We start from the raw sequence: 455,176 nt of genomic DNA on the forward strand, positions 1-455,176 counted from the left end.
ATCCGCAATGCCTTCATCTACCGCCCGGACGCGGCCGAGACGGTCGGCGAGTCGCGGATCCTGCTGGGTTCCGAGGCCTTCGGCAACGCCCGCGAGCCGCTCGCGCAGGTGTTCCAGCCGGCCGGCGGAGCGGCGACCGACGCGGGGGACGACGTCCTGGTCGTCACGAACCACTTCAAGTCGAAGGGGTCGGCCGGGCCGTGGCCCGGTGACGCCGACGCCGGCGACGGGCAGGGCGCGTCGAACGAGTCGCGCGTCCGACAGGCGACGGCGCTCGTGGACTTCGCCGACGAGGTCGCGGCCGACGCCGGGACCGACCGGGTGCTGCTGGCGGGCGACTTCAACGCCTACGAGCAGGAGGACCCGATCAAGGTCCTGACGGACGCCGGGTACACCGACCTGGGTCCGACGACGGGGAAGTACTCGTACTCCTTCGGCGGTCAGGTGGGTTCGCTCGACCACGTGCTCGCCTCCCCGGCGGCTCTCGACGCCGTGACCGGCACGGACATCTGGAACATCAACGCCTACGAGCCCGTGGCGAATGAGTACAGCCGGTACAACTACAACGCGACGATCCTGTACGACACGACGCCCTTCCGTTCCTCCGACCACGACCCGCTGCTGGTCGGTCTGGATCTCGGGGCGGACGGCCCCACCGAGCCCACGGACCCCGCCTGGGAGCGCGGCGTGGTCTACACCGCAGGCGATCGGGTGAGCCACGACGGCCAGGTCTTCGAGGCGCTGTGGTGGACCCGCGGCGAGACGCCCGGATCGAGCCCGTGGGGCGCCTGGGCGGAGGTCGGTCAGCCCGTCGAGACCGACGCCGGCACGTACCCGGCATGGACCTCCTCGCAGGTGTACGTCGGTGGCGAGACCGTGGTGCACGACGGCGAACGGTGGCAGGCACGCTGGTGGACGCGGAACCAGGAGCCGGGCCTCGCACACGGACCCTGGCAGAGGCAGGGCTGACCGGACGGGTGCGCTCGGGAGATAGGCTCGAGGGGTGAGCAGCACCAGCCCCGAGTCCACTCCCGAGCAGCCCGCCGAGCAGCCCGCCGAGCAGCCGGAACCGGACGAGCACCTGCTCGTCGACCCGACCCGCGTCCGGCGGGCCCCCCGGTACCGAGGGTTCTTCTCCGTCGGTGCTGTCGTCGGCATCGTGGTCGGTGTGGTCCTCGGCGTGTGGCTGTCAGGTATCGCCACCGACGCCGGGTCGAGCCTGCTCAAGCCGGGCGTCTTCGTCTCGGTGATCGTGCTGGGGACGACGGCGTTCTTCGTGCTGCTGGCGGGCGCTGTCGCGCTGCTGGCAGACCGTCGGAGCCTGCGCCGCAGGTGAGAGGGGCGGAGGTCCGCGCCGCCGTCTGTGGGATACTCGGAGCATGCCTCTGCGCCCTGACGGCCGTCTGAACCACGACCTCATGCCCGGCGAGAAGGGGCCGCAGGACGCCTGCGGTGTCTTCGGTGTCTGGGCTCCCGGAGAAGAGGTCGCGAAGCTCGCGTACTTCGGCCTGTACGCGCTGCAGCACCGCGGACAGGAGTCCGCCGGCATCGCCACCAGCAACGGTGAGCAGATCCTCGTCTACAAGGACATGGGACTGGTCTCGCAGGTGTTCGACGAGACCGCGCTGAACGCGCTGACGGGCCACATCGCCGTCGGGCACTGCCGCTACTCCACGACCGGTGGGGTGACCTGGGAGAACGCCCAGCCCACGCTCGGCGCGACGGCGTCCGGGACCGTGGCTCTCGGGCACAACGGCAACCTCACCAACTCCGCCGAGCTCGTCGACCTCGTGGCCGAGCGCTACGGCGCCCAGCGGCGCGGCGAGCTCGCCCGTGGCAACACGACGGACACCGCGCTCGTCACCGCACTGCTCGTCGGCGACGAGGACCACACGCTCGAGCAGACGGCGCTCGAGGTGCTGCCGCGTCTGCGCGGCGCCTTCTCCCTGGTCTTCATGGACGAGCACACGCTGTACGCCGCCCGTGACCCGCAGGGCGTGCGACCGCTCGTCCTGGGCCGCACCCAGCGCGGTTGGGTCGTCGCCTCGGAGACGCCTGCCCTCGACATCGTCGGGGCGTCGTTCGTGCGGGAGATCGAGCCGGGCGAGCTGATCTGCATCGACGACGACGGTCTGCGGTCCACACGGTTCGCCGAGCCGGAGCGTGCCGGCTGCGTGTTCGAGTACGTCTACCTGGCCCGTCCCGACACCTCGATCAACGGCCGGCCGGTGCACGCCGCGCGGGTCGAGATGGGGCGCATCCTGGCGCGCGAGCACCCGGTCGACGCGGACCTGGTCATGCCGGTCCCGGAGTCGGGGACGCCCGCGGCCGTCGGCTACGCCCAGGAGTCCGGGATCCCGTTCGGGCAGGGCCTGACGAAGAACGCCTACGTGGGGCGCACCTTCATCCAGCCGTCCGACACCCTGCGCCAGCTCGGCATCCGCCTCAAGCTCAACCCGTTGCGCGAGGTGATCCGCGGCAAGCGGCTCGTCGTGGTGGACGACTCCATCGTGCGGGGCAACACCCAGCGGGCCCTGATCCGCATGCTGCGCGAGGCCGGGGCGGCCGAGGTGCACGTGCGGATCTCGTCGCCGCCGGTGAAGTGGCCGTGCTACTACGGCATCGACTTCGCCTCCCGGGCGGAGCTCATCGCGAACGGGCTCACGCCGGAGGAGATCGGCCAGTCCCTCGGCGCGGACAGCCTCGGCTACATCTCGACCGAGGGCATGATCGCCGCCACCGAGCAGCCCTCGTCCCAGCTCTGCGCCGCCTGCTTCACCGGGAAGTACCCGATCGAGCTCCCCCAGGAGCACCAGCTCGGCAAGTACCAGCTCGAGCAGGCGGAGCTGCCCCTCGGCGCGCCCGAGGACGGCCTCTCCCAGCTGTCCGTGGGCGTCGGCGGGCAGACCGCGCTCGACCATCCCTGACGATCCCCTCGACGCCCCGCGACGGACACCCGTCGTGACCGCGCCACCCGCACCACACCAGGAGCCTGCCGCCGTGACTGATGGACTGACCTACGCCGCCGCCGGCGTCGACACCGAGGCCGGTGACAAGGCCGTCGAGCTGATGAAGGACGCCGTGCGTCGGACGCACGGGCCGGCCGTCCTGGGCGGCGTCGGCGGGTTCGCCGGCCTCTACGACCTCTCGGCCTTCCAGCGGTACCGCAAGCCGCTGCTCGCCACCTCCACGGACGGGGTCGGCACCAAGGTGGCGATCGCCCAGGCGCTCGACAAGCACGACACCATCGGGTTCGACCTGGTCGGCATGGTGGTCGACGACATCGTGGTGGTCGGTGCCGAGCCGCTCTTCATGACCGACTACATCGCCACCGGCAAGGTGGTGCCGGAGCGGGTCGCCGACATCGTGCGGGGTATCGCCCAGGCCTGTGAGGTCGCGGGCACCGCCCTGGTGGGCGGCGAGACGGCGGAGCACCCCGGCCTGCTGGCTCCCGACGAGTACGACGTCGCGGGTGCCGCCACCGGGATCGTCGAGGCGGACGCCGTGCTGGGCCCGGAGCGGGTCCGCGCGGGCGACGTCCTGATCGGGATGGCCTCCAGCGGCATCCACTCCAACGGTTACTCGCTGGTGCGTGCGGTGATCAAGCACGCCGGGTGGGCGCTCGACCGGCACGTCGAGGAGTTCGGCCGGACCCTCGGTGAGGAGCTGCTCGAGCCCACCCGCGTCTACGCGAGCGACTGCCTGGCACTGGCCCGGGACGAGGCGGCGCAGGTGCACGCCTTCACGCACGTCACCGGGGGAGGCCTCGCGGCGAACCTGGCCCGGGTGCTCCCGCAGGGACTCGTGGCGACCGTCGACCGGTCCTCCTGGGAGGTGCCCGCCGTGTTCCGGACGGTGCGCGAGCTCGGTGACGTGCCGCGCGGTGACCTGGAGAACACCCTCAACCTCGGCGTCGGCATGGTCGCGGTGGTCGGCGCGGACGGCGTCGACGCGGCACTCGACCGGCTCCGCGGACTCGGTGTGGAGGCATGGACGATGGGCACGGTCGCCGACCAGGACCCCGCGGGCTCGACCGAGGGCCTCGTGGTGGGGACCAAGGGCGTGCACGCCGGCGCGGTCCGGCTCGTCGGCGACTACCGCTGACGGCCACCCGCCCCTCGGACGCACGAAGGGTCGGACGGCGTCAGCCGTCCGACCCTTCGATGTCCGTGCTGGAGGTGGAGCAGAGACTCAGCGGCGGTCGCCGTCGTCCCACGTGACGTAGCTGTTGTCGTACTCGGAGTCCGCGCTGTCGCTCCAGCGGTCCTCGGTGACGACGTCGGTCGACTGTCCAGCCTTGAGCTCTTGCTCCAGCGCGTGGTAGTTCGTCTCGGGGCTGTAGTACTTCAGCTCGCGAGCAACCTTGGTGTGCTTAGCCTTCTGACGGCCCCGGCCCATGGCTCCGACCCCCTCAACGTAAGAGCGGGGCGGCTACGTCGCAGACGTGCGGCCCCGAGAGAAGATTTCGTCTGTTCAGGTTCCAACGGTACATGCTGTGACGGCATTCCCTCCACTCGGCACGGCGACGAGGACGGCCCGATCGGCCGCTGGTCAGGTCGCGGGTGCCCGGGTCGTGACCGATGTCACGTGCGACGACGCCCGCCGTCGGGCGCTCTGGCGTCGTGAACCGGACCGACGGGGCGATGAGGACCTGACGCCCGCAAGCCGCTCCTCGGTTCAAGTCGCCTCAATCCCGCTTTCTGCACACAATGGAACGACACGGCCGTGGAACTTTTGGGCGCCGCCCGAACCGGTCGGGTACCAGGAGGTGCAGGGGATGTCGTTCCATGGTGACTCCGAGGTCCTGTTGACACCTGCCGAGGTCGCCAGCCTCTTCCGTGTCGACCCGAAGACAGTGACGCGCTGGGCCAAGGCGGGCAAGCTCTCGTCCATCCGGACGCTCGGCGGGCACCGGCGCTACAAGGAGTCGGAGGTCAGAGCGCTGCTCGGTGCCGCTTCCGAGGCGGCCGAGGCCGAGGCGGCGGCGAACGCCGCGGCTGCCGAGCAGGGCACCGACGACCGCAAGCGATGAGCTGTCGGCCCGAGCCCGGGCCGACGCCCATCGCCTGATCAGCGGCGGATCGCGCGGACGACGAGGATCGCGACGGCGGCCGTGCCGACGGCCACGGCGCCGAGCAGGAGCTTGGCGTTGCGCGATCGGGTCGCGTCCTGCGTCGGAAGTCCGTTCCCTGAGAGCATCTCGCCCACGTCGGCTGCGGCCTGCTTCGCCCCGTGACCGAGCCGGGCCGCCTGGTAGGACGGTGACAGCCGCGTCGTCAGCTCGTCGAGGGCGTCGCCGAGCTCGCGCCGGGCCTGGCGCACCTGCGCCTCCAGCTCGGACCGGCTCATGCTGGCGGTGTCGTCCGCCCGGACGGTGCTCGACTCCTTCGATGCGTCCGTGCTCATCGCCCGATCCCCTCCTTGAGCGCGGTGACGTCGTCCTTGACGCGGTCGATCGTCTCCGGCTTGCGGGCGGCCTGCTTGAGCTGACGGATCGCGATCAGGACCATCAGTGCGGCGAGCAGGATCATCGCGACCCCGACGACGAGCGCCGAGAGCCACAACGGCCAGGCCTCGCCGAGGCCGAGGATCGCCGACCAGATCAGAACACCGACCGCGTAGAGCACGATCACGAGTGCCGCCGCCAGGAGTCCCACGCCGATGCCGGAGCGCTTGGCCTTCTCGGCGAGCTCCGCCTTCGCCAGCGCGATCTCCGCGCGGACCAGGCGCGTCGCCTGCTCCGAGAGCTGTTCCACGAGCCGGCCCATGCTGGGAGGCCGGTCTGCCGGTGGTGCCTGCCCGTCGTCCCAGTCCGTCATCGGCTGCTCCGATCCTCGACGAGTATGTGCGTGCGGTCCCACTCAACCCGTCCTGACTGGTCCAGGCAATTCCAGGGGCTCGGCGGCGCGCCCCCGGTCCCGGGGCTGCCGTCGTCGCCGGGACGACGAAGACCCCCGGGCTGCTGCCCGGGGGTCTTCTGCGGTGGCTCCGACCGGCGTCGATCCGGTGACCTTTCGATTTTCAGTCGAACGCTCTACCAACTGAGCTACAGAGCCTTGCCGTGACACGAAAGCCCGGGGCGCCGTTGCCGACGAACCGGGCGCATCATGCGCGACCCTGACGGGACTTGAACCCGCGACCTCCGCCGTGACAGGGCGGCGCGCTAACCAACTGCGCTACAGGGCCAAGATCGGTGGTGAAACTTCCGATCGAGGAGCTCTTTTCGAGCCGAGGAAAAGCGTACCCCATGGTTGCCTGGATCCTAAAATCGAATCCTGACCAGGGATGATGTGCTGACGCTGTGCCGCGGGCGTGACCTGGGCCACGCCGTGCACGACCCAGCGTCGGGCCGAACTTCCCTCGAGTACCCCCAACGGGATTCGAACCCGTGCTACCGCCGTGAAAGGGCGGGGTCCTAGGCCGCTAGACGATGGGGGCCGGTCGAGACAGCATACCGGGGCCGCCGAGGTGGTGGATCTGCTGCCGACCGGAACTGTCGTGGGAGAGGATAGACGACGTGGTGGAGATGTCGCGCGAGGACTTCGAGTCAGCCGTGTCGGAAGGGCTGGACCAGGTGCCGGCCGAGCTGACGAGGCTCATGGACAACGTCGTCGTCCTCGTCGAGGACGACGCCCCGGCAGACGACCCCGGGCTGCTCGGGCTCTACGAGGGCGTACCGCTGACCGAGCGGGGCGAGGCGTGGGCCGCAGGCTCGTTGCCCGATCGGATCACCATCTACCGCAACCCGACCCTCGCGTTCTGCGAGTCCGTCGACGAGGTGGCCGAGGAGGTCGCCGTCACCGTGGTCCACGAGATCGCGCACCACTTCGGTATCGAGGACGACCGCCTGCACGCCCTCGGCTGGGGCTGATCGCGCGGATCAGCGCTCTCAGTCGAGCGGCTCGTACTCCCAGTGCCAGGCCTCCGGCTTGCGCCCGTCGGCACGGGCCCAGTCCGGGTTGTCCCAGCCGAAGGCCGGCGCGTTCTTGCGCAACCACTCGTACTGCGGGGAGCCGAACGACTCGACCCCGTCGCCCAGGTCGACCGCCACGCCCAACCCGTGGTTCGAGTGGCCCGGGACGGCCGCGAGGTAGCCCTTCGACGCCTTCGTGGCGACCTGCTCCGGGTAGGAGCGGTACGAGTCGTTGATCGACAGGTGCTGGCCGAACTTCGCCTGGTAGGCGGTGTCGAGCCGCTCGAGCTGGGCGGCCGCGTCGCAGCGCAGGGTCTCGCCGACGGCGAACGAAAGCTCGCACATCGCGTCGGAGGGGATCCGTCCGTTCTCGTAGCCGGCGACCGAACGCGCCTGCTTGGCGAGCTTCTTGGCCGCGTCGGCGGCCTCGTCCTGCTTCGCCGCCAGGGTCTCCGCCGGGGTGGGGGGTACCGGTGCCGCCTCGATCTCGACGGTGCTCTCGACGTCCTGGACCAACGCCGTCAGCTCCTCGGTGGCCTCGGCGAGCGCGTCGTCGGCCTCCTCGGGCCCGGTCGTGCCGGTCTCTGTCGAGCTCACCTCGTCCTGGGCCACCTCCTCTGCGGGCCCGGGGACGGGCAGGGTGGGCAGTGCCGTGCGCTCGCCGGACCGGGAGGCTGCCTGGTCGTCGCGGGCCAGCAGGAGGCCGGCGACCTCGTCGGCCTGAGCGATGAGCCGCTTCCGCTCCTTCTTCGACACGGACGTCGACTCCGCGGCGACCTCCTTCGCCCGCTGGAGGGCGACGGTCGCCGCGACGGTCGCGGCATCCGGGGTGTCCGGGGTGTCGGCGGAGCCGGGGGTGGGATCACCCGCGGTGGTGGGCTCGTCCGTCGGGGCGGACTCCACGACGGGGGCGGTGCCGGTCTGGTCCGTGTCGCCGCCCAGCGGGCCCACGGCCGTCGCGGTGCCGGCCGTCAGGGCCAGGAGGGCCGTGGCGGCGATGATCCCGGAGCGGGACCTGCGCGCGGTGTGGGTGGTGCGGTGGGTGCGTGGTTCGAAGTGTCTGCCGGACTTGCGGGTCGTGCGCAGGCGGGGCAGGGTGAAACGACGTCTGGTCAAGGGTGTTGTCCTCGGGTGTCGGGGCCGCCGTCCATCGTGGTACCCGGTTGTGACCGCACCCTGGAGCCGTCGCGAGGGTTGGCGGACCATCTTGCGTGGGACGTGAGGACCGTCGGTGAAGATCGGGACACAAGCCGCGCGCTGCCCGATATTCCCCCGTGTGAGCGCGAACACATCCGGATCGTGGGACGTGTGGTCCCGTGCCTCGTGCATCCGGCGCCCCCGGGATCGTGCTGACCAACACTGCCGACATGAGCCCCGCACCCGTCACCGTGTCGATCCACCGTGTGGTGAGCCCGGAACGGGTACCCGACGTGACGGCGTGGGTGCAGTCGGGCGTGAACCTCGCGAACCGGTGGCCGGGCTTCCTCGGATCGGGCTGGATCCGCGCCGCCGAGGGGTCGCGGGACTGGGTGATGCTCTACCGCTTCGCCGATGCCGACCGGCTCGACGCGTGGGAGGGCTCCGAGGAGCGCCGGGCGTGGCTCGCCCGCGGGGAGCACCTGGTCACCGAGCGGGCCGTCACGAAGCGGACCGGCATCGAGGGGTGGTTCGACGAGCCCGTGCGCCAGGACGAGCCGTCGGGACCGCCGCTGCGCCACGCGCCCCCGCGCTGGAAGCAGTCGGTCGCGATCTGGCTCGGGTTCTTCCCCGTGAACCTGGCGTTCACGGCGCTCGTCGCCTGGCTGCTGCCGGCCTTCCGGGAGCTGCCGCTCCTGCTGCAGGTGCTCGTCTCGACGCTCGTCCTCACCCCGATCATGTCGTTCTGGGTCCTGCCGTGGGTGACCGGCCACCTGCAGGGGTGGTTGCACCGTCCGCCGCGGGGTCGCTGAGGTCCGGCCGCGTCGGCCCACAGCGCGTACCCAGTAAGCGCTCCCTAGGGTGGAGGCATGTTCCTGGACGGCGATCCCGCCTTCGATGAAGGGACGGTCGAGTCGACCGTCAATCTGACCCTCACGCTCGCCTGGGCCGCGGCCGCCCTGGTGGCGGCGTACGTCGTCGTGACGTTGCTGTCGGTGCTCGTCCGGCGCTTCGCACGCCGCCGCCCCCTGCTGAGCGATCTCGCGACCCGACTGCGTCGCCCCATGCGGGTGCTGCTCATGATCGTCGCCGTGTGGGTGGCCTTCCGGCTCTCGGCGCACGAGGACGAGGCGTGGTTCCCCTTCCTCCAGCACGGCCTGCTCATCGCCACGATCATCGCGGGCGCGTGGCTGGTCGGTGCCATGGCGTTCGTCGTCGAGGACCGCACGCTGGCACGCACGAGCGTCGCCTCGAACGACCGGCACGCGCGCCGGGTCCAGACCCAGATCTCGATCCTGCGCCGCGTCACGGTGGCGGTCATCGTCATCATCGCCATCGCCTCCGTCCTGTTGACCTTCCCGAACATGCGGGGGGCCGGTGCCTCGATCCTGGCCTCGGCCGGTGTGCTGTCAGTGGTGGCCGGTCTCGCCGCGCAGTCCAGCCTCGCCAACACCATCGCCGGCATGCAGATCGCCTTCACGGACGCCATCCGCGTCGACGACGTCGTGGTGCTCGACGGCGAGTTCGGCCGCATCGAGGAGATCACCCTCACCTACGTCGTCGTGCACGCCTGGGACGACCGCCGGCTCATCCTGCCCAGCACCTACTTCACGACCACGCCGTTCGAGAACTGGACCCGGCGCGCCGCCGACCTGCTCGGCACCATCGAGGTCGACGTGGACTTCAACGTCCCCCTGCCCGCGATGCGCGCCGAGCTCGACCGGCTGCTCGAGGCGTCCCCCCTCTGGGACCGGCGCATGGGCATCCTGCAGGTGACCGCCGCGACGGGCGGGATGGTTCGGGCCCGCGCGCTCGTCAGTGCTGCCGACGCCGGCTCGCTGTGGGACCTGCGCTGCCACGTCCGCGAGGGCCTGGTGGAGTGGATCCAGCGCGAGGCCCCCTACGCCATGCCGCGCCGCCGCTACGAGGACGCCGTCGCGCTGCCCGACGGCGGCGCTCGGCCGGCAGCGGACTCCCCGGCCGAGCCGGAGCCCGCCGAGGAGGTGCCGATCAGGCTGCCGGTCGCCGTCGAGCCGCCGGCGAGCGCCGCGTCCGCCGCCTCCGCGCCGGCCCCACGGGTCGGTCGCCGCCCAGGCAAGCCGGTGGTGGTGCCCGGGCGGTCGGGCACCGGCAAGCCCCGCCGCCCGTCCGTGCTCGACCGGCAGCCCGCCCGCGCCGGTGTGCCGCCGTCGGGCCCGGGCCCGGGCGAGACCGTGGTGCTCGGGGAGGTGCCCGCCCCCCGGCGCGGCGTGGACGAGACCACCGTCATGCCGCCCTCTCAGCCCGCCGGGCTCTACAGCGGCAGCGAGGAGGCCGAGGCGCGGCGCGAGAACTTCGAGGGGCCCGGCCAGGAGGCCATCGAGGAGCGCGAGGCGATGGCCGAGCGCCGGATGACCGGCGAGATCGAGCTGGACGACGACGGCGAGGCGCGTCGTGCGTCGCGCGGCACCGCTCGGAACAGGCTCGCCCCGGACTCCGGCGAGGGTGGCCCGACCGACGGGCCGGGTGACGGCGCGGGTGACGGCGGTGGCGGTGACGGCGGCGGGCCGTAGCCCAGGCCGTCAGCACCAGTCAGCGCAGCACCGCACCCGCCCGCCCTGCGAGCCAGCCGCGCAGCTCGCCCGGCCGGTCGGTGATGATCGCGTCCACACCGGCGGCGACCAGCCCTTCCCACTCGCTGGTCTCGTTGGACGTCCACGGCATGACGCGCATGCCGCGGGAGTGCGCCGTGGTGACCAGGCCGGGATCGGCGAGCACGGCGGCCACGGACGGGTTCACGGTGACCACCTCGAGCCTCTCCGCCACGGCGAAGAGGTCCGCCGGGGCGGCATCGCAGAGGAACCCGCGCGGCAGGTGCGGCGCCGCCGTGCGCAACGCCTCGACGGTCTCCTGCGAGAAGCCCTGGACGACGGTGCGCCCCGCCAGGCCGGCGGCGTCGATCGCCGCGATCGTGGGCGCCAGCTCCTCGGAGGCCCACAGCCCCTTGTACTCGCACAGCAGGTCCATGCCGGGCCGGGCCGCGAGGAACGTGATCGCCTCGGCGAACGTCGGGATGCGCTGCCCGCCGTACACCGGGGAGAACCGGGACCCGGCGTCGAGACCCCGGACCGCGGCGGCGTCGAGCGCCTCGACCGCTCCGACGCCGTCGGACACCCGGTCCACGATCGGGTCGTGGATGACCACCGGGACACCGTCGGCAGTGCGGCGCACGTCCAGCTCCAGGGCCGGAGCGCCGGCCCGCCAGGCCGCCTCGAAAGCGGCGAGGGTGTTCTGCGGGGCGACGGCGCAGTAGCCGCGGTGCGCGACGACGACGGGTCCGGACGGGTGGGGCGCGTCGGGCAGGAGCGTGGTCACTCGGCCCATCCTGTCGTGCGGGAGGGAACGAGGCCAGCAGTGCCGGCGGACCGGTCGTGTCTGGTTCTGATCGTTCGGGTGGCGGCTCTGGGCAGACGGGTGATGGTGCCCGAGACGCGGAGATCCCCCCACGAAGGAGTGCGATGAGCGACGAGGTGACGACCGCTCTCGACCGCACCGCGGTCGACTACACCCCCTGGACCTTTCACGAGTCCGCCGGTCCCGAGCAGAAGGCCCGCCAGCGTTTGGTTCCTCGCGGATCTCGCCGGGTCAGCGGTGAGCTCGGCTACCGCCCGCGCGGCGTCCACCGACCGGAACCGGGTACCGACGGACGTCCAGGGTGGGCCCCCCGGGGATCGAACCCGGAACCCGCGGATTAAAAGTCCGCTGCTCTGCCAGTTGAGCTAGAGGCCCGCCGTCGCCCGGTGGACGGGCGGTGGCTGCGGGTCAGCCTACGCGGACGGCGTGCTCGATGGGATCCGTGTCGAGACGGGTGCGATGTGCTTCACAGCGGGCCGAAGGGCAGGGTACGCCCGCCACCGGGCCGCCGCACCCCTGCCTCTCGACCTCCGAGAGATCGTGTGAGGATTCCGTCCCCGCGTTGCACGATGCCCCCCGGTACTGCTTCGGTGGAGAGGTCGCGTACCCGACGAGAGGAGCAATCGTGCTCACCGTGACGGACAACGCCCGCACTGCCGTCGAGTCCCTGGCTCAACAGGCCGGTGTGCCCAGTGAGGGAGGTCTGCGCATCGCGCAGTCCCCCGACCAGCCGGGGAACTTCGAGCTCGCGCTCGTGCCCGCCCCGCAGCCCGACGACGCGGTCGTCGAGGACACCGGCGAGACCAAGGTCTTCGTCGACAACGAGGCTGCCGGCGCCCTGGACGCGCTGCAGCTCGACGCCGAGCCCTCGACGGAGGGCCCGGGATTCGTGCTCACGCCTCAGCAGGCCTGAGCGCCACAGCCTGACCGACGGCGGGTCGCCCCCTGGTGGGCGGCCCGCCGTCGTGCTGTCCAGGCGGGCGCGACGACAGCATGGCGACCTCGGCCGATCTGCGACACGCTGGGTCCGGCGCCGCGAGGTCCGCGGCCTTGACGGAGGTGACAGGTGTCGGCATCAGGGGGAGCGCGGGGAGCGGCCCACCGTGCCCAGCACAGCTCCGGGCTGCGAGCCCTCGCCCGCGCCGGGTACGCGGCGTCGGGCGTGGTGCACCTGCTGATCGGGTGGCTGGCCGTCCGGCTGGCCTTCGGGTCGTCGTCGGGCAGTGCGGACGAGTCGGGTGCCTTCCGCGAGCTGGCGAGCACGACGGGCGGGACGCTGATCCTCTGGGCGGTGACCGTCGGTCTCGCCGCCCTCGCGCTGTGGCAGCTCGCCGTGGCCGTGGTGGGGGACCCGGGTGCCGACGACGCGAAGGCGGCCGGCGCCCGCGTCAAGGCCGCCGGCAAGGGTGTCCTGTACGGGGTCCTGGCCGGCACGGCAGCCCGCTACGCCACCGGAGCCGGCGGGGGAGGCGGTGAGCAGGAGAGTCTCACCGCGACGCTCCTGCAGGCTCCGGCGGGCCGGTGGCTCGTCGTCGGCGTGGGGCTGGCGATCGTCGGCGTGGGTGTCTTCCACGTGGTCAAGGGGTGGCGCAAGACGTTCCTGCACGACCTGCACGGCAGCGGCGGCGGCACCGTCGCCGCGGCCGTCGAGCGGCTCGGGCAGGTGGGGTACGTCGCGAAGGGGGTGGCGCTCGCCGTCCTGGGCGGGCTGTTCGTCGCGGCCGGCGTCACGCACGACGCGGACAAGGCGGGTGGCCTCGACGACGCGCTGCGCACCATCCGGGAGCAGCCGTTCGGGACGGCCCTGCTGGTCGTCACCGGCGTCGGCATCGCCGCGTACGGCGTCTACTCGTTCGCCCGCGCCCGGTACGCGAGGCTCTGACCCGGCCGGTCGCCGTCAGGCGGAGACGGGCCCCACGATCCACCCGGCACCGAGGACGAGGCAGCCGAGCGTGACGAGCGCGAAGACGACCACCCAGACGATCCCGGGGACTCCCGTGAGCTTTCCGAGCTGGTCGGCGTCGGAGGTACGGGCCCGGCGCCGGGCTCGCTGGGCCTGCAGCTCGAAGACGGGTCGCACCGAGCCGAGCAGGAGGAACCAGGTCACCGCGTAGGCGACGGCGGACTGGGTCTCGGGCTGCAGCCACCACGAGACGCCCACGAGCGCGGCACCGCTGACGAGCACCGACCACAGCCCGAACCAGTTGCGGATCTTGAGCAGCAGCAGCGCGAGCAGCGCCACCAGCAGCCACAGCAGCCCGACGGCGTAGCCCGCCCGCAGCAGCCAGGCCGCGCCGAGGCCTACCAGACCGGGGCCCACGTAGCCCGCGAAGGCCGTCAGAATCATCCCGAGCCCGCGCGGTCGCCCGGCGGTCACGGTCAGGCCGGAGGTGTCCGAGTGCAGGCGGATCCCGTCCAGCCGGCGCCCCGTGAGCATGGCGACGACGGCGTGCGCCCCCTCGTGCGCGATCGTCACGACGTGCCGCGCCACCCGCCACACGGGGTTGACCACGACGACGGCGAGCGCCACCAGGGCGACGGCGAGCACCCAGGTCTGGTCGGGCGGGTCCACCGGCGTGGTGGCCGCCGCCCAGATCTGTCCCAGCACGTCACCGACGGTCGCGAAGAAGTCGTCCACGCCGCACATTGCACCACGCCCGGCCGAGCACAGGTAGGGGTCGGGTTGGGGACAACCTGCGTCGGCGTGCAACACTGTCCCCGAGAGGGCAGCGCGATCCCGCGCGCCCCACGTCGTGGAGATCCCCCCGGATTGCGTGCGGCGGACCCCGACCCGGACGTCGTGCGACGTCCCCAGAGAGGCTATCTGTGACTGCGTTGACCTTTGCCGATTTCGGCCTGCCGACCCCCGTCGTGAAGCACCTGACGGACGCCGGCATCACCACCCCCTTCCCCATCCAGGCGGCGTCGTTGAACGACACGCTGGCCGGGACCGACGTGCTCGGTCGCGGCCGCACCGGGTCCGGCAAGACGCTGGCGTTCTCGCTGCCCGTCGTGACGCGCCTGGCCCGTCAGACGGCGGAGGCCAAGTCCGCCGGGCGCCGGGCCCTGCGCTCCGCCGCGCCCCGGGCGCTCGTGCTGTGTCCCACCCGCGAGCTCGCCAACCAGATCGACGCCGTCATGAAGCCGATCGCCCAGGCGCTCGGTCTGCGCACGACGACGATCTTCGGCGGCGTGGCGCAGTCGCGTCAGGTGACCGCCCTCAACCAGGGCGTGGACATCGTCATCGCCTGCCCGGGCCGCCTCGAGGACCTGCTCAACCAGAGGCTCCTCACGCTCGACGACGTCTCGATCACGGTGCTCGACGAGGCCGACCACATGGCCGACCTCGGCTTCCTGCCGGGCGTGAAGCGGATCATGGACCGCACGCCCAGCGTGGGTCAGCGCCTGCTGTTCTCGGCCACGCTCGACAACGGCGTGGACGTGCTGGTCAAGCGATACCTGAAGAACCCGGTCACCCACTCGGTGGACGACGCCGCGGCCCCGCCGCCGCAGATGACCCACCACATCCTCGCGGTGGCCGACAAGGACGCGAAGAAGCAGGTGGTGCACGAGCTCGCCCAGGGCACCGGCCGCCGTGTGCTGTTCATGCGCACCAAGCACCAGGCGAAGAAGCTCGCCAAGCAGCTCACGGCCGCGGGCGTGCCCGCGGTGGACCTGCACGGCAACCTCGGCCAGGGTGCTCGTGAGCGCAACCTCGCGGCGTTCTCCTCCGGCGACGTCAAGGTCATGGTGGCCACGGACATCGCGGCGCGTGGCATCCACGTGGACGAGGTCGAGCTCGTGGTCCACGTCGACCCGCCGGCCGAGCACAAGGCGTACCTGCACCGTTCCGGGCGCACGGCCCGCGCTGGCTCGGTCGGGGACGTCGTGACGGTCATGCTCCCGGAGGAGCGCGGCGACGTGCGCGACCTGACCCGCAAGGCGCGCATCGCGGCGCGCCCGCAGCAGGTCGCCCCGGGAGACCCCGTGATCACCGCCCTGGTCGGCGAGGTCGCGGCCTACGTGAAGCCGGCCCCGCCGGTCGAGCAGCAGCAGCCGGCGCGCAAGAAGCCGCAGGGCCAGCGCTCGGGCGGCGGACCCCGCGCGGGTGGCGGCCAGGGACGGACGGGTGGCTCCGGCTCCGCACCGCAGGGTGCGGGAGGCGGTCGCAACCGCCGTCGTCGTGGTCGTGGCGGCCAGGGCGCCAGCGGTGGCCGCGCGGCCCAGGGTGCCGTACCGAGCGGTGCCCGCGGGCGCCGTTGAGGATCCGTGGACGGCAGGCGCCGGACGGGAACACCACCCGTCCGGCGCCTGTTGACGTCGACATGACGTACGAGGTCACCAAGAGCGAGGACGAGTGGCGTGTCGAGCTGTCGCCGCAGGAGTTCACCGTGCTGCGGCAGGCCGGCACCGAGCGCGCCTGGACCGGTGAGCTCCTCGGTGAGCAGCGCGAGGGCGTCTACCGGTGCCGGGCCTGCCAGCACGAGCTGTTCCGCAGCGAGGCGAAGTTCGACTCGCACTGCGGGTGGCCGTCGTTCTACACGCCCCTGGCAGGGGACCGCGTCGAGCTGATCGAGGACCGGTCGCTCGGCATGGTGCGCACCGAGGTGCGGTGCGCGCGGTGCGGCTCCCACCTGGGCCACGTGTTCGACGACGCCCCGCAGACACCGACCGGCGACCGCTTCTGCATGAACTCGGTCAGCCTGACGTTCGAGCCCGCCACCGACTGAGCGTACGGCGCCCCGACCTGCACCTGGTACGCCGTCCGGGCTCCTGCGGCGCGCTGACGTCACCCGCGGCCGCTACGGTCGGCCCATGAGCGTCGAGACCTCCGCCGTGCCCGACCGCCTCGTCAACCTGCGCGACGTCGGCACTGCCTCCCCGCGGCTGCGGACCGGCGTCCTGCTGCGTTCCGACGCGCCGCACGCCGGTGACGTCGCCCCGCACGACGTCGTGTGGCCGCCCCGTACGGTGCTCGACCTGCGCGACCCCGGCGAGGGTGGGCGCGTGCACCCGCTGCGAGACGTCGCCCGCGTCGTCGGGCTGCCGGTGCTCACCGGCGCCACCCGGACGGAGCGTGCCGGCGACGTCGCCCCGTTCGACCTGGGACGGTTCTACGTCGAGCTGCTCCGCGGGCCCGGCGCGGCGTACCTGGCCGACGGCGTGCGGGCGGTCGCCCGGGAGGACGGGCCGGTGCTGGTGCACTGCACGGCGGGCAAGGACCGCACCGGTGTGCTGGTCGCGATCGTGCTGACGCTGGTCGGCGTGGAGCGGCCGCGGATCATCACCGACTACGTGCGGACCGACCCGAACATGCCGGGGATCATCGCGCGGGCACGGCCCGCCCACCGGACTCGGGAAGCAGAGGCCCACGTGCTCGCTGCCCTGCCTCCGGAGCTGCTCACGGCGCCGCCGCACGCCATCGAGGCGGTCCTCGACGTCCTGGCCGCCTACGACGGCGGCGCGGCGGGGTGGTTCGCCGCGCAGGGTGGCGAACCCGCGACCGTCAGCGCGCTGCGCGAGCGTCTGCTGCGTTGAGGAGCGCTGCGGCCTGCTGGCTCCCCAGCCACGCCACGACGTCGGCCGAGTAGCGGTTCAGCAGGACGGCGAGGGAGGCGACCTCGTCCTTCTCCCACTGCGACAGCGCGTGCTCGAGCATCGAGACGCGAGCGTGGCGTGCCTCCTGGAACCGGGTCGCGCCGTCCTTCGTGAGGGTGATCTGCTGTCCGCGCGTGTCCTCGGGATCGGTCTCGCGGTGCACCAGGCCGAGCTCGGAGAGACGGCTCAGCTGTCGCGACACGGTGGCACGGCCGACGCCGAAGTGCGCGGCGAGGTCGGAGCCGCGGGTACCGGGGTTCATCGCGATGTGCGCGAGCAGGGGGTAGGCCGACGCGTCGAGCTCCGGATGGATGAGGCGTGCCGTCTGCGCCGAGGTGGACTGGGCCCGGCGGATGAGGACACGGACCTCGCGCTCGAGGGCCCCGAACGGATCGGTCTGCGGGTCCGGAGGGGTGGTGCGGGAGGCGTCGGCGACGTGCATGGCCCCATCATGGACTTGTCCGGAGGCCTTCGGGGCCGTCCCAAGGTCACGATTTGGGCGAGACGGCGTTCTGAGCGGGTGAAATGAGCCCCGTAGGCTCGTGGCATGACCGTGAAAGCGCTTCACCGTGTCCCTGACCCTGCTCCCGTGCCGGCCGCGGGGGCACCCGGCTGGATGCGTCCGTTGACCGGGACCGACCTCACCGTGAGTGCGGTCTGCTCCGGCGGGAGCCCGCTCGGCTCCATGCCCGGGGTGTTCGGCTACGACGTCGCCGCCGAGCAGGCCGTGCGGACCGTGCTGGCGGTGCTGGAGTCCCCGGTGCGGTTCCTCGACACGGCCAACGGCTACTCCGACGGCGAGAGCGAGCGCCGGATCGGGCTGGGCCTGGCCGCCTACCGCGAGCGCCACGGCGCGCTGCCGGAGGACTTCGTGGTGGCGACCAAGGTGGACCCGCGCGACGGCGACTACTCGGCGGACCGGGTGCGTCGCTCGGTGGACGAGTCCCGCGAGCGCCTCGGCCTGGACCACCTGCCGCTGGTGCACCTGCACGACCCGGAGAACTTCGACTTCGCGGAGCTGACGGCGCCGGGCGGCGCGGTGGACGCGCTGGTGGCGCTGCGCGAGGCCGGCGAGGTCGGTGCGATCGGCCTGGCCGGGGGGCCGGTGCCCGAGATGCGCCGGTACCTGGACCTCGGGGTCTTCGACGTGCTGCTGGTTCACAACCGGTGGACGCTGGTGGACCGCTCGGCGGGGTCGCTGGTGGCGGCTGCGGCGGCACGGGGGATGGGCGTGCTGAACGCCGCGGTCTACGGCGGTGGCATCCTCGCGCAGCAGACGCCGTTGGCGGAGCGGCCGAGCGCCGTCCGGTACGGCTATCGCCCGGCGCCGCCCGAGACGCTCGCCGCCGTCGACGGCCTGCGGGAGCTGTGCACCCGGTTCGGCACGACGCTGCCGACGGCGGCGCTGCAGTTCTCGGCGCGCGACCCGCGGGTGTCGTCCACGATCGTCGGGATCTCCCGGCCGGAGCGGGTCGCGCAGACCCTGGCGGCCTACGCGACGCCGCTGCCCGAGGAGTTCTGGGCGGAGGTCGAGGGACTGCTGCCCGAGCCGGGGGCCTGGCTCGACGGAGCCTGACCTGCCTGCTGCGCCACGAGGTCGCGTGACCGGCCGAGGAGCCGACCTGCAAGACTGGGCGGGTGAACGACCGACCACGGTTCCGTCGCCCGGCCATGCTCGACCCGCGCGAGGCCGACGAGCTGCCTGGTGCGCTCGATCCCGCGCGGCGTGACGAGATCGCCCACACCACGGCACGCGCCGTCGTCCACGGTGCCCGCGCCGGCGAGGACCCCGAGGTGGTCGCACGGCTGGTCCGTCTTGTCGAGGACGAAGGGCTCGACGTCGTCGCCGAGCTCTGGTCCGACGCCGCGCCGGCCACCCTGCCCGGTGCCCTGTGGCGCCTCTACGCGCTGCGCGAATGGGTCCGGCGCGACCCGCGCACCGTCGGGCTGCGCTACCGGCTGGGTGTGGACGCCGCCCCCGTGCACGAGGTCGTGGCCGGGGTGCCGGGCCCGCCCACGCCGTCGGACCTGCGGGAGCTCGCGGACACGGTGCTCTCCGGGGTGTTCGCCGGGGACCTCGCCGTCGCGCTGGAACGGGCCGCGGCGTTCTGCCGCATCCTCGCGACCGGCGCGGCGTACGACGCCGATGCCCGTGAGGTCGCCGACCCGGAGGGTGCCGCGCGCATGACCCGGGGTGCCGCCGACCTGGTCGGCACCGCCGGCGAGCTCGAGCACGCGGCAGCCCTGTGGCGTGGGAGTTCGCTCGACTAGCGGACCGGCCCGTACGATGGATGCGCGGCGTCGGGCCGCGGTAGCCCCGGGCTCCATCTTCAGCCGCTACGAGCGGCCACGCGCCGAGAGGCGCTCCCGGTCCGGCGTCGCACCTCTGCCCTGACAGGGTCGTGCCACACCGTGAACGGGTCGAGACCCCGTGCACGGCGGGATCTACTCTGTGACTGACCGAGCGTCCTTCCTGACCGGGAGCCTCACGTGCGACTGCGCCTCACCCCGCGCGACACCACCTTCTTCGACCTGCTTGCCGTGCTGGCCGGCCACACCGTCACCGGTGCCACGTTGCTCGCCGAGCTGCTCGGCGCGTCACGTCCGGAGCGCGAGCAGATCGTCGGACGGCTCACCGAGGCGGAGCACGAGGCGGACGAGGCGACGCACTCCATCATGCGGCGGCTCAACAAGACGTTCGTCACGCCGTTCGGCCGCGACGAGATCTACAGCCTCGCGTCCGCGCTCGACGACTGCATGGACGCCATGGACGAGGCCGGTCAGTTGATCGTGCTGTACAAGATCGACGAGCTGCCGATGGCCGTCTCCGAGCAGATCCAGGTGCTGCTGCGCTGTGCCGAGCTGACCGCCGACGCGATGCCGCGCCTGCGCAAGCTCGACCAGCTCCCCGAGTACTGGGTGGAGATCAACCGGCTCGAGAACCAGGGTGACAAGCTGCACCGCACCCTGCTCGCCCACCTGTTCGACCGGGTGGCCGACCCGATCCTGCTGATCAAGCTCAAGGAGGTCGTCGACATCCTCGAGGAGGCCACCGACGCCTTCGAGCGGGTGGCGAACATCGTCGAGACGATCGTCCTCAAGGAGTCGTGAGCGTGGAGCTCGCGCTCGTCGCCGTGGTCGTCGCCGTCGCACTCGGCTTCGCCTACACGAACGGGTTCCTCGACGCGGCGAACTCGGTGGCGACCTCCATCTCGACACGGGCGCTCACGCCCCGCATCGCCGTCGCGATGGCGGCCGCGATGAACTTCATCGGTGCCCTCCTCGGGACCGCCGTCGCCGAGACGATCGCGACGTCCATCGTGGACCTCGACGGGGTGACGCCCGTGGACTCGCTCGTCGTCGTGCTGAGCGCTCTCCTGGGCGCCATCGCGTGGAACCTCGTCGCATGGTGGTTCGGCATGCCGACGTCGTCGACCCACGCCCTCGTCGGAGGTCTCCTCGGGGCCGGGATCGCCGGTGGCATGGCGGTGCACGCCGACGAGATCCTCGACCGGGTCGTGCTGCCCATGCTCGTCTCGCCCGTCGTCGGGTTCGTCGGGGCGTTCGCGCTCATGGTCGCCCTGCTGTGGATCTTCCGGAACGCGGCGCCGTCGCGCGTGAACCGTCGGTTCCGGATCGCGCAGACGGCCTCTGCCGCCGCCGTGGCCCTCGGTCACGGGCTGCAGTCGGCCCAGAAGACGATGGGTGTCGTCTGGCTGGCGCTGCTCACGATCGGCGCGGTGAGCCCGGTCGCCGGGATCCCGCTCTGGGTCAAGCTCGCGGCGGCGACCGCGCTGGCCGCAGGCACGTACGCGGGCGGGTGGCGCATCATGCGGACCCTCGGACGACGCATCATCGAGATCGACCCGGCCCGCGGCTTCGTCGCCGAGTCGGTCTCGGCGATGGTGCTGTACGTCAGCTCGATCGTGCTGCACGTGCCCGTGTCCACCACGCACACCATCACCGCCGCGATCGTGGGCGTGGGGTCCACCCGCCGGCTCTCCGCGGTCCGCTGGGGCGTGGCGCGCAGGATCGCCGTCTTCTGGCTCCTGACCGCGCCTGCTGCGGGGCTCCTCGCCGCCGGGACCACCCTGCTCCTGCTGGGTGCCTTCGGGGGCTGACGCCGGCCGTCCGTCTGATGCCGGCCGTCCGGCGAGGTGCCGGTCAGAAGACGGGCGGCGCGACCCGCTCCGCGGCGACCACCCGTGGCCCCCTGGCCGTGTTGGCGACGTGTGCGACGAGAGCCTCGCCCGGCTCCAGGTAGGGGTCCCGGCGCGGCAGCGCGTTGGCCACCGCGCGGCGCGAGTGCTGCCCGAGCACGTCCAGGACGGTCGGCAGGACGGGGCGGTGCGTGCACAGCACCGACGACCGACCCGCCTCGAGCAGGTCACGCACGGCCGCCGCGACGCGTGCCGGCGACCGCTCGTGCTGCGCCTCGCCGAGGTTGTCGCTGTACTCCGGCCGGACGCCGGAGGCCCGCACGTACGGGTCGATCGTCGTCGCGCACCGCTCCCACCGGCTGGACACGACCCAGTCGACGCCGTAGGCGGCGAGGACCGGGACGAGCGCCGAAGCCTGGGCGTGGCCGATCGGCGTCAGCGGCCGCTCGCGCTCCTGGCCGTACCAGACGCCGCGTGGCAGCGCCCTGCCGTGGCGCACGATGACCACGGCGTGCGTGGCGAGGTGGCCGTCCCGCGCGGCCTCGACCAGGGTGTCCAGGGGGCCACGGTCGGTCGCTCGCGTGAGGCGCTCTCCGGCGACGTCGGCGTCCACCCACTCGTACCGGTCGATCTCCCGCTTGTCCACCGGGGCGACCGGGGCGCGGGCCGCGAGCGGGCGTGCGTCGCCGTCCGAGGCCGCACGGCGAGCGGCCCAGTAGTGCACCCGCTTCACCCGGCCCTCCGGCGTGAGGTACTGCAGGCCGGGGAGGGGCAGCCCGAGCACCACGGCCTTGCCGGTCTCCTCGGTGACCTCCCGGACCGCCGTCGTGGCGAGCGACTCGCCGATCTCGTGCTTGCCCTTGGGCCATGACCAGTCGTCGTAGCGGGGCCGGTGGACGAGCTGGACCTGGACCTTCTTGTGCCGGACGCGCCAGACCAGCGCACCCGCCGTCTCGATCACCGGTGCGTGCTGCACGGAGGTGGCGCCGAGAGGGTCGACGAACGGTGTCGCGGTGCGCAGCGGGCGTGGCGACTGCGAGGCGGAGGTCATCGGTGGCGTCAGCGTGACATGCTGGGACGACGGCGGTGGCGGCGGACGAGCTGCGACTGCAGGTCTGCCAACGGCTCGCCCTGGGGACCGGTCGCCCGCACCCACGAGCCGTCGTGCCGCAGGTGCCAGGAGGCGGTCTCGTCGGACATCGACTCGTTCATCAGCTCCAGGAGCTCCAGGACCTGCCCCTCGTCGGCGATGCGCACCATCGCCTCGACCCGGCGGTCCAGGTTGCGGTGCATGAGGTCGGCCGAGCCGATGAACACCTCGGGGCCCGTCTCGGGCCCCTCGCCGATGGCAGGCCCGGCCGAGTTCGCGAAGGCGAAGATCCGTGAGTGCTCCAGGAACCTGCCCAGGATGGACCGCACCCGGATGTTCTCGCTCAGGCCCGGCACCCCGGGGCGCAGCGCACAGATCCCGCGGACGATGAGGTCGACCTTCGCCCCGGCCTGCGACGCCCGGTACAGGGCGTCGATCGTGGCCTCGTCGACGGCCGAGTTCACCTTGATCTTCACCCACGCCTCGTGGCCCGCCCGGGCCGCCGCGGCCTCGCGGTCGATGCGCTCGATCAGCCCCGACCGGACGGTGCGGGGCGCGACGAGCAGCCGATGGAACCGCGAGCGCGGCGCGTAGCCGGAAAGCTGGTTGAACAGTCGGGTCAGGTCCTGCCCGACGTCCGGGTCGCAGGTGAGCAGGCCGTGGTCGGTGTAGAGCCGCGCCGTCTTCGGGTGGTAGTTGCCCGTGCCGACGTGGCAGTAGCGGCGCAGGCCGTCGGACTCCTGCCGGACCACCAGGGACAGCTTGCAGTGGGTCTTCAGCCCGACGATGCCGTACACGACGTGCACGCCCGCCTGCTCCAGCTTGCGGGCCCACGAGATGTTCGCCTGCTCGTCGAACCGGGCCTTGATCTCCACCAGGGCGAGCACCTGCTTGCCGGCCTCGGCGGCGTCGATGAGCGCGTCCACGATGGGGGAGTCGCCCGAGGTGCGGTAGAGCGTCTGCTTGATCGCCAGGACCTTGGGATCGGCGGCGGCCTGCTCGAGGAAGGTCTGCACCGACGTCGAGAACGAGTCGTACGGGTGGTGCAGCAGGACGTCGCGCTCCCGGATGGCGGCGAACACGTCACCCGGCATCGCGGACTCCACCTCGGCCAGCTGACGATGCGTGGTGGGGATGAACGGCGGGTAGTGGAGCTCGGCCCGGTCGATGTCCGCGATGACGGTGAGCCCCGTGAGGTCCAGCGGTGCGTGCAGCTCGTAGACCTCCTCCTCGACCACGCCGAGCTCGCGGACCAGCAGCTCGCGGATGCGGGGCGAGATGCCCTCGGCCAGCTCGAGGCGGACCGGAGGACCGAACCGGCGCCGCAGCAGCTCCTTCTCCATCGCCTGCAGGAGGTTCTCGGCGTCGTCCTCCTCCACCTCCACGTCCTCGTTGCGCGTGACGCGGAACGTGTGGTGCTCGCGCACCTCCATCCCCGGGAAGAGGTGGTCCAGGTGATGGGCGATGACCTCCTCGAGCGGCACGAACGACTTCTGCGTGCCGCCTCCCTGGGTCGGTGTCGGGGCGCTGGGGCGGCCGCGGTCGTCGACGGCGATGAACCGGGGCAGCAGGGGCGGCACCTTGACCCGGGCGAAGTGCTCCTTGCCGGTCAGCGGGTTCACCACGACCACGGCGAGGTTCAGCGAGAGCCCCGAGATGTACGGGAACGGGTGCGCCGGGTCGACGGCGAGCGGGGTCAGCACGGGGAAGATCTGCTTGCGGAAGAACTTGTGCAGGCGCTGCTGCTCCTTGTCGAGCAGCTCGTCCCAGTGCACGATCGTGATGCCCTCGTCGGCGAGCGCGGGCTGCACGTCACCGCGGAACACGTCGGCGTGCCGCTCCATCAGCCGGTGCGCGTTCTCACCGATGCCCTCGAGCACCTCGCGGGGGTTCAGGCCGGACGCCGCGGTGACGGCGATGCCGGTGGCGATGCGGCGCTTGAGACCCGCCACGCGGACCATGAAGAACTCGTCGAGGTTGGAGGCGAAGATCGCCAGGAACCGGACCCGTTCCAGCAGGGGGAGCGACGCGTCCTCGGCAAGCTCCAGCACGCGCTCGTTGAAGGCCAGCCAGCTCAGCTCGCGGTCGGCGAACCGGTCGTCGGGCAGCTCCGCGAGCTCCGGCGGGATGATCTCCACCTGGTCCTCGCCGTCCTCGGCGATGTGCTCGGCGATGTGTGCGGCGAGCTGGGAGTCCATGCGGCGTGGTCCTGCCTTTGCGGTCGTGCGGGTCTCGGACGTGCTGGCGGTGGCCGCGGCGAGGAACCGTCCGCGGGTGTCGCGCCGCCGGGCGGTGCGCGGGCTGGACGCAGTCATGAGCCCATGTTGGCACCGATTGATGAACGGTGGGTGACGCGCGCGGGATCCGTTCGCCTCAGGAGGTCCGGGCGTACTGGACGTCGATCGCCGCGCGCCCGAACCCGGCGCGGTCGTAGGTCGCCAGTGCGGCGGCGTTGTCCCCGTCGACGTACAGGACGGCTCGCGAGCAGCCCACGGCCGCCAGGTGGTGCAGCCCGGCAGCCGTGAGCAGGGCGCCGAGGCCGTGACCCTGCACGGCCGGGTCGACCCCGACGGCGTAGATCTCGCCGTCGCGTGCGCCGAGCGGCTGGTCGGTGGGCACCTTGGTCCAGATCGAGCCGGCCAGACGGCCGTCCGGGCCCTCGAGCAGCCAGAACCCCGCGGCGTCGAACCACGGCTCGGCCGTCCGCGCGTGCAGGTCGTGCACGGTGAGGCGGCCCTGCTCGGGGTGGTCCGCGAAGGCCCGGGCGTTCAGCGCGACCCACGCCTCGTCGTCGGCCCCCGGCCGGAACGTCCGCAGGCGGTATCCCTGGGGCGGTGCCGGCGCGGCGGGCGCGTCGTCGAGGGGGAGCGCGAGGAGCAGCAGCTCCCGCACGCTCGTGTAGCCGCGCGCCGCGGCGAACGTTCGGGCGGCGGGCAGGTCCCCGTGCGCCCACACGCGCAGCGGCCTGCCTCGTTGGTCGGGGGCGCCGGAGCGGTCGGGCAGGCGGGCGTCGCGCTCGGCGGTGCGCAGCAGGATGCTGCCGATGCCCGTACGGCGGTGGTCGGGGTGGACCACGAGCTCCGCGCTCGCCACGTCACCACCCCGGTCCACCTGGAGGTAACCCGTCGTGGCGCCGGTCTTGGTCTGCACGCGCACGTGCGTGACGTCCGAGTGATCGTCGTCGAGACGCAGCAGCGGCTGCTCCGAGAGCGGGGCCACGCCGTCGGCCTGCTCGGCGGCGGCGGCGAGCGCGCGGACGGCGTCCTGGCCAGCAGGGTCGAGCGGGCCGATCTCGATCGGGGGAACGATGCGCATGGTTCCTAGTGTGCGTGAAGGTTTCCGAGGTTTGTGCCGCCGGCTTGATCGGTGCTGAAGGTCTGCTAACCCGCCGCTCGCCAGAGTGGTGGTTCCGGATCCATCAGACCAGGGAGACATCCATGAAGAAGACATCGGTCATCGTGGCAGGCGCGGCGCTGTCCGCCCTCGCGTTCGGCGCACCGGTCGCGGTGGGCGCGGCCGCGGCGTCCGCGCCCCAGCACGTCGAGGTCGCGCAGCACGCGCAGGTGGCGAAGCACGGTGCGCAGCCCACCAGGGCGACGATCGACGCGCTCTTCGGCCAGTGGAACGCGGCGGTCGAGTCCGGTGACCCGGAGGAGGTCGCCGACCTGTACGCCTCGGACGCCGTGCTGCTGCCCACGCTCTCGCCGGAGGTCCGCACGACCCGCGCCGGGATCGTCGACTACTTCGAGCACTTCCTTGCGAAGAACCCGAGCGGGGAGCGGCTCCAGTCGTACGTCACGGTGCTCGACGGGCGCTCGGCGATCGACACCGGCGTGTACCGCTTCACCTTCACGGACGAGGACGGCACGACGACCTTCGCGGACGCGCGCTATACGTTCGTGTACGAGAAGCAGCACGGTCAGTGGCTGATCGTCAACCACCACTCGTCGTTGCTGCCGGACGCCAGCTGATCCGCACGGACAGGCCGCCGGTGGGAGCGTCGTCGAGCACGACGCTCCCACCGGCGTCGGCGACGAGCTGGTGGACGATCGCCAGACCGAGGCCGGAACCCGCCGGGCCGGTGTGGCCGGGACCGCGCCAGAACCGGTCGAACGCCCGGGCCTTCTCGGCGGCCGTCATCCCCGGACCCTCGTCGCGCACCTCGAGCACGACGCCGTCGCCGGCGGCCTGCACGTCGAGCCTGATCGTCGACCCGCGCGGGGAGACGGCCAGCGCGTTCGCGAGCACGTTGTCGAGGACCTGTCCGACCTGCCCGGGGCTCGTCAGGACCACCGGCTGGGCCTGCCAGGCTCCGGTCAGCCGGAAGCGGACACCGCGTTCATCACCCTCGAGGCGCCAGAGGGCGAGCCGCTGCTCGAGCTCCTGCGTCAGGGATGCCGGCACCGCCGAGCCGGTCCGGGCCTCGGAACGGGCGAGCACGAGAAGCCCGTCGACCAGGCGGCTCATCCGGACCACCTCGCGGTTCGCCTGCTCGACGTCCTGGCGGACGTCCACGTCGTCGACGCCGTCAGCGATGTTGTCCAAGGACAGCCGGAGCGCCGTCAGCGGTGTCCGCAGCTGGTGAGAGGCGTCGGCGACGAACACCTGCTGGGCCGCGATCAAGCTCTCCAGGCGCTCGGCACCGGAGTTCAACGCACGCGCCAGGGTCTGCGTCTCCGACGGTCCCGTGACGGGGGTCCGGGCGGTGAGGTCGCCTTCGCTGAGCCTGCTGGCCATCGCGGACAGATCGCCCAACGGCCTGGTCAGCCGGCGTACCGCCCACGCACCGAGGCCGGCCGCCACCGCGAGGATCCCGACGCCGAGCAGGGCCCGCAGCATCCACGTCTCCCAGACCCGGTCGTCGAGCGCGCTGGTCGGGTAGGTGATCTGCACCGCACCGTTCGGCGGCGCAGGGACGGTCACGACCAGCGCGTCGGCGCTCCAGTCCGCCGTGGTGATGCTCCCGCTCCACGCATCGAGGATCTCCACGCTTCCCGGCGTCTCGAGCTCATAGACCTGCATCGTCGTGGCCAGGGAGTCGAGTGAGGCCTCCTCCCCGTGCGCCAGCAGGAGAGCCATCGTCGCGGCGTCCCGGTGGACGGCCGCCTCGGTGTCGTCCCGCAGGTGGGCGCCGACGGGGACCGAGAGGGGCACCTTGAACGCCAGGAGCGCTGCCGCGACCAGGACGACGTAGCTGACGGTCAGCCGCCGGATCATGGCGCGGCCGCCGCGACGACCAGTCGGAACCCGACGCCCCGCACCGCCTCGATGATCAGTGCCCCCGCGAGCTTTCGCCGCAGCGCGGACACGTGGACGTCGAGGGTCTTCGTGGGACCGAACCAGTTCGCGTCCCAGACCGCCTCCATGATCCGTTCTCGCGTCAGGAGCGCACCCGGCTCCTCGGTCAGGAACACGAGCAGCTCGTACTCCTTGCGGGTCAGCGGCACCTCGACCTCGTCGAGAAACACCCGCGCGGCCCTCCGGTCGATCCTGACGCGGCCGTAGCGTCCGGCGTCGTCCGGCCCCTGGCCGCGGTTCACCCTCCGCATCACCGCGCGGATCCGCGCGATCACCTCGCGCACGCCGAACGGCTTGGGGACGTAGTCGTCGGCACCGAGCTCCAGACCCGCCACCCGGTCCACCTCGTCACCGCGCGCACTGATGACGATGATCGGCACGTCGCCTCGTGCCCGCAGCGACCGGCACACGTCCAGCCCGTCGGTGTCCGGCAACCCGAGATCCAGCAGCACGACGTCGACCGGTGGGGCCTGCAGGGCCTCGGCTCCGGTCGCCACCCACTCGACCTGATACCCGTATCGGACCAGCCCGCGCCTCAACGACGTCGCGACCGGTTCGTCGTCGTCCACCAGCAGCACTCGCACACCGAGAACCATAGAGCGCTCCGGACACATGGTTGACTCGCGCACGTTCGCGGCCGAACCGCCGTACCCCTTGACCTGGCTCGCCCGACGGCGAATTGTGAGAAGAGACGGCAGCGCCGTCCGGACGCTGCCCGGAGCACAGGGAGTCCGTCATGTTTGTACGCACCACCGAAGTCCGGGGAGACCCCACCCGGATCGACGACGGCCTGCGGGCCGTCCGCGAGGACGTCTTCCCGGCGGTCACCGAGATGGACGGTTGTATCGGGATGTCGCTGCTGGTCGACCGGGAGTCCGGTCGTTGCGTCGCCACGACCGCATGGCAGTCCGAGGACGCGATGCGGGCGACAGGCGAGGCCGTGCGACCGCTCCGCGACCGGGCGGAGGGCGTCCTGGGCAGCAGGGGCAGCGACATCCGCCACTGGGAGGTCGCCGCGGTCCACCGCGATCACGCCGCGCCGGAGGGCGCCTGCGCGCGCCTCACGTGGCTGAGCTGCGACCCGGCCACGGTGGATCACGCCATCGACCTGTACCGGATGGTCATCCTGCCGCAGATCCAGGAGTGGTCCGGGTTCTGCAGCGCCAGCCTGATGGTCGACCGCGAGGCCGGTCGAATCGTCGGTACCGCCGCCTTCGACAGCCGTGAAGCCCTCGAGGCCACCCGTGATGCCGCCGCAGGCATGCGCGGACGAGTCGTCAGCGAGCTCGGTGCGACGGTCGACGACGTGGAGGAGATGGAGATCGCGTTCGCGCACCTCCATGTGCCGGAGATGGTCTGACGCCAACCAGGCACCTGCCCCGCCGCGAGGTAGCACCCGCCGGGTGCTACCTCGCGGCGGTGGGTCTAGTTCTCGTCCTCGGTCGGCTTGGCGAGACCGGTCTGGATGAGGTTCATGACCGACGAGTCGGCCAGCGTCGTGGCGTCGCCGACCTCACGGTTCTCGGCGACGTCCCGCAGCAGCCGCCGCATGATCTTGCCGGAGCGGGTCTTGGGCAGCTCGGCGACCACGAGGATGCGCTTCGGCTTGGCGATCGGGCCGATCTCCTTGGCGACGTGGTCGCGCAGGGTCTTCTCGATGCGGGCCGACCCCTCGTCCGTCGAGGCCTGGTCGGCGTGCTCGCCGCGCAGGATGACGAACGCGACCACGGCCTGCCCGGACACCTCGTCCGCGGCGCCGACGACGGCAGCCTCCGCCACGAGCTCGTTCGACACCAGGGCGGACTCGATCTCCGTCGTGGACAGCCGGTGCCCCGAGACGTTCATCACGTCGTCGACGCGGCCGAGCAGCCAGATGTCGCCGTCGTCGTCCTTCTTGGCGCCGTCGCCCGCGAAGTAGATGCCGGGGAACCGCGACCAGTAGGTGTCCTTGAACCGCTGCAGGTCGCCCCAGATGCCGCGCAGCATGGACGGCCACGGCTCGGCGAGGACGAGGTAGCCGCCACCGCCGTCCGGCACGGGCCGCGCCTCGTCGTCGACCACGGTGGCGGCGATGCCGGGCAGCGGTACCTGGGCCGAGCCGGGCTTGGCCGCGGTGACCCCGGGCAGCGGGGAGATCATGATGGCGCCGGTCTCCGTCTGCCACCAGGTGTCGACGATGGGGGTCCGGTCGGAGCCGATGACGCGGCGGTACCACATCCATGCCTCGGGGTTGATCGGCTCGCCCACCGAGCCGAGCACGCGCAGGGAGGAGAGGTCGAACTCGGCCGGGATCTCCTCGCCCCACTTCATGCAGGCGCGGATGGCCGTCGGTGCGGTGTAGAAGATCGACACGCCGTACTTCTGGACGATCTCCCACCAGCGCCCGCGGTGCGGGGTGTCCGGGGTGCCCTCGTAGATCACCTGGGTGGCGCCGTTGAGCAGCGGGCCGTAGACGATGTAGGAGTGCCCGGTGACCCAGCCGATGTCGGCGGTGCACCAGTAGACGTCCGACTCGGCCTTGAGGTCGAACACGTTCTTGTGGGTGAACGCGGTCTGGGTGAGGTAGCCGCCGGTGGTGTGCAGGATGCCCTTCGGCTTCCCGGTGGTGCCGGAGGTGTACAGGATGAACAGGGGGTGCTCGGCGTCGACCCAGGCGGGCTCGTGGAACGTGTCGGCGGCCTCGACGGCGTCGTGCCACCACACGTCGCGGCCCTCGGTCCAGGCGACGTCCTGCTCGGTGCGGCGCACGACGACGACGTGCTCGACGGTGGTGGCAGGCTCGCCGTCCTTCGGGGCGATCGCCTCGTCGACGGCGGGCTTCAGCGCGCTGGGCGCACCGCGGCGGTACCCGCCGTCGGCCGTGATGACGAGCTTGGCGCCGGCGTCGGAGATGCGGCTGCGCAGCGCGTCGGCGCTGAACCCGCCGAAGACGACGGAGTGCGCGGCGCCGAGCCGGGCGCACGCGAGCATCGCCACGACCGACTCGACGAGCATCGGCAGGTAGATGACCACGCGGTCACCGGCCGTCACTCCGAGGGCCGCGAGCGCGTTCGCGGCGCGAGACACCTCGCGCTGCAGGTCGGCGTACGTGACGGTGCGGGTGTCGCCCGGCTCGCCCTCGAAGTGGATGGCGACGCGGTCGCCGAGCCCGGCCTCGACGTGGCGGTCCACGGCGTTGTAGGCGGCGTTGAGGGTGCCGTCCGCGAACCACTTCGCGACAGGTGCCTCGGACCAGTCGAGCGTCTGGGTGAAGGGGGTCTTCCAGGTGACGAGCTCGCGGGCCTGCCGGGCCCAGAACTCCACGCGGTCGGTGGCGGCCTCGTCGTACATCGACGCCTGGGCGTTGGCCTGGGCCGCGAACTCGGGGCTTGGTGGGAACGCCCGCGTCTCGTGGAGCAGGTTCTCCAGGCTCGGGCTGGTGGACTGGCTGTCGGTCACTGGGGTTCCTCCGCGTCGTCGCGTTGTGTCCGTGGGGCGTGCCCGGGGGCCGCCTTCTGGGGAGTGTAGACCCGCGCCGCGGTGCAGATCACGCCCGTGGACCAGTATGGTAAGGAGACCTGACTAATATCGCCCAGGGGATTGCCAACGGCGCCTGCGGGCGAGCGGTCGACCCTGTTCGGCGAGCGGTCGGAAGGCCCGATCGAGCGGTCGGGGGCGCTGCTGCCGGCCCGCCTCGGGAGCGCAGCCGAGCCCTCGTCGCACCGTGGTCGGACCGCGGTCCTTTCGCCGCGCGCACTAAACACGCCATGGGCGGCGCCGGGGAGCGTGCGCCCGAGCGCCGTGCTCGCCGGACAGTTCGCGGGTATCAGGCGCCGGTCCTCGCGTTGTCGTGCCGGGTCGAGCCCGCTCGACGAGGTGCGCAGCGAGGCTGCCGGTGGTGTCGTGTGCCGGTATGCGCGATTGATCACACTGTGGTTGATTTGGAGGTTGTCATGGGCAACTAGCCGTGAAGGTGATTGAGGATGGATTTGAAGTATCTCCATGCCTTCGCGGTCTTGCTCGGGTTCTTCATCGTCTCCGCCTCACGCAGATTCCAGTGCGCCGGCCTGATAATCGCCGTCTTCTGCGTTGTGTGATTATTGCGATAATAGGCCTTTCTTGACTGGCATGATCTTGATCGCGTCGGTCCTCGTGGCGACGGCTGAGTGCGCGCGTCGGATCGATTTACCCTCTGGCCGAGCGTCTCCGGGATGATGCGCTTCGGGCGCGACGTGCGTCGGTGGTGCACCGACATTGTCAGCGTTCTTCTTAGTGTACTAAGTCGCCCGTGGTAGTCTCGGGCCGTTCTACAGATGAAGGAGGAATGGTGGAACCTTTGTCGATCGCTGTGGGGTTGTCGGTCGGACTGCTCCTGCTGGCCGCCCTGATGGTCTACATCGCGCATTCGGGGGAGCAGCTGGGCGTGAACTCAGAGATCGGCATCCGGACCCGCCCGACGAAGGCATCGCCGGAGGCGTGGGTCGCCGGCCACCGGGCTGCCTCCGCCTCGCTGACGGCCGGTGGATGGGTCGCTGGGTCCGCCGCTGTGCTGACGATCGTGGCTGGCGTCCTGGTGGAGGACGCCAGCTCGGTCGGGTTCGTGGGCGTGGCGGGATATGTGGCGTCGATCTACTGCCTGGTTGTGACGACGCGCCGAGCGAACAGGGCGGCGCGGGCGGTCTCGTAGCCGTAGCACGGGCGTCGGGCGCAGCGCGACGGGCCGTCGGTCGGCCCTCGTGCCCGAGCGGTTCGGACCGGCTCCCGAGCGGTCCGGCGCGCGAGGGCGGCGCCCGGGAACCTGCCACCGAGCGCCGCTCTCCCCGGACGGTCCGCGGGTAGCAGGCGCGTGGTCCTCGCGTCGTCGTACCGGGTCGAGCCCGCTCGACGGGTCCTCAGCGGACTGTCTGTGCGTGGGTCCCGCGCCCCGTCCGGGTATCCCCATGGAACGCCTCGTCACGGGCGCCCGCAAGAGGAGCGGCGCGTCAGGTCTTGCGCCTCCACCGGCGCCACAGCATCCAGGCGAGCCCTGCCGCCGTGAGCGTTCCCGCCACGGCGAGCACCGGCGTCGGGTGGATCGCGGGACGCAGCGCCACGGGGCGGGTGAACGTGAGCGTGCCCCAGCCGTTCTGTGCGGCGAGCCGGCGCAGACCGCGGTCCGGGTTCACGGCGAACCCGTGCCCGACCGCGGCAAGCATGGGAGCGTCCGTGACGGAGTCGGAGTAGGCGTAGCAGCGCTGCAGGTCGTACCCGCGTGCCGCGGCCAGCTCGGTGATCGCCGTCGCCTTGTTCTCCCCGTAGGCGTAGAAGTCGATCTCGCCCGTGAACCGGCCGTCGGCCACGGCCATCCGCGTCGCCACCACGTGGTCCGCACCGAGCATCGCCGCGATCGGCTCGACCAGCTCGGTGCCCGACGCCGAGACCACCACGACGTCGTGCCCCATCGCGTGGTGCTCCTCGATGAGGTCGACGGCCTCGGCGTAGACGTAGGGGTCGATGTGCTCGTGGAGCGTCTCGGCGACGATCTGCTCGACCTTCGCCACGTCCCAGCCGGTCGCCAGCTCGGACAGGTGCTGGCGCATGCGCTCGGTCTGGTCGGCGTCCGCGCTGCTCGCCATGTACAGGAAGTGCGCGTAGGCGCTGCGCAGCACGTCGCCACGGGTGATGAGCCCCCCGGCGAAGAACGACCGCGAGAACGCCGCCGTCGAGCTCGTCGCGATGATGGTCTTGTCGAGGTCGAAGAACGCGGCGACCCGCTGCCCCGCCCGCGACCGCGGCCGACCACCTGGCGGCGGTGGCGTTCCCGGCGACGAGGAGATCACCCGACAGAGCCTATCCGGACCGGCCGTGACCAGGTTGCCGTGAGCGCGGAGAGCGCCTCGAGGCCGCCCCCAGGCTGCGGCCGTCCACCGCCGTCCCGCGGCGCCGGACGGCGTCTCCCCGGAACGCGCAGGGTGGCGCCATGGACGACGCCACCGACCCGCTCCCGACCGCTCGACCTGCCCGGCCGAGGCCGGCCCGCATGATCGCCGTCGTCGGCGCGTGCGGCGGCGCCGGGACCAGCGTGCTCGCGGCGGCGCTCGCTCGCACGCAGCGTCGTACCAGCGGTGCGACCGCCCTCGTCGACCTCGACGTGCCGGGCGGGGGCCTCGACGTCCTGCTCGGGGCCGAGACCGCGCCGGGCGCCCGCTGGGGCGACCTCGCCGACGCCCGCGGCACCGTGGACGGCACCGGGCTGCTGGCCGCCTTGCCCCGGTGGGGCGCGGTACCGCTGGTGTCCGGCACGCGGCACGAGGCCGAGCGGCCCGCCGACGCCGTCGTCCTCGACGTCACCACCGCCCTCCTGCGCGGCGGGCACCGGGTCGTGCTCGACCTGCCCGGCCCGGCCGGGTGGACGCCGGCCGGGCGGTCGCTCCTCGCGGCTGCTGACGCCGTCGTGCTCGTGGTGCCCCTCACCGCACCTGCCGTGGCCGGGGCGTTCGCCGTCCAGGCCGCGCTGGCCGAGGCCGGAGCCGACGAAGTGCGCCTCGTGGTCCGCCCCGCACCGGGGCGGGTGGACGTCCGGGGGATCGAGCGGGCGCTCGGCCGACCTGTCGTGGCCACCGTCGGCTGGGACGCCCGCCTGGCCGCCGCCGTCGAACGCGGCGAGGGACCGCGCACCGGGCGCCGCACCCCGCTGGGGCGGGCGGCCGCCGCGCTCCTGGAGCCGCTCGGCACGGGCACCGCGCACCGGGCTGTCGCCGCATGAGTAGCGTCGACCCTGCCCTCCTCGACGGCGTGCGGGCACGGCTGGGCGCCGCGGGCACGCCCGGCACGGCCGACCCCCTGGGCGGTCGGGTGCAGCCGGACGACGCAGCCGTGGCGGACGCCCTGCGCGCCAGCGGCCGTGTCCTCGGCTCCGACGCGCTGGTGGACCTCACCCGAGCCGCCCGCGCCGAGCTGACCGGCGCCGGGCCGCTGCAGCCTCTGCTCGAGGAGCCCGGCGTCACCGACGTGCTCGTCAACGGGCCCGACGACGTCTGGGTGGACCGCGGAGACGGTCTGCGCCGCAGCGACGTGCGTCTCGCCGACGCCACCGCGGTCAGGTCGCTCGCGGTCCGCATGGCTGCCGTCGCCGGCGCCCGGCTCGACGACGCGAGCCCCGTGGTGGACGCACGCCTGCCCGACGGCACCCGCCTGCACGCCGCCGTCGAGCCGGTCGCGCCGGCGGGCGCCGTGATCGCGCTGCGCGTGCTGCGGCAGGCCGTCCTCGACCTGCCCGCCCTCACCGCGCGCGGTGCGGTACCGCTCGCCTGGGAACCGCTGCTGGCCGGGCTCGTCCGGGGCCGGGCCAACCTACTCGTCACCGGCGGCACGGGCACCGGCAAGACCACGCTGCTCGCCGCGCTGCTCGGGCTCGTGCCACCCGACGAACGTCTGCTCACCGTGGAGGAGGCCCGCGAGCTGGCGCCGCTCCACCCGCACGTGGTGGCCCTCGCGGCCCGGCGTCCCAACGTGGAGGGCGTGGGCGAGGTCACGCTGACCGACCTCGTCCGCGGTGCGCTGCGGATGCGGCCCGACCGGATCGTGCTCGGCGAGTGCCGTGGTGCCGAGGTCCGCGAGCTCCTGCTGGCCCTGAACACCGGGCACGACGGCGGGATGGCCACCGTGCACGCCAACGCGGCCGAGCACGTCCCGGCACGCCTCGAGGCGCTCGCAGCGCTCGCCGGGATGCCGCGGGCAGCCGTCGCCGCACAGGCTGCCGCAGCGCTCGACGTCGTGCTGCACCTGCGCCGGCGCGGTGGGGTGCGCCACCTCGGCGAGGTCGCGGTGGTGCGTCTCGCCCGTCCGGGCGAGCTCGAGGTCCGGCCAGTGGCGGCCTGGGCCGGCCCCGGTGGTGACGACCCGGTCCCCGGGCCTGGCTTCGACGCGCTGCTGGAGCGGTGGGGGCCGTGCTGAGGACTGCCGTGCCCTGGTGCCTGGCCGCCCCCGGGCGGTGGTCGCGATGCCGATGATCCCGTGGGCGGTCGGGCTGTGCGTGGCCTGTGCGGTGTGGTGCGTCGTGGTACCCGGCGGTCGCCGGGCCACGGCGCTCGCCGCGCGCGGTGCTCGTGCGGACCGGGGCAGCGCGTGGTGGCGTCGGTTCTCCGGCCGACCGGCCCGCGAGCCCGACCGGGTACGGGTCGCCGTGGCGCAGGTCGGGGCGCTGCTGCGCTCGGGCGCGTCGCCCGCCGCGGCGTGGTCCCGGGCGCTCGAGGTGCCCGTGGATGCCGAGGGCATCCCTGACCGGGACGCCCTGGCACGTGCCGTGGGCGGCGCGCGGCCGGCCGGCGCCGTCGTCGCCGCGGCCCGGCTCGCCCGCGAGGTCGGGGCACCGCTCGGCGGGGTGCTGGAGGCGGTGGGCGCCGCCCTCGTCGCGCAGGCCGAGGCGCATGCCGAGCGCGAGGCGTCGCTCGCCGGCCCGCAGGCCACCGCTCGCGTCCTGCTGTGGTTGCCCGCGCTCGGCGTCCTGCTCGGGTCCGCCCTCGGTGCGGAACCGCTCGCGACCGCCACCGACGGCGGTGTCGGCACCGCCGCTGTGCTGCTCGGTGTGCTGGCGCTCCTCGCCGGCAGGGCGTGGACCCGGCGGCTGGTCGCCGCCGCCAGGGCGGCAGGGGACGAGCCGTGAGCCCCGCCGTGGTGGCCGGGGTGGTCGCGCTGCTGGCCCTCGCCGGCCTGTCGCCCTGGCGAGGGGCGGACCGCACTGCGCACCGGCGGATGTCCGGGCTCGCGTCGGCGCGTGACGACGCCACGCCGGAAGGTGGTGCCGCCGGGTGGACCCGGGGGACAGCCTCGCCGGAACGGCTCGACGTGCCGTGTCTGCTCGAGCTCGTCGCCGCGGCCGTCCGGTCCGGGGCCGGCGTGCCGCGGGCGCTGGAGGCGGTGGGTGCCGCCGTCGGCGGGCCGGACGGCCGCGCCCTCGGCCGGACCGCCGCGGCGCTGCGGCTCGGGGCCGACTGGGAGACGGCATGGACCGCCGCCGGCAGCGAGCCCGGACGGCCCCGCGATCCCGGCCGGCCGGGCGAGCCGGTCGGGCAGCGGCGGTGCCCACCGCGGCTCGACGTGCTGCGGCGCTCGCTGCGCGGGGCCTGGGTCGACGGCGCGGCGCCCGGCGAGGCGCTGCGTGCCGCGGCGACGGAGCACCGGCACGACCGCCAGGCCACCGCCCGGACCGCCGCCGCGCGCCTGGCCGTCCGGCTCGTGCTGCCGCTCGGCCTCTGCTACCTGCCGGCCTTCGTGCTCGTCGGGCTCGTGCCCGTGCTGCTCGCGCTCGGCCTGGACCTGATGTCCGGCTGAGCGTGCCGCCCGGCCTCGTGCCGGGCGAACCACCCGGCCGACCGGCCGGTGTGCCATGGACCGGGCGTGGGCCCGGCCGAGAGAGGAGAACACATGACCGTCACCGACCAGGACCTCGCGAGCCCGACGCCCGAGCCGCCCAGCGCCGCCCCGTCCCCTGAGGCGGAGCGGACCGGGGTACGCGACCCCGAGGCCGGGCTGGCGACCGCCGAGTACGCGATCGCCACGATCGCCGCCGTCGGGTTCGCCGGACTGCTCATCCTGGTGCTCCAGAGCGACACCGTCCGCGGGATGCTCGAGTCGATCATCGGCTCGGCGCTCTCGGTGTGAGCGCCCGCGACCGGGCGGAACGTGGGTCCGTGACGGCTGAGCTCGCCGTCGGCATGCCCGTGGTCGTCCTGCTCCTGGTCGCGGTGCTCACGCTCGCGGCCGCGTCCACCGCGCAGATGCGTGCGGCGGACGCGGCCCGGGCAGGCGCCCGACAGGTCGCCGTGAGCGCGGAGCCGTCCGCCGTGCACGCCGCCGTCGCGCAGGTCGCCGGTCCCGACGCCGGTGTCACCGTGACGCGCGACGGCGAGTGGGTACGGGTGGTCGTCACCCGACCGGTGGTGGGCGGCTGGTTCTCCCGCGGCCCGCTCCGAGCCACCGGTGAGGCCGTGGCATGGGTCGAACCATGACGGTCCGGGAGCCGGAGCCGGAGCCCGAGCGCGGTGCGGGCACCGTGCTTGTCCTCGGGCTCGCGGCCGTCGTCGTCCTGCTCTGCACCGCGCTCGCGGCGCTCGGCGCAGCCCAGCAGGCCCGGTCGGTCGCCCGGGCGGCCGCGGACCTGGGGGCGCTCGCGGGTGCGACGGCGCTGCGCTGGGGCCACGACCCGTGCTCGACGGCGGGGCAGGCCGTCGAGCGCAACGACGCCCGGCTGGTGGCCTGCGAGGTCCACGGCAGCGGAGTCGTCTCCGTCACCGCCGCGAGGCCGGCGGTCGGACCGGCGTCGTGGAGCGGTCTCGGGGACGCCGAGGCGAGCGCGCGGGCCGGGCCCCGACCGTCAGCTCGGGTCGATGCCGAACAGCTCGGCGCGCTCGGTGATGAGGCGGGCACGGGCGAGCCGCGGCTTGTCGGACCCGTCGCGGATGACCGAGCCCGACGCCTCGAACTCCGCCAGGAAGTCGAGAGCCCAGGCGACGTCGGCGGGCGCGGGGGACAGGACCTCGTTGACCACCGCGGGCTGCTCGAGGTCGAGGCAGAGCCGGCCGGTCATGCCCATCGCGACGGCGTCGCCGGACTGCTCGCGCAGCAGCGGGTGGCTGGAACCCACCGTCGGGCCGTCGACGGGACCGGGCAGGCCTCCGATACGGCTCGCGGTGACGAGGCGCGAGCGGGGGTAGGCCATCGCCAAGGGCTCGTTGGCGGCCCCGGTGTCACGCCGGTAGTCGCCCGAGCCGAACGCGAGGCGGAACGTGCCGGGCGCGCGGGCGATGCTCACCGCGTCCTCGATCCCCAGCGCCGACTCGACCAGCGGCACGACGGGCAGGTGGCCGCCGAGCCGTTGCACGGTGTCGACCACCTGGTCGGGGCTCTCGGTCTTGGCGAGCATCACGCCGCACAGCCCCTCGGCGTCACGGAACGCTCGGACGTCGTCCGCCCAGGCGTCCGAGCCGCGCTCGTTGATGCGCACCCAGGCGCGCCCGCCGGTGGAGAACCAGTCCAGGACGCCGCGACGCGCCTCGTCCTTGCGGGACTCGTCGACGGCGTCCTCGCAGTCGAGCACGAGCTGGTCCGCCCGGCAGAGCTGTGCGGCGTCGAAGTCGTCCCGGCGCAACGCGTTCAGCAGGAGCCAGGAACGGGAGTGGGCGGGGTCAACGCGTCGCGACTCGCGGGTGCGGCGGAGTGCGGTCAGGTCGTCGGTGGTCACGCATCGATCGTAGGGGCTACGCCTCCGCCACCGAGGTCGAGGTCTCCGACAACGACGGCGCCGCTGAGAGGGAGGAATCCGACGACTCGGCGTCCGGCGCGTGCCGGAGCAGGGCTTCGAGGACCCGCACGGCCGCCGCCTTGTCCAGCGGGGAGTTGTCGTTGCCGCACTTGGGGGACTGGACGCACGACGGGCAACCCGTGGCGCACGGGCACGCCGCGACGGCGTCCCGGGTGGCTCGCAGCCATCGTTCGCCGAGCTCGTAGCCTCGCTCGGCGAACCCCGCACCGCCGGGGTAGGCGTCGTAGACGAAGACCGTCGCCTCACCGGTGTCGGGGTGCTGGGCCGTCGAGACGCCGCCCAGGTCCCAGCGGTCGCACGTGGCGAGCAGCGGCAGCAGCCCGATGGCGGCGTGCTCGGCCGCGTGCAGGGCGCCCGGTGTCGCGTCTGCGTCGACGCCGGCGGCGCGCAGCACGTGGTCCGGTACCGACCACCACACGGCGACGGTGCCGAGCGTCCGGGACGGCAGGTCGAGGGCCTCGGTGTCGAGGACCTGCATGTCCGGGACACGTCGGCGCTGGAAGCTCACGACCTGGCTCGTCACCTCCACCGGTCCGAGGCCCCAGGTGACCGGGCCCCACTCACGACGCTGAGCAGGTCGGGAGCCCTCCGGGGCGGGGTGGTCCGGGTCGCCGGGCTCCTCCAGGGAGATCTCCATGACGTCGCGCGACCAGGTCGCGTGGTCCACGTCCCGCCGGACCACCAGCGCGACGTGGTCGGTCAGGTCCAGGTGGTCGACCACGTAGGTGACACCCTGGTGGACGTACACCGCGCCGTCGTGCACCTGGCCGTCCGCGGACGCGGCGTCGACCGTCCCCAGCAGGCGGCCGGTGGCCCCCTCGACGACCCGGACGGGGCGGCCGCCGGAGCCCCGCAGGTCCGCCATGCCGGCCGCGGGCTGTGCGTGCGTCCAGTACCAGCCGGAGGGTCGGCGCCGGAGCAGCCCCCGGGCGACGAGCACGTCGAGCACGGCGCGGACGCGGTCGGGCTCGCCGAAGCGCGCGAGGTCCTCGGCGCGCAGCGAGACCTCCTGGGCGGCGGCGCACAGCTGTGGGGCGAGCACGTAGGGGTTGCCGGGATCGAACACCGTCGCCTCGAGCGGCGCGTCGAACACCGCCTCGGGATGGGTGACGAGATAGGTGTCCAGCGGGTCCTCGCGGGCGACGAACGCCACCAGCCCGTCCGCCCCCGCGCGCCCGGCACGCCCGGCCTGCTGCCACAGCGACATGCGGGTGCCGGGCCAGCCGGCCATCAGCACCGCGTCGAGGCCGGATATGTCGACCCCGAGCTCGAGCGCGTTGGTCGTGGCGAGACCGAGCAGCTCACCGGTACGGATCGCCTGCTCAAGCTCTCGTCGCTCCTCGGGGAGGTAGCCACCGCGGTACGCCGCGACCCGGCCGGCCAGCTCCGTCGAGATCGGTCGCAGGTGGTCACGGACCTGCTGGGCGACGGACTCCGCCCCACGTCGGGATCGGGTGAAGGCGAGCGTGCGGGCACCATGGGCGGCGAGGTCGGCGAGCAGGTCGGCCACCTCGGCGGTCGCGGACCGGCGCGGGTGCTCGGCCGCCCCCTCGGTGGTCAGGACGGCGTCGGACTCGTTCGCCACGGGGTCGAGGGGGTCGGGGAGCAGCCAGGGATCGTCAGCCCGGTCGCCGCCCGTCGCCCGGCCGGCGGACCGTTCGAAGGCAGGGCCGGTGACCTCGGGCGGTTGCCACAGCGCGATGGTGCGGCGTCCGGCGGGCGAACCGTCCGTCGTGACCTCGGTGACGTCGTCGCGCCCCGTGCCGAGGAGGCGGGCGACGCTCACGGCGGGTTCGGCCGTCGTCGCGCTCGCCACGACGAACGTCGGTGCCGTGGCCCCGTAGTGCTCCGCGAGGCGGGTGAGGCGTCGCAGCACCAGCGCGACATGGGCGCCGAAGACGCCGCGGTAGGCGTGGCCCTCGTCGACGACGACGTAGCGCAGCCCGCGCAGCAGCCGGGACCAGCGGCGGTGGCCGGGGAGCAGGGCGAAGTGCAGGAAGTCGGGGTTGGTGAGCACGACGTCGGCGTGGTCCTGCACCCACCGGCGCTCGTCGGTCGGTGTGTCCCCGTCGCACGTGGTGGCCCGGACGTCGCGGGTGCCCGCGGCGTCCAGCAGCCGGTCCAGCGCGGTGAGCTGGTCGGCGGCCAGGGCCTTGGTGGGCGACAGGTACAGGACGGTGCCGCGACGCACGGTGGACTCGATCCGGCCCTGCGCGTCCTGTGCTGCCGTGCGGTCCGCGCGGACCGCGGTGAGGGCGGGCAGCCAGAAGGCCAGCGACTTGCCGGACCCGGTCGAGCTCGCCAGCGCGACGTGCTCGCCCCGCCAGGCGGCGTCGGCGGTGGTCACCTGGTGCGTCCACGGGCGCTCGACCCCGAGTGCCCGGTAGCCCGCCACGAGCCGGGGGTCGGCCCAGGACGGCCAGTCGGCGTGCACGGCGGCACGGGCCGGGAAGGTGCGGACGTGCCGGAGCCGGTCGGCGCGAGCGCCCCGGGCCGTGAGCACGTCGAGGAGCGGGTGGTCGGCGGACGGGGGGTGGGGTGCCACGCCGACAGTCTCGCACCAGGATTTCACCCGATGCGCCTATCACAGATAGGTGCAGCTCGCAGCGCGTAACCGCTAGGGTATTGGCGAACCCCATCAGCCCGGCAAAGGCGATCTGTCACATGTTGTCGCCCTTGCCCGAACTAGCACGCTGATGGAAACGCTCTCATCAGCATGCCGGGCGCGGGCCGGGCAGTCACTCGACAGAAGAAGGACCACCATGCGCAAGCTCTCGACGGCCGCACTCGCCGCCGCTCTCGTGATCGCCCCGGCCTCGCTGGCGTGGGCCGGCGGCTCGGACGCCCCCACGCCCTACACGGTGACGGCGGAGGGCATTGCCCTCCCCAAGGGTGTGACGTTCCAGCCAGACGACCACATCAACGTCGAGGGCAACCTCGGGGCGGCGAACCTGCACCTGGAGGCCAAGTACGGCGACGCGGACAACGTCGAGTGGTCCAATCGTCCGTTCGATCCCGAGAACCCCAAGGGCAAGTACATCTACTCCAGCTTCATCCCGTGGAGCGCGTTGGGCTTCGACGCGCAAGCGTTGTGTGTTACATGGGTCCAGGTCAACGGTTACAACGAGCACTTCGGCGAAGGCAAGGGGAAGCCCGATCCTGTGGGCCACGGCTGCGAGCCCGCAGGGTCCGAGCCCACGGAGCCCACGCCGACGGACGAGCCCACGGAGAACCCGGCCGAGCCCACGGAGGAGCCGACCGGACCCGCGACGCCGACCGAGTCGACGCCCCCGACCGACCCCGAGGAGGCGGAAGAGGACGAGAACGAGAACACCACGACCTCCGAGACGCCCACCGAAACGGGGGACACCGACGACTCGACGGTCGGCCGTCCGCAGTGGGTGGCGGTGACGCCGGACGTCGAGGAGCCCGTCGATGCTGCGGGTGAGGAGTCGGTCGAGGCGGTCCGTGCACAGTCCGCTGCCGAGCTTCCCCGGACGGGCGCGACCGTCGCCGGTGCGCTCGCCGCGGCCGGCGCCCTCGTGCTCGCCGGCACGGGCGCCCTGCTGGTGCGCCGCCGTCGGGCCTCCTGACGTCGATCGCACGGCCTGAGCGGGCGGCGGCCTGACGGCCGCTGCGGAAGAGCCCTCGAGCATCGAGCTCGGGGGCTCTTCGTGTCCCTCGAGAAGCACGCTGGGCATATGGTCTGATATGGCATGACAAAGCAGGAATGACGCTTCGGAGAGGTCCGAAAGGTTGGCCCGTTCTTTGATGAAGAGGATGGAGCCGCCTGATGAGAGTCCTGTGAAGAAAAGCGCCCGGGGCTGTTATCTGTTCGTGATCATCGTTCCCTGGTTGTCATGCCCACCACCAGAACCCGGCGGCTCGCTGCTGCCCTCGCGGCGACGACCGCGGTCACCCTCGCGCCGCTCGCCGGCGCACCGGCGAGCGCCACGGACGTGTCGGCCGCCCCCGCGGCGAGCGCCACCATGAGCACTGCGCCGAGCACTGCCGTCGGTCCCGTCGAGGCCGCACCGCGCAGCACGGTCCGCTGGGTCAAGGCCGACCGGCCCAAGGTCACGGTGAAGCGCGACCGGTCGAGCAGGACCGTCGCCCGGCCTGGCGCTGGCACCCGGCTGACGGTCCTCGAGCGCCGTACCAGGCTGCTGAAGGTCCGGCTGCCGAGCGGCAAGGTCGGCTGGGTCGGCAAGCGTGCGGTGACCGCCACCCCGCTGAGGAAGGTCGGCGGCAAGCGGTTCACGGCGCAGCGCGTCCCGGTGACCCGGCAGGTCCGTGGGGCGTCCCGCACCGTGGCGCGCGCGGCGCTGGGCACGAAGGTCACCAAGCTCGCCCGGACCACGGGCCGTGACGTCAACCGCGTCAAGGTCCGGCTGCCAAGCGGCAAGACGGGCTGGGTGTCCGCCAACAAGCTCCGTACGCGGGACGTGTGGGGCCAGCTCGCGCAGTGCGAGTCCGGTGGCCGCCCCGGCATCTCCACGGGCAACGGCTACTACGGCATGTACCAGTTCAGGGCCAGCACGTGGCGGTCCGTCGGTGGGTCCGGCCTGCCGCACCGCCACAGCGCCAAGGAGCAGACCAAGCGCGCACAGATCCTCCAGGCACGCGCCGGGTGGGGCCAGTGGCCGCACTGCACCCGCAAGCTCGGGCTGCGCTGACCAGGTTCAGCGCAGCGTCACCCGACGAGGACCGCGCCCATTGCGCGGGTCAGGTACCAGGGGTCGACGACGGCGGTCAGCTCGCGGGCGGAGTGCATCGACAAGATGGGCACGCCGACGTCCACGACCCGGATCCCCAGGCGGGTCGCCGTGATCGGCCCGATCGTGGACCCGCACGGGATGGCGTTGTTGGAGACGAACTCCTGGGTGGGCACCCCGGCGGCCTCGCAGGCCGCGTGCCAGAGTGCGGCCCCCGGGGCGTCGGTGCTGTAGCGCTGGTTGGCGTTGATCTTGAGGATCGGGCCGCCGCCGGCCCGCGGGAGGTTGGCGGGGTCGTGCCGCTCCGGGTAGTTGGGGTGCACGGCGTGGCCCACGTCGGAGGAGACGCACACCGACGCGGCCAGGGCCCGACGGCGGTCCTCGTCGCCCGCCCCGAGCGCGCGCGAGACGCGGCCCAGCACGTCCTCGAGGAACGGTCCGGCGGCGCCCGAGCGCGACTCCGAGCCGATCTCCTCGTGGTCGAAGGCCGCCACCACGGCGATCCCCGTCAGGGCGTCCACCTCGGCGTCCAGCAGGGCGGTGAGGGCGGCGTGGGTGGAGAGCAGGTTGTCCAGACGGCCCGACGCCCACAGGTCCTCGCGCGCGCCGAACGCCCGCGGTGCCTGCGTGTCGGCGACCACGACGTCGTACCCGACGATGTCCGCCGGGTCCAGCGGGCCGCTGCCCCGGCTGCCGGGCACACCTGACTCGGCGCGCGCCGCGAGCTCGGCCAGGACGTCCGCCTCGGAGACGTCACCGAGGCCGATGACGGGCTGGGTGTGACGCTGCTTGTCGAGCGTGAGGCCGTCGTTGACCTGGCGGTCGAGGTGGATCGCGAGCTGCGGGATCCGGGCGAACGGCCCGGTGCGCACCAGGCGCTCGGTCCCGTCGCGGGTCACGACGCGTCCGGCGAGCTCCAGCTCCCGGTCGAGCCACGAGTTGAGCAGCGGGCCGCCGTACACCTCGACACCGGCCTGCACCCAGCCGTCACGTCCGGTGGTGGGTCTCGGCTTGAGCTTGAAGCCGGGGGAGTCGGTGTGGGTGCCGAGCACGGTGAAGGGCGTGGTGGTCCCGGCCGACGGCGGCACCACGAAGGCGGTGGCCGATCCGTCCCGCACGACGACGTAGCGTCCGCCCGGCACGACCTCCCAGGCGTCGGTCTCGATCAGGCGGACGAAGCCGGCGCCCTCGGCGCGGCGGGCCAGCTCGGCCACGGCGTGGTACGACGACGGCGCTGCGGTGACGAAGGAGCCGAGGTCCTCGGTGTGCGTCCGGGCGGCGTGGGGGACTGCGGGAGCCATGCCCGCATCCTGTCACGCGTGCTGCCGGTGTGGCCGCTCACCCGAGATGGGTGGCGAGCGCTGTCAGGGCGTCCGGCCCGACGGGCTCGCCGGCGAGCAGGGGCACCTCGTCGAGAGGAAGATGCCCGAGCCCGGCGCGCAGGGTATCGAGGTGCTCGGCCTCCGCCGCGTGCCGGGCGGCCAGGAGGTCCCCGGCGTCGGTGGGAGACCGCTTGTTGACGACCAGCCCGCCCACGTCGACGCCGAGCCCGGTGAGCGTGCCGGCCAGCTCGACCGTCTCGAGCACGGGCAGCCGCTCGGCGGCGAGCACGATGACGAACGTGCAGGTCTCGTGGTCGGTGAGGACCTCACGCAGCCGCGCGAAGCGCTCTCGGCGGCGCGTCAGCACGGAGCGGATCTCGGCGTCGCGCCGGGCGGTGGTCTCGCCGCGCCCACCGAGCATCTGGGCGGCGGCGCCCAGCCGGTCGGACCGGTCGCGGCGGCGCAGCAGCCCGTCGGTCCAGGCGCCCATGGTCTCCGGCAGGGAGAGCAGCCGGGCGGTGTGCCCGGAAGGCGCCGTGTCGAGGACGACCAGGTCGTAGTCGGCGGTGCCGGTCTCGACCAGGTCGGCGACCCGCTCCAGGATCGCCGCCTCGTGCATGCCGGGGGCGTCGCGGGCCAGGTCGAGGTGCCGGTCGACCTCGCCACCGAGATGCTCCGGCATGAGCCGGCGCAGGGTGGCGCGCACCGCGGACAGGTGTGCCGCCGTCGTCCGCTCCGGGTCCACCTCGACCCCGTCGAGGTGACCTCCACCCGGGGTGTCCGCGAGACGCACGACGTCGTCCCCCACCGTGCGTCCCCACAGGTGGCCGAGGTTGTGGGCGGGATCGGTGGACACGACCAGCACCCGCCGGCCTGTCCGGGCCTGGGCGAGCGCCACCGCGGAGGCGATCGAGGTCTTGCCCACGCCGCCCTTGCCGCCCAGGAAGACGACCCGCCGACCGGCAGCGAGGTCTAGCAGCACGACACGTGCTCCAGGGGCGAGCGGTCCAGGCCGAGCCGGGTGTGCCACTCGTGCACACGGTCGGCCACGAGCGGGAGCATCTCGACGGTGTAGTAGGACGCGGGGTTGGGCACCCCGAGCGCCTCGGCGAGCACGACCAGCGTGAACAGGTCGTCCTCGTCGCGCCGGGCGCGAGCCATCGTGCGCCGGTAGGGCGCCTCGTAGAACTCGCGCAGCCCGGCGGACAGGGAGGTCAGGGCGCTCAGGGTGCCGCCCATCAGGCGTCCCGCGCGGGACCTGCCGTGCCGCCCGTCCCGGCGCCGACGGAGCCGCTGGGTACCGGCTCGTCGGTCTCCGGGTCGAACGTGCCCTTGCGCGCGGCGTTCATCGCGGTGGTGGCCTCGACGGCCACCCAGAGGGAAGCGATGAGGATGATGACGTCGAGCACCAGCAGCAGCCAGTTCTGGTCGGCCCAGAACGTGCCGAGCTGCACCACGAGCGCATAGATCGACATCGCCAGGACGAAGACCAGCGGGATGAGGACCGGCACGGGGTTGCGCTTCTTGCGCAGCAGGATGACGGCCACGACGGCGAGCGTGAGCGACGCCAGCAGCTGGTTCGTCGTGCCGAAGAGCGGCCAGATGAGCAGGCCGCCGTCGCCGTCACCGCCCGAGCTGAAGACGAGCGCCATCGCGACCACGAGCACGACGAGCGTGCCGACGGCCTTGTTGACCCGGATGCCCGCCAGCTCGCCGGCCTCCTGGACGACGAACCGTTGCAGGCGCACGCCGGTGTCCATCGTGGTCGCGGCGAACAGCACGGCCATCGTCGCCAGGATGGTCGCCGACAGCGACGCGGGGATGCCGAGGCCCGCGTTGACGATCGCGGCACCGCCGTCGACGAACGCACCGACGCCGTTGACGGCGAACGAAGCGTAGACCGTCTCCCAGTCCGCCAGGGTCCGGAAGCCCGCCGTCGTGGCGATGATCGCGCCGAGCGCCAGCATGCCCTCGCCCACCGCGCCGAAGTAGCCGACGAACCGGCCGTCGGTCTCCTTGTCGAGCTGCTTGGAGGACGTGCCGGACGAGACCATGCCGTGGAAGCCCGAGATCGCGCCGCAGGCGATGGTCACGAAGAGCAGCGGGACCAGGCTCGGCGTGTCCGCCGGGACGTTCTCGTTGAACGCGGGGGCGACGATCGTCGGGCTCGAGAACAGCACCGCGCCGTAGAGGATGCCCAGCCCGATGAAGAGCTGGACGCCGTTGATGTAGTCACGCGGCTGCAGCAGGACCCACACGGGCAGCAGGGAGGCGATGCCGGCGTAGACGAACAGGGTCACGATCCAGAACGTCGCCGGCGACATGCCCAGGATCTGGTCGGGCAGGACGATCGGGAACCGGTCGCCGACGAGGATGAGCGAGTAGAGGGCGACGACGCCGATGACCGTGGTGACCAGCAGGTTGATCTTCCAGCGGTAGATCATCTGGCCGATGATCAGCGCCACGGCGATCGCACCCCACACCGGGATGACCGCGGACGGGGTCGCGATGAGCAGGTTCTTGATGACCACGGCGAACGCGGCGATCACCATGAGCAGCAGCAGGAAGATCACCACGAGGAACAGTGCCCGGCCGCGCGCGCCGATGTACCGCCCCGAGAGCATCCCCATCGACCGGCCCCGGTTGCGCACCGACGCCCACAGGGCGCCCATGTCGTGCATCCCGGCGAAGAAGACCGTGCCGATCGTCACCCACAGGAACGCCGGCAGCCAGCCCCAGACGACGGCGATGGCGGGTCCGACGATCGGCGCGGCACCCGCCACGGAGGTGAAATGGTGGCCCCAGAGCACGAACTTGTTGGTCGGCACGTAGTCGACGCCGTCGCGCATCGCGTGGGACGGCGTCCGGAAGCTCTCGTCGAGCCGGTAGATCCGGCTGGCCAGGAACTTCGAGTAGAGGAAGTACCCGGCGAGGACCATGGCGAGGCCCACCACCATCAGCACCAAGGAGTTCACGATGTGCTCCGTTCCAGTCGTCGTTGACCTTGTGCCGGGGAGTCTACGGCCGCTCGTGGATGCTCAGGGCACATGTCGGCTCGTGACAGCCGTCACACGTGAGTAGACTCACGCGCATCCCGCCGTCAACGGCGACGGCGGGGTCTTCAACGGACGCTCCGCCTCGGGTCGACGGTGACCCGGGGCGGCGCGTGGCACACGTCGAGGAGGACGGATGCTCACACTCGGTTCCGACAGCATCACCATCGTCGCGGTCATCGCGGTGATCGCCCTGGCGGCACTCGTCTGCGCGGCCGTGCTGCGCCGGCAGGTGCTCGCCGCGGGCGAGGGCACCGAGAAGATGCAGGACATCGCCCATGCCGTCCAGGAGGGGGCGTCGGCCTACCTCAGCCGGCAGTTCCGGACCCTGGCGCTGTTCGCGGTCGTCGTGTTCGCGCTGCTCTTCCTGCTGCCGGGCGACGGCGGCGTCCGGATCGGACGGTCCGTCGCGTTCCTCGTGGGAGCCGGGTTCTCCGCGGCGATCGGGTACCTCGGCATGTGGCTCGCCGTCCGGGCCAACGTGCGGGTCGCCGCGGCCGCCACCCAGCCGGACGGACGGCGGACCGGGGCACGCATCGCCTTCCGCACAGGTGGTGTGGTGGGCATGTCCGTCGTCGGGCTCGGCCTGCTCGGTGCCGCGGCCGTCGTGCTCATCTACCGGGCCGACGCCCCCGCCGTGCTCGAGGGGTTCGGGTTCGGCGCGGCGCTCCTCGCGATGTTCATGCGCGTCGGCGGGGGGATCTTCACCAAGGCGGCCGACGTCGGCGCCGACCTGGTCGGCAAGGTCGAGCAGGGCATCCCGGAGGACGACCCGCGCAACGCCGCCACCATCGCCGACAACGTGGGCGACAACGTCGGTGACTGCGCGGGCATGGCGGCCGACCTCTTCGAGTCCTACGCCGTCACGCTCGTCGCGGCGCTCATCCTCGGCAAGGCCGTCATGGGGGAGCAGGGTCTGGTGTTCCCGCTCGTCGTCACCGCGGTGGGGGCGTTCGTCGCCCTCCTCGGCGTCGCGATCACCCGGGTCCGACGCGGCGAGTCGGGGCTGGCCGCGATCAACCGCGGCTTCTACGTCTCCGCCGTCGTCGGCGCACTACTCGCCGCCGTCGCGGCCTTCGCCTACCTGCCGAGCTCGTTCGACCAGTTGGGCGGCACCGCCGACCTCACAGGGGTCACCGCCGACCCCCGCGTCATCGCGTCGCTGGCCGTGCTCATCGGCATCGTCCTGGCCGGCATCATCCTGTGGATCACCGGCTACTTCACCGGCACCGACTCGAAGCCGACCAAGCACGTCGCGGCGACGTCCCGCACCGGCGCGGCCACCGTGGTGCTCTCCGGTGTCGGTGTCGGGTTCGAGTCGGCCGTGTACACCGCCGGCGTCATCGCCGCCGCGATCTGCGGCGTCTTCCTCCTCGCCGGCGGGTCCATCTGGCTGTCGCTGTTCCTCGTGGCGCTCGCGGGCTGCGGCCTGCTCACCACGGTGGGCGTCATCGTCGCCATGGACACGTTCGGGCCGGTGAGCGACAACGCGCAGGGCATCGCCGAGATGTCCGGCGACGTGGACACCGAGGGCGCGCAGATCCTCACGGACCTCGACGCGGTCGGCAACACCACCAAGGCGATCACCAAGGGGATCGCGATCGCGACGGCGGTCCTCGCCGCGACCGCGCTGTTCGGCTCCTACGCGGACGCGGTGGAGACGGCGGTCGCCGAGGTCGCGACGGTCGGTGGTGGGCTCGTGACCTCGATGCTGAGCTACGAGATCATCTCGCCGATCACCCTGGTTGGGGTCATCCTCGGGGCGGCCACGGTGTTCCTCTTCTCGGGGCTGGCGATCGACGCCGTGACACGTGCCGCGGGCGCCATCGTGTACGAGGTGCGCCGCCAGTTCCGCGAGAACCCCGGGATCATGACGTACGAGGTGCGGCCCGAGTACGGCAAGGTCGTGGACATCTGCACCAAGGACTCGCTGCGCGAGCTCGCGACGCCGGGCCTGCTCGCGGCGTTCGCGCCGATCGCGGTGGGCTTCGGTCTCGGTGTGGGTCCGCTGGCCGGGTTCCTCGCGGGCACCATCGGTGCGGGTGTGCTCATGGCGATCTTCCTGGCCAACTCCGGCGGCGCCTGGGACAACGCGAAGAAGATCGTCGAGGACGGCGCCTACGGCGGCAAGGGCTCCGAGTCGCACGCCGCGACCGTCATCGGCGACACCGTGGGTGACCCGTTCAAGGACACGGCCGGCCCGGCGATCAACCCGCTCATCAAGGTGATGAACCTGGTCTCGCTGCTCATCGCCCCCGCCGTGGTCATGCTGTCGGTGCCGGCGGACGCCAACCACGTGCTGCGCATCTCGATCGCCGTGGTCGCTGCCGGGATCGCGATGGGCGCCGTCGTGCTCTCCCGCCTGCGGGCGGCGCGCGTCGACCGGGAGTCGGAGGAGGAGAACGAGCCCGCCATCGTCGTCCGATAGGGCGCACTCGGCTCATTCTAGACAAATCTCAGGATATGGGACGAGACGTCCTCGGCGATGGACTGTCGGACGACGGCTGGGTCGACGATCGCGTCGGCGTGTGCGATGCGGTTGCGCATGCCACGGATCGCTCGCCACTCGGCGTCGTCGATGTGTGCTGCGCGGATGGTCGCCGGTACCTGCGACACGGCGTCGATCGCCGCCGAGAGGCGCAAGGCGCACGCGTCCACGACGATCTCGTCGCTGACATCGGAGCGTGAAGCATGAGCGTTCAGGGCCTCAAGGTGAGTCATGGCATCGTCGAGGTGCTGACGCACAGTCCGCCTCACAGCGGGACTGCCTCGCGCTCAACCTCCGCGAGAGCGTCTGACTTGATCAGGTGCTCGGGCAGCACGTCCACCGGTCGCCCGAGAACTCTCTCGAGCTCCTCTGCCAGGGAACTCACGGCGAGCATGCCGGCGCCAGGCATGCGGACTAGGAAGTCGATGTCGCTCGCGTCGGTGTCTTCACCGCGTGAGACCGAACCGAAGACTCGGACGTCGTGCGCCTGGTGGCGTCGGGAGGTCGTGAGAATCTCACGGCGGTGTGCCAGGACGGCGCGTCCCGCAGGCCCTCGACCAAGGGCTTGCGCTCGCGCCGTGGCGATCGCCTGCGAAATCGCGGACTGTGAGACGCCCAAGGCCGACGCGATCCTCGTTTGGGGGACACGAGACGCGGTAGCTCGGAGCAGTGTGGCGCGGAGATGCTCCTCGACGGCGCTCCGTTCCTCCGAAAGCTCGGCGATTCGATCGAGCAACTCATCCTCTGGCGACATATAAGTGAACTTATACGCGCTGGTTGCCATGGGGCAACCGTGGTCTGCTGGTCACAGGAGGACGAGCGTCGCCACGACGACCACGAGTGTCACCAGCAGCAGCGCGGCGTCGGCGAGTGTGAAGCGCAGGTGCGCCAGTCGGAGCCGGCGTCCCTGGTCGTCGCCGGAGGTGCCGGCGAAGCCGCGCGTCTCCAACGCCTCGACGGTGGTCCGGGTCCGCTTGGCCGTGTTGAGGATCAGCGGGTAGAACGCCTGGACGGCGATCGTCCCGATGCGGGTGGCCGTCCGCCAGCCCAGGAAGCCGTGCCCGCGCGGCGGTGTGCCGCGCAGGCGGTGTCCGTCCACGATGGTCTGGAACTCGTCGATCAGCAGGGAGACCATCCGGTACCCGTAGCTGACGCCGAAGCCGAGCACGGCCGGTGCCCGGAGCGCCTGGAGCCCGTCGGACAGCTTCTCCGGGTCCAGCGAGACGAAGGCCGCCATCGACGCCAGGGAGATCGCGCCGAGCTTGAGCGAGATCTGGAGGAGTCCGTCGATCGCGGCAGCGTTGCCTCCCAGCACGAAGACGAGGACGAGCACGTACGCCGCCTGCCCGAGGAGGCCCAGGGTGAAGAGGCCGAGCAGGAGCGGGCCGATCCGGGCCGCGAGCGCGCACGCCAGCGCCACGGCGAAGAACACGGCGAGCGCGGGGGTGGAGTACGTAAGCCAGGGCGCGACGGCGCACAGCAGGTACCAGCCGAGCACCGCCCGGGGGTCGCGCCGGGCGAGGAACCCGCCGCGGGTGGCGTAGGCGACGCGCATGAGCTCGAGCTTGACCCACTCGACGGACATCCGGTCGAACCCGGAGCGGGTGGTCGCCTTGGGGGCCTTGCGGCCGGTGCTCCCGTCGGGGCCCGACGTGGCCATGGTCGGTGCGGCGGGGGCGACGGCGGTCATGCGGGCTCCTCGGTCGGTCGGGTCGAGAGTCGGCGCACCAGCTCGTCGACGCTCAGGGGTGGCACTGCCATGCCGAGTGCGGCACCCACCTGCGTGACCTGCGGCGGGACGAGCCGCGCTGTCTCGAGCACGGCGGGTGAGGCGAACAGGGTCTGCGGGTCGGTGTCCGCGAGGACACGCCCCTGGTCGAGCACGATCACCCGGTTCGCCCACTCGGCGACGAGGTGCATGTCGTGCGTGGCGACGACGGTGCAGCGGATGTGGCCGCTCAGAGCGTCGAGCATCGCGATCACGTCGTCGCGCGAGCTGAGGTCGAGGCTGGACGTCGGCTCGTCCAGCAGCAGCAGCCTCGGGCGCATGGCCAGCCCGATCGCGAGCGTGGCCCGGCGCTGCTGGCCGCCCGAGAGGAGCCGTCCGTCCCGGTCGGCCAACCGGGTGAGGTTCACCCGGGCGAGCACCTCGTCGACCAGCTCGTCGGCGTCGGTCAGGCCGCGCCCGCGCGGGTGCATCCCGACGTCGGCGCGCACCGAGTCCTGCAGGAACATCTCCTCCGGTCGCTGCACGAGGTAGCAGACGGTGTCGGCGAGCCCTGCGGCGGAGACCGAGCGGGTGTCGCGGCCGTCGACCTCGACCGTCCCGGTGCGGGGCACGGCCAGCCCGGACAGCACCGAGAGCAGGGTCGACTTGCCCGCACCGTTGGAGCCGACCAGCGCCACCCGGTCGTCCTCGTGCAGCTCGATGTCGAGTCCTTCCAGCACGGTCCTGCGCTCGCCGGAGACGGTGCGGTAGCCGTGCTCCACGCCGGTCATGCGGGCGAGGAGCGGCCCGCGGCCGCTCGGCGTGGGCGGCAGCGCGACGTCGGCGGCGCCGGCGACCGGGCGCAGCAGGTCGGCGCACTCGTCGACGGTGAGCGGTACCGGTTCCTCCCCGCGGGCGACGGCGGGCACCAGCTCGCGGGCGAGGGCGACGACCTGCGGGTCGGGCACGTGCGCGTCCGCGAGGTCGTCGCGGCGGGCGAGGGCTTCGCGCACCGGCAGGTGCCAGCGCACCCGACCGTCGGCCATGAGCACCACGCTGCGCGCGTACCGTGCGATGAGCTCGGCGTGGTGCTCGATGACGACGACGGTGATGCCCTGCTCGCGGTTGAGCCGTGTCAGGTGGTCGTACACGACGGCGGCACGACGGGGGTCGACCTCGGCGGCCGGCTCGTCGACCACGAGGATCGACGGCGCCAGGGCCAGCGACCCCGCGAGGGCCGTGAGGTGCTGCTGCCCGCCGGAGAGCTGCCAGGTGTGGGTCGAGGCGACGCTCGCGAGGCCGAGGGCCGCCAGGGCGCGATCGGTGCGCTCGGCCCAGTCCTCGTGGCCGAAGTTGAGGGGGCCGAACGACACGTCGTCGCGCACGGTGGGGCGCACGAGCTGGTTGCCGAAGTCCTGGAAGACGTAGCCGACGTCGTGCGCGATCTCGCCCACGCTCCGACGGGCCGTGCTGCGGCCGTGGACCCGGACGCGACCGGAGATGTCGCCGTTCCAGAAGTGCGGGACCAACCCGTTGAACGCCTTGCACAGCGTGGTCTTGCCCGAGCCGTTGCCGCCGACCACGGCGACGAAGTCACCCGGTTCGATCGTGAGGTCGACGTCGTGCAGCGAGTCCTGTGCGGCCCCGGGGTAGCGGAACGTCAGTCCGCGCACCTCGATCGCCGGGACGAGGGTCGTCGGGGCGGCCGGTGGGGGTGCCGCCACGGTGGTCGGCGCCGGCATCAGAAGCTCGCCTCGTCGTCGTCGGCGGACGTGGTCGTCAGCGTGGCGGCGTCGCGGGAGCGGCGTGCCCGCAGGACGGCGACAAGGAGGAAGATCCCGAAGCCGACGGCGAGGCCGGCCGCCCCGGCCACCCACATCCATGCCTCACCGAACTGGTCGACGAAGTCCGGCTCGAACGAGCCGAGCGTGGCCAGCCCGTCCGCGCGGCCGACGAACTCCTCCCACGTCGCGAAGAGGGCGATCGCGCCGGCGGCGAGCACGGCCAGCACCGCGACGGGCCAGAAGCGGGTCCCGGCGGGCCCGGTCAGTCGTGGCGGGTGCTGGGGGTCACGCGGGCGCAGCCCCATGATCGGCTCGATCTTCCCGTACAGGCGGGGAGTGAGCCAGAGTGCGGGCAGCGCGCCGAACAGGATGCCGGAGAAGACGACGGTCACCACGATGTCGAGTCCCTCGGCCAGCAGGAACGCTGCCAGCAGGCCGTCAGCCTCCTCGAGAGACTCGGGGTCGATGCCGATGACCACCTTGAGGATGTCGACGACGCCCCCGCTGACCTTGTCGACGAGCACCATGACGACCGGCGCGAGGGCGACCTGCACGCGGTTGAGCGGGTTGCGCACGAGGCATCCGGCCACGTAGATCGCCAGGGCCGTCTGGAGGAAGCCCTCCAGCTCGCTGAGCCCACCGAAGTCACCGAGCAGCATGTCGGAGAAGACGAGCTCGCCCAGCGGGGCGCCGAGGGCCACCCAGAGGGGGGAGAGCAGCGCCGCGAGCACCACGGCGATGAACGCGAAGTAGGAGACGCCGAGCTCGAGCGGGCCCACCTGGATCTCGGGCACGACGCTGGCGACGATGTCGCCCACGCCGTACAGCGTCATGGACAGGACCAGGATCATGAGCTTCTGCGAGCCGGACAGCTGTTCCGACCGCGGGAGGCGGCTGCGCACGGAGTCGACCGTGGCGGCGACGTTGCTGGACATGGGTGCCTTCCTCGAAGGTTCGTCTCGGGACATTCGTGGGCTACCGGCGGGTGCCGGGTCTGGGGGCGGCCGCCGGGTGCGCTGCGAGCGCCTCGAACAGTGCGGCGACCGCGGTCATGTCGGCGGCGAGATGATCGGCCCGCAGCGGGCCGGTGGCCGGCAGGGCGGCCAGCGCCTCGTCGGACGTGGCACCGCCCCGGACCAGCACGACGGTCCCGACGCCGCCGGCCCGGGCCGCGGCGACGTCGCGGTGCGGTTTGTCGCCGACGAAGACCGCGCGGGCCGGGTCGGCACCGAGCGCGGTCAGGGCGGTGCGGACGGTGGTCGGGTCGGGCTTGCGCCGGCCCAGCTCGTCGGAGTAGACGTGCGCGCCGACCAGGTCGTCGAGGCCGTGCTCGACCAGCTCCTCGCGGACCGCCCGCCCGCACACCGTGTTGGACACGACGGCGACGGGGACACCGGCGGCCCGGGCCGCGAGCAGCAGCTCACGGACTCCCGGCCGCACCGTGGGAGTGGACTTGGTCCGGGCGTAGTCGACCACGAGGGCGTGCGCCTCGGCGCGCAGCCAGTGCCGCACGCCGGGTCCGTGGTGGTCCAGCAGCGGGCCCACGAGGTCCACCCAGAACGTCCGGGCGTCGATCTCCTCGACCGCGGCAACGCCGTCGGTCCCGGCTTCGTGGCGGTTCTTCCAGGCCTTGTGGGCAGTGCGTGCCCGGTCCAGGACGTCGGCCGACTCGTCCGTGCTCGTCGGGTACCCGGCCGCGCTGAGTTTTGCCGCGAGGCGGGCCGCGAACGCGCGGCGGGTGGCGTCGTCGGGCCGCGAGACGGCGATGACGCCGCCGTGGTCGAGCAGCAGTGCGCTCACACCGCCCACCTGGTCGCCCTGGACCGGTCCGGGCCGTGGAGCCTCGTGGTGCTCGACGGCGGTGGCGGCGTCGAGCAGGGCGACGAGGCCGCGGGGGTCCTCCAGCACGAGGTCCGGTTCCTCGGCGACCGGGAAGGGCGGCCGGTCGGTGTGGTGGTCGCGGGTAAGGATCAGCCCGGCGACGGCGGCGCGGCGCCCGGCGACGACGTCGCGGTCGAACGTGTCGCCGACGTACCAGCAGCGCTCCGGCGTGGTGCCCAGGGCTCGGGCGGCGAGCTCGAGCATGCCGGGATGGGGCTTGCGGATCCCGACCTCGTCGGAGTAGACCTGCACGGCGAACGCTTCGGCGATGCCCTGCTCGGCGAGGATCGCCCGGTGGGTGCGGCCGGAGTGCGCGTTGGAGACGATGCCGACCGGTACGCCGAGCCGTCGGGCGAGGTCCAGGAGCTCGCGGACGCCGGGACGCACGGTGTGGTCGGTCAGCGTGCGGGTCATCGTCTGCTGGAGCTGCCCGGCCGATCCGGCGAGTACCTCCCGCTCGGCGGCGGACAGGGGCGAGCCGTAGAACTCCCGCCAGATGGTGCGGTGGTCCAGCTCGGTCGGGGCGAGCAGCCGTGAGGAGGCGTTCTTCCAGTCCTTGAGGGCCTTCTTGCCGCCGCGCAGCACGGGGACGAGCTCCGCGGGGGAGCGGTGATGACCGGCGCGGGCGAGCACGGCGGAGAGGTGCTCGGCCATGGTGTCGAGCCCGCCCGGGCGCTTGCTCGTGGTCAGCACGACGCCGCCGAAGTCGAGCAGGAGGGCCGCCGGGCGCGTGCGCAGGGCGGCGGGCAGGTCGGTGGTCCCCTGGGTGGCGGGGGCGTTCTCGGGGCTCGGGGCGATCGTCACGACGGCGACGCTAGGGACGGGCGGCGACCGGGCGGCGTCGCGTCGGTGGCGGCACGGTGAACGCCGCCAGAACTTCTGGAACGTTCCAGATTGTCCAACTCTCGGGGCTGCGCGTCGACCTGGCGTCGCCTGCGCCGGATGGGCAGGATGGGCCCGTGCCCGCCGCCTCAGCCCGCTCCCGGCCCACCCTGGTCGACGTCGCCGCCGCCGCCGGGGTGTCGAAGTCCCTCGTCTCGCTCGCCCTGCGCGGCGACGCCGGTGTCTCCGAGCGCACACGGGAACGCATCCTCGCCGTCGCCGAGCACGTCGGTTACCGCCCGTCGCTCACCGCGCGCACCCTCAAGCAGGGCCGCTCCACGATGCTCGGTGCCGTCATCTCCAGCCTCGACAACCCGTACCACACGGAGATCGTCGCGTCGGTCGAGCAGGCGGCCGAGGACTCCGGGCTGTCCGTGGTGCTGGCCCACGGCTCCCGGCAGCGGGGCCGGCTCGCGGACCGCGTCCAGCAGCTCCTCGACCTCGGCGTGGACGGGCTCGTGGTCGTGTCCTCCTGGGTGCCGGAAGACGTGCTCGCGGCGGCCGCCCGGCGCGCGCCGGTGGTCATGGTCGGTCGCACGGCCGAGCCGGTCGCCGGCATCGACTCGGTGAACAACGACGACGAACAGGGCGCGGCCCTCGTCGTCGAGCACCTGGCCGCCCGAGGACATGCGCGCATCGCCCACGTGACCTCGTCGACCCGGCCGGCCGGCCGTGCCCGACGCCGCGGCTACGAGGCCGCGATGCGTGCGGCCAGGCTCGGCGACGAGGTGCGGGTGGTAGAACCGGCCCCGGCGGCGCTCGACGCGCTGCTCGACGGCGGCACCACCGCGGTGTTCGCCCGCAACGACGTCGAGGCGAGCGACGTGCTGGACCATGCTCTCGACGCCGGGCTGCGCGTCCCGGCCGACCTCGCCGTCGTCGGCTACGACGACACGGTGCTCGCCCGCCGTGCCCGGCCCGCGCTGAGCAGCGTGCAGCAGCAGCGCGACGTCATGGGCTCACGGGCGGTCGCGCTCCTGCGCGAACGTCTCGACGGGCGGGTCGAGGACGTCCACGAGGTCCTCCAGCCACGGCTGGTGGTCCGGGCCTCGAGCTGAGACGACGGATCCCCACCTCCGGGGCCGCGGGCGGCGGTGCACCCGGAGATGGGGATCGGTGGTCTCCCGGGAGCCGGGTCGGCTGCGGGAGGGCTGTCAGGCCGTCAGGCGCGTGTGCAGCTGGCGGTCGGGGTGGTGGTGTTGCCGTTCGAGTAGAGGGTGATCCCGAAGCTGTTGCCGTTGCCGTTCGGTGTGGCGGTCAGCGTGCCCGTGGTGCCGGACACCGAGGCGTTCCAGGAGTTCTGCAGGGACTGGCCGGAGCCGGTGTTGATCCGCACGACCCAGCCGTCGGTGCCGGTGACCTGGAAGGTGGTGTTGAAGCGGTCGCCCCAGGACTCGCCGCGGGTGACGGAGACGGAGCAGGTGCCGGTACCAGGGGTGCCGGGGGTGCCGGGTCCGCTGGGGTTGCCGTCCCCGCTGTTCAGCTGGTCGAGGACGGCGTGGTACGCGGCCTTCTTGGTGCCGTTGCCGTCGAACAGCAGCGGGGTGCCGGAGGCGCGCCAGGAGTCGGTGTCCCGCACGCCCCACACCGAGATGCCCGTGCACCGCGCGACGGCCATGCAGGCCTGGTGCACGCCGCGGTACTGCTCGGCCTGGGAGGTGCCGGAGCCCTCGATGTCCAGCTCCGTGATCTGCACGTCGACGCCCAGGGCGGCGAAGTTCTGGATCGTCACGTGGTAGTCGCTCGGCACCGGGTTGCCCGGGTTGAAGTGGGCCTGGAGGCCGACGCAGTCGATCGGCACCCCACGCGCCTTGAAGTCGGAGACCATGGCGTGCACGGCCCGGGTCTTGGCGTGGTTCCAGTTGTCGATGTTGTAGTCGTTGTAGCAGAGCTTGGCCTGCGGGTCGGCGGCGCGGGCGGCGCGGAAGGCCGCCTCGATCCAGTCGTTGCCCGTGCGCTGCAGGTTGGAGTTGCGGCGGGCTCCCGACGAGCCGTCAGCGAACGCCTCGTTCACCACGTCCCAGGAGTGGACCTTGCCGCGGTAGTAGGTGGCCACCTGGGTGACGTGGTCGAGCATGGCGGTGCGCAGGGCCGGCCCTTCCATGCTCTGCATCCAGCCGGGCTGCTGGGAGTGCCACGCGAGGGCGTGACCGCGGACCTGCTTGCCGTTCTGCAGGGCCCAGTTGACGATCCGGTCGCCGCTGGCCCAGTTGAAGTTGCCGCGCTGCGGCTGCATCGCGTCCATCTTCATCTCGTTCTCGGCGGTGATCATGTTGAACTCGCGGTTCGCGATGGTCGTGTACTGCGAGTCGGAGAGCCGGTTGGCCGCGATGGCGGTGCCGTAGTACCGGCCGGTCTCGGCCGCCGCGTCCTGCAGGGTGGACCCTGCGGCCTGGGCGGAGCCGACGCCGATGCCGGTGGTGACCAGCAGGGCGGCGAGGATGGCGAGCGCGGAGGTCCGCCGTCTCGCCGTGCTTCTCGTGGGTAGTGCTCGGGTCATCATTGATCCTGTCCTCCCTGGACGGCCGCCGTTGGCCGTCCGAACGAAAAGGTTTTCGAGATGGACCGTAGCGTCCTTGGGGGGACTTCACAATCGTTCTCGAAGATTCGTGCAGGGACGCATCTGGACCGCCGCGGGAATCGGCCATCCAGATCGAGCGGGACATGATGCGGCGCTTGACGAGGAGTGCAAGATCGCCGGGGCGGCCAACGGGTGGATGACGAAGGGTTCGATCACGAACCAGGCGACGAGGAGACTGTGGCGTTGCCCGCCGCACGCTGTTGACGGATAGCTTCGTGAAAGCGAAACTGTTTGTCATGGTGGGTCTGGTGGCGGTCTCAGATGCTGCCGAGAGGCTGGGCATCTCGGTGCGGCAGGTGCAGCACCTTGTCGCGCGAGGGGACCTGCAACCGGTGGCGCGTGGCCTGGTTGACGAAAGCTCGGTCGAGAGGTTCCTGGCTGTCCGCTCGGGTTCGCACACCCGCGCCTGGTCCAACGAGACGGCGTGGACGGCAGTCGCCCTGCTGTCCGGTGCGCGCGACAGCTGGATCGGCGCCAGCCAAAGGTCACGGCTCAAGCAGCGGCTCGGACGGATCTCCTCGTCAGAGTTGGTCGAGAGGGCACGCGAGAGGGCGCGGGTGACGCGCTACGCCGCGCACTCGAGTGCTGGCCGATACCTGCTCGGCGAGGTGGTCCACACCCGAGAGGCGGAAGGGCGCCTCGGGTTGTCGGCGACCGACGTCGTCGACGGCTATGTCGCCACGGCGGACGTGCGAAAGCTGGTGGCGCGGCACGGACTGAGCCGCGACGACGCCGGACGCGTCACATTGCGGGCTACGTCCATGGATCTCGACGTTGTCCGAGACCTTGCCGGCCGGGATGTCGTGCTGGCCGCACTGGACCTCGCCGAGTCGCTCGATGTGCGTGAACGCCGTGCAGGGCTGGACGGGCTCGATAGCGCCCTGGAGGACTTCCGTGCCTGACCGTCCGATATTCGACATCCCCAGTCCACCAGGAGGGTGGGGGTCGCCGTGGCCGAACGTCGCGGAGCTCGCACGGCTGCACGCTACCCGAGTCTGAGACTCGTCCTGCTCAGAGCCCGGTGCGCCCGTCGATGCACTCGCGCAGCAGGTCGGCGTGGCCCATGTGGCGGGCGTACTCCTCGACCATGTGGATGATGACGTCGCGCACCTCGACAGATCCGCCGTCGAACGGAACCTCGCGGCCCAGCTCCTCGTGGATCATCTGCTCGTCCGCGGCCTCGACGGCGGCGTGCCAGGCCTCCCAGGCCTCGTCGGCACACTCCTCGGTGGGGTAGACCTCGTCGAAGTCGACGTCCACGGCGCGCGGGCGTTCGAACGGACCGGGCGCGACGGTGCCCTGGAGCACGCGCGTGAACCAGTGGTGCTCCGCGTTCGCGAGATGGCGCACCAGCCCGAGCAGGGACAGGTTCGACGGCGGCACGCTGCGCCGGGAGAGCTGCTCGGCGTCGAGGCCCTCGCACTTCATGACGAGCGTCATGCGATACCGGCAGAGGTACTCCCAGAGGGTCTCCTTCTCACCGACCGGGTCGACGCCGGTGGTCCGCGGATCCTGCTCGGGTTCGACCCACATACCCGTCATCGTTGCGCTCACCCGCACAATCTGGCGGTCGAGGGGTATCCAGGTCAAGGTCGGGAAGGCAACGATCTGGACACCTTCGGCGTGTCATTGGGTAGCCTTCGCCAACATGAGGCGGAGCACAGCGGACGACGAGGCGCTGCCGCCCGACGACGGAGCCTTCGTCCCCGCAGGTCAGGCAGGCTTCCCGTTCGGCCCGGTGGCGGCCGGTGGCTCCGAGCCGGCCTCACCCTGGGGCGCCCCGGCAGCCTCAGAACCTGCGCCCTGGGACCCCGCGCCAGCCTGGGACCCTGAGCCCGCCGGGGACCCCGCGCCAGCCTGGGACTCCGCGCCCGCTTGGGACTCCGCGCCTGCCGCGTCGCCCGCATCGGAAGCACCCTTCGCCACGGACGGAGCAGATGCGCCCTTCGCGGCGGAGCTTTCCCCCGCGCAGGCGGCGCTGCCCTGGGCGAGCCCCGCCGTCGCCACCGATGTCCCGGCGCTCGACGACGTCTTCGCCGGGACGGCCGAGGCCGCCGGGACGTCGCGCAAGAAGGGCCGCACGTCGCGCAAGAAATCCTCGCGCCGCCAGGCCCGGAGCGGTCGCTCCTCCGCCGGTGAGCAGGCCGCGGGAGTGCCGACGCCGCCCGACGCGTTCGGTCTCGCCCCCGGCGCTCGCGCCGCCACCGACCCGGAACCCGCTCCGTCGCGCCGTTCCCGCACGTCGCGTCGAGGCGGGCCGGGTGCCGGCCGCAGGGACCGCGCGCCGGGAGGTGCCGCCGTCGTGCAGGGCCTGACGGCGCGCGCCCGGTCGGCGGCGACCGCGCTGCCCCGCCGTCGGGCGACGGGCTTCTTCGCCCGGCGCGTCGCCCTGGTCGCTGCCGGGGGGCTGGCGCTCGTGGCCGGGGTGGGCGCCGGCGCCGGGATGGACCTGATCGGCGGGAACGCCGACGCGAGCTCGGACGCCGCGAACGCGGCGGTCGCCGAGGTGGCCCCCGAGGTGTGCGCGGCAGCCCAGGTCGCCTGGTCGCGCGCGGCGTCCGCGCAGGTCCGCATGGACGTCGAGTCGCCGAGGTCGCTGAGGACGGGATTCGTCGGCGCGCGCGACGCGCTCAGCGTGGTCACCCCCCCTGGTGCCGTCATCACCGACTGGGCGACCGTGCTGACCTACGTCACCGCGGCAGCCGACGCCGCGCAGGGCGTCGAGGACGACGAGGTCGAGGACGCCGTCGCCGGTGCGCTGGAGGAGCTCGACACCGCGGCGATGACCGCCTCGTCGCAGCGCATCACGGACTATCTCCGCACCAACTGCACCACCTGACTCGTCCGGTCTCGTCCGTTCTGCCGCGTGAGACGCCTCACGCGGCAGTCCCTCGATTTCCCGCACGCTCGGAAGGTGCGCCACCATGGTGGGATGCTGACCCCCCGTCTGCGCACCCGCCGCACCGCCGTCGCCCTCGCGGTCGCGCTCTTCGCCGGGACGACCGTCGGCGCCTGCAGCTCGTCCGAGGACACGGCGAACCCTTCCCCCGAACCTGCTCCGGCCATCTCCATCGACTCCGACCTCTCGATGGGTGACGGCGAGAGCGACGAGGAGGCCTCGTCGGGCGTCAGCGAGGAGTGCCTCGAGCTCCAGCAGGCGTGGGCCGAGACCAACCGCGCCCTGGCCGGGATCAACGAGGACCACCCGCGGTTGCTGGTCGCGGGGTTCCGGGAGGCCCACCGGTCCATCACCTCCGTCGACGACACGGAGGACGTGCCCGGCTGGGACGGCATGACGGCCTACCTCACCAAGGCGGTCGGCGCGTTCGAGGACATCGACACCAACGACGCCCAGGCGGTCGCCTCGGCGACGACGCTGGCCATCACCGACGTGGACACGGCCCGGGCCACCGCGGCGCACGAGTCGGTGACCACCTACCTCGACGCCGGGTGCCGCGGGTGACCTCACCGCCGCCGCCGGCGGGGGACACCAGGTCGGTCGAGGCGCTCCGGGATGCGCTGGAGCTCTCGGGCTTCACCGTCGACGGCGTCGGCGACCTGCTGGGCGAGGTCGCCTCCGCCGCGCTGCACCGCGAGCAGACGCTGCCCGCCCGCCGGGCGCTGGCCGGTCGGGACGACCCACGGGGCACGCTCACCGCACTCTTCCTCCTCGGCGAGGAGGTGCCGCGCGCGACGCTCGACGCCGCACTGCCGGGCGTCGGGGCCGACGGCGTCACGCGGCTCGGGCTGGCGCGGGCTGCCGGGCAGGCCGGCAGCGACCCGGTGCGTGCCACCGTCGACCTGCGCCCCTACGCCGCCACGGACGCGACCGGACCCGTCGGCTGGTGGCTGGCCTCCGACCTCGGCGAGACCGCGACCGGACGTCGGCTCGCCGGTGACCACGTGCTCGGCGCGGGCGGGGCCTCCACGACGCTGGCCCAGGTCACCGTGCGCGACCAGGTCGGCCGCGTGCTGGACCTCGGGACGGGCTGCGGCATCCATGCGCTGCACGCCGCCCGGCACGCCGGGTCGGTGGTCGGCACGGACATCTCGCACCGGGCCCTGGAGTTCGCCCGTTTCAACGCGGTGCTCAACGCGCCGGGCGCCGACCTGACCCTGCGGCACGGCTCGATGCTGGAGCCGGTCGCTGACGAACGGTTCGACCTGGTGGTCTCCAACCCGCCGTTCGTCATCACGCCGCGCGCGGGCGCGCCGGGCGCCGCCGTGGCCGAGGCGCTGGGCGAGTTCGAGTACCGCGACGGTGGCCGGGCCGGCGACGACCTGGTGCGTGACCTCGTCACGGGCGTCGGCTCGGTCCTCGCCCCGGGCGGGGTGGCGCAGATGCTCGTGAACTGGGAGCACCGCCGCGGCGAGCCGTGGACCCAGCGTGTCGGTGCCTGGCTGGACGCCTCCGGGTTGGACGGCTGGGTCATCGAGCGCGAGCTGCTCGACCCCGCCGAGTACGCCGAGACCTGGATCCGCGACGGGGGGACCACCCCCGGCCGGGAGCCGGCCGCCTGGGCTGCCGCCTACGGTGCCTGGCTGGACGACTTCGCCTCGCGCGACGTCGAGGCCGTCGGCTTCGGCATCGTCACGCTGCGTCGTCCGGCCGGAGCAGCGGCCGACGGCGGCACGTCCGCCGGGCGCGCGACGCTGCGACGCCTGGAGGAGCACCACGGGTCCGTGCGCCAGCCGCTCGGCGGGCACCTCGCCGCGTCGTTGGCCGCCCACGACTGGCTGGAGGACCACGACGACGAGGCGCTCGCCGACACGTGCCTCGTCGTCGCTCACGACGTCACCGAGGAGCGCTACCTCACGCCCGGTGCGGCCGACCCGAACGTGATCGTGGTGCGCCAGGGTGACGGCCTCGGCCGCGGGGTGCATGCCTCGACCGCACTGGCGGCCTTCGTGGGCGTCTGCGACGGCGAGCTGACGGTCGGCCGGACCGTGGGTGCGCTGGCCACGCTGCTGGACGTGCCGGCGTCGGACCTCGCCGCCGAGCTCCTGCCCGCAGTGCGCGAACTGGTCCGCGACGGCTTCCTCGCGCCTGCCTGAGCGATCAGCCCCGCGTGAGGTAGGCCTCGGCCCAGGCGCTGATGATGCGGGCCGCGCGCTGGGCCTGACCCGGCTTCGTCAGCAGGTGGTCGGAACCCTCCAGGGAGACGAAGCTGCGCGGGTGCCGTGCCGCCCGGAAGATCTCGCTCGCGTTGTCGATCCCCACGGTGTTGTCGGTGGGGGAGTGCATGACCAGCAGCGGCAGGCCCAGCTCCGGGATGCGGTGGGCGAGGTCGGCGGCCCGGACGTCCTCGACCATCCCGCGCTTGAGGTTGAGGCGCTTGCCCCCGACCTGCCAGACCGCGTTGCCGCTCTGCAGGACCTGGTCGACCAGGTCGTCGTAGTGGTGCTCGGCGTGGCTCGGGTCGAACGGCGCGCAGGCCGTGACCACGGCCCGGGCGTCCGGGATCTCGGGCGCTGCCGCGATGGCTGCGGCGCCGCCCCAGGAGTGCCCCGCCACCAGGGCCACCGGCGTGCCGCGGGTGGCCATGAGCTCGGCCGCGAGAACCGTGTCCGCGACCTTCACCGTGAACGACCCGTCGCCCCAGTCGCCCTCGGAGTCGCCCAGCCCGAGGTTGTCGTAGCGCAGCATGCCGATGCCCTCGGCCGCGAGCTGCTTGCAGATCCGCGCGGCGGCGGGCGAGTCCTTGCCGAGCGTGAACCCGTGGACGAACAGCCCCCAGCCACGCACCTCGCCCTGCGGCTCGTCGATGATCCCGGCCAGCTGCGGCCCGGTGCTGGACGCGAACGTCACGCGTTCTGCCATCGTGCTCCCCCTTCTCGGTACGGTGGTGCCAGTCTGCCCACGATGCGTGTTTCACGCGTATGAAGGTCCACCGGCGCAGACTGTGATCAACAGGTCATCCCACGAATGCTCTGACGGGGATATCTTCTCGGTATGGAGATCGACCTCCGGCACCTGAGGCTGGTGACCGTCGTCGCCGAGCAGGGCAGTGTCACGAAGGCGTCCGCGGCCCTGGGCATGGCGCAGCCGGCACTGTCCGCACAGCTCAACCGCATCGACCAGGCCCTCGGCGGCCCCGTCTTCGTCCGCGACCGGCACGGTACGCGGCCCACCCTGCTGGGCGAGCTCGTGCTGCGGCACGCCCGCGTCCTGCTGCCGGCCATGGAAGCCTTCCACGACGACGTGCGCCGCCACGTCCTCGCCCGGCCCGACGCCGCCACGGCGTTGCGCGTCGGGACCGTCTCGACGGTCCTGGGTGGGATCTTCCTCAACCGGCTGCGCGTCGACCTCGCCGGGGTCACGGTCACGTCCTTCACGTCCTGGTCGGCGGACGCGGCGGCGGTCCGGCTGGCCGACGGAACCCTCGACCTCGCGCTGGTAGGTGCGTGCGGCGACGCCGTCCTCCCGACCGACGGCGGCGTGCAATGGACGCGGCTGCGCACCGACCCGGTGTTCGTGCTGCTGCCGGAGGAACACCGTCTCGCCGGTGACGACGAGGTGCCCCTCGGCGAGCTGGCGCAGGAGAACTGGCTCTCCGCACCCGGGGACGGGTGCTTCGAACGGTGCTTCGTCGCCGCGTGCGCCCGCTCGGGGTTCACCCCGCGCGAGGTCAGCGAGACCGAGCGTGCCTCCGCCGTCGAGCAGGTCAAGGGCGGCCATGCCATCGCGCTCGTGCAGCCGCTGCTCCTCGACCTGCCCGGGGTCCGGGCGGTCGCGCTCGAGGGCGAGCCGCTGCGCTGGACGCAGTACGTGGGCTGGCGCAGCGACGCCGTCGAGCGTTTCGACGTGGACGTCGTCCGCTCGGCCGCCGTCTACGCCCACGCCGAGGCCGTGCGCCGCACCCCGGCCTACGAGCGGTACGTGATCGCCCAGGGTTCGGCGCTGTAGGACGGTCCCGCCGCCGGATCTTTCCGCAGGCCCTTCCGCCGGGCGAGCCCAGCCGCTACGGTGCGAACGTGTCGCGTCGACGAGGAAGAGTCAGCGGGCTGCGTCAGCTGGCGGCGCTGCTGGCGACCTTCGTCGCCGGGCTCGGGCTCGTCCTCGTGACCGCGGCGGTCGCGCCCGGCGCGATCCGCATCAGCGACCACCTGGCGTCCGACGACGTCTCCGCGGCGGCGCTCACCGACGTCTCGCAGGACCTCGCCGAGGCGCTGGTCCAGAGCGAACTGGCGGACGGCGGCGACCTGCCGGTCGGTGGGACCGGTCCGGACGGCGGTGCCGGTCCGGACGGCGACGCAGACAGCGACGTCGACGAGACCGGCGACGCGGACGACGAGGCGGACGAGGACGCCGGCGGCGCGGACGACGAGGCCGTCCAGACGGACGAGGCCGAGCCAGAGGGCAAGGACTCCGGGACGAAGGACGATGCCGCCTCGGAGACGGGCACCGAGGACGGCGCCGCGCCAACCGACGCCGGCGACCCGGCCGACGTCGACGCTCACGACTCCGACGACACCGATGGCCAGCCTGCTCCCACCGGTGCGGCCGCCCGGGTCCTGGAGCTCGTCAACGCCGAGCGGGCGTCCGCGGGGTGCGGGGCACTCCGGGCGGACGCCACCCTGGACGACCTGGGCGCGGCCCACTCCCAGGACATGGCAGCGCGCAACTACTTCGACCACACGACGCCCGACGGGCTGAGCCCGTGGGACCGCGCGGACGCCGCCGGGGTGCAGGGTCTCGGCGCGGAGAACATCGCCCGGGGCCAGCCCGACGCCGCGGCCGTGGTCGCCGCGTGGATGGACAGCCCCGGCCACCGGGCCAACATCCTGAGCTGTGACCTCACCCGTCACGGTCTCGGTGTGCACCGTGGCGCGGGCGGTCCGTGGTGGACGCAGGTCTTCGGGCGCTGACCACCGCTGCGCCTCCGGCTCCGGCTGGACCGGTGTCGGCTGAGCCTGCGGCTACGCTCCGGCTCAGCCGATGATGAGCGCGGACTCCGGACGCCGGTAGAGCTTGTGGCGGGAACGCAGCGCGAGGCCCGTCCCGAGCGTGATCGGGCCGAGGCGGCCCAGGAACATCAGGACCGCGAGCAGAACCTGGTGCCAGCCGGCGAGATCGGCGGTGATGCCGGTGGACAGGCCCGTCGTGGTGAAGGCGGAGATCACCTCGAACAGGACCCGGTCGAGCGGCAGCGCCGTCGGTGACGCCGAGACGGTGATCGCGAGCGTCGAGACGACGACGGCGGCCACCCCCACGAGGGCGACGGTCAGCGCCTGGCGCTGCGTCGACCGGGCGATGCGGCGGTCGAACGCGGTGACGTCCGGGTCGCCCCGGAGCTCGGACCAGATGATGAACGCCAGGACGGCGAAGGTGCCCACCTTGACGCCGCCCGCCGTGCCGGCGCTGCCGCCGCCGATGAACATCAGCATGTCCGTGAAGAACCAGGTGCCGTGGTTGAGCTCGGAGGTGTCGACGGTGTTGAAGCCGGCCGTGCGTGGCATGACGGCCTGCGTGAAGGCCGCGAGCATCTTGCCGGGAACGCTCAGCGGTCCGAAGGTCTGGGGGTTCGCCCACTCGACCACCAGGAAGAAGACGGTGCCGACGCTCAGCAGGATCGCCGTCGTGCCCAGGGTCAGGCGGGTGTGGATGCTCCAGCGCGAGGGGTTGCGTAGGGCGCGGCGCTGTGCGGTCCCGTGCCGCGCGCGAGACAGGCGCCACAGCTCGAGCAGGACGGGGAAGCCGATCCCACCGATGATGACGGCGGCGCAGACGGGCAGGCAGATCCACGGGTCGCTCACGAACCGCATCAGCGAGTCGCCGTAGATCGAGAATCCGGCGTTGTTGAAGGCCGACAACGAGTGGAAGAGCCCGGACCACGCGGCCTGACCGAGGCTCTCGCCGTACCCGATCATGAGGCGGATCGTCAGGACGGTGGCAAGGAGCACCTCGGCGATCACGGTGAACCGCAGCGCGCCCAGCATCACCTTCTTCACGTCGCCGAGCCCGACCGAGTGCGTCGACTCGGCGGCGACCATGCGGGTGCGCAGCCCGAGCCGGCGGGAGAGCAGGAGGCCCAGCAGCGAGGCAACGGTCATCACGCCGAACCCGCCGATCTGGATGAGGACCAGGATCACGGCCTGACCGAACGGTGACCAGAACGTCTCGGTGTCCACGACGACCAGCCCGGTCACGCACGCCGCGGACGTCGCGGTGAAGAACGCCTCGACCAGGCTCGCCCGCTGGCCGGTCGTCGAGACGGGGAGCAGGAGCAGAAGGGTGCCGAGGGTGATCGCGGAGAGGAACCCGAGCGTCACGACCTGAGCGGGACGGCGTCGCAGGCTGGCAGGGGAGGGCCCCTGGTCGCGCGGCTCGCGCCGAGTGAGCATGTGCACGAGCAGCCAGTCTGGCACGACGCGCGAGGCGGGACGACGTGCGGGCAGCGCCGGCCCTGTCTACCTGCTCACGCCACGTCACCCACGGAGATCGTGAGGCACCGCTGCAAGACCGAGATCCGGGAAGACGTCCCACCTGCCGGCCCTGCTCTCCGGCGGGGGCCGTCGGCGCAGAGCTCGTGCGCACACCGCACGCGTCGTCCACCTCCCTGTCACACGGAACGGATACGGTGACCTGCGTGAACGGCGATACCCGTGAGTTCCCGCCCGCGGTGCCCCCAGGGGGTCCCGCGTCGATCGCGCCTGCGTCTGCTTCCGCCCCTGGTCCTGGCCACGGCGGCAGCGCGGGGACGCCGGTCGCCTCGGTGGCGGCCCCGCCCCGCCCTCGGGTGCGGCCGGGCGCGCAGGTGACGGCGGCGGTCGTCGGAGTGCTCGCCGCCGTCGCCGTCTGGGTGACCTACCGGTTCTTCGTCACGACGGTGCCGGGTCAGACCCTCGACGAGCTCGCCTTCACGGGCGCGGCCTACGGGCAGGGGCAGCTCTGGCAGGTGGCCGAACCGGTGCTGGACGTCGTCTCCGTCGCGTTCGTGGTGGGTGGGCTCGGCGCGGCCATGGCCGTCGCGCTGGTCCGGCGTCGGTGGGTCCTCGCCCTGCAGGTGGCGGTCCTGGTCGGCGGGGCCAACCTCACGACCCAGGTGCTGAAGCATCAGCTGCTGACACGCCCGGACCTGCTGCCCGGCTGGAACGGTGAGAACACTCTGCCGAGCGGTCACACGACGGTCGCGGCCAGCGTCTCGGTCGCGCTCCTGCTCGCCACCCCGCGGGCGTGGCGGCCGGCGATGGCGGTGCTCGGCGTGGCGTACACCGGTGCCACGGGGGTGTCGACCCTCGTCGGCCAGTGGCACCGCCCCTCGGACGTCGTGGCCGCGCTCTTCGTCGTGCTGGCCTGGGGCGCGGTGGTCTGTGCGCTGACGCCGTCGAGCTCGCTCGACGTCGCGCCGCGGCGCCACCGGCTGCCGTCCGGGCTGCCACGGTCGAACGCCTTCGCGTCCCCGGGCTCGTCGGTCGTCGCCGGGTTGCTGCTCCTGGGTGCCGCCGTCGCCGGTGGGATCGCGCTGGCCGCCGGCGTGCGTCTCGCGGAGGCGGGCACCGTACCGATCGGCGAGGACGTCACGGCCTACGCGGCCGGCGCGCTCGGGGTGCTGGCGGCCACCGCCCTGGCGTTCGCGCTCCTCCTGCAGCTGCGACAGTCGACGGCCCGCCCGCGCGAGACCTCGAGGTAGCGCACCCTCGCGCGAGGTAGCGCACAGCCTGTGCCGGACCGTGCGCGGTCACAGTCCCGTAGCGCCACCAGGTCCCACCTGTGGTAGGAGGTCACCGAGACCGCGGACGGCACGGCGGTGTGGACGCCGTCGCGGATCTTCACCGCGGGCGACGTCGTCGAGCACGACGGTGCGACGTTCACCGCGAAGTGGTGGACGCGGAACCAGGAGCCGGGCTCGTCGAGGCACAGCCCGTGGGAGCCCGCTTCCTGACCGGGCGCCTGCCCCGCGGGGAGCTGTGGACCTCGATGCGCCGACGGCGGCACTCCTCGGTAGAGTGCCGCCGTCGTCGTCCGTGTCGTACCGTGACAGGACCGCACCGGACCACCCAGGACCACCCAGGACCACCCAGGACCACCCAACACCGTCGGAAAGCAGGAACGGATGCCCCAGGCCCGCAAGCTCGTGATCGTGGAGTCTCCCACCAAGGCTCGCAAGATCCAGAGCTACCTCGGCGACGACTACGTCGTCGAGGCCAGCGTCGGCCACATCCGTGACCTGCCGCAGCCCTCGGAGCTCCCGGCCGAGATGAAGAAGGGGCCGTACAAGAAGTTCGCCGTCGACGTCGACAACGGGTTCGACCCCTACTACGAGGTCTACGCGGACAAGAAGGCCAAGGTCAGAGAGCTGAAGGCCGCGCTCAAGGACGCCGACGAGCTCTTCCTCGCCACCGATGAGGACCGCGAAGGCGAGGCGATCGCCTGGCACCTCATCGAGGCGCTGAAGCCCAAGGTGCCGGTGCGCCGCATGGTCTTCCACGAGATCACCCGCGAGGCCATCGCCCGCGCCCTGGAGAACCCCCGCGAGCTGGACTCGGACCTCGTGGACGCCCAGGAGACCCGCCGCATCCTCGACCGGCTCTACGGCTACGAGGTCTCGCCGGTGCTGTGGCGCAAGGTCCGTCAGGGCCTGTCCGCGGGCCGCGTGCAGTCCGTGGCGACACGGCTGGTCGTGGAGCGCGAACGGGACCGGATGGCCTTCGTCACGGCCGACTACTGGGACGTCACCGGCTCCTTCGCACCCGAGACGGGTGACGACGCCGGCCAGCTCTTCCGTGCCCGGCTGACCGGCCTCGGCGGCGACCGCGTCGCGGCGGGCCGTGACTTCGACGACCGCGGGCGCCTCAAGGTGCGCACCGGCGTCGTGCACCTCGACGAGGCGGAGGCGCACGCCGTCGTCGCCGGGCTCGACGACGCGTCCTTCGCCGTCCGCTCGCTGGAGACCAAGCCGTACTCGCGCAAGCCCGCCGCGCCGTTCACCACGTCCACGCTGCAGCAGGAGGCCTCGCGCAAGCTGCGGATGGCCTCGCGGCAGACGATGCGCACGGCGCAGGCGCTGTACGAGAACGGCTACATCACCTACATGCGGACCGACTCGCCCGCGCTGTCCGCGGAGGCGACGGACGCGGCCCGGCGCCAGGCCGCCGAGCTGTACGGCCCCGAGTACGTGCCGGGCGCGCCGCGGCTGTACGCCTCGAAGAACAAGGGTGCCCAGGAGGCGCACGAGGCGATCCGTCCCGCCGGTGACTCGTTCCGCACCCCGGCGCAGGTCGCCCGCGAGATCTCCGGCGACCAGTTCAAGCTCTACGAGCTCATCTGGAAGCGCACGGTCGCCTCCCAGATGGCCGACGCCAAGGGGTCGACGGCGTCCGTGCGGCTCGCCGCGACGCTCGGCTCCGGTGCGGGCGAGCGGGCCGGCAGCGACGCCGTCTTCTCGGCGTCGGGCACGGTCATCACGTTCCGCGGGTTCCTGGCGGCGTACGAGGAGTCGCGCGACGTCGACCCTGCCGCCGAGAGCGAGCCGGCCGGCGGCGCGGCCTCGGGCGCGGCGAAGGAGAACCGGCTGCCGCGCATGGCCGAGGGCGACGCCCTGGCCGGTACGGAGCTGGCCGCCGAGGGGCACTCCACCTCGCCGCCCGCCCGGTACACCGAGGCCTCCCTGGTCAAGGCGCTCGAGGAGCTCGGCATCGGCCGGCCCTCCACGTACGCCGCGACGATCTCGACCGTGCAGGACCGCGGCTACGTGCGGACCAAGGGCCAGGCGATGGTGCCCACCTGGCTGGCGTTCGCCGTCGTGAAGCTGCTCGAGGAGCACTTCGGCCGCCTCATCGACTACGACTTCACCGCGGCGATGGAGGCGGACCTCGACGAGATCGCTGCGGGGGAGCGCGAGCGGGTCGCCTGGCTGACCCGGTTCTACTTCGGCGACAGCGCGCAGGACTCGGGCGCGGAGGCGCAGAGCTGGGGCCTGCGGGACCTGGTGGCCGACCTCGGCGAGATCGACCCCGTGGCGATCAACTCCGTGGAGATCGGCGAGGGGATCCGGGTGCGGGTGGGCCGGTACGGGCCGTACCTGGAGGACCTGCGCGCCGAGCCCGACGCCGAGGGGAAGGCGCCGCGCGCCGCGGTCCCCGAGGAGATCGCGCCGGACGAGCTGACGGTGGCCAAGGCGCGCGAGCTGCTCGCCGCGGGTGCCGACGACGGCCGGGTGCTGGGCGTCGACCCGGAGTCGGGGAACGAGATCGTGGCGAAGAACGGCCGCTACGGTCCGTACGTCACCGAGGTGCTCGACCTGCCGGAGATCGACCCCGACCTGTCGGCCGCCGCGAAGAAGAAGGCGAAGGCCGCGCAGCCGAAGCCGCGCACAGGCTCGCTGCTGCAGTCGATGGCGCTGGACTCCGTGACGCTCGAGGACGCGCTGAAGATCCTGTCGCTGCCCCGCGTGGTCGGCAAGGACCCGGAGTCGGGCGACGACATCACCGCGCAGAACGGCCGGTACGGCCCGTACCTGAAGAAGGGCACCGACTCGCGCACCATCGCCTCGGAGGAGCAGCTCTTCACGATCACGCTGGACGAGGCGCTGAAGATCTACGCCGAGCCCAAGCGGCGGGGAGCGCGGGCGGCGACACCGCCGCTGCGCGAGCTGGGCGACGACCCGACCAGCGGCAAGCCGATCGTCGTCAAGGACGGCCGGTTCGGGGCGTACGTGACCGACGGCGAGACGAACCGCACGTTGCCGCGCGACCTCACCCCGGAGTCGATCACCCCCGAGCGGGCGATCGAGCTCCTGGCGGAGAAGCGCGCGCAGGGTCCCAAGAAGCGCAAGGCGCCCGCCAAGAAGCCGGCGGCGAAGAAGGCCCCCGCCAAGAAGTCGACGACGAAGAAGTAGCGGGCGGCTGCGCCTGCCCGCACCCGCCCGCTGCCGATGGGGAGCGCTCTCCATGGGCACGGCACCGCGCCTGCCGCTAGGGTCCGTCAGCAGAACCCGGACAAAGGTGGCGATGGGCATGCTGTACGGATCGGACACCGAGGCGCTCCGCCGGCTCGGCGAGCTGCTGGAGCAGCGTGCCGAGGCCCTGGACGACCAGGTCACCGCGATAGGCGACCAGGTGCAGGGCGTTCCGTGGTTCGGTCCGTCGAGCGAGATGTTCGTCGAGGAGTGGTGGTCGTTGCACCGGCCCGGGATGCAGGCTGCCGCAGCCGGGCTGAGGACTGCCGGGGCGGCGGCGATGCGGAACGCGGAGGCGCAGGAGACGACCAGCTCGGACCTGGGAGGTTCGGGATCGACGGGCGGGTCCTCGGCGGGCACCGGGGGGTCGGGTAGCGGGAGCGCTGGTGGGTCCGGTGCGGAGTCGACCGGACCGGCTCCCCACGCGTTCGTGACCACGGCCGGCGACGGGTCGGGGTCCGGGTCCGGGTCGGACGGCGGCGGTGACGCACCGAGGCCGGGACCGGTACCCCTCGAGGACCGGCGTCCCACCGAGGAGATCCTCGAGGAGTACCAGGTCTCCGACGCGGAGATGGTGGACTGGAAACCCTCGGGCCCAGGGGTGTGGCTCGCAGACAAGCTCGGCCAGGTGGACCTCGACGAGATGGCGCCTCGGACGATCACCGAGAAGGAGGCCGAGATGCTCGACGACCTGAGCATCTTCGGGAAGAAGGACTTCGAGGAGATCCACGATCTCGCTTTCGACGAGGCCGACAACCGCTTCGAGACCGAGAACCGGAACGATGACCACAACGATGCGTTCCGGCACGCCTACTGGAGCGCGCTCATGGCCGACGAGTTCGGTGTCGAGTGGTCGCACGACTTCGGCACCGCGCACGAGCAGATCCCGGGGAACAACGCGGCGCGCGAGGCGATGGACCTGTACAACAACGAGGTCGGGCGGCAGATCGCGGACGCCAACCCGGGTGCGAGCCGGCAGGAGCTCGCGGACCTCGTGGAGCAGGCGGTCCACGACGGCGAGATGGTCGTCGTCGGGCCGGACGGGTCCCTGGTCTACTCGGACCAGATCGCCTGGCACGAGACCGGTGACGCGGACGGTCCGGCAGCGCCAGGTCAGGACCCGCAGTGGCAGGACGAGAGCTGAGGATCGATGCGAGACAACCTGCGCAGGGCCGCCGCGGTCGCCGGGGCGATGTTCCTGCTGACGGCGTGCGGGAACCAGGGAGAGGACGTGGTGGGAGTGCCGGAGTACCAGTACGACGAGAGCGTGAACACGGCGGTCATCGACGCCGCGCAGGGTGGCGGCGCCGTCCTGCTGCGCGACGTGACGTCGCTGGAGTGGGACGAGGTCGCGCTCTTCAGCGAGGGTGCGACCCTCGACGAGATCGAGGAGCTCGTGGGACCGAGCGGGCTCCAGGGGAAGCGGTTCACGTCGACCACGAACCTGCTCGTGTTCCGGCTGGACGGAGAGCCGGTGGCCCTGCGGGGGACGTCGGCGGACGTCTTCGCCGGTGAGTACGGCGAGCTCCTCGGGGCTGACGCGGTCATCGCTCCTGTGGAGGGTCGCTCGGGCCTGGTCGTGCTGAGGGACGAGGGCTGAGGTCGCTCCGGGGTTCTCGAGGGGCGACCTCCACGACGTACGAGTGACCGTCGGGGCCGGTCACTCGCTCGAAGGTCCGCCGCAGCTCGGCCTCCCGTGCCTGGTCCGCGGGGCGCGGGGGGACGGGTGGCCCGCGGCGGATCGAGGCCGGTCCGAAGATCGGCAGGAACGTCTCGGTCAGGCGCATGCCCCAGGTGCGGTCGTCGCCGGGGCGGCGGGTGAACAGTCCCATCCACACTCCTTGGTGTACCAATGATTGGTGCACCAAGGATAGCTCGACCTAGGCTGACCACATGGACCAGCCTGAGGACCCGCTCGCGCTCGAGGCGCAGGTCTGCTTCGCCCTGTCGGCCTCCGCCCGGGCGATGGTCGCGCTGTACCGCCCGGTCCTCGAGCCGCTGGGCCTCACCCACCCGCAGTACCTCGTGCTCCTCGGGCTCTGGGAGGACGCCGGAGCCGGGCGGACGACGTCGGTGACCGGCCTGGCCGCGCGGCTCTACCTCGACCCCGGCACGCTGTCCCCGCTGCTGAAGCGCCTCGAGCAGCAGGGGCTCGTCGAGCGGCGCCGCGGGGCGGCAGACGCCCGCGTCGTCGAGGTGCACCTCACCGAGGCGGGGGCGGCGCTGCGCACCGAGGCGCTCCAGGTGCCCGCCCGCGTCGTCGAGGCCAGCGGGCTCGGCCTGGACGAGCTCCAGCGGGTCCGGGCGGCGGCGGACGCCGTCATCGCGGCTGCGTACGGCACCGCTACGGTGAGCGCATGACCGACAACGCTGCCGTCGACCCGGCCACCTACGCCGCACGCCTGACCACCGCCGATCTGGCCGGCACGGTCCCCGACCTGCTCGCCGCGCCCGCGCTGCGGTGGGGCGTGCTCGGCGCCGGCAACATCGCCGCGTCGTTCTCGGACGGGGTCCGCGAGCGCACCGCCGCGCAGGTGACCGCCGTCGGTTCGCGCTCGGTGGACAAGGCTCAGGCGTTCGCCGACGCGCACGCTCCCGGTGCCCGCGCCCACGGCGGCTACGCCGAGCTGGTGGCCGACGACGACGTGGACGTCGTCTACGTCGCCACGCCACACTCGCACCACCTCGAGCACGCGTTGCTGGCGATCGAGGCCGGCAAGCACGTCCTGGTGGAGAAGCCGTTGACGCGCTCGGTGTCGGAGTCGCGCACGCTGCTGGACGCCGCGCAAGCGGCCGGCGTGTTCTGCATGGAGGCGGTCTGGACGAGGTTCCTGCCGCACGTCGCCGCGATCCGCGGTGCGATCGCCCGCGGTGAGATCGGTGAGGTGCGTACCGTCATCGCCGAGTTCGACGTCGCCTTCGCGTTCGACCCGTCGCACCGGCTCTTCGCCCCGGAGCTCGCCGGCGGTGCGCTGCTCGACCTGGGGATCTACCCGATCACCTTCGCCCACGACCTGCTCGGCGCGCCCGACACGGTGCTGGCGCACGGCACGCTCGCCGAGACCGGCGTCGACGACCACGTGAGCATGATCCTCGGCTACGACGGCGGTGCGCAGGCCGTCCTGCACACCTCCTCCGGGGCGTCCGGCGGTGCGGGTGCGCGCATCATCGGCACGCGCGGCCGCATCGAGGTCCCCGAGTTCTTCTTCGGCCCGACGGGCTTCGAGGTGGTGCGCGACGACGGCCCCTCCTGGACCTTCACCTCGCCGGACGGCGAGGGCAAGGCGTACGAGGCGGCCGAGGTCGCACGCTGCCTGGACGCCGGGCAGACCCAGAGCGCGCGGATGCCGTGGTCGGACACCCTCGAGGTCATGGCGATCCTGGACGAGGTCCGTGCCGGCCTCGGGGTGGTCTACCCGGGTGAGTGAGGCCGACGGCCTGGACGTGTCGACCGGTCAGCGTGTCAGCCGGCGGCCGGTGAGGGCCTCCGGCACGATGCGAACCCACACGTTCTTGCCGTCGTCGAGGTAGGAGACCAGGCCTGTCGCCTCGGCGGCGGCCACGTCGGCGTCGTGCTCGAGGATCTCGGCGGTGCCCTTGACCACGACGCTCGTCGCGACCTCAGGCGTCCACTCGTCGGCCTCGAAGGCCACCCGAGCGTTCACCGCGACCTCGACGAGCTTGCTGCCGGGGTACGTCCGGAAGTACACGTGGCCGTCGGCTGCGGCGAAGGACACCGGGAAGATGTCGGGCTCGCCGGCCACGGCGGTCGCGAGCCGCCCGACGGGCTGCGTCCGCAGGAGCTCCCAGCACTCGTCCTCGGTGAGCTTCTCGACGGTCTGTGCGGTCATGGCGCCTCCTCTGCTGGTGGTGGCCCCATCGTCCCACGTCGCGGCCCGCGGCGGGCTGGTTGTGGGCGGGTGCACGGGGCCGGACGAGAGCCCTGTGTGGGCAGCCGCGGCTAGGGTGGCGCCGTGAGCACAGCACCGGGGTACTTCGTCTCGTTCGAGGGTGGCGACGGCGCGGGCAAGTCCACGCACGTGCGCCTGCTCGGTTCCTGGCTGGGCGAGGTCACCGGCCACGAGGTCGTGCTGACCAGAGAACCGGGGGGGACGGACCTCGGGGCGCAGCTCCGGCAGGCGGTCCTGCACGGGGACGACCTCGACCCGCGCACGGAGGCTCTCCTCTACGCCACCGACCGCGCGCACCACGTCGCCACCGTGGTGCGACCGGCCCTCGCGCGCGGTGCCGTCGTGGTGACCGATCGCTACCTGGACTCGTCGGTCGCCTACCAGGCCGGTGGTCGCGAGCTGGGGGAGCGGGAGGTGGAGGACCTGTCCCTCTGGGCCACCGGCGGCCTGCTGCCGGACGTCACCGTGCTGCTCGACCTGGATCCCGGGGAGGCCGCAGGACGGCTCACCGGGGCGCCGGACCGCCTGGAGCGCGCCGGCGCCGAGTTCCACCGCCGCACCCGTGAGGCGTTCCTGCGGCGCGCGGCGGCAGACCCTGGGCGCTGGCTCGTGGTGGACGCCTCCGCCTCGCGCGAGGACGTGCAGGCGCAGATCCGGGTCGACGTCGCGGCGCGGCTGGGCCTGACACCGGAGGTCCGGGCGTGAGAGCGAGGAGCGCGGCACCGCAGCACTCCGCCGAGGGGGGATCGCCGTGAGCGTGTGGGACGACGTCGTCGGGCAGCCCGACGCCGTCCGCGTGCTGCAGCGCGCGGCGACCGACCCGACCGCCATGACCCACGCCTGGCTGGTGACCGGCCCGCCGGGCTCCGGACGTTCCGTCGCGGCACGCGCCTTCGCTGCGTCGCTGCAGTGCACGGGCAGCACAGAAGGCGCCCCGGGCGCAGGGCCGGGCTGCGGCCGGTGCCAGGCCTGCACCACCACCCTGGCGGGGACGCACCCCGACCTCATGGTGGTCGCCACCGAGAAGGTGGTCATCACGATCGACGAGGTGCGTGGCCTTGTCACGGCGGCGGCACGCACCCCGTCCGTGGGGCGCTACCGCGTCATCGTCGTCGAGGACGCCGACCGCATGGCGGAGCGCACCACCAACGTGCTGCTGAAGTCCATCGAGGAACCGCCGCCGCACACCGTGTGGGTGCTCTGCGCCCCCAGCGTCCAGGACGTGCTGCCGACCATCCGCTCGCGGTGCCGGGCCGTGGGGCTGCGGGTGCCGCCGGCGCGGGACGTCGCGGACCTGCTCGTGCGACGCGACGGCGCCGACCCGACCCTGGCGCTGGACGCCGCGCGGGCGGCGCAGTCGCACGTCGGGCTGGCCCGGCGTCTCGCCCGCGACCCGGAGGCGCGCTCGCGGCGCAGCGCCGTCCTCGAGGTCGCCCGCCGCATCCGCGGGGTGCCCGACGCCGTGCTCGCGGCGTCCGAGCTCGTCGACGTCGCCAAGGCGGAGGCTGCCGCGGCAACCGTCGAACGCGACGCGACGGAGAAGGCCGAGCTGCTGCGCGCCCTCGGCGTGGGCGAGGGGGACACGCTCCCGCCCAAGCTGCGTTCCCAGCTCAAGCAGCTCGAGGACGACCAGAAGCGGCGCGCCACCCGCCGCCAGCGGGACGTGCTCGACCGGTCGATGGTCGATCTCCTCTCGCTCTACCGTGACGTCCTCGTGGTCCAGCTCGGCGCCGAGGTGGAGCTGGTCAACTCCGCGCACGCGGACGTCGTCCGGTCGCTGGCTCGCGACGCCACGCCGGAGCAGACCGTGCGCCGGATGGACGCGATCGGCACGGCGCGCGAGCGCCTCGAGGGCAACGTCGCGCCGCTGCTGGCGCTGGAGGCGATGACCATCGCGCTGCGGCCACAGGGCTGACGGCGAGGTGAGTTGTGGTCCGATGTCAAGTGGGGTCTTGCGTTTTCACCCGGTTTGTTCTGTGATCGTCCGTGGCGTGCCATTCGGGCACCCCGACGACGATGAGGATGATGATGCGGATCCTGCTGCTGGTCTCGGCGTTCAACGGTCTGACACAGCGCGCCTGGTGCGCGCTCAGCGACTCCGGGCACGACGTCGGCGTGGAGATCGCCCCGACCTTCGACTCGCCGGAGGCGCTGACCGCCGCCGTGGCGGACGCCGACCCCGACCTGATCCTGTGCCCGTTCCTCAAGCACCGCGTCCCGCAGGAGGTGTACGAGCGGTGGACCACCGTCGTCGTGCACCCCGGACCGGTGGGGGACCGTGGCCCCTCGTCGCTGGACCACGCCATCCTCACGCGCCAGGAGCGGTGGGGCGTGACGGCGCTGTCGACCGTGGAGGAGATGGACGCCGGGCCGGTGTGGGCGACGTCCACCTTCCCCCTGCCGGACGTCCCCGTCGCGAAGAGCGCGCTCTACAACGGGCCGGTGGCTGACGCCGCGATGGCGTGCATCGCCGAGGTGGTGCGCATGGTCGGCGCCGGCGAGGAGCCGGTCCCGGCGGACGAGCTGCCCCGCGACGTGCCGGGCACCGGCGAGCTGCCGCTGCTGCGTCGCCCCGCGTTCGAGATCGACTGGTCGCTCCCGGTCGAGGAGCTCGCGCGCCGCGTCGCGGCCGCCGACGGCGCCCCGGGCGCCCCGGCACAGGTCGGCGACGAGCGGTACTGCCTGTTCGACGCCGTCGCCACGACCGACGTACCGGACCCGGAGGCGGTGCCCGGCAGCATCGTCGGCCACGACGTCGACGCCGTGGCCCTCGCCGCCGTGGACGGCACCCTGTGGGTCGGCTACGCGGCCACCCTGACCGCACGACGGGGCACCAAGCTGCCGGCGCGACTGGTGCTGGACCCGGCGGCGGCCTCACCGCGCCGGGCGGCGCCCCTGGAGCTGGCCGAGACCCGGTACGAGCGCGACGGCGAGGTCGGGATCCTGACGATCCGCTCGTACAACGGCGCGATGCACACCGCCCAGTGCCACCGGCTCACCGCGGCGGTCGCCGAGGCGCTCGCGGAGGACACCAGCGTGCTCGTCCTGCGCGGCACCGACAGCCTCTTCTCCAACGGCATCCACCTCGGCATGATCGAGGCCGCCGACGACCCTGCCGCCGAGGCCTGGGCGAACATCCAGGCGATCGACGACCTGTGCGAGACCATCGCCATGGCGGACCAGCTGACGGTGGCCGCCTTCACCGCGAGCGCCGGGGCCGGAGGTGTGATGACCGGGCTGTGCGCCGACGTCGTCCTCTCGCGCGACGGGGTGGTGCTCAACCCGTACTACGACATGGGGATCTACGGCTCCGAGCTGCACACGTGGACGGTCGCCGCTCGGGTCGGCGAGGAGGTGGCCGACCAGCTGCTCACCAGGCGGCTTCCGGTCTCGGCCCACCGCGCAGCAGAGCTCGGGCTCGTCGACGGCGTCGGTCCGCGGGACACCGGCGAGTTCGACGCCTGGCTCGCCAAGCGTGCCGCGGAGCTGGCGGGTCCGGCGGAGCGCAGCGCTGCCGGTGACGTGGCGCGCACCCGTGCTCCGGAGCACCCGCTGTCCTACCACCGCACGATCGAGCTGGCCGAGATGGCCCGTGACATCTTCGACGACCGTCACGGGTTCGCTGCTCGTCGGCAGGACTTCCTGCGCAAGGTCGCGACGTCCCAGACGCCGGAGCGGCTGCGGTTCGCGGGCCCGCGGACGGCGCACGCGGAGGTTCGGTGAATGGTCCTCGGACGACCGGCCCCGGCCGGTAGGTTGGCCCACGTGATCTCCACCCACCGTCACCCGAGCCCGCCGTCCACCCGCTCGACCGGCCGGCGGGCCGTGGGCCTCGCGGCGTCGCTCGCCGCCGTGCTCGTGATCGCCGGGTGCACGGCGAACGCTCCGTGGAAGGCGCAGACGCCCGTCGGGGAGGCGACGTCCTCCGCGGACGTCGGAGCGCCCGAGGGGTACGAGGACTTCTACACCCAGGACATCGTCTGGACCGAGTGCCGGAGCGACTTCGAGTGCGCCACGGTCCCCGCCCCGCTGTCCTGGAGCGACCCGGACGCCGGTGAGATCGAGCTGGCGCTCATGCGGACCCGGGCCTCCGGGGAGAAGGTCGGCTCGCTGCTGGTCAACCCGGGCGGGCCCGGCGGTTCCGGTGTCGACTACCTCGAGGCGGCCGCGGGGAACCTCGGTGACCGGGTGCGTGCGTCGTTCGACGTCGTGGGCTTCGACCCGCGCGGTGTGCGCAGCTCGACCGAGGTCGTGTGCTTCGACGACGCCGAGAAGGACAAGTACCTCAGCGAGGACGCCGACCTGACCACGGACGAGGGGCTCGCCGCTGCCCGCGAGTCGAGCGCCGCGTGGGGCGAGGCGTGCGCCGAGAACACCGGGGAGCTGCTCGGCAACGTGGACACCCAAAGTGCCGCCAAGGACATGGACATGCTCCGCGCTGCTCTCGGGGACGACGAGCTCCACTACCTCGGGTTCTCCTACGGGACGAGCCTGGGGGCGACCTACGCCGGGCTGTTCCCCGAGCGGGCTGGCCGGCTGGTGCTCGACGGGGCGATCGACCCGCGCCTCGGCAGCGCCGAGATGTCGGCCGGGCAGGCGGTCGGGTTCGAGAACGCACTGCGCGCCTACGTCGCCGACTGCCAGGCGGGAGCGGGCTGCCCACTGACGGGGTCGGTCGACGACGGGATGCAGCAGGTGCGTGCGGTGCTCGACCAGGCCTACGACCGGCCGTACCGCACCGACGGTGATCGCGTGGTGACCCAGACGCTCGCGTTCTACGGCGTGGCCGTCACGCTGTACGACGAGCAGAGCTGGTCGCTGCTCAGCCAGGCGCTCGCGGCGGCGATCGACGAGGGTGACGGTTCGGTGCTGCTGTTCCTCGCCGACTTCTACAACGACCGGAACGCTGACGGCTCCTTCGCGAGCAACTCGACCGAGGCGTTCACCTCGATCAACTGCCTGGACAGCCGGAGCTCCGACGACGTCGAGGTCATGCGTGAGCAGGCCGCCGAGATCGAGGCGGCGGCACCCACCATGGGGTCGTTCTTCGGCTACGGCGGGATCACCTGCGCCGACTGGCCCTACCCGGCGGCGGAGCAGGAGTACGACGTGGCTGCACCCGGCGCCGCGCCGATCGTCGTCATCGGCACCACGAACGACCCGGCGACGCCGTACGTGTGGTCCGAGGGCATGGCGGAGGCGCTGGACTCCGGCGTCCTGGTCACCTACGAGGGTGAGGGCCACACCGCGTACGGGCGCTCCAACAGCTGCATCATGGAGGCGGTGGACGACTTCCTCGTGGACGGCATCGTGCCCGAGGATGGACTCACCTGCTGAGGCAGCGCTCGCCCCGCCGAGGTAGCGCACCTCCTGCCGAGGTAGCGCTGGACCTGGCGAGGTAGCGCTGTGACCCACACGACGCTGTCGGTCCGCGGGATCCTTTTGGAGCCCCGGCCCGGCGTCGGGTACTGTGGGCGCGCCCGCTGATCGAGGTCCTGCCTCGGTCGCCGTCGGGCGCGCCGCCTTAGCTCAGTCGGTAGAGCGGTTCACTCGTAATGAACAGGTCGTCGGTTCGATTCCGACAGGCGGCTCAAGAAAAGGCCCCGCACCTACGGAGACGTCGGTGCGGGGCCCTTCTTGTGCGGTAGGTGGTCCGGTGCCCGGTCCAGCGCGTCCTCAGCCCCGCGGGTGCGAGCTGGTGCGCTGGTACCGCTCCGGTGGGCCAGGCTCGGCGGCGGTCTGCGGGGTCGCCTTGCTCCCGTGGCGCGTCTCGCCCTGCGGGGGCGCCGCGTCCGGGTTGCCCCCCGAGGGCTGGGCGCCGTCGCGGAGCTCTTCGAGCCGCTGCTCGAGCACGGTCAGGACGGGCTGGCGCTGCCCGTGCGCGCGCTCGTAGGCCAGGACCTTCTCGAGGCCGTCGGCGTCGAGCTGGCGGACCCGGTGCGCGAGCGTGCCCACCGGGAGGTGGTCGTAGTCGGGCAGCGGCAGGTCGTCGCGGTCGGGTGCGGTCGTCTCGTTCGTCCGGTCGTCGGTCATGATCGTCCCCCTGGCGAACGTGCCTCGGTGGTGTTCTCCTCGACCGTAGGCAGTTCGCTGCCCTGCCCGCATCCTCGGGCGGCGCCTGCGGTCGGCTCACACCGCCGAGGGAGCCGCGACGTCGCGCCGCGCGGACGGCCGCCCACGGAACTGCCCCGTGGCTGCCAGCACGGCGATCAGCACGGCGGGCACGATCCATCCGCTCCAGCCCAGGACGGTCGCCTGCGTGGTGTCCAGCGAAGTGCCTGCAGCGATGAAGAGGACGTGCATGCCTGCGGCGGCGTTGAACGCGCCGTGCGCCAGGGCTGGCGCCCACACGTTGCCGCTGCGCAGCCGCAGCCACGAGAACACGGCACCGATGACGGTGCAGGAACCCACCATCGTGACGAGGGCCACCCAGGGCGAGGCGGTGGGGTAGTTGTACCCGAGCAGCACCACGGGGGCGTGCCACAGGCCCCAGATCACCCCGGAGACGACGACGGCGGTCGCCACGTGTGTGCGACGCATCAGGTGGGGCAGGAGCCAGCCGCGCCAGCCCAGCTCCTCGCCGAGCGCGGGCACGAGGTTGACCACCGAGCCGATGACCACGTTCACGAGCTGCAGGGCGACGAGCACCTGGATGGGGACGTCGACCTGGCCCGCCCCGCCGAGGACGGCGAGCTGGTCGTCCACGACCTCCTGGAACCCGGAGAAGCCCACCAGGTCCATCTCGTAGAGCCCGAACGCCGCGGCGACCGGCAGCGCCGCCAGGACGAGCAGGACGGGGACCACGAACGCGAGTGCCAGCCAACCGAAGAACCGCCCCCACGGCCGGACGTGGGTCAGGCCGAGGGAGCGGGCGACCGGCCGGCGCTCGACGAACCGCACCACGACGAGCGCGGCGACGGCCGGCGCGAACATCATCGTGACCGCCACGACCACGAGCAATGGGCTGTCCAGGCCGTCGCCGAGCCACAGCGGCAACGCCACCAGCCAGGACAGCCCGAAGGAGATCGCGAGGTAGATCAGCAGGGCACGCACAGGCACACCGTAGCGAGGGCACGCGCCGGTAGGCTCGGGGCCATGGCTTGGAGCTTCGGTCGTCGGCGTCCCACCACGTATCTGCTCGGTGAGGCGGTCGACCCGTACCCGGCCCAGCCGCCCGAGGCGCGCCGGGGGAGGGCGCTGCGGATCACCGAGATCGGCGAACCGGTGCTGCACACCCCGGCGCGGGCGGTCGAGCGGTTCTCGACGCCGGAGCTGGCCCGCCTCGTGGACGACCTGTTCGCGACGATGGAGGTCGCGCAGGGTGTCGGGCTGGCGGCGCCGCAGGTCGGCGTCGACCTGAGGGTCTTCGTCTACGACCTGACCGACGAGCGCGGGGACCGGCACGTGGGCCACGTCGTCAACCCGGTCCTCGAGATCGACGCGGATGCTGAGCTGGTCGTCGAGGAGGAGGGCTGCCTCTCGGTCCCGGGGGCGTACGTGCCGTTGGCGCGTCGCGCGGGGGCGTCGGTGCGCGGCGTGGACCAGCATGGCGGCCCCGTGCAGCTCGAGGCCACCGGGTACCTTGCGCGGTGCTTCGTCCACGAGTCCCAGCACCTCGGCGGCACGCTCTACTGGGACCACCTGTCGAAGGCGGATCAGGCCGACGCGCTGCGTCAGCGCGACGAGGAGCGCCCGGAGGTGCTGGCGACTCGCCGCGAGATCGCGATCGAGCTGGGCAAGACGCCGGCCGACTACCCGGTGGAGCCTGCGGGCGGGCGCTGAGCGGCGTCGACCGCCTGCGGGAGCACGCTCCTCATCTGTCGCGGTGGCGCATGCGCCACACGACGACGCCCCCGGCGCCCAGTCCCGTTGCGGCCAGCCCGAACCCGGTCATCGCCCACAGCTTGCTGTCGGTCACTCTGCTGCCTGCTGCCTGGTGCCGTTCGTCGATCGCGGGCAGCTCGTTGCTGAAGCTGCGCCCCAGCGCCTCGAACTGCTCGACGCCCATCGCCTCGGTGGCCGCTGAGACGGACGGTGTCGGCGACGCCGAGGGGCTCGGGCTCGCGGACACCGACGGCGTCGGGGTCGGTTCGGGGGTGGGTGTCGGTGACGGTTCATCGGCGGGGCGGGACGGCGTCGGCGTCGAGGCAGGGGTCGGATCGGCGGTCGGTCGCGCGGAGGCTGTCGGCGACGTCTTCGGGTTCTGCGCCGGAGCCTTCGTCGGGCCGGCGCCCGGCTCGGTGCACCGCTGGTCCAGAAGAGACTCGCGCCACTCACCGACGCCGGGGACGTTGACGTAGGTGACGCAGTAGCCGTCCGGCATCTCGGCGGGTGCGGCGCTGAACGCTACGTATCCCCGGCGCGCGCCGTCCATGGACTCGGTGAGCCGGTTGTAGTCCAGGCCCGCGAGGCTGCGGATCGAGTAGCGGAGGCGCTGGTCCCGGTCCTCGCGCTCGATCTTCTTGCCGTCGAACGCCACGCCGGCGGCGGTCACGTCGAGGTCGTCGCCGGCCGTCGCGGGCAGCGCGGCTGTGAGAGCGAGGCCCGCCCCGAGGGCACCGGTGAGCAGGGCACGGACCGCAAGGCGGGCGACGCGCACGCGTGACCTTCCGACGCTGGGGTGCCGGGGCTCCGGCAGGGGCGAACCACATCGTAGGGGACGGGCTCGCGTCGCCGGGGCGACCGGTCAGAACGCGGTGATCCACTCGGCCACGGCGGCCGCGACGGCGTCATCCTGGTTCCGCACGTCGTGTGCACCGGGGAGGGTGACCCGGCTGACGGGGCCCGGGATGACGGCGGCGTGGTCGGCGAGCTCGGCGGGGCTGCCGAAGGGATCCCGGTCGCCCGAGACGAAGAGCACGGGGACGTCGAGGTGGCCGAAGTGGTCGACGCGCAGCTTCTCGGGCTTGCCGGGCGGGTGCAGCGGGTAGCTGAGCAGCACGAGCCCTGCCGCGGGCAGCCCGTCGGCCACGGCCATCGAGCACATGCGACCTCCGTAGGAGCGCCCGCCGAGCAGGATCCGGTCGGTGCTGACACCGAGCTCGTCGGCGAAGCGTCCCGCAGCCTCCCGCAGGTGGGCGATCGCGACCGGTGGGCGGTCCGGCATCCGTTTGCCGGCGGCGCGGTAGGGGAAGTCGATCCGTGCGACGGGCAGTGCCGGCGCGGTGGCGAGGCGGTCGGCGACCGCGCGCAGCGTGTGGTGGTCGCGGTCCGCGCCGGCGCCCGGCGTGAGCAGGAGGCCCGCGGGGACGGGATGTGACTGTGCCGACATGGACCCCAGTCTCGCGCACGATGTACCGTGGCCCTTCTACATCGTTGTACAAGCCGAACGAGGACACCCATGACGGACCAGGTCGCCAGCAACCCGATCGTGCTCCAGCGCGCCGACCCGCACGTGCTGCGCCATGACGGGCAGTACTACTTCACCGGCTCGCACCCGGCGTACGACCGGGTGGTGCTGCGCCGGGCGGAGCGTCTCGAGGACCTCCAGGCGGCCGACGAGGTCACGATCTGGACCCGGCACGAGACCGGTCCGCAGTCCCACCTGATCTGGGCCCCTGAGATCCACCGGGTCGACGGCGCGTGGTACGTCTACTACGCCGCCGCGCCGAACGACCACGGCACGGTGGACGCCCCCGGCGCCAACGAGACGTTCAACCACCGCGTGTTCGTCCTGGAGTGCACCGCCGACGACCCGCTGACCGGCGAGTGGGTCGACCGCGGCCAGGTCGACACCGGCTGGGAGAGCTTCGCGCTCGACGCGACGAGCTTCGTCCACGACGGGCAGCAGTACCTCGTGTGGGCCCAGCAGGACCTGTCGATCCGCGGCCACTCCAACCTCTACGTCGCCCGGATGGCGAACGCGTGGACGCTGGCGTCCGACGCGGTGCTGCTCACCCGGCCGGAGTACGACTGGGAGATCAAGGGCTTCTGGGTCAACGAGGGCCCGTCGGTGCTCGTCCGCGACGGCCGGGTCTTCCTGACGTACTCGGGGGCGGCGACCGGCATCGACTACGCCATGGGGCTGCTGACCGCGGACGCGGACGCCGATCTGCTGGACCCCGCGTCGTGGACCAAGAGCGTCGAGCCGGTGTTCGTCTCGGACCCTGCGGCCGGCCAGTACGGCCCCGGTCACAACTCGTTCACCCAGACGCCCGAGGGTGAGACGGTCCTCGTCTACCACGCCCGCACCTACACCGAGATCGTCGGGGACCCCCTGTGGGACCCGAACCGGCACGCGCGCGCCCAGGTCCTGCCCTTCGACACGGACGGCAACCCGGTGTGGGGCACCCCCGTGGCGGACACGCGCCCGGTCCCGACGTCGACCGAGGTGCTCGCGCCGGACGGGCTCGGGAGCGTGGCCCTGGCGTGACGCCGTGGCCGCGAACGCCCGGCGCGGACGGTCTCACCCGTGCAGGACGGTGACCGGGCAGCCCGCGAAGTCCAGCACCTGGCGGCTCGTCGAGCCCAGCAGCAGGCGGTCGAAACCGCCCAGTCCTCGCGTGCCGACCACGAGCCGGTCCGCGTCCTGGGACGCCTCGATGAGCACGTTCGCGGCCTGCCCGTGCACCACCTGAGGGCGCAGACGGTCCGTGGGCAGGTCCACCCCGGCCGCTGAGATCGCCGCGTCGAGGCACTCGCGGGCGAAGTGCTCGTAGTCGCTGATCGGCGGCGCCCAGCCCCACGAGCCGGGCAGCGGCGCGAGTGTCGTGATCTGCCAGGCGAACACGGGGACGAGGAGCGCGTCCGAGCGTGCCGCCACCTCGCTCGCGTGCCGCAGCGCGAGGACCGACGGCGCGGACGTGTCCACCCCGACCACCACGCGCGGGACGCCCGACGGCGGCGCGGCGGACGCGAGCGCCGGATCGTCCTCCACCTTCCTCGGGGGTCGGTCGACGTGTCGCACCACCGTGACCGGGATGCGCGCGTTCTCCACGACCGTCGAGGAGACCGACCCGAGGATGCGACGCCCGATCCGCGCCCGCCGTCGTCGTCCGAGCACCAGCATCTGGGCCTCGGCGCTCGCGGCGAGCAGCGCGTCGGGCACCGGTCCGGGGAGCACGGAGTACTCGGCGTCGAGCCGGCCGTGCCGTTCACGTGCGCGGTCGACGATGGCTGCCGTCTCGGCCCGGACCTCCTCCAGGACCGCGGTGAGGGACGTCTCGTCCGTGGCCGGGGCGACCCGCACGACAGTCAACGGGTGCCCGCTCGACGACGCCTCCGCCACGGCCCAGTCCAGTGCCTCGTCCGCCTCGGCGGACCCGTTGACGCCGACGACGATGCCTTCCATGCGCCCAGCGTAGGTCTGACCCGTCAGCGACGCTCGGGCGGTTGCAGCAGGGACCGGATCGGGCGCGTGACGACGTCGACCCGGTCGATCAGGTCGGTCGGCCCGGTCACCACGAGACCTCGTCCCGGGACCGGGACGTGCAGTGCCGTGACGTCCCGCACCCGGACGCGGGTCGCCGGCCGGGCCGCCCCGTCCACGGTGAGCTGGGCCGTCTCCAGCGGGACGGCGTCGACCTCGGCCACGATGGCGCGCATCGCGCTGCGGTAGTCGGCGAAGTCGTCGGCGAAGTCCGACGTCCCGTGCGGCGTCGGCGACGTGTCGGGCTCCACCGGTGCGGAGATGTCGGCGTGCAACGGAGCGACGAGCGCACCGCTCGCGGCGGCGCGGACCACGTCCTCCACCGCGTCCGCGGCCACGGCCGTGCGCAGCGTCTCCACCTCGAGCGACTCGCGCGCGAACGTGCGGTACGACCGGACGAACCGGTCCGACGTCGGGTCCGTCTCGTCGTCGTACCCCGTCAAGGCCTCGTCCTCCAGGTCGAGTCCCCAGGTCAGCGGATCGACGATCTCGCCCACGACTCCCGAGAAGCGTGCCAGCCGCGCATCCACCGCGTGAGCCGGTCGCGGCGGACCGCTCTCCTGCCGGCCGGTGCCGTCCTGTCCCGCCTCGTGCCCGACGTCGTCCATGGTGGCCCTCCCCGGTGTGCGGCGACCTGTTGCACCCACCATTCTCCTGCGGGCGGGGGAGAGGCAACGGGGCGCGCCGTCACGCCCCTGGCGAACAAGGGCATCTGGAGGGGGGTCGGTGTGTTGGGAACGAATAGAGTCGTAGCGGTCAGGCTGTCGCCGTCGATCCGACGGGGTGCAGGGAAACGCCGCTCGTGAGGGAGCAGCACATGTTCGAGAGATTTACGGACCGAGCCCGTCGGGTGGTCGTCCTCGCGCAGGAAGAAGCGAGGATGCTCAACCACAACTACATCGGCACCGAGCACATCCTGCTCGGCCTCATCCACGAGGGTGAGGGCGTGGCCGCGAAGGCGCTGGAGTCGTTGGGCATCTCGCTCGACGGCGTGCGCGCGCAGGTCACCGAGATCATCGGTGAGGGCCAGCAGGCGCCGAGCGGGCACATCCCGTTCACGCCGCGCGCCAAGAAGGTGCTGGAGCTGTCGCTGCGCGAGGCGCTGCAGCTCGGCCACAACTACATCGGCACGGAGCACATCCTGCTCGGTCTCATCCGCGAGGGTGAGGGCGTGGCGGCACAGGTGCTCACCAAGATGGGTGCTGACCTGAACAAGGTGCGTCAGCAGGTCATCCAGCTGCTGAGCGGCTACCAGGGCAAGGAGCCCGTGGCTGCCGGCGGTCCGCAGGAGGGGCAGCCCTCCGGGTCGGCCGTGCTGGACCAGTTCGGCCGCAACCTGACGCAGGCAGCGCGCGAGGGCAAGCTGGACCCGGTCATCGGGCGCACCCCGGAGATCGAGCGCGTGATGCAGGTGCTGTCGCGCCGCACCAAGAACAACCCCGTCCTCATCGGCGAGCCCGGCGTCGGCAAGACGGCCGTCGTCGAGGGCCTGGCGCAGGACATCGTGCGCGGCGACGTGCCCGAGACGCTCAAGGACAAGCAGCTCTACACGCTGGACCTCGGGGCGCTGGTGGCCGGTTCGCGCTACCGCGGTGACTTCGAGGAGCGCCTGAAGAAGGTGCTCAAGGAGATCCGCACGCGCGGCGACATCATCCTGTTCATCGACGAGATCCACACGCTCGTGGGTGCCGGTGCCGCCGAGGGCGCGATCGACGCGGCCAGCATCCTCAAGCCGATGCTGGCGCGCGGCGAGCTGCAGACGATCGGCGCCACGACGCTCGACGAGTACCGCAAGCACGTCGAGAAGGACCCGGCCCTGGAGCGTCGCTTCCAGCCGATCCAGGTCAACGAGCCGTCGCTCGAGCACGCGATCGAGATCCTCAAGGGTCTGCGTGACCGCTACGAGGCACACCACCGCGTGTCCATCACGGACGCCGCCCTCGTGTCGGCCGCCCAGCTCGCCGACCGGTACATCAACGACCGGTACCTGCCGGACAAGGCGATCGACCTCATCGACGAGGCGGGCGCGCGCCTGCGCATCCGTCGCATGACCGCCCCGCCGGAGCTCAAGGAGCTCGACGAGCGGATCGCCGAGGCGCGGCGCGACAAGGAGTCGGCGATCGACGACCAGGACTTCGAGAAGGCCGCCGGTCTGCGTGACACCGAGAAGCAGCTCACGCAGCAGCGCGCCGAAAAGGAGAAGGCCTGGAAGTCGGGCGACCTCGACACCGTCGCGGAGGTCGACGAGGAGCTCGTCGCCGAGGTGCTGGCGATGTCGACCGGCATCCCGGTCGTCAAGCTCACCGAGGAGGAGTCCAGCAAGCTCCTGCACATGGAGGACGAGCTGCACAAGCGGATCGTCGGCCAGAACGTCGCGATCAAGGCGCTCTCCCAGGCGATCCGGCGCACCCGGGCCGGCCTGAAGGACCCGAAGCGTCCCGGTGGTTCGTTCATCTTCGCCGGGCCCACCGGCGTCGGGAAGACCGAGCTCGCCAAGGCGCTCGCCGAGTTCCTGTTCGGTGACGAGGACGCGCTCATCCAGCTCGACATGTCGGAGTTCTCGGAGAAGCACACGGTCTCGCGGCTGTTCGGCTCGCCCCCCGGGTACGTCGGTTACGACGAGGGTGGCCAGCTCACCGAGAAGGTGCGCCGTCGTCCGTTCTCCGTCGTGCTGTTCGACGAGGTGGAGAAGGCCCACGCGGACATCTTCAACTCGCTGCTGCAGGTGCTCGAGGACGGCCGCCTCACCGACTCTCAGGGTCGGGTGATCGACTTCAAGAACACCGTCATCATCATGACGACGAACCTCGGCACGCGGGACATCGCCAAGGGCGTCCAGACCGGCTTCAACGCCGGCGGCAACCTGGCGACGGACTACCAGCGGATGCGGGCGAAGGTCAACGAAGAGCTCAAGCAGCACTTCCGGCCCGAGTTCCTCAACCGTGTGGACGACACGATCGTGTTCCCGCAGCTGTCCGAGCAGGAGATCATCGAGATCGTCGACCTCGAGGTCGCCAAGCTCGACAAGCGTCTGCGCGACAAGGACATGGGCATCGAGCTCACGCCGGCGGCCAAGAAGCTGTTGGCGGAGAAGGGCTACGACCCGGTCCTCGGCGCCCGGCCGCTCAAGCGGGCCATCCAGCGGGAGATCGAGGACGCGCTGTCCGAGAAGATCCTGTTCGGCGAGCTCAAGTCCGGCGAGATGGTGCTCATCGACGGCGAGGGCGAGGGCATCCTCGGGGAGTTCATCTTCCGTGGGGTGCCGAAGTCCGAGCACGACCGTGGGCCGGTCTCGGTGGGTGCTGCTGCAGCGCTCGACGCACCGACCGGCGTCTCGGTGTCGGACCTGCCGCCCACGGGCCAGATGCAGGCCGGCGCTGAATAGCACGGCGTAGTTCGCCCGCTGCCTGACCACGAAGGCCCCGGACCCTCCTCACAGGGTCCGGGGCCTTCGTCGTGCCCGGGGACGCTGGTGCAGCAGGAGCGATGCCCCGGGGCGAAATCGTCGGATGTAGTGGCGGCCATTCGTCGCCGAACCCTGGACTCTGCCCTGGTTCTCCTGGTAGACATTGGATGAATTGGGGACAGGGAGGTTCCATGGACGACGTCGTCGACGCGCACCACCACCTCTGGGTGCGTGCCCGCACGCCACAGCCGTGGATCGATCCTGCCTCGATGTCGCGGATCGATGCCGACTTCACCCCCGCCGATCTTCCCGCACGGACGTACGGCGTGGAAGCCACCGTCGTGGTGCAGTCCGCCGACAGCTGGGCCGAGAGCCGTGAGCTGCTGCGGATCGCCGGGTCCGACGACGGCGCAGCGGCGGGCGTCACCGGTGTCGTCGCCTGGGCAGACCTCACGGCGCCGGACCTCGCGGACCGCCTCGCAGCCCTCCGCGACGGCCCGGGCGGTGCCCACCTCGCCGGCATCCGCACCCAGGTCCAGGCCGAGACCGACCCCGGGCACCTCGACCGCCTCGACGTCCGCCGCGGGCTCGGCACCGTCGCCGCGGCCGGGCTGGCCTTCGACCTCGTGCTGCGCGCCGACCAGCTCCCCGCCGCCGCCCGGCTTGCTCGCGACCTGCCCCAGGTGCGGTTCGTCCTCGACCACCTCGGCAAGCCCGACCTGCGCGGCACCGCGACGGACGCCGCGAGCCTCGCCGCCTGGCGCTGCGACCTCACCGCGCTGGCCGCCGCGCCGAACGTGACCGCCAAGATCTCCGGGCTGGTCACCGAAGCCCGGTGGCAGGCGTGGACGGCCGAGGACCTACGGCCCGCCGTCGACCACGCGCTCGACGCGTTCGGGCCCGACCGGCTCATGTTCGGCTCGGACTGGCCCGTCTGCCTCCTCGCCACCGGGTACGGGGACTGGCTCGCCACGGCACGCACGCTGCTGGCCGGCCTGGGCCCGGCAGAGAGAGCAGCGATCTTCGCCGGGACGGCCCGGCGCACCTACGCACTGGAGGACATCGATGACCAGGGATGAGCTCGACGGCCTGCGTGCCGTCGTCACCGGCGGGGCCTCGGGGATCGGTGCCGCCGTCGTGGCAGCCATGCTCGACCGCGGCGCCGCCGTCACCTCGATCGACCGCATGTCCGACGGCGTCCCCGACGGCGCCGACGCCGAGATCGCCGACGTCACCGACGACGGCGCCGTCCGGGCAGCGGTCACCGCCGCCGCCAGGAGGATGGGCGGCATCGACATCGTGGTCAACAACGCCGGCATCGGTGCCCAGGGCACGGTCGCGGACAACGACGACGCCGAGTGGATGCGCGTGCTGGACGTCAACGTCGTCGGGGTGGCCCGGGTGACGCGGGCCGCGCTGCCCCATCTGCGCGCCTCGGACCACGCCGCCGTGGTCAACATGGCGTCCATCGCGTCGTGGACCGGTCTGCCCGCCCGCACCCTGTACTCCGCGACCAAGGGCGCGGTGCAGGCCCTCACCCTGGCGATGGCCGCCGACCACGTGCGCGACGGCATCCGGGTCAACTGCGTCTGCCCCGGCACCGTCGACACGCCCTGGGTCGGTCGCCTGCTCGCGGCGGCCGACGACCCGGCCGCGGAGCGCGCCGCGCTCGAGGCCCGCCAGCCCACCGGCCGGCTGGTCAGTCCCGAGGCCGTCGCGCACGCCGTCTGCTACCTCGCCAGCCCGCTCGCCTCGGCGACCACGGGGGAGTCCCTGGCCGTCGACGGCGGCATGCACGGTCTGCGGACCCGGCCGGTGGAACAGCGATGAGACGCGTGCCGGTCGGTGGCAGCGGCGTCTCGGTCACCCGCCTCGGGTTCGGCGCCGCCCAGCTCGGCAACCTGTACCGCGCCACGAGCGACGCCGACGCCCGTGGTGCGGTCGACGCCGCGTGGGACGCCGGGATCCGCTACTTCGACACCGCGCCGCACTACGGGCTCGGGCTGTCCGAGCGGCGGCTCGGCGCCGCGCTCGCGCACCGGCCGCGGGACGAGTACGTGGTCTCCACCAAGGTCGGCCGGGTGCTCGAACCCACCCCGGTCGACGCGCACCGCCGCGACCCCGACCTCTTCGACGTCGCTGCCACCCACCGCCGTGTGTGGGACTTCAGCCGCGACGGCGTGCTGCGCTCGATCGAGGACAGCCTGGGACGCACCGGGCTCGACCGCGTCGACATCGTGTACCTGCACGACCCGGACGACCACCGCGGCGAGGCGTTCGACCAGGCGCTGCCCGCCCTCGTCGAGCTGCGCGACCAGGGCGTGGTCCGCGCGGTCGGCGCCGGGATGAACCAGTCGGCGATGCTCGCCGACCTCGTCCGCACCGGCGCCGTCGACGTCGTCATGTGCGCCGGACGGTTCACGCTGCTCGACCAGACGGCGCTGGCCGACCTGCTGCCCGCCGCCGTCACCCATGGGACCTCGGTCGTGGTCGCCGGGGTGTACAACTCCGGCCTGCTGGCCCGCGACGTCCCGCCCGACGACGCGACGTTCGACTACGCCCCGGCACCGGCCGCGCTGCTGGAGCGCACCCGCCGGATCGCCGCGGTGTGCGCCGAGCACGGCGTCACCCTGCCGCAGGCCGCCCACGCCTATGCCCGCACCCATCCCGCCGTGGTGAGCACCGTCGTCGGGCTCCGCGACCCGCAGCAGGTGCGCGCCGCCGTCGACCGGGAGGCACCGGTGCCGCCCGAGCTGTGGCCGGCGCTCGCGCGTGCCGGGCTGCTCGACCCCGCCGCCGTGCCCACCGCCGTCTGACCCCGTCCCCGCAAGAACCGGAGGAAGCCCCGTGCACCTGCTCCGCCTCGGTCCCGTCGACCAGGAGACTCCCGCCGTCCGTCAGGACGGCGTCACCTATGACCTGCGCCCCCTCACCACCGAGGTCGACGGCGCCTTCCTCGCGGACGACGGCGTGGCCCGGGTGCGGGCGGCGCTCGCGGCGGGCCGCCTCCCGGTGCTGGAGGGTGCCGACGGTCTGCGCCGCGGGGCACCCGTCGCGCGGCCGCAGGCGGTGATCTGCATCGGCCAGAACTACGCCGCGCACGCCGCCGAGTCCGGTGCCGCCCCGCCGTCCAACCCGATCGTGTTCCTCAAGCACCCGAACACCGTCGTCGGGCCCGACGACGACGTGCCGCTGCCGCCCGGGGCGGAACGGGTCGACTGGGAGGTCGAGCTCGCCGTCGTCGTCGGGCGTCGGGCCTACCGGCTGGCCACGCCGGCGGACGCGCTCGCGCACGTGGCGGGCTACGCCTGCGTCGACGACCTGTCGGAACGCGCCTGGCAGCTCGACGAGTCCGGCGGGCAGTGGTCCAAGGGCAAGTGCGGGCCCGGCTTCGCGCCGCTCGGCCCCGCGCTCGTGCCGGCCGACGAGGTGGACCCGGCCGCGCTGGGGCTGCGTTCCTGGGTGAACGGCGAGCCACGTCAGGACTCCACCACGGCCGACATGATCTTCGACGTCGCCCACATCGTGCACCACCTGTCGCAGTACATGGCGCTCGAGCCCGGGGACGTGATCTGCACCGGGACGCCGCAGGGCGTCGCCCTGTCGGGACGGTTCGACTACCTGCGCGACGGCGACGTCGTCGAGATCGAGATCGACGGGCTCGGCCGGCAGCGGCACACCGTGAGCGCGACCGCCGACGTCGCGACCGCACCGGCCGGGACGAGCGCATGACCGGCACCGCGCAGGGCGGGCCACCGCTGCTGCGCATGACGGGGATCTCCAAGGGGTTCCCCGGGGTCAAGGCCCTCGACGACGTCCACCTCGAGCTGCGGCACGGCGAGGTGCTGGCCCTCGTCGGGGAGAACGGTGCCGGCAAGTCGACCCTCATGAAGCTGCTCTCCGGCCTGCACCGGGCCGACGCCGGGACGATGGAGCTCGACGGCGAGCCGTACGCCGTCAGCAGCCCGCGCGAGGCGAACGAGTCCGGGATCGCGATCATCCACCAGGAGTTCCACCTCATGGCGGACCTGACGGTGGCGCAGAACATCTTCATCGGCAGGGAACCGCGGCGCGCCGGTCTCATCGTCGACGCCGAGCTGGAGCGGCGCACGGCCGCCCTCTTCGAGTCCCTCGGGATCGTCCTCGACCCGGCGCAGAAGGTCGGCGAGCTGAGCGTGGCCGGCCAGCAGATGGTGGAGATCGCCAAGGCGCTGTCCTTCGACGCGCGGGTGCTCATCATGGACGAGCCGACGGCGGCGCTGAACGACGCCGAGGTCGCCACGCTGTTCCGGCTCGTGCGCGACTTCGTCTCGCCGCGCACGGGCGTCGTGTACATCTCCCACCGGATGGAGGAGATCCAGGAGATCTCCGACCGCATCACCGTCCTGCGCGACGGCCGGTACGTGGGCACGAGCGACACGGCCACGACGACGACGGCGGAGGTCATCTCCCGCATGGTCGGCCGGGAGGTGGTCACCGACGCGCGGCCCGCACCCGCACCCGCGGACCGGGAGGTCGTGCTCTCCGTGCGCGGCCTGAGCACCAGGAAGCTGCTGCGGGACGTCTCCTTCGAGCTGCACCGGGGCGAGATCCTCGGCTTCGCCGGCCTGATGGGCGCCGGGCGCACCGAGGTCGCGCGTGCCGTCGTGGGTGCCGACCCCTCGACCGGGACCATCGAGGTCGCCGGGCGTCCCGTGACGATCCGGCACCCTGCCGATGCCGTGCGGCACGGCATCGGGTACCTGTCCGAGGACCGCAAGAGGTACGGGCTGCTCCTCGACCAGGACGTCACCGCCAACACGATGCTCTCCTCCCTGCGGCGCGAGAGCCGTTTCGGGTTCGTGCGCGACGCCGTCGGGCGCAGGGTCGCGGCCCGGATGGTCGACCGGCTCGGCATCCGTACCCCGTCGATCGGCCAGCGGGCCAAGAACCTCTCGGGGGGCAACCAGCAGAAGGTCGTGCTGGCCAAGTGGCTCACCCGGGACTGCGACGTCCTCGTCGTCGACGAGCCCACCCGCGGGATCGACGTCGGGGCCAAGGACGAGATCTACGAGCTGCTCACCGCCCTGGCTGCCCAGGGCACCGCGATCATCATGATCTCCTCCGAGCTGCCCGAGGTCCTGCGCCTGTCCGAACGCATCGTCGTGATGTGCGAGGGGCGCGTCACCGGCGTCGTCGACAACGCCGACGCCACTCCCGAGAGCCTCATGGAGCTCGCTACGCAGACCGGATCCGAGCACCACCTCACCGCCACCGGAGGCGCCCGATGACCGCGACCCGACCCGACGCCCACACCGCCGAGCCCGCCGGGGCGCCACCGGGCGCCCCCCGGACCGGCGAGCCGCGACGCGGCCCCCGCTACCGCGCCCAGCTCCAGCAGCTGCTGGCCTTCGCCGGGCTCGTCGCGATCTTCGCGTTCTTCTCGATCGCCAGCCCGTACTTCTTCGAGTGGCCGAACATCAAGGGCATCCTCCTGGCGTCCTCCGTGGTGGGCATCATGGCGCTCGGGGCCACGTTCGTCATCGCCACCGGCGGGATCGACCTGTCGGTGGGAACAGGCATGACGCTGTGCGCGGTCATGACGGGGGTCTTCCTGACGAACCTGGGGCTGCCGTTCGCCGTCGGCATCCTCGGCGGGCTCGGGACGGGTGCCCTGCTGGGGCTCGTCAACGGGGTCAACGTGGCGTACCTGCGCCTGCCACCGTTCATCGCCACCCTCGCGACCATGATGGTCGCCCAGGGGCTGTCCCTCATCGTGTCCGGCGCCGCGCCGATCTACTTCACCGGCGTGCCCGGGTTCGAGCAGGTCGCGCTCGGTGAGCTGGTCCCGGGGCTGCCGAACGCCGTGCTGATCTTCTTCGTCGCCGCCGTGGTGGCCGGCGTGCTGCTCTCGCGCACCCTGCTGGGGCGGTACGCCCTGTCGATCGGGTCCAACGAGGAGGCCACGGCCATCTCCGGCATCGACGTGCGGCGGTGGAAGGTCATGATCTACACCGTCGCCGGGTTGTTCACCGGGCTGGCCGGCATCGTCATGGCCTCCCGACTCAACTCCGCGCAGCCCGGCCTCGGCCTCGGCTACGAGCTGGAGGCGATCGCCGCGGTCGTCATCGGGGGCACGTCGTTGCGCGGAGGCCGCGGCACCATCCTCGGCACCGTCATCGGCGCCCTCATCATGGCGACCCTCACCAACGGGCTGCGGATCATGTCGATCCCGCAGGAGTGGCAGAAGGTCGCCGTCGGCATCGTCATCGTCCTGGCCGTCTACGCCGACATCCTGCGGCGCGGCAAGGACGCCTGAGATTCACCGGTACGTCCGTCCATCGAAGGAGCTGGAACATGTCCACCACCCACCGCCGGCCCGCTGTGCTCGCCGGAGCCGCCGCTGCCCTGCTCGTGCTCGCTGCCTGCAGCACCGACACCGCCGCCGGGAACTCCCCGGGCGGCGACGGGGACACCCCGTACGTCGCCCTCGTCTCGAAGGGTTTCCAGCACCAGTTCTGGCAGGCCGTCAAGCAGGGGGCCGACGACGCGGCCACCGAGCACGGCGTCCAGGTCACGTTCGAGGGCCCGGAGACCGAGACCGAGGTGGAGGAGCAGCTCACCATGCTGCAGACCGCCCTCGACAAGAACCCCGACGCCATCGGGTTCGCGGCGCTGGACTCCGAGGCGTCCGTCCCGCTCATGGCCGAGGCGCAGAGCCGCGGCGTGCCGGTGGTGGCGTTCGACTCGGGCGTCGACTCCGACGTACCGGTCACCACCGTGTCCACCGACAACACGGCGGCCGCGGCCGAGGCCGCCGTGCACATGATCGAGCTGACCGGCGGGTCGGGGAAGATCGCCGTGCTCGGCCACGACCAGACGTCCCAGACGGGGCAGCAGCGCGTCACCGGGTTCGTCGACCACATCGAGGCGCAGGCCCCGGACCTCGAGATCGTCAGCGTGCAGTACGCCGGGGGCGACCAGCTGAAGTCCGCCGACGCCGCCAAGTCGATCCTGCAGGCCAACCCCGACCTGGTCGGCATCTACGGCACGAACGAGGGCGCCGCGACCGGCGTGGTCAAGGCAGTCGTGGAGCTCGGCCGCGCCGGGGAGCTCACGGTCATCGGCTTCGACTCCGGCAAGGCGCAGACCGACGCGATCCGCGACGGCCTGATGGCCGGTGCCATCACGCAGAACCCGGTGGGCATCGGCTACGAGACGGTGGCGGCCGCCGTGGCCGCGATGAACGGCGAGGACGTCCCCGCCGTCGTCGACTCCGGCTTCTACTGGTACGACGCCAAGAACATCGACGACGAGGAGATCGCGGCCGTGCTGTACGAGTGACGACGCCGCGAGCCTCCTCACCGGTCAGCCGGTGGGGAGGCTCTCCTCGACCGTGAGCAGGTGCGCGGCCATGTGGGTGCGGGCGCGGTCGGGGTCGCGGTCCGCGAGGGCGCGCCAGATCGCCTCGTGGTCGGCGTGCGCGCGCTCCTCCGCGCCGGACTGCCGTTGGCCGCGCAGCAGGCGCTCCCGGACGGTGCGGCTCGCCAGGGTCTCGGTGAGTGCGGCGATCACCGGGTTGCCGCTGTGCGCGGCGACGATCCGGTGGAAGGCGATGTCGGCCTCGATGAACCGGTCGTGGTCCACCGGTGCCTGCGCGAGCAGGGCCGGGACGCCGTCGAGCACCGTGCGCGACTCCGCCAGACCCTCGTCGGTGATGCGCAGCGCGGCCTGTGCCGCGGCCTCCGTCTCGAGGATCCTGCGCACCTGGTGGAACGGGCGGGCGCTGGAGTCGCCCTGCAGCTCGACGACGAACCCCATCGGGGCGAGGAGCCGGCCGGGATCCAGGCTCGTGACGTAGGTGCCGTCACCCTGGCGGGTGTGGACGATCCCGAGGATCGACAGGGCGCGCACCCCCTCGCGCAACGAGCCGCGCGACACCCCCAGGGCCTCGGCCAGCTCGTTCTCGACGGGCAGCCGGTCACCCGGGCTGAGCTCACCGGCCAGGATCATCCGCTTGATGCCGTCGACGACCTCGTCCGTGCGTGACATGTCGGTCAGTATCGCTCACGCGACCGCGGGCCGGGCCGGGCTCTGCGCGGAGATCGCGCCGTCGTCGACCCAGAACGCCCCGTCGGGGAACCGGAACCGCGCCACGGACTCCGGGTGCATCTGCGTGGAGTACCCGGGACGGTGGGGCAGCACGTACCCGGTGCCGGCGCCGGTGTCGGCGACGACGCAGGGGTCGGTGAAGTGCTCGTGCAGGTGGTCGACGTACTCGGTCACCCGGTCGGCCAGCGAGCCCGAGACGGCGACGTAGTCGAGCACGGAGACGTGCTGCACCATCTCGCACAACCCGACGCCGCCGGCGTGCGGGCAGACGGGGACGTCGAACTTCTGGGCGAGCAGCAGCACGGCGAGGATCTCGTTGATGCTGGCCAGGCGTCCGGTGTCGAGCTGGCAGAAGTCGATCGCCTCGGCCTGGAAGAGCTGCTTGAACATCACGCGGTTGTGGCAGTGCTCGCCCGTGGCGACCCCGACCGGGGCCACGGCACGGCGCACCGCGGCATGGCCGAGCACGTCGTCGGGGGACGTGGGCTCCTCGATCCACAGGGGGTCGAAGCGGGCGAGCGCACGGGTCCAGGCGATGGCCTGCGGGACGTCCCACACCTGGTTGGCGTCGATCATGAGCCGTCGGTCGGGGCCGATGACGTCGCGGGCGACCGTGAGGCGGCGGACGTCGTCGTCGAGGTTCGCCCCCACCTTGAGCTTGACGTGCCCGTACCCGGCGTCGACGGCCTCCTGGCAGAGGCGACGCAGCTTGGCGTCGTCGTAGCCGAGCCACCCGGCCGACGTGGTGTAGACCGGGTAGCCGTCGCGTTCGAGGTGGGCGATGCGCTCGGCCTTGCCGGGCTGCTGGGCACGGAGGATCTCGATCGCCTCCTCGCGCGTGAGGGCGTCGGAGAGGTAGCGCAGGTCGGCGACGTCGACGAGCTGCTCCGGGGTGTAGTCGGCCAGCAGCCGCCACAGGGGTTTGCCCGCCCGGCGGGCGACGAGGTCCCACGTGGCGTTGAGCACGGCGGCCAGGGAGAGGTGGACCACGCCCTTCTCCGGGCCGAGCCACCGCATCTGGCTGTCGCCGGACAGGTCGCGGTACAGGGCGCCCATGTCGGCCGCGAGGTCGTCGATGTCGCGGCCCACGAGCCGCTGGGCCTGCTGGCGTGCCGCCTCGACGACGAGGTCGGTGCCGCGACCGATGGTGAAGGTGAGCCCGTAGCCGCCCAGCGGTGCGCCGGTGGCGTCCGCGGCGTCGGTGCGCAGCTCGACGTAGGCCGCGGAGTAGTCGGCGTCGACGTTCATGGCGTCCGAGCCGTCGGCCGTCCGCGATGTCGGGAAGCGGACGTCGATGACCTCGACTCCGGTGATGACCGCCATGTCACTCCTCTAATCGTCGGATGATTAGAGCCTATGGCGTGGTGAGCGGCCCGGTCAACCCGGCGGATAGGCTGTGGAGTAGGAGAGAGATCGAATGACTGGCTCAGTCGGGCGAGCGCCTGGCCGCTCCGACGGCGGCGCGCAACCGGTGGGCGAACCCCAGGGCGTTCGCCATCCTCGTGTCGAGCACCGCGCCGCTCATGCGGACTGCTCCGCGGTGGCCCCCAGCCGGGCCAGTACCGCGCCCGCGAGCCCTGCGACGTCGTCGAGCAGCCCGACGGCGCCCGCCGCCTCGAGCTCCCCGGGGGCCGCGTAGCCCCAGGACACGCCCAGGCAGTCGATGCCGTGCGCCGCAGCGCCGTGCACGTCGTGCTCCCGATCGCCGACCATGAGCACCGGGCCGTCGGCCGGTGTCACCGGGGAGTGCCGGCCGAGCGTGGCGAGCGCCTTGGCGATCACGTCCGCCTTGGTCGAGGCCGCCTCGTCGCGCGGTGCGCCGAACACCTCGTCGAGCAGCCCGGTGAGGCCGAAGTGGTCGCAGATCGGCCGCGCGTAGACCTCGGGCTTGCTGGTCGCGACGGCCAGGGTGCACCCGGCAGCGCGCAGCGCGCGCAGTGCCGCCGGGACGCCGTCGAACACCGCGTTGTCGAACATGCCCCCGGTGGTGAACGCCGCACGGTAGGCCGCGACCGCCTCGCCGACCCGCTCGGGCGGTACGCCGTGGGCGGGGAACGAGTCGGTGATCGGCGGGCCGACGAACGAGCGCAACGTCGCGTCGTCGGGCACCGGGATCCCGAGCGTGCGGTAGGCGTCGGCGACCTTCGCGGTGATGCCGGGGGCGGAGTCCATGAGGGTGCCGTCGAGGTCGAGCAGGACGAGGGGTGTGGTCACCGCGCCAGGCTACGCGGCGCGGTCAGATCGCCCGGGCGTGCTCCACAAGCCGGTCGAAGCCTGCGTCCAGCGTCGGGTCGGTCAGCTGCGCGTCCGGGTGCGCGTCGTACCAGGCGATCTGCTCGTGGGCGCCCTGGTCGTAGGTGATCGTGGTGCCGAACTCCGGGACGAGCGCCTGGAGCTTGGCGCAGTCGAAGAGCATGGAGTGGGCCTTGTCGCCGAGCAGTCCGTCGCCGACGTCGGGCAGCACGGCCGCGATCGTCTCGGAGGGGACGTGCACGATCTCCGGGTCGGGGACGCCTGCCGCGGCGCCGAGCCACGTGTACACCTGGTTCCAGGTGGGGGCGTGGGTGCCCATGATCTGGAAGGTGTCGCCCACGGCGTGCGGGTGGCCGAGCAGGCCCGTGAACCCGACGGCGAAGTCCTCGGTGTGCGTCAGCGTCCACAGGCTCGTCCCGTCGCCATGCACGACGACGGGCTTGCCCGCGCGCATCCGGGCGACGTCGGTCCAGGCCCCGGTCGTGGGGATCAGGGTGCGGTCGTAGGTGTGGCTGGGGCGCACGATCGTGGCCGGGAAGGCCTCCTCCCGGTGGGCGCGGACCAGCAGGTCCTCACCGGCGATCTTGTCGCGGGAGTACTGCCAGAACGGGTTGCGCAGCGGCGTCGACTCGGTCACCGGCAGGCGGGAGGGAGGGGTCTGGTAGGCCGAGGCCGACGAGATGAACACGTACTGGCCGGTGCGCCCCGTGAACCGCTCGATGTCGCGGGCCACGTGGTCGGGGGAGAAGGCGCGGAACTGGGCGACGACGTCGAAGTCGCGCCCGGCCAGGGCGTCGTCCACCGCGGCGTCGTCGGCGACGTCCGCGACGAGTGTCTCGACGGCGTCGGGCAGCGGGCGGGTCGTGGACCGACCGCGGTTGAGGACGGTGACGCGGTGGCCCTGGGTCACCGCGCGGGTCACGGCCGCGGCGCTGATGACGCCGGAGCCGCCGATGAACAACAGGTCGAGCGGGTGGTGGGTGCGCATGGGGCCATGCTGCTATGTCGTCGCGGGTACGGCGAGCGTCAGCCCTTCCGGGAGGTGGGCGGGGAGGGTCTCGACGAGTGCCGCGACCCGCTCGGCGCGGGCCGCGCCGGTCATCCGTTCCACGGGCGCGGTGATGGAGACGGCCGCGAGGGGCCGGCCGGCGCGCAGCACGGCGACGGCCGCGCAGGCGATCCCGGTCTCGTTCTCCTCGGTCTCGGTGGCGACGCCGGTGCGGTGGGCCTCGGCGACCGCCTCCCGGAGCCGGTCGGTCGTGGTCTGCGGCGTGACGTACGCGGCGAGGGCCTCTGCCTCGTCCGGTGCGCCGCCGTCGGGCCGTGCGCGCAAGGGGCCGGCGGCCAGCAGCGCACGGCCGAGGGCGGTCGTCGCGGCCGGGCGGCGGCGTCCGACGGCGGACCACACGCGGACGGCGCGCTGCGGCTCGACCTTCTCCAGGTAGACAACCTCTCGGCCGGCGAGGACGCCGAGATGGACCAGCTCGTCGATCTCGTCCCGCAGCGCCTCGAGGGCCGGGCGCAGCAGGGCGGGCAGGTTCTCCTCGGCCAGGAAGGCGCTGCCGAGCGCGAGCACGGCGGGCCCGAGCCGGTAGGTGCCGTCGGCGGCCTGCTCGGCGTAGCCGCGGTGGCGCAGCGCCGCGAGGGTGCGGTGCAGCGTGGACTTGTTGGCGCCGACCTCCACCGAGAGGTCCGCGAGGGAGGTTCCGCCGGCGCCGGCGCGGCCGAGCGCGTCGAGGGTGAGCAGCGCCTTGTCGACGCTGCCGAGCGGGCTGGGGTCCATGGTCCGTCCTGTTATGGTAGTTCCGCAGTGAACAACTGGCGTTCACCATAGCGAAACGGAGTGCAGATGTCAGCCGGCGACACCCTGAAGTCCCTGGAGAGCCACCGCCTCGTCCCCGTCGTCGTGGTCGACGACGCCGAGCAGGGCAGCCGCCTCGCCGAGGCCCTCGTGGCCGGAGGCCTGCCCGTCGCGGAGATCACCCTGCGGACCGCCGGAGGCCTCGAGGCGATCCGTGCCGTCGCACGCGAGCACCCCGACGTCGTCGTGGGGGCCGGGACCGTCGTCGCCGCGGACCAGGTGGACGCCGTCGTCGACGCCGGCGCGCGCTACGTCGTCTCGCCCGGCCTGTCGCGCGCCGTGGTCGAGCGGGCACAGCACCACGGGGTCCCCGTGCTGCCCGGCGTCGCCACGCCCACCGAGATCATGACCGCGCTCGACCTCGGCGTCGAGACCGTCAAGCTCTTCCCCGCCTCCGTCGTCGGCGGGCCCGCCGCGCTCAAGGCGTTCGCCGCACCCTTCGGCAACCTGCGGTTCGTCCCGACCGGGGGCGTGAGCGCCGCCAACCTGCCCGACTACCTGGCGCTGAAGCCCGTGCTCGCCGTCGGCGGCTCCTGGATGGTCGCCAAGAACCTCGTCGATGCCGGCGACTGGGCCGAGATCACCCGCCTCACTGCCGAGGCCGTCGCTCTTGTGGAGGAGAACTGATGAGCAACCCGTCCATCACCACCCGACCCGCCGCGGACTGCCGGTACGACGCCGTCGCGCTCGGCGAGGTCATGCTGCGCCTCGACCCGGGCGACCGCCGCATCCGCACCGCCCGCAGCTTCGACGTCTGGGAGGGCGGCGGCGAGTACAACGTGGCGCGCGGCCTGCGGCGCTGCTTCGGCCTGCGCGGCGCGATCGTCACGGCGCTCGCGGACAACGAGGTCGGCCGCCTCGTCGAGGACTTCATGCTCACCGGAGGTCTCGACACCTCCTGGGTGCAGTGGCGCGACTTCGACGGCATCGGGCGCAGCGTGCGCAACGGGCTCAACTTCACCGAGCGCGGGTTCGGCGTGCGCGGCGCCATCGGGGCCAGCGACCGAGGCCACACGGCGATCTCCCAGATGCAGCCCGACGACGTGGACTGGGACGCGCTGTTCGGCTCCGGCGTGCGCTGGCTGCACACGGGCGGCATCTTCGCGGCGCTGTCCGAGTCGACCGCCGACGTCGCCGAGGCGGCGATGTCCGCCGCGCGGCGGCACGGCACCGTCGTGTCGTACGACCTCAACTACCGCCCCTCGCTGTGGAAGGACATCGGCGGCGTCGAGCGGGCGCGCGAGGTCAACCGCCGCCTCGCCCACCACGTCGACGTGATGATCGGCAACGAGGAGGACTTCACGGCATCGCTCGGGTTCGAGGTCGAGGGCGTCGACGAGAGCCTGACCGACCTCGACACCGGGGCGTTCCGGGCCATGATCGGCACCGCCGCCGAGGCCTACCCGAACTTCCAGGTGATCGCCACGACGCTGCGCGGCGTGAAGTCGGCCTCCGTGAACGACTGGGGCGCCATCGCCTGGTCGCGCGCCGAGGGCTTCGTGGAGGCCACGCACCGCGCCGACCTGGAGATCTTCGACCGCGTCGGCGGGGGTGACTCCTTCGCTTCGGGCCTGGCCTACGGGCTGATGGAGCTCGGTTCGCTCGCCGAGGCCGTCGAGTACGGTGCCGCGCACGGCGCGCTGGCGATGACGACCCCGGGGGACACGACGACGGCGACCCTCGCCGAGGTGGCCAAGCTCGCCTCGGGCGGCAGCGCCCGCGTCCAGCGCTGACCGCGCCTGCTGCCGAACGTCCGCGTTCGGCAGCAGGAGGGGTGGTCCGGGAGTCAGTACCGTGGGCCCTGTGAACTCGACGGACGACAGAACCCCGGCCGGCGCGACGCGGGAGACGCCGGTGGCCCTCCGGCTGCTGGTCGTCGGAGTACTCCTGGCCTTCGCCGTGTCGCCGACCGCGGTGCTGGTGACCCTGCTCGGATTCGGCCCGGTCCCGGCTGCCTTCGGGACGCTCAGCGCGGTGTTCGTGGGGCCGGCGGTGTCGGCGGCCTTGTTCGCGCTGGGGGAGAAGGCCCGGGACGACGGCCTGTCGCCCGCCGCCGCGTTCGGACGCGGCTACCGGCTCAACGCCGCCGACGTGCTGAAGCTGTGGCTGCCGACGCTCCTGGTCCTCGCGGTGCTGGCGTTCACCGTGGCGGACGCCCTGGCCCAGGGTGCTCCCCCCTGGGCGATCGGGCTCGGCATGGGCCTCTTCCTGCTGGTGGTGCTGTGGCTCGTCCAGGCGACGGTGATCTCGTCCTTCTTCGCGTTCCGTGGGCGCGACGTCGCCCGGCTGGCCCTGTACTTCCTCGGACGGCTGCCCCGGGTGACGCTCGTCGTCCTGGTCACGCTGGTTCTCGCGGCCATGTTCGCCTGGCTGACCTCGGTGGCGCTGCTGGCCCTCCTCGGGGTGCTGTGGGTCGCCGTCCTGCTGCGCAGCGAGAAGCCGCTGCTGGCCGAGGTGCGGCTGCGGTTCGTGGAGGGCGCGGACTGAACCCGCGTGCTCACGTCAGCCGCCGGTACGCCGTCACGGCCGCTGTGCCGAACACCGCGAGGAAGACGCCGCCCCACAGCAGCATCATGGCGACCGGCCCGGCGACGGGACCGCCGAGCAGCAGCCCTTGGCTCGCGTCGATCGCATGGCTGACGGGGTTGACGTCCGCCCAGGTGCGCAGCCAGTCGGGCATCGTCTCGGCCGGGGCGACCATGCTCGTGCCGAACACCAGCGGGAACGGCAGCAGGAACCCCACCGTCGAGACCATCGTCTCGTCCCGCAGGAGCACCGCGACGAGCACGGTGATCCAGCTCAGCGCGAACCCGAACGCGATGGCGAGACCGGCCGCCGCCGCGGCCGCCGCGGCGTTCGTCTCGACGCGGAACCCGAGCAGGTATCCCACGCCGAACAGCACGACGACGGCGATGACGTAGCGGACGGAGTCAGCGAGCACCGATCCGACCAGCAGCGAGGACCGGGACACGGGCATGCTGCGGAACCGGTCGAACACCCCTTTCTTCATATCGACGACGATGCTCATGCCGGTCGCGATCTGCCCGGCGAGCACGGTGGTGAGGATCAGGATGCCGGGGAACAGGTACTGCAGGTACTCCTGCGTCGACCCGGCGACCGCGCCCCCGAACAGGTAGACGAAGAGCACGAGGAACAGCACCGGCAGGATCAGGGCGTCCATGAGGACTCCGGGGTTGCGCCGGGTCTTGGTCAGGCTGCGCCCGGCGAGCGCGAGGCTGTGGGCGATCATGCGGGCACCGCCTCGGGTCGGGTGAGCGCGGCGAACACCTCGTCGAGGCTGGGCAGCCGCAGCGCGAGCTCGGTGACGGCGACACCGCCACGCTCGAGCTCGTGCACGATCTCGGTGAAGGTGCGTTCGTCGGCGACCGGGGCGGTCACCACGCCACGGCGCACCCGGTCGACCTCGTGCCCGGTGCTGCGCTCCACGATCCCGGCCGCCGCCGTGGTGAGGTCCGGGTCGCGGGGCCGCACGACGACGGTCTGCCCGCCGACCAGCTGTTTCAGGCCTGCGGGGGTGTCGTGCGCGATGACCCGGCCGTGGTCGATCACCGAGATCTCGTCGGCGAGCGCGTCGGCCTCCTCGAGGTACTGCGTGGTCAGCAGCACGGTCGTGCCGTCGTCGGCCAGGGAGCGGATCGTCCGCCACATCTCGTCCCGCTTGCCGGGGTCGAGGCCGGTGGTCGGTTCGTCGAGGAAGACGATGCTGGGGTCGCCCACCAGGCTGGCCGCGAGGTCGAGGCGGCGGCGCATGCCGCCGGAGTAGGTGGAGGCGCGTCGGCCGGCCGCTTCGGCGAGCCCGAACCGGTCCAGCAGACGGCGTGCACGGGCCCGGGCCTCGTCGCGGGGGAGGTCGAGCAGCCGCCCGAAGAGTACGAGGTTCTCCGTGCCGGTGAGGTCCTCGTCGACCGTCGCGTACTGGCCGGTGAGCCCGACGCGGCGCCGCACCTCGACGGCGTCGCGCACCACGTCGAGCCCGTCGACGACCGCCCGGCCGCCGTCGGGTCGCAGCAGTGTGGCGAGGATGCGGATCGCGGTCGTCTTGCCGGCACCGTTGGGTCCGAGGACGCCGAGCACGGTGCCGGGCCGGGCCTGCAGGTCGATGCCGGCGAGCGCCGTCGTCGGGCCGAACGACTTCGTCAGGCCCTCCACGTCGATGGTGTACGTCATGCTGCCGGCCCTCCTGTGGTTTGTCTCGGGGTTCGTCATGACCTCGATGCTCCGCTCGTCCGTGGCGGAAGTCGTCGTCCCGACGGCGACACCTGCCACTACCTTTCCGGCGGGCGCCGGCCGGTGCGGGTACGCCCCACGGAGCAGTCCCGGTGTGCTCCCGGTGTCGGATGCGGCCTGCGGCGGCGTCGCTCTACGCTGGCCAGATGCGCACCGACAAGGGCTGGCGCCGCTTCTACGCCATGGGTTGGCTGGTCTCGGCGGGCGTCGCCGCGGTCGCGTTCGCGCAGTGGCTCGCCTACGTGCGCGAGGTGGAGCAGCGCGCCGAGGACGCCGAACGCAGCCGCGAGGAGACGGCCCGGCGGCGGGCGGTCGAGGAACGGCTGCGCATCGCCCGCGAGCTGCACGACTCTCTGACGCACAGCATCTCGGTCATCAAGGTCCAGGCCGGCGTCGCCGCGCACCTTGCCCGCAAGCAGGGGGAGGAACCGCCGGAGGCCGTCCTGGCGATCCAGGAGGCCAGCACCGACGCCGTCCGTGAGCTTCGCTCGACCCTGGACGTGCTGCGGCGCGACGACGGCGTCACCCCGGCGAACGGTCTCGGCCGGGTCGAGGCCCTGGTCCGGCGTGCCCGCGATGCCGGGGTGCCGACGACGCTCCGGGTCGACGGGGAGCGGTGTCCGGTGCCCCACGACGTCGAGCAGACGGCGTACCGGGTGGTGCAGGAGGCACTGACCAATGTCGGCAGGCACGCCGGGCCCGCCACCGCGACGGTCCGGATCTCCTACGGCTCCGGGACGCTGACCGTGCGGGTCGACGACGACGGCCGCGGGGCTGCCCGGGCACCTGAACCGGGGCACGGGCTGACCGGGATGCGCGAACGCGTCACCGCGCTCGGTGGTCGGCTGCGTGCCGAACCGCGTGCCGAGGGCGGGTTCTCGGTGCACGCCGAGCTCCCGACGGGTCCGGGGGAGTGATCGCGTGATCCGGGTGGTGCTGGTCGACGACCAGGCACTGATCCGCTCCGGGATCCGTGCGCTGCTGGACGCCGAGGACGACATCGAGGTGGTCGCCGAGGGCGCGACAGGCCGCGAGGGCGTGGACCTCGCCGTCGAGCACCGGCCCGACATCGTGCTCATGGACGTGCAGATGCCCGTCATGGACGGGATCGAGGCGACCCGCCACATCGCCGACGACGAACGCCTGACCGACGTCCACGTCGTCGTGCTCACGAACTACGGCGTCGACGAGTACGTGTTCGACGCCCTGCGCGCGGGCGCCGGCGGGTTCATCGTCAAGGACACCGAGCCGGCCGACCTGCTCCAGGCGGTGCGGGTGGCGGTGCAGGGCGACGCGCTGCTCTCGCCGACGATCACCCGGCTGCTGATCAGCGAGTTCGTCTCCCGGCCGCCGGACAGGCTGGCGGTGGCGGGCGGGGACCTGCTCACCCAGCGGGAGCGCGAGGTCGTCGCCCTCGCCGCCCACGGACTGAGCAACCACGAGATCGCGGAGCGCATGGTGGTCAGCCCGCTGACGGCGAAGACGCACGTGAGCCGGGCGATGACCAAGCTGGGGGCGCGTGACCGGGCGCAGCTCGTCGTCTTCGCGTACCAGTCCGGCATGGTGACGCCTCCCGACCGGACGGGCTGAGCCCGATGTTGCTAGCGTGGCGCCATGACGACGTCTGAGGGTTCGCAGTTCTGGCAGCTGATGGGCGAGCAGGTGGGCCACGAGATGGCGGCGCACCAGCAGTACACGGCGATGGCCGTCTGGTTCGACGGGCACGACCTGCCGCGGCTCGCCGGGCACTTCTACCGGCAGGCGCTCGAGGAGCGCAACCACGCGATGATGTTCGTCCAGTACCACCTGGACCGTTCGCTGCCCGCGGCGATCCCGGGCACCCCGGAGGTCCGCAACGACTTCGCGGACGTGCTCGAGCCCCTGCAGCTCGCGCTCGACCAGGAGGAGCAGGTCACCCGGCAGATCGAGGCGATCTTCCGGGCGGCGCGCGACGAGGGGGACGTGCTGGGCGAGCAGTTCTTGCTGTGGTTCCTCGAGGAGCAGGTGGAGGAGGTCGCGGCGGCCAACACCCTGCTCACGGTGGCGCGCCGGGCGGGGGACAACCTGTTCGACCTGGAGAACTACGTCGCGCGCGAGTCGATCGGCGACGGCGGCGAGCCCGCGGACGCGCCGAAGGCGGCCGGCGGGGCGCTCTAAGAAGGCACCGAAGAACGCTGTGGGCGTGATTTCTGGCCCGTTTTGCCCGGAAGATCCGGGCCGAACAGGCCAGAAGTCACGCCCACAGTCCTGAACGCGTCCAGGCACCCCGGATCGGTTACCCGGGGACCTGTCTGCCTCAGCCGGCGATGTCGCCGTAGATGATGCCGCGGCCGTTGGTGGCGAGGTAGACCCGCCCGTAGATCCATGGGTCGCCGGTGATGGCGGACCCCGACCAGGCCCACTGGTGGTCGTCGTCGTTGATGCGGATCCAGCGGTTGCCGCCGTCGGTCGAGCGGTAGATGGCTGCCTTGCCGTCGATCTCCGCCGAGGTGTAGATCACCGGGTAGCCGGACTTCTTGGCCGCCTTGCCGAAACCGACCGACTCGGCCGTCTCGAACTCGGCGATGCGCTTCCAGGTGGCGCCGCCGTCCTTGGAGCGCCACATGCCGCCTTCGACGCCCTCCTTCTCGTCGCCGCGCCCGGCGAGCCAGACGTGGTTCTTGTGGCCGGGGACGGCTCGGAAGTCCTCGACGGCCGCCGGAGGCAGGCCGGTCGCCCCGGTGTCGGTGAACGTCGCGCCGCCGTCGGTGCTGCGGTAGAACGTGCCGCCGGCGACCGCGTAGAGGACCGACGGGTTGACGCGGTCGGACCGGACCCTCGCGCCCGCGGGGAGCCCCTGGACCGGGTGCCAGGTCTCGCCCAGGTCGGTGCTGTACACCGGGGTGACCTCGGTGGTGTCGGGCGACCAGACGATCGCAGATCCGTCGGTCGTGATCGCGACGGTGCCACCGTGGCCGCCGCCGGGAACGCCCTCGACGCGCGACGCGTTCCGCCAGGTCGTGCCGCGGTCGGTGGAGACGCCGACGTGGCCCTTCTCGTTGCCGTGCACGTGGCCGGTGCCGACGATGAGGTCAGGGTTGGACTGGGCGAAGTCGACGCCGGTACCGGTGGCCCAGTCGGTGTTGATCATCGCCTCGGCCCGGTCGAGGTTGTGATGGACGAAGCCGCCGACGTCGCCGACGGCGGAGGCGAGCGCGCCTCCGAGCGCCGCGAGGTCGAGGACCGCGGTCTCCTCGACGCCTTCGGCGCGCACGCCGACCGTAAACTTCTCGATCGGCAGGGCGACGCGCTGACCGGCCTCGTTCTCACCGACGAGCTCGCCTTGGGCGTCCCAGTTCGTCAGCTCCTCGGTGCCCCAGATGGTGGCGCCGGTGCCCCACATGATGCGGTCGGAGTTGTGGGGGTCGATCGCGAAGGCCTCGATCATCCACCCGTGCTTGACCGCGTACTGCGGAGCCTGGTCCTCGCGGTTCCAGGACAGCCACGGGGATCCCGAGCTGTCCATGACGAACCGGTCGGTGCGGTCCTGGCCTTCGGCGTAGTCCCAGCTGAGCGACCAGGTCTGACCCGAGTCGGTGGAGCGGTAGAGGATCTCGTCGGGCCACCAGTTGTTGCACGTGGAGGCCATGAGCGTGCCCGGGTTCTGGCGGTCGACGGTGATCCCGCCGAAGCCGGGGATCACACCTCTCGGGTTGTACCCGGGGGTGACGTCGGTCCATTCACCGGTCTGGGTGGCCAACCGCCAGATCTGACCGCCGTTGCCCGAGGCGGGCGCGCCGTTGTAAGGCCCGGGGTCATGGCTGGTGATGATGTACAGGTCACCGGTGGTGTTGTCCACGGCGGACTGCTTCGGGATGGTGCGGTTGCCGTCGACCACGCCGATGGCCTCCGCGGCACCGGGCACGGGTTGCCAGGTCGCGCCGCCGTCCTCCGAGACGTACAGCGGGTCGTCCGGGTCGGCCACACCGACGTAGATCCTGCCGCCGATCTGGTCGAAGTCGATCCAGATCACGCCCTGGTTGTCGGCGGTGTAGGGGTTCGTGGGGTTGACGACGAAGTCGCCGGCGTTCGGGAACTCCTCGACGCGCGCCCAGGTGCGGCCGTAGTCGCGCGAGCGCCACAGCCCGTTGCCGTTGGGGGTGCCGAGGTACAGCTCGGCGTTGTTAGCCGGGTTGACGACGAGGCGTTCACCCATGCCGCGACCGGGCATGTTGCCGCCCTGCTTGAACGGGAGCTGGGCGATGCCCCAGGTCTCGCCCTTGTCGTCGGAGTAGAGCACGGCGCCGTTGTGGGGGTCCCAGTCGGTGGTGTAGGTGCCGACCGCGGCGTAGACGCGGTCGGTCTCGACCGGGTCGGTGGCCACGGAGACGACACCGGAGTAGCCCCACTGGTCGCGGCCGACCCAGTCCAGGAGCGGCTTCCAGGTCCGGGAGTCCTCCTGCCACCGGTAGCAGCCGCCGATGTCGGTGCGGGCGTAGATGAGGTTGGGCTCGGTCTCGTTGAAGACGATGCCGGGCACGAAGCCGCCGCCGTTGATGATGGCGTTCTTCCACGTGTAGGCGACCGCACCCTGCGCGGGGGGCTTGGCCTGGGCCGTCGTCTGCGGGAGGCCGACCGCGACCGCGGCCGCGCCGACCGACGCGATGAAGGTGCGTCGCTTCATGATGCTCTCCTTGGGTCTGGTAACAGGGGACTGGTCTGAGGGATGGGCGCTTCAGTCGGCCGTGCCGGCGACGGCGCTGCCGTGGCGGACGATGGTGTAGGTGACGTTGTCACCGCTCCAGAAGTGGAACGTGAGCTCCACGGGTCGCTGGTCCTCGACCTCCCGGAAGAACCTCGGACGCAGGATCAGCTCGCCCGCCGCGACATCAGCCGCGAACGCGTCGTCGAACTCCTTGAAGGACGTCCAGGCGTGCGGGCCGGCGTTCGAGCCGTCGTCGAGGTAGGTCGACTCCGTGGTGGCGAGCTGGTCCCCGTCGGACGCGGTCGGGATCGCGAAGGAGTCCGTGGTTCCCGTGGCGTCCTGGAGCACCGGCGTGTCGGCACTGGCGACGTAGACGCGCCACGGGAGGCCGCGCGCGAACCGGACGTCGAGCTGGGCGCGGACCCCGTGCTCGCCGCTGCCGAGCAGTCGCTTCAACGCCGCGGACAGGGTGAGGCTGTTCCCCGAGCGCTGGTAGTCGCTGCCTTTCTTGAGCTTGGTCTTGCCCAGGTGCAGGCCGGCGAACCTGTGTCCGTACGGGTCGAGCCCGGTCGTCTGGGCGGCGACGGCACACTGCCGAGCCGGGGACGGCCGCGCTCGCGGCGAGCGCGGCCCCGACCGCCAGAGCGGACAGGGTCTTCCAGACGGTCTCTTCATCGAGATGCCTCTCGTCGCGCACTGCGGTCGGAGCGCCGTCGACTGTGTCGAAGCGACAGTGGAAACGGTGGTGGGTGCTGGTGTCTGATCGGTCGCGAGGTGCTGTGGGCGTGATCTCTGGCCCGTTTTGCCCGGATCGTCCGGGTAAAAGCGGCCAGAAATCACGCCCACAGCGTCGGGGCTACTGTCAGGTGGCCGTGCCGGTGACCGTGGTGCCGTCGCGGACGATGGTGTAGGTGAGCTTGTCACCGCTCCAGAAGTGGAACGTCAGCTCGACGGGCCGCTGGTCCGCGACGTCGTCGAAGAACCGCGGACGCAGGATGATCTGCCCAGCGGCGGTGTCGGGCGCGAACGCCGCGTCGAACTCCTTGAACGGCGTCCAGCTGTGAGGCCCGGCGTTCGAGCCGTCGTCGACGTAGGTGGCCTCCATCGTGGCGAGCCGGTCACCGTGGAAGGCGGTCGGGACCGCGAAGGCGTCGGTGGCGCCCGTCGCGTCCTGGAGCACCGGCGTGTCGGCGCTGATGATCTCGACCCGCCACGGCAGGCCGCGGGAGAACCGGAGCTCGAGCTCGGCCCGGACGCCGTGCTCGCCGCTGCCGAGCAGCCGCTGCAGCAGGGCCGGGGAGAGGGTGAGCTCGTTCCCAGAGATCGTGTAGTCCTTGTTCCTGTTGAGCTGGGACTTGCCTGCGCGCAGGCCGGTGAACTGGTGCCCATGCGGGTCGAGCGTGATCGTCTGCGCGACGACGTCGGCGGGCCGGACGAAGACCTGGTCGGTGGACGCGACGCCCGAGCGGACGGTCCAGCTCGTCGAGATGTACCGGTAGAGGTCCGGGTCCTTCCACGTCAGCGCGGTCCGGTCCAGGTGCTGGCCGTTGTCCCAGAGCATCGTCGTGACGCCGGACGTCCGCGCGAGGTAGCCCAGCTCCTCGAAGAACTTGAGCTTCTCGCCCTGCTGGATCGTGCCGGTGTGCCGGTCGAAGCCGAGGAGCCCGTACTCGCCCATGATCACCGGGACGCCGCGCGCCACGAACGTCTCGTGCAGCCGCGCGAACGAGTCCCGCAGGTGCTGCTGGGCATCGGCGTCGAAGCGGGTACCGCCGGCGACGTTCACGCTGAAGGGCCAATAACCGTAGGAGTGCGTGGTCGCGACGAGGTTCGGGTCGTCGAGCGACTCGATGGTCTCGGCGAGCGCGTCCAGACGGGGCTGCTCGTCGTTGGTGTGCAGGGTGGGCAGCACGAGCACCCGGTCGGCGTTGTTGCCGCCCGAGGAGCGCACGATCTCGTGGAACGTCACGTTCTGCTCGTGGAGCAGCGCGTCGCCCGTCGCGCTGTCGACACCGCCGGCGAACTGCGGTTCGTTGATGCTCTCGAACAGGAGCGTCTGCGGGTGGTCGGCGAACCGGTCGGCGATCTGCTCCCACAGCGCGACGTACTGTGCATCCACCTCGTCGCGGTTGTTCGGGTACTGGTTGAGCCAGATCCAGGAGTCGTGGTGCACGTCGAGCAGGACGTAGAGGTCCGCGTCGAGTGCCCAGTCGACCACCTCGTTGACACGGTCCATGAAGGCCGGCTCGACCAGGTAGTCGGGTGACCCGCCCTGGTGCTGGCCCCAGGTGACGGGGAGGCGGATGCTGTTGAAGCCCTGCGCGGAGACGCTCTCGAGCAGCTCGCGCGTGATGTGGGGGTTGCCCCAGGCGGTCTCGTCGTCGCCCAGGGCGTCGAGCGTGTTGCCGAGGTTCCAGCCCGGTTGCATCGCGGCGACGGTGCGTTCTACCGGTGTCGACGGGTCCGGGTGCCTGCCTGCTCCTGCGCTCGCGGCGGCCGGCACCGCGGCGCTCGCGGTGAGGGTCAGTCCGGCCGCGAGCGCGGTGATGGTCCTCCAGGGAGATCTGTGCACAGTCGTTGCCCTTCGTTGCGCGTGGCTGTCCAAGCGATCGACGGCGGTGTCGAAGCGCTTCGATCATCGAAGCGCAGGTGGGCGTAGTTGTCAACGCCCCTGGGCGGCTCGTCAGTGGCGAACCGTTTCGATGAAGCGGTGGCGCGGCTGCGGCCTCAGTAGATCCTGCGGCCGTTGGAGTCCGGGACCCCGGACTTGCGCCAGAAGTAGGTGGTGATCTGGTCGCGCCACTCCACGGCCGACCGGAGCTGCTCTGCGAGCCGGTCCCGCACCCGGTGCGCGACGTCGTCGGGCACCAGGTGCGCCACCTCGTCCCAGCGCTCGACCATGCGCGCCACGCGCTCGACCCCCTCGAAGTGGGTGTCGTAGACATGCTGGACGACCGACTTCCCGCTGTGCAGCACGTGGCCGTACGGCACGTGGTGGAAGAAGAGCAGCAGCTCGTCGGGGCACGTCGTCGGCGACTCGTACACGTCCCGCCACGGTGCGGCGTACTGGCCGGTGTACCCCGTGCCGGTGGCGCGGGTGCGGTCCACGCCGATGCCGTCGCGGTCGGCGAAGTGGTACGTGCCCCACGGCGTGTACTCGTAGCCGTCCACGTCGGGCCCGTAGTGGTGCCCGGGGCGCACCATGAACCCGACGCCGAGCGGGGCGGTGTACAGCTCGTACGTCTGCCATGACGCGTCGAGGATCGCGTGGATCGCCGCGCGCAGCTCGGCCGGAGCGTCGGGGAACGTCAGCGAGACCCACTCGTCCAGCACCGCCGTCGGCTCCAGGGTCGGGTCCCAGGTGAGCCGACCGTAGGCGTAGAGGTTGGCCTGCGCCAGCGGGTGCCCCGTCCAGAACCGGTCGTCACCCACGTTCGCCACGGCTGCGAACCCGCCTGCCCGGCGGCCCGGGCCGCGGCCCGAGGCGACGTCGGCCACCGTGACCGGGGTGCCGCCGTCGCGCACCGTGGAGCTGTCCCACGGCTGCCACCGCAGCACCTCGCTCCACGCCGGGCCCAGGTAGACGGCGTGCCGCTGCTGGCCGGTGTACTCCTGCGTGACCTGCAGCTCGAGCGCGACGCGCGTGCCCGGCATCGCGCTGAGCACGGGGGAGACGGGCTCACGGACCTGGAAGTCCATCGGGCCGTGCTTGACCTGCACGATCACGTTGTCCGCGAACCGGCCGTCCAACGGCGCGAAGTGGTCGTGGGCGGCCCGCGCGCGGTCCGTCGAACGGTCGCGCCAGTCCTGGGTGTGGTTGTACACGAAGGCGCGCCAGTGGATCAGGCCCTCGTGCGGGGCGACGGCCGCGGCGAGCATGTTCGCACCGTCGGCGTGGTCGCGCCCGTGGGCGAACGGGCCGGGCTGGCCCTCGGAGTCGGCCTTGACGACGAACCCGCCGAAGTCCGGGATCGCCGTCCAGACCTTGTCGGCCGCGGCGCGCCACCAGTCGCGCACGGCCGGGTCGAGCGGGTCCGACGTGGGCAGACCGCCGAGCGTCGTCGGCGCGGCGAAGCTCACGGACAGGTGGGTGCGCACGCCGTAGGGACGCAGGGCGGCGGCGATGCGGGCGACCTCGGGCAGGTCGTCGGTGAGCAGGCGGGCCTCGCGGGCGTGCACGTTGACGTTGTTGATGCTGACGCGGTCGATGCCGACGGCGGCGAGCAACCGCGCGTACGCGGTGACCCGGGACAGGTCTGTGCGCACCCGGCCGGCGTCGTAGAAGACGGAGCCGCCCGCGTAGCCCCGCTCGACCTGGCCCATGACGGGGTGGACGTCGACGTTGTCCCAGTGGTCGAGCATGCGCAGGGCGCTCGCGGGGGCGTGCGACTCGTCGGTGCTCGGCGCGTCGAGCGCGGCCACGCTGAGGCGCACCACGTGGAAGTAGCCGTGCAGGAGCGCGGTCGGGCTGGCCGCGGTGACGGTCACCCGGCCGTCGTGGCGCACCAGCCGGAACCCGGGTGCGCTCGATGCCGTCAGGCGCAGGAGGAGGTCCGGGCTGTCGTCCGGCCCGACGACGGCACCGCCGTGCGCCGTCGTCGCCCGGCCGAGCTCGGTCTCCAGCGTGGCGAGCACCGCGGCGTCGGCCGGAGGTGCGCCGGCGGCGTCGGCCGCGAGCGCGAGTCGACGGCTACCGACGGTGCGCAGTGCTGTGTCGGGCAGCCAAGCGGGGTGGAAATCGTTGTCGAACACGGCGAGGCTCTCCTTCGAGCGACGAGCGAACTGTTGTGGGCGCGATTTCTGGGGGCTACAGACTGACAAAACGGTCAGAACGGGCCAGAAATCGCGCCCACAACGCTATCGGGGGCTGGGGTAGGCGGCTTGGGGGAGGCGGTAGGCGAGGTCCTCCGCGGTCTTGACCGCCTCGTCGAGCTCGAGGCGGTGCTCGGCGACCAGACGCGCCAGATAGCCCGCGTCCACGCGGCGGGCGAGGTCGTGGCGGGCCGGGATCGAGCAGAAGGCACGCGTGTCGTCCACGAAGCCGCTCATGTTGCTGAAGCCCGCCGTCTCGGTCGCCGCCTCGCGGAACCGTCGCATCGCGTCCGGGGCGTCCAGGAACCACCACGGGGCGCCCAGCTTCAGCGCCGGGTAGACGCCGGCCAGCGGGGCGAGCTCACGCGAGTACACGTCCTCGTCCACCGTGAACGCGATCATCCGGAAGTTCGGGTGGTGCCCGAACGCGTCGAGCACCGGGCGCAGCGACCGGGTGAACTCCGTGACGACCGGGATGTCGTACCCCTTGTCCGGACCGAACGCGGCGAACGGTGCGGAGGCGTGGTTGCGCAGCACGCCGGGGTGGAGCTGCATGACGAGGCCGTCCTCGGCGGACATCGCGGCCATCTGGAACAGCATGTGCCCGCTGAACGCCTGCGCCTCGGCGGCCGTGACGGTCCCGGCGAGCGCAGCGTCGAACACTCGCCGCGCCTCGCCGTCGTCGAGCGGCGTCGTGTCCGCGGCGAGGTGGCCGTGGTCGGTCGCCCGGGCGCCGGCCTCGACGAACCGTCGGCGCTGGACGCGCAGCGCCTCCAGGTAGGACTCGTAGGATCCGATCTCGACGTCCGCGGCACGAGCGAGCAGCTCGACCTCGTCGCGCCAGGTCGTCCGGTCGACGTGCAGCAGCGGGTCAGGGCGGAAGGTGGGCAGCACCTGCTCCCCGTAGCCGTCCTTGGCGAGGCGCGCGTGGTCCTCCAGGTCGGCCCAGGCCGGGTCGGTCGTGGCGATGACCTCGATGTTGAAGGTGTCCAGCAGCGCTCGCGGGCGGAAGTCCGGCGCAGCGATCCGGGCGGCGACCTGGTCGTAGATCGCATCGGCGGTCTCGGCCGACGGGCGCTGGGTGACGCCGAAGATCTCCACGAACGCGTGCTCGAGCCAGTACCGCGTCGGGGTGCCGCGGAAGTGCTGCCAGCCGGCGCAGAACCGGCGCCAGATCTCGCGTGGGTCGGACTCCACCGGCTCGGTGTCGGAGGAACCGACGCCGAGCCGCGGCAGCGTCTCACCCTGGGAGACCAGCATGCGCGTGAGGTAGTGGTCGGGGACCACGAAGAGCTGGGCGGGGTCGCCGAACGACGTGTCCTGCGCGAACCACTCGACCGGGACGTGGCCGTGCATGGTCACGATCGGCAGGCCCTTGGTCGCCGAGTAGACCTCGCGCGCGATGGCTCGGGTGGTCGGTTCTGCAGGCAGCGCCCGGTCAGGGTGCAGGGTCCACGGCTCGCTCACGTACGCCTCCTCGTCGAGAATGTGACAACGTTTGCATGGTACGCGGTCATCAGCGATCACGCCATGCGCTGAACGCGCTATCCTGGCGTTCGACAGCGCAGTTGCAAACGTTCGCAAGCTGGTGAGGAGGGCCCCGTGGTCACGGTGCACGACGTCGCCCGGGTGGCCGGGGTGTCCATCTCCACCGTCTCGCGGGCCCTGGCCACGCCCGAGAAGGTCGCCGGTCCGACGCGGGACCGCGTGGAGCGGGCCGCCCGTGACCTCGACTACCGCCCCAACCGTGCTGCCGCCGTCCTGCGTGCCGGTCGGTCAGGCGCCTACGGGCTGGTCGTCCCCGACCTGGCGAACCCCTACTTCGCCGCGGTCGCCAAGGGCGCGCAGGCACGCGCCCGCGAGCTCGGCGCGGGGCTGTTCATCGTGGACACCGACGAGGACCCGGACCTCGAGGCCGAGGCCATCGGTGCCCTCGCCCCGCAGACGGACGGCGTGGTGCTGTGCTCGCCCCGCGCCGCGGACCGGGCGCTCGGGGCGCTCGCCGGGCGTCCCGTGGTCCTCGTCAACCACGCCGTCGACGGCGTGCCCGCCGTCGAGGCCGACCATCGCGGTGGCATGCGGCGCGCCCTGGAGCACCTCCGCGCACTCGGTCACCGTCGCGTCGCGTACGTGGGAGGCCCCGAACGTTCCTGGAGCGACCACCGTCGTCGAGCCGGGCTGGCCGACGCGTCCGCCGCCTACGACGACGTCGAGATCGTGGAGGTCGGTTCGTTCCGACCGCAGGTGGAAGGCGGCCAGGCGGCGGCGGACCTCGTCATCGCCTCCGGCGCCACCGCCGTGATCACGTTCAACGACCTCGTCGCCGTCGGCCTCGTCGACCGGTTGCGCGCGCGTGGCCTCGACGTCCCGCGCAATCTCTCTGTCGTCGGGTGCGACGACTCCTACGTCGCGTCCCTCGTCACCCCGCCCCTGACCACCCTGAGCGTCGACCTGCACAGGCTCGGCCGGGCCGCCGTCGACCATCTGGTCGCCACGGCAGCGGGGCGGCGAGGTGGGGAGGGCGTCGCACCGGACAGGCCGGCGCTCGACGTCGAGCTCGTGGTGCGTTCGTCCACCGCGCCCCCCGTCCCCGACCTCACCCGAGGAGCACCGTGAACGACCGTCTGCACCGCCACGCCGTCCCTGCCGATCTCGCGCCGCCGCTGTGCCCGGAGTCGGTGGGCATCGTCCACCTGGGCATCGGCGCGTTCCATCGTGCCCATCAGGCCGTGTTCACCGAGCTCGCTGCGCGCTCCACCGGTGACCTGCGGTGGGGCATCCTGGGTGTGACGCAGCGGTCCGCCGCCGTGCGGGACCAGCTCGGGCCGCAGGGCGGGGTGTACTCCGTCCTCACCGCCGGGCGTGAGGAGTCGTCGCTGGACCTCGTCGGGTCGGTGCTCGACGTGGCGTGGCCGGCCGAGGAGACGCCCCGCGTGCTGGCGACGATCGCCGCGCCGACCACCCACGTGGTCACGCTGACCGTGACCGAGAAGGGGTACTGCCGGGACGCGGCGGGGGCGCTGGACCTCGAGCTGGTACGGCCCGACCTCGACGCCCTGCGGGCCGAGCATGCCGCGGGCGCGGACCAGGCCGCCGGCGATGCGCGGGCGCAGAACTGCCCGGCGGCATCGAGCGCGATCGGGCTGCTCGTCCGCGGTCTGGCCACGCGCTACCGCGCCGCCCGCGTGGCCGGCGAGGTGCTGCCGCTGACCGTGCTCACCTGCGACAACATGGTCGACAACGGTCGGGTGCTGGAGGGCCTCGTGCGATCGGCCCTGGATGCCGCCGTGCCGGGTGACGCCGGGCTGCGGGCCTGGCTCGACGCGCACGTGACGTTCCCCTGCTCGATGGTCGACCGCATCGTGCCGGCCACGACCTCCGAGCAGCGCGACGCCGTCGAGCAGCAGCTCGGGGTGCGTGACGAGGGCCTGGTGGTCGGCGAGCCGTACCGCCAGTGGGTCATCGAGGACAGGTTCGCCGGCCCGCGGCCCGCCTGGGAGCACGCCGGGGCGACGCTCACGGACGACGTCGCCGTCTGGGAGCGTGCCAAGCTGCGGCTGCTCAACGGGACCCACTCGCTGCTGGCCTACGCGGGCCGGCTGGCAGGGCACGTGACGATGGCGGACGCCGTCACGGACCCGGCGATCGGTGCCCGTGCCCGCCAGCTGCTCTTCGATGACGCCCTGGTGACGCTCGACGCCCCGGCGGGCGCGGACCTACGGGCCTACGGCGAGTCCCTGCTGGAGCGGTTCGCGAACCCGGCGACCGGGCACACCACGGTGCAGGTCTCGATGGACGGCACCCAGAAGATCCCGTACCGCTGGGGCGGCACGATCGTGGATCGGCTGGCCGCGGGCGCCGTCCCGCACGGCGCGGCGTACGCGCTGGCCGCGTGGTCCGAGGTGGTGCGGCGCGAGGCCGTCGCCGGCCGGCTCGTCGACGACCCGCGGGCGGCCGAGCTGCGCGACGTCGCCGCGGCCGTCGGGGGCGGTGCTGTCGAGGAGGCCCGGCCCGAGGACGTGGCGCGTGCGCTCACGGCGCTGCCCGGGCTGCTGCCCGGTGGCGCGGGGTCGGACCCTGGCCTGCTCGACGCCGTCGCGGGCGAGGTCACGCAGCTCCTCGGCGCTGCTCCGGCGCCGGCGAGGTAGCGCACCTCCGGTCCAGGTAGCGCTCGGCCGGCGCGAGGTAGCGCACTGCCGGTCCCAGACCACCGAGGCTGCCGATGTGACCGCTCACATCTTCCCCGTGCCCGGGGGTGCCCCCGCTGCGCTCCCTCGTGCGCTCGTTGCCGGATCGTGATGAAGCGCTTTCCCAAGGGGGGTGGACATCGACGCTCAGACCTGTATTGTATCGTTTCAAGTCGACGGGACAGAGGGGCCACAGGGGGCTTCCTCGGCGTCGACGTCCTGAGCAAGGAGGCTCCGATGAGGATCACGCGCAAGGCCGCAGGTGCGGCCGCCGCGACTGCCACGGTCGCTCTCGTCCTGACCGCATGCAGCGGTGGCGACACCGGTTCCGACGACGGCGAGGCCGGCGACGTCACGCTGAACGTCGCGTGGTGGGGCAACGACGACCGTGCCGACAAGTACGAGGAGTCCATCGCCCTCTTCGAAGAGGCGAACCCGAACATCACCGTCCAGAGGCAGTTCCAGGCCTGGGACGACTACTGGACCGCTCGCAACACCGAGGCGGCCGGTCAGGCCCTGCCCGACGTGTTCCAGATGGACCTGTCGTACCTGCGCCAGTATGGCGGCACCGGTCAGCTTGCCGACCTGTCGGACCAGGTCGGCAGCGCGATCGACACCTCGGGCTTCGAGGAGGCGCTCCTCGAGGCCGGGCAGATCGACGGCGCCCAGTACGGCATCCCCACGTCGCAGAACACGCTCGCGATGTTCTACAACGGCGACGTGCTCGAGCAGATCGGCGTCGAGCCGCTCGAGGAGGGCTACACCTGGGAGGACTTCAACGCCTTCATCGCCGAGGCCTCCGAGGCCGGTGACGGCGAGGACCCGGCCATCTACGGGTCCGGTGACTACACGGGCACGTTCTGGTTCTTCGCGCAGTGGCTGATCCAGCAGGGCGTCCAGCCCTTCACCGAGGACGGTCAGCTCAACTTCGACGAGTCGCACGCCACCGAGTTCCTCAACCTGGCGAGCGACCTGCGCGAGGCCGGGCAGCTCTTCCCGACCGACCGTGCGACGCAGCTCGCCCCGCTGAGCGGCTTCACCTCCAACGAGGTCGCGGCCGAGGCCAGCTGGGACAACTTCCTCGCGGGCTACGTCTCGGACGCCGGCACGGAGAACATCCACATGCTCCCGATGCCGTCGGGTGCCAACGGCCCGCAGCAGTTCTGGAAGCCGTCGATGTTGCTCTCCTCGAGCGCGAACTCGGACCACCCGGAGGAGGCCGCCGCACTCATCAGCTTCCTCGTCAACGACCCCGAGGTCGGCGAGATCTTCGGCACCTCGAAGGGCGTGCCCGCCGTGGCCGCCCAGCGTGACGCCATGAACGTCGAGGAGGGCTCGATCGACGCGACCGTGCTCGCCTACGAGGAGTCGGTGGCTCCGGACGTCACCGAGACCGCCCCGCTGCCGGTCGAGGGCTTCGGGTCCATCGAGGCCGAGTGGATGCGGCTCGCCGAGGAGCTCGGCTACGGCAACATCACGGTCGACCAGTTCGTCGAGCAGTGGTTCGCCGCCGCCGCCGACACCGTCGGTCAGTCCTGACACTCTCGACGTAGCATGCGGTCCCGCGCCTCGTGGCGCGGGACCGCATGCACCGGAGGTTCCACCATGTCTTCACCTCAGTCCGCTTCAGCGAGCGGCATGACGGTCGCCGCACCGGCGCAGCATCTGCAGCGCACCGACGCCGAGACGCCGCTGAAGCAGAAGCCTCAGCGCAAGTACAGCCGGGCGGACACCCGTGCGGGGTTCGCGTTCCTGTCGCCGTGGATCCTGGGATTCGTGGGGTTGACGGCGTTCCCGATGCTGGCGTCGTTGTACCTGGCGTTCACGGACTACAACCTGTTCACCTCCCCGACGTGGGTGGGGTGGGACAACTTCGTGAACCTCTTCAACGACCCCCGGTTCATCCAGTCGGCGCAGGTGACTGCGGGTTATGTGCTGCTGGGCACGCCGATCAAGCTGGCCTCTGCGCTGGCGGTCGCGATGCTGCTGAACATGAAGCAGCGCGGTCAGGGCGCGTACCGGTCGATCTTCTACGCTCCGTCGTTGATCGGTGCGAGCGTGTCGATCGCGATCGTGTGGAAGGTGATGTTCACCAACGACGGGATCGTGGACCGCATCCAGCAGATGGTCGGTATCAACATCGGTGGCTGGGTGGGCAACCCCGCGATGAGCCTGCCGATGCTGATCCTGCTGGCGGTGTGGGGCTTCGGTGCGCCGATGGTGATCTTCCTGGCGGGCCTCAAGCAGATCCCGGCCGAGCTGTACGAGGCCGCCGAGTGCGACGGTGCGGGCCCGGTGCGCAAGTTCGTCAACATCACGATGCCGATGCTGTCCCCGGTGCTGTTCTTCAACCTGCTGCTGGAGACGATCGGCGCGTTCCAGGTGTTCAACTCGGCGTTCATCATCTCCGGCGGTACCGGCGGGCCGGCCGGCTCGACCATGTTCTACACCCTGTACCTGTACCTGCGTGGTTTCCAGGACTTCAAGATGGGCTATGCCTCGGCGATGGCCTGGGTCCTGGTCATCGTGGTCGCGCTGATCACGCTGATCTTGTTCCGCACGTCCAAGGGATGGGTCCACTACACCGGAGACGAACGATGACCACACTCACCGCAGCCCCGGACACCCCGTCGGTCGACAACGAGGCGATCGCTCGCCGCGCCGCGGCGAAGAACCGCCGCCGCGTCAAGGCGGTCGTCTTCCACCTCGTGGCCCTCGCGGCGACCATCGTGGTCCTCTACCCCGCGGCGTGGATGGTCTTCGCATCGATGAAGCCCAACTCCGACATCATCGGCAACACCCAGCTGCTGCCCGACGTGTGGACGATCGAGCACTACGTCTCGGCGCTGTCGGGCATCGGTGGGGTCTCGTTCTGGACGTTCTTCGGCAACTCGATGACGCTGGCCGTGCTCAGCGTGGTCGGCACCGTGCTGTCCTCGACCGTGGCGGCCTACGCGTTCGCCCGCATCAGCTTCCCGGGCCGCAACGCGATGTTCGCGGTGATGATCGGCACGCTGCTGCTGCCGTTCCACGTCACGATCATCCCGCAGTACATCCTGTTCAACAATCTCGGGATGGTGAACACCTACATCCCGCTGCTGGCGCCGAAGTTCCTCGCCGCCGAGGCGTTCTTCATCTTCCTGATGATCCAGTTCATCCGCGGTATCCCTCGCTCCCTGGACGAGGCCGCACGCATCGACGGCTGCGGGCACGGCCGCACCTTCTGGCGGATCATCCTGCCCCTGATGCGCCCCGCGATCGTGACCAGCTCCATCTTCACGTTCATCTGGTCGTGGAACGACTTCCTCGGCCCTCTGCTCTACCTCAAGAGCCCCAGCCTCTACACCATGCCCATCGCGCTGCGTCAGTACGTCGACCAGACGTCGGTGTCCGACTACGGCGCCCAGATGGCCATGGCCGTCCTGGCTCTGCTGCCCGTGATGATCTTCTTCGTCATCTTCCAGCGGTTCCTCATCAACGGCGTCGCCACCCAGGGCATCAAGGGCTGACATGGCGGCCCGCCCGCACGACCCCGAGGCACCCCGGCCACGCCGCCGGGGTGCCTCCGGGGGCATGCTGCGCAGCCTGCACCTCTTCGCCGAGGTCGCGATCACCGGCGTCCTGGTCGCCGTGGGCTCGCTCGCACTGGTCACCCTGGTGCCCTCGCTGGCCGCCGGTGTGGCACACCTGCGCCGAGAGCTCTCGGGCCGTGAGACGACGGTCCGCCGCTTCGTCGTCGAGTGGTGGGCGGCGGTCCGCTCGCTGTGGCTGCTGGGCCTGGCGGTCGTCGCGCTGTCCGTGCTGCTCGTCGGCGACTGGCAGCTCGCCACCTCGGGGATCGTCCCCGGCGCGGCCGTCGTCGCCACCGTGGTCGCGCTCTTCGCCGCCGGAGCTGTCGCCGTCGTCCTGCGGGCCGTCGGCGTCTGGTCCGACGACGACGGCGAGCCTGACCCGGGCATGACCGCGCGCCCTGCGCTGTCGGTCGCCGCCGAGCGCTCCACCGACGACCTGACCGGGGCCGCCCTGCTGGCTGCTGCCGTCGTCATGGCGGCCACCCTGGTCTGGATGCTCATACCGCTCGTCCTCGTGGTGGGCGGGCTGCTGGCTCTGGCCGTCGTCGGCGTCGAGGTGCGCCGCCGATCGCTGCCGAACACCTGATACTTCCCCGCCCGAGAGGTGGGGGAAAGGCCCGTCGAAACCCGGCGGGCCTCGCGAGTGCACTGATTGCAACGATGCAAGGAGGATGCGAGCGATGAAGATCACTCAGACGACGGCCTGCGCCGTCGCTGCGGCGACCGCCGGGGCGTTGGCCCTGGGGTCGGCGGCCACGGCCGCTCCCGGAGGGCACCACGGCCCGCCGGGGCACGACCGGGACGAGGGGATCGTCCTGGAGGACCTGGACCGTGGCCTGGTCGCGGCGAGCACCAGCGAGGGCGTCTTCCTCAGCTGGCGACTGCTCGGGCACGAGGTCACCGGCGCCACGGACACAGGGATGGACGGCGTCGACTTCGTCGTCTACCGCGACGGCCAGAGGATCGCCACGGTCACCGACTCGACCAACTACGTGGACGCCGACGGCGAGTCGACGTCGCGCTACGCCGTCGCGCCGGTGAGCAGCACCGGCCACCCGGGCAAGGGGCACGCGAAGGGCAAGGAGGGGCGCAAGAGCGAGACCGTCGTGCCCTGGGCCGACGGTCACCTCGACATCCCGCTGAACAAGCCGGACGACGGTGTCACGCCGGTCGGGGAGGAGTACACCTATCGCGCCAACGACGCGTCCGTCGCCGACCTGACGGGCGACGGCACCTACGAGGTGATCGTCAAGTGGGACCCGTCCAACTCCAAGGACGTGTCGCAGAAGGGGTACACCGGCAACCAGTACCTCGACGCGTACACCCTCGACGGTGAGCAGCTCTGGCGCATCGACCTCGGGGTGAACATCCGCGCCGGGGCGCACTACACGCAGTTCCCCGTGTACGACTTCGACGGTGACGGACGGGCCGAGGTCATGGTCAAGACCGCGCCCGGCACCAAGGCCACCACGTACCGCGACGGCCGACCGACGGCCGAGAGGTACGTGAAGATCCCCCAGGCCGACCGCAAGGCCGGGGTCACGCACGCCGACGACTACCGGTACAGCGCGGACGACTACTACGAGCACGTCGTGGAGATGTTCCGCGACTGGGCGGACTACCCCGAGGTGACCAGCGGTGAATGGCCTGCCACGCTCGAGGAGGCGTTCGGCATCGAGCCGCGGTACGACTACCCGCTGACGGACGCGGACGCGCGCGAGATGGCCGACTACTTCATGGACGTCTACGCCCCGGAGCGTTCGGGCCGCAACGACCTGCGCACCTTCGAAGGGTTCGTCATCTCCGGCCCCGAGTACCTGTCGGTGTTCGACGGCCGCAGCGGGCGCCCGCTGGAGACCGTCGACTACGAGCCGGAGCGGTTCGACGACGGTCTGCGCTGGGGCGACTACGCGATGAGCCGCATCGAACCGGGCAACCGCGTCGACCGGTTCCTGGCCGGTGTGGCCTATCTCGACGGCGAGACACCGTCGGCCGTGTTCGCCCGTGGGTACTACACCCGCTCGACCATCGCCACGTACGACTGGGACGGCAAGCGCCTGACCCAGCGCTGGATGGTGGACTCCGGCTGGACGCCGATGTCGAACCCGTTCAACGACGGGCCCCACGGGACGCTGGGTACCGACCCGGAGTTCGGGTCCATCACGACGCAGGGCTTCCACTCGATGTCCGCGGCCGACGTGGACGGTGACGGCAAGCAGGAGATCGTCTACGGCTCGGCGACGATCGATCACGACGGCTCGCTGCTGTACTCGTCGTTCGACACCCTGCCCGAGGGGTCTGCGGACCCGGGAGCCTGGGCCGGGCTCGGTCACGGCGACGCCATGCACGTGACGAACATCGATCCGTCCCGACCGGGTCTGGAGATCTGGACCTGTCACGAGGGCGGCGCCTGGGCGCCGTACGGTTCTGTCCTGCGGGACGCCGCGACGGGTGAGGTGCTGTTCGGTGCGTACTCCGGCCGGGACACCGGTCGTTGCATGATCGGCGACGTCCGCCCGGACGTGCCCGGGTTCGAGCTGTGGGCGGCGATGCCGGACGGTACCGATGCGTCGGGCACGTTGAGCGCGACGGGGGAGCAGCTCGCGGCGGGCACCCCCGGGACCAACCAGTCCGTGCGCTGGGCTGCCGACGGGACGACGCAGATCATCGAGGGTGCGATCGATGAGACGCCACGGATCGTGGACGTCGCTCGGGGGACCGTCCTGGAGCTCGAGGGAACCCTGACCAACAACCATACGAAGGGCAACCCGTCGCTGGTCGCGGACATCTTCGGTGACTGGCGCGAAGAGGTGATGGTGCGCACGGAGGACTCCTCCGCGCTGCGGATCTACCTCTCCACCGAGGTCACGGACACGAAGATGTACACGCTGATGCACGACCCGCAGTACCGGGTGGAGGTCGCGCGCCAGCAGACCTCGTACAACCAGCCGTCGTACCCGGGCTTCTACCTGGCCTCGGACACGGACTGGTCGCAGGTGCCCGTGCCGGGCTCGGCCGGGTGAGCCGACCCTGACGCCTTGCCGGTCCGCGCACGGTGCACGCACCGTGCGCGGACCGGCGTGGAGCGTCCGCGTGCTGCCGCGCGTCAGACTGCGCTAGTATTGAATCGATACAACGCAGTCGACGACGGAGGCAGTCAACCGATGAAGGTGAGCATCCTGGGTGCGGGCGCGATCGCCCACGCCCATGCCGAGGCCGTGGAGGCCCTCGCCCGCTACAGCGGGCTCGAGGGCGTCGAACTGACCGGGGTGGTCGACGTGGACGCCGCGCGCGCGGCGGAGTTCGCCGCCCGGCACGGCATCGCCCACCATGGCACCGACCTGTCGGCGCTGCTCGCCGGCGGCGACGTGGACGTGCTGCACATCTGCACCCCGCCGTCGCTGCACCTCGAGCAGGCTCGTGCGGCGCTGGCCGCCGGTGTGCACGTGGTCGTCGAGAAGCCTGCCGTGCTCTCCCTGGCCGAGATCGACGCCATGGCCGAGGCCGAGCGGGCCGGCACCGGCGGTGCGCGGTTCACGCAGATCGTCCAGCACCGCTTCGGGTCGGGAGCCGTGCGGCTGCGCCGGCTGCTCGGCGACGGCGCCCTCGGCCGACCCCTCGTCGCGGTGTGCGACACCCTCTGGTTCCGCCCGCCGGAGTACTTCGACGTGCCGTGGCGAGGCCGCTTCGACACCGAGGGCGGTGGCCCCACGATGGGCCACGGCATTCACCAGTTCGACCTGCTGGTGTCGATCCTGGGCGAGTGGACCGAGGTGCGGGCCATGGCCGGCCGCCTCGCCCGGGACGTCGACACCGAGGACGTCTCGATGGCGATGGTGCGGTTCTCCTCGGGCGCCATGGCCAGCATCACCAACTCGTTGCTCTCCCCGCGCCAGACCTCCTTCCTGCGCCTCGACACCGAGCGGGCCACCGTCGAGCTGGAGCACCTCTACGGGTACGACGACGACGCCTGGAGCATCACGGCGGCGCCCGGCTCCGAGGACGTCCTGCAGGCCTGGTCCGACGACGTCGCCGCCGAGGGCGAGCAGGTCGACGGCGGCCGCTCCGGTCACCTCGCCCAGCTCGTGCCGACCTACCGCGCCCTGGTCGCGGGCGAGACGCCGCCGATCACCGTCGCCGACGCCCGCGGCACGCTCGAGCTCGCGGCCGCCATCTACCGGTCGGCGTTCACGGGCGATACCGTTGTCCGGGGTGAGATCTCCGCCGGTGACCCCTTCTACGACAGCATGGGTGGCGCGGGGGCGCCCTGGCCCCCGGTCAAGGACGTCCCGGTGCAGGAGGTCACTGCATGAGCGTCACCCTGAACAGCGACGGCAGCGCGATGACCGGGTCGCGTGACGACGTCGACCTCTTCACCTATGTCTACCGGCCCGACGACGTCGCCTACGAGAGCCCGCGCCCCTACCTGCACCCGCTGCGCACCCGGAGCGGCGCGGTGGTCTCCGAGTACCGGCCGTGGGACCACGTGTGGCACAAGGGCCTCGCCTGGTCGCTCCCGCACGTCGGCCGGTGGAACTTCTGGGGCGGCCCCAACTACGTCCACGCCGAGCGGGGCTACGTCGACCTGCACAACGACGGCTCGATGGAGCACGAGCAGTTCACCGCCGTCGGCCCCTGCGGGTTCGTCGAGGAGCTCTCGTGGCGCACCCCCCGCACCACCGGACAGGACGGCGGCGACCTTCCCGGGCAGGTCGTGGTCCGCGAGGAGCGCACGGTGCAGGTCGTGCTGCCCGAGTCCGTCCCGGACGCCTGGGTGCTGACCTTTGCCTCGGAGATGACGAACGTCTCCGACGGGCCGCTCGACCTCGGCAGCCCGACCACCAACGGGCGGGAGAACGCGGGCTACGGAGGCCTGTTCTGGCGTGGACCGCGCTCCTTCACCGAGGGCCGGGTGCTGCTGCCCGGCCCCGACGGAACCGGCACGGTCGCGGACGCCGAGGACGCACGTGGCCTGCGGGCCAACTGGCTCGGGTTCGTCGGCCGGCACGACGGCCCTGCGCCCCGCGGCGAGGGCGGCCGGCAGGGCGGCTCGCGCGCCTCCACGGTGCTGATGGTCGACCCGGGCACCAACCCCGGCGGCACCCCGCAGTGGTTCGTGCGATCGGTGCCGTTCGCCGGCGTGTGCCCGGCGCCGTTCTTCAGCGAGGAGGTGCCGTTCCCGGCCGGTGAGACGCTGCGCTTCACCTACGCCGTCGTCATCGCCGACGGGGAGTCCGACGGCGCCCGGGGCGCCGAGCTCGCGGCGCTCGGCCGGCAGGTGCTCGCCGGCGACGGCGGAGCACTCGAGCCCGGGCACGTCGACCCTGCGGAGCCGCCCACCGATGTGGCCGCGGGGGCCCGCGGGTGACGCGCGAGCCCGTCTTCCCCGGCGGGACGTCCGTCAGCCACCTGCGGGTCTACGACTGGCCTGCGCCTGACGCTCCGCAGGGCAGCGGCTCGCCCCACCTGCACACGACCTCGACCAAGGCCTACGTGACCCTGGCGGGCCGCGGGCAGGTGGAGACCCTCGGACCCGAGGGGCACGCGGTGCACGACCTCGCACCCGGGCGGATCGTCTGGTTCGGACCCGGTGTCATCCATCGGGCGGTGAACCTGGGCGGCCTCGAGGTTCTCGTGACGATGTCGAACGCCGGGCTGCCCGAGCCCGGCGACGCCGTCATCACGTTCCCCACCGAGGTGCTCGCCGACCCGGACCGGTACGCCCGGGCGGCGGCGCTGCCCCGGCCCGACGACGGCGCGACCGACGCGGAGGTGGCCACAGCCGCCCGGGCGCGGCGGGACCTGGCGCTCGAGGGCTACGCGGCGCTGCGCGACGCCGTCGGGCAGCACGGCCCGGACGCCCTGCAGCCGCTGTACGACGCCGCGGCCCGGCTCGTGGCCCCGCGCACGGCAAGGTGGCGCGAGACGTGGGAGGGCTCCGTCGTGCACGCCGCCGGGCAGACCGACGCCGCGCTCGAGGCCCTGGCCGACGCCTCACCGGTCACGCTGGACGGGGGCCGGGTGGCGGTCGCGGAGGCGAACGACGGGCCTCGGCGCTACGGGATGTGCGGCCGCCTGCGTACCTGGCCGCAGACCGCCTGAGCGACCGGCCTCAGGCCTCGCGCACCACGCGCACCGCGCCCGCCGGCACGGCGAGGTCACCTACGACGGCGTCGCCGCCGAGCAGTTCGATGCCGGACACCCCGTGGAGCGTGGTGTCCGCGTCGGTGTGGTTGAGCGCGAAGAGCCACGTGGTGGCGCCGTCGTTGGAGCGTCGCCGGACGATCTCGACGCCGGCCGGGCCGATGCCGTCGGGTGCGACGCCGGACTCCTCCACGAGACGTCCGACCAGCGCGTCCAGGCCTGACCGCTCGAGCCGGGTGCCCATGTACCAGGCCGCGCCCGACCCGACGTTGCGCCGGGTGACCGCCGGGTGCCCGGCGAGGGCGCCGTCGTCGTAGGAGGCCACGACCTCGGTGCCGTCGAGGACGTGCGTCTTCTCCGTCCAGAGGTCGGCGGTGGCGTCGCCGCCGACGGCCTTGCCCGTGACGTGGACCGTCTCGGCGGCCTGCAGCGGGTAGAACTCCTCGGTGCGCACACCGAGCAGGTCGCGGAACGCCCCGGGGTAGCCGCCGAGGCGTACGTGGTCGTGGGAGTCGACGATCCCCGAGAAGAACGTGACGGCCACGGTGGCGCCCCGCTCCGCCGCACGGGCGATGTTCGCCGCGCCCTCGTCGTCCACGAGGTACAGCGTGGGGGCGACCACCAGGTCGTAGCCGGCCAGGTCGGTGTGCGGGGTGACGGTGTCGACGGTGACGCCCTGGTCCCACAGGGCCGTGTACCAGGAGCGGACCTCGTCCATGTACCGCAGCTCCTGGGTCGGGTGGGAGTCCAGCTCGGCCGCCCACCACGCGGGATAGTCCACGATCAGCGCCGCACGGGCGACGACCCGTGAACCGCGGACCTCGCCGAGGCGCTGCAGCGCCGACCCGAGATCGACGGTGCTGCGCCAGACGTCGGTGTCGGTGCCGGCGTGCGGGACCATCGCCGAGTGGTACTTCTCGGCACCCGCCCGGGACTGGCGCCACTGGAAGAACATCACCGAGTCCGCGCCGCGGGCGACGTGCTGCAGGGAGTTGCGCAGCATCTCCCCGGGGGCCTTGGTGCGGTTGCGCGGCTGCCAGTTGACCGCCGACGTCGAGTGCTCCATGAGGATCCACGGCGCCCCGTGCGCCACGCCGCGGGCCAGGTCGGCCGAGAGGGCGAGCTCGACGTGCCGCTCGTCGTCGGCGGCGATCGTGTAGTGGTCGTTGGCGACCACGTCGAGGTCGTCCGACCAGGAGAAGTAGTCCATCCCCTTGGTCGCCGTCGTCGTCATGAGGTTCGTCGTCGTCGGGACGTGCGGTGTGATCTCGCGCAGCGTGTCGCGCAGGTCGCGGTAGTAGTCGAGCAGCGCGTCCGAGCTGAACCTGTCGAAGTCGAGCTGCTGGGTGGGGTTGACGATGGCCGGCACCGTCAGCGGCGGCAGCACGTCGTCGAAGTCGGCATAGCGCTGCGACCAGAACGTGGTGCCCCAGGCCTCGTTGAGCCGGTCCACGGTGGTGTAGCGCTCCCGCAGCCAGTCACGGAACGCGGCCGCCGCACTGTCGGAGTAGTCCCGGGGGACGTGGCAGCCGATCTCGTTGTCGACGTGCCACAGCGCGAGCGCCGGGTGGTCGCCGTAGCGCTCGGCCATGCGCGCGGCCATGCGCAGCGCGTAGTCCCGGTGCACGGGGTGCGTGACGGCGTAGGCCTGCCGGCCGCCCTGGTGCAGCACCGTGCCGTCGGCGAGGCGGGGCAGGATCTCCGGGTGCTTGCGGGTCAGCCACGGGGGCGGGGAGGCGGTGGCCGTCGCGAGGGCGACCTGGATGCTGGCGGCGTGCAGCGAGTCCATGGTCTCGTCGAGCCACGTCCAGTCGAGCTCGCCCTCGCGGGGCTCGAGGGTGGCCCAGGAGAAGATCGCGACGCTGAGGATGTTCACCCCGGCCTCGCGCATCAGGCGGACGTCCTCGTCGCGCACCTCGGCCGGCCACTGCTCGGGGTTGTAGTCGCCGCCGTAGCCGAGGCCGTCGAGCTGCGCGTTCCACGGCCGCACGGCGGTGGCGTCGAAAGAGTCGGGTGTGGTGCGTCGTCGCATGGTCGAAGTCTGCCATAAATCGATTCAAACTCCGAGTCGCGGGCAACGGACGACGGCGGTGCGGGACCTATCCCGCCGTGGTGACCGAGGACTCGCGCACCACGAGCTCCGGCTGGAACATGACGTGCTCGGCCGGGGAGTCCGCCCCTCGGAGCATCAGGTCGGCAGCCCGTGCGCCGAGCTCGTGCCGCGGCTGGCGCACGGAGGTGAGGGGGGTCGCGAGCTCGGCGGCGAAGGTGACGTCGTCGTACCCGACCAGCGCGACGTCGTCGGGCACGGAGACGCCCGCCCGGCGCAGCGTCCGCAGCGCGCCGAGCGCCACGAGGTCGTTCACGCAGAACACGGCGGTCGGCCGATCACCGTCGAGGAGAGCGCGGGTGCCGGCCTCGCCGCCGTCGGCGTCGAGGGAGACCTGCACCTCGACGAGGGCCTCGGCGGGATCGTGCCCGGCCTCGGCGAGCGCCTGACGCACGCCCGCCAGGCGGTCGGCGCACTGGCGGATCGAGTGCGCCCCGTTGAGGAACGCGATGCGCGTGTGCCCTTGGTCGAGCAGGTGGCGGGTGGCCAGCGCGCCTCCGTGCACGTCGTCGACGGCCACGGAGGACACCGAGTCCACCGGTGACGGGTGATCGAGCAGGACCACGCCGATACCGCGCCTCCGCACGGCGAGCAGGTGGTCGATGCTGTCGGCGGTCGGGACCACCATCACACCGCGCACCCCGTGCTCCTCGAAGAGGCGCAGGTACCGGGCCTCGCGCTCCGGGTCCCTGTCGGAGCTGGCCACCATGAGCGTGTAGTCGTCGGCCGTCAGCCGCTCCTCGATCCCCCGGGTGACGTCGGTGAAGAAGGGGTTGGAGATGTCGAGCACGATCGCGCCGACGGTCGTGATGCGCCCGGCCCGGAGCTGGCGCGCGGACCCGTTGCGCACGAAGGACAGCTCGGCGATGGCCGTCTCGACGCGCTCGCGGGTGTCGGGGGAGACGCGGTCGGGGCGGTTGAGCACGTTCGACACCGTGCCGACGGAGACGCCGGCGTGCCGCGCTACGTCGGAGATCGACGTGCGGCGGTGCTTCGTGCGGGGCGGCATGGGCTCCCTCTCCTCGTCGACAGGACCCGGTTCCGGGCAGGGCGGTCTCCGACCGCATCCCCGGATCGTAGCTGTTCGTGCGGAGAGCAACCGTTTTGCCGCGCGGGTAGGGTGGAAACCGGTTACCACCGGTTCCGGTCGGCACTTCGAGCTCCGGTCGGCAGCTCGAGCGGCCGACCGGAGCCCGAAGTGCCGACCGCAGGTGAGCGGGGTGCTCGACGCGGGGGTCGTCGGTCTTGCGCTGGCTGGGTGTCAGCAGGTACCTTGGCGAAGTTGAATCGATTCATCACCGCGTCGAGATCGATGCGAAGGAGGACCAACGGTGGTTCGCACGGACCGCGGCACGCGCCGCGTGATGTTCCAGTTCCGGGTGCGCCCGGACCGGCTCGAGGAGTACTCGCGGCGGCACGCCGCGGTGTGGCCGGAGATGCTCCGCGCCCTGCACGAGACCGGCTGGCGCAACTACTCGATCTTCACAGGCCCGGACGGCCAGGTGGTCGGCTACTTCGAGAGCGACGACCCCGACGCCGCGCGGGCGGACATGGGCCTGTACGAGGTCAACGCACGGTGGCAGGCCGAGATGGCCGAGTTCTTCGACGGTGCGGGCCCGGACGAGTCCATGACCGAGCTCACCCCGATCTTCCACCTCGAGACCCAGCTCGCGGCGAACAGCATCCAGGACTGAAAGAGGACGACCATGCCCACCTTCGACGACATCACCGCGATCCTGGATCGCCTCGCGATCGAGGTCCCCTCGTGGGCCTACGGCAACTCCGGGACCCGCTTCAAGGTCTTCGCCACGCCGGGCACGCCGCGGAACCCCGAGGAGAAGATCGCCGACGCCGCCCAGGTCCACCGGCTCACGGGTCTCGCGCCGACGGTGGCGCTGCACATCCCGTGGGACAAGGTCGACGACTACGCGGCGCTGCGACGCTACGCGAACGACCAGGGCGTCACCCTGGGCACGATCAACTCCAACACGTTCCAGGACGACGTCTACAAGCTCGGTTCGCTCACGCACACCGACCCGGCGGTGCGCCGCCAGGCGATCGACCACCACCTCGAGTGCCTCGAGATCATGGACGCCACCGGCAGCCAGGACCTGAAGATCTGGCTCGCGGACGGATCGAACTACCCCGGCCAGGCGGACATCCGCACCCGCCAGGACCTGCTGCACGAGGCGCTGGCCGAGATCTACGCCCAGCTCGGCGACGACCAGCGCATGGTGCTGGAGTACAAGTTCTTCGAGCCGGCGTTCTACCACACCGACGTCCCGGACTGGGGCACCTCGTACGCCCAGGTGGCCGCGCTCGGCGACAAGGCGTTCGTCTGTCTCGACACCGGCCACCATGCTCCCGGCACCAACATCGAGTTCATCGTCGCCCAGCTGCTGCGCCTGGGGAAGCTCGGGTCGTTCGACTTCAACTCGAGGTTCTACGCCGACGACGACCTCATCGTGGGCGCCGCCGACCCGTTCCAGCTCTTCCGCATCATGGCCGAGGTCATCCGCGGCGGTGGCCTCGACGAGGGGTCGCAGGTCGCGCTCATGCTCGACCAGTGCCACAACATCGAGGACAAGGTGCCGGGCCAGATCCGCTCCGTGCTCAACGTCCAGGAGATGACGGCCCGCGCGCTGCTGCTCGATCGCGTGGCGCTCACCGCGGCGCAGCAGGCGGGCGACGTGCTCACGGCCAACGCGATCTACATGGACGCGTTCTACACCGACGTGCGCCCCGCGCTCGCCGAGTACCGCGCCGCGCGCGGCCTGCCGGCCGACCCCATGGCCGCGTACGCGGAGTCGGGCTACCAGGCGAAGATCGCCGCGGAGCGCGTCGGCGGTCAGCAGGCGGGGTGGGGCGCGTGACTTCGCTAGTGTCCGGCAGCATGACCATCACAGAACGCACGCTCGACGGCCCGCACGGCGACCTCCGGGTGCGCCTCTACGAACCGGCGCCCGGCGTCGAGCGGGTCGCGGGACTCGTCTGGGCGCACGGCGGCGGATTCGTGCATGGCGACCTCGACATGGCCGAGGGTGACTGGGTCGCGCGGCGCCTCGCCGAGGCCGGGGTCGCCGTCGTGAGCGTCGACTATGCGCTGGTGCCGGCGATCGACCGGGACGCACCCGACGTGCGGATCAGCAGCGAGGGCGTGCGGTTCCCGGCACCCTCCGAGGAGCTCGCCTTCGCCTTCGCCTGGGCGGTCGAGGACTCCGGGCTCGGCGTCGCGCCCGGCCGGTGGTCGATCGGCGGCGCGAGCGCCGGCGGAAACCTCGCGGCCGGGGCGTCCCTGCGCCTGCGCGACGCCGGGCGGCACCCGCGAAGCGTCGTCCTCGCCTACCCGGTGGCGCACCACGAGCTGCCGCCGCACTCGGCCGAGCTCGCCGCCAAGGTGGCGGCCATCCCCGGGGGCAGCTTCCCGCCCGCGAGCGTCAAGGCCATGAACGACAACTATCTGGGCCACACCGACGGTCCGGACTCGCCCTACGCGTTCCCCGGCGGCCAGGACCTCCGAGGCGTTGCGCCGACGTTCATCGTCACGTCGGAGCACGACGGGCTGCGGTCCTCGGGCGAGGCGTACGCCTCCGAGCTCGCCGCTGCGGGCACCGACGTACTGCTCGTCCGCGAAGACGGTACGTGGCACGGCCACCTCAACCAGCCCGACAGTGTCGGCGCCGCGCGCAGCATCGCGCGGATCATCGCGTGGCTCACCATCGACGCTCTCGTCGGGACCGCGCACGAACTTCCGTACGACCCGCCGCACCACACTGAGGGAGCAGCAGAACGATGACCACGCAGACCAACCCGGCCGTGGAGGCGCTCGTCGCCCGGTCGAACCGCCTGGGCGCCGACCCGCGGAACACCAACTACGCCGGCGGGAACACCTCGGCCAAGGGCGTCGAGAAGGACCCGGTCACGGGGCAGGACGTCGAGCTGCTGTGGGTCAAGGGCTCGGGCGGCGACCTGGGCACGCTGACCTCCAAGGGCCTCGCCGTGCTGCGGCTCGATCGCCTCCGGGCCCTGCAGGACGTCTACCCGGGCGTCGACCGCGAGGACGAGATGGTCGCCGCGTTCGACTACTGCCTGCACGGCAAGGGCGGGGCCGCACCCAGCATCGACACGGCCATGCATGGTCTGGTCGACGCCGCGCACGTCGATCACCTGCACCCCGACGCCGGGATCGCGATCGCGACCGCCGTAGACGGCCCGGACCTCACCGCCAAGATCTTCGGCGGCAAGGTGGTGTGGGTGGCGTGGCGCCGGCCCGGCTTCCAGCTCGGGATCGACATCGCCGAGATCAAGGCGCAGCACCCCGACGCGATCGGCACGGTGCTCGGCGGACACGGCATCACCGCGTGGGGCGACACGGCCGAGGAGTCCGAGGCCAACTCGCTGTGGATCATCGACACCGCCGCGGCGTACATCGCCGAGCACGGCAAGGACGAGCCCTTCGGCCCGGCCCTCGACGGCTACGGCGCGCTGCCCGCGGACGAGCGCCGCGCCAAGGCCGCCGCGCTGGCGCCGCACCTGCGCGCGATCGCCTCGCAGGACAAGCCGCAGGTCGGGCACTTCACCGACTCCGACGTCGTGCTGGACTTCCTCGCCAGCGAGCGGCACGCGGAGCTCGCCGCGCTGGGGACGTCCTGCCCGGACCACTTCCTGCGCACCAAGGTCAAGCCGCTGGTGATCGACCTGCCCGCCACGGCGTCGGTCACCGAGATCGTCGAGCGCCTGCCCGCGCTGCACGAGGCCTACCGCGCCGACTACACGGCCTACTACGAGCGCGGCGCCGCCGAGGCACGCGCGCAGGGCGAGGAGCCCCCGGCGATCCGAGGCGCGGACCCGCTGATCGTGCTCGTGCCGGGCGTCGGCATGTTCTCCTACGGCGGCGACAAGCAGACCGCGCGCGTGGCCGGCGAGTTCTACGTCAACGCCATCAACGTCATGCGCGGCGCCGAGGCCCTGTCGACCTACGCCCCGATCGACGAGTCCGAGAAGTTCCGGATCGAGTACTGGGCGCTGGAGGAGGCCAAGCTGCAGCGCAAGCCGAAGCCGAAGCCCCTGGCCACCCGCATCGCGTTCGTCACCGGCGCGGCCTCCGGCATCGGCAAGGCCATCGCCGAGCGCCTGGCCGCCGAGGGCGCGTGCGTCGTCGTCGCGGACCTCGACCTGGAGAAGGCCCAAGGTGTCGCGAGCGAGATCGGCAGCACCGACGTCGCGATCGGCGTCGCCGCGAACGTCGCCGACGAAGCCGCCGTGCAGGCCGCGCTGAACGAGGCCGTGCTCGCGTTCGGCGGCGTCGACATCGTCGTCAACAACGCCGGGCTCTCGCTGAGCAAGTCGCTGTTCGACACCACCGAGGCCGACTGGGACCTGCAGCACGACGTCATGGCCAAGGGCTCGTTCCTCGTCGCGAAGAACGCCGCGCGCATCCTCGTGGACCAGCAGCTCGGCGGCGACGTCATCTACATCTCGAGCAAGAACTCGGTGTTCGCCGGGCCGAACAACATCGCCTACTCGGCGACCAAGGCCGACCAGGCCCACCAGGTGCGCCTGCTCGCCGCCGAGCTCGGCGAGCACGGCATCAAGGTCAACGGCATCAACCCCGACGGCGTGGTGCGCGGTTCCGGCATCTTCGCCTCCGGCTGGGGAGCCAACCGTGCCAAGACGTACGGGATTGAGGAGGAGGACCTGGGCACGTTCTACGCCCAGCGCACGCTGCTCAAGCGCGAGGTGCTGCCGGAGAACATCGCGAACGCCGCGTTCGCGCTGTGCACGGCAGACTTCTCCCACACGACCGGGCTCCACGTCCCCGTCGACGCGGGTGTGGCGCAGGCGTTCCTCCGGTGAGCACCGCGAGCCCCGCTCCGAGCGCCCCGGGGCCCGACGGCGGTGCAGGCGGTCCACGGAGCGTCCCCGCGTTCGTCGCCGTCGACCTCGGGGCCACGAGCGGACGGGTGATGCTCGGCGTCGTGCACGCCGGACCCACGCGGGTCGAGCTGGTCGAGACGGGGAGGTTCCCGAACGGACCGGTGGCGGTCCCGCGGGCCGGTGGTGCGGCCACCGACCTGCGGTGGGACGTGTTCGGACTGTGGCGCGGCATCACCGCGGGGCTGCGCGAGGCAGCTCGGGAGGCGGCGGCGCGCGGCGCCGTGGTGCAGGGCGTCGGCGTCGACTCCTGGGCCGTGGACTACGGTCTGCTCGACGCCGACGGTGTGCTGCTGGGCGCCCCGCGCAGTTACCGGTGCCCGTCGATACTCGGCGCGGCGGAGGAGGTCTACGCGCGCATCCCCGCGGTCGAGCAGTACGCCGTCAACGGCTTGCAGCACCTGCCGTTCACCACCGTGTTCCAGCTCGCCGCCGGGGCGGACGACGCCACGTGGCCGGCCGCGCGGACGCTGCTGCTCGTGCCGGACCTGATCACGTGCTGGCTCTCCGGGCGCCGGGTGGCGGAGGTGACGAACGCGTCCACGACCGGGCTGCTCGACGCCGGGTCGCGGCGCTGGTCGGCGCCGCTGCTCGCCCGGCTGGGCAAGGAGTTCCCGGGGTTGTCCGGGCTCAGCGACCTGCTGCCGGACCTCGTCGAACCGGGCACCGTCGTCGGGCCGCTGCTGCCGGAGATCGCCGAGGAGTCTGGACTGGGGCCGGTGCCCGTCGTCGCGATCGCGTCGCACGATACTGCCTCGGCGGTCGCCGCCATCCCCCTCGGGACCGCCGAGCGTCCATGTTCGACACGGTTCGACGCATCAAACCGTGTCGAACACGGACGCTCGGCGCCGCAGGTGGCGGCGTACATCTCCTCGGGGACCTGGTCTCTGGTCGGCCTCGAGCTGGACGCCCCGGTGCTGACCGAGGCGAGCCGGACGGCGAACTTCACGAACGAGCTGGGCCTCGACGGCACGGTCCGCTACCTGCGCAACGTCATGGGCCTGTGGGTGCTCGACGAGTGCGTGCGCGAGTGGCGTCGCGGGGGAGAGGACGTCGATCTCGGCGAGCTGCTGGCCGCCGCGGCCGACGAGCCCGGCGGACGCTGCGTCGTGGACGTCGACGACGACGCGTTCCTCGCGCCGGGAGACATGCCGTCCAGGTTCCGGGACGCCGCCCGTGCCGCTGATCTCGAGGCGCCGGAGAGCAAGCCGGCGCTCGTCCGAGCGGTGCTCGACTCGCTCGCGGACGCGTATGCCCGTGCGGTCCGGACGGCCGCGGAGCTGGCCGGCGTCGGGGTGACGGCCGTGCACGTCGCCGGTGGCGGGGTGCGCAACGAGCTGCTGTGCCGGCTGACGGCCGAGGCGACCGGTCTGCCCGTGGTGGCCGGCCCGGTCGAGGCGGCAGCGCTGGGCAACGTGCTCGTGCAGGCCCGGACGACCGGTGCGCTCGGCGCCCCGCAGGACGTCGACCTCACCGCGCTGCGCGACGTCGTCGTGGCGAGCACGGAGCTCACCACCTACGACCCGGTCCGGGCGCCCACGATCTAGTGCGGTCGACCTGCCCTGGTGCCGTTCGGACGAACGGCCCCAGGGCAGGTCGGCGGTCCGGCGCTCGCTACTCGCCCGACGGCGGGGTCAGTGCCTGGCCGGTCGGCACGGGTGCGCCGAAGACCGGCCACCCGTTCGCGTCGTAGGTGACCTTCTGGACCCGGGTCTGGCGAGTGTCGCCACACCCGTGCGACGCCGAGGTGTTGCCGTGGTAGACGATCCAGTCCTCGGTGCCGTCCGGGCTCTTGAAGAACCCGTTGTGCCCCGGCCCGTAGACCCCGTTGCCCTGCTGCATCGCGGGCTGCGGCGACTTGGTCCAGTGACCCGGGTTCATCGGGTCGCTCCCGGTGAGCTCGAGCAGGCCGATCTTGTAGTCCGGCGTGTTGCACGACGACGCGGAGTACGACACGAACGTCCGGCCACCGTGCTTCAGCACGGCCGCTCCCTCGTTGACCCGGGCGCCCTGGGTCTCCCAGGAGTGCGTCGGCGTGGAGATCGTGGCGGGCGCGCCGACCACGGTCCACGGGTTGCTCATCCGGATGATCCGGTTGGTCTGGTCCGGGCCGATCCACTCCGAGTACAGCATGTAGAGGTTGCCGCCGTGCTCCAGGTACGAGCCGTCGATGTTCCAGCGGTTCGGCATGGGCGTGCCCATGAACTCGTACGGGCCCATGGGGGTGCTGCTCTGGGACCGGAGCACGTGGATCTTCTGGCCGTCGAAGTTGGTCTGCGAGTTCCCCGACGTGTAGGTGAGGTACCAGGTGCCGTCGATGCGGTGGAACTCGGGCGCCCAGTGGCTGCAGCAGCGGGACGGGACCCCGGCGTCGTCCCACACGACCTGGTCGGGCGCGGAGGACAGGCCGGCGAGCGTGGTGGCCCGGCGCATGATCACCGTCGAGTCCCACGTGGTGGTGGACAGGTAGTAGTAGCCGTCCCAGTACTGCAACCACGGGTCCGCGCCGTTGGCGCGCAGGGGGTTGGTCAGCGTGCTGGCGTCCCCGCCGACCGGCACCAGCTGCCACTTCTGGACGGCCAGGCCGTTGTCGTCGTACTGGGAGATGCGAGCGCCCGGTGCGGTGGCGAAGTCGTACAGGTCGAGAGCCTTGCCCGAGAACCGGTTGAGGAACGTGACCGTGCCGTCGGAGTTCTCGCGGATCTGCCACTGCTGGTTCGTGCCGTCGAGGTCTTGCCACTGGACGATGTCGGCGCCGTTGTCCGGGTTCCGGCCGAAGACGTCAAGGACCAGGGACGAGTGCCGGGCCTGGATCCGGTAGTAGCCGTTGCCCGAGTCGAGGAAGCGGAACTGCTGGCCCTCCCCGTCCCAGCGGTCCCACTGCTGCAGCAGAGCACCGGGCTCGTGGGAGACATCCGTGATGTCGAGGACCAGCCCGGAGTGGACCGACTGGATGACGTACCACTGCCCGGTGTCGACGGCGGCCCTGGCCGCTGTCTGGGGCAGGGCGACCAGCCCGACGGCGACGAGCACGGCCGTCGTGAGTCCGGCGAGCCAGGTGCGGGTCCGCCCGCGGGGGAGCCCGTGTGGTCGAGATGGGTTCATCGTTCCGCCCTTCACATCGTTGTACAGGATCGGTGCGAGTCAAGCTGTCAGCCCGTCGCGGCGGGCGGGAACAGCATCGGGAATCGGCGAGAAGATGTCCGCCGGCCACTGCGTCGTGGCCGGTGAGAGCGTCGCCAGCCACATGTTATCGCTCACATGATGTGATCGGAAGGGCTACCAGGAAGGGAGGCCGGTTCCGGTGCGAGCACGACGAACCGTGCCCAGACGTGCTTCGCGCCGTCGGGCGTGCGATACCACCCGACGTCGTCGGCGACGCGGAGGGCGAGCTGGAGGCCGAAGCCGCCTGCCCCGAGCTCACGGTCGAAGGTCAGCACCGGGGGGTTGTCGGGCGAGCGGTCCATGACCGAGACGGTGACCGCCGTGTCGTCGGACACGACGTCCAACCGGGCCGGTCCACCCGCATGCTCCAGTGCGTTGGCGGTCAGCTCGCTGGCGACCAGCACGATGTTCTGCAGCAGCGAGCGCGAGGAATCCGTCTCGGTCCACGGCACCGGCGTCCAGGCGCAGAGCGACTCCTGCAGGCGCGAGCGCGCGGAGGCCAGCTCCTCGACAGCGGTCACCGTCCAGGTGCCGACGATCCTGGTGCGGGTCGACGTGGCGGTCTCTTCCCTCACGCCATCACCCTGGTCGCACCGCGGTCTCGGGTGAGCATCACTACTCCTCGTCGGGTGCCCCGCTCGGGGCACCAGGTCCGCGACGACACTACCTTTCACTTCGCGTCGCTGCCTGCCGTGGCGGCGTGACCCAGCACACTCGGCGGGCAGGTCAGCGGAAGCGCTGGACCGCCTGGGACGCGGCCCCGGCGAGATCGCGGACCGAAGGGTGGGCCGACTCCGCGAGCACGGTCGAGAGCGGGCCGGAGGCCACGAACGTACCCTCGGCCAGCACATGCACCGTCGGGCAGAGGCGCTCGACGAGCTCCAGGTCGTGCGAGACGAGCAGCACGGCGGTGCCGAGCTCGGCGGCGGTGGCGCCGAGGCGGCGGACCACCTCGCCCCGCATGGCAGGGTCGACGGCGGTGAGCGGCTCGTCCAGCAGCAGCGCTTCCGGGCGGGTGGCGAGGGCCGTGGCCAGCGCGACCCGCTGCTTCTCACCACCCGAGAGGGTGCCGATCTGGCGGGGGGCGAAGCGGGCCTCGAGCGCGACGTCGGAGAGGAGCTCCTCGACGGTGCGTCCGCTCGCGCGGCCGGCCTTGCGGGCGTCGGACAGGGCCTTGGCGACGACGCGGTCGACGGTGGTCCGCGGGTCGACGTCGGCGATGCCCTCCTGGGCGACCCGGCGCACCTGCGCACGGAACGCCTTCTTGTCGCGCAAACCGATCCGGCTCACGGTGCGCCCCGACCAGGTGACGTGGCCGCGGCTGGGCTTCACCCGGCCGGTCAGCGCGCGCACGATGGTCGACTTGCCGGCACCGGACGTGCCGACGATCCCGACCGGAGCATCGCCGGTGGCGAGCGTGAGGCCGATGCCGTGCACGACGTCCGCGCCGCCGTACCCGGCGGCGAGACCGTCGGCACGCAGGATCGGGAGGGTGTCGGCGTGCGAGCTCATGGGTGACCTTCAATGCTGCGGACGGATGGTGGCCCGCCGACCAGGAAAGCGTGGGTCGGCGGGCCACTGTGTCCGACGAACGGTACCGGGCACAAGTTCCCGGTCACGCTCCTGAGACGGTTCAGAGGTGGGGCAGCACATGCTCCGCAAACCGCGCGCCGACGGTCGCGGCCGTCTCGGCGGGCGGGGCCGCCCAGATGTCCTCGTTGAAGATCTCCGTCTCCACGTCACCGGTGTACCCGGCCTCGGCGACCCACCGCGAGATGGTCGCGAAGTCGATGTACCCGTCGCCGACGTGACCGCGCGAGTTCAGCGCGGTGGGCGCGAACGGCAGGTTCCAGTCGCACACCTGATAGCCGGCGATGCGGCCCTCGCGGCCGGCGCGCTGGATCGAGGCGTGCAGCTCCGGGTCCCACCACACGTGGTAGGTGTCGACGACGACGCCCACGGTCCGGGCGTCGAACGGCGCCGCGAGGTCGAGCGCCTGCCCGAGGGTCGAGACGACGGCGCGGTCGGCCACGAACATCGGGTGCAGCGGCTCCAGGACGATCCGCACGCCGTGCTTCTCGGCGAGCGGCGCGAGGTCTGCCAACCGGTCCGCGACCCGACGGCGCGTGGCCACGAGGTCCCGGTCGGTGCCAGGTGCCGGGGGTGCCTCGGGAGCGGAGCCGGTCAGCCCGCCGACGACGAAGACGAGCTCGGACGTGCCGACCTCGGCCGCCTCGATGAGCGCCCGCTCGTTGTCGGCCACCGCGTCGCGGATGCCCTCGGCGGAGGTGGCCGTGAGGAAGCCCCCGCGACACAGCGACGACACCCGCAGCCCTGCGTCCTCGACGACCTTGCGGGCGGTCTCGGCGCCGGACTCCTGCACCTGGTGACGCCAGAGCCCCACGGCGCCGAGCCCGGCCCCGGCCGCCGCCTCGACGGCCTCGGCCAGGGAGGCGTGCTTCACCGTCGCGGTGTTGAGCGAGCAGCGGGACAGGTCGGTCATGAGTCCGCTCCGTTCACGGTCAGCAGCGCCTGCAGGCGGGCCGCGGCGGTGTCGGGCACGAGCAGCATCCCGCAGTCGTCCGCGAGGCGGGCGAGCTCGACGAGGTGCGCCAGCGAACGCCCGGACTGCAGGCCACCGACGAGCTGGAAGCCGGGCTGGAACCCGTTCAGCCAGGACAGGAACGCCACACCCGTCTTGTAGAAATAGGTCGGCGCGGCGAAGATGTGCCGCCCCAGCTTCTCGGTCGAGGCGAGGATCGCGTGACCCCGTGCCGCGCCCAGACGAGCAGACTCAGCGTCGCCGGCTGCTGCTCCTTCGTCGAACGCCTGGAGGGCCGTGGACGCCGCAGGGTAGACGGCAGCGAAGATGCCGAGCAGGGCGTCGGAGTACCCCTGGTCGTCGCCTGCGATGAGCTCGGGGTAGTTGAAGTCGTCACCGGTGTAGAGCCGCACGGGGGACCCGTCGAGCGCGGCCAGCGCGCGGCGCAGGCCGATCTCGTGCTGTGCGTCCAGCAGCGACACCTTGACGCCGTCGACCTTGTCCTGGTGGGCCTTGATGAGGTCCAGGAACGTGGCGGTCGCCGTGTCGACAGAGTCCGAGCCCCAGTAGCCGGCCAGGGCCGGGTCGAACATCGTGCCCAGCCAGTGCAGGATCACCGGGCTGTCGGCCTCGGCGAGCACGGCGTCGTAGACGCGGGCGTAGTCCTCGGCCGAGCGGGCAACCTTCGCCAGGGCGCGGGAGGCCATGACGATGACCTGGGCGCCGGACTCCTGGACCACGCGCACCTGCTCGCGGTAGGCGTCGACGACGGCGTCGAGAGCGTGCTGGTCGCCGGGCTCCCACTGTGCGATCTCGGCCGGGTCGAGCTGGTCGGTCCCCGCGCCGCACGCGATCGCACCACCGACGGAGGCGGCCTCGGCCGCGGAACGGCGGACGAGCTCCTGCGTCGCGGCCCAGTCGAGGCCCATGCCGCGCTGGGCGGTGTCCATGGCGTCGGCGACGCCGAGGCCGTGGGACCAGATGCTGTGCCGGTAGGCGAGGGTGGAGTCCCAGTCGACGACGGCGGGGGCGCCGGGGACGTTCTCGGCTCCGACCTGCGGGACCACGTGCGCCGCCGCGAAGGCGACCCGGGAGCGGATCGGGCCGGAGGGCAGCTGCCACGGGCCGGGCGCGTTGAGCTCACGCACCTCGGTGCCGACGAGGCGGCCGCCGTCGTCGAACCGCGGCAGCCGCAGCGTGACGCCGGAGCCCGTCAGGACGGGGGCGCGGGAGAAGGTGGTCGCGGCGCTCACAGCGAGATCTCCGGCACGTCGAGGCGACGGCCCTCGGCCGACGACTGCAGGCCGAGCTCGGCGAGCTGCACGCCGCGGGCGGCCGAGAGCAGGTCGAAGCGGTGCTCGCGCCCGGCGACGACGTCGCGCAGGAACTCCTCCCACTGCAGCTTGAAGCCGTTGTCGAGCTCGGCGTTCGCGGGGACGTCCTGCCACTGGTCGCGGAACGGCTCGGTGACGGGCAGGTCCGGGTTCCACACGGGCTTGGGCGTGTGGGCGCGCTGCTGGGCGACGCACTGGCGCAGCCCGGCGACGGCGGAGCCGTGGGTGCCGTCGATCTGGAACTCGACGAGCTCGTCGCGGTAGACGCGCACGGCCCACGAGGAGTTGATCTGCGCCACGACCGGGTCGCCACCGGGGGTCTCGATCTCGAAGATGCCGTACGCGGCGTCGTCGGCGGTGGCGTCGTACTGCTTGCCCTGCTCGTCCCAACGGGTGGGGATGTGCGTGACCGTCTGCGCGTTGACCGTCCGGACCTGGCCGAGGATGCCCTCGAGGACGTAGTTCCAGTGGCAGAACATGTCCGTGGTCATGCCACCGCCGTCCTCCTTGCGGTAGTTCCACGAGGGGCGCTGGGCGGGCTGGACGTCGCCCTCGAACACCCAGTAGCCGAACTCGCCGCGCAGGGACAGGATGCGGCCGAAGAACCCCTCGTCCACGAGGCGGCGGAGCTTGACCAGGCCCGGCAGGTAGAGCTTGTCGTGCACGACGCCGGCGGTCACGCCGGTCTCCTCCCGGAGCTTCGCGAGGTCGATCGCCTCGGTGAGGGTCTCCGCGGTCGGCTTCTCGGTGTAGACGTGCTTGCCGGCCCGCATCGCCTTGGCCAGGGTCTCGGCGCGCAGGTTGGTCATCGCGGCGTCGAACACGATGTCGGTGTCGTCGGCGTGGATCATGCCGTCGAGGTCGGTCGTGTACTCGGCGATGTCGTGCTGCTTCGCGAGGTCGGCGAGCTTGGACTCGTTGCGGCCCACCAGGATCGGCTCGACCTGGACGCGGGTGCCGTCGGCGAGCTCGACACCGCCCTGCTCGCGGATGGGCAGGATCGAGCGCAGCAGGTGCTGGCGGTAGCCCATGCGGCCGGTCACGCCGTTCATGGCGATGCGCAGGGTGCGGGTGGTGCTCACTCGGGGACTCCTTCGTCGGGGCACCGGCTCGGTGCTCGTCGCGTGCTCGCGCTCCGGTCGGAATGCGCTTTCCATGTCCACGGTAAGGTGTCTGCGACGGCGCGTCAAGCAGCCGTCACCCGGCCCGGGCGACGACGACCCGCACCGGGGCCGCAGCGGACGAGGAGGTGCCCGTGGCCCGACCACGGCTGCAGGACGTCGCGAACCATGCCGGGGTCTCCCTGGCGACCGCTTCGCGAGTCCTCAACGGGTCGTCGCGACAGCCCGGCCCCGAGCTCGTCGAGCGCGTGCGTGCCGCTGCCGCCGACCTCGGCTACGTGGTGAACGCGCAGGCCCAGGCGTTGGCCAGGTCACGCACGGGCCTGCTCGGACTGGTCGTGCAGGACATCTCCGACCCGTACTTCTCCACGATCGCGGCCGGCGCGCAGGCTGCGGCCCGCGAGCACGGCCGCATGGTGCTCCTCGCCTCGACCGAACGGGACCCCGACGCGGAGCGGGACGCCGTCGCAGCCTTCGCCGCGCACCGCGTGGACGCCATCGTCGTGGCGGGTACCCGGTGGTCGCCGGAGGAGGACGCGCCCGTGGCCGACGAGCTCGTCGCGTTCGAGGCCGGCGGAGGGCGCGCCGTCGTGGTCGGGCAGCCGCTCGGTCCGGCACAGGTGATCCGTCCGCCGAACGCCGCAGGTGCCGCCGACCTCGCCGCCGCCCTGCACGAGCAGGGCCACCGCCGGTTCGTGCTGCTCAGTGCGCCCGAGCGCGTCGTCACGGCCCAGGAGCGAGCCGGGGCGTTCGCCGACGCCGTCGCCGCCAGCGGGGGAGAGGTGCTCGAGGTCATCGAGCAGCAGTTCTCCCGCGACGGCGGCTACGCGGCCGGTGACCGCGTCGCCGCGATCGCCCGTGAGTCGGCCGACGCCGGGCTCGACGCGCCCTGCGTGTTCGCCGTCACCGACGTCATGGCGATCGGGCTCATCGCGCGGCTGCGGGACCTGGCCGTGGCCGTGCCAGACGACGTCCGCGTCGCCGGGTTCGACGACATCCCCACGCTGCGCGACCACGTGCCGTCGGTCACCACCGTGTCCATCCCTCTGGAGGAGATGGGGCGCCTGGCCGTCGCCGCCGCGGTCGCGGAGGAAGGCGCCGGGGCGGGTGCCGCCGTCGGGCACGAGGTCGTGCTGCGGGAGTCGACCGCGCGCTGACCAGCCTCAGGCTGCGATGCGCAGCCCCGTGCCGCGCACGGCCTGCTCGAGGACCTGGGCGTAGCCGGACAGCATCCGCACGTGGCTGAACCGCTGCCGGGCTGCCGTCAGCGCGCCCCGCAGGTCGCCGCGGCGGGCCGCGGCCTCGATCCACGTCTCGGCGATCTCGTCCGCGTCGAACCCGGTGACGAACCCGATGCCCGCCACCAGCCGGGCGCTGTCACCCACGGGGGTGGTCACCGGGATCGCACCGCACATCGCACCCTCGATGAGGCACAGCGGCGCGGCCTCCCCGAAGGCGGAGGTGAGCGCCACGACGTCGGCCATCGCGTAGACGTGCTCCATGTCGCGCCGCACACCCTGCGGGTGCACCCGTCGCAGCAGGTCGGGACGATCGGCGAACGACTCGTCGAGATCCGCCACGAGCCCGGGGTTGTCCAGTGCCATCCCGGCGCCGCACATCATCACGTGGCCGTGGTCGTCGCGCTCGAGGAACTCCCGCGCCGCCGCGATGAACAGGCGGGGGTTCTTCATGGCGTCGTAGCGGGCCGCGTAGACGACCAGCGTGGCGTCGGCCGGGATGCCCGCCTGGCCCCGCAGGGCCATCCGGCGGGCGCGGCGCAGCGGGTGGAACCGGGTCAGGTCGATGCCGTTGGGCACCACCCGCAGCAGGTGCTCCGGGATGCCAGCCGCGGCGTAGGCCTCCCGGGTCGACTCCGCGCAGCAGACAGCGGCGGCGAGCAGCCCGCTGTCCGCGGCCGCGCGCAGGTCGTCCAGCGCCGTGCCGGAGTGCTCGGGGTCGGAGCGGTGCAGGCACGCGACGACGGGCCGCTGCGGGAAGCCCGCGTGGTTGGCCAGCCGCAGCGGCTGCTCCTTGAGGGACATCACGACGTCGACCCCCGTGGCCTCGCGCGCCGCGATCTCCATCTCGGCGTCGGTGAAGCGGCGGGGGTCGTGGTCACCGTCCGTGGAGCGGCCCAGCGTGGAGATGCGGACCCCGGCGGCACGCAGGGCGCGGAACCGGGGGTCGTCCTCCATGCGTTGCAGCATCGTCTCGCGGCGCACCGCGCTGTGCAGGCTCAGCGCCGAGTGCTGCTGGTGGCCGTGGGCGTGCAACCCCGCGACCACCGTCGAGTGCAGCACCCGGGCGCCGCCGGAGAAGAAGCCCTCGTAGAGGGACAGGACACGCAGCGAACTGTGCTCGAACACGGCGACCACCTCCTGGCACCAGCGTGGGGCCGCGTGATGTGGAGCGAGTGACCTGCGTGTTACGTCCTCATGACACTTTCGGGAGATGTCGTGGGAGGACGACGACGGCGCGAGCGTCTCTGTTCGTCAGGATTCAGCGGCGCGATCCTGACGAACAGAGACGCTCGTGCACGGCGCTCACCGCCGGATGAGCCGGATGTCCCGCTCCGCTTGTGCGGGCGTCGCAGCGCGGCACCCGAGGCTCGTCCAGCGCCGCACGAGCGTGGGCTCCGCACGCAGGAGCCCCCAGCCGCGCCGCAGCAGGGTGGGCAGCGGCTTGCGGGCCTCGGCGACGTCGCGCAGGAGACGGAACCAGAAGGTGACGAGCCGCGGGCGGACCAGGCAGACGGCGTCGGCGAGGAATCCCTCGGCCCGGCACGCGGCGACCAGCTCCGCCGCGAAGACCCCCTCGGCGACGACCAGCGGCTCGTCGCCCGTCTCCACCACGGCGGTACCGGTGCGGCGCGAGCTGGGGATGTCGTAGACGGGCACCTCCGCACGTCCCGTGGTGGCGAGCGCCCGCAGGGCGTCCAGCGCGCCCTCGTGGTCCCAGCTGGCCGGGTCGTCCCAGTCGACGATCCCGTAGGCGTGCGGCATCCCCGGGTGGTCGGCGTCGCGGTAGAAGTCGTCGAGCATCACCACGGGCAGCCCCAGGCGGCGGGTGAGCGCGGACTTGCCGCTGCCCGACGGTCCCGTGAGGAGCACGATCCGCACGGCAGGGCGGCGAGCCTCGGGCGGCACGTCGAAGAGTGCATCGGTCACGGGGAGCCATTCTCCCCGATCCCGAGCGCTACCTCGCGATCTTGTGCGCTACCTCGCGGGGCGGGTCAGGTGACCAGCACGACGTGCAGGGTGCGCGGGCCGTGCACGCCCTCGACCCGGTCGAGCTCGATGTCGCTGGTGGCGCTCGGTCCGGAGATCCACGTCTGCGGGCGCTCGGGGTGCGCCGCCAGGACCCGTACGGCCTCGGGGATCGTCTCGACCACCTGGTCCGCGAGCACCACGCACACGTGCACGTCAGGGACCAGCGAGATCGCGCGGCGTCCCTGGTCGGGCTCGCCGTCGAGCACGATCGTGCCGGTCTCCGAGCACGACACACGGGCAGCGGTCAGCACCGCGCCGATCGCGTCGAGGTCCAGGGCACTGAGCGGCGCGCCAGGGTCGTCCCGGTGCACGACGACGGCGTCACCCGTCGCCCCCAGCCAGGCGTCGTCGAGCCCGGGCGGCACGACGACGGAGCCGGCGTCGGCGAGGATCTCGCCGATCGCCGTGGGCAGGTCGTCCGCCGGCACCTGCCGCACGTGAGCCTTGTAGTCGACCAGCCGGTCGACGAGCTGCGTGAGCACCTGGGCCGAGCCGGGGCCGTGCTCGCCGGCCGCGCGGTACGCCCGGGGCACCGCCACGGCCGCCGGCGCGGTGCCGACCCGTCCGGCCGCCGTCGTGCCCACGCCGGAACCGCCGAGCGCGGCCCGCACCTGGTTCAGCACGTCCTCGCGCGCGCTCATCGCTCGTCCTCCTCGCGGGAAGCCCACCACTGCCGGAAGGTCTCGTCGGGCGGTGCCGGCAGGTCGCGTTCCCGGGTCCACGCCGACACGGGCGGCGGAGCCTTCGAGATCACCCCGTCCCGTCCGCCCAGCCGGTGGCCCAGCGTCGCGGCGCGACCTGCGAGCCCGAACCGGCCGCCGTCGGACATCACCCAGGACGCCGCCTTCATGGCTGCCCGCCAGGGGTCGACCTTGTGCTTGCCGCGGTCGGCGTCCACCTCGCGGGCGCGCAGGTCGACCAGGATGGACGGGATGTCGATCTTGACCGGGCACACGTCGTAGCAGGCGCCGCACAGCGTCGAGGCGTAGGGCAGCGAGGCGTTGACGTCGTCCGCGCCGGAGACACCGCCGGACGCCGCCGTGAGCTGTGGGGTGAGGATCGCGCCGATCGGGCCGGGGTAGACCGAGCCGTAGGCGTGCCCGCCGACCCGCTCGTACACCGGGCACACGTTGAGGCACGCCGAGCAGCGGATGCAGTGCAGCGCTGCCCGTCCCACCTCGTCGGCGAGGACGTCGGTGCGCCCGTTGTCGAGCAGCACGAGGTGGAACTCCTGCGGTCCGTCGCCGGGGGTGACGCCCGTCCACAGCGAGGTGTACGGGTTCATCCGCTCGCCGGTGGAGGATCGCGGCAGGAGCTGCAGGAACACCTCGAGGTCGGTGTAGGTGGGGATCAGCTTCTCGATGCCCATCACCGTCACGAGGGTCTCGGGGAGCGTCAGGCACATGCGGCCGTTGCCCTCGGACTCCACCACGGCCAGGGTCCCGGTGTCCGCCACGCCGAAGTTGGCGCCGCTCACCGCGACCTTGGCCGAGAGGAACTTGCGCCGCAGGTGCGCGCGGGCCGCCATCGCGAGCTCGCGCGGGACGTCGGACAGGTCGGGCGGGGCGTCACCCATCCGGGCCAGGAAGATGTCGCGGATCTCGGCGCGGTTGCGGTGGATCGCCGGCACGAGGATGTGTGAGGGCATGTCGTCGGCGAGCTGGACGATGAGCTCGGCCAGGTCGGTCTCGATCGCGGCGATGCCCTCGTCCGCCAGGTGCTCGTTGAGGCCGATCTCCTGGGTGGCCATCGACTTGACCTTGACGACCTCGTCAGCGCCCTTGGCCTGCGCGATCTCGGTGACGATGCGGTTGGCCTCGGCGGCGTCCCGCGCCCAGTGCACGACGCCGCCGCGCGCGGTGACGTTCTCCTCGAGCTGGGCGAGCAGCTCGGGCAGCTCGGCCATGACGCGCTCCTTGAGCGCCGAGCCGGCGTCGCGCAGGGCCTCCCAGTCGGGCACCTCGCCGACGACGGCGGCGCGCTTGGCCCGGATCGTCGCTGTCGCATGACCCAGGTTCTTGCGCAGCTGGTCGTTCTTCAGGGTGTGCTTGGCCGCCGCCGGGAAGGACTCGCCCCAGCGCAGCGGCTCGTCCGGGTGGGGGACTGGACCCCAGGGCTCGGCGGCGCTCGCGGCCGGGGCGCCGTCGGACGCCGCGCCGCCGTCGGCCGAGCGCCGCCGCAGGCCGGGGAGACCGAGGAACGTGCTCATCGGGCCACCTCCGCCGTGCGGACGTGGGGGAGTGGGGTGGGCGACTCGCGCGTCGAGGCGAGGATCTCCGCGAGGTGCAGGGTGCCGACGCCGGCGCGCTGGCGCGAGAGTCCGCCGCCGATGTGCATGAGGCAGGAGTAGTCGCCGGCGGTGAGGACCGACGCCTCGGTGGCGCGGACGTTGGCCGTCTTGTCCGCGAGCATCGCGCCGGAGGTGTCGGCGTTCTTCAGGGCGAACGTCCCGCCGAACCCGCAGCAGGACTCGGCGCCCGGGAGCTCGACGAGGTCGATGTCCGCCACCGCACGCAGCAGCTGCAGCGGCTTGTCGCCGACGCGCAGCATCCGCAGCGAGTGGCAGGTGGGGTGGTAGGTCACGCGGTGAGGGAACCAGGCGCCCACGTCGGTGACATCGAGGACGTCGACCAGCAGCTCGGACAGCTCGTACGTCTTGGCGCTCACGGCCTCGGCGGTGGTGGCGAGGTCGTCGAGGCCGGCCCGGCGGCAGACCATCGCCTGCTGGTGGCGGATCGACCCGGTGCACGAGCCGGAGGGGACGACGACGGCGTCCCACTCGCCGTCGGCGACCGGGGCGAAGGTCTCGACGTGGTTGCGCACGACGGGGACGGCCTCGTCGAAGTACCCGGTGTTGACGTGCATCTGCCCGCAGCACGCCTGGGCGCGGGGGAAAACGACGTCGTGACCGAGGCGTTCGAGCAGGCGCACGGTGGCGCGCGGCGCGCCGGGGAACATGGTGTCCGCGATGCAGGTCGCGGCCAGGGCGATGCGCACGTCCGACTCCTTCGGCGGGCTGGCTTCCGTGTGGTCCGACCACTGTAGCCCACTCGACGGGTGTGGTCAGACCAAGCGCGGCTAGGATCGGCTCGTGCGCACCCACGAGAAGGTCCTGGCCCGGATCGAGTCCGACCTGGCCGCCGGCCGCTGGGCCCTGGGCGAGCGGCTCCCGGCCGAGCGGGCGCTGGCCGAAGAGCTCGGCGTCTCGCGCCCGTCCGTGCGCGAGGCCATCCGCATCCTCGAGGCGATGGGCATCATCCGTACCGCCGTCGGGTCCGGGCCCGACGCCGGAGCCACCGTCATCGACCGCCCCGCGGCCGGGCTCGGGGCGGCCGTCCGCCTGCACGTCGCCTCCGGGACGCTGCCCGTGCACGACGTCGTGGCGACGCGCGTGGCGCTCGAGACCTGGGCCGTGCGGGAGGCGGCGCTCGCGGCCGGCGCGGACGACGAGGCGGGGCGCCTCGTGCGCGAGATGTCAGCGCCCGGACTGGCGGTGGACGAGTTCGTCCGGCTGGATCAGGACTTCCACCTCACGATCGCGCGGCGGGCCGGCAACCAGCTTGTCGAGGCGATCCTGACCGGCCTGCGCAGCGCCGTCCACGACTACGTGGCGCGCGGGGTCGCCGGGCTGCCCTCCTGGCCGGACACCGCGCGGCGGCTGTGCGCCGAGCACCAGCAGATCCTGGACGCCGTGACGGCGGGCGACGCGGACGGCGCCGAGCGGGCGACGCGCGACCACATCGTGGGGTTCTACCGCGAGACCGGGCTGGCCGGCGGCTGAGCGCCGAGGGACCCGGCACGGCGTGCGGACTCGGCGAAGGAGCCGGTCAGCGGCAGGTCGGGGACCAGCAGCGCCTGGACGGCATGGTAGATGTCCGGCTTGCCGTCCCAGACCTCGCCGGCGGGACGGTCCTCGGCGTCGAGCTCGTGGTGCCACGACCCGCGCTCGGCGTCGACGAAGCGGTCGCGGACCAGCTCCCACCACTGCGCGGCATGGTCCGCATACTCCGCGGAGCCGGTCACGGTGGCCAGGACCTCGGCCGTGGCGACCGCCTCGGCCGCCACCCAGTGGAACCGGCGGCGTTCCACGGGGTCTCCGGCCCAGTCGACCGTGTAGACGAACCCGGTGCCGTCGAAGCCGTCGGCCAGCGCGCGCTCGAAGAGCTGTTGGGCAGCGTCGGTGCGGCGGCCCACCTCGCCGGACGCGACGTCGAGCTGCAGCATGAGCCGTGCCCACTCGAAGCCGTGGCCCGGGGTGGAGCCGTAGGGCTTGAACGGGTCGCGCGGTCGGTCGGCGTTGAACTCGAGGTCCGGCGACCAGCCCACCGTGAAGTGCTCCGGGATCCTCCAGTCGTTCGCCGCTGCCCACGCCGACGTCCGGTCCACGACGGCGGCGGCGCGCTCTCGCCACCGCGGGTCGCCGGTCGCGTCGGAGGCGGCGAGCAGCGCCTCGACGCCGTGCATGTTCGCGTTGATGCCCCGGTAGGGCGCCATGGCGGACCACGTGCGATCCCACTCGTCGGCGAGCATTCCCGGCCCGGCCTCCCAGAAGCGGCGGTCGAGCACCTCGAGCGCCTCGGCGAGCAGGTTCTCGGCGCCGGGGCGCCCTGCCTGGGTCGCCGAGGCGGCGGCGAGCACCACGAACGCGTGGGCGTAGGCGGCCTTGGTGCCGTCGACGGCGTCACCCGGCCCGTACGAGGCGAACCAGCCCCCGTGCTGGGTGTCGCGGAGCGCACCGGTCAGCCCGGCGAGGGCCCGGTCGGCACGCTCGGCGCAGCGGGGGACACCCAGGAGGTCGCCCAGCGCGTAGGTGTGCGCCATCCGTGCGGTGATCCAGGTGTGCACCGGTCGGGTCCCGTCCGGGCGGCCGCTGCCGTCCAGCCAGGCGGCACCGGCGTCCGTCCGCACCGACGGCGTACCGAACTCCAGGAGACGCCGGACCTCGTCGGCGCGCCAGGTGACGGCCGCCGGGCTGCTCGTGGAACCTGCCTCGTCGTGGGGCATCTGCGTCCTCTCCGGGGACGGGCGTCGCCCGTGGGTCCCTTGCGGCTGACGTTCTGACAGCGGTGTCATGCGCCGCGAATATCTCACGCCGGGAGACCGTTCCTCAAGCCGGGCCGCCGTCGTCGACCGGTGGTGGTCGCTCGCCCGATCCACGGACGACCAGCCGTGTGCCGACCGTCCGCCAGCGGGCCGGGAGCGTCGGGTCCGCCGTCCGCCCCAGCGCGAGCAGCGCGGCCTGGTGGCCGATCTCCGCCGCGTCGTAGGCGACGACCGTCACCCCGAGGAGGTCGGCGAGCTCGAAGTCGTCGAACCCGACGAGCGCGGGGACGGTGCGGCCGGCCGCGCGGCGCTCGTGCAGCGCGTGGAGTGCCCCGACGGTGATGCGGTTGTTCATGGTCAGGAGCGCCGTGGGCGGTTCGGGCACGTCGAGCAGGTCGGTCACGGAGCGCTGCGCCGTCGCCGCGTCGTGCGCGCCGTCCCGGACGAGGCGCTCGGCGTCGGCGATGCCGTGGTCGGCCATCGCCCGGACGAAGGCGAGGTGACGCTCCCGGGCCGTCCAGACGCGGGGGTCGTCGCCGACGAGGCCGACGCGTCGGTGCCCGTCGGCGACCAGGTGGTCCACCGCCTGCCGGACCCCGCCGGCGTTGTCGATGACGACGGTGTCCGCGTCGACGCCGGCGGCAGGGCGGTCGACGAGGACGAGGGGGGTGCCTGACGTCAGCTCACGCCCGAGGTAGCCGTGATCGGCGTCCGTCGGTGCGATGACCAGGGCGGCGACCCGCCGGTCGAGGAGGGCCTCGGTGAGCTGCCGTTCGCGGGCGGGATCCTCGTCCGAGCTCGCGGTGATCAGCTGGTAGGCGGAGTCGCGCAGCGCCCGCTCCATGCCACCGGCGATCGAGGCGTAGAAGCGGTTCGCGACGTCGGCGGTGACGAAGCCGACCAGGGGCGTGGTCCCGCCGCGAGCGAGGTCGACCGCCATCGCGTTGCGCCGGAAGCCGAGCGCGACCGCGGCCGCTCGGACCTTCTCCTGCGTGGCCAGCGCCACGTGCGGCTCGTCGTTCAGGACGCGTGAGGCCGTCTTGAGGCTGACGCCGGCAGCCTCTGCGACGGCGGCGAGCGTGGGTCGTCGGTGGATCGCCAATCCTGGTTCCCTCCGTGCGCCCGCTCTCTGACGGTGGGCACACGCTACCGTCTCCGAGACGCGGACGACGCTCGACCTCTGGACATCAGCGACGTGACCGGGCATGATGACGTCGACGCGTTGTTGAATCCATTCATTAAACCCATACAACCCCTCACCGACGAGGGCGCGTCACCGGCTCAGGCCGGGCTCAACGACGAGACGACGAGGTGAACCGTGCAGCAGCCCGACAGGCTCTCACGTGCCGAGCGTGAAAGCGCTTACCGGCACCGTCCGACCCCCCCACCACCGATGCGCGCCCGATCACTCGTGGCAGGCGCGGCCGCAGCAGCCCTCGTGCTGCCGCTCGTACCGAGCGCCGCGACCGCGGACGAGCACGACCCCACGTGGGCACTCGACTTCGGCACCACGACCAGCCCGGTCGCCGAGGGCTACCAGCGGGTGGACGAGACGACGGCGTACACCGAGGAGGCCGGGTTCGGCATCACCTCGGGCGACGTCGCCTCGCGTGACCGCTCCACCGACCAGGACCCGCTCACCGGTGACTTCGTCCTGGCCGCCGCGTGGCAGTTCGTCGCGGACGTGCCGGACGGCACCTACGACGTCGAGGTCTGGGCCGGTGACACGCTCGCCGGTACCTCCAGCGTGCGCACCACCATCGTGCTCGAGGACGGCGACCCGACGCACATCCGCCCCCCCAGGGAGGGCACGACGTCCGAGGTCATCCGCACCGAGGTGACCGACGGTCAGCTCACCGTGGACGTCACCGGTGCCGGCTACGGCTACGTCAACGGCATCCTCGTCACCGAGGTGCCCGACGACGGCTCGGACGACGGCACGGACCCGGGTGACGGGGACGACGACGGCACCACCGACCCGGGCGAGGGCAACGGCACGCCCGGCCCGGCGAACCTGCGTGTCGCCGCCGCGAGCGACGACCAGGTCGTCATGCGCTGGAACGAGGTGGACGGTGCCACGGGCTACGTCCTGACCCGCAGCGACGCCGTCGACGGCGAGTACGCCGAGATCGCGCGCACCGGCGCCCGCGAGGTCTTCTTCGCGGACACCGACGCCGACACCTCGGCCGTCAGCTACTACCGGGTGCACGCGGTCACGGCCGACGGCACCACGGACGCGTCGGCCCCCGCGGTGGGCACGCTGGCGAGCGAGGCCGACTTCCCGGACTCCGGCGTGCTCTCGATCGACCTCGGTCCCGGCGACGTCGCCCAGGGCGCCGTGGCCGTGGACGCGGACACCGCCTACGACGCCGAGAACCGCCTCGGGTTCGTGGACACCTCCGTGGTGACGGCCAGCGACCGTGGCGGTGACGCGCTGCGGGGCGACTTCGTCACGGCCGGCGGCGGCGAGCTCGTCATCGACCTGCCGAATGGTGACTACACCGTGGGTCTGGTCGCCGGCGACGCCGAGTCCGCCACCGAGATCGCCATCACGGCCGAGCAGATGGTCAAGGTCCAGAAGACCGAGAAGGCCGCGGGCGAGTACCTCGAGATGGAGTTCGACGTCGCGCTCGTGGACGGTCAGCTCAACCTGCAGATCTCCGGTGGTGCCGCGAACCTCAACGCGCTGACCATCACGCAGTCGTCCCCGCGGGAGGCCGGTGAGCAGCCGACGGTGTTCGTCACGGGTGACTCGACGGTGCAGTCCTACGACGCGGGCTTCGCCCCGCAGGCCGGCTGGGGCCAGATGATCGAGCGGTACCTGTCCGACGACGTCGTGGTGGACAACCACGCCATCGGCGGCCGGTCCTCGAAGAACTTCATCAGCCAGGGCCGTCTCGACCGGGTGCTCAAGGAGATCCGTCCGGGCGACTACCTGTACGTCCAGTTCGGGCACAACGACAACAGCTACGGCGTCGACGACCGCTGGGCCGGCCCGGGCGACTACTACTACTACCTGCAGACGTTCATCGACGGCGCCGTCCAGCGCGGTGCGCAGCCGATCGTCGTCACGCCGGTCTCCCGCCGGTCCTTCGACGCGGCGACCGGTCAGTTCAACGTCTCCTTCCCGGACTACGTCGAGGCCGCGACCGACGTCGCTGCCGACACCGGCACCCCGCTGGTGGACCTGTCGGCCTCGTCGCGGGCCTACCTGAACGAGATCGGGCCGGAGGAGGCCAAGAGCGTCTTCCTGCACGTCCCGGCCGGGGTCTACCCGAACCGGCCGAACGGCACGACGGACGACACCCACTTCCAGGAGTACGGCGCCATCCAGATGGCCCGCCTGGTCGCGGCGGACACCGCCCGGCTGGACGTGCCGCTCGCTGACCAGGTCGTCGACGCCGACCCGCCCGCCGAGGTCCCGGACGCGCCCGCCGGCGTGGTCGCGAGCAGCATCTCCGCCTCCAGCGTCACGCTGAGCTGGACCGACGTCGAGGGCGCGGACATCTACAAGGTGTTCGCCAAGGCCTCCGACGCCGAGGACTACGAGCTCGTCGCGACCTCGACCGTCGCGCTGGCCAACGTCACCGGCCTCGTCCAGGGCACCAGCTACGACCTGCGCGTCGTGGCCGTCAACGGTCGCGGTGACTCGGCGCCGTCGGCCACGGTGTCGATCACGACCAAGGCGCCGTTGTTCAAGTTCGACATGCAGGTCTCCGGCAACGTCACGAAGGACGGCTACACGGCGTTCGACGAGACGACGCTCTACACCGCCGAGCGGGGCTACGGCTTCACCTCGACGTCCGGTCCCGGCGGCCGTGACCGCGGCACCGGGGACGGGACCATGGATGATCTGCAGCGGGACTTCCTGCTGCCGGGCGCCGGCACGCCGATGCGGTTCGACGTGCCGAACGGCACCTACGCCGTCGAGGTGATCTGGGGCGACCTGATCGGTACGGCACGGCTCGGTACGACGGTCCAGGGCGTCAACTACGGATCCGCGAACGCAGGCCGTGGCAGCACCTCCAGCAAGATCATCCAGCCCGTGGTCGTCACCGACGGGAAGATCGACCTGGTGGCCGACGGCTGGCTCAACGGCCTGGAGATCACGGCGCTGATGTACGCACCGACGAACCTGAGCGCGGGCGACGTGACGATCGACGGCTCGGACGTCTCCGTGCCGCTGTCGTGGGATGCGGCGCAGGACGTCTCCGGGTACCGGGTGTACCGCCTCGCCGAGGGCGCGGTCCGTCCGACGGCGCTCGGTGACGTCACCGATCCGGCGGTGACCGAGTTCGTCGACACCACGGGCGACGTCGGCCTGCGGTACACGTACACGGTCGTCGCGCTCGACGCGGCGGGCAACGAGTCGGTCGCGTCGAACGCGGTCGAGCTCACCACGGTGGACGACTCGGTGACGACCGCGGCGACGCCCGCGGGCCTCGCGGTGTCGGACGTGGCCAAGCACGAGGTCTCGCTCGCCTGGGAGCCCGTCGAGGACGCGCTGTTCTACCACGTGTACCGCGCCGACAAGGCTGGTGACCTGGTGCTCCTCGACCGGGCCGCGGACCCCGCGTACGTGGACACGGACGTGCTCACCACCGTCGGATACACCTACGCGGTCGCGTCGGTGAACGCCGGCGGTGTCTCCGAGCTCTCGGAGACGGTGACCTCCGAGGCAGTGACGAACCTGTCGCGGCAGGTCGAGCGCACCGGCCGCCAGCCGGTCGCTGCGCAGTCCGACGACGGGATCTACGTCGGCTGGGCGATGCTCGGCGACGACCCGGAGGACATCTCCTTCCACGTCTACCGGGACGGCGCGCGCCTCACGGACGAGCCGGTCACGGACTCCACCAACCTGGTGGACGCCGACGGTGACGCGGACTCCACCTACCGGGTCTCCGCCGTCGTCGACGGTGTCGAACGCTGGACGGGCGAGGAGTTCGGCGTCTGGGACGGTCAGACCCTGGACATCCCGATCAACAAGCCGGAGGACGCCTACACCAAGGACGGTCAGCCGTACTCGTACAGTGCGAACGACGTCTCCGTGGGCGACGTCACCGGTGACGGGCAGTTCGAGTACATCGTCAAGTGGAACCCGTCCAACGCGAAGGACAACTCGCACTCCGGCTACACGGGCAACGTCTACCTCGACGCGTACACCCTGTCGGGCGAGCAGCTCTGGCGCATCGACCTGGGTCACAACATCCGGGCCGGGTCGCACTACACCCAGTTCCAGGTGTACGACTACGACGGCGACGGCAAGGCCGAGATGATCGTCAAGACCGCCGACGGCACCGTCGACGGCGTCGGGACGGTCATCGGCGACGCGCGGGCCGACTACCGCAACTCGGGTGGCTACGTGCTCTCCGGGCCGGAGTTCCTCACGGTGTTCGACGGCGCCACCGGGGCCGCGATCGACACGATCGACTACGTGCCGCCGCGCGGCGACGTCGGCTCGTGGGGCGACACCTACGGCAACCGGGTGGACCGCTTCCTCGCGGCCACCGCCTACCTGGACGGAGAGACGCCGTCGGCGATCTTCAGCCGGGGCTACTACACCCGCAGCGTCATCGCGGCGTTCGACTTCGACGGGTCCGAGCTCACCCAGCGGTGGGTCTTCGACTCCGACGAGGCGGGCGACCAGTACCGCGGTCAGGGCAACCACGACATGCAGGTGGCCGACGTCGACGGCGACCAGAAGGACGAGATCATCTTCGGGTCGATGACCCTCGACGACGACGGGACGGTGCTGTACAACACCGGGCTCGGGCACGGCGACGCCCTGCACGTGTCGGACTTCGACCCGTCGCGTCCGGGGCTGGAGCTGTTCGCGGCTCACGAGGACATGGGGGCGTCGGGCAACCGTGGTGGCACGTTCCGTGACGCGGGTACGGGCGAGATCCTGTGGTCCGTCCCGGCGCAGGTCGACACCGGCCGCGCCGCCATGGGTGACATCGACCCCCGGTACGACGGTGCCGAGGGCTGGGCCATCGGTGGTGACGGGGCGTGGGACTCGCCGGTCGGATATCTGATGTCCGCCAGCGGAGAGCTGATCACCGAGAACATCCCGGCGGCGAACTTCCTCACCTGGTGGGACGGTGACCTGCTGCGGGAGATCGGCGACCACGACTACGACCGTGAGGCCGGCGTCGGTGTGCCGACCATCGCCAAGTGGGACTGGGAGAACGAGACCGAGGTCGAACTGTACCGGGCCGAGGGGACGTTCTCGAACAACTCCACGAAGGGGAACTTCTCGCTCCAGGCCGACCTGTTCGGTGACTGGCGCGAGGAGATCATCACCCGCACCGAGGACTCGTCCGCGCTGCGGATCGCGACCACGGTGATCCCGACCGAGCACCGCCTGCGCACGCTCATGTCGGACCCGCAGTACCGGCTCGCCGTGACGTGGCAGAACACCGCGTACAACCAGCCGCCGCACACCTCGTACTACCTGGGTGAGGGCATGGAGGCGCCGGAGGCCCCGCGACTGGCCTACACGTCGGCCGCTGAACCCGGCGACGTCGTCCCGGGTGAGACCGAGCCGGACGAGGCACCGGCCAAGGTCAAGCTCAAGGTCGACGAGGCTGGTCCGGGCGCCGTGAACGCGACGGCGACGGTGCAGGAGGGCGGGCCGGCGACGTCGGCGACGCTCCGCGTCGACGGCGCCACCGTGGCGACTCGCGCGCTGCCCGACGGCGCCATGACGACGGCCTTCGAGGTCGACGGACTCGCCCCGGGCAAGCACACCTTCGAGGTGACGGTGGGTAACGCCCTGGGTGCCGTGACGAGCAAGGAGGTCACGGTCAAGGTCAAGTGATCGACCTGCCCGCCACGGAGTGCCCCTCCCGGTGAGGTAGAGCAGAGCAGAACGGCCCCACGTCCCGGACGTGGGGCCGTTCTGCGCGTCAGGGCACGATGGCCGTCTTGCCGCGGGCGTGGCCCGCGCCGAGCTCGCGGACGGCGGCCGGTGCCTGCTCGAGCGGGCAGACCCGGTCGACCACCGGGTGGAGGTGGCCGGTCGCGACCATCGACGCCAGCGTGTCCAGATCGTCCCGCCGAGTGACGGACGTCAGTCCGCGGAGGCGCTGCGGGACGAACGGCGACCAGACGGCGCCGAGCAGCATCCGTTCCGCGCCGCCGAGGAACCCGCTGGTCGTGACGCCGGCACCCACCAGCACCAGGGTGCCGCGTGCGGACAGCGAGTGCCGCAGGTCGCGCAGCGGCCGGTTGCCCGACACGTCGATGACGGCATCGTGCCGGCCGGCGCTCGCCAGGGGCTCCCGGGTGTAGTCGAGGTGGCGTGCGCCGAGCCCGGTGACCAGGTCGGCCTTGTCGGGGCCGGCGACGGCCGTGACCTCGGCCCCTCGGTCCGTGGCGAGTCCCACCACGAAGGTGCCGACGCCGCCCCCGGCGCCGGTCACGAGCACCCGCTGCCCGGGGCGGACCTCGGCGCGGCGGACGGCCTGGAGTGCCGTCACCCCTGAGACGGCGAGCGCCGCGGCGGACTCCGGCGGCACCTCGGCGGGCCGGTGGGCGAGCCTGTCCGCCCGCGCGACGGCGAGCTCGGCGAAGGAGCCGGCGGCCACGCCGAAGACCTCGTCACCGACGGTGAGGTCCTCGACACCGGGACCGACGGCGGCGACGGTGCCGGCCACCTCCTGACCGGCCACCCGCTCCCGAGGTCTGCGGAGCCCGAAGGCGAGCCGGCTCACGACAGGGCGGCCGGTCGTCTTGTACCAGACCGAGGCGTCGAGCGTCGCGGCGCGGACGCGCAGCAGCACCTCTCCACGGCCGGGAGTCGGCACCTCGACGTCCGCGAGGCGCAGCACGCGGGCGTCGCCGTAGCGGTCCTGCACGATCGCTCTCACGGTTCGTCCTTCCGGTAGCCGAAGACGTCGTCCAACGGGGCGTCGAAGAGGTGCGCGATCTGGAACGCCAGCTCGAGCGTGGGCGAGTATCGACCCTGCTCGATCGCGATCACCGTCTGACGGGAGACTCCGAGGCGCTCACCGAGCTCGGCCTGGGTGATGCGATGCTCCTCGCGCAGGTCGCGGATCCGGTTCGTGACGCGCGTGGGTGGTCTCACCATCCCGGTACCCCCACCCGGTAGAAGCCGAGTCGGGCGGCGGCGCTGAGCACGCCCGCCAGCACGAAGGTGAGGTAGAGCGCGTTGGCGATCCAGAACGACGGGGTGTCGGCCAGCGCGAGGGCGAGGGCGACGAGTGCGCCGAGGACGACGATCGCGTTGCCCATGGCGTCGGCGCGGCCCTCGATCTCCCGGTCGCGCGCGTCCGCGGCCTGCCGGTCGCGGGTGTGCACGACGAGCGTCGTGGCGACCGCGACGACGATCCCGCCGCCGATCGTCCACAGCACCAGGTCGACGTACCCGGTGGTGCTCAGGGGTGCGCCGTCGGCTCGCATGACGAGCAGCGCGAGGTAGGTGATCCATGCCGCCGGTGCGACGCCGAGCAGGACGGCAGCGGTCTTCGCGCGAGCTTCCATGACCGACTCCTTCAGAGTGTCAAGGATCTTTGACAAGAATGACGCTAGGCCGAGTCGTGGGCACTTGTCAAGAATTCTTGACATTGCCCACGCCGACCGCCGGCGGCATCCGCGGGCGTGGAATGATCGTTGCCATGCTCACGCTGCCCGCCGGTGCTGCCGGCTCCCGCATCGTCGGCCTCGGGCACCACCAGCCCGCCAAGGTCATGACGAACGACGACATCGCCCGGTTCGTGGAGACGAACGACGAGTGGATCCGGTCGCGGACGGGGATCGTCACGCGGCACGTCGCCGCCGACGACGTCAGCGTCGCCGACATGGCCACCGCGGCGGCCGAGCACGCCCTCGCCGACGCCGGGGTGGCGAGCGACGACGTCGACCTGGTGGTCGTCGCGACGGCCACCGCTGCCGACCGCTCACCGAACACGGCCGGGCGGGTAGCGTACGCGCTGCGCACGGGCGTCCAGCCGGGGGCGAGCACGCCCGAGGGTGAGGAAGAACCGGACCTGCGGGACGTCGTCGGCCCGGGTGTGATCGACGTCAACACGGCCTGCTCGGGGTTCGCGTACGCCGTGGGGATCGCAGACCAGGCGATCCGTGCCGGTTCTGCCCGCACCGCCGTCGTGATCGGGTCGGAGAAGCTCACCGCCGTCACGGACTGGTCCGACCGGTCCACCTGCATCCTGACGGCCGACGGCGCGGGAGCCGTCGTGCTGCAGGCGGCGGAGGAGCCCGCCGTCGGCCCCGTGGTGTGGGGCTCGGAGCCCGAGATCACGCCGGCCGTGCGGATCGAGGCGCCGGACGACCGGTTCGCGCAGGACGGCCGGGCGGTGTTCAAGTGGGCTATCACCCGTGCCGCGGACCGTGCCCGGCGGGTGGTCGAGGCTTCCGGCCTGGGCCTGGACGACATCCAGGTGCTGGTGGCGCACCAGGCGAACCTGCGCATCATCGAGCCGCTGGCCAAGTCGCTCGGCATGGAGGACCGCGTGGTGGTCACGGACATCACGGAGTCGGGCAACACCTCGGCGGCCTCGATCCCGCTGGGCATGTCGAAGTGGTGGCACGCGGGCCGGCTGCCTGAGGGCGCACCGGCGCTGCTGTTCGGGTTCGGCGGCGGATTCACGTGGGCCGGCCAGGTGGTGCTCACCCCGCAGCGGTAGCCGCTGATCCGGTCGGCACGATGCGGCCAGGTCGGTACGCATGCCTGCCGACCTGGCCGCATCGTGCCGATGAGATGCCGTGGCTGTCTCCGGTAGAGTGGCGGGAAACCGCTTTCTGATCCGCGAGCCACGGGAGATCGACGTTGCCCTCCACCACCTCCGCCCGCCTCCGCTACGCCGTCGTCGGTACCGGTCACCGCGCCGGCATGTATGTCTCGGCGTTGATCGGGGACCACTCCGACGCCGGTGAGATCGTCGCGTGGGTCGAGCCCAACCCGGTCCGTGCCGCCGTCCACGAGGCGCGCGTCGCCGCAGCGGTCGGCGGTGAGCGACCGGTGTACGGCCCGGACGACCTCGAGAAGGCGATCGCCGAGCAGCAGGTCGACCGTGTCGTCGTCACGAGCATCGACAACACCCACGCGGACCTGGTGTCCCGCGCGCTGCGGGCGGGTGCCGACGTCGTCGTCGAGAAGCCGATCGCCGCGACCGCCGCCGAGGCACGCCAGATCACCGACGCCGTCGCCGAGACCGGCCGCGACCTGACGATGACGTTCAACTACCGCTACTCCCCGCGCAACTCCGCGCTGCGCGAGGTCATCGCGTCGGGCGAGATCGGCCAGGTGCTGTCGGTCCACTTCGACTGGGCGCTCGACACCGTGCACGGCGCGGACTACTTCCGCCGCTGGCACCGCGAGAAGGTCAACAACGGCGGGCTGCTGGTGCACAAGTCGAGCCACCACTTCGACCTGGTCAACTGGTGGATCGACGACGTCCCGACCCGGGTCTTCGCCAGCGGCGGGCGCCGCTTCTACGGTGACGACGCCGCGCACTCCCGCGGCTACGAGCCGACCGACGGCGAGAAGGCGCTCAACGAGCAGGGCATCGACCCGTGGGCGCTGGACCTGGCCAAGGACCCGTACCTGAACGAGCTCTACGGTCCCGAGGCGCAGGCGCACGACGGCTACGTCCGCAACAAATCCGTGTTCGACGCCGGTATCACCACCGAGGACACCCTCGGCCTGGTCGTGGAGTACGCGCGCGGGCCGATGCTCACGTACTCGCTGACGGCGTCGGCCCCCTGGGAGGGCTACCGGGTCGTGGTGAACGGCTCGCGCGGGCGGGCCGAGCTCGAGGTGGTCGAGCGCGGGTCGGTCGAGTTCGGCGAGGACGGCAGGGCGATCCTCGACCCGAGCTTCACGGACGCCTTCGCGGACGACGGCGTGCGACCGGTCGGGGAGCGCCTCCTCGTGCAGCGGCACTGGGAGCGTGCGCAGGAGCGTGAGATCGTCGCGCTCGGCGCCGGCGGGCACGGTGGCGGCGACGCGCTGCTGCTCAGCGACGTGTTCGTGGGGCGTGACGACGCCGACCCGCTCGGCCGCGCGGCGGGCTTCCTCGACGGGCTGCGCGCCTCGGCGGTCGGCTACGCGGGTAACGCGTCGCTGGAGACCGGCGACCCGGTGCGGCTGACAGACCTGGGCCTCGGCGTCGCCCTCGACTGATCGAGCGTTGTGGGCGCAAATTCTGGCCCGTTTTGCCTGTTTCACTCCGTTCTGCGGCACAGAAATCGCGCCCACAACGTACGCACTTGGTTGTTGGCGGAGGGGCGGGTAGTCTCGTTGAGAAAGCGCTTTCCGCTCTACTTCGTGCGACCACGACCCAGGAGATCGACGATGACGTCCGCCACCTTCGCCGCCCCGGCCACCGAACCCTCGACGGGGTCGGACGGGACCACCCGCCGTCGCTACGCCGTCGTCGGCACGGGGCACCGCGCGCGGCTCTACGTCGACGCGATGGCGGGCGAGCACGCCGACGTCGCCGAGCTCGCCGCGCTGTGCGACACGAACCCGACGCGCCTCGCCTTCCACGCCGAGCGCGCCCGCCGGACCGGCGCCGGCGCACCCGCCGCCTATGACGCGCACGACGTCGACCGCATGCTCGACGAGGTCCGGCCCGACGTCGTCGTCGTCACCTCGCCCGACCGGACCCACGCCGCCCACGTCGCGACCGCGCTGCACCACGGCGCCGACGTGATCGTCGAGAAGCCGCTCACGATCGACGCCGAGGGGATGTACACGATCCTGGCCGCCACCCGCAGCAGCGGCCGCCACCTCACCGTGGCGCACAACTACCGCTACGCGGCCCACAACGCCGCGCTGCGCCAGGTGGTGGCGGACGGCCGCGTCGGCGACGTCGTCTCGGTGCACTTCGAGTGGTTGGTCGACACGGCTCACGGTGCGGACTACTTCCGCCGCTGGCACCGCGACAAGGCCGCCTCCGGTGGCCTGCTCGTGCACAAGGCCAGCCATCACTTCGACCTGGTCAACTGGTGGACGCAGGACGTCCCGGAGTCGGTCTACGCCCGTGGCGGCCTGCGGTTCTACGGCGAGGCGGCCGGGGACGGCGGAGCGCGCTACGCGCTCGATCTCGCGGCGGACCCGGAGCTGCGCTCCCTCTACCTCGACGCGGCCCACACCGACGGGTACCGCCGCGACCAGGACCCGTTCGGCCCGGGCGCCACGATCGAGGACACCCTCAGCGTGCTCGTCGGCTACCGCTCCGGCGCCTCGATGACGTACTCCCTGACGGCGCACAGCCCGTGGGAGGGATACCGCGTGGCGATCAACGGCACACGGGGGCGGGTCGAGCTCGACGTCGTCGAACGGTGCCACAGCACGGAGGGACTCCCCGGCGCGCGGACCGACGACGGCGGTGCCTCCGGGTGCTGCGACGTCCGCCGCCGCGGTGGGCGGCTCGTGCTGCAGGAGCACTGGGGGCAGGCGGTCGAGGTGCCGCTGGACGAGGCGACCGGGCATGCCGGGGGCGACGTCGCCATGCTGCGAGACGTGCTGCGGGACCACCTGCCGGCGTCGGCCGGTGGTCCCGCGACGGACCCGCTGGCGCGCCGCGCCGGGCTCGAGGACGGGCTGCGGGCCGTCGCCGTGGGAGTGGCGGGCAACCGGTCGTTGGTGACCGGTCAGGTGGTGCCGGTAGCCAGTCTCGGAGTGGAGCTCTGATCCTGCGGCACGGGGGAGTCAGGTCCAGGGGGCCCCGAGCTCGGAGAAGGTCTGCTGGGTGCGCGCCACCCGCTCGCACCACGACTCCACGTCCCGGACCACCGGGTGCCGGGCGTCGCCCTCGCCGACCCAGGTCACGACGTCGTCGGGGACCTCTCGCGGGTCGGGCCCGGTGCGGACGGCCTCGAGCACCCGCATGAACGCACCGGTGTCCCGGACGTCGCACAGGAGCCTGCGGCCCGGGTCGCCGGACGCGCGGACGTCCAGCAGGTCGTCCAGCAGCGCGGTGCGCCCGTAGGTCTTGTCCATGGTGACCCGGCCGCTGCGCAGCACGAGCCGGTCGCGCTCGTAGAAGAGCTCGATCTCGCCCTGGGTGCCGACCACGAGCACCCGTGCGTCGGTGCGCTCGGCGGCGCAGAGGGTGAGCCCGAACCCGTACCGTGTGCCGTCGGCCGCGGTGACCCGCACCGACGAGGTGTCGTCCGACTCGATCGGGTTCGCGCGGTACAGGTCGGTGTCGACCCATGCCACGTCCTCCGCCCGGGTCACGCCGCCGATCCGCAGTGCCGTCGCGACGGCGTGCGCCAGGGGGTTCGTCACGACGCCGTCGACGACGTCGCGACCGTCCAGTCGGCGCCGTCCGGCCCAGGGGGCGCGGGCCCAGTACGCGGCGTCGCGCACCCAGCTGCCCACCGCGCCGTAGCCGACGACGTCGCCGATCTCCCCGCGGGCGACAAGCTCGGTGACGGCGTCGAGCGCGTGCGAGCCGAACGTCTGGAAGCCGACCTGGCACAGCCGCCCCGTCCGGTCGCTGATCGCGACGAGCTCGGTGAGCTCGGCGAGCGAGGCGGTCGTCGGCTTCTCGAGCAGCACGTCGATGCCCGCCTCCATCGCAGCCTTGGCCAGCGGCAGGTGCGTGGGGATGGGAGTGCTGAGCACCAGGACGTCCGGCCGGAGGTCCGGGTCGGGGGAGGACAGCAGGTCACCGAGCGTAGGGAACCAGGGCGTGCCGGTGCCGTACCCGACGTGGCCCTCGGCCGGTTCGCGGGGGTCGACGAGGGCACACAGCCGAGCACGCCCGGCCCCGCTGGGCTCGAGGGCGCGCTGCACGTGCTTCTCGCCGTGCCCGTGGATGCCGACGACGGCGATGCGGGCGTTCGTCATGAGGTCTCCGTCAGTGGGGGTCGGGCCGGGCGGGCCCGTCAACGCAGGCCGGTCGCCAGGGCGGCGGCCTCGGTGGCGTCGAGCTCGCGGTCGATGAGTGCGGCCACGACACCGGTCTCGACGGTGCCGCCGGCGGGGACGTGCAAGGGGGTGTCCCAGGCGAGGGCGGGGCAGGCGCCCGGATACTCCTCGGACCGCAGGAACCAGTGGCGTGCGGGGGACGTCTGGGTGAGCAGCGTCGTCGTCGTGCGCTCGCCGCCGCGAGCGTCACGGTGGCGCTGGACGAACGCGACCCATGGCGACGCCGATCCGTGGGCACCGCCCTCGCCCTCGCCCTCGGCGGAGAGCACCCGGGTGGACTCGGCGATCGGCAGCCGCCAGAACACCCCGCCGTAGCCGGCGCCCGGGCGGCCGTTCGTCGCGGGGGAGCGGATCTCCAGGGGGCCGTGTGCGGCGTGCAGCGTGGACCGCCACTCGAGCGCCCAGCCGTCCTCGAGGAGGCGGGCGCCGATGCGGCGGCGCTCGTCGAGCTGCGGCCTGCCGTGCTCGTCGGTCCACAGGACCGTGTCGAGCAGCAGGTTCGGTGAGAGCGGGTCGATCGTGGTCGCCGTCGAGGTCTGCCGGCCGTGGTTGGGCAGGAGCGTGGGGCCGACGTCCGTGACGAACGTTCGCCCGCCCCAGTGGCTGGTGCCGTTGACGTCCGCGACGGCGAAGCTCACACCGTAGTGGTGGCGGTGGTCGACCGGGCCCGACTCGGTCAGGGGTACGCCGGCCAGCGAGTGCACCGGGTGCAGGTAGGGCCGGGGGGAGTGGATCGTGGGCAACCCGGCGCCCGACTCGTAGCGGGACAGGGCCACGCGGTCGGCGGTGCGGCGCAGCACCGGTACGCCGTTCTCGAGGGACCAGGCGGGTGCCTGCTCGGTCTCCTGTCCCGGTGCCTCGTGCGCTGCCGCAGGGGCCGACGTCGTGGCCGGGACCTCGGCGCGTACGGCGGTGCGGGGCACCGGGCCGGTGCTGGCCCGTACCTCGAGCCGCACCCCGAACCGCGTCGAGTCGGCGACGCTCGCGGTGTTGTCGATCACGGCGTGCAGTTCCCTCCAGGCATGCCGTCCCAGCTCTTCCTGGGGGACGGCGACGGTGGTCAGGCCCGGTGTGGCGTACCGGGCGAGCTCGATGTCGTCGAAGCCGCACACCGAGATGTCCGTCGGGACGGCCACGCCCGCCTCGTTGAGGGCGGCGAGCAGTCCGAACGAGACGAGGTCGTTGAAGGCGACGGCGGCGGTGACACGGCTGGCGAGCACGGCGGGCGCCGCGGCATGGCCCGCCGCGATGTCGGAGCCGGCCGTCAGCTCGACGATCTCCAGGTCGGGGTGGCGCTCGCAGCAGAGGGTGAGACCACGCCGTCGGGCGCCGTCCGAGACGGAGGCTGCCGGGCCGGACAGGTAGGCGATGCGCCGGTGCCCGAGCTCGACGAGGTGTTCGACGACCTGCACGGTCGCGTCGGCGTAGTCGACGACGAGGCTGGGGGCGCCGCCGGCGACCTCGCGGTTGATGACCACGGCCGGCCAGACGTCCGGGAGCAGGGCGTCCAGGGCGGCGTCAGGCATCCGCGGCGAGACGAGGACGAGGGCGTCGCAGCGGTGGCGCGCCTCGCGGGCGATCGTGGCCTCGGCGCCCGGGTCCTCGGCGGAGTCGGCGACGAGCACGCGGTAGCCGTCCTCGCCGGCCGCCGACGAGACCCCGCCGAGGATCTGCTGGAACACCGGGTTGCCGAGGTCGGGCACGACGAGCGCGACCGTCGTCGTCCGCCCCAGCGACAGGCTGCGCGCGACGTTGCTCGGCCGGTAGCTCAGCTCGATCGCCGCCTCCTGCACGCGGGCAGAGATCGCGGGGTCGACCGTGCTGCGGCCGTTCATCACCCGCGACACCGTCGCACGGGAGACGCCGGCCGCTTTCGCGACATCGGCGATCGTCACCGCGGGACGACGTGTCTTCGCGCCGGGCATCTTTGCCTCCGTCCTCGCATCACGCGTGGGTCACGCGTAGATCACGTCCTGGTCACCGCCGACGCCCTGGCGCGGGGTCGGTCCGAAAGATGACGGTACACCATGGGAAACCGGTTCCTCCTGTGATACCTTCCTCTGCAGCAACCGGTTTCCCGGCACGGAGCACGGCGCTCCCGCTCGGCGGTTTGCGATCGACGACGATCTGGAGGACGACGATGGTGTCCACCACGACACGGCACGGGGAGGTGCGGTCATGGCGGTGATTCAAGAGGTCGCCAAGACCCGCGGAGCGAGCCGTGAGACGCGCAACGGCGACGGCAAGGCCGCCGCCGTGTTCCTGGCGCCATGGTTCATCGGGCTGGGCCTCATCACGGCATTCCCGCTCCTGGCCTCGCTGTACCTGTCCTTCACGGACTACAGCCTGCTCGAGGCACCGAGCTGGATCGGGATCGAGAACTACCAGCGCATGTTCGAGGACGCCCGGTGGATCAAGTCCCTCGGGGTGACGTTCCAGTACGTGTTCTTCTCCGTCCCCATGCAGCTGGCGATGGCGCTGCTGCTCGCCATGGCGCTCGACAAGGGGCTGCGTGGCCTGGCGTTCTACCGGTCGATCTACTACCTGCCGTCCCTGCTGGGCGGCTCGGTGGCGATCGCCCTGCTGTGGCGCCAGGTGTTCGGCGCGGACGGCCTGGTGAACCAGGTCCTCGCGTACTTCGGGATCCAGGGCTACGGCTGGGTGTCCCACCCGGACTACGCGCTGGGCACGCTGATGGTCCTCAACGTGTGGACCTTCGGTGCGCCGATGGTCATCTTCCTGGCAGGGCTGCGTCAGATCCCCACGATGTACTACGAGGCGGCGTCGATCGACGGCGCGAGCAAGCTGCGCCAGTTCTTCAACATCACGATCCCGCTGCTGTCGCCGATCATCTTCTTCAACCTGGTCCTGCAGCTCATCGGAGCCTTCCAGGCGTTCACCCAGGCGTTCGTCGTCTCGGGCGGGACCGGCGGGCCGATCGACTCGACGCTGTTCTACACGCTCTACCTGTACCAGCGCGGTTTCGGTTCCTACGACATGGGCTACGCCTCGGCGATGGCCTGGTTCCTGCTCCTCATCGTCGCCGGGCTGACCGCGGTCAACTTCTTCGCCTCCAAGTACTGGGTCTTCTACGATGACTGACACGCCCGTGCGCCCCGACGCACCCACCGAGTCCACCATGACGAGGGTCCGTCCTCAGCGGCCGTTGTCCGAGGTCGCCGCGGAGATCCCTGACGTCCCGCGCAAGCGCAAGGCCGGTCCGCACCTGAAGCGGCTGCTCAAGCACGTGCTGCTCATCGCCTTCGGCCTGGTGATGCTGTACCCGCTGCTGTGGATGCTCTCGAGCTCCTTCAAGCCGAACGAGCTCATCTTCCGCGAGCCGGGCCTCATCCCCACCGCGCTCGACTTCACGAACTACACCGCGGGCTGGAACGCGCTGCTCCACCCGTTCAGCCACTACCTGCTGAACTCCGCGATCGTCGTGCTCGGCTGCGTGGTGGGAAACCTCGTCTCCTGCTCGATGGCGGCCTACGCCTTCGCGCGGCTGAAGTTCCGTGGCCGGCCGCTGTGGTTCGCCATCATGCTGATGACGATCATGCTGCCCATCCACGTGATCATCGTCCCGCAGTACATCCTGTTCTCGTCGCTCGAGTGGATCAACACGTTCCTGCCGTTGATCGTGCCGAAGCTGCTGGCCACGGACGCGTTCTTCATCTTCCTGATGGTGCAGTTCTTCCGAGGCCTGCCCAAGGAACTTGACGAGGCCGCGCGGCTGGACGGCTGCGGTCACGGACGCATCTTCCTGCGGATCATGCTCCCGCTCTCGCTGCCGGCGCTCGCGACGACGGCGATCTTCACGTTCATCTGGACGTGGAACGACTTCTTCAGCCAGCTCATCTTCCTGACGCGGCCGGACATGTACACCGTGCCGATCGCGCTGCGGACCTTCCTGGACGCCACGAGCAACAGCTCGTGGGGGCCACTGTTCGCGATGTCGATCATCTCCCTCATCCCGATCTTCTTCGTCTTCCTCTTTGGCCAGAAGTACCTGGTCAAGGGGATCGCCACGACCGGTATCAAGTAATCGCTCGATCCAGGCCCTCGACGGTGGGGGCTGTTGCTCGATGACAACGACGACGTTCTCGTCACGCACACACAAGGAGAACCATGCGAGCCACGACCACACGGCCAGGACGCACCCGCGCCGCATTCATCGCCTTCACGGCGGCCGGCGCCCTGGCGCTGGGCGCCTGCTCCGGCGACTCGGGCATCCCGGGCGAGTCCGGTGATGAGACCGAGGCCTCCGGCGACGGCGGCGACGTCACGATCCGCTTCTCCTGGTGGGGTTCGGACGAGCGTCACCAGACCACGCAGGAGATCATCGACCTGTTCGAGGAGAAGAACCCCGGCATCACCGTGGTCCCGGACTTCACCGACTGGGGCGGCTACTGGGACAAGCTGGCCACGACCGTGGCCGGTGGGGACACCCCTGACGTCCTCACCCACGAGGAGCGGTTCATCGCCGACTACGCCAACCGCGGCGTGCTCGCCGACCTCGAAGGTCTCGACATCGACACCTCCGAGATCCCCGAGAACATCGTCGACTCGGGGCGCGTCGACGGTGAGCTGTACGGCCTGGCCACGGGCGTGAACGCCTACGCGGTGGTCGCCGACCCGCAGGTCTTCGCCGACGCGGGCGTCGACGTCCCGGACGACACCACGTGGACCTGGGAGGACTTCGTCGCGGTCTCCGGCCAGATCTCCGAGGCAGCCGGTGACGGCGTCTGGGGCGTGCAGGACATCGGCTTCAACGAGGCCGGCCTGAACATCCTGGCCCGGCAGAAGGGCCAGACGCTCTACACCGAGGACGGTTCGCTCGGCGTGGACGCCGCGACCGTGTCGGAGTTCTTCCAGATCGGGCTCGACCTGCAGGAGAACGGCGGCTCCCCGGACGGATCGCGGACCACGGAGATCCAGGCGGCCGGCCCGGAGGGCTCGCTGCTCGGCACCAACTCGGGCGCGATGGGCGTCTGGTGGTCCAACCAGCTCGGCGCGCTGAGCTCGGCCTCGGGGCACGAGCTCGAGCTGATGCGCATCCCGGGCGAGAGCGAGTTCGACCGCACCGGCATGTACTTCAAGCCGGCCATGTTCTACTCGGTCTCCGCCACCACGGAGCACCCGGAGGAGTCGGCGATGTTCGTCGACTTCCTGCTCAACGACCCCGAGGCTGCCGCGCTGCAGCTCACCGACCGCGGCCTGCCGTCCAACCTGTCGGTCCGTGAGGCGATCCTGGGTGACCTCGAGGACGCCGACGCGAGGGTGGCGGAGTTCATGGCCGAGCTCGAGGACGAGATCATCGACGGCCCGGCGGTGCCGCCGAACGGCGCGGGTGACGTCCAGGACATCATCACGCGCATCAACTCCGAGGTGCTCTTCGGCTCCATGACCCCGGACGAGGCCGCCGAGGCGTTCCTCTCCCAGGTCGAGGCAGCCACCTCCTGATCCACCTCGGCCCGAGCCGATGCCACGGCTCACCTGACCCGAAGGGTGCGGGGTCGTCGACCGGAACCTCCGGCGGCCCCGCACCCGACGGTCCCAGCCCTGCCGACCGGTGGGGCCGTCGCCATGTCGAGGAGAGAGACCCGATGAACGACCTGCTCGTGCTGCGTGACGGTGACGATGTCGCCGTCGCCACGCGTGACCTGACGCCCCATGACCGCGCCGTCGCGCCGGACGGGAGCGTCGTCGTCGTCCTCGACGCGGTGCCGCGGGGCCACAAGATCGCGCTGCGGGCCGTGGCCACGGGATCCGCGGTGCACAAGTACGGCCAGGTCATCGGTGTGGCGACGGGGGACATCCCCACCGGCGCGCACGTGCACTCCCACAACCTCGGGTTCGACCCCGGCGAGCGGGAGGCGCCGCTCGGCGGCACGCACACCGAGCTCGCCCTGCCTCCGGGGCCGCGCCCCTCGTTCCGTGGGTACCGCCGCGCGGACGGCCGGGTGGGCACCCGCAACTACGTCGCCATCCTCACGAGCGTCAACTGCTCGGCGTCGACGGCGAAGATGATCGCCGAGCAGTTCCGGGGCGCGGCCCTGGACCAGTTCGAGAACGTCGACGGTGTCATCGCGCTGACGCACACCAGCGGTTGCGGCCTGGTGCCGGACTCCGAGGGCGGTCAGGTGCTGCTGCGCACGCTACGTGGGTATGCCGCACACCCGAACGTCGCCGGCCTGCTCGTGCTGGGGCTGGGGTGCGAGATGGTGCCCGGGTCGGCGCTGTCGGCCAGGTCCGGGTCCGTCGCCGACCTCGGGATGCCGGGGATCGGCGCGCCAGGTCCGCAGGAGGCGTCCGGGCTGCTCGCCGCAATTCCTGACGACACCGTGGTGCGCACGATGACGATCCAGGAGACGGGCGGCGTGCGTGCCTCGGTGCGTGCCGGCGTCGAAGCGGTCCGGTCGATGCTGCCGGAGGTCAACGCTCGGCGACGCACCGAGTGCGACGTCTCCGACCTGGTGCTGGGGCTCAACTGCGGTGGCTCGGACGGCTACTCCGGGATCACGGCCAACCCCGCCCTGGGCTGGGCCTCGGACCGGATCGTGGGCTACGGGGGCACCTCGGTCCTGGCCGAGACCCCGGAGGTCTACGGCGCCGAGCACCTGCTCACCGCCCGGGCGACGCGGCCCGAGGTGGCGAAGAAACTGCTCGACCAGCTCGACTGGTGGCGGTCCTACATGGCTGCCGGGGGCGGCACGCTCGACAACAACCCGTCGCCCGGCAACAAGGCCGGTGGGCTGACGACCATCCTGGAGAAGTCGCTCGGCGCGGTGGCCAAGGGCGGCCAGGCGGACCTCACGGCCGTCTACGACTACGCCGAGGCCATCACCGACCGCGGGTTCGCGTTCATGGACACCCCGGGCTACGACCCGGTGTCGGTGACCGGTCTGGTGGCTGGCGGGGCCAACATGGTGGTGTTCACCACCGGGCGTGGCTCGGTGTTCGGGTGCCGTCCGACGCCGTCGATCAAGGTGGCGACCAACACCCCGATGTACGACCGCATGGCGGAGGACATGGACCTCAACGCCGGGCGGATCGTGGACGGCACCGCGTCGCTCGACGAGGTGGGCGCGGAGATCCTGGCGAAGATCCTCGCCGTAGCGTCCGGCGAACAAACGGTCAGCGAGGAGCTGGAGATCGGCGCCGAGGAGTTCATCCCCTGGCACCTCGGCGCCGTCACCTGATGGTTGTGGGCGCGATTTCTGGCCCGATGTGCCCGGCTATGCCGGGATTGCGAGTCCAGAAATCGCGCCCACACCACGACGAGGGTGGTCGTCAGGGGCGGGTGACGGGCTGCTGCAGCTCGGTCACCCAGTCGCTCTGCTCGCCGTCCGGCTCCGCGCGCACGTACAGCTCGCGGCACGGTCCGGACGGCACGTAGGCCGTCCTCGCCCATGTCGTACTGGGCGATCGGCGTCTCGAGGAGCCCTTCAGCCGGTGCGAGCGCCGTCGCCACGGCGTCGAAGGACGGGCCGACGACGGCGGACACCTCCGGCTGGGCGCCGACGACGGCGGTTCGCGCCGCGAGCCGGACGGCGGGCAGCGACTTCTCGACGATCTCGATGCTGGTCATGACGTGTTCCTCCTCGATGAGCCGGAGCTTGCGTCCCACGTCGACGAGCCGCTCCGTCGCCAGGGTGTGCTCCCGGGCGACCTCCGCGCGCCGTACCTGCAACAGCTCGGCCAGGCGTCCGGCGTCGACACCGTCCGCGAGGATCAGCGCGATGTCGTCGAGGCCGACTCGTCGACGTGGGCGGGCACGAGCAGGCCGGCGGTGTCCCAGTGCCGCAGTATGCGGTGGGTCACCTGGCCGATCTGCGCGAACGCTCCGATGGACAACATGACACCGTTCTCCCGTCTCCCACTGTGTCAGGGTCAAGTGCTGCGGGGCTGCTCCACGGCGTCACGACGGCGGAGCAGCGGTCAGGCCGGGTGCCCGATCTTGGCCGCGAGCGAGAACAGCACGGCCCCCAGGGTCACCACCCCGATCATCGCCCCGACCAGCCCGCGGACGGTGCCGGGGCGCCCGTCCCGTTCGGCGACGTGGATGCCCAGGGAGCCGAGCACGATCGCGGCGACGGAGAGGGGCGCGGCCAACCAGTCGCCGACGATGGGAACGAGGGCGCAGGCCAGCCCTGCCACGCCGAGCGCGACCGCCCACTCGGCCGACCGCGGCGTGCCGGGTCGACTCGTCCCGTCGTCGTCCATCTGTCGCTCCGTTCCGCTGGTCCGGCTCTCGTTCGGATCAAGTGTGACCGGCATCAGGCGGGCCACACGCTGATCAGCTGGGTCCGGGCCGAGCACGGGGATGTCGCGGACGGGTGCTGCCGGCCCGTGAGAATGACGCGCTTCGTTGCCTTCTGCGGCCCCGGACCCCCCTTGAATGAAGTCAGGTGCACTCGACCCTCCCCCTTGAATGAAGTCAGATGCACTCGACCCTCCCCCTTGAATGAATGCCATGCTGCCGTCTTGACATGCGCGGCGACTCCATCCGGCAACACCTCGGTGAGCGAAACCCCTGGTGGAAGGCACAAGTGCTCGGCGAAGAGGCTACCGCCTGGACCGATCGGCACCCTGTGCTCCAGGGGTTGGCAAGCTACGACATCGGGTATCGGGCGGGAGTGCTCGACGACGTCGCGACGGATCCGCTCGGCGATCGGTTGATCGTCCTGTCGGGGCCGCGGCGCATCGGCAAGTCCGTCGCGATGCTGCAGCTCGCCGAGGCGCTCTGCGAGCGGGGTGATGTCGATCCCCGTCAGATCATCCACGTGCCGTGTGACATGTTGACGCTGCAGGACGTCCGCCGAGTACTCACACTGGCACGCAGCATGACCGAGTCGGTCGATCTCGACGGGGCGCGGCCTCGGGTGTGGCTCTTCGACGAGATCACCTTCGGTGCGTGGTTGGACGTCGGTCTTCAAGGACGCGCGGGACAACACGGCGTTCGCGCACGACACGGTCATCGCCACGGGGTCCCGATGGGATCCGGACGAGGATGTCGAGGGCAACCTCATGGCTGGCCGGGCAGGTTCTGAGACACGCCGCCGCCGAGTTCTCCTGCCGATGAGCTTCCGCGAGTTCATCAGCACCACGCGCGAGAACCTCCCTGCTCTGTCACGCGTTCATCCCGGTCACCTGCAGAGCCACGAGACGCGGGCCCAGCTCGCCGAGACGGGATTGTTCGTCGACGAGTTCGACCTGGCTTGGCAGCAGTTCCTGAGTGTGGGGGGTTTCCGCGCGCCGTGGCCGAGTACGTCCGGAACGGTGCTGTCTCGGATGCGTACTTGCAGAACCTTCAGGCGTGGCTGCATCGGGACGTGGACCCGGAGAGCACACCCGAATCTGTGCCCCTGCTGCTGGAGGCCTTGTCAGAGCGCGCGACGAGTCCGCTGGCGGTCAACCCGACGGCGATCACCCTCGGTCGGACTCGGGCGGCCTTGGAGACCCGGCTGACGCGGATGGTGTCGTCGCACGCCGTGCTGCGCTGTCCTCAGCGAGACGACTCCGGAGCGCTGGTGCCTCGAACGCAGTCCAAGCACTACCTCACCGATCCGGTCCTCTCGTGGTTGCCGTCACGTCTACGTGGTGGGTCGACGGCGCCCGACATGACGTCGCTGACCGAACAGGCCATCGGTGTGCACCTCGCGCGTTCGGTGGACGCCCGCTCCGAGGGGCGATGGCTGGCTGGTGACACCATTGGATACGTACGGACGAGCAACGACCGGGAGATCGACCTGGCACCGATCCCCATGCCGTCCGACGCAGGGACCGTCATGAGTGTGCCGATCGAGTCGAAGTGGGTCTCGCGCGGCTGGAAGAGCGAGGCCCGCGTGATCGTGGGCAAGTACCAGCGAGGAATCCTCGCGACGGAGTCGATCCTGGACACGAGCGGAGCGGTGTGGGCCGTCCCGGCGCCGCTGCTGGCGATGACGCTGCTCTGACAAGATGCTCCTATGCCTCTCGCACCGCGCTACTTGGCCGACGACGCCCGCTACGACTCGATGACCTACCGGCGCACCGGACGCTCCGGGCTCGACCTGCCGGCGCTGTCGCTGGGTCTGTGGCACAACTTCGGGCACGTGAACCCGCTGGAGACGCAGCGCGCGATCCTGTGCCGCGCGTTCGACCTCGGCGTGACGCACTTCGACCTGGCGAACAACTACGGCCCGCCCTACGGCTCGGCGGAGGAGAACTTCGGCCGTCACCTGGCCACGGACCTGCGGCCGTACCGCGACGAGCTCGTCATCTCCACCAAGGCGGGCTACGACATGTGGCCGGGTCCGTACGGTGACCACGGCTCGCGCAAGTACTTGCTGTCCTCCCTCGACCAGTCGCTGGCCCGGATGGGGCTGGACTACGTCGACGTCTTCTACCACCACCGCCCGGACCCCTCGACGCCGCTCACCGAGACCATGGGCGCGCTCGCGGCCGCCGTCGCGCAGGGCAAGGCGCTGTACGTCGGCGTGTCCAACTACTCGCCGTCGCGCACCCGGGAGGCGGCGCAGATCCTCGAGGACCTGGGCACCCCGATGCTCATCCACCAGCCGAGCTACTCGATGTTCAACCGCCACATCGAGATCGCCGAGCGTGAGGACCCCTACGACGGTCAGCAGAGCGAGTCGCTGCTCGACGCCGTCGAGGACCTGGGCGTGGGCACCATCGTCTTCTCCCCGCTGCAGCAGGGGCTGCTGACCGGCCGGTACCTCGCGGGCTCGGCGCCGGAGGGGTCGCGTGCGGCCCGTTCCGACTCGCCGTTCCTCACGGGCGACGCGCTGAGCGAGACCTACCTCGAGCGGGCCCGGGCCCTGAACGAGATCGCGACCGGGCGCGGGCAGAGCCTCGCCCAGCTCGCGCTGTCGTGGGTCCTGCGCGACCCGCGTGTGACCTCCGCGCTGATCGGCGCCTCCTCGGTGGCCCAGCTCGAGGACAACGTGGCCGCGCTCGCGGCCGGGCCCTTGACCGAGGACGAGGTCGCTGCGATCGAGCCGTACGCCGTCGACGGCACCGGCCGTTGACCGGCAGAGGACTCGGATGAGCACCTGCTGGTTCGTGGGCCTGACCACGCTCGACGTCGTGCACCGCGCCACAGGGCGGCCGGGCAGCGACGAGAAGGTGACGGCCGTGCGGCAGGACGTGGCCGCGGGCGGCCCCGCGGCCAACGCCGCCGTGACCGCCGCGGCGCTGGGGGTGCGGGCCGTCCTGGTCACCGCGCTCGGTGACGGGCCGGTCGCGATGGCGGCGCGCAGCGACCTGGCCGCCCACGGCGTCGAGGTGCACGACGTCGTCGGTGGTCAGGCCTTCCCGCTCGCCGTCTCGGCGGTGCTGGTCGACGACGCCACGGGGGAGCGGTCCGTCGTCTCGGCGGACGCCGCGCTCGCCGACGCGCCCGCGCCGGGCAACCTCCCGCAGCTCCCGACGCCCGAGCTGGTGCTGCTGGACGGTCACCACCCGGCGATCGCTCGCGCCGTCGTCGAGCACCTCGACACCCTCGACCGCCGCCCGCCCGTGGTGCTGGACGCCGGGCGGTGGCGGGAGCTGTTCGCCGAGCTCCTGCCCACCGCGGACGTCGCGGCCCTGTCGGCGGACTTCGCCGTCCCCGGGCACGACGACGGCGCGGCGGGTGCCCGGGCGCTCGGCGCCGGTGCCGTCGTGGTCACCCACGGTGGGGAGCCGGTGGAGTGGTTCGGTCCGGAGGGATCGGGGACGGTCGACGTGCCACAGGCGGAGGTCCGCGACACGCTCGGCGCGGGCGACGCCTTTCACGGGGCGCTCGCCGCCGCACTGGCCGGCGGGGCCGCGCTGTCCGAGGCCTGCGCGACGGCGGCACGGGTGGCGAGCACCCGAGTGGCGCACGTCGGCCCGCGCGCCTGGCTCGCTGAGGTGCCCGCCGAGGTGCGCCGGTGAGCACGACGGCGGAGCTCGTCGAGCGGGCTCGCGGGCTCGCGACGCCGGGCGAGCGCGCGATCCTCGGGATCGTCGGTGCGCCCGGGTCCGGCAAGTCGACGCTGGCTCTCGCCCTGGCCGAGGAGCTCGGGCCGGACCTGGCCGTGTGCGTGGGCATGGACGGCTTCCACCTGTCGAACGCGGTGCTGGCCGCGCACGGCAGCCGCGACCGCAAGGGCGCGATCGACACGTTCGACGACGCCGGGTACGCGGCGCTGATCGCCCGGCTCGCCGCCGCGCGCCCCGGCGACCCGCCCGTCTACGCCCCGGTGTTCCGGCGGGAGATCGAGGAGCCGGTCGCTGCCGGCGTCGAGGTGCCCGCCGAGGTGCCGCTCGTGGTCACCGAGGGGAACTACCTGCTCGCCCCCACGGGGGCCTGGCCTGCCGCTCGGTCCTGTCTGGCCGAGGTCTGGTACGTCGAGGTGCCCGACGACGTCCGGCTGGCACGCCTCGAGGCCCGGCACCAGGCGTTCGGCAAGAGCGCCGAGGAGGCTCGGCGCTGGGCGCGAGGGTCGGACCAGGTCAACGCGGAGCTCATCGAGGCGACGCGGGGTGGGGCCGACCTGGTGGTCGGGCTCGCGGGTTGATCTGCTTGACGCGCCGAGTCAGTACACCTCGATGGGGCAGCGGGCACCGTTCGACCGGGACAGCCTGGCGTCCGAGGTGACCAGCGTCGCGTCGAGCAGCTCGGCCAGGGCGACGTACGCGGCGTCGTAGGACGTCATCGAACCGCCGAGCTCCCAGACACGTGGGTGGAGCGCCGCGAACGGCCAGAGCTTCACGGCCAGGTCGTGGAAGTCGTCCAAGGCGGTCGCCGCCTCGCTCCGCGTGAGGTGCCCCGCCGACCACTGCCGGCGCAGCACGTTGGACACCTCGAAGGGAAGCAGCGCGGGTGCCGCGACGTGCGTGCCCGAGAGGCGTGCAGCGATCCGGTCGCCAGGCTCACCGGGGTCCATGAGGAGGACGTAGGCGGCACTGGCGTCGAGAACGATGTTTCGGTGCCGTGAGGGGTCAGCGTCGGTCGGCATCGAGGTCCTGGAGCACCGCGTCGACGTCGGTGGGCGGCCGCGTGTGCGCGCGCCGACGGATGCGCGCGATGAGTTCGGTCTGATCGGGTGTCGCGGTCAGGTCCCGCAGGGCGGCGAGGACGTACTCCTGCATCGACCGGCCGCTGCGGGCGGCCCGTGCGGAGAGCTCGTCGCGGACCTCGTCGGGGACGTCGCGGATCGTCAGGGAGACCATGCCAGCATTCTACTGTGGGTGCCTGCAGAGTGCATGCGACTCACAGCCCGCGGCGGAGCTTCTCCACCAGCGGCTGGATGCGGAACGGGATGAGCTCGCCCATCGAGAGTGCCGTCTCGGTGCGCAGCACCCCGTCGATGCGCAGGATGGCGGCGTCGATGCGGAACAGGTGGTCGGTGTCCCGGCAGACGACGTGCACGCGCAGGTCGGCGGCGCCGCTGTGCCCGTAGGCCTGGACCACCTCGGGGATCTCGGCCAGCTCGGTCACGATCCGGGCGAGGTCCTGCTGGTGCACCGTGACCTCGATGAACGCGGTCAGCGGGTGGCCGAGCACCGCCGGGTCGATGCAGCGGTCGAACTCCCGGAACGTGCCCGCCTGCTCGAGCCGGGTCAGCCGTGCGGTCACGGTGTTGCGGGAGATGCCCAGGCGCTGCGCGAGGGCGACCGTCGTCGCGCGCGGATCCTGGGAGAGCGCCCTCAGCAGTGCGAGGTCCACGGCGTCGATGCTGTGCACCTGCTCAGCCTATCCGCTCACGATGCGCTCCGGGCTGAGCACTCTGCTCAGCCCGGGGCCACGCCCCAGAGCATGGTGCGCAGCGCGTTCGACGGCGGTGGTGCGGTGTGACGCAGCAGCGTTACGTTCGACACAACGGCGCTCGACGAGGAGCGCCGGCTCCGATGCGAGGTGAGGCCACCCATGCCCAGCACCACGGATCCGAGGACCCGCAAGCACCTGTCACGAGCAGGGAAAGCGCACGAGGCCTCGGTGGACAGCGCCCACGGCGGCGCGCGCGACCATGCGCCCGCGACCGTCTCCCCGGTCACGACGCCCCAGGGTCTCGACCCCGGCGACACCGTCCGGCTGATCGACGCCGACGGCGTGCGCCGCCCGGACGCGACGTACGACCACTGGGTCGAGGACGTCGACCATGCGGCCCTGTTGCGCCTCTACGAGGACATGGTCGTCGTGCGCCGCATCGACACCGAGGCGACCGCCCTGCAGCGCCAGGGACAGCTCGCGCTCTGGCCCCCGCTGCTCGGCCAGGAAGCCGCCCAGATCGGTTCCGCCCGCGCCCTGGACGCCGACGACTTCGTGTTCTCCAGCTACCGCGAGCACGGCGTCGCCCACGTGCGCGGCATCGCCGGGGCGGACCTGGTGCGCGTGTGGCGCGGTGTCACCGGCGCCGGATGGGACCCGCACGAGGCACGCATGGCTCCCATGCAGGTCATCATCGGTGCCCAGGCCTTGCACGCCGTCGGGTACGCGGTCGGCATCATGGCCGACGCCGAGCGGGCCGGACGACCCTCGCCCGACGCCGGCACCGCCGTCGGGCAGGAACCGACCGAGGCCGCCATCGCCTACTTCGGCGACGGCGCCACGAGCCAGGGCGACGTGGCCGAGGCGTTCACGTTCGCGTCGACCTGGTCCGCGCCGGTGGTGTTCTTCTGCCAGAACAACCAGTGGGCGATCTCCGAACCGGTCTCGCTGCAGTCCAAGGTGCCGCTGGTCGAGCGCGCCCGCGGCTACGGCATGCCGGGCGTGCGGGTGGACGGCAACGACGTCCTCGCGGTGCTCGCCGTGACCCGCGAGGCGCTGCACCGTGCCCGCACGGGCGGCGGGCCCACGCTCATCGAGGCCGTCACCTACCGCCGGGGCCCGCACACCACGGCTGACGACCCCACGCGCTACCGCACGTCCGCCGAGATCGAGCACTGGGAGGCGCGCGACCCGGTCAGCAGGATCGCCGCCTACCTGCGCGGCGAGGGTGCGCTCGACGACGACGGCGAGGCCAGCGTCCAGGCTGCCGCCGATGCCGTCGCGGGCGAGCTGCGCGCCGGCGTCACCACCATCGCGGACCCGTCGTGGTCGGCGATCTTCGAGGAGGTCTACGCCGAGCCGCACGCCGGGCTCGAGGCCGAGCGGGACGCGTACGCCCGCTACCTCGACGGTTTCGAGGAGGGGGACCGATGACCGGTTCGACGCAGACCTTGACCTTGGCGCAGGGCCTCAACGCGGGCCTGCGGCAGGCGCTCACGGACGACGACCACGTGGTGCTGCTCGGGGAGGACATCGGCGCTCTCGGCGGTGTGTTCCGCGTGACCGACGGGCTCCAGCGCGAGTTCGGTCCTCGGCGGGTGATGGACACGCCGCTGGCCGAGTCGGGGATCCTGGGCACCGCCATCGGTATGGCGTACCGCGGCTACCGGCCGGTGATCGAGATCCAGTTCGACGGGTTCGTCTACGTGGCGTTCGACCAGATCGTCAGCCAGGTCGCCAAGATGCACTCCCGCACGCGTGGCGCGGTCCCCATGCCGTTGACGATCCGCATCCCGGTCGCCGGCGGCATCGGCGCGGCGGAGCACCACAGCGAGTCGCCGGAGGCGTACTTCGTACACACGGCCGGGCTGCGGGTGGTGTCGGTGTCGAACCCGCAGGACGCCAGCACGGTGCTGCGCCAGGCGATCGCCTGCGACGACCCGGTGATCTTCTTCGAGCCCAAGCGGCTCTACCACGTCAAGGGCGAGGTGGACGCCGCCGTCGACCTCGCCGACGCCCCGCCGATGAGTGCTGCCCACGTGGTGCGGCCCGGCCGCGACGTCACCGTGGTCACGTGGGGGTCGCACGTGGCCACCGCGATCGACGCGGCCGAGGCGATGGCCGACGACGGCGCGTCCGTCGAGGTGATCGACCTGCGCTCGCTCTCGCCCTGGGACGTCGACGCCGTCACCGGGTCCGTGCGCCGCACGGGACGGCTCGTCGTCGTGCACGAGGGGCCGCGGCAGGCCGGTGTCGGCGCCGAGATCTGCGCGACGGTGACCGAGCGGTGCTTCGAGCACCTCGAGGCGCCGCCCGCGCGGGTCACCGGCCACGACGTGCCCTACCCGCCCGCCAAGCTCGAGGGGCACCACGTGCCGGACCTGGACCGGGTGTGCCACGGCATCGACCAGGTGCTGGGGCGGGTCCCGCTGGACGTGCCTACCGTGGCCTCGGCCGGCGCGGGCGCCGGGCGGGAGGTGGCGGCATGAGCACCCAGGAGTTCCTGCTCCCGGACCTCGGCGAGGGGCTGACCGAGTCCGAGGTGGTCGAGTGGCGCGTCGGGCCGGGCGACACCGTCACGCTGAACCAGGTGATCGCCGAGGTCGAGACCGCCAAGGCACTCGTCGAGATCCCCTCGCCGTACGCGGGCGTCGTCTCGGTGCTCCACGCCGAGGAGGGGCAGATCGTCGAGGTCGGCGAGCCGCTGGTCACCTTCGAGCTCGAGGTGGAGGAGGCGGCGGGCTCGCCGGAGCCCGCGCCTCGCGAGACGCCCGCGGCTGAGCCCGCCGGCGCCGAGCCGGGCGATGCGGGTCAGGAGAGCGCCGAGCCCGAGGCCTCCGGCAGCGTCGCGTCCGCATCGTCGGACAGTGCCTCTGCGGACAGTGCCTCCGCGGGCAGTGCCCCCGCGGGCAGTGCCGGCGAGGAGGCGGCCGAGGAGTCCCGGCCCAACCTCGTCGGGTACGGCGCCCGGGCGGCCCGCCGCGGACGGCCGACCCGCCGCCCCCGCAAGCCGGTCCCCGCCCCCGGGGTGCCGCCGTCGGACGGCGTGGCACCGCGCGCCACCGCCACCCGCCGCGCCACCCCGGGGGTGCGGGCGATGGCCAAGCGGCTCGGCGTGGACCTCACCCAGGTCACCGGTACCGGCCCGGACGAGCGCATCACCCGCGACGACGTCGAGGCCGCCGCGCACGGCACACCCGCCCCGCACGCCGACGGCCGTCCGGAGCCCGCCGAGAGCCGCGAACCCGTGCGCGGCGTGCGCAAGCACACCGCCGCCGCGATGGTCGCCAGCGTCGCGATCCCGCAGGCCACGGTCCATCTCACCTGCGACGTCACGGCTCTCACGGACCTGCTGGCGCGGCTGCGGGAGCACCCGCGCACCGCCGGCACGCGGCTCACGGTGCTCGCCCTGGTGGCCCGCGCCGTGTGCGCGCTGCTGCCGGACCACCCGGCGCTCGTCACCCGCTGGGAGGAGACCGACGACGGTCCGCAGCTCGTGCGCCCGCCGCACGTGCACCTGGGGATCGCCGTCGCGACCGACCGGGGGCTCGTGGTGCCGCACGTGCCGCACGCCGACGAGCTGTCCCTGGTGGGCCTGGCCCGCGCGCTCGGCGAGCTCGCCGCGACCGCCCGCGCTGGTCGTACCCGCCCCGAGCGGCTCACCGGCGGCACGCTGACGATCACCAACGTGGGCGTGTTCGGGGTCGACGCGGGCACGCCGCTGCTCAACCCCGGCGAGTCCGCGATCCTCGGGATCGGTCGGCTCGCGCGGCGGCCCTGGGAGCACGCCGGCGAGATCGCGCTGCGGCAGACACTGACGCTCAGCCTCACGTTCGACCACCGGGTGGTCGACGGCGAGCAGGGCGCCCGGTTCCTCGCCGACCTCGGGGCGCTGCTCGCCGACCCCGGGCTCGCGCTGCTGCTCGGCGGCACGGACGGCGACGGCGGCACCGACGGTTCTGGGGACGCCGACAGCGAGAAGGGCGCGGCATGACCACCCTGACCTCCGCCGTCGACCCCGCGGCCGACGCCTCCCGGGCGAACGCTGACGCGCAGCGGGCGCTCGCGGACGCACTGCGCGCCCGCACGGCCGAGGCAGCGCGAGGCGGCTCTGACGCTGCCCGCGCACGGCACGTGGGGCGCGGCAAGCTGCTGCCGCGCGAGCGCGTCGAACGGCTGCTCGACGACGGCAGCCCGTTCCTGGAGATCTCCCCGCTCGCCGCATACGGGGTCGACGCCGGCCCGGGCGAGGTGGGCGAGTGGCCCGGCGCGGGTGTGGTGGCGGGCGTCGGGCTGGTCAGCGGCCGGCAGGTGATGGTGGTCTGCAACGACCCGACGGTCAAGGGCGGCACCTACCACCCGCTCACGGTCAAGAAGCACCTGCGTGCGCAGGAGATCGCGCTGGAGAACCGGCTGCCCTGCGTCTACCTGGTGGACTCCGGCGGGGCGTTCCTGCCGCGACAGGACGAGGTGTTCCCCGACCGCGACCACTTCGGGCGGATCTTCTACCACCAGGCGCGGCTCTCCGCGGAGGGGATCCCGCAGATCTCCGCCGTCCTCGGCTCCTGCACCGCCGGCGGGGCGTACGTCCCGGCGATGAGCGACGAGACGGTGATCGTGCGCGGCCAGGGCACGATCTTCCTCGGCGGGCCGCCGCTGGTGAAGGCGGCGATCGGCGAGGTGGTCACCGCCGAGGAGCTCGGCGGGGGAGAGCTGCACGCACGCCGCTCGGGCGTCGTCGACCATCTGGCCGAGGACGACGAGCACGCCCTCGACATCGTGCGCCGCATCGTCGCGACGCTCCCGCCGGACCCCGAGCCCGCGTGGGCCGTCGTCGAATCGGAGGAGCCCGCCGTCGGACCGGATGCCGGGCACGCGGGCCTGGACGCCGTGGTGCCCGCTGACGTCCAGCAGCCGTACGACCCGCGCGAGGTGATCGCCCGGCTCGTGGACGGCAGCAGGTTCCACGAGTTCAAGGCCGAGTACGGGGCCACGCTGGTCTGCGGGTTCGCGCACCTCCACGGGCATCCCGTCGGCATCCTGGCGAACCACGGGGTGCTGCTGCGCGAGTCCGCGCTCAAGGGCGCGCACTTCATCGAGCTGTGCGACCAGCGCGGCGTCCCGCTGATCTTCCTGCAGAACATCTCCGGGTTCATGGTCGGCACCGACGCCGAGGCGGGCGGCATCGCGAAGGACGGCGCCAAGATGGTCACCGCCGTCGCCACGACGCGGGTGCCGAAGCTGACGGTCATCGTCGGGGGGTCGTTCGGCGCCGGCAACTACGCGATGTGCGGCCGCGCCTACTCCCCGCGGTTCCTGTGGACCTGGCCCGGTGCCCGGGTCTCGGTGATGGGCGGCGAGCAGGCCTCGGCCGTGCTGGCCACGGTCAAGCGCGACCAGGTCACCGGCCGCGGCGAGGAGTGGGACGCCGAGGACGAGGAGACGTTCCGCCGGGAGATCCGCGACTCCTACGAGGCCGCCGGCAACCCCTACCACGCGACCGCCCGGCTGTGGGACGACGGCATCATCGAGCCGTCCGAGACCCGCCGTGTGCTCGGCCTGGCCCTGGCGGTGTGCGCCCGCACCCCGCTCCCGGCGACGCAGGGCCCGCGCTTCGGGCTCTTCCGGATGTGAGGCCCGTGTTCACATCAGTCCTGGTCGCCAACCGCGGCGAGATCGCCTGCCGGGTGATCGGCACGCTGCGCCGCCTCGGGATCCGTGCCGTGGCCGTGCACACCGACGCCGACGCCGGTGCCCGCCACGTGCGTGAGGCCGACGTCGCGGTCTCGCTCGGTGCGGCCCGCGCCTACCTGGACGTCGAAGCCGTCGTGGCGGCGGCCGTCGGGAGCGGTGCCGAGGCGATCCACCCCGGCTACGGCTTCCTGTCGGAGAACCCTGATCTCGCCCGCGCGTGCGAGCGGGCCGGGATCGCGTTCGTCGGCCCGCCGGCCGGCGCGACCGAGGCGATGGCCGACAAGGTCGCGGGCAAGCGGATCGTCGCCGACCGTGGCGTCCCCGTGCTGCCCGGCACCCTCGACGCGTCGCTCGACGACGACGCCCTGGTCGCCGCCGCGGACGACGTCGGGTTCCCGCTGCTCGTCAAGCCTGTCGCCGGGGGCGGGGGCAAGGGCATGGTCGTGGTCCCCGTGGCCGACGAGCTGCCCGCGGCCCTGGCGTCCGCCCGGCGGGTCGCGGCGTCGGCGTTCGGCGACGACGGCCTGCTGCTCGAACGGCTCGTGGAGCGGCCGCGGCACGTCGAGGTGCAGGTCCTCGCCGACGCCCGCGGCGCCGTCGTGCACCTGGGCGAGCGCGAGTGCACGCTGCAGCGTCGCCACCAGAAGATCGTCGAGGAGGCGCCGTCGCCCGTGGTGGACGACGCGACCCGGGACCGGCTCGGTGCGGCCGCCTGCGAGGTGGCCCGGTCGGTCGGGTACGTCGGCGTCGGGACGGTGGAGTTCCTCGTGCCCGCGGACGCGCCCGGGGACTTCGCGTTCATCGAGATGAACACCCGCCTGCAGGTGGAGCACCCCGTCACCGAGATGGTCACCGGCCTCGACCTGGTCGAGGCCCAGCTCCGCGTCGCGGCCGGTGAGCCGCTCTGGTTCGGCCAGCAGGACGTGCGGCTCTCCGGTCACGCGATCGAGGCACGGGTGTACGCGGAGTCGCCCGCCCGCGGGTTCCTGCCGTCGGTGGGGCGCGTGGAGGTGTTCGACGACGCCGGTACCGGCGCCGGGCCGGGAGCCTCCCCGCTGCGTCTCGATGCGGGGATCGCCAGCGGCGACACGGTGACGGGCGACTACGACCCGATGCTCGCCAAGGCGGTCGCCCACGGCGTGGACCGTGACCAGGCGCTCGCGCGGCTCGACGGACTGCTCGCCCGGCTCACGGTGTTCGGGGTCGAGACCAACACCGGGTTCCTGCGCGACCTGCTCGCCGACTCGGACGTCCGCGCCGGCAAGCTCGACACCGGGTTGGTCGACCGGTTCGTCGCCCCCGCGGAGTCGCCGGAGGCTGCGGGGGACGGGCAGCACGCCGACCTCGACAGCTCCGTGGTGGTCGCGGCACTGCTCGCGGGGGCGCCGGAGGCCGACGGCGACGGCGTGGTGGCGAGCCCCTGGGCCCGCGACGGGTGGCGGCTCAACGCCGCACACACCCCTCGCCGGCTCGCGCTGCGGGACGCCTCCGGGACGGTCCACGACGTCGAGGTCACCGGCGGGCGGGACGCCGCGACGGTTGGTGGGGTCGGCGACAGCGTGCGCGCCTCCCTGCGGCCGGCCGGTGGCCCGGCGCACCGGTGGCTGCTCACGCTCGACGGGCGGACGGCGCCCGTGTCCGCGCTGAGGCAGGGCCGCACCGTGTGGGTCGCGCGCGACGGGCGCGCCACGATGCTGACCGTCCTGGACCGCGCCGCCCGGGCCGCGCTGCGCCGGAGCGAGCGAGCCGCTGCCGGCGGCGGAGCGCCGGGCGCACCAGCCGCCGTCGGACCCACCGAGGTCCGGGCGCAGATGCCCGGCACGGTGACCGCCACCCATGCCGAAGGTCCCGTCGTCGCCGGCGCCGCCGTCGTCGTCGTCGAGGCCATGAAGATGGAGCACCCCCTCACCGCGCCCGCCGCAGGGACCCTGCGTCTCGTGGTGCACCCGGGCGACCAGGTCCGCCTCGACCAGGTGGTCGCCGTCGTCGAACCCGAAGGAGCGTCATGATCTCTGACACCGCCGCCACCGTCCTCACGGACGACCAGCGCAAGCTGAGCCAGACGGTCCGCGAGTTCGCCGACCAGGTGGTCGCGCCCGCCGCCTACCAGTACGACACCGAGCGCCGGCTGCCGATGGAGATCATCGCGCAGATGGGTGACCTCGGGCTGTTCGGGCTGCCGTTCCCCCGCGAGGTGGGTGGGCAGGGCGAGGACTACGTCTCGCTGTGCCTGGCCGTCGAGGCGCTCGCCCGCGTGGACCAGTCGATCGCCGTGACGCTCGAGGCCGGCGTCGGCCTCGGGATCGTGCCCATCTACCGGCACGGCACCCCCGAGCAGAAGGAGCGGTGGCTGCCGGACCTGACCAGCGGCCGGGCGCTCGCCGCCTTCGGGCTCACCGAGGCCCGCGCGGGCTCGGACGCCGGGGCGACGCGGACGACGGCGCGGCTGGACGACGGGCCGGACGGAGAGGAGTGGGTGATCGACGGGTCCAAGCAGTTCATCACCAACTCCGGGACCCCGATCACCAGCGTCATCACCGTCACGGCCGTCACCGACCGGCGCGAGGACGGCCGGCCCGAGCTGTCCTCGATCCTGGTGCCCGCGGGCACGCCGGGCCTGACCGTCGGCGAGCCTTACGACAAGGTCGGCTGGCACACCTCGGACACCCACCCCTTGACGTTCGACGGCGTGCGCGTCCCGGCGACCAACCTGCTCGGTGAGCGCGGCCGTGGGTACGCGAACTTCCTGCGGGCGCTCGACGAGGGCCGGATCGCGTTCGCGGCGCTGGCCACCGGTGCCGCCCAGGGGTGCCTCGAGGAGGCGGTGCGGTACGCCGGCGAGCGCGAGGTGTTCGGCCACGCGATCGGCCGCAACCAGCACGTCGCCTTCACCATCGCGCGCATGCAGGCCCGCGTGCACGCCGCCCGGTTGTGCTGGCTGGACGCGGCGCTCAAGCTCACCCACGGCAAGCCGTTCAAGGTCGAGGCGTCCGTCGCGAAGCTCACGTCGGCCGAGGCGGCGATGGCGAACGCCCGGGACGCGTCGCAGATCTTCGGCGGCTACGGGTTCCTCAACGAGAACCCGGTCGCCCGGCACTACCGCGACTCCAAGGTGCTCGAGGTGGGCGAGGGCACCACGGAGGTCCAGCTCATGGTGATCGCCCGCGACCTAGGCCTCACAGCATGAGCACCAAGATGAGCGCCGACCAGGAGGTTGCGCCCGGAATACGCCGTCAAAGCGGGCGCAACCTCCTGCTCGGCGCCGGGGGGTGGAGCGATGCGTGAGGAGATTCAGCGGGGGCTGTACTACGACGAGCTTGAGCCGGTCGTGCGCTACGTGCACCGCCCGGGTCGCACCCTCACCGAGGCCGACGACGTGCTCTTCACCTCGATGACGATGAACCCGCAGGGCCTGCACCTGGACGCGGCGTGGGCCGCGACGCAGCCGTTCGGCCGGCCGCTGATGAACTCCATGCTGACGCTCTCCACGCTCGTCGGGCTGAGCGTCGCGCACCTGACCCGCGGCACCATCGTGGCGAACCTCGGTTTCGAGGAGGTCCGGTTCCCCGCGCCGATGTTCCACGGCGACACGCTCTACGGTGCCACGACGGTGCGCGACCGCCGGCTCTCGCGGTCCCGCCCCGGCACGGGGATCGTCACGCTGGAGCACGTCGGCACCAACCAGGACGGCGCCGTCGTCGCCCGGGCGGTGCGCAGCGTGATGATGTGGACGCGCGACGGGCACGCACAGGACGGCCACGAGCGGGCCCCGGGGCCGACGGACGGGGAGGCGCCGTGACCCCTGAACCGTTCACCCTCGGCCCGGCGCTGCTGTTCTGCCCGGCCGACCGCCCCGACCGGTTCGCCAAGGCGGCGGACCGGGCCGACGGCGTGATCCTCGACCTGGAGGACGGCGTCGACCCGGCCGCGCGCGCGGCCGCCCGCCGGGCCCTGCGCGAGCAGCCGCTCGACCCGGCGAGGACCATCGTGCGCGTCAACGCCGTCGGGACGCCCGACCACGAGGCCGACCTGGCGGCGCTCGCCGGCACCGCGTACACCACGATCATGCTGCCGAAGGCGGACGGCCGGTTCGTCGGTCCGCTGCTGCGGTCCGACGGAGCCCCGTACGCCGTGGTCGCCCTGTGCGAGACGGCAGCCGGTGTGCTCGCCGCACCGGCGCTCGCGATGCGCCCCGACGTGGTCGCCCTGGCGTGGGGTGCGGAGGACCTGGTCGCCTCCCTCGGCGGGACGTCCAGCCGGCGGCCCGACGGCACGTACCGTGACGTGGCCCGGCACGCCCGGTCGACCGTGCTGCTGGCCGCGGGCGCGGTCGGCAAGGCCGCGGTGGACGCCGTGCACGTCGACCTGGAGGACCTGGACGGCGTCACGGCCGAGGCGCGGGACGCCGCCGCCTGCGGGTTCACCGCGACGATGTGCGTCCACCCCCGGCACGCCGCGGCGGTGCGGGCGGCGTACGCGCCCACCGACGAGGAGGTCGAGCAGGCCCGCAGCCTTCTCGACGGTGCTGGGGTGCCGCCGTCGGGCGGCGCGGTGCGGGCCGGCGGCAGGATGGTCGACGAGCCCTTGCTGCGGCACGCGCGTGCGGTGCTGAGCCGTGCCGCGAACGGGGCGGCGGGACGCGCCGGGCCGGAGCGCTAGGGTGCTGTGCGGCGGACGCCCGGTCCGCCGCGGACGGCAGGGAGGTGCCGCGGTGGAGCTGTCGCTGGTGCTCGGCCCGATGAAGTCCGGCAAGTCGCTCGACCTCATCGCGCAGGTCGCCCCGCTGGCGTACTCGCGGCTGAGCTGCGCCGTCGTGCAGTCGGCACGGCACGTGCGGGACGCGCGGATCGTCTCGCGCACGGGTGCGTCGGTGCCGACGATCAAGCTGGACACACTGGAGCCGCTGCTGCACACGGACGAGGACGTCGTCGCGATCGACGAGGTCCACATGTTCACCCCGGCCGACGTGCGGGTCGTCGAGGAGCTGGTGCTCCGCGGCACCCGGGTCATCGCGAGCGGCATCGACCTGGACCACCGGGGCGAGCTGTTCGCGACCATCCGGGCGCTGCTCGAGCTGGGGCCCACGGAGGTGCGCTACCGGCGTGCCGTCTGCGACCGCTGCCAGGACCTGCACGCGGCGTTCACGCAGGTGCTCAGCGACGGGGTGCCGTTCCTCGAGCCGCTCGGTGCGTCCGAGCCGATCCCGGACGACGGCACCTTCACCTACGAGGCGCTGTGCCGCCGCTGCTTCGTGCTGCCCGAGACCGCGATCGTCACCGGCTCGCCCGGGGTGCCGCGGGCGACGGCGCACCCGTAGCGGTCCGACGCCGCCCGGCCGCCTCAGCGGGCGACCGCGACCACCACGAGCACGAAGGCCGCCACGATCAGCACGAGCCGTCCCCCGTGGAGCCGGTCCCAGCGGCGGAGCTGCTGACGCCAGTCGACCGGGGCGGTGGTGGGAGTCCAGTCTTTCGACCGGTTGTTGATCGGGACCAGCAGCGCGACGGAGAGGACGATGCTGATGGCCAGCAGCGCCGCGGCGACCCAGGCGGGTGCCACGCCGGTCCCGCGCGCCGGGAGGGTGAGCGCGGTACCCGCCGTGAGCAGCACCGAGCCGATGTACCAGAACGGCATGACCCGGCCGAGCCTGCGGGCGGCCTCCCGACGGGCGACCACACCGGCGTTGTCGGGGAGCCGATCGGCGATGGGGTTGACCACGGACGCGACCGCCAGCTCGACCCCTACCATCAGCCCGACAGTCACGATCGTGACGACCGGCAACCAACTCATGACGCGCTCCGTCTCTCGATGATCTAGCAGTGCTAGGAATGTAGCAGCCTTCTGCTAGCGGTGCTAGGTTCTGGTCGTGACCGATGCCGCGCCCAAGGAACGTCTGCTCGCCGAGAGACGGGGCCGGATCGTCGCCGCCGCCCGCCGTCTCGCCGAGGACGAGGGGTGGGAAGCGGTCACGACCCGCCGGCTCGCCGACGCGATCGAGTACAGCCAGCCGGTGCTCTACGGGCACTTCCCGCAAGGGAAGTCCGAGATCGTCACCGCCGTCGCACTCGCGGGATTCGCCGAGATGGAGGCCGCGCTGACGGACTCCGGCTCGGTCGCTGACGCCTCGCACGACGCACGGGTGCGTGCGCTCGTCACCACCTACCTCGACTTCGCCGACCGCCACCGGGCCACCTACGAGGCGATGTTCCTGCTGCCGGTCACCGTGCCGTTCGCGTCCGCCGACACGCCTGCCGTCCTGCGCGCCACGTTCGAGGTGATCGCCGAGACGTTGCGCGCACTACCCGCCGAAGCACCTCCGTCGTCGGACCCGGAGACGACGGCGGAGGTGCTGTGGGCCGCAGTGCACGGCCTGGTCGCCCTGCAGCACGCCGGCCGTATGCCACCGGAGCGCCGGGCCCAGCGCGTCGACGAGCTCGTGCGGCTCTTCACCGCCTGAGAGCCTCCCGGGCATCGGTCGATCGCTTCGCGAGAAGCTGAGACGGCGTGACAGGATCAGGAGGTGACCGCTTCGACGACGCAGCCTGACGACACCGAGAACCCGCACCGCGTCCTGGTGCTGACCGGCCGTGGCCGCTACGAGGACCCGTGGCACGATCACGCCGCCACCAGCCACCGGCTGGCGCTGGTGCTCGACGAGCTGGAGCTCGGCGGGCGGGCGACCGACGTCGTCGTGCGCTCGGTCTTCCCCGACGCGCTCGACGACCTGGACGACGTCGACCTGCTGGTCGTCAACGCGGGCACGTCCTGGCCCGGGTTCGTCGAGGCCGGGATCGGGCCCGGCGACGACGCGTGGGAGCCGTTCCACGAGCGGCTCGAGGCGTGGGCACGCGACGGCGGCCGGGTCCTCGCCGTGCATCAGGCGGCGAACACGTTCGGTGACGCGTCGGGCTGGGCCGAGGTGCTCGGAGGTCGCTGGGTCGCCGGGACCTCGTACCACCCGCCGCTCGGCCGGGCCGAGGTCACCCTCGCGACCGGGGGGCACCCGATCATCGCCGGCTCGGAGGCCTCGGTCGAGCTGCTCGACGAGCGGTACTGCGCGCTCCAGGTGGCGCCGTCGTCGGAGGTTCTCGGCTGGGTACCGGACGAGGACGGCGAGCTGCAGCCCGTGCTGTGGGCGACCGAGGAGCACGGGGGGCGCACGGTGTACAGCGGGCTCGGGCACGACGTGCGGGCCTACGACTCCGCGGGCTACAGGAACCTGCTGCTGCGGGCGGCCACCTGGTTGCTGGCGTGAGGATCGACGTGCTGCCGGTGCGCGCCCTGCTGATCGGCAGCACCTCGCTCGCCATGGCCACCGCCGCGCACGCCGTGGCCGGGGGTGGGACGCCGCGCGGCGCCCTGGCGGTCGCAGTGCTGACAGCCTCCGTCCTGCCCGCCGCCGTGGCGCTCGCTCGCACCGCGCTGACGCTGCCCCGGCTCCTGCCCGTCCTCGGGCTGCTCCAGGTCCTGCTGCACGCCGAGCTGTCGGTGCTGGCCACGCACGGACCGTCCGTCGCGACCTCCGCCGCGACGACCGGGCACGCCGCGCACGTCGCCGCCCCGGGAGCGCTCGCGCAGCAGCTCACCGTGGATGCCGCCGCTGCGTCCGCGGCCGGCGCAGGGCACGGGGCAGGCGGCCTGCTCATGACCGCCGCGCACGTGGCCGCCGTCGCCCTCGTCGCCGTGGTCCTCGCGTCCGGCGACCACGCGGCCTGCTGGGTGGTCGCGTGGATGTCCGCCGTCTCCCTGCTCGTCCAGCGCGTGGTGCTGCCGGTCCCGTCGCGACGCGCCCCCGCGGTCATCGTCGATCACCTCGTCGGTGCCCGGGCGCTGACGCGTCTGCTCGGCAGAGGCGTGCGGTTCCGCGGCCCGCCGGCACCGGACCGCCGCGCCGACGCGATCTTCACCCTCGGCGCTGCCTGACCCGCTCCTCGGCACGGGGTGCGGGTCTGATCCGCCGTACCCCCTACCCACCCAGGAGCAACCTGTCATGCACACCTTCCTTCGCCGCGCCCTCACGACCGGGGGCGCGGGCCTGCTCGGCGTCACCTTCGCGGTCTCTGGTGCCGGAGCAGCCTCCGCGCACGTGACCGTCGACCCGAACGAGGCCGAGGCCGGCCGCTACACGCTGCTGACCTTCCGCGTGCCGAACGAGTCCGACACCGCCTCCACCACCGAGCTCGAGGTGGACCTGCCCACCGACACCCCGTTCGTCCACGTCTCCGTCGAGCCCGTCCCCGGCTGGACGGCCACCGTCACCACGGTGGAGCTCGACGAGCCGGCCGCCGTGCACGGCGCCGAGATCACCGAGGTTGTCGACACCGTGGTCTGGACGGCGGACGACACCGACGCGGCGATCGCGCCGGGAGAGTTCCGCCGCTTCGCCGTCTCGGCCGGTCCTGTCCCCGAGGTCGAGAGCATCGTGCTGCCCGCCCACCAGACCTACTCCGACGGCGAGACCGTCTCCTGGGAGGAGGTCGCCGAGGGAGACGCGGAGCCGGCGCACCCGGCACCCGTCCTGGCGGTCACCGCGGCGTCGGCGGGTCACGGGTCCGACGGCGGCACCGACGGTGACGCTGCCGGTGCGGCCGACAGCGGGTCCAGCGACGCGGCGGCGTCCGGCAGCGCGAGCGGGGCGGGTGCGTGGCTCGGCGCCGTCGGGCTCGGCCTCGGGCTCGTCGGCGCCGTCACCGGTGTCGTGGCGCTGTCGCGCACGCGGTCCGCAGGCTCGGCGCGATGAGCCGCCGCGGACTCGTGCGGTCCGCGACCCTCGTCGGTGCGGCCGTCGCCCTCGCGACGGCCGCACCACCGGCGTCGGCCCACAACTACGTGGTGGACACCGAGCCGGCCGAGGACCAGACCGTCACGTCGACCGTCCACGAGGTCTCGGTGACGTTCAACGACGTGCTGCTCGACCTGGGTGGGCGGTCCACCGTCGTGGAGGTGACCGCTCCCGACGGCGGTCACCACGCGACCGCCTGCCCCCAGCTCTCCGGCCCGGTGGTCTCCGCCCCGGTCGAGCTCGGCGGGCCGGGGGAGTACACCGTGGCCTGGCGGGTCGTGTCGGCGGACGGGCACCCGATCTCGGGCGACTTCACGTTCGACTACGCGCCACCCGAGGGCACGCCGTCGGCCACCGGGGCCCACGAGACCACCTGCGGCCCGGCGGCGCCGGGCGCGGAGGACACGGAAAGCACCGGCGGCAGCTACCCGGGCGCGGACGGCACCTCCGACGAGGTGTCGCCGACCCTCCTGCTGGGCGCCGCTGTCGGGGTCGCCGTCGTCGCCGGAGCGGCCGTGCTGCTCGCGCTGCGGATCGCGCGGCGCCGTGGACCGGAGCGGGACGGCTCCGACTGAGGGCGGGCTCCGAGGGTCAGTCGCTCTTCAGCGGCGGGTGGCCCTCGGAGGCCTGCACCACGACGAACCCCTGGCCGCTCAGCCCGAGCTGGAAGGCCTCGCCGGAGCCGCGGCCGATGACGGAGCCGAACGTGGCCGTCCTACGCACCGAGCTGCGCAGCGACGTCGACCACAGCACGGCGGACTGCATGTCCACGAAGGTGGGCTCGTCGACGTTCAGCACGACCGGTGTGCCGTAGGCCGTCACCGCGAGCGCCCCGGCACCGGTGAACGTCGTGTTGAACAGGCCCCCGCTGAGCATCGAGGCGCCCTCGACCCGGTTGATGTCCCAGCGCAGCGTGCTGGAGAAGGCCAGGATGTTGTCCCCGGACACGGTGACGCTCTCGTCCTCCAGGTAGAGGACGAAGACCTCGTCGGCATCCTGGGCGAGGAACACGTCACCGCGGCCGGAGACCTTCATCAGGGACATGCCCTCACCCGTGAAGGCCTTCTTGAACAGCTTGGTCATGGACCCGCTGCCCTCGTAGACGAAGTCGACGTCGCCCTGGTAAGCGACCATCGAGCCCTGCTTGGCGTAGAAGAACCCGCCCGAGCCCGTCAGGTCGACCTTGAGCATGTGCTTGTTGGCGAGCTGGAAGCTACCGGGCTCGCCCTCGGGCTCGGTGTGCTGGAACAAGTGGGAGCGCATGGGTCAATCCTGCGGCATCCCGGTCAACTCCTCCCGGCGGACGATCAACTTCTCCGGGCGACGCCGACGCAGCATGATCGGGTGAGCACCTCGACGCGTACACCGACCAGCACCACACCGACCGTGCGAGCGACCTGGACGCCCGTCCTCGCCCTGACCTCCGGCATCGCGATGCTGGTCTCCAGCGAGTTCCTGCCCGCCGGCGTGCTGCCCGGGCTGGCAGCCGACCTCGGTGTCACCGAGGGGACGGCGGGCCTGGCCGTCGCGGCGACCGCCGTCGCCGGCCTGCTGACCGCCCCCACGATCGCTGTCGTGCTGCCGCGGGCCGACCGCCGCACCGTGCTCGTCGCGTTGCTGGCGATCGGGGCGGTGGCCAACCTGATCGTGGCCGTCGCTCCGGTGTTCGCCGTGCTGCTGGCCGGCCGGCTGGTGCTCGGCGTCTCTGTCGCCGGGTACTGGGCGTTCGCGTTCGCGGCGGGGATCCGCGCGGTGCCAGGGCGAGATGCCACCGTCTCGACCACGCTCGCCCTGGGGGTCAGCATCGCCACGATCGCCGGGGTGCCGCTGGGCTCGCTGCTGGGGGACCTGTTCGGCTGGCGGTGGGTGTTCGGCCTCGCTGCGGCGCTCACGGCTGCGAGCGCCGTCGGCGTCTGGTTCGCGATGCCGAGCGTGCCGGCACAGCCTGGCGCCGGGCTGGCGATGCTGCGCCGGGCCCTCACGCACCGCCGGCTCATGCTCGGCATCACGTTCCTCTTCGTGGCCGTGCTGGGCAACTTCGCGGCGTATCCCTACATCCGGCTCGCGATCGAGCGGGTGGATGCGTCGGTGGTGGCCCTGCTGCTGCTCCTGTGGGGTCTGGGTGGGTTGGGCGGCAACCTTGCTGCGGGGTCGCTGTCCCGCCGGCTGCGGCTCGCGACGACGCTCGGCCCGGCGCTGTTCGCCCTGGCGCTGGCGGCGTTGGCCGGTGCCGACTCGCTGTGGATCGTGGTCCCGGCGGTGCTCGCCTGGGGATTCGGCATGAACATGGTTCCGGTGGCGACCCAGCTCTGGGTCACGACGGCGGAGCCGCGGCGCACGGAGTCGGCGCTGGCCCTGCAGGTGACCGCCTTCCAGGCGGCGATCATGCTCGGCTCGGCGCTAGGCGGCCGGCTGCTCGACGGGGCAGGCCTGACGCCGGTGCTCCTGACCGGCGCGGCCCTCGCGGTGGTCGGCGCGGCCGGGTTCGCGAGCCTGCGCGGAAGGCCGGCATGAACCGGCGCGCCAGCACCGCGGCGTGGCCCCGTGCGCGCTGGTGAAGGCGCGGCTGAACGCGGCGACGGAACCGTAGCCGACGGCGAACGCGACGTGGGTGATCGAGTGGTCGGCGTCGGCCAGGAGCTGTCGGGCACGCTGCATGCGGGCCTCGCGGACGTACTGCAGCGGGCTGGTCGCCAGAGCCTCCCGGAACCGTTCGCCGAGGCTGGACCGGCTCAGGTGCGCGATCCTGGCGAGCTCGTCGAGCGTCCAGGGGTGGGCGGGGTCGCGCGAGACGGCGGCCACGACCCGGCCGACCTCGGGCGGGAGGGCGTCCGGGCCGGGGTCGCCGACGGACTCGAGGTGCTGCTTGCGCATCGCCGCGGCGATCAGCTCGCCGTAGCTCGCGGCGAAGTGCCTGAGGTGGTGTGCGGTCGACACGGGGCACAGCTCGACCAGAGCGGTCACCCCCCGGTTCGAGTCGGCGAAGTCGCGGGCGATGAACCGTTCCGGCAGGGACGGTTCGCCGCTCGCCTGCCGCACGGACGCGAGCACCAGGCGAGCGGGCGTCGTCGTCACCACCCGGTAGGCGTGGGCCCTGCCCAGGTAGACCGCGTCGCCCGCCGTGAGCACGTCGGCGGCCTGCCACGACTCGACGGCGAGCTCCCCGTCGAGCAGGAGCAGCCACGCCGACAGGCCGGGCAGGGTCACGGTCGTCCCGGCCCTGACGGACTCGACGCTCGAACCGGTCAGCTCCCAGCGGGCGGCCGGCTCGTGCTCGGCGAGGGCGCCGGCCGAGGCGGTGTGCGCTGCGAGTGGTGCGGGCTCCAGGGCGACCATGTCCGGGTCAGCGCGGTCGGGTGCGGGACTATTCCGGCGGCCGGGCTCAGGCGCCGGCGAATCCGGTCTGCCGCCAGGCCTCGTACACGGCGATCGAGGCGGCGTTGGTGAGGTTGAGCGAGCGCCGCCCGGTCAGCATGGGGATCCTCAGCTGATCGGTGACCCGGGGATGCGCCAGGACGTCGCCGGGCAGACCGGTGGGTTCGGGGCCGAAGAGCAGCACGTCACCCGGGGCGTAGGCGATCGAGGTGTACGACGTCGTCGCCTGCGTGGTGAACGCGAACACCCGGGCGTCGGGGGTGCGGGACGTCGCGGCGTCCAGGGCAGCGTCGAGCGAGGGGTGCACGTCCATGACCGCGAGGTCGTGGTAGTCGAGGCCAGCGCGCTTGAGCTTCGTCTCGGACAGGTCGAAACCGAGGGGTTCCACGAGGTGCAGCCGGGCACCGGTCACAGCGGCGAGCCGGATCGCGGACCCGGTGTTGCCCGGGATGCGCGGTTCGAAGTACACGATGTGGGCGAACGGGGCGGGCGGCTGCGCGTCGGCGGACGAGTCCGTGGGCGTCCCGGCGTCGGGCTGCTCTGGCTGGGGCACGCCGACGATTCTCCCACCCGTGGCCGACCGGGGTGCTCCTGCGTCGGGTCTGGGGGACCGGAAGGGCGACGAGAATCGAGGGTGTCCGTCGGGCGGGAACCACGACACGACGACGAACGCGGATCAAGCTGGGCGTGATTCTCACGCCTGCCGCGATGTGCGCGCGCTGGGCAGTCGCAGGTCCCGTGAGCCGTACACCCTCCGATCGCGACAAGGGCTCGTCGCGCTCGCAGAGCACACGCGAGTGGACGCCCCTAGTGTCGAAGGATGGAACCGATACCTGCTCAGATGAAGGCGGTCCAGCTGGTCGGGCACGGCGGGCTGGAACAGCTGGTCTACCGCGAGGTCCCGACGCCCGCCCCGGCGGCGGGGGAGGTCCTGATCGACGTCCACGCCTGCGGGATGAACAACACCGACGTCTGGGTCCGCGAGGGGGCCTACGGCTCCGAGACCGACGCCGCGGAGGTGTCCACGTGGCGTCGCGGCCGGTCCACGCTCGAGTTCCCCCGCATCCAGGGCACGGACACCGTCGGGCTGATCGCCGCCGTCGGCGACGGTGTCACCGTCGGACGTGTCGGTGAGCGCGTGATGGTCGACTTCTCCATCTACAACCGGCCCGAGGGCGACGACTCCCTGGCCGACATCGACTACATCGGCCACGGCCGCGACGGCGGGTACGCCGAGTACGTGGCGGTGCCCGCCGAGAACGCCTACGAGATCACGGCCGACATCTCCGACGCCGAGCTGGCCACGTTCTGCTGCGCCTACCTCACGGCCGAGCAGATGCTCGACCGGGCACGGCTGGTCGACGGCGAGAACATCCTGGTCACCGGAGCCTCCGGGGGCGTGGGTTCGGCGATCGTCCAGCTCGCCCGGGTCCGTGGCGCGATCCCGTACGCCGTGACCAGCTCCGGCAAGGAGGACGCGCTGCGCGAGATCGGCGCCGAGGACGTCGTCCTGCGCGACGCCGACGACCTGGTCGCCGAGGTGGCCCGCGTCGTCGACGGGCCCGTCGACGTCGTGGCCGACCTGGTCGCCGGGCCGATGTTCAACGACCTTCTGCGCGTTCTGCGCCCCGAGGGCCGCTACTCCACCGCCGGGGCGATCGGCGGGCCCGTCGTCGACCTCGACCTGCGCACCATGTACCTCAAGCAGCTCGAGCTCCACGGCTCCTCCCAGGGCACCCGGACGGCGTTCCGTCGACTGGTGCGCTACATCTCCGATGGTGAGATCAAGCCGCTGCTCGACCGGACCTTCCGGCTGTCCGAGTTCCACGAGGCGCAGCGCACGTTCATGGCCAAGACGTACGTCGGCAAGCTGGTCGTCGTCCCCGACCGGCACTGGGACGCCGTGGGAGCACCGCATGCCGCACCGTGAGCGCACCCTGCACCTCATCGACACCCAGTCCGGCGGGGACGTCAGCCGGATCGTCACCGCTGGCGTCGAACCGCTGCCCGGTGCGTCCGTGCTGGCCAAGGCCCGGTACCTGCAGACCGAGGGCGACGGTCTGCGCCGTCTGCTGCTCTCGGAGCCGTACGGCGACCCGGCGATGTCCGTGGACCTCATCGTGGAGCCGAGCCACCTCGAGGCGCAGGCGGGCTACATCATCATGGAGGCGATGGGCTACCCGCTGTACTCCGGGTCCAACACGATCTGCACCGCCACGGCCCTGCTGACCAGCGGGATGATCCCGATGCGTGCGGACGACGGGCTGCAGAGCGTGGTGCTGGAGTCGCCCGCCGGGCTCGCACGGATCACCGCACGCATCGCTGCCGGCCGGGTCGCCTCGATCACCACGCAAGGCGAGCCTGCGTACGTGGCCGAGGAAGGGCTCGTGGTCGAGGTGCCGCACTACGGCGAGGTGCACTTCGACCTCGTCTGGAGCGGCGCCTACTACGCCCTGATCGATGCCGCCGCCTACGGCTTCACGATCAACGCCGAGGAGCAGATCGCCCTGGCGGCTTTCGGCGACGCGTTCGTGCGCGCCGCCCGGCCGGGCCTGCTGCAGGAGCACCCGGAGCTGGGCGACGTCGGCCCGCTGCCGTTCGCGCACTTCATGGGGCCGGTCCGCGGGACCGGTCCGGGCCACCTCGAGTCGCCGTCGGCGACCTACGTCCACCCCGGCGTGATCTGCCGCAGCCCGACCGGGACCGGCACCTCGGCCCGGCTCGCGCTGATGGCGCGGCGCGGGGAGATCCGTGAGGGCGACTCGCTCGAGACGATCTCCCCGCGTGGCAGCCGGTTCGTCGGCACCGTCCTGGGGGAGGCCCAGGTGGGTGCCTACCGGGCACTGCACTCGACCATCACCGGTTCGGCGCGGCTCATGGCGCACTCGCAGATCACCGTGGACCTGGACGACCCCCTGGTGGACGCCTCGGACCTGGAGCACGTGCTGTCGGTGCAGGAACCTGCCTGACCGCGAGCGCAAACCCTGCCCCCGTCCAGGGAAGTGACAGCATGCGGTGTCATGACCCGCACGGACTTCGGCGACACCGCCCTGCACGCCCTCACCGACTGCGCCTCCGCGATGCTCGGCGTCCCGTTGAGCCTGGTCGGTCCGCTCGGCGGCTCGCGGCGGTCCACCGTCGTGCGATGCACTCGGCCCGGCGGTGACACCGTCGTCGTGAAGCAGGTGCACGACGACGGCACGGAGGCCCGTGAGAGATTCGTGCGGGAGGTCGTGGGGCTGGGGGTTCTCGACGGCGTCCCGCGGGCGCTGACTCGCGACGACGACGCGAGGGTCATCGTCATGGAAGACCTGGGTGACGGGCCGACGCTCGCCGACCTGCTGCTGGCCGGCGATCGCGACACGGCCTGGGAGGGCACGCGCGCATGGGCGCGGGCGCTCGGTGTGATGCTGGGACGGTCAGCCGGTCGGCTCGGGGATGCGCGGGAGAAGTTCGCAGCCGTGGGGGTGGACGTCCGCTGGCCGGCTCGCCACGTCGTGACCCATGGCCTGTGCCTGCTCACCGGGCGTGACCCGGACGATGTCGTCGACGGTGACGCCGGCCTCGCCGACGAGCTGGCCCGCCTCGAGGCGGTCCTCCGGCCCAGCGCCGCCGACGTGCTCTCGCCGACCGACACCTGCCCCGACAACGCGATCCTGACGAGGGGCGGCTGGCGGTTCCTCGACCTCGAGGGCACCTCCGTTCAGCACGTGGCGCTCGACGCCGCGTACACACTGCTGCCCTTCGCGACCTGCTGGTGCGTCTACGACCCGCCACCCGGCCTCACCGACGATCTGATCGTCGCGTTCCGTGCCGGGCTCGACGAGGCGGCCCCAGCACTCGCAGACTCACCCACCTGGGACGACGACGTCGACGCGGCCTGTGCAGGATGGATCCTGGCTGCGACCGGCTGGATGGACCGCGGCGCGCAGGCGGGTGATCCGCACGTCGGATTCACCGACCAGGCGCCGCCGTACCGTGAACTGCTGGTGAACCGGTGGCGCTGGGGTGCGGCCCACCTGGGGCACACGTTCCCGCGGCTGGCCGAGATGTTCACCGAGGCCGCCGAGCGCGCCGACGCCGCATGGGACTCACCACGCCTGGCCGGATACCCCGCGTTCGCCTCGTCACGGGTCGTCGGAGAGTCGTTCCGTCGTGCGTCGGGACCGGACTTGCGCGCCGACCTCGACGCCTACGTCGACCAAGAGATCGACCCTCGGGCCTGATCCGCTAGCCTGGTCGCATGACGAGGCGCAACGAGTGGTGGCGGCTGCAGCTGCAGCCGTGACCTGACGCGCCCCGCGCCGAACCCGAGTCCCGAGCTGCCTGCCGCAGCCCGGGACTCGTCGCGTTCGTGCCGACGTCGGGCACCGGTGGGCGGCACCCACCGAAGGAGCCGACCATGACCACCAGCACGACCACCAGCACCGCGACCGCACCCGCCGTCCCCGCGCCCGACGGCGAGACCGCCTCTGTCCGCGCCGCCCGCACCCGCAGCGCCGAGATCGAGCAGCGCATCGCCCAGGATCCCAGCATGTTCCGCGTGCTCACGGGTGACCGCCCCACCGGTGCTCTGCACCTGGGGCACTACCTCGGCACGCTGGCCAACCGGGTGCGGCTGCAGGACGCCGGCGTGGACGTCGTCCTCGTCGTGGCGGACTACCAGGTCATCACCGACCGCGACGACACGGGCGACCTGCCCGCCGTCGTGGGCGAGGTGGTGCTCGACTACCTCGCAGCCGGCATCGACCCGCGACGCACGACGGTGTTCGCGCACTCGGCCGTGGCAGCCCTGCACCAGCTCATGCTGCCGTTCCTGTCGTTGGTGACGGTGGCCGAGCTGGAGCGGAACCCGACCGTGAAGGCCGAGTCGGTGGACGCGGCCGCGCGGCAGGGCCGCGGCATGTCGGGCCTGCTGCTCACCTACCCCGTGCACCAGGCGGCGGACATCCTCGCGGTGCACGGCAACCTCGTGCCGGTCGGCACCGACCAGCTGCCGCATCTGGAGACGTCCCGCACCGTCGCCCGGCGGTTCAACCAGAGGTTCACCGCCGCGCAGCCGTACTTCGCCGAGCCGGAGGCCCTGCTCGCCGACACCCCGACGGTGCTCGGCAACGACGGCGCGAAGATGTCGAAGTCGCGGGGCAACGTGCTCGAGCTGCGGGCGGACGAGGACGCGACGGCGGCCTACTTCCGACGCGCGCGGACGGACTCGCAGCGGCACATCACCTTCGAGCCGGACGCCCGGCCCGAGGTGGCGAGCCTGCTGCGCACGGGTGCCCACTTCGCGGGGCTCGCACCGGAGGAGCTGGCCGAGCAGGTGGGCGCGGCGGGTGCCGGTCGGCTCAAGGAGATCGTGACCGAGGTGGTGGTCGAAGGGCTCCGCCCGATCCGTGCCCGACGGCGTGACCTCGCCGCCGACGGTCGCGCCGTCGTCGGCGAGGTCCTCGCCCGCGGGGCGGAGCGTGCCACCGTGCTGGCCGAGGGCACGCTCGCCGACGTCCGCGAGCTGATGGGCACGGTGTACTCCTGACCCCGCGCGGCCACCTCAGTCGAGCTGGTCGGTGAGCCGGTCCAGCTGGGCGCGCAGCGCCGCCGGCGTGCGGTCGCCGAACGTGTCGAAGAACTCGCCCGTCAGCTCGGCCTCGGCGAGCCAGGCACCGGTGGGCACGTCGAACAGCGCCGCCAGCTCGTCGTCGGACACGTCGAGCCCGTTCACGTCCAGGGCGCCGGGGGCGGGCAGCAGTCCGACGGGGGAGGGGACGGCGCCCTCGTCGGTGCGCACGCCCCGGGCCCGGTCGACCTGTTCGGCGATCCACTTCACGACGCGCGAGTTCTCGCCGAATCCCGGCCAGATGAACTTGCCCGCCGCGTCCTTGCGGAACCAGTTGACGCAGAACACCTTGGGCCGCTTGGCGCTGTCGATGCCGGCACCCACCTCGAGCCAGTGCGACCAGTGGTCGGCCATGTTGTACCCGCAGAACGGCAGCATGGCGAAGGGGTCGCGGCGCAGCTCGCCGACGGCGCCCTCGGCGGCGGCGGTCTGCTCGGAGCTGATGGTGGCACCCATGAACACGCCGTGCTCCCAGCTCGTCGCCTGGGCGACCAGCGGCACGTTGCTCGCGCGGCGTCCGCCGAAGACGATCGCGTCGACCGACACGCCGGCCGGGTCCTCCCAGACGTCCGCGATGGACGGGCACTGCGCGGCGGCCACCGTGAACCGGGAGTTCGGGTGTGCGGCGGGGCTGTCGGAGGACGGCGTCCAGTCGTTGCCCTGCCAGTCGATCAGGTGCTCCGGCGGCTCCGGGGTGAGGCCCTCCCACCACACGTCGCCGTCGTCGGTCAGCGCGACGTTGGTGAAGATGACGTCGTGCGTCAGAGTCTCGATGGCGGTCGGGTTGGTCTCGACGCCGGTGCCCGGCGCGACGCCGAAGAACCCGGCCTCCGGGTTGATGGCGCGCAGGGAGCCGTCGGGGCCGGGTCGCATCCACACGATGTCGTCGCCGATGGTCTCGACCTTCCAGCCGGGGACGGTCGGCTGCAGCATCGCGAGGTTCGTCTTGCCGCAGGCGCTGGGGAACGCGGCGGCCAGGTGGTACTGGCGCTGCTCGGGGGAGGTGACGCGGATGAGCAGCATGTGCTCGGCCAGCCAGCCCTCGTCCCGGGCCATCGCCGAGGCGATGCGCAGCGCGAAGCACTTCTTGCCGAGCAGTGCGTTGCCGCCGTACCCGGAGCCGTAGGACCAGATCTCCCGGCTCTCGGGGTAGTGGACGATGTACTTGGTGTCGCTGCACGGCCAGGCGACGTCCTGGACACCCTCGCTCAGCGGTGCGCCGACCGAGTGCACGGCGGGCACCCACTGCTGCCCGCCGTCGATGAGGTCGAGCACCTCGCTCGCCACCCGCGTCATGACGTGCATGGAGACCACGACGTAGGGCGAGTCGGTGACCTCGATGCCGACCTGGGAGATCGGGCCGCCGACGGGACCCATGGAGAACGGCACCACGTACATCGTGCGCCCCCGCATCGAGCCCTCGAAGACCTCGTCCAGCTCGGCGCGCATCTCGGCCGGGTCGCGCCAGTAGTTCGTGGGGCCGGCGTCCGTCTCCCGCTCGGAGCAGATGAACGTGCGGGACTCGACGCGCGCGACGTCGGACGGGTTCGACCTGGCCAGGTAGGAGTTCGGGCGCTTCTCCTCGTTCAGCCTGGTCAGCGTGCCGGCCTCGACCATGCCGTCGATCAGACGCTGCTTCTCCTCGGGCGACCCGTCGCACCACACGATCTCGTCCGGCTGGGTGAGCTCGGCGATCTCGGCCACCCAGGCGCGGGCGTCGCGGTGCGGCACGGCCGACGGCGGGGCGTACGTCCCCGGGAACCCGGCGGGGTCGGTGCGGTCCAGGGTGTCCGGGGCGAGCTCGGCGACGGCGAGTCGGGTGCGGCGCGGGTTGGCGGTGAAGGTCATGGTGGCTCCGTCCGTGGTGGTTTCCCGCCGTGACAGCGGGTTCCTGCCTCCAGTCTGCGCTGATCTGGCGACCCTTATCACCTAGATGGCCGTGAAGATTGCGCGATCTTTCTGCTGCGTGAATCCGTCCTCAGGTCGAGGGCCACCCCCGGCTCGCGAGGTGGAGATTGTCGAGGGCTACGGCCGACGCGACGTCGGCCGGGCTGTCAGGACGGCTGCGGCGACGTCGCGCGGTGCTTGGCTCGGCAGCGTTGGGCGTCGAGTGGCTGGCCGGCCTGGTCGAACAGGACTGCCGCCTCCGCCAGCATGCGCGCACCACCGTGCAGGTCGTTCGTGGCCTGGGCGAGATGTGCACGCGCCTCCTGCACGGCGGCCTGCCATGCGGTCCCTTCCCAGAGCACGGACGACTGCTCGGCCCTCGCGACGTACTCTCTCGCGTCGTCGAGATCACCGACGTCGGCGCACGCGATCGCCGCGGGGACGGCGAGCATGATGTCGCAGAACAGGCACCTGTCCTCCCGCCCGATGACGTCGGCGGCCTCGTCGACCACGGCCCGGGCGGCGGCAGGGTCCCGGGCGGCGCGGATGAGCGTGCCCAGGATGCGCTGGATCAGGTGCAGGGAGAGCATCGACCACCGCGCACGCGGCAACGCCTGGCGCAGCAGCCGCTCGGCCTCGATGCGATCGCCCTGCTCGAGCCGGAGCTCGGCCAGGCGCTGGAGCGTGCTGGCCTCGCCTGCGGGCGCGCTCAGGTCCCGGTAGAGCTCGACTGCCTCGCCCAGCTGCCGCTCCGCCTCGTCCAGGTCACCGGCCAGCAACGCCGCCTCGCCGAGGACGGCCGTGGCGAACGCCTCCGCCCGGGGAACTCCCGACCGCCGGGCGGTGGAGAGCAGCGACGTCAGCATCGTCCGGACCTCCGAGTACGGCGTCGTGCCGTACAGGAGGTACTCGGCGACGCACAGGTACGGGTCGTACAGCGTCCGCGCGAGCGCGGGATCGTCGTGCGCACGGCGCAGCTCGACCCGCAGTCGGGTGAAGATCTCGCCCCGCTGGTGCGCGATCAGCGCCTGGAGGGTCAGGAGGTCCAGTCGCTGCCAGGTGTCCTCCTCAGGTCGTACCAAGCCGCCGACCTGGTCCGACGCCTTCCACGCCGCGTCGACGTCGCCGTTGAGGTATGCCACGTTGCCCTTGGCGAGGAGGATCGCGACGTCGGCCGGTCCGCCGGTCGGCTCCAGGCCGTCGAGGATGGTCCCCGCCGTGTCGAGATCGCCCTCCATCACCGCTGCCTGGGCCATGCGCGCTCGCAGGAGCGGCACCTCGGGCTCCGGCGCGACGGCGAGGGCGGCACGGTACGCGCCGACCGTGGACCGGTCCCCGAGCGCCGCCAGCAGGTTGGCGCGCAACGCGAGAAGGCGGGCGTGGTCGTCGGGACGCGCATGCTCGCGGACGGCGTCGATCAGGGCCAGAGCGTCCCGGTAGGCGCCGACCGCCGCCTGGCTCTGGACCGCCTGCAGGACGTGCGGGACCGCATCGGCCAGCCGGCCCCCGGCGATGAGATGGTGCGCGATCCGGGCCGGGGGCGCACCCAACGTGCTGAGCCGCTCCGCGGCCTGGCGGTGGAACGCGCTGCGTCGGACGGGCGGGACGTCGTCGAGAAGTGCGTCGCGGACCAGTCTGTGCCGGAACCTGTAGCCCTCGCCGGTGTGCAGCACGACGAGCGCCGTCTCCGCGGCGTTGAGCGCCGCGAAGGCCTCCGGCTCGGGCAGCCCGGTGAGCACCACGAACTGGTCGGTGTCGAAGGTCGTCCCGATCACCGCGACCCGCTGCAGTGCCTCGCGCGTCGTGGTGCCGAGCCGGGAGAGCCCTCGCGCGCCGGCGTCCGAGGCGGACGTGCCGACAGATGCCGAACCGGCCATCTCGACGATCGCGAACGGCAGCCCGGCGGACACCTCCCAGATCTGGTCGAGCACCTCCGGCGTCGCGTCCGGCCGCAGCGCTCGCACGAGCGCCTCGGTGCCATCTCGGTCGATCGGCTCCAACGGCAGGTCGTACGCCAGGCCGCGGCGCAGCAGGCTCGTCCTGAGCTGGTCGACCCGACGGCTGCCCTGGCGGTGCCCCACGACGAGCAGCAGCCGCTCGCCGCCGAGCCGGCGGGCGAGGAAGTGCAGCAGCCGGAGGCTCGCCTCGTCCGCCTCGTGCACCTCGTCGACGGTGAGCACGAGGCCCGTGCCGGCGGCCGCGAGCCGCAGGAGCTCGGCGGCCGCCACGAACAGCCGCTGATGCGTGCTCTCCCCGCTCCAGACGAGCTGCTCGCCGGCCAGCGCCCGCTCGATCTCGGCCCGGTACGTGTCGTCCAGGCCGTCGAGCAGGGTCGGGTGCCGTCGGAAGAGGTCGGCAAGCGCGTCCAGGACGGGTGCGTAGGGCCATGCGCCCTCGACCATCGCCGCGACACCGTGACCGGTCCGCCATCCGGACCTCTCGGCGTCGGCGCGCAACCACTCCAGCAGCGCGGACTTGCCCACCCCGGGAGGTCCGGTCACGAAGACCGTCCGCCCGCGGCCGTGCCTGACGTCGGCCATCAGCCGCCGGAGCTGTTCCTGCGCGGCGCGACGTCCGACGAGCTCCCCGAGACCCGACGTCGGCTGTTCCGGCGCGTCGGCGAGGATCCGGTCGCGCAGCGCGCGCGCCTCGCGACCCGGCCCGACGCCGAGCTCCTGGCGCAGCGCCTGGTTCATGCGCTCGAACTGGCGCAGCGCAGACCGGTGGTCGCCCGCCTCCACGTGCTGGGTCATCAGTGCCAGATGGGCGACCTCGTCGGCAGGGTCGTCCGCCAGCAGGTCGTCCCAGCGACCCGCCGTCCGGAGCAGCTCGTGATACCGCGCCCGCAGGTGCTCGCGGAGGTTGTCGGTCCACGGCTGGTAGGGGTCGTCGGGCAGTAGCGGGCCGGTATAGAGGTCGGCCGCGACGGACGCCGCGGCCGGAGACCCTTCGGCGAGAGCCTCTGCGGCCGCAGCGGCGAACGTGTCAGCGTCGACGACGACGTCACCATCGGGCAGGAGGGTGACGGTCTCGCCACGCAGGGCCACGGCCGAGCGGTCGTCCCCGAGCGCCCGCCGGGCATAGTGTGCGAGCTTGTGCAGCCGCGGCGCCGCCTCGGCGACGGTGAGGTCGGGCCAGAGCCGGTCGATGAGCTGTTCGCGATGAAGGCGGTGACCGGGTGCGAGTGCGAGCACCTTGACCAGGCTCGCCGCCTGCGGACGAGGCCACGCTGACGCGGGTACGGGCACGCCGCCGACGACGACCTCGAACCTGCCGAGAACGTTGATCTCCACCTTGCCGGCACCGGCCGGTGTCTCCAAGAGCCGCCTCCGTAGGACCGCGCGACGCCCCCTGAACCATCATCTGTGCGAGTGGTGCCGATGTACAGGGGGTCAGCGGCCGGTGACCACGGGGAGCGGGTCGAGGCGCTCGAGCTCCTCCACCTGCTCGCTCATCGCGGAGGCCGCCTCCCGCAGCAGCGGACGCAGCCCGTCCATCGTCCACGCGTAGGACCCGATGGCGTCGACCACGCCGAACAGCCGACCGGCCATCCGGTCCCGCGACTGCTGGTAGGCGGCCAGCGCCGCCAGCTCCGGGAGAGAGCCGGCGTGGATCTGCCGCACCGCACGGGCTAGCAGCTCGGCGTCGCGCAGGGCGTCCGTCATGCCGTGCGTGCTCAGGGGATCCTCGAACCCACCCGCGTCACCGACCAGCGCCCATCCGGGCCCCCACACCTGTCGGAGGAAGCCCGGCTCGCCGGCGAACCCACGCAGCCGAACCGGGCGGCGGGCGTCGGCGACCCGGTCTGCGACGGACGGGGAGGCAGACCGCAGCAGGTCGTCGACCACGCGGTCGGCGGGGGCGGTCGCTCGCGCCTCCTTCATGCGGTCGGGGGTGGTGCCGACGAACACCGTCGTCCGGCCGTCGTTGGTGGGGATCATGCCCGCGCTGGCGTACGGGGCGTAGACCCATTCGTAGCCGTCGACCGGCAGCTCGTCCCAGTGCCCGTAGAGGAACGCCCCGCCGGCCCCCCGCGCCCGCCGGAGCACCGGTGCGCCCACCGCGCTCGCGACCGTGGAGCGCATGCCGTCCGCGCCGATGGTCAGCGGTGCGATCGCCTCCAGGCGCCGGCCGTCGCGGTCCTGCGCGACGACACCGGTGACGCGTCCGGAGTCGTCCCGGAGCACTCCGGTGACTCCCGTGCCGAACCGCAGGTCGGCGCCCGCCTCGGCAGCCGCGTCGGCGAGCGCCGGGTCGAGCACGGTGCGGCGCGGCGCGTACAGCGCGTCGACGCCGGCGGCCGGCCTGATCGTGATGCGAGCCGTCGCCTCACCCGGGTAGTGGAACAGGGCCCGGCGCACCGGTGGGGTACCCGCGGCGACGATCCGGTCCAGCACGCCCCATCGCTGCAGCTGAAGCACCCCGCCGCGCATCAGCGCGTGCGTGGACACCGTGTCGCTGCCATAGCCGGCGCGGTCCAGCACCAGGACGTCCAGACCCTGGCGTGCCAGGAGCATCGCGGTCGCGGAACCGGCGCAGCGGGCGCCGACGACGATCACGTCATGGGTCTCGGTCATCTGCTCACTCCTTCGTGGCGAGGGCCGGGGGCCGCGAGGTCGGCGGTGCCGGTCAGGTGCTGGACGATCGCCCGTGCGTCGTGCCGGACCCCGTCGACGAACTGCGCGTTGCGGCGATGCATGAACCGCAGCCCGATCGTGTACAGGCCCGGTGCCCGCGTGACGCCGCGGTACTGCGCGATCTCGCCGTCGGCGTCGTGCACGGGCACCCGCAGCCACGGGTAGCGGTAGTCGAACCCGGTGGCCCACACGACCGTCGAGATCCCCGCGGCACGCAGGTCCAGCTGCGTCGGTCCGCGCGGCACGCGCACCGGACGGATGTCGTCCGGCGCGAGGACCTCACCTGCGAGCCCGGCCGCACCGACGTGCTCGTCGATGGCGTCCATGGTCCGGCGGAGGCGTGCCTCCGCGGCGGCCACCGTCGACGGCAGGTCGTCGGCAAGATGCACCTGGTAGCCGTCGGCTGCCGTGAGGCGGCCGGTGAGCACGACGCCGCGGCGGGCGAGGTGGTCGAGGTCGAGTGCGCGCTCGTCGGCCAGCTGGAGGGACGGCTCGCGACGGGCCCGGCGGACGTCGGCGACGTCGTCGACGGTCCGGTCGAGCGCGCCGATGCGTTCGAGCCACCACAGGATGTCCATGCCCCGGTAGCGGCGCGGCAGCCGGGTGTGCTGACCGACGGCGAGCACGACGTCGCGGCCTGCACCGCGCAGCTCGTTCGCGATCTGCACGCCGGAGGCGGAGGCCCCCACCACGAGCACCCCGCCCGGGGGCAGGTGACGCGGGTTGCGGTAGCGGTTCGTGTGCAGCTGCCACAGTCCCGGCGCCAGGTCTGCCGCCAGGGCGGGGACGCGCGGTCGTGGTCCGGCGGCCACGACGACGTGGCGCGCCCTCCAGCTGCCGGTCGAGGTGGTCACCTGATAGCCGACGTCGGCGGATCGCACGTCGAGCACCGCCGTCCAGGGCTGCACGGGAGCGTCGAACGACGTCGCGTAGGCCTCGAGGTAGTTGACCAGCTCGGGGCCAGACATGTAGCCGTCGGGGTCGCTGCCCTGGTAGCTCCATCCTGGCAGGCGGCTCATCCAGTTCGGCGTGAGGAGGCGCAAGGAGTCCCAACGAGCACTGCGCCAGCTCTCCGCCGGGCGGGCGCGGTCCAGCACGACGTGCTCCCGGCCTGCCTCGGTGAGGCATCGGCTGGTGGCGAGGCCGGCCTGTCCGGCGCCGATCACCAGCGTGTCGATCCTTCTCATCTCGTCCTCTGTCCAGTCCTTGACGGCTGCGGCGCGGCCGGCGGGAGCAATTCCCGCCAGCCGCACCGTCGGTGGCTCAACCGGCGGTGATGTTGAGCTTCACCGGCACCGAGCCGGTGATCACGTCGTACACGGCCGAGCGGTTGCGGGACTGCTCGACGAGCTCGCGGAGCTTCTCCTCCGGTGCGTTGCCCTTGATCCTGAAGTCGACCTGGATCTGCTCGTAGCCGTTGCGGACCTCGTCGGACATGCCGAAGATCCCCAGCAGGTTGATGTCGCCGGTGACGGACGACTCGACCTCCGTCAGCTCGATCCCGCGCGCAGCCGCGATGTTGGCCAGGCCGGACGTGAGGCACGCGGCCAGCGCTCCCAGGAGGTACTCGACCGGCGCGGGGCCGTTGTCGTTGCCGGTGAGCACCGGCGGGTGGTCGGCGTCGAAGACGGTCGGCGAACTGTGCTCGAGCTCTTGGCCGGCGCCGTAGAAGCTGTGGATCGTGCTGCGGTTGTGCGTGCCGCTCACCCAGCGGTTGGTCGCCCGGAACTGGAACTTGGCGATCTCCGTCTGCTCGCGCACTGCGTCGAGCGTGGCGAACAGCGTGGGCGTGTCGACCCCGTTGAGGGGCGGACGCTCGGTGGTGCTGGTCATGGTGGAACCTCTCTTCGGTGTGTGTCTCTCGGTGTGGTGTCGGGGACATGTCGAAAGCTAGGCCGGTGGGCTTCCCGGAACCTTCCCGGGCCGTCGGGTGCGGCGGGGGCAAGACATCACGAACCCACCACGGCGGTGAGGAGCCACAGCACGGGCATGCCGACGAGCGGCGCAGCCCAGGCACGCCGGAACAGGCGGACGGCCGCGACCGCGACCGCCGAGGCGCCGAGCGGCGGGACGGCGGCCGCGACGTCGGCGCCCATGCTCGCCGCGGCGATGCTGGTGGCGGCGAGAGCCGCGAACGCGGCCGGGGCGACGAACGACGACGCCCGTTCCAGGCGTTCGGGCAGCCGCATCCGTTCGGCGAGCAGAACCATGCTGATGCGGAACAGGTAGCTACCCAGTCCGGCCAGGACGATCACGACGAAGGGGGTCATCGCCGCACCGCCTTGGCCCGTAGGCCGGCGGCCAGGCCGGCGACGATCGCCAGCAGGACGCCCAGGTGGAGCGGCACCGCGAAGGCGAGGACGGCGACGACGGCCGACGTCAGTGCCGCACGGCGTGTCGCGACGTCCGAGAGCCTGCGGCCGACCTCGCCGATCAGGTACAGCGGGATCAGGAACTCGAGGTGCAGCGCCGCCGGGAGCTGCGCACCGAACGTGGCGCCGGCGGTGATGGCCAGCAGCCACGCGACCCAGAGCACGACGGCGCCGCCCAGGTAGTGGACGTGTCCGCCGGCCCGGTCGCCGCCGCGTTCGTACCGGTCGTTGCCGACCACGAACGAGGGATCGATGAGCAGATAGGCGGCAAGGGCGCGCCACCACCGCGGAGTCCCGCGCCAGTACGCGGCCATCGCGCCGGAGTAGAGGACCAGCCGGAGGTTGATCACGAGGGCCGTCAGCACCACGACTGCGGGAGACGCGCCGGCGCTGAGCATCTCGATCGCGGCGATCTGCGCGCTCCCGCCGTAGATCAGCGGACCGGTCAGCCAGCCGGCGAACGTGGAGATGTTCGCCTGGGCCGCGGCGACGCCGATGACGAGGCCGAACGGGACGACGCCGGCCAGCCAGGGCAGCATCGCCCGGGCGCCACCGCCGAGCTCGGCGGCGTATCCGCGTGGCGTCGCGACGACGTCGGTGATGGACAACATCTGATTCTCCTGGGTCGGGCTGAGCTGACGGCACTCACCGTCCTCGCATCGCCTTCCCAGAACCTTCCTGCCGGCTTCCCCGAGATCGGCGTCGGCGCCGGAGCCCGGGCCGTGAAGATCCCGCGATCCTCACGTACTACGGTGAAACCATGTCTGTCATGCCGACGTCGGATGCGCCCGACCTCATCACGCTCGGCCGCCGGATACGGCACGCGCGGACGTCCCGTGGGCTGACGCTCGACGGGCTCGGGGAGCGAGTGAGCTCGGCACCGAGCCTGCTGTCCTTGGTCGAGAACGGGCGGCGGGAACCACGTTTGTCGCTCCTGCGCGCGATCGCCGAGGCGCTCGACATCCCGCTCGCCGACCTGCTCGCGGACGAGCCGCCCTCGCGTCGCGCGGAGCTCGAGATCGCACTCGAGCGGGCTCAGCGCGGGCCGTTGTTCGGCGCGCTCGGGCTGCCCGCGGTCAAGCCCAGCCAGAAGCTGCCCACGCCCGTGCTGGAGCAGCTCGTGGGACTGCACGCGGAGATCGCTCGCCGCGAGGAGGAGGCGATCGCGACGCCCGAGGAGGCGCGGCGCGCCAACACCGAGCTGCGACTCGAGCGGCAGGCGCGCGGCAACCACATGCCGCACATCGAGGCGCTCGGCGAGGACATGACCCGCCGCGCGGGCTACACCGGGGGCGCCCTCACCCACCGCACCGTGGCGCGCATCGCGGAGGACCTGGGCCTGACGATCCTGCACGTCGACGACCTGCCACGCTCCGCCCGCTCGGTCACCGACTGGAAGAATGGCCGGATCTACCTTCCGCCGGCGTCGATCCCCGGCGGTCACGGCCTGCGGTCCCTTGCGCTCCAGGCCATCGCGCACCGGGTGCTCGGGCACGAGCGCCCCCGCTCCTACGCCGAGTTCTTGCGGCAGCGGGTCGAGATCACCTACTTCGCCGCGGCCTGCCTCATTCCGGAGCAGACCGCCGTGGAGTTCCTGTCCCAGCGCAAGCGCGAGAAGGACCTCGCCGTCGAGGACTTCCGGGACGCGTTCGGCGTCACGCACGAGGCCGCCGCCATGCGGCTGACCAATCTCGCGACGGTGCACCTGGGCATCCCGCTGCACTTCCTGCGGGTCGGCGACGACGGCGCGCTCTTCCGCGGGTACGCCAACGACGGGCTACCGCTGCCCCAGGACGTGACCGGTGCGATCGAGGGACAGCTGGTGTGCCGCCGGTGGGCCGGGCGTGAGGCCTTCGCGCGCCGCGACCGGGCCTCGGAGTCGTACCAGTACACCGACACGCCGGCGGGGACGTTCTGGGATTCGGTGCAGACCGGGACCGCGGCGGACGGGCGGCAGTTCTCCATCACCGTGGGAGTGCCTTTCGCGCACGCCAAGTGGTTCCGCGGCCGCGACACCCAGGTCCGCCGCACCTCGACGTGCCCGGACCCTTCCTGCTGCCAGCGTCCGCCGTCGGACCTCACCGAGCGCTGGCAGGCGCACTCGTGGCCGAGCGCCCGCATGCACCAGCAGGTGCTCGCCGCCCTGCCGAGGGGTGTGTTTCCCGGGGTCGACGACACCGAGGTGTACGCGTTCCTCGACCGCCACGCGCCCGCCGACGACCCGGCGTAGCGCGGCGGTCCCGGCTCAGGTCGACGCCTCCACGAAGACGACCTCGGCGCAGGCTCCTGACGTCGTGTTGCGCAGCCGGACGGTCGCTCCGACGAGGCTGGCGTGCCGGACGACGATCGCGAGGCCCAGCCCCGATCCGGGCCGGTTCCCGACGCGGTGGAAGCGCTGGGGCCCGCGTTCGAGGAACTCCGCCGAGAACCCGGGGCCCGCGTCGCTGACGAGGAGCGCCGGGCCGTGCACCTGTACCGTCACCGGGGCCCTCCCGTGACGGTGGGCGTTGGCCACGAGGTTGGCCACGATCCGCCGGACCGCGGCGGGCTGTGCACGGACGACGGCGGAGGCGTCGGCGCGGAGCTCCACCGGCAACGTTCGGGGCAGCTCGGTGAGTGCCGCTGCGACCGCGTCGCCCAGGTCCGTCGTGCCGACGGTGTCACCGGGTGGCACGCCGTCGAGCCGGGCGAGCTCGAGCAGGTCCCCCATCAGGGTGCGCAGCCGCGCCACCTGGCCCCGGACGCGATCGGTGTCGGGACCGTCCGGCAGGAGCTCGGCCGCGGTGACCAGCGCGGTCAGCGGTGTCCGGAGCTCGTGGGCGACGTCGGCGGAGAACGCCCGCTCGCTGGCGTGCCGCTCCGCCAGCGCCTCTGCCATGTCGTCGATCGCGCGGGCCAGCTCGGCGACCTCGTCCTCGCCGCCGGAGTAGATCGGGGAGCCGCCGTCCCGGCCCGCGGTGCGTGCCTGTCTGGCCGTCGCCCGCAGGCGCGAGGTCAGGGCATCGGCGGCGAACCACCCGAGCAGCCACGCCAGCGGCGTCACCAGGCCCGCTGTGCGCAGGACGGTGGCGCGCAGGTCTTCCTGCTGCTTCGCCAGCGAGGTCTTCGCCAGCCGGGTCGACACCAGCTCACCGGTCGGCAGCCGGCGGGCCGCCCACAGATGCTCTCCGTCGTCGTAGCTGGCCACACCCTCACCCGGGAGCGCGCCGACGAGGACCTCGGGCGGCCACTGGTCGTTCAGCGAGGCGTGCGACGGCACGGTGCCCGTGTCCCGGTACACGGCCGCTGCCTGCTGGACCTGCACCACGGCCGACTCTCGTAGCCGCTCCCGGTCGTCGACCAGCGCCTGCCGCACCACCAGTGCACCGAATCCGAGCACCAGCACGGCAGAGAGCACCGCGATGGCGGCCGCCAGGCGGAAGCGCAGCGAGTGCCACCAGCGGACCGGGCCCGAGTCCGGCGCAGGGGCCGGCCGGCTCGACCAGGTCGCGAGGCTCACCGGTCCACGACCTTGTAGCCGGCACCACGGACCGTCACGATCGCAGGTGTCCCGAGCTTGGCCCGCAAGCGCTGGATGTTGACGTCCACGACTCGGCCCGTGCCCCAGCTGGAGTCCCCCCACACGTGCCGCAGGATCTGGGTCCGTGACAGGACCGCCGGCCTGTGGTCGAGCAGCAGCATCAGCAGCCGGAACTCGGTGGCGCTCACCTGCACCTCTTCCTCGCCGCGATGGATCGTCATGGCGTCCCGGTCGATCAGCAGGTCGCCGAGCCGGACCGGCTCCGCGCTGCCCGGGTGGGCACGGCGCAGCACAGCCCGGATGCGTGCCACCAGCACGGCGCCGTCGAACGGCTTGACGACGTAGTCGTCGGCCCCCGCTTCCAGGCCGGCCACCACGTCGACGTTGAGGTCGCGTGCGGTCAGCAGCACGACCGGGGTCGAGAGCTCCTCGCGCAACCGCCGGGTCAGGGTCAGTCCGTCCATGCCCGGCATGGACACGTCGACCACGGCGAGAGCCGGGGGGCACGCGCTCGCCAGCGCGTACCCCTCGGTCCCGTCCGCCGCGGTCCGCACCGCGAACCCGTGCCGTTCCAGGATCAGTCGAGTGGTGTCGCGGACGTCAGCGTCGTCCTCGACCAGAAGCAGCTCGAAAGGGTTCATCTCCACGTTTCCGCGATGCACTCGTGAGTCTCGGTGGGCTCGACCTCAGGAGACGTCGGTCTCCCGCAGCTCGTCGAGGTCGAAGGTCTGGGTGGCCTCCTCCGCCCAGCCAGGCCTCATCCCGGGGAACTCCACGGTCAGCGATCGGTAGGACGACGCGCCGTCCTGCGCCTCGAGGTCCCCGGCGGTGACGTAGACGGGGTAGCTGATGATCGACGCGGCGGCGCAGCTCGGGTCACAGATCTTCTCCTCGTACCGCCCGACGGCGGAGGCCTCGTCGGCACCCCAGTCCGTCCACTCCAGGTGGTCGAACGCGTCCAGCCCGAGCCCGCAGAGCAGCTGGTAGGTCACGGGTTCGCTCGTCGGTTCGTCGGCGCAGGTGAGCAGGTAGGCCGTGCTCTCCTCGGTGCTCTCGCCCTCGTCGGCGACCAGCGCCACCCGCGGTGCCGCGTCGGCGGCGGGCAGCGCGCTCAGCTGCCAGGCTGCCGTGCCGGCCAGTGCCAGCAGCAGGCCGCCGACCACGGGCAGCACCGCGCCCTTGGCTCGCGTCATCGTCGTCGTCATCTCAGTTCTCCTCTCGTGCCCGACCTTCGGACGACCCCGAGCCTCGAGCGCGAACACCACACCGCTGATCCACCCACGTCACATCACCATCACAGTCTGCGGCGCACGACGGCGCGAGGTAGCGCACCACCCGGCGAGTCAGCGCACGACGGCGCGAGGTAGCGCAGGCTGGCCCGCTCACTCGCCCCGGTGCTCCCACGCGTCGAGCTGCACCGTCCACGGCCAGGGCAGTGCCGCCTGGAGCGCTGCCCGCAGCCGCTCACCTTCGGTGCGGTGCTCCGTCGCCACGGCAGCGTCGTCCCATCCGTCGAACGGGTCGAGGTGCTCCTGGAACGTCGCCGCCCAGGCGCGGAGCCGGGTCCGCAGCGCGTCGTCGAGCCCGTCCTCGATGCGTGCCGGGAGGCCTGACCAGAGGGGCCAGTCGCAGGAGTACTCGTTCATCAGCTTGACCTCGTACGGCGAGCGCGGCGCCGGCGGCTCGGCCGGGCTGTCGGCGCTGTCGGCGCTGTTGGCCGAAGCCTCGCTCTCGGCGCCGGCCGACAGCTCGTCGTCGGGGACGAACGTCTCGCCGGACATCGGGGCATGGGCGAACCACCCGAAGGACCGGACCTGCGCCTGCGGCTCGCGGAGCGGGCCACCGCGGGCGTCGAGGCGCTCCAGGAGACGGGCGAAGACGTCGCCGGCCCGCAGACCGTCGTGCTCGAACTCGTTGGTCACCCACGCCCGCGCGTTGCCCACCTGGGCCGCCGTCTCGAGCGAGTAGCCGGCGTCGACGAACATGTCGTCGTGGTACACCGCTGCCTCGAGGGGCACCTCGTTCGCCGTGAGCGCGTCGAGGTCGTACAGGTCGCGCCACCCGTCGCGGGCGGCGAGGCCCTCCGCGGCCGCCCGGAACGGACGCAGCGCGGCGACCTGCTCGAACATCCAGGGGTAGATCATCTCGCCCGTGAGCAGCAGCGGCCGCGACCCCGTGCTGAACGAGCCGTCACCGTCGCGCACCCGCTGCGCCGCCCACGCCGTCGGCCCGGTCCCGGACTGGGCGTAGATCGACTCGTGCAGCACGGCGTACAGCGGGTTCGTGGCGAAACCGGTGGCGGCCTCGACCTCAGCGAGGAACGTGTCGGTGAGCTCGTCGCCGTCGTCGTCGAAGGCCTCGTCGACGATCCAGTGCACCCGCTCGAACCCCGGCCCCATGCCGAACGCCATGCCGAGCGACTGGAAGCGCTCGACGCTCAGCAGGTCGCCGCCGGGCAGGCGGACGTCGCCGACGGCGAGGCGGTCGGCGATCCGGCCGATGCGCTCGACGTCCTGCGGGTACCGCGCCCGGTAGAGGGCGTTCTTGGCGGTGACGCGCGGCTGCGTGCGCCCGTAGACCTCGCCCGCGTCGGCGGTGAGGCTGGCGAGCCCGCCGGTGACGTACGACGCCGTGACGGCCTCGGGGGCGAGCGACAGGTAGGTGAGGGTGAGGAACCCGCCGTACGACTGCCCGAGCGTGGACCAGCGACGGTCGTCGTAGACGGTCCTGCGGACGTGCTCGGCGTCGAGCACGATCGAGTCGGCGCGGAAGTGGGTCAGGTACTCGGTCTGGGCCGCGCCGTCGCCGAGCGCGGACAGCGCGCCGGCCCGTACCGCCGTCGACCGCCCCGTGCCGCGCTGATCCAGCAGCACCACCCGGAACCGCCTGAGGGCCTCGCCGAGCCAGCCGTCGGGTCCGGTCGGCCGTGGCCCCTTGCCACCCGGGCCGCCCTGCAGGAACACCAGCAGCGGCAGGTCCTCCCCGCGGCGCTGCGGGGCGACGACCTCCCGCACGAACAGCGACAGTGTGCGGGCGTCGTCGGGTGCGGCCCAGTCGAGGGGCACGGTGAGGGTCCGGTCGGTGACGTGCGCGCCCGGGATCGTGTACTCGGAGGTCGAGGTGATGCTCACGGCGGCAGCCTATGCGGGTGAGCTTCCGCCGGAGGTCCTGGAGATCCTGGAGCGCCTGCTCCGATCATCCGGGGAACGGCTTGGGCTCGCACGCCCCCTCGTCCGCGCCCACCCGGCAGCTGACCGGCGCCTCGACCTCGGCGGGGCAGTGGGTCTTCCCGTCGACCGTGCCCAGGGCGCTGAACTCCGCCTTGTACCCATGGACGGTCTCGTCGGGCAGGACCGGCCCGTTGACCCCGTCCTCCCGCGTGATGCTGGCGACCCCGTCGGCGTCGGTCTCGGCCTGGCCGGCGCGCACACCGGTCGCGTCGCCCCCTCGGGTCAGGATGAAAAACGTGACCTTCCGGCCGGAGACAGGACCGTCGTCGTCGGCGAGCCGGACCGAGAGCGTGACGGGCGTGCTCGGATCGTCGACCACGACCGGCTCCGCCGAGAGCGTCGGTTCCGTGCACCCTGGGTAGGAGCACCCGGACGTGCCGCCACCGAGGCCGACGATGACGGCCAGGCCGACCAGTGCCCGCATCGTCCGTCGCGACGCCCGACGCTGCGGGCGCGGCTCGACGCCGCTCAGCACGTCCCGAAATCCGTCGTCGCGCCCTCGAAGGGCGACATCCACGCGGCAAACATGTTGAGAACGTAGCCGGGAACGTTCTCCTCTGCGTCGTGGGAGACCGGGTCGAGCAGCGTGATGACGTGCGGTCCGTCTGCGCTGTCGAGCGTGATCGAGCCGTTGGACACCAGGGACTCGCCGGGCGTCGTGCGCACCTGGACGCAGGTGATCGAGATGCCCCACGAGGAGACCTCGAAGTCCTGTGTGCTCGTCGTGTCTGCGCTGTAGCCGTGGAAGCGCAGGTCGTCCTTGTGGCCCTGGAGGACGAATTCTTCCTTGAAGAAGTCCGGTCCGGCGATCTTGTCGACCCGGAAGACCACGTCGACGTCGGGGTTGAGATCCACCTCCGTGGCGGTCACGTCGATGGTCGAGTAGTCACCCGTGAAGCCCTGGTAGATGTAGCCGATCTCGTCCGGCAGGTCGAGCGGCGCCGAGTCGTTGGTGGCGCCCGGCAGGATGCTGAGGGTGCTGACGTCGTGCAGGTCGATTCGCAGCCCGACGGCGCTCGGGTCCAGACCGAAATGCCCCTGGAGCAGGGCCGAGACGAGCCCGCCCCACTGCCACAGCTCCTCGTCGAGGTCCGTGACGGGCACGGCGCCGACGTATGCCGCCGCCCCGAGCGTGAACCGCACAGTGGCCGGCTGGGAGGCGATCTGCACGGCCTTCGCCTCGGTGTCGACGGTCAGCTGCAGGTTCTGGCCGAGGTCCTCGAACTCGAAGTACGCGTCGGTGACACCGGCCGTGACGTCGTCGAACTCCTGGTAGTAGTCCGCCTCCACGTGGAAGCTCCCGTCGAGCGTGCTCCCGTCGCTCGTGTACGTGACGGTCGGTACCTTGAGCCCGCTCCCGTCAGCAAACCCGCCGACGTCGAACGTCATCTCGGTCGGCACGTCCGTCAGGCCCACCGTCGCCGAGGCAGGCTCGTCCTCGAACGTGCCGGTGACGGCGAGCGACAGCTCGTCGACGATGGCGGAGCTCGCCGTCGTGACCTGGCTGTCGGCGCCGAACGACCCCGTCACGTGCATGGACCCGGGGATCGGGCTGAACACCGCCCTGGCCCGCACGTCGCCGAACGTCGGCACGCCGTGGGCCTCGGCGTGGACCTCCATGCGGGCCACGGTGTCCACGCTGGACGTGAACTGGACGTCGACGGTGTCATCGACCTGGATGGGCCCGACGGTCGTGGCCACGTCCGCCGGCAGGTCGGTCAGCGTGACGAGGACCTTGCCGCTGGTCACGGGGTCGGGGACGAACACCTCGTCCTCGACGTAGAACTGCAGGCTGTCGACGGTGGGCTGGTAGCCCTCGAACGAGTACGTCTGGGTGCCCGGGTCGATCTCGAGTGCGGACGGCAGCCCTGACACGGCGATGATCGCGGTGGCACCGAAGCAGCCGCCGGCCGTGCAGAACGGCATCTCGTCGGTAGCGCAGCCCGAGCCGCTCTCGCAGGCCCGGTCCACGAGGGAGATGCCGTTCTCGAACCGCGGCGTGCCGAGCCCGTCGAGCGCGGCCACCTTGCCGAGCCACAGCTGCGCCTCGAGGTCGAGCGAGCGGTCGGCCGAGTACCGGACCACGCCATCGGCCGACGTGACCGTCATCGTGCTCGGCAGGGGCCCGAGGCGGCCGGTCATGCCGAGGCGCGTGTCGTCGACTCCTCCCGCAGCGAGGACGACGTCGGCGTCGAGGCCGATGGTCTGCGACGCCGCGTCGAACTCGGCCGTGAAGTCCGAGCCGGTGTGCGTGTACCGCGCGCGGGAGACGTCGGCGATCGAGGCGCTCGCGTCGATGTCGCCGGTCGTCTCGCGGTAGTGCACGGCGAGGTGCGACCCGGTCGGCGCGCGCGCCCCGCCGTGGTTCGTGACGGCGACCTCGGCGCGGCCGAGCGCACCGGAGGTGCCCTCGAACCCGAACGTGCCTCCGCCCCAGTTGGCCTCGAACGCAGCCGGCACGGACGTCAGCGCCGCGTAGGCGCTCCACTCGCGGCCGTCGTACGGGATGTCGCGGGCGAGGAACGCGATCTTCCCGACGGGGGCCGACATCGCCGTCTCCAGGTGCGACGCCCCGACGTCGGCCGTGACGCGCACCGACGCGGGCACGTTGCTGATGTCCGCGTCCAGGTAGCCCGCGTCCTCGCCCGTCACACGCAGCGCGATGGCGCCGACGGGCCTCGAGCTCTCCGCCACCACCTCCGTCGCCTGGCCCAGCCGACCCGTGACGTGCAGCGACTCGGGCAGGCCCTCGATGCTCGCCCGTCCGCGGACGACCGGGAACGTCGCGTCCGTGGTCCGCAGGTCGGCGTCGATACGCAGGTTCCCCAGCGGAGCCGAGGCCTGGTACCGGGCGTCGACCCGGCCGCCGTCGACCTCCATGGGCCCGACCGTGAGGTCGAGCTCCTCGGGAAGGTCGGACAGCGTGGCGAGCACCCGCGCGTCCGGCGTCGCCGGCACGATGTCGACGAGGCGCAGGTACGCCTCGAGGGTCGAGGAGGGCGGCCGGTAGCCGGTGAATCCGACGGTCCCCGTGGTCGTGTCGACCACCACCTCGGTCGGCAGACCCGCGAGCGCCACGGTGCCGACCGCGCCGAGGCAGGCGCCCTCGGCCGTTCCGCAGAACGGGGTCTCGTCCTCCGCGCATCCCGGCCCGCTTCCGCAGGCCCGGGCGGAGAGCGCCACGCCGTTCTCGAACAGGGGCGTCCCGAGCCCGTCGAGGGCCGCGACCTTGCCGATCCACGTGCCCAGCGTGAGGCCCACGCGCCGGTCGGCGGCGTACCGCATGCGACCGTCGGCGAACGTGACGTCGAGCGTGGCAGGCAGGTTGTCGACGCGGCCCAGCGCCTTGAGCTGGGTGTCGTCGTTCCCTGTGCCGTCGGTGAGGATCGCGTCGACGTCGACGAACACGGGATCGCCGCCCGTGTCCGTCTCCAGGCGGAAGGTCTGGCCGTCCTGGCCGCGCGTGTACTCGACGTGCGAGAGGTTGCGGACCGCGATGCTCGCGTCGAGCTCGCCCGCGGCCTGCCGGTAGTGCGCCGCGAGGTGCAGGCCGTCCGGCGCCGTCGGGTCGGCGTGGTTGGCGGCCGCGAACTCCGCGGAACCCACGGGCCCCGTGATGCCGCGGAACCGATAGTTGCCGTCGGCCCAGTCGGCGTCGAACTGGGCGGGCAGCGTGCGCAGGCTGCCCGTGGCGAACCAGTCGTGGTCACCGACCGGGAACCGGGCGGCGACGTCGATCCCGCCCAGATCTGCCGACTGGATGCCCTCCAGGTGCTGGGACGCGAGGTCCACCGAGAAGTCCACGCTGGCGGGCAGGTCCGTGACCAGCACGGACGCGTAGTGGTCCTCGGTGGGTCGGAGCCGCTCGAGGTGGTCCGGTGAGGCGAGGAACGTGATGCGTGGGACGGCGCTGCTCGCCTCGTAGTCCAGCCGGGTGAGGTCTCCGATCTCGTAGTCGAGTGCCAGCTGCGCCGGGACCTGGTCCACACCCGCCACCACGGTGGGGCCCGCCTGGGTGTTGGTGTAGGCGACCAGGGCCTCCTCGATCACCGAGTCCGCCGCGTACCGGACGGCCTGCGCGGCGGTGTCGACGTCGAGGGAGGCGACCGCCGGCAGGTTCGACAGGTCCATGCGCGCCTTGTGCACGCCGTCGAGGTCGCCGGCTCCGGTGAACGCCTGCCCGCCCGGCTCGAACTCGGTGCGCAGTCGTGGGTGCCCGTCGAACCACCCGTCGACGAGGCGCAGCCCGGTGACACGCGCGCTGAGCCCATAGCTGTCGCCGGCCGTGACGAAGGAGGCGTGGTCGCCGTCGAGCCGCGCGAAGTCTCCGAGGTGGCGGGACGCCTCGACCGTTGCCTCGCCCAGCGCCTCGGAGCCGGTGAAGGAGACGTGACCGGCGGCGCTGTCCGCGAGGACGTCGACGTCGGTCGGGACGTCCCGCAGCCCGCCGCGCAGCACGATCCCGCCCGCACCGTGGTAGAAGTCCACGTCCAGGGCGGCGAGCACGCTGTCCGCCGAGTAGTCGAGAGTGGTCGCCGACTCCCCGGTGCGCAGCTCACCGGTGAACGTCGCAGGCAGCTCCGTGGCTTCTGCCCGGACGGCCTGCAGCAGGGTGGCGTCGGCGTCATACACGACGTCGGCGAAGCCGACGTTCTCGATCCCGGCGTCGGCGTCGTAGTCGAGAGTGCTGAGGAGCCCGTCCGGGGTGCGGGTCAGGTCCGCCTCGACCCGGGTGGGCAGCCGATTCACCAGGAGCTGCGTGAACCGGTCCGTGCCGTCGGCGCCGTTCGCGATGACCTGGGTGTCGAGCTGCGTCTCCTCGCTGCTCCGGGCCGTCACCACGGCCTTCTGGTCGGACCCCTCCTCGGGCGGCCGCACCCAGGCGCGGGCTCTGAACAGGTTCGGGACGGGGGAGAACCGCGCGCTCGCCACGGTCGGGTTGATCGCCTCTCCCTCGTCCGTGTCGGCCACGTCGGCGAGGCCGGCCGTCACGGCCAGCGACTCTCCGGCGCCGACCTGCAGGAGCGATGCGCTGATGTCGTACTCGCCGTTCAGGGCCTTCAGGGGGTTGAACGTGTAGATGCCGAGGGCCGCGGCCGGGAGCGAGGAGCCCCGGCGGAACCCGTCGAACCCGATGGAGAGGCGGTGTGCCCCGGGCAGGTCGTAGGCGGCCCAGAGATGTCCCGGGAGGTCCTGGCCGACCAGCTCGCTCGACGGCAGACGGATCTCCAGGAGCGCCAGCCCGAGGTTGACGAGCTCGGCCAGGGCCGTGACCTTGTCGGCCAGCTCCTGGTTCAGGGTCTCCACGAGCTCCTGGAGGCGGAGTACCTCGAGCAGCGCGCCGGGATGGGTGAGCAGGTACAGGGGGTCCTGGACGAGCTCGAGGAGCTCGGTGAGGCGGGACGTGACGGCATCGAGCTCGGTCTGCAGGTCGGTGACCCCCTGCGCGGCGGCGACCACGTCGCCCAGGCCTGCCGCGGGGAGCAGGTCGACCAGCACGTCCGGCGTGCCGTCCTGCGTGACGTCCACGAGGGCCGGCACGCCGATCGGCAGGGTGAGCGAGCAGCCGACGTCCTTGGTCGCTGACTCGGAGCAGGCGCGGTAGGTCAGGCGGGGCAGCCCGTCCGGGAGCTGTTCGAGGAGCGAGAGCGGGTCCACCGGCAGGTCGGACAGGTCGCTCGTCGCGAGGGCCGCGGCAAGCTGGTCCTCGGTGGCCACGACGGTGCCGTCGAACACCTGGGGTCGGGCCACCTGCGGCTGCAGATCGGCTGCCGCGAGGTCCGGCGCCCCGTGGGTGAGCCGCCCGGCGGCGTCGAGGGTCTCCAGGGCCGCGGACGCCGTGGCGTCGACGAGCTCCTGGCCGGGACGCAGGGGGAGGTCGTGCCGGTAGGCATCGACCGGTGGCTCGGGGCTGATCGTGCGGACGGGCACGTCCGGTGAGCCCGACGGCGGAGCGACGACCGGCAGCGCCGGGATCTCCTGGAGCGCCTTGGACCGCTCGGTCGGCACGGACACGGAGCCGTCCGGTCCCGGTTCGACGGGTCCGACGTCCGGCACCTGCTCCGGCTGGACCTCCACCAACGGCGCGAGGTCGGCGGCAGCAGGCTGCTCGTCCGCTTCCTCCGGCGGCGCCTCGGTGGCTGTCGGTGCCTCGGCGCCGGTGGTGCCCTCCGCCGGCACGATCCCGAGTGCGAGAACGGCCATCGTCAACGGGACGACGACGGACGTCCGGACCAGCGGCCTGCTGATGATCCTCACAACGACCCCCACGTTGTCGGTCAAGCATCCGCGAAGCACGATATGGGGGTCAGGACGAGACGGCAACGGGAATCGGTCGGGAGCCACGACGTCGCGGGGCGTCGCGCTCCCGCGCGGGCGGGCTTCCGGTTGAGTTCCTGGATCGCGTGCTCCAATAATGGAGGCATGGCCCCCACCGAGCTGCATCAGTCGCGTGCCGTCCCCGTCGTCCTCGGAGCCGGCGTCCTCGCGCTGGGCGTGGTGCTCGGGATCGCCCTGCCCCCGCTCGCCCGCTGGTTGCAGGGCGTCCTGGAGAGCACCCCGCTGCCCGTCCACGGCGCGATCGGTCTCGTGGCGGACCTTCCGCTGGCCTGGTCGCTGCCGATCCTGTCCTTCGCGGGCCTCGTGGGAGGCGTGCTCCTCGCGCTGTCCGCCGAGCACGAGGCCCTCCGACTGACGGTCTGCGACGACCACGTCGAGCACCGCACCGACGCCCGGGAAGGCTGGATCGAGCGGACGGAGGTCGAGACCGTGCACCGCGACGGCAAGGACCTCGTCTTCCTCGGGACGGGCGGGCGTCCGCGGGCACGCATGGCGGCTGACAGCCTGAATGCCTCGAGACTCGCCGGCGCGTTGCGCGACCACGGCTGGCCGTGGCGCGACGACGACCCCTACGACGGCGAGTTCGCGTCCTGGGTGGACGGTCGCCCCGGCTTCGACGCCGCCGAGCAGGACCTGCTGCGCCAGCGCCTCGCCGAGCGCAAGGACGCCGCCGCGGTCGTACGCGTCGACAGCATGCTGGCGGCGCGCGGGCTGGCCGTGCGCGAGCGGGACGGGCGGCTCCAGGTCCGTCGTGCGGGCGTTCCCGGGACCGCCGGTGTGGACGACGGCGAGGCAGGCCGTGGCGCGGACCGTTGACACCGAGCGCTACGCGGCCCGCCGCCTGCAGATCATCGACGCCGGGCTGACGGTCATCGCGGAGCGCGGGTACGACGGCGCCACGACCGCCCGGATCTGCCGGCAGGCCGGGATCGGGTCGGGCACGTTCTTCCACTACTTCGCCACGAAGGCCGACCTGCTGCTGGCCATCCTCGAGCTCGGCACGGCCGAGACCCGGGAGAAGGCGGCGGCCTTCGAGGGGCGGACGGACGCCCTCGCCGTCCTCCTCGAGCTGGTGGGCGCCGCCGCGGACGAGGCGGCCGACCCGAGGGTGCCGGGGTTCGTCCGGGCGGTGGCGGGCGTGATGCACGTACCGGCCGTCGCCGCGGCGCTCGCCGAGGACGACGCCGCGCAGCGCGAGCTGCTGCTGCACTGGGTCGAGCGCGGCCGGGCGGCCGGGGAGGTCCGCACGGACGTGCCGGCCGGCCGGCTCGCGTCGTGGCTGACCCTGCTCATGGACGGCTTCCTCGAGCGCGTGGCCGTCGACGACGGCTTCGTCGCCGCCGACGAGCGGGAGCTCCTGGTCGCCACCGTCCGGGACTTCCTGCGCGGCGTCGGCCCCCCGCCGCACCCGTGACACGACGAAGGCCGCCGTCCACCAGGACAGCGGCCTTCGCGGCGCGCCGGAGTCAGCTGGCCTCGGCGTCGCCGTCCACCCAGTCGAAGGTCTTGGTCACGGCCTTCTTCCACTGGCGGTAGAGCCGCTCACGCTCGTCCTCGGGCATCGACGGGGTCCAGCGCTTGCCCTCCGCCCAGTTCTCGGTGACGTCCGACTCGCCCTGCCAGAACCCGACGGCGATGCCCGCGGCGTAGGCGGCACCCAGCGCCGTCGTCTCGGCGACCTCCGGGCGGATGACGTCGACCCCGAGCTGGTCCGCCTGGAACTGCATGAGCAGCTCGTTGGCGACCATGCCGCCGTCGACCTTGAGCTCGGTGAGATCCACGCCGGAGTCCGCGTTCATCGCGTCCATGACCTCGCGGGTCTGGTACGCCGTCGCCTCGAGGGCGGCACGGGCGATGTGGTTGCGGTCGACGTAGCGAGTGAGCCCGACGAGCGCGCCGCGGGCGTCGGGACGCCAGTAAGGGGCGAAGAGCCCGGAGAACGCCGGCACGAAGTACGCCCCGCCGTTGTCGGAGACCTTGTTGGCCAGGTACTCGACGTCGGGAGCGTCGGCGAACAACCCCAGGTTGTCGCGCAGCCACTGCACCAGCGAACCGGTCACGGCGATCGAGCCCTCGAGGGCGTAGACCGCCGCGGCGTCGCCGATCTTGTAGCAGACGGTGGTCAGCAGACCGTTCTCGGACGGGACCTTCTCGGTGCCGGTGTTGAGCAGCATGAAGTTGCCCGTGCCGTAGGTGTTCTTGGCGGTGCCGACCTCGAAGCACGCCTGACCGAACGTCGCCGCCTGCTGGTCGCCGAGGATGCCGGCGATCGGCACGCCGGGCACCATCCCGCGGGGGCGGCCCCGGCCGTACACCTCGGAGGAGGACCGGATCTCGGGGAGCATCGACAACGGGATGCCCATATCGGCCGCGATGTCCTCGCGCCAGCTCAGGGTGTCGAGGTCCATGAGCATGGTGCGCGAGGCGTTGGTGACGTCGGTGACGTGCACGCCGCCCTCGGAGCCGCCGGTCATGTTCCACAGCACCCAGGTGTCGGTGTTGCCGAAGAGCAGGTCTCCGCGCTCGGCGGCCTCGCGGGCACCCTCGACGTTGTCGAGGATCCACTTGATCTTGGGCCCGGAGAAGTACGTCGCCAGCGGCAGGCCGACGATCGACTTGTACTTCTCGGGCCCCTCGGCGCCACCGAGCTCCTCGACGATCGTCTGGGTGCGGGTGTCCTGCCAGACGATGGCGTTGTAGACGGGCTTGCCGGTGTTCTTGTCCCAGACGACGGTGGTCTCGCGCTGGTTGGTGATGCCGACGGCGGCGAGGTCCTCGTGGGAGATGTTGCCGCGGGTCAGCGCCAGGCCGACCACCTCGCGGACGTTGTTCCAGATCTGCTCGGCGTTGTGCTCGACCCAGCCCGCCCTCGGGAAGATCTGGTCGTGCTCGAGCTGGCCGGTCGAGACGCTGCGTCCCGAGTGGTCGAAAATGATGGCACGCGAGCTCGTCGTGCCCTGGTCGATGGCGAGGACGTAGTCAGCCATGGTGTGTGTCCTTCAGGTCGTGTGCGGTACGGGTTTCGATGCTGATGATGATCGTCAGAAGGTCACGGCGGTCGCGACCACGCCGGCGAGCGCACCACCGGTCAGCGGGCCGACGATCGGTACCCAGGAGTAGGACCAGTCGCTGGAGCCCTTGCCCCTGATGGGGAGCAGGGCGTGCGCGATGCGGGGGCCGAGGTCACGGGCCGGGTTGATCGCGTAGCCGGTGGGCCCACCGAGGCTCGCGCCGATGCCGACCACCAAAAGGGCGACGGCCAGCGGGCCGATGTCGCCGGGCCAGTTCCCGAAGGACAGCACGACGAACACGAGCACGAACGTGCCGATGATCTCGGTCACGAGGTTCCAGCCGTAGGACCGGATCGCCGGTCCGGTGGAGAACACCCCGAGCTTGACCGCAGGGTCGGCCTCCTCGTCGAAGTGCTTCTTGTAGGCCAGGAACGCCAGGACGGCACCGAGGAAGGCACCGACGAGCTGCGCACCGATGTAGATCACGGCGTTGGCGGCGGTGGCGGGAATGCCCGGTCCGAACTCCTCCGCGCCGTTGGCCAGGAGCCCGACCGTGACGGCAGGGTTGATGTGCGCGCCGGAAGAGAACGCGACGTACACGCCGGCGAACACGCCGAGGCCCCAGCCGAAGTTGATGAGCAGCCAACCACCGTTGAAACCCTTGTTCTTCGGCAGGATCACGTTCGCCACCACACCGCCACCGAGGAGGAGCAGCATCATGGTGCCCAACATCTCGGTGACGAAGATCTGGCCTGATGACATCGTCGTCTCGCTTTCTCGTAGGACTTCGTCGTCGGTCTCGGGCGTCGGTGCCGGGGACGGTGAGCCCGGCACGGTCGGTGTGCCGGGAGGTCGGTCAGGTCGTTCGCAGCCGCTGCATCGGTGCGACGTCCGGGGCCTGGGACCGGGCCTGTTCCGCCGAGGCGTCGTCGGCGGTCCGCGCGGCGGCGTCCTCGGCGTCGGCGCGGGCGCGGTAGGCGTCGATCTCGGCCTGCTTCGTCTTCTCGTCCCAGTCCAGCAGGGGAGCGGCGATCTCGGCGATCTCCTCGAGCGCCGCCCTGCCCTTGTCGGGCACCTCGTAGACGAGGCGGGTGCGGCGCAGGAGCAGGTCCTCCAGGTGCAGGGCACCCTCGTGGCTGACGGCGTAGTGGATCTCCGCGCGCAGGTACGCCGGGGCGTGCTCCAGGGCCCTCGCGAGCGACGGGTCCTCCTCGCAGAGGGTGACCAGCTCGCGGAGCGCCGACCCGTAGCGGTGCAGCAGGTGGTCGAGCATCGCCGGGCTCCAGCGGTAGCGCTGCGACCAGGCGCGGGCCTGGCGCCGCACCGCGGAGAGGCCGACAGCCCCGACGAGCGGGATCTGGTGCGTCACCGACGGCAGCGCGTGCGCCCGCTGACCGATCGCGAAGTCGACGGCGTCCTTGGCCATCACCCGGTAGGTGGTCAGCTTGCCGCCCGCGATCACGGTGAGTCCGGGCGCCGGGGAGGCGACCGTGTGCTCGCGCGACACCTTGGACGAGCCGGTGCCTTCCTTCGTCCCGGGCTGGAGCAACGGGCGCAGACCTGCGTAGGTGCCGATGATGTCCTCGCGGCTGAGCGGGTGGGCCAGCACGGCGTTGGCGTGGTCCAGCACGTAGTCGATGTCGGCAGCCGTGGCCACGGGGTGCACGGGGTCCTGCTCCCAGGGCGTGTCCGTGGTGCCGATGATCCAGTAGCGCGACCACGGGATGATGAACAGCACCGACTTCTCGGTCTGCAGGATCAGCCCCACGGCGCCCTTGATCCGCTCGCGGGGGACGACGATGTGGATCCCCTTCGAGGCCAGGACCCGCAGCCCGCCCTCGTCACCGGCGAGCGCCTCGGTGTCCTCGGTCCACACCCCGGTGGCGTTGATGACGTGCCGGGCGCGGACGGCGATCTCGCGGCCGGTCTCGAGGTCGACGACGACGGCGCCGTTCACGGCCCCGGTGCCGCTCTTGGTGAGCGCGACGACCTGGGTGCGCGACGCGGCGTGGGCGCCGTAGTCGACGGCGGTCCGCACGAGCGTGCTCACCAGGCGCGAGTCGTCCACCGAGGCGTCCCAGTACTGGACGGCGCCGATGGCGGCCTCGTGCGCCAGGTCGGGGAACTTCTGGGCGATCTGCCGCCTGCTGAGGTGACGGTGGAGGGGCATGGCACGCCGACCGGGCGCGATCGCGGCCAGGGTGTCGTAGAGGGCGATGCCGGCGCCCACGTACGCCCGTTCCCAGATGCGGTGCTCCAGCGGGTAGAGGAACGGGACGGGCTTGACCAGGTGCGGTGCGAGCTCCTTGAGGAGCAGGTCGCGCTCGGTCAGCGCCTCGTGCACCAGGGAGAAGTCGAGCATCTGCAGGTAGCGCAGGCCTCCGTGGACCAGCTTGCTCGACCAGCTCGAGGTTCCGGCCGACCAGTCCTGGGCCTCGACGATCGCGGTGGACAGGCCGCGGGTGACGGCGTCGAGCGCGATGCCCGCGCCGGTGACACCACCACCGACCACGAGCACGTCGAGCTCGGTGGCAGGTTCCTGGGAGCTCTCCAGGGCAGCCAGCGCCCTGCTGCGTGACTCGGACGTGAGTCGGGAGGCCATCGGTGGTGCTCCTCTCGGGTGGGATCCACACCAGGGCAACATCGGCGGAACGTTCTCGCAACCTTGGTGCACGAACGTGCAAAATAGGTTCTGCTGCGGCAGTCTGGGCCGGTGACGATCACCCGGGAGCGCGACATGGTCATGGCCGCGACCATGTACTACCTGCAGGACATGAAGATGGAGTCGATCGCGCGGCACCTGCGCACGTCGCGGTCCACGGTGTCGCGGCTGCTCAAGCGCGCGCGGGAGACCGGCGTCGTCGAGATCACGCTGCGCCCGGCGCACTCGCGCGCCCCGGGGATCGGGCGAGAGCTGGTGTCGCGGTACGGCATCGAGGCCTACGTGGTGCCGGTGGCCGACTCGGCCGACGACGCCGAACGCCTCGGTCAGGTCGCGCGGACCGCCGCCCGGCTCGTGCAGCGATGGTTCGACTCCGACATGGTGCTGGGCGTCGCCTGGGGCACCACGCTGGGGGCGGTGGCCGAGCACCTGACGCACAAGGCGACCCGGGGCTCGTCCGTGGTGCAGCTCAACGGCGCGGCCAACACCCGCACGTCCGGGGTGAGCTATGCAGGTGGGCTCATCGACCAGATCGGTGCGTCGTTCGAGGCCAACGTGCACCACTTCCCGGTGCCGGCGTTCTTCGACTATGCCGAGACCCGGGCCGCGATGTGGCGCGAGCGGTCGGTCCGTCGGGTCCTGGACTTCCAGTCGCGGACCGACCTGGCGATGTTCTCGGTGGGTGCCCTCACGGGCGTGCCCTCCCACGTGTACTCGGCCGGGTACCTGGATCCCGAGGACGTCGCCACGCTCGACCGGGCCGGCGTGGCCGGGGACGTCTGCACCGTGTTCCTGCGGCCGGACGGCACCTACCGTGACATCGCGATCAACGCGCGGGCGACCGGCCCGACCCCTGACCAGCTGCGCCAGATCCCTCGGCGGCTCTGCGTCGTGGCGGGGGACAACAAGATCGTGCCCCTGCGGGCGGCGCTCGCGGCCGGCGTGGTCACGGACCTGGTGATCGACGAGATGACGGCTGCGCGGCTCGCCGACGCCGAGGGCATGGACTGAACATTCGTGCGTCCCGGCGGGGTGGGCCCGCGTGCCGGCAGGGGCGGCCCTAGTGTGGTCAGGTGCCCGCTGCCAGCTTCTCGGTCCGCCCAGCCCTCCCCGCGGACGTGCGCGCGGTCCGGGACCTCGTCGAGCCGTACGCCTCCGAGCGGATCCTGCTGGCCAAGGAGATGGTCGGCTACTACGAGGCGGTCCAGGAGTTCGTCGTGGCCGACGCCGGCCCGGACCACGGGGTCATCGGCTGCGGTGCGCTGCACGTGATGTGGGAGGACGTCGCCGAGATCCGCACGCTCGCCGTCGACCGCGCCTGGACGGGACACGGCGTGGGGCACGCCCTCGTGAGCGAGCTGATCGACCGGGCCCGGTCGATGAGGTTGCGCCGGCTGTTCTGCCTGACGTTCGAGGTCGACTTCTTCACCGCGCACGGGTTCCAGGAGATCCAGGGCACGCCGGTCTCGCACGAGGTGTACGCCGAGCTGCTGAGGTCTCACGACGACGGCGTCGCGGAGTTCCTCGACCTCGCTCGCGTCAAGCCGAACACTCTCGGCAACACGCGGATGCTGCTCGAGCTCTGATGCTCACGCCGGCAGCAGGTATCGCCCGGCGTCGTCGGTCTCCGCCAGGCCGTCCTCGACGAGGCCGGCGAGGCAGCGGTCGAGCTGTGCTGCCGGCCCGGCGTCGGCGAGCAGCGCTCGCGGGACGGGAGCGTCGGCGCCTCGCAGCGCCGCCATGACGCGGCCCCGGACCTGGCGGTCCGTGCCCTCCCAGGCCTGGGTCCGCCGTCGGGCAGCGTGCTCGTCCGGTGGGAACCCGGCGAGCCGCCATGCGCAGGCGGCGCGCAGCGGGCACGCCTCGCAGCGCGGTGCCCGTGCGGTGCACACCAGCGCACCGAGCTCCATCGAGGCAGCGGCCCAGGCTGCCGCGGTCTCGTCGTCGTCGGGCACCAGCGATGCTGCGAGCGCGCGCTCGGCCGCCGTGTAGGACGGCGCGGGCAGCGCGGCCCCGCTGACGGCCCGGGCCTGCACCCGGCGCACGTTCGTGTCGACGACGACGGACCGCCGTCCGAACGCGAAGGCCTGCACCGCTCCAGCCGTGTACTCCCCGACCCCGGGCAGCGCCAGGAGCGACTCCTCCTCGGCGGGGACGGTGCCGCCGTGGCGTTCGACGACGGCGCGGGCGCAGTCCGCGAGGCGCAGCGCCCGGCGGGGGTAGCCGAGCCGACCCCACGCACGCAGCACGTCGGCCGTGGGTGCACCGGCGAGGTCTGACGGTGCGGGCCAGCGCTCCATCCAGGCGCGCCACACCGGCTCCACGCGTGCGACCGGAGTCTGCTGCAGCATCACCTCGCTGACCAGCACCCCCCACGGTGTGCGGTCCGGTGCCCGCCACGGCAGATCACGGGCAGCGTCGCCGTACCACGCGGTGACCCGCTCGACCAGTTCGTGCACGGTCGCCATTGTGCCTGGTCCGGACCCGTGCCGGGCACGCTGGTCGAGCGGCGCGGCTGCGTGGAGCGGCATGCCCGACGACGTAGCGTGGCACCGGAAAGAACTGTTCAGAAGGCGGGAGTGCAGTGGCGGCAGCGAAGGGCCGGGGCCGGGGTGGCCCCTCGCGTGGGGGGCGGGCAACGCCCTCGACGCGGTCGTCGGGCGCGTCGGCACGATCGTCGTCGCAGCGGACGACGGCGCGTGGTTCGGCCGGTTCGTCGTCGGGCGCGAAGCCTGCCGCGAAGAAGCCTGCCGCCAAGAAGCCCGCCGCGAAGAAGCCCGCTCCGAAGACGTCGACGGGGCAGCCGAGGAAGAAGCCCGCGGCGAGGTCGGGTGCGCAACGGACGCCCGCGGCCGGGAGCGCCTCGCGCAAGGCGGGTGCGGCGCCCGCTGCCCGCAAGCCAGCTGCTCGCAAGCCCGCTCGCAAGCCAGCGGCGCGGACCCCCGAGCGGAGGCTGGCACCGTCCGGCCGCACCACCCGGAACGCTCCCGGGCGCAAGGTGACGACGAACGGCCTCGTCGCCCCGGGTGCCACCCCGCGTCCTCGCGCGAAGCAGGCGCCTCGCAAGACGCCGCAGCGCCGGCCGAAGAAGCCGTCGGCAGCGCAGCTCCGCCGTCGTCGATCACTGCGCAACGGCGCCCTGGTCGTACTGCTCACCCTCGGACTGCTCGTGGGGCTGGGCACCGCCGGCGGCTATGGGATCGGGCGCGCCGTCGACGTCGTGCGTGACCTGTGGCCTGAGCCGCGCCCGGACCTCACCGCCGACAAGGCGGCACCGCCGGACCCGATCGACCTGTCCGGTCCGGCCGAGACCTGCACGGCGAGCGCCGTCGAGCTCGACCTGGCCGCCGGATCGACCACGCTGGCCCCTGGCGAGATGCTGCCCTTCACGCTGCGCGTGACCAACGAGGGTCGGATGCCCTGCCTGCTGGACGGTCGTGGATCCAGCATGCAGGTCGTGGTGACCGACGCCGAGGGCGAGCGGGTGTGGTCTTCCGCCGACTGTGGCGGCGGTGGCGGGAGCGACCTGCTGCTGGGCGTCCAGAACGCCCTGGACACGTGGGACATGACGGTCCGCTGGAGCGGGTCCTCGTCGGAGCCCGGCTGCGAGGGAAAGCGCGAGCGCCTCCCGGCCGGCGAGTACACCGCCGCGATCTCGCTGGCTGACGTCCCCGACGCGGCCGGCGACCCGGTGACCGTGACGGTGGCAGAGTCCCCGGCGAAGGAGTCGGCTCCCGAGAGCTCCGAGGAGGCGGACGAGTCGGAGAAGGCGGAGAAGTCGGCGGACGACGGTGAGGACACGTCCTCGGACGACGACGCGCCACAGGACGACACGAAGGACTGAGGCCTCGGCTCGTCGCGCCGCTCGGTGTGGGTGCGCCTACACGTACCGCTCGAGGATGCTGGACTCCGCCAGCCGCGAGAGTCCCTCGCGCACCGCGCGGGCCCGCTGGTCGCCGACACCGTCGACACCCATGAGGTCCTCGGCGCTGGCGGCCAGCAGCTTCTGCAGCCCGCCGAAGTGCGAGACGAGCCGGTCGATGACGGACGTCGGCAGGCGAGGCACCTTGGACAGCAGCCGGTACCCGTGCGGGGCGACCGCGGCGTCCAGGGCGACGCCGCCGCCCGGCAGCTCGAGGACGCGGCCGATCTGGGACAGGTCGAGGAGCTGGGCCGAGTCGAGCGCCGCGAGGTCGGCGTGGACGTCCTGGATGGTGCGTCCCGCGCGGTCCACGTCCACGTAGTCGCGCACCACGAAGTCGCGGTCGGCGCCGATGCCGCCGATCAGCTCGTCGAGCTGGAGCGCGAGCAGCCTGCCGTCGGTGCCGAGCTCGACGACGTAGCCGTCGATCTCGTCGGAGATCCGGCGCACCATCTCCAGGCGCTGGACGACCGCGCACACGTCGCGGATCGTCACGAGGTCCTCGATCTCGAGGGCGGACAGCGTGCCGGAGACCTCGTCGAGCCGCGAGCGGTACCGCTCCAGCGTGGCGAGAGCCTGGTTGGCGCGGCCCAGGATCGTGTCCGAGTCCTCCAGGACGTGCCGCATGCCGCCGATGTAGATGGCGACGATCCGCATCGACTGGCTCACCGAGACGATCGGCAGTCCGGTCTGCTTCGCCACCCGCTCGGCGGTGCGGTGCCGGGTACCGGACTCGCTCGTCTCGATCGTCGGGTCGGGCAGGAGCTGGACCGCGGCCCGCCGGATGCGCGTGGCGTCGCGGTCGAGGACCACGGCGCCGTCCATCTTGGACAGCTCGCGCAGCCGGGTGGCGGAGAACTCGACGTCGAGCACGAACCCTCCGGAGCAGATCTCCTCGACCGTCTTGTCGAGCCCGAGGACGATCAGCGCGCCGGTGCGGCCACGCAAGATGCGTTCGAGCCCGTCGCGCAGCTCCGTCCCGGGTGCGACGGCGGCAAGGGTCTCCCGCAGCAGGGCGTCGGGGTGCGCGTTGGAGGGAGCCACGTGGGCATTCTACGACGTACTCTCCCTGCGGCGACGGGTGGCGCTCGCCGAGTCGCCCTGCGCGGCGAGCTCGACGGCCTCGGCGATGTGTCGCGCCTCGGCGAGGCGGAGGCCGGCCGGCGCCTTGGCCGCTGTCCCTGCCGGCACGACGGCGCGGGTGAAGCCGAGCCGGGCGGCCTCGGTGAGACGCCGCTCCAGCCCGGTGACGGGCCGGATGTCACCGGCGAGCCCGACCTCGCCCACGGCGACGGTGCCCGCGGGCAGGGCGTCCCCGGTGCGGGCCGAGACGATGGCCAGCGCGGTGGCGAGGTCCGCGGCCGGCTCGGTGACCCGGGCGCCGCCGATGGTCGAGGCGTACACGTCGGAGTCGGCCAGTCGCAGCCCGGCATGCCGGTGCAGCACCGCGAGGATCATGGCGAGCCGCTGGGACTCCACGCCGCTGGTGGCCCGGCGCGGGTTCGCCAGCGGGGAGGGGGCCACGAGCGACTGGATCTCCAGCGCGAGCGGCCGGCGCCCCTCGAGTGTCACGGTGACGCAGGTGCCCGGCACCCCCGCGCCGAGGTGCGACAGGAACAGCCCGCTCGGGTCGCTGAGCCCCACGATGCCGGCCTCTGACAGGTCGAAGCAGCCGACCTCGTCCGTGGGCCCGAACCGGTTCTTGACCGCGCGGACCATCCGCAGCCGGGAGTGCCGGTCGCCCTCGAACTGGCACACGACGTCGACCAGGTGCTCCAGGGTCCGTGGGCCGGCGACCGTGCCGTCCTTGGTGACGTGCCCGACGAGGAGGACCGGCACCTGGCGCTCCTTCGCCGCGGCGATGAGGGCGCCGGCCACCTCGCGCACCTGGCTCACACCGCCCGGGGCGCCGTCCACCTCCGCCGAGGCGATCGTCTGCACCGAGTCGACCACCAGCAGGGCAGGGTCGGCGGCCTCCAGGTGCCCGAGCACCGTGGCCAGGTCCGTCTCCGCCGCGAGCAGCAGGGTGTCCGCGAGCGCGCCGATGCGCTCTGCGCGCAACCGGACCTGTCCGGCCGACTCCTCGCCCGTCACGTACAGCACGGGACGCGGCACGCCGTCCGCACCGCGAGCAGCGTTCGAGGCCACCGAGAGCAGCAGCGTCGACTTGCCCACCCCCGGCTCGCCGGCGAGCAGCACGACGGCGCCGGGGACGAGCCCGCCACCGAGGACCCGGTCCAGCTCCTCCACGCCCGTCGGGGTGGCCCGGGCGGCGTCCACGTCGATCTCCGCGATCGGCCGGGCAGCGGAGCGGACCGGGTTCACTGCCGTCGTGCGAGGCCCCGCCGAGGCGGGGCCCTCCTCCGCGACCGTGCCCCACTCCTGGCACTCACCGCAGCGGCCGACCCACTTCGCGGTGGTCCAGCCGCACGCGCTGCAGCGGAACCCCGGACGGGAGGACTTCGAGGCGCGGGAGCGCGCGGAGGTCGTGGTACTCACGGACGTCACGCTAGGCCGTGCTACCGACATCGGCGGGGGTCAGCACGTAGGCTGCTGCGCGACGCCGCCGTCGGCAGCGCCGGTGTGTGGCAGAGCAGGAGGACATCGATGGTCGGTCAGCGGCCCGGGTACATGTCCCCGGGTTTCCGGACCCCGGGGGACAAGGTGCACCAGAACACGTCGCGGGCGGCCGTCGTCCGCCGCCGCAAGATCGGCCTGGTCGTCGCGCTGGTGGCGATCGCCGTCATCGCCCTCGTGACCGCCTTCGTGTGGCCCGGGTTCGCCCGTCCGGACGCGGAGCCCCTGCCGGACGTCACCGTGACGGCCGCCCCGCCCACGCCGACGGCCGACCCGGCCGACCTGCCCGACGACGCCACCGACTTCCTGTCCGCGATGCCAGGGTCGGTGCTGCAGCTCGTCCGGCTCGACGTCGCCGAGAACGAGTGGGTCGAGGACGCCGACGCGATCGAGGCGTGGGACGTCACCTACGGCGACGGGCCCGACGGCGGCGAGCAGGTCGCGCTCGTGGCCGGCCAGTGGTCGGACGCGGACGCCGCCTCCGAGGTGCACGCCGCCCTGCTCGAGGCGGCCGGCACCCCGACCGCCGAGGGCGACGTGACCGTCGGCGACGAGACCGCCGGCACCTACACCGTCACCCCCGGCACCGCCGCCGGGCAGTCGGTCGTGACCTGGCGCAACGGCACCGCCGTGTTCCAGGCGTCCGGACCGGACCAGCTCGTCCAGGACTTCTACCAGGCCTTCCCCCTCTAGGAGGAGAACGACTCGTGAGCACGCAGATCGCCGGGACCAGGGTCGCGTTCCTCGGCACCGGGAACATGGCCGAGGCCGTCCTCGCGGGCGCGCTCGCCTCAGGGCTGGCGCCTTCCGACGTGGTCGCCACCGTGCGGCGGCCCGAGCGCGGCGTCGAGCTCGCCGAGCGGTACGGCGTGCGCACCACGGCCGACAACCTCGAGGCCGTCGCCGGGGCGCGCGTCGTCGTGGTCGGCGTCAAGCCGAAGGACGTCGTCACGATGCTCGACGCCGTCGCCGGCGCGCTGGCGGCGGACGCCGTCGTGGTGAGCGTCGCCGTCGGGCTGCCGCTGTCCCTCTACGCGCGCCACCTGCCCGACGGGCAGCCCGTGGTGCGGACCATGCCCAACACGCCCGCGCAGGTCGGCGCCGGGGTGACCGCCGTCGTCCCCGGACCCACCGCGGGGGACGGCGACGTCGCGCTCGTCGAGGCCCTGCTCGCCGGCACGGGCGAGACCGTGCGGATCACCGAGAAGGACATCGACGCGTTCGGGGCGCTCGCCGGTTCCGGGCCCGCGTACGTGTTCTACGTGGTCGACGCCATGGCCGAGGCCGGCGTCCTGATGGGCCTGACCCGCGACGTCGCGCGGCGCCTGGCCGTGCAGACGGTGCTCGGCTCCGGCAGGCTCCTCGCGGAGACGGGCGAGCATCCGGCGATCCTGCGCGAGAAGGTCTCCTCGCCCGGGGGAACCACCATCCAGGCGCTCAAGCGGCTGGACGACGGCGGTGTCCGGGCCGCGTTCCTCACCGCGCTCGAGGCGGCGCGTGACCGGTCTCGCGAGCTGGCCGCCGAGCTGGGCTGACGGGCGCGGCGACGGCAGTCACGTCAGTGCCACGACGATCGTGACGATCGCCCCGACGCCAGCGAGCGCGAGCGCCGCCGTCTGGATCGCGCGGGGGTCGGCTCGGGGCGCGAGAAGAGCGCCGGCGGCGGCCCCCGCTCCTAGCGCCCCGATGAGCACGGCCCACGACAGGGGCGGGATGGAGATGCGCGGAGCCGCTGCCACGGCAAGGACGTTGATGACCGCGGCGACACCTTGGAGCGTCGGGACGAAGGTCGGCCCGGCCCAGCCGGTGCGCACCGCGTAGATCGCCAGCGGAGGACCGCTCAGACCCGCGGCCGCGCCGAGGCCTCCAGCGCTGGCACCGGCGAACACCCGTGCCAGCGTCGAGTCGCCCGACAGCCCGCTCCGCGTCCTCAGCCAGAAGGTCAACGCGATGGCGCTGAGAACCGCGACGCCGATCGTGGCCTGCAGGATCGCTTGGTCCGCCCGCCGTATGAGGGGGGAGAGGGCCAGGATGACCACCACCGACCCGGCCGCCATGGTGGCTGCCCGGCGCCACTCGATCTTGCGGAGGGACGTCAGCAGGATCCCGATGTTGAGCAGCAGGGCCATCAGGTTGCACAGTGGCACCGCGGTCAGCGGGCCGAACATCAGCACGAGGGCTGGTGCGCTCACCAGGGCGATCCCGATGCCGGTGATCCGCTGGGCGGTAGCCCCGACGGCCACGGCGAGGCACACGGCCGCCAGACCGAGGGTCTCGGTCACCTCGTGGCCCCGGCCGCCGCGGGGCGGCTCAGGCTCGTGACGAACGTGATGGCGTCGCCCCGGTAGTGCAGGAGCTCGTAGTCGATGGGTTCCTGGCCGGTGGTGAACGTGGTGCGCTCGACCAGCAGGATGGGTTCTCCGGGTGCGATCTGCAGGTGCTCAGCGACGTGCTCGGCGGCGCTGGTCGCACGCATGCGGTAGGTCGCATCGCGCAGCGGGATGCCGTACTTCTCCTCGAGCAGGGTGAAGATCGGCTGGTTCTCGAGGTCTTCGCCGACCACGCCCTCAGCGAGCCCGCCGGGGAGCCAGGTCTGGTCGAAGGAGACCGGCCGTCCTTCGGCCAGCCGTACGCGTTCGATGAAATCGACCGGTGACCCCGTCAGCAGGTCGAGCCGGGCGGCGACGTCAGGGGAGGCCGGCACCGTCTCGGCGGTGATCAGCTCCGCGGAGGCTCCGAGGCCCAGGGCCTCCATGTCCTCGACGAACCCGGTGAGTGCGGTCAGGGGCTGCTCGAGCTGCCGCTCGGCGACGAAGGTGCCCCGGCCCTGCTGGGTCACGACGACCCCCCGGGCCACGAGGTTCTGGACGGCGCGCCGGACCGTGATGCGACTCGCGCCGAACTCCTCGATCAGCTGGTCCTCCGTCGGCAGCCGGTCTCCGGGAGCGAGGCCGTCGGTGATCCTGGTCAGCAGCGCGTCTTCGATCTGGGCGTAGAGCGGTTGTCTTGGCACCAAGTTAGTATAACAACATAATGACTTTCGGGCGTCGGGCCGCCGCCGACGACGACGAGGGTGTACGTCGGTCGCGATCTGCCCGGCGGATCCCCATCTCTTTCCGGCGGATCATCACGCATCTCCGTGTTTCCCGAGGTCAGCGGGCAGTCCGGTCACGTGAGGCAGGCGTAACTGTCGGGTAACGGGAGGCGCTATGGCACGTAACCCGCGCCCCCGAGAGTCCTCGCATGAAGCCGACAACGGATGACCCGGTGCCCGCAGGGCGGCGTTCCGGGCCTGTCCGCCGGATCCGTGACGTCCTGCGGACCCGCATCCTCGAGGGCGTCTACGGTCGAGAGCCACTCCCACCGGAGACCGCGCTCGCCCTGGAGTTCGGCGCCAGCCGCAACATCATCCGCGAGGTGCTCTCGCTCCTGCGCGACGAAGGCCTGATCACCCGCATCCAGGGTTCCGGCACCTTCGTGGTCGCCGGAAGGCTCGTCCACGGCCTCGACCGGCTGCGAGGCCTCGCGGAGACCTTCGGGTCGCGACAACCCCGCGTCACCAACGCCGTCGTCCTGGCCGAGATCGTGCCGGCCGTGCCCCTGGTCGCCGAGCGGCTCCAGGTCGAAGCAGGTTCGCCCGTCCTCTGCCTGGAGCGCGTCCGCTCCTTCGACGGCGAGCCGGTGACCCTCGACGCCAGCTACTTCCCCGCCGACATCGGTGAGCCGCTGCTCGATCTCGACCTCGAGAACCGCGACATCTTCGAGCTCATCGAGTGCGAGCTCGGCCTGCCGCTCGGTGCCGCACGGCTGCGCATCGAGGCCATGGTCGCCGACCGGGTGGTCGCCGGGATGCTCCGCATCCGCCCCGGGTCGCCGCTGCTGTTCGTGGAGCGACTGACGCACGCCGACGGTGGCCGGCCCGTCGACCTCGAGTTCCTGCGCTACCGGGGAGACCGGATGACCCTGGCCAGCTGGCTGGAGCGCACCCCTCTCGCCAACCCCTTCACGTCCCGGCACGACACAGAAAGCGACTAGAGGCCATGCAGATTCCCGAAGTATCCGATCGACGCCACCTCGAGTGTGACGTCCTCGTCGTAGGCGGTGGCACGGCGGGCACGATGGCCGCGCTGACGGCGGCCAGCAACGGGGCCTCCGTCCTGATCATGGAGAAGGCGCACGTCCGCCACTCGGGCGCCCTGGCCATGGGCATGGACGGCGTCAACAACGCCGTCGTCCCGGGCAAGGCGACCCCCGAGGACTACGTGGCCGACATCACCGTCGCGAACGACGGCATCGTCAACCAGCGCACCATCTACCAGACCGCGACCCGCGGCTTCGAGATGGTGCAGCGCCTGGAGTCCTACGGGGTCAAGTTCGAGAAGGACGAGCACGACGAGTACGCCGTCCGCAAGGTGCACCGCTCCGGCAGCTACGTCCTCCCGATGCCCGAGGGCAAGGAGGTCAAGAAGGTCCTCTACCGCGAGCTCCGGTCGCGCAACGTACGTTCCCACGTCACCATGACCAACCGGCTCATGCCGGTCCGGATCCTCACCGTGGACGGGCGGGCGGTCGGTGCCGTCGGCTTCGACACCCGGACCGGCGAGTTCGTGACCGTGTCGGCCGGGGCGGTGATCCTCGCCGCCGGTGCCGCTGGTCGACTGGGCCTGCCCGCCAGCGGATACCTCTACGGGACGTACGAGAACCCCACGAACGCCGGTGACGGCTACGCCATGGCCTACCACGCCGGCGCGGAGCTGTCGGGCATCGAGTGCTTCCAGATCAACCCGCTGATCAAGGACTACAACGGCCCGGCCTGCGCCTACGTGGCCAACCCGTTCGGCGGCTACCAGGTCAACGGCGAAGGCAACCGCTTCGTCGACTGCGACTACTGGTCCGGGCAGATGATGGCGGAGGTCAAGCGAGAGCTGGAGAGCTCGCGCGGACCCATCTACCTGAAGCTGAGCCACCTCCCGGACGCGACGATCAGTGAGATCGAGGGCATCCTCCACACCACCGAGCGCCCCACCCGCGGGACGTTCCACGAGGGTCGCGGGACGAACTACCGGGATCGCGACATCGAGATGCACATCTCGGAGATCGGGCTGTGCAGCGGCCACTCCGCATCGGGTGTCTGGGTGGACGAGCACGCCAGGACCACCGTTCCGGGCCTCTACGCCGCAGGCGACATGGCGCTGGTCCCGCACAACTACATGATCGGCGCCTTCGTGTACGGCGACATCGCCGGCGAGGACGCGGCGACCTTCGCCAGGTCGGCGTCCCACCCGGAGCTGCCCGAGGACCAGATCGAGGCCGCGCACGAGCTGATCTACCGGCCGGCGTCCAACCCGGACGGGCCGCCGCAGCCTCAGGTCGAGTACAAGCTGCGCCGCTTCGTCAACGACTACCTGCAGCCTCCCAAGACGGAGCGCTACCTTTCCCTGGGTGTCGAGGCGTTCGAACGCATGCGCACCGACATCGCGCAGATGGGCGCTCGCACGCCACACGAGCTGATGCGTTGTGCCGAGGTCAGCTTCATCCGGGACTGCGCGGAGATGGCGGCCCGGTCCTCCCTCGAGCGCACCGAGAGCCGGTGGGGGCTCTACCACGCCCGCGACGACATCCCCCAGCAGGACGACGCGAGCTGGTTCTGCCACCTCAACCTCAGCAAGGACCCCGCGACCGCGGGGATGACGTTCGCGCGGCGGCCCGTGGCCCCCTACATCGTGCCCGTACCGGGGTTCGTGCGACCCGACGGTGTTCCGGACGCGCTCGCCCCGCAGGGCGTCGAGCTGGCGGAGGCATGGCGATGAGCGCCCCGAACGCGCGCATCCTCGCCCTGCTCGAGCTGGTCGACGAGGCCCCGTCCGCACAGGAGCTCGAGCCCTATCTCCAGAGCGACGATCCTGAGGTCCGCCGCACCGCGCTCGCGGTACTCAGCGAGGCAGGTGACGACTGGGAAGAGGCCACGCCGTACTTCGCGGCGGCCCTGACCGACCCGGACGAGGCGGTACGCGAGCGCGCGGCCGACCTGCTGCGTGAGCTGCGTGAGGTGCTCCGGCCCGGCCCGGAGTTCGTGGAGCACCTCCAGGTCGCGACGAGCAGCGACGACGCAGGAACACGGTGCGCCGCAGTCGGTGCACTGTGGCGCCACCGGCTCACGTCGAGTGCCGACCTCCTGCGATACCTGTCCGACCCGGACCCACATGTCCGCCGGGAGGTCGTCCTGGGCTTCGTCTCCCTGGACGACCTCGACGGCCTCGCTGTCGCAGCGCGGGATCCCGAACCCCGGATCCGGATCGCGGCTGCCCGCGGTATCGGAGCGGTCGGTGACCCTCGGGGGATCGCCACGCTCGTCGGGATGCACGACGACGGCGACCACCTTGCTCGTGCTGCGGCCCTGAACGCGCTCGGCGAGACCGGCTGCACCGACGATGCCGCCGGGCTCGCTGTCTCCGCACTGGCGGACACCGCCTGGGAAGTGCGACAGGCGGCCGCCACGGCCCTCATCGAGTCGACGGCTGACGGTGCCGTCGAACCGCTCATCGTCGCTGCCGCTGATCAGAATCTGGATGTCCGCAAGGCCGCCGTCAAGGCCCTGACCCCCCGCCTGTCCCAGCACCCAGACGTGCGCGAGGCACTGCTTCGCGCCCAAGGAGATGCGGACGCCGACGTCCGTGCCTTCGCCCGCATCGCCCTGGAATCCGAAGCCGACTTCCCTTCCTGAGAGGAATCATCCATGGCTCACGCAACATCCCGTTCCGACGTGCCGGTCGTGATCGACGAGGAGAAGTGCATCGATGGGTGCACGCTCTGCGTCGACATGTGCCCGCTGGACTCGCTGGCGATCAACCCCGACTCGGGCAAGGCCTACATGCACGTCGACGAGTGCTGGTACTGCGGCCCCTGCGCCGCCCGCTGCCCCGTCGACGCCGTGACCGTCAACATCCCGTACCTGCTGCGCTGAGGAGGAGACCGTGAACATCACCAGGATGGCGGCCTGTACCGCCGTGCTCGTCCTGACCGGCGGCGTCCTCGCCGGCTGTGCCGGCGCTGCCGCCGGCGACACCGTCGTGGTCGCCGTCGGATACCAGTCCAAGACCATCAACACCGTCACGGCCGGCACACTGATGCGCGAGCTGGAGCTGCTCGAGAAGCATCTGGACGAGGCGTCGCAGAAGAGCGGGAAGACCTACGAGATCAGCTGGCACGACTTCGCCTCAGGACCCCCGCTCACCGCCGAGATGATCGCCGAGAAGGTCGACATCGGCTCCATGGGTGACTACCCCTTGTCGGTCAACGGGGCCAAGTCGGCGACACTCGGATCTGCCAAGACCCGGTGGGTCAGCGTCACCGGCTACAACCTGGACGGCGCGCTCAACCAGATCGTGGTCCCCACGGACTCCACGGCGACCACCCTGGACGACCTGGACGGCCAGGTCGTCTCGACGAGCCTCGGTTCGACCGCGCACGGCAACCTCGTCCGGGCGCTCGACGGCGCAGGCCTGTCGCCCGAGGACGTCGACATCCTCGGCCAGGACCCGCCCGTGGGCATGACCTCGCTGGAGTCGAAGCAGGTCGCCGCGCTGGCGCAGTTCGTCCCGTTCCCGCAGAAGGCGGTCTTCGAGGGTACCGGCAGGCTCCTGCACGACGGCAGGACCGGAACCCCCACGTTCCACGGGGTGGTGGCGAACGAGAAGTACAGCGAGGAGAACCCGGAGGTCATGACGGCCTTCCTCGCGGCCCAGAAAGAAGCGACCGAGTACCTGCAGGAGCATCCCCTCGACGCCGCGGAGAAGGTCGCCGCCGCGACCGGGCTGCCTCCCGAGCTCGTCTACCTCTACAACGGACCGAACGGTGCGGTCACCTTCGACCTGACGATCAAGCCGCAGCTGATCGACGCCGTCGAGCAGGGCCTGCCGTTCCTGAAGGAGCTCGGCTCGCTGGAGGAGCTCGACGTCGACGCGTTCGTCGACGAGGGTCCGCTCCAGGAGGTCTACGGCGCCGACTACGCGACGGTGCGGGCCGACACGGCGAATGCCTCCGCGATCACCGGTCACGACGAGGTCTGCGACCGTGAGGTCGAGGAGGCGGCGACCGCGTCGGAGGCCTGGCCGGCGGGGAGCGCCACCACCGAGGTCGCAGCGACGCCCACGTGCCTGCTGATGCTGGTCGCCCAGGGCGGGGAGTACCGCTCGCTGTACGTCCCGGACACGGCGTCGGGAACGCGGATCTTCGGGCAGTTCGCCACCTGGGTGATGGACCCGGCCCTCGGCGAGACCGAGAAGATGCTTCCGTTCGCCACGGTCGGAGACGCGGACGCCTACGCGGCGGAGCACGCGGGTGCCGAGGTGCTGGAGTACGACGAAGCCCTCGAGGGCGTGTGAGCGCCATGACCACCACACAGGAACGGGCGCTTCCCGCTGTCGAGGCTGCCGAAGTGCCGCTCGTCGAGCGAGTCCTTCCCCCGCCCGGCGGCGGCCGACTGGCCACCGTGGCAGCCAGGTCGCTCCCGGTCGTCCCGATCGTCGGTGCGGTGCTGGCCTGGCACCTGCTGACCTGGTACGACGTGATCGCCTGGGTGCGGTTCGACAAGATCCCCGGGCCACTGGACGTCTACCACTCGCTGGGTGCGCAGCTGGGGACGGCCGAGTTCCGCCAGCATGTCGTCTCGAGCCTGCGAAGGATCCTGTCCGGGTTCGTGCTCGCCGGCCTGGTGGGGGTCGTCGTGGGGATCGGGATCGGCCGGTCGAAGGCCGTCGCGGCCCTGTTGCGCCCCCTGATCGAGATCGCCCGCCCGATTCCTGCGATCGCGCTCGTCCCCCTCGCGATCCTGCTGTTCCCGACCAGCGAGCAGGGCATCGTGTTCATCACCTTCTTCGCGGCGGTCTTCCCGGTCACGGTGGCCACCATCCACGCCATGAAGACGCTGCCCCTGGTCTGGATGGACGCAGCCTCGACCCTCGGTGCGAAGAGACGACAGGTCCTCTTCCACATCGTGCTCCCGGGTGCCATGCCGGCGATCTTCTCCGGTCTGTCGGTCAGCATGGGGGTGGCCTGGATCTGTGTCATCAGTGCCGAGATGATCTCCGGCCAGTTCGGCGTCGGCTACTGGACCTGGATGTCCTACTCGCTGCTCGACTACGCGGGCGTCGTCGCCGGGATGCTGACCATCGGAGCGATGGGGTTCACCACGTCCTGGCTGATCGAGCGCCTCGGCCGCCGGGTGAACCGCTGGCTTCCGGGGGAGGCGCGATGAGCCCCGCGGCGATCACCACCACCGACGCCGGCGCACCCGTCGACCTCGACCACATCCGGATCGACTACCCGGACGGTCCCGCCGCGGAGGTCGATCTGAGGGTCGAACCCGGTGAGATCGTCATGCTCCTCGGCCCTTCGGGCTGCGGCAAGTCGACGATCCTGCGAGCTCTCGCGGGCTTGCAGCCGATCGCAGCAGGCGCCGCGAGCATCGACGGCCTGGTCCACAACGGCCCGGAAGCCCACTGCGCGATGGTGTTCCAGGAGGACGCGCTGCTGCCGTGGCGCACGGCCCGGCGGAACGTCGAGTTCGCGCTGGCGATGCGCGGGGTTCCGCGACGGGAGCGCAAGCAGCTCGCACTCGAGCTGCTGGACCAGGTGGGCCTGACGCCGTTCGCCGATCACCTGCCCAAGGAGCTCTCCGGCGGCATGCGCCAGCGCGTCCAGCTCGCGCGAACCCTTGCCGCAGAGCCGCGGGTGCTGCTCATGGACGAGCCGTTCGGCGCCCTCGACGCCCAGACGCGGCTCGACATGCAAAGGCTGCTGATCTCGGTGTGGCAGCAGCGACGCACCACCGTCCTCTTCGTGACGCACGACGTCGAGGAGGCCCTGCTGCTCGCCGACCGGGTCGTCGTCCTGACACCGCGCCCGGCCCGGGTCGCGCGGATCGTCGCCGTGGCCCGCCCTCGAGACCCCGACGCCCAGCTGCAACCGGAGTTCGCGCGGCAGAGCAAGGAGATCCTCGCGCTGCTCGGCCACGGGCAGCTTCCCTCCACTGAAGACCTGAAGGACTGAGACATGACCTACGTCATCGGAGCCCCGTGCATCGACGTCACCGACCGCGCCTGTGTCGACGAGTGCCCCGTGGACTGCATCTACATCGGCGAACGCAGCGCGTACATCAACCCCGACGAGTGCATCGACTGCAGTGCCTGTGAACCCGTCTGCCCGGCCGAGGCGATCTTCCAGGCCGACGACGCGCTGGAGGAGGAGCTCGCCTTCGTGGAGGACAACGCCCGCTTCTTCACCGAGGTGCTGCCCGGACGGCCAGCGCCCGTGGGCAACCCCGGTGGGGCCGCGGACGTCGGTGACATCGGCGTGGACACCCCTCTCGTGACCGGGACACCTGCCCGATGAGCACCGAGCGGATCGACCGGGTCGTCGTCCGGTTCGCCGGCGACTCGGGCGACGGCATGCAGCTCGTCGGGGATCGCTTCACCGGGCAGGCAGCCGCGTTCGGCAACGACCTGGCGACGTTCCCCAGCTTTCCGGCGGAGATCCGAGCACCGCAGGGCACGGTGCACGGCGTCTCCTCGTTCCAGGTCCACTTCGCCAGCAGCGACATCCTCACCCCCGGCGACGCTCCCGACGTGCTCGTGGCGATGAACCCCGCGGCGCTCCGGGCCAATACCGCCGACGTCCCGGTGGGCGGTGTCGTGATCGTCGATCCCGACGAGTTCACCAAGCGCAACATCGCCAAGGCCGGATACGCGTCGGACCCCCTCAGTGACGGGTCTCTCGCCCATCTCACGATCCATCAGGTCACCATGGGCGCACTGACCCTCGGGGCTGTCAGCGAGCTCGGCCTCGGGCGCAAGGAGGCCCTGCGGTGCCGGAACCTCTTCGCGCTGGGGCTCCTGTCCTGGATGTACGGACGGCCGACCGAGGTGGTGGAGGACTACCTGCGGCAGAAGTTCGCGAAGAAGCCGCTGGTGGCGCAGGCGAACGTCCTCGCCTTCCGAGCCGGCTGGAACTTCGGTGAGACGACGGAGATGTTCGCCGTCAGCTACGAGGTGCCGGCCGCAGCGCTTCCCGCGGGAACCTACCGGCACGTGAGCGGCAACGCGGCGCTCGCTCTGGGCATCATCGCTGCGGGATGGGTGTCCGGGATGAAGGTGGTGCTGGGCACCTACCCCATCACCCCTGCCTCCGACATCCTGCACGAGCTCGCGAAGCACAAGAACTTCCCGGTGCTCACCATCCAGGCCGAGGACGAGATCTCCGCGGTCGGTGCTGCCCTCGGTGCCTCGTTCGGCGGAGCGCTCGGCGTCACCACGACCTCCGGGCCCGGTCTCGCCCTCAAGTCGGAGACGATCGGCCTCGCGGTGATGGCCGAGCTCCCGCTGCTCGTCGTCGATGTCCAGCGAGGTGGGCCCTCGACCGGGCTGCCCACGAAGACGGAGCAGGCAGACCTCCTCCAGGCGATGTTCGGTCGGCACGGCGAGTCGCCGGTCGCGGTCGTGGCGCCCAGCACGCCGGCGGACTGTTTCGACGCCGCCCTGGAGGCGGCCCGGATCGCCGTCACCTACCGGACCCCTGTTCTCCTCCTGTCCGACGGAGCCCTCGCCAACGGCGCAGAACCGTGGCGACTTCCCGAGATCGACGAGCTGGCAGACATCCGTCCCGACTTCTCGACGGAACCCAACGCGGCGGACGGGAGCGGGACCCACTGGCCCTACCTCCGGGACGACGAGACGCTGGCCCGTGCGTGGGCGATCCCCGGCACCCCCGGGCTGCAGCACCGCATCGGCGGTCTGGAGAAGGCCGCTGACACCGGCGCCATCTCCTACGACCCGGCCAACCACGAGTTCATGGTGCGGCTGCGCCAGCAGAAGATCGCCGGCATCGACGTCGCGGACCTCGACGTCCACGATCCCTCCCCGGCAACCACCCGGACACTGGTCCTCGGCTGGGGCTCCACCTTCGGCCCCATCCAGGACGCGTGCCGTCGGCTGGCCGCGCGGGGAGTCTCCGTCGCCCATGCCCACCTGCGGCACCTCAACCCGTTCCCGGCCAACCTCGACGAGGTCCTCGCCCGGTACGAGCGCGTCATCGTCCCCGAGATGAACCTCGGTCAGCTGGCGCTCCTTCTCCGGGGTCGTGGGGCCACGCATCTGATCAGCCACACCCAGGTCACCGGACAGCCGTTCAAGGCGGGCGACCTGGAGGCGGCGGTGCTCGCATACATGGAAGGAGCCGCGGCATGACCACGCTCGACGAACCGGTCCAGGTCGAGGAGGAGCAGCAGCCGATCTCGGGACTCGCGCTCGTGCCCCGCGGACCGCAGGGACAGAAGCCCGCGGACTACCGGTCCGACCAGGAGGTGCGCTGGTGCCCGGGCTGCGGGGACTACATCATCCTCAGCACGGTGCAGGCGATGCTCCCGACTCTCGGCCTGCAGAAGGAGAACCTGGTCTTCGTCTCGGGCATCGGGTGCTCGAGCCGGTTCCCCTACTACCTCGACACCTACGGGATGCACTCCATCCACGGCCGCGCACCCGCGATCGCCACCGGGCTGGCGGTCGCCCGCCCTGATCTGTCCGTCTGGGTCATCACCGGCGACGGGGACGCGCTGTCGATCGGCGGCAACCACCTGATCCACGCGCTGCGCAGGAACGTCAACATCACCGTCCTGCTGTTCAACAACCGCGTGTACGGCCTCACCAAGGGCCAGTACTCACCGACCAGCAACCAGGGGATGGTGACCAAGTCGAGCCCTCTCGGCGCGCCGGACGCGCCCTTCAACCCGGTCTCGCTGGCACTGGGGGCCGAGGCGTCCTTCGTCGCCCGTGCGCTCGACTCCGACCGAGAAGGTCTCGCCGACGTGCTCCGGCAGGCGGCGGAGCATCGGGGAGCCTCCCTGGTCGAGATCTACCAGAACTGCCCCATCTTCAACGACGGCGCCTTCGACGTCCTGAAGCAGCCCGGGAGCGACCGTCACCTCGTCAGGCTGGTGCCGGGGAGTCCCGTCGGTCTGGGCGAGCTGGACGACCAGGGGCGGCACTCCCACCTGGTCGTCCGGGAGGGCGGCGCCCTGCGCGTCGTCGCCCGGGACGAGGCAGATCCCGCCCAGGTGCTGGTCCACGACCCGGCGGACCCGGACCCGACCACCGCCTTCGCCCTCTCGCGGCTCTCCACCCAGGACCTGTCGCACGTCGTCACGGGCGTCTTCCGGGCGGTGTCTCGTCCCGCCTACGACGACGACGTCCGTCGCCAGGGCGAGGACGCGAGCAAGGCCAGCCCTCCAGACCTGGAGGACCTCATCTTCGACGGAGACGTGTGGAGCGTCCCTAGCCACCGAGGAGCCAGCGCATGAGCATGACCGAAGTGATCCCGCTCGCCGACGACGTCCAGGCCGCCCTGGCAACCGTCCTCGATCCGGAGATAGGTCGGCCGATCACCGAGCTCGGCATGGTGCGTGACGTGGCGATCGACGGCGGTGACGTCACCGTCACGGTGGTCCTCACCGTCGCCGGCTGCCCGATGAAGGACCGCATCACGCGGGAGGTGACTGCTGCGGTCGAGGTCCTTCCGCGGGTCGAGGCAGTGCATGTCGAGCTCGGCGTGATGACGGACCAGCAGCGTGGTGACCTGCGTGAGCTCCTCCGCGGCGGATCAGCGGAGCCGACCATTCCTTTCGCCGCCGCCGACTCGACCACCAAGGTGTACTGCATCGCCTCGGCCAAGGGCGGCGTGGGCAAGTCCAGCGTCACGGCCAACATCGCCGCCGATCTCGCCCGGCGCGGACTGCGCGTCGGGGTGATCGACGCCGACATCTACGGCCACAGCATCCCGCGTGCCCTGGGGACGACCGCGGCCCCGACGCAGGTCGACCGCATGCTGATGCCGCCGACGGGCCACGGGGTGAAGGTCATCTCGATGGGGATGTTCACCGAGGGGAACGCGCCCGTCATGTGGCGCGGGCCGATGCTCCACCGAGCCCTGCAGCAGTTCTTCGTCGATGTCTACTGGGGCGAGCTGGACGTCCTGCTCATCGACATGCCGCCCGGCACCGGTGACATCACCATCTCCCTGGCACAGCTCCTGCCGCACGCCGAGTACCTCGTCGTCACCACGCCCCACCTGGCCGCGGCCGAGGTGGCGGAGCGCGCCGGCACCGTCGCGAAGGAGACCAAGCAACGTGTCCTCGGGGTCATCGAGAACATGGCCTGGGCCGAGCTTCCCGACGGCCGACGGTGGACACCCTTCGGCGAAGGTGGAGGTGCCGCCGTGGCCGCGACCCTGACACGAGAGCTCGGCTACGTCGTGCCGCTCGTCGGTCAGGTGCCCATCGAGCCGGGCATCGGCACCGGAGGCGACCGGGGCGTGCCCGTGGTGCTCGAGGGCGCTGACCCGATCCCTGCCGCGGAGTCGCTGCGAGCCATCGGCGGCTGGCTCGCGAACCAGGTCGCCAGGCCGTTGCGCTCGCTGCCGTTCGTTGGTAGCACCACCGGGGGCTGCTGCTCGTCGGGCATGTGCGCCACCTGCTGACCAACCGCCCAGCGCCGGCACCCTGGCCGTGCGGACTCGCGGGCTGAGCGTCGTCCTGGAGGTGCCCACCGGCCAGGTGATCGGACTGCTCGGCCCGTCCGGCTCGGGCAAGACCCGAGGTGCTCGAGCGGACCTGAGACCACGGTCCGACGGCGTCAGGGCCGCGACGAGAACCTCTCCAGCAGGTCGGCGTGACCCGAGCACACGAGGAGGTCGTTGGCGCTGACCCTCGTCTCCGGCGTTGCGTACGCGAAGTCGATGCCCGGGGACTTCACGCCGATGACCGTCACGCCGTACTTCTTGCGGACGTCCGACTGCGCGAGCGTGAACCCCTGCATCTCGCGCGGAGGGCGCATCTTGACGATCGTGAAACCGTCCTCCACCTCGATGTAGTCGAGCATCTTGCCGCTGACCAGGTGAGCGACGCGCGTTCCGGCGTCGGACTCCGGGAAGACCACATGGTGCGCGCCGATGCGCGTCAGGATGCGGCCGTGCTCCGCCGAGACCGCCTTGGCCCAGATCTGCGGCGTGCCCAGGTCGACCAGGTTGCCGGCGATGAGCACCGATGCCTCGAGCTCCGTGCCCACCCCCACCACGACCACGCCGAAGTCCCGTGCGCCGAGCTGTTCCAGCGCCTCCGGGTTCGAGGCGTCGGCCTCCACGACGGGGAGCCGGCCCGACCACTGGGCGACGAGCCGGTCGTCGGTCTCCACGGCGAGCACGTCCTGTCCCAACCGGTCGAGCGTCGTCGCGAGGGACGAGCCGAAGCGGCCCAGCCCGATGACGAGCACCCCGGCGTCCCGCTCAGGTGCCTTCTTGTCTGCCACGAAGTCCTCTTCCTCCCATACCACCCGGACCTGTTGTCGGGTGAGCCTGCGGTTCCGTTGCGGGCGGTGACCTTGCTCCTCACCCGATCACCGGGCGCTCCTCGGGGAAGCGTACGACCCGTCGCCGGTCCCGCAGGGCGATCGCGCCGAGCACGGAGATCGTGCCCACCCGCCCGAGGTACATCAGGGCGCACAGGACGTACTTGCCGGCGTCCGGCAGGTCCCCGGTGATCCCTGTCGACAGCCCCACGGTGGCGAACGCCGAGATCACCTCGAACAGGATCTCCGACAGCGAGAAGTCGGTGATCCGCAGCAGGGCGATGCAGGATGCCAGCACCATGGTCGCGCCGATGAACACGACCGCGATGGACAGCCGCAGCGTGTCGCGGGGGATGCGCCGCCCGAAGACGTCGATGTCCCGGTCGCCGCGGGCCTCGGCGAGGATCGCGAGGAGCATCACGGCAAGGGTGGTGACCTTGATGCCCCCGGCGGTCGACGCCGAGCCGCCACCCACGAACATCAGGGCGTCGGTGACCAGCCACGTCTCGGGGTTCATCGCACCGGTGTCGACGGTGTTGAACCCGCCGGAACGAGGCATGACCGCGGCGAACGCCGCCGACAGCACCTTCGTCGGGACGTCCTGCTCGCCCAGCGTGCGGGGGTTCGCCCACTCCATGGCCCCGATCACCACGAAGCCCGCCACGAACAGGGCGACGCTCGTGGTCACGGTGAGCTTGGTGTGCAGCGACAGGTGCCGGATCCACTGCTGTCCGTAGCGTCGGGAGTGGAGCAGGTTGAGCATCACGGGGAAGCCGAGCGCGCCGATGAACACGCCCAGCATGATCGGCACCACGACCATCCAGTCCGCGGCGTAGGGGACCAGGCCCTCCGGGGTCGGGACGAATCCTGCGTTGTTGAAGGCGGACACGCCGTAGAACACGGCGTGCCACACGGCGCTGCCGATGCTCTCGCCGAGTGCCAGGAACCGGGGGAGCAGGACGGTTGCGATGGCGATCTCGATCGACGTCGAGACCAGGATGATGATGCGGATGAGGTCGCCGACCTGCCCGAGCCGTGACGTGCCCGTCTTCGTCTCCGAGGCCGTGAGCAGCTTCTGCGTCAGCCCGATGCGGCGTGACACCGCCATACCGAGCAGCGAGGCGATCGTCATCACGCCCAGCCCGCCGACCTTGATCCCGACCAGGATGACGGCGCGGCCGTACTCCGACCAGTACAGGCCGGTGTCGACCACGACGAGCCCCGTGATGCAGACGGCCGACGTCGCCGTGAAAAGGGCGTCCACGAAGCGGGCGCCGGTGCCCGAGGCGGTCGCCCACGGTGGCAGGAGCAGCAGGGTGAAGATGGTGATGACGGCACCGAAGACGGTCATCGCCAGCCGGGCCGGGTACTCGCGGGCGGTGCGGTCGACCCACTCGCGCAGCGTCACACCGCGATTCCGCCACCTCGTCGCCACCGACCGGTTCCTCCGTCGTCTCATCCGCCAGGCGTCGGGCCCAGCCTGCCACGGGTTCGGCTACGGTGGCGGGATGTCCGTCGCCCGGCTGCTCTGGAGTCCTGAGCTCCTGACCTACGACTTCGGCAACGGGCATCCGATGGCGCCGGCGCGGCTCGACCTCACGATGCAGCTCGTCGAGGCGTTCGGTCTGCTGGAGGAGCCGTCGCTCGAGGTGGTGCGGATCCCGCCGAGCAGCGACCAGCTCGTGCTGACGGTGCACGACGAGGACTACGTCGCCGCGGTGCGGCGCGCTGCCCGTGCCGGTGGACCGGACCTGGCCCGCGGGCTCGGCACCGAGGACAACCCGATCTTCGCCACGATGCACGAGGCGGCGTCCCGTCTGGTCAGCGCCTCGGTGGCGGCCGCGGAGAGCGTGTGGGCCGGGGCGACGCAGCACGGTGTGAACGTCGCCGGGGGGATGCACCACGCGCGCCGCGCGGCCGCCTCCGGGTTCTGCCTCTACAACGACGCCGCAGCCGCGGTGCAGCGGCTGCTCGACCTCGGAGCCGAGCGGGTCGCGTACGTGGACCTGGACGCCCACCACGGTGACGGGGTCGAGTCGATCTTCTGGGACGACCCCCGGGTGCTGACGCTGTCGGTGCACCAGGACGGCCACACGCTCTTCCCGGGGACCGGCAACCCGGCGGACACCGGTGGCTCCACGGCGGACTGCTCGGCGGTGAACGTCGCGCTGCCGCCTCGCACCGACTCGGCACGCTGGCTTCGCGCCGTCGACGCGGTCATGCCGCTGGTCCTGCGTGAGTTCCGGCCTGACGCGATCGTCTCCCAGCACGGCACGGACGCCCACGGCAACGACCCGCTGACCGACCTGAACGTGGGGATCGACGCGCAGGTGACGGCCGCGTCCTGGGTGCACGCCCTGGCCCACGAGCTGTGCGAGGGCCGGTGGGTCGCGCTCGGCGGCGGAGGGTACGCCGTCGTCGACGTCGTGCCGTTGGTGTGGACCGCGCTCGTGGCCGAGGCCGCCCACGTGCCCATCGCCCCGGGGACGCCGCTGCCCGAGCCGTGGCGTGCTGCGGTGGAGAGGATGTCGGGGCTCGACGCCGCGCGGAACCTCGGCCGGGGGGACGTGGCGTGGCGACCGTGGAGCGAGGGGTACGACCCGTCCGACGCCGTGGACCGAGCCGTCCTGGCGACCCGTCGGCACGTCTTCCCAGGGCTCGGGCTCGACCCCTTCCTCGACTGACGGTTCGGGGCACCCATCGATTTCGGGTACTCTGGGGGACGGACTTTTTCGCGTTGGTCGGCAGTGCTTGGTCCCAGGATTCCTGGGCACAGGATCGTCGGGACCAACCGGCCTTCCATCACCGATCAGCATTGTGAGGACCTCATGGGCTCCGTCATCAAGAAGCGCCGCAAGCGTATGGCGAAGAAGAAGCACCGCAAGCTGCTTCGCAAGACGCGTCACCAGCGTCGCAACAAGAAGTGACGCAGGCCCGCCGACGGCGGGCCGAACGCACCGAGCCCGGACCCCGTACTGGGGTGCCGGGCTCCTTGCGTCTCTGGTGCGGGCCCAGGGCCCGCACCGTCTCCGGGCTCAGTGCCCCTGCAGCCGCCTGCGCACGCTGCGCTGGACCGCTCGCAGCACGAGACCCAGCACCCAGGCGGCCCCCGCCCACGACGCCGTGCGCACGCCCTTCCCGGCGACCCGCTGGCCGCGCCCCCGGAACTCGCGGATGGGCCAGCCGACGTCCTTCGCGTGCCGACGCAGGCGGGTGTCGGGGTTGATCGGGCAGGGGTGGCCGACCGACCGCATCATCGGCAGGTCGTTGAGCGAGTCGCCGTACGCGTAGGACGCCTCGAGGTCCAGGCCCTGGCGCTCGGCCAGCTCACGGACGGCTGCCGCCTTCGTCTCGCCGTGCATGAGGTCGCCCACCAGCGCACCGGTGTAGTAGCCGTCCTCGTGCTCGGCGATCGTGCCCAGGCAGCCGGTCGCTCCCAGGCGGCGAGCGATGAGCCCGCCGATCTCCACCGGGGTCGCGGTGACGAGCCAGACCTGGTCGCCGGCCGCCAGGTGCTCGTCGAGCAGGCGCTTGGTCCCAGGGAAGATGCGCAGCTCCAGGACCGTGTCGTAGACCTCCTCGCCGACGGCGGTGATCTCCGCGACCGACCGGCCGGCGAGGAGCGACAGCGCCCGCGACCGAACCGTCTCGATCTGCGACCGCGACTCGCCGAAGACCAGATACTTCGCCTGGATCCAGGCGAAGCGCAGCAGGTCCGCCGTGCCGAAGAACCGCCGCTGGTACAGCGCCCTGGCCAGGTGGAACGCGCTGGCGCCCCGGATGATGGTGTTGTCCACGTCGAAGAAGGCTGCCGCCGTCGGTCGGACCGGGGGCGCAGCGTGAGACGACATGCCGCCCACTGTAGTAGCGCGGATACGCTGTGCTCGTGAGCAGGCCCTCGATCCGACCCGACATCGCCTCGCGGGTGGTCGTGTACAGCCGGGCGGACTGCCACCTGTGCGACGAAGCGCGGGCGGTGGTCGCGGCGGTGTGCGCCGACGCGGGAGAGACCTGGCAGGAGATCGACATCGATGCCGAGCCCTCCCTGGTGGAGCGGTATGGCGAGTACGTGCCCGTCGTCGAGGTGGACGGCGTGCAGCAGGCATTCTGGCGGGTCGACGCGGCGCGGCTGGCGCGGCGGCTCGCCCGGCCCCCGGGAGGGAAGAAGAAGACGTGATCGAGATCGGTGAGGTGACGGTGCCCGCGGCGACGGTGGCGCGGCTCCCGTTCTACCTGCGCGCGCTGCGCGACCTGACCCGTGAAGGTGTGGAGACGACGTCGTCCTCCGACCTGGCGGAACGTTCAGGCGTGGGGTCGGCGCAGCTGCGCAAGGACCTGTCGTACCTGGGTTCGTTCGGTACACGAGGCGTGGGGTACGACGTCGAGTCGCTGTCGTCGTACATCGCCGCGGCGCTGGGCCTCGGCTCGGAGCACCGGCTGGCGATCGTCGGCGTCGGCAACCTCGGGCACGCCCTGGCCAACTACTCGGGCTATGCGGCCCGAGGGTTCCAGGTCGTGGCGCTGTTCGACGCCGACCCCGCCATCGTCGGCGGGCGGGCAGCCGGGATCGAGGTCGAGCACGTCGACGGGCTCGAGCAGGTCATCGTCGAGCGTCACGTGTCCATGGTGGTGCTGGCGACCCCGGGCCCCCCGGCGCAGGAGATCGCCGAGCGGGTCGTGGCGGCGGGCGTGCGGGAGATCCTCTCGTTCGCCCCGGTGGCGCTGCACCTGCCCGACGACGTCGTCGTGCGCAGCGTGGACGTGGCGGGGGAGTTGCAGATCCTGGCGTTCCATGCGGCGGCGCGGCATGCCAACGGCATCGCCTCCGCGGGGACGGACGGCGTCTCCGCCGGGTAGCGCTCGTTCCGGCTGGGTGACGCTCCGCCGGGTGTCAGGTCCCGTGCACGGTCGCGTTCACGGGCGCTGCGCGCCCTCCACTTCGGGTTTGACGACCGTGCACGGGACCCGACACCCGGCTTCGAGGGTTCCGCCGGCGCTACCGCGCGGGGGCGGGCCGTCAGTTCTGCGAGATCGCCGAGACGTCGAGCGCGATCTTGACCTTGTCACCCACGAGGAAGCCACCGGTCTCGAGCGCGGCGTTCCACGTCAGGCCGAACTCCTGGCGGGAGATCTCGAGCTCGGACTCGAAGCCGGCGCGGTCGTTGCCGAACGGGTCCTTGGCGGTGCCGGCGAACTCGGTGGGGAGCTCGACGGGCTTCGTCACGCCGTTGATGGTGAGGTCGCCGGAGATCACGTAGGCGTCGCCGTCCACGGAGATGCCCTTCGAGGCGAACGACCAGACGGGCTTCTCCTCTGCGTGCCAGAAGTCGGCGCTCTTGAGGTGGCCGTCCCGGTTCTCGTCACCGGTGTTGACCGACGCGGCGTCGAGCTCGGCGGAGACCGAGGTGGACTCGAGGTCGTCGCCCACGGTGATCGTGCCCGCCGTGATGTCGATGGTTCCCCGGACCTTCGAGATGCCCGCGTGGCGGACGGCGAAGGACGCGGTGGAGTGCGCGGCGTCGATGACGTAGGTGCCGGCGGTCAGGCCTGAGGGCAGCGGCGTAGCCATGGGGTTGCTCCTTGTGTTGACGGTTCCGAATCAGTCGTGCGGACGGAGCGACGGCCGCCGACTGGCGACCGAACTCCATCGATACGCATGAACCGGGACCGGCGGCGGACTATTCCCCGACCCGCGAGCCGCGGACGTCGTGACACCGGTCACGACGAGCCTGGGGCGTTCCTGAACCGGACCTGAGGGCGCCCGCGATCTGGGACACTGGGGGCCATGGCCACCACCACCGTCCATCTCCTGCGGCACGGCGAGGTCCACAACCCCGACGGGATCCTGTACGGACGCATCCCCGGGTACCGCCTCTCCGAACGCGGCCAGCGGATGGCCCGGCGCGTCGCGGACCACCTGTCCGACGCCGGCCGGGACGTCGTTGCCGTCGTCGCCAGCCCGCTGCAGCGCGCCCAAGAGACGGCACGGCCGACGGCGTCCGCCTTCGGCGTCGAGCTCGCCACCGACGACCGGCTCATCGAGGCCGGCAACAGCTTCGAGGGAACCACGATCGGCAAGCGCCCCGGTCAGCTCGCGCACCCCCGGTACTGGGCGCGCCTGTGGAACCCGCTGCGCCCGTCGTGGGGCGAGAGCTACGCCGACCAGGTCGCCCGCATGCGCGCCGCCGTGGACGACGCCCGCCGCACCTACGCGGGCCACGAGATCGTGCTGGTCAGCCACCAGCTCCCCGTCTGGGTGACCCGCCGGGCGTTCGAGGGTCGCCGCCTCGCGCACGACCCGCGCCGGCGCGAGTGCGCGCTCGCCTCGCTGACGTCCCTGACGTTCGACGACGACCGGTTCGTCTCGCTGCACTACTCCGAGCCCGCCGGCGACCTGCTCGCGGGTGCCGACCCGGTCCCGGGCGCCTGATGGCCCGCGGTACCGCCCGGCGCCTCGCGCGCGCGGGAGCCCTCTCGGCCGCGCTGGTCGGCGCCGCCGGGCTGCTGGCCGCGTGCGGTGCCGCCGACTCCGGAGCGGGCGACGTCGTCGGGCAGGGATTCGTCTCCGGTGACGGCTCCGTGCAGCAGTGGGAGCCGGACGAGCGCGGCGACGTCGTCGTCGTCGAGGGCACGTCTTTCGAGGGCGACGAGGTCTCCACCGCCGACTGGCTCGGTGACGTCGTCGTGCTCAACACCTGGTACGCGGGGTGCGCCCCCTGCCGCGCCGAGGCGCCCGACCTGGTGGCGCTCGCCGACGACCGCGCGGCCGACGGCGTGCACCTGCTCGGCATCAACACCGAGGACGACGCCGGCACCGCCCTGGCCTTCCAGCGCACCTTCGAGGTCTCCTACCCCTCGATCGAGGACCGCAGCGGCCAGGTCGTGGCCGGACTCTCCGGCGTCGTGCCGCTGCAGGCCGTGCCCTCCACCGTGGTGCTCGACGCCGAGGGCCGGGTGGCCGCGCGCGTCGTCGGCCAGGTCGCAGGGTCGACGCTGGACGGGATCGTCGACGACGTCCTCCGCGACCAGGTCCGGGAGCGCCTGAGTGGGTGAGGCCTTCGCGACGACGGCGGTGAGCGGCTCCCTGCTGCTCGCGGTCCTGGTCGCGCTGCTGGCCGGTCTGGTCTCCTTCGCCTCGCCGTGCGTGCTTCCGCTGGTACCGGGCTACGTGGGCTACGTCGGTGGGCTGGCGGCCGCGAACGCCGGCCCCGCGGGCGGCGCGACGGGCGATGTCGAAGGCGGCGCGGGGAGCCGGACGGTGACGGCACCGGTGCGGGCGCCGGGCCGCGGTCGCGTGGTGACCGGCGTCGCGTTGTTCGTGCTCGGGTTCACGGCGGTGTTCGTGGCTCTCATGGCGGCCGCCGGTGCCGTCGGCTCCTACCTGGTGCGCTACGAGGACGTCCTGGTCCGGGTGCTCGGGCTCGTCGTCGTCCTCATGGGCGTGGCGTTCCTCGGCGGCATCGGGTTCCTGCAGCGCGAGCGCCGGCTGCACGTCAGCCCGCGGGCAGGGCTGTGGGGGGCGCCGCTGCTGGGCGTCGTCTTCGGGCTCGGGTGGACGCCGTGCCTCGGCCCGACGCTCGCCGCGGTGCAGGCCCTCGCGCTGAACGAGGCGTCCGCCGGGCGCGGCGTCGTCCTCGGGATCGCCTACTGCGTCGGGCTCGGCGTGCCGTTCCTCCTGGTGGCGCTCGGCCTGCAGTCCTCTCAGCGCATGCTCGGGTTCCTGCGCCGGCACCGGCTGGTGATCATGCGCTGCGGCGGCGGCCTGCTGGTGCTGATCGGACTGACGATGGTGACCGGCCTGTGGGGCTCGCTGACGAGCACCCTGCAGAGCTGGATCAGCGGATACACGACGGTGGTGTGATGAGCGGACGGACCTACCGCCCCGAGGGCATCGCGGACGAGTTCACCCAGGGTGTCCGCGGGGGCGAGAACCAGGACGGGACGACGCCGTCGTCCGGGACCCCGGCGCCGACCACCCCGCAGGTACCGTGGATCGGCTGGCGCGGCATGCTGCGCTGGACCTGGCGCCAGCTCACGAGCATGCGCGTGGCCCTCATGCTGCTCATGCTGCTCGCGGTGGCAGCCGTGCCCGGATCGATCCTGCCGCAGCGCGGCCAGGACCCGGCGGCCGTCGTGGAGTACCTCGGCGAGCACCCCACGACGGGGGAGTGGCTCGACCGGTTCGGTTTCTTCGAGGTCTACTCGTCGGCGTGGTTCTCGGCGATCTACCTGCTGCTGTTCGTCTCGTTGGTCGGCTGCATCGTGCCGCGCACGATCGCGCACGCGCGGGCGCTGCGCAACCGGCCGCCACGCACCCCCGTGCGCTTCGCCCGGTTCCCCGCACGGGCGTCCGGGACGACGTCGGCCACGCCCCAGGAGGTGACCGCCGCCGCCGAGGCGCACCTGCGTGGTGGGCGGCGGTGGTTGCCGACGTTCCGCGTCGACACCGGCGACGGCACCGTGGCGGCCGAGCGCGGCTACCTGCGCGAGACCGGCAACCTGCTGTTCCACCTCGCGCTGCTCGGGCTGGTCGTCGCGGTCGGTGTCGGGCAGCTGATGCACTACCGCGGCCAGGCGATCATCACCGAGGGCCGCGGGTTCGCGAACGCCGTCGTCGACTACGACACGTTCGAGAGCGGGGCCTGGTTCCAGCCCGAGTCGCTGGTGCCGTTCTCGATGACGCTGGACTCGTTCACCTCCGAGTTCGCCACCGATGCCGTGGCGTTCGCCCAGTCGCGTGACTTCACGGCGTCCGTCACGGTGACCGAGCCGGACGGCTCGGCGTCCGCCGAGACGATCAAGGTCAACCACCCGCTCGTGATCGACGGCTCCAAGGTCTACCTGCAGGGCAACGGCTACGCGCCGGACCTCCTGGTGCACGACGCCGAGGGTGAGGTCGCGTTCTCCGGTCGTGTGCCGTTCCTGCCGGAGGACCAGGTGTACACCTCGCGCGGTGTGGTGAAGGTGCCGGACGTCTCGGCAGGGCTCGACCAGGTGGGCCTCATCGGCTACTTCCTGCCCACGGCCGTCATCGACGAGGACGGCTCGGCCCGATCGGTGTTCCCGCTGCCGGAGAGCCCCCTGCTCGTGCTGGAGGTCTACCGGGGCGACCTCGGCCTGGACGACGGTGTGCCCCAGAACGTCTACCGGCTCGACACCGCGAACCTCACGCCGTCGCTCGACGCCGACGGCGAACGCGTGAAGCTCCTGCTCGAGCCGGGCGACACCGTCGACCTGCCGGACGGTCTCGGGACGGTGACGCTCGGCGAGGAGGTTCCGCGGTTCGTCGCCCTCGACCTGCGACACGACCCGTCGCTCGCCTGGGTGCTGACGTTCTCGCTGATGGCCCTCGTCGGGCTCACCGGCTCGCTGTTCCTGCCGCGCCGCCGGGTCTGGGTGCGATCATGGACGCACGACGGCGTCACGCACGTCGAGGTCGCCGGCCTCGCCCGTGGCGACGACGTCGGCCTGCAGCCCGAGGTGGACCGCACCCTGGCGGCGGTCCCGGGCCTCAGCCCCGACCCCGCTGAACCCACCCCTGATCCCGCTCCGACGCACGAGACCAAGGAAGGCTGACCATGGAGATCGCCGAGCTGAGCGACCTGCTCGTCTGGGCCGCGGCGACCGCGCTCGCGGTCGCGATGATCGCGTTCGCCGTCGACCTGGGTCGGCGGACCGACGAGCGCGTCGAGGTCAAGGCTCAGGAGCGCGTGGCCGCCGGGTCGGTGACGACCACGGCAGGTGCGGACGCGCCCGCGCCTGTCGCGGGCACCGACGGCGTGGCCGAGCCCCGCCGTCGGGCGGCCGGCATCGCGATGTCCACCACGTGGCTCGGCACCGCGATGCTGCTGGTGGCGATCGTCCTGCGCGGCCTGGCCGCGGGCCGGGCGCCCTGGGCCAACATGTACGAGTTCACGATGGTCGGGTCGTTCATCGCGCTCGTCGTGTTCCTCCTGCTGAACCTGCGTCGTGACGTCCGCTTCCTGGGGGCGTTCGTCACCGGTCTGGTGACCCTGTTCCTCGTGGTGGGGCTGAACTCCTTCCACGTCGCGGCCACGGGCGTGCAGCCGGCGCTGCAGAACTACTGGCTCGTGCTGCACGTCGGCGTGGCCATCGCGGCGACCGGCATCTTCACCGTCTCGTTCGTCATGTCGGCGCTGCAGCTGCTGCGCGACTCACGGGACGCCGGGTCGCCCTTCCTCACCCGGCCCGGGTTCCACTGGCTGGACCGGACCCCGGCCCCGGCGGCCCTGGAGTCGATGTCGTTCCGCCTCAACGCCGTCGGTTTCGTGCTGTGGACCTTCACCCTCATCGGCGGCGCGATCTGGGCCGAGGACGCCTGGGGCCGGTACTGGGGCTGGGACCCCAAGGAGGTCTGGAGCTTCGTCATCTGGGTCGTGTACGCGGCCTACCTGCACGCGCGCACCACGCGCGGCTGGTCGGGGCGCCGGGCCGCGTGGTTCGTCGTCGTCGGCTACGCCTGCGTGCTGTTCAACTTCACCGGTGTGAACCTGATCTTCAACGGCAAGCACTCGTACTCCGGCCTCAGCTGACGCCACATCGGCTCCGCGAGGTAGCGCACGGTCCGGTCAGGTAGCACAAGGCGGCGCGACGTAGCGCAGTCGGCAACGTCGCAGAGCGCTTTTTCTCGGTCGCGGAGCGCCTTCTCACGTTCGGGGAGCGCTACCTCGCGGGGAGTTGCGCTACCTCGCGTTCGTGGAGCGCTACCTCACGGGGAGTTGCGCTACTTCGGCGGGTCGCCCTCGCCGCGCTCCCGGCGCTCCTGGCGACGCTTCTCCTGCTCGAGCCGCCACAGGAAGTCCGGGTCGTCGTCGGGCGCGACCGGTCCGGACGGTCGACGCGGGCCTCGTCCCGGGCGCGCGCCCCGGCCGCCGGAACCGCCCCGGCGGCGGGACTGCTTCATGGCGATCCAGGTGATCGGGCCGAAGATCGGCAGCAGCACGATGATCACGACCCACAGCCACTTGGGCAGACCACCGCGATCTTCCTCCTCGGACCCGGACAGGTCGGAGAGGCTGTAGACCAACAGGCCGACGACGACGAGGCCCACCAGGACGCGGAACATCCCCCCAGCCTAGTTCTCCCCGTGCCGGTGGCCGAATCGCCGGGGTCTGCCCTGGGCAGGGAGCGGTCGTATCCTGGACCGGTGCCTCTCGTGACCTACACCGTGCTCCGCCTCCTGCTCCTCGCTGCCGCGATCGGCGTCGGGTACGCAGCCGGGCTGCGGAGCTGGCTGTTGCTGCTCGTGGCCATCGTGGTGGCGTTCGCGGTGTCGTACCTCGTGCTCGCGAGGCAGAAGGACGCGGCCGCGCTGTGGCTCGCCGAGCGGGCGGAACGCCGCCGGTCCGGCGACGAAGGGCTGGGCAAGGTCATCGACGAGGACGCCGCCGCGGAGGACTCCGCCTTCGGGACAGACGGCGAGCGGTAGCGCGCCTGTCAGAGCGCCAGGCCCAGACCCAGCAGCACCCCGTAGGCGAGCTCGAACATCCCGGTGCCGGCGAGCACCGGCACCAGCGCTCGGCCCCGTGCACCGGCGAGCACCGGGATCACCAGCAGCACGGTGGGCAGCAGCAGCACGGCGACGAGGAAGGCCCACGGGTTCCATGCCGCGCAGGCGAGGCCCAGGAGCACCGGCAGCACGACCCACAGGGCGTACAGGCGCCGCGCACGGTGGTCGCCGACCCGGACCGCCAGCGTCCGCTTGCCGGCCACCACGTCGGTGGGGATGTCACGGACGTTGTTGACCATGAGCAGGGCGCAGGCGATCAGCCCCACCCCGACGGCGCCCAGCACCGCAGGCCAGGTGATCCGGTCCGCCTGGGTGTAGGTGGTTCCGAGGGTGGCCACGAGGCCGAAGAACACGAACACCCCGACCTCACCGAGGCCCGCGTAGCCGTATGGCCGCTTGCCGCCGGTGTAGTACCAGCCGGCGAGCATGCACGCCGCACCGACGGCGATCAGCCACCAGTGCCCGCTGACGGCGCACAGCGCCAGCCCGAGCACGCCGCTGACGCCGAAGGCACCGAGTGCCGCGGACCGCACACGCCGCGCGGGGACCACGCCGGACGCCGTGAGCCGCAACGGACCCACGCGGTCCAGGTCGGTGCCGCGCACGCCGTCGGAGTAGTCGTTGGCGTAGTTCACCCCGACCTGCAGCGCGAGCGCGACGCCGAAAGCCAGCACGGCCGGCAGCCACGCGAACCCGTCGACCTGCGCGGCGGCGCCGGAGCCGATGATGACGGGGGCGGCGGCGGCGGGCAGGGTGCGGGGACGTGCTCCGGCGACCCACTCGGCCGTGGTGGCCATGCGTGCTCCTCTCAGTCGCGCGCCACGTCGGCGCGCACCAGGTCGACGATGGCCCCGCGGTCGACCTTGCCGGGCCCTCGCAGCGGCAGGTTCTCCACCCGCAGGATGCGGCGGGGCGCAGCGGCCGGGCCGAGTCTAGCCGCGACGGCGGACCGAGCCCGTGCCAGATCCTCCTGCGCGAGCTCACCGGGCGGCGTCCCGGCGACGACCGCCACGAGCACCTGGCCCCACTCCGCGTCGGGCACGCCGACGGCGCACACCTCCGCCCCCAACAGCTCGCCGAGCAGCGCCTCCACGGCAGCGGGAGCCACGTTCACCCCGCCGGTGACCACCACCTCGTCGGCGCGGCCGGTCACCCGGAGCACGCCGTCGGTCAGCGTGCCGAGGTCGCTGGTGCGGAACCACCGGCCGTCCGCGTCGTCGACGAACGCTGCCGCCGTGGCACCGTCGTCGGCGAGGTAGCCCGAGGCCAGCACCGGGCCGCCCAGCTCGACCACCCCGTCGACGACCCGGACCCGCACACCGGGCAGCGGTACGCCGTCGTAGACGCACCCGCCGGCCGTCTCGGACATCCCGTAGGTGCGCACCACCGGGACCCCGGCGTCCCGTGCGCGCGTGAGCAGCCGCGGCGGGGTGGCGGCACCTCCGAGCAGCACGGCTCCGCACCGGCCGAGCGCCTCGAGCGCGGTCGGTGCGCCGCCGTCGGCCGCCTCGACCACGCGGTGCAGCTGGGTGGGCACCAGCGAGACGTGCACCGGGTCGTCGCCCCTGAGGGGCTCGTCCAGCAGGTGGGCCAGGCCGCCCGGCGTGAAGGGGCCCTCGACGGCGGCCGTGAGCGGGGTGCCGGCCAGCAGGGAGCGCACGATCACCTGCATCCCCGCGACGTGCGAGGGTGGCAGCGTCAGCACCCACCGGCCCGGCGAGCCGAGCCGGGCCCGGGTCGCGGCGGCGGAGGCACGCAGCGCGGCACCGGTCAGGGCGACCTCGCGCGGCGTCCCCGTCGAGCCGGAGGTGCGCACCACCAGCGCGGTGCCCGACGGCGGTGCCTGGGTCGCCAGGCGCGGCAGCGGGGCGACGGGTGGGCCGCCGTCGAGCGCACGGCGCATGCCGTCCACGAGCGTGGCGAGGTCGGGGGTGCTCACGGGCTCACGATAGGCCGCGCGGGGCGGCATGCCGTGCCCGGCAACGAGTACGGGGCGACCGTACAGTGGGGCCACCCGGTGGGGACGAGGAGGTGCCCATGCGTCTCAGGAGCGCCGCGTCCGTGGCGCTGGCGGCGTCGCTGGTGCTCGCGGTCGCCGCCTGCGAGGTGACGCCCGACCCGCAGAGCGCCCCGCGCGTCACGGTCGCGCCCGACGTGTCGCGTGCCAAGACCGCCCCGCCCGCCGTCGTCGTGCCGGAGCCTGAGCCGGAACCGGAGCCCGAGCCGGCGCGCTGGCCGCTCACCGGGGTCGAGACCGGGACCAAGAAGGTCCCCGAGCGGCCCGCCGTCGCGGTCAAGATCGAGAACTCCGCCGCGTCCCGGCCGCACACCGGCCTGCACCAGGCGGACATCGTGTGGGAGCAGGTGGTCGAGGGCGGCGTCAGCCGGTTCGTCGCGGTGTACCACTCGACCTACCCGCGGGAGGTCGGCCCCGTGCGGTCGGTCCGCCCGATGGACCCGGCCACGGTGGCCCCGCTGCAGGGGATCCTCGCCGCGTCCGGCGGGCAACCGCCGTTCCTGCGGGCCGTGGAGAAGACAGGGACGCAGCTGCTCACCCACGACGACGGCGACCGCGGGTTCTGGCGCAGCGGCGCGCGCGCCGCGCCGCACAACGTCTACGGGAACGTGAAGTCCTTCGCGCGCCAGGCCGACAGGAAGCGCGCCGAACCACCGCCCGCCCAGTTCGCGTACGCCGCGAAGCGCAAGGACGCCACCGCCCGCAGCGAGGGGAAGAAGGGGCGCACGGCGGACGTCCGGCTCTCGCCGGCGCAGCGCACCACCTGGAGCTGGGGCAAGGGCTCCTACCGGCGCAGCGACAACGGCCGGGCCTCGATGTCGTCGGGGAACCGTGTCACGGCGCGCAACGTGCTGCTGCTGCGGGTCGACGTGACGAGCACGAGCTACCGCGACCCGACCGGCGCGCCGGTGCCCAAGGCGGAGCTGGTCGGGCGAGGCCGGGGCGTGCTCCTCGGCGGCGGCAAGGCGGTCACCGTCACGTGGTCCAAGAAACGGCCCAAGGCACCGCTGCGGCTCAGCCTTCCCGGGGGCGGCGACGTGCTCCTCGAGCCCGGGAACACCTGGGTCGAGCTGGTGCCGCAGGGGTCCGGCTCGTGGGACGTGTCGTGACGTAAGGTGTGCGCCAGCACACACCTCGGAGGACAGATGACCGCTCGGTTCACGCGGCCGGCAGCGGCCGGCACGCTCGCCGTCGTCGCCCTCCTCCTCGTGGCCTGCAGCGGTGGTGCGGAGCCGGCACCGACGACGACGGTCCCGGCTCCCGTCGACGGTGCGTCGAAGACGTCACCGCCGGAACCCGACGTGGCCACGGTGTGGCCGCTGACCGGGGTCGCCACCACCGAGGTCGCCGACCGCCCGGCGCTCGCGATCAAGATCGAGAACTCGCGCGAGGCGCGGCCGCAGACCGGCCTGGAAGCTGCCGACATGGTGTGGGAGGAGGTCGTCGAGGGTGGCATCACGCGCTATGTCGCCGTCTACCACTCGACGGTCCCCGACGCCGTCGAACCCGTGCGCTCGGTGCGGCCCATGGACCCGGCGATCGTCGCGCCGCTGGACGGGATCCTCGCCTACTCGGGCGCCCAGCCGCCGTTCATCGCCGCGGTGAACGCCAGCGGGACGCAGTCGGTGATCATGGATGCCGGTGACGCGGGCTTCCGGCGGAACCCGGCCCGGCCGGCGCCGCACAACGTGATCGGCGACCCGGCGGCGTTCCTGGCGCAGGACGACGGCGAGCGGACCGTCCCCCCGCCGCCGCAGTTCGTCTTCGCCGACCGGCCGGGACGGAGCACCGCCGCGGCCGACGGCGACCCGGCGTCGTCGCTGGAGGTCGTCATGTCGCGGATGCAGACCACCGGCTGGCAGTGGGACGAGGACTCGGGGACGTGGCTGCGCAGAGAGGGCACCAGCCCGTCGATGTCGACCTCCGGGGAGCAGCACGCGGCGACCAACGTCGTCGTGCTCGAGGTCGAGGTCGTCGCCACCTCCTACCGGGACTCCTCCGGGGCGGCGGTGCCCGAGGCCCAGCTCGTCGACTCCTCCGGGAGCGGCCTGGTGGCCAGCGGCGGGAGCACGCTCGAGGTGGAGTGGTCCAAGGGCGGGCTCGCCGACCCCGTGGAGCTCACGGCCGGCGGCGAGCCCGTCGAGCTGGAGCCGGGCAGCACGTGGATCGAGCTGCTGCCGCGGGCCACCGGCTCGTTCACCGTCTCCGAGCAGTCACCGAGCTAACGCGGGTCAGTAGGCGTACGGGAAACCGGACCAGTCGGGGTCGCGCTTGGCCAGGAACGCGTCCCGGCCCTCGACGGCCTCGTCGGTCATGTAGGCCAGGCGGGTCGCCTCCCCGGCGAAGACCTGCTGGCCCATCAGGCCGTCGTCGGCCAGGTTGAACGCGAACTTGAGCATGCGGACGGCCTGCGGCGACTTGGTGGCGATCGTCGCGGCGTACTCCAGCGCCAGGTTCTCGAGCTCGGCGTGGTCGGCGACCTCGTTCACCGCGCCCCAGCGCTCGGCGTCCTCGGCGGAGTACTCGCGGGCGAGGAAGAAGATCTCCCGGGCGCGCTTCTGCCCGACCTGGCGCGCGAGGTACGCCGAGCCGTAGCCGCCGTCGAACGAGCCGACGTTCGCGTCGGTCTGCTTGAAGCGCGCGTGCTCACGACTGGCGATCGACAGGTCCGCCACCACGTGCAAGGAGTGTCCGCCGCCCGCGGCCCAGCCGTTGACGACGGCGATCACCACCTTGGGCATCGTGCGGATCAGCCGCTGCACCTCCAGGATGTGCAGCCGCCCGGCACGGGCCGGGTCGATGCTGTCGGCGGTGTCGGCTCCCTCGACGGGGCGGCCGGCGTCGTCGGCCGTCGTGTACTGGTACCCGGAGCGCCCGCGGATGCGCTGGTCACCGCCGGAGCAGAACGCCCACCCGCCGTCCTTGGGCGACGGCCCGTTGCCGGTGAGCAGCACGGTCCCCACGTCGCCGGTCATCCGGGCATGGTCGAGCACCCGGAAGAGCTCGTCGACGGTGTGCGGGCGGAACGCGTTGCGCACCTCGGGCCGGTCGAAGGCGACCCGCACCACCGGCAGGTCGCGCACGGCCTGGGTGCCGTCGTCGTCCGTGGTGCGCTCCACCCCGCGGTGGTAGGTCAGGTCCGTCAGGTCGTCGAACCCGGCGACGGTGCGCCAGCGGGTGGGGTCGAAGGTCTCGGAGGCGGGTGCGGGGAGGTCGCTGTTGCTCACGCGGCCAGCGTAGTGCGGGCCACGACGCCCCCGGGCACCCGGCGTCCGCTCACAGGTGGATGGTCACGTCGCCCTCGTCGCGCAGCGTGGACACGACCTCGTCGACCGCCGCGCTCTGCTGCTCGCTGACCGCCTGCTGGGCGAGCTCGTCGCGGACGTCCTCGAAGGGCGGGATCTCAGACCCCGCGGCGTCCTCGCCACCCTGGGCCTCCATCTGCTCGACGATGGTGTCGTACTGGTCACGCAGCTCGTCCTCGGTCGGTTCCGCGATGTCCGCCTGGGCCTCGATGTAGGCGCTGACCTGGAACTGCGATGCCGCGTCCGAGCGCACCTCGTCCTCCGAGACGCCCTGCTCACCGAGTGCGGCGATCACCTCGTCGGCGGACTGCATCCCGTTCTGCGCTGCCACGTCCTCGAGCGTGGCCTGGATGTCCTCCTCGGTGACCTCGATGTCGGCCTGCGCCGCCGCCTGCGTCAGCAGCCGGTTGTTCACCAGCTGTTCGACGACCTGCTGCTTGAGGGCATCCTGGTCGATCTCTTCTCCGGTGCTCTGCTGGGACATCACCACCTGCTGCAGCTGGCTCTGGTAGCTGCTGACGAACTCCTCGCGCTCGAGGTTCTCGCCGTTGACCTCGGCGACGACGTCGGGCACGTCATCCAGGTCGGCCTCCGGCAGGTCGGTGCCGGTGCCCGGCTGGGGGGCGTCCTCGGCGCTCGGGCTGGACTCGGCGTTCTCGCCGTCGGTCTCGGACGTGCAGCCGGCGAGCGCGACGACCGCGGCCACGGAGAGCGCGACGAGCGGGCGCTTGATCGACATGGTCACTCCTCATGATGGATGCTGGTCGGCGACCGTAAACACATGAACCTGGGAGCGGGCGGCTCCGTGTTCAGGTCGCGTTCAGGAACGGACGCAGGTCGTCCCTCGGGTCACCGAGTTCTTGCAGAGCGTGCTGATCATCCGCGCGCGTCGCTCGCAGGATCTGCACACACGGGGCGCACCATGGAGTCATGAACACGACGCCACTTCGAGATGCCGAGGTCGCCGACCTGGACGAGGTCGTCGACGAGCTCATCGCCTACGACGCCGCGGCCCTGCGCCGGGCGACCACCGCGACGCAGGCCGTCCCGGTCGTGACAGTCCGACCCCCGGGCACCTGGTCGTACGGCAGGGTCCCCGACGAGTTCATCGACTGACGCGGCGCCGGAGCGAGCGGGCGACCTACCCTGAGGTCGTGTCCGCCACACCCTCCGCGACGAGTCGGCGCAGGTTCGCCTGGTCGATCCCCCTGCGCACCCGCTTCCGTCACCTCGAGGTCCGCGACGGCGTGCTGCTGCGCGGCGAGGCCGGGTGGGGCGAGCTCAGCCCGTTCTGGGAGTACGACGACGTCGAGTCGGCCACGTGGCTGCGGGCGGCCCGGGAGGCCGCCGACCTCCCGTTCCCCACGCCCGTCCGGGACCGTGTCCCGGTGAACGTCACCGTGCCGGCCGTCGGGCCGGAGCGGGCGCGGGAGATCGTGCTGGCCTCCGGCGGCTGCCGGACGGCCAAGGTCAAGGTCGCCCAGCGCACCGGCGGCACGGTCGAGCCCGTCGATGCCGAGATCGCCCGCGTCGAGGCGGTCCGTGCCGCGTTCGACGACGCGGGTCTCCCCGACGCCGCGATCCGCGTCGACGCCAACGGAGCCTGGACCCTCGACGACGCGCTGCGGCGCATCCCCCTGCTGGACGGCGCCGCCCGTGGTCTGGAGTACGTCGAGCAGCCGTGCGCCACGGTCCGCGAGCTCGCCGCGGTGCGCCGCGGGGTGGACGTCCCGGTGGCCGCCGACGAGTCCATCCGCCGTGCCGCCGACCCGCTGCGCGTCGTCCGCGAGGAGGCGGCCGACGTCGTGGTGCTCAAGGTGCAGCCCCTCGGCGGGGTCCGTGCCTGCCTGGACCTGGCCGAGCGGGTCGGCCTGCCGGTGGTCGTGTCGTCGGCACTGGAGTCCTCCGTGGGTCTGGCGGCGGGGGTGGCGCTCGCCGCCGCCCTGCCCGAGCTGCCGCACGCCTGCGGCCTGGCGACCGCGCAGCTTCTGGTGCGTGACGTCACCGGCACGCCGCTGCTGCCTGTCGACGGCGCGCTGCCGGTCCGGCGGGTCGCTCCGGACGAGGCGGCCCTGCCGGCGGTCACGGCGCCGCCGGAGCTGCGGGACCGGTGGTTCGCGCGCCACGACCGGCTCGAGGCCCTGCTGGCCGCGGGGCGTGCCGCGTGACCGCCGCAGCGCCGTCGGGCAGCGCGAGCCCCGCTGTCGAGGCCGCCCGCGCGCTCGTCGCGGACCTGGTCGCCCAGGGCGTGCGCGACGCGGTCCTCGCGCCCGGGTCGCGTTCCGCGCCGCTCGCCTACGCGCTCGCCGAGGCCGACGCGCGCGGTGACCTCGTGCTGCACGTGCGCATCGACGAGCGTGCGGCCGGCTTCCTGGCGCTCGGACTGTCGCGCGGATCCGCCCTCGGTGCCGGCCCGGACGCGGACGACGGCGGCATGACGGCCGCGCTGCGCCCCGTCGTGGTCGCCACGACGTCGGGCACCGCCGTGGCGAACCTGCATCCCGCGGTGCTGGAGGCGCACCACTCCGGTCTGCCCCTGGTGCTGCTCACCGCCGACCGACCGCACGAGCTGCGGGGGACCGGTGCCTCGCAGACCACCGACCAGGTGGGGATCTTCGGTGCGGCGGTGCGGGCCGCCGTCGACGTGCCGGCGCCCGACGGCCGCGACGGCGAGGTGCGGGACCTGCTCGCCACCGCGCGGCGGGCGCTCGCTGCGGCCCGCGGACTGCGCGACCGGTACCCCGGCCCGGTCCACCTCAACCTGGCCTACCGTGACCCGCTGCACCCTGCGGGAGGCGCGCCCGCGCCCGATCTCCCGGACCCCGGCGAGCTCGGCCGGGGAGTGGAGGTCGTGGCGTCCGCACGCGGCGTCGGCGCCGACCCGGCGCTGCCCGGCGACCCGTCGCGCACGGTCGTCGTGGCGGGCGACGGCGCGGGACCGGCCGCCGGCCGGCTCGCCGCGGCCCAGGGCTGGCCACTGCTCGCCGAGCCGTCCGCCGCGGCGGGGGGCGGGCCTCTCGCCGTGGCCGCCTACCGGTCCGTGCTCGGCGTGGACGGGCTGGCCGACGACGTCCAGCACGTCGTCGTCCTGGGGCACCCGACCCTCTCGCGGCCCGTGCAGCGGCTGCTCGCCCGACCTGACGTCGCGGTCACCGTCGTCGCGCCGGGCGGCGGTCCGTGGCCCGACGCCGCCCGCAACGCGACCCGCGTGGTCGACGCCCTCGACGAGCGGTGGTTCGAGCCGGCTGACTCTCCGGAACAGGGCGACGGGTGGGCGTTCCGGGCGCGGTGGCGCGCGGCGAGCGACGCCGCGGCCGTTGTCGTCGACTCCGTGACGTCCGACGACGCCGTGCGGGAGGGGCTGCTCACCTCCCGGTACGCGGCGCTCGCGGTGGCTCGCGCCGTGGTCGCCGTCAGCGGCCCCGACGACATCCTGGTGGTGGGGGCGTCGAACCCTGTGCGTGACCTCGACCTGGTGCTCGGGCTGGGGGCCGGACCGGCGCCGCTCGTCCTGGCCAACCGCGGGCTGGCGGGGATCGACGGGACGCTGTCCACCGCCTCGGGCGTCGCCGTCGCCGCGGCCCGCCGAGGCCGACGCACCCGGGCGCTGGTCGGGGACCTGACGTTCCTGCACGACGTGGGCGGGCTGTTGCGCGGGCCGGGCGAGCCGGCCGTCGACCTGGACGTGGTCGTGGTGAACGACGACGGCGGCTCGATCTTCGCGACCCTGGAGCACGGCGCGCTCGCGGAGACCGGTCCGGTGGCCTCGGCGACGTTCGAGCGGGTGTTCGGTACACCGCACGGCGCCAGCCTCGCCCAGCTCTGCACGGGGTACGGGGTCGACCACCAGCTCGTCGAGGACGTCTCGTCGCTCCGGCACGCCCTGGCCGTGCCGTCGCACGGGGTGCGGGTGGTCGAGGTGCGGGTGTCGCGGGCCACGCGACTCGCGGAGTCCCGAGAGCTCGCCGACCGCATCCACGCCGAGGTAGCGCAGATCCTGGCGAGGTAGCGCAAGGCGGCGCGAGGTAGCGCGGGCGCTGAGGTGCGGCGACGTCGATTGCCAGGGAGCTCACAGGTTCGCCCAAGGGGTGCTCCAGGATCCCGGTGTTGCCTAGGGGCAGGACAACGAGGAGAGAGCCCATGAGCACCGACCACACGTCGCCGCAGCAGCCGTCGCACGGGGAGCACCCGGTAGAGCAGCCCACCGAGCCGCAGCAGCCGCCGTTCCACCCCCCGGCGGACCCGCGGCCGACGCCGTACGGGTCGGGCACGCCGTCGTCGTACCAGCCGGTCTACCAGCCGGAACACCAGCAGGCGTACGACCAGCAGCCGCAGGTGTCAGGTGCTCAGCACCCGCAGGCGCCGGCCACGCGTCAGCGTTCGGTGTGGGTCCCAGTGGTGGCCGCCGCAGCAGGTGCTGCCGTCCTGGCCAGCGGAGCGACGTACGCGCTCACCGGCCTGCTGGGCGACGACGGTGCGTCCTCGCTCGCGGAGGTCGCGGCACCCGAGCAGAGCGCCGCCGCCCCCGTCGCGAGCTCCAGCAACCAGAACCCCGACTGGCAGGCCGTCACCGCCGCCGTCGCGCCGTCGGTCGTCGCGATCCAGGTCTCCGGCCAGTCCGGCGGGTCGGAGGGCTCTGGTGTCATCCTCGACGCCGAGGGGCACGTCCTGACGAACAACCACGTGGTCTCCGGTGCCTCCGAGGGTGCCGTCCAGGTCACGTTGAGCGACGGCCGGCTGTACGACGCGACCATCGTGGGCACCGACCCGACGACAGACCTCGCCGTCGTGCAGCTCGACGATGCCCCCGGCGACCTGGAACCCGCCACGTTCGGTGACTCCGACGCCGTGCAGGTCGGTGACTCGGTGCTCGCGGTCGGCAACCCGCTCGGCCTGGCGAACACCGCCACGACCGGCATCGTCTCCGCCCTGGACCGGCCGGTGGCCGCGTCGGGCGAGAGCTCGAACGAGGTCGTCGTGACCAACGCGATCCAGATCGACGCCGCGATCAACCCGGGCAACTCCGGTGGTCCGCTGTTCGACGCCCAGGGCCGGGTCGTGGGCATCACCTCGTCGATCGCGACGCTCTCGGGCGGCACCAACCAGTCCGGTTCGATCGGTCTCGGGTTCGCGATCCCGGTGAACCTCGCGACGGGCGTCGCCGGCCAGCTCATCGAGGACGGCACCGCCGAGCACGCGTTCCTGGGCGTCTCGCTCGGCGACGCGACCGCGACCGCCGACGGCGTCACCCGCCGCGGTGCGGAGATCGGTGAGATCACCGAGGGCTCGCCCGCTGCCGAGGCAGGTCTGCGGTCCGGTGACGTGATCGTGGCCATCGACGACGACGCGGTCAACGGTGCGGAGTCGCTCACCGCCTACGTGCGAGAGCGTGCCGCCGGGGAGCAGGCGACGATCACCTACGTCCGCGACGGCCAGACGCAGACCGCGGAGGTCACCTTCGCCGTGCGTGAGACGGCGGACTCCGGCTCGCAGGGCTCGGGCCAGCCCGGCTCCGGTGAGCCGGGCCAGCGTGGCTCGGGCCAGGAGAACCAGGGGTCCGGCGACGACGGTTCCGGCCAGGGTGGCTCGTCCTCCGACCCGACGCGACCCGACAACATCCCCGGCTGGCTCCACGAGCTCTTCGGCGGCTGACCCCCTGGACACCCGCGGTGGCACGGCGTCCCCCCCTCGTCAGCCGCCGCCGCGGGAAGTCGGTCGGGCCGCCTCACCTCGATCCGATCGGCAATCCGCGGCCGGTTCGGCACCACTGCGTGCCGAACCGGCCGCGTCGTGCCGAACAGATGCCGGGTTGTGGGGGTGCGGGCTGGGCTCGGCTCAGAGGGCGCCGAGCGCCCAGGACATCGGCACCAGCTTCGCCTCGGACTCGGCCAGCTCGGCCTGCGGGTCGGAGGCGGCCACGATCCCGCAACCGGCGAACAGCCGGACGTGGCGCGGGTCGTCGCCGAGCTCCGCGGAGCGCAGGGCGATGCCCCACTCCCCGTCGCCGTCGGCCCCGACCCAGCCCACCGGCCCCGCGTAGCGGGAGCGGTCCATCCCCTCGATCTCCCGGATGAGCTCGCGGGCGGCCACCGTCGGGGTGCCGCACACCGCGGCCGAGGGGTGCAGCGCTGCCGCGAGGGTCAGGGAGCTGGCCCGCGTGCCCGGGTCGAGCACCGCCGTGACGTCCGAGGCCAGGTGCATGACGTTGGGCAGGTGCAGCACGAACGGGGCGTCCGGGACGTTCATCGAGGAGCAGAACGGCTCCAGGGCGTGCGCCACGGAGCTCACCGCGAACTCGTGCTCCTCCAGGTCTTTGGACGACCGGGCGAGCTGGGCGGCGTGCAGCAGGGCGTCGTCGTCGCTCATGCCGGCCTCGCGGCGGATGGTGCCCGCCAGCACGCGAGAGGTCACGAGCCCCTTCTCGCTGCGGACGAGCAGCTCGGGGGTGGCGCCCACCATCCCGGCCACCGAGAAGGTCCAGCAGGAGGAGTAGCCCGCGGCGAGCCGGCCGAGCACCCAGCGGGGATCCACGGGGCGTTCGGTGGTGGCGAGCACCTCGCGGGCCAGCACGACCTTCTCGAGCTCACCTGCCTGGATCCGCTCCACCCCCTCGGCGACGACGGCGGGCCAGTCGCGAGCGGCCACGGCACCGTCGGCGAGGGTCACTCGGCCCGGTGCGGTGACCGGGGTGCGGACCGTCCGGGAGAGCGCCTCGGGACCCGGGGCGTCGAGCTGGTCGGCAGGGGCGATCGTCGTCATCCACGACACGTCGCCGCGCCGCCCGACGACGACGCGGGGCACGACGAGCGAGCCCTCCGGACGGGCGCCGTCGAAGTGGTCGCCGGTGCCGCCGTCGTCGAACGCGAACGTGCCGAAGGCGACGGGGCCGGTGCCGGGCAGGCCGACCTCGTCGCGGACGACGGCGCGAGCGAGCGTCGCGCGCCACGCTGCCTCGGCATCGGCGAACCGGCCGGGACCGAAGGTGTCGAGCCGCAGGGCCTCGCCCCAGCCGACGATCCCGTCGCCGCGGCGTACCCAGGTCAGGGGGGCGGCGTCGGGGAGGAGGTCGACCAGTGCCGTGAGGTCCGCCGGCAGCGGGTCGATGAGGGTGGTGCGCACGACGAGCGGCTGGGGCTCGGGGGTGAGCGGGCGGCTGCCGGAGGACGCGCCCGACGGCGGGACCGGCGCCGGGTGGGGCGTGGCGGACATCGCGCCCAGGATACGCCGCGCCGGTGGGTGTCGCCGTCGTGGCAGGCACGGCGCACGCCCGTCCACGGCGCCGCCGGTTGCCGCCCCGTGGCCGTGCGATGGCTCGCAGATGGCTTCGTGGCCCGCGGTGACGCCTGGCGTGCGGTTGGGTGAACGTCCTCCGAAGCCCGGCGTCCGAAACGGACATAGCAGTACATTTCGGTACCCCCACCTTCCTAGACTCCCCACTGGCCGACCGGCCGACCTTTCCCCGAGCGTGAAGCGGACACCGTCGTGACCACCCTCGTACCGACTCAGGACCCACCTTCCCGGGACCTCACTGCCGGGCCGCCGCCACCGCCCCGCCCCGTTGCCGCCGGACCACGCGGGCGTGGCGTGCTCGGTGCTCGCCGACGCCGTCGTGCGCTGTGGTGGGCGCTGCTCCTGGCCGGCCCCAACCTCCTGCTGCTGGTGACCTTCACCTACCGACCGCTCCTGGAGAGCCTCTACCTGTCGACCCTGCAGTGGAACCTCGGGTCCCCCGACGCGCGGTTCGTCGGGCTCGGCAACTACGCGGAGTGGTTCACCGCTCCGACCACTGGACGGATCGTGACGACCACGCTGGTCTTCACCGTCGCGACGGTGGGCGGCGCGCTCGTCCTCGGCCTGGCCCTGGCGCTGCTGCTCGACCGCAAGGTGGCCGGGCGGTCCGTCGCCCGCACGGTCGCGTTCGCCCCCTACGTGCTCTCCGGGTTCGCCGTGGGGATCCTGTGGCTGTTCATCTTCGACCCCCGCTACGGGCTGCTGCAGGAGGTCCTCGGCTGGGTCGGCGTCGCCTCGCCACAGTGGTACAGCGACCGGCCCTGGCCATTGGTGATGGTCATCGTGGTCTACCTGTGGAAGAACCTCGGCTACGTGGCCCTCATCTACCTGGCCGGCCTGCAGGCCGTGCCCCAGGACCTGCGGGACGCTGCCGCGCTCGACGGCGCCGGCCGGGTACGCACGCTGCGCTCGATCGTGCTACCGCTGCTGACGCCCACCACGTTCTTCCTGCTGGTGACCATGCTGCTGGCCTCGATGCAGACCTTCGACATCATCAAGGCGATGACCCAGGGAGGACCGCTGGGATCCACCACGACGCTGATGTACGCGATCTACGAGGAGAGCTTCGTCAACGGCAGGGCCGGCTACGCGTCCGCCGTCGCGACCGTGCTCTTCATCACCCTGCTCGCCGTCACCGCCGTGCAGATGCGGTACGTCCAGCGAAAGGTCCACTACGTATGACCACCACGAGAACTGTGCCCGCACCCACGGTCGGCGTGGCGCGTCGCGCCGGCCGCGGGCGACCCCACCTGGCCACGGCCGCCGCGTTGCTGGTAGCCACCGTCGTCCTGGGCGCTCCGCTGGTGTGGATGGTCCTGGCGAGCTTCAAGACGCCCGGCGAGCTGTACCAGGTCCCCCTGCAGTGGCTGCCCGGGCAGCTCGACCTCGCCAACTATGCGCAGGCGGCGAGCACCATCCCGCTGGGCAGGCTGCTCGCGAACAGCATCGGGCTGACGATCGCCGGCGCCGGGCTCAAGGTGGCGCTCGGTCTGTGCTGCGCCTATGCCCTCGTCTTCCTCGACTTCCCGTTCAAGAAGCTCGCCTTCGCACTGGTCATCGCCACCCTGATGGTCCCGCCGCAGATCACGATCATCCCGAACTACACCTTCGTGGCGAGCCTGGGATGGCTCAACACCTACCAGGGCATCCTCGTCCCGGGACTGGCCAGCGCCTTCGGGACCTTCCTGTTCCGCCAGCACTTCCTCACGCTGCCGCGCTCGGTCCTGGAGGCTGCGGAGCTCGACGGCGCAGGTCACTGGAGCAAGCTGTGGCGGTTCGTGGTCCCGATGAGCACCCCGACGCTGGCCGCGGTGGCCCTCGTGTCGGTGGTGACCGAGTGGAACGACTACCTGTGGCCGTTCCTCGTCGTGGACGACCCGGCCAAGATGACTCTCCCGGTGGGCCTCACCCTGCTGCAGAGCGTCGACGGCATGACCAACTGGGGCGTGCTGCTCGCCGCGACGGTGGTCGTCACGCTGCCGATCCTCCTGGTGTTCCTCGTCCTGCAGCGTCGGCTCGTCGCCGGGCTCACCGCGGGGGCCGTCACCGGCTGACGCGCCGGAGCCCTCCACCACCTCCTGACCGCCGTCGGCGGGACAGGTGACCGAGCGCGCCCCGGCGCGCCAGCAAACGCACCGTCCGGTGCACCACCGTGAAGGAGTACCCGTGTCCCACCGTCCCGCACGGACAACCGTCCAACCGTCCCGCCGTGCCCTCCGGTCGGCCGTCGCGCTCGGCGCCGTCGCAGCGCTCACCCTCACCGCCTGCGCCGGGCCCAGCGTCGGCGTCGGATCCTCGGACGACCCCTCGGCGGACGCCACGGACGTCGACTGGTCGCAGGTAGAGCCCGCGTCGGAGATCACCTTCTGGAGCAACCACCCGGGTCAGTCCCGCGAGGTGGAGCAGGCGATCATCGCGGAGTTCGAGCACGAGACGGGGATCTCCGTCGACCTCGTGACCGCCGGTGCCAACTACGACGAGGTGGCGCAGCGCTTCCAGGCCGCCGCGCAGACCTCCGAGCTGCCGGACGTCGTCATCGCCTCCGACGTGTGGTGGTTCCGCTACTTCCTCAACGGCCAGATCATGCCGCTGGACGGTGTGCTCGAGCACCTCGACGCCCAGGCCGAGGACTTCCAGCCCGCCCTGTACGCCGACTACGAGTACGACGACCAGCACTGGGCGGTCCCCTACGCGCGGTCCACGCCCCTCTTCTACTACAACAGGGACCTGTGGGACGCCGCCGGGCTGCCCGATCGAGGGCCGGAGACCTGGGACGAGCTCGCGGACTGGGACGAGAAGCTGCGCGCCGAGGTGCCCCAGGACGGGTCGACCTTCGGGCTGTCCACTGGTCCCTCCTGGGGCGCCTGGTGGTTCGAGAACATGATCTGGGGCCAGGGCGGTGCGTACTCGGACGGGTTCGACCTGACGCTCGACACGCCCGAGTCGATCGCCGGCGGCGAGTTCCTCGGCGACCTCTTCGGGGAGTCCGGGATCGCTACCCTCTCGGCTGACGACGCGATGGTGGACTTCTCCTCCGGTCTGATCGCCAGCACGATCGGGTCGACCGGCTCCCTCACGGGCGCACTCGAGGCGGCGTCCTTCGAGGTCGGGACGGCGTACCTGCCGGACGGACCCGCCGGAGGCGGCACGCCGACCGGCGGCACCGGCGTGGCGATCCCGTCGTCGCGGTCGCCCGAGCAGCAGCTCGCCGCCGCGATGTTCGTCCAGTTCCTGACCGACACGGAGCGGACCGCGACGTTCTCCGAGAGCACCGGGTACGTGCCGGTGCGCACCTCCGCCGTGGAGAGCGAGACGATGCAGAAGATCTACGAGTCCACGCCGCAGTTCCGCACCGCGGTCGACCAGCTCGCCGAGAAGGCGCGGCCGCAGGACGACGCGCGGGTGTTCATCCCGGGTGCGGACGCACTCCTCAACGAGGCCCTCGAGATGATCATCCTCGAGGGGCAGGACCCGGCCACCGCGTTCGAGACGATCACGCCGCGCATCGAGACGGCGTACTCCGAGAACGTGGAGCCGTACCTGTGACGGCCGCGCCTCCCCGGGTGGTGGCCCACCGGGGGAACAGCGAGGTCGCGCCGCAGAACACCCTGGCCGCGTTCGAGGCGGCCCGCCGCAGCGGGGCGCACGGCGTCGAGCTCGACGTCCGGCTGACGGCCGACGGCCAGGCTGTCGTGATCCACGACGATACGGTGGACGCCACGACGGACGGGACCGGCGCCCTGGACCGGATGAGCCTCGACCAGGTCAGGGCGCTCGACGCCGGACGCTGGTTCGCCCCGGCTTTCACGGGCCAGCGGGTCCCGACCTTCGCCGAGGTGGCCGACCTGCTCTCGGGATGGCCGGAGGTCGACCTGCTGCTGGAGCTCAAGGGCGTGTGGAGCGCCGAGCAGGTGCGACCGCTCCTCGAGACGGCGGTCGCTGCCGGGCTGCGGGAGCGCACGGTCGGGCAGAGCTTCTGGCCCGAGACGGTCGAGGCGTTGCGGGAGGCGGACCCCGGCCTGCGCCGAGGGCTGCTGGTCCTCGCCGCGGACGACGACCTCCTTGCCCGGTGCGCCGCCCTGGACGTGGAGATGTGCAACCCGATCGGGTCGATGCTCGAGCACGAGCCGGACCTGGTGCGCCGGTTCCACGAGGCAGGGCTGCGGACGGCGGTGTGGACGCTCAACGAGCCCGCGCAGTGGGAGGCGGCCGTCCGGCTCGGTGTGGACCAGATCATCACGGACCGCCCCGACCGGTTGGCGGGATGGTTGGCCGGGCGCTCGGCCGCGGCGATGGTCTGAGGTCCGTGAGCGCGGCGTCGGCCCGGCGCGGAGTGCGGACAGCACCCGCACCGGGCCGACGCCGACCGGCGACGACGTGGGACGATGTCGCCATGTCCCGCGCCAGCCTGGAGAAGAACCCCGCCGAGGTCGCGTCGATGTTCGACGGGATCGCGCAGCGGTACGACCTGACGAACGACCTGATCTCGCTCGGGCAGGACCGCCGGTGGCGACGGGCGACCGTCGCGGCGGTCGACGCGACGCCCGGTGAGCGGGTGCTCGACCTCGCGGCCGGGACGGGCACGTCCAGTGAGCCGTTCGCGGACGCCGGCGCCGTCGTCGTCCCGTCCGACTTCTCGTTCGGGATGCTCCAGGTCGGCAAGTCGCGGCGCGGCGACCTGCCGTTCGTGGCCGGGGACGCCACCCGGCTGCCGTTCGCGGACGCCGCGTTCGACGCGGTCACGATCAGCTTCGGGCTCCGCAACGTCGTCGACACCCCGGCGGCGCTGGCCGAGATGCTGCGCGTCGTGCGCCCCGGTGGCCGCGTGGTCATCTGCGAGTTCTCGCAGCCGACCTGGGCGCCGCTGCGCACGGTCTACATGGAGTACCTGATGCGTGCGCTGCCGCCGGTCGCCGCGGCCGTCACGCGCGACAAGGGCTCCTACGAGTACCTGGCGGAGTCCATCCGGGCCTGGCCGGACCAGGAGGCGCTGGGTCGGCTGATGATCGGCGCGGGCTGGGAACGGGTGGGCTACCGGAACCTGTCGGGCGGCATCGTCGCCCTGCACCGCGCCGTGCGTCCCTGACGCCGAACGTCTCGGTCCGGCACGTCCAGAGCGTCCAGGGCGTGCCGGACCGAGACGTTCGGCGTCAGGTGGGTCAGGAGGGGGTGACCTTCTCCTGGGCCTCGCTCACCTTGCTCTGGAACTCACCGACCTTCTCCTGGACGCGCGGGTCGTTCCAGGTGTCGGTGGCCCAGCCCTTGGCCTGGTCGAGCGTCGCGCGGCCCTTCTCCGTGCCGAGGAAGTAGCCCAGCGCGGCGCCGAGGACGAGTGCGGTCGTTGCCTTCATGGTGCGATGCCTCCGGATGGCTGCTGCAGGTTGTCGACGGGCGCGTGCGTCTCGACCGTATGTCGTGACCTGCCTCGACGCCACCGTGCGCACGAGGGAAGGTTTGCCTTCCTACACAACCGTCGACGATCGTGGCTAGAGTGACCGCAGTACGTTGTGACTGAGTTCACAAGACGTCTCCGGCAACGAGGTCGGGGTCTCTCGTCGAGGGAGGTGGGGCAGTGCGAGCATCGCATCGCGACGACGCTGACGTGATCGTCGTCGGCGCCGGTCCGGCCGGTGCCTCGACCGCGCACTGGTGCGCCTCCGCCGGCCTCGACGTCCTGCTCCTGGACAAGGCGTCCTTCCCTCGCGACAAGATCTGCGGCGACGGTCTGACCCCGCGCGCCGTGGCCGAGCTCGCCCGGATGGGCGTCGACACGCGAGCCGACGACGGCTGGATCCGCAACGAGGGACTGCGGGTCGTCGCGGGCGGGCGTTCGTGGGAGCTCGCCTGGCCGGAGCTGACCACCTATCCCGGGTACGGGATGGCGCGCAGCCGCATGTCGCTGGACCACCGGCTGGTCCAGCACGCCCAGGCCTCCGGGGCCAAGCTCGTCGAGCGGACCAGGGTCGCCGGCGCGCTCACCGACGAACGCAGCGGACGGGTCGTCGGTGTGACGGCCCAGCCGCTCGACGGCCGCGGCCGCGCCGACGGGCCGACCGCCACCTACCGGGCACCCGTCGTCGTCGCCGCCGACGGCGTGTCCTCGCGCTTCGCGACCACGCTCGGGATCGCCCGTCGTGACGACCGCCCGATGGGCACCGCGGTGCGCACCTACTTCCGCACGGAGACGGCCTCCGGGACCACGTCGCGCCACGAGGACGCCTTCATGGAGTCCCACCTCGAGCTGTGGGACGGGGCACCGGGGGAGTCGAACCTCCTGCCCGGCTACGGCTGGATCTTCGCCCTCGGCGACGGCACCGCGAACGTCGGCCTCGGCTCGGTGAGCTCGACGCCGGCACGGCAGTCCGCCACCGGGCACGACTACCGCGCCCTGATGGCCGCGTGGATGCGCAACACGCCGGACGACTGGGGCTTCACCGCCGAGAACCAGGTCGGTCCGGTGCGCGGTGCGGCGCTGCCCATGGGGTTCAACCGGACCCCCATGTACTCCGGTGGCGCGCTGCTCGTCGGCGACGCCGCCGGCATGGTCAGCCCGTTCAACGGCGAGGGCATCGCCTACGCCCTGCAGGCGGGCCGCGTCGCCGCGGACGCCATCGCGCAGGCGCGCACCCGGGTCACCGACGACGCCCGCGAGCGCACCCTGCTCACCTACGCCGACCGGATGCGCGACGACCTGGGCGGGTACTACACGCTCGGACGCTGGTTCGTCCGGCTCATCGAGCACCCGGCGGTGATGCGGCTGTGCGTGCGCTACGGGCTGCCGCGACGGGTCGTCATGCAGTTCGTCCTCAAGCTGCTCTCCGACTGCTACGAGCCGCGGGGCGGCGACTGGGTCGACCGGGTGATCGCGGGGCTGACGAGGGTGGTCCCGAAGGCATGAGGACGAAGAGCCCCCGCGGAGGGACGTCGAGGGACGAGGTGCGCCGGAGCGAGGCACCGCAGCCCTCATGCGTCGAGCGACAAGGCATGAGACCCGACGTGGCACGAGGGAGTGACACCGGCGTGACCGATCCAGGCGAGGAGATCCGATGACCAACCCGTATGTCCCGGTGCTGGTCCTCATGGGCATCGCGGCCGTGCTCGCTCTGGGCGGGGTGGCGGCGAGCGCCGTCATCGGGCCCAAGCGTTACAACCGGGCCAAGCTCGACGCCTACGAGTGCGGCATCGAGCCGACTCCGCTCGCGATGGGCGGGGGCCGGCTGCCGATCAAGTACTACCTGGTGGCGATGACGTTCATCGTCTTCGACATCGAGGTGGTCTTCCTCTACCCGTGGGCGGTGGACTTCGCCGTCCTGGCCGGGTTCGGGCTGGCGGCGATGCTCATCTTCCTGGTGCTGATCACCGTGCCGTTCGTCTATGAGTGGCGGCGCGGCGGGTTCGACTGGGTCTGACAGGTAGTTCGGCAAGGGTGCCGCTCGGCGGCACCGACGCTCCGAAGGAGGAGACATGGGGCTTGAGGAGTCGCCGTCAGGCTTCCTGCTCACGACGATCGAGGATCTCGCGGGCTACCTGCGCAAGGCGTCCGTGTGGCCGGTGACGTTCGGGCTGGCGTGCTGCGCCATCGAGATGATGGCGGCCGGTGCGTCGCGGTTCGACCTGTCCCGGTTCGGGATGGAGGTCTTCCGGGCGTCGCCGCGCCAGGCGGACCTCATGATCGTCGCGGGTCGGGTCAGCCAGAAGATGGCGCCCGTCGTGCGGCAGGTCTACGACCAGATGAGCGAGCCCAAGTGGGTGCTGTCGATGGGCGTCTGCGCGTCCAGCGGCGGCATGTTCAACAACTACGCGATCGTGCAGGGCGTCGACCACATCCTGCCGGTCGACATCTACCTGCCGGGCTGCCCGCCGCGCCCCGAGATGCTGATCAACGCGATCCTGGCGCTGCACCAGCAAATCCAGGACGCCCCTCTCGGTGTCAACCGGACCGAGGCGGCGAAGGCGGCGGAGGCCGCGGCTCTCGAGGCGACGCCCACCTCCCAGATGATCGGGCTGCTGCGATGACGGGGGGCGAGGGACGTGAGGTCGTCGGCGGCGGGTACGACCTGCCGGAGCCGACGGCGGAGCACGTCGCCGAGCGCACCGGCATGTTCGGAGCGCACGACACGGGCGACACCTCCGGCTACGGCGGGCTGGTGCGCACGGTCACGATGCCGCCGGCCGCCACCCGGCCCTACGGGGGCTGGTTCGACGAGGCCGTCGACGTGCTCGCGGAGGTCCTCGACGAACAGGGCGTCGCGTTCGGCGACGCCGTGGAGCGTGTCGTGGTCTTCGACCCGCGGCGCAGGACGGCGGACGCCGGGCCGAGCGCCGACGCCGAGCTGACGCTCTACGTCGCCCGCCAGCACCTGGTGGCGGTCTGCCAGGCGCTGCGCGACGACCAGGACCTGCGCTTCGAGCTCTCGCTCGGGGTGTCCGGCGTGCACTTCCCGGAGGATGCCGGGCGCGAGCTGCACGCCGTCTACCACCTGACCTCGGTGACGCACGCCCGTCGGCTGCGTCTCGAGGTGACGTGCCCTGACAGCGATCCCCACGTGCCGACGACCACGGGCGTCTACCCGACGAACGACTGGCACGAGCGCGAGACGTGGGACTTCTTCGGGATCGTCTTCGACGGGCACCCCGGCCTGGCCCGCATCGAGATGCCGGACGACTGGCCGGGCCACCCCCAGCGCAAGGACTACCCGCTCGGCGGCATCCCCGTGGAGTACAAGGGCGCCACGATCCCGCCGCCGGACACGAGGAGGCAGTACTCATGACGTCGACTGCCAGCGACGCCCCACGGATGCCGCACGCGGCCCGCTCGACGCGCCCGCCGAGCGAGGACTACGGCCCCGGCGTGCCGGGCTTCGAGGCCTCCGGCGGCGACTGGGACGAGATCGCCCGCGAGGCGATCGGCGAGGAGCGGATCGTCGTCAACATGGGTCCGCAGCACCCGTCCACGCACGGCGTGCTGCGTCTCATGCTCGAGATCGACGGCGAGACGGTGACCGAGGCGCGCTGCGGCATCGGCTACCTGCACACCGGCATCGAGAAGAACATGGAGTTCCGCACCTGGACGCAGGGCACCACGTTCTGCACCCGGATGGACTACCTCGCGCCGCTGTTCCAGGAGACCGCCTACTGCCTGGGCACCGAGCGCCTGCTCGGCATCACCGACGACGTCCCGGAGCGCGCGAGCGTGATCCGGGTGCTGATGATGGAGCTCAACCGGGTCGCCTCCCACCTCGTCTGCCTGGGCACCGGCGGCAACGAGATGGGCGCGACGACGGTCATGACGATCGGCTTCACGGCCCGCGAGGAGATCCTGCGGCTCTTCGAGGCGATCACCGGGCTGCGCATGAACCACGCCTACGTCCGCCCGGGCGGCGTCGCCACGGACGCGCCGGAGGGCTTCACGGACCAGGTCCGTGCTGCGCTGCCCAAGGTGCGGGGGTACCTGGGCCAGCTCGGCGACCTGATGCTCGCCAACCCGATCTTCAAGTCCCGTCTGACGGACGTCGGGGTGCTGAACCTGGCGGGATGCTTCGCCCTCGGCATCACCGGGCCGGTGCTGCGCTCGGCGGGGCACCCGTACGACGTGCGCAAGGCCTTCCCGTACAGCGGGTACGAGACCTACGACTTCGACGTGCCCACCGACACCACGGCCGACTCCTACGCGCGCGTCGTGCTCCGTCTCGAGGAGTGCTACCAGTCGCTGAAGATCGTCGAGCAGTGCCTGCAGCGCCTCGACGACACGGTCGGCGCCCCGGTGATGGTCGCCGACAAGAAGATCGCCTGGCCGGCCCAGCTCGCCGTCGGGTCCGACGGGCAGGGCAACTCGCTGGACCACATCCGCCAGATCATGGGCACCTCGATGGAGGCGCTCATCCACCACTTCAAGCTGGTGACCGAGGGGTTCGGCGTCCCGGCGGGGCAGACGTGGCAGACCATCGAGCACCCGCGGGGCGAGCTGGGTGTGCACCTCGTGTCCGACGGCGGCACGAGACCGTACCGGGCGCACTTCCGCGACCCGTCGTTCAACAACCTCCAGGCCGTGTCGGTGCTGTGCGAGGGCGGCCAGGTGGCCGACGTCGTGGTGGCCGTCGCGTCCCTGGACCCCGTGCTGGGAGGGGTGGACCGATGACCGCCGAACCGGTGGGCGCACGCTCGCGCACGGGCTACGACGCCGAGACGTTGGCCGCGCTGACGGCCGACGCCGAGAAGATCGTCGCCCGCTATCCCGACCCTCGGTCCGGGCTGCTCCCGATGCTGCACCTCGTGCAGTCCGTGGACGGCTACGTGAGCCGGGACGGGATCCTGTTCTGCGCCGAGCAGCTGGAGCTCACGGCCGCCGAGGTCTCCGCCGTGGCGACGTTCTACACGCAGTACAAGCGCCACCCCAACGGCACCTACACGGTGGGTGTGTGCACCAACACCCTGTGCGCGGTGATGGGCGGCGACGCGATCTTCGACCGGCTGTCGGAGCACCTCGACGTCGGGCACGACGAGACCACCGAGGACGGCTCGATCACGCTGGAGCGGGTCGAGTGCAATGCCGCCTGCGACTACGCGCCGGTGATGATGGTCAACTGGGAGTTCTTCGACAACCAGACCCCGGAGTCGGCCACGCAGATCGCCGACCGCCTCCGCGCGGGTGAGGAGGTCGCGCCGACCCGTGGCGCGGCGAGCGTCTGCTCGTTCAAGCAGACGAGCCGGGTCCTGGCCGGGTTCACCGACGGCCGCGCCGACGAGGGTGTCGCGGCGGGCGGGCCCACGCTCGAGGGTCTGCGGATCGCCCGTGAGCAGGGCTGGGTCGCGCCCGGCCCGCAGCGCGCCGCCGAGGGCGAGGAGCCGGCCGAGGTCCCGCCGGAGACCGGCACGGCGCAGTCGAGTGCCGAGCGCAAGCCGACGACGGCCCAGGACGAGAAGCCGGGGGCGCCCGACGCCTCGGAGCCCGGCAAGGGAACGGAGGCTTCTGATGACTGACACGCTGACGCCGGTCCTCACCGACACCTGGGACGCCGAGAGGTCCTGGACGCTCGAGTCCTACCTCGCCCACGGCGGGTACGAGGGGCTGCGCGCCGCGCTCGCCCAGGACCCGGCCGACGTGGTGCAGGCCGTCAAGGACTCCGGCCTGCGCGGCCGTGGTGGCGCCGGGTTCCCCACCGGCATGAAGTGGGGATTCCTCCCTGCGCCCGACGGCGGTCCGCGCTACCTCGTCGTCAACGCCGACGAGTCCGAGCCGGGCACCTGCAAGGACATCCCGCTGATGCTCGCGAGCCCGCAGCACCTCATCGAGGGCGTCGCCATCACCAGCTACGCCATCGGCTGCCACCACGCGTTCATCTACGTGCGCGGCGAGGTGCTGCACGTCTACCGGCGGCTCCTGGCCGCGGTGGCCGAGGCCTACGACGCCGGCTATCTCGGCACCGACATCCAGGGATCGGGCTTCGACCTCGAGGTCACCGTGCACGCCGGCGCCGGAGCCTACATCTGCGGCGAGGAGACGGCGCTGCTCGACTCCCTCGAGGGCAAGCGGGGCCAGCCCCGGCTCAAGCCGCCATTCCCCGCCGTCGCCGGTCTGTACGCGCGGCCCACGGTGGTCAACAACGTCGAGTCGATCGCGTCGGTGCCGGGCATCATGGCCAAGGGCGCCGACTGGTTCGCCTCGATGGGCACGGAGAAGTCCCAGGGCCACGGCCTGTTCTCCCTGTCCGGGCACGTGACCCGGCCCGGCCAGTTCGAGGCGCCGCTCGGCATCACCTTGCGCGAGCTCCTCGACCTCGCCGGCGGGGTCCGCGAGGGGCACGAGCTGAAGTTCTGGACACCGGGCGGCTCCTCGACGCCGATCTTCACCGCCGAGCACCTCGACGTCCCGCTCGACTACGAGTCCGTCGGGGCGGCCGGGTCCATGCTCGGCACCCGCGCCCTGCAGGTCTTCGACGAGACCACCTGCGTGGTCCGGGCGGTGAGCCGTTGGACGGACTTCTACGCCCACGAGTCCTGCGGCAAGTGCACCCCGTGCCGCGAGGGCACCTACTGGCTCAAGCAGGTGCTGCACCGTATCGAGGCGGGCGAGGGCACAGGCCCTGACATCGACCTGCTGCTCGACCTGTGCGACAACATCCTCGGCCGGGCCTTCTGCGCGCTGGGGGACGGGGCGACGTCGCCCATCACCTCCAGCATCCAGTACTTCCGCGAGGAGTACGAGGCGCACCTCGACGGCCGCGGCTGCCCGTTCGACCCGGCCCGGTCCACGCTGTTCGACGACACTCCCCAGGCGCCGCCGGCGCTCGCGGGCGCAGGAGGCCACCGATGACCGCCACCACGGACAAGTCGACGGACGCGGTGCCCGTGGAGACCGTGACCTGCACGATCGACGAGATCGAGGTCACGGTCCCGAAGGGCACGCTCGTCATCCGCGCCGCCGAGCAGGTCGGCATCGAGATCCCGCGGTTCTGCGACCACCCCTTGCTGGAGCCCGCCGGGGCGTGCCGCCAGTGCCTCGTCGAGGTCGCCATGCCGGACCGTGAGGGCAACCTGCGGCCGATGCCGAAGCCGCAGGCCTCCTGCACGATGACCGTCACCCCGGGCATGGTCGTCAAGACCCAGCGCACCTCGGCCGTCGCCGACAAGGCGCAGGAGGGGGTCATGGAGCTGCTGCTCATGAACCACCCTCTCGACTGCCCGGTCTGCGACAAGGGTGGCGAGTGCCCCCTGCAGAACCAGGCGATGAAGAACGGCCGGGCGACGTCGCGGTTCGCCGACGTCAAGCGCACCTTCCCCAAGCCGATCCAGGTCTCCTCCCAGGTCCTCCTCGACCGCGAGCGGTGCGTGCTGTGCCAGCGGTGCACCCGGTTCAGCGAAGAGATCGCCGGCGACGAGTTCATCGCGCTGCAGGAGCGCGGTGCGCACCAGCAGGTCGGCCGCTTCGACGAGCAGGTGCTCCACTTCGCCCCGCCGTGCGCGGGCGACCACGGCGCCGGCGGGCGTGCTGCCCCCGGACCGGTGGACATCCCGCTCGGCATCGCCCAGCCGGACGCTTCCGGACAGCCCTTCGCCTCCTACTTCTCCGGCAACACCGTCCAGATCTGCCCGGTGGGCGCCCTGACCGGCGCGAGCTACCGGTTCCGCGCCCGCCCGTTCGACCTGGTCTCGAGTCCGAGCATCGCCGAGCACGACTCCTGCGGGTCCGCGATCCGCATCGACCACCGCCGCGGCAAGGTCATGCGGCGGCTCGCGGGCGACGACCCGGCGGTCAACGAGGAGTGGATCACCGACAAGGACCGCTTCGCGTTCACGTGGCAGTCGGCCCCCGACCGGATCACGACGCCGCTCGTGCGGGAGGACGGCGAGCTGCGGCCCGCGTCGTGGGTCGAGGCGCTGGAGGTCGCGGCGCAGGGCCTGGCCGCGGCCCGGGCGGACGGCGGCGTCGGCGTCCTGCCGGGCGGCCGGCTCACCGTGGAGGACGCGTTCGCGTGGTCCCGGTTCGCCCGCACCGTGCTGCGGACCGACGACGTCGACCAGCGTGCCCGCGTGCACTCGGTCGAGGAGTCGGCGTTCCTGGCCCACGCGGTGGCGGGTACCGGCGTCGGCGTCACCTTCGCCGACCTGGAGGCCGCACCCGCGGTGCTGCTCGCGGGCCTGGAGGCCGAGGAGGAGGCCGGCGTCACGTTCCTGCGGCTGCGCAAGGCCGTCAGGGCGGGCGCCCGCGTGTTCTCCGTGGCGCCGTTCCGCAGCCGTGGCCTGGCCCGGCTGGACGGGACCCTGCTCCCGACGGCGCCGGGCACGGAGGCGGACTGGCTCACCACCCTGGCCACGCAGGCCGCCGGTGACCTGGTGCCCGCAGGTGCCGACCGCGAGACCCTCGAGGACGTGGCCGGTGCGCTCGGTCAGGAGGGCGCCGTCGTGCTGGTCGGCGAACGGCTCGCCGCGGCCCCCGGCGCGTACACCGCCGCGCTGCGGCTGGCCGAGGCCACGGGTGCGCGGATCGCGTGGATCCCGCGGCGCGCCGGCGAGCGTGGGGGTGTGGAGGCGGGTCTGCTGCCCGGCCTGCTCCCGGGCGGTCGCCCGCTGGTGGACGAGGACGCCCGGGCCCAGGTCGCCGCCGAGTGGGGGGTCGCCGTCGAGGACCTGCCGGACACCCCCGGGCTGGACACCGACGGCATCCTCGACGCCCTGAGCGTGGGCCAGCTCACCGGTGCGCTGGTGGGCGGCCTCGAGCTGGCGGACCTGCCGGACCCCGTGCACGCCCGCCGGGCGCTCGGTGCCGCCCGCTTCATCGTCTCCCTGGAGGTGCGCCGGACCGAGGCCACCGAGTTGGCCGACGTGGTGCTCCCGGTCGCGCCGCCGGTCGAACGGGCCGGGTCGTACTGGAACTGGGAGGGCCGGGTGCGGTCCTTCGGCCGGGCGCTCGAGTCGTCGGCGCTGCCGGACCACCGGGTGCTCGACGCGCTCGCCGCTCAGCTCGACGTGGACCTCGGCGTGGCCGAGCCCCTGGCCGCGCACCGCGCGGTCGCGGCGTTCGGCGCCTGGAAGGGTGCCCGGGCACAGGCCCCGCAGGCGGGGGCACCGGAGCCTCCCGCGGTCTCGGCGGGGACGGCCGTGCTCGCGAGCTGGCACCTGATGCTCGACGACGGTGCGCTGCAGGACGGTGAGGAGCACCTCGCCGGGACGGCGAAGCGGCCGGTGGCGCGGGTCAGCGCCGTCACGGCGGCCGGGTTCGACGTGTTCGACGGCGACCGGGTGACGGTGTCCACCGACCGCGGCTCGATCACGGTGCCGGTGGCCATCACCGAGATGGTCGACCACGTGGTGTGGCTGCCGATGGCGTCCCGGGGGTGCCGGGTCCACGAGGACCTGGGTGCCAGGCCGGGCGAGGCGGTCCGGATCGCCCCCGCCGAGAAGGGAGACGACGCATGATCCCGGGAATCGCCGCCGACTTCAGCGCGGACACGATCGTGACGACCATCGTCAAGGCCGTGCTCATCATCGTGTTCCTGCTGACGAGCGTGCTGTTCGCGATCTGGTTCGAGCGCAAGGTCGTGGCCCGCATGCAGCTGCGCCCCGGTCCGAACTGGCACGGCCCGATCGGTCTGCTGCAATCGCTGGCCGACGCGATGAAGCTGCTGCTCAAGGAGGACCTGACGGTCACGCGCGCCGACCGTGTCATGTACCTGCTGGCACCGATGATCTCGGTGTTCTGCGCGCTGCTCGTCTTCGCCGTCATCCCGTTCGGGCCGAGCGTCACGATCCCGTTCACCGACTACGCCACCCCGGCCCAGCTCACCGACTTCCCGGTGGCGACGCTGTACATCCTGGCGTGCGCCTCGATCGGGGTCTACGGCATCGTGCTGGGCGGCTGGTCGTCGGGCTCCACCTACCCGCTGCTGGGCGCCGTGCGCTCCACGGCGCAGGTCATCAGCTACGAGCTGGCGATGGGTCTGTCCCTGGTGAGCGTGTTCATCATGGCGGGGTCGATGTCGACCTCGTCGATCGTGGAGTCCCAGACGAGCCTGTGGTGGTTCCTGCCGCTCGCACCGGCGTTCGTGGTCTACATCATCTCGATGGTGGGCGAGACGAACCGGCTGCCCTTCGACCTGCCGGAGGCGGAGGGCGAGCTGGTCTCGGGGTACATGACCGAGTACTCCTCGATGAAGTTCGCCTGGTTCTTCCTCGCGGAGTACATCGCGATGATCAACGTCTCCGCGGTCGCCGTGACGCTGTTCCTCGGCGGATGGCGTGCCCCGTGGCCGCTGTCGATGATCGGCGACGGCGTGCTCAACACCGGCTGGTGGCCCGTGCTGTGGTTCCTCGCCAAGGTGTGGGTGCTGATGTTCTTCTTCGTCTGGGTGCGCGGCACGCTGCTGCGCCTGCGCTACGACCAGTTCATGGTGTTCGGCTGGAAGGTCCTCATCCCGTTCGCCCTCGTCTGGCTGGTCGCCCTGGCGGTGTTCCGCTGGGCCGGGCTGGCGGGCGTGACCCGCACGCAGATGATCGTGGCGATCGTCGCGGTCTTCGCCCTGGTGATGATCGTCCTGTGGTTGTGGCCTGACAAGAAGGCGCCCGACAGGCCGGCCGGCGGCGGTGAGGGCCCCGACGGTGGGTTCGACGCCTTCGCGGGCGGCTACCCCGTCCCGCCCCTGCCCGGACAGACCCTGCAGGCCTCGCCGCGGGCCCGCCGCACGGTGCCCCCGGCACCGCAGGCGCCCCCGGCCGACGTCGACGCGGAGGAGACGCGATGACCGACAAGCCGTACGAGCCGCTGCGGCCGAAGAAGGGGCCGGTGGGCGATCTGTTCGCCCCCGTCGCCGGGTTCGGGGTGACGTTCTCGTCGATGTTCAAGCCGGCCGTCACCGAGGAGTACCCCCGGAAGAAGACGGCCCCGCAGTCCCGGTACCACGGCCGTCACCAGCTCAACCGGTATGCGGACGGCCTGGAGAAGTGCATCGGTTGCGAGCTGTGCGCGTGGGCGTGCCCGGCCGACGCGATCTACGTCGAGGGTGCGGACAACGCCGACCTGCCGGACGGCGGCCAGATGAGCCCGGGTGAGCGGTACGGCCGGGTCTACCAGATCAACTACCTGCGCTGCATCTTCTGCGCGCTGTGCATCGAGGCCTGCCCCACCCGGGCGCTGACCATGAGCAACGACTACGAGATCGCCGGCCCGAGCCGGGAGGGCATGATCTACGAGAAGCAGGACATCCTGGCGCCGCTGGCCGAGGGGATGCTCGCCGGCCCGCACCCCATGGTCGAGGGCACGACGGACACCGAGTACTACCGGGGCGAGGTCACGGCGCCCACCGCCGCGCAGGTCGACTGGGTGCGCGAGCACCGGCCCGACGACCCGACGCTGGACGCGGCTGCCGCCGTCGTCGCCGGCGACGCCCCACCGCCCACGCAGGACCGGCACCGGCTGCGACCGGACCAGGACCGCGCCGTGGCGACCCGTGCTGCCGCCGAGGAGTCCAACCTCGACGGCCGGACGGCCCTCGGGACGGAGGCCCACCCGTGAGCGGCGGCGAGGAGGTGCTGTTCTGGGTGCTGGCCCCGCTCATGGTGATCGCTGCCGCCGGGCTCCTCGTGGTCCGGCGCGCGGTGCACGCCGCGGTCTGCGTGGTGTTCGTCATGATCGGTCTCGCGGTGCTCTACGTGGTGCAGGAGGCGCCGTTCCTCGGGATCGTGCAGGTGGTCGTCTACACCGGCGCCGTGATGATGCTGTTCCTCTTCGTGCTCATGCTCGTCGGCGTCGACGCCGCGGACTCGCTCACGGAGACGATCCGCGGACAGCGCTGGATCGGTCTGCTGCTCGGCGCGGGGCTCGCGGCGGTGCTGCTCGGCGTCGTCGCGCAGGCGACCTTCCCGCCGTCGGTCGGGCTCGCCCAGGCCAACGCGGTGACCAACCCGGTGGCCCTGGCCCGCGTGCTGCTGGGGCAGTACGTGGTCGCGATGGAGGTCGTGGGCATCCTGCTCGTCACGGCGGCGCTCGCCGGGCTCGTGCTCACGCACCGGCGCCGGCTCGGGAAGAAGCCCACGCAGCGGGCGCTGGCCGAGGCGAAGGTGGCGGCGCTGCCGACCGGGCGCCAGCTCACCCCGCTGCCCGCCCCGGGCGTCTACGCGCAGAACAACGCGATGGACACCCCGGCGCTCGGTCCGGACGGCCGCCCCCTGGAGCACTCGGTGCCGCGCGTGCTGCGCATCCGGGGCCAGCAGCGCTCCGCGACGGAGCTGCTCACGGCCGAGGAGACGCTGGTGCAGCACATCGAGCCGGACCGGCGCACGCCGGACGAGACCGAGGAGGACCGCTGATGGACCTCGTCAACTACCTCTACCTCGCGTCGATCCTGTTCGCGCTGGGTGCCACCACGGTGCTGCTGCGGCGCAACGCGATCGTCGTGTTCATGGGGGTCGAGCTGATGCTCAACGCCACGAACCTGGCGCTCGTGACGTTCGCCCGGATGCACGGCGACATCACCGGACAGGTGCTCGCCTTCTTCGTCATGGTGGTGGCCGCCGCGGAGGTCGTCGTCGGCCTGGCGATCATCGTGACGATCTTCCGTGCCCGCCGGTCGGCCTCGGTCGACGACGTCAACCTGCTCAAGAGCTAGAGGGGCCGACGACTTCGATGACGATGCAGACTCTTTCCCTCGCGCCCTGGCTGGTCGCCACGCCGTTGATCGGGGCGGCGCTGCTGCTCCTGGTGGGGCGGCGCAGCGACCGGTGGGGGCACTGGCTCGGCGTGCTCGCCTCGACGGCGACGTTCGTGATCGGCCTGGTGATCCTGCTCGACATGCTGGGCGCGGACGCCGAGCAGCGGGTGGGCGTGCACACGGCGGCGAACTGGATCGACGTCGGTCCGCTCACGGTGGACCTCGGGTTCCAGGTGGACCCGTTGTCGATGACGTTCGTCATGCTGATCACGTTCGTGGGCTCGTTGATCCACCTCTACTCGGTGGCGTACATGTCGCACGACCGTGACCGCCGCCGCTTCTTCGCCTACCTCAACCTGTTCGTCGCGGCGATGCTCCTGCTCGTCCTGGCGGACTCCTACCTGCTGCTGTTCGTCGGCTGGGAGGGCGTGGGTCTGGCGTCGTTCCTGCTGATCGGCTTCTGGGACCACCACCTGCCCAACGCGGTGGCCGGCAAGAAGGCGTTCATCATGAACCGCGTGGGCGACATGGGGCTCATCGCGGCGATGATGCTGATGCTCGCGACGTTCGGCGGGGTGGACTTCGGCACCGTGCTCGGTACGGCCGGCGCGGCGGACCAGGGCACGACGACGGCGATCGGCCTGCTGCTCCTGCTGGCGGCCTGCGGAAAGTCGGCCCAGCTGCCGCTGCAGGCGTGGCTCGGCGACGCGATGGCCGGCCCGACGCCTGTCTCGGCCCTCATCCACGCCGCCACGATGGTGACCGCGGGGGTCTACCTCCTGGTGCGGTCGGGCCCGCTGCTCGAGGCGGCGCCGGACGCCCAGCTCGTCATCGCGATCGTGGGTGCGCTGACCCTCCTCTTCGGGGCGATCGTCGGTTGCGCCAAGGACGACATCAAGAAGGCGCTCGCCGCCTCGACGATGTCCCAGATCGGCTACATGATGCTCGCCGCGGGCCTCGGCCCGGTCGGGTACGCGTTCGCGATCTTCCACCTGCTCACGCACGGCTTCTTCAAGGCCGGCCTGTTCCTCGGGGCCGGGTCCGTCATGCACGCGATGGACGACGACGTGAACATGCGCCGCTTCGGCGGCCTGGCCCGGCTGCTGCCGGTCACGGCGATCACGATGGGGCTGGGCTGGCTGGCGATCCTCGGTGTCCCGCCGTTCTCAGGCTTCTACTCCAAGGACAAGATCATCGAGGCCGCGTTCGTGGGCGAGGGCTGGCGGCCGTGGGTGTTCGGGATCGTCGCCCTGGTGGGTGCCGGCATCACCGCCTACTACATGTCGCGCCTGTTCTTCATGACGTTCATGGGCCGACGGCGGTGGGCCACCGAGCTCGCCGGCGGCGCGGGCGGTGGCGCGGAAGGCGACAGCACCCCGGTGCGGCACCCGCACGAGTCGCCGTGGCTGATGACGCTGCCGATGATCGTGCTCGCTGTCGGGTCGGTCGGCCTGGGCTTCGCGCTCAACGCCGGCGACCGGTTCGTCCACTTCCTGGAGCCGGTGACGGGGCACGCCGAGCACCACGACCCGGTGCTGCCGATCTGGCTCATCATCACCCTCACGCTCACCCTGGTGGTCGTCGGCGCGGCGCTCGCCTTCGTGCAGTACGCGGTGCGGTCCGTGCCGACGACGGCGCCAGCCGCTCCTGCGGTGGTGCGCGCGGCCCGGGTGGACCTGCACCAGGACGACGTCAACGAGGCGGTCGTGATGCTCCCGGGCAAGGTGCTCACAAGGTCGATGGTCTTCGCCGACCGCACGGCCGTCGATGCGGGCTGGCTGGGTCTGGCGGGAGGCGTCGGGCGCCTCGGGACCTGGCTGCGGGGGCTGCAGTCCGGGTACGTCCGGCAGTACGCCGCGATGACCCTGGGTGGTCTGGGCGTCATCGTGCTGGTGATCTGGCTCGTGTCGACGATGGCGACGAGCTGAGGTGGAAGGGATGACGATGTCGACATTTCCCTGGCTGACCGCGTTGGTGGTCTGGCCGCTGGTCGCGGCCCTGGCCACGGTGCTCACCGGCGCCGGGCGGGGTCGCCCGGCCTCGGGCCCTGCTGCCGGGGGAGGGGCGTTCTCCGCGGGCGCGGCACGGACCGTCGCGCTGGTCGGTGCTCTGGTGGAGGTGGCGCTGCTGGTCGGGGCCTTCGCCGCCTTCGACACCTCGACGGCGGGGACCCACCAGCTCACCGAGACGTACCCGTGGATCCCTGCCCTCGGGGCGAGCTACGCCGTCGGCGTCGACGGGGTCTCGCTGCTCCTCGTCGCGCTGAGCGTGGGGCTCGTGCCGCTGGTGATCCTCGCCGCCTGGCACGAGCAGGGTGGCGACCACGTCCGCCTGCGGCGCTACCTCGCCACGGTGCTGGTGCTGCTGTCCTTCATGGTCGTGGTGTTCACGGCGCGCGACGTGTTCCTGTTCTACGTGGTGTTCGAGGCCATGCTGATCCCGGCCTACTTCCTCATCGGCGGGTTCGGCCAGGGTGCGCAGCGCCGGTACGCGGCGGTGAAGTTCCTGCTGTTCTCGCTCGCGGGCGGGCTGGTGATGCTGGTCGCGGTCGTCGCGCTGTACCTGCAGGTGCCGGTGGACCCTGCCACGGGTCTGCGTCCGCAGGACGCGTTCCTGACGGAGTCCGTGACAGGGCTGCCCCTCGACCCGACGGCCGAGCGGCTCATGTTCTGCGCCTTCTTCCTCGCCTTCGCCATCAAGGCGCCGATGTTCCCGGTGCACACCTGGCTGCCGGACGTGACGCAGAACGCGACCCCGGGAACGTCCACGCTGCTCATCTGCGTCCTGGACAAGGTCGGCACCTTCGGGATGCTGACCCTGTGCCTGCCGCTCTTCCCCGAGGCGAGCCGCTGGGCCGCGCCCGCGATCATCGTGCTCGCGGTGATCTCCATCCTGTACGGCGCGATCCTCGCGATCGGTCAGACCGACGTGCTCCGGCTCATCGGCTACACGTCGGTCTCGCACTTCGGGTTCATCATCCTGGGCATCTTCACCTTCACCTCGCTGGGGATCTCGGGCGCGAGCTTCATGATGCTCAACCACGGCATCTCGACGGGGGCGCTGTTCCTCGTGGCGGGGTTCGCGATCGCCCGGCACCCGCGCCGCAGCCAGCAGATCGCCGACTACGGCGGGATGCGCAAGGTCGCGCCGGTCCTGGGCGGGACGTTCCTCGTGGCGGGGCTGTCCGCCCTCGCACTGCCGGGTCTGGCGACGTTCGTCTCGGAGATCATGGTCTTCCTCGGTGCGTTCGCCCGCTGGCCCGCGCCGGTGCTGGTCGCGGTCCCCGCCGTGGTGCTCGCCGCGGTGTACGTGCTGCTGACCTACCAGCGCATGTTCACCGGCGCGGTGGGTGCGGACGTCGCGGGGGCGAAGGACCTGGACGGCCGGGAGAAGACGGTCGCCGGCGTGCTGGTGGCCGCCCTGGTGGTGCTCGGTCTGATGCCCGGGCCCGCTCTGGACTACGTGCGTGAACCCGCGGGTGTCTCCGTCGAGCACGTGGGTGAGACCGATCCGGAGCCCGTCCTCGGGGCTCTCGAGGGGAGCGAGCAGTGATCGAGTTCGAGGCACCTGTCATCGACTGGGCCGTCCTGATGCCCGTCCTGGTCGTGCTGGCCGCCGGCGTGGTCGGCGTCCTGATCGAGGCGTTCGTGCCGGACCGGGGCCGCCGCCCCACGCAGATCGTGCTCACGCTCGCGGCGCTGGTCGCATCGCTGGTGTCGGTCGTCCTGCTGTGGGGACGGGTCGCCACCGAGGGCTACGCCTTCGTCGTGAACGGCACGTTCCTGCTCACGCCGTTCACCCTGGGCATCCAGGCCGTCGTGGCGGTGCTCGCGATCCTCGGTGTCCTGGTGATCGCCGACCGGACGCGCACGGGCGAGGACGCGTTCGCGCCCACCGCGGCCGCCGTGCCCGGCACCACCTACGAGGACGCCGCGCGCGAGGCCGGCCTGCAGCAGACCGAGGTCTACCCGCTCGTGCTGTTCGCCACCGGCGGGATGCTCCTGTTCCCCGCCACCGACAACCTCATCGTGCTGTTCATCGCGCTCGAGGTGCTGTCCCTGCCGCTGTACGTGCTGTGCGCCACGGCCCGCCGTCGTCGGCTGCTGAGCCAAGAGGCGGCGTTCAAGTACTTCCTGCTCGGGTCGTTCGCGAGCGCCATCATGCTGTTCGGCATCGCGCTGGTCTACGGGTTCGCCGGGACGGTGAGCCTCGAGGGCGCCCTCTATGTGCTGACGCACCCGCAGAGCCAGGTGCTCGAGCTGATGCCGGCGCTGGTGATCGCCGGCGTGCTGCTCATCACGGTGGGGCTGCTGTTCAAGATCGGCGCGGCGCCGTTCCACACCTGGGTGCCGGACGTGTACCAGGGTGCGCCGACCCCGATCACGGGCTTCATGGCGGCCTGCGTCAAGGCAGCCGCGATCGGCGCGCTGGTGCGGGTGGTCTTCACCCTGGCGGCCGGGCTCGACGAGCCGCTGCGACGCGACCTCGAGGTCGGCCTGTGGGCCGTGGCGATCCTCACGATGCTGGTCGGCACGGTGGCCGCCGTCGTGCAGACGGACATCAAGCGCATGCTCGCGTACTCCTCGATCGCGCACGGCGGGTTCCTGGCGGTCGCGTTCGTGGGGTTCTCCGAGACGGGCGCCCAGGCCGTGCTCTTCTACGTGCTCGCCTACGGTCTGGCGACCCTCGGAGCGTTCGCGATCGTGACGCTCGTGCGCGAGCAGGACGCCGACGGCGTGGTCCTGGGCGAGGCGACGCACCTGTCGCAGTGGGCGGGGCTGGCCCGCCGGTCGCCCTGGCTGGCGGCAGCGTTCGCGTTGTTCCTGCTGTCGATGGCGGGCATCCCGCTCACGGCGGGCTTCATCGCGAAGTTCGGCGTGTTCTCGGCGGCCGTGGTGGCGGGTGCCTGGCCGCTGGCGGTGCTCGGTGTGCTCGCCTCCGCGGTCGCGGTGTTCTTCTACGTGCGGCTGATCGTGCTCATGCTGCTCACGCGCCCGGCGGAGGACGCGCAGGAGACGGAGCATCCGGCAGGCGACGGTGTCGCCGCGGACGGCACGGGCGGCCCGGAGGCCAAGGAGGAGGCGCCGGCCGGCGAGGGCGCGACCCGCACCCTCGCCGCGGCACGGTCCACGCTCTCGCGAGCCTCCGTCGTCGTGGTCGCGTCCCGCGGGCCGGCGACGGTCGCGATCGTGCTGTGCGCCGTCGGGGTCGTGCTGCTCGGCGTGGTCCCGCAGGTGGCGCTCGACTGGGCCGCGCAGGCGGCGACGTTCCGGCCGTTGCAGCCGTGACGCTCGGTTCGCTGTGGCACGGTCCGGGCAGATAGGTTCGGACCGTGACCCGTGCTTCTGACGCCTCGGCCGGCGCCCGCGCCACCGTGCCGACCGCCATCCCGCTGAGCGACCCCGAGCTGGCCGACCGGCTCGCGGGACGCCTGGCACAGGTCGACGCCGTGCTCGCCGAGGCCGTGGCCTCCACGGACGCGCTGGCCGACGACGCGTCGCGCCATCTCATCGCGGCCGGCGGCAAGCGGTTCCGGCCGCTGCTGACGCTGCTGGCGGGCGAGCTGGGCGACGGCGCGGACCCGCGCCTCATCGACGCGGCCGTCGTTGTCGAGCTCACGCAGGTCGCCTCGCTGTACCACGACGACGTCATGGACTCCGCGCCGGTGCGGCGCGGGGCTCCCGCCGCGCACACGGTGTGGGGCAACTCGATCGCGATCCTCGTCGGCGACCTGCTGTTCGCGCGGGCGTCCGCGCTCGTGGCGGGCCTCGGCCCGGAGGCCGTGGTGCTGCAGTCGCACACGTTCGAGCGGATGTGCCTGGGCCAGCTCCACGAGACGACCGGTCCGGCTGCGGGCGACGACGCCGTGGAGCACTACCTGCAGGTGCTCAGCGACAAGACGGCGTCGCTGCTGGCGACCTCGGCACGCCTGGGCGCCATGTTCGGTGGCTGCGCCGACGTCGTCGTCGAGGCGGTCACGGGCTACGGCGAGAAGGTCGGGGTGGCGTTCCAGCTCGCCGACGACGTCCTCGACATCGCGTCCTCGGGGGACACCTCGGGCAAGACGCCCGGCACGGACCTGCGCGAGCACGTGCCGACGATGCCGGTGCTGCTGCTGCGGCGCCGGGTCGAGCGCGGCGAGGCCACGCCGTCGGACATCGAGCTGCTGGTCCGACTCGACGGGGACCTTTCTGACGACGCCGCGCTGGCGGCCGTCGTGGCGGACCTGCGAGAGCATGCGGTGCTCGCCGAGACCCGGGAGCTCGCCGTGCGGTGGGCGCGTGAGGCCGCCGCGGAGCTGGAGCCCTTGCCCGACGGGCCGGTTAAGCAGGCGTTCGACGATCTGGCGACGGCGCTCGCCGACCGCGCGGTCTGAGCGCGACACCTCAGGGCGGGGGGGGGGGGGGGGGGGGGGGGGGGCCGCGCCCCCCCCCCCCCCCCCCCCCCCCCCCCCCCCCCCCCCCCCCGACGCCCTAGGTGGCGTGCGCGAGACGGGGCGAGGTGGGTGTCACGACACCGTGATGCCCACCGTGTACGCCCCGGAGCCCGAGTACGCGTGGACCACCAGGCGGTAGTAGCCCGACGACGCCGAGTACGTGAGCGAGTCGCGGTTCGACGCCGTGGCGCCCTGGGCCACGGTGGACCAGCTGCTGCCGGTCCAGCGCTGCAGGTAGACGTCGTAGTCGCCGCTCGACGGGCCTTCGACGCAGCCGGCGATCGTCGCGGAGCTGCTCTGGTGCCAGTAGCTGCCGTCCGGGTGCACGGCCTGGCCGCCCTGGGAGAGGGAGCCGCCGCCCGTGTAGAAGGTGCCGGTGCACGTCGGGTTCTGACCGCCGCCACCGCCGGTGCCACTGCCGCTGGTGACGAGAGTGAGGTTGTACCGGGACAGGATCGGGTTGACCGGCTGGAAGTAGGTGGTGCCGCCGGTGCGGCAGTTGCCGGAGCCGCCGGAGGTCACGCCCTGCGCCTGGTTGCCGGCGAGCAGCGAGCCGCCGGAGTCACCCTTCTCGGCGCAGACCGTGGTGCGGATGAGGCCGTTCACGCTGCCTTCCGCGTAGGTGACGGTGGCGTTGTAGGCCTGGATGGTGCCGCAGTGCCAGCCCGTGGTCGAGCCGGAGCGGCACACCTGCGAGCCGACCGGTGCCTGGGAGGAGCCGGCGACCTGGACGACGCCGCCGCTGTAGTTGTTGACCGCGCCGACGGGGGTGTTCCCGGACGCGGTGCGCACCCAGGCCATGTCGCTGCCTGGGAAGACGGACCCGGCGAACGTCCCGCTCGGCTGCGTCGTCGTCGCGCCGGTGGGCCCGCAGTGCCCGGCGGTGACGAACCCGGCCGTCACGGCGAAGCCGACCGAGCAGCGGAACCCGCTGGTGAAGTAGGCGTTGCCACCGACGATGTCCTGGAAGGTCTGCGGTTGCTCCGTGGTGAGCTCGTAGGTCACGGCCTCCCGCGGGACGCCGGCCGCCTTGGCGGCCTGGCGGGCCTCACCGCGGGCTCCGCGGTGCACCTGGACGACGATCGAGTTCTCCGCGAGGTCGACGTACGTACCGGGGACGCCGTCGACGTCCGACAGCGGCGCGATGAGGGAGTCCTGCCACTGCTCGAGGTCTTCGAGCGAGTAGCGGGCGGTGACGGCCTTCGCTCCGGCCTTGCGCACGGTGGAGGTCTTGGCCTTGTCGGTGACGGCCGCGTAGACGACGTCGTCGTCGGCGTCGAGCCACAGTCCCGCGAAGTCGTCGCCGAGCGCGTCGTCGAGCTCGTCGAGGGTGACCGACGCCTCGGCCTGGAAGTCCAGGCGTTCGACGGCGCGGTCCTTCGTCACGTCCAGGTCGTCCTGCATGGCCTGGAGCAGCTCGTCGGGGTACTTCTCCGCGAGGTCCGTGGCGTCGAGCAGGTCCTCGGCGTCGGGGGCGGGGCTCGCGGCGTGGGCGGTGAACGCCGTGGCTGCGAGGGTGAGCGTCGCCGTGGTGGTGGCGATCGTCCTGAAGGCTGTTCGTCTCATGGAGCTTCCTTCCGTCAGGTGCCGGGCGGAGTACCCGACGGCCCCACGGTAGGTTCAAATTCAGCGCTTGCCCAGATATCATTCAGGTAATACCGAGTTGGTATCCAGAGTGAACCATAGCCCCGAGCATCGGTCTCCATCCTGCCTGGTGGCGACGTTTTCCGCTTGTCGTGCGGGACGTCAGCCCGTGGTGAGCCGGGCGGCCGTGAGCGCCAGCGCGGCTGGTCGAGAGACTTGTACAGGTCCACCGCCGCTGGCTGATCGCGGGCAGACTTCGTGCGGACCTCCGCTACGCGACGGCGATGATCCGGCCCGCACTCAGGGCGACGAGCGCGCCGAGGAGCATGTAGGGGCCGAACGCGATGGCGGTCTTGCGGTCGGCTCGTCGAGTGATCAGCAGGACTGCAGCGACGAGGCCGCCGAGCAGGAACGGCAGCAGCATCGTGGCCCAGAGCACGGGCCAGCCGAACCATGCGGTCACCATGCCGAGCAGGACGGCGAGCTTGACGTCCCCGAAGCCCAGGCCCGACGGGTTGATGAGGTGCAGCATCAGGTATCCGACGCCCAGCGCAAGTGCGCCCAGGAGAGAACGCGAGACGGCGTCCCAGTCTCCGTCCAGCGCGCCCGCGCCGACCAGGAGCACCGCGACGACGGCGGTGGTCGGGTAGGTGAGGGCGTTCGGCAGGCGGTGGGTGCCCAGGTCGATCGCGAAGAGCGCGACGCCGGAGACCCCGGCGACCGCGAGGGCCGGCGCCGCCCAGCCGGGGCCACTGACCCAAGCCGCCCAGACGACGGCCGGCAGGGCGCCCAGCAGCACGGCGCGGCGGACGGGCGAGAGCTCGTCGCGGGCGCGCTGGGCAAGGGACATGGCGAGGATGCTACGACTCCGGAGGGCCGCCGTCGTCGGCGATCCGGATGACGGAACCCGCGGAAAGGCCCCAGCAGGCGAAGCTGCCGGTCGGCGCCTCGAGTACCGCCGCGGCCAAGGGGGAGGCCCCCGGCGTCACGTTCGACGTGGGAAAGCTCGGACAAGGGGACAACGCAGGTGTGGACGTGGGCTTCGGCGGCGGCCTCACTTTCGGCTACGGCGACACCTGGGTCTTCGACGACGAGAGCCAGTACAACGACATGCGGAAGGAGCTCGACACCTACTTGATGCAGCAGGAGATGCTCAAGCACAGCGGCAGAGGGGGCGGGTTCGCCACCCACCAGGCGATCAAGTCGATGGGAGGGTACGCCGACCCGCCGAAGGACCCCGCGATCACGTTCACCCAGTTGGGCGGTGAGGGTTCGCTCGACGCGTCGCTCGGGCTGCGCGACCCCACCGGGACGACGGACGCGAACGGCAAGGACGAGTTCTTCGACCCGAACGTCGGCGCCAACCTGTCGGTCGGGGCCAACGGGCAGGCGATCCGCAAGGTCGACGCCGAGGCGGGCACCGTGAGCTGGACGTACGAGCTCACGGGGTCGGGCTCGGTCGGAGCCGAGGTGGTTGCGGGCGGCGGGAGCGCCGAGGGCACGACCCAGGGCGCGTTCACCGTGACCCGCGACGCGGCCGATGACGTCGTCAAGCTCGAGTTCAAGACGATGCGCGAGGGCGGCTTCGAGGGGCACCTCGGGAACGAGGCGACGTTCGAGAGCGCGGGGGCTCGGTAGGGAAGGCGAGTCGACCTCCACCGTGGTGACGACGGGGCTCGATGTGGACGCCTCGAACCGGCGCGTCGTCGACGAGTGGCTGGCGAGCAGCAACGGGCTCGGGGACACCGTGGCGCTCGCGGTCCCGTGGGGCTCGATGAACCCTGACGCACCGTCGGACGACCCGTTCATGCAGCTGATGTATGAGGAGGCGACGATGAGCGAGATCGCCTACCACAACATCAGGGACAAGTCCGGGTTCGATCTCGCGGTCAAGGCGGGGTGGAAGTTCGGCTTCGGACTGAGCATGGAGGACGCGACGGCCGACGCGGTCGACGCCCAGTTCCTCGGCGCCCCGGGCCCGGACGGGCAGCGGGTCATGATCAACGACTCGACCTGTGTGGGGTGAGGGCGGGATACAGACGGAGAACGGCGTGAGGAACCCGGTGACCGGGACGAAAGTCAAGTGAGGAGCGACCTGGCGGGGAGCGCTCGTCGGTCTCGTCGCGAGCCTGGTGGGGTTTCTCGTCGGCGAGTACGGGATGGGCGTGGTGCTGAACGTCCTCGCGGCGAGCGGCAACACTGCCGCGGTGCTGCAGTGGTCGTTCCTCCCGGGGCTGGTTGCGCCCGTCCTGAGCGGAGTCGGGGCAGGGCTGTTCGCCGGCGGCACGGCCAGGGCGCCGTGGTGGTACTGGGTGGCGGTGGGCGCGGTGGTGCCCGTTGGTGCGTACGTCGTGACCCTCGCCTACTTCGCGTCCCACGGTGTCGCGACGCCGGGCCTGATCGGCTCGTCGCTGATCCAGGTGGCCGTGTCCGCCGGTTTCGCGCTCGGCATCGGCACGGTGCGCCGCAGCCTCCTGGAGATGGCACGATGACGACGATGAACACGACCCGGCACCGGCACCCCCTGTACCGACGACTTCTCGCGGCAGCGCTGGTGTTCGCCGTCCCGGTGGCCCTGACGGCATGTGGCAGCGGCACCGACTCGGGCCCCGCGGAGGGATTCCAGCGGGTCGAGGCCGGCTGGATGCAGGTCGACGTCCCGGACGGCTGGGTGGACACAGGCGCCGCCGACGAGACCTGGACCTCGTCCTACCAGGACGTCGAGGGTGACGACCCGGCATACCAGCTCCTGCTCGCGCCCGAGTACGCCAAGGACACGGCGCTGGGAGCTACCAGCACGATCGTCGGGTGGGCGCAGGTCGGCGCCTTCCCCGATTTCAGGATCGTCAAGCAGGTCGACCCCACCCGCGAGGAGGACTTCAAGCACTACAAACGCATCCGCTTTACCTACACGGGCTACGACGAGGTGACGTACGAGGCGGTGCTCTGGGGTGTCGCGGACGACGAGAAGCACGCCGTGCTCGCGCAGCTGACGGGTCAGGACCTCGACGACGAGCTGGTGCAGGCCGTCGGCGACTCTATCGTGGTCACCGGTGAGTGAGACGCCCGCCGGGCGGCGCTCGGGCCCTCGGCTGGGACTGTACGCCGTGCTGGCCGTCGTGGGGGTGGCCGTGGTCCTCGCGCTGTGGTCGACCATGGAGTCCGCACGGTCCGGGGACGCAGCGACAGCCCCGCCCCCGGCGTCGTCGCACGGTGCAGGGGGCATGTCCTACGAGACGCCGTCGGCACGGCTGGGCTCGTCGGGCGTGGTCGTCGTGGAGCAGCCCGTCCGGGCGCCCGAGGGCGACGGTGTCGTGGAGGTGCCGGCACCGGAGCTGACGCTCGTCGTCGACGGCGAGGAGGTAGCTGCCCTGCCGAAAGACGACGCACGCGAGAGCTTCCGCACCAGAGGCGGAGGGCTGGTGGCGTTCACAGCGTCGTTCTCCGCCGACACAGGGTCGCGCATGCTCGTCGTGGGCGACGAGGTGACGGTTCGCCTGATCGCCGCCGACGGGAGCGTCGTCGACGCGACCGGGATCGAGATCGAGGACGGGCGACGTCGCGTCCACTGAGTGTCGTCCGTAGGCGATACCCCGGCGGTCTGTCTGAGGTGGGGTGGCGACGGACGTCGCCGTCCGTCCTCACGTAGGACGGCCCGCCACGGCGTCAGAACCCGTTCCGCTTGCGGAGCGCGGCGAGCTTGCGCTCGAGGGCCTCGTGGTCTGCGGCGCGCTGCGCCGCCGCGTCCGGCGCGACCTGCGCGACCTGCGCGAGGAGTGTGCCGACCCGTTCGAGCGAGGCCTTGCCGTCCTCGGTTCGGCGCTGCGCTCCGCGCCAGTGGAGGTCGTGCAGCTCGTCCTCCAGGTCGGGACGGCGGGTCAGGATCGCCCGCACCGCCTCCTGCGCCCTCGCCGGCGCCACCCGTCGGTCGGACGAAGGAGGAGTGCGTCGAGCTGGTCGGCCGCCGTGCCCACGTCCGCAGGGTCGGTCGGCGCGGGCGCCGTGACGATGTGGCGCCGAGCGTCTGCCGTGGACCAGCCAGCTCGCCGTCGTCATGTCGCCCCCTGGCCACGGCGACGAGCACGGCACCCAGCAGGAGCGCCAGTCCGACGACCGCGTAGACGGCGGCACCGAGCAACCACCCGGCGAGGAGACGAAGGGGCGCATGACGTCCTTTGGTCGGCATGTCGAGCGCGCCTGTGCTGGCACTCGTGGCGGCCGAGTCGACAGGGCCCGTGGGCCCAGGTGAGGGCCCAGGGCCTGCCGGCCAGCATGCTGCCAGGCCGCCAGGCCGCCAGGGCGACGGACGTGACGTCGAGCGTGCAGGGTATGTCGTGACCTATACACCTTCGACCACAATGATCCCGGAACGAGATGAGGGAACCCCCATGACCACACACCGCCTGGCGGCGACCGCCGTCGCCGGCGCGCTGATGCTCTTGGTGACCGGATGTGCGGGAACCGAGCCTGCCGCCGGCGACCCGACGACCGACACGTCGACGGCTGGCGGGTCGTGGGCGGAGCGCAGTGTGGGACCGGTCGTGCTGAAGATCCCGGAGGATTGGACCGAGCTGAGCCGCTCCGACGACGGGGCGAGCGGAGTCACCACCGCGACGTTCGGGTTGCCCGACGACGGTTCGACGGTGCGGCCCGGCATCACCGTGTCCATCCAGGAGGAGCCGACCCGCGACGCATCGGCGGAGGCCGAGTCACTGGTGCTCGGGGAGCGTGCCCAGCGTGGGGCGGAGGACGTCGAGGTGGCAGAACTGGTCCGGTCCGATGCGGAGCTGGCGGTCGGTGTGAGCCTGTGGAATGAGCAGCGGTCGGCCGAAGGCCCGGTCGAGGTCGCGTCTCGCTGGGTCGTGGCAGATCTCGCCGGCGGGGAGCAGGTGGTCGTCGGTGTGCTCGGTCCCAAGGATGAGTTTGCCGAGCTGCCCCTCGACGAAGTGTTGGACGCCGTCGAGCTCGCGCCTGAGAGCGACCCATCGTGACGGCGAACTTCCCGGTCCGGGGGCCGGTCCGGGCCTCAGGGTTCGCGGCAATGGCCGCCGTCGTGCTTTTCACCGTCGTCGGGCTCTGGTGCGTGACGACCGACCAGGGGCCGCGCGGACCGTACGCCGCCGACGTGGTCGCCGCGGGGCAGACCGTCGACACTGAGTCGGTGTCGAACACCATCGTGTGGGGTGGTGGTGACAGCCTCGTCCCGGCCGAGGTGACGTGCGTGGTGACGACACGAGGTGGTGGGACGGAGGCGATCGATGTCGCGACGACTCCCGGACCTCGTCCGACAGCGCCGATCCTGCGGACGGGGTCCACGGATGAGCCGCCGGCGACGATGGTCGTGCTCGCTGAGATGTCACCCCTTCCCGGCACGGACCTCACCTGTTCTGGTGGAGGACTGGAGGCCTTCGCCCTCGGGGAGCTGCGCCTCGGTCCACCGTGGTGGGTCGTCGGCGTCGGGTTCTTCGTCCTCGCCGGGATCGCCGGTGTCTGGGCACTTGTGACGCTGAACCTGACCAGAGGACGGCGGACTTGAGAGATGCGTCGGTGAGCAAGATGAGAATGCGGCCCGAGGCTTCTGGGGTTCGAGGGCATCGAGGTGAGCGGCGAATGAGTGCCACCACGGCAACATCACGACAGGGCACAGCCCGTGCCCTGGTGATCGGCTGGGTCTGTGCGCTGGTCGGGTTCCTTGTCGGGGCGTACGGTGCCGGGCTGGTCCTGGTCTCGCTGCATTCGTCGTCGGGGGGCCAGGCCGTGCTCGATTGGAGCTGGCTGCCCTGGATCGCGGCCGCCGTGCTCTGCGGCCTCGCTGCGGGACTGGGGACACCGGCTGACGCTGAGACCCCGTGGTGGCGGTGGATCGTGGTCGGCGCTCCGATCCCGATCTGCGCCGGCCTCGTGACCTGGGCGTACTTCGCGTCCTATGGCGTCCCGGTCCCGGGACAAGCTGTGACGAGCCTCGTCCAGGTGGTGATCGCCGTCGGGCTGGCACTCGCGATCGGTTCGTTGCGCGGACGACTCACCGGCAGTGAGGGCCGACCAGTACAGGAGCATCGGTGATCGCCGAGGAGCGCTCCACCCCGAGCAAGATCGCTCGCGCGGTCGGGCTGACGGTCACCTATGCGGTGGCCGGGCTGGTCGGCATGATCATCGCCGGTTTGTTGGCGCTGCCCGAGGAAGACGTCCAGCAGGCCCTGGTGCTGCGGGCCGTGGTCGTCGGCGCGCTGCTGGTCCTGGTGACGCTGCTGACCGACCGTCGTCGCCCGTTGCCGGTGCTGCTTGGCGTCGCGTTCGCCTCGTACGCGCTGAACCCCGCGACGTGGATCGGACGGGCCTTTCTGGCCCAACTCTGGTTCGAACCGGGCGTCGCGACGGTCCTCGTCGACGGCGCCGCGTGGCTCGGGGTCGTCGCCGGGACCGTCTGGTTGAAGCGCGCGGCGGGGGCTCGGGCACGATGACGGCAGATCGGTCGGACACTGACGTCGGAGCGTCCGGCCGGTAGTGATCATGCGAGTTGGGCCCGAGATGGGCCCACGGGCCCTGGTTCGCGGGACGAGGATCGGTGCGGATCGGACAGAGTTGATCCGCCCGGACCGGCATCCAGGCCGACGAGGGGGAGTCCGTGCGCCGACTGTGAGGCGATCGGGGAGCCTGCACGCTCGAGCACCTGGGGGCCGTGACTATTGCCGCGGTATTGGTCGTGGCGATGATCGTCGCGTTCGTCGGGCTCCGGTACGGCGACCACGCGGCAGCGGCGCTGTGCCGGGTCGCAGCGGCGATCGACGGCTCCAGCGGCGCTTCGTGCGCGGGGGCACCCGAACGCAGCGCGGAGGACTACATCCCGCCGCAGCCGTGCATCGTGAGATGTCGGCGGTCGTGGAGATCGACCTCGACGCGAACGGAGACCCGGTCGCGATGCGCGTCGTCAGCGCCATGGGCTGGCACGTCGAGGCCGACACGGGTACAGCAAAGGCCGTCTGGAGGACGACGCCAGCACGGTGACGTCGCGGACCATGCAGATCCCGCTCGAGGCCGAGGCCGACCGCGACCTCGCCGCCCGGTTCCTCCAGACGACGGGCGTCCCTTACGTCCCCGGTGTGACCGACCCGAGCGACATCGGCAGTGCCGCCCTCACGCCGGACAGCTTCATGCAGCTCGCGGCCGCGGCGGCTGCTCCAAGTGATCCCGTAGAGTCCTGGTCCGATCGCTGCCCTTCACCTCCGATGCGAACAAGGAGTCCGATGACCAAGCTGAACGTCCGTCTGACCGGGATCGTCGCCGCCGCGGCCGCCGTCGCGCTGTTCGCGGCCTGCGGGGACGGGGGCGCTGACGTCGAAGCCGAGGACTACGGATCCGGCGCCCTCGCCCCGACCGAGGCACCCGGCGACTGGCAGGTCCACGAGACGGGACCGGTCTCGGTGGCCCTGCCGTCCGGGTGGACAGAGGCTGAGCCGCCGACTGCCGATGAAGGTACGCAGGCCTGGGCGTTCACCGACGGCACCCCGGCCGAGGGCGAGAACACCAACGGGATGACCGTCGTCGTCTCCCCGGACGCCCAGGGCGACATGCTCACGCAGGCGGAGAACAGCCTGCTGTCCGCGGAGAGGTCGATGGGTGCCGTCGACGGTGCGGCCGAGGAGGCCGCGTGGCCAGGAGCGGCCGATGCCGCGTACTCGACCTACTACGTGACGATTCCGCTGGGCAGTGAGGACGGCGAGCTGATCCGGTTCGAGTCGCTGGGCGTGGTGAACGATGCGGGTGAGCAGGCGTTCGTGCTCGTGTACGGACCCGACGCCAGCTTCGACGCGGACGGCGTCCACCAGGTGCTCGAGTCGGTGACCGTGAAGTGAGCGGTCCGCTCTCGGCGCAGAATCGCCGCGCCTCCTTGGGGCTCTTCTCACGGATCGCGTTGGTCGCGGCGCCACTGGTCGTGCTTGTCGGCGTACTCCTGTGGGCCGACGTCGGGCCGTGGTCTTCGAAGGCCGACGCCGAGCGCCCGTTCGTCCCGTCGCAGGCGGTCGCGGCAGGCGAGCCGCTGCAGGTTTTCGGTCTCGACGAGGCGCAGGTGCTCTGGGCGCAGCCGGGAAGCGTGGATGTCGGTTCGGTGACGTGCGCGTCCGATGACGGGCAGGTCGCCGTCGACGGAGCGCCTGAAGCCTCTGGTCCGGCGGTCCGCGAGGAGCCCGGGGGTGCCAGCTGGGTCCGGCTGACCGTCCTCGACCCGATGCTGGGTGCGGTGACGTGCGACGGCGCCGGGGTGGAGTCGATCGGGGTCTCGGACGTCGACGGGTCGTCGTCGGGCGCGGGCGGGGGCGCGTTCTTCGTCGTCTTCGGCTTCGTCGCCCTCGGGCTCGGGCTGCTCGCCCGACGACTCACTCGACAGTGACCGCCTGCTGAGAGCCCTCGGCGACGGGAGCGAGGACGGGGGCCGCGGCGATCGCGGCCGTCGCCACGAGGAGCACGCCGACGACTGCGCCACCCACGATGGCGACGGTGTCGCGTCCGCCACGGGTCACCCGCGGGATCGCGCCGGTCACCGCGTTGACGAGCGGTGCGGGGGAGTCTTCTGCCACCCGCGTCGCCCCGGGCCAGACGGCCTCCTGGAGGGCCGCGGCCCGGCGATTCTTGACCCGTCCCACCACGACTCCGGTGACCGCCGGGGTGCCCACGGCGAGCACCACGAGCAGCACCCCCAGCGCGGGGGAGGCGTAGCTGGTTCCGTCGACCTGGAGCGGGGACGCGATGCCGGTCGTCACCCGGGCGACGAGCGTCAGGACCAGCCAGAGCAGGGCAGGGCCACCGAGGGCGACGACGCCCCACTTCCATCAGGGCATCCCCGTGTGCCAGCGGTAGATCCCGCACGCCGCGAGTGCGGCCAGCGCGCCGGCGACGACGGGCGTGAGCACGAGCAGAGCGACGACAGCGACCATCGCACCACCGAACCTCGTCGCGTCCGGTCCTGGATCGAGCAGGGAACCTGACGTGGCCACGGCGACGAGCACGGCGCCCAGCAGCAGGAGCAGGCCGCCGACGGCGTAGACGGCGGCGCCGAGCAACCACCCGGCGAGGAGACGAAGGGGGCGCATGGTGTCCTTGGAGGTCGTTGTTGCGGAGCGCGCCCAGGCTGGCAGCCGCGGCGGACACGCGACAGGGCCCCTGGGCCCAAGGTCGGGCCCACCGGAGCGCCGACGACCCCTCCGGTCAGGCCGCCACGGCCACGGCGTCGCCCGCCACGACGATCTGCACCACGCAGAGCGCGGCGACAGCCATGCTCAGCAGGAACGGTGCCCGGCTGCGCGGTTGCCGCACGCCGACGACGCCGGCGCCCGCCGCGAAGGCGACGGCCACCGTGGTGAGCACGGTCGCCACGCCGGTGGGCGTGCCCTGCGGACCCAGCAGCGTCACCACGCTGCCCGCCGCGAGCACGACGGGGGCGACGACGCTCGCCACTCGTCGCCCGAGCCGGTGCGGCAGGCCGCGTATCCCGGTGACCCGATCGTCCTCGAGGTCAGGAAGCACGTTGGCGACGTGCGCGCCGACCCCGAGCAGCGCTCCGGCCAGCACGGCCCACCCGGCCACGACCCGTCCGTCGCCGGCCGCGGCCACGACGAACGCGGGCAGCAGGCCGAACGCGGCGGCGTAGGGCAACCATGACCAGGCCGTCCGTTTGAACCAGAGGTTGTAGGTCCAGCCGCCGGCGACCAGCCCGAGGTGCAGCAGCCCTGCCACCGGACCGGTCGCGAACGACAGCACCGCGCACACGACCAGGGCCGCCCAGGCGGCGGAGCGCAGCAGCCCGGGACTGACGGCCCCGCTGACCGTCGGCTTGTCCGACCGCCCCACCTGCCGGTCGCGGGCGGCATCGAGCCAGTCGTTGCTCCAACCGATCGAGAGCTGTCCCGTCCCCACGGCCGCGCCCACGAGCAGGACGCGTCCGAGGTCCGGTTCCACCCGCAGCGCCAGCGCCAGGGCGAGCAGGGTCACCGCGGCGGCCGGTGCCGGGTGCGTGGCCGCCAGCATCCCGCGGGCGAGGTTGCCGGACATGACGCGAACCTAGCGTGCCGCCGGAACGTCGGCAGGACCGGGGTCCGGGTGGCACCATGAGGGCGTCCGTCACCGTCGACCGACCGGAGCCACCCATGGAGTCGCTGTCCCTGTCCGCACTGACCGACGAGCTCCTGACGACGGCTCGCCAGACCAACGGCCGCGGAGCCCGCACCATCCGCGGCGGTCACGACCACGCGCTGCGCCAGGTGGTGTCGGTGCTGACCGCCGGCCACGATATGAACGAGCACGACTCGCCGGACGAGGCGACCCTCCAGGTTCTCCGCGGCCGGGTGCGGCTGGTCGCCGGGGAGGAGTCGTGGGAGGGGGCCGTGGGCGACTTCGTCGTCATCCCGTCGTCGCGGCACCGGGTGGAGGCGCTCGAGGACTCGTCGATCCTGCTCACCGTGCTGGCGGCCGGCGCCCTCGACGGCTGAGTGCGAGCCGCCCCCGCGCGCCGAGGCCGCTGAGGTGCCACGATGCCTGCATGTCCCGTGTGCTGGCCGTCGCCCCCGCACTGCCTCCGGACGTCTACCCGCAGCAGCAGATCTCGGACGCGATCGTGCCGCTGGTCGCCCCGGAGGGGGCGCGGCGCAGGCTCGCCCACCGGGTGCACGCGGCCTCTGGGGTCGCCACCCGTCACCTGGCGCTGCCGATCGACGAGTATGCGGGCCTGACGTCCTTCGGTGAGGCCAACGCCCACTTCGTCCGTGTCGGCACCGACCTGGCCGAGCGGGCGGGCCGTGAGGCGCTCGCGGCCGCAGGCGTCGCGCCCGGCGAGGTCGACCTGCTGTTCTACACGTCGGTGACGGGGATCGGGGCGCCGTCGCTCGACGCCGCCCTGGTGGACCGCCTCGGGATGCGCCCCGACGTGCGTCGCGTGCCGTCGTTCGGCCTGGGGTGCGCGGGCGGGGCGGCCGGGCTGGCGCACCTGCACGACTACCTGGCGGGTCACTCGCGCCAGGTCGCCCTGCTGGTCTCGGTCGAGCTGTGCTCGCTCACCTTCCAGCGGGACGACACCTCGACGGCGAACCTCGTCTCGTCGGGCCTGTTCGGCGACGGGGCGAGCGCCGTCGTCGTCGGCGGCGACGACGTGGCCGCACGCCCGGGCCCCGCGCTCACGCCCACCCCTGAGGTGGTCGGCACGCGGAGCCACCTGTACCCCGGCACCGCGCACGCTCTCGGCTGGGACGTGCGGGACACGGGATTCGGCATCGTCCTGTCACCGGAGCTCCCGGAGCTCCTGCGCGCCCACCTGGCCGGGGACGTCAAGGACCTGCTCGCCCCGTACGGGCTGACGGCGGACGACGTCGGCACCTGGGTGGTGCACGCCGGCGGGCCGAAGGTGGTGGACGCGGTCCGCGACGCCCTCGCGCTGCGGGAGAGCGCCGTCGCGCGCACCCGCGCGACGCTCGCGGCGGAGGGCAACCTGTCCTCGTCGTCGGTGCTGCACGTGCTGGCCGCGACGCTGGACGACGGCGCGCCCCGACCCGGGGAGTGGGCGGTCCTCATGGCGTTCGGCCCGGGCGTCGCCGCCGAGCTGGTGCTGCTGCGCGGGCAGGAGGTCTCGTGAGCGTCCTGCTGTACGTCGCGCTGGTGCTGGCGACCGGGTTCGAACGCCTCGCCGAGCTCGTCGTCTCCGCCCGGCACGCCCGCTGGTCCTTCGCACGCGGGGGCGTGGAGTCGGGTCGCGGGCACTTCGGCCCGATGGTCGCGCTGCACACGGGCCTGCTGGTGGCGTGCGTCGTCGAGGTCGTGGCCCTCGACCGACCGTTCCTGCCGTGGCTGGGCTGGCCGATGCTCGTCCTCGTCCTGGCGAGCCAGGGGCTGCGGTGGTGGTGCATCGCGACGCTGGGGCCGCAGTGGAACACCCGGGTCATCGTCGTGCCGGGGATGTCGCTGGTGCGTCGCGGCCCGTACCGGTGGATCCCGCACCCCAACTACGTCGCCGTGGTGCTCGAGGGGATCGCGCTGCCGCTGGTGCACTCGGCGTGGATCACCGCCGTCGGCTTCACCGTCCTGAACGCCTGGCTGCTCCTCGGGTTCCGGATCCCCGCCGAGGAGCGGGCGCTGCGGCTCGCCGACGACCCGGCGCCGGGCCCCGGCCGGACGTGAGCCCCGACGTCGACGTCCTGGTCGTCGGAGGCGGACCGGTCGGCCTCGCCGCCGCGATCGAGGCTCGTCGGGCCGGGCTCGACGTCGCCGTCCTCGAACCGCGCGACGCCCCGGTCGACAAGGCGTGCGGCGAGGGTCTGATGCCCGGCACCCTGGCCGCGGTGCGTCGCCTCGGCGTGGATCCGCCGGGACAGGACCTACGGGGCATCTCCTACCGGCAGGACGGGTGCACGGCGGACCACCTCTTCGCGAGCGGGTGGGGCCGTGGCGTCCGGCGGACCGCGTTGCACGGGGCGCTGCACGAGGCGGCGCTCGCGGCGGGTGCCGCCGTCGTGCCGTGCAGGGTCGGGTCGGTGTCGCAGGACGACGACGGCGTCACGGCCGGCGGGCTGCGCGCCCGGTGGTTGCTGGGGTGCGACGGGCTGCACTCGCGGGTGCGGCGTGCGGCCGGCCTCGAGGCGACGCCGGTGCGCGGTGGCCGGCGGTTCGGGCTGCGTCGGCACTATCGGGTGGCGCCATGGTCCCCCCTGGTGGAGGTGCACTGGGGGCCGCACGTCGAGGCATATGTGACGCCCGTGGCGGAGGACCTGGTGGGGGTGGCCCTGCTGGGCCCGCCGGGGATGGACCTCGACGCCGGGCTCGCGACCATCCCCGAGCTCGCGGGGCGGTTCGCGGGCGCGGCGCCGGGCGGCCCGGTGCGGGGCGCCGGACCCCTGCGTGTCCGCACCAGGGCCCGCACCGCCGGTCGGGTACGGCTGGTGGGGGACGCGTCGGGGTACGTCGACGCGCTGACGGGGGAGGGCCTGCGGGTCGGTTTCGCCCAGGCGCGCGCCGCCGTCGTGCACCTGGACGACGCGGGCGCGTACGAGCGGGCGTGGCGGCGGGTCACCCGGGACTACCGGGTGCTGACGTCTGGGCTGGTCGCGGCCGCGACCTCGCCCCTGCGCCGGGGTGTGGTCCCGGCGGCGGCGCGCCTGCCGAGGCTCTACGGCGGGGTCGTGGAGCGGCTGGCGCGGTAGTGACCGAGGGGTGAGACGGCCCGTTCAGGTTCCGAGACGATTGTGGCATCCTGGGGAAGGCTGAGACCCTGGCAGTGAGGCAACCCTCACTTGTTAGCCCGGAGTTCCTCGTAGAATCGACACCCACGCAAGCCCCGATCCGGAAGGCGTACCTCGCAGTGAGCAGCTCCCGACCTCTGCGCGTCGCGATCGTCGGTGCAGGACCCGCGGGCATCTACGCCGCGGACATCCTGTCCAAGACGGACCTCGACGTCAGCATCGACCTCTTCGAGCGTCTGCCCGCCCCGTTCGGCCTCGTGCGCTACGGCGTCGCCCCCGACCACCCGCGCATCAAGGGGATCATCGGCGCCCTGCACAAGGTGCTGAGCAAGGGCGACGTGCGACTGCTCGCCAACGTCAACTACGGCGTCGACCTCAAGCTCGAGGACCTGCGCCAGTACTACGACGCGGTGATCTTCTCGACCGGCGCGATCCGGGACGCGGACCTGACGATCCCCGGTATCGACCTCGACGGCTCCTACGGCGCCGCGGACTTCGTGTCCTGGTTCGACGGGCACCCCGACGTCCCGCGCACCTGGCCCCTGGAGGCCAAGGAGGTCGCGGTCCTCGGGGCCGGCAACGTCGCGCTCGACGTCGCGCGTATCCTGGCCAAGCACCCGAAGGACCTGATGTCCACGGAGATCCCGGCGAACGTCGTCGAGGGTCTCGAGGCCTCCCCGGCCACCGACGTGCACGTCTTCGCCCGCCGCGGCCCCGCCCAGGTGAAGTTCTCCCCGCTGGAGCTGCGCGAGCTCGGGCACGTGCCGGACGTCGACATCGTGGTCTACCCGGAGGACTACGACTTCGACGAGGGCTCGATGGCCGCGATCGAGGCGACCAACCAGACCAAGCAGGTCGTCAAGACCCTCACCGACTGGACGCTCGTCGAGCCGTCGCAGCAGACCGCGTCGCGGCGGATCCACCTGCACTTCCTGCAGGCGCCGGCGGAAATCGTCGGCAAGGGCGGGAAGGTAGCTGGCCTGCGCACCGAGCGCACCGCGCTGCAGGGCGACGGCACCGTCAAGGGCACCGGCGAGTTCCACGACTGGCCCGTCCAGGCGGTCTACCGCGCGGTCGGCTACTTCGGTTCCCCGCTGCCGGAGATCCCCTTCGACGACCTCAAGGGCGTCATCTCCAACCGTGAGGGGCGCGTCGTCGACCTCGACGGCGAGCACCTGCCCGGGGTGTACGCGACCGGCTGGATCAAGCGTGGACCGGTCGGCCTCATCGGCCACACCAAGTCCGACGCCTCCGAGACGGTGCGGCACCTCGTCGAGGACGTCACCGGGGTCCCGAACGGCGGCGACGTCGCATCGGGCGACGCCGACGGCGGTCGCACCGCACCGCACGGCGAGCCGCAGCAGATCCTGGACTTCCTGTCCGAGCGCGGCGTCGACGTCGTCACCTGGGACGAGTTCTCCCTGCTCGACGCCCACGAGCTGTCGCTCGGCGAGCCGCACGGTCGGGAGCGCATCAAGGTCGTCCCCCGCGAGGAGATGATCGACATCGCGAAGGGTCGCGCCTGACCCGTACGTGACACGAGGCCCGACGGCGGTGGGAACCGCCGTCGGGCCTCGTGCGTTGCACGGGTGTCGGCCGGAGGGGGACTGGAGGGAGAACAGACATGGGTCATCGGCACTTCAACGGTCTCAAGACCGTGCTGCTGTTCGGTGTGCTGTGGGTGGTGCTGCTCGGCCTGTGGGCGGTGTTCTTCCGCGGCAGCCAGGGCATGCTGTTCCTCTTCACGGCCATCGGCCTCATCGGGACGTTCGTCGGGTACTGGAACTCCGACAAGATCGCGATCAAGGCCATGCACGCCTACCCGGTCACCGAGCTCGAGGCGCCGGAGATGCACCGGATCGTGCGCGAGCTCTCCACCGTCGCCCGCCAGCCGATGCCTCGTCTGTACATCTCGCCGACCCAGGCGCCGAACGCCTTCGCCACCGGCCGCAACCCGAAGAACGCTGCGGTGTGCTGCACCGAGGGCATCCTGCGCCTCCTCGACGAGCGGGAGCTGCGCGGCGTCCTGGGCCACGAGCTGATGCACGTCTACAACCGCGACATCCTCACCTCCTCGGTCGCCTCCGCCCTGGCGGGCGTCATCACGTCGCTGGCGCAGTTCCTGCTGATCTTCGGCGGGGGAGACCGGCGCGGGGGAGGCAACCCGCTCGCCGCGCTGGCGCTGGCGATCCTCGCGCCGTTCGCGGCCATGCTCATCCAGATGGCCATCTCCCGGACCCGCGAGTACGACGCGGACGAGGACGGCGCCAAGCTCACCGGCGACCCGCTCGCCCTCGCCTCGGCGCTGCGCAAGCTCGAGCAGGGCACCGCCGCCGCCCCGCTGCCGCAGACGCGCGACCTGGAGAACGTCTCGCACCTCATGCTCGCCAACCCGTTCCGCGGCGGTGGCATGGCCAAGATGTTCGCCACGCACCCGCCGATGGCCGAGCGGATCGCGCGCCTGGAGAAGATGGCTGGCGGCACCGGGTTCGGCCACGGGGGCATCACGCGCTACTGAGCCCGGTCCGGCAGGACTGCGCGCCCGGCGCCGTTCGCTAGGGTGTCGTGCGATGGCTCCCGAGCGCTCCAGCACCTCGACGTCACCGTCCAGGGCCGACGACGACCCGCGCGTCGCCGCGTGGGAGGAACGCATGGAGTGGCCCCTCGTCGGAGTCGCCGTGGTCTTCCTCGTGGCCTATGCCGTCCCGATCGCGGCTCCCGCCATGCCGGCCGTCGCCGCGCAGGCGTGCCAGGCGGTCGTGTGGGTCACCTGGGCGGTGTTCGCCGTCGACTACCTGGGGCGCCTGGCGCTCACCCGCCGCCGCTGGTTCTTCGTGCGGTACAACCTGCTCGACCTGGCGATCGTGCTGCTGCCGATGCTGCGTCCCCTGCGGCTCCTGATGCTGGTCAGGTCGGTCAACGACCTCAACCGGGCCGGTGCGCGCCGGCTGCGCGGCCACGTCGTGCAGTACGCCGCCGCCGGGACGTCGGTGCTCATCCTCGCCGGCGCGCTGGCAATCACCGACGCCGAGCGGGGAGCGGAGGGGTCGAGCGTCGAGAACCTCGGCGACGGCTTCTGGTGGGCCTTGGTCACGATGACCACCGTCGGGTACGGGGACATGTATCCCGTCACCGTCATGGGGCGGTTCGTCGCCGTCGGGCTGATGCTCGGCGGTGTCGCACTGCTCGGCGTGGTCACCGCGACGCTCGCGTCGTGGCTCGTCGAGCGCGTCGAGGAGAGCGCGGAGGGGGAGCACCAGGCGACCCGCGGGCAGGTCGACGCGCTGCACGACGAGCTGCGTCAGCTGCGCGCCGAGCTCCGGGACCTCCGAGCCGACGGGTGAGCGCTGCCGCTCACGTTCGGCCCAGGGCCGCCTCCAGCGCGGCGGCGACGCCGTCCTCGGCATGGTGACCGACGACGGCGTCCGCCTCCGCGAGCACGTCCGGGTGGGCGTTGGCGACGGCGATCCCGCGCCCCGCCCACCGCAGCATCGGCAGGTCGTTCGGCATGTCCCCGAACGCCCACACGTCGGCGGCGTGCACCCCGCGCCGTGCGCACCACCGGGCGAGCGCCGCATCCTTGGTGACCTGCGGGGCCAGCAGCTCGGCCAGGCCCGCGGCGCCCGAGAAGGCGAGGTGCGCCCGGTGCCCGACGACGGCGCGCACGGCCGCGAAGAACGCCTCCTGCTCGGGGTCGCTCGCCACGCCCTGGCGCACCTGCCCGGGGCGTGACAGCGGGTCACCGCGACGGACGGCGAGCAGCTTGCCGACGGGGGAGCCGGGCGCGGCCGGGGACCCGCCGTCGGGCAGGGTCTCCTCAACGGGCACCGAGGCCACCGCGTCCGGCAGGCCGGACTCGTTGCGCGGGAACCAAGGGTCGAAAGCCGGGCCGTCGGGTCGTTCGAACGCGAGCGCGATGTCGGGGACCGCGGAGCGCAGCTCGGCCACGAGCCCGCGGAGCTCGTCGTCGGCGAAGCCCTGGACCTCGAGCGCCGTGCCGGTCGCGAGGTCCCACACGGCGGCGCCGCCGAGGCAGACCACGCGACCGTGACCGCCGACGCAGTGGGCCAGGCCGGCCAACCAGCGCGGCGGGCGCGCGGTGACGAACACGATCTCGATCCCGGCGACCTCGACCGCGCGCAGGGCGGAGCGCGTGCGGTCCGAGACGGTGCCGTCGGCACCCAGGAGCGTGCCGTCCAGGTCGGTGGCCACCAGCCGGGGCAGCCCGTGGGGCTCGGTCATCGGCCGTCGGTGCAGGACGGCGACCCACCCCGCTGCAGCAGTGATCGCATGCTGCAGGGTATCCGCCCCGGCGTCCTCGGCATGGCCACAGCGGTCGCTCCAGCTGCCACGGTGCCCTCACTACGTCGCGCGCAGGGCCCCCGACTCGCGGCGCGTCCAGGAGCGCAGCATCTCGTCGTCGGTGCTCCAGCGCAGGGCCACCGCGGCCTCGATGAGCCCGAGATGGGTGAAGGCCTGCGGGTAGTTGCCCAGCGCCCCGCCGTCGGGGTCCATCTGCTCGGCGTAGAGGCCCAGCGGGCCGGCCCGGGCGACCAACCAGTCGAACCGGGCCTGGGCCTCCTCCGCCCGGCCGGCGAGCACCAGGGCGGAGACCATCTCGAACGAGCAGAGCAGGAACGCGCCCTCACCGCCGCTGACCCCGTCGTCCACCTCGTCGGTGTCGTAGCGGCGGACGAGCGCCGGCCCGTCGCCGAGCTGCTCGGCGATGCGATCGATGGTCCCGACCACGCGGGAGTCGTCCCCGGGCAGGAACCCGAGCAGGCTGAGGCGCAGCAGCGAGGCGTCGAGGGCCGGCTCGCCGTCGACCATGGTGAACGCCCCCTGGTCGGGGTCCCACCCGTGCTCGAGGATGTCGGCCCGGACCTGGTCGCGGTTGTCGCGCCAGGCGTCCAGGGGGGCCTCGTCGTCGCCGAGGTCCTCGGCCAGCTGGATCCCGCGGTCGATGGCGACCCAGTTCATCAGCTTGCTGTGGGTGTAGCGGCGTGCGGACCCGCGCAGCTCCCACATGTGCGCGTCAGGCTCCTGCCACTGGTGGCAGGCGGCGTCGACGACGTCCCGCATCGCCTCCCAGTGCCCCGGCGGCAGCTCGCCGGTGAGCCGGTGGTGGATGAGGGCGGTGTCGAGCACGAACCCGTGCGTGCTGTGCTGGACCTGGTCGAACGCCTCGTTCCCGATCCGCACGGGGCGGGAGCCCGCGTAACCGTCCAGGTGGTCCAGGTGCTCCTCGGCGCCGCTCTGCTCCCCGTGCAGGCCGGCCATCGGCCGCAGCCGCTCGACACCGCGCACGCACCTGTCGACGAGGAACGCGCCGTAGCGTCGGCCGAGGTCGGTGTGACCCAGCAGGTTGAGGGCCATGACGTGCAGGCTCGCGTCACGGTGCCACGTGTAGCGGTAGTCCCAGTTGCGTTCGCCGCCGAGCTCCTCGGGCAGCGACGTCGTGGCGGCCGCCATGAGCGCACCCGTGTCGTCGAACGACAGCGCGCGGAGCACCAGTGCGCTGCGCAGCACCGCCTCGGGTGCCGGGCCGTCGAAGCGGGATCGTTCGCCCCACTGCCGCCAGGCCGTCCCGGTGCGCTCGACGAGCTCGTCGGCGTGCTGCAGGCAGTCCGGGTCGAAGCTGTCGGGCAGGTAGCCGAGGGCCCAGACGGCCTGGTCGCCGACGCCGAGATCCGTGGTGCCGGTCAGGAGGTCGCCGTCGGTGTCCAGGGGCGCGCCGCAGTGCACGCGAACACCGGAGACGTCCTCGATCCAGGTGTCGCCGTCCTGGTGCCAGCCCGGCCGGCGGCGGGCGTAGTCCGGGCGGGCGTCGATCGTGCATGCGACACGCACCCGGCCGTGCACGACGCGCACCAGGCGCAGGAGCCGGTGGCCGGCCACGAACTCGTCAGGGTCGTCCGAGGGCGCCACGTCCAGCAGGTCGACGACCTCGGCGACGCCGTCGGGCCCCTCCCACGTGGTGACCAGGACGAAGGTGCCCGGGACGTACCGGCGCCCGGTGACCTGCCCGTCGACCACGGAGACCTGCCACCGACCGCCTCGGTCGGGGTCGAGGATGCGGGCGAAGAGGCTGGGTCCGTCGGCCTGCGGCGTGCAGAGCCAGTCCACGCTCCCGTCGGGTGCGACGAGCGCGACGGTGTGGGTGTCGGACAGGAACCCGTGGGTGTCGATGGGAGCCGGCGTCATGCCGCCCTCAGGGCGGGCAGCACCGTGCTGCCGTAGACGTCGAGGAACGGCGCCTGCTGCTTGCCGACGTGATGGACGTACACCTCGTCGAAGCCGAGCTCGGCGAGCTCGGCGAGCCAGTCCACGTGCTGCTGCGCCGCGCTGCTGGCCAGCACGCTCGGGTGCATGTCCTCGGGGCTGACGTAGCTCGCGATCTCCTCGAACTCCTGGGGCAGGTCGAGCGCCCAGCCGACGGGGCTGCCGAAGATCGCCGGCGCCCACTGCTCGTGGGCGATCCGCAGGGCCTCCTCGTCGGTGGCTGCCCAGCTGACGTGCACCTGCAGGACGGCGGGCTTGTCGTCGCCGGCCTCGCTCCGGAAGGCGTCGAGCACCTGCCGCAGGTCGTCGAGGGGCTGGTTCACGGTGATCAGACCGTCAGCCCAGCCGCCGACCCAGGCGGCGGTGGCCGGGGTGACGGCGGCACCGAGCAGGGGCGGCGGGACGTCCGGCAGGGACCAGACCCGGGCGCGGTCGACCGTGATCAGCCCGTCGTGCGTCACCTCCTCCCGGCCAGCAGCGCGCGCATCACGTCGACGCACTCGAGCAGCCGTGCCTCACGAAGGCTCTTGCGTGGCCAGGAGTCACCGGTGACGTGCTCGTTGAGCGCCTGCCCGCTGCCCAGTGCCGCCCAGAACCGACCCGGGAACATGGCCGCCAGGGTGGCGATCGCCTGTGCGTGGACGGCCGGGTGGTAGCGCTGGCCCGGAGCGGTCACGACGCCGAGGGGCAGCTGGGTGGTCGCCAGGGCAGCGCCGAGCCAGGACCAGGCGAACCCGGACTCGCCCTGCGCGGAGCTCCACGGTGCGAGGTGGTCGGAGCACATGGCTCCGGAGAACCCGGCGCGTTCGGCCGCGCCGACGTCGTCCAGGAGCTCTGCGGGGCCGATCTGCTCGTGCGAGGCGTGGAATCCGAAGCGAGTCACCCACCACGACTATCACCGGTGCTCGCTGCGTGCACGGGCGACCACCGGGTCGTGATCGGCTGACCTGCGCCGTCAGCGGTAGTTGACGAACTGCAGCGCGACGTCGAGGTCCGCGCCCTTGAGCAGCGCGATCACGGCCTGCAGGTCGTCACGCTTCTTGGAGCTGACGCGCACCTCGTCGCCGGTGATCTGCGTCTTCACGCCCTTGGGGCCCTCGTCGCGGATCAGCTTGGTGATCTTCTTGGCGTCCTCGCTGCTCAGCCCTTCCTTGAGCGTCGCAGGCAGGCGGTACTCCTTGCCCGACGCCTGCGGCTCGCCCTCGCCGGTGTCGATCGCCTTGAGGGAGACACCGCGCCGGATGAGCTTGGTCTGGAAGACGTCGAGGACGGCGTTGACGCGCTCCGCGGAGTTGGCGACCAGGACGATCGCGTCGCCACTCCAGGAGATCGAGGCTCCGACGCCACGGAAGTCGTACCGCTGGTTGATCTCCTTGGCGGCCTGGTTGAGCGCGTTGTCGACCTCCTGGCGGTCGACCTTGGAGACGATGTCGAACGACGAGTCGGCCATGGCGGTGCTCCTTCTGCTGGGGTGCCGGATGTGTGACCACCGTAGTCGGCGCACCGGCCGTTCGGAGGGGGCCGCCGCCGCACGGTGCCATACCCCAACAATTCGGGCGGGGCCGATGGGGAGTTCTGCCCACCGGGCACCCTGTCCGATCGGCCCGGGCAACGGTAGGATCCGTTCCGGAGTCGCCGCGCCTCGTCGCCGACGACGCCGGCAGGGGGCCATCCGGACACGCCTCGCGGAGCGCGCGAGCGGTCGGTCGTGCTCGCACGCGGTCAGGCGACGGGACGCAGCAGTGCTGGACAACTACTGAAGGGTCTTCGCATGAGCCTTGTCTCACGCGTCTACGAGAACCGCCGGTCGGTCGCGTCCGCGGGCGTCGTCGCCCTGTTCGGCGCGGGTCTGGCCGGGTTCGCGATCTGGTACGACGGTGAGGCGACGGCGGACATCGACCTCAACGACTCCGGTGTCTGGGTCACGCAGACGTCGACCGGCACGCTCGGTCGGTTCAACCACGAGGCGCAGGCCCTGGACGGCACGCTGCTGGCCAACTCCGTCAGCTTCGACGTGCAGCAGAACGCGCAACGGGTGCTGCTGGAGAGCGGGGGCGACTCGTCGGCGAGCCCGGTGGACCCCGCGCAGCTCACCCTGCGCGGCACGATGAAGTTCCCGGCCGGTGCCAAGGTCGCCACCGGCGGCGCGACGACGGCCGTCCACGACGCCGACACCGGCCGTGTCTGGGTGCTCCCGTTCGACGGCAGCGTCGCGTTCGACGAGGATGCCCTCGACCCGGACCTCGAGGTCGGTACGGGCGGGGCCGTGACCGTGGCCCAGGACGGCACGGTGTTCGTCGCGGTCCCCTCCGAGAGCGCTCTGTACACGATCACGACAGGGCAGCGGGGCGCGGTGGCCGGTCACACCGAGGACCGGATGCCGGTGCACGGCGACGCCGAGATCCAGCTGACCACGGTCGGCGACGACGTCGTGGTGCTCGACCGCTCCACCGGGAAGGTGGTGCTGCCCGGAGGGGACGCGGTCGAGCTGGACGGCGGCGCCGAGGCGCAGCTCCAGCAGCCGTCCGGCGCGTCCGACGTCGTCGTGCTCGCGACGCCCCGGGGCCTGGTCTACCAGCCGCTCGGCGGTGGCACGGCGACGACGCGGTCGGCCAACGGCACGCCCGCCCGGCCCGTCCAGCTCGGCGGATGCACCTACGGGGCGTGGTCGCTGTCCGGGCAGGTGGTCCGCGACTGCCCGGGGGTGGACCACGACGAGGACATGGTGCTCGAGGGCATCAACGACACCACGTCCCTCGCCTACCGGGTGAACCGCGACGTCATCGTCCTCAACGACATGGTCAACGGCACCCTGTGGATGGCCGCGGAGGACTTCCAGAAGGTCGACGACTGGGAGCTCACCATCCCGGAGGACGCCGAGGGCGAGGAGGCGGAGTCCGAGGAGACCATCCCTGAGCAGGTCGACCAGTTCGTCGCCGAGCGTGACAAGGAGAACCGGCCACCCATCGCGGCCGACGACTCGTTCGGCGTCCGTGCCGGACGCACCACCGTGCTCGACGTGCTGCGCAACGACGTCGACCCCGACGGGGACGTGATGACGGTGTCGGTCGACTCGCCCCCGGACGGCGACCTGACCGTGGACCGTGTCCTGGACGGTGCCGCGCTGCAGGTCGACGTGCCCGCGGACGCGACCGGCAAGTACACCTTCACGTACGAGGTCGACGACGGCCGACCGAAGGGCACGGACACGGCGTCCGTGACCGTGCGGGTGATCCCGTCGTCCGAGAACGAGGCGCCGGTGCAGACCGGCGAGCCCGTGCTGCAGGTGGGCCAGGACGGCACCGGCACCATCAAGGTCCTGCCGTACTTCGAGGACCCGGACGGCGACGACCTCTTCTTGTCCCACGCCGGCACCGCCGACCCGAACGACGACGTCCGCTTCCGTCCCGACGGCACCGTCGAGTTCCGCGACGGCGGCGGCGCCACGGGCCGCAAGATCGTCGACCTCACCGTGTCCGACTCGTCCGGCCGCCCGTTCGAGGGCCGTCTCCTGGTCGACGTCGTCGCCACCAACGTCCCGCCCATCGCCGTGCAGGACCATGTCACGGTCCTCAGCGGGCAGCCTGTCACCGTCTCGCCGCTGACGAACGACTACGACCCGAACGGCGACACGCTGCGCCTGGTCCACGTCGCGGAGAAGGACGGCATCGCGATCACGCAGAACCTCGCGGCGGGAACCTTCACCGCGCAGGGGGACGAGCCGGGCTCCTACGACATCACGTACCAGATCAGCGACGGCCCGAACTCGACGATCGGTCTGGTGCGGGTGGACGTGATCGCACCGCCGGACTCGGACTCGGCGCCGGTGGCGGTCTCCGACCAGGTCCTGCTGCCGACCAACGGCACGGCTCTGCTCGACGTGCTGGCCAACGACACGGACCCCGCGGGTGGCGTGCTCGTCGTGCCGTCCGTGGACGTACCGGCTGACGCCCCGATCGACGTCAGCGTGCTGAACCACCACGTGCTGAAGATCTCCGAGACCAAGCGGCTCGACGAGCCGATCACCTTCGAGTACACGGTGGCGAACGCCTCCGGGGCCGCCACCGGCCAGGTCCGCGTGGTCCCGATCCCCGCCCCCGACGTGCTGCGCCCCCCGGAGGCCGGCCCGGACGAGGCGCTCGTCCACACCGGTGACGTGGTGACGATCCCTGTGCTCGCCAACGACAGCCACCCTGACGGGCTCGACCTCGTGCTCAACGATGAGCTGCAGGAGGAGCCCGACGCCGCCCTGGGCGAGGCGTTCGTCTCCGAGGACACGGTGCGGTTCCGCGCCGGTTCCGAGCCGGGGACGGCGCACCTCGTGTACGAGGTGCTCGACAGCAATGGCCAGAAGGACTCCGCCCAGGTGACGGTGACGATCCAGGGGGGCGAGGAGAACGCCGCCCCGCAGGTCCCGGACACCGAGGCACGGGTGCTCAGCGGCCGCACGGTCCGCATCGCGCTGCCGCTGGACGGGACCGACCCGGACGGCGACCATGTCGTCCTGAGCTCGATCTCCGCGGCGCCGAGCAAGGGCACGGCCACGATCGTCGACGGCTACATCGACTACACCGCAGGCAAGGGGGCGACGGGTTTCGACACGCTCACCTACGAGGTGACCGACACCCGCGGCGCCGTCGGGCAGGGGGCGATCCGTGTCGGGATCTCCGCCCCGCCCGCGACCAACCAGCCGCCGCAGGCGGTGGACGACGAGACCACCGTGCGGCCGGGGCGCACCGTCGCGGTGCGAGCCCTCGAGAACGACTCCGACCCCGACGGCGACGAGATCGGTCTGGTCGCGGACGGCTTCGAGGGGATGCCCGAGGGTATCGAGCCGAAGGCGGTCGACGAGGACGTCGTCCTGACGGCACCGGACGCCGAGGGGACCTACGCCTTCTACTACACGATCCAGGACGACTTCAAGGCTCGGGCGACGGGGGCGATCCGCCTCGTCGTCGACGAGGAAGCGCCTCTGCTGCGCCCGATCGCCGTGGACGACGTCGTGACCGCGGACGAGGTGCAGGGCGCCACGTCCGTCACCGTGGACGTGCTGGCGAACGACATCGACCCGGACGGTGTCGCGGCGGACCTCACGGTGACGGTGGACGAGGAGCTCGACGGGGTCGAGGTCACCGAGGACGGTCACGTCACCGTGGCGCTCACCGCGGACGCTCGCGTCATCACCTACACGGTCACGGACATCGACGGCCTCCAGGCGAAGGCCTTCGTGCGGGTGCCCGGAGACCAGGCTCGGCCCTACCTCCAGCCTGGGCTGGATCCCTTGCAGGCGACCAGCGGTGAGCCGTTGACGATCGATCTCGAGGAGTACGTGGTGGTGCGCGAGGGCCGCGAACCTCGCATCACCGAGGAGAAGACGGTGCAGGCGGCACAGGGTTCCGTCGCGGTCGAGGACCACGACACCCTCGTCTACACCTCGGCCGAGGACTACGCGGGCGCAGCCTCGGTCAGCTTCGAGGTCACCGACGGCGACGGACCGGACGATGCGGACGGCCTGACGGCGGTCCTCACGCTCCCGATCGACGTCGTCCCGTCCGAGAACCTCCCGCCCGAGATCGTCGGCTCGCCCGCGCTCGAGGTCGCCGCCGGCGAGGACGGCACCGTCGACCTGGCCCGGTACGTCGAGGACCCGGACGGCGACGCCCTCACCTTCGAGGTGTCCGGCGGTGACGGGATCACGACCTCCGTCACCGGCGGCACCGTCACGGCGCAGGTGGAGCCGTCCGTGCCGAAGGGCACGTCGACGGGCCTGTCGTTCACCGTCTCCGACGGACAGAACCCGCCTGTCGGCGGCGAACTCACGGTGACCGTCGTGGGATCCACGCGGCCGCTGGTGCAGACGTCGCCCGACGAGGTGCCGGACGCCCACCAGGGCGTCCAGATCCGGGTGCCGGTGCTGGAGAACGACACGAACCCGTTCCCGGAGAAGCCGCTGACGATCGTGGGCGCCTACGGGGAGACGGGCCAGGGAGAGGTGTCGTTCAGCGACTCCGAGGTCATCGTGACCCCGGGCGAGAACTTCCACGGCGTGCTCACGGTCCGATACACGGTGCAGGACGCCACCGAGGACCCGGACCGACAGGTCGACGGGTCGCTGAAGGTGACCGTCCTCGGCCGGCCCGAGGCGCCCCGCGCCCCGGTGGTCGAGGAGGTGCGCTCCGAGACGGTGGTGCTGAGCTGGGAGCAGCCGAACAACAACGGTGCGGAGATCACCGGCTACACCCTGCGCACCAACGACGGCCGATCGCAGGAGTGCACGACGACGACCTGCACGTTCGGCGGTCTGACGAACAACGTGACGTACACGTTCACGGTGGCCGCCACCAACGAGGTGGGCGAGTCCGAGGAGTCGCCGGCCTCGGCGGAGGCGCGCCCGGATCAGAAGCCGGACCAGCCGGATCCGCCGCGACTGGAGTTCGGCGACGAGTCCCTGACCGTGACGTGGAAGAACCGCACGTACACCGACCGGTCGCCGATCGAGTGCGTCAACCTGGAGATCAGCCCGGCACCCGCCGACGGCCGGATCCAGCAGACCTGCCTGTCCACCACGACGTTCACGTGGGAGGGGCTGACCAACGGCACGGCCTACACGGTGCGCGTCCAGGCCGAGAACGAGGCTCCGGACCCCTCCGACTGGTCCGAGCCGTCCGCGCCGGAGACCCCGGCCGGCCCCCCGTTCCGGCCGGGCGCGCCGTCTGCCACTCGCGTCGACACGGCCGTGGGCGGCCAGACGACGGTGAGCTGGGACCAGCCGAACACCAACGGTGACGCCATCAAGACCTACTACCTGGACGTCATCAAGGACGGTTCGAAGGTCCGCACGATCGAGGTGGCGGGCACCAAGACCTCCCAGACCGTCCAGGACCTGAACACCACCTCGAGCTACACGTTCACGGTGTCGGCCGAGAACAAGGCCGGGAAGTCCGAGACGAGCCCGGCGTCCAACGCCGTGGTGCCGTACGGCACGCCGGCGGTGGCGACGAACGTCTCGGCCCGGCTCGGCAGCAACACCAGCGGGCGGGCGATCGTGAGCTGGAGCGCCTCGTCGGACATCCGTGGTCCGGGGCCGTACTACCAGGTGCGCGCCAACGGGTCGGGTGCGCAGAACGCCGGGAACACCACCGAGTACACCTACACCGGCCTGAGCAACGGCACCTCGTACACGTTCCAGGTGCGGGCGTGCAACCAGTACACCTGCTCGGCATGGTCGGCGCAGTCGAACGCGGTGACGCCGTACACCACACCTGGTGCTCCCGGGGTCTCGGCGTCCAAGATCGCCGACGACCAGGGTCGGTTCCGGGTGACCGCGCCGAGCAACAACGGCGGCCGTGCGGTGCAGCGCATCGAGTGGGAGTACACCCGCGGCACGACGGGCAGCGGCCGCGCGACGAGCTGGCCGTTCACGCGGGACACGCCGAGGGCACACAGCACGACGTACACGTTGCGCGCCAGGGCCTGCAACGAGGCCGGGTGCGGGTCGTGGGCGAGTGCGAGCCACACCACGGACGCCCCGCCGACCCCCCGCGCCTGGGTGACCAAGGGAGCGCGAACCGGCGTCATCAACGGGTGTTCGTCCGGCAACTGCTACTACATGGTCGTCAACACGCAGCACTTCCCGAGCGGCTCCCACAAGGTGGAGTGCTGGTCGGGGTCCAACCCGGAGTACTCGGGCGGCTGGCACAACATCGTGCCCGGCAGCGACGGCACCGTCTACACGTCCCCGGGCGGGCCCGGCCGACAGTATTCGCTGAGCGGCACGTCGTCCGCGCAGATGACCTGCTTCTACGGCCACAACGGGACCCAGGTCGGGGTCGTGATCGATGGCACGCGCTACTACCAGAGCGATGCGCGCACCTGGTGACCAGGCGCGCCGTCCCACCCTGTCCATGAACCGACGCACGAGCACGAAGGAAGCCCCGAGATGACAATGACCCCCGAGCAGGCGGCATGGTTCGCCCAGACGTTCGACCGTCTGAGCGGCAACGTCGGCCTGGCGGTGCTGGGCAAGGCACCGGTGGTGCGCCTCGCCCTGACCTGCATGCTGGCCGAGGGCCACCTGCTGCTCGAGGACGCCCCGGGCACGGGCAAGACGGCGATGGCCCGCGCCATCGCGGCCTCGGTGCAGGGCACGCAGAACCGCATCCAGTTCACACCGGACCTGCTGCCGTCCGACGTGACGGGCGTGATGATCTACGACCAGAAGATGGGCACCTTCGACTTCCGGCCCGGCCCGATCTTCGCGTCCATCGTGCTCGCAGACGAGATCAACCGGGCCTCGCCCAAGACCCAGTCGGCGCTGCTCGAGGTGATGGAGGAAGGGCGCGTCACCGTCGACGGGACGGCGCACGACGTCGGCCGCCCGTTCATGGTCATCGCCACCCAGAACCCGATCGAGCAGGCCGGCACCTACCGGCTGCCCGAGGCGCAGCTCGACCGGTTCCTGATGAAGACGTCGGTCGGCTACCCGGACCACGCCTCCACGGTGGAGATCCTGTCGGGGTCGGCCACCCGCGACCGCAGCGCGGCCCTGCAGCCGATCATCACCACCAAGGCGGTCGCCGACATGGCCGACCTCGCCGCCACGGTCCACACGGACCAGGCCGTGCTGGAGTACATCAGCCGCCTGTCGGAGGAGACCCGCAACGCCCCCGAGGCGCGGATCGGTGTCTCGGTCCGTGGCGCCCTGGCCCTGGTGCGGTGCTGCAAGGTCTGGGCGGCGGCGCACGGGCGCAACTACGTGCTGCCCGACGACGTCAAGCAGCTCGCCCAGCCCGTGTGGGCGCACCGGTTCGTGCTCGACCCGGAGGCGGAGTTCACCGGGGCGCGGGCCGAGGTCGTCCTGGCAAGGATCCTCGCCGACGTGGCGGCACCGCAGGAGCGCGCCGGGGTATGACGACGCCAGTGACAGGGCGCGCGCGGCCCTCGCGCATCGCGGCCTCGCGGCTCCGCACGGGGGCGTGGTGGGTGACCGCCCTCGCCGTACTGCGGGACGGGTGGTCCGCAGTGATCCGGGTGTGCGCCCCGGTGACGCGGGCGCTCAGCACCTTCGGCATCGCCGTGCTGGTCGTCGCCGTGGCGGCGTGGGTCGCGGGCCTCATGCTCGGCTGGCTCGAGGTGCTGGTCGCGGCGATCGTGCTGACGGTCGCCCTCGTGGCGGCGATCGTGTTCGTGCTGGGCAGGCTGCGGTACGACGTGACCCTGACGCTGACGCAGTCGCGCGTGACCGTGGGGGACCCCGCCGTCGGCCGCCTCGACGTCCGCAACGCCGCCGCGCGGCCGCTCCTCCCGTCGGTGATGGAGCTTCCGGTGGGCCGCGGGACCGCCGCGTTCCCGGTGCCGCGCCTGCGGGGTGGCGGGACGCACGAGGAGATCTTCCGCATCCCCACCCGGCGCCGCAGCGTCATCACGGTGGGCCCCGTGAAGTCCGTCCGGGCCGACCCGCTCGGGCTGCTGCGCCGCGAGGTCACCTGGACCGACGAGCAGGAGCTGTACGTGCACCCGGCCGTGAAGAACCTGGCGAGCTCGTCGACCGGCCTGCTCCGCGACCTCGAGGGTCGCGCGACCACCGACCTCACCGACTCGGACATCTCGTTCCACGCCCTGCGCGAGTACGCGCCGGGCGACGACCTGCGCCACATCCACTGGAAGACGACGGCGCGGACGGGCACGCTGATGGTGCGCCAGTTCGAGGAGACGCGGCGGTCCCACCTGGCGGTCCTGCTGTCCACCCGGGCGCAGGACTACGCGAGCGACGAGGAGTTCGAGCTCGCGGTCTCCGTGTGCGGCTCGCTGGGCCTGCAGGCGATCAAGGAGGACCGTGGCGTGACGGTGCTCGTCCACACGGGCAGCCTGCGCGGGGACCACCACACGCGCCTCCTCGACGACCTGTCACGGATCGAGCCCGTGTCCTCCCACAGCAAGCTGGTGGATCTCGCCCGCGGTGTCGCCTCGAGCTCGGCGAGCGCCTCGGTGATCGCGTTCGTCGTCGGCAGCAAGGTCACCCCGACCGAGCTGCGCGTGGCGTCCTCCCGGCTGCCGGTGGGCGTGACGGTGATGGCGATCCAGTGCGTGCCGGGCGCCAGCCTGTCGCGGCACTCGATCGCCGAGGTCGGGGTGCTGACCCTGGGCAGGCTCGGTGACCTGCCGCTCGCGCTGAAGAAGATGAGCGACGCATGACCCACGAGACCACGCGGGGCGGCGGACCCGCCCGGCAGGACACGAGCGCCCGCGAGGAGTTCCGCACCGGCACCGGGCGCGGCACCACCCGGCGACACCAGGACTCGGTCCCTCGCGCGACGACGCTGCCCGCACTCGTCGACCTGGCGGCCCTGCTGGTGCTGCTCGGGACGGTCGTGGTGGGGTTCGGCCCGGTCTGGGGCTCGGCAGGCTACCTGCTGCCCGCTGCGGGCGGCGTCGTCGTGGGCCTGGGCGTCGCCTGGATCGGTGCGTGGCGCCGGTTCTCCGCGGTGACCGTCACGGCGCTGGCGGTGCTCGGCTACCTGCTCTTCGGCGGCGTCTTCGCACTGCGTCACACGGCGATCGCCGGTGTGGTGCCGAGCCTGGAGACGCTGTACGACCTGCTGCTCGGTGCCGTCGAGGGCTGGAAGCGGTTCGTCACGACGGCACCGCCGCTGAGCTCCTTCCCGGACCTGGCCGTCGTCCCCTACCTGCTGCTGCTGATCGTCTCCCTGGTCGCCGGCACGATCGCCTGGCGTGCCCGGCATGCCGTGTGGGCGCTCGCCCCGGTCGTCGTCGGCTTCGTCGCCGTGATCCTGCTGGGCACCCTCGACGAGGCGCTCCCCGTGCTGCAGGGTGCCGTCATCGCGCTCGTGGGGCTGCTCTGGGGCGGGGTGCGGGCCATGGAGGCCCGTGTCGGGACCCACTCGATCGCGACCGAGTCGAGCAGCGCCGCGATCCGTCGCCTGCGCTGGTACCGGGTCCGCACCGGAGCCGCCATCCTGGGCGTCGCCGCCGTCACGGCCGCGTTCGTCGCCCCGGCGATCATGCCGTCCGCGCCCCGCACGGTGCTCCGCGAGACCATCGTGCCGCCGCTGGACCTGCACCAGTACGCCAGCCCGCTGGTCGCGTTCCGGCACTACGCCAAGGAGCAGCGGACCGACGAGCTGTTCACGATCAGCGACCTGCCCGCCGAGGGCCGGGTCCGGCTGGCCACGCTCGACCGGTACGACGGCGTGGTGTTCGACGCCTCGGGCGACGGCGGCGACACCGGCGTCTACAGTCGCGTGGGCGAGAGCATCGCGACCGCTGCGACGGGGGACCCCGTCGAGGTGGAGGTGAACGTCACCGGGTACACCGGCGTCTGGGTGCCGGAGGTCGGTGCGTTGACGGGTGTGCGATGGACGGGCCCGAACGCCGCCGCGCAGGACGGCAGCACCTACTACAACTCGGCGACCCGGACGGCGATCACGACGGAGGGCGTGCGCCCGGGGGACACCTACACCCTGAACGCTCTCGTGACCGAGGTTCCGGACGAGGAGGAGCTGCAGCGAGGCACCGTGCTGGCCGCCGACCTGCCCGACGTCCCAGACGCCGCCGTGCCGCCGGGGCTGCCCGCCAAGACGGCGCAGTTCACCGGCGAGGAGATCGACCCGGCCACGAAGCTGTTCCTCCTGCGCGACGCGCTCGCTGCCTCGGGGGTGCTGTCCAGCGGCCTCGACGGTGAGCCGCCCTCGCGGCCGGGGCACTCGGCCGAGCGGATCGACACGCTCGTCCAGGAGGAGAAGATGGTCGGCGACGACGAGCAGTTCGCCGTCGCACTCGCCCTGATGGCCCGGCAGTCCGGCATCCCCGCCCGCGTCGTCATGGGCTTCGCGCCGGGCGAGGACAGCGGGTACACGCCCGGCGAGCCCTGGACGGTGCTCGGCAGCGACGTGCGCGCCTGGGTCGAGGTCCCCTTCGAGGGGCACGGGTGGGTGCCGATCGAGGCGGTCCCCGAGCAGAAGCCGCAGATCCAGCCCGAGCCGCAGTCGGAAGAGGTGCCCAAGCCGCCCGTGCTGCAGGAGCCGGAGCCCCCGGTGGAGCCGGACCAGTCCAAGGCGGGCAATGTCGAGGACGACGAGCAGGAGGAGGTCGAGAACGAGGCCTTCGACTGGGCCCGGTTCGGGCTGCTCGTGCTGGCCGTCGGCATCCCCTTGCTGCTGATCCTGGGCCCGATCGTCGCGATCCTGGCCTACAAGGCACGTCGCCGGGCCCAGCGGAGGCTGGCCGACGAGGCCATCCAGCGCTTCAGTGGTGGCTGGCACGAGGTCGTCGACGTCGCCACGGACCTGGGCAGCACCGTGCCGGCCTCGGCCACACGGCGGGAGAGCGCCCAGCTCATCGCCACCGAGCACCAGGCACCGGGTACGCTCGCTGTCGCCCACCGCGCAGACGTGAGCGTCTTCGGGGCGGGAGAGTCCAGCACCGCGGAGGCCGAGGGCTTCTGGCTGGAGATCGACCAGCTCGTGGGCGGGATGCGGGCGGGCGTGCCGCGGGGCCGGCGGCTCCGGGCCGCGCTCTCCCTGCGCTCGGTCCGCGCGCGCAGTCGCTGGATCAGGAGCGAGGAGAAGCGATGAGTGACGTGGTCTGTGCGGGCTGCGGGTCGACCCAGCGGGCGGGAGCGCCGTTCTGCGCCGTGTGCGGGGGGGAGTTCCCCCGGACCGGTCGGCCGGTGGAGGTCTCGCCGGAGGGGCCACGCGGAACGATCCAGCGGTCGTACGGCGGTGGAGACCCGGGTGCACCGGTCTCGATGGACACCGGCACCACCGAGCCGGAGATGATGACCGCGACGCAGGTGCCGTCGGCGTGGCAGCCGGCATCCACCGCGGCCGCCCGGCCGCCGTCGTACGCCCATGTGGGCAGGCGCTTCGTGGCACACCTGATCGACGGCGCCGTCGCCGGGCTCCTCTTCGGCGTCGCCTACGGCCTCGGGTTCATGCTGGTCGACCTGCCCGCCGGGGTCTATTCCCCCGGTGACCCGGAGTTCGCCGCCGTCCTCGGTCAGATCCTCACCGTGCTCGGGGTGGCGCTCGCGCTCCCGCTCGCCTACGGGTTGTTCCTGCTGATCTGGGAGGGACGGACGGGCAAGACGCTCGGCCACCTGCTCCTGGGCATGCGGGTGCAGAGCGCGGACGGTGGGATGCCGATCGGGGTGGGCCGGGCGTTCCTGCGCTACCTCGTGGTGGCGGCCGGCTCGCTCCTGGTCGGTATCGGCCAGTACGTGGTGCTCCTCAGCCCGCTGTGGGACGCGGGCGGGCGCAAGCAGGGCTGGCACGACAAGGCGGCGAAGGCCGTCGTCGTCGACGTGCGTGCCAAGGCCTCGGCGCAGCCCGCCGAGCATCCCGCTGCGGTCGCCTCGGCGGGGCCGGCGTCGGTGGCACCGTACCCGTCGTCGCTCGCGGTCCCCGCCTCGTCGCCGAGCGGGGCGCCCGCATCTCCCGCGCCGGTCCCGCCGACGGCGGACGGCTACCCGGCTGCGGCGGCGCCCGACCCGTACCAGGCACCGGCGTACAGCCCGACCCCGACCCCGGACCCGGCGCTGGCTCCCGGGGCGAGCGGTGACGGCTTGATCACCGGGGTGCCCGGTGTGGGGAGCGAGAGCCCTGCCGCCCCGCCGTCGGCACCTGCACCGGCCCCCGCGCCCGCCCCGGAGCCGGCGCCGGCAGCGGCGCCTGCGCCCGCCCCGGCCGTGCAACCCGCGCCGTCGCAGGACGTCCCCGAGGAGCACACGTCGTTCGAGGCGACGCGCATGCAGGCTCCTGTCCAGCATCACGCCCTCGCGCCCGCTCCTGTCGCCGCCGTCGAGCTCGAGCTGGAGTCGGGCGACCGGCAGACGGTCGTCGGTCTTGCCCGGATCGGCCGGAACCCGGAGGCCTCGGCGGGCGAGGACGTCCTGCTGGTCCGCGTCGACGACCCCACCCGGTCGGTGTCGAAGAACCATGCCGACCTCGGTGTCGACTCGGCGGGTCTCTGGTTGACCGATCGGGGATCGACCAACGGCACGGTCATCTCGGCGGCCGGCCTGCCGCCGCGGGTGGCGGAACCCGGGGCGCGGGTCCGGGTGCCGGTGGGATCGACGATCCATGTGGGGGACCGGCGCATCGTGGTCCACCTGGTGCGTGGCGCATGACCGCCGCCGAGGTCGTGCTCAGCTGGGGAGCGGCGACGCACGAGGGCCGCCGTCGCCGCGTCAACGAGGACAGCTATCTCGCGGGCGACGGAGTCTTCTTCGTGGCCGACGGCATGGGCGGGCACGATGCCGGGGAGGTCGCCAGCGCTCTCGCGCTCGAGGCGCTGAGCCCGTTGCGGGACGTCGCGCGGGTCGACCCGGACGTGGTGGTCGACCTGGTCGCCGCCGCGCAGGAGCGGGTGCGTGGCATCGAGACCGGCCCCGGCGGCCGGGGAGCGGGCACCACCGTGACCGGCGCCGTCGTGGCCTACCAGGACGACGTGCCCTACTGGCTGTTCGTCAACCTGGGCGACTCGCGGACATACCTGTTGTCCGCGGGCACGCTGGACCAGGTGAGCGTGGACCACTCCGAGGTGCAGCAGCTCGTCGACGCCGGCCTGCTCACCGTGCAGGAGGCGCGCCACCACCCGCGTCGCAACGTCGTGACCAGGGCCCTCGGGGCCGACGACACGCCGAGCCCGGACTTCCGGTACGTCCCGCTGGTGCTGGATGATCGTCTGCTGGTGTGCTCCGACGGGCTCACCGTCGAGCTGACCGACGAGCGCATCGCCCAGGTGCTCCTCGACCACCCGGACCCGCAGGACGCGGCCAGCTGCCTCGTCGAGGAGGCGATCGCGGCCGGCGGACGGGACAACATCACGGTGGTCGTGGTGGACGTGACGAGCGGGGTCGGCGGGACGGACCGCACCACGACGACCCCCCGTGGCGCCTTCGTGCCCGACGAAGACACGGTGCCGACCGGAGCCGAGAGCTGGCGCGGCGGAGCATCGGTGCCAGGACAGGAGGACTGATGACGACGGTGGAGTACACCGAGGGCGGCGCTCAGGCGATCGTGCGCGGCGACACCGTGGTGCTGCTGCCCGTACCGGTGGACGCGGAGCTCGTGGGCCGGCTGTGGGCGGCACTGTCCGCCGGGAGCACCGGTGGCCGGCACGCCGGCGGCGGTGGGGACACCCCGGCAGGCGTCGTGGCCGTCGTCGGGGTGCTGGCCCAGGCTGCGGCTGCCCTGACGGACATCCCACCGTTCGCCGTGGCGACGTGGGACGACGCGAGCGGTACCGCGCGGGTCGCGGTCCGAGGGGCCACGGCGTCTGTCGTCGTCGGGACCGGCACCGGCCTCGTCGAGGTGACCGGCGCGGACGTCCTCATGTGGGCGGAGCGGGTCGTCGAGGGTGCGACCTCGGTCGACGTGCGCACGTCCGACGCCGGGGGAGTCGACGGCGCCCCCGCATGGCCGTTGGTCGGTGGTGTGGTCCGTGCGTCGGGCCTCCGGGTCGGGACCGCCGTGCCGGCAGCTCCGGCCGCGCCGGACGGACCGGCGGCGCCGGAGCCCTCCGCCGCCGCGGCGGACCCGAGCGAGTGGCCCGTCCCGGGCCAGAAGGTCGGCGTCGTGCGCGCCACGGCCGCCGCCCCTGCTCTGCCCGACGAGGTGCCCGACGCGGGGTCCGATCTGGTGACCGACGCGGTGCCCGGCCACGAGACGCTCATCGGCGGCGCCGAGGACTCGCCGGCGCCGGCCGACGGCGCCGGTTCCAAGCCCGCGGACGAACCGGCGCGCGACGGCACCGACGCGCCGGCCGTGACGGTCTCCGAGGACACCGTGCTGGGCGACGACGACGAGGACGGCTACGAGCACCTCTTTGGTGACACCGTCTTCCGCCGGGTCGAGGACGCGGCGGTCCGCACCACCGAGGAGGACGAGGGCGAGGAGGACGCGCCGCCGCACGCCGAGCCGCCGTCGGCCCCCGTACCGCCGTCGGCCCCCGTCCCGCCGGAGCCGGGCCCGCTGTCCGCTCCGGAGCCGGGCCCGCTGGACGGCGAGCCCGGTGGGCTGATCGCCCAGGTGCCGGGCGCCGCGTCCGCACCCCAGCCGGCACTCCAGCCGGCACCCCAGCCCTCCCCGCTGGGCGGCACCCCGGGGGCAGTGTCCCGGGCCGCTGCCGTGAGTGCCGACGAGGCGCCCGTGTCCCCGGGCGACCAGGACCCTGGCGCGGTCGACGACCACGACGGCCACACCATCATGTCCGGCGAGCTCGCGGCGCTGCGCGAGGCCGCCGGCGGGGTGCCGCAGTTCAGCGTCCCGGCGACGCCCGGGGCGCAGGACGTCCTGGCGCTGTCCTGCCCGCAGGGCCACCCGAACCCACCGACCCGGGAGCGTTGCCGCACCTGCCTCGACCCGCTGGACGGCGAGCCGCACCGGGTGCCGCGCCCGCTGCTGGGACGCATCCTGGTCTCGTCCGGCACGGCGACAGGTGGGGTCAACGACGTCGACGGCGGCCAGGCCGTCGAGCTCGACCGTGACGTGGTCGTGGGACGCCGCCCGCGGACGTCCACCACCTCGGCGGACCGCATGCCGCGCCTGGTGACCGTGACCAGCCCGCAGCAGGACATCTCGCGCTCCCACATCGAGGTCACCCTCGAGGAGTGGCACGTGCTGGTCGAGGACCTCGCGACGACCAACGGCACCATGCTGCTGCGACCCGGCCAGGAGCCGCGACGACTGCACCCCAACCAGAAGGAGATCGTCGCCGACGGGGACGTCGTGGAGCTCGGTGACGGGGTCGCGCTCACCTTCGAGGGCATCTGGTGAGGGCGGGCACATGAGCAGCAGACGCGCGCCCTCGGCGCCCCCCGAGATCCCCGGGTACGAGTTCCGCAAGCTGATCGGTTCCGGCGGGTTCTCCGACGTCTTCCTCTACGAGCAGCGCCGACCCCGGCGACAGGTCGCGGTGAAGGTGCTGCTCAAGGAGTGGTCGAGCGACACGCAGCGGGCGGCGTTCGACGCCGAGGCGGACCTGATGGCCACGCTCGGCAACCACCCGTCGATCGTCACCATGTTCGAGGCCGGGGTGGCTCCGGACAACCGTCCGTACCTCGCGATGGAGCACTGCTCGCGGCCGAACCTCGGCTCGCGCTACCGGAGCGAGCGGCTCTCGGTCGCGGAGGCGATGCGGACCACCATCCAGATCGCCGGTGCGGTGGAGACCGCCCACCGCCTCGGGATCCTGCACCGCGACATCAAGCCCGCCAACATCCTGGTCACGCAGTTCGGCCACCCCGTGCTCACGGACTTCGGCATCTCCTCCACCGTGGACTCCGCGTCCGTCGCAGAGGGCATGTCCATCCCGTGGTCGCCGCCCGAGTCCTTCGGGGACCCGCCCGTGAGCGGGATCGCCACCGACGTCTGGGCGCTCGGTGCCACCTGCTACACGCTGCTCGCCGGCCGCACGCCGTTCGAGGTGCCCGGCGGGTCGAACGCCTCCGCGGACCTGATGAGCCGGATCGCGACGGCGCCGCTGCCCGGCACCGGGCGGGGGGACGTGCCGGACTCGCTCGAACGGGTGCTCCGGATCGCGATGGCCAAGCAGCCGGCCTCGCGGTACCCCACAGCGCTGGCGTTCGCTCGCGCGATGCAGCAGGTCCAGGTCGAGCTGGCGCGGGACATGACCCCGATCGACATCCTCGACGAGTCGGGCGGCGTGCACGTCGAGGAGGACGAGGCCGACGGCACGCGGATGAACCGGATCACGGCCATCGACCCGGGACAGGCGCCGGCCGCACGGTCGGCCGCGTCGCCGGGCTCGTGGGGACCGCCCGGCTCGGCCGGGTCGGCGGGCAGCCCTGCGGTACCGACCGCGGGCGGCTCCTCCGTCCCCCTGGTCGGGGCTCCTGGTCTGGTGGCCGCCCCCACCGGCACGGCGCCGGTCGGCGCAGGGCCGGGCATCGTCCCCACGGTGGCCGGCGGCCAGGAGTGGGCCGGCGTGCCCGTCGACGAGACGGTGCACCGGACCCAGGCGCCGTCGTCGGCCACCCCCGACGGGGCCGTCGACGACGCGCCGGCCCGCTCGACGTCGTGGTGGCCGCTGGTCGGCGGCGCGGTCGGGCTCGTCGCCGTCGGCGGTCTCGTCTGGTGGCTCGTGACGAGCACCGGAGGCACACCGGAGGCCGAGCCGACGGGCGAGTCGACCACGGTGAGACCGGTCGAGCCGCTCGGGGGCTACGTCCCACCCGTCCGTGAGCTGGACGCCACGGTCGACGGTGACGACGTCGTGGTGACCTGGGAGCCGCCGCGCGAGCTGCAGGACGGTGACGTCTACGGGTGGCGGCAGCTCTCCCTGACGTCGGAGTCGCGGTACGAGGAGACCGCGGAGACCTCGGTGCGGGTGCCGGACGACCCCGGCCAGGACGTGTGCGTGGAGGTCGTCGTGGTGCGGGCCAGCAAACCGTCCGTGGCGGTGCAGGCGTGCGCGGACGAGGCCTGACGGACGAGGACGGGGGACAGATGGGCGAGCTGGCGATCGAGTTCTGCGGTGAGTGGTTCCACCCGGAGCCGGGCGAGCCGTTCGACATCGGGCGCGAGGGTCACCTGGCGATCGACGACAACCTCTACCTGCACCGCCGGTTCCTCCGGTTCACCAGCGAGGAGGGCATCTGGTGGCTGAGCAACATCGGGTCGGCCGTCGCGGCGACCGTCTGCGACCTGCGTGGCGGGGTCCAGTCCTGGCTGCCGCCCGGCAACAGGTTGCCGGTGGTCTTCCCCACCACCTCCGTGGTCTTCACGGCCGGGCCCACCACGTACGAGCTGACCGCCTCGCTCACGGACGCCCCGTACTCCGAGATCAGCACCGAGGAGTCGGCGACCGGGACCACGACGATCGGAGCGGTCCGGTTCACCATCAGCCAGAAGCAGCTCATCGTCGCGCTCGCCGAACCCATGCTGCGCCGTGAGGGCACCGGCCTGAGCGAGATCCCGTCCAGCGCCGACGCGGCGCGGCGGCTCGGCTGGGCGACCACCCGCTTCAACCGCAAGCTCGACAACGTGTGCGACAAGCTCGACCGCATCGGGGTGAAAGGGCTGCGTGGCGGACCCGGCGGGGCGGCGACGAACCGGCGTGCCCGACTCGTGGAGCATGCCGTGACCTCGCGACTCGTGACCCAGGAGGACCTCCCCCTCCTCGACCTGAAGGACGACGCCTGACGTGCGCATCAAGCTGACCCTGAACCGGCCGGACGAGTCGGTCGTGAACGTGGCGGTCACGGCCGACGCCACCGCCACCGTCCGGGACGTCGCCGAGGTGCTGTTCTCGGCCGACCCGACCCGCAACGGTGCGGCGGCGCCGGAGAACCTCACGCTGCAGGTGCTCGGCGACGGTTCGTCGCAGCGCAACGTCACCGCGGGCCGCGTGCTCACCCCGACCAGCGACCTGGTCCAGGCCGGCCTGCGGTCGGGCTCCGCCGTGTCGATCGTGCGTGTCTCGGAGCAGTTCGTCCACCCCGGCCAGGACCGTGGCGCGGCCGTCGCCGTCCTGCGCGTGCTGGAGGGGCCCGACGCCGGCCGGGAGTTCCAGCTGCCCGTGGGCACCTCCTACCTCGGTCGCGACCGTGACATGGACGTCCGGCTCCAGGACCCGCAGGTCTCGAAGCGCCACGCCCGGATCGTCGTGGGCGAGCAGGTCGAGATCCACGACCTGGACTCCGCGAACGGGCTCGTGATGGGCGGCCAGCGGATGACGCGGTCGGCGCTGACGTCGTCCGACACCGTGACGGTGGGCGGCAGCGTCGTGTCCGTCGTGAGCCTGCACCGGTCGACGAGCCTGGCACCGACCAGCCCGGTGGTCGAGTTCAACCGGTCCCCGCGGGTGGTGGCACGGTTCGGCGAGACGGAGATCGCGGCACCCAAGCCGCCACGCCCGAAGACCCCGCGAGGGCTGCCCTGGCTGCCGATGATGGTGCCCGCCCTCATGGGTCTGGCACTGTGGGCGATCTTCCAGAACCCGCGGATGCTCGTGTTCATGTTCATGAGCCCGATGATCATGGTCGCGATGTACCTGGACCGCAAGCACAACGCGAAGAAGGAGTTCGCGGAGGCGACGCGGCTGTTCGAGGAGTCCGTCGCGGCGACCCGCGAACGAGTCACGAAGACGCACGCCGTGGAGCGCGCCGTCCGGCGCGCCGAGGCGCCCGCCCTCGCCGAGGCGATCGACGCCGTGCGCCGGCTCGGCGGGCTGATGTGGACCCACCGTCCTGAGCACCGCGGGTTCCTCACCCTCCGGCTCGGCACGGGCAGCGCCCCGTCCCGGACGAAGTTCGCCCAGCCCCGCGAGAACGAGGCGCTCCCGGAGCACTGGGAGATGGTGCTGGACCTCCAGGAGCGGTGCTCGGTCATCGACGACGTCCCCACCGTCGCCGCCCTGCGGTACGGAGGGAACGTCGGGCTCGCCGGGCCCAGCGGGCCGGTGGAGTCGGTCGCCCGCGCAGCGCTGCTGCAGCTCGTCGCCCTGCACTCCCCGGCCGAGGTGGTCGTCACCGCACTCACGTCGCACCGGTCCCGCGAGGACTGGGAGTGGCTGCAGTGGGTGCCGCACACCGGTTCGCCGCACAGCCCGCTCGGGGCCTCCGACCACCTGGCCGGCGACCCCGGGCGCGGCGCGTCGTTGCTCGCCCGTCTCGAGGGGCTCATCGAGTCCCGGGGGGTCGTGCTCGACGGTCCACCACCGTTCGAGGGCGAGCGCGACGCGGAGAAGGACCGGGAGGAGCGTTCGCCGAAGCCTCTGCTGCCCGCCGTCGTCGTCCTGGTCGAGGACGACGCCCCGCTCGACCGGTCGCGTCTCGTCCGCCTCGCCGAGCGGGGTCCGGCCGCGAACGTGCACGTGGTGTGGGTGGCCCCGACCGTGGAGCAGCTCCCGGCGGCCTGCCGGACCTTCGTGCTCCTCGACCCGCAGTCCCGCGACGAGAACGGGATGACCGGTGAGGTGCACTACGGACGGCTGACGTACCCCGTCGCCTGCGAGACCGCGGACCTGGCGACGGCCCACGAGGTGGCGCGCATCCTGTCGCCGGTCGTCGACGTCGGCGCACCGGTGGAGGACGAGTCCGACCTGCCCCGCGCGGTGTCCTACCTGGCGCTGGCCGGCACGGACCTCGGCTCGGACGCCGCCGGTGTCGTCGAGCGGTGGCGGGAGAACCTGTCCCTCACACCGCGGGACGGGTCCCCGCCGGTACGGCGCAAGAGCCCGACCGACCTGCGGGCGCTCGTCGGCCACAACGGCGTCGAGGAGTTCTACCTGGACCTGCGCACGCAGGGGCCGCACGCGCTGGTGGGCGGCACCACCGGTGCGGGCAAGTCGGAGTTCCTCCAGTCCTGGGTGCTCGGGATGGCGGCGGCGCACAGCCCCGACCGCGTCACGTTCCTCTTCGTGGACTACAAGGGTGGTGCCGCCTTCGCCGACTGCGTGGACCTGCCGCACACGGTGGGCCTGGTGACCGACCTGTCCCCGCACCTCGTGCGACGTGCGCTGTCCTCCCTGCGTGCCGAGCTGCACTACCGCGAGCACCTGCTCAACCGCAAGAAGGCGAAGGACCTCGCCTCGCTGGAGAAGACCGGGGACCCGGAAGCGCCGCCCAGCCTGATCATCGTCGTGGACGAGTTCGCGGCGCTCGTGGGCGAGGTCCCCGAGTTCGTCGACGGGGTGGTCGACGTCGCTCAGCGAGGGCGCTCCCTCGGCCTGCACCTGATCCTGGCGACCCAGCGTCCTGCCGGTGTCATCAAGGACAACCTGCGCGCCAACACCAACCTGCGGATCGCGTTGCGCATGGCCGACGAGTCCGACTCCAAGGACGTGCTCGACGACGAGATGGCGGCGCACTTCTCCCCGTCGATCCCCGGTCGCGGTGCGGCGAAGACCGGTCCGGGGCGCATCACCACGTTCCAGACCGGGTATGCCGGTGGGTGGACCCGTGACGAGCCGGACCCGACGCAGGTCGAGGTCGAGGAGCTGGACTTCGGGACGGGCCGCCGGTGGGAGATGCCGGCCCCGGAACGTCAGGAGGTCGGGGACCCGGGACCGAACGACATCGCCCGGATGGTGGCGACGATCCGGCAGGCGGCGTCGAGCGCCGGGGTGCCGGCTCCGCGCAAACCGTGGCTGGAGGAGCTGGCCGCCACGTACGACCTCGCGTTGCTGCCGAACCCGCGTACGGATGCGAGGCTGCTCCTGGGGGTCCTCGACGACCCGCACGCCCAGGCGCAGCCCACAGTGCACTACGAGCCGGACGCGGACGGCAACCTGGCCGTCTACGGCGCCGGTGGTACCGGCAAGAGCACGACGCTGCGCACCGTCGCCGTCTCGGCGGGCCTCACGGCTCGCGGCGGGCCCACGCAGGTGTACGGCATCGACTGCGGCTCCGGCGGCCTGTCGATGCTGGAGAACCTGCCGCACGTCGGTGCCGTCATCTCCGGCGACGACGAGGAGCGCATCACGCGCCTCATGCGCCGCCTGACGGAGCTGCTCGACGAGCGGTCCGCCCGCTACGCCGAGGTGCGGGCGAGCACCATCGACGAGTACCGCCGGATCGCGGACCGGCCCGACGAACCACGGATCTTCGTGATGGTCGACGGGATCGGGAACTTCCGCGACTCCTATGAGGTGACCTCGGCCCGGGGGTTCTCGATCTTCGGTGCGTTCACCCAGCTCGCGACGGACGGCCGCCCGGTGGGGATCCACCTGGTGATGTCGGGCGACCGCGCGGTCTCGGTGCCGCCGTCGTTGACCTCGACGGTGCAGAAGCGGATCGTCCACCGTCTCGCCCGCGAGGACGACTACCTGATGCTCAACGTCCCCCGTGACGTGCTGAGCCCGGCCTCCCCGCCGGGCCGCGCGATCATGTACGGCCAGGAGGCGCAGATCGCCGTGCTGGGGGGCGAGCCGAACGGGGCCGTGCAGTCGCGCGAGCTGGCTCGGCTCGAGCAGACCATGCGGCGGATGGGTGCGCCGCAGGCGCCCGGGGTGGCCAGGCTGCCCGACAGCTTCGCGCTCGACGCGCTGCCGCCGACGGTGGGGGACCTCGCGACCGTCGGGCTGCGCGACCTGGACCTCGCACCGGTCGGCCTGCCGATGCGTTCGCCGTTCATGCTGGCCGGGCCTCCGGGGTCCGGACGCACGACGGCGTTCGTCACCCTCGCGACGACGTTGCGGCGGGCGGGGCGCACCCGCCTGGTGTACCTGTCGTCGCGCCGGTCGAGCCTGGGTGCGCTGGACCTGTGGGACGAGCAGGCGTCCGACCCCGAGACCGTGGTGGAGCTCCTCAAGGAGCTCACCACGGCGCTGCAGGACGACCGGGTCACGCCGGGCCGCCTCACCGTGATGATCGAGAACTACACGGAGCTGACGGGCACGCCCGCGGAGAAGCCGCTGGAGGCGTTCGTCAAGCTGGCGGTCCGCAAGGAACAGCTCGTGGTCGGGGAGTCGGAGACGTCGACCTGGTCCAAGGCGTTCACCCTGGCGGGGCCGTTCAAGTCCGGTCGTAACGGCATCCTGCTCACCCCGGGTGACACGGACGGCGACGTCCTGATGAACACCGGGCTCGGCCGCATGCGCCGCAAGGACTTCCCGCCCGGGCGGGGATTCCTCATCACGGCCGGCCGGGCCTCCAAGATCCACGTCGCTCTGCCGGAGTGATGTGTGGGATGGGGAGTGCTCCCCATTCCTTGTTGTCATGGGCTCTGGTTGAGTTCGTGGTGTTGAAGCGATGAGGTGGTTGTCCCGCAGGGGGCGGCCCTTGAGTGAAGGAGCATGGCATGGTTGCAGAGGGTGGCAACGTCTTCGGTCTTGACATCGAGGCGGTCCGGAGCCTGGCTGGGGTTCTGCGGGACCAGGCGGAGGTCGTGCGGACGTCGGTGACGACGATCACGAACCAGATGTCGCAGACGGAGTGGAACGGTCCGGACGCGGTGCAGTTCCAGGACGAGTGGGACGGGACGCACGCGGCGAAGCTGAACGAGATCGCGGCGGCGCTGGACGGTTACGCCACGACGGCGGACAGCAACGCCACGCAGCAGGAGAACACCTCGACCGCGTACTGACGCGGAGGTGCAGGGGCCGAAGGGGTGCGGCGGGGCCGTACCCCTTCGGCGTCGGATGTCGTCGAGGTGGGGAGCCCGGGGCGCGGTGCGCGGCAGGGCATGAGGAGGAGCTGTGAGCGCAGGTCTGTACGGCGCCGATATCGAGGCGTTGCGCCTGCTCGCTGACAAGATCGCAGAGGGTGGCACGTCGTTGGACTCCGTGGTCACCACGGTCGATGCGGTCCTGCCCAGCACGGATGTCTGGGGCGGGGTCGACGGCGACCAGTTCCGTGCCGAGTGGCGGACCACTCATGCAGTGCGCCTCCGCGAGGCGTCAGGCATGCTCGGCACCGTCGCGGCACGGGTACGTGACAACGCCGACGACCAGGAACGCACCTCCGCGGCGGACGGTGGGGCCGGCGGTGACGGTCCTGGCGGTCCGGCCGAGCCGCTTGGTAGCGCGAGCGGGACCGACGGTGACCTCTTCGACCTCTTCGCCCCCGGGGCAGCGCTCGTCGGGTTCGGCGCTGCCGCGTGGAAGGCATTCAAGTACGGGCAGAACCTCCTCAACTATTCCAGGGCGCTGAACGGGGTCGGCCAGGCTGCGTCGAGCGCGTCGGCCTTCATGCGGAGCTTCATGCTGCAGGACGGCATGGGCATCCTGGGCAAGCTGGGGACCTTCGGCAGGTTCGCAGGGGTGGCCGGCGGCGCCTTCGGCGCCATCGGGGGCATCCACCAGATGTTCAACCCGCGCTACGACGGATGGCGCGGTGGTCTCGATCGCGCGATGGGCGGTGTCGCCGCGGTCGGTGGTGTGGCGACCGTCGGGATGTTCCTTGGTGCGGCGGCTTTCACGGGCCCGGTGGGGATCGGCATCGTGGTCGGTGCAGGGCTCGTCGTCGGAGCCTACGAGCTGACGAACCTGGTGATCGACAACTGGGACGCGATCTCAGGCTTCGCCAGCGATCCGCTGCCCTATCTGGCGGACGGCTGGGACAACGTGACTGACTTTGCCAGTGATGCGGTGAGCAACGTCGGCAGCGCGCTCAGCGACGGCGCGTCGGCGGTCGGGGACTTCGTGGGAGGCTTGTTCTCATGACCGGACCTGACCCGATGCGATTCTCGCCGGACGATGTGGCGGCGGCTCGCAAGACGTTGGAGCAAGCGCGGGCCGGGGAGGCAGTGCCCATCGTCATCCTCACCGACGAGGAGGTCGTCATCCTCGATGGCCTGGAGCACGATCAGCTCGTGCCCACACCGTGGCTCGAGGCGCAGGAAGGCGCTGACAGGTCACTCGTCGGGCGGGTCGCGCTCCGTTCGCTCCTCGCCCGCGAGATGGTCTTGCCGGCCAGCGTCACCGACGGCTCGGTCCGAATCACCGCGCACCCCGGGATCACCGGCCCCCTGGTCTTGCGTCGGACGGCGCAGGAGATCCTCTCCGCCGAGCGCACGACGTCCGGAGGGAAGCACTGGGCCTTTGCCTACGTGCACGACGAGGACGGGTCGAAGGTCGTGCTGGAAGAGGAGATCTCCGACTCGGGGCACCACGCCTTCTCGGTCTACCCGTTCGATCACCTCGGTGAACGGTGGGAGGCATTCCTGGATCCGACGGGGGTTGCGGTGATGGGTGGCAAGGCGACGACGATTCCCGCCGACGCGCTGCCGACACAGGCTCCGGAGCTCCCGCAGCTCAAGGATGCGGTGGCGGTGTCCGTCGTCTCGGCCGTCCGTAAGGGGCAGGACTTCCTGGTCAACGCGTCGGTCTACGCCGGACCGCACGGAGTGCACGTGCTGCGTGGCGAGGGCCGTGACGCGGCGGGCGGGCCGGCGTCCTACGTCCTGCAAGAAGTGGGGCCGCGAGGTCTGCGGGCGCTGCCCGAGGAGCTGGTCTCCTCGTGAGCGCGCTGGGGCGGTGGAGCCTCGGCACTGGTCTGGTCCTGATCGGTGTCGCGGTGGTCTGTGCAGTGGTCGACCTCGTCCCGGTCGCGATGATCGCGGGGGTCCTCGCGATCGTCGCGATGGTGATCGCGGGATACGACGCCGTCTACCGGGCGCTGGAGCGCCGCGAGCTGCGGCGTCGTGGCGACCGCGCACGGCGTTCCCGCGGCGACCGCTGAACGCTGGTCGGAGGATGGGGAGTGCTCCCCATTCCTTGTTGTCATGGGCTCTGGTTGAGTTCGTGGTGTTGAAGCGATGAGGTGGTTGTCCCGCAGGGGGCGGCCCTTGAGTGAAGGAGCATGGCATGGTTGCAGAGGGTGGCAACGTCTTCGGTCTTGACATCGAGGCGGTCCGGAGCCTGGCTGGGGTTCTGCGGGACCAGGCGGAGGTCGTGCGGACGTCGGTGACGACGATCACGAACCAGATGTCGCAGACGGAGTGGAACGGTCCGGACGCGGTGCAGTTCCAGGACGAGTGGGACGGGACGCACGCGGCGAAGCTGAACGAGATCGCGGCGGCGCTGGACGGTTACGCCACGACGGCGGACAGCAACGCCACGCAGCAGGAGAACACCTCGACCGCGTACTGAGCGGTGGGTGTGCCCCCTGGTGGGGGCTGGTGAGGGGTGCGGTGCCAGGTGGTGCCGCACCCCTCCTGGGTGGGGCAGCGGCAGGCTGAGGACGGACGGTCCCGGGCGCGACGCGCGGCGGGCATGAGGAGGAGCTGTGAGCGGAGGGATGTACGGCGCTGATATCGACGCGCTGCGCCTGCTCGCTGACAAGATCGCAGAGGGCGGTGACGCCCTGGACACGGTCGTCGCGACGGTAGAGGGCGCCGTTCCGGGGCCCGAGGGCTGGGAGGGCCCGGACGGAGACGGCTTCCGTGCGGAGTGGGGGGACACCCATGTCGTCCGGCTCCGGAACACCGCCGACCTGCTGCGCGACGTCGCGTCGAAGGTGCGGGAGAACGCCGACGACCAGGAGCGCACCTCGGACGACAGCGGCTCCGGTGGTGGCGGCACCGGTGGTGGTGGCGGCACCGGCAACGGTGCTTCCGGTTCCGGAGGATCCGACGACGACGGCGGCAACCCGCTGACCTCCCCGGGCGCCGATCCTCTCCGATCGCCGACGGACAGGAACGACCCGGACCGCAACTGGTGGGACGGGTACTCCGACCGGACGGAGAACGCCCGCGAGGGCAGCTACGAGTTCGAGTACCGCGGCGGCGAGATGACCGCCGACGACAAGGTCACGTCGTCCGAGAAGGGGAACATCGGCGAGACGCTCGCCGAGACCGAGACGGGTGGCTTCGTCGGCTACCAGGCGGGCGTCGACGGCTCGTTCGGTTCCGAGGACGGTGCCCACGGGTCCGGCGAGGCAGGGGTGGCCGCCGGGGCCGGCTACGACGCGGGGGCTTCGGCGAGCATCTCGGAGAACGGGCTGGTGGCCGAGGCGAACGCGGGTGTCAGTGTCGGTGCCAGTGCGAACGCGAGCGGTCAGGTCGGCTACGGAGACCACCTGGCTGCCGCCGGGTCGGCCGAGGCGATGGTCGGGGCGCGGGCCGACGCGAACGTCGGAGCGTCGATCGGCCCCCACGGTGTCGGTGTGAGCGCCGGGTTCGACGCCTTCGCCGGGGCCGAGGCAGGGATCGACGGTTCGGTCACCGCGGCCGGCGTGACGGCAGGAGCCAGCGGTGAGGTGTACGCAGGCGTCGGGATCAAGGCTGACGCCGACGTGAACTTCGGCATGGACAGCGTCGGCGTCGATCTCGAGCTCGGTGCTGCACTGGGTATCGGCGCCGGCTTCTCGGTGTCCTTCGAGGTCTCCCCGAAGGACACGGTCTCCGCGATCGCGGATCTCGGCGGCGGACTCGTCGACGGCATCACCGGCGGCTGGTGGTGACCGGCCGTGGCATCGACTGATTGGATGGAAGCATGAGCACAGTCTCCTACCCCAGCGAAACCTTCCCGGGATACCCGCGGGTCACGATGGACTGCCCGGACGGATGGTCCGCCCACCCGATCCCGCAGGCCCAGCTCGCCATCCGCCAGGAACGCCCTGCCGGAGAGTTTCGACCGAACGTGGTCGTCGTCATGCAGCGTCTTCGACCCGAGCAGACGTTCGAGGACGTGGTCCAGCAGGCCGCCGACAAGCTCGCGGCCAGCCCCGGGTACGAGGAGGTCGGGCGGACGAAGACGACGCTCGCCGGCGCCCCGGCCGCCCGGGTCGAGGGTGCCTGGACCACGGAGCAGACCGGCACGATCGCGCAGGCGCTGCGGATCGCCGTGATCGAGCACGACGGCGTCCGGGACCTCGTCGAGGTGACGGGTACGTGTGCGGGTGGACAGGCCACGGACGTGTGGCCCACCATCCGCGCCATCCAGGACTCCATCTCGGTGGACGCCTGATGCCGGTGGAGCAGGCCGACCGCTCTGCACGTGACCCCGCGGCACGGTTCGCGGTCGTCACGCGACTTGCTCTGGTCATCGGCGGTTGGGCCGTTGCGCCGGTCGTCATCTGGGCCTTCCTGACCGACCGGACGGCGCTCGGGGTCAGCCTGATGGTTGCCGTCTTCGTCCTGGCTGCTGTCCGAGCCTCCTGGACGGTCGTCCGAGGCCGACGCAAGATCGCTGCTCTCCGCGAGGAGGCCGAGGTCCCGGAGGTCGTCGCGGCGGCCGGGTCACCATCGCCGGTCGACCGCGTGGTCGCAGACCTCCTGTCGATGAACAGTGAGGGCCTGCCCTATGTGATCGAGGCGAACCGGACGGCTGATCACGTGCAGGTCGAGGTGCGCTGGAAGTCGGAGGAGATGCGCTGGAAGATGCTGTTCGTCCGCGGGAAGGTCGCCTACGCGTGGCGCATGGAGCTCACGCTCGACCCCACGACGTCGCACTACAAGTTCGTCGAGTACTCCGGGACGTCGCAGACGAGTGCGTCCCTCAACCCCGGCGGTCCCTTCGTCCACAAGAACTGGACCTGGAAGAAGGGCAAGACCGCCATGCAGATGAACGCCTCGTTCGCCGAGGGCGCCGACGGGGAGGTCGTCGTCGCCACCCCGACGGGACCGCGGACCTCGTGGGAGGGTGCAGTGTCGATCCGTCCTTCCGACGCCAAGAAGCCGGTCTTCACGGTGCTGCGCAACCACGGCTGGCGCCCACGGTTCGACTGGTTCGGTGCTCGGTTGTTCGAGAAGTAGAGCGCCGGACCGCCTGCGAGACCTCACCCGATACGACCTGAGGATTTTCATGCAACACATCAGAAGCCGCCGTCGTCTGGCGGCGGCGCTCACCGCGCTCGTCGTGGCCCCGTCGCTGGCCGCGTGCTCGTTCGAGGTCGGTGAGATCGAGAAGGTCGGCGAGGACACCGAGACGTCCGAGTCCACCGAGTCCGAGGAGCCCGAGGCCGCGAGCGACGAGGGCACCACGGACGCCGGGACGGATGATGGCGAGGGCGCTGCGGCGGACGCGGGTGATGCGCCGGAGTCCGCGACCGAGCTCGCGACCGTCCACGCCGAGCACATCGCGGCGCGCGTCCCGGCCAACTGGGAGTCGTTGGGTGACGCCGACGGCTGGTCCTACGTCCATCAGCTCTCGAACGCCGGCGGCGGTGTCGCCGGCCGCATCGGGTTCATGCCCGGTGGGGCGGAGATGTCCGCCGAGGAGGCGGTCGGCTGGTTCATCAGCAAGGTCGAGGGCCAGGGCGTCACCGACGAGAACTACGCCCCGGTGACGACGCTGCGCGACGACGAGGGCCGGGCCAACACCTCGTACACGTACACCACCGACGGTCAGCAGTACGTGGCCGTGGTCTGGGCGCTCGTCGACGGCAACGGCATCCCGTCGCTCGTCCAGCTCTCCGGTGCCCAGGAGGTCGTCACGCAGGACTTCGTGGCGACCATCGACCAGAACCTCAACCTCAACGGCGACTGGCAGGGCGCGGCAGGCTGACACACCCGTCCATCCGGTCCGTCAGTCCACCCGTCCGGCCGCCGTCGCACCTGCTGCGACGGCGGCCATCCGCGTCGCACGGGCCGCTCGCGCACCGTCGGCGGTCAGGATGACGAGGGCCACCCACACGAGCCCGAACCCGACCCAGCGGGCCGGGGGCATGTGCTCGCCGAACAGCAGCAGGCCCACCAGGAACTGCAGCGTCGGGGTCAGGTACTGCAGCATCCCCACCACGGACAGCGGCAACCTGCGGGCGGCGGCGCCGAAGAGCAGCAGCGGCACCCCGGTGACGACGCCGGCGGAGACGAGCAGCAGGGCGTGCGCGACGCCCTCCTGGCTGAACGTGGAGGCGCCGGTGGCCGTCAGCCAGGCGAGGTAGGCCAGGGCGAACGGGGTGGCCACCGTGGTCTCCACGGCGAGGCTCGGTAGGGCGCCGACGGTGCGTCCGACGCGGTTCTTGGTGAGCGAGTACGCGCCGAAGGAGAACGCCAGCGCCAGCGAGATCCAGGGCAGGCCCCCGACCCCCGTGGAGATCACGACGACCGCGGCCGCACCGAACCCGATCGCGACCCACTGGGCGGGGCGCAGCCGTTCCCGCAGGGCCACGACACCGAGCAGGACGGTCACGAGCGGGTTGATGTAGTAACCCAGTGCGGCGTCGAGCACGTGCTCGCTGAGCACGGCATAGACGTACGTCACCCAGTTGGCGACGATGAGGACCGCAGCGACCGTGAGGACGCCCAGCGTGCGGGGCCTGCGGAACACGGCGGTGAAGCTCGTCAGCGTGCGCGTGACGGCGAGCAGCGCGACGCAGAACACGAGCGACCACACGACCCGGTGCGCGATGATCTCCACCGCGCCGGCTGGCTCGAGGAGCGGGAAGTACAGGGGCATGGCGCCCCACAACAGGAAGGCTCCCAACCCCAGCGGCAGGCCCCAGCGGGCCGCGGGAGGGGTCGTGGTCGTGGTCACCAGCGCAGGATATGTCGTGGCGTGATCAGTGCCACGGTGGACGGATTTCCGCAGCGGGCACCTGGCCGCTATGGTTGTCTCCGCAAGGTCGTCCGCGGCCTTGCTCGGCAGGTTGCCCGAGCGGCCAAAGGGAGCTGACTGTAAATCAGCCGTCATCGACTTCGGGGGTTCGAATCCCTCACCTGCCACCGCACGGAGCAGTCCTCATCTCGGTGAGTGCTCTCCGGCACCTGGGGAGGGTGCAGGTGCGGCGTCGGAAGCCGGATTTCCTCCGGACCGCCGAGGCCGTGTAATGTTCTCTCCGCGCCCCGATAGCTCAGTCGGTAGAGCATCTCCATGGTAAGGAGAAGGTCAAGGGTTCGAATCCCTTTCGGGGCTCTGTGACACGACGCGGGGCCGCCTCCCTGACAACGGGTGGACGGTCTCGCGCTGCGTCACGCGCGGCGGGGTAGCTCAGCTGGTCAGAGCGCACGACTCATAATCGTGAGGTCGCGGGTTCGAGCCCCGCCCTCGCTACCATCCACACGGCATCACACGGTTCGACGGCCGGCGTCGAACCACCCAGATCCTTGACGCACGTTGCGCCTTCCGGGGGCGCGAGAGGTGACACACCATGGCTTCCAAGAGCGCGGACGTCCGCCCGAAGATCACGCTCGCCTGCGTGGACTGCAAGGAGCGGAACTACATCACCAAGAAGAACCGTCGCAACAACCCGGACCGCCTGGAGATGGCGAAGTTCTGCCCGCGTTGCGGCAAGCACACCGCTCACCGCGAGACCCGCTGACGCGGTCTCGTCACGAGACTCCACGCTGACGTGGCGAACACCCTGCCGGACACCGGCTTCGCCGGCCGTGAGTACCCGGTCACCGAGCCGTACTCCGTCGGGCGCGAGAAGATCCGCGAGTTCGCCGCCTCCGTCGGCGCCATGCACCCCGCGCACCACGACACCGTGGTGGCGCGGGGTCTCGGCTATCCGGACGTCGTCGCGCCGCCGACCTTCGCGGTGGTGATCGCACAGCGCGCCGAGTCCCAGTACGTCGCCGACCCCGCGGCGGGCATCGACTTCTCCCGCGTGGTGCACGCGGACGAGCAGTTCACGCACCACCGCCCGATCGTCGCCGGTGACGAGCTGGTGACGGTCCTGCACGTCGACTCCGTCACGCAGCGGGCGAGCATCTCCATGGTCACCACGCGCTGCGAGGTCTTCGCTGCGGCGCCCGACGGCGGCGCGCCGGGCGAGCACGTCGCCACGGTCACCTCCAGCCTGGTCGTCCGCGGGGAGGACTCCTGATGACCACGCAGCGACCCGAGCTGGCAGCACTCTCGGTGGGCGACGTCGTCGCCACCCGGACGATCGAGCTCGACCGCGCGACCCTGGTCCGCTACGCCGGTGCCAGCGGTGACTTCAACCCGATCCACTGGGACGAGGGCTTCGCCGTCGAGGTCGGCCTCCCCGGGGTGATCGCCCACGGCATGTGCACGATGGGCTCCGTCGTCGGCGTCGTCACGGACTGGGTCGGCGACCCGGGTGCGGTCGTCCGGTACGGCACACGCTTCACGAAGCCGGTGCCCGTGCCTGCCCGCGGTGCCGCCGTCGTCGACGTCGTCGCGACGATCGGCGCGCTCGACCCCGAGGCCGGGACGGCCCGGGTCGACCTCACCGTCTCCCACGAGGACGTGAAGGTCCTCGGGCGGGCTCAGGCCGTCGTGCGCCTCGCCTGACCTCCTCGCTTCTCCTTTCTCCCCACATCCTTCTCCCCGCACCGCGCCGTCGTGGCGTGCTACGTTGGCCGGGATCCCACGGGAGCCTCACGCAGGGGCTGAGATCGGGCTGATGCGGCCCGGACCGTCGAACCTGACCGGGTCATGCCGGCGTAGGAAGATGGAGTACACATGTCGCACGACGCACCGTCGCGCGCGCTCGCCTTCGAGCGCGACATCGAGACCGGGATCTCCGTCCCGGTCACCGAGATCACCCTGGCCGACGCTCCCGACGGGTCGGCCAACCCTCCGGTGCGGATCTACCGCACCGACGGCCCGGGAGGGGACCCGACGCAGGGGATCCCGGGCCTGCGCTCGGCGTGGATCGCCGAGCGGGAGGACACCGAGGAGTACACCGGTCGTGAGCGGTCCCTGACCGACGACGGCCGCGGCGCGGCCCGCCGTGGGGCTGCCTCCGCCGAGTGGCAGGGCGCGCGCCGCCGGCCGCGTCGCAGCACGCCGGGCCGCAAGGTCACCCAGATGCACTACGCCCGGCGTGGCGAGGTCACGCCGGAGATGCGCTACGTCGCGATCCGCGAGCAGTGCGACGTCGAGCTCGTCCGTTCGGAGGTGGCGGCCGGCCGCGCGATCATCCCGAACAACGTCAACCACCCCGAGTCCGAGCCGATGATCATCGGCAAGGCGTTCACCGTGAAGGTCAACGCGAACATCGGCAACTCCGCCGTCCACTCCTCCATCGCGGAGGAGGTGGAAAAGCTGCAGTGGGCCACGAAGTGGGGCGCGGACACGGTCATGGACCTGTCCACCGGTGACGACATCCACACCACGCGGGAGTGGCTGCTGCGCAACGCGCCGGTGCCGATCGGGACCGTGCCGATCTACCAGGCGCTGGAGAAGGTCGACGGCGACGCCTCGCGCCTGACCTGGGAGATCTACCGGGACACCGTGATCGAGCAGTGCGAGCAGGGCGTCGACTACATGACGGTCCACGCCGGGGTGCTGCTGCGCTACGTGCCGCTCACGGCGAACCGGGTCACCGGCATCGTCTCGCGCGGCGGGTCGATCATGGCGGGCTGGTGCCTGGCGCACCACCAGGAGAACTTCCTGTACACGCACTACGACGAGCTCTGCGAGATCTTCGCCCGGTACGACGTGGCGTTCTCGCTCGGGGACGGACTGCGGCCCGGCTCGATCGCGGACGCCAACGACGCCGCCCAGTTCGCGGAGCTGGACACGCTCGCCGAGCTCACCAAGCGGGCGTGGGAGCATGACGTCCAGGTGATGGTGGAGGGTCCCGGTCACGTGCCGTTGCACCTGGTGCGCGAGAACGTCGAGCGGCAGCAGGAGCTCTGCGACGGCGCGCCGTTCTACACGCTCGGCCCGTTGGTCACGGACATCGCACCGGGGTACGACCACATCACCTCGGCGATCGGCGCCACCGAGATCGCCCGGTACGGCACGGCGATGCTCTGCTACGTCACGCCCAAGGAGCACCTGGGCCTGCCGAACCGTGACGACGTGCGCACCGGCGTCGTGACCTACAAGATCGCGGCGCACGCCGCGGACGTCGCCAAGGGGCACCCCGGGGCGACCGCGCGTGACGACGCGCTGAGCAAGGCGCGGTTCGAGTTCCGTTGGCGCGACCAGTTCAACCTCTCCCTGGACCCGGAGCTGGCCGAGGAGTACCACGACGAGACGCTGCCGGCCGAGGCGGCCAAGACGGCACACTTCTGCTCGATGTGCGGGCCGAAGTTCTGCTCGATGCGCATCTCGCAGGACATCCGGGACGAGTTCGGCGACGCCCAGGACCAGGCGGCGATCGTCGGGATGGCGGAGAAGTCGGCGGAGTTCCGTGCCGCCGGGGGAGAGGTCTACCTCCCCACCCCGACCGTCCCCGCGAGGTAGCGCTCGCCCCACCCCGGTAGCGCAACGTCCCGCGAGGTAGCGCTCGAGGGCGCGAGGTAGCGCTCCGCCGGGTGTGGGGTCTCGTGCACGGTCGCGTTCACGGGCGCTGCGCGCCCTCCACTTCGGGATTGACGACCGTGCACGAGACCCCACACCCGGCTTTGACGTTTCCGCCGAGCGCTACCTCGCGCTGGCCGCACGGCCTGCGCTATCTCGCGCTGGGCGTGCGGCGGTCTCAGATGGCAGCTCGTCTGGACCGAGGGATTAGGTGAGGCTAAGTTAGGCTAGCCTGGCCAAATATCCCTTCTTTGCGAGGAGCACCCGGACGTGTCCACCACACCGCCCGATGCGACGCTGACCTGCACTGATGCGCTCTTGAACAGCAGCACGGCAGGAACCTACGCCCGTACCGTCCACCGCGTCGTCGACGACGTCGCCGCCCGCCTCGCTGCGGTCGACCAGCCCTGGAGCGGCGCGAGCAACGCGGAGCTGACCGCGCTCGTCGGCACCGTCGACCTCGACGCCCCCGGCATCGGCGCCGACGACGCCCTGCGCGAGACCGCCGCCCTCTACGCCACCCATGCCGTCTGGTTCCACGACCCCGCCTACGCGGCGCACCTGAACTGCCCCGTGGCGATCCCGGCCGTCGGCGCCGAGGCGATGCTCGCCGCGATCAACACCTCGGTGGACACGTACGACCAGTCCACCGTGGCGACGCTCATGGAGCGCCGCCTGATCGACTGGACGAACGAACGGATCGGCTTCGCCGCCGGGGACGGCGTCTTCACCTCCGGTGGGACCCAGTCGAACCTCCACGCGCTCCTGGCCGCCCGCGAACGCGCGCTGACCGGCCCGGACGGGACGCGCCTGACGGGGGTCGCGCGGCACGGGCTGCAGGACCGCCTCCGCATCCTCGCCACGGGCAGCAGCCACTTCTCGGTGGCGAAGTCCGCCATGCTGCTGGGCCTGTCCGACGACGCGGTGGTCGCCGTGGGCGTCGACGCCGACGGCCGCATGGACCCCGACGCGCTCGCCGAGGCGCTCGCGACGACCGAACGCGCCGGCGACGTCGTCATGGCGGTGGTCGCCACGGCGGGCACCACGGACCGCGGCTGCCTCGACCCGATCGGGGCGATCGCCGACCTGTGCGACGCCACCGACGCCTGGCTGCACGTCGACGCGGCCTACGGCGGTGGCCTGCTCGTCTCGCGGGCGCGCCGTCACCTCCTGGAGGGGATCGAGCGTGCCCGCTCGGTGACGGTCGACTTCCACAAGACGTTCTTCCAGCCGGTCTCCGCGAGCGCGGTGCTGGTGCGCGAGCCGGCCGACCTGGACCGCACCGCGTGGCACGCCGACTACCTCAACCCGGCCTCGGAGGACGGCCCCGCCGACGTCGAGGTGAACCAGGTCGACCGCTCGCTGCAGACCACGCGCCGCTTCGACGCCCTCAAGCTGTGGGCGACCCTGCGTGCCGTCGGTGCCGACGGGATCGGTGAGATGGTCGACGCCGTCTGCGACCTGGCCGCCGCGGTCCACGCGGACCTGGCCGGCGACCACGAGCTGCGCCTGGTCGGGCGCACCGACCTGTCGACCGTGCTGTTCCGTTATCAGCCCGACGGCGTCACGGACGCCCAGGCGGACGCGCTCGTGGCCCGCGTGCGTCGCGTGCTCTTCGACTCGGGGCGGGCGAGCGTCGCCAAGACGGTCCTCGACGGACGCCCGTGCCTCAAGCTCACGCTGCTGAACCCGGACGTCACGCTCGACGACGTCCGCCGCGTCCTGGGCCTCGTGCGTGGCGCGGCGCACGGCCTCCTGGCCGGGCAGGCGCTCGCCGACGAGCACGAACCGCCCTGCCGGGACGTGCACCCGCACCTCGACCGCTACGACACCGCGGAGGCCGCGCGATGAGGACCTACGACGTCGTCGGCATCGGTATCGGACCGTTCAACCTGGGCCTCGCCGCGCTCGCCGACCCGCTGGCCGACGTGGACGCCGTGTTCCTCGACCAGGCGCCCGAGTTCCGCTGGCACCCCGGCATGATGATCGAGGGGGCCACCATCCAGGTGCCGTTCCTCGCCGACCTGGTCACGATGGCCGACCCCACCTCGCCGTACTCGTTCCTGGCGTTCCTCAAGGCGACGGGCCGGCTGTACCCGTTCTACGTCCGGGAGTCCTTCTACCCGCTGCGCGCCGAGTACGACCAGTACTGCCGCTGGGTGGCCGCGCAGCTCGACACCCTGCGCTGGGGGCGCCGCGTGGTCGCCGTCGAGCACGATGCCGCGCGCGACCTGTACGTGGTCACGGCGGAGGTGGCTGACGGCGAGGGCGTCGCCGGCACCCCGGGCGTCAACGCCCGCCGCGAGCAGTACCTCGCGCGCCACGTGGTGCTCGGGGTCGGCACCACGCCGCGGCTGCCCGCCCCGCTGGCCGAGCTGGCCGTGGGGGATGCCGGTCCGGTGATCCACACCGCCGACTACCTGCCGCACCGGGACGCGCTGCGGGCGAGCGGTGCGGTGACCGTGGTGGGCTCGGGGCAGTCCGCCGCGGAGGTGTACCGCGACCTGCTCGAGGACGCCGGGCCGTACCGGCTCGACTGGGTGACGCGCTCGCCGCGGTTCTTCCCCATGGAGTACACCAAGCTGACGCTCGAGATGACGTCCCCGGAGTACACCGACCACTTCTACGGTCTCGACCCGGAGCTGCGCGACCTGGTCGGCCGCGAGCAGCGCAACCTCTACAAGGGCATCAGCGGTGACCTGATCGACGACATCTACGACACCCTCTACCGCCGCACCGCGCTGGGGCGCGAGGTCCCCACCACGCTGCTCACCGACACGGAGGTCGTCGCGGCGCGCGCCGAGCCGGCCGACGACGGCGGGCGTGAGTACGTGCTGACGCTGCGGCACGCGCAGCTCGGCCGCACGACGGAGCACCGCACCCGGGCGGTCGTGGCCGCCACGGGCTACGGGTCCGGCGTTCCCGCGCTCCTCGACCCGGTCCGTGACCGGCTGCTGCTGGACGAGCAGGGCCGGTTCGCCGTCACCCGGGACTACTCGGTGAGCACCGACGGGCGCCTCCACACCCTGAACGGGGAGGAGCACACGCACGGCGTCACCGCCCCGGACCTCGGGTTCGGACCGTGGCGCAACTCGGTGGTCCTCGCGAAGGTCACCGGTCGTGAGCCGTACGCGGTCGAACGCCGTGTCGCGTTCCAGCAGTTCGGGCTGCCGGGCGCGGAGCCGGCAGCCGTGCCTGGCACAGCGCCCGACGGCGGCACCACGGCGACGCCGTCCGGTGCGGTCGCGGAGGTGGCCCGATGACCGCGGCGACCGACTCCGCCGTCGTGCCGGCCACGTCCGGAGGTACCGGCACGTTCTCGGTCCCCACCCGGCTGGGCGACCTGACCTTCACCCCGGTGTCCCCGGCCCGCGACGCGGCGATCGTCCAGGAGTGGCTCGCCCACCCGGCGTCGTCGGCCTGGGCGATGGGCGACCTCGACGTGGACGGTGTGCGGGACCACCTCGCTGCGGTGGTCGCCCACGACGCGCAGCACGGCTGGCTCGGCCGGCTCGACGGGGAGCCCGTGGTCTACACCGAGACGTACGATCCGGCCCGGGTGCTGCTCACCGCGGTGCACACCGCCGAGCCGGGCGACGTCGGCATGCACCTGCTGGTCGCCCCGCTCCCGGACGAGGTGGAGCGACGCCGCAGCGGGCTGACCGACGCCGTGATGTCCGCCGTCGTGCGCCTCTGCCTGGCCGACGAGCGCGACGGCGGACTGGGCGGCGCGCGCGTCGTCGTCGAGCCGGACGTCACCAACGCGGCGATCGCGGCCAAGAACGCCGCGGCCGGGTTCCGGGTGCTGCGCGAGGTGGACGTCACCGACGGCGGGCACACCAAGCGGGCCGCGCTGAGCGTGTGCACGCGGGACGACTTCGCGGCGTCTCCCCTGGGGGACGGCGCACCGCTCGCCCCGCACCTGCGGCCGGACCTCGCCGAGCACGCGCACCGGCACCTGGCGGCCAAGGCGCTCGGCGAGCTCGCGCACGAACGGCTCTTCGCCCCGCGGGCGGACGGCCCGGGCAGGTACCGCCTCGAGCTCGAGGACGTGACCTACACGTTCGCGGCCCGCACCTTAGCCCTGGAGCACTGGGTCGTGGACCCGGCCACGATCACCCGGACCGTGCCGGACGGGACCACGCGCCCCGTCGACGTCCTGGACCTGGTCGCCGAGCTGCAGCCGTTGCTGCAGGTCCCCGACGACCTGCTCGCCACCTACCTGGAGGAGCTCTCCAGCACCCTGGCCGCGGCGATGGCCAAGCGGGACCGGGAGCTGGCCGGGACCACCCCGGACGTCGCGCGCCTGGTGGCCGGGCTGGCTGCCGAGGCGGGCGACGACGAGGGCGAGGACCGCCGTCGTACCGCGGAGACGTTCCAGGCCGTCGAGGGCGCCATGAGCGAGGGGCACCCCGGGTTCCTCGCGAACAACGGGCGCATCGGCTTCTCGCTGGCCGACTACGAGGCCTTCGCCCCCGAGCGCAGCGGCCGGTTGCGGCTGCAGTGGTTCGCCGCGCGCCGCGAGCACACCCACCTGGCGCTCGGGGCGGGCCAGAGCGAGGACGCGCTGTACCGCGCGGAGCTGAGCGGCGCCGAGCGGGCGGCCTTCGCCGAACGGTTGGGCGCTCGCGGCCTCGACCCGGCCGACTACCTCTACCTGCCGGTGCACCCGTGGCAGGCGCAGCACCGGTTGCCGATCACGTTCGCGGCCGACGTCGCACGCGGCGACCTGGTCCCGCTCGGACCGGGCGCCGACGAGTACACCCCGCAGCAGTCCATCCGCACGATGTACAACCGCACCCGGCCAGGGCGGCACTACGTCAAGGTGGCGCTCGCGATCCAGAACATGGGCTTCCTGCGGGGGCTGAGCCCGGCCTACATGCGGGCGACCCCGGCGATCAACGACTGGGTGGCCCGGCTCGTGGACGGTGACGCGACGCTCGCGGGCGCCGGGTTCGGGGTGCTGCGGGAGCTGGCCGCGGCCGGGTACACGGGCGACGTCTACCACCGCACCCCGCAGCCCAACGCGCACCGCAAGATGCTCGCCGCCCTGTGGCGCGAGTCGCCGCTGCCGCGCGTCGCGCCGGGGGAGCGGCTGGCCACCATGGCGAGCCTGCTGCACCGCGACGCCTCGGGAACCGCGCTGGCCACCGCACTGGTCCGCACCTCCGGGATCAGTGCCGAGGCATGGCTGCGCGCCTACCTCGACGCCTACCTGTACCCGCTGGTGCACTGCCTGCGCGCCCACGACCTGGCGTTCATGCCGCACGGGGAGAACCTGGTGCTCGTGCTGCGCGACGGCGTCGTGCATCGTGCGTTCATGAAGGACATCGGTGAGGAGGTCGCCGTGCTGTCCGACCGTGCCCGGTCCGCCGGCACGTTGCCCGACGACATCGCCCGGATCACCGTTCCGGTGGACGACGCCCAGAAGGCGCTCGCGATCTTCACCGACGTGTTCGACGGCGTGCTGCGTCACCTCGCCGGGATCCTCGCGGTGGACGGCGTGCTCGGCGAGGACCGGTTCTGGGCCCTGGTGGGTGAGACGATCGACCGGCACCACGACGAGCACCCGGACGTCGAGTCCGGGGTGGACCTGCGTGCCACCCGGTTCGCGCACTCGTGCCTGAACCGCCTCCAGCTGCGCAACACGCTGCAGATGGTGGACCTCGCCGACCAGTCGAGCTCGCTGATCTATGCCGGCACGCTGGCGAACCCGGTGGGGCGCAGGTGAGGTTCGAGACATTCCGCGACGCCTGCGGGGTGCCGCACGTGCGGGCCGCCACCGAGGCGGACCTCGCCTACGGCCAGGGCTACGTCACGGCGCGCGACCGGGGGTGGCAGCTCGAGTCGGACCGCTGGCGGGCCGAGGGCAGGCTCGCCGCGCGGTACGGGCCGGGCGGGCTCGAGTGGGACCGGTTCGCCGTGCGGGTCCGCCTGGCCGACACCGCCCGGCGGGTGCACGCGGCGCTCGCCGGGCCGGAGCGGGAGTGGCTCGCCGCGTACACGGCGGGCGTGAACGCCGGGCTGGTGGACGGCGGGCGCCACGTGCCCGAGCTCGCCGTCCTGGCGACCGGTGGTGGGGTGCCGGGCGAGCTCCCGGAGCACACCCCGTGGCCGGACTGGGCGCCGATCGGGGTGTTCCTGACCCACCACGTCCTGTTCGGCGGGTGGCCGCACCTGCTGTGGCGTGAGCACGTCGCCCGCCGCCTTGGTCCGGACCACGTGCTGCTCGGGGCGACCGGTGGCCGCGAGGTCGGGCCGTCGTCCGGGTCCAACGCGTGGGCGCTCGCGGGGTCGCGGACCGAGAGCGGGGCCCCGTTGCTCGCCGGCGACCCGCACCGGCTGCTCGAGCTGCCGGGCGTCTACCAGCAGGTCCGGCTGGCCTGCGACGAGTACGACGTGGTGGGGCTCGCCTTTCCCGGGGTGCCCGGCATCCTGCACTTCGGCCAGGCGCAGGTGCCCGACGGCGGTCCCGGTGCGGGCGGATCAGTCGCGTGGGGCATCACCAACGCGATGGCCCATCACGTCGAGCTGTTCGTCGAGACGCCGGACACGTTGTCGGGCGCGGCCAGCGCGGTCATCACGGGGACGGAGACCGTCCCGGTCCGCGGCGCCGCGGACGTCGAGGTCACCTGGACCGAGACCGAGCGCGGCCCGCTCGTCACGGACCGGCACGCGGTGCGCTGGCCCGTGCGGGTCGACGCCGACGCCGGGGTCGCCGCCTGGCGTCGGTTGCTGCGCGCCCGCACCGCTCATGACGTCGCCGAGGCGTTCGGCGGCTGGGTCGACCCGGTCAACCGAGTGCTGACCGCCGACTCCTCCGGCACGGTGCTCAGCCTCACCGCGGGCCGCGTGCCCGATCGCCCGCGGGCCCAGCGGGTGCTGCCGCACGCCGTCGGGCCTGGCTGGCGGCCGCCGTCGTGGCGTACTCCGGGGGTGCCGGTGGCGATGACGGAGAGTTCTGGCGACGTCTTCGTCGATGCGAACGACCGCCCCGACGGCGACGGGCGGGTGCCCGATCTCGGGTACGCCTACGCCCCGCACCGTGGCGAGCGGATCCGTGCCCTGCTCGTGTCGCCCGAGGAGTCCGGTGAGCAGCCGGACCGTCAGTCGCGGGTGTTCGGTGACGTGTCCGACGGCGGGGCGGCCGAGCTGGTGCGGTGGCTTGACGGCGCGGCCGGGCCCGGCGTCGGTCCGGCCGCCGCGCGGCTGCGCGACTGGGCCGCGGCCGGTGCGCGGATGGACGCCGGGTCGCGCGACGCGGCGCTGTTCGTGCGGTGGCGGGACGCGCTGGCCCGCCGGGTGGCGGCCCACCCGGCACTGGGCGCGGTGCACGCCCCGCCCGGACTGCCTGCCCTGTTCGACCCGTGGTGCGACGTGGTCGCGAGGGTGGCGGGGGAGCTGGCCCCCCTCCTGCGTGCCGGCGCCGCGTGGGACCCGCCGGTGGAGGCGACCGCCGAGGCCAGCGCCGCCCTGGCCGAGGTGACCGGGAGCCGGGACGGCGCCGAGGTGACCTGGGGCGAGCTGCACCCGGTGCTGCCGCTGCACGGGCTGGCCGAGGCGACCGGCGTCGACCCGGCCGAGGTGCCACGGGTTCCCGCCGCGCTGCGCGTGCCGCTCGGTGGGGCGGCGGACACCGTGTGCTGCACGGGGTCGGTGCCCGGCGTCTCCACGGCGTCGTGGCGAGGCTCGGTGGCGCGGTGGGTGTGGGACCTGTCCGACCGCCGTCGCAGCCGGTGGAGCGTGCCGTTCGGGGCGAGCGGCGACCCGCGGTCGGAGCACTTCGCGGACCAGCACGCCGAGTGGGCGACGGCCGGCACGCACGAGACCGAGACCGACTGGACGCGACTGCGTCCCGAGACCTGGGAGACGGCATGACGGAACGGCTGCACGAGGGCACCCGCGGGCAGGAGGTGTGGCGCGACGATGCCGCACGGCTCTCGGTGCACGTGCTCGACCCGGTCGCGGACCTCGACGTCCTGCACGCGTGGGTGACCGGGCCGCACGCCGGGTTCTTCGGGCTCGGCGACCTCGCTCCCGAGGAGCTCCGGGCGACCTACGAGTTCGTCGAGTCGCTGCCCACCCACCACGCGTACCTGTTGCGCGCCGACGGCGAGGCGGTGGCGCTGGTCCAGCTCTACCACCCGCAGGACGACCCGGTCGCCGCCGCGTACGAGCCGTTGCCGGGCGACGTCGGCGTGCACTTCTTCAAGTGTGGCGACGCCGTGGGGTGGGAGGTGCTCGGACCGGCGCTGCTCGGGTTCGTGTTCTCGCGGCCGGCCGTCGAGCGGATCGTGGTGGAGCCCGACGTGCGCAACCGGCCCGCCCTCGCGCGGATGGTGGCGCTGGGGTTCGAACCGGCCGGCGAGGTGCACTTCGAGTCCCCGCACGGTCCCAAGGACGCGATGCTGGCCTTCCTGACCCGGGACCGCGCGCTCGCGCTCGCGGGGCCCTCCGCGAGATAGCGCACGACGGCGCGAGATAGCGCACGACGGCGTGAGGTAGCGCTACTCCGGTGCAGGCCCCGTCGTCGTGCCGATCGTCAGGCCCACCGGCAGCGTCACCGTGCGGGCCTCCTCGCCCGCGAGCAGGTCGATGACGGCCTGCCCGAGGGCGGCGCCCTTCTCCCGCAACGGCTGGTGGACGCTGGTGAGCACGTCGGGGGAGAGCCAGGGCAGGTCGAGCCCGTCGAACCCGGCGATCGAGACGTCCTCGGGGATGCGCAGGCCGAGCTCGCGCGCGGCGATGACGGCGCCCGCCGCGAGCAGGTCCGAGTGCGCCACGATCGCCGTCGGGCGTTCCGCTGCCGGCACCCAGGTGGACAGGATCTCCGTCGCGGCGTCGCGACCGTGCTCGACGAGGGAGGCGGGGGTCTCCCAGGTGAGCACCGGGTCGACGGCGTCCCGCACGCCCGCGAGCCGGTTCGCCGTGGGCGTGCGGTCCGCCCGGGTCAGCCGGGTGGCGTCGACCGGCCCCGACCGCTCGCCGTGGCCGAACGGCAGCGCGATCTCGGCGATGCGCGTGTGCCCGAGAGCGACGAGGTGCCGGACGGCCTCGGCGATCCCGCCGCGGTCGTCGATGGTCACGAGCGGTGCCCCGTCGACGGGGCGTCCGTCGCCGACGACGACGCGGACGTTGCGGCGTTGCAGGGCCGCCAGGGTCGGGTCGTCGCTGAGCACGCCCCAGACGAGGACCGCCACGTCCATGGCCGCGGTCTCGAGCAGGGGGTCCACACCGTCGACGGAGCCGCTGACGCCGGGGATCAGCAGGACGCCGAGCCCCTGCGTCCCGAGCACGTCGACCAGGCCGTCGAGCACCTGGACGGCGACGGGGTCCCGGAAGGCACGGCCCGGATGGTCGCCGATGACGACGCCGACGATGCCCGAGCGCCCTCGTCGGAGCTGCCGTCCCAGCGGGTTGGGGCCGGTGTACCCCAGCGCGGCGGCGGAGGTGAGCACCTTGTCTCGGGTCTCACCGGTGATCGGCCCGGCCCCGGAGAAGGCGAGCGAGGCCGTGGACACGGAGACCCCGGCGTGCTCGGCGACCCGGGCGAGGGTCGGGCGGCTGCCTGGTGTGCGGCCCATGCGCTTCCTTCCGGCCGGCGGTGCGGGCCGCCAGCCTATCGGTGCGGTACCCCCAATGCTCGAAACGATTTGACCGATGGTCGATGCTCCGGGATCGTCGTGTCGTGAACACCTCTGTCCCTGCGGCCGCCGAGCGCCGTCTGCGTTCCGCCACCTGGGCAGTCCTCGGGGTCTTCGCCGCCGCCGGGTTCGGCATGGCGACGTGGTTCTCCCGCATCCCCGCCGTGCAGGCCGGCCTCGACTACAGCGGTTCCCAGATGGGGGTGCTGCTGCTGACTGCCTCGGTCGGCTCGATCATCGCGCTGCCCGTCTCCGGCATGATCACCTCGCGCATCGGTGCCGGCCGTGCCGTGCTGTTCTTCACCGCCGTCTCCGCGGTGGGCTACACGGTCGCGGTCCTCGGCGTCGGCGCCGCGGAGCACCTGTGGGTGCGGGCCGGACTGTTCGTCGCCGGGGTCGGTGTCGGCGTGTGGGACGCGGCGATGAACCTCGAGGGTGCGGCCGTCGAGCAGCGCCTGGGGCGCGCCATCATGCCGCGATTCCATGCCGCCTTCTCCGTGGGGACGTTCGTCGGTGCGGCGGTCGGTGCCGGCGTCATCCGGCTCGGCGTCGACCTGCTCTGGCACCTCACGGGCGTCGTCGTGCTGTACACGGTGGTCGTCGCCCTGTGCGTCCGCGCGTTCCTGCCTGCCCACGACGCCGGCCCGCAGACCTCGCTGGCCGGGGCGCAGGACACGGTCGCCGACCCGGCCGCGGCCGTCGAGCCGTCGCACGGTCACAGCCTGAAGGACACGCTCGCCACGTGGCGCGAGCCGCGCACCCTGCTGGTCGGGCTCGTCGTCCTGGGCGCCGCCCTCACCGAGGGCGCCGCCAACGACTGGGTCGGGCTGGCCGTCGTCGACGGGTTCGACGCACCGGAGGAGCTCGGCGCGACGGCGCTCGCGATCTTCCTCGGTGCGATGACGATCACGCGGCTCGCCGGCACCCGGCTGATCGACCGGCTCGGCCGGGTCTGGGTGCTGCGCGCCTCCGGCGCGTCGGCGATCGCGGGCGTGCTGCTGTTCGCCCTGGTGCCGAGCCTGCCGCTCGCCCTCGTGGGCGTCGCCCTGTGGGGCGTCGGCGCGGCGCTCGGCTTCCCCCTCGGCATGTCGGCAGCGTCGGACGAGCCTGCCCGGGCCGCGCTGCGGGTGTCCGTGGTGGCGACCATCGGCTACTCGGCGTTCTTCGTCGGCCCCGCGCTCATCGGCTTCCTGGCGGACGTCACGGGCTACCGTCTCGCGCTGCTCGTCCTGGCCGCGCCGCTGGTGCTGGCGCTGTTCGTCGCCGGCGCTGCCAGGCCGCCGCGGGAGGACGTGTCGGTGCCGAGCGAGGCTGCGTAACGACGGCGCGGGGGACCTTGCGCGCCTGCCAAGCACTGATAGCATCGATGCCATCAAGGGAGGTCGCGATGGATGCCGCTCAGAGCATCGACCCGTCCGACCAGTTCGTCGGACCGGGCCGTGACGCTGCTTCGCTGGTGCGCGAGGCACGCGCACGGCGTGGCCTGACGCAGCGGGCTCTCGCAGACCGGACCGGAGTCGCGCAGACGACGATCGCGCGCATCGAGTCGGGGAGGCACCAACCGAGCCTCGGGATGCTGTCCCGGCTGCTCGCCGGCGCCGGATTCCGGCCGAGGATCGACCTGGTGAATGCTGTCCCTCCGTCGCGCCTGCTCATCGAGCACCGGGACGCCGTGGTCGATGCCGCTCGACGCCACAAGATGGACAGGGTCCAGGTCTTCGGGTCGGTGGCACGGGGCGAGGACGGCCCGTCCTCGGACCTGGACCTCCTGGTGACGCCCCGGGACGACGCGACGCTGTTCGACCGTTCGGCGTTTGCTGCTGAGGTCGAGGATCTGCTCGGTGTCCACGTCGACGTCGTCAGCTCGACCGCGCTCCGGCCACCGCGTGACGTGTACATCCGTCGCGACGCTCGCGACCTGTGAACGATGTGAACGAGCGGGAGCTGCTTCCCGAAGGCGTCGCCGCTGATCTCGTCGACCTCGGGGATGCCCTCGATGCGTGCGGAGCGCTCGTCGAGCGTGGCAAGGAGGCCTACGCATCGGACGAGATGCTTCGGTATGCGGCGGAAGCCCTCTGCAACCGGATGGGGGAGGCGGTCCAGCGGCTCGACGCCGGCTGGCGCGAGACGATGCCGGGCGTGCCGTGGCGCGCGATCCGGGACAACCGCAACGTCGTCGTGCACGCCTACCGGGGCATCGACTACGACGAGCTCTGGCGCACGCTGACGATCGACGTCCCAGCCGTGCGGGAGGCGCTGAGGTCGGTCGTCGGTCAGGCCCGGCGCCAGCTCGTCGGCGCCGCGGACGAGGCCGCTTCCCGGGACGGTCCCAAGGACACGCCGAGAGGGCGACCGGGCTGGTAGACGTCATGGGGGAAGGGAGTGGCCCGTCCGCCGCGACGCCTGCGACCTCGTCGTAGCGGCTTCCCGAGAACGAGCGCCGCCGACGGCCTGGGCCGGTGTGCCAGCCCAGCGGAGGTCTCTCAGGCGACCTTCGCAAGATCTGCACATCACGCCTCGCTGTACGGGGGTGCGCTAGCGGGGGGTGGGCAAGATGGCGGTGTCCAGCCAGTCGAAAAGAAGAGGAATCTCATGAGAAAGACGTGTTCGATCCCCGGCCGATCGTTGGCCGCCCTGGTCGTCGACGGGCTTCTCGGGACGGGGGCGGCTGATGCCGCCATGGCGTCGCGCACCGGGAGTGAAGCGCAGAGCACGTCGAACAAGCTCATCAGCAGGGACACCAAGGCTGACGACAAGTCCACCAGGGCCATCGGACTGCTCCCGAGCGGCGCCGAGACCTCGGTCACCAACAAGAGCGGTGCCAACTCATCGGCGTCCGGGAACGCGAGCGGGATCGAACACGTCAAGGCCTGCATCTCGCGGACAGCGCTGCCGATGGCGTGCACCGCCTGGAATCAGCACCTGTGACACCTGCTCGCATCGGGTTGACGCAGGCGGTCGCGATCGCCGCGGCGACAGCACTCGTGGTGCTGTCGTTCGCGGCGCTCGTGCTGATCGACACAACCTATGACGGGCGCTACCAGCGTTCCGCCGACCGGACTCCCATCGTCACGGTCGACCACGAGATCGCTTCCTTCCGCTTTGCGCACTCCTTCTCGGCGGGGCCGGGTAGAAAATTCTCCGTCGTCTACCTGGATCCCCTCGATCGCGCTGCGCCCCCGCCCCCCGGCCTGACCCAGTGGCCCCAACCAGGTACCGCTGTTGTCTCTCCGTCTCTGGCTGACAGGGTCGACGAGATCGGCGTGGTCTATGGCGAGGTTGTGGGCACCGTCGACACCAGCGGTCTGGTACAGCCGACCGAAGACCTCGTCTATGCCGTCCCTGCACCCGCGATGTTCGATGGAAGCAACTGGGAGCACGCCGTCGGGTTCGGCGCCGCCAATCGGGTGAACATGGCCGGAGAGATCTGGATCGTCGAATACGCCGAGAGGGTGTACTACCTCGTCCTGTTCTTCCTCGTGGCACCGGCCATGGCTCTCTTGGCCACCGCCGCCCACCTGGGGGACGAGGAGCGTCGTCGTCGCCACGCGATCCTCGAAACCCTGGGCGCTCGCCCGGGCCGTCTGGTCCGCCTCGAAGCACGCCGTGCCGCGCTGCCGCTGCTGACCGGAGTTGCGGTGGCCAGCGGGGTCCTGACCGCCGGTTCGCTTGTCGATCTGCCGCTGCTCGGCGCGGGGTACTGGCTTCGATCCGAGGACTTCCGGGCAGCAGCGCCGGCACTTTGGTCGGTCGTCGCGGGGAGCATCGTCGCTGCGATCTGTGTCGTCCTCGTCGCGACCAGGCCTGCGCGCGTTCGCGGTGCCCGGCCTCGTGGTCGCGAACCGCGATACCCGGGCTGGGTAGCAGCCCTCGCCGCGGTGATCGTCCTCTTGACTGGCCGTGAGGCGATCAACCGCGTCGGAGGCAGCCTCGATGAAGCCGCGCTCTGGGTCTTCGGTGGAAGCATGCTGTCGCTGATCCTGCTGCCGACGGTCTGTGGGTGGCTGACGAGAACCTCGGGCGCACTGATCGGGGAACTGGGATCGCGCGGCGGCCACCCGGCCATGTTGGTCGCCGGTGCCCAACTACGGTCCGCGCCCCGCGGCAGTGCGCGCCTCGCTGCTGGCTGCGCGATGGCGGTGTTCTTGGTGTCTCAGATCTTCGCGATGCTCACGCTGTCCTACGCCGAGAACGCTGTCGCCGAGTCGACTGCTAAGCCTCACGACGGCTCTTATGTGGTGATCGGTGTGCCCCGGGAACGGTCGATGCAGCCCGCACTCGACCAGATTGTCGCGGACTTGGCCGAGAACTTGCACGTGGTCCATGTCGCGACCCGCGTCAGAGAGTTCCCGAACAGCGAGATCGAGTTCCCCGCCACCATCACCGGATCCGTTGCCATGCTTGAGGAATTGGGTCTGTCAGGGCTGAACGAGGTGCCCACCGAGTGGCCATGGGACGAAGTTGCCGGCTCGGGGAATCCGCTGGTGACGAGTGCCGGACCTCCGACGATCGCGGTTGGCGACGACCTCTCGTCGAGCCAGATGGTGGTGATCGACCCTGCCGGTCAGCTTGATCGGTCACAGATTCAGCACGTGCTCAATACGGTGGTGCGGCCTGGCTGGTCGGTGAGCATCCCCGGAGACGCTTGGCGGGCGGGGGCGCTGAATGCCGTTCATCAGTCACGGTGGATCGTGTGGTTCGGGGTGATCGGCTCGTCGATGCTCATGGCGGTGGTGTTCCTGCGTACCTGGCAGGCGTCGTCGCTGGCCGCCCGGCGAGGGGCTCCGCTCGCGGCGGTCTCGGGTCGTACCGGGTTGACCGTCCGTCGCGCGGTGATGCGCGGCGCTGTCGTTGCTGCGACCGTCGCCGTTGCCGGTGGTCTCGCGTCGTATCACTTGTCATGGGTCGTCGACGCTGGCGGCGCGGACGGCGGACCGGTCCGCCAGACCATCGCCGTGCTCTGTCTGCTCGCCACTGTGGCGATTTCCGGGGCGACCGCGCACGAGGTGTATGAGGGGCGGCGGGCCGTGCGGTCCTGGCGTCCTGGAGGAGAGAGGTCATGACCCAGATCGAGACAACACCACCATCTGACACGTGTTCAGCCGCGGCGCTGTCCTGCCGGCAGGTCCGCTACCGAGCGGGGCGGACCACGATCCTGGATGGCGTGGACCTCTGTGTCGCCGGCGGGCGGTCGGCGGCGATCCAGGGAAGGTCTGGTTCGGGGAAGTCCACGCTGCTCGCCGTCCTGATGGGGCTGATTCGCCCGACAGGCGGCAGCGTTCGGGTCGGCGAGACGGAGATGTCGACTCTCTCCCGCTCCCGACGTGCCGACCTGCGCGGCCAGCACATCGGTGTCGTCTTCCAGAATGCCGAGCTGCTGGACGAGCTCACGGCGATCGAGAACGTGATGCTTCCGGCCCTGCTCACCCACCAGGAAAAGGCCGCCGCGCGGACGCGGGCCCACGGCCTGCTCGATGAGCTCGAGATCCCGGCCGATCGGTCGACGGCGGTGCTCTCTGGAGGCGAACGGCAGCGCGTCGCCATGGCGCGGGCACTGATCAACGGGCCAGGGCTGGTCCTCGCCGACGAACCGACCGGTGCGCTCGACGCGGAGCTGCGCGAGACCTCAGCCGATCTCCTCTTCAGTCTCCCCGCAAGCACCGGGTGTGCCCTGCTCGTCGTCACCCATGATCCAGCCGTCGCCTCCCGAGCGGATGAACGGTACGTCATGGACACCGGTCGCCTGGCGCCGTCTACCCTGGACGGGTGAGCCAGACCGCCGCCAGCACCGCGACCGAGCCGACCGACGCCGTCGGGCCGGAGCCCTCGCCGACCCTCGCCGACCTGACCACGCTGCGGGTCGGCGGCCCGGTCGAGACGTATGTCGAGGCGACGACGGAGGCCGAGCTGATCGATGCCGTGCGGTCGGCGGACGATGCCGGCACGCCGTTGCTGGTCGTCGGTGGGGGCTCCAACTTGCTGGTCGCCGACGAGGGGTTCGACGGCGTGGTCGTGCGGGACGTGCGCCAGGGACTGGAGGCGGACCTGGCGGACTCCTGCGGTACGGACGGTGCCTGCGGTGGGGCGAGCCTGAGCCTGCCTGCGGGGCAGGACTGGGACACGTTCGTGGCACAGGCGGTGGCGAACGAGTGGGTCGGGGTCGAGGCGCTGTCCGGCATCCCGGGGACCGTGGGCGCGGCCCCGGTGCAGAACATCGGTGCGTACGGCCAGGAAGTCTCCGGTGTGGTGGCGTCGGTGCAGACCTGGGACCGGGCGACGGGGCAGCGCAAGCTCCTGACCCTGTCCGAGCTGGGCTTCGGCTACCGCTCGAGCGTGCTCAAGCGCACGATGCGTGCGGACCAGGCGACGGGCGCTGCCGACCTCTGGTACCCGACGCCGCGCTACGTGGTGCTGCAGGTGAACTTGCAGATGCGCCTGGGGTCGCTCTCCGCGCCGGTCGGGTACGCGGAGCTCGCGCGCCGCCTCGGTGTCGAGGTCGGCCAGCGGGCGCCGTCCGCCGAGGTGCGCGAGGCCGTGCTGGAGCTGCGCGGCGGCAAGGGCATGCTGCTGGACGGCGTGGGGGGTGCGGCGGCGCCGGACCACGACCGGTGGAGCGCCGGATCGTTCTTCACCAACCCGGTGGTGCCGATCGAGGCGGCGGGCCGGCTGCCCGACGACGCTCCGCGGTACCCGGTGCGGTCGGCGACGCCGACCACGACGACGGGCCCGGCGCTCGGTGAGATCGACCCGTCGGTCGTCAAGACGTCCGCGGCGTGGCTGATCGAGCACGCGGGCTTCACCAAGGGGTTCGGCCTGGCGGGGGAGCACTCCCCGGCACGGCTGTCGACGCGTCACACGCTGGCCGTGACGAACCGGGGCGGCGCGACGGCGCAGGACCTGGTGGCGCTGGCGCGCGCGGTCCGCGACGGGGTCCGCGACGAGTTCGGCATCGACCTGGAGCCGGAACCGGTCCTCGTCGGCCTCGCTCTCTGAGCAGCGGGTCGCGCCCGCGCCAGCTCGGCGCGGTCAGCGGCGGGCGACCGTCAGCGGACGACGACCGGTGTGCCCTGCGGCATGCCCCAGGAGTCCCACAACCAGTCCATCGCCGAGTTCGACACCCGGATGCACCCGTGCGAGGCCGGCCACGGGGGGATCGACGGCGACCCGTGCACGGCGATGGCTCCGGTGAAGTACTTCGGCCGGTACATCGACCCGAGCTCGAGGGTCGACTCGTGCAGGTAGTCGCGCTCCATGTACACCGCGAACTTCCCGCGCGGCGTGCTCGCCCGGTAGCTGCGTCCCTTCGCCTCGAACGTCTCGCCGTTGCCCGAGGAGGCGTTGATGGTGCGCACCACACGGCCGTCCTCGACGGCCAGCACGAGCTGGCGGTCGAGGTCGATCTCGACGACCTTGCCCGACGACGACGTCGCGCTCGGCCGCACGCCGTCCTTCAGCGCCTTGCGTGTCTTGGGCCCGACCACGCCGTCCCGGCCCAGACCCGCCGTCTTCTGCAGCGCCCACACCGCCTGCTGCGTCTGCGGTCCGAACGAGCCGTCGGCCTCGGGAAGGAAGTAGCCGAGGTCGACGAGCTGCTCCTGCAGCGCCCGGACCTTCTTGCCGGAGGCTCCGTGCTCGAGATGCTGCGGCTTCTTGTCCGCCTTCTTCTCGGCCTGCTCGGTCTCGTCGCCTGCCTCGGCGCCGTCGGTCGCCTCATCGTCCTCGCCGGCGGCCTCCGGCTCCTCGGTGTCCTCGGCGGAGGGCTCGTCGTCCGGTTCCTGCGAGGGCTCCTCGCTCGGCGACGGGCTCTGCACCTCGGGCGTCGCGCTCGGGGAGGCGCTCGCCGGCACCTCGGCCGGGGGCTCCACCGCGTCCGACGGCGTCGGGCTGGTCTCCTGCGACGGTCCCGTCGCCGTCGGTGCGGCGGACGAGGCCGCCGCCGGGTCAGGTCCGGTGGGATCGGACAGCGCTGCGCAGCCGGGGACGAGCAGCAGCGAGAGGCCTGCTGCGGCCGCGACGAGGCATCGGCGCAGGGCAGTCGTGGTCGTCGTCATCGTGCTCCATCTCTCCGGGACCGGCCGTGTGCGGGCCGTGCCCGCCGTCGCGGGTCTCTACCCTGCCGTGACGGAGCGCGCATGGCGAGCCTGGACACCGTCCGACAGGTGATCGACACCGTCTCGTGACCTGAGCGACGCCTCGTCGCCTTGGCGCCTCTTCGTGCGGCGGTCATCCCCCGACGGGAGGTGACGGCGGGGGGAACCCGGTGACCGGGCGGGCGGTCTCTTCGTCGGCCAACCAGTCGTCCACCCCGGCGAGCAACCGCTGCTTGGTCCCCTGCGAGGCGCGTGAGCCCCGGATCGAGGCGCGCGCGAGGTTCGCGAGCTCGGGGTCCGTGAAGCCGTGCAGGGTCCGCGAGGTCTCGTACTGGTGCACCAGCCGCGAGCCGAACAACAGGGGATCGTCCGCGCCGAGCGCCACCTGCGCCCCGGCGTCGACCAGCTCGCGCAGGGGGACGTCGTCGTCCCGCTCGTAGACGCCCAGGCTTACGTTGGACGCCGGGCACACCTCGAGCGTCACCCCCGACTCGACGAGCGAGCCGAGCAGCGTGGGGTCCTCCACGGAGCGCACCCCGTGGCCGAGCCGGTCAGGGGCCAGGGCGCCGACGACCTCACGCAGGTGTGCCGGGCCCAGCAGCTCGCCGCCGTGCGGCACCGAGGCCAGCCCGGCGCGGCGCGCGATGCGGAACGCGTGCGCGAACTCCGAGGTGTCGCCTCGGCGCTCGTCGTTGCTCAGTCCGAAGCCGACCACCTCGCCGGGCCCGTCGCCGGCGTACCGGGCCGCGAGCCGGGCGAGGGTCCGGGCGTCCAGCGGGTGCCTCATGCGCGAGGCGGCGACGACGACGGCGACCTCCACCCCGTGCGCGGCGCTCGCTGCCCGGGCCTCGTCGAGCACGATCTCCACGGCCGGCGTGATGCCACCGACGAACGGGGCGTACGAGGTGGGGTCCACCTGGATCTCGAGCCGGCCCGAACCCTCGGCGGCGTCGTCGGCCGCGGCCTCGTCGACCAGCCGGCGCATGTCGGCCTCCGAGCGGACGCAGTGCCGGGCGGCGTCGTACAGCCGCTGGAACCGGAACCAGCCCCGTTCGTCCGCCGGCACCCGGAGCGCGACGCCGTCCGTCAGGGCGGACGGCAGCCGCACCCCGTGCTGGTCGGACATCTCGCGCAGGGAGGAGACCCGTAGCGACCCCGTGAAGTGCAGGTGCAGGTGGGCCTTCGGGAGCTTCGCCAGGTCACGCACCCGCCTAGTCTGTCATCGTCCGGACGACCCGCCGCGGGCCGCGGCGGGGGAGCCCGGCCGACCCTGTGAGACGTGTGACAGACCTGTCCGCGCGGGCGGTTCGACCCACGGCGCGGTGTCGCGTACAGTTGTCCCTCGGTGGTTGACGGCCGCCACGCTGGACCGCGCCCGCAGGGCTCGACCGGTGCGTCGTCGTCGGGCACGAAGGGTAGTGGCGCAATTGGTAGCGCAGCGGTCTCCAAAACCGCAGGTTGCAGGTTCGAGTCCTGTCTACCCTGCCAGCGTGATCCCCCGCGGGGCCGCGCGCAGCGGGGCCATGCGATCACGCGTGACCCGAACGCCAGGAGTCTGTGCCGTGGGTACGTCGCCGGCAGGCGGCGTGGCTGCGGTGTGATCGCGAAACGGGGTAGGTCGAAGTGAGCGAGTTGCCGGCTGAGGCCGCTGGGACGCACGATGCCGGACAGGGCAAGGAGCGTCGCGGCATCTTCGCCCGCATCGCGCTGTTCATCCGCCAGATCGTGGGTGAGCTCCGCAAGGTGGTCACCCCGACCCGTGCGGAGCTGATCAACTACACGATCGTCGTGATCGTGTTCGTCACGGTGGCGATGCTCTTCGTCACCGGGCTCGACCTCGTCGTCGGCCAGGGCGCCGGCTGGCTCTTCGGGAACTGATCCCGACCAGCTGTCGAACGCCCGGTCCGTAGCCCACATCCGAAGCCAGAAAGCAGGTTCGTTCGTGTCCCAGGATCCTCTGGAGCAGGCGGAGAACGTCGACCCCACGCAGCCTGACGCCACCGGCGTCGAGGCCGACCACGACGTGCCCGACGACGCGGAGGCCACCGAGGCGGCGGACGTCACCGACGAGCCGGCCGAAGACGCCGACGTCGCCGAGCAGGCCGAGACCGAGCCGGCCGACGACGCCGACGTCACCGCGGAGATCGAGGACCCCGCCGACGAGCTCCGTCGCACGCTGCGTGCGCAGCTGGGCGACTGGTACGTCATCCACTCCTACGCGGGCTACGAGAACCGGGTGAAAGCCAACCTGGAGAACCGCATCCAGAGCCTCAACATGGAGGACTACATCTTCCAGGTCGAGGTCCCCATGGAGGAGGTGACCGAGATCAAGAACGCGCAGAAGAAGACCGTCCGTCGCGTCCGGATCCCCGGTTACGTCCTGGTGCGCATGGACCTCACCGACGAGTCGTGGGGCGCCGTGCGCCACACGCCGGGCGTCACCGGCTTCGTCGGGCACACCCACCAGCCGGTCCCGCTGTCGCTGGACGAGGTCTTCGGGATGCTCGCCCCCACCATGCTCGAGGAGCCCGCCAAGAAGGCCGCCGCCGGCGCCGGTGCGGGAACCGGTGGCGCGTCTGCTCGACCGTCCATCGAGGTCGACTTCGAGGTCGGCGAGTCGGTCACCGTCACGGACGGACCGTTCGACACGCTGCCCGCCACCATCTCCGAGATCAACGCCGAGGCCCAGAAGCTCAAGGTCCTCGTCTCCATCTTCGGCCGGGAGACCCCGGTCGAGCTGTCGTTCAACCAGGTCGCCAAGATCTGACCGGCGCGCCGGTCTCCGGCGCACCGCGCGAACGGCGTCATGCAACCGGGTCATCGCCCACGGCGTCGGCCCATGACACAGGAAGGGGAAGCACCATGCCTCCCAAGAAGAAGGTCTCCGGCCTCATCAAGCTCCAGATCCAGGCCGGGGCCGCGAACCCCGCCCCGCCGATCGGCCCCGCGCTGGGTCAGCACGGCGTGAACATCATGGAGTTCTGCAAGGCCTACAACGCGGCCACCGAGTCGCAGCGCGGCAACGTGGTGCCGGTGGAGATCACGGTCTACGAGGACCGTTCCTTCACGTTCATCACGAAGACCCCGCCGGCCGCGGAGCTCATCAAGAAGGCCGCTGGTGTGGCCAAGGGGTCGGCGACGCCGCACACCGTCAAGGTCGCGCAGCTCACCCAGGACCAGGTCCGGGAGATCGCCGAGACCAAGATGCCGGACATCAACGCGAACGACATCGACGCCGCGAAGAAGATCATCGCCGGCACCGCTCGTTCGATGGGCATCACCGTCGCGGAGTGACGGAGCGCAGGCGGAGGTAGGACGAGCGGAGCGAGTCCTGCCGAAGCCGGAGCGCAGTCGCTCCGCGACCGGAAGACCGTTCAGGACTGACGTCCACCCCCGTCCATCGAGGACGAACAAGCCCCGGCGACAGTCGTCGGGCACGTGGGAGGGTCCGCGCAGACCCGTCGACCACGACTGCAGCAAGGAGAACGCAGATGGCACAGCGCAGCAAGGCGTACCGCGCCGCCGCGGCGAAGATCGACCGCGACAACCTGTACACGCCCCTCGAGGCCGTGAAGATGGCCAAGGAGTCCGCCTCCTCGAAGGCGGACGTGACCCTCGAGGTCGCCTTCCGTCTCGGCGTCGACCCCCGCAAGGCGGACCAGCTGGTCCGCGGCACGGTCAACCTGCCGCACGGCACCGGCAAGACGGCCCGCGTGATCGTCTTCGCGAACGGCGCCAAGGCCGAGGAGGCCATGGCGGCCGGCGCCGACGAGGTCGGCAGCGACGAGCTCATCGCCAAGGTGGCCGGCGGCTACACCGACTTCGACGCGGCCGTCGCCACGCCGGACCTCATGGGCAAGGTCGGGCGCCTCGGTAAGGTCCTCGGTCCCCGCGGCCTCATGCCGAACCCGAAGACCGGCACCGTGACCATGGACGTCACCAAGGCCGTGAACGACATCAAGGGCGGCAAGATCGAGTTCCGCGTCGACAAGCACGCGAACCTCCACTTCATCATCGGCAAGGCCTCGTTCTCCGAGGAGCAGCTGGTGGAGAACTACGGCGCCGCCCTCGACGAAGTCCTGCGGTTGAAGCCGTCGTCCTCGAAGGGCCGCTACATCACCAAGGCGACGCTCGCGACGACGTTCGGCCCGGGCATCCCGCTCGACCAGTCGCGCACCACGCGCCTGCTGGAGAGCTGACACCAGCCTCCGCACCACGACGGCCCGGCACCCTCCTCGCGAGGGTGCCGGGCCGTCGTCGTCCGCAAGAGATCTCGCGACCGACGTATCAGACGCGCGTCCCGCCCCTCCCTCTCGACGACAGAGCTGATCGTGCGGAGGGTGAAATCTCATGGGCGGACCCGGAGGGCGCCGCGGGGCGCACTGTGCCGCCCTAGGCTCGTGGGCAGCCGTCGGATCGTCCGGCGCACCGGATCACGAGGACGCGCGACGAGAGATGACCAGTCCACCGGAGACGGAGAGCCTGGGTGATCGAGCCGCGGCAGCGCTGCTCGGGTATCGCGTGGGCCGCACCGAGGCCATGAGCGAGTTCGTCCGGGAGGCGACGCCGCTGCTGTGGCGGACGGTGCGGGCGCAGGGTGTCGCCCGCGAGGTGGCCGACGACGTCGTCCAGCAGACGTGGACGGCCCTGGTAGGCCACGCCGAGACGATCTCCGAGCCCAAGGCCACCCTCAAGTGGCTGCTCGTGACGGCTCGGCGCGCCGCCTGGGAGGCCGTCCGCAAGGGGCGTGCCGACGAGGTGCGGCGTACGGAGCTGCCCGACGACGACGCCGACGCCTCGGGGATGCTGCCGGACCCGAGTCCGGGCCCGGAGGCCGAGGTCCTGCAGGACGAGCGGGACCGCCTGCTGTGGGGCGCGCTGCGCGAGCTGCCGGATCGCTGCCAGGAGCTGCTGCGCCTTGTCTCCCTCGCCGACCGTCCGGACTACCGGTCCATCTCCGCCGCGATCGGCATGCCGATCGGGAGCATCGGCGCCACCCGGGGGCGGTGCCTCGCCAAGCTGCGAGCCGTCCTCACCGAGCAGGGGGAGACCTCATGGACATGACCGATCTCGACGACGTGCCCGGCGCTGACGAGCCGTTGGGCGGCACGGACCTCGCGCTGCTCGCCCGGGTGGCCGAGCTGAGCGAGCGGGTCGACCCCGTCCCGGAGGGGCTCGTGGAGCGGTCGTGCTTCGCCATGACGCTCGCCGGCCTCGAGTCGGAGGTCATGGACCTCATGGTCCTCGAGGTCCCGGCCGGTTCGGTGCGCGGCGACGCGTCGCCGCTGGAGACGCGCACCATCACCTTCACGCACGAACGCCTGACCGTGATGATCGCGCTGTCGCCGGGCAACCTGCCGGGGACGGTGCGCGTCGATGGCTGGCTCGCGCCCACGGGCGCCCTGCCGATCGTGCTGCGCCGGCCCGACGGAGACCTCAGCACCACCGCCGACGACGACGGGCGGTTCGTCCTGGAGGACGTCCCGCGCGGGCTGGCCAGCCTGCTCGTGGAGCAGGACGACGTGCCGATCACCACGCCCGTCATCGAGCTGTAGACCCTTTCCCCACACCCGACTGACCTGCGGGCGCGTCCGCGCCCGCCCCTGAGGAGGAGTACGTGAACGAGACAACCGTCGCCGACGCCGCCGGAGGGCGCCGTCCCGTCCGGCACCTGGACCCGGACAGGGTTCGCCGGAGCCCGGGAGCGACCCGGGTCGACGCGACGACCTACGTGGCCGACCGGCTCATCGTGCGGGGCGCGTTGCCTGACGGGTTGCGCGAGGCCGTCGCTCCCGAGGTGGGGACGCTGACGGCGGGCGGCGAGCGCGCGGTGGTCGCGCTCGACCCCTGGCCCGCGGACGCCGCGGAGGAACCGCAGACCTGGATCGACGGCGTGCGTCGAATCGCCACGCAGATGGGCTATCGAGTCACGTACGACGGCACGCTCGGCGACCTGGCGGTGGACGACGTCGATGACGAGACGTTCGGCTACGCGCTCCGGCTGGTCCCCGAGCGGGACGACGACGTCGAGGTCGATGCCTGGCAGGTGCTCGAACGGGTCGCGGGTGAGCTCAGCGAGCTGGACGCTCGTGATGAGGGCGACGAGGGGGAGGAGCACACGCCCCGCGTGGGCCTCGACCACGTCCTGCGCGCGCAGCGTGGCGGCCGGACGACACCGCTGCCGTTCGTCCCGGGGGCGAGACCACGCACCACACCCCTTCCGGCCAGCCCCCTCGACGAGTACGGCCGGCCCGGGACAGGAGGACTGACACCGGTGCGATACCTGGGTGGTCCTCCGCGTCGCGTACTGGCCGACGGGCCGACACCCTGGGTGGCGGCCGACGGCACGCGCCGTCCGGTCGTGGCGATCGTCGATACAGGGATCGGCTCGCACCCGTGGTTCGGCGAGTACGACCCGCAGGATCCGCAGGACAGCGCGGTCGTCGTGCGGACGGCCTCGCTCGATGGCCGTCCGGTCGGGACGTTCCCGGTCCCGCAGTACGACTCGGAGGACGCCGAATTCGGCGGGCTCAGCGTCGACCCTCTGACGGGGCCGCTCGACCCGGTGGCTGGTCACGGCACGTTCATGGCGGGGATCGTGCACCAGGTGTGCCCGGATGCGGTCCTGATGGCTGTCCGGGCATTCGGTGGGTCCGGAGACATCCCGGAGTGGCAGGTGCTGCACACCCTGTGGCGGCTGCTTCGCTACCACCAGAGGGGCGTGGCGGGAGACGACGGCTACCACCAAGTCGACGTCGTGGTGCTGGCCATGGGTTACTACCACGAGCAGCCGGCCGACTACGGGTATGACGGGCCGCTGCGCCGGGTGCTGCGGGCGCTTCGTCGGGCCGGCGTCGTCGTCGTCACGGCATCCGGCAACGACGGCACGACCCGTCCGATGTTCCCGGCGGCCTGGGCACCACACCTCATGCACGAGATCGGCGGCGTGGCACCGGTCGACTACAACCAGCTCTCGATGGAGCACCCCCCGTTGCTCGTCGCCGGAGCGTCGAACCCGGACGGGACGGTCGCGGTGTTCAGTAACGACGGGTCCTGGGTCACGTGTGTGCGTCCGGGGGCGGCCGTCCTCTCGACGATGCCGACGACGCTCGACGGGCCACAGACACCTCAAGCCCGGGTGCCCGAACGGCTGCGGCCGGAGATCCGCGCGTCCGTCGACCCGGACGACTTCACCGGCGGGTACGCGACGTGGAGCGGGACGTCCTTCGCAGCGCCCTACCTGGCCGCGGAGATCGCCCAGGCACGGTTGGGTCGGGACGCGACCGGTGCCGGCGTTGAGGCCGCGTGGGATGCTGTGACCAGGACAACCACCCTCGATCCCGCGGTGAGCGGCGGGGCCGACGTGTAGGAGGTAGGGATCGACAGGGCGGCCTACGACGAGCGACTACGACAGGCGCAGGAACTCAACGCTGCGTCCCGGGTGCGCCCAGCGTCGCGTGCCTACCGCTCCCTGCTGCGCGACGTTGCGCCCCTGGACCCGGAGCAGCACGGCCTCTGGGTCGTTGAGTTGCGCGTCCGGGCGCTCGTCGGCGAGGCGTCCTGCGTCCATGCGATCACAGGTGCCTCGGACGTCGCGCATCGGTTGGTGGCAGAGGCGCTCCGTGTCGCGACGATGGCGGGCGAGCCACGGCTGGCTGGTCTCGCGCACGGGCAGGAAGGGCTGCTTCACATCCGCTCTGGGGACGCGATCACGGCCCTCAGATCTTTCGACAGGGCGCTCTCGGTAGTTTCGTCGAACAACCATCGGGACCTGGCGGTGCTGCACATCAACCGCGCGGCGGCGGCGCTGGAGCTCGGAGACCTCACGGCCGTCGTCCAGGACCACGAACGAGCTCTGCACCACGCGCGAATGGTTGGCAACAACCGCTATGCGGCCTTCGCCCTGCACAACCTGGGTTGGGCCCGCTACCTCCAGGGCAACTTCCCAGCGGCGCTACGTCAACTCGAGGCGGCCGCCCAGCTCCAGCCCGGGGGCCCGGACGGGTGGTCGGAGGTGAGCCGGGCGCAGGTGCTGCTGGACGCGGGGCTCGCGACGGAGGCGGAACGAGTCCTCGCTGATTCGACCACTCTCCTCGTCACTGATGACCTCACGGGTGAGCGTGCCGACGCCCTGCTCGGCCGGGCCCGGTGCGCCGTGCTGCTGCAGCGATACGACGACGCGGCCCGGTCGGCGAACCAGTCCCGTCGGGCCTTCGCCCGGATGGGGAACACTGCCTGGTCGCAACAGGCCCAGGTCGTGGCGCTGGAGGCGCGCCTTGGGGCTGACCGGGAGCGGGGCTCGCGACGTCGGTCGACGCTGCGCGGTCGGAGCGAGAGTGCGCTGATGCTCGCCGACGACGCCGAGCGCCACGGCCCCGGCGCGGGTGCAGCGGTGGCCGTCGCAGCCCGTCTGCTCGCCGTCGAGTGGGCGCTCCTCGCCGGTGAGACGGTGCGCGCTGGCGAGATCGCCGGGAGCCTGCCGAGGCGGTTGCGCTCCGAGGCCAGCCCGCTCCCGCTGCGCGTCCATCACCAGTCGGTGCTGGCGCAGGTGGCCTTCGCGCGAGGTGACCGGCGAGCCGGGTTGCGCGCGGTGCGTCGGGGGCACGAGATCTTGGCGGACCATCGGGCACGGGTCGGGTCGGTCGACGCGGTCACTGCCGCGGCTGCGCACGGGGGGAGGCTCGCGCGGGTCGACGTCGAGGCGGCGATGGCCACGGGTCGTGCTCGCGCGGTCTTCGACGCGACTGAGCGGGGCCGCGCCGCCTTCGCCGGCGCAGCGCGGGTGCGTCCGCCGTCGGACCCGGAGCTCGCCGACCTGTTGGTGCGAGCCCGGCGAGCCGGTGAGGAGGCCAGGGAGCTGGCCACGAGCACCGAAGCCGACGAGCGGGAAGGCTCTGCCCGCCGATCGGCGGAGTCGCGTCGCCTCCAGGAGCAGGCCCGGCGGCGGTCGTGGCAGCTCCCGGTATCGGCTGGCGTCCTCCAGCCCCTGCCTGCGACGGCCGCCGCGACCATCGACCGGCTGCGGAGGGCCGCCGCTGAGGACGTGGTGGTCTCGTACCTGCTCACCGATCGGATCATGGCGCTGCGCGTCGATGCGGCTGGCGTACGGATGGCCGAGCTGTGCGCCGCCGACGAGCTCCTCGAGCTGGTCCGTCGGGTGCGCCGGGACACCGAGGTGCTCGCCAACCGGTTGATCCCGCCGCGCATGCGGGAGGTCGCCGCAGCCTCCGCCCGGCGTTCTTTGGCGCGTATCGACGAGATGCTGCTCGTGCCGCTCGAGGTACCTGGCACGCTGCATGTCGCGGCCCGCGGTGAGCTGCTCGGTGCGCCCTGGGCCGCGATGCCATCTCGCAGGGGCGCGGCGACCTCCGTGAACTCGTGGGTCGACCTGCACACGGTCGAGCCGGCCGCAGCTGCCGCACGGGCCGTCGTCGTCGCGGGTCCGGACCTGACCGCAGCCGAGGACGAGGCGAAGCTCGTCGCCCGCGTGTGGGACGACGCCTTGCTGCTCACTGGCCCGCAGGCTACCTGCGAGGCCACCGGGTCGGCGCTCGAGGGCGCCTCGGTGGTCCACCTCGCCGCCCACGGCACCCACGAGCCGGACAACCCGCTGTTCTCGTCGGTCCGGCTGGCGGACGGCCCTTTGTACGCGCACGAGCTCGACGGGACCGACCTGGGAGGCGCCGTCGTCGTTCTCTCGGCGTGCGAGGTGGGCCGGGCGTCGTCGCGCATCGGCGGCGAACCGCTCGGCCTGACGAGCGTGTTGCTGAGGTTGGGGGCGAGGGCCGTCGTGGCGGCGGTCGCTCCCTTGCGGGACGACGTCGCCGCTCGGGTCATGCCACGCCTGCACGTCTCGTTGCGGGAGGGCCTGGGGCCCGCCGCCGCCCTCGCCGACGCGGCCGCGGAGGAGGCGGAGCCGGTCCCGCTCGTGTGCTTCGGCCCGTTGTCCTTGTACCGTCCACTACCGCCGTGAGCGGTCCGCATAGAATCCGAATGCCGCTGACCTGCGGTGACACCCACTGAAGGAGATCTGCCATGACGAAGAACATCCGCCGTGCCGCCGTCGGCACCTTCCTCCTCGCGTCGTCCGTCCTGGCCTGGGGTGTGACCGCTGCAGCAGCAATGCCCATGACGGCGAGCCACTGAGGTGGTCGGGGGGGGGGGGGGGGGGCCCCCCCCCCCCCCCCCCCCCCGCCGCTGTGACGCGCGCCTCCCTGCCGGGGTGCCGTACCGCCGTCGTCGTCGTGTAAGGTACTCGGGTAACCCAAGACCGCCGGTCGTCAGATGCTGCCCGGAGCTTGCTCCGAACGGCTGAAGACCGAAGTCCCGTGCATCGAGCGGGGGCCTGCGCAGGTGACACAGACGACGATCCCACAGTTCCGCTGTGAGTTCCGAGCCCCGTGCGCCTGCGCCGGGGCTCTTTCTCTTTTCCCGGGGTGACCGGTGGCTCCACCACCGGAAGGATTGCCATGGCGAGGCCGGAGAAGGCAGCCGCCGTCGCGGAGATCGCGGACAAGTTCCGTGAGACCAACGCGGCCGTGCTGACCGAGTACCGCGGGCTCACCGTCACGCAGCTCCAGGAGCTGCGACGGTCGCTGCGCGGCAACGCAACCTACGCCGTGGTGAAGAACACGCTGACGACGATCGCGGCCAAGGAGGCGGGTGTCGAGGGTCTCGACGCCGACCTCAAGGGCCCCTCTGCGATCGCGTTCGTGACCGGGGACCCGGTCGAGGCCGCCAAGGGCCTGCGTGACTTCGCCAAGGCGAACCCTGCACTGGTCATCAAGGGCGGTGTTCTCGATGGGAACCCGCTGACCGCTGCGGAGATCACCCAGCTCGCGGACCTCGAGTCGCGCGAGGTTCTCCTGGCCAAGGTGGCTGGTGGGCTGAAGGCCACGCTGACGCGTGCCGCGTACGCCTTCTCCGCCAAGCCGGCCCAGGTCGCCCGAGTCATCGATGCCCTGCGTCAGAAGCAGGACTCGGAGGGCGTCGCCGCCTGACCTGGCGGACGCCCTGACACACAACCCCCTGCTTCTGGCGGGCCGCCCGGCCCGCGAAGCGCTGATTGAAAGGAACGCCACATCATGGCGAAGCTCAGCACCGACGAGCTCCTGTCCGCCTTCGAGGAGCTCACCCTCATCGAGCTCTCCGAGTTCGTGAAGGCCTTCGAGGAGAAGTTCGACGTCACCGCCGCCGCTCCGGTCGCGGTTGCTGCCGCGGGCGGCGCCGCTGGTGGCGGCGAGGCCGAGGCTGCCGAGGAGCAGTCCGAGTTCGACGTCATCCTCGAGTCGGCCGGCGACAAGAAGATCCAGGTCATCAAGGAGGTGCGCGCGCTCACGTCCCTCGGTCTCAAGGAGGCCAAGGACCTGGTCGACGGCGCGCCGAAGCCGGTCGTCGAGGGTGTCGACAAGGACGCCGCGGAGAAGGCCAAGGAGGCGCTCGAGGGCGCCGGCGCCACCGTCACCCTCAAGTGAGCATCGCGGCCTGAGCCGCACTCACGGGTGATGCCGCGGCCTCGGTCGCGGTGAGTCTCCGGAACGAAGGCCCGTCCCCGGCAAGGGGGCGGGCCTTCGTCGTGCGCTCGTGGGGAAGGTGTGGAGGCCCGGGGGAGTGTGAGCAACGGCTCGGCCGTCTGGGTGGCGACAGCCTCGGGCGGGCGGTAACGTCGGTGGGTACCGTTTCTTGGGCGGCATATGGCGGCCACCGAGACAACGTCCTCACAACCCACGAAGCCGAGGACGTCCGCTCGCGCGCCCACGCGGGTGGACATGTTCCGCGGTTTCGGCTACGCTAACGCTTTGCGCTCGCCTGTGCCCGGACGCCCCTCCCGCCGACGATGTCCCGCTCGCTGAGATCCTGAGGTCACCCCCGGATGCCCTGCGGAGCGGCCCTTCGCCCGCGGCTTGGTGCCCGTCGCAGGACCGAGCGTACAGCGTGCCATCGAACTGCAGGGAAGGACCCCTCTTGGCTGCCTCGCGCACCCCTTCTGCTCCGTCCGCCGACGCCATCGCGAACCGCACCGCCTCCCGCCGCGTCTCCTTCGCCCGGATCCACGAGCCGCTCCAGGCGCCCGACCTGCTCGGGCTCCAGGTCGAGAGCTTCGACTGGCTCCTCGGGAACGAGAACTGGCGGGCCCGGGTCGAGGCCGCGGTCGAGGCCGGCCGCAACGACGTCCCGGACGCCTCGGGACTGGAGGAGATCTTCGAGGAGATCTCCCCGATCGAGGACTTCGGCCAGTCGATGTCCCTCTCCTTCTCGAACCACCGCTTCGAGCCGCCGAAGTACACGGTGGACGAGTGCAAGGAGAAGGACTTCACCTACGCGGCCCCGCTGTTCGTCACGGCCGAGTTCGTCAACTACACGACCGGTGAGATCAAGAGCCAGACGGTGTTCATGGGCGACTTCCCGCTCATGACCGACCGCGGCACCTTCGTCATCAACGGCACCGAGCGCGTCGTCGTCTCGCAGCTCGTCCGGTCCCCGGGCGTCTACTTCGAGCGGACTCCGGACAAGACGAGCGACAAGGACGTCTACTCCGCGAAGATCATCCCGTCGCGCGGTGCGTGGCTCGAGTTCGAGATCGACAAGCGCGACGCCGTCGGCGTGCGCGTCGACCGCAAGCGCAAGCAGCCGGTGACCGTGCTGCTCAAGGCGCTCGGTCTGACGGAGTCGGAGATCCGCGAGGAGTTCGCCGATTTCCCCACGATCCTCGACACCCTCGAGAAGGACCACGTCCACACCCAGGACGAGGCCCTCGTCGACCTGTACCGCAAGATCCGTCCCGGCGAGCCGCCGACGGTCGAGGCCGGCCGTGCGCTCGTCGAGAACTTCTACTTCAACCCGAAGCGCTACGACCTCGCCAAGGTCGGCCGCTACAAGATGAACAAGAAGGTCGGCGTCTCGGCCGAGCTCAGCGAGAGCACGCTGTCCGTCAACGACGTCGTCGCCACGATCAGGTACCTCGCCGCGCTGCACGCCGACAAGACGACCATCGACGGCACGCGCGACGGCGAGCCCTACGAGGTCCGCATCGAGACGGACGACATCGACCACTTCGGCAACCGTCGTATCCGCGCCGTGGGTGAGCTCATCCAGAACCAGGTCCGCACGGGCCTGTCCCGGATGGAGCGCGTCGTGCGCGAGCGCATGACGACGCAGGACGTCGAGGCCATCACGCCGCAGACGCTGATCAACATCCGCCCCGTGGTGGCGTCGATCCGCGAGTTCTTCGGCACCTCCCAGCTCTCGCAGTTCATGGACCAGAACAACCCGCTCGCCGGCCTGACGCACAAGCGTCGTCTGTCCGCGCTGGGCCCCGGTGGTCTGTCCCGCGACCGCGCCGGCATGGAGGTCCGCGACGTCCACCCGTCGCACTACGGCCGCATGTGCCCGATCGAGACCCCGGAAGGCCCGAACATCGGCCTCATCGGCTCGCTCGCGTCGTTCGGTCGCATCAACCCGTTCGGTTTCATCGAGACGCCCTACCGCAAGGTCGTGGCGGGCCGGGTCACCGACGAGGTCGTCTACCTCACGGCTGACGACGAGGACCGCCACGTCATCGCGCAGGCGAACACCACGCTGACCGACGACGGCTCCTTCGCGCTCGACCGCGTCCTGGTCCGCACCAAGGGCGGCGAGACGGACGACGTCCTGGCTGCCGACGTCGACTACATGGACGTCTCGCCGCGCCAGATGGTGTCGGTCGCGACCGCGCTCATCCCGTTCCTCGAGCACGACGACGCGAACCGCGCGCTCATGGGTGCCAACATGCAGCGCCAGGCCGTGCCGCTGGTGCGGTCCGAGGCGCCGCTGGTCGGTACCGGCATGGAGCGCCGTGCCGCCATCGACGCCGGTGACGTGATCGTCGCCTCCAAGCCGGGCGTGGTCACTCAGGTCTCGGCCGACCTCATCACGGTGGAGAACGACGACGCGACCACCACCACGTACCGCGCCGCGAAGTTCCGTCGCTCGAACCAGGGCACGAGCTACAACCAGCGCGTGCTCGTCGACGCCGGCCAGCGGGTCGAGGTGGGCTCCGTGCTCGCCGACGGTCCCGCGACCGACGAGGGTGACCTCGCGCTCGGCCGCAACCTGCTGGTGGCGTTCATGTCGTGGGAGGGCCACAACTACGAGGACGCGATCATCCTGTCGCAGCGTCTCGTGGAGGACGACGTGCTGTCCTCGATCCACATCGAGGAGCACGAGGTCGACGCCCGCGACACCAAGCTGGGCCCCGAGGAGATCACGCGGGACATCCCGAACGTCTCCGAGGACGTCCTGGCCGACCTCGACGAGCGCGGGATCATCCGCATCGGTGCCGAGGTCGGGGCCGGCGACGTGCTGGTCGGCAAGGTCACGCCGAAGGGTGAGACCGAGCTGACCCCCGAGGAGCGTCTGCTGCGCGCGATCTTCGGCGAGAAGGCGCGCGAGGTTCGCGACACGTCCCTCAAGGTGCCCCACGGCGAGTCCGGCACGGTCATCGGCGTGCGCGAGTTCAACCGCGAGGACGGCGACGAGCTGCCCGCCGGCGTGAACCAGCTCGTGCGCGTCTACATCGCCAACCGTCGCAAGATCACGGTCGGTGACAAGCTTGCCGGCCGTCACGGCAACAAGGGCGTCATCTCGAAGATCCTGCCGCAGGAGGACATGCCATTCCTCCCCGACGGCACGCCCGTGGACATCGTGCTCAACCCGCTCGGTGTGCCCGGCCGCATGAACGTCGGGCAGGTCCTCGAGACCCACCTGGGCTGGGTCGCCAGCCGAGGCTGGGACGTCGAGCTCGCCGAGGGCGACGACCTGCAGTGGCGCGAGAAGCTCCCGGAGCACGCCAAGCGCTCCGAGCCGGGCGTCCCGGTGGCCACGCCGGTGTTCGACGGTCTGGAGGAGGACGCGCTGCGCGGCCTGATCTCCACGACGCTGCCGAACCGTGACGGCGACCGCATGGTCGGGCTCGACGGGAAGGCTGCGCTGTTCGACGGCCGTTCCGGGGAGCCGTTCCCGGACCCGGTCGCGGTGGGCTACATGTACATCCTCAAGCTCCACCACCTCGTCGACGACAAGATCCACGCGCGTTCGACCGGCCCGTACTCGATGATCACGCAGCAGCCGCTGGGTGGTAAGGCGCAGTTCGGTGGCCAGCGCTTCGGTGAGATGGAGGTGTGGGCTCTTGAAGCATATGGAGCGGCCTACACGCTCCAGGAGCTGCTCACCATCAAGTCCGACGACATCCCGGGCCGCGTCAAGGTCTACGAGGCGATCGTCAAGGGCGAGAACATCCCCGACTCGGGCATCCCGGAGTCCTTCAAGGTTCTCCTCAAGGAGATGCAGTCCCTCTGCCTGAACGTCGAGGTGCTCTCCAGCGACGGCGTCCAGATCGAGATGAAGGAGTCCGACGACGAGGTGTACCGCGCTGCGGAAGAGCTCGGCATCGACCTCTCCCGCCGTCCGAACTCGGCGACCACGGTCGACGAGATCTGATCCAGCGACCAGCTGAACTACGGAACATCCGAAAAGTTTTGAGGAAGTAGGACATTTTGCTCGACGTCAATGTCTTCGACGAGCTGCGCATCGGCCTGGCCAGGGCCGACGACATCCGTGCCTGGTCGCACGGCGAGGTGAAGAAGCCCGAGACCATCAACTACCGCACCCTCAAGCCGGAGAAGGACGGGCTCTTCTGCGAGAAGATCTTCGGCCCCACCCGGGACTGGGAGTGCTACTGCGGCAAGTACAAGCGGGTGCGCTTCAAGGGCATCATCTGCGAGCGCTGCGGGGTGGAGGTCACTCGCTCCAAGGTGCGCCGTGAGCGCATGGGCCACATCGAGCTCGCCGCCCCCGTGACGCACATCTGGTTCTTCAAGGGTGTGCCGTCCCGCCTGGGCTACCTGCTCGACCTGGCACCGAAGGACCTGGAGAAGGTCATCTACTTCGCGGCCTACATGATCACGTGGGTCGACGACGAGGCGCGCCAGGAAGACCTCCCCAACCTCCAGAACGAGATCGACCTGGAGAAGAAGGAGATCACCGACCGCCGCGACAACGACATCAACATCCGCGCCCAGAAGCTCGAGGCCGACCTGGCCGAGCTCGAGGCCGAGGGTGCCAAGGCCGACGCGCGTCGCAAGGTGCGCGACTCCGCCGAGCGTGAGATGGCGCAGCTGCGCAAGCGTTCCGACGCGGAGCTCGACCGCCTCGAGCAGGTCTGGGACCGCTTCAAGAACCTCAAGGTCGCCGATCTCGAGGGTGACGAGATGCTGTACCGGCAGCTCGTCGACCGCTACGGCACCTACTTCGAGGGCTCGATGGGCGCCGCGGCGATCCAGAAGCGTCTCGAGAGCTTCGACCTGCAGGCCGAGGCCGAGACCCTGCGCGAGATCATCCGCAGCGGCAAGGGGCAGCGCAAGACCCGTGCGCTCAAGCGGCTCAAGGTCGTCAACGCGTTCCTCACGACGACGAACTCGCCGTCGGCCATGGTGCTCGACGCGGTGCCGGTCATCCCGCCGGACCTGCGCCCGATGGTGCAGCTCGACGGTGGCCGTTTCGCGACGAGCGACCTGAACGACCTGTACCGCCGTGTCATCAACCGCAACAACCGCCTCAAGCGGCTGCTGGACCTGGGCGCGCCGGAGATCATCGTCAACAACGAGAAGCGGATGCTGCAGGAGGCCGTCGACTCGCTGTTCGACAACGGCCGCCGCGGTCGCCCGGTGACGGGTCCCGGCAACCGTCCGCTGAAGTCGATCTCCGACATGCTCAAGGGCAAGCAGGGGCGTTTCCGTCAGAACCTGCTGGGCAAGCGTGTCGACTACTCGGGCCGTTCGGTCATCGTGGTCGGCCCGCAGCTCAAGCTGCACCAGTGCGGCCTGCCGAAGCAGATGGCGCTCGAGCTGTTCAAGCCCTTCGTCATGAAGCGGCTCGTGGAGCTCAACCACGCGCAGAACATCAAGTCGGCCAAGCGCATGGTCGAGCGCACCCGCGCCGTGGTGTGGGACGTGCTCGAAGAGGTCATCACCGAGCACCCGGTGCTGCTCAACCGTGCACCGACCCTGCACCGCCTGGGCATCCAGGCGTTCGAGCCGCAGCTCGTGGAGGGCAAGGCCATCCACCTGCACCCGCTCGTGTGCGGCGCGTTCAACGCCGACTTCGACGGCGACCAGATGGCGGTGCACCTGCCGCTGAGCGCCGAGGCGCAGGCCGAGGCTCGCATCCTCATGCTCTCGAGCAACAACATCCTCAAGCCGTCCGACGGCCGCCCGGTGACCATGCCCTCGCAGGACATGATCATCGGTCTGCACCACCTGACGGCCGACCGTCCGGGGGCTCAGGGCGAGGGCCGGATGTTCTCCTCGCAGGCCGAGGCGATCATGGCGTTCGACCGCGGTCAGCTCGACATCAACGCGACGATCAAGCTGCGCATGTCGGACCTGGTGGCGCCGAGCCGTGGCTTCGTGGCGCCCGAGGGCTGGGAGCCGGGTCAGCCGCTGCTGTTCGAGACGACGCTCGGCCGCACGCTCTTCAACGAGGCGCTGCCGGTCGACTACCCGTTCCAGAACGAGATCGTCGGCAAGAAGGAGCTCTCGGCGATCGTCAACGACCTGGCGGAGCGCTACCCGAAGGTCGACGTCGCGACGTCGCTCGACGCGCTGAAGGACGCCGGCTACAAGTGGGCCACCCGTTCGGGCGTGACGATCTCGATCACCGACGTCGCGATGCCCGCCGAGAAGAACGACATCCTCGACGAGCACGAGGCGCGCGCGCTCAAGGTGCAGGGCCAGTACGAGAAGGGCCTGATCACCGACGACGAGCGTCGTCAGGAGCTCATCGAGATCTGGACCCAGGCGACCGACAAGATCGCCGGCGTCATGCGCGAGCACCTCGAGAACGACGAGCGGAACACGCTGTACCGCATGGTCTCCTCGGGTGCCCGTGGAAACTGGATGCAGGTGCGTCAGATCGCCGGTATGCGCGGTCTCGTGGCGAACCCGAAGGGCGAGATCATCCCGCGCCCGATCAAGTCCAACTACCGCGAGGGCCTGTCCGTCCTCGAGTACTTCATCGCCTCCCACGGTGCCCGCAAGGGCCTCGCGGACACGGCGCTGCGTACCGCGGACTCCGGCTACCTCACGCGTCGTCTGGTCGACGTCTCGCAGGATGTCATCATCCGCGAGGAGGACTGCGGCACCGAGCGCGGCCTGCCGCTCCCGGTGGCGGAGCGCATCGGTGACCAGCTCGTGCCGGACGCTCGCGTGGAGACCTCGATCTACTCGCGGACCTTCGCCACCGACGTCGTGGCGGAGGACGGCACGGTCATCGCCGAGGCCGGCTCCGACGCGGGCGACGTCATCATCGACAAGGTGATCGCCGCCGGCATCGAGGAGGTCAAGGTCCGGTCCGTGCTGACCTGCGAGTCGCGTGTCGGTACCTGCGCGAAGTGCTACGGCCGCTCCCTGGCGACGGGCAAGCTCGTGGACATCGGCGAGGCCGTGGGCATCATCGCGGCGCAGTCGATCGGTGAGCCGGGTACGCAGCTCACCATGCGTACCTTCCACACCGGTGGCGTCGCCTCCGCGGAGGACATCACGCAGGGTCTGCCCCGAGTCACCGAGCTCTTCGAGGCGCGTACGCCGAAGGGCGAGGCGCCCATCGCGGAGTACACGGGCCGGGTCGCGATCGAGGACACCGAGCGCACCCGTCACCTCGTGCTCACGCCGGACGACGGTGGCGAGGAGATCCGCTACCCCGTGACCAAGCGTGCGCGCCTGCTGATCGCCGACGGCGACCACGTCACGGTCGGGACCCAGATGGTCCAGGGTGCGGTCGACCCGAAGAAGGTGCTGCGCATCCTCGGCCCGCGTGCCACGCAGAAGCAGCTGGTCGACGCGGTGCAGGAGACGTACCGCTCGCAGGGTGTGGACATCCACGACAAGCACATCGAGGTCATCGTGCGGCAGATGCTGCGTCGCGTGACCGTGCTCGACGCCGGAGACGCCGCGCTGCTGCCGGGTGAGCTCGCCGAGCGCACCCGTTTCGAGGACGCGAACCGCAAGGCCGTGGCGGAGGGTGGCCAGCCGGCCGCCGGCCGTCCCGAGCTGATGGGTATCACGAAGGCCTCGCTCGCCACCGACTCGTGGCTCTCGGCCGCCTCCTTCCAGGAGACGACCCGGGTGCTCACCGAGGCGGCGATGAGCGGCCGTCGGGACCCGCTGCTGGGCCTGAAGGAGAACGTCATCATCGGTAAGCTCATCCCCGCTGGTACGGGCCTGCCCCGCTACCAGAACATCGAGGTCGAGCCGACGGAGCAGGCGAAGGCGGAGCTCTACCCGAGCTTCGGCTACGACGAGATCGACTTCCCGACGCTCGGCATGGGCTCGGGCGAGGCGATCCCGCTGGAGGACCTGGACTTCGGCGACTTCCGCTGATTTCGTTCGGCACGGGGTAGGGGAAGACCCCCGCCGATCCGGTCGCGTTCACGGGCGCTGCGCGCCCTCCACTTCGGGAATGCGTACGACCGGATCGGCGGGGGTCTTCCCCTACCCCTTCTTCGTGTCCTCGCGGAACGGTCGCGGGACGACGGCGGAGGTGGCCAGGGTGCATCGGCGGGGTCGGGCGACCGACGTCACACCTGTGGCGCCGTCTCAATCTTTGACCCCGCTTGTTTCCGCGGGTAGCCTAGGAAGCCGTGCCCGTGCCGTCGCGCCGTGCATCCCGCTGGTCGTCCGAGTAGTGCTCTTGAGCATTGCTCGGGAGAGCCGCCGGAGGCGCCGCCGATGCGTGCACGAGCATCCCGGATGACTGTTCGGACCGTCCATCAGGACGGGGGAGCAGACCCGGGCCATCGAGCCGGTGGTAAGTGGCGTTGCGGTCCGTGAGGATCGCGGGTGCCGCCTGCGATCGGCGCACACAAGCCAGACAGACCACCGTCGAGGGCCACGAGGCCCTCGTGAGCTCGAGAGACGACGGAGACGTAGTGCCTACGATCCAGCAGCTCGTCCGCAAGGGCCGGACCTCGAAGGCCGGGAAGTCGAAGACCCCGGCCCTCAAGGGTTCCCCTCAGCGGCGCGGCGTGTGCACCCGTGTGTACACCACCACCCCCAAGAAGCCGAACTCGGCGCTCCGCAAGGTCGCGCGTGTGAAGCTCTCCTCCGGCATCGAGGTCACGGCCTACATCCCCGGTGTGGGCCACAACCTCCAGGAGCACTCGATCGTGCTCGTGCGCGGCGGCCGTGTGAAGGACCTTCCCGGCGTCCGCTACAAGATCGTGCGCGGCGCGCTCGACACCCAGGGTGTCAAGGGTCGCCAGCAGGCACGCTCCCGGTACGGCGCGAAGAAGGAGAAGGCCTGATGCCTCGTAAGGGTCCGGCCCCCAAGCGGCCGCTCATCGTCGACCCCGTCTACGGGTCGCCCGTCGTGACGCAGCTGATCAACAAGGTCCTGCTCGACGGCAAGAAGTCCACCGCCGAGTCGATCGTCTACGGCGCCCTCGAGGGCGTCCGCGACAAGACCGACCAGGACCCGGTCGTCGTCCTCAAGCGTGCGCTCGAGAACATTCGTCCGGCCCTCGAGGTCCGCTCCCGCCGAGTCGGTGGCGCGACCTACCAGGTCCCGGTCGAGGTCCGTCCGTCGCGCTCGACGACGCTCGCGCTGCGGTGGCTCACCGACTTCTCGCGCGCCCGCCGCGAGAAGACGATGACCGAGCGTCTGATGAACGAGATCCTCGACGCCTCGAACGGCCTGGGTGCCGCGGTCAAGCGTCGTGAGGACATGCACAAGATGGCCGAGTCGAACAAGGCCTTCGCGCACTACCGCTGGTGATGCGCACGGACGGCCTCGGGAGCATCCCGGGGTCGTCCGCGGATCTGGAGCCGGCCGGAGGCCGGGTCTCCGGCACCGGTTCCCGACGTCCCACTACCCGAGGGGTAAGACACCGTGGCACTTGACGTGCTGACCGACCTGAAGAAGGTCCGCAACATCGGCATCATGGCCCACATCGATGCCGGCAAGACCACCACCACCGAGCGCATCCTCTACTACACGGGTGTGAACTACAAGATCGGTGAGACGCACGACGGTGCGTCGACGATGGACTGGATGGAGCAGGAGCAGGAGCGCGGCATCACGATCACGTCCGCTGCGACGACCTGCTACTGGGACAACAACCAGATCAACATCATCGACACCCCGGGTCACGTGGACTTCACCGTCGAGGTGGAGCGTTCCCTGCGCGTCCTGGACGGTGCCGTCGCCGTGTTCGACGGCAAGGAGGGTGTCGAGCCCCAGTCGGAGACCGTGTGGCGTCAGGCTGACAAGTACGACGTCCCGCGCATCTGCTTCGTCAACAAGATGGACAAGCTCGGTGCGGACTTCTACTTCACGGTCAAGACGATCGTCGAGCGCCTCAAGGCGAAGCCGCTGGTCATCCAGCTGCCGATCGGCGCCGAGAACGACTTCACCGGCGTCGTCGACCTGCTCCAGATGAAGGCTCTCGTGTGGCACGGCGAGACCGCGCTGGGCGAGAAGTACGAGATCGAGGACATCCCGGCCGACCTCCAGGAGAAGGCCGAGCAGTACCGCGGCGAGCTCATCGAGGCCGTCGCGGAGACGGACGAGGAGCTGCTCGAGAAGTACCTCGGCGGCGAAGAGCTGACGATCGACGAGATCAAGGGCGGCATCCGCAAGCTCGTCGTCAACTCCGAGGCCTTCCCGGTCCTGTGCGGCTCGGCGTTCAAGAACAAGGGCGTGCAGCCCATGCTCGACGCCGTGATCGACTACCTGCCGTCGCCCCTCGACGTCCCGCCCGTCCAGGGCCACGACGCCAAGGACGAGGAGAAGGTCATCGAGCGTCACTCGGACGCCTCGGAGCCCTTCTCGGCGCTGGCGTTCAAGGTCGCCTCGCACCCGTTCTTCGGCAAGCTCACCTACGTCCGGGTCTACTCGGGCAAGGTCGAGCAGGGCGCTCAGGTCTACAACACGACCAAGGGCAAGAAGGAGCGCATCGGGAAGCTCTTCCAGATGCACTCCAACAAGGAGAACCCGGTCCCCGAGGCCCAGGCCGGCCACATCTACGCGTTCATCGGGCTCAAGGACACCACGACCGGTGACACCCTGAGCGCCTCGGACTCCCAGGTCATCCTCGAGTCGATGACCTTCCCGGAGCCCGTGATCGACGTGGCCATCGAGCCGAAGACCAAGGCGGACCAGGAGAAGCTCTCCACGGCGATCCAGAAGCTCGCCGAGGAGGACCCGACCTTCCGCGTCAAGCTGGACGAGGAGACCGGCCAGACCGTCATCGGCGGCATGGGCGAGCTCCACCTCGACATCCTCGTCGACCGCATGAAGCGGGAGTTCAAGGTCGAGGCCAACGTCGGCAAGCCGCAGGTCGCGTACCGCGAGACGATCCGTCGCAAGGCGGAGAAGATCGACTACACGCACAAGAAGCAGACCGGTGGCTCGGGTCAGTTCGCGAAGGTCCAGGTGACCTTCGAGCCGTTGGAGACCACGGAGGGCGAGCTCTACGAGTTCGACAACTCGGTCACCGGCGGTCGGATCCCGCGCGAGTACATCCCGTCGGTGGACGCCGGTATCCAGGCGGCCATGCAGCAGGGTGTGCTGGCCGGCTTCCCGGTGGTCGGCGTCAAGGCCACGCTCCTCGACGGGGCGTACCACGACGTCGACTCCTCGGAGATGGCGTTCAAGATCGCCGGATCCATGGTGTTCAAGGAGGGTGTCCGACGCGCCGACCCGGTGCTGCTGGAGCCCCTCATGGCCGTCGAGGTGCGCACGCCCGAGGAGTACATGGGCGAAGTCATCGGCGACCTCAACTCGCGTCGTGGACTGATCCAGTCCATGGAGGATGCCACGGGCGTCAAGGTCGTGCGCGCCCAGGTACCGTTGAGCGAGATGTTCGGGTACATCGGGGACCTGCGTTCCAAGACGCAGGGCCGCGCCGTGTACTCGATGCAGTTCGACAGCTACGGCGAGGTTCCCAAGGCCGTGGCTGAGGAGATCATCAAGAAGACCCGGGGCGAGTGAGTCCCCACAGGTCGAACACCTGCACAACCATCAACCTGTAGGAAACCGCAACGCCCCGAGGGTTAGGCTTGATCGGCCGACACTCGCAACGTTCGGAACATCTACCCAAGTCCCAGGAGGACCCCAGTGGCTAAGGCCAAGTTCGAGCGGACCAAGCCGCACGTCAACGTCGGCACCATCGGTCACGTCGACCACGGTAAGACGACGCTGACGGCCGCGATCTCGAAGACGCTCGCCGACACGTACCCCGACCTGCCTGCCAACACGCAGCGCAACTTCGACGAGATCGACGCCGCGCCGGAGGAGAAGCAGCGCGGCATCACGATCAACATCGCCCACATCGAGTACGAGACGCCGAACCGTCACTACGCTCACGTGGACGCCCCGGGGCACGCCGACTACATCAAGAACATGATCACCGGTGCGGCGCAGATGGACGGCGCCATCCTCGTGGTCGCCGCGACCGACGGCCCGATGGCCCAGACGCGCGAGCACGTCCTCCTGGCCCGCCAGGTGGGCGTCCCCTACCTGCTCGTGGCGCTGAACAAGTCGGACATGGTCGAGGACGAGGAGCTCCTCGAGCTCGTCGAGATGGAGGTCCGCGAGCTCCTGTCGTCGCAGGAGTTCGACGGCGACAACGCTCCGGTCGTGCGCGTCTCCGGTCTCAAGGCCCTCGAGGGTGACCCCGAGTGGACCAAGAAGATCATCGAGCTCATGGAGGCCGTGGACGAGAACGTCCCGGAGCCCGTGCGCGAGCTCGACAAGCCGTTCCTCATGCCGATCGAGGACGTCTTCACGATCACCGGTCGTGGCACCGTCGTCACCGGCAAGGTGGCGCGTGGCACGCTCGACATCAACTCCGAGGTCGAGATCGTCGGTATCCGTTCCCCGCAGAAGACGACCGTCACCGGTATCGAGACCTTCCACAAGCAGATGGACCAGGCGCAGGCCGGCGACAACACCGGTCTCCTCCTGCGTGGTCTCAAGCGCGAGGACGTCGAGCGCGGCCAGGTCGTCGTGAAGCCGGGTTCGATCACCCCGCACACGAACTTCGAGGCACAGGTCTACATCCTGGGCAAGGACGAGGGCGGCCGTCACAACCCGTTCTACTCGAACTACCGTCCGCAGTTCTACTTCCGGACCACCGACGTCACCGGCGTCATCACGCTGCCCGAGGGCACCGAGATGGTCATGCCCGGCGACAACACCGACATGTCGGTCGAGCTGATCCAGCCGATCGCCATGGAGGAGGGTCTCGGCTTCGCCATTCGCGAGGGTGGCCGCACGGTCGGCTCCGGCCGTGTCACCAAGATCATCAAGTGATCTCCTGATCACTCGATGATCTGGGGGAGCTGAGCTCCACCGGTCGTCCGTCCGAGGCCCGGGCCCTGCGAGGGGCCCGGGCCTCGGATGCGTCCGGGGTCACACCCGGACGACTTGGCCTCACGCGACTCGTGTGGCAAGATGGTCAAGTTGCCTGTCACGGGCGCGTTCTTTCTCGTGTCGAACAGTGTGTAGCACCACGGTGCACGTCACGGCCTCTGGCCGGTGGCGGTACCTGGAGCGGTCCCCCTCCTCGGAGGGGATCGTGGGGATGCCTGCTGTCGATACGCGGAACGCCCCACGAGACACACGTCTCGACAGGCTGGACATACGTCGTGGTCCGCGCAGCGGTCCACAATCAACGGCCCCGACGCCGTACAGGCGTGCGCCCGAGCATGTCGCACTATGCGACACGCCCGAGCGCGGGGGTCGGACAGTAGCGGTTCGAGAGAGAGAGTCAGACGACGCCATGGCGGGACAGAAGATCCGCATCCGGCTCAAGTCCTACGACCACGAGGTCATCGACAGCTCGGCGCGCAAGATCGTCGACACGGTGACACGCGCTGGTGCGACGGTCGTGGGTCCGGTGCCGCTGCCGACGGAGAAGAACGTCTTCACCGTCATCCGGTCGCCTCACAAGTACAAGGACAGCCGTGAGCACTTCGAGATGCGCACGCACAAGCGCCTGATCGACATCATCGATCCCACGCCGAAGGCGGTCGACTCGCTCATGCGCATCGACCTGCCGGCTGACGTGAACATCGAGATCAAGCTCTGAGGCTGGAGATCATGAGCAACCAGCAGAAGAACATGACCGCGGTGCTCGGCACCAAGCTCGGCATGACGCAGACGTGGGACGACGCGGGCAAGCTCGTGCCGGTCACCGTCGTGGCCGTCCCCACCAACGTGGTGACGCAGGTCCGCGCCGCGGAGTCCGACGGCTACGCGGCCGTCCAGCTCGCAGCCGGCCAGATCGACCCGCGCAAGGTCACGAAGCCGCTCAAGGGCCACTTCGAGAAGGCCGGCGTCACGCCGCGCCGTCACGTCGTCGAGGTCCGTACCGACAACGCCGGTGAGTACTCGACCGGCCAGGAGATCACCGCCGACGCCTTCGAGGCCGGCGCGATGGTCGACGTCGTCGGGACCACCAAGGGCAAGGGCACCGCCGGTGTCATGAAGCGCCACGGCTTCTCCGGCGTCGGCGCCTCGCACGGTGCGCACCGCAACCACCGCAAGCCGGGTTCGATCGGCGGCGCCTCCACGCCCTCGCGCGTGTTCAAGGGCATGCGGATGGCCGGTCGTATGGGCCACGCCCGCAAGACCGTCCAGAACCTGACCGTCCACGCGGTCGACGCGGAGAAGGGTCTGCTGCTCGTCAAGGGCGCGGTCCCGGGCCCCAAGGGCGGCATCGTTCTCGTCCGTACCGCCGCGAAGGGAGCCTGAGACAGATGGCTAACCTGAACGTCGACGTGCTCGACGCCACCGGCAAGAAGTCCGGCACCGCCGAGCTCCCTGCCGAGGTCTTCGACGTCGCCACGAACGTCCCGCTGATCCACCAGGTGGTCGTCGCCCAGCGCGCTGCGTCGCGCCAGGGCACCGCGTCCACCAAGACCCGCGGCGAGGTCCGCGGCGGTGGCAGGAAGCCGTACAAGCAGAAGGGCACCGGTCGTGCCCGTCAGGGTTCGACGCGCGCCCCGCAGTTCGCCGGCGGTGGCACCGTTCACGGCCCGCAGCCGCGCAGCTACGACCAGCGCACCCCGAAGAAGATGAAGGCCGCCGCACTCCGCGGTGCCCTCTCCGACCGTGCCCGCGCAGGCCGCGTGCACGTGGTGTCGGGCTTCGGTGTCGACGGCGTGCCGTCGACCAAGACCGCCCTCAGCACGATCGCTGTGCTGACGGACCGTCGGCACGTGCTGGTCGTGACCGAGCGCTCGGACGAGCTGACCATCAAGTCGCTCCGCAACGTCGAGCAGGTTCACCTGCTCACTGCGGACCAGCTCAACACCTACGACGTGCTCGTCTCCGACGACGTCGTCTTCACGCAGGGCGCGCTCGACGCGTTCCTGGCCGGCCCGACCACGGGCAAGCCGGTGAAGGCCGTCGCGACGGAGGGCGAGGCCGCCGAGGCCGAGGCTGCATCCGAGAAGGAGGCCACCAAGTGACCGCCGTGACGAAGGACCCGCGCGACATCCTGATCGCGCCGGTCGTCTCCGAGAAGTCCTACAACCTCCTCGACGAGGGCAAGTACACCTTCGTCGTGGACCCGGACGCCAACAAGACCGAGATCAAGATCGCGGTCGAGAAGGTCTTCGGTGTCAAGGTCGCCTCGGTGAACACGATCAACCGTAAGGGCAAGACGCGTCGTACGCGTTACGGCCTGGGCAAGCGCAAGGACACGAAGCGTGCGATCGTCACCCTCCGCGAGGGTTCGATCGACATCTTCGGTGGTCCGGTCGGCTGAGCCGGACGAGAGCAGATCGAGGACAACTTCCATGGGAATCCGTAAGCACAAGCCGACGACGCCCGGCCGCCGCGGCTCGAGCGTTGCCGACTTCGTCGAGATCACGCGCTCGCAGCCGGAGAAGTCGCTGGTTCGTCCGCTGTCGAAGACCGGCGGTCGCAACAACTCCGGTCGCATCACGACCCGCCACAAGGGTGGTGGCCACAAGCGCGCCTACCGCGTGATCGACTTCCGTCGTCACGACAAGGACGGCGTGCCGGCCAAGGTCGCACACATCGAGTACGACCCGAACCGCACGGCGCGCATCGCGCTGCTGCACTACGCGGACGGCACCAAGCGCTACATCGTGGCGCCGAACAAGCTGTCGCAGGGTGACACCGTCGAGGCCGGTCCCGGTGCCGACATCAAGCCCGGCAACAACCTGCCGCTGCGCAACATCCCGACGGGTACCGTCATCCACGCCGTCGAGCTCCGCCCCGGTGGCGGCGCGAAGATCGCCCGCTCGGCGGGTGCCTCCGTGCAGCTCGTCGCCAAGGACGGCCCGTACGCCCAGCTGCGTATGCCGTCCGGCGAGATCCGCAACGTCGACCTCCGCTGCCGCGGGACGGTCGGCGAGGTCGGGAACGCCGAGCAGTCGAACATCAACTGGGGCAAGGCCGGCCGCAAGCGGTGGAAGGGCGTTCGCCCGACCGTCCGTGGTGTCGTCATGAACCCGGTCGATCACCCGCACGGTGGTGGTGAGGGCAAGACCTCCGGTGGTCGTCACCCGGTCAGCCCGTGGGGCCAGCCCGAGGGCCGTACCCGCCGTCCGAACAAGTCGAGCGACAAGCTGATCGTCCGCCGTCGCCGCACCGGCAAGAAGCGCTGATAGGAGCCTGACAGATGCCTCGTAGCCTGAAGAAGGGCCCCTTCGTCGACGACCACCTGCAGAAGAAGGTGGACGCCCAGAACGAGAAGGGGACCAAGAACGTCATCAAGACCTGGTCCCGTCGGTCGGTCATCACGCCCGACTTCCTCGGTCACACCTTCGCCGTGCACGACGGTCGCAAGCACACCCCGGTCTTCGTGACCGAGGCGATGGTCGGCCACAAGCTCGGCGAGTTCGCTCCCACGCGGACCTTCCGCGGCCACGTGAAGGACGACAAGAAGGGCCGCCGCCGCTGAGCGGGGCGACCCTGACGGTCTGAGAAAAGGAAGCAGGACAGCAATGGAAGCCAAGGCGCAGGCGCGGTTCGTCCGTGTCACGCCCCAGAAGGCCCGGCGCGTCGTGGACCTCATCCGTGGCAAGCAGGCCGTCGAGGCCGTCGCGGTGCTCAAGTTCGCGCCGCAGGCCGCGAGCGAGCCGGTCCGCAAGGTCGTCGAGTCCGCTGTGGCGAATGCCCGGGTCAAGGCCGACCGCGCGAGCGAGCGCTTCGACGAGACCGAGTACGTGGTCTCCGAGGTGTACGTGGACGAGGGCCCGACCCTCAAGCGGTTCCGACCGCGGGCCCAGGGGCGTGCGAGCCAGATCCTCAAGCGCACCAGCCACATCACCGTGGTCGTCGCACCGCGTGAGCAGAAGGAAGGGGCCCGATAGTGGGGCAGAAGATTCACCCGCACGGGTACCGCCTCGGCATCACCACCGACCACCGGTCGCGCTGGTTCGCCGACAGCACCAAGCCCGGTCAGCGGTACCGCGACTACGTCCGTGAGGACGTCCAGATCCGCAAGCTCATGAGCACTGGTCTTGAGCGCGCCGGTATCGCCAAGGTCGAGATCGAGCGCACCCGCGACCGCGTCCGCGTGGACATCCACACGGCGCGTCCGGGCATCGTCATCGGCCGCCGTGGCGCCGAGGCGGACCGCATCCGTGGGGAGCTCGAGAAGCTCACGGGCAAGCAGGTCCAGCTCAACATCCTCGAGGTCAAGAACGCCGAGATCGACGCCCAGCTGGTCGCGCAGGGCATCGCCGAGCAGCTGGCCAGCCGTGTCTCCTTCCGTCGTGCCATGCGCAAGGGCATCCAGTCCGCGCAGCGCGCGGGTGCGAAGGGTATCCGCGTGCAGGTCGCCGGTCGTCTCGGCGGTGCCGAGATGAGCCGTTCGGAGTTCTACCGCGAGGGTCGCGTGCCGCTGCACACGCTTCGCGCGAACATCGACTACGGCTTCTTCGAGGCCCGTACGACCTTCGGCCGTATCGGCGTGAAGGTCTGGATCTACAAGGGCGACATGACCGAGAAGGAGTTCGCCGCGCAGCAGGCTGCTGCCGGTCCGCGCCAGGGCCGTGGTGGCCGTGGTGGCCCCGAGCGTCGTGGCGGCCCGCGCCGCAACGACCGCAACGAGCGTCCGGCGCCGTCGAAGCAGCAGTCCGCTGCTGAGGCACCCGCCGCGTCCGACGCGCCGGCCCCGGCCGAGCAGGCCGCGGCCCCCGAGTCCGGAACGGAGGCCTGAGTCATGCTGATCCCCCGCAGGCTCAAGCACCGCAAGCAGCACCACCCGAAGCGCTCCGGCATGGCCAAGGGTGGCACCACGATCTCGTTCGGTGACTATGGCATCCAGGCTCTCGAGCCCGCCTACGTCACCAACCGTCAGATCGAGGCTGCTCGTATCGCGATGACCCGCCACATCAAGCGTGGCGGCAAGGTCTGGATCAACATCTACCCGGACCGCCCGCTCACGAAGAAGCCCGCCGAGACCCGCATGGGTTCGGGTAAGGGCTCGCCCGAGTGGTGGGTCGCCAACGTCAAGCCCGGCCGCATCGTCTTCGAGCTGGCCGGAGTCCCTGAGGAGCTTGCTCGTGAGGCCCTGCGCCGTGCGATGCACAAGCTCCCGATGAAGTGCCGTTTCGTGGTGCGCGAAGGTGGTGCGAACTGATGGCTATCGGTACCCAGGGGCTTGCCCCGGCCGACCTCGACGGCTTCGACGACGAGACTCTCGTCGCGAAGCTCAAGGAGCAGAAGCAGGAGCTTTTCAACCTGCGCTTTCAGGCCGCCACCGGCCAGCTCGAGTCGCACGGCCGCCTCAAGGCGGTCAAGCGAGACATCGCGCGGATCTACACGGTCCTGCGTGAGCGCGAGCTCGGCATCCGTACGGCCCCGAGCGTGAGTGAGTGAGGCACTGATGAGCGAGAACACCGAGACGGTGACCACCGAGGAGCGGGCAACCCGCAAGGTGCGCCGCGGCTACGTCGTCAGCGACAAGATGGACAAGACCATCGTCGTCGAGGTCGAGGACCGTGTGAAGCACCCGCTCTACGGCAAGGTCATGCGTCGCACCAACAAGGTCAAGGTGCACGACGAGCAGAACTCCGCCGGCATCGGCGACCTGGTCGTCATCATGGAGACCCGCCCGCTGTCCGCGACAAAGCGGTGGCGCCTGGTGGAGATCCTCGAGAAGGCCAAGTAAGACTGTCCTTCCCGGTGGGGGCGCGGTGTGACACACGTATGCGTCGAGTCCCCACCACAGCAACTATCCGTTCGGCAAGGCTCGCCCGGGAAAGCCCGGGCCGAGAACCGGCTCGACGACAGGAGATCAATCGATGATCCAGCAGGAGTCGCGACTGCGGGTCGCCGACAACACGGGTGCCAAGGAGATTCTCTGCATCCGTGTTCTCGGTGGATCCGGCCGTCGCTACGCCGGTATCGGCGACACCATCGTCGCCACCGTCAAGGACGCGATCCCGGGCGGCAACGTGAAGAAGGGCGATGTGGTCAAGGCCGTCATCGTCCGGACCGTCAAGGAGCGCCGTCGTCCCGACGGTTCCTACATCAAGTTCGACGAGAACGCCGCCGTCATCCTCAAGACTGACGGTGAGCCGCGCGGTACGCGCATCTTCGGCCCGGTCGGGCGCGAGCTGCGCGACAAGCGGTTCATGAAGATCATCTCGTTGGCCCCGGAGGTGCTCTGACCATGGCGAAGATCAAGAAGGGCGACCAGGTCCAGGTGATCTCTGGTCGCGACAAGGGCCTGACGGGCCGTGTGCTCGAGGTGCTCACCGACAGCGACCGCGTCGTCGTCGAGGGTGTCCAGCGCGTGACCAAGCACGTGAAGGCCGGCCAGTCGTCGCGTGGCACCCGTACGGGTGGCATCGAGACCGTCGAGGCGCCGATCCACGTCTCCAACGTGATGCTGGTCGACCCCGAGAGCAAGAAGCCGACCCGTGTCGGGTTCCGCCTCGAGGAGGTCGAGCAGGACGGTCGTACCCGTACGGTGCGCGTCCGCTACGCCAAGCGTTCCGGGAAGGACATCTGATGACCGAGACGACTCTCGAGGCCACGGCTGTGCCGCGCCTCAAGCAGAAGTACCGCGAGGAGATCCTGGCCGCGCTCCAGGAGGAGTTCGGTCACTCGAACCTCCACCAGGTCGCCGGTCTGACGAAGATCGTCGTCAACATGGGTGTGGGCGACGCGGCCAAGGACTCGAAGCTCATCGAGGGCGCGATCCGCGACCTGACCGCGATCACCGGTCAGAAGCCGCAGATCAACCGCGCGAAGAAGTCCATCGCGCAGTTCAAGCTGCGTGAGGGCATGCCGATCGGTGCGCACGTCACGTTGCGCGGCGACCGCATGTGGGAGTTCCTCGACCGGCTGCTGTCGGTCGCGCTGCCGCGTATCCGCGACTTCCGCGGTCTGAGCCCGAAGCAGTTCGACGGCCACGGCAACTACACGTTCGGTCTCACGGAGCAGTCCATGTTCCACGAGATCGACCAGGACAAGATCGACCGCGTCCGCGGCATGGACATCACGGTCGTGACCACGGCGACGACCGACGACGAGGGCCGCTCCCTGCTGCGCCGTCTCGGTTTCCCCTTCAAGGAGAACTGACATGGCGAAGAAGGCCCTGATCAACAAGGCGAACGCCAAGCCGAAGTTCGCCGTGCGCGCCTACACCCGGTGCCAGCGGTGCGGTCGTCCGCACTCGGTCTACCGCAAGTTCGGCCTGTGCCGGATCTGCCTGCGGGAGATGGCCCACCGCGGTGAGCTCCCCGGCGTCACCAAGAGCAGCTGGTAAAACAACTACGCCGTAGGTCCGTGCGGCGCTCGAACGAGTGCCGCACGGATACCCCGGCGAGGAAGGGCTGGAGCCCGATATGACTATGACCGACCCGATCGCAGACATGCTGACACGTCTGCGCAACGCGAACTCGGCGCACCACGACACGGTCACCATGCCGTTCTCGAAGCTGAAGTCGCGCATCGCGGACATCCTGCAGGCCGAGGGTTACATCACCGGCTGGACCGTCGAGGAGGCGAGGGTGGGCAAGGACCTCACCATCAACCTCAAGTACGGCCCGAGCCGCGAGCGCGCCCTGACCGGCGTGCGGCGTGTGTCCAAGCCGGGCCTGCGCGTCTACGCGAAGTCCACCAATCTGCCCAAGGTCCTCGGCGGCCTCGGCGTGGCCATCCTGTCCACCTCCTCCGGCCTCCTGACCGACCGTCAGGCGCAGGCCAAGGGTGTGGGCGGCGAAGTCCTCGCCTACGTCTGGTAATCGGAAAGGAGAGACGCCAATGTCTCGAATCGGCAAGCTCCCCGTTCCGGTCCCGGCCGGCGTGGACATCACCATCAGCGGCGCACTCGTGACAGTGAAGGGCCCCAAGGGGTCCCTCGAGCACACGGTGCCCGCCCCCATCACGGTCGAGCAGGAGGACGGCACCCTGAAGGTTGCCCGTCCCGACGACGAGCGTGGGTCCCGTGCCCTGCACGGCCTCACCCGCACCCTGCTGGCCAACATGATCACCGGCGTGACCAACGGCTACGAGAAGAAGCTCGAGATCGTCGGTACGGGTTACCGCGTGACCGCCAAGGGCACCGACCTCGAGTTCGCTCTCGGGTTCTCGCACCCGGTGAAGGTCACCGCCCCTGAGGGCATCACCTTCGCGGTCGAGAGCCCGACGAAGTTCTCGGTGTCCGGCATCGACAAGCAGCAGGTGGGCGAGGTCTCGGCGAACATCCGCAAGATCCGCAAGCCCGAGCCCTACAAGGGCAAGGGTGTGCGATACGCCGACGAGGTCGTCCGTCGCAAGGTCGGAAAGGCTGGTAAGTGATGGCTCTCAAGGTTCTGGGCAAGGGCAAGAGCGTCGCTCGTCAGCGCCGTCACCTTCGCCTGCGCAAGAAGATCAAGGGCACCGCGGAGCGTCCTCGCCTCGTCGTGACCCGTTCGTCGCGCCACATGATGGTGCAGGTCGTCGACGACACGGTCGGCAAGACCGTGGCCTCGGCCTCGACGCTCGAGGCCGACCTGCGCGCCTCGACCGACGACAAGACCGCCAAGGCCCGCAAGGTCGGCGAGCTCGTCGCCGAGCGTGCCAAGGCTGCCGGGATCGACGCCGTGGTCTTCGACCGTGGCGGCAACAAGTACCACGGTCGGGTGGCTGCGGTCGCCGACGGCGCCCGCGAAGGCGGTCTGGCGCTGTGATGACGACCACTTTCGCACGGAAGATGAGGATCCTCTGATGGCTGCAGGGCAGCGCAACACCGGCGCCCCCCAGGGCGCCAACGAGTCCAAGAACGACGGTCGCCGCTCCAACCGGCGCGACGACCGCCGCAACAACCCCCGCGAGGACAAGAGCGCCTTCGTCGAGCGTGTGGTCGCGATCAACCGCGTCTCCAAGGTCGTCAAGGGTGGTCGTCGCTTCAGCTTCACCGCGCTGGTCGTCGTGGGCGACGCCGACGGGACCGTCGGCGTCGGCTACGGCAAGGCCAAGGAGGTGCCCTCGGCGATCGCCAAGGGTGTCGAGGAGGCGAAGAAGAACTTCTTCCGCGTCCCGCGCATCCAGGGCACCATCCCGCACCCCATCCAGGGTGAGGAGGCGGCCGGCGTCGTGTTCCTGCGCCCGGCCTCCCCGGGTACCGGTGTGATCGCCGGTGGTCCGGTGCGCGCCGTGCTGGAGTGCGCCGGCATCCACGACGTGCTGAGCAAGTCGCTGGGATCGTCGAACGCGATCAACATCGTCCGCGCCACCGTCGCGGCCCTCAAGGGCCTCGAGGAGCCGGCCGCCGTGGCCGCGCGTCGTGGTCTCCCGCTCGAGGACGTGGCCCCGGCCCCGCTCCTGCGGGCCCAGGCCGCCGGTCTCGCTGCCAAGGGCGAGAAGAAGGTGGGTGCGTGATGGCTCGACTGAAGGTCACCCAGGTCAAGTCCGCCATCGGCGGCAAGCAGAACCAGCGTGACACGCTGCGGACCCTCGGCCTCAAGCGGATCGGCGACACCGCCGTGAAGGAGGACCGCCCGGAGATCCGCGGCATGGTCACCACGGTGGCGCATCTCGTCACCGTCGAGGAGGTCGAGTGAGCATGGCCGACAGCACCGAGAAGAACACAGCACCGTCCCAGCCGCTGAAGGTCCACCACCTGCGGCCGGCTCCTGGCGCCAAGAAGGCCAAGACCCGCGTGGGTCGTGGTGAGGCGTCGAAGGGCAAGACGGCGGGTCGCGGAACCAAGGGCACGAAGGCCCGCTACCAGGTTCCCGCGGGCTTCGAGGGCGGGCAGGTTCCCCTGCACATGCGCCTGCCGAAGCTCCGTGGCTTCAAGAACCCGTTCCGCGTCGAGTACCAGGTCGTGAACCTGGACAAGCTCGCCGCGCTGTACCCGGAGGGTGGCTCCGTCACCGTCGAGGGCCTCGTCGCCAAGGGCGCGGTCCGTTCGGGCCAGCCGGTGAAGGTGCTCGGCACGGGCGAGATCACCGTGAAGCTGGAGGTCGCGGTCGACGCGCTCTCCGCGTCCGCCAAGGAGAAGATCCTTGCGGCCGGTGGCTCCGTCTCGGAGGACTGAGAACTGACGGAGGGCCGGTGGCGCACGTGCGCCACCGGCCCTCCGTGCTGTCCTGGGGCGGGTGACGACCAGTCCAGGAGACCACTCGAGGAGGCCGACTTCGGGCGATCTGCTACTTTCGTTCGACGCACGTGGCCCAGGTCACTTCTCGAGGCACGTAGAATCCGTCACGGTCCGCACTGCACGCGGCGCACGCGACGCGCGCAGTGACCGTCGGGGACATCCGGCCGGACCACGACCGAAGTCGGTACGTCGACGTCGCGGCCATGCCGCAACGGAGGCGGACCACACCTCGCCGGACACCGGCGACACGACACCCCGCCGCGGCGGGTCAGGAGGATAGGTGCTCAGCGCATTCGGCCGGGCTTTCCGGACACCGGACCTGCGGCGCAAGCTGCTGTTCACGATCGCCATCATGGCGCTCTTCCGCGTGGGGTCGTTCATCCCGACGCCGGGCGTCGACTACGCCAACGTGCAGCAGTGCGTCGCTGTGCTGGACGACAGCACGTCGCTGCTCGGCCTGGTCAACACCTTCAGCGGTGGTGCGCTCCTGCAGCTGTCGGTCTTCGCCCTCGGGATCATGCCGTACATCACGGCGAGCATCATCACGCAGCTGCTGCGTGTGGTGATCCCGCGGTTCGAGGCTCTCCACAAGGAGGGCCAGTCCGGCCAGGCGAAGCTGACGCAGTACACCCGCTACCTCACCATCGCCCTGGCGATCCTGCAGTCGACGACGATCGTCACGACGGCGCGTACGGGCCTGCTCTTCCCGGGCTGCGGCCTCGACGTGGTCGTGGACGACCGCTTCGCGACGGCGGCGTTGATGGTGGTGACGATGACCGCGGGCACCGGCCTGGTCATGTGGATGGGTGAGCTGATCACGGAGAAGGGGATCGGCAACGGCATGTCGCTGCTGATCTTCACGTCGATCGTCGCGAGCTTCCCGACGGCCCTGTGGTCGATCGCCGGTGGCGCCAACGGCGCGATGAACTTCATCATCATGATCGCGGTCATCATCCTGGTGATCGGGATGGTCGTCTTCGTCGAGCAGTCGCAGCGCAGGATCCCCGTGCAGTACGCCAAGCGCATGGTGGGTCGCCGCATGTACGGCGGCACGAGCACCTACATCCCGATCAAGATCAACATGGCCGGTGTCATCCCGGTCATCTTCGCGGCGTCGATCCTCGCGATCCCCGCGCTCCTCGCCCAGTTCGGCGACCAGAGCGCCGAGTGGGTCATCTGGATCTCGAACAATCTCGCTCTGCAGGACCAGCCGATCTACATCGCGCTGTACGTCCTGATGATCATCTTCTTCGCGTTCTTCTACACGTCGATCACGTTCAACCCGGACGAGGTCGCGGACAACATGAAGAAGTACGGGGGCTTCATCCCCGGTATCCGCGCCGGCCGTCCCACGGCCGAGTACCTCGACTACGTGATCACCCGGATCACGTCGGCGGGTGCGGTCTATCTCGCCATCGTCGCGCTCATCCCGACGCTGGTGCTGGTGTTCCTGGGCGTCACGACGAACATCCCGTTCGGTGGCACGTCGATCCTCATCATCGTCGGCGTCGGCCTCGAGTTCGTGAAGCAGGTCAACTCCCAGCTCCAGCAGCGACACTACGAAGGGTTCCTCCGTTGACCGAGACGAATACCCCGACCACCCGCCGCGAGCTCCACGGCGCACCTGGCGCCGAGGGACGTATCACGCGTCTGGTGATCATGGGCCCGCAGGGCGCCGGCAAGGGCACCCAGGCGGCCCGCCTGGCGGAGGTCTTCGGTATCCCCGCGATCTCGACCGGCGACATCTTCCGCGCGAACATCGCCGGCGGCACGGAGCTGGGCAAGCTCGCGCAGGAGTACTCGGCCCAGGGCGAGCTCGTCCCGGACGAGGTGACGGACTCCATGGTGCGCGACCGCCTCGCCGAGGACGACGTCCACGGCGGGTTCCTCCTCGACGGCTACCCGCGCAACGCCCACCAGGTCGAGGCGTTGGACGAGATCCTGGCCGGACTCGGCTGGGAGCTCGACGGCGTCATCGAGCTGACCGCTGACCGTGACGAGCTGCTCGAGCGCATCGCCAAGCGCGCGGAGGTCGAGGGACGCGAGGACGACACGCCCGCCGCGATCGAGCGCCGGCTGGACATCTACGATGCCGAGACCGCGCCGCTCACGTCGGCGTACGCCGAGCGGGGCATCCTTGCCCAGGTCGACGGCATCGGGGAGATCACCGAGGTCACCGACCGCATCGTGTCCGCGCTCGCGCAGCAGCTCGGCTGAGGCGGCGTGTTCCGCCCGCACCCGCGGATCGAGCTCAAGAGCCTCGACCAGGTGCGCCTCATGCGCCGTGCCGGGCTCGTCGTGGCTGACGCGCTCGCCGCGGTGCGGGCGGCCGCCCACCCGGGCTGCACGACGAGCGAGCTCGACGCGGTCGCCGCGCGGGTGATCGCCGAGGCAGGTGCCGAGCCGTCGTTCCTGGGCTACCAGGGCTTCCCGGCGACGATCTGCACGTCGGTGAACGAGGAGGTCGTCCACGGCATCCCGGGCCGGCGTGCGCTGGCGACCGGGGACGTCGTCTCGGTCGACTGCGGGGCCGTCGTCGAGGGTTGGCATGGTGACTCTGCGATCACCTTCCTCCTCGACGAGTCCGGTGCGGTGGACGTCGACGACGCGACCGACGGCGTCGACCCGGCGGACCGGGGCCTCGTACAGGCCACCAGGACGGCCTTGTGGGCCGGCATCGCCGCCCTCGCCGGCGGCCGCCGGGTGGGCGACGTGGGCACGGCCGTCGAGGCTTCGGTGGACCTGTCCGCCGAGCTGCGCGGGGTCGAGTACGGGATCGTCGAGGAGTACACGGGCCATGGCATCGGTACGGCGATGCACCAGCCACCTGACGTCGTCAACTTCTCCGCCACCGACCGGGGGCCGCGTCTGCGGCCGGGTATGTGCCTCGCGATCGAGCCGATGCTCACGCGCGGGACGGCGGTCACGCACGTGCTCGAGGACGACTGGACGGTGGTCACGGCCGACGGGTCGCGAGCCGCCCACTGGGAGCACACGGTCGCGATCCTCGACGAGGGTGTCGCGGTGCTGACGGCCCCAGACCTGGGTGAGGCCGGCCTGGAGCCGTTCGGCCTGCGGCCGGTCATGTTGTGACGGACGTCAAGGTTGCTCTCCGTTCCGGATGGAGTAGGATGGTCTGTCGGGTGTAGTCCGCTCGTAGCTGCCCGTCCTGAGCCTCTCGGACACGTTCCGAGGAGCAGCGGACGTCGGCCTGACGAGCAGAAGCACGCGATCCACGTTCCCGACGTCCTGTCATGGTGCCGCCACGGCTGGCCGGAGGCGCGTGGCGGCAGTCCGTCGAGAGACACAGACGAGAGTTAGCGGAGGACATGGCAAAGAAGGACGGTGTCATCGAGATCGAGGGCAGCGTGGTCGAGGCCCTGCCGAACGCGATGTTCCGCGTGGAGCTGGCCAACGGGCACAAGGTTCTCGCGCACATCTCGGGCAAGATGCGGCAGCACTACATCAGGATCCTCCCCGAGGACCGGGTCGTGGTGGAGCTCAGCCCGTACGACCTGTCCCGTGGCCGGATCGTCTACCGCTACAAGTAGTCGTCATCCCCCCACCCGATCTACATCGCCGCCTGCACGGCCGTCCTCACGGGCCGGCCAGGGGAGGCGGCGGAGGAACACTGATGAAGGTCAAGCCGAGCGTCAAGAAGATCTGCGACAAGTGCAAGGTGATCCGCCGGCACGGTCGCGTCATGGTGATCTGCGAGAACCTGCGCCACAAGCAGCGCCAGGGCTGATCGCAGCAGCATGACTCCGCGGTGCGTCCTGGCACAGGACGCGTCGCGTACAGCGCACCAGCACGAACCTGGCCGCCCTCCGGGGCGTCAGGGGAACCTCCGGTCCAGGGGCCGGGGCCCGCGGTACTCGCGGGAGGCAGGTGCGGGAGACCTCTGGAGAGCAGTACAGGAGCCGGAAGGCATATGGCACGTCTTGTCGGCGTCGACCTCCCCCGCGAGAAGCGGATCGTGGTCGCGCTCACCTACATCTACGGCGTCGGTCGTACCCGCGCCGAGCAGGCCGTCGCGGCGACCGGGGTCTCCCCGGACGCGCGTGTGAAGGAGCTCAGCGACACCGAGCTCGTCGCGCTGCGCGACTTCCTCGAGGGGAACTACCAGCTCGAGGGTGACCTCCGCCGCGAGGTCGCTGCCGACATCCGCCGCAAGGTGGAGATCGGTACCTACCAGGGTCTGCGTCACCGTCGCGGACTGCCGGTGCGCGGTCAGCGCACCAAGACCAACGCGCGTACCCGCAAGGGCAAGAAGCGCACCGTCGCGGGCAAGAAGAAGGCCCGCTGACGTCAGCAGTCCGTGGAGCGGGTCAGGCTTCCTGACCTCCGCCCCGGTCCGACGACCTCAGACCAGGAGTATTTGCACATATGCCTCCCAAGACTCGCGCAGGCGCTGCGCGCAAGCCCCGCCGCAAGGACAAGAAGAACGTCCCGCTCGGCCAGGCGCACATCAAGAGCACCTTCAACAACACGATCGTGTCGATCACCGACCCGTCGGGTGCCGTCATCTCGTGGGCCTCTGCCGGCCACGTCGGCTTCAAGGGCTCCCGCAAGTCCACGCCGTACGCCGCGCAGCTGGCCGCCGAGTCGGCAGCCCGTCGCGCTCAGGAGCACGGCGTCAAGAAGGTCGACGTCTTCGTCAAGGGCCCGGGTTCCGGTCGTGAGACCGCGATCCGCTCCCTGCAGGCGACCGGCCTCGAGGTCGGCTCGATCCAGGACGTGACGCCGCAGGCGCACAACGGTTGCCGCCCCCCGAAGCGTCGCCGCGTCTGACCGTCTCGACTGCCGGCTGGGCCAGCGGGTGCGCGGCCGGGCGAGTGCCTCGGCTCTCGCCCTCCGTCGCGCCGACGGCTCAGCCGGCAATCTGCCTGGACGGGTGGACCGAGTCCCGTCCAGGGCCGCGCCAGACCGCGGAGCCGTGATGCGTCATATAGCGGACGCACACTGAAAGGACCAACACAGTGCTCATCGCACAGCGCCCGACACTGACCGAAGAGGTCATCTCGGAGTACCGTTCGCGCTTCTCCATCGAGCCGCTCGAGCCTGGCTTCGGCTACACGCTCGGCAACTCGTTGCGCCGCACGCTGCTGTCGTCCATCCCGGGCGCAGCGGTCACCTCCATCCGGATCGACGGTGTGCTCCACGAGTTCACCACCGTCCCGGGTGCGAAGGAGGACGTCACCGAGATCATCCTCAACATCAAGAACCTCGTCGTCTCCTCGGAGAACGACGAGCCGGTCGTGATGTACCTGCGCAAGCAGGGCGCCGGTGCGGCGACCGCGGCGGACATCGTTCCGCCCGCGGGCGTCGAGGTGCACAACCCCGACCTGCACATCGCGACGCTCAACGACGAGGGCAAGCTCGAGATCGAGCTCACCGTCGAGCGTGGACGTGGCTACGTGTCGGCCGCGCAGAACAAGGCCCTGGACGCCGAGATCGGCCGCATCCCCGTGGACTCGATCTACTCGCCCGTCCTGAAGGTCACCTACAAGGTCGAGGCCACCCGTGTCGAGCAGCGCACGGACTTCGACAAGCTGATCGTCGACGTCGAGACCAAGCAGGCCATCGCACCGCGTGACGCGCTCGCGTCGGCCGGCAAGACCCTCGTCGAGCTGTTCGGCCTCGCCCGGGAGCTCAACGTCGAGGCGGAGGGCATCGAGATCGGCCCGTCGCCGACGGACACCGCGCTGGCCGCGGACCTCGCGCTGCCGATCGAGGAGCTCAACCTCACCATCCGGTCGTACAACTGCCTCAAGCGCGAGGGCATCCACCAGGTCGGTGAGCTGGTCGCGCGCAGCGAGGCGGACCTGCTGGACATCCGCAACTTCGGTGCGAAGTCGATCAACGAGGTCAAGGAAAAGCTCGCGGAGCTGGGGCTTGCACTCAAGGACTCGCCGCTCGACTTCGACGCCTCCGGCGCGCAGTACTTCAGCGGCGGGGACGACGAGGCCTCGTACACCGACGAGCAGACGTACTGACGCACCGCGCCCGCAGCGGCCCCGCTCGACATGACGGGGCCGCGCGGCGCGGTACCACCCTCAAGGAGAACCAGAAATGCCTACCCCCACCAAGGGTCCGCGGCTCGGTGGCAGCCCCGCTCACGAGCGCCTGATCCTCGCGAACCTGTCGACGGCGCTCTTCGAGCACGGCCGCATCACCACGACCGAGACGAAGGCCAAGCGGCTGCGTCCGACCGCCGAGCGTCTCATCACGCTCGCCAAGCGTGGCGACCTGCACTCCCGCCGTCGGGTCCTGACCGTCGTGCGCGACAAGTCCGTCGTGCACACCCTGTTCACCGAGATCGCCCCGGCCATGGCCGAGCGCAACGGTGGCTACACGCGCATCACGAAGGTCGGCAACCGTAAGGGCGACAACGCCCCCATGGCGGTCATCGAGCTCGTGACCGAGCCGGTCAGCCCGAAGCAGGCCGTCGTGGCCGAGGCCACGAAGTCCGCTCAGAAGGCCGCGAAGTCGGACGAGAAGCCCGCCGAGGAGGCACCCGCCGCCGCGGAGGCCACCGAGGCACCGGTCGAGTCGACCGAGACCGAGGCTCCGGCCGAGGAGAAGAAGGAGGACTGAGTCCTCTCCTTCCAGCGGTCGCCCGAGGGCCCCGAACCACCTGAGGTGGTGCGGGGCCCTCGGCGTTCCTACGGTGGGGTCATGCTCCCGGTGGTGCTCCTGCACGGGTCTCGGACCTCGCGAACCATGTGGCGGCGCCAGGTCGGCGTCCTCCGGGAGGCGGGTGTCCCGACGACGGCGCCGGACCTTCCCGGTCACGGTGCGCGGCGCGGCGAGCGCTTCAGCCTGGACGGGGCGGTGAGCACCGTGCACGACGCGGTCGCGCAGGCCGGCGGCCGGGCGCTCGTCGTGGGCCTGTCTCTCGGGGGCTACGTGGCCATCGAGCATCGTGCCCGGTCCCCGGAGCAGTGCGCCGGCCTCGTCGCCGCGTCGTGCTGCACGAGCCCCGACGTGCCTCTGCGCAGTGGTTGGCTGCGGCTCGCCCGCTGGATCGAACGGTGGCCGGACTCCGGTGCCCGGCTCAACGAGGCGCTGGTGCGCGGCATGCTCGACGCCGAGTCCGGACAGGACCTGGCGGCCGGAGGCTTCGCGTTGGAGGTCATGGCAGACGTGCTCGACGAGGTGGGCCGGATCGACACCCGCGCCGACCTCCGGGCGACGGACAGCCCGGTATGGCTCGTCAACGGGCAGTGGGACCACTTCCGCGGACAGGAGCGCTCGATGCTCGCCGCGGCCCGCGCCGGGGGAGCGGACGCGCACCTCGTCGTCGTGCCGCGCGCCCGGCACCTTGTCAGCCTGGACCAGCCGGTCGCCTTCAGCCGCGCCGTGCTGGAGGCGCACGCGGCCGTGGACGCCCGGGAGGAGGCACGACCCGCCGTCGGGCAGTAGGTCAGTCCACGAGCAGGTCCCAGGCCCGCGCGCCGCCCACCAGCGCGGCCGAGTTCGGCACGACCACGACGTCGTCCCCCAGTCGCTCGAGGGCCGACGGCGTGATCCGCCGTGCGTTCCCGCCACCCAGGTAGAGCCGGTCCCACCAGAAGACGGGCCGCATGCCCTCGACGACCGCCACCACCCGCCGCGACCACAGCCCGTCGCCGAGCCGGCGCCGCTCAGGCTCCCCGACGTAGGCGTCGTAGGTGGTGCTGCGGCGCACCGGCGCGCGGGACCACTCCAGGTGCGGGGCGAGCCGGCCGCCGTCGAACAGTGCGGAGCCGAGACCTGTGCCGAGGGTGAGGACCAGCTCGACGCCGGACGACGCGATCACCCCTGCCCCGTGGACCTCGGCGTCGTTGAGCACGAGCGCGGGAAGGCCGAGCCGGTCGCTCAGCGCCGCGCGCACGTCGAAGCTGCTCCAGGCCGCCACGAGCTCGGGGACGACGCGGGTGCGCGGGCCTGCGCGGGTCACGTAGTGCGGGGTGTGGACGACCACGCCGTGACGGACCATACCGGGCATGCCGAGCGTCACCCGGCCTGCGGCCGGCAACCCCGCGGCGATCTCGGCCACGGTGTCGACGAGCAGCGTCGGGTGGAGCGGGTAGGGCGTCGGGACGCGGACGGGTGCGGCGTGGGCAGTGCCGGCGGCGTCGAGCACGTTCGCCTTGATGCCGCCACCGCCACAGTCCACCGCGAGGGTCATGAGATCGGCCACGGCCCCATCATCCGGTGAGAATGGTCCCGTGAGCACCTCGACATCCCCGAAACCGGCGGACGCCACGGCGCGCCGCGCCGACGCGGCCTCTTCGTCCGGCGTGCCCGACGGCGGGACCGTGCGTGTCCGCCTCGATCTCGGCTATGCGGGCACGCACTTCGCGGGCTGGGCGACGCAGCCGCGCCTGCGCACCGTGCAGGGTGTCCTCGAGGACGCCCTGTCCACGATCGTGCGCACCGAGGCGCTCGGTCTGCCGCGGCCACGGCTGACGGTGGCGGGTCGGACCGATGCCGGGGTGCACGCCCGCGGGCAGGTGGCACACGTCGACCTGCCCGCGAGGCGTTGGGAGGCGATGCCGGGCCGGTCCGACCGGTCACCGGGGCGGGCGTTGGTCGACCGGCTGTCGGGGGTGCTGCCGCCCGACGTCGTCGTGCACCGTGCGAGCCTCGCGCCCGAGGGGTTCGACGCGCGGTTCTCAGCGGCCAACCGGACCTATCGGTACCGCATCGCCGACAGCCCTGCGGAACGTGACCCCCTGCGGCGCGACTGGGTGCTGTGGCACCGCCGCGAGCTCGACGTGGAGGCCATGCACGTCGCGGCGCAGCCGCTCGTCGGCCTGCACGACTTCGCGGCCTACTGCCGGCCGCGCGAGGGCGCGACCACCATCCGTGAGCTGACCCGCTTCGACTGGACGCGCCCCGCCGCCGGGCCGGACGCCGGACTCGTCGTCGCGGTGGTCGAGGCGGACGCGTTCTGCCACTCCATGGTGCGGGCGCTCGTCGGGATGTCGCTCGCCGTGGGGGAGGGGCGCCAGACGCCGGACGCCCCTGCTGAGGTTCTTGCCGGTGGCAGCCGGTCGGCAGCGGCAGCCGTCGCCCCCGCGCGGGGACTCACGCTGGAGCACGTGGAGTACCCCCCGGACGCCGAGCTCGGACCGCGTGCGGCCCGCATCCGGGCTCGTCGTTCCGCCGACGAGCTGAGGTAGCGCGCGGCGCTGCGGCTCACGGCTCGGTGCTGGGGGTCGCCGTGTGCCTGCGCTCTGCTGCGGGCGGCGGCCTCGTTCCTCGGCCGTCACCCTGCGCGGCGCTGCGGCTCACGGCTCGGTGACCCAGTGGACGGCGGCCTCTTCCGCGCTGGCCCCCGCACCGTCGATCCCGGCATCGGTTCCGTAGACGTCGTTGTGGCGAGCTCCGTCGGCCCCGGGGTCGGCGCCCACGTCCTCGACGAGGCGTCCCGCCCGGGCCGTGTCCGGCCTGTCCAGCGGGTCCGCCTCCCACACGTCGGGCTCCTCCTCGGCGAGCCGCTGGTCGAGCGGCTCACCATGGGACTCCTCCCAGGACGTCTCGCCCCAGTGGTTGCTGCGGGGGCGCTCCGGCGGGGAGTAGCCCTCGTCGAGCGCGTCCCGGGTCCCACGGTCGAGCAGGGTGTCCTCGGTGGGCAGCTGGTTGCCGTCCCCCTCGGTGCCGAGCTCGGGGTCCGGTCGTGTCCCTGGCGTGTCTTCGGTCATGCCTCCACCGTGCACCTCGACCGCTGGGCGCGCAGCCCGGGAGGGGATGCGACCGAGGTGATGCACGTCGCTTTGACCACCACGACGGCGTGCCGCTAGACTGACTAGTCGTTGTGCTATGCCCCGGCGTCCCGCGCCGTCGACGTTCCCACCGTCAGACGGCGCAAGGGCCAGGACGCCGTCCTGGGGCCCCGCGTACAACATCTGACTCATCGGGCGCCGCTTCTCGCCCGACGACACCGACCACGAAAAAGGTTACGAACCGTGCGTACGTACACCCCGAAGCCCGGCGACGTCCAGCGTGACTGGCACGTCGTCGACGCGACCGACGTCGTCCTGGGCCGCCTGGCCAGCCAGGTCGCCACACTCTTGCGCGGGAAGCACAAGCCGACCTTCGCGCCGCACGTCGACGGCGGTGACTTCGTCATCGTCATCAACGCGGACAAGGTCGCCCTCTCCGGCAACAAGCGCGAGGACAAGCTCGCCTACCGCCACTCCGGCTACCCGGGCGGCCTCCGTTCTGTCAAGTACGGCGACCTCCTCGAGAACAACCCCGAGGAGGCCGTGGAGAAGGCCGTGCGCGGCATGCTCCCCAAGAACACGCTCGGGCGCGAGCAGCTCAAGAAGCTGAAGGTCTACCGCGGTGCGGAGCACCCGCACGCGGCCCAGACGCCCCAGCCTTTCGAGATCACCCAGCTTTCGCAGCAGGCCTGAGCCGCTGCCCGATGCCGAGCGAAGGAAACACTGTGGCTGACACCACCGTCGACACCGAGCTGGACGAGAACACGCCCAGCAACTACACCACCGAGACCGCGGCCCCCGTGGCCAACGGCGGTCAGTCCATCACTGCCCCGGGCCAGGCCCTGGGTCGCCGCAAGGAGGCCGTGGCACGAGTGCGCCTCGTCCCCGGCACCGGCCAGTGGAAGATCAACGGCCGTACCCTCGAGGACTACTTCCCGAACAAGGTGCACCAGCAGCTGGTCAACGACCCGCTGAAGCTGGTCGAGGTCGAGGGGCGTTTCGACGTCATCGCCCGCATCACGGGCGGCGGTCCCTCGGGCCAGGCCGGTGCGCTGCGCCTGGGCATCTCGCGCGCGCTCAACGAGATCGACCGTGACGCGAACCGTGCGGCCCTCAAGAAGGCCGGCTTCCTCACCCGCGACCCCCGTGCCGTGGAGAGCAAGAAGGCCGGTCTCAAGAAGGCCCGCAAGGCTCCGCAGTACTCGAAGCGCTGATCCGTCGCTTCCGCGCACGGCCCCGTCGGTACTCCGGCGGGGCCGTCCGCATGTTCGGACGCACTACGATCGTCCGAGCGCCCACTCGAGAGGACGAGAACTGATGGCACGACTCTTCGGCACGGACGGTGTCCGTGGCCTGGCCAACCGCGACGTGACGGTCGAGCTCGCGCTCGATCTCGGGAGCGCCGCAGCGCACGTGCTGGGCTCCCGGGCGACGCCGGGCCACCGGCCCAAAGCCGTCCTCGGGCGCGACCCGCGCGCCTCGGGCGAGTTTCTCTCTGCCGCGGTCTCGGCGGGGCTGGCGGCCTCCGGTGTCGATGTCGTGGACCTCGGTGTCGTACCCACGCCGGCGCTCGCGTACCTCGTCAGCGCCATGCACGCGGACCTCGGCGTGATGGTCTCCGCGTCGCACAACTCCATGCCGGACAACGGCATCAAGTTCTTCGCCCGCGGCGGGCTCAAGCTCGACGACAGCGTCGAGGACGAGATCGAGGCGGTGCTCGGCAACGGTTGGGAGCGCCCGATCGGGGCCGACGTCGGGCGGATGCGCACGGACACCGGCATCGCGGCGGAGCAGTACGTCGAGCACCTGGTCACGAGCATCGGCACGACGCCGGACCACCGGCCGCTCGAGGGTCTGCGCATCGCGGTGGACGCGGCCAACGGCGCGGCGAGCCAGGTCGGACCGGACGCGCTGCGCGCCGCCGGCGCGGACGTCGTCGTCATCAACGCGAGCCCCGACGGGCGCAACATCAACGAGAAGGCCGGCTCCACCCACCCCGAGCAGCTGCAGGCCGTCGTGGTGGCCGCCGAGGCGGACTTCGGCGTGGCGTTCGACGGCGACGCGGACCGCTGCCTCGCCGTCGACCACGGGGGCGTCCTGGTGGACGGCGACCAGATCCTCGGCATCCTCGCCAAGTCGATGAAGGACGAGGGCCGGCTGCCCTCCGACACGCTCGTCGTCACCGTCATGAGCAACCTCGGGTTGCTGCTGGCCATGAAGGACGCCGGGATCACGACCGTCCAGACGGGCGTCGGCGACCGGTACGTCCTCGAGGAGATGCGGGCGCACGGCTACGGCCTCGGCGGCGAGCAGTCCGGTCACATCATCCTCGCCGAGCACGCCACCACCGGCGACGGCGTCCTCACCGCGCTGCACCTCGCCGCACGGATCAAGGCGACCGGACACCGGCTGGCAGACCTCGCGACGGAGATCCCGCGCCTGCCGCAGACGCTGGTCAACGTCAAGGGCGTCGACAAGGCGCGGGCCGCCGTCGACGAGGACCTGCGCGCTGCCGTCGAGAGCGCGGAGTCGCTGCTCGGGGAGACGGGACGCGTCCTGTTGCGACCCTCCGGCACCGAGCCCGTCGTGCGCGTCATGGTGGAAGCGGCTACCCAGACCCAGGCCGACGGTGTCGCGGAGACGCTCGCCGCCGTCGTGCGGGAGCGGCTCGGCCTGTGAGCTCGTGGCCGGGCGAACCGGTCCCGGCGCTGGTCGACGCCGTGACCGAGCTGCTCGACGTCGCGTTCGCCCGGGCCGAGGCGCCCGGGGTGCTGCCGATCGTGCAGGCCGGCGACCCGGTCCTGCGCACGCCCGCGGCGCCCTACACGGGCCAGCTCGGGGACGTGCTGCCGCGCCTCCTCAAGGCGATGCGGCGCACCATGCGGGCGGCGCCCGGCGTCGGGCTCGCGGCGCCCCAGATCGGCATCGCGCTCGCGCTCGCCGTCTGCGAGGACACCGGCATGCCCGGCGACAAGCGTGAGCGGGCACCGATGCCGTTCCGCGTCCTGGTCAACCCCGACTACGCTGCGGCGGCCGACGACGGCACGCCAGCTCCGCCCGGCGCGGTGGCCGGTGCGGGTGGGGCGGGTCATCCGTCGCGCGTCGCCTTCTACGAGGGCTGCCTGTCCGTCTCCGGCTGGCAGGCCGTCGTCGCGCGGCCCCGCAGCGTCCGGCTGACGGGGCAGGACGAGACCGGCGCGTGGTTCGACGAGGTGCTCACGGGATGGTCGGCGCGGATCGTGCAGCACGAGACCGACCACCTGCGTGGCGTGCTCTACCTGGACCGTGCCGAGACCCGGTCGCTGGCGTCGAACGCGAACCTCGAGCGGTACTGGTCGGCGTCGCCGGACCCGACGCCCGCCGCCACGGCACTCGGTTTCACCCTCCCCTGACCTGCTGCCGCCATGCGCTGGACAGATGCTGTGAAACCGGCGTGAACGTTCGCTGCTCAGGGGACTACCCGGGACATCCCTGATGTCCCGGCGACCGCGCTACCTCTACGCTGGGACTCGTCGCACCGGTCGGTGCCGATGCCGCCGCCGGCCGGGCCGGCTGACGAACGAGGGACCGCGTGCCGGGAATCGCCATGATGCTGGACCAGGTGGAGGCCTGGATCCTCGAGACCGCCGCCTCCGTCTGGATCTACCCCGCGATGTTCGCCTCGGCCTACATCGATGGCTTCTTCCCCCCGGTCCCCAGCGAGTCGGTGCTCGTCACGCTCGTGATCTCCGCGCAGGCCACCGGCGTGCCCTGGCTGTGGCTGATCATCCCCGTCGCGGCGGTCGGGGCGTGGCTGGGCGACCAGACCGCGTACCTCATCGGCCGGCGCTACGGCACCGAACGGCTCGCCGGGATGCGCAGCGCCCGGGGACGCAAGACCGTCTCGTGGGCGCGGCGTGCGCTGGCGCGACGCGGCGCCGTCTTCATCATCGCGGCCCGCTACATCCCCGTCGGTCGGGTGGCGGTCAACATGACCGCCGGAGCGCTCGGCTATCCGCAGCGACGTTTCATGGTGTTCTCCGGCGTCGCCGCCGTGCTCTGGGTCGCGTACTCGACGCTGATCGGCATCGCCGCAGCCGAGGTGCTGGGCCACAGTCCGTTGCTGGCGATGGTGGTCGGCGTGGTCGGTGGTGGTTTGCTGGGCCTCGTGGTCGACCGGGTGGTCCAGGCGTTCACGCCCCGCGAGGAGGTCCTGGAGGAGATGCGCACCCAGGCTCCGGTCGCGGTCGTCGAGGAGGCCTCAGAGCTTGCGTAGCCGCACCCGCTGGACGGAGTGGTCCGAGCCCTTCGTCATGACGAGGGTCGCCCGGCCCCGGGTGGGCAGCACGTTGTGCTCGAGGTTCGGGGCGTTGATCGACTCCCAGATGTTCAGCGCGCGCTCGGTGGCCTCCGCGTCGGACAGGTCGGCGTAGCGGCGGAAGTACGACTCCGGCCGGCTGAACGCCGTACGACGCAGCTTGAGGAACCGGTCCACGTACCACTGCCGGATGTTGCGGGTACGGGCGTCGACGTAGATCGAGAAGTCGAAGAAGTCGCTCACCGCGACCGTCGGCTCGGTGGTCGAGGTCGAGCGCGCCGGCTGCAGCACGTTGAGCCCTTCGACGATGAGGACGTCCGGCCGGTGCACCACGGCTTCCTCGCCCGGGACGATGTCGTAGACCACGTGCGAGTACACCGGGGCGTAGACCTTCGGCTGGCCGGCCTTGACGCGGGACAGGAATCGGATGAGCGCCCGGCGGTCGTACGACTCGGGGAACCCCTTGCGGGACAGCAGGCCCCGGCGCTCCAGCTCGGCGTTGGGATAGAGGAACCCGTCGGTGGTGATGAGCTCGACGTGCGGCGTCTCCGGCCAGCGGGCCATCATCTCGCGCAGCACCCGCGCCGTCGTCGACTTGCCGACCGCGACCGAGCCGGCGACGCCGATGACGTAGGGGGTGCGGGGCGGTTCCTCGCCGAGGAACGTCGACGTGGCGCGGTGCAGCCCGGCGGTCGCCGTGACGTACAGGTTGAGCAGCCGGGACAGCGGCCGATAGATGGCGTCGACCTCGGCCAGGTCGATCGGGTCGCCGAGACCGCGCAGCCGTGCCACGTCCTCGTCGGTGAGCGGCAGCGGCGTCTGCTCGGACAGGCCGCTCCAGGCCATCCGGTCGAAGTCGACGTAGGGGGAGGCCGGTGCGAGCCGGGGCAGGTGCTCCGACAGGGGAGGGAGCGACGAGTCACCGTTCCCGGGTGTCGCGGACGAGGAGGTCACTGGTCGATTCTGCCCGAGGTCCCCACCGGCGACGCAAGCGACGGCCGGGACGGGCGCTGCCCGCCGGTGCCGAGCATGCGACGGCAGCCCGTCCCAGAGCGCCGACGGGCCGACGTCGCATGCTCGGCCGTCGAGGAGGCATGATCGACGCATGACCGAGCCTGGTGCACCCGGACCCGAGCCGTCGTCGGACGGTGTCTTGTCGGCAGAACGACCGAACCGCTCGCTCGCGGCGCTCGCGGACGAGGTCGAGATCATCTCGCGCGTCTACGAGCGGCTGTTCGGTGTGCCGCGGTCCGACGACTGGCTCGTGCTCAAGCTTCACGAGGAGATCGGCGAGCTCACCCAGGCGTACCTGGCCCGGTCCGGACGGTCGCGCGACCGCGGGGAAGCTGCCGAGACGGTCGACCTGGGTTTCCGGGCCGAGCTCGCGGACGTGCTGGCCCAGCTGTTGCTGGTGGCACGGCGGTTCGACGTCGACCTCGAGGGCGAGCTGGAGCGCAAGTGGTTCCGTTGGCGCCACCTCGTCGAGCCTGCGGACGAGGCCGGGGTGCGGCGATGATCATCGGGGTGGGGATCGATGTCGTCGACGTCGAACGGTTCATGGCCACGCTGGAGCGCACCCCGCGGCTGCGCGAGAAGCTGTTCACCGCCGAGGAGCGGGAGCTGCCGGCGTCGTCCCTGGCCGCGCGGTTCGCCGCGAAGGAGGCGATCGCCAAGGCGCTCGGGGCACCCGGAAACATGCGGTGGCACGACGCCACCGTGCATCGTGTCGTCGGCGGGCCGCCCGAGGTGGAGCTGCGGGGCACGGTGCAGGCGCGGGCAGAGGAGCTGGGTGTGCGGCACTGGCACCTGTCGATCTCCCACGACGCGGGGATCTCGTCCGCCATGGTCATCGCAGAGGGCTGACCACCCCGAGCGCACTTCTGCGGTCGGTAGTTCGGGGCGAGATCGGTAGTTCGAACTACCGATCTCGCCACGAACTACCGACCGGTCAGTCCTGCAGCTCGGGGATGACCTGGCGCTGGAACAGCTCGATCTGGTCCCGGTCGCCCACGGCGTTGGGGAAGTACGCGATCGTGTAGGTCATCCCGCGTGCCTTGAGATCCTGCAGCGTCTCGACGATCTGCTCCGGCGTGCCGACCAACGGGCCGTTGCGCCAGTTGTGCACCTCGCGCTCGCCCGCGTCGTTCGGCGCGTACGTGCCGAAGTGCGACTCGATCCACGCCAGCCGGTCCTCGACCTCGGCCTGGTTCTCGCCGATGACGACGTTGTAGTCGGACGAGCGGGTGATCGCACCGAAGTCCGTGCCGACGTCCTGACAGTGCTGCTCGAGGATCTGTGACTTGTGTGAGAACGTCTCGGGGTCGCCCGCGAAGTTCGTGTACTGCGCGAACCGCGCCGCGATGCGCAGCGTCTTCTTCTCGCCGCCGCCCGCGATCCACAGCGGGATGCTCGGGACCTGCGCGCCGTCGTCGCCGACCGGGAGCTTCTGCAGCGGCTGCGGGTAGCACAGGGCGCCGTCGACCTGGTACCGCTTGCCCTCGAACGTGCCGGAGTTCCCCGTGCGCCACATGTTCGTCATGATCTGCACGCCCTCGTCGAGTGCGCGGATGCGCTCGCCCGCGCTCGGGAAGCCGTAGCCGTAGGCGCGCCACTCGTGCTCGTACCAGCCGGCGCCGATGCCCATCTCGAGGCGACCGCCCGAGATGGCGTCGACCGTCGCCGCGACCTTCGCCAGGTACGTCGGCTCGCGGTAGGACATGCACGTGCACATCTGACCGAGGCGCACCCGCTGCGACGCGGCGGCGAAAGCCGCCATGAGCGACCACGCCTCGTGCGTCGCCTCGGGATTCGGCACCGGCACCGTGTGGAAGTGGTCGTAGACCCACACCGACTCCCAGGCGAACCCACCGCCCGGGACGGCCTCGCCCGCCGCGGCGTTGTCGGCGTAGTGGAGGAGAGACAGCATCGTCTCCCAGTGCTGCTCCGGCGGGACGTCGGTGAGCGAGTGCCGCCAGCCCTGCGGGATGAAGAGTCCGAATCGCATGGCCCGAGCCTATGCCTCCTGCTGCACCGGTGCGCGGGTCGCGGGAGGATGCGGACATGATCGCCGCCTGGACCGCCGCTGACGTCCGCGCCGCCGAGGAACCCCTGCTGGAGGCCGGCGCACCGCTGATGGAGCGCGCGTCGTTCGCGCTGGCCGGGCAGGTCCTGGCAGACCTGCGTGCCCGACGGCGGCACGTGCGTGGCGCTCGCGCCGTGCTGCTGGTGGGCGCCGGGAACAACGGGGGGGACGCTCTGCACGCCGGGGCGGTGCTCGCCCGGCGGGGCCTGGCGGTGACCGCGGTGCTGACCTCCGAGCGGGTGCACGCCGGCGGGCTCGCGGCGCTGCGGTCCGCCGGCGGCCGGGTGGTCGAGCTGTTCGCGGAACCGGGGAGTCTCGACGAGGTCGCGGCGCGAGCGGCCCGGGCCGACGTCGTCCTGGACGGTCTGGTCGGGATCGGTGCCCGCGGCGCGCTCCGGGGCCTCGCCGCCGACGCCGTCACGGCCCTGCTGGACGTCGGGAGTACGGGGCGCCCGTGGGTCGTCGCCGTCGACCTGCCGTCCGGGATCGGGGCCGACGACGGCGCGCTGGCCGGGCCGGTGCTGCCGGCCGACCGGACGGTCACCTTCGGGGCGGCCAAGCCGGGTCTGCTGGCGCCGCCCGCCGCCCACCTGGTCGGCGAGGTGACCGTCGTCGACATCGGGCTGTCGTTCGACGGACCCCCGGCGCTGTGCCGGCTCGAGACCGAGGACGTCGCGTCCGGGTGGCCGGTTCCCGGGCCGGCCGACCACAAGTACAGCCGGGGCGTCGTCGGCGTCGTCGCCGGGACGGCCACCTATCCCGGCGCGGCGGTCCTCACCACCTCGGCCGCCGTGCGCTCGGGCGCGGGGATGGTCCGGTACCGCGGGCCGGACGCCGTCGGGCACGCCGTGGTGGCGGCACGGCCGGAGGTCGTCGTCGGGCCGGGGCGCGTCCAGTCCTGGGTGGTCGGTCCCGGGATACCGAGCGGACCCGACCAGCCGGCGGGTGCCGACGACGGTCAGCACGAGCGGGGGAGCGCCGGCCTGGCGGCGGCCCGCGGCGAGCTCGCCGGGGTCGGTGAGCCGGCACCCGCCGTGATCGACGCGGGGGGACTGGCACTGCTCGACGAGCGGTGCCCGCCGTGGTTCGTCCTCACCCCGCACGCCGGTGAGCTGACCACGCTCCTGCGGTCACGCGGACAGGACGTCCGGCGCCGTGACGTCGAGGCCGCACCGCTGCGCTGGTCACGTACGGCGCAGGAGCTGACCGGTGCGACCGTGCTGCTCAAGGGCGGCGTGACCGTCGTCGTCGGGCCGTCGGTGGCATACGCCCAGGCCGACGCGCCCGCCTGGCTGTCCACGGCCGGGGCGGGCGACGTGCTGGCTGGACTGCTGGGCGCGATGCTCGCGGCGCGGTCGGCCGAGGTGGTGCGGCGCCCGGCGCTCGCGGCCGAGATCGCGGCGGCCGCCGCGCTGGTGCACGGCCGGGCCGCCCACCGGGCGAACCCCGGCGGCCCGGTGGCCGCCCTCGACGTCGCCGAGGCGATCCCGGCCACGGTGGCGGAGCTCGTCGGGCCGACGTAGCGCTGAGTTCCCCATCGTGCGCTGATGGGGAGCTCAGCGCTACGTTGGCCACCCGATGGCAGTGTTCGCAGCGTTCGACCCGCACCGGCACGGGGCCCCGGCGCCCGTGACGGTCCGTCCCGCGACGGTCGACGACCTGCCGGCGGTCGAACGGGTCCAGGACGCGGCGGGCCAGGCGCTGCTCCTCGACGGGATCCGCGCGGCGATCCTCGACAGCGGTCGGCTCGTGATCGTCGCCGAGGCCGACGGTGCCGAGGCCGGTCGCGTCGTCGTCGGCTGGGCCAAGACCCACCTCTACCCCCGGCCCGACGGCGTCGCCCCGGCCGGGCACTATCTCGGCGGGGTGACGGTGCACCCCGCCTGGCGACGGCGTGGGGTCGCGACGGCGCTCACCGAGGTGCGGATGGCCTGGATCGGCACCGGAACGAACCGCGCCTTCTACGTGGTCAACGCGGGCAACGCGGCGTCGATCGCCCTGCACAAGCGGTGGGGGTTCCGGGAGGTCGCACGGGGGCCGTCGTTCCACTCGGTGACGTTCACCGGCGGGGCCGGGCTGCTGATGGCGGCCGACCTCAACGTGTCGTGAAGGCGCCGCCGTTGACGTGGAGCGTCTGGCCCGTGATGTGCCGTGCGCCGGGGGAGGCAAGGAACGTGACGAGGGCGGCGACGTCGTCGGGCGTCCCGGCGCGCTGGTCGTGCGTGGCGGCCACGAGCCGCTCGTGGCGCTGGTCGGTGAGCCGCCCCCTGAAGTAGTCGGTGCCTTCGATGTAACCGGGCGCGATGCAGTTGGCCGTGATGCCGCGCGGTCCGACCTGTGCCGAGAGCCCGGCCGTCCAGGCCTGGACGGCGGCCTTGGCCACCCCGTAGGAGCCACCGGCGTACTCGGCGCCGACGGATCCGACCGTGACGACGGTGCCGCCGGAGCCCATGGTGCGCAGGGCCGCGGTGACCGTCAGGACGGTCGACACCAGGTTGGCGTCGAGGTTGGCGTGCCAGGCGGCGGCGACGTCCGCCAGCGCGGGCGGGGTGGTGCGGTCGTCGGACGACCGGTCGAAGTCCGTGTTGCCGCCGGCCATGGCGACGACGACGTCGAGCGGCGCGTCCAGCTCGTCGATCAGGACGTCGACGGCGGCGGGGTCGGTGGCGTCGCACACCACCGCGCGTGACCCGGTGGCCTCAGCGGCCGCATGGAGCGGCCCCGGACGGCGCCCGGTGATCGTGACGTCGTCGCCGACGGCGGTGAGGCTGCGGGCGATCGCACGGCCGATCCCGCCGGAACCTCCGGTGATGAGTACTTGACGGCCCACGTGCTCCTCCTCGTCGTCACGCTATGTTTAGATCTAAACATAGAGGAGTGCGACATGCCTGACTACCCCCTCGGCTCGACGGCCACCCAGACACCGGACGACATCGCGGCGGCCTGGGACCGGGAGCTCCCCGGCGTGCCGACGGTATCGATCGGCGTGATCACGCCCCTGAGGCGTGCGGCGAAGCGCCTGACCGACGACCGCCGTCGGACGCTCGCCCGGCTCGGTGTCGATGCTGCGACGCTCGACCTGCTCAGCACGCTCCGGCGCTCCGGCGCCCCCTGGACGCTCACCACCCGCGAGATCACCGCCCAGACCCTGGTCACGGCCGGGGCGGTCTCGCAGCGCGTCGCCCGCGCCGAACGCGAGGGGCTGGTCACGCGCGCGCCGTCGGGCACCGGGCGCCGCGCTGTCGCGGTGACCCTCACGGAGACGGGGCACGCCGTCGTCGAGCGGGTCGTGCGTGACCTGCTGGAGCACGAGGAACGTTTGCTGGGCGCCCTCGACGCGGACGACCGGGCGACACTGGGCCGGCTCCTCACCGTGCTGCTGACGACGTTGCCGACGGCCGAGGAGGCGGGCTGACGATGCGCTACCGCGGCAGGTGCGCCTCGATCGCCTCGATGATCTCCGGGGCGTCGGGCACCGTCTTGGGGGAGTAGCGGCGGACCTCGCCACCGGGCAGCACGAGGAACTTCTCGAAGTTCCACCGGATGCGCCCCTCGTGCCCGTCCGCGTCGGGAGTCTTCGTCAGCTCCTGGTACAGCGGGTGGGCGTTCTTCCCGTTGACCTTGACCTTCGAGACCACGGGGAACGTGACCCCGTACGTGGTGGAGCAGAACTCCGCGATCTTGGCGTCCGAGGACAGCTCCTGCAGGAACTGGTTGCTGGGGAACCCGACGACGGTGAACCCCCGGTCCGCGTACTTCTGCTGCAGGGTCTCGAGGGTGTCGTACTGGGGCGTCAGGCCGCAGCGGGAGGCGACGTTGACCACCAGCACCACGTCGTCGCGGTGCTCGGCGAGGGTCGCGGACGTGCCGTCCATGCGGTCGAAAGGGATGTCGTAGAGGCTCATGCGTCCATCTTCGCCTGCCGACGGCGGTGCCACCACGCTCCGGCCCCCGCGGCGCCGACCAGGATCACCAGCAGCCCGGCCCAGCCGGCGCCCTCCGCAGCCGTGGCGAGCCAGCGCTGCACCGACGCCGCGGCGTCGACCACCGGGTCGGACCCGGCGCCGGCGTGCAGCACCCGCAGCTCCCAGAACCCGTACCAGGCGACGTACAGCCCGGCGAGCAGCAGGATCGCGCCGCCGGTACGCGCCAGTGCGGGCCCGGCGCGGCGGGCCCGGCCGACGACGCCCGAGCCGGCCAGTGCGACGACGACGGCTGCGGTCCCCACGAGCAGCGCCATCCCGGCCGCGTAGGTGACGAAGAGGGCGAGCCCCTGCCACGCGGACCCGGCGCGGAAGGCCGTGACGACGACGGCGAGGAACGGTGCGATCGTGCACGTCAGCGACGCCAGGGCGTAGGAGGCGCCGAACCCGACCACCGACCACCACCGGTCCGTGAGCGGGCGCCCGCTGCCGGTGCGCAGCAGCCGCAGCCCGGGCAGCTCCCGGCCGGCCAGCACCCAGGCGCCGCCCACCGCGAGCAGGACGCCGAGCACGAGCGTGAACGCCGGCAGCCAGCGCTGCACCGAGCTCGCCACGGGGGCGACGACGAGCCCGAACACGCCGAACACCGCCACGAAGCCGAGCGTCAGCGCGGCGGTGGAACGCAGTGCGCGCCCGACGGCGGAGGCCCGGCCGTCGTCGGGTCGCACGAGCGTGGTCAGGTAGGCGGGCAGCAGGGCGAACCCGCACGGGTTCACCGCGGCCACGAGACCGGCGCCGAGGGCGAGGGCGAGAGCGGCGGGGTCGAGCACGTCAGCTCGCGAGGTCGGCGACGAGCGACTCGAGCTCCGTCTCCGGCACGGTCCCCTCCGCGACGATCTCGCCGTCCGCGTCGAGCACCACGAACGTCGACTGCTGCGTCATGCCGAAGTGCTGCCAGACCTCCCCGGCGTCGTCCACGAGGTGGGTGACGTGCGGGATGTTCTTCTCGGCCATGTCGCTGATCGCCTCGGCGTCGTCGAGGCCGCCGACCCCGACGACCGCGACGTCGCCGCCGTAGGTCTCGGCGAGACCCGTCACCGTGGGGATCTGCATGATGCACGTCGGGCACCACGGCGCCCAGAACCACAGCACCGCCGGTGAACCGGCCAGCGTGGCGCCCTCGAACGTCCCGCCGTCCAGCGTGGTCGCGGAGAACTCGTAGACCGCGGGGACCATCTCGTCGGCCATGTCCTCGTCGGCCGGCTCGTCGGTCATGTCGTCGGTCATGTCCTGATCAGCCATGGAGTCGTCGGTCATCTCGCCCGCGGTCTCGGCTCCGTCGCCGGCGGGCGGCGTGTCCTCGGCGGCGCACCCGGCGAGCGTGAGGGTGGCGGCCGCGGCGAGGGCGAGGGCTGTGCGGTGCAGTCGGCGGTTCATGACAACCAGTCTCGTCCTGTGACGGGGCGAAGGGGAGCCCCGGACGCCTTACGGGGTCGTGACGCCGCGCGAGAATGGCCGTATGTCCCGCGTGCCACCACCCCGTCCGGCCTCCCCGCCGCCGCGACGAGGCCCCCGCAAGCACGTCCCCCCGCTGCCGGTCCGGGACGGCCTCAACCCGACCCGTCTGGTGCTTCCGCACGACGCCGCCACGGTGGCACAGCACCGGACGGCGCTCGACTACCTGCTGACCCGGTTCGCGGACGACGCGACCCGCCTGCGGCAGAAGGTCGCCGCCGGTGAGGTGGTCACCGGTGACGGCACGCCGGTCACCGCGACCACGCCGTACGAACCGCGTGGGTTCCTCTACCTGTACCGCGACCCACCGCCGGACGAACCCCCCGTGCCGGCGCTGGACCACGTCGAGGTGCTGCACCGCGACGAGGACCTGCTCGTGGTGGACAAGCCGCACCTCGTGGCGACCATGCCGCGCGGACGCTGGGTCACCCGGGCGCTGCTCACCCACCTGCGCCGCACCCTGGACCTGCCGGACCTCGTGCCGGCGCACCGGCTCGACCGGCCCACGGCGGGTGTGCTGGTGCTGACCGTGCGCCCCGAGGTCCGCGGCGCCTACCAGCTCGTCTTCCAGGAGCGGCGGGTGCGCAAGGTGTACGAGGCGGTCGCGCCGTTGCCGCGGACGCCCGACGGTGGGTCCGACGGCGAAGCCGCCACCTTCCCGCGGACGGTGCGGTCGCGCATCGTCAAGCGTCGCGGGGTGGTCCGCGCCGAGGAGGTGCCGGGCGAGCCGAACGCCGAGTCGTGGATCGACCTGGTCGGTCGTGACGAGGACCGTGGCCTGGGGCTGTACCGGCTCGAGCCGCACACCGGCAAGACGCACCAGCTGCGGTTGCACATGGACTCGCTCGGGCTGCCCATCCTGCACGACCCGTTCTGGCCGGAGCTGCGGGCGGACGCGCCCGACGACGCCGGGCGCCCGCTGCAGCTCCTCGCCCGGTCGCTCGCGTTCGACGACCCACGCACGGGCGAGCCGCGACTTTTCACCTCCCGGCGTTCGCTCGCCGAGTGGGCGGGCCGGCCGGGTCCGGCGCGGGAGCAGGGCCCGGCGGAGTGAGAGAATCGCCGTCGTGACCTTCCCAGCCTTCGACGGCGGCACTCCGGCCCGGGCGGTCGTCGACCTCGACGCGATCAGCGACAACGTCCGCGCCCTGCGCGAGCGGGCGCCGTCGTCGGACCTCATGGCGGTCGTCAAGGCCGACGGGTATGGGCACGGGATGCTGCCGGCGGCGCGGGCGGCGCTCGCGGGCGGGGCGACGTGGCTCGGGGCGGCCACCGCGGCGGAGGCGCTGGGTCTGCGCGCGGGCCTCGCAGGAGCCGACGTGCGCGTGCTGGTCTGGCTGCTCACCCCGGGCGCACCGTTCGCGGACCTGGTGCGTGCGGACGTCGACGTCACGGTGGCGGCTCCCTGGGCGCTCGACGAGGTGGCCGCCGGGGCGCGGGCGGCCGGTCGGACCGCCCGGGTGCACGTCAAGGTGGACACCGGGCTGTCCCGCGGGGGCGTGGCCGCCGGGGACCTGCCGGACGTGGCGCGGCGTGCGGCGGCGCTGGAGGCCTCGGGCGAGCTGCGCGTCGTGGGGGTGTTCTCGCACCTGGCGTGCGCGGACGAGCCGGGACACCCGTCGATCGCGCGGCAGGCGGCGGCGTTCACCGCGGCGCTGGAGGTGACGGCGGCGGCCGGCCTGCGCCCCGAGGTCCGTCACCTGGCGAACTCGGCGGCGACGCTCACGCTCCCCGAGCTGCATCTCGACCTCGTGCGTCCCGGGATCTCCGTGTACGGGCTGGCTCCCGGGCCTCTGCTGGGCGCGCCCGGCGACCACGGGCTGCGCCCGGCCATGACCTTCCAGTCCCGGCTGGCGAACGTCAAGCAGGTGGCGGCCGGTGAGGGCGTCTCCTACGGCCACCTGTACACCACGTCGCAGGACACCACCGTCGGGCTCGTGCCGGTGGGCTATGCCGACGGCGTGCCGCGCCACGCCTCGGGCGGGTCGGCAGGGCCGGGCGGGCCGGTCGCCGTCGGTGCGGGCTCCGCCGGGTCCGCCGGGCGCGTGCTGCGGGTGGCAGGGCGGGTGTGCATGGACCAGCTCGTGCTCGACCTGGGGCCGGGCGCCGGCGAGCGCGCCGGGGACGTGGTGACCCTGTTCGGTTCCTCCGACGGGGTGGCGCACGGTGCGGCGATCCCGAACGCGCAGGACTGGGCCGACGCCGCGGGCACCATCAGCTACGAGATCGTCACCCGCCTCGGTGCGCGCGTCCCGAGGGTCTACGTGTCAGAAGGAAAGGTGCAGCAGTGAGCGACGCCGTCGTGCAGACCGAGACCGACCTGCCGGACGCCGAGTCCACCCGGGCGTTGGGTGCGGCGCTGGCGGGGATACTGCGTGCCGGGGACCTGGTGATCCTCACCGGTGACCTCGGTGCCGGGAAGACCACCCTGACCCAGGGGCTCGGTGCGGCGCTGGGCGTCCGCGGCCAGGTGGCGTCCCCGACGTTCATCGTGGCGCGCGAGCACCCGCCGCTGCCGGGCTCGACGCGTCCCGACGGTGCTCCGGGACCCGCGCTGGTGCACGTGGACGCCTACCGGCTCGGGGACCTGTCCGAGCTCGACGCGCTCGACCTGGACTCGTCGCTGGAGGAGTCGGTGACCGTCGTCGAGTGGGGCCGCGGGCTGGCCGAGGCGCTCACCGACGAGCGGCTCGAGATCGACCTGGTCCGCCCCCGTGGCGGTGTGGGTGACGACCTCGGCGAGTCCGACCCGGAGGCCGGCACCCGGCACGCGGTGATCCGAGGGGTCGGCGCCCGGTGGGCGGACGTCGACCTGGCGGCCCTGGTCCGCTGACGACCGCGGTTCTCGCCGTAGGCTGGGGCCGTGGCAGTTCTCGCTCTCGACACCTCCGCGGCCGTGGCCGTCGCACTTGTGGACGACGACGGCAGGCGGCTCGCCGTACGCATGTCCGCCGAGCGCCGTCGGCACGCTGAGTCGCTCGCACCCCTGATCGCCGAGGTCCTGGCCGAGGCCGGGCTGGAGCGTACCGACCTGACCGCCGTCGTCGGTGGCACCGGGCCGGCGCCCTTCACCGGGTTGCGCGTCGGTCTGGTGACGGCGCGCACGCTGGCCCTCAGCCTCGGTATCGACGTGCTCGGCGTGCCCAGCATCGAGGCGTTGGCCGTGCAGGCCGTGGCCGACCTCGGCCTGCAGCCCGGGGACGAGGTCCTCGCCGCGACCGACGCCCGCCGCAAGGAGGTCTACTGGGCCCGCTACCGCGTCGTCGCGCACGAGGGCCCGCACGGTGTGCCCGTGGTCGAGACGGTCGACGGTCCGGCGGTGGGGCGCGCCGCGGACGTGGCGGCGACCCGACTGGGACCGCCGCCGGAGGGCTCCGGCGGACGCCTCGCCGTCGTCGGCGAGGGAGCGGCGCTCTACCCGGACGACCTGCCCTCCGACGACGACGCCCCGCTGGTCCCGGACGCGACCGTCCTGGCGCGGGTCGCCCTGGCCCGCCGGGCCGCCGGTGCGGACCTGCCGACCGAGCCGCTGTACCTGCGTCGCCCCGACGTGCAGGAGCCGGCCGGGGCGAAGCGGGCACTGCCTGCAGCGGGCGGTGCGGTATGACCGTCGACCCGCTGGAGGTGCGGCTGCGCCCGCTGGACAGCGCGGACTTCGACCGCGTGCTGGAGCTGGAGCACGAGCTGTTCGGCGCCGGCGCGTGGACGTACGGGATGCTCGCTGACGAGCTCGCCGGGCTCGGCCGGTGGTACGTCGTGGCCGAGCCGGCGGACGCCGCCGAGCGGTACGGCGTCGGTCGGCGCCCGGTGATCGGGTACGCGGGACTGTGGTTCGACGGCGAGGTAGCCCAGGTGATGACGCTCGGGACCGCGCGCGGGTACCAGGGCCGCGGCGTCGGGAAGGTGCTGCTGCAGGCCCTCGTCGACCGGTCGCGCACGTTGCGTGCTCGGGCGCTGTTCCTCGAGGTCGCCGTGGACAACGCTCCGGCGATCGCCCTGTACGAGAAGTTCGGGTTCGAGCGTCTCGGGGTGCGCAAGCGCTACTACCAGCCCGAGGACAAGGACGCTTACACGATGCGGATGGACCTGGCCGCGCCGGCGGCGGGGACGTCGGCGCCCGGGGACGCCGCGTGAGCGCGGCGCCCGCGTCGGCCCGCCACGAGGTGCTGGTCGACGTCGCGACGCTGGCGGCGGACCTGCAGCTCGGTGGCCTGGAGGATCCTGCCGGGGGCGCGCCGGTGCTGCTCGACGTGCGCTGGGAGCTCGGTCGGAGCGACGGGCGTGAGCAGTACGAGGCGGGCCACCTGCCGGGTGCGGTGTTCGTCGATCTGGAGGCCGGTCTGGCGGCGACGCCGTCTGCCGCCGAGGGGCGGCACCCGCTGCCGTCGGCGATGGCCTTCCAGTCCGCGGCCCGAGGCTGGGGGATCCGGACGAACTCGCGGGTGGTCGTGTACGACGCCGTGGGCGGTACGTCCGCCGCGCGCGCCTGGTGGCTGCTGCGCTGGTTCGGCCATCCGCACGTGCACATCCTCGACGGCGGGCTGGCGGCCTGGGTCCGGGCGGGGCACCCGCTCGAGGCGGGCGACGTCGAGCAGGGGCGGGGTGACGTCGTCGCGCACCCGGGCGGGATGCCCGTGCTGGACATCGACGAGGCCGCGGACCTCGCCAGGCACGGTGTGCTGCTCGACGCCCGTGCGGCCGAGCGCTACCGCGGGGAGGTCGAGCCCGTGGACCCGCAGGCCGGGCACGTCCCCGGCGCGGTCTCGGCCCCGACCGTCGACAACCTGGCCGACGACGGGACCTTCCGGCCGGCCGACGAGCTGGCGGAGCGCTTCGCCGGGCTCGGGGTGACGGAAGGTCGGCCGGTGGGCGTCTACTGCGGTTCCGGGGTGACGGCGGCGCACGAGGTGGCGGCGCTGGCCTCGATCGGCGTCACGGCGGCCCTGTATCCCGGCTCGTGGTCCCAGTGGTCGAACGACCCGGGCCGCCCGGTCGCGACCGCCTGACCCACCGAGTGTGTTGTGGGCGCGATTTCTGGCCCGTTATGTCCCATTTTGGCGAGATAACGGGCCCAGAAATCGCGCCCACAACACTGGGGTCAGAGGGTCTCGGTGACCTGTTGGAAAGGCAGCCGCGGGTTGCGGGGGTGCGGGGAGCCCTCGCCGTCGGCGACGCCCACGTTGATCACCATGAAGGACTTCCACCCCGAGTCCGCGAAGAACTCGTTGTCCACGCCGTCGAAGTCCATGCCGTTCATCGGGCCGGCGGCCAGCCCCACGGAGCGCAGCGCCACGACGAGGTACCCGGCCTGGAGAAGGGCGTTGGTGCGGGCCATCTGCTCGCGGGTCTCCGTCGCGGGGGCGAGCTGCTCACGGATACCCGGGTAGACCGGGAAGAGCTCGTCCAGGTGCTCGTGGAAGGCCGGGTCGGCGGCGAGCACGAGGGAGACGGGCGCCGCCTCGACCTTCGCCTTGTTGCCGCCGCCCATGTGCTCGATCAGCCGGTGCCTGGCCTCGCCGGAGCGGACGACCAGCAGGCGCAGCGGCACCGTGTTCATCGCCGTGGGGCCGAGCTTGGCCAGGTCCCATGCCGCCTCGAGCCAGGCGTCGGTGACCTCGGCGTCGGACCACTGGGACGTCGTGCGGGCGTGGCGGAAGATGCGGTCTGCCGCGTCCTCACCGATCGCGAGGTGTGCGGACTCCATCAGGGTGTCGGTCATGCCCTGCGCAACATGTCGATCCGTTCGGATGATTCCGGGCGGAGCCGTGACGTGGGACACGTCCGCGGACGGCCTCAGAGCTCGGTGACCAGCTCGAAGTCCACACCGACGGCACGGGCCAGGTAGAGGCGCTGGTCGGCGTGGTTGCCGCTGAACTGCATCGGGCCGCGCGGGCCCTCGTAGACGAGTCCGTCCACGGACCGGTCGGTGGCGCCGACGGCGGAGCTCCCGGCTCGTTGCACGATCGAGCGCAGGGCGAAGATCCCCTCGTAGCAGGCCTCCGCCGCCGCGCCGACGGCCGGCGCGTGGAGTCCGTGGTGCGCGGTGTACCGTCCGATGAGGTCGAGGGCCTCACCGGTGGCCAGGCTGCGGAACCAGCCGCCGGCCGAGAACAGGTCGGCCGTCGCGCCGGCGCCGCTGCCGAGCAACATGTTCTCCTCCATGAGGGTGCTCAGCCGCAGCATCCGTTCGTGCAGGCCGCGCCGGGCGAAACCGCGGTTGAAGCGGACACCGTTCTGCCCGACCATCAGCAGCAGCACGCCGTCCGCGTGGGCCGCCTCCACGGCGTCCAGCGTCGTCGCCAGCTCGGCGGCGCTCGCGCCCGCCGCCGGGAGGAACCGTGCCCCGGCGAACTGCGCGTCGAGCTCGGTGATCTGCCGGGAGAGCACCTGGAACGTGCCGCGCGGCCAGGCGTAGTCGTCGCCCACCACGTACCAGCGGCGCACGCCACGGGTCGCCCGCAGGCGACGGATCGCAGGAAAGAGCTGGGCGGAGGGCACCTCCCCGGTCACGTACAGGCCGGAGCGGTTCTCCGCGCCCTCGTAGGCGGCGGGGTAGACGTAGGGGACGCGCCGCTGCAGCAACGGGACGACGGCGTTGCGCACCGCGGACGTGTGCCAGCCGGTCAGCGCGTGCAGCTGACCGGCGTCGAGGGCGGACCCGAGCTGCCGTCGCAACGTGGCCGGTGCCTGCCCGGCGTCGAGCAGCTCGGCGCGCACCGGGCGCCCGAGGACGCCGCCGGTCGCGTTGATCTCCGCGACGGCGAGCTCGGTGACAGCCTGGCACGACGGGCCGTAGATCCCGCCGGGACCCTGGAAGTGCAGCAGGACGCCGACGACGAAGTCAGACATGACGCCCCGTCCGCGTGGGGGGCCTGCAGGCCCCGGCCTGTGTTGGCGGGTATTCTACGAGCACCGAGAGGGAGTGATCAGCATGCGGACGTCGCGCAACGTGACCAGCGGGTTCGTCACCGACGTCGAGTCGGCGATGGGTGCCGCGGTGCTGCGTGAGTCCGTGCTCGGCGCCCGCCGTGCCTCCCGGCGGGCCGGCAAGATCCTGCAGGCCGAGGGCTTCACCTTCGACGAGTGGCTCGTGCTCGGCACCCTGGAGGACTCTGCCGGCCTCACCATGACGGAGCTGCGGGAGGCGACCGTCACGGACAAGGCGACCCTGGGCCGCCGCGTCGACTCGCTCGTGAGCCGCGCTCTGGTCTACCGCGAGGTCGACGGCCTGGATCGTCGGGTGATCCGGGCGTACCTCTCCGTGCGTGGCCGTGAGGTGCTGTCACGCCTCACGACGCTGCTGGCGCAGGACTAACGCCCCGATGCCCCAGGCGGCCACGAGGACGACGGTCAGCACGACGCCGTAGGGGTCGAGGTCGACGGCGGTCCCCGGCACGGTGGCGGCCGCCGGGACGTGCTCGGCGAGCGTCTGGACCAGCGTGACGACCGCGATGCCGAGCGCGGCCGCGGCCGACACCCCGGTCACGACCACGTCGTACCGCACCCGTCGCCGCCCCGGGGGCTGGGAGCCGGCCGAGGCGTAGACCCGGCGCGCCACCGCACCCTGGGCCGAGTCCAGCAGCGACATGCCGGCGGCGAAGAGGATCGCGAGGGGCACAGCGGCGTACCAGCTGTTCTGGTCGAGGGTGACGGCGGCGGCGACCGCGAGCAGGCCGATGGAGGTGGCGGTGTCGAACCCGAGCCCGAACAGCAGCCCGACGCCGTACATCCGGCGGGGCCGGTCCGTGGCCCACTCGAAGCGGCGCAGGAGCCACGTGACCGGTCCGCCGCCGGCACCCTCGCCGGCACCGGCGGCGGGCGCGCGCAGCGCGCGGCGCAGCAGGACGAGGTTGATCCCGCCGATCACGAGCAGGAACGTGCTGGCCACCAGCGGCCCCCACACGCCGGTGACGCGGTGCAGCAACGAGGCGTCGTCGTCGAGCATCGGCACGAGCGCCCGCACACCCAGCGTGAGCAGCGCGGCGGCCACCAGCACGACGGTCGAGTGTCCGAGGGAGAACCACAGCCCGACGCCGCGGGCGTCCCGCCCGGTACGGACGAGGCGTCGGGTGGTGTTGTCGATCGTGGCGATGTGGTCCGGGTCGAACGCGTGCCGCAGGCCCAGGCCGTACGCGGTCAGCCCCAGGGTGAGCAGCACTGCGGTGCCCCTGCCCTGCAGGGTCGCCACGACCGCGATGCCGGTGATCCCGACGGCGTGGAGCACAGCGACGACCGGGACCGTCAGGTGCCGGCGAGGGGACGCTGTGGTGGGGTCGGTAGGGCTCGTGGTCATCTCTCCTCCAGGGTTCGTCGGCGCCGGTCGAGCGCGCGCTCGATCGGGCTGAGGTGGGTCGCCGCGCCCAGCCAGCGGGTGAGGGTCCCCCCGCGGTCGAGCTGCAGGGTGGCCGCGCCGTCCGACAGGGGCACGGCGTCGGGGACCGCCTCCGGAAGGTCTGACTCGGCCGGCACGTCGAGGTCGTCGGTCGAGCGCAGGTCGGTCAGGGTGTCGAGCACGCGGTGCGCGCCGAGCACGCCGGGAACGCGGTCCGTCCCGCAGGCGGTGACCTCCTCGACGAGGACCGGTCCGCCGTCGTCTGCCACGTCGCTGTGCAGGGCCACCCGGCCACCACGCTCGCCGTCACGTCCCAGGACGACGGTCTCGCGCAGCACCAGCCGGGAACCCGCGCCGAGGCGGACGGTGGTGGCCCGCACGACGTCCGCGCCGTCGGAGACGACGAACGGCATGCCGTACCAGTCCAGCCGGGAGCCGCGGCCGAGGCGGACCTCGACGTCCCAGCGGCAGGCGACGCCCTCGCCGTCGTAGGCGACGGTCCCGCCGACGTCGGTGATCCGCAGCGCGCAGCGGTCGGCGACGTCGACCCGCACGAGGACGTGGTCGCCGCCGAGGAGCACCGCGCCGGTGGCCACCAGCGCCACCTCGGCGCGGTCCGTGCCCCGCGAGACGGTCCGCACGGCGAGCAGGCCGTCAGCGGTGTCGACCCGGACCGGGGTGCCGGGGGAGGCGCCTCGGGTGACGCCGACGGCGGTGGTCGCCCGGGTCTGGGCGCGCGACGGCGCCGTCGTGGACATCACCCGTGCGAGTGGGCATGGGTGTGGTCGCCGTCGGCGTGGCTGTGCAGGATCCCGCCGCCGTCGTCGTCCGCGTGGAAGTGCGGCGCCATGGGGCCCGGGTCCTGGGCGACGTGGACGCCGTCCCGGTAGGCGGCCAGCACGCCGAGCAGCCAGGCGCGCAGGGCTGCTACCGACGTCTCGTCGGACCTCGAGAGCGCGATGACCGCACGCCCCTCGCGGGCGTCCGCGGCGTCGGCCACCATCTGCTCGACGTCCACCCCCACGTGCGGGGCCAGGTCGGTCTTGTTCACCACCAGCAGGTCGGCCCGGCCGATCCCCGGGCCGCCCTTGCGGGCGACGTCGCCGCCGCCGGCGACGTCGAGGACGAAGATCTGGGCGTCCACGAGGGCGGGGGAGAAGGTCGCGGTCAGGTTGTCGCCGCCGGACTCGATGATGACGAGGTCGAGCGGTGCGAAGTCCGCGGCGAGGTCCTCGGCCGCGAGCAGGTTCGCCGTGACGTCGTCGCGGATGGCGGTATGCGGGCACGCACCGGTCTCGACGGCGCGGATGCGATCGGGCTCCAGGACGCCGGCGGACCGCAGGAAGCGGGCGTCCTCGTCGGTGTAGATGTCGTTGGTGATGACGCCGATCGCGAGCTCGTCGGCCAGGGCGCGGCAGACCGTCGCGATGAGGGACGACTTGCCGACGCCGACGGGTCCGGCGACGCCGAGGCGCAGCGGTCGCGGGAGGGCGGTGGACTCAAGGATCGGGTTCTCAGGCACGGAACAACCTCTGGGTTCTCAGGGCGTGGGCCTCGGCCCAGCCTTCGGTCTGCGGGGCTCCGGAGGCGGGGATCGACTCCGGGGTGGTGCACGCGGCGACGCGGGGCACGTGGGGCTCCGCGGCGGCGCACGCGTCGAGGACCCACCGCGCGGTGACGAGCGGGTCCAGCGGTTCGAGCTTGAGCAGGGCCGACGCCGCGGTCTGGGCGTCGTCGTACACGGTGAGCCGCACGACGTCCGCGGGGGTGAGCCCGCTCGCAGCGGCCACGGCACCGAGGACGACGGCGCGCGGCACGCTGCCGTGCCGGGCCGCCTGCCCGGCGACGGCCACCACCGCGGGGTGCCCCGACCACAGGGTCCTCGCGACGCGCAGGTAGCCCCGCCCGAGCAGGCGGGCGGCGTCGCGCAGCGCCTGCGACGGCGTCCGCGCGGCCCAGGCCCGCTCGACGGCGGCGAGCGCGGCGGGACCGTCGTCCTCGGCGACCGGGCCGGCGGCCAGCACGCGCGAGGCGACGACGGCGGTCCCCGCCTCGACGAGGCTGACCGTCGTCGCGCGCCCGGCCATCCAGGCCGGGACGTCGGCCGCGGGCAGCCCGCCCAGCAGGGCGGGCTCGAGGCTCGCGGAGTGCGCGTGCCCACCGCCCGGCAGCCGCGCGTCCGCCAGCAGCAGGGCCACGGTGGACGGGTCCGGCGCGCGACGGGCGGCCGGTGAGGGTGCGGCGGTGGTCACGGGGCCTAGAACATCGAGTAGAGCTGCGCCAGGGGCAGCTGGACGGCGGGGGCGGGCTCGACGAGGTCCCCGTCGATGCGGATCTCGAACGTGTCGGGACGGATGTCGATGCGGGGCAGGGCGTCGTTGTTGCGCATGTCCGACTTGCCGATGCCGCGGGTCGAGGTGATCGGGGCGAGCCGGCGGCGCAGCCCGAGGCGTTCGGCCAGGCCGTCGTCGATCGCCGCGGGAGCGACGAAGGCCAGCGAGGTGTCGGCCGCGATCGCGTCGCCGAACGCCGGTCGCTGCAGCACCGGCTGCGGGGTCGGGATGGAGGCGTTCGGGTCGCCGAGGGCGGCCCACGCGATGACGCCGCCCTTGATCACCAGCTCCGGGCGGATGCCGAAGAACCGCGGGTCCCACAGCACGAGGTCACCGAGCTTGCCGGGCTCGACCGAGCCGATCTCGCCGTCGACCCCGTGCGCGATCGCCGGGTTGATCGTGTACTTGGCCACGTAGCGCCGGGCGCGCTCGTTGTCGGCCGGCTCGGCGCTGCCCAGCGACCCGCGCCGGTGCTTCATGACGTGCGCCACCTGCCAGGTCCGTGCGACCACCTCGCCGATGCGTCCCATCGCCTGGGCGTCCGAGGACGTGATGGAGATCGCGCCCATGTCGTGCAGCACGTCCTCGGCGGCGATCGTCGTCGCCCGGATGCGGGACTCGGCGAACGCCAGGTCCTCGGGCACCGCCGGGTTGAGGTGGTGGCAGACCATGAGCATGTCGAGGTGCTCGGCCACCGTGTTGACGGTGTGCGGCAGGGTGGGGTTCGTCGAGCCGGGGATCACGTGCTCGAGGCCGGCGATCTCCAGGATGTCCGGGGCGTGCCCGCCGCCCGCGCCCTCGACGTGGTAGGCGTGGATGCTGCGGCCGGCGATCGCGTCGATCGTGGACTGCACGTACCCGGTCTCGTTCAGGGAGTCCGAGTGCAGCGCGACCTGCAGGCCCCACTCGTCGGCACCGCGCAGGGCGGCGTCGATCGCCGCCGGTGTCGACCCCCAGTCCTCGTGCACCTTGAAGCTGCCCGCACCACCGAGCGCCTGCTCGGCCAGGGCCTCGGCACTGACCGTGTTCCCCTTGGCGAGCAGCAGCACGTTGAGGGGGACGGGATCGAGGGCGCGCAGGACCTGTCGCAGGTGCCACGCTCCCGGTGTCACCGTGGTGGCCTTGGACCCTTCCGAGGGGCCGGTGCCGCCGCCGGCGACGGTCGTGATGCCGGTGGCCAGGGCCTCGTGCAGCGCCGAGGGGGACAGCAGGTGCACGTGCGGGTCGAACCCGCCCGCGGTGAGGATGCGCCCCTCGCCCGAGATGACGTCCGTGGACGGGCCGATGACCAGGTCCGGGTGGACGCCGTCGGCGACGTCGGGGTTGCCGGAGCGGCCCAACGCGACGATCCGGCCGTCGCGCAGGCCGACGTCGGCGCGCACCACACCCCACCAGTCGAGCACGACGGCGTTGGTGATCACGGTGTCGAGCGCGCCCTCGGCGCGGGTGCGGGTCGACTGCGCCATCGACTCCCGGATCGTCTTGCCGCCGCCGAACACCGCCTCCTCGCCGCCGACGGTGCGGTCCTCGGTCACCTCGATCCACAGGTCGGTGTCACCGAGCCGGACCTGGTCGCCGACGGTCGGCCCGTAGAGAGCGGCGTAGCGCTCGCGGTCCACCCAGACCATCAGGGCACCTGCCCGTCGTCGGTGCCCTCGGTGGGGTCGAGCCGCCCGCCGTCGGCCTTGCCCCGCTGGAGGCCGGGGACCCGACGTGCACCGCGCAGGGCGACGGCGTCGACCTCGCGGCTCACGCCGGGCTCGAACCGTTGGGAGGTGCCGGCGGGGACGTCCAGCCGGAAGCCGTGGGCGGCGGCGCGGTCGAGGCGCAGGGCAGCGTTGGCGTCGGGCAGGTGCACGTGCGAGCCGACCTGCACGGGCCGGTCGCCGGTGTTGGTGACGACGAGGCGCCGCCGCTCGGCGGGGGTGCGGTCGGCGTTGAGCTCGAGCCGGCCGGGAGCGACGCGGATCGCGCCGGGGCCGGTGGTGCTTCGGGCGGACACGGGCGCTCCTACGGGATCGGGTGGTGGAGGGTGACGAGCTTGCGGCCGTCGGGGAACGTGGCCTCGACCTGGACGTCGGTGAGCATCTCGGGGACGCCGTCCATCACCTGGTCGCGGGCCAGCACGGAGCTGCCGTCGCGCATGAGGGTGGCGACGTCGGAGCCCTCGCGGGCGCGTTCGAGCACCCAGCAGGACAGCAGCGCCACGGTCTCGGGATGGTTGAGCCGGACGCCGCGCTCGAGCCGGTCGCGCGCGACCATGCCGGCGACGGCGAGGAGCAGCTTCTCGGTGTCGGCTGGTGTCAGGTGCACGGGACCTCCTGGGTCGGGCTGGTGGGACGGCCGTTCACAGGGCCATCGCCTCCCGGGCGCCATGGACGGCCGGGGCACCGCCGGGTGCCCGGTGCGTGACCCGCCCGGAGGCCATGACCAGGTACTCCCCGGCCCGCTCGACGGCGTAGCCGATGTGCTGCTCGACGAGCAGCACGGACAGCTCGCCCCCGGTCGAGAGGGAGGTGATCGCGTCGTAGATCTCGCGGACGACGTTGGGCTGGATGCCCTCGGTCGGTTCGTCGAGCACGAGCAGCCGTGGCCCGGTCACCAGTGCGCGCGCGATCGCGAGCTGCTGGCGCTGGCCTCCCGAGAGCAGGCCGGCCTGACGGCCGAGCAGCGGCCCCAGGGCCGGGAACAGGTCCAGGGCCTCGGTGGTCCGCCGGCGGCCCGCGGCGCCGTAGGCGTCCGCCACGACCTGCAGGTTCTCCCGGGCGGTGAGCTGGCCGAACGACTGCTGCCCCTGGGGCACGTAGGCGATCCCGCGGCGCACACGGCGGTGCGGCGGCCAGGAGGTCACCTCCTCGCCGGCCAGCCGGACGTGGCCGGAGCGGACGGGCAGCAGGCCCAGCACGGCCCGCAGCAGGGTGGTCTTGCCGGCTCCGTTGTGTCCCAGCACGGCGGTCAGCCCGCCGTCGGGGACGGTGAGGTCGACGTCGTGCACCACGGCGGTCCGTCCGTAGCCGGTGGTGACCCCGGTGAGCTCGAGCATCAGGCGTTCTCCTTGGTGGCGGTGGCGCTCACGGGCGTCGCGTCGGCGCCGGTCGGCGGGGTCGGGTCCGAGACGACGGGAGAGCCGAGGTAGACCTCGACGACGGCGGGGTCGTTCTGCACGTCGGCCACGGTGCCCTCGGCCAGGACCTGGCCCTGGTGCATGACGGTGACCGAGTCGGCGAACGAGCGCAGGAACTCCATGTCGTGCTCGACCACCACGACGACGCGCTGGGAACCGATGCGCCGCAGCAGCTCGCCGGTGGCCTCCCGCTCGGCGTGCGTCATGCCCGCCACGGGCTCGTCGAGCAGCAGCAGGTGGGCGTCCTGGACGAGCAGCATGCCGATCTCGAGCCACTGCTTCTGGCCGTGGGCGAGCACACCGGCCGTCGTGTCCCGCAGCGCCGACAGCCCGACGAGCTCGAGCGCCTGCTCGACAGGCTCCGGGACGCCGCGCCGGCGCCGCAGCAGCGTCCCTGGCCCGCGCCGCGCCCCGGCTGCGATGTCGAGGTTCTGCAGCACGGTCAGCTGCTCGAAGACGCTGGCGGTCTGGAACGTGCGCCCGACGCCGTCGCGAGCGATCCGGTGCGTGCCGCGGCCGAGCAGCTCCTTGCCGCCGAACCGGGCTGATCCGGTGGCGCTCGCCAACCCGGTGATGGCGTCGATCAACGTCGTCTTGCCGGCCCCGTTGGGGCCGATGAGGAACCTCAGGTCACCCTGGGTCACGGTCAGGTCGACGTCGCGGACGGCGACGAACCCTCCGAAGGTGACGCGCAGGCCGCGGACCTCGAGGTAGTCGTGCCGGAACCGGGAGGTGTCGGTGCCGAGCAGGGCCTCGACCGCGGCGCCGGTCTCGACGTCGGGTCCGGTCTCGACCTCGGTGGTGGCTGGGACGTCGGTCATGCGGGTCTCCCCTCGGTGTGCGGGACCGGTGCCGGGTCGGGTGGTGCTGGATCGGTGGGTGCGTCGTCATCCCGAGGGTCCGGCGGCGCGGCGCCACCCCGCCGTCGTCGGCGCACGAGCGAGGCGAGCCCTCCGGGCAGGAAGGCGATGACGAGGATGAAGAGGGCGCCCTGGAAGTAGATCCACCCCGAGGGAAACTGCTCGGAGACGGTGGTCTGCGCCCAGCTCACGGCGATCGACCCGAGCACGGGGCCGAGCAGGGTGGCCCGGCCGCCGATCGCGACCCCGACGAGGAACCCGATCGAGGGGACGACGCCGACGTCGGCGGGCGAGATGATGCCCACGATCGGCACGAACAGCGCCCCGCCGACGGCCGCCATGACGGCTGCGACGACGTAGACGACCGTCTTGACGGCTGCCGGGTCGTACCCGAGGAACCGCACCCGGTCCTCGCCGTCGCGCACGGCGACGAGCAGCTCGCCGAACCGCGAGACCATGAGCTGCCGGGCGACGAGCACCATGACCAGCAGCACCCCGGCGGCGATGAGGTAGAGCATCCGTTGGTTCACCGGGTCGGTGAGGTCGTAGCCGAAGAAGGCCCGGAACCCGTTGAGGCCGTTGGTCCCGCCCGTGGTCTGCTGCTGGCCGATGAGCAGGATCGCGAACGCGGCGGCCAGCGCCTGGGAGAGGATCGCGAAGTAGGCGCCACGCACGCGGCGGGTGAACACCGCCCAGCCGAGCAACCCCGCCAGCACGGCAGGGACCAGGACGATGAGCAGGATCGTCGCGGCGGGGGAGCGCATCGGCTCCCACCACCAGGGCACCTCACCGGTGCCGTAGAGGCTCATGAAGTCCGGGACCCCGCCGGGGCCGGCGTCGGCCAGCTTGAGGTGCATCGCCATGAGGTAGGCGCCGAGCCCGAAGTACACCCCCTGCCCGAGGGTCAGCAGCCCGCCGCGGCCCCAGGCGAGCCCGATGCCGACCGCGACCATGGCCAGGCACAGGAACTTGGCGAGCAGGCCGAGGCGGAACGGGCTGAGCAGCACCGGAGCGACGGCGAAGAGGAGGACGGCGGCGAGGGCGAACCCGGCGAGTGCTCGCGACCGTCCCGGTCGTAGGAGGGTGGCGAGGCGGTCGCTCGTCCGGGGCGTTGCGTTCATACCAGGCTCCTCGTCCGCACGGTGACCAGCCCCTGGGGGCGCACCTGTAGGAAGGCGACGATCACGACGAACACGAGCACCTTGGCGACCGAGGCCGTCGTGGAGTACTCGAAGAACGCCTGCATCAGCCCGAGCGCCGTCGCGGCGATCACGGTCCCCTTGATCTGGCCGATACCGCCGGCGACGACGACGAGGAAGGCGTCCACGATGTAGTTGGTCCCCAGCGTCGGGCCGATCGAGCCCAGCAGGGTGAGTGCGACACCGGCGATCCCGGCCAGGCCGGAGCCGATGAAGAACGTCAGCCGGTCGGTGCCGCGCGACGAGATGCCGGACGCCTCGGCCAGGTCGCGGTTCTGCACCACGGCACGGATCCGCCGTCCGAGCGGGGTGGACCGGAGCGCCACGGACAGGGTCGCGACGCAGACGATCGCGACGGCGAGGATGAAGAGCCGGGTCTTGGGCAGCGCGATCCCGCCGACCGTGACCGCGCCGGAGAGCCACTCCGGCGCGGTCACGTCCACGTTGGGTGCGCCGAACACGTCCCGGGCCACCTGCTGGAGCACGAGGGCGACACCCCAGGTGACGAGCAGCGTGTCCAGCGGCCGGTGGTACATCCGATGGATGAGCGTCGCCTCGAGCACCAGCCCCAGGACACCGCCGACCACGAAGCCGACGGGCAGCGCGACGAGCAGGCTGACGCCGGCGCTCCCGATGACGCCCTGCACCACGAAGGCGGTGTAGGCACCGGCCATCATGAACTCGCCGTGGGCCATGTTGATCACGCCCATCTGACCGAAGGTGAGGGCCAGGCCGAGGGCGGCGAGCAGGAGCACCGAGCCGAGGCTCAGGCCCGCGAAGAGCTGGTTCAGGAGGATGTCCATCGTCAGTGTCCGATCGTCGTCAGGGTCCGATCCGGGTCAGGACAGGTCCTGGGCCCAGTCGTAGCCCTCGAGGAACGGGTCGGGCTCGATCGGCTCCTCCGAGCTCCACTCGGTGTGGATGAGGCCGTCGTCGCCGATCCGGCCGATGAGCGCGGTCTTGGCGATGTGGTGGTTGTCCCCGTTCACGGTGACGATGCCCTCGGGGGCGTCGAAGCTGACGCCGTCGGCCGCCTCCTGGACGTCCGCCACGGCGAACGACTCGGCCTTCTCGACCATGCCCTTCCAGAGGTAGAGCGAGTCGTAGGCGGCCTCCATCGGGTCGGACGTCACGCGGTCCTCGCCGTACTCGGCCTGGAACGCCTCGACGAAGGCGGCGTTCTCGGGGGTGTCGACGGTCTGGTAGTAGTTCCAGGCGGTGAGCTGGCCCTTGACGTTCTCGACGCCGATGCCGCCGATCTCCTCCTCGGCGATCGACACCGAGAGCACGGGCATCTCGTCCGGGCTCAGACCAGCGTTGGAGTACTCCTTGAAGAACGCCACGTTGGAGTCGCCGTTCAGCGTGTTGAAGACGGCGTCGGCGTCGGCGGACTTCACCTTGTTGACGATGGTGGAGAAGTCGGTGTGGCCCAGCGGCGCGTACTCCTCACCCACGACGTCGATGTCGTGCGCCGCGGCGTAGGCGTTGATGATCTTGTTCGCCGTGCGGGGGAAGACGTAGTCGGAGCCGACGAGGAACAGCGACTCGACGCCCTGCTCGGCGAGGTAGTCCAGCGCGGGGACGATCTGCTGGTTCGTGGTGGCGCCCGTGTAGAAGATGTTGGGCGAGGCCTCGAGGCCCTCGTACTGCACCGGGTAGAACAGCAGCGAGTCCTGGGACTCGAAGACCGGGAGCATCGCCTTGCGCGACGCCGAGGTCCAGCCGCCGAACACGGCGGCGACGCAGTCGCTGGTGATGAGCTTGGTGGCCTTCTCCGCGAAGACGGTGGGCTCGGACTGGCCGTCCTCGGTGACGATCTCGAGCTCCTTGCCGAGGACCCCGCCGTCGGCGTTGATCTCGGCGGCGGCGAGCTGCAGGGAGTCGTGGACGGTCTGCTCGGAGATCGCCATGGTGCCCGACAGCGAGTTGAGGAAGCCGATCTTGACGGTGTCACCCGAGGTGTCGACGCAGGTGGTGCCGGTCGCGGCGGACGCGTCGGCCCCCGGGGAGTCGACCTGGGCGCCGCAGGCGGTCAGGGTAACGACGGTCAGTGCTGCGAGGGAGAGGCCGCCGAGGTTTCTCGTGGCGGCAGGTGTCCGTAGGCGCATGAGGTGCTCCGTTCGAGGAGGGCCCCGCAGGGCCATTTAGGTTCAGATGAACCTAAGTACGTCGAGGTGTCCGGCCTGTCAGCGCCACGTAACGTTCGTGTTTCCACCTCGCGCCGTCGGGCCGTGGCCCGATACCGAGCTCGTGCGTCCGCGATGCCATCATGGGGGCCATGACTGACCAGACCGGTGGCGAGCCCCTGGTGCTCGGGATCGAGACCTCCTGCGACGAGACGGGCGTCGCGCTGGTACGCGGTGACACGCTGCTCTTCGACGCGGTGGCGAGCTCCATGGACGAGCACGCCCGCTACGGCGGCATCATCCCCGAGGTCGCCAGCCGGGCCCACCTCGAGGCGATGGTGCCGACCATCCGCCGGGCGCTGGGCGAGGCCGACGCCGACCTGTCCGAGGTCGACGCGATCGCCGTCACCGCCGGCCCGGGTCTCGTGGGCCCGCTCACGATCGGCGCGAGCGCGGCCAAGGCGCTGTCGATCGGGCTGGGCAAGCCGCTCTACGGCGTCAACCACGTCATCGGTCACGCCGCGGTCAACCAGCTCGTGGACGGCCCCTTCACCGAACGGGCGATGGCGCTCGTCGTCTCCGGCGGTCACAGCTCGCTGCTGCTCGTCGACGACATCGCCACGGACGTCACCGAGCTTGGTTCGACCCTCGACGACGCCGCGGGGGAGGCCTTCGACAAGGTCGGGCGCCTGCTCGGCCTGCCCTACCCGGGTGGCCCGCACATCGACCGGCTCGCGCGCGAGGGGGATCCCGAGGCGATCCGGTTCCCGCGCGGGCTGACCGCCCGCAAGGACCAGGCGAAGCACGCCTACGACTTCAGCTTCTCCGGGCTCAAGACGGCGGTGGCCCGGTGGGTCGAGACCTGCCAGGACGCCGGGCGCGAGGTGCCCGTGGCCGACGTCGCCGCCTCCTTCGCGGCCGCGGTCGTCGACGTGCTCACGGCCAAGACCATCGCCGCCTGCCGGGCCCACGACGTCGACACCCTCGTCATCGGCGGTGGCTTCTCCGCG

General features: G+C 72.0%; 435 protein-coding genes, 9 tRNA genes, 2 pseudogenes and 1 riboswitch (2 of these 447 cut by a window edge). Of the genes and pseudogenes, 294 read left to right on the forward strand and 152 right to left on the reverse strand.

The window, feature by feature from the left end; translation table 11 throughout:
- The 4 genes from PZC42_RS01805 to purM form a co-directional block, all read left to right on the forward strand.
- Positions 1-969: the end of an ExeM/NucH family extracellular endonuclease gene (locus PZC42_RS01805; protein ID WP_277207792.1), read on the forward strand. The gene continues 1,875 nt to the left of window position 1, outside the view; only the last 969 of its 2,844 coding nucleotides appear in the window; its start codon lies beyond the left edge, outside the window; its stop codon occupies positions 967-969.
- A gap of 34 nt (positions 970-1,003) precedes the next feature.
- Positions 1,004-1,336 (forward strand): histidine kinase, encoded by a 333-nt coding sequence (locus tag PZC42_RS01810; RefSeq protein WP_277207795.1) that lies wholly within the window; start codon positions 1,004-1,006, stop codon positions 1,334-1,336.
- A 43-nt stretch (positions 1,337-1,379) separates the two neighbouring features.
- On the forward strand, positions 1,380-2,927 hold the full coding sequence (purF, locus tag PZC42_RS01815; RefSeq protein ID WP_277207797.1) for an amidophosphoribosyltransferase: 1,548 nt from the start codon (positions 1,380-1,382) through the stop codon (positions 2,925-2,927).
- A gap of 73 nt (positions 2,928-3,000) precedes the next feature.
- The gene (gene purM / locus PZC42_RS01820) at positions 3,001-4,104 is read left to right on the forward strand and encodes a phosphoribosylformylglycinamidine cyclo-ligase (RefSeq protein WP_277207800.1); all 1,104 of its coding nucleotides are present in this window, start codon (positions 3,001-3,003) and stop codon (positions 4,102-4,104) included.
- An 87-nt stretch (positions 4,105-4,191) separates the two neighbouring features.
- On the opposite strand, the gene PZC42_RS01825 is transcribed toward purM, so the two are convergent.
- Positions 4,192-4,398 carry a DUF3073 domain-containing protein gene (locus PZC42_RS01825; protein WP_277207802.1) on the reverse strand — a complete coding sequence of 69 codons (207 nt, stop codon included), beginning with the start codon at positions 4,396-4,398 and terminating at the stop codon, positions 4,192-4,194.
- A 379-nt stretch (positions 4,399-4,777) separates the two neighbouring features.
- Between PZC42_RS01825 and PZC42_RS01830 the strand changes: the two genes are divergently transcribed.
- On the forward strand, positions 4,778-5,032 hold the full coding sequence (locus PZC42_RS01830) for a BldC family transcriptional regulator (RefSeq protein ID WP_277207804.1): 255 nt from the start codon (positions 4,778-4,780) through the stop codon (positions 5,030-5,032).
- Between the two features lie 38 nt (positions 5,033-5,070).
- Here the strand turns inward: PZC42_RS01830 and PZC42_RS01835 are convergent, their stop codons facing one another.
- The 5 genes from PZC42_RS01835 to PZC42_RS01855 form a co-directional block, all read right to left on the reverse strand.
- Positions 5,071-5,406: a DUF3618 domain-containing protein gene (locus PZC42_RS01835; protein ID WP_277207806.1), complete on the reverse strand. Its 336-nt coding sequence runs from the start codon at positions 5,404-5,406 to the stop codon at positions 5,071-5,073.
- Positions 5,403-5,819: a phage holin family protein gene (locus PZC42_RS01840; protein ID WP_277207808.1), complete on the reverse strand. Its 417-nt coding sequence runs from the start codon at positions 5,817-5,819 to the stop codon at positions 5,403-5,405. The genes PZC42_RS01835 and PZC42_RS01840 overlap by 4 nt, the downstream gene beginning before the upstream one ends.
- Positions 5,820-5,983: 164 nt before the next feature.
- Positions 5,984-6,056, reverse strand: a tRNA-Phe gene (locus PZC42_RS01845).
- Positions 6,057-6,112: 56 nt separating this feature from the next.
- A tRNA-Asp gene (locus tag PZC42_RS01850) sits at positions 6,113-6,186 on the reverse strand.
- A 179-nt stretch (positions 6,187-6,365) separates the two neighbouring features.
- Positions 6,366-6,438, reverse strand: a tRNA-Glu gene (locus tag PZC42_RS01855).
- 88 nt (positions 6,439-6,526) lie between these two features.
- Between PZC42_RS01855 and PZC42_RS01860 the strand changes: the two genes are divergently transcribed.
- On the forward strand, positions 6,527-6,871 hold the full coding sequence (locus tag PZC42_RS01860; protein ID WP_306573719.1) for a metallopeptidase family protein: 345 nt from the start codon (positions 6,527-6,529) through the stop codon (positions 6,869-6,871).
- 18 nt (positions 6,872-6,889) lie between these two features.
- Here the strand turns inward: PZC42_RS01860 and PZC42_RS01865 are convergent, their stop codons facing one another.
- A complete protein-coding gene (locus PZC42_RS01865; protein ID WP_277207813.1) occupies positions 6,890-8,029 on the reverse strand; it encodes a D-alanyl-D-alanine carboxypeptidase family protein in 1,140 nt (379 codons plus the stop codon).
- A 251-nt stretch (positions 8,030-8,280) separates the two neighbouring features.
- On the opposite strand from PZC42_RS01865, the gene PZC42_RS01870 reads away from it, so the two are divergent.
- Positions 8,281-8,862, forward strand: coding sequence for an antibiotic biosynthesis monooxygenase (locus PZC42_RS01870; RefSeq protein ID WP_277207816.1), 582 nt, complete (start codon positions 8,281-8,283; stop codon positions 8,860-8,862).
- A gap of 57 nt (positions 8,863-8,919) precedes the next feature.
- Complete coding sequence (locus PZC42_RS01875; protein ID WP_277207818.1) at positions 8,920-10,602, forward strand: mechanosensitive ion channel family protein; 1,683 nt, start codon at positions 8,920-8,922, stop codon at positions 10,600-10,602.
- A 19-nt stretch (positions 10,603-10,621) separates the two neighbouring features.
- Here PZC42_RS01875 and PZC42_RS01880 read toward each other — a convergent pair whose 3' ends face one another.
- Complete coding sequence (locus tag PZC42_RS01880; protein ID WP_277207819.1) at positions 10,622-11,404, reverse strand: glycerophosphodiester phosphodiesterase; 783 nt, start codon at positions 11,402-11,404, stop codon at positions 10,622-10,624.
- 341 nt (positions 11,405-11,745) lie between these two features.
- Positions 11,746-11,818, reverse strand: a tRNA-Lys gene (locus tag PZC42_RS01885).
- Between the two features lie 250 nt (positions 11,819-12,068).
- On the opposite strand from PZC42_RS01885, the gene PZC42_RS01890 reads away from it, so the two are divergent.
- Both PZC42_RS01890 and PZC42_RS01895 read left to right on the forward strand, forming a co-directional pair.
- Positions 12,069-12,356 (forward strand): Fe-S cluster assembly protein HesB, encoded by a 288-nt coding sequence (locus PZC42_RS01890; protein ID WP_277207821.1) that lies wholly within the window; start codon positions 12,069-12,071, stop codon positions 12,354-12,356.
- 153 nt (positions 12,357-12,509) lie between these two features.
- Positions 12,510-13,325, forward strand: coding sequence for a DUF1206 domain-containing protein (locus PZC42_RS01895; RefSeq protein WP_277207823.1), 816 nt, complete (start codon positions 12,510-12,512; stop codon positions 13,323-13,325).
- 15 nt (positions 13,326-13,340) lie between these two features.
- Here PZC42_RS01895 and PZC42_RS01900 read toward each other — a convergent pair whose 3' ends face one another.
- Positions 13,341-14,090 carry a M50 family metallopeptidase gene (locus PZC42_RS01900; RefSeq protein WP_277207825.1) on the reverse strand — a complete coding sequence of 250 codons (750 nt, stop codon included), beginning with the start codon at positions 14,088-14,090 and terminating at the stop codon, positions 13,341-13,343.
- Positions 14,091-14,269: 179 nt separating this feature from the next.
- On the opposite strand from PZC42_RS01900, the gene PZC42_RS01905 reads away from it, so the two are divergent.
- The 3 genes from PZC42_RS01905 (at position 14,270) to PZC42_RS01915 (ending at position 16,981) form a co-directional block, all read left to right on the forward strand.
- On the forward strand, positions 14,270-15,706 hold the full coding sequence (locus PZC42_RS01905) for a DEAD/DEAH box helicase (protein WP_277207827.1): 1,437 nt from the start codon (positions 14,270-14,272) through the stop codon (positions 15,704-15,706).
- A gap of 62 nt (positions 15,707-15,768) precedes the next feature.
- The gene (gene msrB / locus PZC42_RS01910; protein ID WP_277207829.1) at positions 15,769-16,173 is read left to right on the forward strand and encodes a peptide-methionine (R)-S-oxide reductase MsrB; all 405 of its coding nucleotides are present in this window, start codon (positions 15,769-15,771) and stop codon (positions 16,171-16,173) included.
- 85 nt (positions 16,174-16,258) lie between these two features.
- Positions 16,259-16,981 (forward strand): tyrosine-protein phosphatase, encoded by a 723-nt coding sequence (locus tag PZC42_RS01915; protein ID WP_277207832.1) that lies wholly within the window; start codon positions 16,259-16,261, stop codon positions 16,979-16,981.
- Here the strand turns inward: PZC42_RS01915 and PZC42_RS01920 are convergent.
- Positions 16,950-17,483, reverse strand: coding sequence for a MarR family winged helix-turn-helix transcriptional regulator (locus PZC42_RS01920; RefSeq protein ID WP_277207835.1), 534 nt, complete (start codon positions 17,481-17,483; stop codon positions 16,950-16,952). The genes PZC42_RS01915 and PZC42_RS01920 overlap by 32 nt on opposite strands.
- A 105-nt stretch (positions 17,484-17,588) precedes the next feature.
- Between PZC42_RS01920 and PZC42_RS01925 the strand changes: the two genes are divergently transcribed.
- The 4 genes from PZC42_RS01925 (at position 17,589) to PZC42_RS01940 (ending at position 21,162) form a co-directional block, all read left to right on the forward strand.
- The gene (locus tag PZC42_RS01925) at positions 17,589-18,617 is read left to right on the forward strand and encodes an aldo/keto reductase (RefSeq protein WP_277207837.1); all 1,029 of its coding nucleotides are present in this window, start codon (positions 17,589-17,591) and stop codon (positions 18,615-18,617) included.
- 95 nt (positions 18,618-18,712) lie between these two features.
- The gene (locus tag PZC42_RS01930) at positions 18,713-19,312 is read left to right on the forward strand and encodes a hypothetical protein (RefSeq protein ID WP_277209254.1); all 600 of its coding nucleotides are present in this window, start codon (positions 18,713-18,715) and stop codon (positions 19,310-19,312) included.
- Positions 19,313-19,531: 219 nt separating this feature from the next.
- The gene (locus PZC42_RS01935) at positions 19,532-20,152 is read left to right on the forward strand and encodes a DUF47 domain-containing protein (protein WP_277207839.1); all 621 of its coding nucleotides are present in this window, start codon (positions 19,532-19,534) and stop codon (positions 20,150-20,152) included.
- A 2-nt stretch (positions 20,153-20,154) separates the two neighbouring features.
- Positions 20,155-21,162 (forward strand): inorganic phosphate transporter, encoded by a 1,008-nt coding sequence (locus PZC42_RS01940; protein ID WP_277209255.1) that lies wholly within the window; start codon positions 20,155-20,157, stop codon positions 21,160-21,162.
- Between the two features lie 43 nt (positions 21,163-21,205).
- Here the strand turns inward: PZC42_RS01940 and PZC42_RS01945 are convergent, their stop codons facing one another.
- The 3 genes from PZC42_RS01945 to mshD all read right to left on the reverse strand — a co-directional run bounded on the left by PZC42_RS01945 (position 21,206) and on the right by mshD (position 25,606).
- The gene (locus PZC42_RS01945) at positions 21,206-22,252 is read right to left on the reverse strand and encodes an NUDIX hydrolase (protein ID WP_277207841.1); all 1,047 of its coding nucleotides are present in this window, start codon (positions 22,250-22,252) and stop codon (positions 21,206-21,208) included.
- A gap of 8 nt (positions 22,253-22,260) precedes the next feature.
- Positions 22,261-24,489: an RNA degradosome polyphosphate kinase gene (locus PZC42_RS01950; protein WP_277209256.1), complete on the reverse strand. Its 2,229-nt coding sequence runs from the start codon at positions 24,487-24,489 to the stop codon at positions 22,261-22,263.
- Between the two features lie 175 nt (positions 24,490-24,664).
- Positions 24,665-25,606, reverse strand: coding sequence for a mycothiol synthase (mshD, locus tag PZC42_RS01955; protein WP_277207844.1), 942 nt, complete (start codon positions 25,604-25,606; stop codon positions 24,665-24,667).
- 122 nt (positions 25,607-25,728) lie between these two features.
- Between mshD and PZC42_RS01960 the strand changes: the two genes are divergently transcribed.
- Complete coding sequence (locus PZC42_RS01960) at positions 25,729-26,262, forward strand: SgcJ/EcaC family oxidoreductase (RefSeq protein WP_277207846.1); 534 nt, start codon at positions 25,729-25,731, stop codon at positions 26,260-26,262.
- Here PZC42_RS01960 and PZC42_RS01965 read toward each other — a convergent pair.
- Together PZC42_RS01965 and PZC42_RS01970 are read right to left on the reverse strand one after the other, a co-directional pair.
- Entirely contained in the window at positions 26,225-27,508 is a 1,284-nt protein-coding gene (locus tag PZC42_RS01965; protein ID WP_277207848.1) for a sensor histidine kinase, read from the reverse strand. The two genes, PZC42_RS01960 and PZC42_RS01965, sit on opposite strands and share 38 nt — an antisense overlap.
- Complete coding sequence (locus PZC42_RS01970; protein WP_277207850.1) at positions 27,505-28,173, reverse strand: response regulator transcription factor; 669 nt, start codon at positions 28,171-28,173, stop codon at positions 27,505-27,507. The genes PZC42_RS01965 and PZC42_RS01970 overlap by 4 nt, the downstream gene beginning before the upstream one ends.
- A gap of 152 nt (positions 28,174-28,325) precedes the next feature.
- Between PZC42_RS01970 and PZC42_RS01975 the strand changes: the two genes are divergently transcribed.
- On the forward strand, positions 28,326-28,949 hold the full coding sequence (locus PZC42_RS01975; RefSeq protein ID WP_277207851.1) for an antibiotic biosynthesis monooxygenase: 624 nt from the start codon (positions 28,326-28,328) through the stop codon (positions 28,947-28,949).
- Between the two features lie 65 nt (positions 28,950-29,014).
- On the opposite strand, the gene acs is transcribed toward PZC42_RS01975, so the two are convergent.
- On the reverse strand, positions 29,015-31,027 hold the full coding sequence (gene acs / locus PZC42_RS01980; protein ID WP_277207853.1) for an acetate--CoA ligase: 2,013 nt from the start codon (positions 31,025-31,027) through the stop codon (positions 29,015-29,017).
- An 868-nt stretch (positions 31,028-31,895) separates the two neighbouring features.
- Here acs and PZC42_RS01985 point away from each other — a divergent pair.
- Positions 31,896-32,255 carry an SdpI family protein gene (locus tag PZC42_RS01985; protein WP_277207855.1) on the forward strand — a complete coding sequence of 120 codons (360 nt, stop codon included), beginning with the start codon at positions 31,896-31,898 and terminating at the stop codon, positions 32,253-32,255.
- 295 nt (positions 32,256-32,550) lie between these two features.
- Here the strand turns inward: PZC42_RS01985 and PZC42_RS01990 are convergent, their stop codons facing one another.
- Positions 32,551-33,384, reverse strand: a complete 834-nt coding sequence (locus tag PZC42_RS01990; protein ID WP_438802917.1) for an HAD family hydrolase — start codon at positions 33,382-33,384, stop codon at positions 32,551-32,553.
- A 143-nt stretch (positions 33,385-33,527) separates the two neighbouring features.
- On the opposite strand from PZC42_RS01990, the gene ssd reads away from it, so the two are divergent.
- From ssd to PZC42_RS02025, 7 genes and pseudogenes are all read left to right on the forward strand, one after another.
- The gene (gene ssd / locus PZC42_RS01995; protein ID WP_277207859.1) at positions 33,528-34,313 is read left to right on the forward strand and encodes a septum site-determining protein Ssd; all 786 of its coding nucleotides are present in this window, start codon (positions 33,528-33,530) and stop codon (positions 34,311-34,313) included.
- Positions 34,310-35,503: a TadA family conjugal transfer-associated ATPase gene (locus tag PZC42_RS02000; protein WP_277207861.1), complete on the forward strand. Its 1,194-nt coding sequence runs from the start codon at positions 34,310-34,312 to the stop codon at positions 35,501-35,503. The genes ssd and PZC42_RS02000 overlap by 4 nt, the downstream gene beginning before the upstream one ends.
- A 16-nt stretch (positions 35,504-35,519) precedes the next feature.
- The gene (locus PZC42_RS02005) at positions 35,520-36,212 is read left to right on the forward strand and encodes a hypothetical protein (protein ID WP_277207863.1); all 693 of its coding nucleotides are present in this window, start codon (positions 35,520-35,522) and stop codon (positions 36,210-36,212) included.
- Positions 36,209-36,880 carry a type II secretion system F family protein gene (locus tag PZC42_RS02010; RefSeq protein ID WP_277207866.1) on the forward strand — a complete coding sequence of 224 codons (672 nt, stop codon included), beginning with the start codon at positions 36,209-36,211 and terminating at the stop codon, positions 36,878-36,880. The genes PZC42_RS02005 and PZC42_RS02010 overlap by 4 nt, the downstream gene beginning before the upstream one ends.
- Before the next feature lie 93 nt (positions 36,881-36,973).
- Positions 36,974-37,210 (forward strand): DUF4244 domain-containing protein, encoded by a 237-nt coding sequence (locus PZC42_RS02015; RefSeq protein WP_277207867.1) that lies wholly within the window; start codon positions 36,974-36,976, stop codon positions 37,208-37,210.
- Between the two features lie 29 nt (positions 37,211-37,239).
- Complete coding sequence (locus tag PZC42_RS02020) at positions 37,240-37,557, forward strand: TadE family type IV pilus minor pilin (RefSeq protein WP_277207870.1); 318 nt, start codon at positions 37,240-37,242, stop codon at positions 37,555-37,557.
- Positions 37,554-37,904, forward strand: a pseudogene (locus tag PZC42_RS02025) (Rv3654c family TadE-like protein); the annotation flags it as partial. The gene PZC42_RS02020 and the pseudogene PZC42_RS02025, both read left to right, overlap by 4 nt.
- A gap of 18 nt (positions 37,905-37,922) precedes the next feature.
- On the opposite strand, the gene PZC42_RS02030 reads toward PZC42_RS02025, so the two are convergent.
- Complete coding sequence (locus PZC42_RS02030; RefSeq protein WP_438802887.1) at positions 37,923-38,789, reverse strand: HpcH/HpaI aldolase/citrate lyase family protein; 867 nt, start codon at positions 38,787-38,789, stop codon at positions 37,923-37,925.
- Positions 38,790-38,805: 16 nt separating this feature from the next.
- Positions 38,806-41,415 carry a DEAD/DEAH box helicase gene (locus tag PZC42_RS02035; RefSeq protein ID WP_277207873.1) on the reverse strand — a complete coding sequence of 870 codons (2,610 nt, stop codon included), beginning with the start codon at positions 41,413-41,415 and terminating at the stop codon, positions 38,806-38,808.
- Between the two features lie 217 nt (positions 41,416-41,632).
- Here PZC42_RS02035 and PZC42_RS02040 point away from each other — a divergent pair, with 217 nt between their 5' ends.
- Together PZC42_RS02040 and PZC42_RS02045 are read left to right on the forward strand one after the other, a co-directional pair.
- A complete protein-coding gene (locus tag PZC42_RS02040; protein ID WP_277207875.1) occupies positions 41,633-42,463 on the forward strand; it encodes an LPXTG cell wall anchor domain-containing protein in 831 nt (276 codons plus the stop codon).
- A 267-nt stretch (positions 42,464-42,730) separates the two neighbouring features.
- Positions 42,731-43,546 (forward strand): transglycosylase family protein, encoded by an 816-nt coding sequence (locus PZC42_RS02045; protein ID WP_277207877.1) that lies wholly within the window; start codon positions 42,731-42,733, stop codon positions 43,544-43,546.
- A gap of 17 nt (positions 43,547-43,563) precedes the next feature.
- Here the strand turns inward: PZC42_RS02045 and PZC42_RS02050 are convergent, their stop codons facing one another.
- The 4 genes from PZC42_RS02050 to PZC42_RS02065 are packed head-to-tail and all read right to left on the reverse strand — an operon-like array spanning position 43,564 to position 47,882.
- Positions 43,564-44,886 (reverse strand): M18 family aminopeptidase, encoded by a 1,323-nt coding sequence (locus PZC42_RS02050; protein WP_277207879.1) that lies wholly within the window; start codon positions 44,884-44,886, stop codon positions 43,564-43,566.
- A 37-nt stretch (positions 44,887-44,923) separates the two neighbouring features.
- Positions 44,924-45,889: an ArsA family ATPase gene (locus PZC42_RS02055; protein WP_277207881.1), complete on the reverse strand. Its 966-nt coding sequence runs from the start codon at positions 45,887-45,889 to the stop codon at positions 44,924-44,926.
- Complete coding sequence (locus tag PZC42_RS02060; RefSeq protein ID WP_277207883.1) at positions 45,880-46,146, reverse strand: cory-CC-star protein; 267 nt, start codon at positions 46,144-46,146, stop codon at positions 45,880-45,882. Before PZC42_RS02060 ends, PZC42_RS02055 begins: the two co-directional genes overlap by 10 nt.
- A complete protein-coding gene (locus PZC42_RS02065; protein WP_277207885.1) occupies positions 46,146-47,882 on the reverse strand; it encodes a carbon starvation CstA family protein in 1,737 nt (578 codons plus the stop codon). Before PZC42_RS02065 ends, PZC42_RS02060 begins: the two co-directional genes overlap by 1 nt.
- 214 nt (positions 47,883-48,096) lie before the next feature.
- Between PZC42_RS02065 and PZC42_RS02070 the strand changes: the two genes are divergently transcribed.
- Positions 48,097-50,388: a sodium-translocating pyrophosphatase gene (locus tag PZC42_RS02070; protein ID WP_277207888.1), complete on the forward strand. Its 2,292-nt coding sequence runs from the start codon at positions 48,097-48,099 to the stop codon at positions 50,386-50,388.
- Positions 50,389-50,405: 17 nt separating this feature from the next.
- Here the strand turns inward: PZC42_RS02070 and PZC42_RS02075 are convergent, their stop codons facing one another.
- From PZC42_RS02075 to PZC42_RS02100, 6 genes are read right to left on the reverse strand one after another with little or no spacing between them, the layout of a single operon-like run.
- Positions 50,406-50,705, reverse strand: coding sequence for a HepT-like ribonuclease domain-containing protein (locus PZC42_RS02075; RefSeq protein ID WP_277207890.1), 300 nt, complete (start codon positions 50,703-50,705; stop codon positions 50,406-50,408).
- A gap of 8 nt (positions 50,706-50,713) precedes the next feature.
- A complete protein-coding gene (locus PZC42_RS02080; protein WP_277207892.1) occupies positions 50,714-51,232 on the reverse strand; it encodes a Cro/CI family transcriptional regulator in 519 nt (172 codons plus the stop codon).
- A 21-nt stretch (positions 51,233-51,253) separates the two neighbouring features.
- A complete protein-coding gene (locus PZC42_RS02085) occupies positions 51,254-52,138 on the reverse strand; it encodes an energy-coupling factor transporter transmembrane component T family protein (RefSeq protein WP_277207894.1) in 885 nt (294 codons plus the stop codon).
- On the reverse strand, positions 52,135-53,898 hold the full coding sequence (locus PZC42_RS02090; RefSeq protein ID WP_277207895.1) for an ABC transporter ATP-binding protein: 1,764 nt from the start codon (positions 53,896-53,898) through the stop codon (positions 52,135-52,137). The genes PZC42_RS02085 and PZC42_RS02090 overlap by 4 nt, the downstream gene beginning before the upstream one ends.
- Positions 53,898-54,875: a DUF8171 family membrane protein gene (locus PZC42_RS02095; RefSeq protein WP_277207896.1), complete on the reverse strand. Its 978-nt coding sequence runs from the start codon at positions 54,873-54,875 to the stop codon at positions 53,898-53,900. Before PZC42_RS02095 ends, PZC42_RS02090 begins: the two co-directional genes overlap by 1 nt.
- 40 nt (positions 54,876-54,915) lie before the next feature.
- Complete coding sequence (locus tag PZC42_RS02100; RefSeq protein WP_277207898.1) at positions 54,916-56,625, reverse strand: HAD-IA family hydrolase; 1,710 nt, start codon at positions 56,623-56,625, stop codon at positions 54,916-54,918.
- 155 nt (positions 56,626-56,780) lie between these two features.
- Here PZC42_RS02100 and PZC42_RS02105 point away from each other — a divergent pair, with 155 nt between their 5' ends.
- Positions 56,781-57,761: a LacI family DNA-binding transcriptional regulator gene (locus PZC42_RS02105; RefSeq protein WP_277207899.1), complete on the forward strand. Its 981-nt coding sequence runs from the start codon at positions 56,781-56,783 to the stop codon at positions 57,759-57,761.
- 104 nt (positions 57,762-57,865) lie between these two features.
- On the opposite strand, the gene PZC42_RS02110 is transcribed toward PZC42_RS02105, so the two are convergent.
- Positions 57,866-59,203 (reverse strand): glycoside hydrolase family 10 protein, encoded by a 1,338-nt coding sequence (locus tag PZC42_RS02110; protein ID WP_277207900.1) that lies wholly within the window; start codon positions 59,201-59,203, stop codon positions 57,866-57,868.
- 281 nt (positions 59,204-59,484) lie between these two features.
- Here PZC42_RS02110 and PZC42_RS02115 point away from each other — a divergent pair, with 281 nt between their 5' ends.
- Positions 59,485-60,186, forward strand: a complete 702-nt coding sequence (locus PZC42_RS02115; protein ID WP_277207902.1) for a helix-turn-helix domain-containing protein — start codon at positions 59,485-59,487, stop codon at positions 60,184-60,186.
- Between the two features lie 109 nt (positions 60,187-60,295).
- On the opposite strand, the gene PZC42_RS02120 is transcribed toward PZC42_RS02115, so the two are convergent.
- A complete protein-coding gene (locus tag PZC42_RS02120) occupies positions 60,296-60,838 on the reverse strand; it encodes a DinB family protein (protein WP_277207904.1) in 543 nt (180 codons plus the stop codon).
- 94 nt (positions 60,839-60,932) lie between these two features.
- Between PZC42_RS02120 and PZC42_RS02125 the strand changes: the two genes are divergently transcribed.
- From PZC42_RS02125 to PZC42_RS02135, 3 genes are all read left to right on the forward strand, one after another.
- Positions 60,933-62,123 (forward strand): hypothetical protein, encoded by a 1,191-nt coding sequence (locus PZC42_RS02125; protein WP_277207906.1) that lies wholly within the window; start codon positions 60,933-60,935, stop codon positions 62,121-62,123.
- Between the two features lie 93 nt (positions 62,124-62,216).
- Positions 62,217-62,747 (forward strand): hypothetical protein, encoded by a 531-nt coding sequence (locus tag PZC42_RS02130; RefSeq protein WP_277207907.1) that lies wholly within the window; start codon positions 62,217-62,219, stop codon positions 62,745-62,747.
- Positions 62,744-64,339 carry a DUF7059 domain-containing protein gene (locus tag PZC42_RS02135; RefSeq protein ID WP_277207908.1) on the forward strand — a complete coding sequence of 532 codons (1,596 nt, stop codon included), beginning with the start codon at positions 62,744-62,746 and terminating at the stop codon, positions 64,337-64,339. The genes PZC42_RS02130 and PZC42_RS02135 overlap by 4 nt, the downstream gene beginning before the upstream one ends.
- Before the next feature lie 4 nt (positions 64,340-64,343).
- On the opposite strand, the gene PZC42_RS02140 is transcribed toward PZC42_RS02135, so the two are convergent.
- Positions 64,344-65,105: an alpha/beta hydrolase family protein gene (locus PZC42_RS02140; protein ID WP_277207909.1), complete on the reverse strand. Its 762-nt coding sequence runs from the start codon at positions 65,103-65,105 to the stop codon at positions 64,344-64,346.
- A gap of 132 nt (positions 65,106-65,237) precedes the next feature.
- Here PZC42_RS02140 and PZC42_RS02145 point away from each other — a divergent pair, with 132 nt between their 5' ends.
- Both PZC42_RS02145 and PZC42_RS22450 read left to right on the forward strand, forming a co-directional pair.
- Positions 65,238-66,191 carry a LysR family transcriptional regulator gene (locus tag PZC42_RS02145; protein ID WP_277207911.1) on the forward strand — a complete coding sequence of 318 codons (954 nt, stop codon included), beginning with the start codon at positions 65,238-65,240 and terminating at the stop codon, positions 66,189-66,191.
- Between the two features lie 68 nt (positions 66,192-66,259).
- A complete protein-coding gene (locus PZC42_RS22450) occupies positions 66,260-67,153 on the forward strand; it encodes a CAP domain-containing protein (protein WP_277207913.1) in 894 nt (297 codons plus the stop codon).
- A 63-nt stretch (positions 67,154-67,216) separates the two neighbouring features.
- On the opposite strand, the gene PZC42_RS02155 is transcribed toward PZC42_RS22450, so the two are convergent.
- Complete coding sequence (locus PZC42_RS02155; protein WP_277209258.1) at positions 67,217-68,629, reverse strand: TrkH family potassium uptake protein; 1,413 nt, start codon at positions 68,627-68,629, stop codon at positions 67,217-67,219.
- Between the two features lie 245 nt (positions 68,630-68,874).
- Here PZC42_RS02155 and PZC42_RS22455 point away from each other — a divergent pair, with 245 nt between their 5' ends.
- The 5 genes from PZC42_RS22455 to PZC42_RS02180 all read left to right on the forward strand — a co-directional run bounded on the left by PZC42_RS22455 (position 68,875) and on the right by PZC42_RS02180 (position 74,785).
- The gene (locus PZC42_RS22455; RefSeq protein ID WP_277207916.1) at positions 68,875-69,918 is read left to right on the forward strand and encodes a phosphatase PAP2 family protein; all 1,044 of its coding nucleotides are present in this window, start codon (positions 68,875-68,877) and stop codon (positions 69,916-69,918) included.
- Between the two features lie 117 nt (positions 69,919-70,035).
- Entirely contained in the window at positions 70,036-70,170 is a 135-nt protein-coding gene (locus PZC42_RS22460; protein WP_277207917.1) for a carbohydrate-binding protein, read from the forward strand.
- Between the two features lie 171 nt (positions 70,171-70,341).
- Complete coding sequence (gene topA, locus PZC42_RS02170; RefSeq protein WP_277207919.1) at positions 70,342-73,125, forward strand: type I DNA topoisomerase; 2,784 nt, start codon at positions 70,342-70,344, stop codon at positions 73,123-73,125.
- A 118-nt stretch (positions 73,126-73,243) separates the two neighbouring features.
- A complete protein-coding gene (locus PZC42_RS02175) occupies positions 73,244-74,329 on the forward strand; it encodes a DUF6973 domain-containing protein (protein ID WP_277207921.1) in 1,086 nt (361 codons plus the stop codon).
- Positions 74,330-74,335: 6 nt separating this feature from the next.
- Positions 74,336-74,785: a hypothetical protein gene (locus PZC42_RS02180; RefSeq protein WP_277207923.1), complete on the forward strand. Its 450-nt coding sequence runs from the start codon at positions 74,336-74,338 to the stop codon at positions 74,783-74,785.
- Here PZC42_RS02180 and PZC42_RS02185 read toward each other — a convergent pair.
- Positions 74,730-75,017 (reverse strand): hypothetical protein, encoded by a 288-nt coding sequence (locus PZC42_RS02185; protein WP_277207926.1) that lies wholly within the window; start codon positions 75,015-75,017, stop codon positions 74,730-74,732. The genes PZC42_RS02180 and PZC42_RS02185 overlap by 56 nt on opposite strands.
- 61 nt (positions 75,018-75,078) lie before the next feature.
- On the opposite strand from PZC42_RS02185, the gene PZC42_RS02190 reads away from it, so the two are divergent.
- Complete coding sequence (locus tag PZC42_RS02190; protein ID WP_277207929.1) at positions 75,079-75,546, forward strand: MarR family winged helix-turn-helix transcriptional regulator; 468 nt, start codon at positions 75,079-75,081, stop codon at positions 75,544-75,546.
- On the forward strand, positions 75,543-76,613 hold the full coding sequence (locus tag PZC42_RS02195) for a Gfo/Idh/MocA family protein (protein WP_277207932.1): 1,071 nt from the start codon (positions 75,543-75,545) through the stop codon (positions 76,611-76,613). The genes PZC42_RS02190 and PZC42_RS02195 overlap by 4 nt, the downstream gene beginning before the upstream one ends.
- 27 nt (positions 76,614-76,640) lie before the next feature.
- Here PZC42_RS02195 and PZC42_RS02200 read toward each other — a convergent pair whose 3' ends face one another.
- Positions 76,641-77,036: a pyridoxamine 5'-phosphate oxidase family protein gene (locus tag PZC42_RS02200; protein ID WP_277207934.1), complete on the reverse strand. Its 396-nt coding sequence runs from the start codon at positions 77,034-77,036 to the stop codon at positions 76,641-76,643.
- 123 nt (positions 77,037-77,159) lie between these two features.
- Between PZC42_RS02200 and tmk the strand changes: the two genes are divergently transcribed.
- The 5 genes from tmk (at position 77,160) to PZC42_RS02225 (ending at position 82,687) form a co-directional block, all read left to right on the forward strand.
- Positions 77,160-77,801: a dTMP kinase gene (gene tmk, locus PZC42_RS02205; protein WP_277207937.1), complete on the forward strand. Its 642-nt coding sequence runs from the start codon at positions 77,160-77,162 to the stop codon at positions 77,799-77,801.
- A 46-nt stretch (positions 77,802-77,847) separates the two neighbouring features.
- Positions 77,848-79,011, forward strand: a complete 1,164-nt coding sequence (locus PZC42_RS02210) for a DNA polymerase III subunit delta' (RefSeq protein ID WP_277207940.1) — start codon at positions 77,848-77,850, stop codon at positions 79,009-79,011.
- Between the two features lie 101 nt (positions 79,012-79,112).
- The gene (locus tag PZC42_RS02215) at positions 79,113-80,819 is read left to right on the forward strand and encodes an enoyl-CoA hydratase-related protein (RefSeq protein ID WP_277207942.1); all 1,707 of its coding nucleotides are present in this window, start codon (positions 79,113-79,115) and stop codon (positions 80,817-80,819) included.
- A 42-nt stretch (positions 80,820-80,861) separates the two neighbouring features.
- The gene (locus PZC42_RS02220; RefSeq protein WP_277207943.1) at positions 80,862-82,433 is read left to right on the forward strand and encodes an alpha/beta hydrolase; all 1,572 of its coding nucleotides are present in this window, start codon (positions 80,862-80,864) and stop codon (positions 82,431-82,433) included.
- A gap of 181 nt (positions 82,434-82,614) precedes the next feature.
- Positions 82,615-82,687: transfer RNA gene (locus PZC42_RS02225), tRNA-Thr, on the forward strand.
- Between the two features lie 85 nt (positions 82,688-82,772).
- On the opposite strand, the gene PZC42_RS02230 is transcribed toward PZC42_RS02225, so the two are convergent.
- The gene (locus PZC42_RS02230) at positions 82,773-83,129 is read right to left on the reverse strand and encodes a DUF8129 domain-containing protein (RefSeq protein ID WP_277207946.1); all 357 of its coding nucleotides are present in this window, start codon (positions 83,127-83,129) and stop codon (positions 82,773-82,775) included.
- A 96-nt stretch (positions 83,130-83,225) separates the two neighbouring features.
- Entirely contained in the window at positions 83,226-84,149 is a 924-nt protein-coding gene (locus PZC42_RS02235; protein WP_277207947.1) for a CPBP family intramembrane glutamic endopeptidase, read from the reverse strand.
- Between the two features lie 42 nt (positions 84,150-84,191).
- Between PZC42_RS02235 and def the strand changes: the two genes are divergently transcribed.
- A complete protein-coding gene (def, locus tag PZC42_RS02240) occupies positions 84,192-84,878 on the forward strand; it encodes a peptide deformylase (protein ID WP_277207949.1) in 687 nt (228 codons plus the stop codon).
- A gap of 31 nt (positions 84,879-84,909) precedes the next feature.
- Here def and PZC42_RS02245 read toward each other — a convergent pair whose 3' ends face one another.
- Complete coding sequence (locus PZC42_RS02245) at positions 84,910-85,695, reverse strand: hypothetical protein (RefSeq protein ID WP_277207951.1); 786 nt, start codon at positions 85,693-85,695, stop codon at positions 84,910-84,912.
- An 87-nt stretch (positions 85,696-85,782) separates the two neighbouring features.
- Entirely contained in the window at positions 85,783-86,367 is a 585-nt protein-coding gene (locus tag PZC42_RS02250) for an alpha/beta hydrolase family protein (protein WP_277207953.1), read from the reverse strand.
- 69 nt (positions 86,368-86,436) lie between these two features.
- Here PZC42_RS02250 and PZC42_RS02255 point away from each other — a divergent pair, with 69 nt between their 5' ends.
- Entirely contained in the window at positions 86,437-87,468 is a 1,032-nt protein-coding gene (locus PZC42_RS02255; protein WP_277207955.1) for a glycoside hydrolase family 43 protein, read from the forward strand.
- A 33-nt stretch (positions 87,469-87,501) separates the two neighbouring features.
- Here PZC42_RS02255 and PZC42_RS02260 read toward each other — a convergent pair whose 3' ends face one another.
- Positions 87,502-88,386: a universal stress protein gene (locus PZC42_RS02260; RefSeq protein ID WP_277207958.1), complete on the reverse strand. Its 885-nt coding sequence runs from the start codon at positions 88,384-88,386 to the stop codon at positions 87,502-87,504.
- Between the two features lie 23 nt (positions 88,387-88,409).
- Positions 88,410-89,072: a hypothetical protein gene (locus PZC42_RS02265; protein WP_277207959.1), complete on the reverse strand. Its 663-nt coding sequence runs from the start codon at positions 89,070-89,072 to the stop codon at positions 88,410-88,412.
- A 209-nt stretch (positions 89,073-89,281) separates the two neighbouring features.
- Between PZC42_RS02265 and PZC42_RS02270 the strand changes: the two genes are divergently transcribed.
- The 8 genes from PZC42_RS02270 to PZC42_RS02305 all read left to right on the forward strand — a co-directional run bounded on the left by PZC42_RS02270 (position 89,282) and on the right by PZC42_RS02305 (position 99,193).
- Entirely contained in the window at positions 89,282-91,849 is a 2,568-nt protein-coding gene (locus PZC42_RS02270; protein ID WP_277207961.1) for an ATP-dependent Clp protease ATP-binding subunit, read from the forward strand.
- Between the two features lie 212 nt (positions 91,850-92,061).
- Positions 92,062-92,949, forward strand: coding sequence for an amidohydrolase family protein (locus tag PZC42_RS02275; RefSeq protein ID WP_277207964.1), 888 nt, complete (start codon positions 92,062-92,064; stop codon positions 92,947-92,949).
- On the forward strand, positions 92,936-93,700 hold the full coding sequence (locus PZC42_RS02280; protein ID WP_277207966.1) for an SDR family NAD(P)-dependent oxidoreductase: 765 nt from the start codon (positions 92,936-92,938) through the stop codon (positions 93,698-93,700). The genes PZC42_RS02275 and PZC42_RS02280 overlap by 14 nt, the downstream gene beginning before the upstream one ends.
- Positions 93,697-94,686, forward strand: a complete 990-nt coding sequence (locus PZC42_RS02285) for an aldo/keto reductase (protein ID WP_277207967.1) — start codon at positions 93,697-93,699, stop codon at positions 94,684-94,686. Before PZC42_RS02280 ends, PZC42_RS02285 begins: the two co-directional genes overlap by 4 nt.
- 31 nt (positions 94,687-94,717) lie before the next feature.
- The gene (locus PZC42_RS02290) at positions 94,718-95,602 is read left to right on the forward strand and encodes a fumarylacetoacetate hydrolase family protein (RefSeq protein ID WP_277207970.1); all 885 of its coding nucleotides are present in this window, start codon (positions 94,718-94,720) and stop codon (positions 95,600-95,602) included.
- The gene (locus tag PZC42_RS02295; protein WP_277207972.1) at positions 95,599-97,140 is read left to right on the forward strand and encodes a sugar ABC transporter ATP-binding protein; all 1,542 of its coding nucleotides are present in this window, start codon (positions 95,599-95,601) and stop codon (positions 97,138-97,140) included. Before PZC42_RS02290 ends, PZC42_RS02295 begins: the two co-directional genes overlap by 4 nt.
- Positions 97,137-98,168 carry an ABC transporter permease gene (locus PZC42_RS02300; protein WP_277207973.1) on the forward strand — a complete coding sequence of 344 codons (1,032 nt, stop codon included), beginning with the start codon at positions 97,137-97,139 and terminating at the stop codon, positions 98,166-98,168. The genes PZC42_RS02295 and PZC42_RS02300 overlap by 4 nt, the downstream gene beginning before the upstream one ends.
- A gap of 38 nt (positions 98,169-98,206) precedes the next feature.
- A complete protein-coding gene (locus PZC42_RS02305; protein WP_277207974.1) occupies positions 98,207-99,193 on the forward strand; it encodes an ABC transporter substrate-binding protein in 987 nt (328 codons plus the stop codon).
- 24 nt (positions 99,194-99,217) lie between these two features.
- Here the strand turns inward: PZC42_RS02305 and PZC42_RS02310 are convergent, their stop codons facing one another.
- The 5 genes from PZC42_RS02310 to PZC42_RS02330 all read right to left on the reverse strand — a co-directional run bounded on the left by PZC42_RS02310 (position 99,218) and on the right by PZC42_RS02330 (position 103,997).
- Positions 99,218-99,901, reverse strand: coding sequence for a FadR/GntR family transcriptional regulator (locus PZC42_RS02310; RefSeq protein WP_277207975.1), 684 nt, complete (start codon positions 99,899-99,901; stop codon positions 99,218-99,220).
- A gap of 15 nt (positions 99,902-99,916) precedes the next feature.
- Positions 99,917-101,284 (reverse strand): enolase C-terminal domain-like protein, encoded by a 1,368-nt coding sequence (locus PZC42_RS02315; protein WP_277207976.1) that lies wholly within the window; start codon positions 101,282-101,284, stop codon positions 99,917-99,919.
- Between the two features lie 198 nt (positions 101,285-101,482).
- Positions 101,483-102,175: an HAD hydrolase-like protein gene (locus PZC42_RS02320; protein WP_277207977.1), complete on the reverse strand. Its 693-nt coding sequence runs from the start codon at positions 102,173-102,175 to the stop codon at positions 101,483-101,485.
- Positions 102,176-102,197: 22 nt separating this feature from the next.
- Positions 102,198-103,202, reverse strand: a complete 1,005-nt coding sequence (locus tag PZC42_RS02325; protein ID WP_277207978.1) for an NAD-dependent epimerase/dehydratase family protein — start codon at positions 103,200-103,202, stop codon at positions 102,198-102,200.
- Between the two features lie 12 nt (positions 103,203-103,214).
- Positions 103,215-103,997 (reverse strand): IclR family transcriptional regulator, encoded by a 783-nt coding sequence (locus tag PZC42_RS02330; protein ID WP_277207979.1) that lies wholly within the window; start codon positions 103,995-103,997, stop codon positions 103,215-103,217.
- Positions 103,998-104,063: 66 nt separating this feature from the next.
- Between PZC42_RS02330 and eda the strand changes: the two genes are divergently transcribed.
- The 3 genes from eda to PZC42_RS02345 all read left to right on the forward strand — a co-directional run bounded on the left by eda (position 104,064) and on the right by PZC42_RS02345 (position 106,562).
- A complete protein-coding gene (eda, locus tag PZC42_RS02335) occupies positions 104,064-104,702 on the forward strand; it encodes a bifunctional 4-hydroxy-2-oxoglutarate aldolase/2-dehydro-3-deoxy-phosphogluconate aldolase (RefSeq protein ID WP_277207980.1) in 639 nt (212 codons plus the stop codon).
- The gene (locus tag PZC42_RS02340) at positions 104,702-105,808 is read left to right on the forward strand and encodes a sugar kinase (protein ID WP_277207982.1); all 1,107 of its coding nucleotides are present in this window, start codon (positions 104,702-104,704) and stop codon (positions 105,806-105,808) included. The genes eda and PZC42_RS02340 overlap by 1 nt, the downstream gene beginning before the upstream one ends.
- A gap of 70 nt (positions 105,809-105,878) precedes the next feature.
- Positions 105,879-106,562, forward strand: a complete 684-nt coding sequence (locus PZC42_RS02345; protein ID WP_277207983.1) for a glycosyltransferase — start codon at positions 105,879-105,881, stop codon at positions 106,560-106,562.
- A 10-nt stretch (positions 106,563-106,572) separates the two neighbouring features.
- Here the strand turns inward: PZC42_RS02345 and PZC42_RS02350 are convergent, their stop codons facing one another.
- Positions 106,573-107,325, reverse strand: coding sequence for an ABC transporter permease (locus tag PZC42_RS02350; RefSeq protein ID WP_277207984.1), 753 nt, complete (start codon positions 107,323-107,325; stop codon positions 106,573-106,575).
- Positions 107,322-108,263: an ATP-binding cassette domain-containing protein gene (locus PZC42_RS02355; protein ID WP_277207985.1), complete on the reverse strand. Its 942-nt coding sequence runs from the start codon at positions 108,261-108,263 to the stop codon at positions 107,322-107,324. The genes PZC42_RS02350 and PZC42_RS02355 overlap by 4 nt, the downstream gene beginning before the upstream one ends.
- Before the next feature lie 206 nt (positions 108,264-108,469).
- On the opposite strand from PZC42_RS02355, the gene PZC42_RS02360 reads away from it, so the two are divergent.
- Genes PZC42_RS02360 through PZC42_RS02370 form a run of 3 tightly spaced genes read left to right on the forward strand, consistent with a single transcriptional unit; the run spans position 108,470 to position 110,480 of the window.
- Complete coding sequence (locus PZC42_RS02360) at positions 108,470-109,240, forward strand: sensor histidine kinase (RefSeq protein ID WP_277207986.1); 771 nt, start codon at positions 108,470-108,472, stop codon at positions 109,238-109,240.
- A 4-nt stretch (positions 109,241-109,244) separates the two neighbouring features.
- A complete protein-coding gene (locus PZC42_RS02365) occupies positions 109,245-109,913 on the forward strand; it encodes a response regulator (RefSeq protein ID WP_277207987.1) in 669 nt (222 codons plus the stop codon).
- Between the two features lie 24 nt (positions 109,914-109,937).
- Complete coding sequence (locus tag PZC42_RS02370) at positions 109,938-110,480, forward strand: ferritin (protein WP_277207989.1); 543 nt, start codon at positions 109,938-109,940, stop codon at positions 110,478-110,480.
- A 139-nt stretch (positions 110,481-110,619) separates the two neighbouring features.
- Here PZC42_RS02370 and PZC42_RS02375 read toward each other — a convergent pair whose 3' ends face one another.
- The 5 genes from PZC42_RS02375 to uxaC all read right to left on the reverse strand — a co-directional run bounded on the left by PZC42_RS02375 (position 110,620) and on the right by uxaC (position 119,286).
- A complete protein-coding gene (locus PZC42_RS02375) occupies positions 110,620-112,986 on the reverse strand; it encodes a sialidase family protein (protein WP_277207990.1) in 2,367 nt (788 codons plus the stop codon).
- A gap of 51 nt (positions 112,987-113,037) precedes the next feature.
- Positions 113,038-113,682 carry a X2-like carbohydrate binding domain-containing protein gene (locus tag PZC42_RS02380; RefSeq protein WP_277207991.1) on the reverse strand — a complete coding sequence of 215 codons (645 nt, stop codon included), beginning with the start codon at positions 113,680-113,682 and terminating at the stop codon, positions 113,038-113,040.
- Positions 113,683-113,869: 187 nt separating this feature from the next.
- Entirely contained in the window at positions 113,870-115,579 is a 1,710-nt protein-coding gene (locus PZC42_RS02385) for a cellulase family glycosylhydrolase (RefSeq protein WP_277207992.1), read from the reverse strand.
- Between the two features lie 155 nt (positions 115,580-115,734).
- Positions 115,735-117,759 carry an alpha-glucuronidase gene (locus tag PZC42_RS02390; protein WP_277207994.1) on the reverse strand — a complete coding sequence of 675 codons (2,025 nt, stop codon included), beginning with the start codon at positions 117,757-117,759 and terminating at the stop codon, positions 115,735-115,737.
- A 105-nt stretch (positions 117,760-117,864) separates the two neighbouring features.
- Complete coding sequence (gene uxaC / locus PZC42_RS02395) at positions 117,865-119,286, reverse strand: glucuronate isomerase (protein WP_277207996.1); 1,422 nt, start codon at positions 119,284-119,286, stop codon at positions 117,865-117,867.
- 135 nt (positions 119,287-119,421) lie between these two features.
- On the opposite strand from uxaC, the gene PZC42_RS02400 reads away from it, so the two are divergent.
- The 10 genes from PZC42_RS02400 to PZC42_RS02445 all read left to right on the forward strand — a co-directional run bounded on the left by PZC42_RS02400 (position 119,422) and on the right by PZC42_RS02445 (position 131,680).
- Positions 119,422-120,435: a LacI family DNA-binding transcriptional regulator gene (locus PZC42_RS02400; RefSeq protein ID WP_277207997.1), complete on the forward strand. Its 1,014-nt coding sequence runs from the start codon at positions 119,422-119,424 to the stop codon at positions 120,433-120,435.
- Complete coding sequence (locus PZC42_RS02405) at positions 120,432-121,967, forward strand: mannitol dehydrogenase family protein (protein ID WP_277207998.1); 1,536 nt, start codon at positions 120,432-120,434, stop codon at positions 121,965-121,967. The genes PZC42_RS02400 and PZC42_RS02405 overlap by 4 nt, the downstream gene beginning before the upstream one ends.
- 276 nt (positions 121,968-122,243) lie before the next feature.
- The gene (locus PZC42_RS02410) at positions 122,244-123,545 is read left to right on the forward strand and encodes an ABC transporter substrate-binding protein (RefSeq protein WP_277208001.1); all 1,302 of its coding nucleotides are present in this window, start codon (positions 122,244-122,246) and stop codon (positions 123,543-123,545) included.
- A gap of 66 nt (positions 123,546-123,611) precedes the next feature.
- Entirely contained in the window at positions 123,612-124,607 is a 996-nt protein-coding gene (locus PZC42_RS02415; RefSeq protein WP_277208003.1) for a carbohydrate ABC transporter permease, read from the forward strand.
- A complete protein-coding gene (locus PZC42_RS02420) occupies positions 124,604-125,515 on the forward strand; it encodes a carbohydrate ABC transporter permease (protein ID WP_277208005.1) in 912 nt (303 codons plus the stop codon). Before PZC42_RS02415 ends, PZC42_RS02420 begins: the two co-directional genes overlap by 4 nt.
- A gap of 1 nt (position 125,516) precedes the next feature.
- A complete protein-coding gene (locus PZC42_RS02425; protein WP_277208007.1) occupies positions 125,517-126,164 on the forward strand; it encodes a hypothetical protein in 648 nt (215 codons plus the stop codon).
- A 94-nt stretch (positions 126,165-126,258) separates the two neighbouring features.
- Positions 126,259-128,601 carry a rhamnogalacturonan lyase gene (locus PZC42_RS02430; RefSeq protein WP_277208011.1) on the forward strand — a complete coding sequence of 781 codons (2,343 nt, stop codon included), beginning with the start codon at positions 126,259-126,261 and terminating at the stop codon, positions 128,599-128,601.
- A 141-nt stretch (positions 128,602-128,742) separates the two neighbouring features.
- Complete coding sequence (locus tag PZC42_RS02435; protein ID WP_277208013.1) at positions 128,743-129,891, forward strand: Gfo/Idh/MocA family protein; 1,149 nt, start codon at positions 128,743-128,745, stop codon at positions 129,889-129,891.
- On the forward strand, positions 129,888-130,946 hold the full coding sequence (locus PZC42_RS02440; RefSeq protein WP_277208015.1) for a DUF6807 domain-containing protein: 1,059 nt from the start codon (positions 129,888-129,890) through the stop codon (positions 130,944-130,946). Before PZC42_RS02435 ends, PZC42_RS02440 begins: the two co-directional genes overlap by 4 nt.
- On the forward strand, positions 130,943-131,680 hold the full coding sequence (locus tag PZC42_RS02445) for a cupin domain-containing protein (RefSeq protein WP_277208018.1): 738 nt from the start codon (positions 130,943-130,945) through the stop codon (positions 131,678-131,680). Before PZC42_RS02440 ends, PZC42_RS02445 begins: the two co-directional genes overlap by 4 nt.
- Before the next feature lie 10 nt (positions 131,681-131,690).
- On the opposite strand, the gene PZC42_RS02450 is transcribed toward PZC42_RS02445, so the two are convergent.
- On the reverse strand, positions 131,691-133,754 hold the full coding sequence (locus tag PZC42_RS02450; RefSeq protein ID WP_277208020.1) for a beta-galactosidase: 2,064 nt from the start codon (positions 133,752-133,754) through the stop codon (positions 131,691-131,693).
- Positions 133,755-133,821: 67 nt separating this feature from the next.
- A complete protein-coding gene (locus PZC42_RS02455) occupies positions 133,822-134,841 on the reverse strand; it encodes a LacI family DNA-binding transcriptional regulator (protein WP_277208022.1) in 1,020 nt (339 codons plus the stop codon).
- Positions 134,842-135,196: 355 nt separating this feature from the next.
- Between PZC42_RS02455 and PZC42_RS02460 the strand changes: the two genes are divergently transcribed.
- Genes PZC42_RS02460 through PZC42_RS02480 form a run of 5 tightly spaced genes read left to right on the forward strand, consistent with a single transcriptional unit; the run spans position 135,197 to position 141,313 of the window.
- On the forward strand, positions 135,197-135,526 hold the full coding sequence (locus tag PZC42_RS02460) for an L-rhamnose mutarotase (RefSeq protein ID WP_277209259.1): 330 nt from the start codon (positions 135,197-135,199) through the stop codon (positions 135,524-135,526).
- A gap of 12 nt (positions 135,527-135,538) precedes the next feature.
- The gene (rhaI, locus tag PZC42_RS02465; RefSeq protein ID WP_277208024.1) at positions 135,539-136,705 is read left to right on the forward strand and encodes an L-rhamnose isomerase; all 1,167 of its coding nucleotides are present in this window, start codon (positions 135,539-135,541) and stop codon (positions 136,703-136,705) included.
- Between the two features lie 20 nt (positions 136,706-136,725).
- The gene (locus PZC42_RS02470) at positions 136,726-137,628 is read left to right on the forward strand and encodes an alpha/beta hydrolase (RefSeq protein ID WP_277208026.1); all 903 of its coding nucleotides are present in this window, start codon (positions 136,726-136,728) and stop codon (positions 137,626-137,628) included.
- On the forward strand, positions 137,625-139,688 hold the full coding sequence (locus PZC42_RS02475; RefSeq protein ID WP_277208028.1) for a bifunctional aldolase/short-chain dehydrogenase: 2,064 nt from the start codon (positions 137,625-137,627) through the stop codon (positions 139,686-139,688). Before PZC42_RS02470 ends, PZC42_RS02475 begins: the two co-directional genes overlap by 4 nt.
- Positions 139,685-141,313, forward strand: coding sequence for a rhamnulokinase (locus tag PZC42_RS02480; RefSeq protein WP_308199816.1), 1,629 nt, complete (start codon positions 139,685-139,687; stop codon positions 141,311-141,313). Before PZC42_RS02475 ends, PZC42_RS02480 begins: the two co-directional genes overlap by 4 nt.
- 67 nt (positions 141,314-141,380) lie before the next feature.
- On the opposite strand, the gene PZC42_RS02485 is transcribed toward PZC42_RS02480, so the two are convergent.
- The 6 genes from PZC42_RS02485 to PZC42_RS02510 all read right to left on the reverse strand — a co-directional run bounded on the left by PZC42_RS02485 (position 141,381) and on the right by PZC42_RS02510 (position 147,859).
- Positions 141,381-142,871, reverse strand: coding sequence for a family 43 glycosylhydrolase (locus PZC42_RS02485; RefSeq protein ID WP_277208030.1), 1,491 nt, complete (start codon positions 142,869-142,871; stop codon positions 141,381-141,383).
- A gap of 152 nt (positions 142,872-143,023) precedes the next feature.
- Positions 143,024-143,506 (reverse strand): ATP-binding protein, encoded by a 483-nt coding sequence (locus tag PZC42_RS02490; protein ID WP_277208032.1) that lies wholly within the window; start codon positions 143,504-143,506, stop codon positions 143,024-143,026.
- 151 nt (positions 143,507-143,657) lie between these two features.
- On the reverse strand, positions 143,658-144,443 hold the full coding sequence (locus tag PZC42_RS02495; RefSeq protein ID WP_277208033.1) for an ABC transporter ATP-binding protein: 786 nt from the start codon (positions 144,441-144,443) through the stop codon (positions 143,658-143,660).
- A gap of 121 nt (positions 144,444-144,564) precedes the next feature.
- A complete protein-coding gene (locus PZC42_RS02500; RefSeq protein WP_277208035.1) occupies positions 144,565-145,434 on the reverse strand; it encodes a sugar phosphate isomerase/epimerase family protein in 870 nt (289 codons plus the stop codon).
- On the reverse strand, positions 145,431-146,669 hold the full coding sequence (locus PZC42_RS02505; RefSeq protein ID WP_306573777.1) for a dihydrodipicolinate synthase family protein: 1,239 nt from the start codon (positions 146,667-146,669) through the stop codon (positions 145,431-145,433). The genes PZC42_RS02500 and PZC42_RS02505 overlap by 4 nt, the downstream gene beginning before the upstream one ends.
- 53 nt (positions 146,670-146,722) lie before the next feature.
- Positions 146,723-147,859, reverse strand: a complete 1,137-nt coding sequence (locus tag PZC42_RS02510) for a Gfo/Idh/MocA family protein (RefSeq protein ID WP_277209262.1) — start codon at positions 147,857-147,859, stop codon at positions 146,723-146,725.
- Positions 147,860-148,062: 203 nt separating this feature from the next.
- Here PZC42_RS02510 and PZC42_RS02515 point away from each other — a divergent pair, with 203 nt between their 5' ends.
- Positions 148,063-149,085, forward strand: coding sequence for a LacI family DNA-binding transcriptional regulator (locus PZC42_RS02515; protein ID WP_277208037.1), 1,023 nt, complete (start codon positions 148,063-148,065; stop codon positions 149,083-149,085).
- 6 nt (positions 149,086-149,091) lie between these two features.
- On the opposite strand, the gene PZC42_RS02520 is transcribed toward PZC42_RS02515, so the two are convergent.
- From PZC42_RS02520 to PZC42_RS02540, 5 genes are all read right to left on the reverse strand, one after another.
- On the reverse strand, positions 149,092-150,294 hold the full coding sequence (locus PZC42_RS02520) for a glycosyltransferase (RefSeq protein WP_277208039.1): 1,203 nt from the start codon (positions 150,292-150,294) through the stop codon (positions 149,092-149,094).
- A 177-nt stretch (positions 150,295-150,471) separates the two neighbouring features.
- A complete protein-coding gene (locus tag PZC42_RS02525; protein WP_277208041.1) occupies positions 150,472-151,095 on the reverse strand; it encodes a uridine kinase family protein in 624 nt (207 codons plus the stop codon).
- A gap of 65 nt (positions 151,096-151,160) precedes the next feature.
- Positions 151,161-151,838, reverse strand: coding sequence for a LutC/YkgG family protein (locus tag PZC42_RS02530; protein ID WP_277208042.1), 678 nt, complete (start codon positions 151,836-151,838; stop codon positions 151,161-151,163).
- Positions 151,835-153,406, reverse strand: a complete 1,572-nt coding sequence (locus PZC42_RS02535; protein ID WP_277208044.1) for a LutB/LldF family L-lactate oxidation iron-sulfur protein — start codon at positions 153,404-153,406, stop codon at positions 151,835-151,837. The genes PZC42_RS02530 and PZC42_RS02535 overlap by 4 nt, the downstream gene beginning before the upstream one ends.
- Positions 153,403-154,194: a (Fe-S)-binding protein gene (locus tag PZC42_RS02540; RefSeq protein WP_277208046.1), complete on the reverse strand. Its 792-nt coding sequence runs from the start codon at positions 154,192-154,194 to the stop codon at positions 153,403-153,405. Before PZC42_RS02540 ends, PZC42_RS02535 begins: the two co-directional genes overlap by 4 nt.
- 94 nt (positions 154,195-154,288) lie before the next feature.
- On the opposite strand from PZC42_RS02540, the gene PZC42_RS02545 reads away from it, so the two are divergent.
- The gene (locus tag PZC42_RS02545) at positions 154,289-154,978 is read left to right on the forward strand and encodes a FadR/GntR family transcriptional regulator (protein WP_277208049.1); all 690 of its coding nucleotides are present in this window, start codon (positions 154,289-154,291) and stop codon (positions 154,976-154,978) included.
- Here PZC42_RS02545 and PZC42_RS02550 read toward each other — a convergent pair.
- Together PZC42_RS02550 and PZC42_RS02555 are read right to left on the reverse strand one after the other, a co-directional pair.
- A complete protein-coding gene (locus PZC42_RS02550; RefSeq protein ID WP_277208050.1) occupies positions 154,948-156,201 on the reverse strand; it encodes an AGE family epimerase/isomerase in 1,254 nt (417 codons plus the stop codon). The genes PZC42_RS02545 and PZC42_RS02550 overlap by 31 nt on opposite strands.
- Positions 156,202-156,304: 103 nt before the next feature.
- Entirely contained in the window at positions 156,305-157,342 is a 1,038-nt protein-coding gene (locus PZC42_RS02555; RefSeq protein WP_277208053.1) for a LacI family DNA-binding transcriptional regulator, read from the reverse strand.
- Positions 157,343-157,633: 291 nt separating this feature from the next.
- Between PZC42_RS02555 and PZC42_RS02560 the strand changes: the two genes are divergently transcribed.
- Positions 157,634-163,060, forward strand: a complete 5,427-nt coding sequence (locus PZC42_RS02560) for a rhamnogalacturonan lyase family protein (RefSeq protein ID WP_277208056.1) — start codon at positions 157,634-157,636, stop codon at positions 163,058-163,060.
- A gap of 88 nt (positions 163,061-163,148) precedes the next feature.
- On the opposite strand, the gene PZC42_RS02565 is transcribed toward PZC42_RS02560, so the two are convergent.
- Genes PZC42_RS02565 through PZC42_RS02575 form a run of 3 tightly spaced genes read right to left on the reverse strand, consistent with a single transcriptional unit; the run spans position 163,149 to position 164,745 of the window.
- Positions 163,149-164,111 (reverse strand): NAD(P)-dependent alcohol dehydrogenase, encoded by a 963-nt coding sequence (locus PZC42_RS02565; protein WP_277208058.1) that lies wholly within the window; start codon positions 164,109-164,111, stop codon positions 163,149-163,151.
- The gene (locus PZC42_RS02570; protein WP_277208060.1) at positions 164,108-164,332 is read right to left on the reverse strand and encodes a helix-turn-helix transcriptional regulator; all 225 of its coding nucleotides are present in this window, start codon (positions 164,330-164,332) and stop codon (positions 164,108-164,110) included. The genes PZC42_RS02565 and PZC42_RS02570 overlap by 4 nt, the downstream gene beginning before the upstream one ends.
- Entirely contained in the window at positions 164,326-164,745 is a 420-nt protein-coding gene (locus PZC42_RS02575; RefSeq protein ID WP_277208063.1) for a hypothetical protein, read from the reverse strand. Before PZC42_RS02575 ends, PZC42_RS02570 begins: the two co-directional genes overlap by 7 nt.
- A 134-nt stretch (positions 164,746-164,879) precedes the next feature.
- Between PZC42_RS02575 and PZC42_RS02580 the strand changes: the two genes are divergently transcribed.
- The 3 genes from PZC42_RS02580 to PZC42_RS02590 all read left to right on the forward strand — a co-directional run bounded on the left by PZC42_RS02580 (position 164,880) and on the right by PZC42_RS02590 (position 168,919).
- The gene (locus PZC42_RS02580; protein ID WP_277208065.1) at positions 164,880-165,905 is read left to right on the forward strand and encodes a beta-ketoacyl-ACP synthase III; all 1,026 of its coding nucleotides are present in this window, start codon (positions 164,880-164,882) and stop codon (positions 165,903-165,905) included.
- A 143-nt stretch (positions 165,906-166,048) separates the two neighbouring features.
- On the forward strand, positions 166,049-167,404 hold the full coding sequence (locus PZC42_RS02585) for a Gfo/Idh/MocA family protein (RefSeq protein WP_277208067.1): 1,356 nt from the start codon (positions 166,049-166,051) through the stop codon (positions 167,402-167,404).
- A 171-nt stretch (positions 167,405-167,575) separates the two neighbouring features.
- Positions 167,576-168,919, forward strand: coding sequence for a Gfo/Idh/MocA family protein (locus tag PZC42_RS02590; RefSeq protein WP_277208069.1), 1,344 nt, complete (start codon positions 167,576-167,578; stop codon positions 168,917-168,919).
- 18 nt (positions 168,920-168,937) lie between these two features.
- Here the strand turns inward: PZC42_RS02590 and PZC42_RS02595 are convergent, their stop codons facing one another.
- The gene (locus tag PZC42_RS02595; RefSeq protein WP_277208072.1) at positions 168,938-170,083 is read right to left on the reverse strand and encodes a Gfo/Idh/MocA family protein; all 1,146 of its coding nucleotides are present in this window, start codon (positions 170,081-170,083) and stop codon (positions 168,938-168,940) included.
- A 38-nt stretch (positions 170,084-170,121) separates the two neighbouring features.
- A complete protein-coding gene (locus PZC42_RS02600; RefSeq protein WP_277208073.1) occupies positions 170,122-172,089 on the reverse strand; it encodes a DUF6807 family protein in 1,968 nt (655 codons plus the stop codon).
- Positions 172,090-172,342: 253 nt separating this feature from the next.
- Between PZC42_RS02600 and PZC42_RS02605 the strand changes: the two genes are divergently transcribed.
- The 4 genes from PZC42_RS02605 to PZC42_RS02620 all read left to right on the forward strand — a co-directional run bounded on the left by PZC42_RS02605 (position 172,343) and on the right by PZC42_RS02620 (position 177,366).
- The gene (locus PZC42_RS02605; protein WP_277208075.1) at positions 172,343-173,266 is read left to right on the forward strand and encodes a carbohydrate ABC transporter permease; all 924 of its coding nucleotides are present in this window, start codon (positions 172,343-172,345) and stop codon (positions 173,264-173,266) included.
- Positions 173,259-174,209, forward strand: a complete 951-nt coding sequence (locus tag PZC42_RS02610) for a carbohydrate ABC transporter permease (RefSeq protein ID WP_277208077.1) — start codon at positions 173,259-173,261, stop codon at positions 174,207-174,209. Before PZC42_RS02605 ends, PZC42_RS02610 begins: the two co-directional genes overlap by 8 nt.
- Positions 174,210-174,292: 83 nt before the next feature.
- Entirely contained in the window at positions 174,293-175,627 is a 1,335-nt protein-coding gene (locus PZC42_RS02615) for an ABC transporter substrate-binding protein (protein WP_277208079.1), read from the forward strand.
- A gap of 143 nt (positions 175,628-175,770) precedes the next feature.
- Complete coding sequence (locus tag PZC42_RS02620) at positions 175,771-177,366, forward strand: UxaA family hydrolase (RefSeq protein ID WP_277208081.1); 1,596 nt, start codon at positions 175,771-175,773, stop codon at positions 177,364-177,366.
- 532 nt (positions 177,367-177,898) lie between these two features.
- On the opposite strand, the gene PZC42_RS02625 is transcribed toward PZC42_RS02620, so the two are convergent.
- Together PZC42_RS02625 and PZC42_RS02630 are read right to left on the reverse strand one after the other, a co-directional pair.
- Positions 177,899-178,024, reverse strand: a complete 126-nt coding sequence (locus PZC42_RS02625) for a MerR family transcriptional regulator (protein WP_277208084.1) — start codon at positions 178,022-178,024, stop codon at positions 177,899-177,901.
- An 81-nt stretch (positions 178,025-178,105) separates the two neighbouring features.
- Positions 178,106-178,390, reverse strand: coding sequence for a hypothetical protein (locus PZC42_RS02630; protein WP_277208086.1), 285 nt, complete (start codon positions 178,388-178,390; stop codon positions 178,106-178,108).
- Between the two features lie 266 nt (positions 178,391-178,656).
- Here PZC42_RS02630 and PZC42_RS02635 point away from each other — a divergent pair, with 266 nt between their 5' ends.
- The 5 genes from PZC42_RS02635 to PZC42_RS02655 all read left to right on the forward strand — a co-directional run bounded on the left by PZC42_RS02635 (position 178,657) and on the right by PZC42_RS02655 (position 182,712).
- Positions 178,657-179,217: an AAA family ATPase gene (locus tag PZC42_RS02635; protein ID WP_277208087.1), complete on the forward strand. Its 561-nt coding sequence runs from the start codon at positions 178,657-178,659 to the stop codon at positions 179,215-179,217.
- 570 nt (positions 179,218-179,787) lie between these two features.
- Positions 179,788-180,123, forward strand: coding sequence for a hypothetical protein (locus PZC42_RS02640; protein WP_277208088.1), 336 nt, complete (start codon positions 179,788-179,790; stop codon positions 180,121-180,123).
- Between the two features lie 12 nt (positions 180,124-180,135).
- Entirely contained in the window at positions 180,136-181,197 is a 1,062-nt protein-coding gene (mgrA, locus tag PZC42_RS02645) for an L-glyceraldehyde 3-phosphate reductase (RefSeq protein WP_277208090.1), read from the forward strand.
- Positions 181,198-181,213: 16 nt separating this feature from the next.
- The gene (locus PZC42_RS02650; protein WP_277208092.1) at positions 181,214-182,086 is read left to right on the forward strand and encodes a PfkB family carbohydrate kinase; all 873 of its coding nucleotides are present in this window, start codon (positions 181,214-181,216) and stop codon (positions 182,084-182,086) included.
- Positions 182,083-182,712, forward strand: a complete 630-nt coding sequence (locus PZC42_RS02655; protein WP_277208094.1) for a nucleoside/nucleotide kinase family protein — start codon at positions 182,083-182,085, stop codon at positions 182,710-182,712. Before PZC42_RS02650 ends, PZC42_RS02655 begins: the two co-directional genes overlap by 4 nt.
- 18 nt (positions 182,713-182,730) lie before the next feature.
- On the opposite strand, the gene PZC42_RS02660 is transcribed toward PZC42_RS02655, so the two are convergent.
- From PZC42_RS02660 to PZC42_RS02670, 3 genes are read right to left on the reverse strand one after another with little or no spacing between them, the layout of a single operon-like run.
- Positions 182,731-183,153: a type II toxin-antitoxin system VapC family toxin gene (locus PZC42_RS02660; protein ID WP_277208096.1), complete on the reverse strand. Its 423-nt coding sequence runs from the start codon at positions 183,151-183,153 to the stop codon at positions 182,731-182,733.
- The gene (locus tag PZC42_RS02665; RefSeq protein ID WP_277208098.1) at positions 183,137-183,367 is read right to left on the reverse strand and encodes a FitA-like ribbon-helix-helix domain-containing protein; all 231 of its coding nucleotides are present in this window, start codon (positions 183,365-183,367) and stop codon (positions 183,137-183,139) included. The genes PZC42_RS02660 and PZC42_RS02665 overlap by 17 nt, the downstream gene beginning before the upstream one ends.
- A gap of 40 nt (positions 183,368-183,407) precedes the next feature.
- Positions 183,408-183,881, reverse strand: a complete 474-nt coding sequence (locus PZC42_RS02670) for an Lrp/AsnC family transcriptional regulator (RefSeq protein ID WP_277208100.1) — start codon at positions 183,879-183,881, stop codon at positions 183,408-183,410.
- A 183-nt stretch (positions 183,882-184,064) separates the two neighbouring features.
- Here PZC42_RS02670 and pdhA point away from each other — a divergent pair, with 183 nt between their 5' ends.
- The 9 genes from pdhA to PZC42_RS02715 all read left to right on the forward strand — a co-directional run bounded on the left by pdhA (position 184,065) and on the right by PZC42_RS02715 (position 194,916).
- Positions 184,065-185,339: a pyruvate dehydrogenase (acetyl-transferring) E1 component subunit alpha gene (gene pdhA, locus PZC42_RS02675; RefSeq protein ID WP_306573488.1), complete on the forward strand. Its 1,275-nt coding sequence runs from the start codon at positions 184,065-184,067 to the stop codon at positions 185,337-185,339.
- The gene (locus tag PZC42_RS02680; RefSeq protein WP_277208103.1) at positions 185,336-186,394 is read left to right on the forward strand and encodes an alpha-ketoacid dehydrogenase subunit beta; all 1,059 of its coding nucleotides are present in this window, start codon (positions 185,336-185,338) and stop codon (positions 186,392-186,394) included. Before pdhA ends, PZC42_RS02680 begins: the two co-directional genes overlap by 4 nt.
- On the forward strand, positions 186,391-187,899 hold the full coding sequence (locus PZC42_RS02685; protein ID WP_277208105.1) for a dihydrolipoamide acetyltransferase family protein: 1,509 nt from the start codon (positions 186,391-186,393) through the stop codon (positions 187,897-187,899). Before PZC42_RS02680 ends, PZC42_RS02685 begins: the two co-directional genes overlap by 4 nt.
- Complete coding sequence (locus PZC42_RS02690) at positions 187,896-189,539, forward strand: carboxyl transferase domain-containing protein (RefSeq protein ID WP_277208108.1); 1,644 nt, start codon at positions 187,896-187,898, stop codon at positions 189,537-189,539. Before PZC42_RS02685 ends, PZC42_RS02690 begins: the two co-directional genes overlap by 4 nt.
- A gap of 5 nt (positions 189,540-189,544) precedes the next feature.
- Positions 189,545-191,608, forward strand: a complete 2,064-nt coding sequence (locus PZC42_RS02695) for an ATP-binding protein (protein WP_277208111.1) — start codon at positions 189,545-189,547, stop codon at positions 191,606-191,608.
- A complete protein-coding gene (locus tag PZC42_RS02700) occupies positions 191,605-192,786 on the forward strand; it encodes an acyl-CoA dehydrogenase family protein (protein WP_277208114.1) in 1,182 nt (393 codons plus the stop codon). Before PZC42_RS02695 ends, PZC42_RS02700 begins: the two co-directional genes overlap by 4 nt.
- Before the next feature lie 90 nt (positions 192,787-192,876).
- Positions 192,877-193,398 (forward strand): MaoC family dehydratase, encoded by a 522-nt coding sequence (locus PZC42_RS02705; protein ID WP_277208117.1) that lies wholly within the window; start codon positions 192,877-192,879, stop codon positions 193,396-193,398.
- Complete coding sequence (locus tag PZC42_RS02710; RefSeq protein ID WP_277208119.1) at positions 193,395-194,258, forward strand: HpcH/HpaI aldolase/citrate lyase family protein; 864 nt, start codon at positions 193,395-193,397, stop codon at positions 194,256-194,258. Before PZC42_RS02705 ends, PZC42_RS02710 begins: the two co-directional genes overlap by 4 nt.
- Before the next feature lie 52 nt (positions 194,259-194,310).
- Complete coding sequence (locus PZC42_RS02715; protein WP_277208122.1) at positions 194,311-194,916, forward strand: thymidine kinase; 606 nt, start codon at positions 194,311-194,313, stop codon at positions 194,914-194,916.
- Between the two features lie 23 nt (positions 194,917-194,939).
- Here PZC42_RS02715 and PZC42_RS02720 read toward each other — a convergent pair whose 3' ends face one another.
- On the reverse strand, positions 194,940-195,389 hold the full coding sequence (locus PZC42_RS02720) for an anthrone oxygenase family protein (RefSeq protein ID WP_277208124.1): 450 nt from the start codon (positions 195,387-195,389) through the stop codon (positions 194,940-194,942).
- 76 nt (positions 195,390-195,465) lie between these two features.
- Between PZC42_RS02720 and PZC42_RS02725 the strand changes: the two genes are divergently transcribed.
- From PZC42_RS02725 to PZC42_RS02745, 5 genes are all read left to right on the forward strand, one after another.
- Positions 195,466-196,056: a TetR/AcrR family transcriptional regulator gene (locus PZC42_RS02725; protein ID WP_277208127.1), complete on the forward strand. Its 591-nt coding sequence runs from the start codon at positions 195,466-195,468 to the stop codon at positions 196,054-196,056.
- A gap of 63 nt (positions 196,057-196,119) precedes the next feature.
- Positions 196,120-196,854, forward strand: a complete 735-nt coding sequence (locus PZC42_RS02730; RefSeq protein ID WP_277208128.1) for a ThuA domain-containing protein — start codon at positions 196,120-196,122, stop codon at positions 196,852-196,854.
- Entirely contained in the window at positions 196,851-197,522 is a 672-nt protein-coding gene (locus PZC42_RS02735; protein WP_277208130.1) for a hypothetical protein, read from the forward strand. The genes PZC42_RS02730 and PZC42_RS02735 overlap by 4 nt, the downstream gene beginning before the upstream one ends.
- Positions 197,523-197,589: 67 nt before the next feature.
- A complete protein-coding gene (locus tag PZC42_RS02740; protein WP_277208132.1) occupies positions 197,590-198,339 on the forward strand; it encodes a YcnI family copper-binding membrane protein in 750 nt (249 codons plus the stop codon).
- Positions 198,336-198,956 (forward strand): copper resistance CopC family protein, encoded by a 621-nt coding sequence (locus PZC42_RS02745; RefSeq protein ID WP_277208135.1) that lies wholly within the window; start codon positions 198,336-198,338, stop codon positions 198,954-198,956. The genes PZC42_RS02740 and PZC42_RS02745 overlap by 4 nt, the downstream gene beginning before the upstream one ends.
- Positions 198,957-198,972: 16 nt before the next feature.
- Here PZC42_RS02745 and PZC42_RS02750 read toward each other — a convergent pair whose 3' ends face one another.
- A complete protein-coding gene (locus PZC42_RS02750) occupies positions 198,973-199,644 on the reverse strand; it encodes an AIM24 family protein (protein WP_277208139.1) in 672 nt (223 codons plus the stop codon).
- A gap of 81 nt (positions 199,645-199,725) precedes the next feature.
- Here PZC42_RS02750 and PZC42_RS02755 point away from each other — a divergent pair, with 81 nt between their 5' ends.
- On the forward strand, positions 199,726-200,895 hold the full coding sequence (locus PZC42_RS02755) for an MFS transporter (protein WP_277208142.1): 1,170 nt from the start codon (positions 199,726-199,728) through the stop codon (positions 200,893-200,895).
- Here PZC42_RS02755 and PZC42_RS02760 read toward each other — a convergent pair.
- Both PZC42_RS02760 and PZC42_RS02765 read right to left on the reverse strand, forming a co-directional pair.
- Positions 200,782-201,717, reverse strand: coding sequence for a helix-turn-helix domain-containing protein (locus PZC42_RS02760; protein ID WP_277208144.1), 936 nt, complete (start codon positions 201,715-201,717; stop codon positions 200,782-200,784). The genes PZC42_RS02755 and PZC42_RS02760 overlap by 114 nt on opposite strands.
- A gap of 46 nt (positions 201,718-201,763) precedes the next feature.
- Positions 201,764-202,228, reverse strand: a complete 465-nt coding sequence (locus PZC42_RS02765; protein ID WP_277209263.1) for a tRNA (cytidine(34)-2'-O)-methyltransferase — start codon at positions 202,226-202,228, stop codon at positions 201,764-201,766.
- Positions 202,229-202,576: 348 nt separating this feature from the next.
- On the opposite strand from PZC42_RS02765, the gene PZC42_RS02770 reads away from it, so the two are divergent.
- The 4 genes from PZC42_RS02770 to trpS all read left to right on the forward strand — a co-directional run bounded on the left by PZC42_RS02770 (position 202,577) and on the right by trpS (position 207,289).
- A complete protein-coding gene (locus PZC42_RS02770; RefSeq protein WP_277208146.1) occupies positions 202,577-203,686 on the forward strand; it encodes an alcohol dehydrogenase family protein in 1,110 nt (369 codons plus the stop codon).
- Positions 203,673-204,725, forward strand: a complete 1,053-nt coding sequence (locus tag PZC42_RS02775; protein ID WP_277208148.1) for a proline racemase family protein — start codon at positions 203,673-203,675, stop codon at positions 204,723-204,725. The genes PZC42_RS02770 and PZC42_RS02775 overlap by 14 nt, the downstream gene beginning before the upstream one ends.
- Before the next feature lie 51 nt (positions 204,726-204,776).
- Positions 204,777-205,982 (forward strand): hypothetical protein, encoded by a 1,206-nt coding sequence (locus PZC42_RS02780; RefSeq protein ID WP_277208150.1) that lies wholly within the window; start codon positions 204,777-204,779, stop codon positions 205,980-205,982.
- Between the two features lie 176 nt (positions 205,983-206,158).
- Positions 206,159-207,289, forward strand: a complete 1,131-nt coding sequence (gene trpS, locus PZC42_RS02785) for a tryptophan--tRNA ligase (RefSeq protein ID WP_277208153.1) — start codon at positions 206,159-206,161, stop codon at positions 207,287-207,289.
- 15 nt (positions 207,290-207,304) lie between these two features.
- Here the strand turns inward: trpS and PZC42_RS02790 are convergent, their stop codons facing one another.
- The 7 genes from PZC42_RS02790 to PZC42_RS02820 form a co-directional block, all read right to left on the reverse strand.
- On the reverse strand, positions 207,305-209,218 hold the full coding sequence (locus tag PZC42_RS02790) for a phosphoenolpyruvate carboxykinase (GTP) (RefSeq protein WP_277208155.1): 1,914 nt from the start codon (positions 209,216-209,218) through the stop codon (positions 207,305-207,307).
- A 206-nt stretch (positions 209,219-209,424) separates the two neighbouring features.
- Positions 209,425-212,577 carry an ATP-binding protein gene (locus PZC42_RS02795; RefSeq protein ID WP_277208157.1) on the reverse strand — a complete coding sequence of 1,051 codons (3,153 nt, stop codon included), beginning with the start codon at positions 212,575-212,577 and terminating at the stop codon, positions 209,425-209,427.
- Between the two features lie 72 nt (positions 212,578-212,649).
- Positions 212,650-213,834 (reverse strand): NAD(P)/FAD-dependent oxidoreductase, encoded by a 1,185-nt coding sequence (locus PZC42_RS02800; protein ID WP_277208159.1) that lies wholly within the window; start codon positions 213,832-213,834, stop codon positions 212,650-212,652.
- Positions 213,831-215,081: an NAD(P)-binding domain-containing protein gene (locus tag PZC42_RS02805; protein ID WP_277208161.1), complete on the reverse strand. Its 1,251-nt coding sequence runs from the start codon at positions 215,079-215,081 to the stop codon at positions 213,831-213,833. Before PZC42_RS02805 ends, PZC42_RS02800 begins: the two co-directional genes overlap by 4 nt.
- Before the next feature lie 76 nt (positions 215,082-215,157).
- Positions 215,158-215,727: an OsmC family protein gene (locus PZC42_RS02810; RefSeq protein WP_277208164.1), complete on the reverse strand. Its 570-nt coding sequence runs from the start codon at positions 215,725-215,727 to the stop codon at positions 215,158-215,160.
- 116 nt (positions 215,728-215,843) lie between these two features.
- Positions 215,844-216,164 (reverse strand): AzlD domain-containing protein, encoded by a 321-nt coding sequence (locus PZC42_RS02815; protein ID WP_277208166.1) that lies wholly within the window; start codon positions 216,162-216,164, stop codon positions 215,844-215,846.
- Complete coding sequence (locus PZC42_RS02820; protein ID WP_277208168.1) at positions 216,161-216,877, reverse strand: AzlC family ABC transporter permease; 717 nt, start codon at positions 216,875-216,877, stop codon at positions 216,161-216,163. Before PZC42_RS02820 ends, PZC42_RS02815 begins: the two co-directional genes overlap by 4 nt.
- 158 nt (positions 216,878-217,035) lie before the next feature.
- On the opposite strand from PZC42_RS02820, the gene PZC42_RS02825 reads away from it, so the two are divergent.
- Entirely contained in the window at positions 217,036-218,496 is a 1,461-nt protein-coding gene (locus PZC42_RS02825; RefSeq protein ID WP_277209264.1) for a helix-turn-helix transcriptional regulator, read from the forward strand.
- 15 nt (positions 218,497-218,511) lie between these two features.
- On the opposite strand, the gene PZC42_RS22465 is transcribed toward PZC42_RS02825, so the two are convergent.
- The 6 genes from PZC42_RS22465 to PZC42_RS02855 all read right to left on the reverse strand — a co-directional run bounded on the left by PZC42_RS22465 (position 218,512) and on the right by PZC42_RS02855 (position 229,298).
- The gene (locus tag PZC42_RS22465) at positions 218,512-219,765 is read right to left on the reverse strand and encodes a sensor histidine kinase (protein WP_277208170.1); all 1,254 of its coding nucleotides are present in this window, start codon (positions 219,763-219,765) and stop codon (positions 218,512-218,514) included.
- Complete coding sequence (locus tag PZC42_RS02835; RefSeq protein ID WP_277209265.1) at positions 219,762-220,427, reverse strand: response regulator transcription factor; 666 nt, start codon at positions 220,425-220,427, stop codon at positions 219,762-219,764. Before PZC42_RS02835 ends, PZC42_RS22465 begins: the two co-directional genes overlap by 4 nt.
- Before the next feature lie 45 nt (positions 220,428-220,472).
- Complete coding sequence (locus tag PZC42_RS02840; protein ID WP_277208172.1) at positions 220,473-220,991, reverse strand: hypothetical protein; 519 nt, start codon at positions 220,989-220,991, stop codon at positions 220,473-220,475.
- Between the two features lie 177 nt (positions 220,992-221,168).
- The gene (locus PZC42_RS02845; protein ID WP_308199817.1) at positions 221,169-222,917 is read right to left on the reverse strand and encodes an alpha/beta fold hydrolase; all 1,749 of its coding nucleotides are present in this window, start codon (positions 222,915-222,917) and stop codon (positions 221,169-221,171) included.
- A 64-nt stretch (positions 222,918-222,981) separates the two neighbouring features.
- Positions 222,982-223,491: an Ig-like domain-containing protein gene (locus PZC42_RS02850; RefSeq protein ID WP_277208174.1), complete on the reverse strand. Its 510-nt coding sequence runs from the start codon at positions 223,489-223,491 to the stop codon at positions 222,982-222,984.
- Complete coding sequence (locus PZC42_RS02855) at positions 223,485-229,298, reverse strand: hypothetical protein (RefSeq protein ID WP_277208176.1); 5,814 nt, start codon at positions 229,296-229,298, stop codon at positions 223,485-223,487. The genes PZC42_RS02850 and PZC42_RS02855 overlap by 7 nt, the downstream gene beginning before the upstream one ends.
- 141 nt (positions 229,299-229,439) lie before the next feature.
- Between PZC42_RS02855 and PZC42_RS02860 the strand changes: the two genes are divergently transcribed.
- Both PZC42_RS02860 and PZC42_RS02865 read left to right on the forward strand, forming a co-directional pair.
- Positions 229,440-230,171, forward strand: coding sequence for a YqeB family protein (locus tag PZC42_RS02860; protein WP_277208177.1), 732 nt, complete (start codon positions 229,440-229,442; stop codon positions 230,169-230,171).
- Positions 230,155-230,769, forward strand: coding sequence for a TetR/AcrR family transcriptional regulator (locus PZC42_RS02865; RefSeq protein ID WP_277208178.1), 615 nt, complete (start codon positions 230,155-230,157; stop codon positions 230,767-230,769). The genes PZC42_RS02860 and PZC42_RS02865 overlap by 17 nt, the downstream gene beginning before the upstream one ends.
- Positions 230,770-230,821: 52 nt before the next feature.
- On the opposite strand, the gene glpK is transcribed toward PZC42_RS02865, so the two are convergent.
- From glpK to PZC42_RS02880, 3 genes are all read right to left on the reverse strand, one after another.
- The gene (gene glpK, locus PZC42_RS02870; RefSeq protein WP_277208180.1) at positions 230,822-232,342 is read right to left on the reverse strand and encodes a glycerol kinase GlpK; all 1,521 of its coding nucleotides are present in this window, start codon (positions 232,340-232,342) and stop codon (positions 230,822-230,824) included.
- Positions 232,343-232,396: 54 nt separating this feature from the next.
- A complete protein-coding gene (locus PZC42_RS02875) occupies positions 232,397-233,128 on the reverse strand; it encodes an MIP/aquaporin family protein (protein ID WP_277208182.1) in 732 nt (243 codons plus the stop codon).
- 94 nt (positions 233,129-233,222) lie between these two features.
- Positions 233,223-234,968 (reverse strand): glycerol-3-phosphate dehydrogenase/oxidase, encoded by a 1,746-nt coding sequence (locus tag PZC42_RS02880; protein ID WP_277208184.1) that lies wholly within the window; start codon positions 234,966-234,968, stop codon positions 233,223-233,225.
- A 111-nt stretch (positions 234,969-235,079) separates the two neighbouring features.
- On the opposite strand from PZC42_RS02880, the gene PZC42_RS02885 reads away from it, so the two are divergent.
- Positions 235,080-236,039 carry a sugar-binding transcriptional regulator gene (locus PZC42_RS02885; RefSeq protein ID WP_277208186.1) on the forward strand — a complete coding sequence of 320 codons (960 nt, stop codon included), beginning with the start codon at positions 235,080-235,082 and terminating at the stop codon, positions 236,037-236,039.
- A 62-nt stretch (positions 236,040-236,101) separates the two neighbouring features.
- The gene (locus PZC42_RS02890; RefSeq protein WP_277208189.1) at positions 236,102-236,614 is read left to right on the forward strand and encodes an amino-acid N-acetyltransferase; all 513 of its coding nucleotides are present in this window, start codon (positions 236,102-236,104) and stop codon (positions 236,612-236,614) included.
- A gap of 3 nt (positions 236,615-236,617) precedes the next feature.
- On the opposite strand, the gene PZC42_RS02895 is transcribed toward PZC42_RS02890, so the two are convergent.
- Complete coding sequence (locus tag PZC42_RS02895; RefSeq protein ID WP_277209266.1) at positions 236,618-237,496, reverse strand: HhH-GPD family protein; 879 nt, start codon at positions 237,494-237,496, stop codon at positions 236,618-236,620.
- Positions 237,497-237,612: 116 nt separating this feature from the next.
- Between PZC42_RS02895 and PZC42_RS02900 the strand changes: the two genes are divergently transcribed.
- The gene (locus PZC42_RS02900; RefSeq protein ID WP_277208192.1) at positions 237,613-238,872 is read left to right on the forward strand and encodes a hypothetical protein; all 1,260 of its coding nucleotides are present in this window, start codon (positions 237,613-237,615) and stop codon (positions 238,870-238,872) included.
- A gap of 36 nt (positions 238,873-238,908) precedes the next feature.
- Here the strand turns inward: PZC42_RS02900 and disA are convergent, their stop codons facing one another.
- On the reverse strand, positions 238,909-239,994 hold the full coding sequence (gene disA, locus PZC42_RS02905; protein WP_277208195.1) for a DNA integrity scanning diadenylate cyclase DisA: 1,086 nt from the start codon (positions 239,992-239,994) through the stop codon (positions 238,909-238,911).
- 9 nt (positions 239,995-240,003) lie between these two features.
- The gene (gene radA / locus PZC42_RS02910) at positions 240,004-241,479 is read right to left on the reverse strand and encodes a DNA repair protein RadA (RefSeq protein WP_277208197.1); all 1,476 of its coding nucleotides are present in this window, start codon (positions 241,477-241,479) and stop codon (positions 240,004-240,006) included.
- A gap of 78 nt (positions 241,480-241,557) precedes the next feature.
- On the opposite strand from radA, the gene PZC42_RS02915 reads away from it, so the two are divergent.
- The gene (locus PZC42_RS02915) at positions 241,558-242,220 is read left to right on the forward strand and encodes a hypothetical protein (protein WP_277208198.1); all 663 of its coding nucleotides are present in this window, start codon (positions 241,558-241,560) and stop codon (positions 242,218-242,220) included.
- 14 nt (positions 242,221-242,234) lie between these two features.
- Positions 242,235-243,062, forward strand: a complete 828-nt coding sequence (gene proC / locus PZC42_RS02920) for a pyrroline-5-carboxylate reductase (protein WP_277208200.1) — start codon at positions 242,235-242,237, stop codon at positions 243,060-243,062.
- Between the two features lie 18 nt (positions 243,063-243,080).
- Here proC and PZC42_RS02925 read toward each other — a convergent pair whose 3' ends face one another.
- Both PZC42_RS02925 and PZC42_RS02930 read right to left on the reverse strand, forming a co-directional pair.
- Complete coding sequence (locus PZC42_RS02925) at positions 243,081-243,809, reverse strand: TSUP family transporter (protein ID WP_277208202.1); 729 nt, start codon at positions 243,807-243,809, stop codon at positions 243,081-243,083.
- The gene (locus tag PZC42_RS02930; protein ID WP_277208204.1) at positions 243,806-244,540 is read right to left on the reverse strand and encodes a GntR family transcriptional regulator; all 735 of its coding nucleotides are present in this window, start codon (positions 244,538-244,540) and stop codon (positions 243,806-243,808) included. Before PZC42_RS02930 ends, PZC42_RS02925 begins: the two co-directional genes overlap by 4 nt.
- A 230-nt stretch (positions 244,541-244,770) precedes the next feature.
- On the opposite strand from PZC42_RS02930, the gene PZC42_RS02935 reads away from it, so the two are divergent.
- From PZC42_RS02935 to PZC42_RS02985, 11 genes are read left to right on the forward strand one after another with little or no spacing between them, the layout of a single operon-like run.
- On the forward strand, positions 244,771-245,562 hold the full coding sequence (locus tag PZC42_RS02935; protein WP_277208207.1) for a GntR family transcriptional regulator: 792 nt from the start codon (positions 244,771-244,773) through the stop codon (positions 245,560-245,562).
- A gap of 5 nt (positions 245,563-245,567) precedes the next feature.
- Positions 245,568-247,337, forward strand: coding sequence for a fumarate reductase/succinate dehydrogenase flavoprotein subunit (locus PZC42_RS02940; protein WP_277208211.1), 1,770 nt, complete (start codon positions 245,568-245,570; stop codon positions 247,335-247,337).
- On the forward strand, positions 247,334-248,251 hold the full coding sequence (locus PZC42_RS02945; RefSeq protein ID WP_277208214.1) for a HEAT repeat domain-containing protein: 918 nt from the start codon (positions 247,334-247,336) through the stop codon (positions 248,249-248,251). Before PZC42_RS02940 ends, PZC42_RS02945 begins: the two co-directional genes overlap by 4 nt.
- Positions 248,252-248,263: 12 nt before the next feature.
- Positions 248,264-248,491: a 4Fe-4S dicluster domain-containing protein gene (locus PZC42_RS02950; RefSeq protein WP_277208216.1), complete on the forward strand. Its 228-nt coding sequence runs from the start codon at positions 248,264-248,266 to the stop codon at positions 248,489-248,491.
- Between the two features lie 10 nt (positions 248,492-248,501).
- Positions 248,502-249,911, forward strand: coding sequence for an ABC transporter substrate-binding protein (locus PZC42_RS02955; protein ID WP_277208219.1), 1,410 nt, complete (start codon positions 248,502-248,504; stop codon positions 249,909-249,911).
- Between the two features lie 5 nt (positions 249,912-249,916).
- Positions 249,917-250,783 (forward strand): ABC transporter permease, encoded by an 867-nt coding sequence (locus tag PZC42_RS02960; protein WP_277208222.1) that lies wholly within the window; start codon positions 249,917-249,919, stop codon positions 250,781-250,783.
- Positions 250,780-251,577, forward strand: coding sequence for an ABC transporter ATP-binding protein (locus PZC42_RS02965; RefSeq protein WP_277208224.1), 798 nt, complete (start codon positions 250,780-250,782; stop codon positions 251,575-251,577). The genes PZC42_RS02960 and PZC42_RS02965 overlap by 4 nt, the downstream gene beginning before the upstream one ends.
- 3 nt (positions 251,578-251,580) lie before the next feature.
- Positions 251,581-251,919 carry a ferredoxin gene (fdxA, locus tag PZC42_RS02970; RefSeq protein WP_277208225.1) on the forward strand — a complete coding sequence of 113 codons (339 nt, stop codon included), beginning with the start codon at positions 251,581-251,583 and terminating at the stop codon, positions 251,917-251,919.
- Positions 251,916-253,769 carry a 2-oxoacid:acceptor oxidoreductase subunit alpha gene (locus PZC42_RS02975; RefSeq protein ID WP_277208228.1) on the forward strand — a complete coding sequence of 618 codons (1,854 nt, stop codon included), beginning with the start codon at positions 251,916-251,918 and terminating at the stop codon, positions 253,767-253,769. The genes fdxA and PZC42_RS02975 overlap by 4 nt, the downstream gene beginning before the upstream one ends.
- The gene (locus PZC42_RS02980) at positions 253,766-254,878 is read left to right on the forward strand and encodes a 2-oxoacid:ferredoxin oxidoreductase subunit beta (RefSeq protein ID WP_277208229.1); all 1,113 of its coding nucleotides are present in this window, start codon (positions 253,766-253,768) and stop codon (positions 254,876-254,878) included. Before PZC42_RS02975 ends, PZC42_RS02980 begins: the two co-directional genes overlap by 4 nt.
- Positions 254,875-256,053: an Mrp/NBP35 family ATP-binding protein gene (locus PZC42_RS02985; protein ID WP_277208231.1), complete on the forward strand. Its 1,179-nt coding sequence runs from the start codon at positions 254,875-254,877 to the stop codon at positions 256,051-256,053. Before PZC42_RS02980 ends, PZC42_RS02985 begins: the two co-directional genes overlap by 4 nt.
- 155 nt (positions 256,054-256,208) lie before the next feature.
- Here PZC42_RS02985 and PZC42_RS02990 read toward each other — a convergent pair whose 3' ends face one another.
- Together PZC42_RS02990 and PZC42_RS02995 are read right to left on the reverse strand one after the other, a co-directional pair.
- Positions 256,209-256,880 (reverse strand): potassium channel family protein, encoded by a 672-nt coding sequence (locus PZC42_RS02990; protein WP_277208232.1) that lies wholly within the window; start codon positions 256,878-256,880, stop codon positions 256,209-256,211.
- Between the two features lie 79 nt (positions 256,881-256,959).
- Complete coding sequence (locus tag PZC42_RS02995) at positions 256,960-258,378, reverse strand: TrkH family potassium uptake protein (protein ID WP_438802892.1); 1,419 nt, start codon at positions 258,376-258,378, stop codon at positions 256,960-256,962.
- 49 nt (positions 258,379-258,427) lie between these two features.
- On the opposite strand from PZC42_RS02995, the gene PZC42_RS03000 reads away from it, so the two are divergent.
- Positions 258,428-259,603 (forward strand): acetoin utilization protein AcuC, encoded by a 1,176-nt coding sequence (locus PZC42_RS03000; RefSeq protein ID WP_277208236.1) that lies wholly within the window; start codon positions 258,428-258,430, stop codon positions 259,601-259,603.
- Between the two features lie 144 nt (positions 259,604-259,747).
- Positions 259,748-259,846, forward strand: coding sequence for a 30S ribosomal protein bS22 (locus PZC42_RS03005; RefSeq protein ID WP_003792170.1), 99 nt, complete (start codon positions 259,748-259,750; stop codon positions 259,844-259,846).
- Between the two features lie 108 nt (positions 259,847-259,954).
- Here PZC42_RS03005 and PZC42_RS03010 read toward each other — a convergent pair whose 3' ends face one another.
- The gene (locus PZC42_RS03010; protein ID WP_277208240.1) at positions 259,955-260,770 is read right to left on the reverse strand and encodes an HAD family hydrolase; all 816 of its coding nucleotides are present in this window, start codon (positions 260,768-260,770) and stop codon (positions 259,955-259,957) included.
- A gap of 35 nt (positions 260,771-260,805) precedes the next feature.
- On the opposite strand from PZC42_RS03010, the gene PZC42_RS03015 reads away from it, so the two are divergent.
- Positions 260,806-261,096, forward strand: a complete 291-nt coding sequence (locus PZC42_RS03015) for a glutaredoxin family protein (RefSeq protein ID WP_277208243.1) — start codon at positions 260,806-260,808, stop codon at positions 261,094-261,096.
- Positions 261,093-261,776 carry a redox-sensing transcriptional repressor Rex gene (locus PZC42_RS03020; protein WP_277208245.1) on the forward strand — a complete coding sequence of 228 codons (684 nt, stop codon included), beginning with the start codon at positions 261,093-261,095 and terminating at the stop codon, positions 261,774-261,776. The genes PZC42_RS03015 and PZC42_RS03020 overlap by 4 nt, the downstream gene beginning before the upstream one ends.
- A gap of 160 nt (positions 261,777-261,936) precedes the next feature.
- Here the strand turns inward: PZC42_RS03020 and PZC42_RS03025 are convergent, their stop codons facing one another.
- Positions 261,937-262,488: a YceI family protein gene (locus tag PZC42_RS03025; RefSeq protein ID WP_277208247.1), complete on the reverse strand. Its 552-nt coding sequence runs from the start codon at positions 262,486-262,488 to the stop codon at positions 261,937-261,939.
- 216 nt (positions 262,489-262,704) lie between these two features.
- Here PZC42_RS03025 and PZC42_RS03030 point away from each other — a divergent pair, with 216 nt between their 5' ends.
- From PZC42_RS03030 to ccsB, 5 genes are read left to right on the forward strand one after another with little or no spacing between them, the layout of a single operon-like run.
- On the forward strand, positions 262,705-263,349 hold the full coding sequence (locus PZC42_RS03030) for a histidine phosphatase family protein (RefSeq protein WP_277208249.1): 645 nt from the start codon (positions 262,705-262,707) through the stop codon (positions 263,347-263,349).
- Positions 263,349-263,972 carry a TlpA family protein disulfide reductase gene (locus tag PZC42_RS03035; RefSeq protein WP_277208251.1) on the forward strand — a complete coding sequence of 208 codons (624 nt, stop codon included), beginning with the start codon at positions 263,349-263,351 and terminating at the stop codon, positions 263,970-263,972. The genes PZC42_RS03030 and PZC42_RS03035 overlap by 1 nt, the downstream gene beginning before the upstream one ends.
- The gene (locus tag PZC42_RS03040) at positions 263,965-264,780 is read left to right on the forward strand and encodes a cytochrome c biogenesis CcdA family protein (protein WP_277208253.1); all 816 of its coding nucleotides are present in this window, start codon (positions 263,965-263,967) and stop codon (positions 264,778-264,780) included. Before PZC42_RS03035 ends, PZC42_RS03040 begins: the two co-directional genes overlap by 8 nt.
- A complete protein-coding gene (gene resB / locus PZC42_RS03045; RefSeq protein WP_277208257.1) occupies positions 264,780-266,495 on the forward strand; it encodes a cytochrome c biogenesis protein ResB in 1,716 nt (571 codons plus the stop codon). Before PZC42_RS03040 ends, resB begins: the two co-directional genes overlap by 1 nt.
- 2 nt (positions 266,496-266,497) lie before the next feature.
- Positions 266,498-267,472 carry a c-type cytochrome biogenesis protein CcsB gene (gene ccsB, locus PZC42_RS03050; protein WP_277208259.1) on the forward strand — a complete coding sequence of 325 codons (975 nt, stop codon included), beginning with the start codon at positions 266,498-266,500 and terminating at the stop codon, positions 267,470-267,472.
- Positions 267,473-267,663: 191 nt separating this feature from the next.
- On the opposite strand, the gene PZC42_RS03055 is transcribed toward ccsB, so the two are convergent.
- On the reverse strand, positions 267,664-268,005 hold the full coding sequence (locus PZC42_RS03055) for a PLD nuclease N-terminal domain-containing protein (RefSeq protein ID WP_277208260.1): 342 nt from the start codon (positions 268,003-268,005) through the stop codon (positions 267,664-267,666).
- Positions 268,006-268,086: 81 nt separating this feature from the next.
- On the opposite strand from PZC42_RS03055, the gene PZC42_RS03060 reads away from it, so the two are divergent.
- Positions 268,087-268,368, forward strand: a complete 282-nt coding sequence (locus PZC42_RS03060) for a DUF4229 domain-containing protein (protein ID WP_277208261.1) — start codon at positions 268,087-268,089, stop codon at positions 268,366-268,368.
- 8 nt (positions 268,369-268,376) lie between these two features.
- On the opposite strand, the gene PZC42_RS03065 is transcribed toward PZC42_RS03060, so the two are convergent.
- Both PZC42_RS03065 and PZC42_RS03070 read right to left on the reverse strand, forming a co-directional pair.
- Entirely contained in the window at positions 268,377-269,246 is an 870-nt protein-coding gene (locus PZC42_RS03065; RefSeq protein WP_277208263.1) for a 1,4-dihydroxy-2-naphthoate polyprenyltransferase, read from the reverse strand.
- 11 nt (positions 269,247-269,257) lie between these two features.
- Complete coding sequence (locus tag PZC42_RS03070; protein WP_277208265.1) at positions 269,258-270,388, reverse strand: AMP-binding protein; 1,131 nt, start codon at positions 270,386-270,388, stop codon at positions 269,258-269,260.
- Between the two features lie 98 nt (positions 270,389-270,486).
- On the opposite strand from PZC42_RS03070, the gene PZC42_RS03075 reads away from it, so the two are divergent.
- Positions 270,487-271,575, forward strand: a complete 1,089-nt coding sequence (locus tag PZC42_RS03075; RefSeq protein ID WP_277208267.1) for a DUF3048 domain-containing protein — start codon at positions 270,487-270,489, stop codon at positions 271,573-271,575.
- Between the two features lie 36 nt (positions 271,576-271,611).
- Positions 271,612-272,691, forward strand: a complete 1,080-nt coding sequence (locus tag PZC42_RS03080; protein WP_277208269.1) for a DUF3048 domain-containing protein — start codon at positions 271,612-271,614, stop codon at positions 272,689-272,691.
- Between the two features lie 6 nt (positions 272,692-272,697).
- Here the strand turns inward: PZC42_RS03080 and PZC42_RS03085 are convergent, their stop codons facing one another.
- On the reverse strand, positions 272,698-273,693 hold the full coding sequence (locus PZC42_RS03085; protein ID WP_277208271.1) for a 1,4-dihydroxy-2-naphthoyl-CoA synthase: 996 nt from the start codon (positions 273,691-273,693) through the stop codon (positions 272,698-272,700).
- 49 nt (positions 273,694-273,742) lie between these two features.
- Positions 273,743-274,510: a SurA N-terminal domain-containing protein gene (locus tag PZC42_RS03090; protein ID WP_277208273.1), complete on the reverse strand. Its 768-nt coding sequence runs from the start codon at positions 274,508-274,510 to the stop codon at positions 273,743-273,745.
- Positions 274,511-274,701: 191 nt separating this feature from the next.
- On the opposite strand from PZC42_RS03090, the gene PZC42_RS03095 reads away from it, so the two are divergent.
- The 4 genes from PZC42_RS03095 to PZC42_RS03110 all read left to right on the forward strand — a co-directional run bounded on the left by PZC42_RS03095 (position 274,702) and on the right by PZC42_RS03110 (position 279,423).
- On the forward strand, positions 274,702-274,887 hold the full coding sequence (locus PZC42_RS03095; protein WP_277208275.1) for a hypothetical protein: 186 nt from the start codon (positions 274,702-274,704) through the stop codon (positions 274,885-274,887).
- A 38-nt stretch (positions 274,888-274,925) separates the two neighbouring features.
- Positions 274,926-275,939: an o-succinylbenzoate synthase gene (locus PZC42_RS03100; protein ID WP_277208278.1), complete on the forward strand. Its 1,014-nt coding sequence runs from the start codon at positions 274,926-274,928 to the stop codon at positions 275,937-275,939.
- Complete coding sequence (gene menD, locus PZC42_RS03105) at positions 275,936-277,780, forward strand: 2-succinyl-5-enolpyruvyl-6-hydroxy-3-cyclohexene-1-carboxylic-acid synthase (protein ID WP_277208280.1); 1,845 nt, start codon at positions 275,936-275,938, stop codon at positions 277,778-277,780. Before PZC42_RS03100 ends, menD begins: the two co-directional genes overlap by 4 nt.
- A 131-nt stretch (positions 277,781-277,911) precedes the next feature.
- The gene (locus tag PZC42_RS03110; RefSeq protein WP_277208281.1) at positions 277,912-279,423 is read left to right on the forward strand and encodes a trypsin-like peptidase domain-containing protein; all 1,512 of its coding nucleotides are present in this window, start codon (positions 277,912-277,914) and stop codon (positions 279,421-279,423) included.
- A gap of 183 nt (positions 279,424-279,606) precedes the next feature.
- Here the strand turns inward: PZC42_RS03110 and PZC42_RS03115 are convergent, their stop codons facing one another.
- Complete coding sequence (locus tag PZC42_RS03115) at positions 279,607-280,980, reverse strand: isochorismate synthase (RefSeq protein WP_277208285.1); 1,374 nt, start codon at positions 280,978-280,980, stop codon at positions 279,607-279,609.
- 273 nt (positions 280,981-281,253) lie between these two features.
- On the opposite strand from PZC42_RS03115, the gene PZC42_RS03120 reads away from it, so the two are divergent.
- The 5 genes from PZC42_RS03120 (at position 281,254) to PZC42_RS03140 (ending at position 286,147) form a co-directional block, all read left to right on the forward strand.
- A complete protein-coding gene (locus PZC42_RS03120) occupies positions 281,254-282,243 on the forward strand; it encodes a carbohydrate ABC transporter permease (RefSeq protein ID WP_438802893.1) in 990 nt (329 codons plus the stop codon).
- Complete coding sequence (locus PZC42_RS03125) at positions 282,240-283,115, forward strand: carbohydrate ABC transporter permease (protein ID WP_277208287.1); 876 nt, start codon at positions 282,240-282,242, stop codon at positions 283,113-283,115. The genes PZC42_RS03120 and PZC42_RS03125 overlap by 4 nt, the downstream gene beginning before the upstream one ends.
- 112 nt (positions 283,116-283,227) lie before the next feature.
- The gene (locus PZC42_RS03130) at positions 283,228-284,607 is read left to right on the forward strand and encodes an ABC transporter substrate-binding protein (RefSeq protein WP_277208289.1); all 1,380 of its coding nucleotides are present in this window, start codon (positions 283,228-283,230) and stop codon (positions 284,605-284,607) included.
- The gene (locus PZC42_RS03135) at positions 284,604-285,362 is read left to right on the forward strand and encodes a glycerophosphodiester phosphodiesterase (protein WP_277208291.1); all 759 of its coding nucleotides are present in this window, start codon (positions 284,604-284,606) and stop codon (positions 285,360-285,362) included. The genes PZC42_RS03130 and PZC42_RS03135 overlap by 4 nt, the downstream gene beginning before the upstream one ends.
- Positions 285,363-285,454: 92 nt before the next feature.
- On the forward strand, positions 285,455-286,147 hold the full coding sequence (locus PZC42_RS03140) for a demethylmenaquinone methyltransferase (RefSeq protein ID WP_277208292.1): 693 nt from the start codon (positions 285,455-285,457) through the stop codon (positions 286,145-286,147).
- Positions 286,148-286,220: 73 nt separating this feature from the next.
- Here the strand turns inward: PZC42_RS03140 and PZC42_RS03145 are convergent, their stop codons facing one another.
- Positions 286,221-286,412, reverse strand: a complete 192-nt coding sequence (locus tag PZC42_RS03145; protein ID WP_277208294.1) for a YtxH domain-containing protein — start codon at positions 286,410-286,412, stop codon at positions 286,221-286,223.
- Between the two features lie 221 nt (positions 286,413-286,633).
- On the opposite strand from PZC42_RS03145, the gene PZC42_RS03150 reads away from it, so the two are divergent.
- The 16 genes from PZC42_RS03150 to PZC42_RS03225 all read left to right on the forward strand — a co-directional run bounded on the left by PZC42_RS03150 (position 286,634) and on the right by PZC42_RS03225 (position 305,580).
- Entirely contained in the window at positions 286,634-287,959 is a 1,326-nt protein-coding gene (locus tag PZC42_RS03150) for a geranylgeranyl reductase family protein (protein WP_277208296.1), read from the forward strand.
- Positions 287,960-288,107: 148 nt separating this feature from the next.
- On the forward strand, positions 288,108-288,470 hold the full coding sequence (locus tag PZC42_RS03155) for an NADH-quinone oxidoreductase subunit A (RefSeq protein ID WP_277208298.1): 363 nt from the start codon (positions 288,108-288,110) through the stop codon (positions 288,468-288,470).
- Between the two features lie 55 nt (positions 288,471-288,525).
- Positions 288,526-289,077: a NuoB/complex I 20 kDa subunit family protein gene (locus tag PZC42_RS03160; protein ID WP_277208300.1), complete on the forward strand. Its 552-nt coding sequence runs from the start codon at positions 288,526-288,528 to the stop codon at positions 289,075-289,077.
- Positions 289,074-289,832: an NADH-quinone oxidoreductase subunit C gene (locus PZC42_RS03165; protein WP_277208301.1), complete on the forward strand. Its 759-nt coding sequence runs from the start codon at positions 289,074-289,076 to the stop codon at positions 289,830-289,832. The genes PZC42_RS03160 and PZC42_RS03165 overlap by 4 nt, the downstream gene beginning before the upstream one ends.
- Before the next feature lie 26 nt (positions 289,833-289,858).
- A complete protein-coding gene (locus PZC42_RS03170) occupies positions 289,859-291,199 on the forward strand; it encodes an NADH-quinone oxidoreductase subunit D (RefSeq protein ID WP_277209268.1) in 1,341 nt (446 codons plus the stop codon).
- A complete protein-coding gene (nuoE, locus tag PZC42_RS03175; protein WP_277208304.1) occupies positions 291,196-292,041 on the forward strand; it encodes an NADH-quinone oxidoreductase subunit NuoE in 846 nt (281 codons plus the stop codon). The genes PZC42_RS03170 and nuoE overlap by 4 nt, the downstream gene beginning before the upstream one ends.
- On the forward strand, positions 292,034-293,374 hold the full coding sequence (gene nuoF, locus PZC42_RS03180; protein WP_277208307.1) for an NADH-quinone oxidoreductase subunit NuoF: 1,341 nt from the start codon (positions 292,034-292,036) through the stop codon (positions 293,372-293,374). The genes nuoE and nuoF overlap by 8 nt, the downstream gene beginning before the upstream one ends.
- Positions 293,371-295,977, forward strand: a complete 2,607-nt coding sequence (locus tag PZC42_RS03185) for an NADH-quinone oxidoreductase subunit G (protein WP_277208311.1) — start codon at positions 293,371-293,373, stop codon at positions 295,975-295,977. The genes nuoF and PZC42_RS03185 overlap by 4 nt, the downstream gene beginning before the upstream one ends.
- Positions 295,974-297,299, forward strand: a complete 1,326-nt coding sequence (gene nuoH, locus PZC42_RS03190) for an NADH-quinone oxidoreductase subunit NuoH (protein WP_277208314.1) — start codon at positions 295,974-295,976, stop codon at positions 297,297-297,299. Before PZC42_RS03185 ends, nuoH begins: the two co-directional genes overlap by 4 nt.
- Positions 297,296-298,069, forward strand: coding sequence for an NADH-quinone oxidoreductase subunit NuoI (nuoI, locus tag PZC42_RS03195; RefSeq protein WP_277208317.1), 774 nt, complete (start codon positions 297,296-297,298; stop codon positions 298,067-298,069). Before nuoH ends, nuoI begins: the two co-directional genes overlap by 4 nt.
- A gap of 41 nt (positions 298,070-298,110) precedes the next feature.
- Positions 298,111-298,863 (forward strand): NADH-quinone oxidoreductase subunit J, encoded by a 753-nt coding sequence (locus tag PZC42_RS03200; protein WP_277209269.1) that lies wholly within the window; start codon positions 298,111-298,113, stop codon positions 298,861-298,863.
- Entirely contained in the window at positions 298,863-299,162 is a 300-nt protein-coding gene (gene nuoK, locus PZC42_RS03205) for an NADH-quinone oxidoreductase subunit NuoK (RefSeq protein ID WP_277208319.1), read from the forward strand. Before PZC42_RS03200 ends, nuoK begins: the two co-directional genes overlap by 1 nt.
- Before the next feature lie 23 nt (positions 299,163-299,185).
- Positions 299,186-301,132 carry an NADH-quinone oxidoreductase subunit L gene (nuoL, locus tag PZC42_RS03210; RefSeq protein WP_277209270.1) on the forward strand — a complete coding sequence of 649 codons (1,947 nt, stop codon included), beginning with the start codon at positions 299,186-299,188 and terminating at the stop codon, positions 301,130-301,132.
- Positions 301,133-301,142: 10 nt separating this feature from the next.
- A complete protein-coding gene (locus tag PZC42_RS03215; RefSeq protein WP_438802894.1) occupies positions 301,143-302,756 on the forward strand; it encodes an NADH-quinone oxidoreductase subunit M in 1,614 nt (537 codons plus the stop codon).
- Positions 302,753-304,492 (forward strand): NADH-quinone oxidoreductase subunit NuoN, encoded by a 1,740-nt coding sequence (gene nuoN / locus PZC42_RS03220; protein WP_277208321.1) that lies wholly within the window; start codon positions 302,753-302,755, stop codon positions 304,490-304,492. Before PZC42_RS03215 ends, nuoN begins: the two co-directional genes overlap by 4 nt.
- Positions 304,493-304,536: 44 nt before the next feature.
- Complete coding sequence (locus tag PZC42_RS03225; RefSeq protein ID WP_277208323.1) at positions 304,537-305,580, forward strand: polyprenyl synthetase family protein; 1,044 nt, start codon at positions 304,537-304,539, stop codon at positions 305,578-305,580.
- 132 nt (positions 305,581-305,712) lie between these two features.
- On the opposite strand, the gene PZC42_RS03230 is transcribed toward PZC42_RS03225, so the two are convergent.
- Positions 305,713-307,206: a S1 family peptidase gene (locus PZC42_RS03230; RefSeq protein ID WP_277208325.1), complete on the reverse strand. Its 1,494-nt coding sequence runs from the start codon at positions 307,204-307,206 to the stop codon at positions 305,713-305,715.
- A 289-nt stretch (positions 307,207-307,495) separates the two neighbouring features.
- Positions 307,496-308,074 carry a prepilin peptidase gene (locus PZC42_RS03235; protein ID WP_277208327.1) on the reverse strand — a complete coding sequence of 193 codons (579 nt, stop codon included), beginning with the start codon at positions 308,072-308,074 and terminating at the stop codon, positions 307,496-307,498.
- Between the two features lie 47 nt (positions 308,075-308,121).
- On the opposite strand from PZC42_RS03235, the gene PZC42_RS03240 reads away from it, so the two are divergent.
- The 5 genes from PZC42_RS03240 (at position 308,122) to PZC42_RS03260 (ending at position 310,796) form a co-directional block, all read left to right on the forward strand.
- The gene (locus tag PZC42_RS03240) at positions 308,122-308,862 is read left to right on the forward strand and encodes a hypothetical protein (protein WP_277208329.1); all 741 of its coding nucleotides are present in this window, start codon (positions 308,122-308,124) and stop codon (positions 308,860-308,862) included.
- A gap of 43 nt (positions 308,863-308,905) precedes the next feature.
- Complete coding sequence (locus PZC42_RS03245; RefSeq protein WP_277208331.1) at positions 308,906-309,250, forward strand: hypothetical protein; 345 nt, start codon at positions 308,906-308,908, stop codon at positions 309,248-309,250.
- Between the two features lie 106 nt (positions 309,251-309,356).
- Positions 309,357-309,716, forward strand: coding sequence for a hypothetical protein (locus PZC42_RS03250; RefSeq protein ID WP_277208332.1), 360 nt, complete (start codon positions 309,357-309,359; stop codon positions 309,714-309,716).
- Between the two features lie 5 nt (positions 309,717-309,721).
- Positions 309,722-310,285, forward strand: a complete 564-nt coding sequence (locus PZC42_RS03255; RefSeq protein ID WP_277208334.1) for a hypothetical protein — start codon at positions 309,722-309,724, stop codon at positions 310,283-310,285.
- Entirely contained in the window at positions 310,278-310,796 is a 519-nt protein-coding gene (locus PZC42_RS03260; RefSeq protein WP_277208336.1) for a hypothetical protein, read from the forward strand. Before PZC42_RS03255 ends, PZC42_RS03260 begins: the two co-directional genes overlap by 8 nt.
- 94 nt (positions 310,797-310,890) lie before the next feature.
- Here the strand turns inward: PZC42_RS03260 and PZC42_RS03265 are convergent, their stop codons facing one another.
- Entirely contained in the window at positions 310,891-311,145 is a 255-nt protein-coding gene (locus PZC42_RS03265) for a hypothetical protein (protein ID WP_277208338.1), read from the reverse strand.
- A gap of 467 nt (positions 311,146-311,612) precedes the next feature.
- Here PZC42_RS03265 and PZC42_RS03270 point away from each other — a divergent pair, with 467 nt between their 5' ends.
- From PZC42_RS03270 to PZC42_RS03300, 7 genes are all read left to right on the forward strand, one after another.
- Positions 311,613-312,215, forward strand: coding sequence for a hypothetical protein (locus tag PZC42_RS03270; RefSeq protein ID WP_277208339.1), 603 nt, complete (start codon positions 311,613-311,615; stop codon positions 312,213-312,215).
- Positions 312,212-312,760: a hypothetical protein gene (locus PZC42_RS03275; RefSeq protein ID WP_277208341.1), complete on the forward strand. Its 549-nt coding sequence runs from the start codon at positions 312,212-312,214 to the stop codon at positions 312,758-312,760. The genes PZC42_RS03270 and PZC42_RS03275 overlap by 4 nt, the downstream gene beginning before the upstream one ends.
- 74 nt (positions 312,761-312,834) lie before the next feature.
- On the forward strand, positions 312,835-313,287 hold the full coding sequence (locus PZC42_RS03280; RefSeq protein WP_277208342.1) for a hypothetical protein: 453 nt from the start codon (positions 312,835-312,837) through the stop codon (positions 313,285-313,287).
- Positions 313,284-313,685: a hypothetical protein gene (locus PZC42_RS03285; RefSeq protein ID WP_277208343.1), complete on the forward strand. Its 402-nt coding sequence runs from the start codon at positions 313,284-313,286 to the stop codon at positions 313,683-313,685. Before PZC42_RS03280 ends, PZC42_RS03285 begins: the two co-directional genes overlap by 4 nt.
- A 406-nt stretch (positions 313,686-314,091) precedes the next feature.
- A complete protein-coding gene (locus PZC42_RS03290; protein WP_277208345.1) occupies positions 314,092-314,229 on the forward strand; it encodes a hypothetical protein in 138 nt (45 codons plus the stop codon).
- Between the two features lie 11 nt (positions 314,230-314,240).
- Positions 314,241-315,077: a hypothetical protein gene (locus PZC42_RS03295; protein ID WP_277208347.1), complete on the forward strand. Its 837-nt coding sequence runs from the start codon at positions 314,241-314,243 to the stop codon at positions 315,075-315,077.
- A gap of 35 nt (positions 315,078-315,112) precedes the next feature.
- On the forward strand, positions 315,113-315,613 hold the full coding sequence (locus tag PZC42_RS03300) for a hypothetical protein (RefSeq protein WP_277208349.1): 501 nt from the start codon (positions 315,113-315,115) through the stop codon (positions 315,611-315,613).
- Here PZC42_RS03300 and PZC42_RS03305 read toward each other — a convergent pair.
- From PZC42_RS03305 to PZC42_RS03315, 3 genes are all read right to left on the reverse strand, one after another.
- The gene (locus PZC42_RS03305) at positions 315,600-315,983 is read right to left on the reverse strand and encodes a hypothetical protein (RefSeq protein ID WP_277208351.1); all 384 of its coding nucleotides are present in this window, start codon (positions 315,981-315,983) and stop codon (positions 315,600-315,602) included. The genes PZC42_RS03300 and PZC42_RS03305 overlap by 14 nt on opposite strands.
- Before the next feature lie 69 nt (positions 315,984-316,052).
- The gene (locus PZC42_RS03310) at positions 316,053-316,313 is read right to left on the reverse strand and encodes a hypothetical protein (protein ID WP_277208353.1); all 261 of its coding nucleotides are present in this window, start codon (positions 316,311-316,313) and stop codon (positions 316,053-316,055) included.
- A 115-nt stretch (positions 316,314-316,428) separates the two neighbouring features.
- Complete coding sequence (locus PZC42_RS03315; protein WP_277208354.1) at positions 316,429-317,271, reverse strand: UbiA family prenyltransferase; 843 nt, start codon at positions 317,269-317,271, stop codon at positions 316,429-316,431.
- A gap of 56 nt (positions 317,272-317,327) precedes the next feature.
- On the opposite strand from PZC42_RS03315, the gene PZC42_RS03320 reads away from it, so the two are divergent.
- From PZC42_RS03320 to PZC42_RS03350, 7 genes are all read left to right on the forward strand, one after another.
- Positions 317,328-317,708, forward strand: coding sequence for a cupin domain-containing protein (locus PZC42_RS03320; protein WP_277208355.1), 381 nt, complete (start codon positions 317,328-317,330; stop codon positions 317,706-317,708).
- 50 nt (positions 317,709-317,758) lie between these two features.
- On the forward strand, positions 317,759-318,844 hold the full coding sequence (locus PZC42_RS03325; protein WP_277208357.1) for a type III polyketide synthase: 1,086 nt from the start codon (positions 317,759-317,761) through the stop codon (positions 318,842-318,844).
- Positions 318,841-319,386 (forward strand): isoprenylcysteine carboxyl methyltransferase family protein, encoded by a 546-nt coding sequence (locus PZC42_RS03330; RefSeq protein WP_277208358.1) that lies wholly within the window; start codon positions 318,841-318,843, stop codon positions 319,384-319,386. Before PZC42_RS03325 ends, PZC42_RS03330 begins: the two co-directional genes overlap by 4 nt.
- A complete protein-coding gene (locus tag PZC42_RS03335) occupies positions 319,383-320,405 on the forward strand; it encodes an NAD(P)/FAD-dependent oxidoreductase (RefSeq protein WP_277208360.1) in 1,023 nt (340 codons plus the stop codon). The genes PZC42_RS03330 and PZC42_RS03335 overlap by 4 nt, the downstream gene beginning before the upstream one ends.
- Positions 320,406-320,563: 158 nt before the next feature.
- Entirely contained in the window at positions 320,564-321,970 is a 1,407-nt protein-coding gene (locus PZC42_RS03340) for an FAD-dependent oxidoreductase (protein WP_277208362.1), read from the forward strand.
- A 98-nt stretch (positions 321,971-322,068) separates the two neighbouring features.
- Positions 322,069-322,962: a zinc metalloprotease HtpX gene (htpX, locus tag PZC42_RS03345; protein WP_277208390.1), complete on the forward strand. Its 894-nt coding sequence runs from the start codon at positions 322,069-322,071 to the stop codon at positions 322,960-322,962.
- Positions 322,963-323,014: 52 nt separating this feature from the next.
- Positions 323,015-323,788, forward strand: coding sequence for a potassium channel family protein (locus PZC42_RS03350; protein WP_277208392.1), 774 nt, complete (start codon positions 323,015-323,017; stop codon positions 323,786-323,788).
- A 10-nt stretch (positions 323,789-323,798) separates the two neighbouring features.
- Here PZC42_RS03350 and PZC42_RS03355 read toward each other — a convergent pair whose 3' ends face one another.
- From PZC42_RS03355 to PZC42_RS03370, 4 genes and pseudogenes are all read right to left on the reverse strand, one after another.
- Positions 323,799-324,686 (reverse strand): HAD family hydrolase, encoded by an 888-nt coding sequence (locus PZC42_RS03355; RefSeq protein ID WP_277208393.1) that lies wholly within the window; start codon positions 324,684-324,686, stop codon positions 323,799-323,801.
- Between the two features lie 120 nt (positions 324,687-324,806).
- On the reverse strand, positions 324,807-326,648 hold the full coding sequence (locus tag PZC42_RS03360; RefSeq protein WP_277208395.1) for a glycoside hydrolase family 15 protein: 1,842 nt from the start codon (positions 326,646-326,648) through the stop codon (positions 324,807-324,809).
- A pseudogene (locus tag PZC42_RS22625) lies at positions 326,645-327,609 on the reverse strand (TIGR03885 family FMN-dependent LLM class oxidoreductase). Before PZC42_RS22625 ends, PZC42_RS03360 begins: the two are co-directional and overlap by 4 nt.
- A gap of 72 nt (positions 327,610-327,681) precedes the next feature.
- Complete coding sequence (locus PZC42_RS03370) at positions 327,682-328,176, reverse strand: YajQ family cyclic di-GMP-binding protein (RefSeq protein WP_171782394.1); 495 nt, start codon at positions 328,174-328,176, stop codon at positions 327,682-327,684.
- A gap of 321 nt (positions 328,177-328,497) precedes the next feature.
- Between PZC42_RS03370 and PZC42_RS03375 the strand changes: the two genes are divergently transcribed.
- From PZC42_RS03375 to PZC42_RS03465, 19 genes are all read left to right on the forward strand, one after another.
- A complete protein-coding gene (locus tag PZC42_RS03375) occupies positions 328,498-334,605 on the forward strand; it encodes an Ig-like domain-containing protein (protein WP_277208401.1) in 6,108 nt (2,035 codons plus the stop codon).
- 60 nt (positions 334,606-334,665) lie between these two features.
- Positions 334,666-335,637: an AAA family ATPase gene (locus tag PZC42_RS03380; protein WP_277208404.1), complete on the forward strand. Its 972-nt coding sequence runs from the start codon at positions 334,666-334,668 to the stop codon at positions 335,635-335,637.
- A complete protein-coding gene (locus tag PZC42_RS03385) occupies positions 335,634-336,920 on the forward strand; it encodes a DUF58 domain-containing protein (protein ID WP_277208406.1) in 1,287 nt (428 codons plus the stop codon). Before PZC42_RS03380 ends, PZC42_RS03385 begins: the two co-directional genes overlap by 4 nt.
- The gene (locus tag PZC42_RS03390) at positions 336,917-339,319 is read left to right on the forward strand and encodes a transglutaminase TgpA family protein (protein ID WP_277208408.1); all 2,403 of its coding nucleotides are present in this window, start codon (positions 336,917-336,919) and stop codon (positions 339,317-339,319) included. The genes PZC42_RS03385 and PZC42_RS03390 overlap by 4 nt, the downstream gene beginning before the upstream one ends.
- Positions 339,316-340,872 carry an RDD family protein gene (locus PZC42_RS03395; protein WP_277208410.1) on the forward strand — a complete coding sequence of 519 codons (1,557 nt, stop codon included), beginning with the start codon at positions 339,316-339,318 and terminating at the stop codon, positions 340,870-340,872. Before PZC42_RS03390 ends, PZC42_RS03395 begins: the two co-directional genes overlap by 4 nt.
- Positions 340,869-341,723 carry a PP2C family protein-serine/threonine phosphatase gene (locus PZC42_RS03400; protein ID WP_277208412.1) on the forward strand — a complete coding sequence of 285 codons (855 nt, stop codon included), beginning with the start codon at positions 340,869-340,871 and terminating at the stop codon, positions 341,721-341,723. Before PZC42_RS03395 ends, PZC42_RS03400 begins: the two co-directional genes overlap by 4 nt.
- On the forward strand, positions 341,723-343,522 hold the full coding sequence (locus tag PZC42_RS03405) for an FHA domain-containing protein (RefSeq protein ID WP_277208414.1): 1,800 nt from the start codon (positions 341,723-341,725) through the stop codon (positions 343,520-343,522). Before PZC42_RS03400 ends, PZC42_RS03405 begins: the two co-directional genes overlap by 1 nt.
- Positions 343,523-343,532: 10 nt before the next feature.
- Complete coding sequence (locus PZC42_RS03410) at positions 343,533-345,194, forward strand: serine/threonine-protein kinase (RefSeq protein WP_277208417.1); 1,662 nt, start codon at positions 343,533-343,535, stop codon at positions 345,192-345,194.
- Positions 345,195-345,214: 20 nt separating this feature from the next.
- Complete coding sequence (locus PZC42_RS03415) at positions 345,215-345,910, forward strand: hypothetical protein (RefSeq protein WP_277209272.1); 696 nt, start codon at positions 345,215-345,217, stop codon at positions 345,908-345,910.
- Between the two features lies 1 nt (position 345,911).
- Complete coding sequence (locus tag PZC42_RS03420; protein ID WP_277208419.1) at positions 345,912-350,390, forward strand: type VII secretion EssC family protein; 4,479 nt, start codon at positions 345,912-345,914, stop codon at positions 350,388-350,390.
- A 119-nt stretch (positions 350,391-350,509) separates the two neighbouring features.
- On the forward strand, positions 350,510-350,794 hold the full coding sequence (locus PZC42_RS03425; RefSeq protein ID WP_277208421.1) for a WXG100 family type VII secretion target: 285 nt from the start codon (positions 350,510-350,512) through the stop codon (positions 350,792-350,794).
- 112 nt (positions 350,795-350,906) lie between these two features.
- The gene (locus PZC42_RS03430) at positions 350,907-351,872 is read left to right on the forward strand and encodes a hypothetical protein (RefSeq protein WP_277208424.1); all 966 of its coding nucleotides are present in this window, start codon (positions 350,907-350,909) and stop codon (positions 351,870-351,872) included.
- Entirely contained in the window at positions 351,869-352,672 is an 804-nt protein-coding gene (locus PZC42_RS03435) for a hypothetical protein (RefSeq protein ID WP_277208427.1), read from the forward strand. The genes PZC42_RS03430 and PZC42_RS03435 overlap by 4 nt, the downstream gene beginning before the upstream one ends.
- Complete coding sequence (locus PZC42_RS03440) at positions 352,669-352,890, forward strand: hypothetical protein (protein ID WP_277208429.1); 222 nt, start codon at positions 352,669-352,671, stop codon at positions 352,888-352,890. The genes PZC42_RS03435 and PZC42_RS03440 overlap by 4 nt, the downstream gene beginning before the upstream one ends.
- Before the next feature lie 125 nt (positions 352,891-353,015).
- Positions 353,016-353,300, forward strand: coding sequence for a WXG100 family type VII secretion target (locus tag PZC42_RS03445; protein WP_277208421.1), 285 nt, complete (start codon positions 353,016-353,018; stop codon positions 353,298-353,300).
- Between the two features lie 136 nt (positions 353,301-353,436).
- Entirely contained in the window at positions 353,437-354,612 is a 1,176-nt protein-coding gene (locus tag PZC42_RS03450) for a hypothetical protein (RefSeq protein ID WP_277208431.1), read from the forward strand.
- Between the two features lie 32 nt (positions 354,613-354,644).
- Positions 354,645-355,118 carry an LpqN/LpqT family lipoprotein gene (locus tag PZC42_RS03455; protein ID WP_277208434.1) on the forward strand — a complete coding sequence of 158 codons (474 nt, stop codon included), beginning with the start codon at positions 354,645-354,647 and terminating at the stop codon, positions 355,116-355,118.
- Positions 355,118-355,906, forward strand: a complete 789-nt coding sequence (locus PZC42_RS03460; RefSeq protein ID WP_277208437.1) for a hypothetical protein — start codon at positions 355,118-355,120, stop codon at positions 355,904-355,906. The genes PZC42_RS03455 and PZC42_RS03460 overlap by 1 nt, the downstream gene beginning before the upstream one ends.
- 49 nt (positions 355,907-355,955) lie before the next feature.
- Entirely contained in the window at positions 355,956-356,657 is a 702-nt protein-coding gene (locus PZC42_RS03465; protein ID WP_277208440.1) for a hypothetical protein, read from the forward strand.
- A gap of 21 nt (positions 356,658-356,678) precedes the next feature.
- Here the strand turns inward: PZC42_RS03465 and rarD are convergent, their stop codons facing one another.
- Positions 356,679-357,629 (reverse strand): EamA family transporter RarD, encoded by a 951-nt coding sequence (gene rarD, locus PZC42_RS22470; RefSeq protein ID WP_277208442.1) that lies wholly within the window; start codon positions 357,627-357,629, stop codon positions 356,679-356,681.
- 106 nt (positions 357,630-357,735) lie between these two features.
- Between rarD and PZC42_RS03475 the strand changes: the two genes are divergently transcribed.
- The 12 genes from PZC42_RS03475 to PZC42_RS03530 all read left to right on the forward strand — a co-directional run bounded on the left by PZC42_RS03475 (position 357,736) and on the right by PZC42_RS03530 (position 369,778).
- Positions 357,736-357,817, forward strand: a tRNA-Tyr gene (locus PZC42_RS03475).
- 117 nt (positions 357,818-357,934) lie between these two features.
- Positions 357,935-358,007, forward strand: a tRNA-Thr gene (locus PZC42_RS03480).
- Between the two features lie 64 nt (positions 358,008-358,071).
- Positions 358,072-358,148, forward strand: a tRNA-Met gene (locus PZC42_RS03485).
- Between the two features lie 94 nt (positions 358,149-358,242).
- Positions 358,243-358,413: a 50S ribosomal protein L33 gene (gene rpmG / locus PZC42_RS03490; protein WP_106267369.1), complete on the forward strand. Its 171-nt coding sequence runs from the start codon at positions 358,243-358,245 to the stop codon at positions 358,411-358,413.
- 30 nt (positions 358,414-358,443) lie between these two features.
- Positions 358,444-358,920: an FAS1-like dehydratase domain-containing protein gene (locus PZC42_RS03495; RefSeq protein WP_438802895.1), complete on the forward strand. Its 477-nt coding sequence runs from the start codon at positions 358,444-358,446 to the stop codon at positions 358,918-358,920.
- Complete coding sequence (locus PZC42_RS03500) at positions 358,920-359,351, forward strand: MaoC family dehydratase (RefSeq protein ID WP_277208446.1); 432 nt, start codon at positions 358,920-358,922, stop codon at positions 359,349-359,351. The genes PZC42_RS03495 and PZC42_RS03500 overlap by 1 nt, the downstream gene beginning before the upstream one ends.
- 70 nt (positions 359,352-359,421) lie before the next feature.
- Positions 359,422-359,527, forward strand: a riboswitch (TPP riboswitch).
- Positions 359,523-361,256: a phosphomethylpyrimidine synthase ThiC gene (gene thiC, locus PZC42_RS03505; protein ID WP_277208449.1), complete on the forward strand. Its 1,734-nt coding sequence runs from the start codon at positions 359,523-359,525 to the stop codon at positions 361,254-361,256. Its footprint overlaps the riboswitch before it by 5 nt.
- Positions 361,257-361,583: 327 nt before the next feature.
- Positions 361,584-363,164, forward strand: coding sequence for a pyridoxal phosphate-dependent decarboxylase family protein (locus PZC42_RS03510; RefSeq protein ID WP_277208452.1), 1,581 nt, complete (start codon positions 361,584-361,586; stop codon positions 363,162-363,164).
- Positions 363,161-364,576: a lysine N(6)-hydroxylase/L-ornithine N(5)-oxygenase family protein gene (locus PZC42_RS03515; RefSeq protein WP_277208454.1), complete on the forward strand. Its 1,416-nt coding sequence runs from the start codon at positions 363,161-363,163 to the stop codon at positions 364,574-364,576. Before PZC42_RS03510 ends, PZC42_RS03515 begins: the two co-directional genes overlap by 4 nt.
- Positions 364,573-367,044 (forward strand): GNAT family N-acetyltransferase, encoded by a 2,472-nt coding sequence (locus PZC42_RS03520; protein WP_277208457.1) that lies wholly within the window; start codon positions 364,573-364,575, stop codon positions 367,042-367,044. The genes PZC42_RS03515 and PZC42_RS03520 overlap by 4 nt, the downstream gene beginning before the upstream one ends.
- The gene (locus PZC42_RS03525; protein ID WP_277208459.1) at positions 367,041-369,191 is read left to right on the forward strand and encodes a penicillin acylase family protein; all 2,151 of its coding nucleotides are present in this window, start codon (positions 367,041-367,043) and stop codon (positions 369,189-369,191) included. The genes PZC42_RS03520 and PZC42_RS03525 overlap by 4 nt, the downstream gene beginning before the upstream one ends.
- Positions 369,188-369,778, forward strand: a complete 591-nt coding sequence (locus PZC42_RS03530) for a GNAT family N-acetyltransferase (RefSeq protein ID WP_277208462.1) — start codon at positions 369,188-369,190, stop codon at positions 369,776-369,778. The genes PZC42_RS03525 and PZC42_RS03530 overlap by 4 nt, the downstream gene beginning before the upstream one ends.
- Before the next feature lie 42 nt (positions 369,779-369,820).
- On the opposite strand, the gene PZC42_RS03535 is transcribed toward PZC42_RS03530, so the two are convergent.
- The gene (locus PZC42_RS03535; RefSeq protein ID WP_277208466.1) at positions 369,821-370,897 is read right to left on the reverse strand and encodes a LacI family DNA-binding transcriptional regulator; all 1,077 of its coding nucleotides are present in this window, start codon (positions 370,895-370,897) and stop codon (positions 369,821-369,823) included.
- An 83-nt stretch (positions 370,898-370,980) separates the two neighbouring features.
- Here PZC42_RS03535 and PZC42_RS03540 point away from each other — a divergent pair, with 83 nt between their 5' ends.
- The 7 genes from PZC42_RS03540 (at position 370,981) to PZC42_RS03570 (ending at position 377,950) form a co-directional block, all read left to right on the forward strand.
- Positions 370,981-372,276 carry an MFS transporter gene (locus tag PZC42_RS03540; protein ID WP_368860248.1) on the forward strand — a complete coding sequence of 432 codons (1,296 nt, stop codon included), beginning with the start codon at positions 370,981-370,983 and terminating at the stop codon, positions 372,274-372,276.
- 68 nt (positions 372,277-372,344) lie between these two features.
- A complete protein-coding gene (locus tag PZC42_RS03545) occupies positions 372,345-372,881 on the forward strand; it encodes an XRE family transcriptional regulator (RefSeq protein WP_277208470.1) in 537 nt (178 codons plus the stop codon).
- Positions 372,878-373,321, forward strand: a complete 444-nt coding sequence (locus PZC42_RS03550; protein WP_277208473.1) for a HepT-like ribonuclease domain-containing protein — start codon at positions 372,878-372,880, stop codon at positions 373,319-373,321. The genes PZC42_RS03545 and PZC42_RS03550 overlap by 4 nt, the downstream gene beginning before the upstream one ends.
- Before the next feature lie 228 nt (positions 373,322-373,549).
- Positions 373,550-373,885 carry a hypothetical protein gene (locus PZC42_RS03555; RefSeq protein ID WP_277208475.1) on the forward strand — a complete coding sequence of 112 codons (336 nt, stop codon included), beginning with the start codon at positions 373,550-373,552 and terminating at the stop codon, positions 373,883-373,885.
- A complete protein-coding gene (locus PZC42_RS03560) occupies positions 373,882-376,020 on the forward strand; it encodes an ABC transporter permease family protein (RefSeq protein WP_277208478.1) in 2,139 nt (712 codons plus the stop codon). The genes PZC42_RS03555 and PZC42_RS03560 overlap by 4 nt, the downstream gene beginning before the upstream one ends.
- Positions 376,021-376,121: 101 nt before the next feature.
- Positions 376,122-376,727 (forward strand): ABC transporter ATP-binding protein, encoded by a 606-nt coding sequence (locus tag PZC42_RS03565; protein ID WP_277208480.1) that lies wholly within the window; start codon positions 376,122-376,124, stop codon positions 376,725-376,727.
- Positions 376,724-377,950, forward strand: coding sequence for a UDP-N-acetylmuramate dehydrogenase (locus PZC42_RS03570; RefSeq protein ID WP_438802896.1), 1,227 nt, complete (start codon positions 376,724-376,726; stop codon positions 377,948-377,950). The genes PZC42_RS03565 and PZC42_RS03570 overlap by 4 nt, the downstream gene beginning before the upstream one ends.
- Before the next feature lie 50 nt (positions 377,951-378,000).
- Here PZC42_RS03570 and PZC42_RS03575 read toward each other — a convergent pair whose 3' ends face one another.
- Both PZC42_RS03575 and PZC42_RS03580 read right to left on the reverse strand, forming a co-directional pair.
- On the reverse strand, positions 378,001-379,008 hold the full coding sequence (locus PZC42_RS03575; RefSeq protein ID WP_277208483.1) for a L,D-transpeptidase family protein: 1,008 nt from the start codon (positions 379,006-379,008) through the stop codon (positions 378,001-378,003).
- A 172-nt stretch (positions 379,009-379,180) separates the two neighbouring features.
- Positions 379,181-380,254, reverse strand: a complete 1,074-nt coding sequence (locus PZC42_RS03580) for an adenosine deaminase (protein ID WP_277208486.1) — start codon at positions 380,252-380,254, stop codon at positions 379,181-379,183.
- A gap of 205 nt (positions 380,255-380,459) precedes the next feature.
- Here PZC42_RS03580 and PZC42_RS03585 point away from each other — a divergent pair.
- The 8 genes from PZC42_RS03585 (at position 380,460) to PZC42_RS03620 (ending at position 386,416) form a co-directional block, all read left to right on the forward strand.
- Positions 380,460-380,535, forward strand: a tRNA-Trp gene (locus PZC42_RS03585).
- 135 nt (positions 380,536-380,670) lie between these two features.
- A complete protein-coding gene (gene secE, locus PZC42_RS03590) occupies positions 380,671-380,925 on the forward strand; it encodes a preprotein translocase subunit SecE (RefSeq protein WP_277208490.1) in 255 nt (84 codons plus the stop codon).
- A 64-nt stretch (positions 380,926-380,989) separates the two neighbouring features.
- On the forward strand, positions 380,990-381,814 hold the full coding sequence (gene nusG / locus PZC42_RS03595) for a transcription termination/antitermination protein NusG (protein ID WP_277208492.1): 825 nt from the start codon (positions 380,990-380,992) through the stop codon (positions 381,812-381,814).
- Between the two features lie 95 nt (positions 381,815-381,909).
- The gene (gene rplK, locus PZC42_RS03600) at positions 381,910-382,341 is read left to right on the forward strand and encodes a 50S ribosomal protein L11 (RefSeq protein ID WP_277208495.1); all 432 of its coding nucleotides are present in this window, start codon (positions 381,910-381,912) and stop codon (positions 382,339-382,341) included.
- A gap of 197 nt (positions 382,342-382,538) precedes the next feature.
- A complete protein-coding gene (gene rplA, locus PZC42_RS03605; RefSeq protein WP_277208498.1) occupies positions 382,539-383,246 on the forward strand; it encodes a 50S ribosomal protein L1 in 708 nt (235 codons plus the stop codon).
- Between the two features lie 256 nt (positions 383,247-383,502).
- Positions 383,503-384,111 carry an RNA polymerase sigma factor gene (locus PZC42_RS03610; RefSeq protein ID WP_277208500.1) on the forward strand — a complete coding sequence of 203 codons (609 nt, stop codon included), beginning with the start codon at positions 383,503-383,505 and terminating at the stop codon, positions 384,109-384,111.
- Entirely contained in the window at positions 384,102-384,602 is a 501-nt protein-coding gene (locus PZC42_RS03615; protein WP_277208503.1) for a hypothetical protein, read from the forward strand. The genes PZC42_RS03610 and PZC42_RS03615 overlap by 10 nt, the downstream gene beginning before the upstream one ends.
- A 62-nt stretch (positions 384,603-384,664) precedes the next feature.
- On the forward strand, positions 384,665-386,416 hold the full coding sequence (locus PZC42_RS03620; RefSeq protein ID WP_277208506.1) for a S8 family serine peptidase: 1,752 nt from the start codon (positions 384,665-384,667) through the stop codon (positions 386,414-386,416).
- Between the two features lie 36 nt (positions 386,417-386,452).
- Here the strand turns inward: PZC42_RS03620 and PZC42_RS03625 are convergent, their stop codons facing one another.
- Positions 386,453-386,737 (reverse strand): hypothetical protein, encoded by a 285-nt coding sequence (locus tag PZC42_RS03625; protein ID WP_277208509.1) that lies wholly within the window; start codon positions 386,735-386,737, stop codon positions 386,453-386,455.
- A gap of 87 nt (positions 386,738-386,824) precedes the next feature.
- Here PZC42_RS03625 and PZC42_RS03630 point away from each other — a divergent pair, with 87 nt between their 5' ends.
- The 40 genes from PZC42_RS03630 to PZC42_RS03825 all read left to right on the forward strand — a co-directional run bounded on the left by PZC42_RS03630 (position 386,825) and on the right by PZC42_RS03825 (position 421,087).
- On the forward strand, positions 386,825-389,020 hold the full coding sequence (locus PZC42_RS03630) for a CHAT domain-containing protein (RefSeq protein WP_277208513.1): 2,196 nt from the start codon (positions 386,825-386,827) through the stop codon (positions 389,018-389,020).
- Between the two features lie 496 nt (positions 389,021-389,516).
- Positions 389,517-390,047, forward strand: a complete 531-nt coding sequence (gene rplJ / locus PZC42_RS03635; protein ID WP_277208516.1) for a 50S ribosomal protein L10 — start codon at positions 389,517-389,519, stop codon at positions 390,045-390,047.
- 84 nt (positions 390,048-390,131) lie between these two features.
- Positions 390,132-390,521, forward strand: a complete 390-nt coding sequence (gene rplL, locus PZC42_RS03640) for a 50S ribosomal protein L7/L12 (protein WP_277208519.1) — start codon at positions 390,132-390,134, stop codon at positions 390,519-390,521.
- Positions 390,522-391,011: 490 nt separating this feature from the next.
- The gene (rpoB, locus tag PZC42_RS03645; protein WP_277208522.1) at positions 391,012-394,524 is read left to right on the forward strand and encodes a DNA-directed RNA polymerase subunit beta; all 3,513 of its coding nucleotides are present in this window, start codon (positions 391,012-391,014) and stop codon (positions 394,522-394,524) included.
- A gap of 56 nt (positions 394,525-394,580) precedes the next feature.
- Positions 394,581-398,462 (forward strand): DNA-directed RNA polymerase subunit beta', encoded by a 3,882-nt coding sequence (locus tag PZC42_RS03650; protein ID WP_277208526.1) that lies wholly within the window; start codon positions 394,581-394,583, stop codon positions 398,460-398,462.
- 548 nt (positions 398,463-399,010) lie between these two features.
- Positions 399,011-399,385, forward strand: coding sequence for a 30S ribosomal protein S12 (gene rpsL / locus PZC42_RS03655; protein ID WP_106267324.1), 375 nt, complete (start codon positions 399,011-399,013; stop codon positions 399,383-399,385).
- On the forward strand, positions 399,385-399,855 hold the full coding sequence (gene rpsG, locus PZC42_RS03660; protein ID WP_171782445.1) for a 30S ribosomal protein S7: 471 nt from the start codon (positions 399,385-399,387) through the stop codon (positions 399,853-399,855). Before rpsL ends, rpsG begins: the two co-directional genes overlap by 1 nt.
- 114 nt (positions 399,856-399,969) lie before the next feature.
- Complete coding sequence (gene fusA, locus PZC42_RS03665; protein WP_277208532.1) at positions 399,970-402,072, forward strand: elongation factor G; 2,103 nt, start codon at positions 399,970-399,972, stop codon at positions 402,070-402,072.
- 126 nt (positions 402,073-402,198) lie between these two features.
- The gene (gene tuf / locus PZC42_RS03670) at positions 402,199-403,395 is read left to right on the forward strand and encodes an elongation factor Tu (protein WP_277208534.1); all 1,197 of its coding nucleotides are present in this window, start codon (positions 402,199-402,201) and stop codon (positions 403,393-403,395) included.
- Between the two features lie 469 nt (positions 403,396-403,864).
- A complete protein-coding gene (gene rpsJ, locus PZC42_RS03675; RefSeq protein WP_013837837.1) occupies positions 403,865-404,173 on the forward strand; it encodes a 30S ribosomal protein S10 in 309 nt (102 codons plus the stop codon).
- Positions 404,174-404,184: 11 nt separating this feature from the next.
- Positions 404,185-404,838, forward strand: coding sequence for a 50S ribosomal protein L3 (gene rplC / locus PZC42_RS03680; protein WP_277208541.1), 654 nt, complete (start codon positions 404,185-404,187; stop codon positions 404,836-404,838).
- A gap of 5 nt (positions 404,839-404,843) precedes the next feature.
- On the forward strand, positions 404,844-405,557 hold the full coding sequence (gene rplD / locus PZC42_RS03685; RefSeq protein WP_277208544.1) for a 50S ribosomal protein L4: 714 nt from the start codon (positions 404,844-404,846) through the stop codon (positions 405,555-405,557).
- Positions 405,554-405,856, forward strand: a complete 303-nt coding sequence (gene rplW / locus PZC42_RS03690; protein WP_277208547.1) for a 50S ribosomal protein L23 — start codon at positions 405,554-405,556, stop codon at positions 405,854-405,856. Before rplD ends, rplW begins: the two co-directional genes overlap by 4 nt.
- 31 nt (positions 405,857-405,887) lie before the next feature.
- Positions 405,888-406,724, forward strand: a complete 837-nt coding sequence (gene rplB, locus PZC42_RS03695) for a 50S ribosomal protein L2 (protein ID WP_277208550.1) — start codon at positions 405,888-405,890, stop codon at positions 406,722-406,724.
- Positions 406,725-406,738: 14 nt separating this feature from the next.
- The gene (gene rpsS / locus PZC42_RS03700) at positions 406,739-407,020 is read left to right on the forward strand and encodes a 30S ribosomal protein S19 (protein ID WP_075829208.1); all 282 of its coding nucleotides are present in this window, start codon (positions 406,739-406,741) and stop codon (positions 407,018-407,020) included.
- Between the two features lie 43 nt (positions 407,021-407,063).
- A complete protein-coding gene (gene rplV / locus PZC42_RS03705; RefSeq protein ID WP_106267310.1) occupies positions 407,064-407,432 on the forward strand; it encodes a 50S ribosomal protein L22 in 369 nt (122 codons plus the stop codon).
- Positions 407,432-408,283 (forward strand): 30S ribosomal protein S3, encoded by an 852-nt coding sequence (gene rpsC, locus PZC42_RS03710; RefSeq protein WP_277208553.1) that lies wholly within the window; start codon positions 407,432-407,434, stop codon positions 408,281-408,283. The genes rplV and rpsC overlap by 1 nt, the downstream gene beginning before the upstream one ends.
- A 3-nt stretch (positions 408,284-408,286) precedes the next feature.
- Positions 408,287-408,706, forward strand: coding sequence for a 50S ribosomal protein L16 (rplP, locus tag PZC42_RS03715; RefSeq protein ID WP_106267307.1), 420 nt, complete (start codon positions 408,287-408,289; stop codon positions 408,704-408,706).
- Positions 408,706-408,945, forward strand: coding sequence for a 50S ribosomal protein L29 (gene rpmC, locus PZC42_RS03720; RefSeq protein ID WP_106267305.1), 240 nt, complete (start codon positions 408,706-408,708; stop codon positions 408,943-408,945). The genes rplP and rpmC overlap by 1 nt, the downstream gene beginning before the upstream one ends.
- Before the next feature lie 7 nt (positions 408,946-408,952).
- Positions 408,953-409,237, forward strand: a complete 285-nt coding sequence (rpsQ, locus tag PZC42_RS03725) for a 30S ribosomal protein S17 (protein ID WP_277208556.1) — start codon at positions 408,953-408,955, stop codon at positions 409,235-409,237.
- A 133-nt stretch (positions 409,238-409,370) separates the two neighbouring features.
- A complete protein-coding gene (gene rplN, locus PZC42_RS03730) occupies positions 409,371-409,739 on the forward strand; it encodes a 50S ribosomal protein L14 (protein WP_106267302.1) in 369 nt (122 codons plus the stop codon).
- Positions 409,740-409,741: 2 nt separating this feature from the next.
- Complete coding sequence (gene rplX / locus PZC42_RS03735; RefSeq protein WP_277208559.1) at positions 409,742-410,083, forward strand: 50S ribosomal protein L24; 342 nt, start codon at positions 409,742-409,744, stop codon at positions 410,081-410,083.
- Positions 410,083-410,655, forward strand: coding sequence for a 50S ribosomal protein L5 (gene rplE / locus PZC42_RS03740; protein ID WP_277208562.1), 573 nt, complete (start codon positions 410,083-410,085; stop codon positions 410,653-410,655). Before rplX ends, rplE begins: the two co-directional genes overlap by 1 nt.
- A 1-nt stretch (position 410,656) precedes the next feature.
- Positions 410,657-410,842, forward strand: a complete 186-nt coding sequence (locus PZC42_RS03745; RefSeq protein ID WP_013837851.1) for a type Z 30S ribosomal protein S14 — start codon at positions 410,657-410,659, stop codon at positions 410,840-410,842.
- A 79-nt stretch (positions 410,843-410,921) separates the two neighbouring features.
- Positions 410,922-411,320 carry a 30S ribosomal protein S8 gene (rpsH, locus tag PZC42_RS03750; protein WP_277208566.1) on the forward strand — a complete coding sequence of 133 codons (399 nt, stop codon included), beginning with the start codon at positions 410,922-410,924 and terminating at the stop codon, positions 411,318-411,320.
- A gap of 19 nt (positions 411,321-411,339) precedes the next feature.
- The gene (rplF, locus tag PZC42_RS03755; protein ID WP_277208568.1) at positions 411,340-411,876 is read left to right on the forward strand and encodes a 50S ribosomal protein L6; all 537 of its coding nucleotides are present in this window, start codon (positions 411,340-411,342) and stop codon (positions 411,874-411,876) included.
- Positions 411,876-412,247 carry a 50S ribosomal protein L18 gene (gene rplR, locus PZC42_RS03760; protein ID WP_277208571.1) on the forward strand — a complete coding sequence of 124 codons (372 nt, stop codon included), beginning with the start codon at positions 411,876-411,878 and terminating at the stop codon, positions 412,245-412,247. The genes rplF and rplR overlap by 1 nt, the downstream gene beginning before the upstream one ends.
- 37 nt (positions 412,248-412,284) lie before the next feature.
- Positions 412,285-412,938, forward strand: a complete 654-nt coding sequence (rpsE, locus tag PZC42_RS03765) for a 30S ribosomal protein S5 (protein WP_277208574.1) — start codon at positions 412,285-412,287, stop codon at positions 412,936-412,938.
- Entirely contained in the window at positions 412,938-413,120 is a 183-nt protein-coding gene (gene rpmD / locus PZC42_RS03770; RefSeq protein WP_106267288.1) for a 50S ribosomal protein L30, read from the forward strand. The genes rpsE and rpmD overlap by 1 nt, the downstream gene beginning before the upstream one ends.
- A gap of 2 nt (positions 413,121-413,122) precedes the next feature.
- A complete protein-coding gene (rplO, locus tag PZC42_RS03775; RefSeq protein WP_277208580.1) occupies positions 413,123-413,599 on the forward strand; it encodes a 50S ribosomal protein L15 in 477 nt (158 codons plus the stop codon).
- 343 nt (positions 413,600-413,942) lie between these two features.
- A complete protein-coding gene (gene secY / locus PZC42_RS03780) occupies positions 413,943-415,241 on the forward strand; it encodes a preprotein translocase subunit SecY (RefSeq protein WP_277208582.1) in 1,299 nt (432 codons plus the stop codon).
- A gap of 80 nt (positions 415,242-415,321) precedes the next feature.
- Positions 415,322-415,879 (forward strand): adenylate kinase, encoded by a 558-nt coding sequence (locus PZC42_RS03785; RefSeq protein WP_277209275.1) that lies wholly within the window; start codon positions 415,322-415,324, stop codon positions 415,877-415,879.
- Positions 415,880-415,885: 6 nt separating this feature from the next.
- Entirely contained in the window at positions 415,886-416,755 is an 870-nt protein-coding gene (gene map, locus PZC42_RS03790; protein WP_277208585.1) for a type I methionyl aminopeptidase, read from the forward strand.
- 236 nt (positions 416,756-416,991) lie between these two features.
- A complete protein-coding gene (gene infA, locus PZC42_RS03795; protein ID WP_012867920.1) occupies positions 416,992-417,213 on the forward strand; it encodes a translation initiation factor IF-1 in 222 nt (73 codons plus the stop codon).
- An 83-nt stretch (positions 417,214-417,296) separates the two neighbouring features.
- Entirely contained in the window at positions 417,297-417,410 is a 114-nt protein-coding gene (gene rpmJ / locus PZC42_RS03800) for a 50S ribosomal protein L36 (protein ID WP_009740505.1), read from the forward strand.
- Positions 417,411-417,593: 183 nt separating this feature from the next.
- Positions 417,594-417,968, forward strand: coding sequence for a 30S ribosomal protein S13 (gene rpsM, locus PZC42_RS03805; protein ID WP_277208588.1), 375 nt, complete (start codon positions 417,594-417,596; stop codon positions 417,966-417,968).
- Between the two features lie 80 nt (positions 417,969-418,048).
- The gene (gene rpsK, locus PZC42_RS03810) at positions 418,049-418,453 is read left to right on the forward strand and encodes a 30S ribosomal protein S11 (RefSeq protein ID WP_106267278.1); all 405 of its coding nucleotides are present in this window, start codon (positions 418,049-418,051) and stop codon (positions 418,451-418,453) included.
- 188 nt (positions 418,454-418,641) lie between these two features.
- A complete protein-coding gene (locus PZC42_RS03815; protein WP_277208590.1) occupies positions 418,642-419,658 on the forward strand; it encodes a DNA-directed RNA polymerase subunit alpha in 1,017 nt (338 codons plus the stop codon).
- Positions 419,659-419,734: 76 nt separating this feature from the next.
- Positions 419,735-420,259, forward strand: a complete 525-nt coding sequence (gene rplQ, locus PZC42_RS03820; protein WP_277208593.1) for a 50S ribosomal protein L17 — start codon at positions 419,735-419,737, stop codon at positions 420,257-420,259.
- An 81-nt stretch (positions 420,260-420,340) separates the two neighbouring features.
- Positions 420,341-421,087: an alpha/beta fold hydrolase gene (locus tag PZC42_RS03825; protein WP_277208596.1), complete on the forward strand. Its 747-nt coding sequence runs from the start codon at positions 420,341-420,343 to the stop codon at positions 421,085-421,087.
- Between the two features lies 1 nt (position 421,088).
- On the opposite strand, the gene PZC42_RS03830 is transcribed toward PZC42_RS03825, so the two are convergent.
- Positions 421,089-421,835, reverse strand: a complete 747-nt coding sequence (locus PZC42_RS03830) for an ROK family protein (RefSeq protein WP_306573855.1) — start codon at positions 421,833-421,835, stop codon at positions 421,089-421,091.
- 40 nt (positions 421,836-421,875) lie between these two features.
- Between PZC42_RS03830 and truA the strand changes: the two genes are divergently transcribed.
- A complete protein-coding gene (gene truA / locus PZC42_RS03835) occupies positions 421,876-422,832 on the forward strand; it encodes a tRNA pseudouridine(38-40) synthase TruA (protein WP_438802898.1) in 957 nt (318 codons plus the stop codon).
- A 108-nt stretch (positions 422,833-422,940) separates the two neighbouring features.
- On the opposite strand, the gene PZC42_RS03840 is transcribed toward truA, so the two are convergent.
- A complete protein-coding gene (locus PZC42_RS03840; RefSeq protein WP_277208601.1) occupies positions 422,941-423,354 on the reverse strand; it encodes a DUF5709 domain-containing protein in 414 nt (137 codons plus the stop codon).
- A gap of 264 nt (positions 423,355-423,618) precedes the next feature.
- On the opposite strand from PZC42_RS03840, the gene rplM reads away from it, so the two are divergent.
- The 5 genes from rplM to PZC42_RS03865 all read left to right on the forward strand — a co-directional run bounded on the left by rplM (position 423,619) and on the right by PZC42_RS03865 (position 427,630).
- A complete protein-coding gene (rplM, locus tag PZC42_RS03845; protein ID WP_277208604.1) occupies positions 423,619-424,068 on the forward strand; it encodes a 50S ribosomal protein L13 in 450 nt (149 codons plus the stop codon).
- 32 nt (positions 424,069-424,100) lie between these two features.
- A complete protein-coding gene (gene rpsI / locus PZC42_RS03850; protein ID WP_277208607.1) occupies positions 424,101-424,589 on the forward strand; it encodes a 30S ribosomal protein S9 in 489 nt (162 codons plus the stop codon).
- Positions 424,590-424,692: 103 nt separating this feature from the next.
- The gene (gene glmM, locus PZC42_RS03855) at positions 424,693-426,054 is read left to right on the forward strand and encodes a phosphoglucosamine mutase (RefSeq protein ID WP_277208613.1); all 1,362 of its coding nucleotides are present in this window, start codon (positions 424,693-424,695) and stop codon (positions 426,052-426,054) included.
- Positions 426,051-426,767: a peptide deformylase gene (locus PZC42_RS03860; protein ID WP_438802899.1), complete on the forward strand. Its 717-nt coding sequence runs from the start codon at positions 426,051-426,053 to the stop codon at positions 426,765-426,767. Before glmM ends, PZC42_RS03860 begins: the two co-directional genes overlap by 4 nt.
- 179 nt (positions 426,768-426,946) lie before the next feature.
- Positions 426,947-427,630 carry a DedA family protein gene (locus PZC42_RS03865; RefSeq protein WP_277208615.1) on the forward strand — a complete coding sequence of 228 codons (684 nt, stop codon included), beginning with the start codon at positions 426,947-426,949 and terminating at the stop codon, positions 427,628-427,630.
- Here PZC42_RS03865 and coaA read toward each other — a convergent pair.
- Positions 427,616-428,518: a type I pantothenate kinase gene (gene coaA / locus PZC42_RS03870; RefSeq protein WP_277209278.1), complete on the reverse strand. Its 903-nt coding sequence runs from the start codon at positions 428,516-428,518 to the stop codon at positions 427,616-427,618. The two genes, PZC42_RS03865 and coaA, sit on opposite strands and share 15 nt — an antisense overlap.
- A 259-nt stretch (positions 428,519-428,777) precedes the next feature.
- On the opposite strand from coaA, the gene PZC42_RS03875 reads away from it, so the two are divergent.
- Together PZC42_RS03875 and PZC42_RS03880 are read left to right on the forward strand one after the other, a co-directional pair.
- The gene (locus PZC42_RS03875) at positions 428,778-429,188 is read left to right on the forward strand and encodes a nucleoside triphosphate pyrophosphohydrolase family protein (protein WP_277208617.1); all 411 of its coding nucleotides are present in this window, start codon (positions 428,778-428,780) and stop codon (positions 429,186-429,188) included.
- Positions 429,185-429,535 (forward strand): holo-ACP synthase, encoded by a 351-nt coding sequence (locus PZC42_RS03880; RefSeq protein WP_277208619.1) that lies wholly within the window; start codon positions 429,185-429,187, stop codon positions 429,533-429,535. Before PZC42_RS03875 ends, PZC42_RS03880 begins: the two co-directional genes overlap by 4 nt.
- 85 nt (positions 429,536-429,620) lie before the next feature.
- On the opposite strand, the gene PZC42_RS03885 is transcribed toward PZC42_RS03880, so the two are convergent.
- On the reverse strand, positions 429,621-430,676 hold the full coding sequence (locus PZC42_RS03885) for an LLM class F420-dependent oxidoreductase (protein WP_277208621.1): 1,056 nt from the start codon (positions 430,674-430,676) through the stop codon (positions 429,621-429,623).
- Positions 430,677-430,732: 56 nt separating this feature from the next.
- Between PZC42_RS03885 and PZC42_RS03890 the strand changes: the two genes are divergently transcribed.
- On the forward strand, positions 430,733-432,277 hold the full coding sequence (locus PZC42_RS03890) for an NAD(P)H-hydrate epimerase (RefSeq protein ID WP_277208623.1): 1,545 nt from the start codon (positions 430,733-430,735) through the stop codon (positions 432,275-432,277).
- A gap of 55 nt (positions 432,278-432,332) precedes the next feature.
- The gene (locus tag PZC42_RS03895; protein WP_277208625.1) at positions 432,333-432,863 is read left to right on the forward strand and encodes a GNAT family N-acetyltransferase; all 531 of its coding nucleotides are present in this window, start codon (positions 432,333-432,335) and stop codon (positions 432,861-432,863) included.
- Here PZC42_RS03895 and PZC42_RS03900 read toward each other — a convergent pair.
- A complete protein-coding gene (locus PZC42_RS03900) occupies positions 432,850-433,584 on the reverse strand; it encodes an SDR family oxidoreductase (protein ID WP_277208627.1) in 735 nt (244 codons plus the stop codon). The two genes, PZC42_RS03895 and PZC42_RS03900, sit on opposite strands and share 14 nt — an antisense overlap.
- Before the next feature lie 54 nt (positions 433,585-433,638).
- Between PZC42_RS03900 and PZC42_RS03905 the strand changes: the two genes are divergently transcribed.
- Positions 433,639-434,169, forward strand: coding sequence for a MarR family winged helix-turn-helix transcriptional regulator (locus PZC42_RS03905; protein ID WP_277208629.1), 531 nt, complete (start codon positions 433,639-433,641; stop codon positions 434,167-434,169).
- A gap of 7 nt (positions 434,170-434,176) precedes the next feature.
- Here PZC42_RS03905 and PZC42_RS03910 read toward each other — a convergent pair whose 3' ends face one another.
- From PZC42_RS03910 to PZC42_RS03920, 3 genes are read right to left on the reverse strand one after another with little or no spacing between them, the layout of a single operon-like run.
- Positions 434,177-434,659 carry a glutathione peroxidase gene (locus PZC42_RS03910; protein ID WP_277208631.1) on the reverse strand — a complete coding sequence of 161 codons (483 nt, stop codon included), beginning with the start codon at positions 434,657-434,659 and terminating at the stop codon, positions 434,177-434,179.
- On the reverse strand, positions 434,656-435,507 hold the full coding sequence (locus PZC42_RS03915; RefSeq protein ID WP_277208633.1) for a cytochrome c biogenesis CcdA family protein: 852 nt from the start codon (positions 435,505-435,507) through the stop codon (positions 434,656-434,658). Before PZC42_RS03915 ends, PZC42_RS03910 begins: the two co-directional genes overlap by 4 nt.
- A 1-nt stretch (position 435,508) precedes the next feature.
- Positions 435,509-436,114, reverse strand: coding sequence for a TlpA family protein disulfide reductase (locus PZC42_RS03920; protein WP_277208634.1), 606 nt, complete (start codon positions 436,112-436,114; stop codon positions 435,509-435,511).
- Positions 436,115-436,196: 82 nt separating this feature from the next.
- Here PZC42_RS03920 and PZC42_RS03925 point away from each other — a divergent pair, with 82 nt between their 5' ends.
- From PZC42_RS03925 to PZC42_RS03950, 6 genes are read left to right on the forward strand one after another with little or no spacing between them, the layout of a single operon-like run.
- Positions 436,197-437,246: a pseudouridine synthase gene (locus PZC42_RS03925; protein WP_277208636.1), complete on the forward strand. Its 1,050-nt coding sequence runs from the start codon at positions 436,197-436,199 to the stop codon at positions 437,244-437,246.
- Between the two features lie 13 nt (positions 437,247-437,259).
- Positions 437,260-438,483, forward strand: a complete 1,224-nt coding sequence (gene alr, locus PZC42_RS03930) for an alanine racemase (RefSeq protein ID WP_277208638.1) — start codon at positions 437,260-437,262, stop codon at positions 438,481-438,483.
- Entirely contained in the window at positions 438,480-439,025 is a 546-nt protein-coding gene (gene tsaE, locus PZC42_RS03935; protein ID WP_277208640.1) for a tRNA (adenosine(37)-N6)-threonylcarbamoyltransferase complex ATPase subunit type 1 TsaE, read from the forward strand. Before alr ends, tsaE begins: the two co-directional genes overlap by 4 nt.
- A 30-nt stretch (positions 439,026-439,055) precedes the next feature.
- Positions 439,056-439,799 (forward strand): tRNA (adenosine(37)-N6)-threonylcarbamoyltransferase complex dimerization subunit type 1 TsaB, encoded by a 744-nt coding sequence (gene tsaB / locus PZC42_RS03940; protein ID WP_277208642.1) that lies wholly within the window; start codon positions 439,056-439,058, stop codon positions 439,797-439,799.
- The gene (gene rimI / locus PZC42_RS03945; protein ID WP_277208643.1) at positions 439,796-440,326 is read left to right on the forward strand and encodes a ribosomal protein S18-alanine N-acetyltransferase; all 531 of its coding nucleotides are present in this window, start codon (positions 439,796-439,798) and stop codon (positions 440,324-440,326) included. The genes tsaB and rimI overlap by 4 nt, the downstream gene beginning before the upstream one ends.
- Positions 440,323-441,198: a sulfurtransferase gene (locus tag PZC42_RS03950; RefSeq protein WP_438802900.1), complete on the forward strand. Its 876-nt coding sequence runs from the start codon at positions 440,323-440,325 to the stop codon at positions 441,196-441,198. The genes rimI and PZC42_RS03950 overlap by 4 nt, the downstream gene beginning before the upstream one ends.
- A 92-nt stretch (positions 441,199-441,290) precedes the next feature.
- On the opposite strand, the gene PZC42_RS03955 is transcribed toward PZC42_RS03950, so the two are convergent.
- Both PZC42_RS03955 and PZC42_RS03960 read right to left on the reverse strand, forming a co-directional pair.
- Positions 441,291-441,911 carry a malonic semialdehyde reductase gene (locus PZC42_RS03955; RefSeq protein ID WP_277208645.1) on the reverse strand — a complete coding sequence of 207 codons (621 nt, stop codon included), beginning with the start codon at positions 441,909-441,911 and terminating at the stop codon, positions 441,291-441,293.
- Positions 441,912-441,985: 74 nt separating this feature from the next.
- A complete protein-coding gene (locus tag PZC42_RS03960) occupies positions 441,986-443,041 on the reverse strand; it encodes a substrate-binding domain-containing protein (protein WP_277208647.1) in 1,056 nt (351 codons plus the stop codon).
- An 82-nt stretch (positions 443,042-443,123) separates the two neighbouring features.
- On the opposite strand from PZC42_RS03960, the gene PZC42_RS03965 reads away from it, so the two are divergent.
- The gene (locus tag PZC42_RS03965; protein ID WP_277208649.1) at positions 443,124-443,507 is read left to right on the forward strand and encodes a MarR family winged helix-turn-helix transcriptional regulator; all 384 of its coding nucleotides are present in this window, start codon (positions 443,124-443,126) and stop codon (positions 443,505-443,507) included.
- On the opposite strand, the gene PZC42_RS03970 is transcribed toward PZC42_RS03965, so the two are convergent.
- From PZC42_RS03970 to urtA, 12 genes are read right to left on the reverse strand one after another with little or no spacing between them, the layout of a single operon-like run.
- Positions 443,475-444,485, reverse strand: a complete 1,011-nt coding sequence (locus tag PZC42_RS03970; RefSeq protein WP_277208651.1) for a HoxN/HupN/NixA family nickel/cobalt transporter — start codon at positions 444,483-444,485, stop codon at positions 443,475-443,477. The two genes, PZC42_RS03965 and PZC42_RS03970, sit on opposite strands and share 33 nt — an antisense overlap.
- Positions 444,482-445,282 (reverse strand): urease accessory protein UreD, encoded by an 801-nt coding sequence (locus tag PZC42_RS03975; RefSeq protein WP_277209280.1) that lies wholly within the window; start codon positions 445,280-445,282, stop codon positions 444,482-444,484. The genes PZC42_RS03970 and PZC42_RS03975 overlap by 4 nt, the downstream gene beginning before the upstream one ends.
- On the reverse strand, positions 445,282-446,046 hold the full coding sequence (ureG, locus tag PZC42_RS03980; protein ID WP_277208653.1) for an urease accessory protein UreG: 765 nt from the start codon (positions 446,044-446,046) through the stop codon (positions 445,282-445,284). Before ureG ends, PZC42_RS03975 begins: the two co-directional genes overlap by 1 nt.
- On the reverse strand, positions 446,039-446,776 hold the full coding sequence (locus tag PZC42_RS03985; protein WP_277208655.1) for an urease accessory protein UreF: 738 nt from the start codon (positions 446,774-446,776) through the stop codon (positions 446,039-446,041). Before PZC42_RS03985 ends, ureG begins: the two co-directional genes overlap by 8 nt.
- 5 nt (positions 446,777-446,781) lie before the next feature.
- A complete protein-coding gene (locus tag PZC42_RS03990) occupies positions 446,782-448,485 on the reverse strand; it encodes an urease subunit alpha (RefSeq protein ID WP_277208656.1) in 1,704 nt (567 codons plus the stop codon).
- Positions 448,485-448,859, reverse strand: coding sequence for an urease subunit beta (gene ureB / locus PZC42_RS03995; protein ID WP_277208658.1), 375 nt, complete (start codon positions 448,857-448,859; stop codon positions 448,485-448,487). The genes PZC42_RS03990 and ureB overlap by 1 nt, the downstream gene beginning before the upstream one ends.
- Before the next feature lie 8 nt (positions 448,860-448,867).
- Positions 448,868-449,170, reverse strand: a complete 303-nt coding sequence (locus PZC42_RS04000) for an urease subunit gamma (protein ID WP_277208660.1) — start codon at positions 449,168-449,170, stop codon at positions 448,868-448,870.
- 34 nt (positions 449,171-449,204) lie between these two features.
- Positions 449,205-449,900 (reverse strand): ATP-binding cassette domain-containing protein, encoded by a 696-nt coding sequence (locus PZC42_RS04005; RefSeq protein ID WP_277208662.1) that lies wholly within the window; start codon positions 449,898-449,900, stop codon positions 449,205-449,207.
- Entirely contained in the window at positions 449,900-450,802 is a 903-nt protein-coding gene (gene urtD / locus PZC42_RS04010; protein WP_277208664.1) for an urea ABC transporter ATP-binding protein UrtD, read from the reverse strand. Before urtD ends, PZC42_RS04005 begins: the two co-directional genes overlap by 1 nt.
- On the reverse strand, positions 450,799-451,962 hold the full coding sequence (urtC, locus tag PZC42_RS04015; RefSeq protein ID WP_277208666.1) for an urea ABC transporter permease subunit UrtC: 1,164 nt from the start codon (positions 451,960-451,962) through the stop codon (positions 450,799-450,801). Before urtC ends, urtD begins: the two co-directional genes overlap by 4 nt.
- Positions 451,959-452,843 (reverse strand): urea ABC transporter permease subunit UrtB, encoded by an 885-nt coding sequence (gene urtB / locus PZC42_RS04020; RefSeq protein ID WP_277208667.1) that lies wholly within the window; start codon positions 452,841-452,843, stop codon positions 451,959-451,961. Before urtB ends, urtC begins: the two co-directional genes overlap by 4 nt.
- A 36-nt stretch (positions 452,844-452,879) precedes the next feature.
- Positions 452,880-454,148: an urea ABC transporter substrate-binding protein gene (gene urtA / locus PZC42_RS04025; protein WP_277208669.1), complete on the reverse strand. Its 1,269-nt coding sequence runs from the start codon at positions 454,146-454,148 to the stop codon at positions 452,880-452,882.
- 170 nt (positions 454,149-454,318) lie between these two features.
- Here urtA and tsaD point away from each other — a divergent pair, with 170 nt between their 5' ends.
- Positions 454,319-455,176 carry the 5' portion of a tRNA (adenosine(37)-N6)-threonylcarbamoyltransferase complex transferase subunit TsaD gene (gene tsaD, locus PZC42_RS04030; protein ID WP_277208671.1) on the forward strand. Its footprint extends 201 nt past the window's final position, so the window shows 858 of its 1,059 coding nt (coding positions 1-858); it begins with the start codon at positions 454,319-454,321; the stop codon falls past the right edge of the window.

The sequence above is a fragment of the Isoptericola croceus genome, from assembly GCF_029382255.1.
GTDB classification, from domain to species: Bacteria; Actinomycetota; Actinomycetes; order Actinomycetales; family Cellulomonadaceae; genus Isoptericola; species Isoptericola croceus.

Coding starts and splice junctions, on each gene's coding strand:
- PZC42_RS03385 (WP_277208406.1), top strand. CDS start 335,634: ATGACGACGCCAGTGACAGGGCGCGCGCGGCCCTCGCGCATCGCGGCC.
- PZC42_RS03825 (WP_277208596.1), top strand. CDS start 420,341: ATGCTCCCGGTGGTGCTCCTGCACGGGTCTCGGACCTCGCGAACCATG.
- rpsQ (WP_277208556.1), top strand. CDS start 408,953: ATGAGCGAGAACACCGAGACGGTGACCACCGAGGAGCGGGCAACCCGC.
- PZC42_RS03035 (WP_277208251.1), top strand. CDS start 263,349: ATGGCCCGCGGTACCGCCCGGCGCCTCGCGCGCGCGGGAGCCCTCTCG.
- PZC42_RS02185 (WP_277207926.1), bottom strand. CDS start 75,017: ATGGGACTGTTCACCCGCCGCCCCGGCGACGACCGCACCTGGGGCATG.
- PZC42_RS03025 (WP_277208247.1), bottom strand. CDS start 262,488: ATGGCTACGCCGCTGCCCTCAGGCCTGACCGCCGGCACCTACGTCATC.
- PZC42_RS02880 (WP_277208184.1), bottom strand. CDS start 234,968: ATGGCCTCCCGACTCACGTCCGAGTCACGCAGCAGGGCGCTGGCTGCC.
- PZC42_RS02040 (WP_277207875.1), top strand. CDS start 41,633: ATGCGCAAGCTCTCGACGGCCGCACTCGCCGCCGCTCTCGTGATCGCC.
- PZC42_RS02895 (WP_277209266.1), bottom strand. CDS start 237,496: ATGGCGACCGTGCACGAACTGGTCGAGCGGGTCACCGCGTGGTACGGC.
- PZC42_RS02250 (WP_277207953.1), bottom strand. CDS start 86,367: ATGTCGGCACAGTCACATCCCGTCCCCGCGGGCCTCCTGCTCACGCCG.
- PZC42_RS02820 (WP_277208168.1), bottom strand. CDS start 216,877: ATGTTGTCCATCACCGACGTCGTCGCGACGCCACGCGGATACGCCGCC.
- coaA (WP_277209278.1), bottom strand. CDS start 428,518: ATGGCCTGGAGCGGCCTGTCCGAGCAGACGCCGCTGCCGCTCACCGAC.
- PZC42_RS02835 (WP_277209265.1), bottom strand. CDS start 220,427: ATGAACCCTTTCGAGCTGCTTCTGGTCGAGGACGACGCTGACGTCCGC.
- topA (WP_277207919.1), top strand. CDS start 70,342: ATGCCCCAGGCCCGCAAGCTCGTGATCGTGGAGTCTCCCACCAAGGCT.
- urtD (WP_277208664.1), bottom strand. CDS start 450,802: ATGACCGACGTCCCAGCCACCACCGAGGTCGAGACCGGACCCGACGTC.
- PZC42_RS02485 (WP_277208030.1), bottom strand. CDS start 142,871: ATGAACCCATCTCGACCACACGGGCTCCCCCGCGGGCGGACCCGCACC.
- rplK (WP_277208495.1), top strand. CDS start 381,910: ATGCCTCCCAAGAAGAAGGTCTCCGGCCTCATCAAGCTCCAGATCCAG.
- PZC42_RS02230 (WP_277207946.1), bottom strand. CDS start 83,129: ATGACCGACGACCGGACGAACGAGACGACCGCACCCGACCGCGACGAC.
- PZC42_RS02810 (WP_277208164.1), bottom strand. CDS start 215,727: ATGACCAGCACCACCGAGCGTCCGCCCCTCAACGGGGTCGACACGCCC.
- PZC42_RS02315 (WP_277207976.1), bottom strand. CDS start 101,284: ATGGCGGTCATCACCGGAGTCGAGGTCATCGACGTCCGCTTCCCGACA.
- nuoI (WP_277208317.1), top strand. CDS start 297,296: ATGACCGACAAGCCGTACGAGCCGCTGCGGCCGAAGAAGGGGCCGGTG.
- PZC42_RS02620 (WP_277208081.1), top strand. CDS start 175,771: ATGAACGACCTGCTCGTGCTGCGTGACGGTGACGATGTCGCCGTCGCC.
- PZC42_RS02840 (WP_277208172.1), bottom strand. CDS start 220,991: ATGACGACGACGATGACGCGAGCCAAGGGCGCGGTGCTGCCCGTGGTC.
- PZC42_RS02460 (WP_277209259.1), top strand. CDS start 135,197: ATGTTCCAGTTCCGGGTGCGCCCGGACCGGCTCGAGGAGTACTCGCGG.
- PZC42_RS03990 (WP_277208656.1), bottom strand. CDS start 448,485: ATGGTCTGGGTGGACCGCGAGCGCTACGCCGCTCTCTACGGGCCGACC.
- PZC42_RS02625 (WP_277208084.1), bottom strand. CDS start 178,024: ATGTTGTCCATCGGAGCGTTCGCGCAGATCGGCCAGGTGACCCACCGC.
- PZC42_RS02380 (WP_277207991.1), bottom strand. CDS start 113,682: ATGAAGAGACCGTCTGGAAGACCCTGTCCGCTCTGGCGGTCGGGGCCG.
- rpmC (WP_106267305.1), top strand. CDS start 408,706: ATGGCTATCGGTACCCAGGGGCTTGCCCCGGCCGACCTCGACGGCTTC.
- ssd (WP_277207859.1), top strand. CDS start 33,528: ATGGACGACGCCACCGACCCGCTCCCGACCGCTCGACCTGCCCGGCCG.
- nuoF (WP_277208307.1), top strand. CDS start 292,034: ATGACTGACACGCTGACGCCGGTCCTCACCGACACCTGGGACGCCGAG.
- rplL (WP_277208519.1), top strand. CDS start 390,132: ATGGCGAAGCTCAGCACCGACGAGCTCCTGTCCGCCTTCGAGGAGCTC.
- PZC42_RS02610 (WP_277208077.1), top strand. CDS start 173,259: ATGACTGACACGCCCGTGCGCCCCGACGCACCCACCGAGTCCACCATG.
- PZC42_RS02720 (WP_277208124.1), bottom strand. CDS start 195,389: ATGAGTTGGTTGCCGGTCGTCACGATCGTGACTGTCGGGCTGATGGTA.
- rplC (WP_277208541.1), top strand. CDS start 404,185: ATGAGCAACCAGCAGAAGAACATGACCGCGGTGCTCGGCACCAAGCTC.
- urtB (WP_277208667.1), bottom strand. CDS start 452,843: ATGGACATCCTCCTGAACCAGCTCTTCGCGGGCCTGAGCCTCGGCTCG.
- PZC42_RS02340 (WP_277207982.1), top strand. CDS start 104,702: ATGAGCAACCCGTCCATCACCACCCGACCCGCCGCGGACTGCCGGTAC.
- PZC42_RS02640 (WP_277208088.1), top strand. CDS start 179,788: ATGACGTCGCTGACCGAACAGGCCATCGGTGTGCACCTCGCGCGTTCG.
- PZC42_RS02015 (WP_277207867.1), top strand. CDS start 36,974: ATGACCGTCACCGACCAGGACCTCGCGAGCCCGACGCCCGAGCCGCCC.
- PZC42_RS02500 (WP_277208035.1), bottom strand. CDS start 145,434: ATGACCGACCTGTCCCGCTGCTCGCTCAACACCGCGACGGTGAAGCAC.
- PZC42_RS01950 (WP_277209256.1), bottom strand. CDS start 24,489: ATGGACTCCCAGCTCGCCGCACACATCGCCGAGCACATCGCCGAGGAC.
- trpS (WP_277208153.1), top strand. CDS start 206,159: ATGACCACCAGCACGACCACCAGCACCGCGACCGCACCCGCCGTCCCC.
- PZC42_RS02690 (WP_277208108.1), top strand. CDS start 187,896: ATGACCACCCTGACCTCCGCCGTCGACCCCGCGGCCGACGCCTCCCGG.
- PZC42_RS01920 (WP_277207835.1), bottom strand. CDS start 17,483: ATGCACGTCGCCGACGCCTCCCGCACCACCCCTCCGGACCCGCAGACC.
- fdxA (WP_277208225.1), top strand. CDS start 251,581: ATGACCTACGTCATCGGAGCCCCGTGCATCGACGTCACCGACCGCGCC.
- PZC42_RS03360 (WP_277208395.1), bottom strand. CDS start 326,648: ATGACGCCGGCTCCCATCGACACCCACGGGTTCCTGTCCGACACCCAC.
- PZC42_RS02750 (WP_277208139.1), bottom strand. CDS start 199,644: ATGCGCTCCCACTTGTTCCAGCACACCGAGCCCGAGGGCGAGCCCGGT.
- PZC42_RS03615 (WP_277208503.1), top strand. CDS start 384,102: ATGGACATGACCGATCTCGACGACGTGCCCGGCGCTGACGAGCCGTTG.
- PZC42_RS02745 (WP_277208135.1), top strand. CDS start 198,336: ATGAGCCGCCGCGGACTCGTGCGGTCCGCGACCCTCGTCGGTGCGGCC.
- PZC42_RS02575 (WP_277208063.1), bottom strand. CDS start 164,745: ATGGAAGCTCGCGCGAAGACCGCTGCCGTCCTGCTCGGCGTCGCACCG.
- PZC42_RS03840 (WP_277208601.1), bottom strand. CDS start 423,354: ATGACCGAAGACACGCCAGGGACACGACCGGACCCCGAGCTCGGCACC.
- PZC42_RS02635 (WP_277208087.1), top strand. CDS start 178,657: ATGCGCGGCGACTCCATCCGGCAACACCTCGGTGAGCGAAACCCCTGG.
- PZC42_RS03405 (WP_277208414.1), top strand. CDS start 341,723: ATGACGACGGTGGAGTACACCGAGGGCGGCGCTCAGGCGATCGTGCGC.
- PZC42_RS02000 (WP_277207861.1), top strand. CDS start 34,310: ATGAGTAGCGTCGACCCTGCCCTCCTCGACGGCGTGCGGGCACGGCTG.
- PZC42_RS02085 (WP_277207894.1), bottom strand. CDS start 52,138: ATGACCGCCGTCGCCCCCGCCGCACCGACCATGGCCACGTCGGGCCCC.
- PZC42_RS02950 (WP_277208216.1), top strand. CDS start 248,264: ATGGCTCACGCAACATCCCGTTCCGACGTGCCGGTCGTGATCGACGAG.
- PZC42_RS01840 (WP_277207808.1), bottom strand. CDS start 5,819: ATGACGGACTGGGACGACGGGCAGGCACCACCGGCAGACCGGCCTCCC.
- thiC (WP_277208449.1), top strand. CDS start 359,523: ATGTCGCACGACGCACCGTCGCGCGCGCTCGCCTTCGAGCGCGACATC.
- rplV (WP_106267310.1), top strand. CDS start 407,064: ATGGAAGCCAAGGCGCAGGCGCGGTTCGTCCGTGTCACGCCCCAGAAG.
- PZC42_RS02300 (WP_277207973.1), top strand. CDS start 97,137: ATGACCGCGACCCGACCCGACGCCCACACCGCCGAGCCCGCCGGGGCG.
- PZC42_RS03270 (WP_277208339.1), top strand. CDS start 311,613: ATGACCACACACCGCCTGGCGGCGACCGCCGTCGCCGGCGCGCTGATG.
- PZC42_RS02560 (WP_277208056.1), top strand. CDS start 157,634: ATGCGCGCCCGATCACTCGTGGCAGGCGCGGCCGCAGCAGCCCTCGTG.
- PZC42_RS03375 (WP_277208401.1), top strand. CDS start 328,498: ATGAGCCTTGTCTCACGCGTCTACGAGAACCGCCGGTCGGTCGCGTCC.
- rpmD (WP_106267288.1), top strand. CDS start 412,938: ATGGCTCGACTGAAGGTCACCCAGGTCAAGTCCGCCATCGGCGGCAAG.
- PZC42_RS01825 (WP_277207802.1), bottom strand. CDS start 4,398: ATGGGCCGGGGCCGTCAGAAGGCTAAGCACACCAAGGTTGCTCGCGAG.
- PZC42_RS02155 (WP_277209258.1), bottom strand. CDS start 68,629: ATGCTCACTCGGCGCGAGCCGCGCGACCAGGGGCCCTCCCCTGCCAGC.
- PZC42_RS03965 (WP_277208649.1), top strand. CDS start 443,124: ATGCGGACGTCGCGCAACGTGACCAGCGGGTTCGTCACCGACGTCGAG.
- PZC42_RS03465 (WP_277208440.1), top strand. CDS start 355,956: ATGCAACACATCAGAAGCCGCCGTCGTCTGGCGGCGGCGCTCACCGCG.
- nuoE (WP_277208304.1), top strand. CDS start 291,196: ATGACCGCCGAACCGGTGGGCGCACGCTCGCGCACGGGCTACGACGCC.
- PZC42_RS02650 (WP_277208092.1), top strand. CDS start 181,214: ATGAGCACCTGCTGGTTCGTGGGCCTGACCACGCTCGACGTCGTGCAC.
- PZC42_RS03610 (WP_277208500.1), top strand. CDS start 383,503: ATGACCAGTCCACCGGAGACGGAGAGCCTGGGTGATCGAGCCGCGGCA.
- PZC42_RS01875 (WP_277207818.1), top strand. CDS start 8,920: ATGTTCCTGGACGGCGATCCCGCCTTCGATGAAGGGACGGTCGAGTCG.
- PZC42_RS02960 (WP_277208222.1), top strand. CDS start 249,917: ATGACCACCACACAGGAACGGGCGCTTCCCGCTGTCGAGGCTGCCGAA.
- PZC42_RS01835 (WP_277207806.1), bottom strand. CDS start 5,406: ATGAGCACGGACGCATCGAAGGAGTCGAGCACCGTCCGGGCGGACGAC.
- PZC42_RS02410 (WP_277208001.1), top strand. CDS start 122,244: ATGAGGATCACGCGCAAGGCCGCAGGTGCGGCCGCCGCGACTGCCACG.
- PZC42_RS03535 (WP_277208466.1), bottom strand. CDS start 370,897: ATGGGCCGCACACCAGGCAGCCGCCCGACCCTCGCCCGGGTCGCCGAG.
- PZC42_RS01900 (WP_277207825.1), bottom strand. CDS start 14,090: ATGTGCGGCGTGGACGACTTCTTCGCGACCGTCGGTGACGTGCTGGGA.
- rplO (WP_277208580.1), top strand. CDS start 413,123: ATGGCCGACAGCACCGAGAAGAACACAGCACCGTCCCAGCCGCTGAAG.
- def (WP_277207949.1), top strand. CDS start 84,192: ATGGCTTGGAGCTTCGGTCGTCGGCGTCCCACCACGTATCTGCTCGGT.
- urtA (WP_277208669.1), bottom strand. CDS start 454,148: ATGCGCCTACGGACACCTGCCGCCACGAGAAACCTCGGCGGCCTCTCC.
- PZC42_RS02630 (WP_277208086.1), bottom strand. CDS start 178,390: ATGGACGACGACGGGACGAGTCGACCCGGCACGCCGCGGTCGGCCGAG.
- PZC42_RS02680 (WP_277208103.1), top strand. CDS start 185,336: ATGACCGGTTCGACGCAGACCTTGACCTTGGCGCAGGGCCTCAACGCG.
- PZC42_RS03530 (WP_277208462.1), top strand. CDS start 369,188: ATGACGGAACGGCTGCACGAGGGCACCCGCGGGCAGGAGGTGTGGCGC.
- PZC42_RS02945 (WP_277208214.1), top strand. CDS start 247,334: ATGAGCGCCCCGAACGCGCGCATCCTCGCCCTGCTCGAGCTGGTCGAC.
- PZC42_RS03240 (WP_277208329.1), top strand. CDS start 308,122: ATGACGGAACCCGCGGAAAGGCCCCAGCAGGCGAAGCTGCCGGTCGGC.
- PZC42_RS02660 (WP_277208096.1), bottom strand. CDS start 183,153: ATGCCGACCGACGCTGACCCCTCACGGCACCGAAACATCGTTCTCGAC.
- PZC42_RS03785 (WP_277209275.1), top strand. CDS start 415,322: ATGGGCCCGCAGGGCGCCGGCAAGGGCACCCAGGCGGCCCGCCTGGCG.
- PZC42_RS02370 (WP_277207989.1), top strand. CDS start 109,938: ATGACGACGTCTGAGGGTTCGCAGTTCTGGCAGCTGATGGGCGAGCAG.
- PZC42_RS03115 (WP_277208285.1), bottom strand. CDS start 280,980: ATGTCCGCCACGCCCCACCCGGCGCCGGTCCCGCCGTCGGGCGCGTCC.
- rplB (WP_277208550.1), top strand. CDS start 405,888: ATGGGAATCCGTAAGCACAAGCCGACGACGCCCGGCCGCCGCGGCTCG.
- rplJ (WP_277208516.1), top strand. CDS start 389,517: ATGGCGAGGCCGGAGAAGGCAGCCGCCGTCGCGGAGATCGCGGACAAG.
- infA (WP_012867920.1), top strand. CDS start 416,992: ATGGCAAAGAAGGACGGTGTCATCGAGATCGAGGGCAGCGTGGTCGAG.
- PZC42_RS03515 (WP_277208454.1), top strand. CDS start 363,161: ATGAGGACCTACGACGTCGTCGGCATCGGTATCGGACCGTTCAACCTG.
- PZC42_RS03955 (WP_277208645.1), bottom strand. CDS start 441,911: ATGACCGACACCCTGATGGAGTCCGCACACCTCGCGATCGGTGAGGAC.
- PZC42_RS03075 (WP_277208267.1), top strand. CDS start 270,487: ATGCGTCTCAGGAGCGCCGCGTCCGTGGCGCTGGCGGCGTCGCTGGTG.
- PZC42_RS03370 (WP_171782394.1), bottom strand. CDS start 328,176: ATGGCCGACTCGTCGTTCGACATCGTCTCCAAGGTCGACCGCCAGGAG.
- rplR (WP_277208571.1), top strand. CDS start 411,876: ATGGCTCTCAAGGTTCTGGGCAAGGGCAAGAGCGTCGCTCGTCAGCGC.
- PZC42_RS02915 (WP_277208198.1), top strand. CDS start 241,558: ATGGTCGGTCAGCGGCCCGGGTACATGTCCCCGGGTTTCCGGACCCCG.
- PZC42_RS03215 (WP_438802894.1), top strand. CDS start 301,143: ATGACGATGTCGACATTTCCCTGGCTGACCGCGTTGGTGGTCTGGCCG.
- PZC42_RS03970 (WP_277208651.1), bottom strand. CDS start 444,485: ATGACCACGAGCCCTACCGACCCCACCACAGCGTCCCCTCGCCGGCAC.
- PZC42_RS02175 (WP_277207921.1), top strand. CDS start 73,244: ATGCTGTACGGATCGGACACCGAGGCGCTCCGCCGGCTCGGCGAGCTG.
- PZC42_RS02425 (WP_277208007.1), top strand. CDS start 125,517: ATGGCGGCCCGCCCGCACGACCCCGAGGCACCCCGGCCACGCCGCCGG.
- PZC42_RS02935 (WP_277208207.1), top strand. CDS start 244,771: ATGAAGCCGACAACGGATGACCCGGTGCCCGCAGGGCGGCGTTCCGGG.
- PZC42_RS03145 (WP_277208294.1), bottom strand. CDS start 286,412: ATGAAGGCAACGACCGCACTCGTCCTCGGCGCCGCGCTGGGCTACTTC.
- PZC42_RS02325 (WP_277207978.1), bottom strand. CDS start 103,202: ATGCGCACCCACCACCCGCTCGACCTGTTGTTCATCGGCGGCTCCGGC.
- PZC42_RS02705 (WP_277208117.1), top strand. CDS start 192,877: ATGCGTGAGGAGATTCAGCGGGGGCTGTACTACGACGAGCTTGAGCCG.
- rhaI (WP_277208024.1), top strand. CDS start 135,539: ATGCCCACCTTCGACGACATCACCGCGATCCTGGATCGCCTCGCGATC.
- PZC42_RS03290 (WP_277208345.1), top strand. CDS start 314,092: ATGTCGGCGGTCGTGGAGATCGACCTCGACGCGAACGGAGACCCGGTC.
- PZC42_RS03435 (WP_277208427.1), top strand. CDS start 351,869: ATGACCGGACCTGACCCGATGCGATTCTCGCCGGACGATGTGGCGGCG.
- PZC42_RS02125 (WP_277207906.1), top strand. CDS start 60,933: ATGAGGCGGAGCACAGCGGACGACGAGGCGCTGCCGCCCGACGACGGA.
- PZC42_RS03320 (WP_277208355.1), top strand. CDS start 317,328: ATGAGGGCGTCCGTCACCGTCGACCGACCGGAGCCACCCATGGAGTCG.
- PZC42_RS02080 (WP_277207892.1), bottom strand. CDS start 51,232: ATGGCAACCAGCGCGTATAAGTTCACTTATATGTCGCCAGAGGATGAG.
- PZC42_RS02570 (WP_277208060.1), bottom strand. CDS start 164,332: ATGGTGAGACCACCCACGCGCGTCACGAACCGGATCCGCGACCTGCGC.
- PZC42_RS02255 (WP_277207955.1), top strand. CDS start 86,437: ATGACGGACCAGGTCGCCAGCAACCCGATCGTGCTCCAGCGCGCCGAC.
- PZC42_RS02095 (WP_277207896.1), bottom strand. CDS start 54,875: ATGTCCAGCAACGTCGCCGCCACGGTCGACTCCGTGCGCAGCCGCCTC.
- purF (WP_277207797.1), top strand. CDS start 1,380: ATGCCTCTGCGCCCTGACGGCCGTCTGAACCACGACCTCATGCCCGGC.
- rplA (WP_277208498.1), top strand. CDS start 382,539: ATGGCACAGCGCAGCAAGGCGTACCGCGCCGCCGCGGCGAAGATCGAC.
- urtC (WP_277208666.1), bottom strand. CDS start 451,962: ATGAACGCAACGCCCCGGACGAGCGACCGCCTCGCCACCCTCCTACGA.
- PZC42_RS03380 (WP_277208404.1), top strand. CDS start 334,666: ATGACAATGACCCCCGAGCAGGCGGCATGGTTCGCCCAGACGTTCGAC.
- PZC42_RS02420 (WP_277208005.1), top strand. CDS start 124,604: ATGACCACACTCACCGCAGCCCCGGACACCCCGTCGGTCGACAACGAG.
- PZC42_RS03395 (WP_277208410.1), top strand. CDS start 339,316: ATGAGTGACGTGGTCTGTGCGGGCTGCGGGTCGACCCAGCGGGCGGGA.
- PZC42_RS02045 (WP_277207877.1), top strand. CDS start 42,731: ATGCCCACCACCAGAACCCGGCGGCTCGCTGCTGCCCTCGCGGCGACG.
- resB (WP_277208257.1), top strand. CDS start 264,780: ATGAGCGGACGGACCTACCGCCCCGAGGGCATCGCGGACGAGTTCACC.
- PZC42_RS03410 (WP_277208417.1), top strand. CDS start 343,533: ATGAGCAGCAGACGCGCGCCCTCGGCGCCCCCCGAGATCCCCGGGTAC.
- pdhA (WP_306573488.1), top strand. CDS start 184,065: ATGCCCAGCACCACGGATCCGAGGACCCGCAAGCACCTGTCACGAGCA.
- PZC42_RS02530 (WP_277208042.1), bottom strand. CDS start 151,838: ATGAGCGCGCGCGAGGACGTGCTGAACCAGGTGCGGGCCGCGCTCGGC.
- PZC42_RS04005 (WP_277208662.1), bottom strand. CDS start 449,900: ATGCTCGAGCTCACCGGGGTCACCACCGGCTACGGACGGACCGCCGTG.
- PZC42_RS02180 (WP_277207923.1), top strand. CDS start 74,336: ATGCGAGACAACCTGCGCAGGGCCGCCGCGGTCGCCGGGGCGATGTTC.
- PZC42_RS02605 (WP_277208075.1), top strand. CDS start 172,343: ATGGCGGTGATTCAAGAGGTCGCCAAGACCCGCGGAGCGAGCCGTGAG.
- PZC42_RS03745 (WP_013837851.1), top strand. CDS start 410,657: ATGGCGAAGAAGGCCCTGATCAACAAGGCGAACGCCAAGCCGAAGTTC.
- PZC42_RS03235 (WP_277208327.1), bottom strand. CDS start 308,074: ATGTCCCTTGCCCAGCGCGCCCGCGACGAGCTCTCGCCCGTCCGCCGC.
- PZC42_RS03400 (WP_277208412.1), top strand. CDS start 340,869: ATGACCGCCGCCGAGGTCGTGCTCAGCTGGGGAGCGGCGACGCACGAG.
- PZC42_RS03155 (WP_277208298.1), top strand. CDS start 288,108: ATGACCAACCCGTATGTCCCGGTGCTGGTCCTCATGGGCATCGCGGCC.
- rpsH (WP_277208566.1), top strand. CDS start 410,922: ATGACTATGACCGACCCGATCGCAGACATGCTGACACGTCTGCGCAAC.
- PZC42_RS01930 (WP_277209254.1), top strand. CDS start 18,713: ATGCTCGACCCGCGCGAGGCCGACGAGCTGCCTGGTGCGCTCGATCCC.
- PZC42_RS02090 (WP_277207895.1), bottom strand. CDS start 53,898: ATGCCGGCGCCGACCACCGTGGCGGCACCCCCACCGGCCGCCCCGACG.
- PZC42_RS02510 (WP_277209262.1), bottom strand. CDS start 147,859: ATGAACGGCGTGACCGGCCGCATGGGCTACCGCCAGCACCTGCTGCGC.
- rpsM (WP_277208588.1), top strand. CDS start 417,594: ATGGCACGTCTTGTCGGCGTCGACCTCCCCCGCGAGAAGCGGATCGTG.
- PZC42_RS02140 (WP_277207909.1), bottom strand. CDS start 65,105: ATGGCAGAACGCGTGACGTTCGCGTCCAGCACCGGGCCGCAGCTGGCC.
- PZC42_RS03230 (WP_277208325.1), bottom strand. CDS start 307,206: ATGAGACGAACAGCCTTCAGGACGATCGCCACCACCACGGCGACGCTC.
- PZC42_RS03200 (WP_277209269.1), top strand. CDS start 298,111: ATGGTGATCGCTGCCGCCGGGCTCCTCGTGGTCCGGCGCGCGGTGCAC.
- PZC42_RS02780 (WP_277208150.1), top strand. CDS start 204,777: ATGACCCGCACGGACTTCGGCGACACCGCCCTGCACGCCCTCACCGAC.
- PZC42_RS02825 (WP_277209264.1), top strand. CDS start 217,036: ATGCCGACGTCGGATGCGCCCGACCTCATCACGCTCGGCCGCCGGATA.
- glmM (WP_277208613.1), top strand. CDS start 424,693: ATGGCACGACTCTTCGGCACGGACGGTGTCCGTGGCCTGGCCAACCGC.
- PZC42_RS03030 (WP_277208249.1), top strand. CDS start 262,705: ATGGCCACCACCACCGTCCATCTCCTGCGGCACGGCGAGGTCCACAAC.
- PZC42_RS03170 (WP_277209268.1), top strand. CDS start 289,859: ATGCCGCACGCGGCCCGCTCGACGCGCCCGCCGAGCGAGGACTACGGC.
- rimI (WP_277208643.1), top strand. CDS start 439,796: ATGACCGTCGACCCGCTGGAGGTGCGGCTGCGCCCGCTGGACAGCGCG.
- rpsK (WP_106267278.1), top strand. CDS start 418,049: ATGCCTCCCAAGACTCGCGCAGGCGCTGCGCGCAAGCCCCGCCGCAAG.
- PZC42_RS02965 (WP_277208224.1), top strand. CDS start 250,780: ATGAGCCCCGCGGCGATCACCACCACCGACGCCGGCGCACCCGTCGAC.
- PZC42_RS02280 (WP_277207966.1), top strand. CDS start 92,936: ATGACCAGGGATGAGCTCGACGGCCTGCGTGCCGTCGTCACCGGCGGG.
- rpsE (WP_277208574.1), top strand. CDS start 412,285: ATGGCTGCAGGGCAGCGCAACACCGGCGCCCCCCAGGGCGCCAACGAG.
- PZC42_RS02430 (WP_277208011.1), top strand. CDS start 126,259: ATGAAGATCACTCAGACGACGGCCTGCGCCGTCGCTGCGGCGACCGCC.
- ccsB (WP_277208259.1), top strand. CDS start 266,498: ATGGAGATCGCCGAGCTGAGCGACCTGCTCGTCTGGGCCGCGGCGACC.
- rpmG (WP_106267369.1), top strand. CDS start 358,243: ATGGCTTCCAAGAGCGCGGACGTCCGCCCGAAGATCACGCTCGCCTGC.
- rplX (WP_277208559.1), top strand. CDS start 409,742: ATGGCGAAGATCAAGAAGGGCGACCAGGTCCAGGTGATCTCTGGTCGC.
- PZC42_RS02455 (WP_277208022.1), bottom strand. CDS start 134,841: ATGCCGCCCCGCACGAAGCACCGCCGCACGTCGATCTCCGACGTAGCG.
- PZC42_RS03080 (WP_277208269.1), top strand. CDS start 271,612: ATGACCGCTCGGTTCACGCGGCCGGCAGCGGCCGGCACGCTCGCCGTC.
- PZC42_RS03295 (WP_277208347.1), top strand. CDS start 314,241: ATGCAGATCCCGCTCGAGGCCGAGGCCGACCGCGACCTCGCCGCCCGG.
- PZC42_RS03880 (WP_277208619.1), top strand. CDS start 429,185: ATGATCATCGGGGTGGGGATCGATGTCGTCGACGTCGAACGGTTCATG.
- PZC42_RS02295 (WP_277207972.1), top strand. CDS start 95,599: ATGACCGGCACCGCGCAGGGCGGGCCACCGCTGCTGCGCATGACGGGG.
- rplD (WP_277208544.1), top strand. CDS start 404,844: ATGGCTAACCTGAACGTCGACGTGCTCGACGCCACCGGCAAGAAGTCC.
- PZC42_RS03890 (WP_277208623.1), top strand. CDS start 430,733: ATGATCGCCGCCTGGACCGCCGCTGACGTCCGCGCCGCCGAGGAACCC.
- PZC42_RS01960 (WP_277207846.1), top strand. CDS start 25,729: ATGAAGAAGACATCGGTCATCGTGGCAGGCGCGGCGCTGTCCGCCCTC.
- nuoK (WP_277208319.1), top strand. CDS start 298,863: ATGGACCTCGTCAACTACCTCTACCTCGCGTCGATCCTGTTCGCGCTG.
- PZC42_RS02375 (WP_277207990.1), bottom strand. CDS start 112,986: ATGAAGCGACGCACCTTCATCGCGTCGGTCGGCGCGGCCGCGGTCGCG.
- PZC42_RS02740 (WP_277208132.1), top strand. CDS start 197,590: ATGCACACCTTCCTTCGCCGCGCCCTCACGACCGGGGGCGCGGGCCTG.
- PZC42_RS02310 (WP_277207975.1), bottom strand. CDS start 99,901: ATGTCACGCACGGACGAGGTCGTCGACGGCATCAAGCGGATGATCCTG.
- PZC42_RS03325 (WP_277208357.1), top strand. CDS start 317,759: ATGTCCCGTGTGCTGGCCGTCGCCCCCGCACTGCCTCCGGACGTCTAC.
- PZC42_RS03445 (WP_277208421.1), top strand. CDS start 353,016: ATGGTTGCAGAGGGTGGCAACGTCTTCGGTCTTGACATCGAGGCGGTC.
- PZC42_RS02145 (WP_277207911.1), top strand. CDS start 65,238: ATGGAGATCGACCTCCGGCACCTGAGGCTGGTGACCGTCGTCGCCGAG.
- PZC42_RS01975 (WP_277207851.1), top strand. CDS start 28,326: ATGTTTGTACGCACCACCGAAGTCCGGGGAGACCCCACCCGGATCGAC.
- PZC42_RS03540 (WP_368860248.1), top strand. CDS start 370,981: ATGCTCCGGGATCGTCGTGTCGTGAACACCTCTGTCCCTGCGGCCGCC.
- PZC42_RS02190 (WP_277207929.1), top strand. CDS start 75,079: ATGGACCAGCCTGAGGACCCGCTCGCGCTCGAGGCGCAGGTCTGCTTC.
- PZC42_RS03920 (WP_277208634.1), bottom strand. CDS start 436,114: ATGAACCGCCGACTGCACCGCACAGCCCTCGCCCTCGCCGCGGCCGCC.
- PZC42_RS03125 (WP_277208287.1), top strand. CDS start 282,240: ATGACCACCACGAGAACTGTGCCCGCACCCACGGTCGGCGTGGCGCGT.
- PZC42_RS02475 (WP_277208028.1), top strand. CDS start 137,625: ATGACCACGCAGACCAACCCGGCCGTGGAGGCGCTCGTCGCCCGGTCG.
- PZC42_RS02790 (WP_277208155.1), bottom strand. CDS start 209,218: ATGACCTTCACCGCCAACCCGCGCCGCACCCGACTCGCCGTCGCCGAG.
- PZC42_RS03910 (WP_277208631.1), bottom strand. CDS start 434,659: ATGAGCCTCTACGACATCCCTTTCGACCGCATGGACGGCACGTCCGCG.
- PZC42_RS03575 (WP_277208483.1), bottom strand. CDS start 379,008: ATGACGACGACCACGACTGCCCTGCGCCGATGCCTCGTCGCGGCCGCA.
- PZC42_RS02800 (WP_277208159.1), bottom strand. CDS start 213,834: ATGACCGAGACCCATGACGTGATCGTCGTCGGCGCCCGCTGCGCCGGT.
- PZC42_RS02440 (WP_277208015.1), top strand. CDS start 129,888: ATGAGCGTCACCCTGAACAGCGACGGCAGCGCGATGACCGGGTCGCGT.
- PZC42_RS02070 (WP_277207888.1), top strand. CDS start 48,097: ATGCTCACACTCGGTTCCGACAGCATCACCATCGTCGCGGTCATCGCG.
- PZC42_RS03415 (WP_277209272.1), top strand. CDS start 345,215: ATGGGCGAGCTGGCGATCGAGTTCTGCGGTGAGTGGTTCCACCCGGAG.
- PZC42_RS03065 (WP_277208263.1), bottom strand. CDS start 269,246: ATGGCCACCACGGCCGAGTGGGTCGCCGGAGCACGTCCCCGCACCCTG.
- PZC42_RS02595 (WP_277208072.1), bottom strand. CDS start 170,083: ATGACGAACGCCCGCATCGCCGTCGTCGGCATCCACGGGCACGGCGAG.
- PZC42_RS03355 (WP_277208393.1), bottom strand. CDS start 324,686: ATGACCGAGCCCCACGGGCTGCCCCGGCTGGTGGCCACCGACCTGGAC.
- PZC42_RS02050 (WP_277207879.1), bottom strand. CDS start 44,886: ATGGCTCCCGCAGTCCCCCACGCCGCCCGGACGCACACCGAGGACCTC.
- nuoH (WP_277208314.1), top strand. CDS start 295,974: ATGATCCCGGGAATCGCCGCCGACTTCAGCGCGGACACGATCGTGACG.
- PZC42_RS02060 (WP_277207883.1), bottom strand. CDS start 46,146: ATGGGCGGCACCCTGAGCGCCCTGACCTCCCTGTCCGCCGGGCTGCGC.
- nuoL (WP_277209270.1), top strand. CDS start 299,186: ATGCAGACTCTTTCCCTCGCGCCCTGGCTGGTCGCCACGCCGTTGATC.
- PZC42_RS02495 (WP_277208033.1), bottom strand. CDS start 144,443: ATGAGCTCGCACGCCGACACCCTCCCGATCCTGCGTGCCGACGGTCTC.
- PZC42_RS02975 (WP_277208228.1), top strand. CDS start 251,916: ATGAGCACCGAGCGGATCGACCGGGTCGTCGTCCGGTTCGCCGGCGAC.
- PZC42_RS03055 (WP_277208260.1), bottom strand. CDS start 268,005: ATGTTCCGCGTCCTGGTGGGCCTCGTCGTCGTCGGCCTGTTGGTCTAC.
- rpsS (WP_075829208.1), top strand. CDS start 406,739: ATGCCTCGTAGCCTGAAGAAGGGCCCCTTCGTCGACGACCACCTGCAG.
- PZC42_RS03520 (WP_277208457.1), top strand. CDS start 364,573: ATGACCGCGGCGACCGACTCCGCCGTCGTGCCGGCCACGTCCGGAGGT.
- PZC42_RS02815 (WP_277208166.1), bottom strand. CDS start 216,164: ATGACCCCCTTCGTCGTGATCGTCCTGGCCGGACTGGGTAGCTACCTG.
- PZC42_RS03975 (WP_277209280.1), bottom strand. CDS start 445,282: ATGTCCACGACGGCGCCGTCGCGCGCCCAGACCCGGGCGACCACCGCC.
- PZC42_RS02360 (WP_277207986.1), top strand. CDS start 108,470: ATGCGCACCGACAAGGGCTGGCGCCGCTTCTACGCCATGGGTTGGCTG.
- PZC42_RS01965 (WP_277207848.1), bottom strand. CDS start 27,508: ATGATCCGGCGGCTGACCGTCAGCTACGTCGTCCTGGTCGCGGCAGCG.
- PZC42_RS02995 (WP_438802892.1), bottom strand. CDS start 258,378: ATGAGACGACGGAGGAACCGGTCGGTGGCGACGAGGTGGCGGAATCGC.
- PZC42_RS02775 (WP_277208148.1), top strand. CDS start 203,673: ATGCCGCACCGTGAGCGCACCCTGCACCTCATCGACACCCAGTCCGGC.
- PZC42_RS02195 (WP_277207932.1), top strand. CDS start 75,543: ATGACCGACAACGCTGCCGTCGACCCGGCCACCTACGCCGCACGCCTG.
- PZC42_RS02700 (WP_277208114.1), top strand. CDS start 191,605: ATGATCTCTGACACCGCCGCCACCGTCCTCACGGACGACCAGCGCAAG.
- PZC42_RS02265 (WP_277207959.1), bottom strand. CDS start 89,072: ATGGACGACGTCGGGCACGAGGCGGGACAGGACGGCACCGGCCGGCAG.
- PZC42_RS02615 (WP_277208079.1), top strand. CDS start 174,293: ATGCGAGCCACGACCACACGGCCAGGACGCACCCGCGCCGCATTCATC.
- PZC42_RS03160 (WP_277208300.1), top strand. CDS start 288,526: ATGGGGCTTGAGGAGTCGCCGTCAGGCTTCCTGCTCACGACGATCGAG.
- PZC42_RS02330 (WP_277207979.1), bottom strand. CDS start 103,997: ATGGACCCCAGCCCGCTCGGCAGCGTCGACAAGGCGCTGCTCACCCTC.
- PZC42_RS02535 (WP_277208044.1), bottom strand. CDS start 153,406: ATGAGCACGTTCCTCGGTCTCCCCGGCCTGCGGCGGCGCTCGGCCGAC.
- htpX (WP_277208390.1), top strand. CDS start 322,069: ATGGGTCATCGGCACTTCAACGGTCTCAAGACCGTGCTGCTGTTCGGT.
- PZC42_RS02805 (WP_277208161.1), bottom strand. CDS start 215,081: ATGAGAAGGATCGACACGCTGGTGATCGGCGCCGGACAGGCCGGCCTC.
- PZC42_RS02305 (WP_277207974.1), top strand. CDS start 98,207: ATGTCCACCACCCACCGCCGGCCCGCTGTGCTCGCCGGAGCCGCCGCT.
- PZC42_RS02760 (WP_277208144.1), bottom strand. CDS start 201,717: ATGGTCGCCCTGGAGCCCGCACCACTCGCAGCGCACACCGCCTCGGCC.
- glpK (WP_277208180.1), bottom strand. CDS start 232,342: ATGGCTGACTACGTCCTCGCCATCGACCAGGGCACGACGAGCTCGCGT.
- PZC42_RS03005 (WP_003792170.1), top strand. CDS start 259,748: ATGGGCTCCGTCATCAAGAAGCGCCGCAAGCGTATGGCGAAGAAGAAG.
- PZC42_RS03310 (WP_277208353.1), bottom strand. CDS start 316,313: ATGCGCCCCCTTCGTCTCCTCGCCGGGTGGTTGCTCGGCGCCGCCGTC.
- PZC42_RS02355 (WP_277207985.1), bottom strand. CDS start 108,263: ATGACGTACACCATCGACGTGGAGGGCCTGACGAAGTCGTTCGGCCCG.
- PZC42_RS02415 (WP_277208003.1), top strand. CDS start 123,612: ATGTCTTCACCTCAGTCCGCTTCAGCGAGCGGCATGACGGTCGCCGCA.
- radA (WP_277208197.1), bottom strand. CDS start 241,479: ATGTCGGTAGCACGGCCTAGCGTGACGTCCGTGAGTACCACGACCTCC.
- rplN (WP_106267302.1), top strand. CDS start 409,371: ATGATCCAGCAGGAGTCGCGACTGCGGGTCGCCGACAACACGGGTGCC.
- rplQ (WP_277208593.1), top strand. CDS start 419,735: ATGCCTACCCCCACCAAGGGTCCGCGGCTCGGTGGCAGCCCCGCTCAC.
- rplF (WP_277208568.1), top strand. CDS start 411,340: ATGTCTCGAATCGGCAAGCTCCCCGTTCCGGTCCCGGCCGGCGTGGAC.
- PZC42_RS02130 (WP_277207907.1), top strand. CDS start 62,217: ATGCTGACCCCCCGTCTGCGCACCCGCCGCACCGCCGTCGCCCTCGCG.
- mgrA (WP_277208090.1), top strand. CDS start 180,136: ATGCCTCTCGCACCGCGCTACTTGGCCGACGACGCCCGCTACGACTCG.
- PZC42_RS02940 (WP_277208211.1), top strand. CDS start 245,568: ATGCAGATTCCCGAAGTATCCGATCGACGCCACCTCGAGTGTGACGTC.
- PZC42_RS01925 (WP_277207837.1), top strand. CDS start 17,589: ATGACCGTGAAAGCGCTTCACCGTGTCCCTGACCCTGCTCCCGTGCCG.
- PZC42_RS03555 (WP_277208475.1), top strand. CDS start 373,550: ATGAGAAAGACGTGTTCGATCCCCGGCCGATCGTTGGCCGCCCTGGTC.
- PZC42_RS03885 (WP_277208621.1), bottom strand. CDS start 430,676: ATGCGATTCGGACTCTTCATCCCGCAGGGCTGGCGGCACTCGCTCACC.
- PZC42_RS03010 (WP_277208240.1), bottom strand. CDS start 260,770: ATGTCGTCTCACGCTGCGCCCCCGGTCCGACCGACGGCGGCAGCCTTC.
- PZC42_RS02260 (WP_277207958.1), bottom strand. CDS start 88,386: ATGGAAGGCATCGTCGTCGGCGTCAACGGGTCCGCCGAGGCGGACGAG.
- PZC42_RS03905 (WP_277208629.1), top strand. CDS start 433,639: ATGCCTGACTACCCCCTCGGCTCGACGGCCACCCAGACACCGGACGAC.
- msrB (WP_277207829.1), top strand. CDS start 15,769: ATGACGTACGAGGTCACCAAGAGCGAGGACGAGTGGCGTGTCGAGCTG.
- PZC42_RS03255 (WP_277208334.1), top strand. CDS start 309,722: ATGAACACGACCCGGCACCGGCACCCCCTGTACCGACGACTTCTCGCG.
- PZC42_RS02270 (WP_277207961.1), top strand. CDS start 89,282: ATGTTCGAGAGATTTACGGACCGAGCCCGTCGGGTGGTCGTCCTCGCG.
- rpsG (WP_171782445.1), top strand. CDS start 399,385: ATGCCTCGTAAGGGTCCGGCCCCCAAGCGGCCGCTCATCGTCGACCCC.
- PZC42_RS02550 (WP_277208050.1), bottom strand. CDS start 156,201: ATGCCCCACGACGAGGCAGGTTCCACGAGCAGCCCGGCGGCCGTCACC.
- PZC42_RS03090 (WP_277208273.1), bottom strand. CDS start 274,510: ATGTCGATCAAGCGCCCGCTCGTCGCGCTCTCCGTGGCCGCGGTCGTC.
- eda (WP_277207980.1), top strand. CDS start 104,064: ATGTCAGCCGGCGACACCCTGAAGTCCCTGGAGAGCCACCGCCTCGTC.
- PZC42_RS02450 (WP_277208020.1), bottom strand. CDS start 133,754: ATGCGACGACGCACCACACCCGACTCTTTCGACGCCACCGCCGTGCGG.
- PZC42_RS01945 (WP_277207841.1), bottom strand. CDS start 22,252: ATGACCTCCGCCTCGCAGTCGCCACGCCCGCTGCGCACCGCGACACCG.
- PZC42_RS02215 (WP_277207942.1), top strand. CDS start 79,113: ATGAGGATGATGATGCGGATCCTGCTGCTGGTCTCGGCGTTCAACGGT.
- PZC42_RS02665 (WP_277208098.1), bottom strand. CDS start 183,367: ATGGTCTCCCTGACGATCCGCGACGTCCCCGACGAGGTCCGCGACGAG.
- PZC42_RS03280 (WP_277208342.1), top strand. CDS start 312,835: ATGAGTGCCACCACGGCAACATCACGACAGGGCACAGCCCGTGCCCTG.
- PZC42_RS03350 (WP_277208392.1), top strand. CDS start 323,015: ATGGCTCCCGAGCGCTCCAGCACCTCGACGTCACCGTCCAGGGCCGAC.
- PZC42_RS02200 (WP_277207934.1), bottom strand. CDS start 77,036: ATGACCGCACAGACCGTCGAGAAGCTCACCGAGGACGAGTGCTGGGAG.
- PZC42_RS02590 (WP_277208069.1), top strand. CDS start 167,576: ATGACGTCCGCCACCTTCGCCGCCCCGGCCACCGAACCCTCGACGGGG.
- PZC42_RS02470 (WP_277208026.1), top strand. CDS start 136,726: ATGACCATCACAGAACGCACGCTCGACGGCCCGCACGGCGACCTCCGG.
- PZC42_RS02285 (WP_277207967.1), top strand. CDS start 93,697: ATGAGACGCGTGCCGGTCGGTGGCAGCGGCGTCTCGGTCACCCGCCTC.
- PZC42_RS02580 (WP_277208065.1), top strand. CDS start 164,880: ATGCTCACGCTGCCCGCCGGTGCTGCCGGCTCCCGCATCGTCGGCCTC.
- PZC42_RS03315 (WP_277208354.1), bottom strand. CDS start 317,271: ATGTCCGGCAACCTCGCCCGCGGGATGCTGGCGGCCACGCACCCGGCA.
- PZC42_RS03455 (WP_277208434.1), top strand. CDS start 354,645: ATGAGCACAGTCTCCTACCCCAGCGAAACCTTCCCGGGATACCCGCGG.
- PZC42_RS03095 (WP_277208275.1), top strand. CDS start 274,702: ATGAACACGACGCCACTTCGAGATGCCGAGGTCGCCGACCTGGACGAG.
- PZC42_RS03545 (WP_277208470.1), top strand. CDS start 372,345: ATGGATGCCGCTCAGAGCATCGACCCGTCCGACCAGTTCGTCGGACCG.
- PZC42_RS02600 (WP_277208073.1), bottom strand. CDS start 172,089: ATGCCCGGCGCGAAGACACGTCGTCCCGCGGTGACGATCGCCGATGTC.
- PZC42_RS02685 (WP_277208105.1), top strand. CDS start 186,391: ATGAGCACCCAGGAGTTCCTGCTCCCGGACCTCGGCGAGGGGCTGACC.
- rpmJ (WP_009740505.1), top strand. CDS start 417,297: ATGAAGGTCAAGCCGAGCGTCAAGAAGATCTGCGACAAGTGCAAGGTG.
- PZC42_RS03165 (WP_277208301.1), top strand. CDS start 289,074: ATGACGGGGGGCGAGGGACGTGAGGTCGTCGGCGGCGGGTACGACCTG.
- PZC42_RS02985 (WP_277208231.1), top strand. CDS start 254,875: ATGAGCATGACCGAAGTGATCCCGCTCGCCGACGACGTCCAGGCCGCC.
- PZC42_RS03185 (WP_277208311.1), top strand. CDS start 293,371: ATGACCGCCACCACGGACAAGTCGACGGACGCGGTGCCCGTGGAGACC.
- PZC42_RS01915 (WP_277207832.1), top strand. CDS start 16,259: ATGAGCGTCGAGACCTCCGCCGTGCCCGACCGCCTCGTCAACCTGCGC.
- PZC42_RS03425 (WP_277208421.1), top strand. CDS start 350,510: ATGGTTGCAGAGGGTGGCAACGTCTTCGGTCTTGACATCGAGGCGGTC.
- PZC42_RS02875 (WP_277208182.1), bottom strand. CDS start 233,128: ATGTCATCAGGCCAGATCTTCGTCACCGAGATGTTGGGCACCATGATG.
- PZC42_RS01860 (WP_306573719.1), top strand. CDS start 6,527: ATGTCGCGCGAGGACTTCGAGTCAGCCGTGTCGGAAGGGCTGGACCAG.
- rpsJ (WP_013837837.1), top strand. CDS start 403,865: ATGGCGGGACAGAAGATCCGCATCCGGCTCAAGTCCTACGACCACGAG.
- PZC42_RS02435 (WP_277208013.1), top strand. CDS start 128,743: ATGAAGGTGAGCATCCTGGGTGCGGGCGCGATCGCCCACGCCCATGCC.
- rplP (WP_106267307.1), top strand. CDS start 408,287: ATGCTGATCCCCCGCAGGCTCAAGCACCGCAAGCAGCACCACCCGAAG.
- PZC42_RS03140 (WP_277208292.1), top strand. CDS start 285,455: ATGTCCCGCGCCAGCCTGGAGAAGAACCCCGCCGAGGTCGCGTCGATG.
- rplE (WP_277208562.1), top strand. CDS start 410,083: ATGACCGAGACGACTCTCGAGGCCACGGCTGTGCCGCGCCTCAAGCAG.
- PZC42_RS03000 (WP_277208236.1), top strand. CDS start 258,428: ATGTCCGTCGCCCGGCTGCTCTGGAGTCCTGAGCTCCTGACCTACGAC.
- PZC42_RS03895 (WP_277208625.1), top strand. CDS start 432,333: ATGGCAGTGTTCGCAGCGTTCGACCCGCACCGGCACGGGGCCCCGGCG.
- PZC42_RS01870 (WP_277207816.1), top strand. CDS start 8,281: ATGAGCCCCGCACCCGTCACCGTGTCGATCCACCGTGTGGTGAGCCCG.
- PZC42_RS03830 (WP_306573855.1), bottom strand. CDS start 421,835: ATGACCCTCGCGGTGGACTGTGGCGGTGGCGGCATCAAGGCGAACGTG.
- PZC42_RS03390 (WP_277208408.1), top strand. CDS start 336,917: ATGACCCACGAGACCACGCGGGGCGGCGGACCCGCCCGGCAGGACACG.
- PZC42_RS02860 (WP_277208177.1), top strand. CDS start 229,440: ATGGCCCCCACCGAGCTGCATCAGTCGCGTGCCGTCCCCGTCGTCCTC.
- PZC42_RS01830 (WP_277207804.1), top strand. CDS start 4,778: ATGTCGTTCCATGGTGACTCCGAGGTCCTGTTGACACCTGCCGAGGTC.
- PZC42_RS02110 (WP_277207900.1), bottom strand. CDS start 59,203: ATGACCCGAGCACTACCCACGAGAAGCACGGCGAGACGGCGGACCTCC.
- PZC42_RS02980 (WP_277208229.1), top strand. CDS start 253,766: ATGACCACGCTCGACGAACCGGTCCAGGTCGAGGAGGAGCAGCAGCCG.
- PZC42_RS02350 (WP_277207984.1), bottom strand. CDS start 107,325: ATGATCGCCCACAGCCTCGCGCTCGCCGGGCGCAGCCTGACCAAGACC.
- PZC42_RS03460 (WP_277208437.1), top strand. CDS start 355,118: ATGCCGGTGGAGCAGGCCGACCGCTCTGCACGTGACCCCGCGGCACGG.
- PZC42_RS02770 (WP_277208146.1), top strand. CDS start 202,577: ATGGAACCGATACCTGCTCAGATGAAGGCGGTCCAGCTGGTCGGGCAC.
- PZC42_RS03960 (WP_277208647.1), bottom strand. CDS start 443,041: ATGTCTGACTTCGTCGTCGGCGTCCTGCTGCACTTCCAGGGTCCCGGC.
- PZC42_RS03875 (WP_277208617.1), top strand. CDS start 428,778: ATGACCGAGCCTGGTGCACCCGGACCCGAGCCGTCGTCGGACGGTGTC.
- PZC42_RS03925 (WP_277208636.1), top strand. CDS start 436,197: ATGTCCCGCGTGCCACCACCCCGTCCGGCCTCCCCGCCGCCGCGACGA.
- PZC42_RS03500 (WP_277208446.1), top strand. CDS start 358,920: ATGACCACGCAGCGACCCGAGCTGGCAGCACTCTCGGTGGGCGACGTC.
- PZC42_RS02275 (WP_277207964.1), top strand. CDS start 92,062: ATGGACGACGTCGTCGACGCGCACCACCACCTCTGGGTGCGTGCCCGC.
- PZC42_RS03110 (WP_277208281.1), top strand. CDS start 277,912: ATGAGCACCGACCACACGTCGCCGCAGCAGCCGTCGCACGGGGAGCAC.
- mshD (WP_277207844.1), bottom strand. CDS start 25,606: ATGCGCATCGTTCCCCCGATCGAGATCGGCCCGCTCGACCCTGCTGGC.